The 457,423-nt window shown below is 72.8% G+C and carries 391 protein-coding genes, 8 tRNA genes, 3 rRNA genes, 1 other RNA gene, 6 pseudogenes and 1 riboswitch (2 of these 410 only partly in view); of the genes and pseudogenes, 286 read left to right on the forward strand and 123 right to left on the reverse strand.

Annotation, left to right across the window (positions count from 1 at the left end; genetic code table 11):
• From mug to OG823_RS20160, 6 genes are all read right to left on the reverse strand, one after another.
• Positions 1-440 carry the 5' portion of a G/U mismatch-specific DNA glycosylase gene (gene mug, locus OG823_RS20135; protein ID WP_371480987.1) on the reverse strand. 121 nt of this gene lie to the left of the window's left edge, so the window shows 440 of its 561 coding nt (coding positions 1-440); it begins with the start codon at positions 438-440; its stop codon lies beyond the left edge, outside the window.
• 63 nt (positions 441-503) lie between these two features.
• A complete protein-coding gene (locus tag OG823_RS20140) occupies positions 504-1,505 on the reverse strand; it encodes a phosphatase PAP2 family protein (RefSeq protein WP_371480988.1) in 1,002 nt (333 codons plus the stop codon).
• Positions 1,506-1,574: 69 nt separating this feature from the next.
• A complete protein-coding gene (locus OG823_RS20145; protein ID WP_371480989.1) occupies positions 1,575-2,693 on the reverse strand; it encodes a M24 family metallopeptidase in 1,119 nt (372 codons plus the stop codon).
• 65 nt (positions 2,694-2,758) lie between these two features.
• Positions 2,759-4,111 carry a dipeptidase gene (locus OG823_RS20150; RefSeq protein WP_371480990.1) on the reverse strand — a complete coding sequence of 451 codons (1,353 nt, stop codon included), beginning with the start codon at positions 4,109-4,111 and terminating at the stop codon, positions 2,759-2,761.
• A gap of 88 nt (positions 4,112-4,199) precedes the next feature.
• Positions 4,200-4,742, reverse strand: a complete 543-nt coding sequence (locus tag OG823_RS20155) for a hypothetical protein (protein WP_371480991.1) — start codon at positions 4,740-4,742, stop codon at positions 4,200-4,202.
• Positions 4,743-5,197: 455 nt separating this feature from the next.
• Positions 5,198-6,469 carry an MFS transporter gene (locus OG823_RS20160; RefSeq protein ID WP_371480992.1) on the reverse strand — a complete coding sequence of 424 codons (1,272 nt, stop codon included), beginning with the start codon at positions 6,467-6,469 and terminating at the stop codon, positions 5,198-5,200.
• Positions 6,470-6,586: 117 nt separating this feature from the next.
• Between OG823_RS20160 and OG823_RS20165 the strand changes: the two genes are divergently transcribed.
• Entirely contained in the window at positions 6,587-7,228 is a 642-nt protein-coding gene (locus OG823_RS20165; RefSeq protein WP_371480993.1) for an ArsR/SmtB family transcription factor, read from the forward strand.
• Positions 7,229-7,631: 403 nt separating this feature from the next.
• Here OG823_RS20165 and OG823_RS20170 read toward each other — a convergent pair whose 3' ends face one another.
• Positions 7,632-8,120 (reverse strand): YajQ family cyclic di-GMP-binding protein, encoded by a 489-nt coding sequence (locus OG823_RS20170; protein WP_371480994.1) that lies wholly within the window; start codon positions 8,118-8,120, stop codon positions 7,632-7,634.
• 216 nt (positions 8,121-8,336) lie between these two features.
• Between OG823_RS20170 and OG823_RS20175 the strand changes: the two genes are divergently transcribed.
• Positions 8,337-8,418 (forward strand) — tRNA-Tyr (locus tag OG823_RS20175).
• Between the two features lie 192 nt (positions 8,419-8,610).
• On the opposite strand, the gene OG823_RS20180 is transcribed toward OG823_RS20175, so the two are convergent.
• On the reverse strand, positions 8,611-9,213 hold the full coding sequence (locus OG823_RS20180) for a superoxide dismutase (RefSeq protein ID WP_371480995.1): 603 nt from the start codon (positions 9,211-9,213) through the stop codon (positions 8,611-8,613).
• A 649-nt stretch (positions 9,214-9,862) separates the two neighbouring features.
• On the opposite strand from OG823_RS20180, the gene OG823_RS20185 reads away from it, so the two are divergent.
• Positions 9,863-11,866 carry an APC family permease gene (locus OG823_RS20185; RefSeq protein ID WP_371484561.1) on the forward strand — a complete coding sequence of 668 codons (2,004 nt, stop codon included), beginning with the start codon at positions 9,863-9,865 and terminating at the stop codon, positions 11,864-11,866.
• Positions 11,867-11,973: 107 nt separating this feature from the next.
• Here the strand turns inward: OG823_RS20185 and OG823_RS20190 are convergent, their stop codons facing one another.
• Positions 11,974-13,272, reverse strand: a complete 1,299-nt coding sequence (locus OG823_RS20190; RefSeq protein WP_371480996.1) for a hydrolase — start codon at positions 13,270-13,272, stop codon at positions 11,974-11,976.
• Between the two features lie 272 nt (positions 13,273-13,544).
• Between OG823_RS20190 and OG823_RS20195 the strand changes: the two genes are divergently transcribed.
• The 6 genes from OG823_RS20195 (at position 13,545) to OG823_RS20220 (ending at position 16,267) form a co-directional block, all read left to right on the forward strand.
• Positions 13,545-13,617: transfer RNA gene (locus OG823_RS20195), tRNA-Thr, on the forward strand.
• Positions 13,618-13,660: 43 nt separating this feature from the next.
• Positions 13,661-13,733, forward strand: a tRNA-Met gene (locus OG823_RS20200).
• Positions 13,734-13,816: 83 nt separating this feature from the next.
• On the forward strand, positions 13,817-13,981 hold the full coding sequence (gene rpmG / locus OG823_RS20205; protein WP_006604855.1) for a 50S ribosomal protein L33: 165 nt from the start codon (positions 13,817-13,819) through the stop codon (positions 13,979-13,981).
• 137 nt (positions 13,982-14,118) lie between these two features.
• Positions 14,119-14,577: a MaoC family dehydratase N-terminal domain-containing protein gene (locus tag OG823_RS20210; protein ID WP_371480997.1), complete on the forward strand. Its 459-nt coding sequence runs from the start codon at positions 14,119-14,121 to the stop codon at positions 14,575-14,577.
• A gap of 4 nt (positions 14,578-14,581) precedes the next feature.
• Positions 14,582-15,004, forward strand: a complete 423-nt coding sequence (locus OG823_RS20215; protein WP_371480998.1) for a MaoC family dehydratase — start codon at positions 14,582-14,584, stop codon at positions 15,002-15,004.
• A gap of 222 nt (positions 15,005-15,226) precedes the next feature.
• Positions 15,227-16,267, forward strand: a complete 1,041-nt coding sequence (locus OG823_RS20220; RefSeq protein WP_371480999.1) for a UDP-N-acetylmuramate dehydrogenase — start codon at positions 15,227-15,229, stop codon at positions 16,265-16,267.
• A gap of 6 nt (positions 16,268-16,273) precedes the next feature.
• Here OG823_RS20220 and OG823_RS20225 read toward each other — a convergent pair whose 3' ends face one another.
• Positions 16,274-17,302: an adenosine deaminase gene (locus tag OG823_RS20225; protein ID WP_371481000.1), complete on the reverse strand. Its 1,029-nt coding sequence runs from the start codon at positions 17,300-17,302 to the stop codon at positions 16,274-16,276.
• A 112-nt stretch (positions 17,303-17,414) separates the two neighbouring features.
• Positions 17,415-18,662, reverse strand: coding sequence for a pyridoxal phosphate-dependent aminotransferase (locus tag OG823_RS20230; RefSeq protein WP_371481001.1), 1,248 nt, complete (start codon positions 18,660-18,662; stop codon positions 17,415-17,417).
• 258 nt (positions 18,663-18,920) lie between these two features.
• On the opposite strand from OG823_RS20230, the gene OG823_RS20235 reads away from it, so the two are divergent.
• From OG823_RS20235 to OG823_RS20310, 16 genes are all read left to right on the forward strand, one after another.
• Positions 18,921-18,993 (forward strand) — tRNA-Trp (locus OG823_RS20235).
• A gap of 146 nt (positions 18,994-19,139) precedes the next feature.
• On the forward strand, positions 19,140-19,508 hold the full coding sequence (secE, locus tag OG823_RS20240) for a preprotein translocase subunit SecE (RefSeq protein ID WP_371481002.1): 369 nt from the start codon (positions 19,140-19,142) through the stop codon (positions 19,506-19,508).
• Between the two features lie 252 nt (positions 19,509-19,760).
• Positions 19,761-20,729 (forward strand): transcription termination/antitermination protein NusG, encoded by a 969-nt coding sequence (nusG, locus tag OG823_RS20245; protein WP_371481003.1) that lies wholly within the window; start codon positions 19,761-19,763, stop codon positions 20,727-20,729.
• A gap of 166 nt (positions 20,730-20,895) precedes the next feature.
• Positions 20,896-21,330, forward strand: a complete 435-nt coding sequence (gene rplK, locus OG823_RS20250; RefSeq protein WP_371481004.1) for a 50S ribosomal protein L11 — start codon at positions 20,896-20,898, stop codon at positions 21,328-21,330.
• Positions 21,331-21,428: 98 nt separating this feature from the next.
• Positions 21,429-22,151, forward strand: a complete 723-nt coding sequence (gene rplA / locus OG823_RS20255) for a 50S ribosomal protein L1 (RefSeq protein WP_371481005.1) — start codon at positions 21,429-21,431, stop codon at positions 22,149-22,151.
• Positions 22,152-22,377: 226 nt separating this feature from the next.
• Positions 22,378-23,235, forward strand: coding sequence for a hypothetical protein (locus tag OG823_RS20260; RefSeq protein WP_371481006.1), 858 nt, complete (start codon positions 22,378-22,380; stop codon positions 23,233-23,235).
• A gap of 157 nt (positions 23,236-23,392) precedes the next feature.
• Entirely contained in the window at positions 23,393-24,253 is an 861-nt protein-coding gene (locus OG823_RS20265; protein WP_371481007.1) for a hypothetical protein, read from the forward strand.
• 339 nt (positions 24,254-24,592) lie between these two features.
• The gene (gene rplJ, locus OG823_RS20270; protein ID WP_371481008.1) at positions 24,593-25,165 is read left to right on the forward strand and encodes a 50S ribosomal protein L10; all 573 of its coding nucleotides are present in this window, start codon (positions 24,593-24,595) and stop codon (positions 25,163-25,165) included.
• Between the two features lie 108 nt (positions 25,166-25,273).
• The gene (rplL, locus tag OG823_RS20275; RefSeq protein WP_371484562.1) at positions 25,274-25,657 is read left to right on the forward strand and encodes a 50S ribosomal protein L7/L12; all 384 of its coding nucleotides are present in this window, start codon (positions 25,274-25,276) and stop codon (positions 25,655-25,657) included.
• A 756-nt stretch (positions 25,658-26,413) separates the two neighbouring features.
• Complete coding sequence (gene rpoB / locus OG823_RS20280; RefSeq protein WP_371481009.1) at positions 26,414-29,887, forward strand: DNA-directed RNA polymerase subunit beta; 3,474 nt, start codon at positions 26,414-26,416, stop codon at positions 29,885-29,887.
• 101 nt (positions 29,888-29,988) lie between these two features.
• Positions 29,989-33,882: a DNA-directed RNA polymerase subunit beta' gene (locus tag OG823_RS20285; protein ID WP_371481010.1), complete on the forward strand. Its 3,894-nt coding sequence runs from the start codon at positions 29,989-29,991 to the stop codon at positions 33,880-33,882.
• Positions 33,883-34,211: 329 nt separating this feature from the next.
• Positions 34,212-34,285, forward strand: a tRNA-Met gene (locus tag OG823_RS20290).
• A 192-nt stretch (positions 34,286-34,477) separates the two neighbouring features.
• Positions 34,478-34,551: transfer RNA gene (locus OG823_RS20295), tRNA-Met, on the forward strand.
• 289 nt (positions 34,552-34,840) lie between these two features.
• On the forward strand, positions 34,841-36,049 hold the full coding sequence (locus OG823_RS20300; protein ID WP_371481011.1) for a sensor histidine kinase: 1,209 nt from the start codon (positions 34,841-34,843) through the stop codon (positions 36,047-36,049).
• Positions 36,050-36,062: 13 nt separating this feature from the next.
• Complete coding sequence (locus tag OG823_RS20305; protein WP_371481012.1) at positions 36,063-36,758, forward strand: response regulator; 696 nt, start codon at positions 36,063-36,065, stop codon at positions 36,756-36,758.
• 179 nt (positions 36,759-36,937) lie between these two features.
• A complete protein-coding gene (locus tag OG823_RS20310) occupies positions 36,938-37,693 on the forward strand; it encodes a hypothetical protein (RefSeq protein WP_371481013.1) in 756 nt (251 codons plus the stop codon).
• Here OG823_RS20310 and OG823_RS20315 read toward each other — a convergent pair whose 3' ends face one another.
• Together OG823_RS20315 and OG823_RS20320 are read right to left on the reverse strand one after the other, a co-directional pair.
• The gene (locus OG823_RS20315) at positions 37,694-40,123 is read right to left on the reverse strand and encodes a helicase-associated domain-containing protein (protein ID WP_371481014.1); all 2,430 of its coding nucleotides are present in this window, start codon (positions 40,121-40,123) and stop codon (positions 37,694-37,696) included.
• Positions 40,124-40,155: 32 nt separating this feature from the next.
• A pseudogene (locus OG823_RS20320) lies at positions 40,156-40,997 on the reverse strand (hypothetical protein); the annotation flags it as partial.
• 156 nt (positions 40,998-41,153) lie between these two features.
• On the opposite strand from OG823_RS20320, the gene OG823_RS20325 reads away from it, so the two are divergent.
• From OG823_RS20325 to OG823_RS20355, 7 genes are all read left to right on the forward strand, one after another.
• Positions 41,154-41,891 carry an NAD-dependent deacetylase gene (locus OG823_RS20325; protein ID WP_371481015.1) on the forward strand — a complete coding sequence of 246 codons (738 nt, stop codon included), beginning with the start codon at positions 41,154-41,156 and terminating at the stop codon, positions 41,889-41,891.
• Positions 41,892-42,070: 179 nt separating this feature from the next.
• Positions 42,071-42,343, forward strand: coding sequence for a hypothetical protein (locus tag OG823_RS20330; RefSeq protein WP_371481016.1), 273 nt, complete (start codon positions 42,071-42,073; stop codon positions 42,341-42,343).
• A 786-nt stretch (positions 42,344-43,129) separates the two neighbouring features.
• Entirely contained in the window at positions 43,130-43,354 is a 225-nt protein-coding gene (locus OG823_RS20335; protein WP_371481017.1) for a hypothetical protein, read from the forward strand.
• Between the two features lie 63 nt (positions 43,355-43,417).
• Positions 43,418-44,626 carry a cytochrome P450 gene (locus OG823_RS20340; protein WP_371481018.1) on the forward strand — a complete coding sequence of 403 codons (1,209 nt, stop codon included), beginning with the start codon at positions 43,418-43,420 and terminating at the stop codon, positions 44,624-44,626.
• A gap of 41 nt (positions 44,627-44,667) precedes the next feature.
• Complete coding sequence (locus OG823_RS20345) at positions 44,668-44,898, forward strand: ADP-ribosylglycohydrolase family protein (RefSeq protein WP_371481019.1); 231 nt, start codon at positions 44,668-44,670, stop codon at positions 44,896-44,898.
• 235 nt (positions 44,899-45,133) lie between these two features.
• Entirely contained in the window at positions 45,134-45,301 is a 168-nt protein-coding gene (locus OG823_RS20350; RefSeq protein ID WP_371481020.1) for a hypothetical protein, read from the forward strand.
• Positions 45,298-45,873 (forward strand): tetratricopeptide repeat protein, encoded by a 576-nt coding sequence (locus OG823_RS20355; RefSeq protein ID WP_371481021.1) that lies wholly within the window; start codon positions 45,298-45,300, stop codon positions 45,871-45,873. The genes OG823_RS20350 and OG823_RS20355 overlap by 4 nt, the downstream gene beginning before the upstream one ends.
• A gap of 29 nt (positions 45,874-45,902) precedes the next feature.
• Here the strand turns inward: OG823_RS20355 and OG823_RS20360 are convergent, their stop codons facing one another.
• Both OG823_RS20360 and OG823_RS20365 read right to left on the reverse strand, forming a co-directional pair.
• Positions 45,903-46,997 carry an ADP-ribosylglycohydrolase family protein gene (locus OG823_RS20360; protein ID WP_371481022.1) on the reverse strand — a complete coding sequence of 365 codons (1,095 nt, stop codon included), beginning with the start codon at positions 46,995-46,997 and terminating at the stop codon, positions 45,903-45,905.
• Between the two features lie 48 nt (positions 46,998-47,045).
• The gene (locus tag OG823_RS20365; RefSeq protein ID WP_371481023.1) at positions 47,046-48,365 is read right to left on the reverse strand and encodes a DUF2786 domain-containing protein; all 1,320 of its coding nucleotides are present in this window, start codon (positions 48,363-48,365) and stop codon (positions 47,046-47,048) included.
• A gap of 366 nt (positions 48,366-48,731) precedes the next feature.
• Here OG823_RS20365 and OG823_RS20370 point away from each other — a divergent pair, with 366 nt between their 5' ends.
• From OG823_RS20370 to OG823_RS20415, 10 genes are all read left to right on the forward strand, one after another.
• Positions 48,732-49,382, forward strand: a complete 651-nt coding sequence (locus OG823_RS20370; protein WP_371481024.1) for a DUF1707 and DUF4190 domain-containing protein — start codon at positions 48,732-48,734, stop codon at positions 49,380-49,382.
• A 300-nt stretch (positions 49,383-49,682) separates the two neighbouring features.
• Positions 49,683-51,350, forward strand: coding sequence for a hypothetical protein (locus OG823_RS20375; RefSeq protein ID WP_371481025.1), 1,668 nt, complete (start codon positions 49,683-49,685; stop codon positions 51,348-51,350).
• Between the two features lie 82 nt (positions 51,351-51,432).
• Entirely contained in the window at positions 51,433-53,040 is a 1,608-nt protein-coding gene (locus OG823_RS20380) for a DUF2142 domain-containing protein (RefSeq protein WP_371481026.1), read from the forward strand.
• A gap of 451 nt (positions 53,041-53,491) precedes the next feature.
• A complete protein-coding gene (gene rpsL, locus OG823_RS20385; RefSeq protein ID WP_014144289.1) occupies positions 53,492-53,863 on the forward strand; it encodes a 30S ribosomal protein S12 in 372 nt (123 codons plus the stop codon).
• 2 nt (positions 53,864-53,865) lie between these two features.
• Positions 53,866-54,336 (forward strand): 30S ribosomal protein S7, encoded by a 471-nt coding sequence (rpsG, locus tag OG823_RS20390; RefSeq protein ID WP_073924319.1) that lies wholly within the window; start codon positions 53,866-53,868, stop codon positions 54,334-54,336.
• Between the two features lie 39 nt (positions 54,337-54,375).
• Positions 54,376-56,481 carry an elongation factor G gene (fusA, locus tag OG823_RS20395; RefSeq protein WP_371481027.1) on the forward strand — a complete coding sequence of 702 codons (2,106 nt, stop codon included), beginning with the start codon at positions 54,376-54,378 and terminating at the stop codon, positions 56,479-56,481.
• Positions 56,482-56,681: 200 nt separating this feature from the next.
• Positions 56,682-57,875, forward strand: a complete 1,194-nt coding sequence (gene tuf / locus OG823_RS20400) for an elongation factor Tu (RefSeq protein ID WP_371481028.1) — start codon at positions 56,682-56,684, stop codon at positions 57,873-57,875.
• A 291-nt stretch (positions 57,876-58,166) separates the two neighbouring features.
• Positions 58,167-59,183, forward strand: a complete 1,017-nt coding sequence (locus OG823_RS20405; RefSeq protein ID WP_371481029.1) for a glycosyltransferase family 2 protein — start codon at positions 58,167-58,169, stop codon at positions 59,181-59,183.
• 182 nt (positions 59,184-59,365) lie between these two features.
• On the forward strand, positions 59,366-60,583 hold the full coding sequence (locus OG823_RS20410; RefSeq protein WP_371481030.1) for an acyltransferase family protein: 1,218 nt from the start codon (positions 59,366-59,368) through the stop codon (positions 60,581-60,583).
• A gap of 391 nt (positions 60,584-60,974) precedes the next feature.
• Positions 60,975-62,906 (forward strand): hypothetical protein, encoded by a 1,932-nt coding sequence (locus OG823_RS20415; RefSeq protein ID WP_371481031.1) that lies wholly within the window; start codon positions 60,975-60,977, stop codon positions 62,904-62,906.
• 66 nt (positions 62,907-62,972) lie between these two features.
• Here the strand turns inward: OG823_RS20415 and rfbC are convergent, their stop codons facing one another.
• Positions 62,973-63,578, reverse strand: coding sequence for a dTDP-4-dehydrorhamnose 3,5-epimerase (gene rfbC / locus OG823_RS20420; RefSeq protein WP_371481032.1), 606 nt, complete (start codon positions 63,576-63,578; stop codon positions 62,973-62,975).
• Positions 63,575-64,450, reverse strand: a complete 876-nt coding sequence (rfbA, locus tag OG823_RS20425; protein ID WP_371481033.1) for a glucose-1-phosphate thymidylyltransferase RfbA — start codon at positions 64,448-64,450, stop codon at positions 63,575-63,577. The genes rfbC and rfbA overlap by 4 nt, the downstream gene beginning before the upstream one ends.
• Before the next feature lie 82 nt (positions 64,451-64,532).
• On the opposite strand from rfbA, the gene rfbB reads away from it, so the two are divergent.
• The 43 genes from rfbB (at position 64,533) to glmM (ending at position 95,062) form a co-directional block, all read left to right on the forward strand.
• The gene (gene rfbB, locus OG823_RS20430; RefSeq protein ID WP_371481034.1) at positions 64,533-65,510 is read left to right on the forward strand and encodes a dTDP-glucose 4,6-dehydratase; all 978 of its coding nucleotides are present in this window, start codon (positions 64,533-64,535) and stop codon (positions 65,508-65,510) included.
• Positions 65,507-66,442 (forward strand): dTDP-4-dehydrorhamnose reductase, encoded by a 936-nt coding sequence (rfbD, locus tag OG823_RS20435; protein ID WP_371481035.1) that lies wholly within the window; start codon positions 65,507-65,509, stop codon positions 66,440-66,442. The genes rfbB and rfbD overlap by 4 nt, the downstream gene beginning before the upstream one ends.
• Positions 66,439-67,770: a lipopolysaccharide biosynthesis protein gene (locus tag OG823_RS20440; RefSeq protein WP_371481036.1), complete on the forward strand. Its 1,332-nt coding sequence runs from the start codon at positions 66,439-66,441 to the stop codon at positions 67,768-67,770. The genes rfbD and OG823_RS20440 overlap by 4 nt, the downstream gene beginning before the upstream one ends.
• A gap of 68 nt (positions 67,771-67,838) precedes the next feature.
• Entirely contained in the window at positions 67,839-68,528 is a 690-nt protein-coding gene (locus OG823_RS20445; RefSeq protein WP_371481037.1) for a glycosyltransferase family 2 protein, read from the forward strand.
• On the forward strand, positions 68,525-68,920 hold the full coding sequence (locus OG823_RS20450) for a DUF2304 domain-containing protein (RefSeq protein ID WP_371481038.1): 396 nt from the start codon (positions 68,525-68,527) through the stop codon (positions 68,918-68,920). Before OG823_RS20445 ends, OG823_RS20450 begins: the two co-directional genes overlap by 4 nt.
• Before the next feature lie 4 nt (positions 68,921-68,924).
• The gene (locus OG823_RS20455; RefSeq protein ID WP_371481039.1) at positions 68,925-69,833 is read left to right on the forward strand and encodes a glycosyltransferase family 2 protein; all 909 of its coding nucleotides are present in this window, start codon (positions 68,925-68,927) and stop codon (positions 69,831-69,833) included.
• A gap of 354 nt (positions 69,834-70,187) precedes the next feature.
• On the forward strand, positions 70,188-71,981 hold the full coding sequence (locus OG823_RS20460) for a hypothetical protein (protein WP_371481040.1): 1,794 nt from the start codon (positions 70,188-70,190) through the stop codon (positions 71,979-71,981).
• A gap of 495 nt (positions 71,982-72,476) precedes the next feature.
• The gene (gene rpsJ, locus OG823_RS20465) at positions 72,477-72,785 is read left to right on the forward strand and encodes a 30S ribosomal protein S10 (RefSeq protein WP_012785157.1); all 309 of its coding nucleotides are present in this window, start codon (positions 72,477-72,479) and stop codon (positions 72,783-72,785) included.
• 14 nt (positions 72,786-72,799) lie between these two features.
• Complete coding sequence (rplC, locus tag OG823_RS20470; protein WP_266323027.1) at positions 72,800-73,444, forward strand: 50S ribosomal protein L3; 645 nt, start codon at positions 72,800-72,802, stop codon at positions 73,442-73,444.
• Between the two features lie 4 nt (positions 73,445-73,448).
• Positions 73,449-74,126: a 50S ribosomal protein L4 gene (gene rplD, locus OG823_RS20475; protein ID WP_371481041.1), complete on the forward strand. Its 678-nt coding sequence runs from the start codon at positions 73,449-73,451 to the stop codon at positions 74,124-74,126.
• Positions 74,126-74,446: a 50S ribosomal protein L23 gene (gene rplW / locus OG823_RS20480; RefSeq protein WP_073924305.1), complete on the forward strand. Its 321-nt coding sequence runs from the start codon at positions 74,126-74,128 to the stop codon at positions 74,444-74,446. Before rplD ends, rplW begins: the two co-directional genes overlap by 1 nt.
• 43 nt (positions 74,447-74,489) lie before the next feature.
• The gene (gene rplB, locus OG823_RS20485; protein ID WP_073924304.1) at positions 74,490-75,326 is read left to right on the forward strand and encodes a 50S ribosomal protein L2; all 837 of its coding nucleotides are present in this window, start codon (positions 74,490-74,492) and stop codon (positions 75,324-75,326) included.
• An 11-nt stretch (positions 75,327-75,337) separates the two neighbouring features.
• The gene (rpsS, locus tag OG823_RS20490; RefSeq protein ID WP_030055821.1) at positions 75,338-75,619 is read left to right on the forward strand and encodes a 30S ribosomal protein S19; all 282 of its coding nucleotides are present in this window, start codon (positions 75,338-75,340) and stop codon (positions 75,617-75,619) included.
• Between the two features lie 50 nt (positions 75,620-75,669).
• Entirely contained in the window at positions 75,670-76,017 is a 348-nt protein-coding gene (rplV, locus tag OG823_RS20495) for a 50S ribosomal protein L22 (RefSeq protein WP_033824229.1), read from the forward strand.
• The gene (rpsC, locus tag OG823_RS20500; protein ID WP_371481042.1) at positions 76,017-76,853 is read left to right on the forward strand and encodes a 30S ribosomal protein S3; all 837 of its coding nucleotides are present in this window, start codon (positions 76,017-76,019) and stop codon (positions 76,851-76,853) included. Before rplV ends, rpsC begins: the two co-directional genes overlap by 1 nt.
• A 5-nt stretch (positions 76,854-76,858) precedes the next feature.
• Positions 76,859-77,278, forward strand: coding sequence for a 50S ribosomal protein L16 (rplP, locus tag OG823_RS20505; RefSeq protein WP_030055824.1), 420 nt, complete (start codon positions 76,859-76,861; stop codon positions 77,276-77,278).
• Positions 77,278-77,502, forward strand: coding sequence for a 50S ribosomal protein L29 (rpmC, locus tag OG823_RS20510; protein WP_063348970.1), 225 nt, complete (start codon positions 77,278-77,280; stop codon positions 77,500-77,502). The genes rplP and rpmC overlap by 1 nt, the downstream gene beginning before the upstream one ends.
• Positions 77,502-77,780 carry a 30S ribosomal protein S17 gene (gene rpsQ / locus OG823_RS20515; protein WP_073924302.1) on the forward strand — a complete coding sequence of 93 codons (279 nt, stop codon included), beginning with the start codon at positions 77,502-77,504 and terminating at the stop codon, positions 77,778-77,780. The genes rpmC and rpsQ overlap by 1 nt, the downstream gene beginning before the upstream one ends.
• A gap of 102 nt (positions 77,781-77,882) precedes the next feature.
• Entirely contained in the window at positions 77,883-78,254 is a 372-nt protein-coding gene (gene rplN, locus OG823_RS20520; protein ID WP_035800854.1) for a 50S ribosomal protein L14, read from the forward strand.
• A 15-nt stretch (positions 78,255-78,269) separates the two neighbouring features.
• Positions 78,270-78,581: a 50S ribosomal protein L24 gene (gene rplX, locus OG823_RS20525; protein ID WP_266323029.1), complete on the forward strand. Its 312-nt coding sequence runs from the start codon at positions 78,270-78,272 to the stop codon at positions 78,579-78,581.
• A complete protein-coding gene (gene rplE / locus OG823_RS20530) occupies positions 78,581-79,159 on the forward strand; it encodes a 50S ribosomal protein L5 (protein WP_073924301.1) in 579 nt (192 codons plus the stop codon). The genes rplX and rplE overlap by 1 nt, the downstream gene beginning before the upstream one ends.
• A gap of 7 nt (positions 79,160-79,166) precedes the next feature.
• A complete protein-coding gene (locus OG823_RS20535; protein WP_030393303.1) occupies positions 79,167-79,352 on the forward strand; it encodes a type Z 30S ribosomal protein S14 in 186 nt (61 codons plus the stop codon).
• A gap of 276 nt (positions 79,353-79,628) precedes the next feature.
• On the forward strand, positions 79,629-80,036 hold the full coding sequence (rpsH, locus tag OG823_RS20540) for a 30S ribosomal protein S8 (protein WP_073924300.1): 408 nt from the start codon (positions 79,629-79,631) through the stop codon (positions 80,034-80,036).
• 22 nt (positions 80,037-80,058) lie between these two features.
• Positions 80,059-80,598 carry a 50S ribosomal protein L6 gene (gene rplF, locus OG823_RS20545; RefSeq protein WP_266323031.1) on the forward strand — a complete coding sequence of 180 codons (540 nt, stop codon included), beginning with the start codon at positions 80,059-80,061 and terminating at the stop codon, positions 80,596-80,598.
• 3 nt (positions 80,599-80,601) lie between these two features.
• Positions 80,602-80,985, forward strand: coding sequence for a 50S ribosomal protein L18 (rplR, locus tag OG823_RS20550; RefSeq protein ID WP_371481043.1), 384 nt, complete (start codon positions 80,602-80,604; stop codon positions 80,983-80,985).
• A gap of 48 nt (positions 80,986-81,033) precedes the next feature.
• A complete protein-coding gene (gene rpsE / locus OG823_RS20555; RefSeq protein WP_266323033.1) occupies positions 81,034-81,651 on the forward strand; it encodes a 30S ribosomal protein S5 in 618 nt (205 codons plus the stop codon).
• Entirely contained in the window at positions 81,651-81,833 is a 183-nt protein-coding gene (gene rpmD, locus OG823_RS20560) for a 50S ribosomal protein L30 (protein WP_073924296.1), read from the forward strand. Before rpsE ends, rpmD begins: the two co-directional genes overlap by 1 nt.
• Position 81,834: 1 nt before the next feature.
• Positions 81,835-82,287: a 50S ribosomal protein L15 gene (gene rplO / locus OG823_RS20565; protein ID WP_371481044.1), complete on the forward strand. Its 453-nt coding sequence runs from the start codon at positions 81,835-81,837 to the stop codon at positions 82,285-82,287.
• A gap of 330 nt (positions 82,288-82,617) precedes the next feature.
• Positions 82,618-83,931 carry a preprotein translocase subunit SecY gene (secY, locus tag OG823_RS20570; RefSeq protein WP_371481045.1) on the forward strand — a complete coding sequence of 438 codons (1,314 nt, stop codon included), beginning with the start codon at positions 82,618-82,620 and terminating at the stop codon, positions 83,929-83,931.
• Entirely contained in the window at positions 83,931-84,584 is a 654-nt protein-coding gene (locus tag OG823_RS20575; protein WP_371481046.1) for an adenylate kinase, read from the forward strand. Before secY ends, OG823_RS20575 begins: the two co-directional genes overlap by 1 nt.
• Positions 84,585-84,726: 142 nt before the next feature.
• A complete protein-coding gene (map, locus tag OG823_RS20580) occupies positions 84,727-85,566 on the forward strand; it encodes a type I methionyl aminopeptidase (protein ID WP_371481047.1) in 840 nt (279 codons plus the stop codon).
• A 135-nt stretch (positions 85,567-85,701) separates the two neighbouring features.
• The gene (gene mscL / locus OG823_RS20585) at positions 85,702-86,127 is read left to right on the forward strand and encodes a large conductance mechanosensitive channel protein MscL (RefSeq protein ID WP_371481048.1); all 426 of its coding nucleotides are present in this window, start codon (positions 85,702-85,704) and stop codon (positions 86,125-86,127) included.
• A 162-nt stretch (positions 86,128-86,289) separates the two neighbouring features.
• Complete coding sequence (infA, locus tag OG823_RS20590; protein WP_003956442.1) at positions 86,290-86,511, forward strand: translation initiation factor IF-1; 222 nt, start codon at positions 86,290-86,292, stop codon at positions 86,509-86,511.
• A 55-nt stretch (positions 86,512-86,566) separates the two neighbouring features.
• The gene (gene rpmJ / locus OG823_RS20595; RefSeq protein ID WP_003956441.1) at positions 86,567-86,680 is read left to right on the forward strand and encodes a 50S ribosomal protein L36; all 114 of its coding nucleotides are present in this window, start codon (positions 86,567-86,569) and stop codon (positions 86,678-86,680) included.
• A 177-nt stretch (positions 86,681-86,857) separates the two neighbouring features.
• A complete protein-coding gene (rpsM, locus tag OG823_RS20600; RefSeq protein WP_073924290.1) occupies positions 86,858-87,238 on the forward strand; it encodes a 30S ribosomal protein S13 in 381 nt (126 codons plus the stop codon).
• Positions 87,239-87,311: 73 nt separating this feature from the next.
• Entirely contained in the window at positions 87,312-87,719 is a 408-nt protein-coding gene (rpsK, locus tag OG823_RS20605; RefSeq protein WP_030232513.1) for a 30S ribosomal protein S11, read from the forward strand.
• 164 nt (positions 87,720-87,883) lie between these two features.
• Positions 87,884-88,906 carry a DNA-directed RNA polymerase subunit alpha gene (locus OG823_RS20610; RefSeq protein WP_030232516.1) on the forward strand — a complete coding sequence of 341 codons (1,023 nt, stop codon included), beginning with the start codon at positions 87,884-87,886 and terminating at the stop codon, positions 88,904-88,906.
• A gap of 122 nt (positions 88,907-89,028) precedes the next feature.
• Complete coding sequence (gene rplQ, locus OG823_RS20615; protein WP_371481049.1) at positions 89,029-89,502, forward strand: 50S ribosomal protein L17; 474 nt, start codon at positions 89,029-89,031, stop codon at positions 89,500-89,502.
• Positions 89,503-89,608: 106 nt separating this feature from the next.
• Complete coding sequence (gene truA, locus OG823_RS20620) at positions 89,609-90,538, forward strand: tRNA pseudouridine(38-40) synthase TruA (RefSeq protein WP_371481050.1); 930 nt, start codon at positions 89,609-89,611, stop codon at positions 90,536-90,538.
• A 74-nt stretch (positions 90,539-90,612) separates the two neighbouring features.
• Positions 90,613-92,271, forward strand: a complete 1,659-nt coding sequence (locus OG823_RS20625; RefSeq protein ID WP_371481051.1) for an ABC-F family ATP-binding cassette domain-containing protein — start codon at positions 90,613-90,615, stop codon at positions 92,269-92,271.
• Positions 92,272-92,531: 260 nt separating this feature from the next.
• Positions 92,532-92,978: a 50S ribosomal protein L13 gene (rplM, locus tag OG823_RS20630; protein WP_073924285.1), complete on the forward strand. Its 447-nt coding sequence runs from the start codon at positions 92,532-92,534 to the stop codon at positions 92,976-92,978.
• A gap of 45 nt (positions 92,979-93,023) precedes the next feature.
• Complete coding sequence (gene rpsI, locus OG823_RS20635) at positions 93,024-93,530, forward strand: 30S ribosomal protein S9 (protein ID WP_371481052.1); 507 nt, start codon at positions 93,024-93,026, stop codon at positions 93,528-93,530.
• Between the two features lie 164 nt (positions 93,531-93,694).
• Entirely contained in the window at positions 93,695-95,062 is a 1,368-nt protein-coding gene (gene glmM / locus OG823_RS20640) for a phosphoglucosamine mutase (protein WP_371481053.1), read from the forward strand.
• A 69-nt stretch (positions 95,063-95,131) separates the two neighbouring features.
• On the opposite strand, the gene coaA is transcribed toward glmM, so the two are convergent.
• A complete protein-coding gene (gene coaA / locus OG823_RS20645) occupies positions 95,132-96,130 on the reverse strand; it encodes a type I pantothenate kinase (protein WP_371481054.1) in 999 nt (332 codons plus the stop codon).
• A 115-nt stretch (positions 96,131-96,245) separates the two neighbouring features.
• Here coaA and glmS point away from each other — a divergent pair, with 115 nt between their 5' ends.
• The 7 genes from glmS (at position 96,246) to OG823_RS20680 (ending at position 103,930) form a co-directional block, all read left to right on the forward strand.
• Complete coding sequence (gene glmS / locus OG823_RS20650; RefSeq protein ID WP_371481055.1) at positions 96,246-98,102, forward strand: glutamine--fructose-6-phosphate transaminase (isomerizing); 1,857 nt, start codon at positions 96,246-96,248, stop codon at positions 98,100-98,102.
• A 211-nt stretch (positions 98,103-98,313) separates the two neighbouring features.
• Positions 98,314-98,682 carry a holo-ACP synthase gene (locus OG823_RS20655; RefSeq protein WP_371481056.1) on the forward strand — a complete coding sequence of 123 codons (369 nt, stop codon included), beginning with the start codon at positions 98,314-98,316 and terminating at the stop codon, positions 98,680-98,682.
• An 18-nt stretch (positions 98,683-98,700) separates the two neighbouring features.
• On the forward strand, positions 98,701-100,221 hold the full coding sequence (locus OG823_RS20660) for an NAD(P)H-hydrate dehydratase (protein ID WP_371481057.1): 1,521 nt from the start codon (positions 98,701-98,703) through the stop codon (positions 100,219-100,221).
• A 74-nt stretch (positions 100,222-100,295) separates the two neighbouring features.
• Entirely contained in the window at positions 100,296-101,519 is a 1,224-nt protein-coding gene (alr, locus tag OG823_RS20665) for an alanine racemase (RefSeq protein WP_371481058.1), read from the forward strand.
• Positions 101,516-102,907, forward strand: a complete 1,392-nt coding sequence (locus OG823_RS20670) for an alpha/beta fold hydrolase (RefSeq protein ID WP_371481059.1) — start codon at positions 101,516-101,518, stop codon at positions 102,905-102,907. The genes alr and OG823_RS20670 overlap by 4 nt, the downstream gene beginning before the upstream one ends.
• A gap of 116 nt (positions 102,908-103,023) precedes the next feature.
• The gene (tsaE, locus tag OG823_RS20675; protein WP_371481060.1) at positions 103,024-103,581 is read left to right on the forward strand and encodes a tRNA (adenosine(37)-N6)-threonylcarbamoyltransferase complex ATPase subunit type 1 TsaE; all 558 of its coding nucleotides are present in this window, start codon (positions 103,024-103,026) and stop codon (positions 103,579-103,581) included.
• A gap of 115 nt (positions 103,582-103,696) precedes the next feature.
• Positions 103,697-103,930, forward strand: a complete 234-nt coding sequence (locus OG823_RS20680) for a hypothetical protein (protein WP_371481061.1) — start codon at positions 103,697-103,699, stop codon at positions 103,928-103,930.
• Positions 103,931-103,959: 29 nt separating this feature from the next.
• Here OG823_RS20680 and OG823_RS20685 read toward each other — a convergent pair whose 3' ends face one another.
• Positions 103,960-104,535: a hypothetical protein gene (locus tag OG823_RS20685; RefSeq protein WP_371484564.1), complete on the reverse strand. Its 576-nt coding sequence runs from the start codon at positions 104,533-104,535 to the stop codon at positions 103,960-103,962.
• 140 nt (positions 104,536-104,675) lie between these two features.
• Here OG823_RS20685 and tsaB point away from each other — a divergent pair, with 140 nt between their 5' ends.
• The 5 genes from tsaB to OG823_RS20710 all read left to right on the forward strand — a co-directional run bounded on the left by tsaB (position 104,676) and on the right by OG823_RS20710 (position 108,380).
• Positions 104,676-105,329: a tRNA (adenosine(37)-N6)-threonylcarbamoyltransferase complex dimerization subunit type 1 TsaB gene (gene tsaB / locus OG823_RS20690; protein ID WP_371481062.1), complete on the forward strand. Its 654-nt coding sequence runs from the start codon at positions 104,676-104,678 to the stop codon at positions 105,327-105,329.
• 32 nt (positions 105,330-105,361) lie between these two features.
• Positions 105,362-105,910, forward strand: coding sequence for a ribosomal protein S18-alanine N-acetyltransferase (gene rimI, locus OG823_RS20695; protein WP_371484565.1), 549 nt, complete (start codon positions 105,362-105,364; stop codon positions 105,908-105,910).
• The gene (tsaD, locus tag OG823_RS20700) at positions 105,903-107,009 is read left to right on the forward strand and encodes a tRNA (adenosine(37)-N6)-threonylcarbamoyltransferase complex transferase subunit TsaD (protein ID WP_371481063.1); all 1,107 of its coding nucleotides are present in this window, start codon (positions 105,903-105,905) and stop codon (positions 107,007-107,009) included. The genes rimI and tsaD overlap by 8 nt, the downstream gene beginning before the upstream one ends.
• Positions 107,006-107,311 carry a hypothetical protein gene (locus OG823_RS20705; protein ID WP_371481064.1) on the forward strand — a complete coding sequence of 102 codons (306 nt, stop codon included), beginning with the start codon at positions 107,006-107,008 and terminating at the stop codon, positions 107,309-107,311. Before tsaD ends, OG823_RS20705 begins: the two co-directional genes overlap by 4 nt.
• 172 nt (positions 107,312-107,483) lie before the next feature.
• Positions 107,484-108,380, forward strand: a complete 897-nt coding sequence (locus OG823_RS20710) for a polysaccharide deacetylase family protein (protein ID WP_371481065.1) — start codon at positions 107,484-107,486, stop codon at positions 108,378-108,380.
• A gap of 71 nt (positions 108,381-108,451) precedes the next feature.
• Here OG823_RS20710 and OG823_RS20715 read toward each other — a convergent pair whose 3' ends face one another.
• Positions 108,452-109,624 (reverse strand): methyltransferase domain-containing protein, encoded by a 1,173-nt coding sequence (locus tag OG823_RS20715; RefSeq protein WP_371481066.1) that lies wholly within the window; start codon positions 109,622-109,624, stop codon positions 108,452-108,454.
• Positions 109,625-109,909: 285 nt separating this feature from the next.
• Between OG823_RS20715 and groES the strand changes: the two genes are divergently transcribed.
• From groES to OG823_RS20730, 3 genes are all read left to right on the forward strand, one after another.
• A complete protein-coding gene (groES, locus tag OG823_RS20720; protein WP_049654366.1) occupies positions 109,910-110,215 on the forward strand; it encodes a co-chaperone GroES in 306 nt (101 codons plus the stop codon).
• A 116-nt stretch (positions 110,216-110,331) separates the two neighbouring features.
• Positions 110,332-111,963: a chaperonin GroEL gene (groL, locus tag OG823_RS20725; protein WP_371481067.1), complete on the forward strand. Its 1,632-nt coding sequence runs from the start codon at positions 110,332-110,334 to the stop codon at positions 111,961-111,963.
• A gap of 176 nt (positions 111,964-112,139) precedes the next feature.
• Positions 112,140-113,141, forward strand: a complete 1,002-nt coding sequence (locus OG823_RS20730) for a LysR substrate-binding domain-containing protein (RefSeq protein WP_371481068.1) — start codon at positions 112,140-112,142, stop codon at positions 113,139-113,141.
• A 204-nt stretch (positions 113,142-113,345) separates the two neighbouring features.
• On the opposite strand, the gene OG823_RS20735 is transcribed toward OG823_RS20730, so the two are convergent.
• Entirely contained in the window at positions 113,346-113,672 is a 327-nt protein-coding gene (locus OG823_RS20735) for a WhiB family transcriptional regulator (protein WP_371481069.1), read from the reverse strand.
• 543 nt (positions 113,673-114,215) lie between these two features.
• On the opposite strand from OG823_RS20735, the gene OG823_RS20740 reads away from it, so the two are divergent.
• From OG823_RS20740 to OG823_RS20755, 4 genes are all read left to right on the forward strand, one after another.
• Positions 114,216-114,827, forward strand: a complete 612-nt coding sequence (locus OG823_RS20740; protein WP_014136228.1) for a response regulator transcription factor — start codon at positions 114,216-114,218, stop codon at positions 114,825-114,827.
• Positions 114,828-115,564: 737 nt separating this feature from the next.
• Complete coding sequence (gene shbA, locus OG823_RS20745; RefSeq protein ID WP_371484567.1) at positions 115,565-116,122, forward strand: RNA polymerase sigma factor ShbA; 558 nt, start codon at positions 115,565-115,567, stop codon at positions 116,120-116,122.
• Between the two features lie 332 nt (positions 116,123-116,454).
• A complete protein-coding gene (guaB, locus tag OG823_RS20750; RefSeq protein ID WP_371481070.1) occupies positions 116,455-117,969 on the forward strand; it encodes an IMP dehydrogenase in 1,515 nt (504 codons plus the stop codon).
• A 162-nt stretch (positions 117,970-118,131) separates the two neighbouring features.
• The gene (locus OG823_RS20755) at positions 118,132-119,259 is read left to right on the forward strand and encodes a GuaB3 family IMP dehydrogenase-related protein (RefSeq protein WP_371481071.1); all 1,128 of its coding nucleotides are present in this window, start codon (positions 118,132-118,134) and stop codon (positions 119,257-119,259) included.
• A gap of 66 nt (positions 119,260-119,325) precedes the next feature.
• On the opposite strand, the gene OG823_RS20760 is transcribed toward OG823_RS20755, so the two are convergent.
• Entirely contained in the window at positions 119,326-119,898 is a 573-nt protein-coding gene (locus OG823_RS20760) for a hypothetical protein (protein ID WP_371481072.1), read from the reverse strand.
• 276 nt (positions 119,899-120,174) lie between these two features.
• Here OG823_RS20760 and OG823_RS20765 point away from each other — a divergent pair, with 276 nt between their 5' ends.
• From OG823_RS20765 to OG823_RS20805, 9 genes and pseudogenes are all read left to right on the forward strand, one after another.
• Positions 120,175-122,079 (forward strand): serine/threonine-protein kinase, encoded by a 1,905-nt coding sequence (locus OG823_RS20765; RefSeq protein ID WP_371481073.1) that lies wholly within the window; start codon positions 120,175-120,177, stop codon positions 122,077-122,079.
• A gap of 423 nt (positions 122,080-122,502) precedes the next feature.
• Positions 122,503-123,549: a hypothetical protein gene (locus OG823_RS20770; RefSeq protein ID WP_371481074.1), complete on the forward strand. Its 1,047-nt coding sequence runs from the start codon at positions 122,503-122,505 to the stop codon at positions 123,547-123,549.
• A 167-nt stretch (positions 123,550-123,716) separates the two neighbouring features.
• Entirely contained in the window at positions 123,717-125,399 is a 1,683-nt protein-coding gene (locus OG823_RS20775; RefSeq protein WP_371481075.1) for a protein kinase, read from the forward strand.
• Positions 125,400-125,528: 129 nt separating this feature from the next.
• Positions 125,529-127,157 (forward strand): succinic semialdehyde dehydrogenase, encoded by a 1,629-nt coding sequence (locus OG823_RS20780; protein ID WP_371481076.1) that lies wholly within the window; start codon positions 125,529-125,531, stop codon positions 127,155-127,157.
• Between the two features lie 87 nt (positions 127,158-127,244).
• Positions 127,245-129,074, forward strand: a complete 1,830-nt coding sequence (locus tag OG823_RS20785; protein ID WP_371481077.1) for a GMC oxidoreductase — start codon at positions 127,245-127,247, stop codon at positions 129,072-129,074.
• 276 nt (positions 129,075-129,350) lie between these two features.
• Positions 129,351-130,919, forward strand: a complete 1,569-nt coding sequence (locus OG823_RS20790) for a hypothetical protein (protein WP_371481078.1) — start codon at positions 129,351-129,353, stop codon at positions 130,917-130,919.
• A gap of 1,136 nt (positions 130,920-132,055) precedes the next feature.
• Entirely contained in the window at positions 132,056-133,651 is a 1,596-nt protein-coding gene (gene guaA, locus OG823_RS20795; protein ID WP_371481079.1) for a glutamine-hydrolyzing GMP synthase, read from the forward strand.
• 192 nt (positions 133,652-133,843) lie between these two features.
• A pseudogene (locus OG823_RS20800) lies at positions 133,844-134,365 on the forward strand (DoxX family protein); the annotation flags it as partial.
• Between the two features lie 225 nt (positions 134,366-134,590).
• Entirely contained in the window at positions 134,591-134,869 is a 279-nt protein-coding gene (locus OG823_RS20805; protein WP_371484568.1) for a Rieske (2Fe-2S) protein, read from the forward strand.
• A 21-nt stretch (positions 134,870-134,890) separates the two neighbouring features.
• Here the strand turns inward: OG823_RS20805 and OG823_RS20810 are convergent, their stop codons facing one another.
• Positions 134,891-135,211 (reverse strand): hypothetical protein, encoded by a 321-nt coding sequence (locus OG823_RS20810; protein ID WP_371481080.1) that lies wholly within the window; start codon positions 135,209-135,211, stop codon positions 134,891-134,893.
• Entirely contained in the window at positions 135,208-136,662 is a 1,455-nt protein-coding gene (locus OG823_RS20815) for a PspC domain-containing protein (RefSeq protein ID WP_371481081.1), read from the reverse strand. Before OG823_RS20815 ends, OG823_RS20810 begins: the two co-directional genes overlap by 4 nt.
• A 262-nt stretch (positions 136,663-136,924) precedes the next feature.
• Here OG823_RS20815 and OG823_RS20820 point away from each other — a divergent pair, with 262 nt between their 5' ends.
• From OG823_RS20820 to pcrA, 3 genes are all read left to right on the forward strand, one after another.
• Positions 136,925-138,265, forward strand: a complete 1,341-nt coding sequence (locus OG823_RS20820) for a PspC domain-containing protein (protein WP_371484570.1) — start codon at positions 136,925-136,927, stop codon at positions 138,263-138,265.
• Positions 138,258-138,974, forward strand: coding sequence for a LuxR C-terminal-related transcriptional regulator (locus OG823_RS20825; RefSeq protein ID WP_371481082.1), 717 nt, complete (start codon positions 138,258-138,260; stop codon positions 138,972-138,974). Before OG823_RS20820 ends, OG823_RS20825 begins: the two co-directional genes overlap by 8 nt.
• 171 nt (positions 138,975-139,145) lie before the next feature.
• Positions 139,146-141,827: a DNA helicase PcrA gene (pcrA, locus tag OG823_RS20830; RefSeq protein ID WP_371481083.1), complete on the forward strand. Its 2,682-nt coding sequence runs from the start codon at positions 139,146-139,148 to the stop codon at positions 141,825-141,827.
• 125 nt (positions 141,828-141,952) lie between these two features.
• On the opposite strand, the gene OG823_RS20835 is transcribed toward pcrA, so the two are convergent.
• A complete protein-coding gene (locus OG823_RS20835; protein ID WP_371481084.1) occupies positions 141,953-142,720 on the reverse strand; it encodes a M23 family metallopeptidase in 768 nt (255 codons plus the stop codon).
• 231 nt (positions 142,721-142,951) lie between these two features.
• Positions 142,952-143,767 carry an esterase/lipase family protein gene (locus OG823_RS20840; RefSeq protein WP_371481085.1) on the reverse strand — a complete coding sequence of 272 codons (816 nt, stop codon included), beginning with the start codon at positions 143,765-143,767 and terminating at the stop codon, positions 142,952-142,954.
• Positions 143,768-144,056: 289 nt separating this feature from the next.
• Here OG823_RS20840 and OG823_RS20845 point away from each other — a divergent pair, with 289 nt between their 5' ends.
• Positions 144,057-144,464, forward strand: a complete 408-nt coding sequence (locus OG823_RS20845) for a cobalamin B12-binding domain-containing protein (protein ID WP_371484572.1) — start codon at positions 144,057-144,059, stop codon at positions 144,462-144,464.
• Between the two features lie 110 nt (positions 144,465-144,574).
• Here OG823_RS20845 and OG823_RS20850 read toward each other — a convergent pair whose 3' ends face one another.
• Together OG823_RS20850 and OG823_RS20855 are read right to left on the reverse strand one after the other, a co-directional pair.
• On the reverse strand, positions 144,575-146,452 hold the full coding sequence (locus OG823_RS20850) for a DUF5691 domain-containing protein (RefSeq protein WP_371481086.1): 1,878 nt from the start codon (positions 146,450-146,452) through the stop codon (positions 144,575-144,577).
• 134 nt (positions 146,453-146,586) lie between these two features.
• A complete protein-coding gene (locus OG823_RS20855) occupies positions 146,587-147,930 on the reverse strand; it encodes an SWIM zinc finger family protein (RefSeq protein ID WP_371481087.1) in 1,344 nt (447 codons plus the stop codon).
• Positions 147,931-148,152: 222 nt separating this feature from the next.
• Here OG823_RS20855 and OG823_RS20860 point away from each other — a divergent pair, with 222 nt between their 5' ends.
• The 5 genes from OG823_RS20860 (at position 148,153) to sucD (ending at position 155,491) form a co-directional block, all read left to right on the forward strand.
• A complete protein-coding gene (locus OG823_RS20860; RefSeq protein WP_371481088.1) occupies positions 148,153-149,289 on the forward strand; it encodes an AAA family ATPase in 1,137 nt (378 codons plus the stop codon).
• A gap of 40 nt (positions 149,290-149,329) precedes the next feature.
• Positions 149,330-151,717, forward strand: coding sequence for a DUF5682 family protein (locus OG823_RS20865; RefSeq protein ID WP_371481089.1), 2,388 nt, complete (start codon positions 149,330-149,332; stop codon positions 151,715-151,717).
• 149 nt (positions 151,718-151,866) lie between these two features.
• A complete protein-coding gene (locus OG823_RS20870; protein ID WP_371481090.1) occupies positions 151,867-153,081 on the forward strand; it encodes a VWA domain-containing protein in 1,215 nt (404 codons plus the stop codon).
• Between the two features lie 339 nt (positions 153,082-153,420).
• Positions 153,421-154,593 carry an ADP-forming succinate--CoA ligase subunit beta gene (gene sucC / locus OG823_RS20875; protein WP_371481091.1) on the forward strand — a complete coding sequence of 391 codons (1,173 nt, stop codon included), beginning with the start codon at positions 153,421-153,423 and terminating at the stop codon, positions 154,591-154,593.
• A 16-nt stretch (positions 154,594-154,609) separates the two neighbouring features.
• Entirely contained in the window at positions 154,610-155,491 is an 882-nt protein-coding gene (sucD, locus tag OG823_RS20880) for a succinate--CoA ligase subunit alpha (protein ID WP_371481092.1), read from the forward strand.
• Positions 155,492-155,578: 87 nt separating this feature from the next.
• Here sucD and OG823_RS20885 read toward each other — a convergent pair whose 3' ends face one another.
• The gene (locus tag OG823_RS20885) at positions 155,579-157,435 is read right to left on the reverse strand and encodes a LuxR C-terminal-related transcriptional regulator (protein WP_371481093.1); all 1,857 of its coding nucleotides are present in this window, start codon (positions 157,433-157,435) and stop codon (positions 155,579-155,581) included.
• Between the two features lie 135 nt (positions 157,436-157,570).
• On the opposite strand from OG823_RS20885, the gene OG823_RS20890 reads away from it, so the two are divergent.
• Positions 157,571-159,346: a DUF6350 family protein gene (locus OG823_RS20890; protein ID WP_371481094.1), complete on the forward strand. Its 1,776-nt coding sequence runs from the start codon at positions 157,571-157,573 to the stop codon at positions 159,344-159,346.
• A 168-nt stretch (positions 159,347-159,514) separates the two neighbouring features.
• Here the strand turns inward: OG823_RS20890 and OG823_RS20895 are convergent, their stop codons facing one another.
• A complete protein-coding gene (locus OG823_RS20895; RefSeq protein ID WP_371481095.1) occupies positions 159,515-160,180 on the reverse strand; it encodes a hypothetical protein in 666 nt (221 codons plus the stop codon).
• A gap of 327 nt (positions 160,181-160,507) precedes the next feature.
• Here OG823_RS20895 and purN point away from each other — a divergent pair, with 327 nt between their 5' ends.
• Positions 160,508-161,161: a phosphoribosylglycinamide formyltransferase gene (gene purN / locus OG823_RS20900; protein WP_371481096.1), complete on the forward strand. Its 654-nt coding sequence runs from the start codon at positions 160,508-160,510 to the stop codon at positions 161,159-161,161.
• Entirely contained in the window at positions 161,158-162,741 is a 1,584-nt protein-coding gene (gene purH, locus OG823_RS20905) for a bifunctional phosphoribosylaminoimidazolecarboxamide formyltransferase/IMP cyclohydrolase (protein WP_371481097.1), read from the forward strand. The genes purN and purH overlap by 4 nt, the downstream gene beginning before the upstream one ends.
• A gap of 85 nt (positions 162,742-162,826) precedes the next feature.
• On the opposite strand, the gene OG823_RS20910 is transcribed toward purH, so the two are convergent.
• The 3 genes from OG823_RS20910 to OG823_RS20920 all read right to left on the reverse strand — a co-directional run bounded on the left by OG823_RS20910 (position 162,827) and on the right by OG823_RS20920 (position 164,476).
• Positions 162,827-163,483: an RDD family protein gene (locus OG823_RS20910; RefSeq protein ID WP_371481098.1), complete on the reverse strand. Its 657-nt coding sequence runs from the start codon at positions 163,481-163,483 to the stop codon at positions 162,827-162,829.
• 142 nt (positions 163,484-163,625) lie between these two features.
• Positions 163,626-164,051: a DUF2752 domain-containing protein gene (locus OG823_RS20915; RefSeq protein ID WP_371481099.1), complete on the reverse strand. Its 426-nt coding sequence runs from the start codon at positions 164,049-164,051 to the stop codon at positions 163,626-163,628.
• Positions 164,048-164,476: a hypothetical protein gene (locus tag OG823_RS20920; RefSeq protein ID WP_371481100.1), complete on the reverse strand. Its 429-nt coding sequence runs from the start codon at positions 164,474-164,476 to the stop codon at positions 164,048-164,050. Before OG823_RS20920 ends, OG823_RS20915 begins: the two co-directional genes overlap by 4 nt.
• A gap of 236 nt (positions 164,477-164,712) precedes the next feature.
• Between OG823_RS20920 and OG823_RS20925 the strand changes: the two genes are divergently transcribed.
• The 7 genes from OG823_RS20925 to OG823_RS20955 all read left to right on the forward strand — a co-directional run bounded on the left by OG823_RS20925 (position 164,713) and on the right by OG823_RS20955 (position 172,382).
• Complete coding sequence (locus tag OG823_RS20925) at positions 164,713-165,567, forward strand: bifunctional methylenetetrahydrofolate dehydrogenase/methenyltetrahydrofolate cyclohydrolase (RefSeq protein ID WP_371481101.1); 855 nt, start codon at positions 164,713-164,715, stop codon at positions 165,565-165,567.
• Between the two features lie 19 nt (positions 165,568-165,586).
• Positions 165,587-166,012 (forward strand): DUF3017 domain-containing protein, encoded by a 426-nt coding sequence (locus OG823_RS20930; RefSeq protein WP_371481102.1) that lies wholly within the window; start codon positions 165,587-165,589, stop codon positions 166,010-166,012.
• 231 nt (positions 166,013-166,243) lie between these two features.
• Positions 166,244-167,233 carry a malate dehydrogenase gene (locus OG823_RS20935; protein ID WP_371481103.1) on the forward strand — a complete coding sequence of 330 codons (990 nt, stop codon included), beginning with the start codon at positions 166,244-166,246 and terminating at the stop codon, positions 167,231-167,233.
• 134 nt (positions 167,234-167,367) lie between these two features.
• Entirely contained in the window at positions 167,368-168,681 is a 1,314-nt protein-coding gene (locus OG823_RS20940) for a hemolysin family protein (RefSeq protein ID WP_371481104.1), read from the forward strand.
• 30 nt (positions 168,682-168,711) lie between these two features.
• The gene (gene trpS / locus OG823_RS20945; RefSeq protein WP_371481105.1) at positions 168,712-169,767 is read left to right on the forward strand and encodes a tryptophan--tRNA ligase; all 1,056 of its coding nucleotides are present in this window, start codon (positions 168,712-168,714) and stop codon (positions 169,765-169,767) included.
• Between the two features lie 80 nt (positions 169,768-169,847).
• Complete coding sequence (locus OG823_RS20950) at positions 169,848-170,342, forward strand: 2'-5' RNA ligase family protein (protein WP_371481106.1); 495 nt, start codon at positions 169,848-169,850, stop codon at positions 170,340-170,342.
• A 120-nt stretch (positions 170,343-170,462) separates the two neighbouring features.
• On the forward strand, positions 170,463-172,382 hold the full coding sequence (locus OG823_RS20955; protein ID WP_371481107.1) for a stealth conserved region 3 domain-containing protein: 1,920 nt from the start codon (positions 170,463-170,465) through the stop codon (positions 172,380-172,382).
• A gap of 257 nt (positions 172,383-172,639) precedes the next feature.
• Here OG823_RS20955 and OG823_RS20960 read toward each other — a convergent pair whose 3' ends face one another.
• A complete protein-coding gene (locus OG823_RS20960) occupies positions 172,640-176,203 on the reverse strand; it encodes a CDP-glycerol glycerophosphotransferase family protein (RefSeq protein WP_371481108.1) in 3,564 nt (1,187 codons plus the stop codon).
• A gap of 222 nt (positions 176,204-176,425) precedes the next feature.
• Between OG823_RS20960 and OG823_RS20965 the strand changes: the two genes are divergently transcribed.
• From OG823_RS20965 to OG823_RS20975, 3 genes are all read left to right on the forward strand, one after another.
• Entirely contained in the window at positions 176,426-177,427 is a 1,002-nt protein-coding gene (locus OG823_RS20965) for a glycosyltransferase family 2 protein (protein WP_371481109.1), read from the forward strand.
• 128 nt (positions 177,428-177,555) lie between these two features.
• Positions 177,556-178,470: a YihY/virulence factor BrkB family protein gene (locus tag OG823_RS20970; protein ID WP_371481110.1), complete on the forward strand. Its 915-nt coding sequence runs from the start codon at positions 177,556-177,558 to the stop codon at positions 178,468-178,470.
• A gap of 138 nt (positions 178,471-178,608) precedes the next feature.
• Positions 178,609-179,544 (forward strand): class I SAM-dependent methyltransferase, encoded by a 936-nt coding sequence (locus OG823_RS20975; RefSeq protein ID WP_371481111.1) that lies wholly within the window; start codon positions 178,609-178,611, stop codon positions 179,542-179,544.
• A 36-nt stretch (positions 179,545-179,580) separates the two neighbouring features.
• On the opposite strand, the gene OG823_RS20980 is transcribed toward OG823_RS20975, so the two are convergent.
• Positions 179,581-180,807, reverse strand: coding sequence for a D-alanyl-D-alanine carboxypeptidase family protein (locus tag OG823_RS20980; protein WP_371481112.1), 1,227 nt, complete (start codon positions 180,805-180,807; stop codon positions 179,581-179,583).
• Positions 180,808-180,958: 151 nt separating this feature from the next.
• Between OG823_RS20980 and OG823_RS20985 the strand changes: the two genes are divergently transcribed.
• The gene (locus tag OG823_RS20985) at positions 180,959-181,225 is read left to right on the forward strand and encodes an SCO4848 family membrane protein (RefSeq protein WP_371481113.1); all 267 of its coding nucleotides are present in this window, start codon (positions 180,959-180,961) and stop codon (positions 181,223-181,225) included.
• Positions 181,226-181,303: 78 nt separating this feature from the next.
• On the opposite strand, the gene OG823_RS20990 is transcribed toward OG823_RS20985, so the two are convergent.
• The 5 genes from OG823_RS20990 to sdhC form a co-directional block, all read right to left on the reverse strand.
• On the reverse strand, positions 181,304-182,344 hold the full coding sequence (locus tag OG823_RS20990; RefSeq protein WP_371484309.1) for an IS30 family transposase: 1,041 nt from the start codon (positions 182,342-182,344) through the stop codon (positions 181,304-181,306).
• A 450-nt stretch (positions 182,345-182,794) separates the two neighbouring features.
• A complete protein-coding gene (locus OG823_RS20995) occupies positions 182,795-183,568 on the reverse strand; it encodes a succinate dehydrogenase iron-sulfur subunit (RefSeq protein ID WP_371481114.1) in 774 nt (257 codons plus the stop codon).
• Positions 183,568-185,310 carry a succinate dehydrogenase flavoprotein subunit gene (gene sdhA, locus OG823_RS21000; RefSeq protein WP_371481115.1) on the reverse strand — a complete coding sequence of 581 codons (1,743 nt, stop codon included), beginning with the start codon at positions 185,308-185,310 and terminating at the stop codon, positions 183,568-183,570. Before sdhA ends, OG823_RS20995 begins: the two co-directional genes overlap by 1 nt.
• Before the next feature lie 44 nt (positions 185,311-185,354).
• On the reverse strand, positions 185,355-185,852 hold the full coding sequence (gene sdhD / locus OG823_RS21005; RefSeq protein WP_371481116.1) for a succinate dehydrogenase, hydrophobic membrane anchor protein: 498 nt from the start codon (positions 185,850-185,852) through the stop codon (positions 185,355-185,357).
• Between the two features lie 5 nt (positions 185,853-185,857).
• Complete coding sequence (sdhC, locus tag OG823_RS21010) at positions 185,858-186,238, reverse strand: succinate dehydrogenase, cytochrome b556 subunit (protein ID WP_371481117.1); 381 nt, start codon at positions 186,236-186,238, stop codon at positions 185,858-185,860.
• 262 nt (positions 186,239-186,500) lie between these two features.
• On the opposite strand from sdhC, the gene OG823_RS21015 reads away from it, so the two are divergent.
• A complete protein-coding gene (locus OG823_RS21015; RefSeq protein WP_371481118.1) occupies positions 186,501-187,328 on the forward strand; it encodes a hypothetical protein in 828 nt (275 codons plus the stop codon).
• A 19-nt stretch (positions 187,329-187,347) separates the two neighbouring features.
• Here the strand turns inward: OG823_RS21015 and OG823_RS21020 are convergent, their stop codons facing one another.
• Both OG823_RS21020 and OG823_RS21025 read right to left on the reverse strand, forming a co-directional pair.
• Positions 187,348-188,106 (reverse strand): 2-oxo-4-hydroxy-4-carboxy-5-ureidoimidazoline decarboxylase, encoded by a 759-nt coding sequence (locus OG823_RS21020; protein ID WP_371481119.1) that lies wholly within the window; start codon positions 188,104-188,106, stop codon positions 187,348-187,350.
• Between the two features lie 146 nt (positions 188,107-188,252).
• On the reverse strand, positions 188,253-189,026 hold the full coding sequence (locus OG823_RS21025; RefSeq protein WP_371481120.1) for an SDR family NAD(P)-dependent oxidoreductase: 774 nt from the start codon (positions 189,024-189,026) through the stop codon (positions 188,253-188,255).
• Between the two features lie 191 nt (positions 189,027-189,217).
• On the opposite strand from OG823_RS21025, the gene OG823_RS21030 reads away from it, so the two are divergent.
• Positions 189,218-190,807: a methylmalonyl-CoA mutase gene (locus OG823_RS21030; RefSeq protein WP_371481121.1), complete on the forward strand. Its 1,590-nt coding sequence runs from the start codon at positions 189,218-189,220 to the stop codon at positions 190,805-190,807.
• Positions 190,808-190,873: 66 nt separating this feature from the next.
• Here OG823_RS21030 and OG823_RS21035 read toward each other — a convergent pair whose 3' ends face one another.
• Positions 190,874-192,934: a protease pro-enzyme activation domain-containing protein gene (locus OG823_RS21035; protein ID WP_371481122.1), complete on the reverse strand. Its 2,061-nt coding sequence runs from the start codon at positions 192,932-192,934 to the stop codon at positions 190,874-190,876.
• A gap of 533 nt (positions 192,935-193,467) precedes the next feature.
• On the opposite strand from OG823_RS21035, the gene OG823_RS21040 reads away from it, so the two are divergent.
• The 7 genes from OG823_RS21040 (at position 193,468) to OG823_RS21070 (ending at position 202,394) form a co-directional block, all read left to right on the forward strand.
• Complete coding sequence (locus tag OG823_RS21040; RefSeq protein WP_371484574.1) at positions 193,468-194,682, forward strand: amidohydrolase; 1,215 nt, start codon at positions 193,468-193,470, stop codon at positions 194,680-194,682.
• A 449-nt stretch (positions 194,683-195,131) separates the two neighbouring features.
• The gene (locus OG823_RS21045; protein ID WP_371481123.1) at positions 195,132-196,190 is read left to right on the forward strand and encodes a BMP family protein; all 1,059 of its coding nucleotides are present in this window, start codon (positions 195,132-195,134) and stop codon (positions 196,188-196,190) included.
• A 339-nt stretch (positions 196,191-196,529) separates the two neighbouring features.
• A complete protein-coding gene (locus OG823_RS21050; RefSeq protein WP_371484576.1) occupies positions 196,530-198,149 on the forward strand; it encodes an ABC transporter ATP-binding protein in 1,620 nt (539 codons plus the stop codon).
• Between the two features lie 5 nt (positions 198,150-198,154).
• The gene (locus tag OG823_RS21055; protein ID WP_371481124.1) at positions 198,155-199,342 is read left to right on the forward strand and encodes an ABC transporter permease; all 1,188 of its coding nucleotides are present in this window, start codon (positions 198,155-198,157) and stop codon (positions 199,340-199,342) included.
• Positions 199,339-200,607 carry an ABC transporter permease gene (locus tag OG823_RS21060; protein WP_371481125.1) on the forward strand — a complete coding sequence of 423 codons (1,269 nt, stop codon included), beginning with the start codon at positions 199,339-199,341 and terminating at the stop codon, positions 200,605-200,607. Before OG823_RS21055 ends, OG823_RS21060 begins: the two co-directional genes overlap by 4 nt.
• Positions 200,604-200,999 carry a cytidine deaminase gene (locus OG823_RS21065; protein WP_371481126.1) on the forward strand — a complete coding sequence of 132 codons (396 nt, stop codon included), beginning with the start codon at positions 200,604-200,606 and terminating at the stop codon, positions 200,997-200,999. The genes OG823_RS21060 and OG823_RS21065 overlap by 4 nt, the downstream gene beginning before the upstream one ends.
• 117 nt (positions 201,000-201,116) lie before the next feature.
• Positions 201,117-202,394 carry a thymidine phosphorylase gene (locus OG823_RS21070; RefSeq protein WP_371481127.1) on the forward strand — a complete coding sequence of 426 codons (1,278 nt, stop codon included), beginning with the start codon at positions 201,117-201,119 and terminating at the stop codon, positions 202,392-202,394.
• Between the two features lie 139 nt (positions 202,395-202,533).
• On the opposite strand, the gene OG823_RS21075 is transcribed toward OG823_RS21070, so the two are convergent.
• Positions 202,534-203,865 (reverse strand): MFS transporter, encoded by a 1,332-nt coding sequence (locus tag OG823_RS21075; RefSeq protein ID WP_371481128.1) that lies wholly within the window; start codon positions 203,863-203,865, stop codon positions 202,534-202,536.
• A 119-nt stretch (positions 203,866-203,984) separates the two neighbouring features.
• Between OG823_RS21075 and OG823_RS21080 the strand changes: the two genes are divergently transcribed.
• The 3 genes from OG823_RS21080 to OG823_RS21090 all read left to right on the forward strand — a co-directional run bounded on the left by OG823_RS21080 (position 203,985) and on the right by OG823_RS21090 (position 206,860).
• The gene (locus tag OG823_RS21080) at positions 203,985-204,950 is read left to right on the forward strand and encodes a LysR family transcriptional regulator (protein WP_371484578.1); all 966 of its coding nucleotides are present in this window, start codon (positions 203,985-203,987) and stop codon (positions 204,948-204,950) included.
• Positions 204,951-205,103: 153 nt separating this feature from the next.
• Positions 205,104-206,252 carry an adenosine deaminase gene (locus OG823_RS21085; protein ID WP_371481129.1) on the forward strand — a complete coding sequence of 383 codons (1,149 nt, stop codon included), beginning with the start codon at positions 205,104-205,106 and terminating at the stop codon, positions 206,250-206,252.
• A gap of 233 nt (positions 206,253-206,485) precedes the next feature.
• Entirely contained in the window at positions 206,486-206,860 is a 375-nt protein-coding gene (locus OG823_RS21090) for a hypothetical protein (RefSeq protein ID WP_371481130.1), read from the forward strand.
• Between the two features lie 95 nt (positions 206,861-206,955).
• On the opposite strand, the gene OG823_RS21095 is transcribed toward OG823_RS21090, so the two are convergent.
• The 5 genes from OG823_RS21095 to OG823_RS21115 form a co-directional block, all read right to left on the reverse strand.
• Positions 206,956-207,138 carry a PspC domain-containing protein gene (locus OG823_RS21095; protein ID WP_371481131.1) on the reverse strand — a complete coding sequence of 61 codons (183 nt, stop codon included), beginning with the start codon at positions 207,136-207,138 and terminating at the stop codon, positions 206,956-206,958.
• A gap of 187 nt (positions 207,139-207,325) precedes the next feature.
• Positions 207,326-207,946 (reverse strand): VanZ family protein, encoded by a 621-nt coding sequence (locus tag OG823_RS21100; RefSeq protein ID WP_371481132.1) that lies wholly within the window; start codon positions 207,944-207,946, stop codon positions 207,326-207,328.
• A 115-nt stretch (positions 207,947-208,061) separates the two neighbouring features.
• Positions 208,062-208,493, reverse strand: coding sequence for a hypothetical protein (locus OG823_RS21105; RefSeq protein ID WP_371481133.1), 432 nt, complete (start codon positions 208,491-208,493; stop codon positions 208,062-208,064).
• On the reverse strand, positions 208,490-209,992 hold the full coding sequence (locus OG823_RS21110) for an ATP-binding protein (protein ID WP_371481134.1): 1,503 nt from the start codon (positions 209,990-209,992) through the stop codon (positions 208,490-208,492). Before OG823_RS21110 ends, OG823_RS21105 begins: the two co-directional genes overlap by 4 nt.
• Before the next feature lie 77 nt (positions 209,993-210,069).
• Positions 210,070-210,747 carry a response regulator gene (locus OG823_RS21115; protein WP_371481135.1) on the reverse strand — a complete coding sequence of 226 codons (678 nt, stop codon included), beginning with the start codon at positions 210,745-210,747 and terminating at the stop codon, positions 210,070-210,072.
• A gap of 449 nt (positions 210,748-211,196) precedes the next feature.
• Between OG823_RS21115 and OG823_RS21120 the strand changes: the two genes are divergently transcribed.
• Positions 211,197-212,051: a SigE family RNA polymerase sigma factor gene (locus OG823_RS21120; RefSeq protein WP_371484581.1), complete on the forward strand. Its 855-nt coding sequence runs from the start codon at positions 211,197-211,199 to the stop codon at positions 212,049-212,051.
• Positions 212,052-212,296: 245 nt separating this feature from the next.
• Here OG823_RS21120 and OG823_RS21125 read toward each other — a convergent pair whose 3' ends face one another.
• The gene (locus OG823_RS21125; RefSeq protein WP_371481136.1) at positions 212,297-212,944 is read right to left on the reverse strand and encodes an ATP-binding protein; all 648 of its coding nucleotides are present in this window, start codon (positions 212,942-212,944) and stop codon (positions 212,297-212,299) included.
• Between the two features lie 150 nt (positions 212,945-213,094).
• On the opposite strand from OG823_RS21125, the pseudogene OG823_RS21130 reads away from it, so the two are divergent.
• Positions 213,095-213,226: pseudogene (locus OG823_RS21130) on the forward strand (hypothetical protein); the annotation flags it as partial.
• 205 nt (positions 213,227-213,431) lie between these two features.
• Here the strand turns inward: OG823_RS21130 and OG823_RS21135 are convergent.
• The 3 genes from OG823_RS21135 to deoC are packed head-to-tail and all read right to left on the reverse strand — an operon-like array spanning position 213,432 to position 216,797.
• Positions 213,432-214,334 carry an aldehyde dehydrogenase family protein gene (locus OG823_RS21135; RefSeq protein ID WP_371481137.1) on the reverse strand — a complete coding sequence of 301 codons (903 nt, stop codon included), beginning with the start codon at positions 214,332-214,334 and terminating at the stop codon, positions 213,432-213,434.
• Positions 214,327-215,805 carry an aldehyde dehydrogenase family protein gene (locus tag OG823_RS21140; protein ID WP_371481138.1) on the reverse strand — a complete coding sequence of 493 codons (1,479 nt, stop codon included), beginning with the start codon at positions 215,803-215,805 and terminating at the stop codon, positions 214,327-214,329. The genes OG823_RS21135 and OG823_RS21140 overlap by 8 nt, the downstream gene beginning before the upstream one ends.
• A 5-nt stretch (positions 215,806-215,810) precedes the next feature.
• Complete coding sequence (gene deoC / locus OG823_RS21145) at positions 215,811-216,797, reverse strand: deoxyribose-phosphate aldolase (protein WP_371481139.1); 987 nt, start codon at positions 216,795-216,797, stop codon at positions 215,811-215,813.
• Between the two features lie 307 nt (positions 216,798-217,104).
• On the opposite strand from deoC, the gene OG823_RS21150 reads away from it, so the two are divergent.
• From OG823_RS21150 to OG823_RS21165, 4 genes are all read left to right on the forward strand, one after another.
• Positions 217,105-217,752: a TetR/AcrR family transcriptional regulator gene (locus OG823_RS21150; protein WP_371481140.1), complete on the forward strand. Its 648-nt coding sequence runs from the start codon at positions 217,105-217,107 to the stop codon at positions 217,750-217,752.
• Between the two features lie 105 nt (positions 217,753-217,857).
• Positions 217,858-218,601 carry an ABC transporter ATP-binding protein gene (locus OG823_RS21155; protein ID WP_371481141.1) on the forward strand — a complete coding sequence of 248 codons (744 nt, stop codon included), beginning with the start codon at positions 217,858-217,860 and terminating at the stop codon, positions 218,599-218,601.
• Positions 218,598-219,335 carry an ABC transporter permease gene (locus OG823_RS21160; protein ID WP_371481142.1) on the forward strand — a complete coding sequence of 246 codons (738 nt, stop codon included), beginning with the start codon at positions 218,598-218,600 and terminating at the stop codon, positions 219,333-219,335. The genes OG823_RS21155 and OG823_RS21160 overlap by 4 nt, the downstream gene beginning before the upstream one ends.
• A 212-nt stretch (positions 219,336-219,547) precedes the next feature.
• Positions 219,548-220,228, forward strand: a complete 681-nt coding sequence (locus OG823_RS21165) for a PH domain-containing protein (protein ID WP_371481143.1) — start codon at positions 219,548-219,550, stop codon at positions 220,226-220,228.
• 182 nt (positions 220,229-220,410) lie between these two features.
• Here OG823_RS21165 and OG823_RS21170 read toward each other — a convergent pair whose 3' ends face one another.
• The 6 genes from OG823_RS21170 to OG823_RS21195 all read right to left on the reverse strand — a co-directional run bounded on the left by OG823_RS21170 (position 220,411) and on the right by OG823_RS21195 (position 228,649).
• Positions 220,411-222,111 (reverse strand): phospho-sugar mutase, encoded by a 1,701-nt coding sequence (locus tag OG823_RS21170; protein WP_371481144.1) that lies wholly within the window; start codon positions 222,109-222,111, stop codon positions 220,411-220,413.
• Positions 222,112-222,230: 119 nt separating this feature from the next.
• Positions 222,231-223,067: a purine-nucleoside phosphorylase gene (locus tag OG823_RS21175; protein ID WP_371481145.1), complete on the reverse strand. Its 837-nt coding sequence runs from the start codon at positions 223,065-223,067 to the stop codon at positions 222,231-222,233.
• Between the two features lie 139 nt (positions 223,068-223,206).
• On the reverse strand, positions 223,207-224,283 hold the full coding sequence (locus OG823_RS21180; RefSeq protein WP_371481146.1) for a C40 family peptidase: 1,077 nt from the start codon (positions 224,281-224,283) through the stop codon (positions 223,207-223,209).
• A 46-nt stretch (positions 224,284-224,329) separates the two neighbouring features.
• A complete protein-coding gene (locus OG823_RS21185) occupies positions 224,330-224,812 on the reverse strand; it encodes a poly-gamma-glutamate biosynthesis protein PgsC/CapC (RefSeq protein WP_371481147.1) in 483 nt (160 codons plus the stop codon).
• The gene (gene pgsB, locus OG823_RS21190) at positions 224,809-226,296 is read right to left on the reverse strand and encodes a poly-gamma-glutamate synthase PgsB (protein WP_371481148.1); all 1,488 of its coding nucleotides are present in this window, start codon (positions 226,294-226,296) and stop codon (positions 224,809-224,811) included. Before pgsB ends, OG823_RS21185 begins: the two co-directional genes overlap by 4 nt.
• A 64-nt stretch (positions 226,297-226,360) precedes the next feature.
• Complete coding sequence (locus OG823_RS21195; protein WP_371481149.1) at positions 226,361-228,649, reverse strand: HAMP domain-containing protein; 2,289 nt, start codon at positions 228,647-228,649, stop codon at positions 226,361-226,363.
• 236 nt (positions 228,650-228,885) lie between these two features.
• On the opposite strand from OG823_RS21195, the gene OG823_RS21200 reads away from it, so the two are divergent.
• A complete protein-coding gene (locus tag OG823_RS21200; protein WP_371481150.1) occupies positions 228,886-229,893 on the forward strand; it encodes a hypothetical protein in 1,008 nt (335 codons plus the stop codon).
• A gap of 22 nt (positions 229,894-229,915) precedes the next feature.
• On the opposite strand, the gene OG823_RS21205 is transcribed toward OG823_RS21200, so the two are convergent.
• Complete coding sequence (locus tag OG823_RS21205; RefSeq protein WP_371481151.1) at positions 229,916-230,353, reverse strand: gamma-glutamylcyclotransferase; 438 nt, start codon at positions 230,351-230,353, stop codon at positions 229,916-229,918.
• A gap of 145 nt (positions 230,354-230,498) precedes the next feature.
• Here OG823_RS21205 and OG823_RS21210 point away from each other — a divergent pair, with 145 nt between their 5' ends.
• Together OG823_RS21210 and OG823_RS21215 are read left to right on the forward strand one after the other, a co-directional pair.
• Positions 230,499-231,953 (forward strand): NAD(P)H-quinone dehydrogenase, encoded by a 1,455-nt coding sequence (locus OG823_RS21210; RefSeq protein WP_371481152.1) that lies wholly within the window; start codon positions 230,499-230,501, stop codon positions 231,951-231,953.
• A gap of 235 nt (positions 231,954-232,188) precedes the next feature.
• A complete protein-coding gene (locus OG823_RS21215) occupies positions 232,189-233,112 on the forward strand; it encodes a DeoR/GlpR family DNA-binding transcription regulator (protein WP_371484583.1) in 924 nt (307 codons plus the stop codon).
• A gap of 218 nt (positions 233,113-233,330) precedes the next feature.
• Here the strand turns inward: OG823_RS21215 and OG823_RS21220 are convergent, their stop codons facing one another.
• The 6 genes from OG823_RS21220 to OG823_RS21245 form a co-directional block, all read right to left on the reverse strand.
• Complete coding sequence (locus OG823_RS21220) at positions 233,331-235,103, reverse strand: biotin carboxylase N-terminal domain-containing protein (protein WP_371481153.1); 1,773 nt, start codon at positions 235,101-235,103, stop codon at positions 233,331-233,333.
• Between the two features lie 219 nt (positions 235,104-235,322).
• Positions 235,323-236,108, reverse strand: a complete 786-nt coding sequence (locus OG823_RS21225; RefSeq protein ID WP_371481154.1) for a hypothetical protein — start codon at positions 236,106-236,108, stop codon at positions 235,323-235,325.
• Between the two features lie 149 nt (positions 236,109-236,257).
• Complete coding sequence (locus OG823_RS21230) at positions 236,258-236,857, reverse strand: nucleoside triphosphate pyrophosphatase (protein ID WP_371481155.1); 600 nt, start codon at positions 236,855-236,857, stop codon at positions 236,258-236,260.
• Positions 236,858-236,930: 73 nt separating this feature from the next.
• On the reverse strand, positions 236,931-237,056 hold the full coding sequence (gene mmpB, locus OG823_RS21235) for a morphogenic membrane protein MmpB (protein WP_371481156.1): 126 nt from the start codon (positions 237,054-237,056) through the stop codon (positions 236,931-236,933).
• 115 nt (positions 237,057-237,171) lie between these two features.
• Entirely contained in the window at positions 237,172-237,390 is a 219-nt protein-coding gene (locus tag OG823_RS21240; RefSeq protein WP_371481157.1) for an acyl-CoA carboxylase epsilon subunit, read from the reverse strand.
• 24 nt (positions 237,391-237,414) lie between these two features.
• The gene (locus OG823_RS21245) at positions 237,415-238,995 is read right to left on the reverse strand and encodes an acyl-CoA carboxylase subunit beta (RefSeq protein WP_371481158.1); all 1,581 of its coding nucleotides are present in this window, start codon (positions 238,993-238,995) and stop codon (positions 237,415-237,417) included.
• A gap of 214 nt (positions 238,996-239,209) precedes the next feature.
• Between OG823_RS21245 and OG823_RS21250 the strand changes: the two genes are divergently transcribed.
• The 4 genes and pseudogenes from OG823_RS21250 (at position 239,210) to OG823_RS21265 (ending at position 244,153) form a co-directional block, all read left to right on the forward strand.
• Positions 239,210-240,151, forward strand: coding sequence for a biotin--[acetyl-CoA-carboxylase] ligase (locus OG823_RS21250; RefSeq protein ID WP_371481159.1), 942 nt, complete (start codon positions 239,210-239,212; stop codon positions 240,149-240,151).
• A 198-nt stretch (positions 240,152-240,349) separates the two neighbouring features.
• On the forward strand, positions 240,350-241,456 hold the full coding sequence (locus tag OG823_RS21255) for an adenylate/guanylate cyclase domain-containing protein (RefSeq protein ID WP_371481160.1): 1,107 nt from the start codon (positions 240,350-240,352) through the stop codon (positions 241,454-241,456).
• Positions 241,457-241,789: 333 nt separating this feature from the next.
• Positions 241,790-242,926, forward strand: a pseudogene (locus OG823_RS21260) (diguanylate cyclase domain-containing protein); the annotation flags it as partial.
• 879 nt (positions 242,927-243,805) lie between these two features.
• Positions 243,806-244,153, forward strand: a complete 348-nt coding sequence (locus OG823_RS21265; RefSeq protein WP_371481161.1) for a hypothetical protein — start codon at positions 243,806-243,808, stop codon at positions 244,151-244,153.
• 36 nt (positions 244,154-244,189) lie between these two features.
• Here the strand turns inward: OG823_RS21265 and fdhD are convergent, their stop codons facing one another.
• A complete protein-coding gene (gene fdhD / locus OG823_RS21270) occupies positions 244,190-245,050 on the reverse strand; it encodes a formate dehydrogenase accessory sulfurtransferase FdhD (RefSeq protein WP_371481162.1) in 861 nt (286 codons plus the stop codon).
• 151 nt (positions 245,051-245,201) lie between these two features.
• On the opposite strand from fdhD, the gene hutH reads away from it, so the two are divergent.
• Positions 245,202-246,779, forward strand: coding sequence for a histidine ammonia-lyase (gene hutH, locus OG823_RS21275; protein WP_371484585.1), 1,578 nt, complete (start codon positions 245,202-245,204; stop codon positions 246,777-246,779).
• 30 nt (positions 246,780-246,809) lie between these two features.
• On the opposite strand, the gene OG823_RS21280 is transcribed toward hutH, so the two are convergent.
• On the reverse strand, positions 246,810-247,205 hold the full coding sequence (locus OG823_RS21280; RefSeq protein ID WP_371481163.1) for a hypothetical protein: 396 nt from the start codon (positions 247,203-247,205) through the stop codon (positions 246,810-246,812).
• A gap of 183 nt (positions 247,206-247,388) precedes the next feature.
• Between OG823_RS21280 and OG823_RS21285 the strand changes: the two genes are divergently transcribed.
• The 7 genes from OG823_RS21285 to hutI all read left to right on the forward strand — a co-directional run bounded on the left by OG823_RS21285 (position 247,389) and on the right by hutI (position 254,845).
• A complete protein-coding gene (locus OG823_RS21285; RefSeq protein WP_371481164.1) occupies positions 247,389-248,258 on the forward strand; it encodes a MurR/RpiR family transcriptional regulator in 870 nt (289 codons plus the stop codon).
• Positions 248,259-248,425: 167 nt separating this feature from the next.
• A complete protein-coding gene (locus tag OG823_RS21290; RefSeq protein ID WP_371481165.1) occupies positions 248,426-248,770 on the forward strand; it encodes a hypothetical protein in 345 nt (114 codons plus the stop codon).
• Between the two features lie 145 nt (positions 248,771-248,915).
• Positions 248,916-249,257 carry a hypothetical protein gene (locus tag OG823_RS21295; RefSeq protein WP_371481166.1) on the forward strand — a complete coding sequence of 114 codons (342 nt, stop codon included), beginning with the start codon at positions 248,916-248,918 and terminating at the stop codon, positions 249,255-249,257.
• Between the two features lie 117 nt (positions 249,258-249,374).
• Complete coding sequence (gene hutU, locus OG823_RS21300) at positions 249,375-251,063, forward strand: urocanate hydratase (RefSeq protein ID WP_371481167.1); 1,689 nt, start codon at positions 249,375-249,377, stop codon at positions 251,061-251,063.
• Between the two features lie 26 nt (positions 251,064-251,089).
• Complete coding sequence (locus OG823_RS21305) at positions 251,090-252,271, forward strand: allantoate amidohydrolase (protein WP_371484587.1); 1,182 nt, start codon at positions 251,090-251,092, stop codon at positions 252,269-252,271.
• Positions 252,262-253,611 (forward strand): formimidoylglutamate deiminase, encoded by a 1,350-nt coding sequence (locus OG823_RS21310; protein WP_371481168.1) that lies wholly within the window; start codon positions 252,262-252,264, stop codon positions 253,609-253,611. The genes OG823_RS21305 and OG823_RS21310 overlap by 10 nt, the downstream gene beginning before the upstream one ends.
• A gap of 67 nt (positions 253,612-253,678) precedes the next feature.
• Positions 253,679-254,845: an imidazolonepropionase gene (hutI, locus tag OG823_RS21315; protein ID WP_371481169.1), complete on the forward strand. Its 1,167-nt coding sequence runs from the start codon at positions 253,679-253,681 to the stop codon at positions 254,843-254,845.
• Positions 254,846-254,913: 68 nt separating this feature from the next.
• On the opposite strand, the gene OG823_RS21320 is transcribed toward hutI, so the two are convergent.
• A complete protein-coding gene (locus OG823_RS21320) occupies positions 254,914-256,422 on the reverse strand; it encodes a peptide MFS transporter (RefSeq protein ID WP_371481170.1) in 1,509 nt (502 codons plus the stop codon).
• Positions 256,423-256,754: 332 nt separating this feature from the next.
• Between OG823_RS21320 and OG823_RS21325 the strand changes: the two genes are divergently transcribed.
• Together OG823_RS21325 and OG823_RS21330 are read left to right on the forward strand one after the other, a co-directional pair.
• Positions 256,755-257,429, forward strand: a complete 675-nt coding sequence (locus OG823_RS21325) for a response regulator transcription factor (RefSeq protein WP_030290974.1) — start codon at positions 256,755-256,757, stop codon at positions 257,427-257,429.
• 183 nt (positions 257,430-257,612) lie between these two features.
• Positions 257,613-258,860 carry an ATP-binding protein gene (locus OG823_RS21330; protein WP_371481171.1) on the forward strand — a complete coding sequence of 416 codons (1,248 nt, stop codon included), beginning with the start codon at positions 257,613-257,615 and terminating at the stop codon, positions 258,858-258,860.
• Here OG823_RS21330 and OG823_RS21335 read toward each other — a convergent pair.
• On the reverse strand, positions 258,857-259,459 hold the full coding sequence (locus OG823_RS21335; RefSeq protein WP_371481172.1) for a S1 RNA-binding domain-containing protein: 603 nt from the start codon (positions 259,457-259,459) through the stop codon (positions 258,857-258,859). The genes OG823_RS21330 and OG823_RS21335 overlap by 4 nt on opposite strands.
• 137 nt (positions 259,460-259,596) lie before the next feature.
• Positions 259,597-260,178 (reverse strand): GtrA family protein, encoded by a 582-nt coding sequence (locus OG823_RS21340; protein WP_371481173.1) that lies wholly within the window; start codon positions 260,176-260,178, stop codon positions 259,597-259,599.
• Positions 260,179-260,490: 312 nt separating this feature from the next.
• Here OG823_RS21340 and OG823_RS21345 point away from each other — a divergent pair, with 312 nt between their 5' ends.
• The 3 genes from OG823_RS21345 (at position 260,491) to OG823_RS21355 (ending at position 263,421) form a co-directional block, all read left to right on the forward strand.
• Complete coding sequence (locus OG823_RS21345; protein ID WP_371481174.1) at positions 260,491-261,582, forward strand: 5-(carboxyamino)imidazole ribonucleotide synthase; 1,092 nt, start codon at positions 260,491-260,493, stop codon at positions 261,580-261,582.
• Complete coding sequence (purE, locus tag OG823_RS21350; RefSeq protein ID WP_371481175.1) at positions 261,579-262,106, forward strand: 5-(carboxyamino)imidazole ribonucleotide mutase; 528 nt, start codon at positions 261,579-261,581, stop codon at positions 262,104-262,106. The genes OG823_RS21345 and purE overlap by 4 nt, the downstream gene beginning before the upstream one ends.
• Before the next feature lie 103 nt (positions 262,107-262,209).
• Positions 262,210-263,421, forward strand: coding sequence for a dipeptidase (locus OG823_RS21355; protein ID WP_371481176.1), 1,212 nt, complete (start codon positions 262,210-262,212; stop codon positions 263,419-263,421).
• Positions 263,422-263,486: 65 nt separating this feature from the next.
• Here the strand turns inward: OG823_RS21355 and OG823_RS21360 are convergent.
• The 3 genes and pseudogenes from OG823_RS21360 to OG823_RS21370 form a co-directional block, all read right to left on the reverse strand.
• Positions 263,487-263,918: pseudogene (locus OG823_RS21360) on the reverse strand (Uma2 family endonuclease); the annotation flags it as partial.
• A gap of 83 nt (positions 263,919-264,001) precedes the next feature.
• Positions 264,002-264,316, reverse strand: a complete 315-nt coding sequence (locus tag OG823_RS21365; protein ID WP_371484758.1) for a hypothetical protein — start codon at positions 264,314-264,316, stop codon at positions 264,002-264,004.
• A gap of 220 nt (positions 264,317-264,536) precedes the next feature.
• Positions 264,537-265,118, reverse strand: a pseudogene (locus OG823_RS21370) (ATP-binding protein); the annotation flags it as partial.
• 123 nt (positions 265,119-265,241) lie between these two features.
• On the opposite strand from OG823_RS21370, the gene OG823_RS21375 reads away from it, so the two are divergent.
• From OG823_RS21375 to OG823_RS21385, 3 genes are all read left to right on the forward strand, one after another.
• On the forward strand, positions 265,242-266,084 hold the full coding sequence (locus tag OG823_RS21375; RefSeq protein ID WP_371481177.1) for a helix-turn-helix domain-containing protein: 843 nt from the start codon (positions 265,242-265,244) through the stop codon (positions 266,082-266,084).
• A 32-nt stretch (positions 266,085-266,116) separates the two neighbouring features.
• On the forward strand, positions 266,117-266,305 hold the full coding sequence (locus OG823_RS21380) for a DUF397 domain-containing protein (protein ID WP_371481178.1): 189 nt from the start codon (positions 266,117-266,119) through the stop codon (positions 266,303-266,305).
• A gap of 227 nt (positions 266,306-266,532) precedes the next feature.
• Positions 266,533-266,760: a DUF397 domain-containing protein gene (locus tag OG823_RS21385; protein WP_371481179.1), complete on the forward strand. Its 228-nt coding sequence runs from the start codon at positions 266,533-266,535 to the stop codon at positions 266,758-266,760.
• Positions 266,761-266,880: 120 nt separating this feature from the next.
• Here OG823_RS21385 and OG823_RS21390 read toward each other — a convergent pair whose 3' ends face one another.
• From OG823_RS21390 to OG823_RS21400, 3 genes are all read right to left on the reverse strand, one after another.
• The gene (locus OG823_RS21390) at positions 266,881-267,114 is read right to left on the reverse strand and encodes a DUF397 domain-containing protein (RefSeq protein ID WP_371481180.1); all 234 of its coding nucleotides are present in this window, start codon (positions 267,112-267,114) and stop codon (positions 266,881-266,883) included.
• A complete protein-coding gene (locus OG823_RS21395) occupies positions 267,111-267,548 on the reverse strand; it encodes a CoA-binding protein (protein ID WP_371481181.1) in 438 nt (145 codons plus the stop codon). Before OG823_RS21395 ends, OG823_RS21390 begins: the two co-directional genes overlap by 4 nt.
• A 161-nt stretch (positions 267,549-267,709) precedes the next feature.
• Positions 267,710-269,047, reverse strand: a complete 1,338-nt coding sequence (locus tag OG823_RS21400) for a UDP-glucose/GDP-mannose dehydrogenase family protein (protein WP_371481182.1) — start codon at positions 269,045-269,047, stop codon at positions 267,710-267,712.
• Between the two features lie 407 nt (positions 269,048-269,454).
• Between OG823_RS21400 and OG823_RS21405 the strand changes: the two genes are divergently transcribed.
• Positions 269,455-270,633 (forward strand): acyl-CoA dehydrogenase family protein, encoded by a 1,179-nt coding sequence (locus OG823_RS21405; protein ID WP_371481183.1) that lies wholly within the window; start codon positions 269,455-269,457, stop codon positions 270,631-270,633.
• Between the two features lie 85 nt (positions 270,634-270,718).
• Here the strand turns inward: OG823_RS21405 and OG823_RS21410 are convergent, their stop codons facing one another.
• Both OG823_RS21410 and OG823_RS21415 read right to left on the reverse strand, forming a co-directional pair.
• On the reverse strand, positions 270,719-271,867 hold the full coding sequence (locus OG823_RS21410) for an IS30 family transposase (RefSeq protein WP_371484589.1): 1,149 nt from the start codon (positions 271,865-271,867) through the stop codon (positions 270,719-270,721).
• Between the two features lie 170 nt (positions 271,868-272,037).
• Positions 272,038-273,402, reverse strand: a complete 1,365-nt coding sequence (locus tag OG823_RS21415) for an LCP family protein (protein ID WP_371481184.1) — start codon at positions 273,400-273,402, stop codon at positions 272,038-272,040.
• A 159-nt stretch (positions 273,403-273,561) separates the two neighbouring features.
• On the opposite strand from OG823_RS21415, the gene OG823_RS21420 reads away from it, so the two are divergent.
• From OG823_RS21420 to OG823_RS21435, 4 genes are all read left to right on the forward strand, one after another.
• Positions 273,562-273,639: a putative leader peptide gene (locus OG823_RS21420; protein ID WP_354536922.1), complete on the forward strand. Its 78-nt coding sequence runs from the start codon at positions 273,562-273,564 to the stop codon at positions 273,637-273,639.
• 144 nt (positions 273,640-273,783) lie between these two features.
• Entirely contained in the window at positions 273,784-274,338 is a 555-nt protein-coding gene (ssuE, locus tag OG823_RS21425; protein ID WP_371481185.1) for an NADPH-dependent FMN reductase, read from the forward strand.
• Between the two features lie 344 nt (positions 274,339-274,682).
• Complete coding sequence (locus tag OG823_RS21430; RefSeq protein WP_371484591.1) at positions 274,683-275,414, forward strand: ABC transporter ATP-binding protein; 732 nt, start codon at positions 274,683-274,685, stop codon at positions 275,412-275,414.
• Positions 275,415-275,432: 18 nt separating this feature from the next.
• Positions 275,433-278,003, forward strand: a complete 2,571-nt coding sequence (locus OG823_RS21435) for an ABC transporter permease (RefSeq protein ID WP_371481186.1) — start codon at positions 275,433-275,435, stop codon at positions 278,001-278,003.
• A 210-nt stretch (positions 278,004-278,213) separates the two neighbouring features.
• On the opposite strand, the gene OG823_RS21440 is transcribed toward OG823_RS21435, so the two are convergent.
• Complete coding sequence (locus OG823_RS21440) at positions 278,214-279,401, reverse strand: LCP family protein (RefSeq protein ID WP_371481187.1); 1,188 nt, start codon at positions 279,399-279,401, stop codon at positions 278,214-278,216.
• A 163-nt stretch (positions 279,402-279,564) separates the two neighbouring features.
• Here OG823_RS21440 and OG823_RS21445 point away from each other — a divergent pair, with 163 nt between their 5' ends.
• Positions 279,565-280,626: a glycosyltransferase family 2 protein gene (locus OG823_RS21445; protein WP_371481188.1), complete on the forward strand. Its 1,062-nt coding sequence runs from the start codon at positions 279,565-279,567 to the stop codon at positions 280,624-280,626.
• 62 nt (positions 280,627-280,688) lie between these two features.
• Here OG823_RS21445 and OG823_RS21450 read toward each other — a convergent pair whose 3' ends face one another.
• The 3 genes from OG823_RS21450 to OG823_RS21460 form a co-directional block, all read right to left on the reverse strand.
• Entirely contained in the window at positions 280,689-282,245 is a 1,557-nt protein-coding gene (locus tag OG823_RS21450) for an LCP family protein (protein WP_371481189.1), read from the reverse strand.
• Between the two features lie 160 nt (positions 282,246-282,405).
• On the reverse strand, positions 282,406-283,197 hold the full coding sequence (locus tag OG823_RS21455) for a TIGR03089 family protein (RefSeq protein WP_371481190.1): 792 nt from the start codon (positions 283,195-283,197) through the stop codon (positions 282,406-282,408).
• Between the two features lie 163 nt (positions 283,198-283,360).
• The gene (locus OG823_RS21460) at positions 283,361-283,855 is read right to left on the reverse strand and encodes an SgcJ/EcaC family oxidoreductase (RefSeq protein ID WP_371481191.1); all 495 of its coding nucleotides are present in this window, start codon (positions 283,853-283,855) and stop codon (positions 283,361-283,363) included.
• A 7-nt stretch (positions 283,856-283,862) separates the two neighbouring features.
• Here OG823_RS21460 and OG823_RS21465 point away from each other — a divergent pair, with 7 nt between their 5' ends.
• On the forward strand, positions 283,863-284,852 hold the full coding sequence (locus tag OG823_RS21465; RefSeq protein WP_371481192.1) for a DNA-3-methyladenine glycosylase: 990 nt from the start codon (positions 283,863-283,865) through the stop codon (positions 284,850-284,852).
• A 51-nt stretch (positions 284,853-284,903) separates the two neighbouring features.
• On the opposite strand, the gene OG823_RS21470 is transcribed toward OG823_RS21465, so the two are convergent.
• The 3 genes from OG823_RS21470 to OG823_RS21480 are packed head-to-tail and all read right to left on the reverse strand — an operon-like array spanning position 284,904 to position 287,828.
• Positions 284,904-286,196 (reverse strand): coenzyme F420-0:L-glutamate ligase, encoded by a 1,293-nt coding sequence (locus OG823_RS21470; protein ID WP_371481193.1) that lies wholly within the window; start codon positions 286,194-286,196, stop codon positions 284,904-284,906.
• Positions 286,193-287,152 carry a 2-phospho-L-lactate transferase gene (gene cofD, locus OG823_RS21475; protein WP_371481194.1) on the reverse strand — a complete coding sequence of 320 codons (960 nt, stop codon included), beginning with the start codon at positions 287,150-287,152 and terminating at the stop codon, positions 286,193-286,195. Before cofD ends, OG823_RS21470 begins: the two co-directional genes overlap by 4 nt.
• 28 nt (positions 287,153-287,180) lie before the next feature.
• On the reverse strand, positions 287,181-287,828 hold the full coding sequence (locus OG823_RS21480) for a cysteine dioxygenase family protein (protein ID WP_371481195.1): 648 nt from the start codon (positions 287,826-287,828) through the stop codon (positions 287,181-287,183).
• 751 nt (positions 287,829-288,579) lie between these two features.
• Between OG823_RS21480 and OG823_RS21485 the strand changes: the two genes are divergently transcribed.
• The 3 genes from OG823_RS21485 (at position 288,580) to OG823_RS21495 (ending at position 295,076) form a co-directional block, all read left to right on the forward strand.
• The gene (locus OG823_RS21485) at positions 288,580-288,852 is read left to right on the forward strand and encodes a WhiB family transcriptional regulator (RefSeq protein ID WP_073926812.1); all 273 of its coding nucleotides are present in this window, start codon (positions 288,580-288,582) and stop codon (positions 288,850-288,852) included.
• Positions 288,853-289,403: 551 nt separating this feature from the next.
• Positions 289,404-293,384 carry a glycosyltransferase gene (locus OG823_RS21490; RefSeq protein WP_371481196.1) on the forward strand — a complete coding sequence of 1,327 codons (3,981 nt, stop codon included), beginning with the start codon at positions 289,404-289,406 and terminating at the stop codon, positions 293,382-293,384.
• A 6-nt stretch (positions 293,385-293,390) separates the two neighbouring features.
• Complete coding sequence (locus OG823_RS21495; RefSeq protein WP_371481197.1) at positions 293,391-295,076, forward strand: DUF5719 family protein; 1,686 nt, start codon at positions 293,391-293,393, stop codon at positions 295,074-295,076.
• A 65-nt stretch (positions 295,077-295,141) separates the two neighbouring features.
• Here the strand turns inward: OG823_RS21495 and OG823_RS21500 are convergent, their stop codons facing one another.
• Positions 295,142-295,594: a metallopeptidase family protein gene (locus OG823_RS21500; RefSeq protein ID WP_371481198.1), complete on the reverse strand. Its 453-nt coding sequence runs from the start codon at positions 295,592-295,594 to the stop codon at positions 295,142-295,144.
• A 111-nt stretch (positions 295,595-295,705) separates the two neighbouring features.
• On the opposite strand from OG823_RS21500, the gene OG823_RS21505 reads away from it, so the two are divergent.
• From OG823_RS21505 to OG823_RS21535, 7 genes are all read left to right on the forward strand, one after another.
• Positions 295,706-296,152, forward strand: a complete 447-nt coding sequence (locus OG823_RS21505; protein WP_371481199.1) for a DUF3499 domain-containing protein — start codon at positions 295,706-295,708, stop codon at positions 296,150-296,152.
• Positions 296,153-296,309: 157 nt separating this feature from the next.
• The gene (locus OG823_RS21510) at positions 296,310-297,695 is read left to right on the forward strand and encodes a phosphomannomutase/phosphoglucomutase (protein ID WP_371481200.1); all 1,386 of its coding nucleotides are present in this window, start codon (positions 296,310-296,312) and stop codon (positions 297,693-297,695) included.
• Between the two features lie 162 nt (positions 297,696-297,857).
• A complete protein-coding gene (locus tag OG823_RS21515; protein ID WP_371481201.1) occupies positions 297,858-298,040 on the forward strand; it encodes a Trm112 family protein in 183 nt (60 codons plus the stop codon).
• Positions 298,041-298,121: 81 nt separating this feature from the next.
• Positions 298,122-299,423, forward strand: coding sequence for an SIS domain-containing protein (locus OG823_RS21520; protein WP_371481202.1), 1,302 nt, complete (start codon positions 298,122-298,124; stop codon positions 299,421-299,423).
• 313 nt (positions 299,424-299,736) lie between these two features.
• On the forward strand, positions 299,737-300,714 hold the full coding sequence (locus OG823_RS21525; protein WP_371481203.1) for a cation diffusion facilitator family transporter: 978 nt from the start codon (positions 299,737-299,739) through the stop codon (positions 300,712-300,714).
• A 300-nt stretch (positions 300,715-301,014) separates the two neighbouring features.
• Positions 301,015-302,463, forward strand: coding sequence for an adenosylhomocysteinase (gene ahcY / locus OG823_RS21530; RefSeq protein WP_371481204.1), 1,449 nt, complete (start codon positions 301,015-301,017; stop codon positions 302,461-302,463).
• A 190-nt stretch (positions 302,464-302,653) separates the two neighbouring features.
• A complete protein-coding gene (locus tag OG823_RS21535) occupies positions 302,654-303,286 on the forward strand; it encodes a hypothetical protein (protein WP_371481205.1) in 633 nt (210 codons plus the stop codon).
• 66 nt (positions 303,287-303,352) lie between these two features.
• Here OG823_RS21535 and OG823_RS21540 read toward each other — a convergent pair whose 3' ends face one another.
• Positions 303,353-304,459, reverse strand: coding sequence for an RDD family protein (locus OG823_RS21540; protein WP_371481206.1), 1,107 nt, complete (start codon positions 304,457-304,459; stop codon positions 303,353-303,355).
• Positions 304,460-304,718: 259 nt separating this feature from the next.
• Here OG823_RS21540 and OG823_RS21545 point away from each other — a divergent pair, with 259 nt between their 5' ends.
• From OG823_RS21545 to OG823_RS21565, 5 genes are all read left to right on the forward strand, one after another.
• Complete coding sequence (locus OG823_RS21545; RefSeq protein ID WP_371481207.1) at positions 304,719-305,723, forward strand: stage II sporulation protein M; 1,005 nt, start codon at positions 304,719-304,721, stop codon at positions 305,721-305,723.
• Between the two features lie 571 nt (positions 305,724-306,294).
• Positions 306,295-307,818, forward strand: a 16S ribosomal RNA gene (locus OG823_RS21550).
• A 285-nt stretch (positions 307,819-308,103) separates the two neighbouring features.
• Positions 308,104-311,224, forward strand: a 23S ribosomal RNA gene (locus OG823_RS21555).
• A 90-nt stretch (positions 311,225-311,314) separates the two neighbouring features.
• A 5S ribosomal RNA gene (gene rrf / locus OG823_RS21560) occupies positions 311,315-311,431 on the forward strand.
• The 16S, 23S and 5S rRNA genes sit together here, the layout of an rRNA operon.
• Positions 311,432-311,503: 72 nt before the next feature.
• Positions 311,504-312,169 carry a transposase gene (locus tag OG823_RS21565; protein ID WP_371481208.1) on the forward strand — a complete coding sequence of 222 codons (666 nt, stop codon included), beginning with the start codon at positions 311,504-311,506 and terminating at the stop codon, positions 312,167-312,169.
• A gap of 133 nt (positions 312,170-312,302) precedes the next feature.
• On the opposite strand, the gene OG823_RS21570 is transcribed toward OG823_RS21565, so the two are convergent.
• The 5 genes from OG823_RS21570 to OG823_RS21590 all read right to left on the reverse strand — a co-directional run bounded on the left by OG823_RS21570 (position 312,303) and on the right by OG823_RS21590 (position 317,987).
• Entirely contained in the window at positions 312,303-313,613 is a 1,311-nt protein-coding gene (locus OG823_RS21570; protein ID WP_371481209.1) for a DUF58 domain-containing protein, read from the reverse strand.
• Positions 313,614-313,757: 144 nt separating this feature from the next.
• Positions 313,758-314,726, reverse strand: coding sequence for an AAA family ATPase (locus tag OG823_RS21575; protein ID WP_371484593.1), 969 nt, complete (start codon positions 314,724-314,726; stop codon positions 313,758-313,760).
• Between the two features lie 26 nt (positions 314,727-314,752).
• Entirely contained in the window at positions 314,753-316,054 is a 1,302-nt protein-coding gene (locus OG823_RS21580; RefSeq protein ID WP_371481210.1) for a DUF4350 domain-containing protein, read from the reverse strand.
• Positions 316,051-316,719 (reverse strand): DUF4129 domain-containing protein, encoded by a 669-nt coding sequence (locus OG823_RS21585; protein WP_371481211.1) that lies wholly within the window; start codon positions 316,717-316,719, stop codon positions 316,051-316,053. Before OG823_RS21585 ends, OG823_RS21580 begins: the two co-directional genes overlap by 4 nt.
• 5 nt (positions 316,720-316,724) lie before the next feature.
• Positions 316,725-317,987: a hypothetical protein gene (locus tag OG823_RS21590; protein WP_371481212.1), complete on the reverse strand. Its 1,263-nt coding sequence runs from the start codon at positions 317,985-317,987 to the stop codon at positions 316,725-316,727.
• A 236-nt stretch (positions 317,988-318,223) separates the two neighbouring features.
• Here OG823_RS21590 and mtrA point away from each other — a divergent pair, with 236 nt between their 5' ends.
• The 3 genes from mtrA to OG823_RS21605 are packed head-to-tail and all read left to right on the forward strand — an operon-like array spanning position 318,224 to position 322,893.
• Positions 318,224-318,901 (forward strand): MtrAB system response regulator MtrA, encoded by a 678-nt coding sequence (gene mtrA / locus OG823_RS21595; protein ID WP_073922994.1) that lies wholly within the window; start codon positions 318,224-318,226, stop codon positions 318,899-318,901.
• A 1-nt stretch (position 318,902) separates the two neighbouring features.
• Positions 318,903-321,071, forward strand: a complete 2,169-nt coding sequence (gene mtrB / locus OG823_RS21600; RefSeq protein ID WP_371481213.1) for an MtrAB system histidine kinase MtrB — start codon at positions 318,903-318,905, stop codon at positions 321,069-321,071.
• Positions 321,043-322,893, forward strand: coding sequence for an LpqB family beta-propeller domain-containing protein (locus OG823_RS21605; protein ID WP_371481214.1), 1,851 nt, complete (start codon positions 321,043-321,045; stop codon positions 322,891-322,893). Before mtrB ends, OG823_RS21605 begins: the two co-directional genes overlap by 29 nt.
• Here OG823_RS21605 and OG823_RS21610 read toward each other — a convergent pair.
• Positions 322,881-323,906, reverse strand: a complete 1,026-nt coding sequence (locus OG823_RS21610) for a ComF family protein (RefSeq protein ID WP_371481215.1) — start codon at positions 323,904-323,906, stop codon at positions 322,881-322,883. The two genes, OG823_RS21605 and OG823_RS21610, sit on opposite strands and share 13 nt — an antisense overlap.
• 372 nt (positions 323,907-324,278) lie before the next feature.
• Here OG823_RS21610 and hpf point away from each other — a divergent pair, with 372 nt between their 5' ends.
• Positions 324,279-324,977, forward strand: a complete 699-nt coding sequence (hpf, locus tag OG823_RS21615) for a ribosome hibernation-promoting factor, HPF/YfiA family (RefSeq protein WP_371481216.1) — start codon at positions 324,279-324,281, stop codon at positions 324,975-324,977.
• A 194-nt stretch (positions 324,978-325,171) separates the two neighbouring features.
• Positions 325,172-325,936, forward strand: a complete 765-nt coding sequence (locus OG823_RS21620) for a response regulator (RefSeq protein WP_371481217.1) — start codon at positions 325,172-325,174, stop codon at positions 325,934-325,936.
• A gap of 4 nt (positions 325,937-325,940) precedes the next feature.
• Here the strand turns inward: OG823_RS21620 and OG823_RS21625 are convergent, their stop codons facing one another.
• The gene (locus OG823_RS21625; RefSeq protein ID WP_371481219.1) at positions 325,941-327,107 is read right to left on the reverse strand and encodes a winged helix-turn-helix domain-containing protein; all 1,167 of its coding nucleotides are present in this window, start codon (positions 327,105-327,107) and stop codon (positions 325,941-325,943) included.
• 217 nt (positions 327,108-327,324) lie between these two features.
• On the opposite strand from OG823_RS21625, the gene secA reads away from it, so the two are divergent.
• Positions 327,325-330,081: a preprotein translocase subunit SecA gene (secA, locus tag OG823_RS21630; protein WP_371481221.1), complete on the forward strand. Its 2,757-nt coding sequence runs from the start codon at positions 327,325-327,327 to the stop codon at positions 330,079-330,081.
• 114 nt (positions 330,082-330,195) lie between these two features.
• Here secA and OG823_RS21635 read toward each other — a convergent pair whose 3' ends face one another.
• Positions 330,196-330,945, reverse strand: coding sequence for an Rv3235 family protein (locus OG823_RS21635; protein WP_371481223.1), 750 nt, complete (start codon positions 330,943-330,945; stop codon positions 330,196-330,198).
• Between the two features lie 418 nt (positions 330,946-331,363).
• Between OG823_RS21635 and OG823_RS21640 the strand changes: the two genes are divergently transcribed.
• The 4 genes from OG823_RS21640 (at position 331,364) to pruA (ending at position 335,642) form a co-directional block, all read left to right on the forward strand.
• Positions 331,364-332,425 carry a patatin-like phospholipase family protein gene (locus OG823_RS21640; protein WP_371481224.1) on the forward strand — a complete coding sequence of 354 codons (1,062 nt, stop codon included), beginning with the start codon at positions 331,364-331,366 and terminating at the stop codon, positions 332,423-332,425.
• Positions 332,426-332,567: 142 nt separating this feature from the next.
• Positions 332,568-333,077: a hypothetical protein gene (locus OG823_RS21645; RefSeq protein WP_371481226.1), complete on the forward strand. Its 510-nt coding sequence runs from the start codon at positions 332,568-332,570 to the stop codon at positions 333,075-333,077.
• A 142-nt stretch (positions 333,078-333,219) separates the two neighbouring features.
• On the forward strand, positions 333,220-333,876 hold the full coding sequence (locus OG823_RS21650) for an HAD family hydrolase (protein ID WP_371481228.1): 657 nt from the start codon (positions 333,220-333,222) through the stop codon (positions 333,874-333,876).
• A gap of 140 nt (positions 333,877-334,016) precedes the next feature.
• The gene (pruA, locus tag OG823_RS21655) at positions 334,017-335,642 is read left to right on the forward strand and encodes an L-glutamate gamma-semialdehyde dehydrogenase (RefSeq protein ID WP_371484594.1); all 1,626 of its coding nucleotides are present in this window, start codon (positions 334,017-334,019) and stop codon (positions 335,640-335,642) included.
• A 140-nt stretch (positions 335,643-335,782) separates the two neighbouring features.
• On the opposite strand, the gene OG823_RS21660 is transcribed toward pruA, so the two are convergent.
• Positions 335,783-336,688: a LysR substrate-binding domain-containing protein gene (locus OG823_RS21660; RefSeq protein ID WP_371481230.1), complete on the reverse strand. Its 906-nt coding sequence runs from the start codon at positions 336,686-336,688 to the stop codon at positions 335,783-335,785.
• A gap of 128 nt (positions 336,689-336,816) precedes the next feature.
• On the opposite strand from OG823_RS21660, the gene OG823_RS21665 reads away from it, so the two are divergent.
• The 6 genes from OG823_RS21665 to OG823_RS21690 all read left to right on the forward strand — a co-directional run bounded on the left by OG823_RS21665 (position 336,817) and on the right by OG823_RS21690 (position 347,996).
• Positions 336,817-336,972: a hypothetical protein gene (locus OG823_RS21665; protein ID WP_371481232.1), complete on the forward strand. Its 156-nt coding sequence runs from the start codon at positions 336,817-336,819 to the stop codon at positions 336,970-336,972.
• A 282-nt stretch (positions 336,973-337,254) separates the two neighbouring features.
• Entirely contained in the window at positions 337,255-338,226 is a 972-nt protein-coding gene (locus OG823_RS21670) for an ABC transporter permease (RefSeq protein ID WP_371481234.1), read from the forward strand.
• Positions 338,223-339,062 (forward strand): ABC transporter permease, encoded by an 840-nt coding sequence (locus OG823_RS21675; RefSeq protein ID WP_371481235.1) that lies wholly within the window; start codon positions 338,223-338,225, stop codon positions 339,060-339,062. Before OG823_RS21670 ends, OG823_RS21675 begins: the two co-directional genes overlap by 4 nt.
• 3 nt (positions 339,063-339,065) lie before the next feature.
• The gene (locus tag OG823_RS21680; RefSeq protein ID WP_371481237.1) at positions 339,066-340,817 is read left to right on the forward strand and encodes a dipeptide ABC transporter ATP-binding protein; all 1,752 of its coding nucleotides are present in this window, start codon (positions 339,066-339,068) and stop codon (positions 340,815-340,817) included.
• A 144-nt stretch (positions 340,818-340,961) separates the two neighbouring features.
• A complete protein-coding gene (locus tag OG823_RS21685) occupies positions 340,962-342,605 on the forward strand; it encodes an ABC transporter substrate-binding protein (RefSeq protein WP_371481239.1) in 1,644 nt (547 codons plus the stop codon).
• 441 nt (positions 342,606-343,046) lie between these two features.
• The gene (locus tag OG823_RS21690) at positions 343,047-347,996 is read left to right on the forward strand and encodes an NAD-glutamate dehydrogenase (RefSeq protein WP_371481240.1); all 4,950 of its coding nucleotides are present in this window, start codon (positions 343,047-343,049) and stop codon (positions 347,994-347,996) included.
• A 390-nt stretch (positions 347,997-348,386) separates the two neighbouring features.
• Here OG823_RS21690 and OG823_RS21695 read toward each other — a convergent pair whose 3' ends face one another.
• A complete protein-coding gene (locus OG823_RS21695; RefSeq protein WP_371481241.1) occupies positions 348,387-351,248 on the reverse strand; it encodes an FtsK/SpoIIIE domain-containing protein in 2,862 nt (953 codons plus the stop codon).
• A 449-nt stretch (positions 351,249-351,697) separates the two neighbouring features.
• Between OG823_RS21695 and OG823_RS21700 the strand changes: the two genes are divergently transcribed.
• From OG823_RS21700 to prfB, 3 genes are all read left to right on the forward strand, one after another.
• The gene (locus OG823_RS21700) at positions 351,698-353,719 is read left to right on the forward strand and encodes a protein kinase (protein ID WP_371481242.1); all 2,022 of its coding nucleotides are present in this window, start codon (positions 351,698-351,700) and stop codon (positions 353,717-353,719) included.
• 211 nt (positions 353,720-353,930) lie between these two features.
• Positions 353,931-355,241, forward strand: coding sequence for a serine/threonine-protein kinase (locus OG823_RS21705; RefSeq protein WP_371481243.1), 1,311 nt, complete (start codon positions 353,931-353,933; stop codon positions 355,239-355,241).
• 16 nt (positions 355,242-355,257) lie between these two features.
• On the forward strand, positions 355,258-356,370 hold the full coding sequence (prfB, locus tag OG823_RS21710; protein WP_371481245.1) for a peptide chain release factor 2: 1,113 nt from the start codon (positions 355,258-355,260) through the stop codon (positions 356,368-356,370).
• A 114-nt stretch (positions 356,371-356,484) separates the two neighbouring features.
• On the opposite strand, the gene OG823_RS21715 is transcribed toward prfB, so the two are convergent.
• Positions 356,485-356,679, reverse strand: a complete 195-nt coding sequence (locus tag OG823_RS21715; RefSeq protein WP_371481246.1) for a hypothetical protein — start codon at positions 356,677-356,679, stop codon at positions 356,485-356,487.
• Between the two features lie 420 nt (positions 356,680-357,099).
• Here OG823_RS21715 and ftsE point away from each other — a divergent pair, with 420 nt between their 5' ends.
• The 10 genes from ftsE (at position 357,100) to OG823_RS21765 (ending at position 369,272) form a co-directional block, all read left to right on the forward strand.
• Positions 357,100-357,789: a cell division ATP-binding protein FtsE gene (gene ftsE / locus OG823_RS21720; RefSeq protein WP_371481248.1), complete on the forward strand. Its 690-nt coding sequence runs from the start codon at positions 357,100-357,102 to the stop codon at positions 357,787-357,789.
• 58 nt (positions 357,790-357,847) lie between these two features.
• A complete protein-coding gene (gene ftsX / locus OG823_RS21725; RefSeq protein ID WP_371481249.1) occupies positions 357,848-358,756 on the forward strand; it encodes a permease-like cell division protein FtsX in 909 nt (302 codons plus the stop codon).
• A gap of 121 nt (positions 358,757-358,877) precedes the next feature.
• Positions 358,878-360,035, forward strand: coding sequence for a S41 family peptidase (locus OG823_RS21730; protein WP_371481251.1), 1,158 nt, complete (start codon positions 358,878-358,880; stop codon positions 360,033-360,035).
• 138 nt (positions 360,036-360,173) lie between these two features.
• Positions 360,174-360,650 carry an SsrA-binding protein SmpB gene (gene smpB / locus OG823_RS21735; RefSeq protein WP_371481253.1) on the forward strand — a complete coding sequence of 159 codons (477 nt, stop codon included), beginning with the start codon at positions 360,174-360,176 and terminating at the stop codon, positions 360,648-360,650.
• 161 nt (positions 360,651-360,811) lie between these two features.
• Positions 360,812-361,190, forward strand: a transfer-messenger RNA (tmRNA) gene (gene ssrA, locus OG823_RS21740).
• Positions 361,191-361,386: 196 nt separating this feature from the next.
• A complete protein-coding gene (locus OG823_RS21745) occupies positions 361,387-362,766 on the forward strand; it encodes a nitrate/nitrite transporter (protein ID WP_371481255.1) in 1,380 nt (459 codons plus the stop codon).
• A 113-nt stretch (positions 362,767-362,879) separates the two neighbouring features.
• On the forward strand, positions 362,880-364,094 hold the full coding sequence (locus OG823_RS21750) for a uroporphyrinogen-III synthase (RefSeq protein WP_371481257.1): 1,215 nt from the start codon (positions 362,880-362,882) through the stop codon (positions 364,092-364,094).
• A 151-nt stretch (positions 364,095-364,245) separates the two neighbouring features.
• Positions 364,246-366,531, forward strand: coding sequence for a UvrD-helicase domain-containing protein (locus tag OG823_RS21755; RefSeq protein ID WP_371481258.1), 2,286 nt, complete (start codon positions 364,246-364,248; stop codon positions 366,529-366,531).
• A gap of 463 nt (positions 366,532-366,994) precedes the next feature.
• Complete coding sequence (locus OG823_RS21760) at positions 366,995-368,470, forward strand: NAD-dependent malic enzyme (protein WP_371481260.1); 1,476 nt, start codon at positions 366,995-366,997, stop codon at positions 368,468-368,470.
• Between the two features lie 520 nt (positions 368,471-368,990).
• On the forward strand, positions 368,991-369,272 hold the full coding sequence (locus tag OG823_RS21765) for an HU family DNA-binding protein (protein WP_188304146.1): 282 nt from the start codon (positions 368,991-368,993) through the stop codon (positions 369,270-369,272).
• Positions 369,273-369,505: 233 nt separating this feature from the next.
• Here OG823_RS21765 and murA read toward each other — a convergent pair whose 3' ends face one another.
• Positions 369,506-370,846: a UDP-N-acetylglucosamine 1-carboxyvinyltransferase gene (gene murA / locus OG823_RS21770; protein ID WP_371481262.1), complete on the reverse strand. Its 1,341-nt coding sequence runs from the start codon at positions 370,844-370,846 to the stop codon at positions 369,506-369,508.
• Positions 370,847-371,139: 293 nt separating this feature from the next.
• Here murA and OG823_RS21775 point away from each other — a divergent pair, with 293 nt between their 5' ends.
• The 6 genes from OG823_RS21775 to OG823_RS21800 all read left to right on the forward strand — a co-directional run bounded on the left by OG823_RS21775 (position 371,140) and on the right by OG823_RS21800 (position 378,806).
• Positions 371,140-371,724, forward strand: coding sequence for a YqgE/AlgH family protein (locus OG823_RS21775; RefSeq protein WP_371481263.1), 585 nt, complete (start codon positions 371,140-371,142; stop codon positions 371,722-371,724).
• Between the two features lie 155 nt (positions 371,725-371,879).
• Positions 371,880-372,167 carry a DUF3039 domain-containing protein gene (locus OG823_RS21780; protein ID WP_371481264.1) on the forward strand — a complete coding sequence of 96 codons (288 nt, stop codon included), beginning with the start codon at positions 371,880-371,882 and terminating at the stop codon, positions 372,165-372,167.
• A 74-nt stretch (positions 372,168-372,241) separates the two neighbouring features.
• A complete protein-coding gene (locus OG823_RS21785; protein WP_371481266.1) occupies positions 372,242-373,891 on the forward strand; it encodes a beta-N-acetylhexosaminidase in 1,650 nt (549 codons plus the stop codon).
• A 288-nt stretch (positions 373,892-374,179) separates the two neighbouring features.
• Positions 374,180-375,046 (forward strand): xanthine dehydrogenase family protein subunit M, encoded by an 867-nt coding sequence (locus OG823_RS21790; protein ID WP_371484595.1) that lies wholly within the window; start codon positions 374,180-374,182, stop codon positions 375,044-375,046.
• Positions 375,043-376,467 (forward strand): 2Fe-2S iron-sulfur cluster-binding protein, encoded by a 1,425-nt coding sequence (locus OG823_RS21795; RefSeq protein ID WP_371481267.1) that lies wholly within the window; start codon positions 375,043-375,045, stop codon positions 376,465-376,467. Before OG823_RS21790 ends, OG823_RS21795 begins: the two co-directional genes overlap by 4 nt.
• Positions 376,464-378,806 carry a xanthine dehydrogenase family protein molybdopterin-binding subunit gene (locus tag OG823_RS21800; protein ID WP_371481269.1) on the forward strand — a complete coding sequence of 781 codons (2,343 nt, stop codon included), beginning with the start codon at positions 376,464-376,466 and terminating at the stop codon, positions 378,804-378,806. Before OG823_RS21795 ends, OG823_RS21800 begins: the two co-directional genes overlap by 4 nt.
• A gap of 188 nt (positions 378,807-378,994) precedes the next feature.
• Here OG823_RS21800 and OG823_RS21805 read toward each other — a convergent pair.
• Positions 378,995-379,066, reverse strand: a tRNA-Cys gene (locus tag OG823_RS21805).
• Positions 379,067-379,304: 238 nt separating this feature from the next.
• Positions 379,305-379,365, forward strand: a riboswitch (guanidine-III (ykkC-III) riboswitch).
• A 46-nt stretch (positions 379,366-379,411) separates the two neighbouring features.
• Between OG823_RS21805 and OG823_RS21810 the strand changes: the two genes are divergently transcribed.
• Together OG823_RS21810 and OG823_RS21815 are read left to right on the forward strand one after the other, a co-directional pair.
• Positions 379,412-379,726: a multidrug efflux SMR transporter gene (locus OG823_RS21810; protein WP_371481270.1), complete on the forward strand. Its 315-nt coding sequence runs from the start codon at positions 379,412-379,414 to the stop codon at positions 379,724-379,726.
• A gap of 109 nt (positions 379,727-379,835) precedes the next feature.
• Positions 379,836-381,326 (forward strand): MFS transporter, encoded by a 1,491-nt coding sequence (locus OG823_RS21815; protein WP_371481271.1) that lies wholly within the window; start codon positions 379,836-379,838, stop codon positions 381,324-381,326.
• A gap of 3 nt (positions 381,327-381,329) precedes the next feature.
• Here OG823_RS21815 and OG823_RS21820 read toward each other — a convergent pair whose 3' ends face one another.
• A complete protein-coding gene (locus OG823_RS21820; protein ID WP_371481272.1) occupies positions 381,330-382,634 on the reverse strand; it encodes a hypothetical protein in 1,305 nt (434 codons plus the stop codon).
• Positions 382,635-382,991: 357 nt separating this feature from the next.
• Here OG823_RS21820 and OG823_RS21825 point away from each other — a divergent pair, with 357 nt between their 5' ends.
• Positions 382,992-385,589: a phosphatidylglycerol lysyltransferase domain-containing protein gene (locus tag OG823_RS21825; RefSeq protein ID WP_371481274.1), complete on the forward strand. Its 2,598-nt coding sequence runs from the start codon at positions 382,992-382,994 to the stop codon at positions 385,587-385,589.
• A 162-nt stretch (positions 385,590-385,751) separates the two neighbouring features.
• Positions 385,752-386,384 (forward strand): class F sortase, encoded by a 633-nt coding sequence (locus tag OG823_RS21830; protein WP_371481275.1) that lies wholly within the window; start codon positions 385,752-385,754, stop codon positions 386,382-386,384.
• 131 nt (positions 386,385-386,515) lie between these two features.
• Here OG823_RS21830 and OG823_RS21835 read toward each other — a convergent pair whose 3' ends face one another.
• Positions 386,516-386,989 carry an SsgA family sporulation/cell division regulator gene (locus OG823_RS21835; RefSeq protein ID WP_371481277.1) on the reverse strand — a complete coding sequence of 158 codons (474 nt, stop codon included), beginning with the start codon at positions 386,987-386,989 and terminating at the stop codon, positions 386,516-386,518.
• A 191-nt stretch (positions 386,990-387,180) separates the two neighbouring features.
• Here OG823_RS21835 and OG823_RS21840 point away from each other — a divergent pair, with 191 nt between their 5' ends.
• The 3 genes from OG823_RS21840 to OG823_RS21850 all read left to right on the forward strand — a co-directional run bounded on the left by OG823_RS21840 (position 387,181) and on the right by OG823_RS21850 (position 389,822).
• Positions 387,181-387,378: an Arc family DNA-binding protein gene (locus OG823_RS21840; RefSeq protein WP_371484596.1), complete on the forward strand. Its 198-nt coding sequence runs from the start codon at positions 387,181-387,183 to the stop codon at positions 387,376-387,378.
• Complete coding sequence (locus OG823_RS21845) at positions 387,375-387,806, forward strand: type II toxin-antitoxin system death-on-curing family toxin (RefSeq protein WP_371481279.1); 432 nt, start codon at positions 387,375-387,377, stop codon at positions 387,804-387,806. Before OG823_RS21840 ends, OG823_RS21845 begins: the two co-directional genes overlap by 4 nt.
• Positions 387,807-387,986: 180 nt before the next feature.
• On the forward strand, positions 387,987-389,822 hold the full coding sequence (locus tag OG823_RS21850; protein WP_371484597.1) for a DEAD/DEAH box helicase: 1,836 nt from the start codon (positions 387,987-387,989) through the stop codon (positions 389,820-389,822).
• 57 nt (positions 389,823-389,879) lie between these two features.
• On the opposite strand, the gene OG823_RS21855 is transcribed toward OG823_RS21850, so the two are convergent.
• Positions 389,880-390,329: an SsgA family sporulation/cell division regulator gene (locus tag OG823_RS21855; RefSeq protein ID WP_371481280.1), complete on the reverse strand. Its 450-nt coding sequence runs from the start codon at positions 390,327-390,329 to the stop codon at positions 389,880-389,882.
• A gap of 183 nt (positions 390,330-390,512) precedes the next feature.
• On the opposite strand from OG823_RS21855, the gene OG823_RS21860 reads away from it, so the two are divergent.
• From OG823_RS21860 to OG823_RS21875, 4 genes are all read left to right on the forward strand, one after another.
• Positions 390,513-391,514 (forward strand): sensor histidine kinase, encoded by a 1,002-nt coding sequence (locus OG823_RS21860; RefSeq protein ID WP_371481281.1) that lies wholly within the window; start codon positions 390,513-390,515, stop codon positions 391,512-391,514.
• A gap of 333 nt (positions 391,515-391,847) precedes the next feature.
• On the forward strand, positions 391,848-392,477 hold the full coding sequence (locus OG823_RS21865) for a LuxR C-terminal-related transcriptional regulator (RefSeq protein WP_371484599.1): 630 nt from the start codon (positions 391,848-391,850) through the stop codon (positions 392,475-392,477).
• Between the two features lie 1,127 nt (positions 392,478-393,604).
• The gene (locus OG823_RS21870) at positions 393,605-394,255 is read left to right on the forward strand and encodes an IclR family transcriptional regulator (RefSeq protein ID WP_073923031.1); all 651 of its coding nucleotides are present in this window, start codon (positions 393,605-393,607) and stop codon (positions 394,253-394,255) included.
• 102 nt (positions 394,256-394,357) lie between these two features.
• Positions 394,358-395,110, forward strand: coding sequence for a S16 family serine protease (locus OG823_RS21875; protein WP_371484600.1), 753 nt, complete (start codon positions 394,358-394,360; stop codon positions 395,108-395,110).
• A gap of 234 nt (positions 395,111-395,344) precedes the next feature.
• Here OG823_RS21875 and OG823_RS21880 read toward each other — a convergent pair whose 3' ends face one another.
• Together OG823_RS21880 and OG823_RS21885 are read right to left on the reverse strand one after the other, a co-directional pair.
• Complete coding sequence (locus OG823_RS21880) at positions 395,345-396,196, reverse strand: helix-turn-helix domain-containing protein (protein WP_371481284.1); 852 nt, start codon at positions 396,194-396,196, stop codon at positions 395,345-395,347.
• 245 nt (positions 396,197-396,441) lie between these two features.
• Complete coding sequence (locus tag OG823_RS21885; protein ID WP_371481285.1) at positions 396,442-397,011, reverse strand: Lrp/AsnC family transcriptional regulator; 570 nt, start codon at positions 397,009-397,011, stop codon at positions 396,442-396,444.
• 195 nt (positions 397,012-397,206) lie between these two features.
• Between OG823_RS21885 and OG823_RS21890 the strand changes: the two genes are divergently transcribed.
• Positions 397,207-397,800 (forward strand): VOC family protein, encoded by a 594-nt coding sequence (locus OG823_RS21890; RefSeq protein ID WP_371481286.1) that lies wholly within the window; start codon positions 397,207-397,209, stop codon positions 397,798-397,800.
• Positions 397,801-397,900: 100 nt separating this feature from the next.
• On the opposite strand, the gene OG823_RS21895 is transcribed toward OG823_RS21890, so the two are convergent.
• Positions 397,901-398,440 (reverse strand): hypothetical protein, encoded by a 540-nt coding sequence (locus OG823_RS21895; protein ID WP_371481287.1) that lies wholly within the window; start codon positions 398,438-398,440, stop codon positions 397,901-397,903.
• Positions 398,441-398,607: 167 nt separating this feature from the next.
• On the opposite strand from OG823_RS21895, the gene OG823_RS21900 reads away from it, so the two are divergent.
• From OG823_RS21900 to OG823_RS21915, 4 genes are all read left to right on the forward strand, one after another.
• A complete protein-coding gene (locus OG823_RS21900; RefSeq protein ID WP_371481289.1) occupies positions 398,608-399,327 on the forward strand; it encodes a response regulator transcription factor in 720 nt (239 codons plus the stop codon).
• Positions 399,328-399,440: 113 nt separating this feature from the next.
• Complete coding sequence (locus OG823_RS21905) at positions 399,441-400,979, forward strand: sensor histidine kinase (protein WP_371484601.1); 1,539 nt, start codon at positions 399,441-399,443, stop codon at positions 400,977-400,979.
• 288 nt (positions 400,980-401,267) lie between these two features.
• Positions 401,268-402,824: a cellulose binding domain-containing protein gene (locus tag OG823_RS21910; protein ID WP_371481290.1), complete on the forward strand. Its 1,557-nt coding sequence runs from the start codon at positions 401,268-401,270 to the stop codon at positions 402,822-402,824.
• A gap of 232 nt (positions 402,825-403,056) precedes the next feature.
• Positions 403,057-404,460 (forward strand): glycosyltransferase 87 family protein, encoded by a 1,404-nt coding sequence (locus tag OG823_RS21915; protein ID WP_371481292.1) that lies wholly within the window; start codon positions 403,057-403,059, stop codon positions 404,458-404,460.
• Between the two features lie 224 nt (positions 404,461-404,684).
• Here the strand turns inward: OG823_RS21915 and OG823_RS21920 are convergent, their stop codons facing one another.
• On the reverse strand, positions 404,685-405,125 hold the full coding sequence (locus tag OG823_RS21920) for an SsgA family sporulation/cell division regulator (RefSeq protein WP_371481293.1): 441 nt from the start codon (positions 405,123-405,125) through the stop codon (positions 404,685-404,687).
• A 370-nt stretch (positions 405,126-405,495) separates the two neighbouring features.
• Here OG823_RS21920 and OG823_RS21925 point away from each other — a divergent pair, with 370 nt between their 5' ends.
• Together OG823_RS21925 and OG823_RS21930 are read left to right on the forward strand one after the other, a co-directional pair.
• Positions 405,496-407,421, forward strand: coding sequence for an RDD family protein (locus tag OG823_RS21925; protein WP_371481294.1), 1,926 nt, complete (start codon positions 405,496-405,498; stop codon positions 407,419-407,421).
• A 71-nt stretch (positions 407,422-407,492) separates the two neighbouring features.
• Positions 407,493-408,224, forward strand: a complete 732-nt coding sequence (locus OG823_RS21930) for an RDD family protein (RefSeq protein WP_371481296.1) — start codon at positions 407,493-407,495, stop codon at positions 408,222-408,224.
• 59 nt (positions 408,225-408,283) lie between these two features.
• On the opposite strand, the gene OG823_RS21935 is transcribed toward OG823_RS21930, so the two are convergent.
• Complete coding sequence (locus OG823_RS21935) at positions 408,284-408,550, reverse strand: hypothetical protein (RefSeq protein ID WP_371481297.1); 267 nt, start codon at positions 408,548-408,550, stop codon at positions 408,284-408,286.
• A gap of 340 nt (positions 408,551-408,890) precedes the next feature.
• Here OG823_RS21935 and OG823_RS21940 point away from each other — a divergent pair, with 340 nt between their 5' ends.
• The 6 genes from OG823_RS21940 to OG823_RS21965 all read left to right on the forward strand — a co-directional run bounded on the left by OG823_RS21940 (position 408,891) and on the right by OG823_RS21965 (position 414,108).
• Positions 408,891-409,592, forward strand: a complete 702-nt coding sequence (locus OG823_RS21940) for an endonuclease V (RefSeq protein ID WP_371481299.1) — start codon at positions 408,891-408,893, stop codon at positions 409,590-409,592.
• Between the two features lie 204 nt (positions 409,593-409,796).
• Positions 409,797-410,294 carry a hypothetical protein gene (locus OG823_RS21945; RefSeq protein WP_371481301.1) on the forward strand — a complete coding sequence of 166 codons (498 nt, stop codon included), beginning with the start codon at positions 409,797-409,799 and terminating at the stop codon, positions 410,292-410,294.
• 70 nt (positions 410,295-410,364) lie between these two features.
• On the forward strand, positions 410,365-411,726 hold the full coding sequence (locus OG823_RS21950; RefSeq protein WP_371481303.1) for a WXG100 family type VII secretion target: 1,362 nt from the start codon (positions 410,365-410,367) through the stop codon (positions 411,724-411,726).
• 98 nt (positions 411,727-411,824) lie between these two features.
• Positions 411,825-413,267 (forward strand): type VII secretion-associated serine protease mycosin, encoded by a 1,443-nt coding sequence (gene mycP, locus OG823_RS21955; RefSeq protein WP_371481304.1) that lies wholly within the window; start codon positions 411,825-411,827, stop codon positions 413,265-413,267.
• 88 nt (positions 413,268-413,355) lie between these two features.
• Positions 413,356-413,574 carry a hypothetical protein gene (locus OG823_RS21960; RefSeq protein WP_371481305.1) on the forward strand — a complete coding sequence of 73 codons (219 nt, stop codon included), beginning with the start codon at positions 413,356-413,358 and terminating at the stop codon, positions 413,572-413,574.
• A 102-nt stretch (positions 413,575-413,676) separates the two neighbouring features.
• Positions 413,677-414,108, forward strand: coding sequence for an HIT family protein (locus tag OG823_RS21965; protein ID WP_371481307.1), 432 nt, complete (start codon positions 413,677-413,679; stop codon positions 414,106-414,108).
• A 54-nt stretch (positions 414,109-414,162) separates the two neighbouring features.
• On the opposite strand, the gene OG823_RS21970 is transcribed toward OG823_RS21965, so the two are convergent.
• Positions 414,163-415,665 carry a glycoside hydrolase family 6 protein gene (locus tag OG823_RS21970; protein WP_371481308.1) on the reverse strand — a complete coding sequence of 501 codons (1,503 nt, stop codon included), beginning with the start codon at positions 415,663-415,665 and terminating at the stop codon, positions 414,163-414,165.
• A 441-nt stretch (positions 415,666-416,106) separates the two neighbouring features.
• Between OG823_RS21970 and OG823_RS21975 the strand changes: the two genes are divergently transcribed.
• On the forward strand, positions 416,107-416,688 hold the full coding sequence (locus OG823_RS21975) for a DinB family protein (RefSeq protein WP_371481309.1): 582 nt from the start codon (positions 416,107-416,109) through the stop codon (positions 416,686-416,688).
• Positions 416,689-416,737: 49 nt separating this feature from the next.
• Here OG823_RS21975 and OG823_RS21980 read toward each other — a convergent pair whose 3' ends face one another.
• Positions 416,738-417,187: an RNA polymerase sigma factor gene (locus OG823_RS21980; protein WP_371481310.1), complete on the reverse strand. Its 450-nt coding sequence runs from the start codon at positions 417,185-417,187 to the stop codon at positions 416,738-416,740.
• A 277-nt stretch (positions 417,188-417,464) separates the two neighbouring features.
• On the opposite strand from OG823_RS21980, the gene OG823_RS21985 reads away from it, so the two are divergent.
• Positions 417,465-418,580: a cation diffusion facilitator family transporter gene (locus OG823_RS21985; RefSeq protein ID WP_371481311.1), complete on the forward strand. Its 1,116-nt coding sequence runs from the start codon at positions 417,465-417,467 to the stop codon at positions 418,578-418,580.
• A gap of 216 nt (positions 418,581-418,796) precedes the next feature.
• Here OG823_RS21985 and OG823_RS21990 read toward each other — a convergent pair whose 3' ends face one another.
• Entirely contained in the window at positions 418,797-419,519 is a 723-nt protein-coding gene (locus OG823_RS21990; RefSeq protein ID WP_371481312.1) for a hypothetical protein, read from the reverse strand.
• A 323-nt stretch (positions 419,520-419,842) separates the two neighbouring features.
• Here OG823_RS21990 and OG823_RS21995 point away from each other — a divergent pair, with 323 nt between their 5' ends.
• Positions 419,843-420,871 (forward strand): hypothetical protein, encoded by a 1,029-nt coding sequence (locus OG823_RS21995; protein ID WP_371481314.1) that lies wholly within the window; start codon positions 419,843-419,845, stop codon positions 420,869-420,871.
• Between the two features lie 200 nt (positions 420,872-421,071).
• On the opposite strand, the gene OG823_RS22000 is transcribed toward OG823_RS21995, so the two are convergent.
• Both OG823_RS22000 and OG823_RS22005 read right to left on the reverse strand, forming a co-directional pair.
• Complete coding sequence (locus tag OG823_RS22000) at positions 421,072-421,659, reverse strand: isochorismatase family protein (RefSeq protein ID WP_371481315.1); 588 nt, start codon at positions 421,657-421,659, stop codon at positions 421,072-421,074.
• Positions 421,660-421,984: 325 nt separating this feature from the next.
• Positions 421,985-423,298 (reverse strand): nicotinate phosphoribosyltransferase, encoded by a 1,314-nt coding sequence (locus tag OG823_RS22005; protein WP_371481317.1) that lies wholly within the window; start codon positions 423,296-423,298, stop codon positions 421,985-421,987.
• A gap of 244 nt (positions 423,299-423,542) precedes the next feature.
• Here OG823_RS22005 and clpS point away from each other — a divergent pair, with 244 nt between their 5' ends.
• From clpS to OG823_RS22040, 7 genes are all read left to right on the forward strand, one after another.
• The gene (gene clpS / locus OG823_RS22010) at positions 423,543-423,836 is read left to right on the forward strand and encodes an ATP-dependent Clp protease adapter ClpS (protein WP_371481319.1); all 294 of its coding nucleotides are present in this window, start codon (positions 423,543-423,545) and stop codon (positions 423,834-423,836) included.
• A 91-nt stretch (positions 423,837-423,927) separates the two neighbouring features.
• A complete protein-coding gene (locus tag OG823_RS22015; RefSeq protein ID WP_371481321.1) occupies positions 423,928-424,503 on the forward strand; it encodes a DUF2017 domain-containing protein in 576 nt (191 codons plus the stop codon).
• Positions 424,504-424,688: 185 nt separating this feature from the next.
• The gene (locus tag OG823_RS22020; protein WP_371481322.1) at positions 424,689-426,131 is read left to right on the forward strand and encodes an amino acid permease; all 1,443 of its coding nucleotides are present in this window, start codon (positions 424,689-424,691) and stop codon (positions 426,129-426,131) included.
• Positions 426,132-426,187: 56 nt separating this feature from the next.
• A complete protein-coding gene (locus OG823_RS22025) occupies positions 426,188-426,619 on the forward strand; it encodes a Mov34/MPN/PAD-1 family protein (protein WP_371481324.1) in 432 nt (143 codons plus the stop codon).
• A gap of 150 nt (positions 426,620-426,769) precedes the next feature.
• A complete protein-coding gene (locus OG823_RS22030; RefSeq protein ID WP_329495163.1) occupies positions 426,770-426,889 on the forward strand; it encodes a putative leader peptide in 120 nt (39 codons plus the stop codon).
• Positions 426,890-426,986: 97 nt separating this feature from the next.
• Positions 426,987-427,265, forward strand: a complete 279-nt coding sequence (locus OG823_RS22035) for a MoaD/ThiS family protein (protein WP_371481326.1) — start codon at positions 426,987-426,989, stop codon at positions 427,263-427,265.
• 100 nt (positions 427,266-427,365) lie between these two features.
• The gene (locus OG823_RS22040) at positions 427,366-428,334 is read left to right on the forward strand and encodes a PLP-dependent cysteine synthase family protein (RefSeq protein WP_371481328.1); all 969 of its coding nucleotides are present in this window, start codon (positions 427,366-427,368) and stop codon (positions 428,332-428,334) included.
• Between the two features lie 52 nt (positions 428,335-428,386).
• Here OG823_RS22040 and OG823_RS22045 read toward each other — a convergent pair whose 3' ends face one another.
• Positions 428,387-428,839: a type II toxin-antitoxin system PemK/MazF family toxin gene (locus tag OG823_RS22045; protein ID WP_371481329.1), complete on the reverse strand. Its 453-nt coding sequence runs from the start codon at positions 428,837-428,839 to the stop codon at positions 428,387-428,389.
• A gap of 195 nt (positions 428,840-429,034) precedes the next feature.
• Between OG823_RS22045 and OG823_RS22050 the strand changes: the two genes are divergently transcribed.
• On the forward strand, positions 429,035-429,229 hold the full coding sequence (locus OG823_RS22050) for a MarR family transcriptional regulator (protein WP_371481330.1): 195 nt from the start codon (positions 429,035-429,037) through the stop codon (positions 429,227-429,229).
• A gap of 260 nt (positions 429,230-429,489) precedes the next feature.
• Positions 429,490-430,236, forward strand: a complete 747-nt coding sequence (locus OG823_RS22055; RefSeq protein WP_371481332.1) for an MBL fold metallo-hydrolase — start codon at positions 429,490-429,492, stop codon at positions 430,234-430,236.
• On the opposite strand, the gene OG823_RS22060 is transcribed toward OG823_RS22055, so the two are convergent.
• Positions 430,224-431,168 (reverse strand): branched-chain amino acid transaminase, encoded by a 945-nt coding sequence (locus OG823_RS22060; RefSeq protein WP_371481334.1) that lies wholly within the window; start codon positions 431,166-431,168, stop codon positions 430,224-430,226. The genes OG823_RS22055 and OG823_RS22060 overlap by 13 nt on opposite strands.
• Before the next feature lie 150 nt (positions 431,169-431,318).
• On the opposite strand from OG823_RS22060, the gene OG823_RS22065 reads away from it, so the two are divergent.
• On the forward strand, positions 431,319-432,329 hold the full coding sequence (locus tag OG823_RS22065) for a LuxR C-terminal-related transcriptional regulator (RefSeq protein ID WP_371481335.1): 1,011 nt from the start codon (positions 431,319-431,321) through the stop codon (positions 432,327-432,329).
• A gap of 76 nt (positions 432,330-432,405) precedes the next feature.
• On the opposite strand, the gene OG823_RS22070 is transcribed toward OG823_RS22065, so the two are convergent.
• The 4 genes from OG823_RS22070 to OG823_RS22085 all read right to left on the reverse strand — a co-directional run bounded on the left by OG823_RS22070 (position 432,406) and on the right by OG823_RS22085 (position 438,542).
• Positions 432,406-433,692: an LLM class flavin-dependent oxidoreductase gene (locus OG823_RS22070; RefSeq protein WP_371481337.1), complete on the reverse strand. Its 1,287-nt coding sequence runs from the start codon at positions 433,690-433,692 to the stop codon at positions 432,406-432,408.
• Complete coding sequence (locus OG823_RS22075) at positions 433,689-434,693, reverse strand: LLM class flavin-dependent oxidoreductase (protein ID WP_371481339.1); 1,005 nt, start codon at positions 434,691-434,693, stop codon at positions 433,689-433,691. The genes OG823_RS22070 and OG823_RS22075 overlap by 4 nt, the downstream gene beginning before the upstream one ends.
• Positions 434,694-435,102: 409 nt before the next feature.
• On the reverse strand, positions 435,103-436,368 hold the full coding sequence (locus OG823_RS22080) for a PTS transporter subunit EIIC (protein WP_371481340.1): 1,266 nt from the start codon (positions 436,366-436,368) through the stop codon (positions 435,103-435,105).
• An 881-nt stretch (positions 436,369-437,249) separates the two neighbouring features.
• Positions 437,250-438,542, reverse strand: coding sequence for a PTS transporter subunit EIIC (locus OG823_RS22085; protein ID WP_371481342.1), 1,293 nt, complete (start codon positions 438,540-438,542; stop codon positions 437,250-437,252).
• Positions 438,543-438,904: 362 nt separating this feature from the next.
• Between OG823_RS22085 and OG823_RS22090 the strand changes: the two genes are divergently transcribed.
• The 4 genes from OG823_RS22090 (at position 438,905) to rdgB (ending at position 441,269) form a co-directional block, all read left to right on the forward strand.
• Positions 438,905-439,138 (forward strand): glucose PTS transporter subunit EIIB, encoded by a 234-nt coding sequence (locus tag OG823_RS22090; protein WP_057237617.1) that lies wholly within the window; start codon positions 438,905-438,907, stop codon positions 439,136-439,138.
• 137 nt (positions 439,139-439,275) lie between these two features.
• Positions 439,276-440,001 carry a ribonuclease PH gene (rph, locus tag OG823_RS22095; protein ID WP_371481343.1) on the forward strand — a complete coding sequence of 242 codons (726 nt, stop codon included), beginning with the start codon at positions 439,276-439,278 and terminating at the stop codon, positions 439,999-440,001.
• A 241-nt stretch (positions 440,002-440,242) separates the two neighbouring features.
• On the forward strand, positions 440,243-440,632 hold the full coding sequence (locus OG823_RS22100) for a hypothetical protein (protein WP_371481344.1): 390 nt from the start codon (positions 440,243-440,245) through the stop codon (positions 440,630-440,632).
• Positions 440,633-440,660: 28 nt separating this feature from the next.
• Positions 440,661-441,269, forward strand: coding sequence for an RdgB/HAM1 family non-canonical purine NTP pyrophosphatase (gene rdgB, locus OG823_RS22105; protein ID WP_371481346.1), 609 nt, complete (start codon positions 440,661-440,663; stop codon positions 441,267-441,269).
• 69 nt (positions 441,270-441,338) lie between these two features.
• Here the strand turns inward: rdgB and OG823_RS22110 are convergent.
• Positions 441,339-441,413 (reverse strand) — tRNA-Leu (locus tag OG823_RS22110).
• A 487-nt stretch (positions 441,414-441,900) separates the two neighbouring features.
• Here OG823_RS22110 and OG823_RS22115 point away from each other — a divergent pair.
• Positions 441,901-444,384: a chitinase C-terminal domain-containing protein gene (locus OG823_RS22115; protein WP_371484603.1), complete on the forward strand. Its 2,484-nt coding sequence runs from the start codon at positions 441,901-441,903 to the stop codon at positions 444,382-444,384.
• A gap of 197 nt (positions 444,385-444,581) precedes the next feature.
• Here the strand turns inward: OG823_RS22115 and bcp are convergent, their stop codons facing one another.
• Complete coding sequence (gene bcp / locus OG823_RS22120; RefSeq protein ID WP_371481347.1) at positions 444,582-445,058, reverse strand: thioredoxin-dependent thiol peroxidase; 477 nt, start codon at positions 445,056-445,058, stop codon at positions 444,582-444,584.
• Between the two features lie 139 nt (positions 445,059-445,197).
• Between bcp and OG823_RS22125 the strand changes: the two genes are divergently transcribed.
• From OG823_RS22125 to OG823_RS22135, 3 genes are all read left to right on the forward strand, one after another.
• Positions 445,198-445,542 carry a DUF3618 domain-containing protein gene (locus tag OG823_RS22125; protein ID WP_371481349.1) on the forward strand — a complete coding sequence of 115 codons (345 nt, stop codon included), beginning with the start codon at positions 445,198-445,200 and terminating at the stop codon, positions 445,540-445,542.
• A gap of 177 nt (positions 445,543-445,719) precedes the next feature.
• Positions 445,720-446,022, forward strand: coding sequence for a co-chaperone GroES (locus tag OG823_RS22130; RefSeq protein ID WP_371484604.1), 303 nt, complete (start codon positions 445,720-445,722; stop codon positions 446,020-446,022).
• A gap of 286 nt (positions 446,023-446,308) precedes the next feature.
• Positions 446,309-447,493 carry a winged helix DNA-binding domain-containing protein gene (locus tag OG823_RS22135; protein ID WP_371481351.1) on the forward strand — a complete coding sequence of 395 codons (1,185 nt, stop codon included), beginning with the start codon at positions 446,309-446,311 and terminating at the stop codon, positions 447,491-447,493.
• Between the two features lie 118 nt (positions 447,494-447,611).
• Here OG823_RS22135 and OG823_RS22140 read toward each other — a convergent pair whose 3' ends face one another.
• Positions 447,612-449,930, reverse strand: a complete 2,319-nt coding sequence (locus tag OG823_RS22140) for a transglycosylase domain-containing protein (protein WP_371481352.1) — start codon at positions 449,928-449,930, stop codon at positions 447,612-447,614.
• Between the two features lie 353 nt (positions 449,931-450,283).
• Here OG823_RS22140 and OG823_RS22145 point away from each other — a divergent pair, with 353 nt between their 5' ends.
• The 7 genes from OG823_RS22145 to OG823_RS22175 form a co-directional block, all read left to right on the forward strand.
• Entirely contained in the window at positions 450,284-451,084 is an 801-nt protein-coding gene (locus tag OG823_RS22145; RefSeq protein ID WP_371484605.1) for an ABC transporter permease, read from the forward strand.
• Positions 451,077-451,904 carry an ABC transporter permease gene (locus OG823_RS22150; RefSeq protein ID WP_371481353.1) on the forward strand — a complete coding sequence of 276 codons (828 nt, stop codon included), beginning with the start codon at positions 451,077-451,079 and terminating at the stop codon, positions 451,902-451,904. The genes OG823_RS22145 and OG823_RS22150 overlap by 8 nt, the downstream gene beginning before the upstream one ends.
• Before the next feature lie 28 nt (positions 451,905-451,932).
• Positions 451,933-452,892 carry an ATP-binding cassette domain-containing protein gene (locus OG823_RS22155; RefSeq protein WP_371481354.1) on the forward strand — a complete coding sequence of 320 codons (960 nt, stop codon included), beginning with the start codon at positions 451,933-451,935 and terminating at the stop codon, positions 452,890-452,892.
• 91 nt (positions 452,893-452,983) lie between these two features.
• Positions 452,984-454,279 (forward strand): DUF445 domain-containing protein, encoded by a 1,296-nt coding sequence (locus OG823_RS22160; RefSeq protein WP_371481355.1) that lies wholly within the window; start codon positions 452,984-452,986, stop codon positions 454,277-454,279.
• A 59-nt stretch (positions 454,280-454,338) separates the two neighbouring features.
• Complete coding sequence (locus OG823_RS22165; protein ID WP_371481356.1) at positions 454,339-455,382, forward strand: adenosine deaminase; 1,044 nt, start codon at positions 454,339-454,341, stop codon at positions 455,380-455,382.
• A gap of 213 nt (positions 455,383-455,595) precedes the next feature.
• A complete protein-coding gene (locus tag OG823_RS22170) occupies positions 455,596-456,723 on the forward strand; it encodes an RNA ligase (protein ID WP_371481357.1) in 1,128 nt (375 codons plus the stop codon).
• Between the two features lie 3 nt (positions 456,724-456,726).
• Positions 456,727-457,423: the 5' portion of an AAA family ATPase gene (locus OG823_RS22175; RefSeq protein ID WP_371481358.1), read on the forward strand. It continues 224 nt past the right edge of the window; only the first 697 of its 921 coding nucleotides appear in the window; it begins with the start codon at positions 456,727-456,729; the stop codon falls past the right edge of the window.

Here is a 457,423-nt window from a genome sequence, read left to right on the forward strand (position 1 = left end):
TGGCGGCCCACGGTCGCGCGCGCGTCGCCGAAACCCGTCCGGTACGCGCCGATGCCCAGCACGGCCAGCGCCCCGGGCCGCAGCAGGGCGACCCGCTCACGCAGGGCGGCCCCGCCCTCGTGCAGCTCGTCGCGCGTGAGTTCGTCGGCCCTGGCGGTGGTCCGGGCGACGACGTTGGTGATCCCCAGGCCGAGGTCGAGCAGCTGCTCCTGCTCCTCGGGGCGCAGTTGGCGCGGGGTGAAGCCGGAGCGGTGCAGGGCGGGCCAGAAGCGGTTGCCGGGACGCGCGAAGTGGTGGCCGGTGGCGCCCGACCAGAGCCCGGGGTTGATACCGCAGAACAGCACCCTCAGCCCGGGGGCGGCGAGATCCGGGATGGTCGCGTCCTGGGCGGCGGCGAGCTGGTCGGGGGTCGGCCGCGAGGCCTTGGCGGGAGTCTGCACGGCTCCAGTCTGCCCGGCCGGGGCCCGGCGCCGGGGGTGGGCGGCCCTCGCCCCGGCGCCGGGTCAGGCCGGCGGCGTCATCGCGGCCGCCCGCACGGTCGCCCGTGCGGTCCGCCTGGCCCGCCGGACCCGCAGGAAGCGGTTGAGCGCGTACCAGACCCCGATCGCGAAGGCCCAGCCGACCAGGATGTCGATGATGAAGTGCTCGGCGCCGTAGACCAGGATGAAGGCCATGGCGAGCGGGTAGGCCGCGAGCAGCACCCGCACCGGCTGGCTCGCGCCGCGCCAGAAGAACACCGCGAGCAGCATCGGGTAGGCGGCGTGCAGCGAGGGCATCGCCGCGACGTCGTTGGCGAACTGGCTGCCGTTCTCGAAGATCGATCCGGCCCGGGGCATCCCGCTGGAGCTCAGCAGGTCCTGCACCACCCGGGTGACGGCCGGCATGTGGCCCTCCTGGGAGGTCAGCCACGGCGGGTCGGCGGGATAGAGCACGTAGGTGAGGAAGCCGACGTAGGTCAGCACCACGTACGCCGCCAGCAGCCGGCGGAACCGTGAGTAGTTCCGCCGCCAGAGCACGGCGAGCGTCACGAAGATCACGAAGAAGTGCGACATGTAGACCGCGACGCCGGCGTAGTCGTACCAGTGCGGATCGCCCGGATGGGAGAGCCAGCGTTGCAGCCGGACCGTCCAGGTCTCACCGCCGCCGAGGAAGGTGTCTATGGTCAGCTGCGGTTCGAACCGCACCGGCCACGGAGTGTGTGCGCCGTAGCCCCGCAGCAGCGAGTAGGCCCACACCACGGCCATCACCGGCACCCAGTCGCGCAGCACCAGCAGCGAGCCGCGCACACCTCGGCCGCTGTGCACGGCGGCCGTGACCAGCGCGCCGATCAGGCAGCAGAACACCACGTCGTTGGAGTACGGAAGGCCGTTCTCGTTCACGTACCAGGCCAGGACGCCGAAGTAGACCGGCCAGGCCAGCAGGCGCAGCCGAGCGGCTCCGCGCCGGACGCGGAGCGTCCTGTCGGTGCGGTCGTCAGGCGGAGCGGGGCGGAGCAAGTCGGTCATACGGGGGGAACCTATCAACGGTTTCTTGGAGATTTCTTGGCGTTCCTGACGTGCTCACCCAGGAATCGATCAGCTGACGCACTGCAGTTCGTGCGGCGTGTTGTTGAACCGCCGGCCGCCGCGTTCGGTCACGGTCACGATGTCCTCGATCCGGACGCCGAAGCGGCCGGGCAGGTAGACGCCGGGTTCGATCGAGAAGCACATCCCGGGGACCAGCCGCTGCCGTTCGCCCTCGACCATGTAGGGCGGCTCGTGGGTGGTGATGCCGATGCCGTGGCCGGTGCGGTGGATGAAGTACTCGCCGTAGCCGGCCTCGACGATCACCCGCCGGGCGACCCGGTCGATCTCCTGGCACTCCACACCCGGCCGGACGGCTTCGAAGGCCAGCTGCTGCGCCCGGCGGACCACGTCGTGCACGCGCTGCACCTCGTCCGGCACGTCCGTGCCGACGTGCACCGTCCGGGTGGTGTCGGAGCCGTAGCCGTCCTTGAGTCCGCCGAAGTCGAGGACCACGGTGTCACCCGGAAGGATGACCCGGTCGCCGGCCTCGTGGTGCGGGTTCGCACCGTTCGGCCCTGAGCCGACGACGGTGAAGTCGACCTGGCTGTGGCCGTACTGGATCAGCAGCGCGCTGAGGTCCGCGGCGACGTCGCTCTCCCGGCGGCCGGCGAACTCGACCTCCAGGATCCGCCGGTACGCGGAGTCCGCGGCGCCGCCGGCGGCGGCCAGGCGCTCCAGTTCGTCGGTGTCCTTGACCGCGCGCAGCATCGGCAGCGCCGAGGTGAGCGCGGTCCAGCCGGCGCGCGGCAGGGCGGTCTGCAGGCCGAGCAGGTGCATGGCCCAGGTCGAGTCGGAGACCCCGTACCGGCCGCCCGCGTCCAGCAGGGGTATCGCGGTCACGTACGGGTCCTCGCCGTCGGCCCAGTCGAGCAGGCGCAGCCCGGCCGCGCCGGGCGCCTTCTCGGCGTCGGGGCGCTCCAGCCGGGGCACCACCAGGGCGGGCTCCCGGCCGGAGGTGAGGACGAGCGCGGTCAGCCGCTCGGTGATCGCCGTGGGCCGGTAACCGGTGAGGTACTCCAGGTCGGGGCCGGGGGCGATGACCAGCCCGGCCAGGCCGGCGGCGGCCGCGTCGGCGGTGGCGCGGGTCATCCGGGCTCGGTGGTCCTCGGCGGTGAACGGTCGGGGCATCGGTGGTCCGCCTTCCTCGGGGCCGCCCGTCACGAGCGGCCGGCCTTCCTCCGCCGGGCCGCCCGTCACGAGCGCCCGGCCTTGGCGTAGTTCTGCAGGAACAGGGCCTCCACCCGGGCCATGTGCTCGATCTCGCCCGGGTCGACACTCTCGTTCGGGGCGTGGATCAGGCAGCGGGGCTCCTCGACGCCCATCAGGATGATCTCGGCGCTCGGGAAGGTCTGCGCGAGGACGTTGCACAGCGGGATGGAGCCGCCCTGGCCGAGGAAGGACATCGGCTTTCCGTAGACCTCCCGCATCGCCCGGTCGAGCGCGCCGTACGCGGGCCCGCCGGTGGCGGCCCGGAACGGCGAGCCGGTGCCCTCCGGGGTGATCTCCACCCGCACGCCCCACGGCGCGGAGGCGGTCAGGTGGGCGGTCAGGGCGTCCAACGCGGCGTGCGCGTCGGTGCCGGGCGGCACCCGCAGGCTGACCCGGGCGCGGGCGGTGCCCGGGACGGCGGCGGCCGAGCCGACCACCGGCGGGCAGTCGATGCCGAGCACCGTGACGGCGGGTCGCGCCCAGAGCCGGTCGGCGACGGTGCCGGTGCCGGTCAGGTCGACCCCGTCCAGCACCCCGGCGTCGGTGCGGAACTGCTGCTCGTCGTAGCCGACCCCGCTCCAGACCCCGTGACAGTCCAGGCCGTTGATCCTGGTGCCGCCGTGCTCGTCGCGCAGTGAGTCGAGGATCCGGATCAGTGCCGCCAGCGCGTCGGGGGCGGGCCCGCCGAACATCCCGGAGTGCACGTCGCCCTCCAGCGCCCGGACGGTGACCACGACGTTGGCCAGGCCCCGCAGGGTGACGGTGGCGGTCGGGACTCCGACGGCGGCGTTGCCGGTGTCGCAGACCAGCAGCGCGTCCGCGTGCAGCTCCCCGGCGTGCGGGGGGACGTACGCCTCCAGTCCGCCGGTGCCCTGCTCCTCCGAGCCCTCGGCGACGAACTTCAGCCCGACCGGGATGTCCTCGCCGAGCGCCCGCAGCGCCGTGAGGTGCATGACGATGTTGCCCTTGCAGTCGGCGGTGCCGCGCCCGTACCAGCGCCCGTCGCGCTCGGTCAGCTCGAACGGCGGGGACGTCCAGGCCGCGTCGTCCAACGGCGGCTGCACGTCGTAGTGGCAGTAGAGCAGCACGGTCGGTGCGCCGGGCGGCGGGGGGCGGTGTCCGATCACGGCGTGACTGCCGTCCGGGGTCTCCTCCAGGTGGACGTCGTGCAGCCCGACCGCGGTGAACTCCCGGGCGACCCACTCGGCGGCCTCGCGGCAGTGCTCCGGCGGGTACTGCCGGGGATCGGCGACGGAGGGGATGGCGACCAGCTCGGCCAGGTCGCTCTTCGCCTTGGGCATCAACTCGGCTATGCGCCTAGCCAGTTCGTCGGTCATGCGGACTCCTCTTGGTCGGTTCCTGGCGTCGGGTTCCGGTCGCCTGATGCCGGGTACCGGGCGGTCGTCTGCCCGCGGCGGACGACGGTCAGTCCCGAACGGTGTCGCGGAGATCGAGATCGGCGATCTTGTCCTTGATGGAGGCGGGCTTGTCCGGGCAGTACGCGGAGAGCACGACGGCCTCGCCGAGCACCACCTGGCGGTCCGAGAGCACCGGCCGCTGGCCCGGGCCGGCCGCGCCGTGGCCGTTCGGTGGGTCCGGCGCGGTCCCGTCGCCGTCGCCGTGGTCGGGCTCGGGGCCCGTCGGCTCCGGGGCGAAGTTCGTCCCGGTGCTCACGCGGCGACCCCTCTCGTCGGCGGTCCCCTCGGGCAGGCGCCGGCCGGGCTTGCGCAGCCGCAGGAAGAGGTACGGGATGATCACGCCGAGCAGCAGCAGCAGGCCGCCGCCGACGATGGCGATGCAGACCCGGACGCTCCCGTTGCCGAACTGCGAGGACGGCACGAAGCCGATCACCATGGCGGCGGCGGACGAGAGCAGACCGGTGGCGCAGAGCACCACCAGCGCCGGGGCCCGGTAGCCGCGCGGGTGGTACGGCCGGGTGCGGAGAAGATCGTCATCGCGAACCGGCACCAGACGGCGAGGAAGCCCAAGGGCTTGGACAGTCCCTCGGACACCCACCGGTAGACCCCGCCCTCCCAGCCGGAGGCCGGTTCCGCCGAGACCAGCGCCGTCGGCACCAGGAACCCGATCGCCGGGACGACGTGGAGGAAGACGCAGGCCAGTCCGTAGACCGCCATCGTCGGGGCCGACCGGAGGCCGGCCACCGAGCTGGTCGTCATCAGGGCCGGCGTCAGCGAGGACATCCTCGGCGCGCGCGCGACCTTCGCGGCCACCGTACCGGTGCGTCTCGCCGTGGCCTGGCCGCCGGCGTCCGACGGCACGTCTGTCGAACTCATCGGGCCTCCTCGGTGACGGCCCGCGCGGACCGCACCGGCCCAGTTCATCCGTTGGGCGGGTGCGCCGCATGCGGCGTACGCCCGCACGGGTGATCGGCTGTCAGGCCCGGCGCGAGCGGCCGTCCGGGGTCAGGAGGGCCAGCGGGCGCCGCGCAGCCGCCGGTCGAGGGTGGCGGGGAGCAGCCAGAGGGCGAGCAGGGCGGCGAGCACCGTCAGCGCGGTGCCCGGTGCGACGTGGTCGAGCAGGATGCCGCTGCCGAGCAGGCCGGCCGGGACGCCCGCGGTGAACAGGGTCATCGTCGCGGCGATGACCCGCCCGCGCAGCTCCTCGGCGACCTGCTGGAAGATCAGGATGTCGATCATCACCCGCAGGGCCGGCACCCCCAGACCCATCATCAGCAGGGAGGCGAAGACGGTCACCGCTCCGCCCGGCAGCAGCGGGGCGACGAAGAGCGGTACGGCGGACCAGGCCACGGCGAGCAGCAGCCGGCCCGGGCCGGTCAGCCGGTGCAGGCGGGAGACCAGCAGCGCGCCGGCCATCGCACCGACGGCCTCGCCGGCCAGCGCCAGGCCGATGCCGCCGCTGGAGGTCCCCTCTCCGCGCAGCAACACCATCACCGGGAGCACCGAGGCGGAGCCGGCCAGGTTGACACCGAGGACGACCAGCAGCGTGGCACGCAGCGTCCGGTCGCCGAGCAGGTGGCGGAAGCCGGCCAGGGCCCCGCCGCCCCGGCGCGGGTCGGACGGCGCCGCGGCCGCCCCCGCCCCGGTCTCGGCGTGGCGTGGGAAGCGCACCAGGCAGGCGGCGGTCAGGGACAGCAACGAGGTCAGCGCGGCGCCGAGGAACGGCACGCAGCGGCCGGCCCCCAGCAGCAGACCGGCGAGCGGGGGCCCGGCCAGCGCCGCACCGCTCATCCGCGCCTCGTCCTGCGCGAGGGCCTGCCGCAGCTGGGCGGGTGCCACCACCGACCGCACGGCGAGCAGCCGCACCGGCCCGGCGTACGCGACGCTCGCGCCGATCACCACGGCGACCAGCAGGGTGTGCGCGACGGTGAGCCGGCCGAGCGCCATCGCGAGCGGGACGCTCAGCGCGGCCAGCAGCCGGACGGTGTCCGCGGCGATCAGGATCCGCCGCCGGTCGTGGCGGTCCGCGACGACGCCCGCGTGCAGCCCGAACAGGACGGACGCGCCCAACTGCGCTGCGCCGAACGCGCCCGCGAGGGTGGAGGAGCCGGTCATCGCGAGCAGCAGCAAGGGGAAGGCCGTGTCCGAGACCTGCATCCCGAGCGTCGAGGCGGCCGCCCCGCCCCAGAGCAGCTGGAACCGGAGGTTGCGGCGCAGCGGCACCGCCAGCTCGTCCGCCGTCGGCAGTGATCCCGTCGTCGACGAGCTTCTGGTCATGGCCATCCCCAACCCCCGGTGTTCGCGTTTGCATGCGCAAAACCATTCACGATTGAGTGAATGATGACTGGAAGGTGATTGGTTGCGCAAGGGTGGACGGGCTGCGAGAGTTGGCCCGTGGTCGAGAAAACCGGAGAACGCCAGGTGGACGACGTCGCGACGCTGAAAGCGCTCGCGGATCCGATCCGGCTGGCCGTCATGGGCGTGTTGATGGGGCGCACGGGTGAGCCGCAGACGGTGAAGGAGCTCGCCGCCGCCCTGGACGAGCCGCAGACCAAGCTCTACCGGCACATCAAGCAGCTGGAGCAGGCCGGTCTGATCACCGTTGCCGGCACCCGCCTGGTGTCCGGCATCGTGGAGAGCCGCTACACGGCGGCCCAGGACTCCCTGCGGTTGTCGCGCGAGCTCTTCGCCGTCGACTCCGGCGCGCGAGCCGACGCACTCGACACCGTCCTGGCGGCGGTCGACCTGGTGCGCGGTGAGTTCCGGGCCGGATTCCTCGACGGCCGGATCGACTTCGGCGCGTCCGGCGACGGCTCGGACGCGCTGCCCTCGCTGTTCTCGCACTTCGCCTTGCGGCTGGAACCGGAGCGACTCGCCCGCCTGAAGAAGGACGTGGGCGCGCTGATCGACGAACTGGCGGCCGAGGGCAACAGCCTCTCGCCCGACGCGGTCGAGGTCACGATGCTCAACCTGCTGTACGGCCGGCAGCCCCTCGGCCGGGCGGACGCGGAGCCGGCGGCGGGCGCGGGCGTCTGAGCGCACGGGCCGCCCGGGTGCGCCGGGGCGGCTCGTGTCGGCGTCCGACGGAGCGTCAACGCCACCGAGCCCGTGCCGCTTCGACGGTGCCAGGTCGAGGAACCCGAGCGGTGAGCCGGCTCAGGCGCGGGTCGCCGTCCGCCGACCCGGCCGTGCCCTCCCGATCGGCCGGCCCCGCGGCACGGCGAGGTGGGGCCCCCGGGGTGACGAGCCCCCGTGACGACGGCGCGGTCCCGGCTCCGAGACGCCTCGGAGCCGGGACCGCGCCGTGCTGCCCGCCGGTGCCGCGGCGCCGGATCGTGCCGCGTCGTGCCGCGGCGCCGGATCGTGCCGCGTCGTGCCGCGGCGCCGGATCGTGCCGCGTCGTGCCGCGTCGTGCCGCTCGGGGAAATGCGTCGATGCGTCAGCGGTAGTTCACGAACTGGATCGCGAATTCCAGGTCCTTGCCCTTGAGCAGGGCCTGGATGGTCTGCAGGTCGTCACGGCTCTTGGAGCTGACCCGCAGCTCGTCGCCCTGGACCTGGGCCTTGACGCCCTTGGGGCCCTCGTCCCGGATGATCTTCGCGACCTTCTTGGCATCGTCCTGGGAGATGCCCTCCTTCACGTCCGCGAAGATCTTGTACTCCTTGCCGGACAGCTGCGGGTCGGCGGCGTCCAGGGCCTTCAGCGACAGGCCGCGCTTGATGAACTTGTCCTTCAGCAGGTCCAGGATCGCCTTGACGCGCTCCTCGCCGTTGGCCTTCATCTCGATCTTCTCGCCCGACCGCTTGACCTCGCCGCCGACGTTCTTGAAGTCGAAGCGGGTGGCGATCTCACGGGAGGTCTGGTTGATCGCGTTGTCGACCTCCTGCCACTCGACCTTCGAGACGATGTCGAAACTGGAGTCGGCCATGGTGTCTTGGTCTCCTTGATGCTCTGGCTTCACTGGCAGCGGTCCGCCCAGGGGCAGGCCGCGCCCAAGCCTATCCAGCGCGGCCGCGTCGCCGCCCCCGACAGCCGGGCGGACGCCTTGATCATCACGTGACCAATGGAGTGGCGGAGCACCCCCGGGTATCGGGTATCGTTTACGGAGTCGAACGAGGCAAACACCTCTGAAGACACCATCCCTGGCTGGTTGCCCGAGCGGCCAAAGGGAGCAGACTGTAAATCTGCCGGCATAGCCTACGTAGGTTCGAACCCTACACCAGCCACCGGATAACGAACGGCCCCTGACCTGCGGAAACGCTGGGTCGGGGGCCGCTTTCGTGTGCCCGGGCGCAGCTCTGTCGGCGGGCCGCTCGCGGCTGGTTCTCCCGCCCGTTCGCCGGGCTTCGCTCCGGCCCCGCCCCGGGTGGGCGGCGGGGCCGGGCGGTACGGGGCGGAGCCGGGCGCCCCGGCGGCGGTCAGGCGGTGCGGGCGGCGGCCAGGCGGGCCGCCACGTCGTTCCAGTTGACGACGTCCCAGAGCTTGGTGACGTAGTCGGGGCGGACGTTCCTGTACTGCAGGTAGTACGCGTGCTCCCAGGCGTCGAAGGCGAGCAGCGGGGTGGTGCCCTGGCCCACGTTGCCGTGGTGGTCGTAGACCTGCTCGACGATCAGGCGCCTGCCGAGCGGCTCCCAGGAGAGGATGCCCCAGCCGGAGCCCTGGACGCCGACGGTGGCGGTGGTGAGCTGCTTCCTGAAGGACTCGAAGCCGCCGAGGTGCTCGTCGATGGCGTCGGCGAGGGCGCCGTCGGGGCGGTCGCCGCCGTCGGGGGAGAGGTTCTCCCAGAAGAGCGAGTGCAGTACGTGGCCGGAGAGGTGGAAGGCCAGCGTCTTCTGAAGGCCGACCAGGCCGCCGAACTGCTCCTTCTCGCGGGCCTCGGCAAGCTGCTCAAGGGTGTCGTTCGCGCCCTTGACGTACGCGGCGTGGTGCTTGGAGTGGTGCAGTTCGAGGATCTCGCCGGTCATCGCCCGCTCAAGGGCGGAGTAGTCGTAGGCGAGGTCGGGGAGGGTGTACTGACCCATGGATCGGGGCTCCTGGTCCGTGCGGTGATGGACTGTCCGGCGTGTTCGGACCACACTATTGCGTACAAGTTGCAATTGCATCGCTATGGCAGCAGAGTGTTCCGCGGGGTGGGTCGGGCCTGTCAGCCTCCCCGCCGAGATCGTCCCGGATGCGCCCTGGCGTGGATCGGGTCCCTCCGTACGAGCTGATCGTCTTCCCAACCGGCGCCCGCCGGGACGTCCGGCCCGCCCACCCCCTACCCGCCCACGCCGTGCTCGCCCACGCCGTTGCCCGCCCACGCCGTGCTCGCCCGCGCCGTGCCCTCCGGGGCCGGGGCCGGGGCCGGTGCCGCGTCCCCGTCCCGCCCGGCGCCGCCGCCCCGCCCCCGCCGCCCCGGCCCCGGCGCTGCTCCGATGGACGCGGATTAGCCCGGCCGACTGATTGGCGGCGTCCCTCCGGACGTGGCGTGAGCGGGCTCGCCGAGCCTGTCGGAGGGTCGGCGCCGGATCTCCATCACGGCGATGAGCTGCGGAAACATTGACCGGCCGAGAGCCGGGAGCGGCCGGTGGAGCGCCGCGCCGGCAGGTTCGTCCAGGGCGTGGCCCGCATACGCTCGCGAGTGTGTTCAACGTGCCCCAGGCCCTGAAGCGTCTCGTGATCGGCAGGGCCATGCGCAGCGAGGAGTTGGGGGAGACCCTGCTTCCGAAGCGGCTGGCTTTGCCGATCTTCGCGTCCGATCCGCTGTCCTCGGTGGCGTATGCCACTCAGGAGATCCTGTTGGTGCTCACCGTCGGTGGTACGGCGTTCCTGTACCTGACGCCGTGGGTGGCGGCGGGTGTGGTCGCGTTGATGGCGGTGGTGGTGATGTCGTACCGCCAGGTGGTGCACGCCTACCCGAGCGGCGGCGGTTCGTACGAGGTGGTGTCGACGAACCTCGGTGCGCGGTCGGGTCTGGTGGTGGCCGCGTCGCTGCTGGTCGACTACGTCATGACGGTCGCGGTGTCGGTGGCCTCCGGCGTCGACAACATCATCTCGGCGCTGCCCGGCCTCGCCGACCACCGGGTGCTCATGGCGGTCGGCTTCGTCGCCCTGCTCGCCGCCGTCAACCTGCGCGGCGTACGGGAGTCCGGCAACGCCTTCGCCGCGCCCACCTACCTGTTCATCGCGGGCATCGTGCTGATGGTGGCCACCGGGCTGGTGCGGACCGCCTTCGGCCACACCCCGGTCGCCTCCAGCGCGGCGTACGGCATCGTCCCGGTGGACGGCAAGGACACGCTGGCGGGCCTGGGGCTGCTGCTGCTCGGCCTGCGGGCCTTCGCCTCCGGCTGCACGGCGCTGACGGGTGTCGAGGCGATCTCCAACGGCGTGCCGGCCTTCCGCCGGCCCAAGTCGAGGAACGCCGCCACCACGATGGCCGTGATGGGCCTGACCGCCGTGGTGATGTTCGTCGGCATCACCGCACTGGCGCTGATCACGAAGATCCACATCACCGACGACGCCTGCCGGCTGACCGGCTTCCCCGGGGACTGCCACACCGCGCCGCAGCAGACCGTGATCGCCCAACTGGCCGCCGCCATCTTCGGCGGGGACCACAGCGTCCTCTTCTACTACATCCAGACGGTCACCGCGCTGGTGCTGATCCTGGCGGCGAACACCGCGTTCAACGGGTTCCCGCTGCTCGCCTCGATCCTGGCCGAGCACCGCTACCTGCCCCGGCAGCTGCACACCCGCGGCGACCGGCTCGCGTACTCCAACGGCATCATCGCGCTGGCCGTGGTCGCGGGCGGCCTGCTCTGGCTCTACGGCGCGAACGTCACCAGCCTGATCCACCTCTACATCCTGGGCGTCTTCACCTCCTTCACGCTCTCCCAGATCGGCATGGTCAAGCACTGGAACGGCCTGCTGGCGAACGAGACCGACGCCTCGGTACGGCACGCGGCCCACCGCTCCCGCGTGATCAACGGCTTCGGCGCGGTGACCACCGCCCTGGTACTGGTGATCGTGCTGCTCACCAAGTTCACCCAGGGCGCCTGGCTGGCGGTGCTGGCGGCGATCGTGCTGTTCGCGATGATGCGCGGCATCCGGCGGCACTACGACGGGGTGGCCGAGGAGTTGGCGGTGGACGACCCGCACGCCGAGTCGGTACGGCCCTCCAGGGTGCACGGCGTCGTGCTGGTCTCCAAGGTCCACAAACCGACGCTGCGGGCCCTGGGCTACGCCCAGGCGTTCCGGCCGGACTCACTGGAGGCGCTGACCGTCGAGGTCGAGAAGGAGGCCACCGAGGAGCTGGAGCGGCAGTGGGAGTCGCTCGGCGTCCAGGTGCCGCTCAAGGTGCTGGACTCGCCCTACCGGGAGATCGCCAAGCCCGTGGTGGGGTACGTGCGCGAGTACCGCCGGACGAATCCGCGCGACGCGGTGGCGGTGTTCATCCCCGAGTACGTGGTCGGGCACTGGTGGGAGCACGTGCTGCACAACCAGTCCGCGCTGTGGCTGAAGAGCCGGTTGCTGTTCACCCCGGGCGTCATGGTGATCAGCGTGCCCTGGCAGCTGTCCTCCTCCAGCCGCGCGGACCACCCGGCCCGACGCGCCCCGGGCGCCGTGCGACGCGGCGAGCCGACGGCCCGGTCCGAGCACGAGAAGCTGCCGGCGCCGGAGAACGTCCGACGTTCGTGAGGCCGCTCGCTCCGTTCGGAGGTCGTGCCGTGGGGCGCTGATGACACGTGCCCGGATTCACCACGGCCCGCTCGCCGCCTCGGCGGGTCGGCCGCCGGGGCGCCGGCTCAGCCGGAGGCGCCCTGGCGGGGCAGGGCGAGGGCGACGGTGTCGGCGAACTCCCGCACCGCACTGGTGCGGCTGACGACCCGTCCGCTGTGGACGACCAGACGGCTGTGGCCGCCCGCCAGCGCGCCGGCCAGGCTGTCACCGCGGACGGCGAGCAGCTCGGCGGGGAACCCGGCGTCGATCCGTACGGGCGGCAGGCCGAGCACGGCTCGGGCCTGGTTGGCGACGGCGTCGTACGCCGCTTCGAGGTCCAGCGCGCCCCCGGCGGCCAGCAGGTAGGCGGCCTCCAGGGGATCGGCCCGCCCGGCGGGGTTGGCGGCGTCGCGCAGCGAGCCGCTGCCGGCCGCCGGCGCGATCCCGGCCTTCGCCAACTCCGCCACCAGCGAAGGCCGCAGTCCGGTGGGGCGGCCTTCGATCCCGGTGCAGCAGCCGTTCTGCGGCAGGCAGACCACCCGGATCCCGGCATCCGCCAGCAGCGCCGGGCCGGGCGCCCCGAGCGCACTGCACGGGCCGAGGGTGACGCGCGGGCGCAGGGGGGCGAGGGCGGCCGCCAGCCGGCCCAGGGCGACCGGGTCGCCGCCCTGGGTGTGCAGGTCGACGGGGCAGTCCGCCTCGCCGGCGGCCTCCACCAGCACCTGGACGTAGCCGGCCGGGTCCGGGTCGAGCTCCGGGCAGCCGCCCGCGGCGGTGGCGCCGAGCTTGAGCGCCTCGCGCAGCCGGGCCCGCCCGTCCGCGCCGGCGAGTCCGGTGAGCAGCCGCGGCACGGCCACGGTCTGGAGTTCGGCGAGTCCGCGCAGGGCCTGCCGGGCGGTGAGGACGGCCTCCAGCCGGCCCAGCCCGCCCGCTCCGCCGATCCGGACGTGGGTGCGCTGAGCGGTGGCGCCGTAGCCGAGTGAGGTGAGAGCGGCCTCGGTGACCCGTCTGGTCAGCTCGGCGGCGCTCTGCGGCGTCGTGGCGGGCAGCGCGGGGGCACCCGGCGGCGGGGGCGCCGGCGCGGCGGAGAAGGCGAGGTCGTAGTGGGCGTGTGCCTCGGCGGGGGCGGGCAGGAGCAGGTAGCCGGTCAGATCGATCCGGGCGCCGGTGGTGGCGGTGGGGCCGCCGGGAAGGGCGGGCAGGGGGCCGAGGCCGCCCGCCGCCGCGACGGCCTGGATCCGGTCGCCGCTGATCCGGACGTCGACGATCCGTCCGTCGGCGAGCCGGGCGCCGGCGAGCAGCAGGACGGGACCGTGCCCGAGTGGGTTGGCGGCCGGGCCGGGGCCCTGGTGCGGCCCGTCGGCGGGTGCGCCGTCCGTGGTCATCGGCAGACTCCTTCCCGCGTCCACCCGCCGCCCGCCGACGGGTGGGGAGAGCTCGGTGACAGGCAGGATCGCTCGGAGGTCGAGCCTAGGACGCCGTGGTGCGGGGCGCAGGGAGGCGGGCGCGGTCCGTTTCGGGTCGGGCCGGACGCATCGCAGGCGACTCGAATGCCAGGGCGTCGATCGAGCCCGCGTGCGAGCCGCCGACCTGCGATCTTCCGGGCCGGATACGGATTTCACCTCTGGCCGCGAAACGTGTAATCTCTTCCTCGTTCGCCCCTATAGCTCAGTCGGTAGAGCGTCTCCATGGTAAGGAGAAGGTCTGCGGTTCGATTCCGCATGGGGGCTCTGGTGAACGATTGTCAGCTCCGGCTGTCATGAAGGTCACTGTGGCGGTGTAGCTCAGTTGGTAGAGCAAGCGGCTCATAATCGCTGTGTCACCGGTTCAAGTCCGGTCACCGCTACCCCGCGTAGTCGGTCGGGAGATCGAACTCCCGGTCGGCTACTCTTGTTGTGTTCTCACCCATTGTTCAAGGAAGGCACTCCCGTGGCTGCCACCGATGTCCGCCCGAAGATCACGCTGGCCTGCGTGGAGTGCAAGGAGCGGAACTACATCACCAAGAAGAACCGGCGTAACGACCCGGACCGTCTTGAGATGAAGAAGCACTGCCCCCGCTGCAACTCGCACACCGCGCACCGCGAGACCCGCTGACCCCGTAAAGGTGTCGCCGGGCCTGCGTGACACAGGTCTCCGACTCCGGGCCGTACCCCTCACGGGGGGTGCGGCCCGGAGTCTTTTCCGTTCCAGACGCATCAATCCGTACCACCGGACACCGGAGGAGTTGGCCCATGCCGCTCGACCCCGCCTTCATCGGGCGGACGTACCCGCCCACCGAGCCGTACGAGGTCGGCCGCGAGAAGATCCGTGAGTTCGCCGCAGCCGTCGGCGACGACAACCCGGCCTACCGCGACCCGGAGGCCGCCAAGGCGTTCGGTCACCCGGACGTGATCGCCCCGCCGACCTTCCCGTTCCTGATCACCTACCGGGCGGCCGCCCAGGTGGTCGAGGACCCGGAGCTCGGGCTGGACTTCACCCGGGTGGTCCACGGCGACCAGAAGTTCGTCTACACCCGCCCGGTGCGGGCCGGGGACACGCTCTCGGTCGTGATCAGCATCGACGCCATCAAGTCGCTGGCCGGAAACGACGTGCTGACGGTCCGGGGCGAGGTGTCCGACGGCACTGGTGAGCACGTGGTCACCTCACTGATGACCCTGGTGGCCCGGGCCGCCGACGAGGCAGGGGAGTAGCACGATGGCGATCAGTTTTGACGAGGTGGAGGTCGGCACCGAGCTGCCGAGCCGCTCCTTCCCGGTGACCCGCGCCACGCTGGTGCAGTACGCGGGCGCCTCCGGTGACTTCAACCCGATCCACTGGAACGAGAGGTTCGCCGTCGGCGTCGGTCTGCCGGACGTGATCGCGCACGGCATGTTCACCATGGCCGAGGCGATCCGGGTGGTCACCGACTGGATCGGCGACCCGGGCGCGGTGGTCGAGTACGGCGTGCGCTTCACCCGGCCCGTGCCGGTCCCCGACGACGGCGCGGGCGCTGTGATCGACGTCACCGGCAAGGTCGCGGCCCTGCTGGAGGACCGCAGGGTCCGGGTCGACCTGGTGGCGACCTGCGGCGGCCAGAAGGTGCTGGGCATGTCCCGCGCGGTCGTCCGGCTGGCCTGACGGCGTACCGGAGCGCGTCGTGGTGGGGCCCGGGGCGAGAGCGCCCCGGGCCCCACGGCGTCGCGGGCGCGGGCCGGATGTCGGACGGGCCCCCGGCCGGCCTGCCCGTGGGCCACCTCCGGGTCCGGCCGGGCCGTGATCCGCGGCACAGTCCCCGGGTGGGTCGCCCGGCCGCGCACGCCGCCGGGGCCGCAGGCCGCCCCGCCCCCGTACGCTGGGGGCGTGCTGGTACAACACGACGCCCCCCTCGCCCCGCTGACCACTCTCCGGCTCGGCGGCCCCGCCCGCCGACTGGTCACCGCGACCACCGACGCCGAGGTCGTCGCCGCCGTGCGGGAGGCCGACGCGGCGGGCGAACCGCTGCTGGTGATCGGCGGCGGCAGCAACCTGGTGATCGGGGACGCCGGCTTCGACGGCACCGTGCTGCGGATCGCCACCAGTGGTTTCGCGCTGGACGCCGGCGTGCTGGAGCTGGCCGCCGGCGAGGTGTGGGCCGAGGCGGTGGCGCGGACGGTGGACAAGGGCCTGGCCGGGATCGAGTTCCTGGCCGGCATTCCCGGGTCGGCCGGCGCCACGCCGGTGCAGAACGTCGGCGCGTACGGCCAGGAGGTCGCGAGCAGCATCACCGAGGTGGTCGCCTACGACCGCCGGGCCGGCGAGACGATCACCCTCTCCACCGCGGCCTGCGAGTTCTCCTACCGCCACAGTCGCTTCAAGGCCGACCCGGAGCGCTACGTCGTGCTGCGGGTGCGCTTCGCGCTGGAGGACGGCGGCGGGCTCTCCACCCCGGTCAGGTACGCGGAGGTGGCCCGGGCGCTGGGTGTCGAGGCGGGCGGGCGGGTGGACCTGCGCACCGCGTACGAGACCGTGCTGGCGCTGCGCGCGGGCAAGGGCATGGTGCTGGACGCGGCCGACCACGACACCTGGTCGGCGGGCTCGTTCTTCACCAACCCGGTGCTGACAGCCGCTCAGTACGCGGACTTCCGGCTCGGGCCGGCCGCCCAGGACGCCCCCGCGTACCCCGCGCCGGACGGCTGCACCAAGACCTCCGCCGCCTGGCTGATCGACCGTGCCGGCTTCGGCAAGGGCTACGGCAGCGGCCCGGCCACCCTGTCCGGCAAGCACACGCTGGCCCTCACCAACCGCGGCGGCGCCAGCACCGAGGACCTGCTGGCGCTGGCCCGCGAGATCCGGGACGGCGTGCGGGCGGCCTTCGGGGTCGAGCTGGTCAACGAGCCGGTGATGGTGGGCGTCCGGCTGTAGAGCCGGTCAGCCCGTCAGCCAGAGGTCGATGTCGGCGAGCAGCTCCTTGCGGACGCTCTCCGGAGCGCGCGACCCTCGCACCGACTGCCTTGCCAGCTCGGCGAGTTCGGCATCGTTGAAGCCGATCACGTCCCGGGCCAGGTCGTACTGGTCGGCCAGCCGCGAGCCGAAGAGCAACGGGTCGTCGGCGCCCAGCGCCAGGGGCACCCCGGCGTCGAAGAGCCGCCGCAGGGGGACGTCCTCGGCCCGTTCGTAGACGCCGAGCGAGACGTTGGAGGACGGGCAGACCTCGCAGGTGACCTCGCGGTCCGCGAGGCGCTGCATCAGCCGGGGGTCCTCCGCCGCCCGGACGCCGTGGCCGATCCGGCCCGCGCCGAGGTCGTCCAGGCAGTCCCGGACGGATCCCGGCCCGGCCAGCTCGCCGCCGTGCGGGGCGGCCAGCAGCCCGCCGGCACGGGCGATCGCGAAGGCCCGGTCGAAATCCCTCGCGAGACCGCGCCGCTCGTCGTTGGAGAGGCCGAACCCGACCACCCCCTGGTCCGCGTAGCGGACGGCGAGCCGGGCCAGCGTGCGGGCGTCCATCGGGGACTTCATCCGGTTGGCCGCGACCAGGACCCGGATCCCGACCCCGGTGGCCTCCGAGGCCTGCCGGACGGCGTCCAGGATCAGTTCCAGGGCGGGGATCAGGCCGCCGAGCAGGGGGGCGTAGGAGGTCGGGTCGACCTGGATCTCCAGCCAGCGGGAGCCGTCCCGCCGCTCGTCCTCGGCGGTCTCCAGCACCAGCCGCCGGATGTCCTGTTCGTCCCGCAGCACCGAGCGGGCGGTGTCGTACAGCCGCTGGAAGCGGAACCAGCCGCGCTCGTCGGTCGCTCTCAGCCGGGGCGGTTCGCCGGAGCTGAGCGCTTCGGGCAGCCGCATCCGGTGCTTCTCGGCCAGCTCCAGCAGGGTGGCCGGGCGCATCGATCCGGTGAAGTGCAGGTGGAGATGGGCCTTGGGCAGGTCCCTCACGTCGCGGGGTACAGGCAGGCGTTCCATCTGCCGATACTGCCGTATTCGCGGCCCGGACGGGAGACGCCCCCTTTACATCCTTCCAACGAGTGAGTTTCGGAAGGTGCGAGGGGGCGCCCCGAACGGTGGTGCGATGGGGTCAGTCGCGGGCCTCGGCGAGCAGCTTCTGGATGCGGCCGACGCCCTCGGCGAGGTCGGCGTCGCCCAGGGCGTAGGACAGGCGCAGGTAGCCGGGGGTGCCGAAGGCCTCGCCGGGGACGACCGCGACCTCGGCCTCGTCCAGGATCAGGCCCGCCAGCTCGGCGGAGGTGGCCGGCCGGCGCCCGCGGATCTCCTTGCCGAGCAGGCCCTTCACCGACGGGTAGACGTAGAACGCGCCCTCGGGCTCGGGGCAGAGCACGCCGTCGATCTCGTTGAGCATCCGGACGACGGCCTGCCGGCGGCGGTCGAAGGCGGTACGCATCTCGTGCACCGCCGAGAGGTCGCCGGAGACGGCCGCGAGGGCGGCGCGCTGGGCCACGTTGGAGACGTTCGAGGTGGCGTGCGACTGGAGGTTGGTCGCGGCCTTGACGACGTCCTCGGGGCCGATCACCCAGCCCACCCGCCAGCCGGTCATGGCGTAGGTCTTGGCGACGCCGTTGACCACGATGGTCCTGTCGGCGAGCTCGGGCAGCAGGGCCGGCAGCGAGACGAACTCGGCGTCGCCGTAGACCAGGTGCTCGTAGATCTCGTCGGTGAGCACCCAGAGGCCGTGCTCCAGGGCCCAGCGGCCGACCGCCTCGACCTCGTCACGGGTGTACACCGCGCCGGTCGGGTTGGAGGGCGAGACGAACAGCAGCACCTTGGTGTTCTCGGTGCGCGCGGCCTCCAGCTGCTCGACCGAGACCTTGTAGCCGGTGGTCTCGTCGGCCACCACCTCGACCGGGACGCCGCCGGCCAGCCGGATCGACTCCGGGTAGGTGGTCCAGTACGGGGCCGGGACGACGACCTCGTCCCCCGGGTCGAGGATCGCGGCGAAGGCCTCGTAGATCGCCTGCTTGCCGCCGTTGGTCACCAGCACCTGCGAGGCGTCCACCCGGTAGCCGGAGTCGCGCAGCGTCTTCGCGGCGATGGCGCCCCTGAGCTCGGGCAGGCCGCCGGCCGGGGTGTACCGGTGGTTGCGGGGGTCGCGGCAGGCCTCGACGGCCGCCTCGACGATGTAGTCCGGGGTGGGGAAGTCCGGTTCGCCCGCGCCGAAGCCGATCACCGGCCGGCCGGCCGACTTGAGGGCCTTGGCCCTGGCGTCGACCGCGAGGGTGGCGGACTCGGCTATCGCGCCGATCCGGGCGGACACCCGGCGGTCTGCGGGACGGGCGGGACGGTCGCTCTGCGGGGTGGAAGCGCTCATGCCCGCATGGTCGCAGAACCGGCTCGAACCGGCATCGGACTTCGATGATCCGTACCCGCGCGGTCCGGCACGGGCGGGCCCCGCCGGGGCCGGTCCGGTGACGGCGCGGCCCCGCCGGGGTGAGAGGTTCGACCAATCGCCCCGGAACACGTACACTCACTGCTCGATGGCCCCCGAAATGCGGCTTCCACCGCCTGTGCCTACAGCGGCCCGGGATGCGGTAGGTTGGGGGACACTGCAGGCGCCGCGAGGTGCCGTAGGGCAATAGCTCAATTGGTAGAGCACCGGTCTCCAAAACCGGCGGTTGGGGGTTCAAGTCCCTCTTGCCCTGCTGCTTGATCCGTACCGAGCCCGTTCGCTCTTGCCGAGCGAGCGGGCTTGATGCGGAGAGGGCCTCAATCAGCACTGCTTTCGCCGGATCGCTCGTGCTCAAGGCGCGCGCGACGCTCGGCTGGACCCGGATTCAGGTGAGGACGAGTGACGGAGACCACGGGCTCCACCGCAACGCCTGAGAGCGGCAACCCCGAGGGTGCCGAAGGCGCTGACGGGGCCACGCATGTCGAGGGCGAGGAGAAGGAACTCTCGCGCCGCGACCGCAAGCGTGCCAACCGCTCCGGCGGTGACGGTGACAAGAAGTCCGGCAAGCGTGCCAAGAAGGGCCCCTTCGCCCGGCTCGCGCTGTTCTACCGCCAGATCATCGCGGAACTGCGCAAGGTCGTCTGGCCGAGCCGCAACGAACTGGTCAACTACACCACGGTCGTCGTGGTCTTCGTCGTCGTGATCATGGCCCTGGTGTCCGCTCTCGACTTCGGCTTCGCCAAGCTCAGCCTGTGGATCTTCGGCTGACCGACGACTGACCCGACAGCGCTGAAACCGGCCGGTGGACCCGGCTGCGGCAGCTTGAACGAACACCTCGACCCGGGCCGATTCATTGGTCCGGGTCGAGCTGTCGGCGGCGGACGTACGAGCCCGCTACCGTTGACTCGGTACTGTTGAAGTCTCTGAGTCGTTTTTCCTGGCGCGCCCGCGTGAGCAGCGCGGCGCCGGAGCGGCCCGGAGCGCGCCACCTTCACCATCTCCAGGAAAGAAGCAGCCACCGTGTCTGAGTCCCCCCTGTACGACGCCGACGAGACCGTCCGCGAGGCGGATGTCGCCGCCGAGCTGGACGAGGCCGCGCTGGCTGACAGTGCCGCCGACTCCGAGTCCGCCGAGCAGATCGTGGACGCCGTGGACAGCGACGAGGACGAGGTCGAGGCGCAGGACGAGGCCGCCGCCGACGTGCCGGCCGAGACCGCCGCGGTGCACGTGGAGGCCGACGAGGCCGACGCCGAGGAGATCGAGGCCGAGGCCGCCGCCTCCGACGAGGACCTGGACGAGACCGAGGCCGAGCTCGCCGACGACGAGGCCGAGCCCGTCGACGACGAGACCGAGCTCGCCGACGAGGCCGAGCCGGAGGTCGAGGTCGACCCGGTCGCCGAGTTCCGCGAGAAGCTGCGCACCGCTCCGGGCGAGTGGTACGTCATCCACACCTACGCGGGTTACGAGAACCGCGTGAAGCAGAACCTGGAGCAGCGCTCCGTCTCCCTGAACGTCGAGGACTACATCTTCCAGTCCGAGGTGCCGCAGGAGGAGGTCGTCCAGATCAAGAACGGCGACCGCAAGACCATCCGCCAGAACAAGCTCCCCGGCTACGTCCTGGTCCGGATGGACCTCACGCCCGAGTCCTGGGGCGTCGTGCGCAACACCCCGGGTGTCACCGGCTTCGTGGGCAACGCCTACGACCCGTACCCGCTGACCCTGGACGAGGTCGTCAAGATGCTCGCCCCCGACGTGGAGCGCCAGGCGGCCAAGGAGGCCGGCCGGCCGGTTCCCGGCAGGCCGATCGAGGTCCAGGTGCTCGACTTCGAGGTCGGCGACTCGGTCACCGTCACCGACGGCCCGTTCGCGACCCTGCAGGCGACCATCAACGAGATCAACCCTGACTCCAAGAAGGTCAAGGGCCTGGTCGAGATCTTCGGTCGTGAGACCCCGGTCGAGCTGTCGTTCGACCAGATCCAGAAGAACTGACACCGATCACCGGTTCGGGGGCGGGGCCACGGGCCTCGCCCCCGAACCCGTTTTGGTCCAGCGGCGCATCCGCGTTAGCCTGGTTCGATGTGTGCGCTGCCGTCCGGGTGTCGCCCCGCCTGGCCGCACACTTCGACAATCCCCTCTCAGAAGGACCCGGAGAGACATGCCTCCCAAGAAGAAGAAGATCACGGGGCTCATCAAGCTCCAGATCAAGGCCGGTGCGGCCAACCCGGCTCCGCCGGTCGGCCCCGCGCTGGGCCAGCACGGCGTGAACATCATGGAGTTCTGCAAGGCCTACAACGCCGCGACCGAGTCGCAGCGCGGCATGATCGTGCCGGTGGAGATCACGGTCTACGACGACCGCTCCTTCACCTTCATCACGAAGACGCCGCCGGCCGCGCGCCTCATCCTGAAGGCCGCGGGCGTGGAGAAGGGCTCGGCCGAGCCGCACAAGACCAAGGTCGCCAAGCTCACCGGCGCCCAGGTCCGCGAGATCGCCACCGTGAAGCTCCCCGACCTGAACGCCAACGACCTGGACGCGGCGGCGAAGATCATCGCCGGCACCGCCCGGTCGATGGGCATCACGGTCGAGGGCTGACCCAGCCCGTCCCGGTCGGGACCGACGTCCCGGCCATTCCTGTGGCAGGGCCGGCGCGGCCCGTACACCACGACTCCGCTATCTATTCAGGAGCAGCAGTGAAGCGCAGCAAGGCTCTGGTGGCCGCGGCCGCCAAGGTTGACCGCGACCGTCTCTACGCCCCCCTTGAGGCCATCCGCCTCGCCAAGGAGACGTCGAGCACCAAGTTCGACAGCACCGTCGAGGTGGCCATGCGTCTGGGCGTCGACCCGCGCAAGGCCGACCAGATGGTCCGCAGCACCGTGATCCTCCCGCACGGCACCGGTAAGACCGCTCGGGTCCTGGTCTTCGCGACCGGCGAGCGTGCCGAGGCCGCGCGTGCTGCGGGTGCCGACATCGTCGGTTCGGACGAGCTCATCGACGAGGTCGCCAAGGGCCGCCTCGACTTCGACGCCGTCGTCGCCACCCCGGACCTCATGGGCAAGGTCGGCCGCCTCGGCCGCGTGCTCGGCCCGCGTGGTCTGATGCCGAACCCGAAGACCGGCACCGTGACCCCGGACGTGGCCAAGGCCGTGAACGAGATCAAGGGCGGCAAGATCGAGTTCCGCGTCGACAAGCACTCGAACCTGCACTTCATCATCGGTAAGGCCTCCTTCACCGACGAGCAGCTGGTCGAGAACTACGCCGCCGCCCTCGACGAGGTGCTCCGCGCCAAGCCGTCCGCGGCCAAGGGCCGGTACATCAAGAAGACCGCGGTCGCCACCACCATGGGCCCCGGCATCCAGGTGGACCCGAACCGCACCCGTAACCTCCTGGTCGAGGAGGACCCGGCCTCCGTCTGAGCCCCCGTGCTCCGACCGGCGGTCGCGTCCTGGGTGTAGTCCAGTTCGTACGGCGGGCCCGCATCCCCTTTCCGGGGGTGCGGGCCCGCCGGCGTTCTCGGGCGCGGCGGGCGGTCGCCGCGCCCGGGAGCGGTCGTGTCCGGATCGAGACCTGGCGGGCGGCCGGGCACGCCGGGGCCCGGTCTACGCTCGGCTGACCCCGCTTCGTACCCCTCCGGAGAGTGCCGTGCCGTCCGACCGCGCAGTCGCCCTGGGGGTGGTGGCGACCCTGGTGGTCTTCGGCGCCGCCATCGCCACACTGGACGTCCGGGCGGATCCCGCTCCCGGGACGCGACCCGGTGCCACGGCGCCGGCGGGCGTCGCCACGAGATCGCCCCGCCAGGTACTGCTGACGGCGGCGCAGTCCCTGGACGACGCGGGCAGCGCCCGGGTGCGGATCGAGCGGCAGGGGCCGGCCGGCCCGGCCGACGCGGTAGGCACCCTCTCCTGGGGTGCCCGGGTGGCGGCGGACCTGGAGACGGACGACGCACTGGGGCACGGCCGGGTGCTGATGGACGACAGCGCCTGCTACGCGGCCCACGATGCGCCGGCCGCCGGTCTGGCGGCCGGGCGCTGGGCGCGGGCCGACCGCTCCCGGGTGGAGGCCCTGGACCCGGACGCGGTGGCCGGCGGCTACGCGGGCGGCTGGATGACCACCCTGGTCTCGAACCCGGCCGGCCGGCTGCACGACGTCGCGCTGACCGGCCGGCTCGACACGGTCGGCGCGGAGCAGGTGGACGGAGTGGCCACGACGCACTACCGGGCCACCGTCAAGGCCGCCGAACTCTTCGGGGCCGACCAGAACCTGACGCAGGCGGACCTCGCCGCCGTCCTCGGCTACTACCGGGAGCGCGGGGTGGAGTCCTTGGGCTACGACATCTGGACCGGCGCCGACGGCGGGCTGCTGCGGATGCGCCAGAGCGCCGAGGGCCGAGCCGGAACCGATCTGACCACCACGGTGGTCTCCGACCCCGGGGTGGCGTTCGACGTCCGGGTGCCCGCGCCGGACGAGGTCACGGTGGTGGCCGCCGCCTCCGCCGGGTAGGGGCGCAGTCCGGCCGCTCCCCCCGGCCGCTCACCCGGCGGCCCGCCCGCCCCGGCAGCAGGGCGCCGAGGGCCGGCGGGCCGGCGCGTGGCATGGTGGAAGCCGACCGGCCCGGGCGGCGGAAGCCGGCGACGGGTACAGGACAGCGGGAGGCGGCGTGGCGGCACGACGGCGGATCACGGCCGCGACGGCCCTCGTGCTGCTGGCCGGCACCCTGGCCGCCTGCGGCGGGCCGGCGAAGCCGGCCGCCGGGGCCGCCACCGCGCAGGCCACCCGGACCGCCAGCAGCTCGCCCAGCGAGGTCAGGCCCACCGACCGCTCGCCGCACGGGGTGCTGCTCTCGGCCCAGATCGCCATGCAGGCCGCCCACCGGGCCAAGGTCGCCTACCGGCTCGGCACGGACAGCGCCGCCGGCCTGGTCTTCTGGTCGCCGAAGACCGCGTTGCAGATCAAGCGGGCCACTCCGGGGGCCGCCGAACAGCTGATCGTCATGGACACCACGGCCTACCAGGGCGGCGACGACGCCACCGCGGCCCGGCTGGCCGGCCGGCACTGGGAGAAGTTCACCGGACCCGCCGGCGCGGACGGCCACCGGGAGGTCCCGTACGCGGGCCTGGTCGACCAGCTCAACCCGATGGTGGCGCTGGCGGCCGCGACCGCGGTGAGCGACCCGCAGCTGGTCGGCGAGGAGAAGCTCGGCGACGCGACCGTCCAGCACTACCAGGTGACCACCACGGCGGAGCGGTACGCGGCGGCGCAGACCCAGCTCACCGCGAGCCGCCGGGAGGGGCTGCGGACGGCGCTCGCGCCCGGCGGCGCCACCACGCTCACCCTGGACCTGTGGCTGAACGACAAGGACCAGCTCGTCCAGCTGCGCCGGACCGGCAACGGGACGGAGGGCACCGCGGACGACACCGTGGCGTACTCCGACCTCGGCGGCGCCCTGTCGGTCCAGGCCCCCGCCGAGGCGGACACCTCGGACACCGGGAGCAGGACGGTGTCTCCGCTGGCCCGGTAGGCCGGGCCGGGCGATTTGCATGTCCCAGGCGGCTCCGGTTACCTTGGTGCAAGCCAAAGACCGCTGGTTGTCGTCGTGCGCTCGTGAGAGTGCGGGGCGACCGAAGGATCTGCGAATTTCCGCAGACAGCCCGCGCAGGAGTGTTTGGAGCTTTGACTTCCGGCCGCACGGTTCGCCGTTCGACTGTCGAGGTCTTGTTGAGCCCCGTGCGCCTGCGCACCGGGGCTCTCACTGTTTTGCAGGGTGTCTCCTTCCGACCAGACCGGCGTGTCCGAGGCGCAGATGGTCGACTTTCGCAGGTCGGCCCGACTTCGACATCACGGAAGGAGGCGTAAGCCTATGGCAAGGCCCGACAAGGCTGCTGCCGTCGCCGAGATCACGGACAAGTTTCGTGCCTCGAACGCGGCTGTGCTGACCGAGTACCGCGGTCTGACGGTGAAGCAGGTGAAGAACCTGCGTCGCTCGCTGGGTGACAACGCCCAGTACGCCGTGGTGAAGAACACGCTGACCAAGATCGCTGCCAATGAGGCCGGGATCACGGAGCTCGACGACCTGTTCGCGGGTCCGACGGCTGTTGCCTTCGTCACCGGTGACCCGGTGGAGTCGGCGAAGGCTCTGCGTGACTTCGCCAAGGACAACCCCGCTCTCATCATCAAGGGCGGTGTCCTTGACGGTAAGGCGCTGTCCGCCGATGAGATCAAGAAGCTCGCGGACCTCGAGTCCCGCGAGGTGCTGCTCGCCAAGCTGGCCGGCGGTCTGAAGGCATCCATGGCGAAGGCCGCGGCTACCTTCCAGGCTCCGCTGGTGGAGTTCGCCCGCACTGCCGAGGCGCTCCGGGCGAAGGTCGAGCAGGGCGGTGCCGGTACGCCGGCTCCCGCCGAGGCCGAGGACACCACCGAGGCTGCCGAGTAACTCACGCTCGCGCGTGACGCACTCAGCGTCCGGTACCTCCGGTCGCAGCGGGCCCGTACGCCCGCCATCCCGTACATCCGGCACCTGCCGAACAAGTGGAAGGACGCCATCATGGCGAAGCTGTCCCAGGACGAGCTGCTCGAGCAGTTCGAGACCCTGACCCTCATCGAGCTCTCCGAGTTCGTCAAGGCGTTCGAGGAGAAGTTCGACGTCAAGGCTGCCGCCCCGGTCGCCATTGCCGCCGCCGGTGGCCCCGCCGCCGTCGAGGCCGTCGAGGAGCAGGACGAGTTCGACGTCATCCTCGAGAGCGCCGGCGACAAGAAGATCCAGGTCATCAAGGAGGTGCGCGCCCTGACCTCCCTCGGCCTGAAGGAGGCCAAGGACCTCGTTGACGGCACCCCGAAGCCGGTCCTGGAGAAGGTCGCCAAGGACGCCGCCGAGAAGGCCAAGGCCCAGCTCGAGGCCGCCGGCGCCAAGGTCACCGTCAAGTGACTCGCTGCCCCCTCTGAGGGGGCGCTGGACCGGGCCGATCACCCTTGTGGGTGGTCGGCCCGGTCTTTTTCGTAGGTCCGTTCGTGTCCCGGCCCGGTGAGCGGGGCGGTCGGGGGCCACCGTGGCCGGTTGTGCACTCGGCACTGTCCGCCCCGGCGGGTAGGGTGATCGCTGTCGTCGGGAGAGGCTCCCACCACGGGTTCTGTAACGCCGGAGGGGCCTCGGTCGATAGACATGTCGAGGCCCGCACTCCCGTGGGGGCCTTGACGAACGGAACCTGGCGCGCGATTCTCGGAGCGCGTCGTGGTGCGTGGAGCACGCGGACGGTTGGCGAGGCTTTGGATGCATATTCAACGGCCCCAGCGGGAAGTGACTCCATGTGAGACGCGGTGGCCCGGAGTGCGCGGGCCGGCGCAGTCCGAGGGCAGGGACCACCCTGCGGTTCGGGCCCCCGGAGGGGGCCAGGAGCCGTGCGGGTGGCGACCGGGAGGAGTCTCAGATTCGGTCTCCGAATCAGGGCTGGACAGCAGTGTGCCTATTGGCTACACTGTCCCTTTGCGCTGCCTGTTAGCTGCTCCGTGACTCGTCGCCCGGAGTGTGCGCTGCCCTGAAGGGGCCTGGCACCGCCTCCGCGAAGCGGCTCTGACCTGGGGTTTCCACCCCGGCTGAGACCCACGGCGCCGGGGGTGGGACCAGCCCGTCGAGGCCGGCCGGTACGCGCGCAGTGAGCTCCGAGCCCTCGGAAGGACCCCCCTCTTGGCCGCGCCGCGCAACGCCTCGAACAACGCTAATTCCACCGCCCCGCTCCGCGTTTCCTTCGCGAAGATCAAGGAGCCCCTCGAGGTCCCGAACCTCCTGGCCCTGCAGACCGAGAGCTTTGACTGGCTCCTCGGCAATGCGGCCTGGAAGTCTCGCGTCGAGGCGGCCCTTGAGAGTGGTCAGGACGTCCCCACGAAGTCCGGTCTGGAGGAGATCTTCGAAGAGATCTCCCCGATCGAGGACTTCAGCGGGTCGATGTCACTGACCTTCCGCGACCACCGTTTCGAGCCTCCGAAGAACTCCATTGACGAGTGCAAGGACCGCGACTTCACGTTCGCCGCCCCGCTCTTCGTCACCGCCGAGTTCACCAACAACGAGACCGGTGAGATCAAGTCTCAGACGGTCTTCATGGGCGACTTCCCGCTCATGACCCACAAGGGCACGTTCGTGATCAACGGCACCGAGCGTGTCGTGGTCTCGCAGCTGGTCCGCTCCCCGGGCGTGTACTTCGACTCCACCCTGGACAAGGTGTCCGACAAGGACATCTACTCCTGCAAGGTCATCCCCTCGCGTGGTGCCTGGCTGGAGATGGAGATCGACAAGCGCGACATGGTCGGTGTCCGCATCGACCGCAAGCGCAAGCAGTCGGTCACCGTGCTGCTCAAGGCCCTCGGCTGGACCAACGAGATGATTCTCGAGGAGTTCGGCGAGTACGAGTCGATGCGCGCCACCCTGGAGAAGGACCACACCCAGGGCCAGGACGACGCGCTGCTGGACATCTACCGCAAGCTGCGTCCCGGCGAGCCGCCGACGCGCGAGGCCGCGCAGACGCTTCTGGAGAACCTCTACTTCAACCCGAAGCGCTACGACCTCGCCAAGGTCGGCCGTTACAAGGTCAACCGCAAGCTGGGCAACGCCGAGTCGCTGGACTCCGGCGTGCTCACCGAGCCCGACATCATCGGTGCGATCAAGTACCTGGTGAAGCTGCACGCGGGCGAGACCGAGTGGCGTGACACCGAGGGTCGCGACATCGTCGTCGAGGTCGACGACATCGACCACTTCGGCAACCGCCGCCTGCGCAACGTCGGCGAGCTGATCCAGAACCAGGTCCGTACGGGTCTCGCCCGTATGGAGCGCGTCGTGCGCGAGCGCATGACCACCCAGGACGTCGAGGCGATCACGCCGCAGACCCTGATCAACATCCGGCCGGTCGTCGCCTCCATCAAGGAGTTCTTCGGCACCAGCCAGCTGTCCCAGTTCATGGACCAGACGAACCCGCTGTCGGGCCTGACCCACAAGCGCCGTCTGTCCGCGCTGGGCCCCGGTGGTCTCTCCCGTGAGCGCGCCGGCTTCGAGGTCCGTGACGTTCACCCGTCGCACTACGGCCGCATGTGTCCGATCGAGACCCCCGAAGGCCCGAACATCGGTCTGATCGGCTCGCTCGCCTCCTACGGCCGGGTCAACGCGTTCGGTTTCATCGAGACCCCGTACCGCAAGGTCGTCGAGGGCATCGTCACCGAGCAGGTCGACTACCTGACCGCCGACGAGGAGGACCGCTTCGTCATCGCGCAGGCCAACGCCCCGCTGACGGCGGACCTGCACTTCGCCGAGCCGCGTGTCCTGGTCCGCCGCCGCGGCGGCGAGATCGACTACATCCCGGGCACCGAGATCGACTACATGGACGTCTCGCCGCGCCAGATGGTGTCGGTCGCGACCGCCATGATCCCGTTCCTGGAGCACGACGACGCCAACCGCGCGCTCATGGGCTCCAACATGATGCGCCAGGCGGTGCCGCTGCTGAAGAGCGAGGCACCCGTGGTCGGCACCGGCATGGAGTACCGCTGCGCGGTCGACGCCGCCGACGTCATCACGGCCGAGAAGGCGGGTGTCGTCCAGGAGGTCTCGGCCGACTACGTCACCGTGGCCAACGACGACGGCACGTACACCACGTACCGCGCCGCCAAGTTCACCCGCTCCAACCAGGGCACCTCCTTCAACCAGAAGGTGCTCGTGGACGAGGGCGCCCGGGTCGAGGTCAACCAGGTGCTGGCCGACGGCCCCTGCACCGACCAGGGCGAGATGGCGCTGGGCAAGAACCTGCTCGTGGCGTTCATGTCCTGGGAGGGTCACAACTACGAGGACGCGATCATCCTGTCGCAGCGCCTCGTGCAGGACGACGTCCTCTCCTCGATCCACATCGAGGAGCACGAGGTCGACGCCCGTGACACCAAGCTGGGCCCGGAGGAGATCACCCGGGACATCCCGAACGTCTCCGAGGAGGTCCTCGCCGACCTCGACGAGCGCGGCATCATCCGCATCGGCGCCGATGTCGTCACCGGCGACATCCTGGTCGGCAAGGTCACGCCCAAGGGCGAGACCGAGCTGACCCCGGAGGAGCGCCTGCTGCGCGCGATCTTCGGCGAGAAGGCCCGTGAGGTCCGCGACACCTCGCTCAAGGTGCCGCACGGTGAGTCCGGCAAGGTCATCGGCGTCCGCGTCTTCGACCGCGAGGAGGGCGACGAGCTTCCGCCCGGCGTCAACCAGCTGGTCCGGGTCTACGTGGCCCAGAAGCGCAAGATCACCAACGGTGACAAGCTGGCCGGCCGTCACGGCAACAAGGGTGTCATCTCCAAGATCCTGCCGGTCGAGGACATGCCGTTCCTCGCCGACGGCACCCCGGTCGACATCATCCTCAACCCGCTGGGTGTCCCGTCCCGAATGAACCCGGGACAGGTCCTGGAGATCCACCTCGGGTGGCTCGCCAAGCAGGGCTGGGACGTCTCCGGTCTCGCCGAGGAGTGGGCCCAGCGCCTGCAGGCGATCGGCGCCGACAGCGTCGAGGGTGGCACCAACCTCGCCACCCCCGTCTTCGACGGCGCCCGCGAGGACGAGATCACCGGCCTGCTGGACCACACCACCCTCACCCGTGACGGTGAGCGCCTGGTGAACTCCACCGGCAAGGCCCGGCTCTTCGACGGCCGCTCCGGCGAGCCGTTCCCGATGCCGGTCTCGGTCGGTTACATGTACATCCTCAAGCTGCACCACCTGGTCGACGACAAGCTCCACGCCCGTTCGACCGGTCCGTACTCGATGATCACCCAGCAGCCGCTCGGTGGTAAGGCGCAGTTCGGTGGTCAGCGATTCGGTGAGATGGAGGTGTGGGCCCTTGAGGCGTACGGCGCGGCCTACGCGCTGCAGGAGCTCCTCACCATCAAGTCCGACGACGTTCTCGGCCGCGTGAAGGTCTACGAGGCCATCGTCAAGGGCGAGAACATCCCCGAGCCCGGCATTCCCGAGTCCTTCAAGGTCCTCATCAAGGAAATGCAGTCGCTCTGCCTCAACGTGGAGGTGCTGTCCTCGGACGGCTCGTCCATCGAGATGCGGGACTCCGACGAGGACGTCTTCCGCGCCGCCGAGGAGCTCGGCATTGACCTGTCCCGGCGCGAGCCGAGCAGCGTCGAAGAGGTCTGACGGAGGTTGGGCCGGCTGCCCGCACGGACAGCCGGCCCGCCCCCAGGCCCCCTCAGACCAGATGAACGACTTTCGACTTACGAAAGAGGGCTTGACGACCAGTGCTTGACGTCAACTTCTTCGACGAGCTCCGCATCGGCCTCGCGACCGCCGACGACATTCGCCAGTGGTCGCACGGCGAGGTCAAGAAGCCGGAGACCATCAACTACCGCACCCTGAAGCCGGAAAAGGACGGGCTCTTCTGCGAGAAGATCTTCGGCCCCACCCGGGACTGGGAGTGCTACTGCGGCAAGTACAAGCGCGTCCGCTTCAAGGGCATCATCTGTGAGCGCTGCGGCGTCGAGGTCACTCGCGCCAAGGTGCGTCGTGAGCGGATGGGCCACATCGAGCTGGCCGCGCCGGTCACCCACATCTGGTACTTCAAGGGTGTCCCCAGCCGCCTCGGCTACCTGCTCGACCTGGCGCCGAAGGACCTCGAGAAGGTCATCTACTTCGCCGCCTACATGATCACCTGGGTGGACGACGAGCGTCGCCAGCGCGACCTCCCGTCCCTGGAGGCGCACGTCTCGGTCGAGCGCCAGCAGATCGAGAACCGTCGCGACTCCGACCTGGAGAACCGCGCCAAGAAGGCCGAGACCGACCTCGCCGAGCTCGAGGCCGAGGGCGCCAAGGCCGACGTGCGCCGCAAGGTGCGCGAGGGTGCCGAGCGCGAGATGAAGCAGCTGCGCGACCGTGCGCAGCGCGAGCTGGACCGTCTGGACGAGGTCTGGGCCCGCTTCAAGAACCTCAAGGTCCAGGACCTCGAGGGCGACGAGCTGCTCTACCGCGAGCTGCGCGACCGCTTCGGCACGTACTTCTCCGGCTCGATGGGCGCCGCGGCGCTCAAGGACCGCCTGGAGACGTTCGACCTCGCCGAGGAGTCCGAGCGCCTGCGCGAGATCATCCGCACCGGCAAGGGCCAGAAGAAGACCCGTGCGCTCAAGCGCCTCAAGGTCGTCTCCGCGTTCCTGCAGACCACCAACAAGCCCAACGGCATGGTGCTGGACTGCGTCCCGGTCATCCCGCCGGACCTCCGCCCGATGGTGCAGCTGGACGGTGGCCGCTTCGCGACCTCCGACCTGAACGACCTGTACCGCCGCGTGATCAACCGCAACAACCGCCTCAAGCGTCTCCTTGACCTCGGCGCCCCCGAGATCATCGTGAACAACGAGAAGCGGATGCTGCAGGAGGCCGTCGACGCGCTGTTCGACAACGGCCGTCGTGGCCGTCCGGTCACCGGCCCGGGCAACCGCCCGCTGAAGTCCCTGAGCGACATGCTCAAGGGCAAGCAGGGTCGTTTCCGTCAGAACCTGCTCGGCAAGCGCGTCGACTACTCGGCCCGCTCCGTCATCGTCGTCGGCCCGCAGCTCAAGCTGCACCAGTGCGGTCTGCCGAAGGCCATGGCGCTGGAGCTCTTCAAGCCGTTCGTGATGAAGCGCCTGGTGGACCTCAACCACGCGCAGAACATCAAGTCGGCCAAGCGCATGGTCGAGCGCGCCCGCCCGGTCGTGTGGGACGTCCTCGAAGAGGTCATCGCCGAGCACCCGGTTCTGCTGAACCGTGCGCCCACCCTGCACCGCCTCGGCATCCAGGCCTTCGAGCCCCAGCTGGTCGAGGGCAAGGCCATCCAGATCCACCCGCTCGTCTGCACCGCGTTCAACGCGGACTTCGACGGTGACCAGATGGCCGTCCACCTGCCGCTCTCCGCGGAGGCGCAGGCCGAGGCCCGCATCCTGATGCTGTCCTCGAACAACATCCTGAAGCCGGCCGACGGTCGCCCCGTCACCATGCCGACCCAGGACATGGTGCTCGGCCTGTTCTTCCTGACCTCGGACCGCGAGGTCGTCAAGGGCGGCGGCCGTGCCTTCTCCTCCACCGCCGAGGCCGTCATGGCCTTCGACGCCAAGGAGCTGGACGTCCAGGCCGTCATCGACGTCCGCCTGCCGATCGGCACCGTCCCGCCCCGCGGCTGGGTCGCTCCGGTCGACGAGGACGGCACGCCGACCTGGTTCGAGGGCGAGTCCTTCCGTCTGAAGACCACCCTGGGCCGCGCGCTCTTCAACGAGCTGCTGCCCGAGGACTACCCGTTCGTCGACTACGAGGTGGGTAAGAAGCAGCTCTCCGCGATCGTCAACGACCTGGCGGAGCGCTACCCCAAGGTCGTCGTCGCGGCGACCCTGGACAACCTGAAGGCGTCCGGCTTCCACTGGGCGACCCGCTCGGGTGTCACCGTCTCGATCTCGGACGTCGTCGTCCCGCCGCAGAAGGCCCAGATCCTCGAGGGCTACGAAGCGCAGGCCGAGAAGATCCAGAAGCAGTACGAGCGCGGTCTGATCACCAACGACGAGCGCAAGCAGGAGCTCATCGGCATCTGGACCCGGGCGACCAACGAGGTCGCCGAGGCGATGAACGCCAACTTCGAGAAGACGAACCCCATCTTCATGATGGTGGACTCCGGCGCTCGAGGAAACATGATGCAGATGCGTCAGATCGCCGGTATGCGTGGTCTGGTGTCGAACGCGAAGAACGAGACGATCGCCCGTCCCATCAAGGCGTCGTTCCGTGAGGGCCTCACCGTTCTCGAGTACTTCATCTCGACCCACGGTGCCCGTAAGGGTCTGGCCGACACCGCTCTGCGTACCGCCGACTCCGGCTACCTCACCCGTCGTCTGGTCGACGTCTCCCAGGACGTCATCATTCGCGAGGAGGACTGCGGCACCGAGCGCGGCCTCAAGCTGGCGATCGGCACCGTCGGCGAGGACGGCGTCCTGCGCAAGACGGACGACGTCGAGACCAGCGTCTACGCCCGCATGCTCGCCGAGGACATCACGGTGGACGGCAAGCTCCTTGCCACCGCCAACACCGACCTCGGTGACGTGCTGATCGACGAGCTGATCCGGGTCGGCATCAGCGAGGTCAAGACCCGCTCCATCCTGACCTGTGAGTCTGCGGTCGGCACCTGTGCCTTCTGCTACGGCCGCTCGCTGGCCACCGGCAAGCTGGTCGACATCGGTGAGGCGGTCGGCATCATCGCCGCCCAGTCCATCGGTGAGCCCGGCACCCAGCTGACCATGCGTACCTTCCACACCGGTGGTGTGGCCGGTGACGACATCACGCAGGGTCTGCCCCGTGTCGTCGAGCTCTTCGAGGCCCGTACCCCCAAGGGTGTGGCCCCGATCTCGGAGGCGCAGGGCCGGGTCCGCATCGAGGACACCGAGAAGACCCGCAAGCTGGTCGTCACGCCGGACGACGGCACCGACGAGATCGCCTACCCGGTCTCCAAGCGTGTCAAGCTGCTCGTCAGCGAGGGCCAGGCGGTCGAGGTCGGCCAGAAGCTGACCATGGGTGCCACCAACCCGCACGACGTGCTGCGGATCATGGGCCAGCGTGCGGTCCAGATCCACCTGGTCGCCGAGGTCCAGAAGGTCTACAACTCGCAGGGCGTGTCGATCCACGACAAGCACATCGAGATCATCATCCGGCAGATGCTCCGCCGCGTGACGATCATCGAGTCGGGCGACGCCGAGCTGCTCCCGGGCGAGCTCGTCGAGCGCGGCCGCTTCGAGCAGGAGAACCGTCGCGTGGTGTCGGAAGGCGGCCACCCGGCCTCCGGCCGCCCGCAGCTGATGGGTATCACCAAGGCCTCGCTGGCCACCGAGTCCTGGCTGTCGGCCGCCTCCTTCCAGGAGACGACCCGGGTCCTGACCGACGCGGCGATCCACGCCAAGTCGGACCCGCTGCTGGGCCTCAAGGAGAACGTCATCCTCGGTAAGCTCATCCCGGCCGGTACGGGTCTGCCCCGTTACCGCAACATCCGGGTCGAGCCCACCGAAGAGGCCAAGGCCGCGATGTACTCGGCCGTCGGCTACGACGACTACGACCTGTCGCCCTTCGGCGCCGGCTCCGGCCAGGCGGTCCCGCTGGACGACTACGACTACGGCCCGTACACCGGCTGAGTCCCTGGTTGTTGACACCGCAGGGCGGTCACCCCACTCGGGGTGGCCGCCCTGCGGCGTTGCGCGGGGGTGTCCACAGCCCAGGAGCCCAGGAGCGGTCCTGGCCCTCGCGGTCTGCTGGTGCGGCTCCTGAAGGCGGTGTCGGGCTCTCGGCCCGCGGTCACGGCGGGGGTTCGCCGTCGAAGCCGGTGCCCCCCGGCGCGTTGCTGCCGGGTTCCGGGTGCCCGCCCGCCCCGCCCCGCCCGGCCGCTCCCTGGGCGGTGGCGACTCGTCCGCGTGGAAACCGATTAGGCCCTGCGGGGGATGTCCCGTAGAGTCGTGTTCACCGACGCGGGGTGGAGCAGCTCGGTAGCTCGCTGGGCTCATAACCCAGAGGTCGCAGGTTCAAATCCTGTCCCCGCTACTGAAGAAGTAGCCGAAGGGCCCGGAGGCCGAATAGCCTCCGGGCCCTTTCGCGTGCAGCCGCACCGGTGGGGTGTGGGCGGGTCCGCGTGGCAGCGGCGCCGGCGTGATCGTGCGGAGGCCCGGGTGGCTGCCGGGCCCGGAGAAACGATTAGGTTCTGGGTCCGCTCTCCCGTAGTGTGGTGTTCACCGACGCGGGGTGGAGCAGCTCGGTAGCTCGCTGGGCTCATAACCCAGAGGTCGCAGGTTCAAATCCTGTCCCCGCTACTGAAGAAGTAGCCGAAGGGCCCGGAGGCCGAAAAGCCTCCGGGCCCTTCGCCGTTCCCGGGCATCCCTCCTGCGGGGGAGGCGGGTGGACCGCCCGGGCGGGGGATGTGGCCGCGGGCGCGGGCGGGGGAGGCTCGGTGCTGCCGGCCCGGGAGTTCCGGGGGCTCCGGCGGGTCGAGGGACTCGGGTCATGCAGCGGGTACCGGTGTCCGAACGGGACACGCACCGGGCACGGGTACGGCATGATCGTCCGCACGGGGGAGAGCCGCCCCGGTACGGGGGAGGCGCGTTGGCAACGGCATGGAGTTCGGACGCGCGGGCCCGGGCGTCCGGCCTCGGCGTGGAGCTGCGCCGACGCTTCGCGGGAGTGGACCCGTACGTCCTGGACACGCTGCTGGCGGCCTTCTCGGCGGCGGTCTCGCTCTGGTCGGTGTGGAACGACGAGGTGGCGCGGCCGTGGTGGGTGTACGCCTTGGCGTTCGGAACGGCCCTGCCGCTGCCCTGGCGCCGCCGGGCGCCGATGCTGGTGGCCGCAGTGGCCGGGACGGTTTCGGTGGGCGTGTCGGTGGCCGCGCACTCCTCGATGCCGCAGATCCCGGTGTACGCCGTCCTCACCGTCTACACGGTCGCCGATCGCGGCCGGGACTGGCAGCGGGCCCTGCTGTTGGTGATCCTGGTGCTCTCCAACGTCGTCGGCACGCACTCGGTCAACGGGCTGCTGTTCAGCCTGCTGCTCACCGTCGGCACCTTCGTCTTCGGCACGCTGGTGCGCGAACTGCGGCGGCTGGCACGGGTGGAGGCGGACCGGGCGCGCGAGGTCGGACTGCGGGCGGCCAGCGAGGCGGCGCGGGCGGTGGCGGAGGAGCGCGGCCGGATCGCCCGGGAGATGCACGACATCCTGGCGCACGCCGTCTCCCTGATGGTGATCCAGGCGGAGGCCGGCCCGGTGGTGGTGCACTCCGATCCCGACCGGGCGATCAGGGCGTTCGACACCATCGCCGACTCCGGGCGCGATGCCATGGTGCAACTGCGGCGCGTCCTGGGTGTCCTGAAGGAGGACGGGGCGGGCCCGCAGTTGGCGCCACAGCCCCGGCTGGCCGAGCTGGCGGCGGTGGCCGAGCGGGTCCGGCAGGCGGGTGTACGGGTCGAGCTGGAGCTGTCCGGGCTGGAGCGGGCGATGCCGACGGATGTCGAGGCCGCGGCCTTCCGGATCGTGCAGGAGGCGCTGACCAACATCGTCAAGCACTCCGGGGCCGACTCCTCCGTCGTCCGGGTCGCCCGTACGGGGGAGCTGCTGGAGGTGGAGGTGTCCGACAACGGACGTGGGGTGCGGCCCGAGGCCGGCCGCGCGGTGGGCGAGTGGTCCGGCGGGCGGGGGCTGATCGGCATCCGCGAGCGGGCCGCGGCCTGCGGCGGGCGGGCCGAGGCGGGGCCCCGGCCGGACGGCCCGGGCTTCCTGGTGAGCGCGCGGCTGCCGCTGGGCGCCGCCGTACGGTGAGGGGACGGAACTGATGGACCCGATACGGGTGGTGGTCGCCGACGACCAGGAGCTGGTGCGGGCCGGCTTCGGCATGATCCTGGACGCCCAGCCGGACATCGAGGTGGTGGCCGAGGCCGCTGACGGCGCCGAGGCGGTGGAGGCCGTCCGGGTGCACCGGCCGGACGTTCTGCTGCTGGATGTCCGGATGCCCGTGATGGACGGCCTGGAGGCGGCCCGGCGGGTCTGCGCCGACCACCCGGGCACCAAGGTGATCATGCTGACCACCTTCGACATCGACGACTACGTCTTCGACGCGCTCTACGCCGGTGCCAGCGGCTTCCTGCTGAAAGACGTCCGCCGGGACGATCTCGTCCACGGCGTACGGATGGTGGCCTCCGGCGAGGCGTTGCTCGCGCCGTCGGTGACCCGACGGCTGATCGCCGAGTTCGCGGCGCGCCGGCCGGCTGGTGGAGCCCTGCCGGGGCCCGGGCAGGCCGTCCGGGCGCCCTCCCGACTCCTGGAGCAACTGACCGCCCGTGAGCAGGAGACTCTGCGGCTGCTCGCCCGGGGCCTGTCCAACGCGGAGATCGCGGCCGAACTCGTGGTCAGCGAACACACCGTGAAGACGCACGTCAGCAATGTGCTCGCCAAGCTGCACCTGCGCGACCGGGTGCACGCGGTGGTGTTCGCGTACGAGGCGGGCGCGGTGGTGGCGGGCGAGGGCTGAGCCCGCTCCGGGAGACGGGGGAGATCCGGGGGCTCCGGGCTCGCGGTGCTCCCCCCCGGGGGGCGAACCCTCCCCCGCGCGGGGGAGGCCGCCGGCTCGCCGGTACGGGCGATCCGTGGCGGGCCGCCGAACGGCAGGCTCTGTGGTGTCGAACCGACTGACGCCGAGAGGGACTTGCCATGAGCAGCGGAACCACGACCAGCGGAACCACGACCAGCGGAACCATGAGCACCGGAACCATGACCAGCGGAACCATGAGCACCGGGCACAGCAGCAGTAGCAACGACAGCGGCAGCGACAACACCACCATCACCACCACCCGTACCGACCTCCGCCGTACCACCGCTGCGGTCGCCGCCGCCCCCGTCCTGCTGGGCCTGTACGGCGGGATCCGGCTACTCGACGGCTCCCGGGCTCCCGGGGCCGGCTGGCTGGTCGGCCACACCCTCCTGCTGGCCGGACTGCTGCTGTTCGCCCCGGTGTTCGCCGGGCTGCGCCGGATGATCGCGCCGCGCCGCCCGGTGGGCCGGGTCGCCGCGAACCTGACGGCGGGGGTGGCCTTCGCCGGGTTGCTGGCGGCGGTCGGCCAGACCGGGATCGACCTCTACGTCGGGGCGCGGGCCGCCGACAAGGCGGAGCAGATCCGGCTGTTCGATCAGATCCAGAACCACCCCGGTGTGGTGCCCGCGTTCTACGCGGTGGGGCCGCTGCTGTTCTACGTCGGCCTGCTGGCCCTGCTGGTGACCCTCGCGGCCGGCCGGGCCCGGCGGATCAGCGTCTGGAGCCCGGTCCTGGTCCTGGTGGGGACGGTCGTCATGGGCGCCGACCTCGACCTGATGTCGGTCGGCGCGGCGCTCTACCTGGCCGCCCTGCTGCCGCTGGCCGGCCGCCTCGCCTCCGCCGCCGCGGCGACCGCCCGACGCCCTCGGGGGTGATCAGCCGGTCCGGCCAATCGTCCCCGTCGCCCCCGCCGCGAGCACCGCCGCGGCCAGCGCGGCCGGGGTGGCCGGGCCGCGGCCGTAGAAGGGGCGTGCCTCCGCGAGCGAGGGCATCGGATTCTCGGCCCGCTCCTCCGGGGCACGTTCCAGCACCGTGGTGCCGGTCTCGGCCTCCAGGACGGGTGCGTAGCCGGCCGCTCGCAGCGCCGCCAGCGTCTCCTCCGGCGGGGCGGTGCTGATCAGTACGGTGGGGGCGATCCGGCGCAGGCCCAGCCGGCCGAGCGCGCGGGCCCTCGACAGCTCCGTCACCAGCGCCTCGTCGTCCGAGCGGATGCAGCACGCCGAGCGGACCACCCGCATCCGGCCGTGCGTGCGGGCGGTGTCCTTGAGCAGGTACTCCAGCGCCTGCGGAAGGGGAAGCCCGCCCTCGGACACCTCGGTCAGCAGGGTGGCCAGCTCCGCCGCGTCGGAGCCGGCGTCCAGCGCCCGGCGCACGGAGGCCGGCCCGATCCGCCAGACCACCGCATGGCCCTCGGACTCGCGGTCGGCCACCGAGGAGAGCAGGTCCGTCAGCTCGGGCGCGGCGGCGCCGGAGACCACGGCGGTGAGATCGGCCTGGAAGCGCGCGGTGGTTCGCGGCGGCGGCACCAGTTCGGCGAGGGCTGTGCGCAGTCCGCCGACGGCGGTGGCGAGCGCCGGGTACCGGGTCAGCCGTACGCCGGTGCCCGGGACGGCCGGGAAGTAGCGGGCGGCGCCCGCCCGCAGCAACGCGAGCGCCGCCCGGCCGACCGGCGTCAGCGCGCCGTGCGCGACCACGCCCAGCAGTTCGGCCTCCCGCAGCGTCGCGGCGACCCGGGCCGGCTCGGCGTTCCCGGGATCGGCCGCGCCGCCCCCGAACCAGCGGACGGCCTCGGTGAACCCGGCCTGCACCGGGCCGGACAGGGCGTCGACCGGGCCCAGCCCGTACCCCTCGGGCAACCGGGCCAGTGCCTCCAGCACCGAGCGCCGCAGCGGTACGGCGCCCCGGTCCTGCGGGGCGATCAGGGCGACGGGGGTGTCGTCCGAGTCGGGCCGGTGGCTGAACACCTCGGGAGTGACGGCCCAGGTGGCGATCAGCGGGGCCAGCCGGTCGGCGGGTGAGGCGGTCAGCCAGCCGTCGTACCGGGCGGTGGGCAGCATCCGGGCGGGCTGCGGCGGGGCGGGCCTTCGGCCGCGGGTGGGTGGCGGGGCGTCCCGGTGCGGGGCGATCAGGCCCGCGTTGGCGGCCAGGTCCAGCCAGAGCCGGGTCTGCGATTCGGGAGCGCCGACGGCCTTGGCGAGCCGACGGGTGTCCCGGACGGCGATCCCGCCGGCCTTGCGGACCGCCAGGGGCTGTGCGGCCGTCGAGCGGAGCAGCAGTTCCACCCGTGAGGCGGCCGCGGTGGCGGCGGCCTGCGCCTCGCCGCCCCAGCCGGCCGGCAGTTCGCTCAGCCCCTCGACGGCCGGCGGTTCGGGATCGTAGGCGAGCGGCTCCCGCGGGTCGCGCAGCGCGGTGGCCACCTCGCCCGGCAACTCCGCCAGTTCGGGGCCGACCGGGACGAGGAGGGCGCGCTCGGCCAGCCAGTCGGCCCCGGTGTCGCCCGAGCCACCGGGGCGGAACAGGAACCTGCCGCCCGATCCGTAGTAGCCGGCGGTGTCGCCGACGAAGCAGCGGGTGCGCAGCCGCGGCGGGCCGGCCACGAGTGCGCCCAGCAGTTCGACGGCCTCCCGCGGTGCGTCGGCGAGGGTGCGGTGCAGCCTCGCCGGGTCCTGGAGGTGCTCCTCGACCAGCTGCTGCGCGTCGTCGCGGGTGCGGCACGGGGGCAGTTCGAGGCCGGCCGCCACCCGGTGGATCTCGGCTGCCCGGTACGCCTCCGTCAACAGGTCACGGGCGGGTCGGCCGAGGCCGCGCAGCTCCGGCACCTGCTGGTGCAGCAGAGCGGGCACCACCAGTCGGTCGCCGTGCGGCGGCAGGAGAAGGGCCAGCTCGGCGAGACGGTCGAGCTCCTGGGCGGCCCGCTCGCCGAGGGAGTCGAGCAGCAGAGTGCGCGGGACGGCCCGCTCGGCGGGGTCGGGAGTGCGGCCGAGCGGCCCGGCCGGTCCGGTCCGGTACGCGGCCCGGGCGCCGGTGAAGCCCGCCAGGCCGGGCACGGCGGACGGCGCGGGGGCGGGGCCGTGCAGGCGTTCGGCGAGGATCGCGATCGCGGCGAGCACCTGGATCCCGGCCGTGTCCAGCTCGTTGAGGGCGAGGGCCACCGAGCCGTTGCCCAGCAGTTGCTCGGCCAGCCGGGCCGGGTCGTCCAGGCCGGGGGCGCCCTGGTAGGGCAGCAGCCGCTGTTCGAGCAGCTCGGTCAACTGCTCGGGCGTCCGGGAGGTCAGCCAGGTCATCAGGGCGTCGGCGCTGGTCACGGCCCCACGGTAGCCGACCGGACCGGGGCGGCTCAGCGCATCCGGAAGACCGGACCCCTGGGGGTGAAGGGCAGTCCGGCACCGGGCGGGAGAAGGTAGGCGTGCTCGCGGCGCACCCGCAGGACGTCGCACTCGCCGTCGGTGATCAGCAGGACGGGAGCCCCCGGCGGGAAGTCCTCGGCGCGCTCCAGCAGGTCGATGCCGGGCTGCAGGACGGTGCCGCCGCGCCCGCGGACCCGGACCCGGCAGGCGATCTCGGCGACCGGGAGGTACCCGGCATCGTGCGGGGCGGCGTCGCAGAACACCACCCGGGCCGCCGTGACGTCGCGGGCGGCGGCGTACGAGGCGATGGCGCCGAGGGCCTTGCCGAGCACGGGCCGGCTCATCGAGCCGGAGGTGTCCAGCAGCACGCCGAAGGTGCAGCGGGCCAGCTCCTGCGGCGGGTGGTAGCGGCCGGCGCGCGCGGGATCTCCGGAGCGGAGGCCTGCCGCCGGGACGGCCGGGCGTGGCTCCGGACGGCCTGCGGGGAGGGGACGAACTCGTCGAACCAGCGGGCCGGTTGCGCGTCCCAGGGCAGTGGCGGGTGGGCCAGTGCGCGGATCTCCTCGACCAGCCCGGCCGGCAGCGGCCCGCGCTCGCGCTGGTGCAGGTCGAAGCCCTGCCGGAGGCCGCGCCGGTAGGAGTCGTCCAGGTCGGCGTAGTCGCGTCGGCCGTGGTCGAGCGGCTCACCGAGGATGTCGGGCAGGCCCTTGCCGGCCAGGGCGGCGAGCCGGCGGACGCGGCGCTGGTCGCGGGCGATCCGGTCGTACACCTCCTCGGCCGACAGGCCCCTCAGCTGCGGGTCGTGCAGCAGGCCGTCGGGCATGTCGCCGACAGCAGCTCGGGGACCTGGGACGGCGAGACGGTGACTGCACCCTGCACGGGGCTCCTTCGAGGGGGGTGACGACCCGCCAAGTCTGCGGCGGGGCGTCCGGCGCCGCACCCGGTTTTACGGTGGCGGGCTGCGGGAGCGGCCGCGTACGGTCCGGGCATGAACGCGAAGCGCCCCCTGACCGCCGTCCTGACCGGGGCCGGCATCTCCACCGACTCCGGCATCCCCGACTACCGGGGCCCGAACGGCGTCTGGCGGCGCGACCCCGACGCCCAGCAGCTGGTCACCATCGGCCCCTACCGCGCCGACCCGGACGTCCGCCGCCGGGCCTGGCTGCTGCGCCGCGACGTCGGCGCGCTGACGGCCGAGCCCAACGCCGGACACCTCGCCCTCGTCGAGCTGGAGCGGGCCGGCCTGCCGGTGCGGGTCCTCACCCAGAACGTCGACGGCCTGCACCAGCGGGCCGGCTTCCCGGCCCGCAAGGTGCTCGAACTGCACGGCACCGCCCGGGAGGTGCAGTGCCTGGGCTGTCGCGTGCGCGGCCCGATGGCCGAAGCCCTCGCCCGGGTCGAGGCGGGGGAGCCCGATCCGCCGTGCCGGGCCTGCGGCGGCATCCTCAAGCCCGCGACGGTGATGTTCGGCGAGGCGCTCGACCCGGTGGTGCTGGAGCAGGCCGGGGCCATCGCCAAGGCCTGCGACCTGTTCGTCGCGATCGGCACCACCCTCCAGGTGTACCCGGCGGCCGGGCTGGCGCAGCTGGCGCTGGACGGCGGCGCCCGGTTGATCGTGATGAACGCCGAATCGACGCCGTACGACCCGGTGGCGGACGAGGTGATCCGGGAGCCGATCGGCACGGCGCTACCGGCGCTGGTGGAGCGGCTGCTGGGACGGGGGTGAGCCGCCGGGGTCTCGCCGGCCGTCGCACTCAAGGAGTTCGCGACCACGATGCGGGCGCTGCTCGTCCCCGTCGATCCCGGCGTCTGCGTGCGCGGCTTCGTCTCCGTCGGCGACGGCGGGCTTTCGCGGCTGCGTGACGGCGGGTGGACCTCGCTCGACGGGTGTCCGAGGACGGCGGGATGCTGGACAGCGCGACGGACTGCCTGCCCGGGCCCTACCAGCACGCCCACGCGCGCCTGATCACCGACGGGCTGCCCGGCGACGTCCTGGTGCTCTCCACCGACGGCTTCTCGCTGCCGCTCGCGGGTGAGCCCGAGATGAGGTCCCGCCTCGCCGGACAGTGGGGCGAGACGACCGTCCCCGGTCTCGCCGAGTTCCTCTGGCAGACCCAGGTCAGGGCGCGCAGTTACGACGACGACCGCACGGTCGTCTGCCTGTGGGAGGGACCCTGATGACGGCGGGCGCGTCCGGGATCGACCTGGCCGTGGCGGACGGCCGTGACGTCGACGAGGCCCACCTGCTCCAGGCGGGGGAGGCGGGCCGGGGCGGCCAGGGGATGATCCACCGGATCGCCGGGTACCCGGGGCTGCTGTTCAAGCGCTATCTGCAGCCGGACAAGGTGAACGGCGCCGCCCTCACCGAACTCGTCCGGCTGCGCCACGACCTGCCGTCGGCGGAGCGCGAGCGCCTGGACGCCCAGGCGGCCTGGCCGCTCTGCAGGGTGGTCGACGCCGGCCGGTGCAAGGGCTTCCTGATGCAGGAGGCACCCGAGGCGATGCGCTGGCAGCCGGCCTCCGGCAGCCGGAAGCTCACCGAACTCCAGCACCTGTTCTACGCGGAGAGGCCGGCGACCCGAGGGGTGGTCCGCCCCTCGCCGGCCCAGCGGCTGGAACTCCTCCTGGAGCTGGCCGCGGTGGTGGATCGGCTGCACCGTTGGGGGCTGGTGTTCGGGGACCTCTCGCATGCCAACATCCTCTGGTCGGTCGTGCCGGAGCCCGCCGTCTACCTCATCGACTGCGACGGCGCCCGGCGCTCCGGGGCGCTGCCCGTCCTGGACCAGACCGACACGCCCTACTGGGCGGACCCGCACGCCCTGCCGGGCCAGCCGGCCGGTACGGACAGCGACCGCTACAAGTCGGCCCTGATCATCGGCAGGGCACTGGCCCAGGATCCGTACCTCACCCCGGACCGGTCCCTCGATCCGCTCCCCGGACCGGTCCCTCGATCCGCTCCCCGGGGTGCTGACCGAGCGCCGCCTCGCCGCGGTACGCCGTACCTGGGCCCAGGCCGACGGACCGTACGGCACCAGGCCGGACCTGACCGCCTGGTTGCTGGCCCTCGGCGGACGCGACACCATCGCGCTGGGCTCCGCCGTCACGCCTCCCGTCCGCCCGGTGGACGAGCGCATGTTCGACGGCCGTGCTCCCCGGGGGCGCATCCGGCTCAGCCGGCCCAAGCTCTGACCTCCCGGCGGGACCTGCCTACCATTGACCACCCACCAGCCCGTCGAACGTGGAGAGTGACCGATGGCGGCGAAGTTCGACCCCTGGTCGGCGGAGTTCGTGGCGCACCCGTACGACGCGTACGCCGAACTGCGCGAGCACGCGCCGGTGAGTTTCCACGAGCCCACCGGGCAGTGGCTGGTCGCCCGGCACCAGGACGTCGCCGCCCTGCTGCGGGATCGCCGCCTCGGTCGTACCTACACCCACCGCTACTCCCACGAGGAGTTCGGGCGGCCCGCGCCCGATCCGGCGCACGAGCCGTTCCACACCCTCAACGACCACGGGCTGCTCGATCTTGAGGCGCCCGACCACACCCGGATCCGGCGGCTGGTCTCCAAGGCCTTCACCCCGCGCCGGGTGGAGGAGCTGCGCCCGGCGGTCGCCCGGCTCGCCGGTGACCTGGTCGGCGCGCTGCTCGCGGACGGCGGCGGCGATCTGATCGCCGCCGTCGCCGAGCCGCTGCCGGTCGCGGTGATCGCCGAGATGCTCGGCGTTCCGGAGTCCGATCGCGGGCTGCTGCGGCCCTGGTCCGCCGCCATCACCGGCATGTTCGAGCTCAGTCCGAGCGAGGAGACCGCCCGCCGGGCGGTCACCGCCAGCACCGAGTTCTCGGACTACCTGCGCGAGCTGATCCGCGAGCGCCGCACCCGGCCCGGCGCCGACCTGATCAGCGCGCTGATCCGGGCCCAGGAGGGCGACGACGCGCTCAGCGAGCAGGAGATGGTCTCCACCTGCGTGCTGCTGCTCAACGCCGGCCACGAGGCGACCGTCAACACGACCGGCAACGGCTGGTGGGCACTGTTCCGCAACCCGGACCAGCTCGCCCTGCTGCGCGCCTTGGTGGACGAACTGCTGCCGACCGCCGTCGAGGAGCTGATGCGCTACGACACCCCGCTGCAGATGTTCGAGCGCTGGGTACTGGAGGACGTCGAGGTGGCGGGCGTGCGGATCCCGCGCGGCTCGGAGGTGGCCCTGCTCTTCGGCTCCGCCAACCGCGACCCGGCCCGCTTCGCCGACCCCGCCCGCCTCGACCTGGCGCGCGCCGACAACCCGCACCTCACCTTCGGCGCCGGAATCCATTTCTGTCTGGGCGCTCCGCTCGCCAGACTGGAGCTCGGCGAGTCGTACGGCGCGCTGCTGCGCCGGGCGCCCGGGCTGCGCCTGGTGCGCGAACCGGTGTGGCAGCCGGGCTATGTCATCCGGGGGCTCAAGGAGCTGCTGGTCGAGGTGTAGTGCGGGGCGGTCCCGGACGGTGGGCAGAGGGAGGCAGCGCGTTGAGGAAGACCGCGACGGGGGCGCTGCTCGGCCTGGCCATCGGTGACGCGATCGGCAGGCCGACCGAGTTCCAGCCGGTCGAGCGGATCGCGGCCGACTGGCCCGACTGGCGTGGACTCCCGCTGCCGCAGAGGGCGCTGGTCACCGACGACACCCAGATGCGACCTGGGCTCCGCCGGGCGGCCGTGCCGGTCGCACACTCCCCGGGCCGGACTCGATCGGAGTGCTGACCAGTGAGAATATGACTGATCGACAAAGCTGTTCGATATCAAGGAACTTGGAGTGATCCCCCGAAGGGATCTCCACTCTGGACGATTGCCCGACAAGATGCTTCCCTGGTGTCCCGACTTCCGCGAAAGGTGAACGATCCGGGCGGCCGGACCGGGCCGCGGAGGCTGAAGCGGCACCTTTTGAGGGGGGTCCGTTGAGTGCGACGGAGGGGCGTCCGTACGCCCGGACGCGGTGATGGCGGTACTTCTCGTCCTCCTGCTGGTGCTCCGCGCGGCCGCGCTGGTGAACGCGGGGATGGCCGGCCTGGTGGAGTGCTACGCGCTCGCCGGGCATGACATCGACGACCACCACGACTCGGTGCCGAGCGGCCCGGTGCGGCCCGAGAAGGCGGGCCCGCGATGACCCTGCCTGCCCTGCCCGCCCAGCCCGCCCAGCCCGCCCCCACCGCGACCACGGCCCCCGAACCGGCGCGCCCCGGACCGGCGAGCCCCGGCGCACTGCCCTCCGCCTCCGGATCGGCGAGCCCCGAATCGGCGACCTCCGGCGCACTGCCCTCCGGATCGGCGAGCCCCGGCGCTCTGCCCTCGCGCTCCGGCCCCCCGTCCCGGCCGCAGGAGGGTGCGCAGTGCCCGCTCTGCCGGCTCGTCCCCGCGCAGGACACGCTGCGCTGTCCCGGCTGTCAGGAGGACCTCGCCCCGCCGGTGCACCTGCGGCTGCGCGGGCGGCTCTGCTACAACGAGGGTCTGCGGCTGGCCCGCGCCGGGGCCTACCGGGACGCCGTCGTCGAACTGGAACAGGCGGTCCGGCTGGAGCCGGGACTGGTGGTGGCCTGGGTGGTGCTGGGCAAGGCCGAGGCCGCGCTCGGCGACCCGGCCCGCGCCGCCGCCGCGTTCGGCCGCGCCCTGCGCCTGGACCCGGACCACGCCGGCGCGGGAGCCGCCCTGGCGGCGCTCCCCGGCGCCCCCGCGCACTGAGCCCCGCCCGTGCCGGGCCTCGGTACCCGCTACCCCGCCACGGGGTAGCGGTCGCCGAGCACCGGGTGGGCGGGCTCCCGGCTGCCGAACAGCACCACCAGGTCGTCCGCCGTCCGGATCAGGACCTCGCGGCCCTCGACCTCGTTCGTCCAGGCGGCCGGCAGCGCACCCGCCCCGTGCAGCGCGCCGACCAGGTTGCCGCACACCGCGCCGGTGGAGTCGCTGTCGCCGGAGTGGTTCACCGCGAGCAGCAGCGCCCGCCGGGCCCCGTCCGGCCCGGTGCCACCCGCGAGTGCGCAGTACACCGCGATGGCCAGGCACTCCTCGGCGATCCAGCCGAGGCCGACCCGCTCCACCCATTCGGCGCAGGGCTCACCCTGGTCGGCGATCAGCACGGCCCGCCGGAGCGCCTTGACCGTCTCCTCGCTCCGGGGCCAGGCGGCGGTCTGTTCGATGGTCTCCTCGACGGCGCTCCGCAGCTGCTCCCCGGCCGTCACCCGTTCGACCAGCGCGGCGAAGGCGCCCGCCGCCAGGTAGCCGGTCGGGTGCCCGTGGGTGAGCTGCGCGCACTGCGCGGCCAGCCCGAAGGCCTGCTCCACCCCGAGCCGGGCCAGCCCGAACGGCGCCGAGCGCATCACCGTCCCGCAGCCCTTGGAGTGCGCGTTGATGGGCCCGGGCCGCCCGAACGCCGAGGGCGCCTCGAACGCCCGGTGCTGCGCGACCCCGGTCATGCAGGCGTTGCCGGGCGCCCGCCGCGCGTACAGGAACTCCTGCCGCAGCAGCCATCCGTCGTAGGGGTCCTGTCCGGGCAGCAGGTCGGGTGCGTCCTGTTCCTGGGTCAGCATCCAGCGCTGATAGGCCGCGTGGACGGCCTCCGGCACCGAGCCGCCGTTGCCGGACCAGCCCCGGACGAACCCCCGGATCAGTCCCTCCGCGGTGAACAGCGTCATCTGGGTGTCGTCGGTGACCTCCCAGTGCCGTCGGTTCACCCGGCCGGTCACACCCTCCGCGCCGTACTGCTGCCGGATGTCGTCCAGGTGCAGGAACTCCACCGGCCAGCCGAGGGCGTCGCCCACCGCACCGCCCAGCAGGGCGCCCCGCACCCGGTCCGCGTACTGGATCACTGCCGCCGTCCCCCTCTGTCCCGGCCCCGGTCCGGGGCCGCCCGTCTCTCAGCGCCGGATCTCGCCGGTCCGCCCGTGCAGTGCGGCCCGGTCGGCGGCGGCCCGGCCGGCCGCCCAGCCCTCGCCGTCGCTCACCCGGACCCGTTGCGACGTCAGCTTCGGGAACATCCGTCCGATGGTGGCGTCGACCGCCGCCTCGCGGGCGGCCAGGGCGGGCAGCAGCCGCTCGTCGGGGACGAGTTGCTCCGCCGTGCCGTCCTCGCGCAGGTGCCGCCCGGCGGCGGCGTCCTCGGTGGCCTGCTCGGTGGCGGCGGTCAGCCGCTCCCTGATCCGGGCAGCGTACGCGACCAGGAACGACTGCCGGAACGCCTTGGTGCGCGAGGCGCCGTCCAGGTGCTGGCGGCTGCCGGCCCGGTGCATCGCGGCGGTGGCCTGCACCAGCAGCGAGGTGTAGAGCAGCTCCACGCCGTCGAGGTCGGCGTCGAAGCCGACGATCGTGCAGAAACCGAACTCCTTCGCCCACACCACCCGGCAGCGGTTGGCGGCGGCCACGGCGTCCAGCAGCATCGTCTTCGGCACCTCGTACGGGCTGTCCACGCCGATCCGCAGCGCCGCCGGGGTGTTCGCGCCGGTGGCGGTGACGGCGAGCAGGGCCTCGTCGATGCTGTGCTGGGCCATCAGCTGCTGGGCCTTGGCGGTCAGCGCCTCGGCCTCCTCGGGGTACTCGGTCGACTCGGCCTTGGCCAGCAGCGCCCGGATCCGCGACAGCATCCGGGGCTCGCCGGTGACCGGCCCGCTCGGCCGCTCGAACCGGGGCGCCTGCCCCGGGACGGGCCCGACCGGCTGGACCGGCGGCAGGTGCCCCCAGGTCCGCAGCAGCTCCAGGACGGCGGTGGCCAGCGCGAAGCGGTCCAGCCGGTGCCGCTCGGCGAAGCCGGTGAGGTACGTCTCGTCCCCCGCCCACCACGTCTCGACGGCCAGCTCACGCAACTGCTCGTGCCAGCGCCGGTCGAGGGCCGCCGCCGGGTGCCGGCGCCCCTCGGCGGCGATCAGGTCCACCGCGAGGGCCAGATGGACGGGCTTGAGCTCCCGGCGCACCACCCGGACCAGGTCGGCCGGCCGCCACCCGGTGCTCCAGCACCGGCCCACGGCGGTGTCGGCGTACGCCAGCAGGGCCCGGCTGACGGCCGGCCACTGCGCGGGGGCGGCGGCCAGCAGCGAGGCCCCGGTGTCCAGCGCGAGGTCCAGTCCCTCGGCGGGGGCCGCCACCACCCGGTGCACCGCCTGCTCCAGCAGCCCGCCGACGGCCTGGTCGGGCCCGGAGTCCTGGTGCTGCCTGCGCTTGCCCACGGTGGTGTCTGCCTTCATCGCGTTCGGTGTCCGGGGCGGTCCGCCCTCCTGCCATGATGCCGGAGCGCGCGCCCCGGCCCGGCCGCGCGGACGGGGATCACAGGCCGGAGCCGGACGCCCCGGGGCCGAACACGCGTCCCCGCCGGGCCCGGCTGCCGGTCCGCGCGGAGTGTCCACAGGCTGTGGACGACGCCGGAGGCCGGGCGGGCACCCCGGGCGGCCGGACCGCCGGCGGTGCGCGGCCGGCGCCGCTGGGCCGAACGGGCGAGTGCCGCGTGCCGTACACCGGTCGGTGAAACCCGCAACTACTCGGAGCCGTCCTTCGTCCTGCACTATGAGAACAGCGAGCGCGCGCTGCGTGCCGGGGTGTCGGGAGGTGGCCGGATGGCCGTACAGCCGTGGGGTCAGCAGGGCTCCGGGTACGGGAAAACCCCGTCGCAGATGCCACCCCAGCCCTACGCACCACCCCAGCCGTACGCCCAGCCGCAGCCCTACGCGCAGCCGCAGTCGTACGCCCAGCCCTGGCAGCCCGCCCCGATCCCGCAGGCGGCGATGCGCGCGGCGCACACCGACCGCGACCGGACTGTGGACGTCCTGAAGGCGGCGTACGCCGAGGGGCGGCTCTCCGCGGAGGAGTACTCGCAGCGCTTCGACGCCGCAAACCGGGCGCAGACGTACGGCGAGCTCTCGCGGATCGTCGCCGACCTGCCCTCCGGGCCGATGGTGCTGCCGATGGGCGGCGCCGTCCCGGTGGTGCCGCCGACGTTCCTGCCGCCGCCGCCGGTGCCGGCGGCGCGGCCGACCAACGGGCTGGCGATGGCCTCGCTGGTGCTCGGCCTGCTCTGCATCCCGACCGTCGGCACGCTGGCGGTGCCCGCGGTGGTCTGCGGTCATCTGGCGAAGTCGCAGCTGCGGCAGAGTCAGGAGGAGGGCGACGGCATGGCCACGGCCGGCCTGGTGATCGGCTGGCTGTCGATCGCCGGCTGGGCGGCGTCCCTGCTCCTGCTGCTGGCGGCGCTGACCAGGTCCGCCTGAGCCGCGGGCCTTCCGGAACCGGTCCGCCTGAGCCGTGGGCGTTCCGGAGCCGGTCCGCCTGAGCCGCGGGCCTTCCGGAACCGGTCCGCCTGAGCCGCGGGCCTTCCGGAACCGGTCCGCCGAAGATCGAAACCGATCGGACGGCACCCGCTTCTCCGTGCGAATACCGTACGAGCAGGCCGTAGGATTCCGGAAGCAGCTGCCCCGGCCTTCACACCTCGCGCACACCGTGTGCTGCCGTCGGCCGGAGCCACCGTGCCCTGGCAGCGCCGGACATCCACCAGCCGAGGGATCACTCCAGTGACAGTCAGCATCGAGGACACGAGCACGCCCGGCTCGTACGTCCGGACGGGTTCGGCCCGGATCCGCCACGGGCGGCACCGGGTTCTTCGTTCCTCGCCGCTGCTCCTGCTGGCCGAGGCCGGCGTGGCCTTCGCGGCCGCGCTGGTGCTGCCGGCCCTGGCCCGGCGCTTCAAGCTCAACCCGCTCGACCGGATAGCCCAGGTCAGCGGGCTGGCCGCGATCCAGTTCAGATTCGCCCTGATCGGGTTGGTCCTGATCGGTCTGGTCGTGGTGTCGATGCGGCTGCGCGGCGGCCGGTTCTTCGGGCTGACGGCGCGTTTCGCCAGCGCCGGCCTGGCGGGCCTGGCCAGCGGCTTCGTGGCCGCCGGAGCGGTGGTCGCCCTGCTCGGCACGCCGTGGCCGATGTTCGGACTGAACGGAGACAGCGGCCGGATCGTCGAGTGGGCCCAGGCCGTGGCGCACGGGCTGCCCTCGCCCTCCCCGGTCTACCCGCCGCTGCCGCTGTACACCCTCGGCTACTACGCGCAGTGGTTCCACGACGGCAACACCGCCTATGCCTTCAAGGACCTGCAGATCCTGGGCGCCGCCGCGTTCGGCCCGCTGGTCTACCTGGCCTGGCGGATGCTGCTCAGCCCGGTGCGCGCGCTCGCCTTCGGGGTCCTGCCCGCCTTCGCGCTGATCGACGCCTACAAGCCCTACAGCCAGACCGTCCTGGTCCTGCTGGTGCCGGTGCTGGTCGCGATGGTGGTCCAGCTGAAGCGGAGCGGGACGTCGTCCTGGCCCTCACTGCTGCTCAAGGCCGCCGGGTTCGGCGTCCTGCTCGGCGCGTTGTTCCTCACCTACTCCGGCTGGTTCCTGTGGAGCGCGGCGGGGGTGGTGGTCGCGGCCCTGGTGTACTTCCCCTGGCGCACCGGCCGGCTCCGCGGCCTGGCCTTCGTCGGCGTCACGGCCGCGGCCTTCGCCGCCGTGGCGGGCTCCTACCTCCACACCATGCTGACGGTCGGCCAGGACACCAAGGACTACAACTTCCGCTTCGACAACTTCACCGATCCGGCCTACTTCCTGATGTGGCGCACCGACATGCCGGGCAAGGTCACGGAGTGGCCGCTGCCGGGCGAGTTCGGCGGGATGGACCTGTTCGCGGTCGTGATGTTCGTCTGCGTGGGCGTGGCCCTGTGGCTCGGCATACGCAAGCCGCTGGTGGTGACCATCTGCTGCATGTTCGCCAGCGCCTGGGTGATGCGGATGTACATCGCCTCGCACATGTACGAGACCCAGACCGTTCAGCTCTACACCCGCACCAACAACCAGCTGCTCTACTGCGGACTGATCCTCGGCGCCCTGGTGGCCCACCTGGTCTCGCTGCGGCTGGCGGAGCGCCGCACGGCCGGCGGCGGGCCGGCGGCGGGGGAGGCGTCCACCGGCGGCGGTTTCCCGAATCCGAGGGCGGCCGTGATCGGCGCGTTGTTCGCTCTGCTCTTCCTCTTCGGTACGGTCTCCTCCTCGATGGCCGACCGTTACATGCCGGCCAAGGAGAACTCCTACCGGATCCTCCCCTGGGTGTCGCACACGGTGCAGAAGCTGGACGGCTCCTGCCCGAAGTTCGCCCCCGGCGGTACGTGCTCCAAGGACGGCGACCAGTCCTGGCTCCACATGATCCAGTAGGGCCCGGGCCGGACCACCGTCCGCCCGCACCCGTCGTGACCACCCGACTCCCGCAGAGGGCCAGCGCCAGATGACGAACAGCATGAAGCGACTCGCCGACCGGCTCGTCAGGACGCCGAGACGGCTGTGGGCGGTGTCCTTCGTGATCTTCTTCGCGCTGGGGGCGGCCTGGTCCGTCTCCACGCCGATCGGTGCCTCGCCCGACGAGCACGCGCACTTCATCCGGGCCGCCGCGGTGGCCCGCGGCCAGATCGACGGCCGCGAGGTGATGGTCCCGCACGTGGTCGGCGGCATCGAGGGCGACTTCGCCGAGACGGGCGTTCAGCTGCCCCGGTGGTACCAGGACCTGAAGGACGTCAACGCCTGCTACGTCTTCAACCCGGAGAAGCCGGCCTCCTGCGCGCCCGCGCTGGGGCACTCGCAGGAGACCACCCAGGTGACCACCGCGGCGGGCCGCTACAACCCGGCGTACTACCTCGCGGTCGGCTGGCCGAGCCTGGTGGTCCCCGGCGTGCCGGGCCTGTACCTGATGCGCCTGATGTCGGCGCTGATCTGCGCCGCCCTGGTGGCCAGCGCGGTGCTGTCGGCCGCGGAGTGGCGCCGCCGTTCCGTCCCGCTGCTCGCGGTGGTGGTCTCGGCCACCCCGATGGCCCTGTTCATGTTCGGGGTGGTCAACCCGAGCGGCCCCGAGATCGCCGCCGGGATCCTGGTGTGGAGCACCGTGCTGCCGGTGCTGATGGCGCCGGATCCCCGCCTGCTGACCCGCAGGCTGGCCCGGCTGGGCATCGGCGCGGTGGTCCTGATCAACATCCGCCCGCTGGGCGTCATCTGGTTCGCCGCGGCGCTGGCGGCCGGTCTGCTGCTGCAGGAGCGCTCGGCCCTGCGCGCGGTGCTGCGGCGCAGGTCGGCCTGGCTCTGGGGGCTGTGCACGGTGGCCGCGGTGGCCGGCGCGCTGCTCTGGCAGCGGGCCCACCCGGACAACTCCGTCATCAAGGTGCAGGGCACGCTGACCCCGCTGCTGGCGGCTCGGCGAACCTTCGACAACTCACTGGTGTACTTCAAGCAGATGGTCGGCTTCTTCGGCTGGCTCGACGCCGCGCCGCCGGCCGCGACCGTGCTGGTCTGGTGCGCCGTCGTGGTGATGCTGGTCCTGCTGGCGCTCTGCTTCGCCCGGGTGCGCGACGCGGTGGCGCTGCTGGGGGCGACCGCGGGCCTCGTGGTCATCCCGGTGGCGGCCCAGGCCGCGCAGTCCGACCTCGGGATGGTCTGGCAGGGGCGCTACCTGCTCCCGTTCGGGGTCGGCCTGCCGCTGATGGCGGCCGCGGTCTGCGCGAAGCGCTCCCCCCGGGTGGGGGTGCCGTGGCGCCGGCTGGTGACGCTGTCGGCCTTCTCGCTCGCGGTGGTGAACGCGGCGGCGTTCGTCTGGGCCCTGCGCCGCAACGCCGTCGGCGAGCGCGGTCCGCTGCTGCTCAGCCCGGCGAAGTGGGCCCCGCCCGGCGGCTGGCCGGCGTGGGTGGGGCTCTACACCCTGGCCGCGCTGCTGCTGGCCGCTCTGGTGGTGGCGCTGTCGAAGGACCGCGAGACGCTCCCCGGCGCAGTGCCGGCGGAGGAGGGGGACGCACCCGACGGGAGCGGGCGGGGAACCGGAACGCACCGGCGCGGCCCGCAGGCGATCCCGGCCGACGCCTGAGACCCTGGTCACCCGGGGCCGTCCGGGTGCCGGCGGCATGCGTGCCGCGGCGATCTGTGATAGGGCGGATGTGTGGCTCCCCGCCGCGGACGGGGACCACACGGACGGCCACGACCTGCGGCGTTGCATTTGTTTTGACCGAGCCCGATGCGCTAGGTACGCTCTGACCTTGTGCCTGGGGTGTCCCCGGGTCCTTGTGCGTGCAAGCACACCGGCCGCCGCGCCACAACGAAGCGCTCTCCAGCGCCTCGCGCGCGCGAGCGCCGTCGCTGCACATCAGCTCATGGGATTCCGCGATTCCTCCACTGTCCGCGTCGGCTGCGAAGCCGGGGCGGGTGGGCCGGAAGAAGCCCAACACACCCGACCGCGTGGGTCGACCACGGGGCCGTGTGGGTTGGGAACACCGCAGGTTAGATCTACCAAGCGATGGCACACAGAAAACGGAGAAACGGTGCCTACGATCCAGCAGCTGGTCCGAAAGGGCCGGCAGGACAAGGTCGAGAAGAACAAGACTCCCGCGCTCAAGGGCTCGCCCCAGCGTCGTGGTGTTTGCACGCGTGTGTACACGACCACCCCGAAGAAGCCGAACTCGGCTCTCCGTAAGGTCGCCCGTGTGCGCCTCACCAGCGGGATCGAGGTCACCGCTTACATTCCGGGCGAGGGCCACAACCTGCAGGAGCACTCCATCGTGCTCGTGCGTGGCGGTCGTGTGAAGGACCTGCCGGGTGTGCGTTACAAGATCATCCGCGGCTCGCTCGACACCCAGGGTGTCAAGAACCGCAAGCAGGCCCGCAGCCGCTACGGCGCCAAGAAGGAGAAGTAAGAATGCCTCGTAAGGGCCCCGCCCCGAAGCGCCCGGTCATCATTGACCCGGTTTACGGCTCCCCTGTCGTGACGTCGCTGGTCAACAAGATCCTGCTGCACGGCAAGCGCTCCACCGCCGAGCGGATCGTCTACGGCGCCCTTGAGGGCGTTCGTGAGAAGACCGGCGCCGACCCCGTCGTCACCCTGAAGCGCGCGCTTGAGAACGTCAAGCCGGCGCTTGAGGTCAAGTCCCGCCGTGTCGGTGGCGCGACGTACCAGGTTCCGGTCGAGGTCCGTCCGGGCCGCGCCGCCACCCTGGCGCTGCGCTGGATGGTCGGTTACTCCCGCGCCCGTCGCGAGAAGACCATGACCGAGCGCCTCATGAACGAGATCCTCGACGCCAGCAACGGCCTGGGCGCTTCCGTGAAGCGTCGCGAGGACACCCACAAGATGGCCGAGTCCAACAAGGCCTTCGCGCACTACCGCTGGTAGTCCTAACCCCGTCACTAGACAGAGAGAGAACGAGCCACCATGGCTGCAACCTCCCTTGACCTTGCCAGGGTCCGCAACATCGGGATCATGGCGCACATCGACGCGGGCAAGACCACCACCACCGAGCGGATCCTGTTCTACACCGGTGTGTCGTACAAGATCGGTGAGGTCCACGATGGCGCTGCCACCATGGACTGGATGGAGCAGGAGCAGGAGCGCGGCATCACGATCACGTCGGCCGCGACGACCTGTCACTGGACCGTCGACGATGTCGCCAACACGATCAACATCATCGACACCCCGGGCCACGTCGACTTCACCGTCGAGGTGGAGCGTTCGCTCCGCGTCCTCGACGGCGCCGTCACGGTGTTCGACGGTGTCGCCGGTGTCGAGCCCCAGTCCGAGACCGTGTGGCGGCAGGCCGACCGCTACGGCGTCCCGCGCATCTGCTTCATCAACAAGCTGGACCGCACGGGCGCGAACTTCTTCTTCTGCGTCGACACCATCGTGGACCGCCTCGGCGCCACCCCGCTGGTGATGCAGCTCCCGATCGGTGCCGAGGGCGACTTCGCCGGCGTTGTGGACCTGGTCCGCATGAAGGCGCTGGTCTGGTCGGCCGAGGCCGCCAAGGGCGAGATGTACGACATCGTCGACATCCCGGCCGACCTGCAGGAGCAGGCGGACGAGTACCGCGAGGCGCTGCTGGACACCGTGTCGAACGTCAGTGACGAGGTGATGGAACTCGCCATGGAGGGCGAGGACGTCCCCGAGGAGCTGCTGGTCGCCGCGATCCGCAAGGGCACGCTGAACTCGGACTTCACGCCGATCTTCTGTGGCACCGCGTTCAAGAACAAGGGCGTTCAGCCCCTGCTCGACGCGGTCGTCAAGTACCTGCCGTCGCCGCTGGACATCGAGTCCATCGAGGGCACCAAGCCCGGCGACGACACGGTCAAGATCTCCCGCAAGGCCTCGGACGACGAGCCGCTCGCCGCGCTCGCGTTCAAGATCATGTCCGACCCGCACCTCGGCAAGCTCACCTTCGTCCGGATCTACTCCGGGCGCCTTGAGGCCGGCACCGCCGTCCTCAACGCGGTGAAGGGCCGCAAGGAGCGCATCGGCAAGATCTACCGCATGCACGCGAACAAGCGTGAGGAGATCGACTCGGTGGGCGCCGGCGACATCGTCGCCGTCATGGGTCTCAAGCAGACCACCACCGGCGAGACCCTGTCCGACGAGAAGCACCCGGTCATCCTGGAGTCCATGGACTTCCCGGCCCCGGTCATTCGCGTCGCGATCGAGCCGAAGTCGAAGGGCGACCAGGAGCGTCTGGGCACCGCGATCCAGCGGCTGGCCGAGGAGGACCCGTCCTTCCAGGTCAACACCGACGAGGAGACCGGCCAGACCATCATCGCGGGTATGGGCGAGCTGCACCTCGAGGTGCTGGTCGACCGTATGAAGCGTGAGTTCAAGGTCGAGGCCAACGTCGGCAAGCCGCAGGTCGCGTACCGTGAGACGATCCGCAAGGCCGTCGAGCGTATCGACTACACGCACAAGAAGCAGACCGGTGGCTCCGGCCAGTTCGCGAAGATCCAGATCGCGATCGAGCCGATCGAGTCCGGCGAGGGCTACGAGTTCGTGAACAAGGTCACCGGTGGCCGCGTTCCGAAGGAGTACATCCCCTCGGTCGACGCCGGTTGCCAGGAGGCCATGGAGTTCGGTGTCCTCGCCGGCTACCCGCTCCAGGGTGTCCGCGTGACGCTGCTCGACGGTGCCTCGCACGACGTCGACTCCTCCGAGCTGGCGTTCAAGATCGCCGGTTCGATGGCCTTCAAGGAAGGCGCCCGCAAGGCCGGTCCGGCCCTGCTGGAGCCCATGATGGCCGTCGAGGTCACCACGCCCGAGGACTACCTGGGCGACGTGATCGGCGACATCAACTCTCGCCGTGGCCAGATGAAGTCCATGGAAGAGCGTCACGGTGCCCGCGTCGTTGCGGCGCTGGTGCCTCTCTCCGAGATGTTCGGCTACGTCGGTGACCTGCGCAGCAAGACCTCTGGTCGCGCAAGCTACTCGATGCAGTTCGACTCGTACGCCGAGGTTCCGCGGAACGTGGCGGACGACATCATCGCCAAGGCCAAGGGCGAGTAACGTCCCGAATATCGGGATGTTCGCGACCCCTTAGGCTATTAGGAGGCATTCCCGGCGGGATCGGACAGATCCGATCCCGCCGTGCCTCCGGCCCCACATCCGCGGGACGGCATGGAGCGCAACCCAGCGCCCCGTACCAAACCCGATCAAAGACCAACTGACGTCGTACGGCGTACAGAACTGTCCTCAGGAGGACTGCAGTGGCGAAGGCGAAGTTCGAGCGGACGAAGCCCCACGTCAACATCGGCACCATCGGTCACATTGACCACGGTAAGACGACCCTTACCGCGGCCATCACCAAGGTGCTGCACGACGCGTACCCCGACATCAACCCCTTCACGCCGTTCGACCAGATCGACAAGGCGCCGGAGGAGCGGCAGCGCGGTATCACCATCTCGATCGCGCACGTCGAGTACCAGACCGAGGCGCGTCACTACGCCCACGTTGACTGCCCCGGTCACGCGGACTACATCAAGAACATGATCACCGGTGCGGCCCAGATGGACGGTGCGATTCTCGTCGTCGCCGCCACCGACGGCCCGATGCCGCAGACCAAGGAGCACGTGCTCCTGGCCCGCCAGGTCGGCGTCCCCTCCATCGTCGTCGCCCTGAACAAGGCCGACATGGTGGACGACGAGGAGATCCTGGAGCTCGTCGAGCTCGAGGTCCGCGAGCTGCTCTCCGAGTACGACTTCCCGGGCGACGACCTGCCGGTCGTGCGCGTCTCGGCGCTCAAGGCGCTCGAGGGCGACAAGGAGTGGGGCGAGAAGCTCCTCGGCCTCATGGCCGCGGTCGACGACTTCATCCCGACCCCGGCGCGCGCCACCGAGCTGCCGTTCCTGATGCCGATCGAGGACGTCTTCACGATCACCGGTCGTGGCACCGTCGTCACCGGTCGTATCGAGCGTGGCATCCTCAAGGTCAACGAGACTGTCGACATCATCGGCATCAAGGAGACCAAGACCACCACCACGGTCACCGGCATCGAGATGTTCCGCAAGCTGCTCGACGAGGGCCAGGCCGGTGAGAACGTCGGTCTGCTCCTCCGTGGCATCAAGCGCGAGGACGTCGAGCGCGGCCAGGTCATCATCAAGCCGGGTTCGGTCACGCCGCACACCGACTTCGAGGCCCAGTCCTACATCCTGTCGAAGGACGAGGGTGGCCGTCACACCCCCTTCTTCAACAACTACCGCCCGCAGTTCTACTTCCGTACCACGGACGTGACCGGCGTCGTGACCCTCCCCGAGGGCACCGAGATGGTCATGCCGGGCGACAACACCGCCATGACGGTCGTGCTGATCCAGCCGATCGCCATGGAGGAGGGCCTGAAGTTCGCCATCCGTGAGGGTGGCCGCACCGTCGGCGCCGGCCAGGTCACCAAGATCCTCAAGTAATTGACGGTCTAGACCTGCCTGCACCACAGGCGACCGAAGGGCCCCGCGCACCCCAGGGTGTGCGGGGCCCTTCGGCATGTCCGTGCGCGAAGGGCCCCGGTGCCGCGTGTCTTGGGTGGAGGGCGGCCGGTGGCGCCCTGTTAGGATGACGGCCAATTCCGGCCTGTCCGGAGTGCTCCCCGCGACCGTGCGGATCCGGGGGGAACGGGGCCGGAGTCGTGGGCGGTCTCCCGGCGCCCGACGTGCATCTTCCACGTACGCGCAAGCAATCTCGGGACAGGGAGATCAGTGATGTCCACCCCCGCACTTCGGACGGGCGAGGCGGCCGCCCGGCCGGTGCCCCTGCTGTCGGTCGTCATACCGATCTACAACGAGCAGGAGGCGCTGCCGCTCACCGTCGCGCGCCTGCGGCCCGTCCTCGACGCGCTCGGCGTCACGTACGAGGTCGTGGGCGTCGACGACGGCAGCACCGATGCCACCGCCGTGATCATGGCCAAGCTCCAGCAGGACTGGCCGGAGTTCCGCAGCGTCCGCTTCGCCCGCAACTCCGGGCACCAGGCGGCGCTCACCGCGGGCATCCACCGGGCCTTCGGGGCATACGTGGTCAGCATCGACGCGGACCTCCAGGACCCTCCGGAGAAGATCACCGAGATGCTCGCGCTCGCCCGCGAACAGAGCCTGGACATCGTCTACGGCGTGCGCGGGGACCGCGGCAGCGACACCTTCTTCAAGCGGGGGACGGCCGGCGCCTACTACTGGCTGATGCGCAGGCTCGTCGGCAAGAACATGCCCAACCAGGCCGGTGACTTCCGGCTGCTCAGCCGGGCCGCCGTCGATGCCCTCAAGGCGCTGCCGGAGCACCAGCCGGTCTACCGCCTGCTGGTCCCGTGGCTCGGCTTCGCCAGCGGCGAGATCGTCTACGTGCGCGAGGAGCGGGTCGCCGGCAGCACCCACTACCCGCTGTCCAAGATGCTGCGGCTGGCCATCGACAGCATCACCAACTTCTCCGCCACCCCGCTGCGGCTGGCCACCTGGCTCGGCCTGCTGAGCTTCGTGGTCTGCGTCGTCCTGGCGGTCTACACGACCGTGGAGTTCGTCGTCGGCTCCACCGTGCCGGGCTGGTCCTCGTTGTTCATCGGCATGCTGTTCATCGGCAGCGTCCAGCTGATCTGCGTCGGGCTGCTCGGCGAGTACGTCGGCCGGATCTACTCCGCCGTCCAGGCCCGCCCCTCCTACTTCGTCGGCTACGACTCCGCGGACGAATGGGCGCCGGCCCGGGCCGGCGCGCCCTCGGAGTACGTCCGCTAACGCCGTTCCGGGCACGGACCGGCGGCCGGTCCGAGCGCCGGCCGGTCGCGCCCCGTCCGTCATCGGCGGAGGACCGGGCGGATCGGACCGGCCGGGCGCGCCGCGCGGACCGCGCCGCCCGGGAGCGCCTGCGGCGGACCCCGGCGGCCGTTTCCGGCCTGCCGGCACGCTATTGTCCCGGAGTGAGCAGAACTACCCTTCGTGGTGAGAACAGTACGGCTGCCCCGGCCCGGCGCGGGCGACTGGTGGCGCTGGACGGCCTTCGCCTGATCGCCGCGCTGATGGTGGTCTTCCACCACTACGTGGGCTTCGGCGGCGGTCCGACCGCCTCGGAGAACGCCTGGGGACGGCCGGTGTCGCAGGTCTTCCACCACGCGTCGGCCTTCGGCGGCTACCTCTGGACGGGGTTCTGCCTCTTCTTCATCATCAGCGGCTTCGTCATCTGCATGAGCAGCTGGGGGCGGGGACTGGGTGACTTCTTCACCTCCCGGGTGATGCGGCTCTACCCTGCCTTCTGGGTCTCGGTGCTCGCCACCACCGCCGTGCTCACACTCTGGCCCGTGGTCCGCAAGCCGCTCGACGCCTACTCGGTGCTCGCCAACATGACCATGCTGGCGGAGCCGCTCGGCTACAAGGTCGTGGATTCGGTCTACTGGACGCTCTGGATCGAGCTGCGCTTCTACCTGCTGTTCGCGCTGGTCGTCTGGAGGGGTGTCACCTACCGGCGGGTGGTGGCCTTCTGCGTGCTGTGGACGGTCGGCGGCCTGGTGTCGGGCAGCGTCAAGATCCCCGGCCTGGAGCTGTTCGCGATGTCCGAGGTCTCCTCGTTCTTCGTGGCCGGGCTGGCGTTCTACCTGATGCACCGGTTCGGGCCGAACCTGCTGCTGTGGGGGATCGTGGTGCTCAGCTGGATCCTCTCGCTGCGCTACGCGGGCGACCACCAGGGGGACCTGACGGGCTATCTCGGCCGGGCACTGCCCAGCTGGCCGGCCCTGTTGCTGGTGACCCTGTCCTACCTGGTGGTGGCGGCGGTGGCGCTCGGCTTCACCGCCCGGATCCAGTGGCGCTGGCTGACCGTCGCAGGCGCGCTCACCTACCCGCTCTACCTGCTGCACGAGTACATCGGCTGGACGGCGATCCGGCTGTTGCGCAACCACGCCCAGCCGTGGGTGGTCGTCGGGGTGGTGACCCTGGGCATGCTCCTGGCGGCGTGGCTGGTGCACCGGCTGATCGAGCGGCCGCTGGCACCGCTGCTCAAGCGCGGCCTGCGGGGGGCCTTCGAGCAGCTCCGGGCGGCCGAGCCGGCCACCGGGGCCCCCCGGGTCGGGGTGCAGGCGCCGGCGGCGGTGACGTCTCAGCAGGACGGTGATCTGGTCGGCGCGGCCCGGCCCGCGCCGTAGGGCCGGAACAGGTCTTCCACGCACGGCCCGGGCGGCCGCAGGACATCCTGCGGCCGCCCGGTCTTTGCGCCCGATCCGTGGTCCGTACCCGACTCGTTCCACGGATCTGGTTATGATCCGTCGGAGGATGGCCCGGCCGATCGTCCCAGCGGGGCCGTGGGGGGTGTCGCACGACCGGTCCGCGCATACTCGGCTGACGGTCGGCGCCCGGGTCCGGACTGTCCGTCGGAAGGAAAGGGGCGTCGTCCAGGTGACGACCGGCTCTGCGGTTTTGAGCAAGGACACGGGGGCGGGGCCGGGTGGGCTCCCGGCCCGTGGCGGGGAATCCGGTGCGGGCCGCGAGCCCGTCCGGGGTGACGACGCGGGGCCCCGGCGGCTGCCGGTGCTCGCCATGGCGCTGGCGTTCTCCTGGCTGGTGCCGCTCGGGCTCGACCTGGTGCACCTGGACGTGGTGCTGCTCCCGGTCCTGGTCCTGGGCGTCGGCAGCCTGCTCCGGGTGGGCGGCGGCCTGCTGGACCGCGTGGTGGTGGCGGCGTTCGTCGTCTGCGGCGCGGTGATGGGCCTCGGCCTGCTGTTCTCCGTGTGGCCGTGGGGCCTCGCCCCGGTGCCCGGGGTCGGCCTGATGCTGACGATCCTCTCGTTCACCGGCTGGCTGGCCCGCCGACGGCCGAGCCTGCCCCGGCGCTTTCGCGGGTCCGATCTGCTGGTGGTGGGCACCGGCGCGGTGATGTGGCACTACCTGCACCATCCGCTGATCGGGAAGTCCGCGGCCGAGCGGCTGGGGTACTTCCTGTCCTCCGAGGACCGGATGGGGCACTTCTCCTACTTCGACGGCATCCACCAGGTCGGCGGCTACGCGTTCCTGCACCAGGAGGCCGCGCGGAGCTTCATGATGACCCCGGCCGAGGCGGTCTACCCGCAGGGTTCGCACTTCCTGCTGGCCTGGATCGACGTACTTGTCCGCTCCTCGACCGACGCCGGGCCCGGGCTCGGTGCGGTGAACCGGTACTTCCTGTACGTCCTGGCCGCCAACGCCCTGCTCTGCGCGGCCATGGTCTGGGCGGCCCGCTGGATCGGCGGGCCCCGTCTACGGGGCTGGCGCTCGGCCGCCGTCTGCGCCACCGTCGCGGGCCTGTTGCTTCCGGGCCTGATGCTGCAGCTGGTCCAGCGCGGCTTCGACTCCGAGATCGTCGGGCTGCTCTTCCTCGCCGTCGCCGTCGCCCTGCTGGTGCGGCCGGCGATGCGGACGGCCGAGTTCGCCCTGGTGTCGGCGGCCGCCCTGATCACGGTCAGCTACGTCTACAACCTCTACGGCGTCCTGGTCGGGGTCGCCCTGCTCGCCACCAGCGTGGTGCACCGTCGGCGGTTCGCCCGGTGGCGGTGGCGGCTGTACGCCGGGCAGGTCGCGGCGCTGGCGGTCGCGGCGCTGCCGAGCGTGCTGTCGGTGCTGTCCAAGTTGGACGTCGCCAAGACCTCCAACCTGGCGGGCCCGATGGCCGCCGCCGACCGGGTGGTGCTGATCGGCTGTGCGCTGGCCGCGCTACTGGCCGCCGCGCTGCCGAAGAACCGCAGGACCGGCAGCGGGCAGGCCGTTCTGCTCACCCTGCTCGGCGTGGCCGCGACGCTCGCGGTCTTCGGCTGGTGGCAGATGCGCACCATCGGCTACTACTCGTACTACTTCGAGAAGCTCGCGATGGCCGGGATGGTGATCGCCATGATCGGTCTCGGTACGGTCGGGCTGCTGCTCGACCCGGCCGAGCGGACACGTGGCCCACGCATCCGCCGGCGACTCGACCGGGCTCTCCTCTCCGGTCTGGCGACCGCCGCCGCACTGAGCCTGTTCGGCTACGTCCAGTGGGGCGTCCCCTCGCCGCAGGGTCCCCTGTCGAAGGCGGAGCCCTCCGCGTACTTCAACAGCGCCACGGTCAAGTGGGGCAAGGGCGGGACCGTCAGCAACACGGCCGCCGCGACCAGGACGTTCGCCACCAGGGACCTCGCGCGGGTGCCGAGCGGCCACCCGGTCATCACGCTCTACGGCAACGACGGGTACCAGAACCTGAACAGCACCTTCATGGCCCAACTGCTGACCCGTCAGGCCGGTGCCATGGTGGGGCTCTACGAGACCTACTACGTCAAGATCGGCGGCCCCGCGCAGGCGGAGACCGACTACCAGGAGGCGCTGGCGCACCTGCGCAGCGCCGTCGCGAGCTGCTCGACCGCGCCCACCGTCCTGGTCGGCGACCCGGCGGTGGCGGCGAGGCTGAGGCACGACCTCGCGGACGGGGGCAGCGTCGCCACGGTCCTCGACGCCCCGCTCGGCTGACCCGCCCACGCGCAGGAGGACGGCGCCCCGGCGGGGCGCCGTCCTCCTGGAAGCCTGCGGTGCGGGTCAGCCCTGCTCGGTGTTCAGCGAGCGGGTGAACTCCCGGCACGCGTCGTACTCCGGCAGCAGGCCGGTGGCGATCGCGTCGGCGAGCGAGGGCGCGGCCTCGTCGCGGGCCGAGAGCAGGGGCGTGTCGGCCGGCCACTCGATGCCGAGGTCCGGGTCGAGCGGGTGGACGGAGTGCTCTCCGGTCGGGTTGTACGTCTCCGAGCAGAGGTAGGAGAGCGTCGCGTCGTCGGAGAGCGCGCAGAAGCCGTGACCGAGGCCCTCGGGGATGTAGACGGCGCGGCGGTCGGTGTCGTCCAGCCGGACGCCCTCCCAGCGGCCGAAGGTGGGGGAGCCCACCCGCAGGTCCACGATGACGTCGAGCACGGCGCCGCGCACGCAGGTCACGTACTTGGCCTGGCCGCGCGGCACGTCGGCGAAGTGGATGCCTCGCACCACACCGCGCGAGGAGACCGAGAGGTTCGCCTGCGCGAGGCGCAGCGGGTGGCCGACGACCTCGGCCAGCCGGTCGAAGCGGTACCACTCGGTGAACATGCCGCGCGGGTCGCCGTGCAGCTGCGGGGTGACCTCGATGAGGCCCTCGATGCCCAGTTCGCGGAACTTCACAGCGCGTTCTCCTCGTCCAGCAGTGCCACCAGGTACTGGCCGTAGCCGCTCTTCAGCAGCGGCTCGGCGAGCTCGCGCAGCTGCGCGGCGTCGATCAGGCCGGCCCGCCAGGCGGCCTCCTCGATGCATCCGATCTTGAAGCCCTGACGCTCCTCGATGACCCGGACGAACTCCGAGGCCTGCACCATCGAGACGAAGGTGCCGGTGTCCAGCCAGGCGGTGCCGCGGTCCAGGATGGTGACGTTCAGCTCACCCTTCTGGAGGTAGGCGTCGTTCACCGCCGTGATCTCCAGCTCGCCGCGCGCGCTCGGTTCGAGGCCGCGGGCGATCTCGACCACCTGGTTGTCGTAGAAGTACAGCCCGGGAACGGCGTAGCGCGACTTGGGCCGCTCGGGCTTCTCCTCGATGGAGATCGCCTGGCCGTTCTCGTCGAACTCCACCACGCCGTAGGCGGTCGGGTCGGCCACCGGGTAGGCGAAGACCCGGCCGCCGGTGGAGTCGGTGTGCTCGGCCAGGCGGGTGCCGAGGCCGCTGCCGTGGAAGATGTTGTCGCCCAGGATCAGGGCCACGGACTCGTCGCCGATGAAGTCGGCGCCGAGCACGAAGGCCTGGGCGATGCCCTCCGGCCGCTCCTGGACGGCGTACTCCAGGCGCAGGCCGAGCTGCGAGCCGTCACCGAGCAGACGCTCGAACTGCTCCCGGTCGGCGGGGGTCGTGATGATGAGGATCTCGCTGATCCCCGCCATCACGAGCGTCGAGAGGGGGTAGTAGATCATCGGCTTGTCGAAGACGGGGAGCAGCTGCTTCGAGACTGCTCGGGTCAGTGGCCACAGACGCGATCCGGTGCCGCCCGCCAAGAGAATTCCACGCATGCGAGCACCCTATGTGAGAGCGGGGGTGCCCCGAGGCCCGGGTCGGTGGCCCCGGACGGCCGAAGGTAGACTGCGCACCACTATGCGCATCCTCGTGACCGGCGGTGCCGGCTTCATCGGTTCAGAATTCGTCCGTCAGCTGCTGGGAGCGGACGCCGCGGCCCAGATCACGGTCTTCGACAAGCTCACCTACTCGGGTGTCGAGGCAAACCTGGAGTCCGTCGCCGGCCACAGCGGCTACTCCTTCGTCAAGGGCGACATCTGCGACGCCGAGGCCGTCGACCAGGTCATGCCCGGCCACGACGTGGTCGTCCACTTCGCCGCCGAGTCGCACGTCGACCGGTCGATCGCGGGCGCGGGCCCGTTCGTGCTGACCAACGTGGTCGGCACCCAGGTCCTGCTGGACGCGGCGCGCAAGCACGCCGTCGGCCGTTTCGTGCACGTCTCCACCGACGAGGTGTACGGCTCGATCAGCGAGGGCTCCTGGACGGAGGAGTGGCCGCTGGTGCCGAACTCCCCGTACTCGGCCTCCAAGGCCGCCTCCGACCTGCTGGCGCTGGCCTACCACCGCACCCACGGCATGGACGTGGTGGTCACCCGCTGCTCCAACAACTACGGGCACTACCAGTTCCCGGAGAAGGTCATCCCGCTCTTCACCACCAACCTGATCGACGGCAAGAAGGTGCCGCTGTACGGGGACGGCGGCAACGTCCGGGACTGGCTGCACGTCTCGGACCACTGCCGGGCCATCGAGCTGGTGATGCGCGGCGGCCGCGCCGGGCACGTCTACAACATCGGCGGCGGCACCGAGGCGACCAACAAGGAGCTCACCGGCCTGCTGCTGGAGGCCGCCGGGGCCGGCTGGGACATGGTCGAGCACGTCGAGGACCGCAAGGGCCACGACCTGCGCTACTCGATCGACATCAGCAAGATCCGCGAGGAGCTCGGCTACGAGCCGCAGGTCCGCTTCGAGGACGGCCTCGCCGCGACCATCGCCTGGTACCGCGAGAACCGCGCCTGGTGGGAGCCGCTGAAGACGAAGGCGGCCCTGGCCAAGTGACCGCGAACCCGTCCGGCACGGTCCGCTGGCTCGTCACCGGCGCGGCCGGCATGCTCGGCCAGGACCTGCTGTCGCTGCTCGGCGCAGACGACTCGGCCGAGGTGACCGCCCTGCGGCGGGCCGACCTCGACATCACCGACGCAGCGGCCGTACTGGCCGCCGTCGAGGGCCACGACGTGGTCGTGAACTGCGCCGCCTGGACGGACGTCGACGGTGCGGAGAGCGCCGAGGAGGCCGCCACCGCCGTCAACGGCACCGGCGTGCGCCACCTCGCGGCGGCCTGCGCGAAGACCGGCGCCCGTCTGCTGCACGTCTCCACCGACTACGTGCTGGCCGGCGACGCCGCCGTGCCGTACTCGGAGGACACCCCGACCGCGCCGGTCAACGCCTACGGCCGCAGCAAGCTGGCCGGCGAGCAGGCCGTCGCGGAGCTGCTGCCGCAGAGCGGCTTCACCGTCCGGACGGCCTGGCTGTACGGCCAGCACGGGCCGAACTTCGTCGCCACCATGCTCCGGCTCGCCGCCCAGCGGCCGAGCCTGGACGTGGTCGACGACCAGCACGGACAGCCGACCTGGTCGTACGCGCTGGCCCGGCAGCTGGCCGCGCTCGGCCGCGCCGCCCTGGCCGGGCAGGCTCCCGCCGGGGTCTACCACGGCACCGCGAGCGGCCGGACCACCTGGCTCGGGCTGGCCCGCGAGACCTACCGGCTGAGCGGCCTCGACCCGGAGCGGATCCGTCCGACCACCTCCGAGGCGTTCGTGCGGCCCGCCGTGCGCCCGTCCTTCAGCGTGCTCGCGCACGACCGCTGGGCGCAGGCCGGTCTGGAGCCCCTGGCCGACTGGCACGAGCAGCTCGCCGAGGCGCTGGCCACCCCCGTGTTCACCGAACTGGCCGAAGCGGCCCGGACCACCGAGAGCGGCAGACCTCAGTGAAGAATCCGCTGACCAAGGTGGCCGCCGCGCTACCGCCGGGAACCCTGGCGGTGGCCGGCGGCACCGTGGTGCTCGGCGCCGCGTCGTACATCCACCTCGGCGTCGCCGGCCACAGCCTGTCGGTCGACGACATGGCCAACGTCTCACTGCTGTGGACGATCGTGATGTCCATCGGCATCGGCGTCTTCTTCCCCATCGAGCAGGAGCTCACCCGGATCGTCGCGGCCCGCGCGGCGCTCGGTCACGGCGCCGGCCCCGTGCTGCGCCGTGCCGCCCTGCTCACCGGGGCGATCCTCGGCGTGACCCTGCTGGCGCTGTTCGCCGCGGCCGGCCCGATCGCCGACGGGCTCTTCCACGGCGACCGCTCCCTGGTCGCCGCCCTCGGCGGCGCCTTCGCGGGCATGGCCGCCTGCTACCTCACCCGGGGCGTGCTGGCCGGCCTCGGCCGGTTCGTCGCCTACGGCACCCAGCTCGGGATCGACGGCGGCCTGCGGATCGCGCTGGCCGCGGCCTGCGCGCTCCTGGGCGTGCACTCGGCGCTGGCCTTCAGCCTGATCCTCTCCGTCGCGCCGCTGGTCGCCGTCCTGGCCACCCTGCCCACCCTGCTGCGGGCGGTGAAGCCGGGACCGGTCATCCCCTGGCGGGAGCTCTGCGGCGGCCTCGGCCTGCTGATCTGCTCCACTCTGCTGTCCCAGGTGGTGGTCAACGCCGCGGTGCTCAGCACCAAGCTGCTCGCGCCGTCCGACTCGGCGCTGATCGCCGCACTGCTCAACGCCCTGGTGCTGGCGAGGGTCCCGCTGTTCGTCTTCGGGTCGCTGCAGGCCTCACTGCTGAACGGCCTCTCGGCGGCCGTCGCGGTCGGCGACAAGGCGGCCTTCTCGGGCATGCTGCGCCGGATCGCCGCCGTCGTGGGCCTGCTCGGCGTGCTCGGCGGCGTCCCCGCGGTGGTGCTGGGCCCGTGGCTGATCCAGGTGCTCTTCGGCGCCCAGCCGGTGCTCGGCTGCCTCGACTTCTTCTGGATGTCGGCCGGCACCGTGGCGTACATGTTCGCGATGGTCCTCGGCCAGGCGCTGATGGTACTGAAGCGACACAACCTCCAGCTGCTCTGCTGGGCGGTCGGCACGCTGGTCCTGATCGGCGTCACCTTCGCCCCCGGCGAGGTTGCCACCCGTGTGACTCTCGCTTACGCGCTCGGGTCGGTCGCCACCGTGGTCGGTATGCTGGCAGCCCTCAAGCGCAGCTTTCCCGGTGCGACCGCCGGTTCCTCCGCGCAGAGCGCGCAGGCGCCCGCCCCGAGCCCGCTGGGTGTCGGCGGGGCCGGCACGTGAGCGCCCCCGCCCCTGACATAGAGCCTGCCGCACCTGCGCGCGGGCCGTACCCCGATCATGGAGTCCCCGTGTCCCAGTACGACGATGTCTGGCTGGTGATCCCGGCCTACAACGAAGGCCAGGTGATCGCCGACGTTGTTGAGGGAGCCCGCAAGACGTTCCCGAACATCGTCGTGGTCGACGACGGCAGCGCGGACGACTCCGCGAAGCACATCATGACCACCGGTGCCCACCTGGTGCGGCATCCGGTCAACCTGGGCCAGGGCGCGGCGCTGCAGACCGGTCTGGCGTACGCGCTGGCCCAGCCGGGCGCCCAGTACTTCGCCACCTTCGACGCGGACGGGCAGCACCAGACCGTCGACGTCGAGAAGATGGTCGCCCTGCTCCGGGCGGACGAGGCCGACGTGGTCCTCGGCTCCCGCTTCATCGAGCAGAACGGCCAGGTGCCGTGGATCAAGCGGGTCGTGCTGCGCACCGCCGCGGCCGTCAGCCCCACCGCGCGCAAGCTCAAGCTCACCGACTCGCACAACGGTCTGCGGGTGCTCAACCGCGAGGCCGCGTCCCGGCTGCGGATCACCATGAACGGTATGGCGCACGCCTCGGAGATCGTCGGCTTCCTGGCCGGCGCCGACCTCCGGGTCGCCGAGATCCCGGTCGACATCCTGTACACCGACTACTCGCGCGCCAAGGGTCAGTCCCTGATCAACGGCGTCAACATCATCTTCGACATCTCGTTGCGGGAGCGTGGCCGCCGATGAACTACCTCTGGATCCAGCTGCTCCTCATCGCGGGTGCGGTGACCCTGGCCTTCATCTTCATCCGCCGCTGGGACGCCGCCAACACCCGTGCCTGGAAGCGCATCGCCTTCTCGGTGTTCGTGGTCGTGAACATCTACGCGGTGCTGCGCCCGACCGACGTGACGTGGGTCGCCCACAAGCTCGGCGTCGGCCGCGGCACCGACCTGGTGCTGTACGTGATGGTCCTGGCGATGGGCTTCCTGACGCTCAACACCTTCCTGCGCTTCCGCTCGCTGGAGAAGAAGCTCACCGACCTGGCCCGGACCGTCGCGATCAACGAGGGCGCCCGGCTGAACGACGAGCGCTTCGACGTGGACGCCACCGCTCCCGCGCCGGCCGACGCGAAGGTGTGACCCGGTGACCACGTTCGAGTTCATGCTGCCGTACTACGGCGACGTGGGGCTCATGCAGGACGCGGTCCGCAGCGTCCTGGCGCAGACCGACCCCGACTTGCGCCTCGTGGTGGTGGACGACGGCAAGGAGCCCGAGGTCCCCGGCTGGTTCGAGAGCCTGGGTGACCACCGGGTCCGCTACCTGCGCAACGAGCGGAACCTCGGCATCACCAAGAACTTCCAGAAGTGCGTCGAGCTGTCCGAGGCCGACCAGGTGGTCATCATGGGCTGCGACGACCTGTTGCACCCGCACTACCTGGAGACCGTCCGGGCGCTGGTCGAGGCCCACCCCGGCGTCGGCATGGTCCAGCCCGGCGTCGAGGTGATCGACGGCGCGGGCGTGGTCACCGCGGGGCTCGCGGACAACACCAAGCGGCGGATCTACGCGCCGAACGTCCCCGGCCGCCGGCTGATGGGCGGGGAGGAGCTGGCCGCCAGCGTGCTGCGCGGGAACTGGCTGTACTTCCCGTCGATCTGCTGGCGCGGGGAGGCCCTGCGCGCGGTCAACTTCCGCGACGACTACTCGGTGATCCAGGACCTCGCCCTGGTGGTGGACCTGCTGGAGCTCGGCGAGCAGATGGTGGTGGACAACACCACCACCGTCTTCCAGTACCGCCGCCACGCGGTCAGCGAGTCCTCCGTCCAGGCGTTCTCGGGGACCCGCTTCGCCGAGGCCGAGCGCTACTTCGCCGCGGTGGCCGAGCGGATGGACGCGCGCGGCTGGCCGAAGGCCGCCCGGGCGGCGCGTTTCCACAGCGCCTCCCGCCTGCACGCCCTCACCATGCTCCCGGGCGCCCTTCGCCGCGGGCACCGCGAGGGCGTACGGACGCTGGCCCGGCACGCCCTCACCCCGGGGCAGCGCAGCACGGTCTGAGCGCACGCCGGGCCGCCCGGCCCGATCCGGCGCGCCGGTCCGCCCCTGCCGGGCGGGCCGGCGCCCGGGCGCCCGGCGGGGCGGACGGCCGGGATCGAACGCCCGCCCGATACCATCGCCTGACCGGGAGCCGTACCCGATCGGCGCGGCGGCCCGGCGGGTTCCTCGGGGGAGACCGGCCCGGCACCCCGCTTGCTACCGTGGCGACCGGACCATGGTGACGACCGTACGGCCCACGACGGCGGGTCCGCGCTCCCCGCGCCCGGATGGCCCCTGCTCCTCGCGTGACACGGGCCGACGCGGAGCGCCCGGCTCACAAATCGCGGTGACGCCGCGCGACAGAAGTGGACTGACATGACGGATCTGGCCTCTGACGTGGTCGGTGACGCCGGCGCCGTGGCGGCTGCCGGCCCGACTGCCGCCACCGGCCCGCGGAGCCGGCCGTGGTACTCCCGACGGTGGGTGCTCGCCGGCGCCGAGGCCGTCGTCAGCGTGGCGGCGGCACTCGGCTTCGCCTACCTGTGCCGGCACATCAGCGTCAACCCGCTGAACCGGATCGGCCAGGTGAGCGGGCTCGCCAAGATCCAGCAGTACGCGGCGATCCTCGGCCTGCCGGTGCTCGCGGTGCTGGTGTACACCGCCTACCGCGGTCGGCTCGCCCGCCACCAGGTGGTCCAGCGGCTGGCCTGCGCGGCCGTCGCCGGCCTGTCGACCGGCGTGGTGGCCGGCGGTGTGGTCGTCGCGCTGCGCGGGACGCCCTGGCCGCTCGGCGGCCAGGAGGGCGACCCCAGCGTGCTGGTCGACATGGCGACGTACATGATGCACGGCAAGGGCCTGCCCGGCGTCTACCCGCCCGGGTTCCCGGCCGTGATGGCCGCCTGGTCGGAGATCCGCTACGGCGGGGTCGGCGGGGCGGGCTACGCCCTGCACGACCTGCAGATCGTGTTCAGCGCGCTGGTCGGCCCGATGAGCTACCTCGCCTGGCGCCTGGTGCTGCGGCCGTTCTGGGCGGCGCTGATCGCGGTGCCGGCGGCCGTCGTGTTCCTCGACCCGATCCGGCCGTACAGCCACGTCGTGATGATCATGCTGGTCCCGCTGCTGGCGGCCTGCCTGCGGGAGCTCCGCCGGGCCGGTGACCTTCCGCTGCGGTCCGCCGCGCTGCGCGGCCTGGCCTTCGGCGTCACCTTCGGCCTGCTCTTCCTCTGGTACTCCGGCTGGTACCTCTGGTCGGCCCCGGGGATCGGTGTGCTGGCCCTGTTCGTGTTCCCGTGGCGGCGCGGGCGCCGCGCGGTCCGGCAGGCGGCCGTCTTCGTCGGGGTGACGCTGCTGAGCGCCGGCCTGGTGGGGGCTCCGCTGCTGTACCAGCTGGTCGAGCTGGGCGCGGACAGCCCCGACCGGTACGCCTACATCACCACCTACGTCGATCCGACCTACGTGCTCGGCTGGATGTCCGACCGTGACGGCAGCCTCACCTTCCAGACCTGGCCGGTCTCCGGCGAGCTGGCCGGCCAGACCGGGTTCGCGCTGCTGCTGCTGGCCGGTGTCGGCCTCGGCATCGGTCTGGGTCTGAAGCACATCGCGGTCCGCACGGCGGCGGCGGCCCTGGTCAGCGCGTGGCTGCTGCGGTTCTGGTTCGCCTCGCACATGGCGCACGACCAGGCCATCCAGCTCTACCCGCGGACGACCTGGATCATCATGTACTCACTGATGATCCTCGCGGTCCTCGGGCTGATGTCGCTCGTCCACCGCACCACCCGCTTCGGTGACCGCACCCTGGCCTCGCTCCCGGCGACGGGCGGCGCGACCCGGCTGGTGCCGAGGCGCGCGATGCGCCAGCTGGCGGCGGGCATGGTCTGCGCGCTCGCGCTCTTCGCCACCATGGGCGCCTCCTGGTCGGTCAACCGCTACATGCCCGCGGACCAGTCGACGGACACGATGGGTCTGGACGCCTGGCGGGCGCACACCATCAAGAAGCCGGACGGCAGTTGCCCGAAGTTCTCGCCGGTCGCCAAGTGCGCCGACATCATCACCAAGGACTGGGCGCCCAAGCCGGACACCGGGCAGCTCTGGTGCGCGGGCATCCAGCCGGAGGAGTGGAAGGCGGTCTGCGGCCGCACGGCGCCCTGGCTGGACGACGCCAAGAAGTAGCGCCGCCCGCGGGGCGGAGGTTTGAATCGGGGCCGACGGGGGAGATCCCGTCGGCCCCGATTGGCGTATCGACCGCGAGCTGTGGCAGTATGTCCAAGTTGCTCGGTTGAGTGCCGATGCTGCGCGCCTCCCGCCGGGAGGACCGGAAGCGAGTCCCATGTACTCGTCGTTCCCGTGATGGCCGTTCATGTGTTCACGTGCTTTTTGTGAATGCAGTGGTGTGTAAGCGACACCGCGGCAGCTGCGGGGCGGACGTACGGGAATCTTCCGGGAAGCGTGAGCAGGGTCTCGACCCGGCGCCTGGTGGGTGCAAGACCTACCGACCGTGGAGAAGTCCGCAGGAAGTGATTCCTGTTGGATTTTTTGCAAGCGCGAGGGCGACACGCCCGACCGCGTGGGTCGGAAGGCAACCACCCAGGGGCGCCACCGGACCAATCCACCCGGATGAATCCGGCCGTAGAAGCATCAGTCGACACAAAGGACTACTGAGTAGCCATGGCGGGACAGAAGATCCGCATCCGGCTCAAGGCCTACGACCACGAGGTGATTGACTCCTCGGCGAAGAAGATCGTCGAGACCGTCATTCGCACTGGTGCGCAGGTCGCGGGCCCGGTGCCGCTGCCCACTGAGAAGAACGTCTACTGCGTCATCCGCTCGCCGCACAAGTACAAGGACTCGCGCGAGCACTTCGAGATGCGCACCCACAAGCGTCTGATCGACATCCTCGACCCGACCCCGAAGACCGTTGACTCGCTGATGCGCCTCGACCTTCCGGCCGGCGTCGACATCGAGATCAAGCTCTGAGAGGCGCGACGAAGATGGCAAAGCAGATTAAGGGCATCCTGGGCGAGAAGCTCGGCATGACCCAGGTCTGGGACGAGAACAACCGGATCGTTCCGGTGACCGTCGTCAAGGCCGGGCCCAATGTCGTGACCCAGGTCCACACCGCTGATGGCACCGGCTACGACGCCGTGCAGATCGGTTTCGGCGAGATCGACCCCCGCAAGGTGAACAAGCCCCTCGCGGGTCACTTCGCCAAGGCCGGTGTCACCCCGCGCCGCCACCTGGTCGAGCTCCGTACCTCGGATGCGTCCGAGTACACCCTCGGCCAGGAGATCACCGCTGAGCTGTTCGAGGCGGGTGTCAAGGTCGACGTGACCGGCACCTCCAAGGGCAAGGGCTTCGCCGGTGTCATGAAGCGTCACAACTTCAAGGGCCTCGGCGCCGGTCACGGCGTGCAGCGCAAGCACCGTTCGCCCGGCTCGATCGGTGGCTGCGCCACCCCGGGTCGCGTGTTCAAGGGCATGAAGATGGCCGGCCGGATGGGCCACGAGCGCGTGACCACCCAGAACCTGACCGTCCACGCCGTTGACGCGGAGAAGGGGCTGCTCCTGATCAAGGGCGCAATCCCGGGTCCGAACGGCGGCCTCGTCCTCGTCCGCACCGCGGCGAAGGGGCTGTGAGGATATGAGCACCATTGACATCCTGTCGCCCTCGGGTGACAAGGCCGGCAGCCTGGAGCTGCCCGCTGAGATCTTCGACGCCAAGGTCAGCATCCCGCTGATGCACCAGGTCGTCGTCGCTCAGCTCGCCGGCGCCCGCCAGGGCACCCACTCGACCAAGCGTCGTGGCGAGGTCCGAGGCGGCGGCCGCAAGCCGTACCGCCAGAAGGGCACCGGCCGCGCCCGCCAGGGCTCGACCCGCGCGCCGCAGTTCGTCGGCGGTGGTGTCGTCCACGGCCCGAAGCCGCGTGACTACTCGCAGCGGACCCCGAAGAAGATGATCGCCGCCGCTCTGCGTGGCGCGCTCACCGACCGGGCCCGTCACAGCCGCATCCACGTCATCACCGACGTGGTCGCTGTTGAGGCGCCGTCGACCAAGGCCGCCAAGGGTCTGTTCGGCAAGATCACCGAGCGCAAGAACATCCTCCTCGTCGTCGAGCGTGCCGACGAGCTGGGTCTCAAGAGCGCCCGCAACCTGCCGAACGTCCACATCCTGGACGCCGGTCAGCTGAACACCTACGACGTGCTCGTCTCCGACGACGTGGTCTTCACCCAGGCCGCCTTCGAGCGTTTCGTGGCGGGTCCCGCCGCGTCCGCCAAGGCTGTGGCTGCTGAGGGCGAGCTCGAAGGGAGCGCCGCCTGATGGCTGCAGAGATCACGAGCAAGACGTTCACGGACCCCCGTGACGTTCTGGTGAAGCCGGTCATCTCCGAGAAGAGCTACGCGCTCCTCGACGAGAACAAGTACACGTTCGTCGTGTCGCCGGGCGCCAACAAGACCCAGATCAAGCAGGCCGTCGAGGCGGTCTTCTCGGTCAAGGTCGAGTCGGTCAACACGCTCAACCGTCAGGGCAAGCGCAAGCGCTCCAAGACGGGCTTTGGCAAGCGCAAGGACACCAAGCGCGCCATCGTGACGCTGGCCGAGGGCAACCGCATCGACATCTTCGGGGGTCCGGTCTCCTAACGGAGACTCGGAATCTCGATAAGGACGAGGACGAGAGAGCCAAATGGGCATCCGCAAGTACAAGCCGACTACGCCGGGCCGTCGTGGCTCCAGCGTGGCCGACTTCGTAGAGATCACGCGGTCCACGCCGGAGAAGTCGCTGGTTCGCCCCCTGCACAGCAAGGGCGGCCGTAACAACGCCGGTCGTATCACCGCTCGCCACCAGGGTGGCGGACACAAGCGCGCCTACCGCGTGATCGACTTCCGTCGTCACGACAAGGACGGCGTGCCGGCCAAGGTCGCTCACATCGAGTACGACCCCAACCGCACTGCGCGCATCGCGCTCCTGCACTACGCGGACGGCGAGAAGCGCTACATCATCGCCCCGCGCGGTGTCGGCCAGGGCGACCGGATTGAGAACGGCCCCGCGGCCGACATCAAGCCCGGCAACAACCTGCCGCTGCGCAACATCCCGGTCGGTACCACCATCCACGCGGTGGAGCTGCGTCCCGGCGGCGGTGCCAAGATGGCCCGCTCCGCCGGTGCCGGCATCCAGCTGCTGGCGCGTGAGGGCAAGATGGCGCACCTGCGCATGCCCTCCGGTGAGATCCGCCTGGTGGACGCGCGCTGCCGCGCGACCGTCGGCGAGGTCGGCAACGCCGAGCAGTCGAACATCAACTGGGGCAAGGCCGGCCGTATGCGCTGGAAGGGCGTTCGCCCGACCGTGCGTGGTGTGGCCATGAACCCGATCGACCACCCGCACGGTGGTGGTGAGGGTAAGACCTCCGGTGGTCGCCACCCGGTCTCGCCGTGGGGCCAGAAGGAGGGTCGCACTCGTAGCCCGAAGAAGGCTTCGAACGCTCTCATCGTGCGCCGCCGCAAGACCAACAAGAAGCGCTAGGAGCAGGTCAGATGCCGCGCAGTCTCAAGAAGGGCCCCTTCATCGACGGCCACCTTCTCAAGAAGGTGGACGCGCAGAACGAGGCGGGTACCCAGAACGTCATCAAGACCTGGTCCCGTCGCTCCGTGATCTTCCCGGCCATGCTCGGCCACACGATCGCGGTTCACGATGGCCGTAAGCACGTCCCGGTGTTCGTCACCGAGTCGATGGTCGGCCACAAGCTCGGCGAGTTCGCGCCGACGCGTACCTTCCGCGGTCACGTCAAGGACGACCGCAAGTCGAAGCGTCGCTAGTCGCCAGCGAGATTACCGACTCAATGACTTACACCAGCAAGGGGACAACCATGGAAGCCAGGGCCCAGGCGCGGTACATCCGCGTCACGCCCATGAAGGCCCGCCGCGTGGTGGACCTCATCCGTGGCCTGAACGCCACGGAGGCCCAGGCGGTCCTGCGTTTCGCTCCGCAGGCCGCTACCGTGCCGGTCGGCAAGGTGCTCGACAGCGCCATTGCCAACGCCGTGCACAACTACAACCACAACAACGTGGACGACCTCGTCATCAGCGAGGCGTACGTTGACGAGGGCCCGACCCTGAAGCGGTTCCGGCCGCGCGCCCAGGGCCGTGCCTACCGGATCCGCAAGCGGACCAGCCACATCACCGTGGTCGTCAGCAGCAAGGAAGGGACCCGGTAATGGGCCAGAAGGTTAACCCGCACGGGTTCCGCCTCGGCATCAGCACGGACTTCAAGTCCCGCTGGTACGCCGACAAGCTGTACTCGGACTACGTCAAGGAAGACGTTGCCATTCGTCGCATGATGACGAAGGGCATGGAGCGCGCCGGCATCTCGAAGGTTGAGATCGAGCGCACCCGCGACCGCGTCCGGGTCGACATCCACACCGCTCGCCCCGGCATCGTCATCGGTCGCCGTGGCACCGAGGCCGACCGCATCCGCGGCGACCTCGAGAAGCTGACCGGCAAGCAGGTCCAGCTGAACATCCTCGAGGTCAAGAACCCCGAGCTGGACGCCCAGCTCGTGGCTCAGGGCGTCGCGGAGCAGCTGTCCTCGCGCGTCTCCTTCCGTCGTGCCATGCGCAAGAGCATGCAGGGCACCATGAAGTCGGGCGCCAAGGGCATCAAGGTCCAGTGCTCCGGTCGTCTCGGCGGCGCCGAGATGAGCCGTTCGGAGTTCTACCGCGAGGGTCGTGTGCCGCTGCACACCCTTCGTGCGAACGTCGACTACGGCTTCTTCGAGGCCAAGACGACCTTCGGCCGTATCGGCGTGAAGGTCTGGATCTACAAGGGCGACGTCAAGAACATCGCCGAGGTCCGCGCTGAGAACGCTGCTGCCCGCTCGGGCAACCGTCCGGCCCGCAACGACGCCCGCCCCGCGCGTGGCGGCGAGCGCGGTGGCCGTGGCGGCGAGCGCGGTGGCGCACGTGGTGGCGCCCGTCGTCCCCAGAACACCGAGGCTTCGGCCGCGGCTGTGACGGAGACGCCGGCTGCCGAGAGCACCGGAACGGAGGCCTGACCGACATGCTGATCCCCCGTCGGGTCAAGCACCGCAAGCAGCACCACCCCAAGCGCCGTGGCGCTGCCAAGGGTGGCACCGAGCTCGCCTTCGGCGAGTACGGCATCCAGGCCGTCACCCCGGCCTACGTGACGAACCGGCAGATCGAGTCCGCTCGTATCGCCGTCACCCGTCACATCAAGCGTGGCGGCAAGGTCTGGATCAACATCTACCCGGACCGCCCGCTCACCAAGAAGCCGGCCGAGACCCGCATGGGTTCCGGTAAGGGTTCGCCCGAGTGGTGGATCGCGAACGTGCACCCGGGTCGGGTCATGTTCGAGCTGTCGTACCCCAACGAGAAGGTGGCTCGTGAGGCGCTGACCCGCGCAGCTCACAAGCTCCCGATGAAGTGCCGGATCATCCGGCGCGAGGCAGGTGAGAGCTGATGTCGGCCGGCACCAAGGCTGCTGACCTCCGCGAGCTGGACAACGAGGGTCTCGTTGCCAAGCTCCGTGAGGCCAAGGAGGAGCTGTTCAACCTCCGCTTCCAGGCGGCGACCGGGCAGCTCGACAACCACGGACGGCTCAAGCTCGTCCGTAAGGACATCGCGCGGATCTACACCCTGATGCGCGAGCGCGAGCTGGGCATCGAGACGGTGGAGAACGCCTGATGACTGAGAACACCACCAACGAAGAGACGCGCGGTTTCCGCAAGACCCGTGAGGGTCTCGTCGTCAGCGACAAGATGGACAAGACCGTCGTCGTCGCCGTCGAGGACCGCGTCAAGCACGCTCTGTACGGCAAGGTCATCCGCCGTACGAACAAGCTGAAGGCGCACGACGAGGCAAACGCCTGCGGCATCGGCGACCGGGTCCTCCTCGCGGAGACCCGCCCGCTGTCCGCGACGAAGCGCTGGCGCGTCGTCGAGATCCTCGAGAAGGCCAAGTAACGAAGTTGATGCGGTACGGCCGTATGTGCACCGGGCCCCTCGCGGGCGCCGGTGTGAGCAGCGGCCGGCCCGTCAGCTCTCGTTGACGATCAGGAGAAAGCTGTGATCCAGCAGGAGTCGCGACTGCGTGTCGCCGACAACACGGGCGCGAAGGAAATCCTTTGCATCCGCGTTCTCGGTGGCTCCGGTCGTCGCTACGCCGGTATCGGGGACGTCATTGTCGCGACCGTCAAGGACGCGATCCCCGGTGGCTCGGTGAAGAAGGGTGATGTCGTCAAGTGCGTCATCGTCCGCACCGTGAAGTCGCGCCGTCGCCCCGACGGTTCGTACATCCGGTTCGACGAGAACGCCGCGGTTGTTCTGAAGAACACCGATGGTGACCCCCGTGGAACCCGCATCTTCGGCCCGGTGGGCCGCGAGCTGCGTGACAAGAAGTTCATGAAGATCATCTCGCTTGCGCCGGAGGTGCTCTAACCCATGGCGAACAGCATGAAGATCAAGAAGGGTGACCTGGTTCAGGTCATCACCGGCAAGGACCGCGGGAAGCAGGGCAAGGTCATTCAGGCCATGCCCGCGACCAACAAGGTTCTCGTCGAGGGTGTGAACCGGGTCAAGAAGCACACCAAGCCCGGCCAGGGCACTCAGGGTGGCATTGTCACCGTCGAGGCCCCGGTGCACGTCTCCAACGTGCAGCTGGTCGTCGAGAAGGACGGCAAGAAGGTCGTCACTCGCGTTGGTTACCGCTTCGATGACGAGGGCAACAAGATCCGCGTTGCCAAGCGAACCGGTGAGGACATCTGATGTCTGAGACGACCATCGAGAACGTTGAGAAGGTGGCCCCCCGCCTCAAGGAGCGTTACAACTCCGAGATCAAGGGCCAGCTCAAGGAGGAGTTCTCCTACGAGAACGTCATGCTGATCCCCGGCCTGGTCAAGGTCGTGGTCAACATGGGTGTGGGCGAGGCCGCCCGCGACTCCAAGCTGATCGAGGGCGCGATCCGCGACCTCACCGCCATCACCGGTCAGAAGCCGGCGGTGACGAAGGCTCGCAAGTCCATCGCGCAGTTCAAGCTGCGTGAGGGCCAGCCGATCGGCACCCACGTCACCCTCCGTGGTGACCGCATGTGGGAGTTCCTGGACCGTCTGGTGTCGCTGGCTCTGCCGCGTATCCGTGACTTCCGCGGTCTCTCCCCCAAGCAGTTCGACGGCCGTGGCAACTACACCTTCGGTCTGACCGAGCAGGTTATGTTCCACGAGATCGACCAGGACAAGGTCGACCGTCAGCGCGGTATGGACATCACCGTCGTGACCACCGCTCAGACCGACGACGAGGGCCGGGCGCTCCTGCGCGCTCTGGGCTTCCCGTTCAAGGAGGCGTGAGCCGCACATGGCGAAGAAGTCCCTCATCGCGAAGGCCGAGCGCAAGCCGAAGTTCGGCGTGCGGGCCTACACCCGGTGCCAGCGCTGCGGTCGTCCGCACTCTGTGTACCGCAAGTTCGGTCTCTGCCGTGTGTGCCTCCGTGAGATGGCGCACCGCGGCGAGCTCCCGGGCGTGACCAAGAGCTCCTGGTAGTCCAGGACCCGCTGGTAACGCCATAAGCGAAGCAGTGGTGCCCGATCCCACACGGCCTCTTTTTGGGGCTTCGTACGGAATCCCGTAAGGTAGTGGGGTCGGGCCCCCTGTCGCGGCAGCTCCATAGCTGCTGTCGACCCTCTTCGGAGGGCTCGCACTTAGTCTTACGACGCCGCAGGTCCCCTGCGTCTGTGCCCCTGTCCGCACTCCTTCACCGGAGTGCGGCGGGGGGACCTGGCGCGGAGAAACCACGGCGAGAGAGGCCTGAGGCCCATCATGACCATGACCGACCCCATCGCAGACATGCTCACGCGTCTGCGTAACGCGAACTCGGCGTACCACGACACCGTGGCGATGCCGGCCAGCAAGATCAAGGCGCACGTCGCCGAGATCCTGCAGCAGGAGGGCTACATCTCCTCCTGGAAGGTTGAGGAGCCGCAGGAGAACGAGGTCGGCAAGAAGCTGACCATCGAGCTCAAGTTCGGCCCCAACCGTGAGCGCTCGATCGCTGGCATCAAGCGGATCAGCAAGCCGGGCCTGCGGGTCTACGCAAAGTCCACCAATCTGCCGAAGGTGCTCGGCGGCCTGGGCGTGGCGATCATCTCCACGTCCTCGGGTCTCCTCACCGACAAGCAGGCCGCCAAGAAGGGCGTAGGCGGAGAAGTTCTCGCCTACGTCTGGTAATTCGGGAAACGGAGGTACAGCAATGTCGCGCATTGGACGGCTGCCCATCCCGGTTCCCGCCGGCGTGGACGTCACCATCGATGGCCAGGCGGTCTCGGTGAAGGGTCCCAAGGGATCCCTCACCCACGTTGTCGCCGCGCCGATCGAGATCGGCAAGGGCGAGGACGGCAACCTGCTCGTCACCCGCCCGAACGACGAGCGTCAGTCGAAGGCCCTTCACGGCCTTTCCCGCACGCTGGTGGCGAACATGATCACCGGCGTGACCGCGGGCTACCGCAAGTCGCTGGAGATCAGCGGTGTTGGTTACCGAGTCGCAGCGAAGGGCTCCAACATGGAGTTCCAGCTCGGCTACAGCCACCCGATTCTGATCGAGGCCCCGGAGGGCATCTCCTTCGTGGTCGAGTCGCCCACCAAGTTCCACGTGGACGGGATTGACAAGCAGCTGGTCGGCGAGGTTTCGGCCAAGATCCGCAAGCTGCGCAAGCCCGACCCGTACAAGGCCAAGGGCGTCAAGTACGCGGGCGAGGTCATCCGCCGCAAGGTCGGAAAGAGCGGTAAGTAAGCCATGAGTCTTTCTGTCAAGATCGGCAAGGGCAACGCCTACAAGCCCTCCGCCCGTAAGCGCCGCGCGATCCGCGTTCGCAAGCGTGTCACCGGTACCGAGCTGCGTCCGCGCCTCGTGGTGACGCGTTCGAACCGCCACATGGTCGCCCAGGTCATCGACGACGCCAAGGGTTTCACCCTGGTGTCGGCGTCCACTCTCGACGTTTCCATCAAGGGCGTCGAGGGCGACAAGACCGAGCTGGCCAAGAAGGTCGGGAGCCTGGTCGCCGAGCGCGCCAAGGCCGCCGGCATCGAGTCGGTCGTCTTCGACCGCGCGGGCAACCGGTACGCCGGCCGCATCGCCGCTCTGGCCGATGCTGCTCGCGAGGCCGGGCTCGACTTCTAAGCCGCTCGTCGGCTCAGTCGACGGACGTAATCGAGAGAGGTAATTCCAATGGCTGGACCCCAGCGCCGCGGTAGCGGCGCCGGCGGCGGCACCGGCGGTGGCGAGCGGCGTGACCGTAAGCGTGACGGCGGCGCCCCCGTCGTCGAGAAGAGCGCATACGTCGAGCGTGTCGTCGCGATCAACCGTGTCGCCAAGGTTGTCAAGGGTGGTCGTCGTTTCAGCTTCACCGCGCTGGTCGTGGTGGGCGACGGTGACGGCACCGTAGGTGTCGGATACGGCAAGGCGAAGGAGGTTCCGGCCGCCATCGCCAAGGGTGTTGAAGAGGCCAAGAAGAACTTCTTCAAGGTCCCCCGTATCCAGGGCACCATCCCTCACCCGATCCAGGGCGAGAAGGCTGCCGGCGTCGTGCTCCTGAAGCCGGCTGCCCCCGGTACCGGCGTTATCGCCGGTGGCCCGGTGCGTGCCGTTCTGGAGTGCGCCGGCATCCACGACATCCTGTCGAAGTCGCTCGGCTCTTCCAACGCGATCAACATCGTGCACGCCACGGTCACCGCTCTGAAGGGCCTCGTGCGCCCCGAAGAGGTCGCGGCCCGTCGTGGCCTGCCGCTGGAGGACGTGGCTCCCGCTGCCCTGCTGCGGGCGCGTGCTGCTGGGGTGAGCGCCTGATGGCTCGCCTCAAGATCACGCAGACCAAGTCCTACATCGGTAGCAAGCAGAACCACCGTGACACCCTTCGTTCGCTTGGTCTCAAGCGGATGAACGACGTGGTCGTGAAGGAGGACCGTCCCGAGATTCGCGGGATGGCCCAGACTGTCCGCCACCTCGTCACGGTCGAGGAGGTTGACTGACATGGCGGACTCTCCGCTGAAGGTCCACAACCTGCGTCCCGCCCCGGGTGCCAAGACCGCCAAGACCCGCGTGGGTCGTGGCGAGGCGTCCAAGGGTAAGACCGCTGGTCGTGGTACCAAGGGCACCAAGGCTCGCTACCAGGTTCCGACGCGCTTCGAGGGTGGGCAGATGCCCCTCCACATGCGTCTGCCGAAGCTCAAGGGCTTCAAGAACCCGTTCAAGATCACCTTCCAGGTGGTCAACCTCGACAAGCTGGCCGAGCTCTACCCGCAGGGTGGAGAGGTCACGGTCGAGGACCTGGTCGCCAAGGGCGCCGTTCGCAAGAACTCGCTCGTCAAGGTGCTCGGCACCGGCGACATCTCGGTCGCGCTGCAGGTTTCGGTTGACGCCGTCTCCGGCTCCGCCGCCGAGAAGATCACCGCCGCCGGCGGCACCGTCACCGAGCTCATCTGAGCTCGCTGACTCCCGGGCCCCGTACTTCCCGCAAGGGAGGTACGGGGCCCGCTGCATTTCCCGGCCGCCCCGTCCGGCTGTCCGCGGAACGGATTCCCGCCCGGAAACGCCAAGTCTTTTGTATGGCAAAACCGGGCATCCCGTACCCCATGCGTGGGGGAGGGGCGGCACGCGCTTCTGTCGGGTGGCCGTGCACTGTTAGAGTCCGTGGAGTTCCCTTGTAGGCTCGCGCAGCTCTGTCTGCGCCCGTCCGTCGGGAGCGGAACCGCAAACTCCCCCCATCAGGACCGACCCTCCCGCCGACGACGTGCGGGAGGCGCAGGAGGCACCGTGCTCAGTGCGTTCGCGCGGGCGTTCAAGACGCCCGACCTGCGCAAGAAGCTGCTGTTCACGCTGGGCATCATGGTGCTGTTCCGGCTGGGTGCGCACATCCCCATCCCAGGGGTCAGTTTCACGGCAGTGAACCAGTGTTTGTCCGGACCGGCGAAGACGAGCGGCCTGTTCGGCCTCGTCAACCTGTTCAGCGGTAACGCTCTGCTCCAGCTGACGATCTTCGCCCTCGGCATCATGCCGTACATCACGGCCAGCATCATCCTCCAGCTCCTCACCGTCGTGATCCCGCGACTCGAGGCGTTGAAGAAGGAGGGGCAGGCCGGCACCGCGAGGATCACCCAGTACACCCGCTACCTGACCATCGCGCTGGCCGTGCTCCAGGGCACCGGCATCGTGGCGACGGCCTCCAGCGGCGCGCTGTTCTCCGGTTGCGCCCAGGCCAACCAGATCGTGCCGGACACCTCGGTGTTCCGGATCGCGGTGATGGTCATCACGATGACCGCCGGCACCTCGGTGATCATGTGGCTGGGTGAGCTGATCACCGACCGCGGTATCGGCAACGGCATGTCCATCCTGATCTTCACCTCCATCGCGGCCGGCTTCCCGGGCTCGATGTGGGCGATCAAGAAGTCGGGCACCATCGGCGGCGGCTGGGTGGAGTTCCTCTCCGTCATCGCGGTCGGCGTGATCGTTGTGATGCTGGTCATCTTCGTGGAGCAGGCACAGCGCCGGATTCCGGTTCAGTACGCCAAGCGGATGATCGGGCGCCGCGCCTTCGGCGGCACCTCGACCTACATCCCGCTCAAGGTCAACCAGGCCGGTGTCATCCCGGTCATCTTCGCCTCGTCGCTGCTGTACATCCCGGCTCTGCTGGTCCAGCTGACCAACAGCCAGGCCGGCTGGGCGACGTGGATCAGGACGAACTTCGTCAAGGGTGACCACCCGATCTACATGGCCACCTACTTCCTCCTGATCGTGTTCTTCGCCTTCTTCTATGTGGCTATCTCCTTCAACCCCGAAGAAGTTGCCGACAATATGAAGAAGTATGGTGGGTTCATCCCGGGGATCCGGGCCGGCCGACCGACGGCCGAGTACCTGAACTACGTGCTCACCCGCATCACGTGGCCGGGTTCGCTCTACCTGGGCCTGATCGCGTTGATCCCGATGATCGCCCTGGTCGCCTTCGGACAGCAGACCAACTTCCCGTTCGGCGGCACCAGCGTGCTCATCGTCGTCGGTGTCGGACTCGAAACTGTTAAGCAGATCGAGAGCCAGCTCCAGCAGCGCAATTACGAAGGGTTCCTCCGCTGATGCGAATCGTCCTCGTCGGACCTCCAGGGGCCGGGAAGGGTACTCAGGCGCACCTGCTCGCCAAGACCCTCTCCATTCCCCACATCTCCACCGGCGACCTGTTCCGTGCCAACATCGGCCAGCGCACCCAGTTGGGGCTCGAGGCCAAGGGCTACATGGACGCGGGTCACCTGGTACCGGATGAGGTCACCATCGGTATGGCCAAGGACCGCATGGCCCAGTCGGACGCCGCAGGCGGCTTCCTGCTCGACGGCTTCCCGCGGAACCTTGTCCAGGCCAAGGCACTCGACGAGATCCTCGCCGAGTGGGGCATCGCCCTCGACGGCGTGCTCGACCTGGAGGTCCCCGAGGACGAGGTCGTCAAGCGCATCGCCGGTCGCCGGCTGTGCCGCAACGACGGCGGCCACGTGTTCCACGTGGACTACAACCCGCCCGCGGTGGCGGATGTCTGTGACGAGTGCGGCGGGGAGCTGTACCAGCGCTCCGACGACACCGAGGACAAGGTGCGGACCCGCCTGGAGGTCTACCACACCGAGACCGAGCCGATCATCGACTACTACGCCCAGCAGGGCCTGGTCGCGACGATCCCGGCGCTCGGCAAGGTGGACGAGGTCACCCAGCGCGCGATCGAGGCGCTGAAGAAGAACGGCTGAGCCCCCGAGGCCCGGCTTCATCACGTGCATACGGCCGCGGCGCCCCGAGTGGGGCGTCGCGGCCGTACGGCGTCGTACGGTGGTATGCGTGCAGGGCCGCCCGGCAAGGACCGGGCGGCGACCAATGGGAAGGCGTGGCCAGATGGTGGAGATCAAGACCCCCGAGCAGATCGCGAAGATGCGGGTGGCCGGGCTGGTCGTGGCCGAGGCGCTCAAGGCGGCCCGTGCGGCGGTCGCCCCGGGTGTGAGTACCCAGGACCTGAACGACATCGCGGCCAAGGTGATCGCCGACCACGGTGCCACCTCCAACTTCCGCGCCGACCACGGCGGCCTGTGGTTCCCGGGCGTGATCTGCGCCTCGGTGAACAACGAGGTCGTGCACGGCATCCCGGGCGAGCGGGTGCTGGTCGAGGGTGACGTGATCTCCATCGACTGCGGCGCGATCGTGGACGGCTGGCACGGCGACGCGGCGATCACCGTCGCGGTGGGTGAGGTCCGGCCCGAGGTGGAGATGCTCAGCCGGGTCACCGAGGGCTCGATGTGGGCGGGGATCGCCCAGATGAAGAAGAGCAACCGGCTGGCCGACGTCTCGAAGGCGATCGAGGGCTACATCCGTCGTCAGCCGCTGCCCCCCAAGGGCAAGTGGGGCATCACCGAGGGCTACGGCGGCCACGGCATCGGCACCGCGATGCACATGGAGCCGCACGTGCTGAACTACGTCGAGCGCGGCCGGGGCAAGGGCCCCAAGCTCGTCCCCGGCACCGTGCTGGCGATCGAGCCGATGGTCTCGCTGGGCACCCCGCACACCACCGTGCTGGAGGACGACTGGACGGTCGTCACCACCGACGGCACCTGGGCCTCGCACTGGGAGCACTCGGTGGCCGTCACCGAGCAGGGCCCGCTGGTGCTGACCGCCTTCGACGGCGGCAAGGCCGAACTGGCCAAGCTGGGGATCACCGCCGCGCCGGATCCGCTGGGCTGACCTGCACCGTTGCGCACCTGGCGCCGACGAAGAGCCCGCAGGCCCCGCCTCCGGGCTCTTCGTCCTTTTCGCCACGCGTCGAACGTTCGCTATGCTGCCTCGCTGACCAGCACAAAACCACATAAGGGGACTGCGGTGCTCAAGGGCTTCCGGGATTTCATGATGCGCGGCAACGTCATCGACATGGCGGTCGGTGTCGTCATCGGTGCGGCCTTCACCGGGGTGGTGACCGGCTTCGTGTCGGCCTTCCTCACGCCGCTGGTCGGTGTGGTGGTCGGCGCGGCCGGCGACTTCAGCACCTACAAGTTCGGTGTGGCCGGGGTGACCTTCCCCTACGGGCAGTTCCTCAACGTGCTGATCGCCTTCGTGATGACCGCCGCGGTGCTGTACTTCTGCGTCGTGCTGCCCGTGACCAAGGCCACCGCCCGGTACATGCCGAAGCAGCCGAAGGCCCCCAAGCGCCCCTGCCCCGAGTGCCTGACCGAGATCCCCCAGGCCGCCCGGCGGTGCGCTGCCTGCACCGCGCACGTCGAGCCGGTCGTCATCGGCGCGCAGCGCTGACCCCGGTTTTGGCCGTACCCCCGCCACTGGCGTACGATGGACCGTCGGCTCACTCGTAGCGTGCTTTAGCACGCCCTCTTCCCCCAGGGGTCGGGGTGAACCCAGGTTCGCACGAGCGTGCCGCATACGGTAGCCGGTCCCGGAAGGTGGATCTCGCAGTTCATGGCAAAGAAGCAAGGCGCCATTGAGATCGAGGGCACCGTGATCGAGTCTCTCCCGAACGCCATGTTCAAGGTTGAGCTGCAGAACGGTCACAAGGTCCTCGCGCACATCAGCGGAAAGATGCGGATGCACTACATCCGCATTCTCCCGGACGACCGGGTCGTGGTGGAGCTCAGCCCCTACGACCTGACGCGCGGCCGGATCGTCTACCGCTACAAGTAGCAACCTCGCGCCAGCGAGGGACAAACGTCAGATCTAGACCCGGAGAACCTGAACCATGAAGGTCAAGCCGAGCGTCAAGAAGATCTGCGACAAGTGCAAGGTGATCCGCCGTCACGGCCGGGTCATGGTGATCTGCGACAACCTGCGCCACAAGCAGCGCCAGGGCTGATCCACCCGCATTTCTCGTAGTACTTCGCGCGACGCGAAAAAACGTCATAGCGCGGGCTGCCCGATCCGTCCCCCCGCGGGACGGACTGCCACCCCCGGTCAGAGGCCGGGGCTCCCGAACCGAGAGGTTGCGGAGTAGGCAGCCCGTCAGACCTCTGAAGAACCACAGGAGCCATGAATGGCACGCCTTGCCGGCGTTGATCTCCCCCGCGAGAAGCGGATCGAGATCGCCCTCACGTACGTCTACGGCATCGGCCGTACCCGCGCCCAGCAGTCGCTGGCCGAGACGGGCGTGAACCCCGACATCCGGGTCCGCGACATTTCCGAGGAAGACCTCGTCAAGCTCGCGCAGTGGATCGACGCCAACTACACGGTCGAGGGTGACCTCCGCCGCTCGGTGGCCGCCGACATCCGCCGCAAGGTCGAGATCGGCTGCTACGAGGGTCTGCGTCACCGCCGTGGCCTTCCGGTCCGCGGTCAGCGCACCCACACCAACGCGCGTACCCGCAAGGGCCCGCGTCGCGCGATTGCCGGCAAGAAGAAGCCGGGCAAGAAGTAGTCCGCCCGTCAACCGGACATCCCTCCGGCCCGCGGGTTAGCGGACCGACCACCTCAGTAGGAGAAACAGACTTATGCCCCCCAAGGGTCGTCAGGCTGCCGGCGCGAAGAAGATCCGCCGCAAGGAGAAGAAGAACGTCGCCCACGGGCACGCTCACATCAAGAGCACGTTCAACAACACCATCGTTTCGATCACGGACCCCGCGGGCAACGTGATCTCCTGGGCCTCTGCCGGCCACGTCGGCTTCAAGGGCTCGCGCAAGTCCACCCCGTTCGCCGCGCAGATGGCCGCCGAGGCCGCTGCCCGTCGCGCGCAGGAGCACGGCATGCGCAAGGTCGACGTCTTCGTGAAGGGTCCGGGCTCCGGCCGCGAGACCGCGATCCGCTCGCTCCAGGCCACCGGCCTGGAGGTGGGTTCGATCCAGGACGTCACCCCCACCCCGCACAACGGCTGCCGCCCGCCGAAGCGCCGCCGCGTCTGACGCGCGCTTCCCTCCCCCTCGCCTCCGGGCACCGGGGGAGACGCCCACGGGCACGCAGGCTGCTTCACACCGCGTACGGGGTCCCGTTCTCCACGGGACCCCGTACGCTGGTTCTGTTCGGCATCAAATAGTGGGTGCCGAAGACAACTGGAGGATCTGAACACATGCTGATCGCTCAGCGCCCCTCGCTGACCGAAGAGGTCGTCGACGAGTTCCGCTCGCGGTTCGTTATCGAGCCGCTCGAGCCGGGCTTCGGCTACACCCTCGGCAACTCGCTCCGCCGCACGCTCCTCTCCTCGATCCCCGGTGCCGCTGTCACCAGCATCCGGGTCGACGGTGTCCTGCACGAGTTCACCACCGTGCCGGGCGTCAAGGAGGACGTGACCGACCTCATCCTCAACATCAAGCAGCTGGTCGTCTCCTCGGAGCACGACGAGCCGGTCGTGATGTACCTGCGCAAGCAGGGTCCGGGTGTGGTCACCGCCGCCGACATCGCGCCCCCGGCCGGTGTCGAGGTGCACAACCCCGAGCTGGTCCTCGCCACGCTCAACGGCAAGGGCAAGCTGGAGATGGAGCTGACCGTCGAGCGCGGTCGCGGCTACGTCTCCGCCGTCCAGAACAAGGCTTCCGGCCAGGAGATCGGCCGGATCCCGGTCGACTCGATCTACAGCCCCGTGCTGAAGGTCACCTACAAGGTCGAGGCCACCCGTGTCGAGCAGCGGACCGACTTCGACAAGCTCATCGTCGACGTCGAGACCAAGCCCGCCATGCGCCCCCGTGACGCCATGGCCTCGGCCGGCAAGACCCTGGTGGAGCTGTTCGGTCTCGCCCGCGAGCTGAACATCGACGCCGAGGGCATCGACATGGGCCCGTCCCCGACGGACGCCGCCCTGGCCGCCGACCTGGCGCTGCCGATCGAGGAGCTCGAGCTCACCGTTCGGTCGTACAACTGCCTCAAGCGCGAGGGCATCCACACCGTGGGTGAGCTCGTCGCCCGCTCCGAGGCCGACCTGCTCGACATCCGCAACTTCGGTGCGAAGTCGATCGACGAGGTCAAGGCGAAGCTGGCCGGCATGGGCCTGGCCCTCAAGGACAGCCCGCCCGGATTCGACCCGACCGCCGCCGCCGACGCCTTCGGCGCCGACGACCTGGACGACGCGGGTTACGCGGAGACCGAGCAGTACTGATTTTGGCCGGGGGCGGCCTCCGGGCCGCCCCTGTTCGATGCAAGAAAGCCGTCCGGGCAACAGTGCCCGGACGCCCGTTCCGGTACCTGACACGGCCGGATTCGGAGATTTGAGGAGCTACCATGCCCCGTCCCACGAAGGGCGCCCGCCTCGGCGGCGGCCCGCACCACGAGCCGCTGCTGCTCGCCGGCCTGTGCCGTGAGCTGTTCCAGTACGGCCGCATCACCACGACCGAGGCCAAGGCCCGTCGGATGCGCCCGCTGGCCGAGCGTCTGATCACCAAGGCGAAGGTCGGCGACATCCACAACCGCCGCATCGTCCGCAAGACCATCACCGACGTCTCGGTGCTGCACACTCTCTTCACCGAGATCGCGCCGCGCTACGAGAACCGCCCCGGTGGCTACACCCGCATCACCAAGATCGGTCCCCGTCGTGGCGACAACGCCCCGATGGCCGTGATCGAGCTGGTCGAGGCCCTGACCGTCGCGCAGACCGCCGTCGGCGAGGCCGAGGGTGCCACCAAGCGCGCCGTCAAGGAGGCCGACCAGGCCGCCGAGACCAAGGCCGACGAGACCCCCGAGGTCGAGACCGCCTGAACACCCTGATGAGGTGTTGGACGGGCCCGTTCTCCCAGTTCTGCTGGGGGAGCGGGCCCGTTTCCTCTGTCCCGACCTGAGCAGCAGCCCGACTGGAGTAGCAGCAGTGCTCAAGGAATGTGCCGAGACCGCGGGCCCCCGGCCGGACGGCCCCGCCGAGGGGTCGGTCCGGATCCGGCTCGACCTCGCGTACCACGGCGCCGAGTTCTCCGGCTGGGCCCGCCAGCCGGGCCGTCGCACCGTCCAGGAGGAGATCGAGAACGCCCTGAAGGTCGTCACCCGCAGCGAGGAGACGTACGCCCTCACGGTGGCCGGGCGCACCGACGCCGGGGTGCACGCTCGCGGCCAGGTCGCGCACGTCGACCTGCCGGTGGAGCTGTGGGCCGCGCACCGCGGGAAACTGCTGCGCCGGCTGGCCGGCCGGCTGGCCGGCGACATCCGGATCTACGGCCTGAGCGAGGCGCCGAGCGGGTTCGACGCCCGGTTCGCGGCGATCTGGCGCCGGTACGCCTACCGGGTCGCGGACCACCCGGGCGGGGTCGACCCGCTGCTGCGCGGGCACGTGCTCTGGCACGACCGGCCGCTGGACGTCGAGAAGATGAACGAGGCCGCCGAGCTGCTGCTCGGCGAGCACGACTTCGCGGCGTACTGCAAGAAGCGCGAGGGCGCGACCACCATCCGCACCCTGCTCGACCTGTACTGGGAGCGGGTGCCGGCCGACAGCCACACCGCCGGCGTGGCGGGCTCGCTCGCGGTCGCCACCGTGCGTGCCGACGCCTTCTGCCACAACATGGTGCGCGCCCTGGTCGGCGCCATGCTGCTGGTCGGCGACGGGCGCAAGCCGGTGGGGTTCCCCGGCCAGGTGCTGGCGGGCGGGGTGCGCCACTCCGCCGTCAACGTCATCCGGCCGTACGGGCTGACGCTGGAGGAGGTCGGCTACCCGGCCGACGACCGGCTGGCCGAGCGGGGCCGGGCCGCCCGCCGGATGCGGACCCTGCCGGGGCAGCCGGTGCCCGCCGGGCAGGCCGAGGAGTAGCCCCGGGGGCCGTCCGCGGAGAGTCCGGCTAATCCGTTTGGGCCTGGGGCCGTTCTCTTGGCAAAATCCGCCATATGGGACACGTCGAGATTTCGCACCTGGAGTACTACCTGCCGGACGGGCGGGTGCTGTTCGACGACGCGTCGTTCCGGGTGGGGGAGGGCTCCGCGGTCGCCCTGGTGGGCGCCAACGGGGCCGGCAAGACCACACTGCTGCGCATGATCGCGGGCGACATCCAGCCGCACGGCGGCAGCGTGACGATCAGCGGCGGGCTCGGCGTGATGCGCCAGTTCGTCGGCACCACCGGCCGGGAGGACCAGCGCGACACGCCCGGCGCGCTGCCCGCCGACGCCTCCGTACGGGACCTCCTGGTCTCGGTGGCGCCGCCCCGGATCGCCAAGGCGGCCAAGGCGGTGGACGCCGCCGAGCTGGCGATGATGGCGCAGGACGACGAGAAGACCCAGATGGCGTACGCGCAGGCGCTCTCCGACTGGGCGGACGTCGAGGGCTACGACTACGAGACCGACTGGGACGTCTGCACCATGGCGGCCCTCGGGATGCCCTTCGACCGCGCCCAGTTCCGTGGCCTGAACACGCTCTCCGGCGGTGAGCAGAAGCGGCTCGTCCTGGAGGCCCTGCTGCGCGGCCCGGAGGAGGTGCTGCTGCTGGACGAGCCGGACAACTACCTGGACGTCCCCGGCAAGCGCTGGCTGGAGGAGGCGATCAGGTCGACCTCCAAGACGGTGCTGTACATCTCGCACGACCGCGAACTGCTCTCCCGGACCGCCGAGAAGATCATCTCGGTCGAGTCCGGAGCCGGTGGCAGCAGCGTCTGGGTGCACGGCGGCGGCTTCGACTCCTTCCACGAGGCCCGCAAGGCCCGCTTCGCGCGTTTCGAGGAGCTCGGCCGGCGCTGGGACGAGGAGCACGCCAAGCTCAAGAAGCTCGTCGTGACGCTGCGCCAGGCGGCCTCGGTCAGCCACGCGCTCGCCACCCGCTACGCCGCCGCGCAGACCCGGCTGAAGAAGTTCGAGGACGCGGGCCGGCCGGAGGAGCCCCCGCGCGAGCAGTCCATCAGCATGCGGCTCAAGGGCGGCCGCACCGGCGTGCGGGCGTTCACGCTGGAGCAGCTGGAGCTCACCGGTCTGATGAAGCCCTTCGACCTGGAGGTCTACTACGGCGAGCGGGTCGCCGTGCTGGGCTCCAACGGCTCGGGCAAGTCGCACTTCCTGCGGATGCTCGCGGGCGACGACAGCGTCGCGCACACCGGCAGCTGGAAGCTCGGCGCGCGGGTCGTCCCCGGGCACTTCCGGCAGACCCACGCGCATCCCGAGCTGTTCGGGCGCACCGTGCGCTCGATCATCGAGGAGGAGCACGCGCTCAGCCGCAGCGCCGCGATGGGCGCGCTGCGCCGCTACGAGCTGGACCGCCAGGAGGAGCAGCGCTTCGAGTCGCTCTCCGGCGGCCAGCAGGCCCGTCTGATGATCCTCAAGCTCGAACTCGACGGCGTCACCGCGCTGCTCCTGGACGAGCCGACCGACAACCTGGACCTGGAGAGCGCCGAGGCGCTCCAAGAGGGCCTGGAGGCCTTCGACGGGACGGTTCTCTGCGTCACGCACGACCGCTGGTTCGCCCGGACCTTCGACCGTTTCGTGGTCTTCGGCTCCGACGGGCGGGTCTACGAGGCACCCGAGCCGGTCTGGGACGAGACCCGCGTGGTCCGCGACCGCTGAAAGCGCTGATGGGAGGGCCCGCCCGCCGCCGGAGCACCCGGTGGCGGGCGGGCGTTTTTGACCCTCGCGGATGTGGCCGGTAGGCTGGTCGCTTGTTGTGCGTATTGGCTCGCTCCATCTCACGTGAGAGGTCGGTACGCCGGAGATACCCGGCCGATGATCAGCGGCTCCCCTTGAATTGCGTCCAAGGCGAGCCAGGCTGTCTTTTCGTCCAGGTGCTCCTGTCAGGACTCACTCACTGAAAAGCGAAGGCTACGACCGTGCGTACGTACAGCCCCAAGCCCGGCGACGTCCAGCGTCAGTGGCACGTCATCGACGCGACCGACGTCGTGCTCGGCCGCCTGGCCTCCCAGGCCGCGAACCTCCTCCGGGGCAAGCACAAGGCGATCTACGCGCCGCACGTTGACACTGGTGACTTCGTCATCATCATCAACGCGGACAAGGTGCACCTCTCGGGTAACAAGAAGACCCAGAAGCTGGCCTACCGCCACAGCGGGTTCCCGGGCGGTCTCCGCTCGGTCCGCTACGACGACCTCCTGGACAAGAACCCGGAGAAGGCCGTCGAGAAGGCCATCAAGGGCATGATCCCGAAGAACACCCTGGGCCGCCAGATGCTCTCCAAGCTGAAGGTCTACTCGGGCGACCAGCACCCGCACGCTGCGCAGCAGCCGGTGCCGTTCGAGATCACCCAGGTCGCACAGCAGTAAGTCCGGCCACCAAAACCCCATCACTAGCAGGAGCTGAGGAACACCGTGGCCGAGACCACTGAAACCCTTGAGGTCGACTTCAACGACGAGACCGTCGTCGAGGGCGAGTACACCTCCGAGGAGAGCTACACCTCCGAGTCGCTGGCCGGCCGCTTCGGCGAGGCCACCCCGGGCGCCGGCCTCGGCCGTCGCAAGGAGGCGATCGCCCGCGTGCGCATCGTTCCCGGCACCGGCGTCTGGAAGATCAACGGTCGCACCCTGGAGAACTACTTCCCCAACAAGGTGCACCAGCAGACCGTCAACGAGCCCTTCAAGCTGCTCGAGCTCGACGGCCGCTACGACGTCGTCGCCCGCATCTCGGGTGGCGGCACCTCCGGTCAGGCCTACGCGCTGCGCCTCGGTGTGGCCCGCGCCCTGAACGAGGCCGACGTGGACAACAACCGCGCCGCCCTGAAGAAGGCCGGCTTCCTGATGCGTGACGCGCGTGCCGTCGAGCGCAAGAAGGCCGGTCTCAAGAAGGCCCGCAAGGCGCCGCAGTACAGCAAGCGCTAGTCGCGCCCCGGGGGAGCGCAGCGCCTTGGTGGTGCGCGCCCCCGGAAGCGCTCATACGCCCCGGAGTACCTCGTGTACTCCGGGGCGTCGTGCTCCCCGGCCGCTGTGCGGCGGCCGGGGAATCGACCGGATTACTGCCAGCAGCGGCGATGGAGGACAGGACAGTGGGACGACTCTTCGGTACGGACGGCGTACGCGGTGTGGCCAACGAGGGCCTCACCGCGGAACTGGCGCTCGGCCTCTCCGTGGCCGCCGCGCACGTGCTCGGTGACGCGGGCGCCTTCGACGGCCACCGTCCGGTCGCCGTGGTCGGCCGTGACCCCCGGGCGTCCGGCGAGTTCCTGGAGGCCGCGGTGATCGCGGGCCTGGCCGGCGCGGGCGTGGACGTCCTGCGGGTCGGGGTGCTCCCCACCCCCGCCGTGGCCTACCTGACCGGCGCGCTCGGCGCCGACCTCGGCGTGATGCTGTCCGCCAGCCACAACGCGATGCCCGACAACGGCATCAAGTTCCTCGCCCGCGGCGGCCACAAGCTGGACGACCGCATCGAGGACGCCATCGAGGCGCACTACCAGCGCTACCGGGAGGGCGCGGGGGAGAGCTGGAAGCGGCCCACCGGCGCCGCCGTCGGCCGGGTCCGCGAGTACACCGAGGGCTTCGACAAGTACGTCGCGCACCTGATCGGCGTCCTGCCCAACCGCCTGGACGGTGTGAAGGTCGTCATCGACGGCGCGCACGGCGCGGCCGCCCGGGTCGCCCCGGAGGCGTTCGCGCGGGCCGGCGCCGAGGTCGTGCACACCCTGGGGGCGGAGCCCACCGGCCTCAACATCAACGACGGCGTGGGCTCCACCCACCTCGACAAGCTCCGGGCCGCGATGACCGAGCACCGCGCCGACCTCGGCATCGCGCTCGACGGCGACGCAGACCGCTGCCTGGCCGCCGACGCCGACGGCAACGAGGTGGACGGCGACCAGATCATCGCCGTCCTCGCTGTCGCGATGCGCGAGGCCGGCACGCTGCGCGGCAACACCGCGGTCGCCACCGTGATGTCCAACCTGGGCTTCAAGCTGGCGATGGAGCGCGAGGGCATCAACCTCGTCCAGACCGCGGTCGGCGACCGCTACGTCCTGGAGGAGATGAAGCAGCACGGTTTCGCGCTCGGCGGCGAGCAGTCCGGCCACGTCATCCTGCTGGACCACGCGACCACCGGCGACGGCACGCTGACCGGCCTGATGCTCGGCGCCCGGCTGGCCGCCAGCAAGAAGTCGCTGGCCGAGCTCGCGAGCGTGATGACCCGGCTGCCGCAGCTGCTGATCAACGTCAAGGACGTCGACCGGACCAGGGTGGGCACCTGCCCGGAGCTGACCGAGGCGGTCGCCGAGGCGGAGGCCGAACTCGGCGCGACCGGCCGGGTGCTGCTGCGTCCCTCCGGTACGGAGCCGCTGGTCCGGGTGATGGTGGAGGCCGCCGACCAGGTGCAGGCGAAGGCCGTCGCCGAGCGGCTGGCCGAGGTCGTGCGCAAGTACCTGGGCTGAGGCGCCGTCAGCGCGTACGCCGTCGGCGGCCCGTGACCCCCTTCGGGGTCGCGGGCCGCCGACATGTGGTCAGAGCTTGCGCAGCAGGGCGCGGCGGACCTTGTGGTCGGCTCCCTTCTGGAGGATCAGGGTGGCCCGCCCCCGGGTGGGGAGGACGTTCTCCAGCAGGTTGGGCTTGTTGATGGTGCGCCAGACCTGGCGGCCGTAGTCCAGCGCCTCGTCCTCCGGCACCTCGGTGAAGCGGCGGAAGTAGGAGCTCGGGTCCTGGAAGGCGGTGTCCCGCAGCTTCTTGAAGCGGGAGAGGTACCAGTTCTCGATGTCGTCGGTGCGGGCGTCGACGTAGATCGAGAAGTCGAAGTAGTCGGCCACGGCCAGCCGGGTGCGGCCGTCGGTGCCCGGCAGGGCCGGCTGGAGGACGTTCAGGCCCTCCACGATCAGGATGTCCGGCCGTTCCACGGTGAGCCGGCGGTCCGGCACGATGTCGTAGAACAGGTGCGAGTAGACCGGGGCGGAGACCTGGTCCTTGCCGGCCTTCACGTCCGCGACGAAACGCATCAGCGCCCGGCGGTCGTACGACTCGGGGAAGCCCTTGCGGGCCATCAGGCCGCGTCGGCGCAGCTCGGCGTTGGGCAGCAGGAAGCCGTCGGTGGTGACCAGTTCGACCCGGGGGTGCTCGGGCCAGCGGGCCAGCAGCGCCTGGAGCAGTCGCGCGGTGGTCGACTTGCCGACCGCGACCGAACCGGCGACCCCGATGACGAAGGGCGTGCGGGTGCGTTCGGTGTCGCCGGTGTCCAGGAAGCTGCCCACCGCCCCGCGCAGTTCGTGGGTGGCGTGGATGTAGAGGTTCAGCAGCCGGGACAGCGGCAGGTAGACGTCCCGGACCTCGTCCAGGTCGAGGGCGGTACCGAGCCCGCGGAGCCGTTCCACCTCTTCGGCGGTCAGTGGGAGCGGAGTGCGCTCGCGCAGGGCGCTCCACTCGGCCCGGCTCAGGTCCACGTACGGCGAGGGTGAGGGTCCGCCGGAGGCGGCGGCGCCCGGCGTACAGAGTTCGGTCAGCACATGCTCCATTGTGGGCCGTGCGGGCCGTCGGGGCTGCTGTGGTGTCGGTCACGCGACGTGTGTCCCGGAGTGACCGGCTCTGAGCCGCCGAGCGGTGGACCGACGGGCCCTTATGCTGGCACGCATGTGCGGAATTGTTGGATATGTGGGCGCTCAGCCCGCTCTTGACGTAGTAATCGCAGGCCTGCAACGGCTGGAGTACCGGGGGTACGACTCCGCCGGTGTGGCCGTGCAGACCCTGGGCTCCGACGGGCAGTGGAGCCTCGCCACCGACAAGCGGGCCGGCAAGCTCGCCAACCTTGAGAAGTCGCTCGCCGAGGCCCCTCTCCCCGGCGGCACCACCGGAATCGGGCACACCCGCTGGGCCACCCACGGCGGCCCGACGGACGCCAACGCCCACCCCCATCTGGACGACACCGCGAAGGTCGCGGTCGTCCACAACGGCATCATCGAGAACTTCGCCCAGCTGCGGGCGGAGCTCGCCGAGCGCGGCCACACGCTGCGCTCGGAGACCGACACCGAGGTCGTCGCCCACCTGCTGGGCGAGGCGTTCGACGGCGACCTGGCCGAGGCCATGCGGGCGGTCTGCGGCCGTCTGGACGGCGCGTTCACCCTGGTCGCGGTGCACGCGGACGCGCCGGACGTGGTGGTCGGCGCCCGCCGCAACTCGCCGCTGGTGGTCGGGCGCGGCGAGGGCGAGAACTTCCTCGCCTCCGACGTCGCCGCGTTCATCGCGCACACCCGCGAGGCGGTCGAGCTGGGTCAGGACCAGGTCGTCGAGCTGCGCCGGGACGGCGTGACCATCACCAACTTCGACGGCACCCCGGCCGAGGTGCGCGAGTACCACGTGGACTGGGACGCCTCGGCCGCCGAGAAGGGGGGTTACGACTACTTCATGCTCAAGGAGATCGCCGAGCAGCCGAAGGCCGTCGCCGACACCCTGCTCGGCCGGATCGGCACCGACGGCCGGCTCACCCTCGACGAGCTGCGGATCGCCGACGCGGACCTGCGCGCCGTCGACAAGGTCGTCATCGTCGCCTGCGGGACCGCCTTCCACGCCGGCATGATCGCGAAGTACGCGATCGAGCACTGGACCCGGATCGCCTGCGAGGTCGAGGTCGCCTCCGAGTTCCGCTACCGGGACCCGATCCTGGACGAGCGGACGCTGGTCATCGCCATCTCGCAGTCCGGCGAGACCATGGACACCCTGATGGCCCTGCGGCACGCCCGGGAGCAGGGCGCCAAGGTGCTGGCGATCTGCAACACCAACGGCTCGACCATCCCGCGCGAGTCGGACGCGGTGCTCTACACGCACGCCGGCCCCGAGGTCGCGGTCGCCTCGACCAAGGCGTTCCTGACCCAGCTGGTCGCCTGCTACCTGGTCGCGCTCTACCTCGGCCAGGTGCGCGGCACCAAGTGGGGCGACGAGATCTTCGCCGTGATCAAGGAGCTCGGCCAGGCGCCGAAGGCCATCGAGCAGGTCCTGGAGACGATGGAGCCGGTCCGTGAGCTGGCCCGCTCGCTCGCGGACGCCAAGTCGGTGCTCTTCCTCGGCCGGCACGTGGGCTTCCCGGTCGCACTGGAGGGCGCGCTCAAGCTCAAGGAGCTGGCGTACATGCACGCCGAGGGCTTCGCGGCGGGCGAGCTCAAGCACGGCCCGATCGCGCTGATCGAGGAGGGGCTGCCGGTCGTGGTGGTCGTTCCCTCGCCGCGCGGGCGGTCGATCCTGCACGACAAGATCGTCTCCAACATCCAGGAGATCCGGGCCCGCGGCGCGCGGACCATCGTGATCGCCGAGGAGGGCGACGAGGCGGTCGTGCCGTACGCCGACCACCTGATCCGCATCCCGGTCACGCCGGTGCTGCTCCAGCCGCTGGTGTCGACGGTGCCGCTGCAGGTCTTCGCCTGCGAGCTGGCCACCGCCAAGGGCCACGAGGTGGACCAGCCGCGCAACCTGGCGAAGTCCGTCACGGTCGAATAGGCCGGGCGGGCGCCCCTGCGGTGGCCGCGTTCCACCGCAGGGGCGCCGCGGCCGGCGCGCGGGAGACCGGCGCGGGCAGGCCGAGCGGCTCGCCGAACAGCACCCGGCGGGCGTACCGGCCGGTGGCGAAGGGGGTTCGCAGCGGCTCTCACCCCGAAGGCGTGCCGTAAGGTCCCCGGCAGCGAGGGACTGCGGCGGAGGAGTGTGGGGCGTGATCATCGGGGTCGGGATCGACGTGGCCGGGATCGACCGGTTCGGGGAGGCCCTGCAGCGCACGCCGGGGATGGCCGAGCGCCTGTTCACCGAGGCCGAGCTGGTGCTGCCGTCCGGATCGCGGCGGGGGACGGCCTCCTTGGCGGCGCGGTTCGCCGCCAAGGAGGCGCTGGCCAAGGCGCTCGGCGCGCCCGGCGGGCTGAACTGGCACGACGCCGAGGTGCACACCGAGGCGTCCGGCCGGCCGGTGCTGCGGGTCACCGGGACGATCGCGGCGCGCGCCGCCGAACTGGGCGTAGCCTCGTGGCACGTGTCGCTCAGCCACGACGCGGGCGTAGCGTCGGCGGTAGTCATCGCCGAGGGCTGAGCCACTGGAGGCCGGGGAATGCGTCACGCACACACCGTCGAGCGGATCCGGGCGGCCGAGGCCGAGCTGATGGCCCGGCTGCCGGAGGGCACGTTGATGGGGCGGGCGGCCGCCGGTCTCGCCGCGACCTGCGCCAGGCTGCTGGCGGACCACCGGGGGAGGGTCTACGGCAGCCGGGTGACGGTGCTCGCCGGCAGCGGGGACAACGGCGGTGACGCCCTGCACGCGGGCGCGCTGCTGGCCCGGCGCGGCGCCGCCGTCACCGCCGTCCTGCTGGCGCCCGACCGGGCGCACGCCGACGGCCTGGCCGCCCTGCGGTCGGCCGGCGGTCGGGTGCTGACGGAGCCGGCGGCCGGCCTGGCCGCCTTCACGGCCGCGGACCTCGCGCTGGACGGGATCGTCGGTATCGGCGGCCGGGGCGGCCTGCGGGCCGGGGCGCAGCCGTACGCCACCGCCCCGCGCCCCGCCCTGGTGGTCGCGGTCGACGTGCCGAGCGGCGTCGACGCCGACACCGGCGAGGTGCCGGGGGCGGCGCTGCGGGCCGACGTGACGGTGGTGTTCGGCAGCCACAAGCCCGGTCTGCTGGTCGATCCCGGCGCCTCCCACGCCGGTGCGGTTCAGCTCGTGCCGATCGGCCTCGACCTGCCGCCGGCGGCTCTGACGGCGCTGCAGCACACGGACGTGGCCGCGCTGCTGCCCCGACCCGGCACGGAGAGCGACAAGTACCGGCGCGGTGTGGTCGGGGTGGCGGCGGGCTCCGCGAAGTACCCGGGGGCGGCGGTTCTGGCGGTCTCCGGCGCGCTGCGCGGCGGTGCGGGCGCGGTGCGGTACGTGGGCACGGCGGCGGAGGAGGTGGTCCGGCGCTTCCCCGAGGTGCTGGTCACCGAGGGCGGGCCGGCCGGCGCCGGCCGGGTCCAGGCCTGGGTGGTCGGACCGGGCGGCGGTGACGGCGCCGAGCAGGCGCTGCGGGAGGCGCTGGCGGCCGACGTGCCCGTCCTGGTCGACGCGGACGGCCTGACCGAGCTGGCCCGGCTCGGCCCCGCCGTGCTCGCCGCGCGCACCGCACCGACCCTGCTGACCCCGCACACCGGCGAGGCGGCCCGGCTGCTCGCGGGCGTGGACGGCGGCCCGCCCCCGGACGCCGGGCAGCTCGCGGCGGCCCGGCTGCGCACCGCCCGCCGGCTCGCGGCCGGCTACCGGGCGACCGTCCTGCTCAAGGGCTCCAGCACGGTCGTCGCCGAGCCCACCGGCCAGGCCCGGGTCAACCCGACCGGCACCTCCTGGCTGGCCACGGCCGGCAGCGGGGACGTCCTGGCCGGCCTGGCGGGCTCGCTGCTGGCAGCCGGCCTCACCCCGCTGGACGCCGCCTCGGCCGCCGCCTACCTGCACGGTCTGGCCGGACGCCGGGCGGCCGGTACCGGCGCGGACGGTGGGGGCGCGCCGGTGGCGGCGAGCGATCTGGCCCGGGAGCTGCCGGCGGTCTGGCGCGACGTCCGCGCGGCCGCGCCCGCCGGCCGGGCGGGCCGCCGGGACGGGTGAGCGCGCCGCGCCCGGGACACGGCCTGACCGGGCCGTCCGGCGGGCACCCGGACCGGTCTGGGAGACTGACCCCGATGACAACTGCGAACACGACCGGGGCGGCCACCACCGCCGATGCCCCCGGCCGACACCACCGGGCCGAGGCGACCATCGATCTGGCCGCCCTGCGCGCGAACGTGGCCGCCCTGCGCGAGCGCACCGGCGGTCCCGCCGTGATGGCCGTGGTCAAGGCGGACGCCTACGGCCACGGCGCGCTGCCGTGCGCCCTGGCGGCCCTGGAGGCCGGGGCCACCTGGCTGGGCACCGCCACCCCGGAGGAGGCGCTGGCCCTGCGCGCGGCCGGCATCGGGCCGGACCGGGCCCGCATCCTGTGCTGGCTCTGGACCCCGGGCGCTCCCTGGGAGCAGGCGCTGCGCGCCGGCGTCGACATCTCGGTCAGCGGCCGATGGGCGCTCGACGAGCTGCTGGCGGCCGTCCGGGCCTGCGGCGTGCCGGCCCGGGTGCACCTGAAGGCCGACACCGGCCTCGGCCGCAACGGCTGCCAGCCGCACGACTGGCCCGACCTGGTCGCCGCCGTCCTGCGGGCCGAGGCCGAGGGCCTGCTGACGGCCGCGGGCGTCTGGTCGCACTTCGCCGCCGCCGACGAGCCGGGCCACCCGTCCATCCAGGCCCAGCTGGACGGCTTCGCGGCCGCGCTCGCGTACGCGGAGGGCGCCGGGCTGCGCCCCGAGGTCCGGCACCTGGCCAACTCGCCGGCCACCCTGCTGCTCCCGCAGGCGCACTACGACCTGGTCCGCCCGGGCCTGGCGACCTACGGGCTCTCGCCCGTCCCGGAGGTCGGCGGACCGGCCGACTTCGGGCTGCGCCCGGTGATGTCGCTGACCGCCCGGCTGGCCCTGGTCAAGGAGGTGCCCGGCGGTCACGGCGTCAGTTACGGCCACCACTACACGACGCCGGGTGCCACCACGCTGGGCCTGGTCCCGCTGGGCTACGCGGACGGCATCCCCCGGCACGCCAGCAACACCGGGCCGGTGCAGATCGCCGGCAAGTGGCGCACGGTCGCCGGCCGGGTCGCGATGGACCAGTTCGTGGTGGACCTCGGCGGTGACACCCCCCGGGTCGGCGAGGACGTGCTGCTCTTCGGCACCGGCGAGCAGGGTGAGCCCACGGCCGAGGACTGGGCCCGGGCCTGCGGCACGGTGTCGTACGAGATCGTCACCCGGATCGGCGGCCGGGTGCCGCGCCGGTACGTCGGCGCCGTCCCCGGCGCGCCGTCCGCCGGTGGTGCCACGGCATGAGCGAGCAGGACGGCGGCAACCCGATCGCGGCGGTGGCCCGCGCCGCCGGCAGCGCCTCGGCCGGGGTGAGCCGGGCCGGGCTGATCGGCATCTCGGTCGGTGTGGTCGCGGCGGGCGCCGCCGCCGGTGTGGCGGTCGAGCGCCTCACCGTCGGGCGGGCGATGCGCCGCCGGGCCCGGGAGGCGCTGGACGCCACCGCCCCGTACGGGTCGCTGCGCGGGCGTCCGCGGACCGTCGGCGCGCCGGACGGCACCGAGCTGTACGTCGAGCTGGACGGCACCGGCTGGCCGGGCCCCGTCCAGCCGCAACCCGAGGAGCCGGGCCGGGGCGCCAGGCGCGCCTGGTTCGCCCGGCGGCGCACCGACGGGGGTGCGGTCGACCGCACCGGACTGCCCGGGGTGCTGGCCGGCTCCGGCGCACTGCTCCGGGCGGGCGGCCGCAGGAGCCCGGGCGGGCCGCCGCCCGCCGTGGCCGCGCCGCTCACCGTGGTGTTCTGCCACGGCTACTGCCTCAACCAGGACAGCTGGCACTTCCAGCGCGCCGCGCTGCGCGAGGGCATGCGGCTGGTCTTCTGGGACCAGCGCAGCCACGGGCGCTCCGAACGCTCCCGCACCTTCCTGGCGGGCGAGGCCGCGAGCATCGACCAGCTGGGTGGGGATCTCATGGCGGTCCTGGACGCCGTGGCGCCCGAGGGCCCGATCGTACTGGTCGGTCACTCGATGGGCGGCATGACGGTGATGGCGCTCGCCGCCCAGTACCCCGAGCTGTTCGGCGCGGGGGCGTCCCCCACCGGGGGCGGCGGGAGGGTCGCCGGGGTCGCGCTGATCGGCACGCTGGCCAGCGACTGGGACAGCGTCACACTCGGCCTGCCGGCCGTCGGGGCCAAGCTGTTCCGCCGGGTCGCCCCGGGGATGATGAAACTGCTCGGCCGCCAGGTCGAGCTGGTCGAGGCCACCCGGCGGTTCGGCGCGGACTTCGCGGCCGTCTTCTACCGGAGGTTCTCCTTCGGCGGCAAGGACGTCGACCCCGGTGTGGTGCGCTTCGCCGAACAGCTGCTGGACGCCACCCCGATCGACGTGGTCGCCGAGTTCTACCCGGCCTTCGGGACGCACGACAAGCTCGACGCGCTCGCCGCCCTCCACGGCATCCCGGCCCTGGTCCTGGCCGGTACCAGGGATCTGCTCACCCCGCCCGGGCACAGCGAGGCGATCGCCCGCGCGCTGCCCGGCGCCGAACTCGTCCTGGTGGAGAACGCCGGCCACCTGGTGATGCTGGAGCGCCCGGAGCTGGTCGACCGGCACCTGGCCGGGCTGCTCCGGCGGGCCGTCGAGTACGCCGGCGCGCAGCCGCTGCCGCAGGCCGTCCAGGAGCTCGCCGAACCGCAGTGACCGCTCCGCGGCCGGGCGCGGGCGGCCCCGGCACGCCGCCGCCCGCCGGTGTGGCACCGTAGCGGTGGCGGCGGCCGGACGGCGGCTCCGCACGGATCGAAGGGCACGACACAGGCATGGGCGCGCAAGCCACACTCACCGTCGCCACTCCCGAGCGGATGGGCCGGCTCGGCCGGGACCTGGCCGCGCTGCTGCGCCCGGGTGACCTGGTGCTGCTCTCCGGCGAACTGGGCGCGGGCAAGACCACGCTGACCCGGGGCCTGGGCGCGGGGCTCGGGGTACGCGGCGCGGTCACCTCGCCGACCTTCGTGATCGCCCGGGTGCACCCCTCCCTGGTGGGCGGACCGGCACTGGTGCACGTCGACGCCTACCGGCTGGGCGGCGGCCTCGACGAGATGGAGGATCTCGACCTGGACGTCTCGCTGCCGGAGTCGGTGGTGGTGGTCGAGTGGGGTGAGGGCAAGGTCGAGCAGCTCTCCGAGAACCGGCTCGAAGTACGGATCGAGCGCGCGCTCGGCGGCGCCCCGCAGGACGGGGTGGCGGACGGCCGGGCGGCGGACGGTACCGCCTCGCCGGACCGGGCGGACGACGACGAGGACCCGCGCCTGGTCCGGCTCACGGGGCTCGGGGCGCGCTGGGCCGGGGTGGAGCTGGCAGCGCTGGCCGGGGGCTGAGGCTCCGGACCGCCGGGGCGGTTTTCCGACAGGCTGTCGGCAAGGTGTTGCGGGCAGGGCGCCGGGCATGGTGGGATGGGCGTTGCGGTTAGGTATGCCTAACTAGGGAGGCGCCATGTCGAGCACCACCCCCGCCCCGGAGCGCGCGCCGCGCGACCGGGCCGGCGAAGTCGCCCGGTCCGCTCCCGGAGCCGTACCGCCGGCCGATCCCGCCGACGCGCCGGGGCCCGGCGCCGGGGTCGCGATGCGTACGCTGCTGGCGGCCTGCGCCGCCGCGGAGGCCGTGTCCACCCCGCCCGCGTACCGGCGCCAGGGCGCCAGGCCGCCCGTGCACCGGACGGCCGCCTGAGCCGGGACGCCCGGCGGACGGGCCGCGGGTCAGGCGACGACCACGACCTTCGTCCCGGTGGGTGCGAAGTCCCAGAGCAGCTGGCCGTTCTGCCGGCTCTGCCGGATGCCGCCGGTCTTGGCGGCCGGATCGGCCGTCGGGGTGGCGCCGTCCACGGCCGCGCTGAAGCCGAACACGATGCCGTTCTGCTGGGTGAACAGCACCACGTGCTCGATCTGCTTGCCGTCGCTGCCCGTGGTGGCGGCCTTGCGGCTGTAGACCGAGTACACGCCCACCGGCGGCTCCACCGCGCCCGGCGTGACCGTGAACGCCCCCTGCACCTGCGGGGTCTTCTTCGGGTCGACCAGCCACACGTGGTGGGAGCCCAGCGAGTACACCACCCGCAGGCCGGCTCCCGAGGCGGCCGGCACCGGGGGCACGGTCGGGGTGGCCGAGGCGCTGGGCGCGGCGGCCGGGGCCGAGGAGGACGGCCCGGCGGAGGTGGCGCTCGCGGCGGGCTTCGGGCCGCCCGCGCGGTCCTGCGCACCGCTGGCCTGGAACGCCAGCAGGCCCACCACCGCCAGGGCCCCCAGGGTCAGCCCGGTGACCACCACTCCAGGACCCATCTTCGCCACGTGTGCTCCCGCTGCCGTCAGAACCGTCGGCCCCAATCGTGCCAGGTCCGCCGGGCGGGGCCGCACCGATCCGGACGTGTGTTCCGAACCGGAACGGAAATACGGTCCCGGCGACCAACTAACCTTGACCCGTGCTGCTGCTCGCGTTCGACACCGCCACCCCCGCCGTCACCGCCGCCGTCCACGACGGCCGGGCCGTCCTGGCCGAGGCCTTCCAGGTCGATGCCAGACGCCACGGCGAACTGCTGCTCCCCGCCGTCGACCGGGTGCTGCGGGAGGCCGGCGTCGACAAGCACCGGCTGACCGGCATCGCGGTCGGCGTCGGCCCCGGTCCCTACACCGGCCTGCGGGTCGGGCTGGTGACCGCCGCCGCCCTCGGCGACGCCCTCGGCATCCCGGTGCACGGCGTCTGCACCCTGGACGCGATCGCCCACCAGGCCCGCGCCGAGGGCCTCACCGGTCCGTTCACGGTGGCCACCGACGCGCGCCGCAAGGAGGTCTACTGGGCCTCCTACGACGAGGCCGGCGCCCGGACCGAGGGCCCCGCGGTCGACCGCCCCGCCGAACTCGACGGGGCCGCGCGATCGGTCGGCGCCGGCGCGCTGCTCCACCCCGACGCCTTCCCCGGGGCCGGCGGGCCCGAGCACGTCTCGGCCGGCGCGCTGGCCGCCTTCGCCGCCGCCGAACTGGCCGCCGGGCGCGAGCTGCTGCCCTGCGTCCCGCTGTACCTGCGCCGCCCGGACGCCCAGGTCCCGGCCGGGTACAAGGCGGTGCTCCCGGCGTGACTCCCGGCCCGAACGCCACCACGCTGCGTCCGATGCGCTGGTGGGACATCGCCCCGGTGATGGAGCTGGAGCTGCGGCTGTTCCCCGAGGACGCCTGGTCCAGTGCCATGTACTGGTCCGAGCTGGCCGAGGCCCGTCCCGGCGGCACCCGGCACTACACCGTCGCCACCACCCCCGACGGAGCCCTCGCCGGCTACGCGGGCCTGATGGTGGTGGCCGGCGAGGGCGACGTCCAGACCATCGCCGTCGACCAGCGGCGACAGGGCGGCGGCCTGGGCGCGGCGCTGCTCGACGACCTGGTCCGGGAGGCCGGCCGGCGCGGCTGCGCCGAACTCCTGCTGGAGGTCCGGGTCGACAACCCGCGCGCCCAGCGCCTCTACGAGCGGTTCGGCTTCGAGCCGGTCGGCATCAGGCGCGGTTACTACCAGCCCGCCGACGTGGACGCGCTGGTGATGCGCCTCGACCGCCCGGGGGCCGCGGCCCCGGCGGCCCACGCCCCGACGAACGACGCCCCGGCGGCCCACGCCCCGATGAACGACGCCCCGACGAACGACGTGCATAAGGACCCCCGCCATGGCTGACGAACCGCTCGTCCTCGGTATCGAGACCTCCTGCGACGAGACCGGCGTCGGCATCGTGCGCGGTACCACGCTGCTCGCCGACGCGGTCGCCTCCAGCGTCAACGACCACGCCCGCTTCGGCGGCGTCGTCCCCGAGATCGCCAGCCGCGCGCACCTGGAGGCGATGATCCCGACCATCCGCCGGGCGCTGGACACCGCCGGGGTCAAGCCCTCCGACCTGGACGGCATCGCCGTCACCGCCGGCCCCGGTCTGGCCGGCGCGCTGCTGGTCGGCGTCTCCGCGGCGAAGGCCTACGCCTGGGCGCTCGACAAGCCGCTGTACGGGGTCAACCACCTCGCCTCGCACATCTGCGTGGACCAGCTGGAGCACGGCCCGCTGCCGTCGCCCACGATGGCCCTGCTGGTCTCCGGCGGGCACTCCTCGCTGCTCCTCAGCGAGGACATCACCAGCGACGTCCGCCCGCTCGGCGCGACCATCGACGACGCGGCCGGCGAGGCCTTCGACAAGGTCGCCCGGGTGCTCGGCCTGGGCTTCCCCGGCGGCCCGGCGATCGACCGCCGCGCCCGCGAGGGGGATCCGCGGGCCATCGCCTTCCCGCGCGGCCTGACCGGCCCCAGGGACCCGGAGTACGACTTCTCGTTCTCCGGTCTGAAGACGGCCGTCGCCCGCTGGGTCGAGGCGAAGCGCCGGGCCGGGGAGGACGTCCCGGTCGCCGACGTCGCGGCCTCCTTCCAGGAGGCGGTCACCGACGTGCTCACCCGCAAGGCCGTCAAGGCCTGCAAGGACAGCGGCGTCGACCACCTGATGATCGGCGGCGGCGTGGCCGCCAACTCGCGGCTGCGCGAGATGGCCCAGCAGCGCTGCGACAAGGCGGGGATCCGGCTGCGCGTACCGCGACCGGGGCTGTGCACCGACAACGGGGCGATGGTCGCGGCGCTGGGCGCCGAGATGGTTCGCCGCGGCCGCCCGGCCTCCGCCACCGACCTGTCCGCGGATTCCTCGCTGCCCGTCACCGAGGTGCACGTCCCGGCCGCGGACGGCGCCGGCCACGGTGACGTGCACGGCCACGCCTACCGGGCGCTGGGCGGGGGGCGGTGACCACCACCGCCGCCATGTGGGAGGCCCGGGCGGCCGACGGACGGGGCGCGGAGCTGTCCGCCTGGGTGCGCGCCGAAGCGCTGCCCGCGCTGCGTGGCGCTGCGGGCCCGATCCGGGCCGAGGTGTTCGCGGCGCCGGGCGACCGGGTCCTGTTGATCACCTGGTGGACGGGCGAGCCGCGGCCGGTGGCCGACCCGCCCGCCGGGCTGCTCGCCCGGCCCGTCCACCGCTGGGCCTTCACCAGCGAGCACGTCGAGGCCCCGGGGACGTCGAGGTCTCAGACCCCTCCTGAGCCCTTCTGAGCCCTCCTGAGCCCTCCTGAGCCCTCCGCTCCGCCAAGCCCTCCGAACCGCGGCGGCCGGCGACCCCTGGGGACACGTCGGGCGCGCCGAGTGGACCGGTGCGGGAGCCCACCGTCCGGGCCGATAGCGTGCTTCCTGGGAGTCGGCTGGACGAATTCGGGGAGCGGGCGCGGTGGAGCGGTACGGCTGGAGCAGGACGAGGACGTACACGGTGGGGGCGCTGGCGCTCGGCGCGCTGGTGAGCGGCTGCGGGGGCGGCGTGCCGGCGGCGAGGAAGAACCCGCCGGTGCCGACGGCCCCGCCGAGTTCGTCCTCCTCGCCGAGCACGTCCCGCTCGCCGCAGGGCGGCGGCCCGGCCGCCGACGCGGCCGCTCCGGCCTGGGCGAAGTGGAAGCTCACGCCGCTGCCGGCCGCCCCGCCGCCGCCCGCCGACAAGCCGGTCAAGCTCACCGCCACCGGCACCGTTCCGGTGTTCAGCGAGGTGCGGACCACCGACAGGGTCGTCTTCGTCACCCTCGACGACGGCGCCGAGAAGGACCCCCGGTTCGTCGAGATGCTGACCGACCTCAAGGTGCCGGTCTCGATGTTCCTGACCCGCGACATCGTCAAGAACGACTACGGCTATTTCAAGCCGTTGCAGGCCCTCGGCAACCACATCCAGAACCACACCGTCGACCACCCGGTGATGAGCAAAATCACGGCGGACAAGCAGAAGAGCGAGGTCTGCGACGACCAGGCCGCGCTCACCCAGCAGTACGGCAGGGCGCCGCTGCTCTTCCGCCCGCCCTACGGGGACGGCGCCGACACCGCCGCGCTCAACATGGCGGTCCAGCAGTGCGGGCCCCGGGCGATCGTGCTCTGGCGCGAGTCCATGCAGATCCACGACATGCAGTACCAGGCGGCGGACAAGAAGCTGAAGCCCGGTGACATCATCCTGGCGCACTTCCGCGGGCCCAAGGACCTCAAGGGCGAGACCATGACCCAGATGTTCGGCGAGCTGCTCGGCCGCATCCAGGAACAGGGCTTCGCGGTGGCGCGGCTGGAGGACTACATCCAGCCACCCGCCTAGGTCCCGTCCGGTCGTCGCCGCCGTTGCTGCCGTTCCGACCGGGTGCGCGGGTGCGCGGGTGGTCGGGACGGCTAGGGCAGCACCGGGTTGCCGAGCATCATCAGGTGGCCGTCGCCGACCCGCGAGAGGATCACCGTCACGCTGTTCGGCCCCTCCGGCTTCAGTTTCCTGCGCAGCTCCTCGGGGGTGGTCGCGAGCCCACGCTTCTTGATCACCACGGTGCCGGCGCCGCGCTCGCGCAGCAGGGCCCTCAGCCGCTTGACGTTGTACGGCAGGACGTCGGTGAGCTCGTAGGCGTGCGCGTGCGGGGTGGACACCAGGCGGTCCGAGGTCAGGTACGCGATCATCGGGTCGATCAGCCGGCCGTCCACCTCGCCGGCCACCTCGGCCACCAGGTGGGCGCGGATCACCGCGCCGTCGGGCTCGTAGAGGTAGCGCCCGACCGGCCCGGGGGCCGGGTCCGGCAGGTCGCCGCCGGTGAGGCTGGCGCCGTGCGGGAGCAGGGTCGCCCGGTGCCGGTGCGCGGCCCCGGTGCCGAACCAGAGCACCGCCTCCTTCACGTCGCCGTGGTCCGAGACCCACTCCGCCTCGGCGTCCTCGGGCACCAGCTCGTGCGGGACGCCCGGCGCGATCTTCAGGGCGCCGACCGGTGTGCGGCGGGCCGCCGTGATCGCCCAGGACAGCGGCGGGGAGTACGCCTCGGGGTCGAACACCCTGCCCTTGGAGGTCCGGCGGGCGGGGTCGGTGAACACCGCGTCGTAGCCCGCCACGTCGATCTCCCCGACGTCCGAGCAGCGCACCTCGATCAGTTCGGCCAGGCCCAGCGCCGCCGCGTTGGCCACGGCGGCCGCGCAGGCCGCCGGGTCGCGGTCGACGGCGAGCACGGCGATCCCCTGCCGGGCCAGCGCGATCGCGTCCCCGCCGATCCCGCAGCACAGGTCGGCCAGCCGGCGGACACCGAGCGCGGCGAAGCGCCGGGCCCGCCACTCGGCGACGCTGCGCCGGGTGGACTGCTCGACCCCGTTCGGCGTGAAGTACATCCGCGCGGCGTCGTCCCCGAACTTGGCCTGCGCCCGCTGCCGCAGCCTGGCCTGCGCCAGGGCGGCCGACACCAGCTCCGCCGGGTGGTCCCGGCGCAGCCGGGTGGCCAGCGCCAGCTCGTCGCCGGGGGCGTACGCCCGCAACTCGGCGAGCAGCGACTGCCCCTCGGGGGTCAGCAGGGCCTGAAAGCTCTCGGTCTCCACCCGGCCATTCTCCCCGGCCGGCCGGGTCGCTCCCGCTGACCGGCCCGGCCGCTCGGGCGGTCCGTGCACCCGTGCGGCCCGTACGCGCTTGCGGTTTCGGTAATCGCCCCGCGCGCCGTTGGCACTCTGGTTGACTGAGTGCTAACCGCCGCCTATGGTCATCGTTAGCACTCCCCACCGGGTGAGTGCTAACGGTGAAGCGTGTCTGACCCCCGCGACGGCAGGCACGCAGTCACCACAAAGACCTGTAGGACAACCCCGTAATCTCCGAAGGGGAGCTCGGACGTGACCACCAGCAGCAAGGTTGCCATCAAGCCGCTCGAGGACCGCATTGTGGTCCAGCCGCTCGACGCCGAGACCACCACGGCCTCCGGCCTGGTTATCCCGGACACCGCCAAGGAGAAGCCCCAGGAGGGCGTCGTCCTGGCCGTCGGTCCGGGTCGCTTCGAGGACGGTCAGCGTCTTCCGCTCGACCTCGCCGTGGGCGACATCGTCCTGTACTCGAAGTACGGCGGCACCGAGGTGAAGTACAAGGGCGAGGAGTACCTCGTCCTCTCGGCCCGCGACGTTCTCGCGGTCATCGAGAAGTAAGACCTCACGGGCCCACGGGTCCGTATCCGCCCGCCCCGGATCCGTGTCTTCAACGACAGGGGCCCGGGGCGCGGCTGTTGGCTCACGTATTCAGTAACCCTGAGGGAAACGGGAACATGCCGAAGATTCTGCAGTTCGACGAGGACGCCCGCCGCTCGCTGGAGCGCGGTGTCAACAAGCTGGCCGACACCGTCAAGGTGACCATCGGCCCCAAGGGCCGCAACGTCGTCATCGACAAGAAGTTCGGCGCCCCGACCATCACCAACGACGGTGTCACCATCGCCCGTGAGGTCGAGCTCGACGACCCGTACGAGAACCTTGGCGCGCAGCTCGTCAAGGAGGTCGCCACCAAGACCAACGACGTCGCGGGTGACGGCACCACCACCGCCACCGTGCTGGCCCAGGCCCTGGTCAACGAGGGTCTGCGCAACGTCGCCGCGGGCGCCGGCCCGGCCGCCCTGAAGAAGGGCATCGACAAGGCCGTCGCCGCGGTCTCCGAGCACCTGCTCTCGATCGCCCGTGAGGTCGACGGCAAGGACGACATCGCCGCCGTCGCCGGTCTGTCGGCGCAGGACTCCCAGGTCGGCGAGCTCATCGCCGAGGCGATCGACAAGGTCGGCAAGGACGGTGTCATCACCGTCGAGGAGTCGAACACCTTCGGCGTGGAGCTGGACTTCACCGAGGGCATGCAGTTCGACAAGGGCTACCTCTCGCCGTACTTCGTCACCGACGCGGAGCGTCAGGAAGCGGTCCTCGAGGACCCGTACATCCTGATCAACCAGGGCAAGATCTCCTCCATCCAGGAGCTGCTCCCGCTGCTGGAGAAGATCCTGCAGGGTGGCGCCACCAAGCCGCTGCTGATCATCGCCGAGGACGTCGACGGCGAGGCGCTGTCCACCCTCGTGGTGAACAAGATCCGCGGCACCTTCAACGCGGTGGCCGTCAAGGCCCCCGGCTTCGGCGACCGCCGCAAGGCCATCCTCGGCGACCTGGCCACCCTCACCGGTGCCACCGTCATCTCCGAGGAGGTCGGCCTCAAGCTCGACCAGGCCGGCCTGGAGGTGCTGGGCACCGCCCGTCGCGTCACCATCACCAAGGACGACACCACGGTCGTCGACGGTGCCGGCGACAGCGAGGCCGTCGCGGGCCGCGTCGGCCAGATCAAGGCCGAGATCGCCAACACCGACTCGGACTGGGACCGCGAGAAGCTGCAGGAGCGTCTGGCCAAGCTGGCCGGCGGCGTCTGCGTCATCAAGGTCGGCGCCGCCACCGAGGTGGAGCTCAAGGAGCGCAAGCACCGCCTGGAGGACGCCATCTCGGCGACCCGTGCCGCGGTCGAGGAGGGCATCGTCGCCGGTGGTGGCGCCTCCCTCGTGCACGCGCAGAAGGTGCTCGACGGCGGCCTGGGCCTGACCGGCGACGAGGCGACCGGTGTCGCCGTCGTCCGCAAGGCGCTCGCCGAGCCGCTGCGCTGGATCGCCCAGAACGCCGGTCTCGAGGGCTACGTCATCACCCACAAGGTCGCCGAGCTGGAGGCGGGCTTCGGCTACAACGCCGCCACCGGCGAGTACGGCGACCTGCTGAAGGCCGGCGTCATCGACCCGGTCAAGGTCACCCGCTCCGCGCTGGAGAACGCCGCCTCGATCGCCTCGCTGCTGCTCACCACCGAGACCCTCGTGGTGGAGAAGCCGGCCGACGAGGAGGCCGGCGCCGGTCACTCGCACGGCGGCCACGGTCACTCGCACTGATCCACCGACGCCCTGCCGGCGAGCGAGCCGGTGAGTCGGTGACCGCGGGCCCGGTACGCACCCTGGTGGTGCGTACCGGGCCCGCGGCGTTGCGGGCCCGGGCGTCCGCTGTTCCAACGTTCAACCACATATCAGAGGAATTTTGCGCTCCGCAAAGAATGCCTTATAACTGAGCCATGATCGAGGCCCGCCATCTCCGCGTCCTGCGAGCCGTCGCGCGGACCGGCTCCTTCTCCGCCGCCGCCCGCGAGCTCGGCTGCACCCAGCCGGCCGTCAGCCAGCAGATGAAGGCCCTGGAGAAGTCCGTCGACACGCCGCTGGTGGTGCGGGCCGGGCGCGGCATGCAGCTCAGCGAGGCGGGCCTGGTGCTGCTCAAGCACGCCAACGGCATCCTGGCCGGGCTGTCCGCCGCGGAGGAGGAGGTGGCCGCGATCGCCGGCCTGCGGGCCGGGCGGGTACGGCTGGTCTCGTTCCCGACCGCGAGTTCCACCCTGGTGCCGCCCGCCGTCGCCCGCCTGCGGGCGAGCCATCCGGGCGTGCGGGTCTCGCTGGTCGAGGCGGAGCCGACGGAGTCGCTGTCGATGCTGCGCGCCGGCGAGTGCGAGGTCGCGCTGGCCTTCCGGTACCCGGACTCCCGGGGCGGCGCCGTCCTGCCCTCCCCGCACAACACCCCGCGCGAGGCCCGCGCCGAGGCCACCCTGGAGGCCGCCGCCGCGGCGGCCGCCGGCGACTGGTCGGACCTGGTCGTCCGGCCGCTGCTGGACGACCCGCTGGTCGGCCTGCTGCCCGCCGCGCACCCGCTGGCGGGCCGTGACGGGCAGCGGACGGTGGACCTGGCCGAGCTGGCGCGGGAGCAGTGGATCGCCGGCTGCCCGCAGTGCCGGGGTCATCTGGTGGAACTCTGCGAGGCAGCGGGTTTCGAGCCCCGGATCGACTTCGCCACGGACGACTACCCGGCCGTGGTCGGCCTGGTCGCGGCCGGGCTCGGGGTGGCGGTGCTGCCGGGGCTGGCGCTGGACTCGGTGCGCCACGAGGGTGTGTCGGCGGTGCCGCTGCGGGCCGCCTCCGGCGCGCCGGCGATCCGGCAGGTGGTCGCCCTGACGCTCGCGGACCTCGCCGACGTCCCGGCCGTCTCGCTGATGCTCGACCGGCTGACGGAGTCCGCGGCCGGGCGGTGACCGTCCGTCACGGGACCGGCGTGTCGGGAGGCTCCGGCGTGCCGCGGTGCCCTGGGCGTGTCGCGGCGTCGCGGGGTTCCGGGCGTGCCGCGGTGTACCCGGGCGGGCAGCCGGGCCGGGGCGCCCCCTGGCCTCCCGACATGGCCCGCGGGCACCGGGGAGACCGTGAAGAAACGTTTCTTCACGGCGGGGGAGACGATGGCTCTAGCGTCGGACGCCCGTCGGCATGGTCAGGGGAACCTCGGCCAGCCGGTTGCGCGAGCGGCCCATCAGCTCCTCGCGCTCGTCCTCGGTGAGGCCGCCCCAGACGCCGTACGGCTCGCGTACCGCCAGGGCGTGGGCGGCGCACTCGGTGCGCACCGGGCACCGCATGCAGACCTCCTTGGCGCTGGCCTCGCGCGAGCTGCGCGCGGCCCCGCGCTCGCCCTCCGGGTGGAAGAAGAGCGAGCTGTCCACGCCCCGGCAGGCTGCGGAGAGCTGCCAGTCCCAGAGATCCGCGTTGGGGCCGGGAAGGCGGGAGAAATCTGCCATGGCTCATTCCCTTCAAGGGCTCGTCGGCGACTCGCCGGCCCGGTCTCTGCTCGGCGAGGCTTCAGTGCGCTGGTGTGGACACCTGGAAATATGACTTAAGGCAACCTCATGGACAAGTCACCCACAGAGTGGCACAACAGTCAATGACCGTACAAAAGCTATAAAAACGGGCAAAGTGGGCATGTAGTTCGGCGGGCGGGACTGCGTCAATCGAGTGGCCGGTGCGGGCGTGCGGTCCCGCACCGGCGTGCGCGTCGCGCGCCGACCGCGCACGAGCTGCGGAAAAGTGCGGCACGCGCCCCGCGATGCGGCTGATCCGTAATGGGTTGGCCACGTACAGTGGTGGAGATGGCCCGGAAGGCCGTAACTCATTCGGGTGACGGTCGTTGGATGTGCGGAGGCGGTTGGCGGGCGTCGGACGTCGGGAAGGATCGCGGGGAGAACCGGCGGTCAGCACGGGGTCTGTCGCCGAACGGCCGTGTCGGAGAGATTCGTACCAGCCAGGAGGCTCAACGTGACGCGGATCAGCAGCGGAGGACGGTCATGACTTCCGTTCTCGTTTGCGACGATTCCCCGCTTGCCCGCGAGGCGCTTCGCCGCGCGGTCGCGACCGTACCCGGCGTCGACCGGGTCACCACCGCGACGAACGGTGAGGAGGTCCTCCGCCGCTGGGTGGCCGACCGTTCCGACCTCGTCCTGATGGACGTCCGGATGCCCGGACTCGGCGGCGTCGAGACGGTCAGGCGGCTGCTGTCCGCCGACCCGGGCGCACGCATCATCATGCTCACCGTCGCCGAGGACCTCGACGGCGTCGCGCTCGCGGTGGCCGCGGGGGCACGGGGGTACCTGCACAAGGACGCCTCGCGCGCCGAACTGCGGGCCACCGTCACCCAGGCGCTCGCCGACCCGACCTGGCGGCTCGCGCCGCGCCGGCTGCGCAGCCCCGACATGGGTGCGGCGCCGACGCTGACGGCGCGTGAGATCCAGGTGCTGGAGGGCATGAGCCACGGCCGCAGCAACGCGGAGATCGGCCGGGAGCTCTTCCTGTCCGAGGACACCGTGAAGACGCACGCCCGGCGCCTGTTCAAGAAGCTCGGCGCCTCGGACCGCGCGCACGCGGTGGCCCTGGGATTCCGGTGGGGCCTGGTCCGCTGACCGACCGCGGACCTGTCGGCCGGGGCACCCTCCTCGCGATTCCCCTCGCGCAGACGTGTGACGTTACGGTCCCGAGGTTGCACCATGGAGGAGTGGAGCACCTCGGGGACCAGCGGACAGGCACTGCGGCGCACGACGCAGCCGCAGGACACTCGGCGTACGGCGCGGCAGGCGGGTCGACCGCCGGCGGCGGGGCGGGAGGCGGCACGGTGCAGAACGGTCCGGGGCTGGACCCACCGGTGCACGCCGTGCCCGCGCACGGCCCGCCGGCGAACGGTACGGCGGCACATGACGCGGTGGCAGCACATAACGTTCCGGTGCACAACTCCGGACGCGGTGCGATGTTTTCCGGCCCGACCAGGCACCATGGACCGATGCGCGACGACGTTGCCTCCGCCATGGGCGAGGCGGACCAGCAGGCGGCCGGCCTCTCCGGCCCCGGCCGGGCCTCGTCGTACGCGGACGGAACGGCGGACGGATCCCCCGGCGAGGCACCGGACGAGGCGTCCGGCGGGCGGCCGTCCGAACTCCCGGACGACTCCTCGGACCACTCCTCGGACGATTCCTCGGACGACTCCTCGGACGATTCCTCGGACCACGGGCCGGACGCCGCGGACAGCTCCCCCCCGGGGCCCGACCCCGCGGACGACGGCCCGACGGCGGGCGGCTCGGCCCTCGACGACCCGGTCGGCCACGACGCCGCACTCCCGTCGTCGCCCGAAGCCGGCTCCGCGCCGATGGCCGAGCTGGTGGCCGCCGCCGTCCGCGGCGAGGGCCCGGCCATCGACACGCTGCTCGCCTACGTCCACCCGCTGGCCCTGCGCTACTGCCGCGGCCGGCTGGTCCGGCTGCCCGGCGGCGCGCGCCACCACGTGGACGACGTCGCCCAGGAGGTCTGCGTGGCCGTGCTCTGCGCGCTGCCGCGCTACCGCGACCAGGGCCGGCCGTTCGAGGCCTTCGTGTACGGCATCGCCGCGCACAAGATCGCCGACCTTCAGCGGGCCGCGATGCGCGGGCCCGGCTCCACGGTGATCCCGCCGGACGACCTGCCCGAGCTGCCGGACGACGCGCTCGGGCCGGAGGAGCGCGCGCTGCTCAGCAGCGACGCGGCCTGGGCCAAGGAACTGCTGTCCAATCTGCCGGCCCGTCAGCGCGAGCTGGTGCTGCTGCGGGTGGCGGCCGGACTCTCCGCGGAGGAGACCGGGGAGGTGCTCGGGATGTCGCCCGGCGCCGTCCGGGTCGCCCAGCACCGCGCGCTGAGCCGGCTGCGGGCGCTCGCCGAGGGCACCGCCTGATCGTCGGCCGCACGGTCGTACCGGCACGTACGGGTGCCGGAATCACCCATGGGTGCCCGGTGTTGTCAAGGGGGCGCGAGCTGACATTCCCGGTGCCAGTACGATGGGGTATCGGCGCCTGGACCGATCGCCAGAGTTTCGCGGGTGCGAGCGGGGATCCCTTGGAGGTTCCTCCCAAACACCGAGCGTCTCGGTGGTCCGGGCCCGCCGGTGAGCGCGCGGGTGGGCGCGGCCGTTGCACGGCCTCCGCCCGAGCGAAGATCAGTGCGCCCCCGTCCTCAGCCGGGCGCATTGCAGATGGATTCGGCCGGCCACGGAAGGTAACTCCCAAGATGCCCATCAACGACGGCGTCAACGCCGCAGGCGTACCCGAGAAGTTCGCGATGCTCGGACTCACGTACGACGACGTCCTGCTGCTGCCCGGGGCCTCCGACGTGCTGCCGAACCAGGTCGACACGTCCTCCCGGGTCTCCCGGAACGTCCGGGTCAACATCCCGCTGGTGTCGGCCGCGATGGACAAGGTCACCGAGGCGCGGATGGCGATCGCGATGGCCCGCCAGGGCGGCGTCGGCGTGCTGCACCGCAACCTGTCGATCGAGGACCAGGTCAACCAGGTCGACCTGGTCAAGCGTTCCGAGTCCGGCATGGTCACCGACCCGATCACGGTCGGCCCGGAGACCACGCTCGGCGAGGCGGACGCGCTCTGCGCCAAGTTCCGGATCAGCGGTGTGCCGATCGCCGACGAGAGCGGCCGGCTGCTCGGCATCGTCACCAACCGCGACATGGCCTTCGAGTCGGACCGCAGCCGCAGGGTCCGCGAGATCATGACGCCGATGCCGCTGATCACCGGCAAGGTCGGGATCTCCGGCGAGGACGCGATCGGGCTGCTCCGCCGTCACAAGATCGAGAAGCTGCCGCTGGTGGACGACGAGGGCCGGATCAAGGGCCTCATCACCGTCAAGGACTTCGTCAAGGCCGAGAAGTACCCGACCGCCGCCAAGGACGCCGAGGGCCGCCTGCTGGTCGGCGCGGCGGTCGGCGCCAGCGCCGAGGCCTTCGACCGGGCCCAGGCGCTGGTCGGCGCCGGGGTGGACTTCCTGGTCGTGGACACCTCGCACGGCCACAGCGGCAACGCGCTGGCCTGGATCTCCAAGATCAAGGCGGCCGTCGGCATCGACGTCGTCGGCGGCAACGTCGCCACCCGGGACGGCGCCCAGGCGCTGATCGACGCCGGGGTGGACGGCGTCAAGGTCGGCGTCGGCCCCGGCTCGATCTGCACCACCCGGGTGGTCGCCGGCATCGGCGTCCCCCAGGTCACGGCGATCTACGAGGCCGCGGTGGCCTGTCAGGCGGCCGGCGTGCCGGTCATCGGCGACGGCGGCCTGCAGTACTCCGGCGACATCGGCAAGGCGCTGGCGGCCGGCGCCGACACCGTCATGCTCGGCAGCCTGCTGGCCGGCTGCGAGGAGTCGCCCGGCGAGTTGCTCTTCATCAACGGCAAGCAGTTCAAGTCCTATCGCGGCATGGGCTCGCTGGGCGCCATGCAGTCGCGCGGCCAGGGCCGCTCGTACTCCAAGGACCGCTACTTCCAGGCCGAGGTCTCCTCGGACGACAAGCTGGTCCCGGAGGGCATCGAGGGCCAGGTCCCGTACCGCGGCCCGCTGGCGGCCGTGCTGCACCAGCTGGTCGGCGGCCTGCGCCAGACCATGGGCTACGTGGGCGCCGCCACCGTGGCCGAGATGGAGAGCAAGGGCCGGTTCGTCCGGATCACCTCGGCGGGCCTCAAGGAGAGCCACCCGCACGACATCCAGATGACCGTCGAGGCACCGAACTACACCAGCCGCTGAGCACACCCGCCCAGGCGCTCGCGAGGCCCGTCACCACCGGTGGCGGGCCTCGCCGCACGTCCGCCCGTCGGCCGCTGCGCCGCGCCGGCCCGCGGGTGCGGGATACTGGGGGCGGCCGGGGTGACCCGGCAGGTATGAGCGAGAAAACCGGAAGGGCTCGAAGTGACTGAGATCGAGATCGGGCGAGGCAAGCGCGGACGCCGGGCGTACTCCTTCGACGACATCGCCGTCGTCCCCAGCCGCCGTACGCGGGACCCGAAGGAGGTCTCGATCGCCTGGCAGATCGACGCCTACCGCTTCGAGCTGCCGTTCCTGGCGGCTCCGATGGACAGCGTGGTCTCGCCGCAGCAGGCCATCGCCATCGGGCGGCTCGGCGGGCTCGGCGTGCTGAACCTCGAAGGTCTCTGGACCCGCTACGAGGACCCGCAGCCGCTGCTCGACGAGATCGCCGCGATCACCGACCAGGCCGCCGCCACCCGCCGCCTGCAGGAGATCTACGCGGCCCCGATCCAGGCCGACCTGATCGGCCGGCGGATCAAGGAGGTCCGCGAGTCGGGCGTCGTGACGGCCGCCGCGCTCTCCCCGCAGCGGACCGCCGAGTTCTCCAAGGCCGTGGTGGACGCCGGCGTCGACGTCTTCGTCATCCGGGGCACGACGGTCTCCGCCGAGCACGTCTCCGGCGCGGCCGAGCCGCTCAACCTCAAGCAGTTCATCTACGAGCTGGACGTCCCGGTGATCGTCGGCGGCTGCGCCACGTACACCGCCGCCCTGCACCTGATGCGCACCGGCGCGGCCGGCGTGCTCGTCGGTTTCGGCGGCGGCGCCGCGCACACCACCCGCAACGTGCTCGGCATCCAGGTGCCGATGGCGACCGCGGTGGCCGACGTCGCCGCCGCGCGCCGCGACTACATGGACGAGTCCGGCGGCCGCTACGTGCACGTCATCGCCGACGGCGGCGTGGGCTACAGCGGCGACCTCGCCAAGGCGGTCGCCTGCGGCGCGGACGCGGTGATGATCGGTGCCGCGCTGGCGCGGGCCACCGACGCCCCCGGCCGCGGCTTCCACTGGGGCATGGAGGCCGTCCACGACGAGCTGCCGCGCGGCAAGCGGGTGGACCTCGGTACGGTCGGCACCACGGAGGAGATCCTCAGCGGCCCGTCGCACACCCCCGACGGCACGATGAACCTCTTCGGCGCCCTGCGCCGCGCGATGGCCACCACCGGCTACTCGGAGCTCAAGGAGTTCCAGCGGGTCGAGGTCACCGTCAACCCGGCGCTGCACCACGGCTGACGACGCTCCACGTCGAGGAGGCCCCCGCCGGTCGGCGGGGGCCTCCTCGACGTCCGGGGGGCGGACTCAGCGCTCGTAGCCGAAGCGCCGGGTGGTGAGCCCGCCCGCCATGAGGGCGATGCCGTAGAAGAGCACGTCGTAGACGCCGCGATTGGCCTGCCAGAGCTGGAAGGTGACGTCGCGGTCGGTGCCGAGCAGATCACCGACGGACGCGCCGGAGACCTCGTGCAGCACGAGCGTCGCGTAGAAGAACTGGCCGAGGAAGAGCGCGGCCACCGCCAGCACCGCGCCGATCACCGGGAGCGCGGCGCCGCGGCCACCGAGCCTGCCCAGCGGCCAGCCGATCGCCGCGCCCAGCCCGATCACCAGCCAGCTGAACTCGTGTTCGAGGGCCTTCATCACGAAGCCGTAGGCGAGTGCGCCGACCACGACCGCGGCCAGCGCCGCCGCGATCGCGCCGCCGAGGTTCGGCTCCCGCTTGGCGGTGGCGATCAGCGGGGCGTAGGCGTACGGCGTGGGGGCACCGGGCATGCCGGGAGCCACGTAGCCGGCCGGGGCCTCGTCGTGCCAGGCGGGCACGGAGTAGTGCGGAGCGGCCGGGCCCGCCGGGCCGTCGTGGCCGGGCTCGGATGCGGTCATGGTGGTTCCCCCCGGGGAAGCGTCGACACTCGGCGTCGAACGCTAGCAGCGCCGACGGCCGTGCGGACACAGCGTTTTGATCACGGCTCGGGCACGAAGCGCCGGTTGTGCGCCGGTTCTCCACGGGCCGCCCCGGGGCGCCGCCCGGCGCAACGGACGGGCCGGGTGGTCGAGGACGTCCCCGACAGGGGATGATGGAGGCTTCGCGTCCGGGCCCGACCAGGGGTCGACGCGCCGTCACTTCGACCGCCGGCACCACATGGGGGAACACGCCAGATGACCGAGGCGCAGGGTTCCACCGGCCGTCTCCTGGCCGGACGTTACCGGCTGGACGCGGTGCTGGGTCGCGGCGGTATGGGTACCGTCTGGCGGGCCGAGGACGAGATGCTCGGCCGGATCGTCGCCGTCAAGGAACTGCGCATGCACGGCGGCGTCGACGAGGAGGAGAAGCACCGGCTGATCGTCCGGACGCTGCGCGAGGCCAAGGCGACCGCGCGGATCAGGCACACGGCCGCGGTCACCGTCTTCGACGTGGTCGAGGAGGACGACCGGCCCTGGATCGTCATGGAGCTGGTGGAGTCCCGTTCGCTGGCCGAGGTGATCAAGGAGGACGGTCCGCTGACCCCCGTCCGGGCCGCCGAGATCGCGCTGGACCTGCTCGGCGTGCTCGGCGCCGCGCACAGCCACGGCATCCTGCACCGGGACGTGAAGCCGTCCAACGTCCTGATCGGCGAGGACGGCAGGGTCGTGCTGACCGACTTCGGCATCGCGAGCGTCGAGGGCGATCCCTCGGTGACCTCCACCGGGATGCTGGTCGGCGCCCCGTCCTACATATCCCCCGAGCGGGCCCGCGGGCAGAAGCCCGGTCCGCCGGCCGACCTGTGGTCCCTGGGCGGGACGCTCTACGCGATGGTCGAGGGCCGGCCGCCCTACGACCGGGGTTCGGCGCTGGCCACGCTCACCGCGGTGATGACGGAGGACCTGGGCACCCCGCACAACGCCGGGCCGCTGCGCCCGGTCATCGAAGGACTGCTGGAGAAGGACCCGGCCCGCCGCCTGGACGCCTCCGCGACCCGGGCGATGCTCAGGCGGGTCGTCGCCGAGCACACCGTGAAGGCCGAGTCCACCACCCAGCAGGCCGTCCCGATCGAACCCGCCGACGCGCCGCCGGAGCCCGCTCCGAAGCGCGCGGTGAGCGGTCTGCTCGGGACGGTACGGGTGGGCAGCCGCTCGAAGGGCGACAAGTCCGCCGCCGCGCCCGTTCCCGCCCCCGGACCCGCCGCGCCCGCGACCCCGTCGCCCGTCGAGCCCGCCGCGCAGAGCGCCCGGCCGGCCGCTCCCGTCGCCGGGACGTGGTCCCGGGGCGAGACGCTGAGCGCCCGTGGCGCCGCCGGCGCGTCCTGGTGGGCCGCGAGCGCCCGCCGGCGCGCCGTGGTGGTGGCGGTGGTCCTGCTGCTGCTGATCGCCGGGGTGGTCGTGGCCACCCGGGCCCTGGGCGGATCGGACCGGACCGGGACCGGCGCCGCTCCCGCGGTGGGCGCCTCGACCACCGGCACGGGCCCGGCACCGGCCCAGGACGCCCAGAGCCCGGCCCCGGCGCAGAGCCCGGTCCAGAGCGCGGCCGTGAGCGGCCCCCCGGCTCCGGCCTCCCCGGCGGACCCGCAGCCCACCTCCACGGCGAGCACCACGGTGACCTCCGGGCCGGCTCCGGCGACCAACCCCGGTACGGCGGCGGTGCCGGCCGGCTACCGGCTGTTCGCCGACGCCTCCGGGTTCTCGATCGTGCTGCCCGAATGGCTGGCCGACGGCGGCGCGGGCTACCACGCCACCAGCCGGAAGTTCGAGGGCCGCGGCGTGCGGCTGCTCGTCGACTGGACGCAGCCGGGCGGCGCGAGCGCGCTCGCCGACTGGCAGAACAGCGAGTCGAGCCAGAAGGGCCACAACTACCAGCGGGTCGCCCTGCAGGCCGTCACCTACCGGCAGTGGACCAACGCCGCCGACTGGGAGTGGACCTTCGACGGCAGCTCCCAGCGGATGCACTCGCTCAACCGGGGCTTCGTCACCGGGGGCGGCAAGTACGGCTACGCCCTCTACTGGACGATGCCCGACGCGGACTGGGCCTCGCCCGACTTCGCGCAGGCGCGGCAGACCGGGTTCGACACCTTCCAGCCGGCCCCGTAGGCCGCGCCCGCCGGACGCGGCGGCGCCGCCACGCCCCGGCCACGCGCCCGCCACGCCCCGCTCCGGGGCGGCTTCGGGACGGATCCGGGCTCCGACGCAACCGGCGGTGGCCCTGCGTCGTCCTCGGGGAGAGCGGCCCGGGCCGGATGCGCCGTCCACGCACGGACGCGCCCGGGGTGTCGGGCGGCCGTTGCCGCCACCGGCCGCCCGCCGGTGCGATGGTGGCCTCTGGTCGTGTCCGACCGTTCGCGTCGGACCAGCGCGCGGCCACGCCGTCCGGTGCCGAGCGGGTCGAAGGCGGCGAGGAGCGGGATCGGTCCGGTCCGTGGGATCGAGCGCGGCCGGGCGGCCACGTACGCTGGCGGTGACGAGAGGACAGGCATGCTGGCGGGCCCGGGGCAGGTGTTGGCAGGGCGGTACCGCGTGACGGACCGTCCGGAGTACCTGCGGGTGCTCGCGAGGGACGAACAGAACGGCACCGCGGTCCGGTTGCGGGGCCTTGAGCTGCCCGGCCTGCTGTCGGCCGGTCCGACGGCGGAGGATCCGGTGCCGGCGCAGGGCGCGCGGCTCGCGCGGCGGGCGGCGCAGGCCGCGGCGGCGGCGCCCTCGCACCACCGGCTGCTGCGGGGCGGCGAGGCTTTCGTGGACGGCGAGTTGCTCTGGCTGGTGGAGGAGTACCCGGCCGGGGCCCCGCTGGACGTGCTCGCGCTCGACGGGCCGGTGCCGGTCCACCGGGTCGCCGAGCTGGCGGCGGATCTCGCGGGCGCGCTACGGGCCCTGCACGAGGCCGGTCTGACACACGGAAACGTTTCGGCCGCGTCGGTGCTGGTCTGCGAGGACGGCGCCGCCCTGCTCGGCGGCCTGACCTCGGGCGTGGCGGAGGAGGCGCTCTGCGAGGAGCTCGGCGGCCCGGCCGGGCGCCGCCGGTACGAGGTGCGGGCCGGGCTGCTCGGGCCCCGGGCGGAGCGCTGGCCGATGGACGGCGGCCCGGCCGGGGACTGCTGGGCCCTGGGCGTGCTGCTGTACCGCCTGCTGACCGGCGTCGCGCCGTACCCCGAGGACGACCTGCCCACCCTGCTCGGCGCCGTCCGGGACGGCCGGCGTGCCCCCGCGTACGACTGCGGCGCGCTGGGGCCGCTGGTCGAGCGGCTGCTCCAGCCGGACCACGCGCTGCGCCCGACGGCGGTGCAGGTGTGGCGGGAGGCGACCGAGGTACTGGCTGGCGCCCCGGAGCCGTACGGTACGGCGCCGCCCGTCCTGCTGCCGGTGCCGCGGCCCGAGGCGGGGCCGTTGGTGCCCCGTCAGCGCCCGGGCCGGCGAGGGGCCGGCCCGGTGGAGGGCGAGGCGCGGGGCGGTCCGCCGCGCCGGGCGCCGCGGCTGCCGCCGGCGCTGCTGGGCCCTCTGGTGGTGGCCGGTGTGCTGGTGGCGCTGGTGCTGGGACTGGCCGGTGTGGTGTTGTTCGCAGGCTGACGGGCCGTGCCGCAGATCACGGGGCGGTCACGTGGCCGGGGCGGGAGCCCGGGTGCCCGCCGGGCGGCCTAATCTGTGCGTGAGAGAGATGTTCGAACGGTGGTCAGTGCGGTGCACCGGGCCCTCCGTCACGGTGACGGCAGGTGGATGAGGGGGAGCGGTCGCCAATGGGCGTTCAGGATCGGCCGGGGGCGGCCGCGGCGGAGCGGCTGCTGGCCGGCCGGTACGAGCTGGGGGAGCGGCTGGGCCGGGGCGGCATGGGCACGGTCTGGCGTGCCCGGGACCGGATGCTGGACCGCGAGGTCGCGGTCAAGGAGTTGACGGTCAGCCACCTCCCCGAGGAGGAGCTGGAGATCCTCAACGCCCGGATGAAGCGGGAGGCGAGCGCCGCCGCCCGGATCAAGCACCCCGGCGTGATCACCGTCCACGACGTGCTGGAGCAGGACGGCCGGCCCTGGATCGTGATGGAGCTGGTCGACGGCCGCTCGCTGGCCGACGTGATCAGCCAGGACGGCACGCTGATGCCCAGGGAGGCCGCCGAGGTCGGCGCCCAGGTGCTGGCCGCGCTGCACCGGGGGCACCAGCTCGGCGTGCTGCACCGGGACGTCAAGCCCGGGAACGTGCTGCTGGAGCGGGGTACCGGCCGGGTCGTCCTGCTGGACTTCGGCATCGCCACGTACGAGGGCTCGGCCGAGCTGACCCGCCCGGGTGATCTGGTCGGGTCGCCCGACTACCTCGCCCCCGAGCGGGCCCAGGGCGAGCGGCCGGGCCCGGCCTCCGACCTGTGGGGCCTGGGCGCGACGCTGTACGCGGCGGTGGAGGGGGAGTCCCCCTTCCGCCGCACCTCGCCGCTGACCACGCTGGCCGCGGTGGTCGGCGACCCGCTGCCGGAGCCGCGCCGGGCGGGCGCGCTGGGGCCGGTGCTGGCCGCGCTGATGGCCAAGGACCCGGCCGAGCGGCCCACCGCCGACGAGGCGCTGCGGATGCTCGCCGAGGTGACGGCCGGGCACACGATGGGCTTCAAGGCGGTGCCCGGGAGCGTGCCGAAGGTGCCGACCCAGGCGGTGCCGGTGGTGGACCGGACCGGTACGGCCGGCGGCGCGCCCGAGACCGGGGAGGCGGTCACCGTGCCCCGCCCGGACGCGGCCGTGGCTCCGGCCACGGTGCCGGACGCCCCGGCCGCGCCGGTGGCGCCCGACGCGGCCGCCGCCCCGGCCGCCGCCGGGAAGGCCGGGCGCCGCCGCGGCCGGCTGGTGCTGAAGGTGGCGGTGCTGGGGCTGGTCACCGCGCTGCTGGCCGGTACGGGGGCGTACCTGGCGGCCAGCCGGCGGCACGGGGACGGCGGCGTGGCCGCCCCGACCCCGACGGTGGGCCAGCAGTCCGTCAGTCCGGGGGCGGCCGCACCGGCCGGCTACCGCTGGACGGACGACCCGGGCGGCTTCCGCTTCCTCCTCCCGCTCACCGGCGGGGTCTGGCAGCGCAGCATGGACAGCAACCAGATCTACTACAGCCCCGACGCCAAGTCGCACTACCTGCAGTTCGCGGTGACCGTCGGCCAGTCGACCCGTCCGCGCGACCACCTGGCCGAGCTGGAGGCCACGGTCAGCAAGAACCTGACCGGGTACGCCCAGCTCAGGCTGGCGGACGCCAAGGTCAAGGGCCACGACGCGGCGGTCTGGGAGTTCTCGTACGCGGCGAAGGAGGGCGGGCGCCGGCACGCGATCGAGGCCGAGTTCATCGACGGCCAGGGCACCGCGTACGCCGTCTACCTGTCCTGCCCGGACAAGGACTGGACCGAGGGCCAGCAGCGCTTCACCACGGTGCTGAACAGCTTCGAGCCCACGGGCTGACACCCGCCGGTGCCGGGCGCGGCCCCGCCCGGCACCGGCGGGCCGGGCCGGTGACACCGCGCGGGCCACGGACAATTTCTGGTTACTGGCGGGTACCGGACCGGCCGCCGAGCGCCTAGGCTTCGCCGCATGACGGACCTCACGGCAGACGCACCGGCCCCCGCCCAGCCCGGCCGCAACCCCGCCGCCCCGGGCGCCGCCCGCACGGTGGCCTCCGTGGTGACCCCGGCGCTCGTCGCCCGGCTGGCCGCGGGTGTCACCGCGACCGGCGAGCCCGAGTGCGCGCAGACCGTCGCCCCGCTGACCGGCGAGCACCTCGCCACCCTGCCGCGGTCCACACCGGCCGACGTCGAGGTGGCGTACGAGGTGGCCCGCCGCGCCCAGCGCAGCTGGGCCGCGCTGCCCGTGCGCCGTCGCGCCGCCGTCCTGCTGCGCTTCCACGACCTGCTGCTGCGCCGCCAGGACGAGGTGCTCGACCTGATCCAGGCCGAGACCGGCAAGGCCAGGCTGCACGCCTTCGAGGAGGTGATGGGCGCCGCGCTCGCCGCCCGGCACTACGGCCGGACCGCGCACCGCTACCTGCGCGACCGCCGCCGCGGCGGCGCCGTGCCCGGGCTCACGCACACCGTCGAGGCGCGCCGTCCGAAGGGCGTGATCGGGCAGATCTCGCCGTGGAACTACCCCCTGGAGCTGTCGGTCGGCGACGCGCTGCCCGCCTTCGTGGCCGGGAACGCGGTGGTCAACAAGCCGGACACGCAGACCGCGCTGACCGCCCTGTGGGCCCGCGAGCTGCTGGTCGAGGCCGGCCTGCCCGCCGACCTGTGGCAGATCGTGATCGGCGACGGCCCGGTGATCGGCCCGGCCGTCGTGGAGCACGCCGACTACGTCTCGTTCACCGGCTCGACCCGCACCGGCCGCGAGGTCGCCCAGCGGGCCGCCGCCCGGCTGGTCGGCGCCTCGCTGGAGCTCGGCGGCAAGAACGCCCTGCTGGTGCTCGCCGACGCCGACCTGGACAAGGCCGCCGAGGGCGCCGTCCGGGCCTGCTTCTCCTCGGCGGGCCAGCTCTGCATCTCGGTCGAGCGGCTCTTCGTGCACCGCTCGGTCGCCGACGACTTCCTGGCCCGTTTCGCGGCCCGCACCGGCGCGCTGCGGCTCGGCGGCGGGCTCGCCTACGGCGCCGAGATGGGCTCGCTGGTCTCCGACCGGCAGCTGGAGGTCGTCACCCGGCACGTCGAGGAGGCGGTCAAGGGCGGCGCCACGGTGCTGGCCGGCGGTCGGCCCCGCCCGGACCTCGGCCCGCTGTTCTTCGAGCCGACCATCCTGGACGGCGTCACCGAGGGCATGACGGTCTGCGCCGAGGAGACCTTCGGCCCGGTCGTCTCGGTCTACCGCTTCGACACCGAGGACGAGGCCGTCGCCGCCGCCAACTCCACGCCGTACGGACTGAACTCCAGCGTCTGGACGAAGGACGCCCGGCGCGGCCGGGCGGTCGCGGCCCGGCTGCGCACCGGCACCGTCAACGTCAACGAGGCGTACGCGGCGGCGTACGGCTCGGTCGCCTCGCCGATGGGCGGGATGGGCGACTCCGGGCTCGGTCGCCGGCACGGCTCCGAGGGCATCCTGCGCTTCACCGAGGGGCAGACCATCGCCACCCAGCGGCTGCTGCCGATCGGCCCCTCCCTGGGGCTGGACGACGAGCGGTTCGCCGCCCTGTTCACCACCGGCCTGAAGGCGATGAAGACCTTCCGGTTCAAGTAGGCCCCCCGCCGGGCGGGTTCGCCGCCCGGCCCGGCCGGGCACGTCGGGTTCGGCACGTCGATCGGATGGGCGAGGGAGCAGCGGGCGATGGCAGCGACACCTGCGGGTACGGAAGGCACCGGCGGCGAGGAGTACGACTACGACGTGGTCGTCGTCGGCTCCGGCTTCGGCGGTTCGGTCACGGCCCTGCGGCTGACCGAGAAGGGCTACCGGGTCGCCGTGCTGGAGGCCGGCCGCCGGTTCCGGGCCGACGAGCTCCCGAAGACCTCCTGGGACACCAGGAACTACCTCTGGGCACCGGCGCTCGGCCTGTACGGCATCCAGCGGATCCACCTGCTGGCCAACGTGCTGATCCTGGCCGGCGCGGGCGTCGGCGGCGGCTCGCTCAACTACGCCAACACCCTGTACGTCCCGCCGAAGGCGTTCTTCGAGGACCGGCAGTGGCGGCACATCACCGACTGGCAGGAGGAGTTGGCACCCTTCTACGACCAGGCCCAGCGGATGCTCGGGGTCCGCCTCAACCCGACCGTCACCCCCGCCGACGTCCATCTGCGGGCGGCCGCCGAGAAGATGGGGGTCGGGGACACCTTCCACCTCGCCCCGGTCGGGGTGTTCTTCGGCGACGGCGAGGACGCGGACGGCGCCACCCGGGCCGCGCCCGGCGAGGCCACCGGGGATCCGTACTTCGGCGGGGCCGGCCCCGCCCGGCGGGCCTGCACCGAGTGCGGGGAGTGCATGACGGGCTGCCGGCACGGCGCGAAGAACATGCTGACCGAGAACTACCTCCACCTCGCCGAGCGCAACGGCGCCGAGATCCACCCGCTCACCACCGTCGCGCGGATCCGCGAGCTCGGCGGGGGCTTCGCCGTCGACGTGCGGCGCACCGACGCGCGCTCCAGGGACCGGGTGAAGGCCGGTGCCCGGACGATCACGGCGGCCCGGGTGGTGGTCGCGGCCGGCACCTACGGCACCCAGAGCCTGCTGCACCGGATGCGCGACGGCGGCCACCTGCCCGGCCTCTCGGCCCGGCTCGGCGAGCTGACCCGCACCAACTCCGAGGCCCTGGTCGGCGCGCAGACCAGCGACCGGCGGTACGGCTCGAAGGCGGACTTCACCAAGGGCGTCGCCATCACCTCCTCGATCCACCCCAACGAGAACACCCACATCGAGCCGGTCCGCTACGGCAAGGGATCCAACGCGATGGGCGCGCTCTCGGTGCAGCAGATCGCGGGCGGCGGCCGGGCGCCGCGCTGGCTGACCTACGCGGTGACGGCGGTCACCCACCCGCTCAACTTCGCCCGCTCGATGAGCCTGCGCCGGTGGTCGGAGAAGACCATCATCGGCCTGGTGATGCAGTCGCTGGACAACTCCATCACCGTCTCGATCAAGCAGAAGGGCCTCGGCAAGGGGAAGCTGACCTCCACCCAAGGCCACGGCGAGCCGAACCCGACCTGGATCCCGGCGGCCGAGGAGGGCGCCAGGGCGCTCGCCGCGGAGATCAACGGCTTCCCCGGCGGCACCGTGGGCGAGATCTTCGACATCCCGATGACCGCGCACTTCCTCGGCGGCTGCCCGATCGGGGACTCCCCGCTGACCGGCGTGGTCGACCCCTACCACCGGCTCTACGGGCACCCGGGGATCAGCGTGGTGGACGGCTCCGCCGTCTCCGCCAACCTCGGCGTCAACCCCTCGCTCACCATCACCGCCCAGGCCGAGCGGGCGATGTCGATGTGGCCCAACAAGGGGGAGGCCGACCCGCGCCCGGCGCCGGGCGAGGAGTACCGGCGCGTCGCCGCGGTGGCCCCCGTCCGGCCCGCGGTGCCGAAGGGTGCCTTCGGCGAGCTGCGGCTTCCGCTGCTCGCGGTGCCGGCGGTGCCGCGCCGGAAGGCCCCGAAGGCCGCGAAGGAGCGGGACTGACGGGCCGCCGGCTCGCGTCGAAGCCGGTTGACAGTCTCCGAGGGCCGGTGGGATAACGGGGCCTCATCGGGGGATCGGCGACGGGGGAGTACCGGTATGGCGGTCTGTGCATCATGTGGGGCGGCGTCGGCGGCGGGGGCGCAGCGCTGCGCCTCCTGCGGACGGCCGCTGGCGCCCCCGCCGCCGCCCGGGCCGCCGCCCACCGGGCGGCCCGGCCCGGCCCGCTCCGCCGTCGGCCCACCGACGCTCGGCCCGCCGCCGCCGCTCGCGCCACCCGTGGCGGGCCGCTGGGGCGCCGGTACGGCGTACGACCCGGCTGCCGCGCAGGCGCCCGTGCTGCGCTGGCTGACCGGCTCCGACTGGCGGCCGGCGCTGCGGGCGGTGATCGCGCCGACCGCTGTACTGCTGCTCGCCGCGTTGCTGACGGCCCTGCCCAGCAGCTACGGCGATCTGTACGCCGCGCCGTTCGGCACGCGGTTCGGCGCCGCGCTGGCCGCCGCGCTGGCGGCGCTCGGCGCGCCCTTCGAGGTGCACATGTCGATGCCGATCGGCTCGGGCGGAACCGGGCTGTCCTACGAGTACCTGCTGCGCGCGCTGCCGATGACCGTCGCGGCCCTGTGGCTGCTGGCGCTATGGCTCGGCCTGCGCGCCGGGCTGACCCGGTGGCAGGCCCGGACCGGGGAGCAGGTGACCCGGCCGCGGGCCTTCGGCGAGGCGGCCCGTACCGGTCTGGTCGCGGCGGCCGTCACGCTGCTCCTCGGCCTGCTCTGCGGCAGTGACTGGCAGCCGCCGCGCGGCGCCGACGACGTGCCGGACCTCTCCGGCGGGTTCCTCGCCGGCTTCGGCTTCACCGTGGACGCCGGCTGGTGGGAGGCGCTCGGGTGGAGCTTCCTGCTCGCCGCGCTGACGGCCCTGGTCGTGTACGGGACGGACGCGATGCGCTGGGCGGCCTGGCGAAACGCCGGGGTGCGCGGCTGGGCGGTGGCCGCACTGGCGGCGGGCCGCGTGCTGCTCGTGGTGGTGGGGGTGGCCTCGGCCGCAGCGTTCGTGGTCGTGGCCGCCCAGGGCGAGGACGCCCCGACGCTGGCCGCCCTGGCCTTCCTGCCGAACCTGGGGCTGCTGCTGCTCGGGTACGGCTCCGGCGCGACCTTCGAGCTGGGCCGCGACCACGGCACGGCCTCGTACCTGAGCGCGGCGGAGGCCGGGCAGCGCGCCCAGTACTCCTTCTTCGAGATGAGGGACCTCACCGGTGACTGGCGCTGGGCCGGGCTGCTGGCGCTGGCGGCGGCGCTGCTGCTCGGCTGGACGGCCCTGCGGCGCGGGCTGGACACGGCCGACCGGCTCAGGCTGGCGGTCGTCCACGGGGCGGGGCTGAGCCTGCTGATGCTGCTCGCCGGCGCCGGGTTGACCGTCACCGTGCCGGGGCTGGAGCGGTTCACGGCCTCCGCGACGGGCGGCGCCCCGGTCGAGCACGGTTCGGGCGGGCTCACCTTCGCCACCCTGCTGGCGGCCAACCTGATCTGGGCGGCGGCCGGCGCGCTCGGCGTGCCGCCGCTGCTGACGGCCCTCGGGGTGCGCGCGCCCCTCCGGGGCGCGGTGGCCGGGGAGGGGAGCGGTGCGCCCGGGCAGGACGGGTACGCCGCGGACCTCTCGGCGTCGCCCACGGAGGCGTCGCCCTCGGCCGCGCCGCCGTCGCCCGGGCCGGCCGCGGTGGTGCCGGCCACGACCGACCTGCTGGACTCGCACGACCGTTCCGCCCCGGCCGTGCCCCCGCAGGGGCCGGCCCGGAGCGCCGGGGGCGACGACGCCTCGGTGTGGCGCAAGCAGGAGCCGGCGGACGGCTGACCGGCGGACGGCGGGCCGGACGGTGGCCGGGACCGGCGGCGCACCGGGAAAGGGCAAAGGGCCCCGCGGGGGAACGGGGCCCTTTGTCGATCAGCACGCGGCGTCAGGGCTGCGCCGGTGCTGGAGGTGACGACGCCGGGGGAAGAGCGCCGTCGGGTCGGATGGTTCGTGGGGCGCTGCCGCCGCCGACCCGGGTGCGCCGGGGTGTCGCGGGCGTCGCGCGGGTGCGCGGTCGTACGCGGACGGTCGGGCGCAGGTCTGCGCGAGCGCTCCGTTCACTCAGCGTGAGGTGATAACCGTTGTCGCCGTCGGGTCGCGGCGGCACCGGAACGGACCCGCCGCCGACCTGACCGCAGTCGCCGGGCGAACCCCTCAATCAGCATCGTGGTGGACAGAGCCCGTGCTCTGCAACCGATTCGACATACTTCGGCACAGTCCATTTGGCGCTGTTCCGCCGCGACCCCGCCGTGGCCCCCTGCGGGCGCGGTCGGAGGCGGCGCCGCCGGGACCGGCGGGGAATGATCACGTTGCGTAGTGACGGTGGGCCGGAGCGCATGGGGACGCGCGTAGCGGCGCGCCGCAGTGCCGCCCGCGCGCCGGTGGCAGAGCCGGTGGGACGCACGGAGCGCGGCGCTCCGGTGGGACGGTGGCCGGGACAGCCGGGACAGCCGGGGTGGAGGTGCGGCGGTCGGCTCCCGGGCGTCCCCGGGCGCCGGCCGCCGCACCTCCTGCGGTCCAGTCGGGGCCGGGGTCGCTGTCCCCTGCTCGCCGGCCTGGCACCCGCGCACGGTCCCACGGCGGGCCGCCCCCGGCACAGACCGGGAGGGCGGCGGCGCCACGTGCGCCGGTGGACTGGAATGAGAGCTCCACGCGTGGTCCTGCAACCCGCACGGCACCACCCCGGAACGGGGCCGCGGCGCCGCACCTGGCGGGTGCGACGCGGTCGTACGGTTGTCAGGAGCAACGATTCGGCGGCCCGGGCGGTCACGGGCCCATCAGGGTGACGTACCGGGGAGCCGGGAGGCCCCGGGCGGGCCGGTAGACTGGGGAAAGACACCCCCACAAGCCACCTGCCGCAGCCCTGCCGGGCGCCCGCTGCCGGTGGCACCTCCCGTTCCGCTGCCGGAAGGCCGTTCGTGTCCTCTGCTACCCCCGACCACTCCGTACAGCCGGCCGACACCGTTCTGGTCGTCGACTTCGGCGCCCAGTACGCCCAGCTCATCGCCCGTCGCGTCCGTGAGGCGCGGGTCTACAGCGAGATCGTGCCGAGCACGATGCCCGTGGAGGAGATGCTGGCCAAGAACCCCCGGGCGATCATCCTCTCCGGCGGTCCGTCGTCGGTGTACGCCGAGGGCGCGCCGACCGTCGACCGCGCCCTGTTCGAAGCCGGCGTCCCGGTCTTCGGCATGTGCTACGGCTTCCAGCTGATGGCGGCGACGCTCGGCGGCACGGTCGACGACAACGGTGCCCGCGAGTACGGCCGCACCCCGCTGTTCGTCTCCCAGAGCGGCTCGACCCTCTTCGAGGGCACCCCGGACGAGCAGTCGGTGTGGATGTCGCACGGCGACGCCTGCTCCGCCGCGCCGGAGGGCTTCACCGTCACCGCGTCCACCGACGTGGTCCCGGTCGCCGCCTTCGAGAACGACGCCAAGAAGCTGTACGGGGTCCAGTACCACCCCGAGGTGATGCACTCCACGCACGGCCAGCAGGTGCTGGAGCACTTCCTGTACCGGGGCGCCGGCATCGAGCCGAACTGGACCACCACCAACGTGGTCGAGGAGCAGGTCGCGCTCATCCGCGAGAAGGTCGGCGCCAAGCGCGCGATCTGCGGGCTCTCCGGCGGCGTCGACTCCGCGGTCGCCGCGGCGCTCGTGCAGCGGGCCATCGGCTCCCAGCTGACCTGTGTGTACGTCGACCACGGTCTGATGCGCAAGGGCGAGACCGAGCAGGTCGAGAAGGACTTCGTCGCGGCCACCGGCATCCGGCTCAAGGTCGTCGACGCCGAGGAGCGCTTCCTGAACGCCCTCGCCGGGGTCACCGACCCCGAGGAGAAGCGCAAGATCATCGGCCGCGAGTTCATCCGGGTCTTCGAGCAGGCCCAGGCCGAGATCGTGGCCGAGGCGGGCGCGTCCGGTGAGGACGTCGCCTTCCTCGTCCAGGGCACGCTGTACCCGGACGTGGTCGAGTCCGGCGGCGGCACCGGCACCGCCAACATCAAGTCGCACCACAACGTCGGCGGCCTGCCCGACGACATCGAGTTCGAGCTGATCGAGCCGCTGCGCCAGTTGTTCAAGGACGAGGTCCGGATGGTCGGCCAGGAGCTCGGCCTGCCGGAGGAGATCGTCCAGCGCCAGCCGTTCCCCGGCCCGGGCCTGGGCATCCGGATCGTCGGCGAGGTCACCAAGGCGCGCCTGGACCTGCTCCGCGAGGCCGACGCGATCGCCCGCGAGGAGCTCACCGCGGCCGGTCTGGACCGCTCGATCTGGCAGTGCCCGGTGGTGCTGCTGGCCGACGTCCGCAGCGTCGGCGTGCAGGGCGACGGCCGGACCTACGGCCACCCGATCGTGCTGCGCCCGGTCTCCTCCGAGGACGCCATGACGGCCGACTGGTCGCGGGTGCCCTACGAGGTGCTCGCGAAGATCTCGACCCGGATCACCAACGAGGTCGACGAGGTGAACCGCGTCGTGCTGGACGTCACCAGCAAGCCGCCGGGCACCATCGAGTGGGAGTAGGGCCCGCGCAGAACCGGGCCGCCCGGAATTGAACGGCCGCGCCGTCGCACCCGTACCCGTGGGAGCGACGGCGCGGCCGTTCGTGGTGCGGGGCGCCCACGGGGTGGGCCCCTCCCACCGAAACGGCCCGGCAGCGGGCAGAATCGGACCGGACCTGTCAGTGGCTGACAGGCCGTGAGGGAAGGTGGAGGGATGTCGGAGGCCAGCAACGACGGGGCCGGCAGGGAGCCCGGCGGCCCAGCCGCGCGGGCGGATCGGCTCAGGGGGATCGCTTCGCGGTACGCGACTCTGCCGCTGCGGCTCTTCCTCGGAGTGACCTTCGTCTACGCGGCGCTGGACAAGCTCTCCGACGCGCACTACCTGGCGGGCGCCGGCGACCCGGCCTCGTTCGTCTCGCAGACCCAGGCGGCCCGGGCCGGCAGCCCGATCTCCTTCCTGCTCGGCCCGGCCCTGGACGCGCCGACCTTCTTCGCGCTCCTCATCGCCTTCGGCGAGCTGGCGGTCGGCCTCGGCACGCTGTTCGGCCTCTGGGGGCGGATCGCGGCCACCGGCGGCGCGCTGATCAGCGCCAGCCTCTGGTTCACGGTGAGCTGGAACGTCTCGCCGTACTTCCTCGGCAACGACCTCGTCTACCTGATGGCCTGGACCGTCCTGGTGCTGGCGGGCACCCCGTACCTGTCGGTGGACGGCTACCTCGCCGCGCGGGCCGGGCGGGACCGCGCACGCGGCCTGGACGACGCGAGGATCCGGCGCCGGGCCCTGGTGGACGGCTCCATCGCGGCCGTCGCGATCGGCGGCGCGGGGCTGCTCACCGGCTCCCTGACCGCCACCTTCGGCCGGGACCGCACCGTCACCCCCCGGCCCTCGGCCGCGCCGTCCCCCGGGGCCACCGCGAGCGCCGGGGCGCCGCCGGTCGCGGTGGCCGCCTCCGCCGTGCCGGTGGGGGGATCGGCCCAGGTCAAGGACCCGGTCAGCGGCGACGCCGTCTACATCGTGCAGCCGAAGGCCGGGCAGTACTGCGGCTTCTCCTCGATCTGCACCCACGCGGGCTGCGCGGTCGCCGCGCCCAAGGACGGCCAGATGTACTGCCCCTGCCACGGTTCCAAGTTCGACGCGGCCACCGGCGCCGTGATCACCGGCCCGGCGACCAAGCCGCTGCCGAAGTACACCGTCACCAAGGACGGCGACCAGCTGCACCTCGGCGCCGTCCAGAGCTGACCGGGGCGCCCGGGGGCGGCCTCAGCGCCCGCCCTCGGGGCCCTCGCCGCCGCGCTCCCGCCGGCCGAGCAGGCCGAGGTCGCGCAGCTGCGAGTCCAGGTCGCCCTCCGGGGTGCCGGGGGCGAGCGGGGGCGCGGCCGGCGGCTGCGCCCGGCCGCGCCGGGCCATCGCCAGCACCGCCGAGGCCAGGCCGCCGACGCCGAGCACGATGAACGTCACCGGGATGACGACCCGGCCGTTCACCGAGAAGTCGTTCAGCGAGGCCACCAGGTAGAGCGTGGCGATCACGGTGAAAAGGCCGCCCGCGATCAGCGAGAACAGGTCGAGCCGGTGCTTCCTCATCGCTGGACCACCTTGATGTCGCCGAACCCGACCGCCAGTGAGAGGTCGAGCGTTCCCTTCGGAGCCGTGCCGTCCGGCGGGTGCAGTTCGAACGTGCGGTCGTTGCTGCCGCCGGTGTCCTCGACACCGGTGATCTGTACGTTGCCGACGATGTGCCGGGCCCGCACGTGGACGACGACATCCGGGGGTACGGCCACCGTCAGGTCGCCGGCGCCCAGGCGGGCCCGGGTGGCCAGGGTGGCGCCGGCCGGGTCGAGCCCCTGCAGGTCGAGCGTCAGGTTGCCGGCCGCCAGGCGGTACTCGTGGTGCAGGTCGGCCGCGGAGACCGGCGTCCAGACCCGGTCGCCGAAGGACTCCCGGACCAGGGTCCGCGAGTTGCCGGCGGTGGCCAGCAGCAGGGTCAGCACCAGCCCGGGCACCACCAGCCCGCGGGCCCGGCCGAACTTCGCGCCGATCAGCAGCGTCACGCCGATCCCGAGCAGCAGGGCCGCCGCCACGGTGGACAGCAGCAGGTCCTCGCCGGGGCGTCCGCCCGGCAGCAGGACGGCGAGGGCCACCGCGGACAGCGTGACCAGCAGTCCGAGGGAGCCGAGGAACGAGCGCCCCCGGTGGTGCGCCACGGCGGACGGCGCGGGGCACGAGGGGGGCACCGGGGCGCTCTTGCGCAGCGGATCGCCCTGCGGCAGGTCGGTCCGCTGCCACCACGGCCGGGTCGGGGCGCCGGGGGGCGGGGTCCGGCCGCCGTACGGATCGCGTTCCGGGTGGCGCGGGTCCCAGAGGTAGCCGGTCGGCCCGGCGTGCGGAACGTCCGGCGGCACGGTGCCGGCCGCGCGTTCGTGGGCGTGCAGTTCACGGGCCAGCCGCTCGCGCAGGCCGTCGGCGTGGGCCTGGGCGGCCGCCGCCCAGGCGTCCTGCGCGGCGCCGTACGGCGACTCCGGGGAGAGCCGGTCGTACGGGCCGCCCGCCGGTGTGCGGCGGCGCGTACGGCGCCCGCGCCACCCGCCGCGACGGGCCCGCCGCTGCTCGGGGTCGTGGCGCACCGCCAGGAAGACCAGGCCGCCGAGCAGCAGCAGCGGGAACAGCTGGTCGCCGTCGCCCATCGAGGAGAAGAACACCCCGGTGCCGATCACGGTCAGCAGCACGGCGCCGATCGACTGGCCGTCCACCCGCCCGGTCAGCACCCGCTGCAGCTCGGTGCGCCCGTGCCGGCCGTCCGCCGCCTCGGCCGGGACGACCAGCCACGCCAGCCCGTACAGGAACAGTCCGAGGCCGCCGGAGAGGCAGAGCACCGCGATCACCACCCGGAAGACCACCGGGTCGATGTCCAGGTGCCGGCCCAGCCCGCCGCAGACACCCGCCACCACGCGATGGTGTTCGCTGCGGGTCAGCGGCGGCCGTTCGGTCTCGGGTGGGCCGGGCGTGCCCGCGGCCGGCGTGTGGTCGTCCGTCATGGTTCCATCCTCCCGGCCCGCGCGGCGCCGTGGAGCCCCCCGCGGCCCTGTCCGGACCCTGACTTGTCCCTGAGAGATCCTCGGGGCCGGACCCTGATGCGCCGGGGGTGGCGCGCGTGGAACCATCGGTGGCGTGGCAGCACCCGGTACCGAACCGAACCCCCTCGTCCCTGACGCGCCGTCGGCCGCGGGCGCCGACCAGGCGTCCCCCGCCGAGGGGCGGCCGCCGTACCGCCGGCTCTACCGCAGCCCGCACGGACGGATGCTCGGCGGCGTCGCGCACGGCCTCGCCGTCCACCTCGGGCTGCCGGTCACCTGGGTCCGGGCCGCCTTCGTCCTGCTCTTCTTCGCCCAGGGGATAGGGGCGCTGCTGTACGCGGCGTTCTGGTTCGTGGTGCCGATCGGGATCGGCGAGCCGCTGCCCGGCAGTGCGGCGCACTGGGCGTACGTCGACGGCGCGTTCGTGCCGGCGTCCCCCGGCCAGGGCGCCGCCGCGCTGCGCAAGGGCGGGCACGGGCGGCTGGCCAGGCTCCGGGAGCTGCTGCAGCGCACCTTCCAGGGCGAACCGGCGGTGGCGGGCGGCGTCGACCCGCAGAACGGCCCGGCGGGCCAGGGCGCGGCCGGCGGCGGCCGGCAGGGGTTCGGCCAGCTCGCCGCACTGGTGATGCTGGTGATCGGCGTCATGGCGCTGCTCAACGCCCTGAACATCCAGACCGCCAAGCCGTACACCTGGCCGCTGCTGGCGATCGGTGTCGGTGTCGCGCTGGTCTGGCGCCAGGCCGACGACTCGCGCTGGCAGCGCTGGTTCGGCCTGGAGGAGGGCGAGCGGCGGCGCGGCGCCTACACCAGGGTCGGCGCGGGCGTGCTGTTGGTGGTGGCGGGCATCATCGGCTTCCTGATCCTGCAGGGCACCGGATCCACGATCGGCTCGGTCGTCGAGGCCTCGATCGCGGTGCTGGCCGGGGTCCTGGTGCTGGTCGGCCCGTACGCGCTGCGCATGTGGCAGGACCTCGGCGCCGAGCGCACCGCCCGGATCCGGGCCCAGGAGCGGGCCGAGATCGCCGCCCACGTCCACGACTCGGTGCTGCACACGCTCACCCTGATCCAGCGCCGCGCCGAGGACCCGAAGGAGGTCCTGCGCCTGGCCCGCGCGCAGGAGCGCGAGCTGCGCCTGTGGCTGTACCGCCCGGAGGCCGCCGCCGAGGCCGCGCCCGACACCCTGGCCGAGCGGCTGCGCGCCGTCGTCGCCGAGGTCGAGGACCGGCACGGCGTACCGGTCGAGCTGGTCTGCGTCGGGGACTGCCCGATGGACGAGCGGGTGGCCGCGCAGATCCAGGCCGCGAGGGAGGCGACGGTCAACGCGGCCAAGTACGGTGGCGGTGGGCCGGTCCAGGTCTACGCCGAGGTGGAGGGGCGGACGGTGTCCGTGTTCGTACGCGACCACGGCCCCGGCTTCGACCCGGACGAGGTGCCCGAGGACCGGATGGGCGTACGCGAGTCGATCATCGGCCGGATGAAGCGCAACGGCGGCACCGCCAGGGTGCGGCCCGCGCCGGACGGCGGGACCGAGGTCGAACTGGAGATGGAGCGAACTGATGACTGAGCCTGCAGGCGGGCCCGTGGGGGGATCTTCGGTCGGGGGGACACCCCCGGGGAGGGTGGCTCGGGTGGTGCTGGTCGACGACCACCGGATGTTCCGCACGGGGGTCCGGGCCGAGATCGGCCGGACCGAGGCCACCGGGATCGACGTGGTCGGTGAGGCCGACGACGTCGAGTCGGCGGTCCGGGTGGTCGCCGGGACCAGGCCGGACGTCGTCCTGCTCGACGTCCACCTGCCCGGTGGCGGCGGGGTCGAGGTGCTGCGCCGCTCCGCCGCGCTGATGGCGGATCCGCACGGGGTCCGCTTCCTGGCGCTGTCGGTGTCGGACGCCGCGGAGGACGTGATCGGGGTGATCCGGGGCGGCGCCCGCGGCTACGTCACCAAGACCATCACCGGGACCGACCTGGTGGACGCGATCTTCCGGATCTCCGACGGCGACGCCGTCTTCTCGCCCCGGCTGGCGGGCTTCGTCCTGGACGCGTTCGCGGCCACCGACACCCCGCCGGTGGACGAGGACCTCGACCGGCTCACCCAGCGCGAGCGCGAGGTGCTGCGGCTGATCGCACGCGGCTACGCGTACAAGGAGATCGCCAAGCAGCTCTTCATCTCGGTGAAGACGGTGGAGAGCCACGTCTCGGCGGTGCTGCGCAAGCTCCAGCTGAGCAACCGTCACGAACTGACCCGCTGGGCGACGGCCCGCCGGCTGGTCTGACGCCGCCGGGGGCGCCGGCGTACCGGGGCGGTGGTGCACCGGTGCTCCCCGGGCGGGGTGCGCGGAGCGGCCGGCCGCCGCCGTCCTCGGGCCGGCCCGAGGACGGCCGCAACGGCGGCGGCGGCCGGTCCGGCGGGTGGTGTCGGTGCCGGGTCATAGACTCGGAGTGCCATGAGTAGCCTCTTTGACGACCTCCCGCTCCCCGGCTTCGAACTGCCCGCCGCCCGCAAGCCCGCCGCCGGCCCGAAGCGCCCCGCCGCCGCCACCGCGCCCGTCGACGGGCCCCACGACGTGCCGTACGACGTGCCGTACGACCGGGCACCCCACGACGAGGAGCCCCCGCCCCACGAGGAGGACGCCTCGTACGCCGCCTACGAGGAGGACATCCCGGCGGACCTCTTCCGGACCGACCACGCGGCGCAGGCCGAGCGGGACGCCTGGCACCGCAACGGCGCCGCCCGGACGGTGGTCGACCCGGTGCAGCTGCTGGAGGGCATGAACGACCCGCAGCGCGAGGCCGTCCTGCACGCCGGTTCACCGCTGCTGATCGTGGCCGGCGCCGGATCCGGCAAGACCCGGGTACTGACCCACCGGATCGCGTACCTGCTCGGCGCGCGGCACGTGCAGCCCGGCGAGATCCTGGCGATCACCTTCACCAACAAGGCCGCCGGCGAGATGCGCGAGCGCGTCGAGCAGCTGGTCGGCCCGCGGGCCCGGGCGATGTGGGTCTCCACCTTCCACAGCGCGTGCGTGCGGATCCTGCGCCGGGAGAGCAAGCTGCTCGGCTTCACGTCCAGCTTCTCGATCTACGACTCGGCGGACTCCCAGCGGCTGATGGCCCTGGTCTGCCGGGATCTGGACCTCGACCCGAAGCAGTACCCGCCGAAGTCCTTCACCTCGAAGATCAGCAACCTCAAGAACGAGCTGATCGACGAGGAGACGTACGCCGACCAGGCGGCCAACCCGATGGAGAAGAAGCTGGCCGAGGCGTACGCGCTCTACCAGCGGCGCCTGCGCGAGGCCAACGCGCTGGACTTCGACGACATCATCATGACGACGGTCAACCTGCTGCAGGCCTTCCCGGCCGTCGCCGAGCACTACCGCCGCCGGTTCCGGCACATCCTGGTGGACGAGTACCAGGACACCAACCACGCCCAGTACATGCTGGTCCGCGAGCTGAGCGGCGGCACCGCGACGGCCGCGCCCCGGCGCACCGTGGACGGGGACCTGGTGAACCCGGCCGCGGCCGGGCTCGCCGAGGTGCCGCCCGCCGAGCTGTGCGTGGTCGGTGACGCGGACCAGTCGATCTACGCCTTCCGCGGCGCCACGATCCGCAACATCCTCCAGTTCGAGGAGGACTACCCGAACGCCACCACCATCCTGCTGGAGCAGAACTACCGCTCCACCCAGACCATCCTGAGCGCCGCCAACGCGGTCATCGAGCGGAACACCAGCCGCCGCGAGAAGAAGCTCTGGACGGCCGGCGAGGACGGCGAGAAGGTCGTCGGCTACGTCGCGGACGACGAGCACGGCGAGGCCCAGTTCATCGCCGACGAGATCGACCGGCTCACCGACGCGGGCGACGCCCGCCCCGGGGACGTGGCGATCTTCTACCGGACGAACGCCCAGTCCCGCGTGTTCGAGGAGGTGTTCATCCGGGTCGGCCTGCCCTACAAGGTCGTCGGCGGTGTGCGCTTCTACGAGCGCAAGGAGGTCCGGGACGTCCTCGCCTACCTGCGGGTGCTCTCCAACCCCGAGGACACCGTGCCGCTGCGCCGGATCCTCAACGTCCCCAAGCGGGGCATCGGCGACCGTGCCGAGGCGATGATCGACGCGCTCGCCTCCCGCGAGCGGATCAGCTTCGCGCAGGCGCTGGTCCGGGTCGACGAGGCGTACGGGCTGGCCGCGCGCTCCGCCAACGCGGTGAAGAAGTTCAACACCCTGTTGGCCGGGCTGCGCCAGGTGGTCGAGTCGGGCGCCGGCCCGGCCGCCGTGCTGGAGGCGGTGCTGGAGGAGACCGGCTACCTCGCCGAGCTGCAGTCCTCCACGGATCCGCAGGACGAGACCCGGGTGGAGAACCTCCAGGAGCTCGCCTCGGTGGCCCTGGAGTACGAGCAGGACCCGGGCGAGCGGCCGGAGGCGGAGGAGGGGGACGCCACCCCGCCGCTCGGCTCGCTGGCCGACTTCCTGGAGCGGGTCGCGCTGGTCGCCGACTCCGACCAGATCCCGGAGGACGACGACGGCGCGGGCGTCATCACGATGATGACCCTGCACACCGCCAAGGGCCTGGAGTTCCCGGTGGTCTTCCTGACCGGCATGGAGGACGGGATCTTCCCGCACATGCGGGCGCTCAACCAGGTCAAGGAGCTGGAGGAGGAGCGCCGGCTCGCCTACGTCGGCCTCACCCGGGCCCGGCAGCGGCTCTACCTGACCAGGTCGGTGCTGCGCAGCGCCTGGGGCCAGCCCTCGTACAACCCGGCCTCGCGGTTCCTGGAGGAGATCCCGGAGCCGCTGGTGGACTGGAAGCGCAAGGGCGCGGCCTCCGCGCCGCCCCCGCGCAGCTCGTACAGCGGCTCGGGCTTCAGCCCGAGCAGCGGCGGCTCGCGCGGCTCCTCGCGCGGCGGCGCCACGGCCGCCCCGCCCAAGGCGGGCTGGGGCCAGTCGGCGCGCCGGGTGGTCGAGCGCGAGGTGGTGGGGCTGGCGGTCGGCGACCGGGTGACCCACGACTCCTTCGGGCTCGGCACGGTGGTGGCGACCAGCGGCGTCGGCGACAAGGCGCAGGCCACGGTGGACTTCGGCGCGGCCGGGCGCAAGCAGCTGCTGCTGCGCTACGCGCCGGTGGAGAAGCTCTGACCCTCGGGGCGGGCGGCCCGCGTCGGCGTCGGCCGGGGCCTCGGCCGACGCCTCGGTAGGGGCCTCGGCCGGGGGTTCGGCGGGGCTCCGAGCGGTGGGGCCGGTTCGGGGGTTCGGCGGGGGTCTCAGCGCGGGTCGAGGCCCTGGCCGAGCAGCCAGGGCAGCGGGTCGACCGGGGCGCCGCCGCCCGGGCGGACCTCGAAGTGCAGGTGCGGGCCGGTGCTGTTGCCGCTGCTGCCGGAGTAGGCGATCACGTCCCCCGCCTTCACCTGGCCCTTGCGGACCCGGTAGGTGCGCAGATGGCAGTACCAGGTCTCGATGCCGTCCGGCGAGGTCACGATCGCCATGTAGCCGTACGCCGAGTTCCACTGCGTGCGGACGGTGCCGTCGGTGGCGGCCATCACGGGGGTGCCGCCCTGGACGGGGAAGTCGATCCCGGTGTGCCGGGCCGTCCAGTGGGTGCCGGCCTCGCCGAAGGTGGCGCTCAGGCCGTGCTCGGCGACCGGCAGCACCACCGCCGGGCGGGCGGGGGTGGGCGCCGGCGCCGGTGCGGCGGCGGGTCCGGGAGAGGACTGCTGGGTCGGGAGCGCGGTCCGGGCGTCACCGCGGGAGGCGTGGGCGGCGTCGCTCGCGCCGTCCGGGCCGGGCGACCTGCCGTCGGTGGGCAGGAGCGCCTCGGGGGCCGGCGCTGCGGACACCCGGCGGGCGGCGTCGCCGTGCACCGTCACGGCGGCCGCGCCGACCACTCCCAGCGCGGCCAGGGAGGGCAGCGCGACGCCCAGCAGCGCCGAGCGGGTGGCCGCCCCGGCGGCGCCGCGGCGCTCGGCACGCGACTGTGCGCGGGCGGCCAGCCGTAGCTCCGCACGGGTGGGGCGGGCTGCTGCGTCGGCCATCCGGGCGCCGCCTCCTCGGGGTTCTCGGGGGAGGGAGAAATCAGCCGAGACTGTAGCCGTTCGGTCGGAGAGCGGACAAAAGGGCGGGCTGTCAAGAGGCCGGACGGTCGTTCGGTGGCCGCGGGGCCGATGGCCCGGGCAACCCGGGTGCGCGCTCGTCCGGACGGCCGAGAACGGCTCGGGGCGGTGGCCGCGGAGCGCCGATGGCCCACCGCAGGCCCCGGCGGTGCTTCAGGCGGCCCGGTCCCCCGGCGGGGCGGCGTCCCGGCCGGTCGCCAGGATCCGGCGTACCGCCTCCACCACCCGCCGGTCCACCGGCAGGCCCGCGTGGCCGACGCCCGGTACCCGGATGTTCTCGGCGCGGAGGTCCGGGTGGCGCAGCCGGGCGTTGCGGGCGGGCAGCACCACCTCGTCCAGCTCGCCCCAGAAGGCGGTGAACCGGGCCCGGCAGTGCGGGGCGGGCCGGTCCAGCTCGGTGAGCAGGTCGCTACCGGGGCGCAGCTGCCGGGTGACCGGGAAGGGACTCGGGAGGTGGGCGGCGAGCGTGCCCTCGTGCGGTGCGGCCAGCGTGATCACCAGCGGCACGTGGGCGTCCCCGCCGAGCCGCTGCACGTAGTACCGGGCGATCAGACCGCCCAGGCTGTGCCCGACCAGGGTGACCGGCGCGCCCGAGTGGGCCCGCCCGGCCCACTCGACGTGCCGGCCGAGCAGCACGGCGGCGGTCCGGACGTCGCTGGTCAGCGGAGAGTGGTTGAGGGCGTGCAGATGGGTGCGGCCGTCCCGGTGCAGGGCGCGGAGCATGGGGTGGAAGACGGCGCGGTTGTCGGCGAAGCCGTGCAGGAACAGCACCGGGCCCGCGGTCGGCCCGTCGGGCCCGGGCGGACAGGACCGGCCGGTGGCCGGACGTGGCTCGTCGGTCAGGCCGCTGGGGTATCTGGCCAGGTGGCCGGCGAGCGCGGCGGCCTCGGCGCCGGCGCCGCGGGCGACGGCCGCGGCGCGCCGGAAGGGTTCGGATCGGAAGGGCACGGACCGGATGGGCAGAGACATGCGGCGGCTCCCCGGGGTGGTGGCGGGGGCTGGGCGGTGACGCCCGGTCGGGCGGCACGGATCGGCCCGTCGGTCCGGAGCGCGGTCCGGTGCGCCGACCGGTGGCCCGGTGGCGGCGGGACCGCGAAGGACGACGGGGTCCTGTGATTTTCCCCTCGTGGGGAAGGGCGAAACGACCAACCGACCCCGGTGGCGCTACCCTCCCCTCAGACTAGTTATCGATGGTTAACATCGCCCGGACCGGACACAATCCGGTGGGGTGGCGTCCGACCTCGTCCAGGAGGCAGTGATGGGTGTGTCAGGGCCGATCCGCGTGGTGGTCGCCAAGCCGGGGCTGGATGGTCACGACCGTGGCGCCAAGGTGATCGCGCGCGCGCTGCGCGACGCCGGCATGGAGGTCATCTACACGGGACTGCACCAGACGCCCGAGCAGGTGGTGGACACCGCGATCCAGGAGGACGCGGACGGCATCGGCCTGTCGATCCTCTCCGGGGCGCACATGACGCTCTGCGCCCGGGTGCTGGAGCTGCTCAGGGAGCGGGACGCCGCGGACATCAAGGTCTTCTGCGGCGGGATCATCCCGGAGGCGGACATCATCGAACTCAAGGCACTTGGTGTCGCGGACATCTTCACGCCGGGCACGCCCACCCGGGACGTGGTGGCCTGGGTGGAGGCGAATCTGCGCGCCGCGGTCTGACGGCCGCCGCCGGGGCGGCCGGACAGGTCGGGCGACCGGCCGGGTGACCGGGCGACCGGCCCGTCGGCCGGCCGCCGCCGGGTTCACCCCGGCCCGGGCGGCCCGCACCGTCAGGCGTCCGGCGTGGCCGCTCCCTCGGGTGAGCGCCCCTCCGGTGCCTCGTCCCGCGGTGTCCGCACCGCCGGTGCCTCCTGCGCCGGTGCCTCCTGCCGCGCCGGTGCTTCCGGGCCCGGTCCGGCGCCGTCCGGGCCGGCCTGTGTCAGTTCGGCCAGCATCGCGGCGCGGAAGCGAAGCGTCCCGGCGAGCCGGGCGAAGGTCTCCGCCCAGGCCGAGTCGGGCGCGGCGTCCGCCGCCAGCGCCTCGACGGCCGGCGCGGTCTCCGGGGCGAGGGCCCGTTCGGTCATACCGAGTACTCCACTGTGGCTCCACGGGTACGCCCCGGAGCCGGCCGCCCGCTCCAGCGCCGCCACCACGGCGGTGGACAGCGGGGGCGTCCAGGGTGTGGCGCAGGCCCCCAGGAGCTGGAACGCCTCGCCCAGTCCGTACGCCCGGATGAACGCCGCCGTCCAGGCCGCCCGCTCCGGTGCGGGCAGCACGGACAGCAGCTTGGCGGGCGCGCCCGCCGTCGGGACGGCCCGGGCGCCCGGGCCCGGCCGGGGCGCGGGCCCCAGCAGCGCCCGGGCCCAGTCGGCGTCGTGCTGCCGCACGGCGGCCCGGGCCCAGGCCTCGCGCAGGTCGTCGGCCCAACTGCTGTCACCGGCTCCGCCGTCGCCGGCGGCGTTCGCGGCGTCGCCGACCGGGAGGGCGAGCAGCCCGCCCGGCGTGAGCCCCGTGGCATCCGTCCAGGTGCGCAGCGGGGTGGCCGCGACGAGTTCGCCGAACCACCAGGCCCGCTGACCGCGACCGGTCGGCGAGGCGAGCGGTATGCCGTCCCGTTGCATCGCGGCGTCGCACTCGGTCGGCGGGGAGACCGACAGTCGCCCGCCGCTGCCGCAGAGGCGCACGGCGGCCCGGGCGCGCTCGGCCATCCGGGCGGCCAGGGCGGAGCCGGGGAGGCTGGAGAGCAGTTCGGCGGCCGTCGCCCGGACGTTCCGGCTGCGGTCCCCGAGAGCGGCCTCCAGGAACGGTTCGTCCGCCGGGGAGAGGCCGTCCTGGAGGGCGTCCAGAAAGAGCAGGCGGTCCTCCGCGCGCTCGGTCGGCCACGTGCCGCGGAGCAGGGCGAGGCCCGAGGCCGGGGCGCTGCGGCGCAGCATGGTCAGGTACGTGACGCGCTCGGCGAACAGCCCCTCGTGCCAGATCCGGTCGGCGGGGGAGCCGGCGGCGTTCGCGGCTTCGGCTTCGGCTTCGGCAGAGCCTGCCCCGGCGGGGAGCGCTGCGCCGCCGGGCGGTGTGTCGGTGAGCGGTGAGCCGCCCGTGCGGGGCGACAGGGGGGTGCCGGTCGTGGTGCGCAGCACGAAGCGCCAGTCGGGGTTCTGCTCGGCCAGCCAGCGCCCGAGCGGGCCGGTCAGGGCCACCACGTCGCCGCGCAGCTCGCTGCGGGCCCGGGCACCGTCCAGCAGCGCCGGGACCAGCTCGGCGGGCGGGCGGTAGCCGCGGGCCCGGGCCGTGGCGAGCCACTGCGGGAGCAGCTCGGTGAGGTTGGCGAGGGTGCCGCCGGCGCCGCCCGAACGGCTGCTCAGCAGGATCGCGAGCCGGCGCCCGGCGGCGGCGGGCAGCTCGGGGCGCGGATCGGCTCCGGCGGCGGGGCGCGGCGGGGCGGGCTCCGGGAGGGCCACGGCACCGGCCCTGCGGCGGACGGCTGCGAGCGCGGCCAGTTCGAGCAGCGCGGTGGCCGGGTCGGCGCGGTCGACCGTCGCGGCGGCGGCCAGCAGCGCGGGCGGGCCGGCCGGTGCCGGGAGCGGGCGGCGGTCGGTGCCCAGCAGGGCGGCGGTCTGGAGATCCTCCCAGGGGTCGGCCGGGGGAGTGGGCGTGCTACGGGTGGCCGTCACGTGCGGGCTCCTGCGGGTGTGGTCGGTCGCGGTGTCCGAAGCTCTTCTCGGGTGCGGGTGCGGGTGCGGGTGCGGGTGCGGGTGCGGGTGCGAGTCGGGCTGCGGGCTGCGGGCTGCGGGCCCGGGCGGCCCGGCTAGCCGGTGAGGCCGGTCGGGCGGCCCTGCTCGTCCCAGACGGTGACCGGCGTGAAGCCGCGATGGCCGCACTCGCCGAAGAGCGTGACCGGACGGCCGCCCGAGACGGCGGCCAGCCGCCAGAGCGCCGTCTCGGGGGTGGTGGCACGGCGGGCCGGCAGGGCGTGCCGTCCGTCCGTCAGGTGCCAGCCGTCGACGTCGTGGACGGGGACGACGCCGCTCAGCACGGTGGGCCAGGATTCGAGCCAGGGGTCGTCCGCGACCGCCGAGCCGTACTCGGCCATCGCCTCGCCCGGGGTGAGTCCGGCCGGCGCCCCGGGGACGCCGGCCGGCTCCGGGGCGCCGTAGCGGGCGCCGAGGGCGGCGCGCAGCGGGCGGGCGCCCGGGTGGAAGGCGAGTTCGGCCTCCAGCAGGTGGCCGGTGGGCAGCGCGAGCTCCGGGGCCCGCCCCGGGCGGCCGAAGGCGAGCAGCAGGGCCGCGCGGCCGGTCTTGGCGCCGCGCAGCCAGATCCGGCGGGTGGTCAGCCGCTCGTCCCCGCCGCCCTCCGGCGCGGCCGTGCGTGTGCCGAGCACCTGCCAGCGGTCGCGTACGGTCGGACCGCTCAGCAGGTCGGCGGTGTCGGTGGTGAAGCCGACCCGGGCCCGGACGGTGGCGCCGAGCGGCGCGGGGAGGTCGTCGACCCGGCCGTAGGCGGTGGCGAGCAGGTTCAACAGGGCGTACTCCTCCAGTAGGTCCGACTGCGGGGCCCGGCTCAGTTCGCGGACCCCGGTGGCGAGGCCCGGCGCCTGGGCGTCGACCATCCGGGCGGCGACCTCCTCCCAGGGATCGGGCGTGCTGCTCGCGTCCGCCAGGCCGTGCCTGATCCGGTCGGTGAGGCGCAGCCGAAGCTCCTGCGCGCCGGCCGCGACCCGGGCGGCCCGCTTCTCGGCCCGGCGGCGCGCCGCGGCCGGATCGGCGGCCGCCGACTGCGCCTTGGCGGCCCGTTGCCCGGCGGCCTGCTCCGCGCGCTCCTGCCGCTCCGTCAGCCAGGCGGCCGCCCACTCGGCGGGCTCGGTGGCGGCCGGCACCGCCTCCGGGCTGCCGCTCCAGAGCAGCAGCAGGCCGAGGGCGTGCTTGCAGGGGAACTTGCGGCTCGGGCAGCTGCACCTGTAGGCGGGCGTCGCCAGCTCGACGACCGTCCGGTACGGCGTGCTCCCGCTGCCCCGGCACTCCCCCCAGAGCGCGCCGCCGCCCGTGCCCGTCCCCGACCAGGGCGCGGGTGCGGACAGCTTTCCGGCGGCCTTGCGCGAGGGGGCGTCAGGCGCCAGGGACAGGACGTGTTCGGTGCTCCAGCGTTCCTCCATGCCCACGACGCTAGGGGGAGGGACTGACAACCCGCGCCGTCGAACTGATCGCGGGTCAGGGGCCGGGTCCGGTTGTCAGTGCCGGGGTGCATGGTTGTTCGAGCAGGCCGGACGGGGCCCTCCCGCCGGTCGGACGACATCTGCGCCGATGCTCCCATCGATCACCCCACGCCCAGGACCCCTGCCACAGGTGTGTCCGGCGGCCGACCAGAAGGAGCCCTCATGACGACAGCGACGACCGCGGCGACGGCGGCGACCACGGCCACCGCCGAGGTGCTGCGGGAGCACGCGGAGGACGCGTTCGCCGCCGAGCTGGCCGCGCTCGCCGCGCAGGACGACCGCCCGCGCCCGGAGCGCTGGCGGCTCTCGCCCTGGGCCGTGGCCACCTACCTGCTGGGCGGCGAGCTGCCCGACGGCACCGTGATCACGCCCAAGTACGTCGGCCCGCGCCGGATCGTCGAGGTCGCCGTCACCACGCTCGCCACCGACCGCGCGCTGCTGCTGCTCGGTGTGCCGGGGACGGCCAAGACCTGGGTCTCCGAGCACCTGGCCGCCGCCGTCAGCGGCGATTCCACCCTGCTCGTCCAGGGCACCGCCGGTACGCCCGAGGAGGCCGTCCGGTACGGCTGGAACTACGCCCAGCTGCTCGCCCACGGCCCCAGCCGGGACGCCCTGGTGCCCTCGCCGGTGATGCGGGCGATGGCGGACGGCAAGATCGCCCGGGTCGAGGAGCTGACCCGGATCCCGGCGGACGTCCAGGACGGCCTGATCACCATCCTCTCGGAGAAGACCCTGCCGGTGCCGGAGCTCGGCGGCGAGACGCAGGCCGTTCGGGGCTTCAACCTGATCGCCACCGCCAACGACCGCGACCGGGGGGTGAACGAGCTCTCCAGCGCGCTGCGCAGGCGGTTCAACACCGTCGTCCTGCCGCTGCCCGCGTCGCTGGAGGAGGAGGTCGACATCGTCACCCGCCGGGTCGGCCAGCTCGGCCGCTCGCTGGATCTGCCCGAGCTGCCGGGCGGCGCCGAGGAGATCCGCCGGGTCGTCACCGTCTTCCGCGAGCTGCGGGACGGGATCACCACCGACGGCCGGACGAAGGTCAAGACGCCGAGCAGCACCCTCTCCACCGCCGAGGCGATCTCGGTGGTGACCAACGGCCTGGCGCTGGCCGCGCACTTCGGGGACGGCGTGCTCCGGGCCGGCGACGTCACCACCGGCGTCCTCGGCGCGGTGCTGCGGGATCCGGTCGCCGACCGGGTGGTCTGGCGCGAGTACCTGGAGAGCGTGGTCCGCGAGCGCGACGGCTGGAAGGACTTCTACCGCGCCGCCCGGGAGAGCGCCGGCGAACCCGGCCGCTGAGACCGACCGGACCGACCGATTTCGAGGAGCGGAGGGCGCGATGAGCGCAGAGGTGACACTGCTCGGCGTACGCCACCACGGCCCGGGCTCGGCCCGGGCGGTGGGCGCCGCGCTGGAGCGACTGCGGCCGGACGTGGTGCTGATCGAGGGGCCGCCGGAGGCCGATCCGATCGTCGGGCTGGCCGGTGACAAGGAGATGGTGCCGCCGGTCGCCCTGCTCGCACACGCCGTCGACGACCCCGCCAGGGCCGCGTTCTGGCCCTTCGCGGCCTTCTCCCCGGAGTGGGTCGCGATCCGGTACGGGCTCGACGCCGAGGTGCCCGTCCGGTTCATCGACCTGCCGGCCGCGTACACCCTGGCGGCCGACCGGCCCGACCCGGACGGGGGAGTGCCGGGGGGCACTTCTCCGTCCGACGGGGCCGAGGCGCAGGGGGCGGCCGCCGCGGTGGCGCTGGACCCGATCGGCGCGCTCGCCGAGGCCGCCGGCCACGACGACGCCGAACGCTGGTGGGAGGACGTCGTCGAGCACCGGGCCCCCGGCGCGGACGCGCCGGCGCCGTTCGAGGCGCTGGCCGAGGCGATGGGGGCACTGCGCGAGGGCGGCGCGGGCGCCGGCCGGCGGGACGACCTGCGCGAGGCGTACATGCGCGGGCAGATCCGCGCCGCCCGCCGGGCCGGACACCGGCGGATCGCGGTGGTCTGCGGCGCCTGGCACGTCCCGGCGCTGGCGCAGATGCCGACCGTCGCCCACGACCGGGCGCTGCTCGCCACCCTGCCGAAGAAGGTCCGCACCGAGATCACCTGGGTGCCCTGGACGCATCGCAGGCTCTCCCAGCACACCGGCTACGGCGCCGGCATCGCCTCGCCCGGCTGGTACCACCACCTGTTCGCCGCCGAGGGCGATCCGCTGGCCCGGTGGATGACGAGGGCCGCCGGGCTGCTCCGCGAGGAGGACCACCCGGTCTCGTCCGCGCACGTCATCGAGGCCGTCCGGCTGGCGCGCACGCTGGCCGTGATGCGCGGCCGGCCGCTGGCCGGGCTGACCGAGACGCTCGACGCCGTCCGGTCGGTGATGTGCGACGGCTCGGACGTCCCGTTGGCCCTGGTGCACGACCGGCTGGTGATCGGCGACGCGCTCGGCGAGGTGCCCGAGGCGGCGCCGGCCGTTCCGCTCCAGCGCGATCTGGCCCGCCTCCAGCGCTCGTTGCGGCTCACACCCGATCCGCAGGACCGCGAGAGGGACCTCGACCTGCGCAAGGAGAACGACGTCGCCCGCTCCCGGCTGCTGCACCGGCTGCGGCTGCTGGGTATCGACTGGGGCACCCCGAGCCGGTCCGCCGTCAACTCCACCGGCACCTTCCGGGAGAGCTGGCGGCTGCGGTGGGAGCCGGAGTTCGCCGTCCGGGTGGTCGAGGCGGCCCAGTGGGGCACCACGGTCGAGGCCGCGGCGACCGGCCGGGCCGTCGAGCGTGCGGCCCGGGCCGTCGAGCTGGGCGAGCTGACCGCGCTGGTCGAGCAGTGCCTGCTCGCGGGCCTGCGGGACGCGCTGCCCGCCGTGATGCGGGTGCTCGCCGACCGGGCCGCCCTGGACACCGACGTCGCCCAACTGGCCGGGTCGCTGCCCGCGTTGGTGCGAGCCCTGCGGTACGGGGACGTGCGCGGCACCGACAGCGCCGCACTGGAGGGGGTGGCGCGAGGCCTCGCCGAGCGGATCTGCGTCGGCCTGCCACCCGCCTGCACCGGGCTGGACACCGAGGGCGCGGCCGCGATGCGCCGGAGCGTCGACGAGGTGCACGCCGTGATCGGCCTGCTGGAGGACGCGCCCGGCGAGGACGGCTCCGACGCCCTCGCCGACCGCTGGGCCGCCACCCTGCGGTCGCTCGCCCTCCGCGAGCCGTCCGGCGGGCCGGCCACCGGTGTGCCGGGCCTGCTGCGCGGCCGGGCCGTCCGACTGCTGCTGGACGACGGCCGGATGGACGCGGCCGAGACCGCCCGCAGGATGGGACTCGTCCTGTCGACGGCCAACGCCCCGGCGGACGCGGCGGGTTGGGTCGAGGGCCTGCTGTCCGGCGGCGGCGCGCTGCTGCTGCACGACCCGCTACTGCTCGGCCTGCTCGACGGATGGCTGGCGGGGGTGTCCGACGAGGCCTTCACCGACGTGCTGCCGCTGCTGCGGCGCACGTTCTCGGGCCTGGAGGCGGGGGTGCGCCGGACGGTCGGCGAACGCGTCGCGGCCGGTCCGCTCGGCGCTCCGGCGCCGGCGCCGACCGGTCCGGCCACCGCCCTGGACCAGGACCGGGCGGACGCCGCGCTGCCGGCCGTGGCGCTGCTGCTGGGGCTGCCGGGGACGGCGCCGGCGCACCGCCCCTACCGCGTCGTCGGCCCGCTCCGCCACATCCCCCGCCAGGCCGACCGCCGCGGCGCCTGACGCCCCGGCCGTCTCCGTCCCGACCCCGCCACGTCCGGCCGCAGGTCCCCGCCGGCCGTCACCCGATCCGCGTCACCCGCCGCCCGATCCGCGTCACCGGCCACCCGATCCGCGTCACCGGCCACCCGACAGCACCGAAGGAGCGCCCGATGTCCGTCGCACCGCAGGCCGACACCACCAGCAGCACCGGCGGCGATCCCGGGTCCGACCCCGAGCGGCTGCGCCGCTGGCGCCTGGCGCTCGGCGGCGAGGCCGACGGGACGGGCTGCCGGCTCTCCGGCCGCGACGCCGCGATGGACGGCGCCCTCGCCGCCCTCTACCGGGGCGAGGCGGCCGGGGGCGGCAGGCCCGCCGGCCGCAGCGCCGGACTCGGCGGCTCGGCGCCGCAGGTGTCCAGGTGGCTGGGGGACATCCGCGAGTACTTCCCGACCTCCGTGGTCCAGTTGATGCAGCAGGACGCGATCTCCCGGCTGGGGCTGCAGCGCCTGCTGCTGGAGCCCGAGATGCTGGCGGCCGTCGAGCCCGACGTCCACCTGGTCGGCACGCTGCTCTCGCTGAAGCACGCGCTGCCGGAGACCACCAGGGAGAGCGCCCGGGCGGTGGTCGGCAAGGTCGTCGCGGCCCTGGAGCGCCGGCTCGCCGACCGCACCCGGGCCACTCTCGGCGGTGCGCTGGACCGCAGCGCCAAGGTCAACCGTCCGCGCCACCACGACATCGACTGGGACCGCACCATCCGGGCCAACCTCAAGAACCACCTGCCGGAGGGCGGGCCCGGCGGGCGGGGCACGATCGTGCCCGAGCGTCTGATCGGCTACGCCCGGGCCCAGCGGGCGGTGAAGAAGGACGTCATCCTCTGCATCGACCAGTCGGGTTCGATGGCCGCCTCGGTCGTCCACTCGGCGGTCTTCGGCGCCGTACTCGCCTCGATGAGGAGTCTCGACACCCGCCTGGTGGTGTTCGACACCTCGGTGGTGGACCTCACCGAGCAGCTGAGCGATCCGGTGGACGTCCTGTTCGCGACCCGGCTCGGCGGCGGGACGGACATCAACCGGGCCCTGGCGTACTGCCAGTCGAGGATCACCCGGCCGTCGGAGACGATCGTCGTGCTGATCAGCGACCTCTACGAGGGCGGCATCCGCAACGAGATGCTCAAGCGGGTGGCGGCGATGAAGGCGGCCGGCGTCCAGTTCATCGCGCTGCTCGCGCTCTCGGACGAGGGCGCCCCGGCCTACGACCACGCGCACGCCGCCGCGCTGGCGGCGCTCGGCGCCCCGGCCTTCGCCTGCACCCCGGACGCCTTCCCGGAGATCATGGCGGCCGCGATCGAGAAGCGCCCGCTGCCCGTCCCCGACCGGAACTCCTGACGCCCCGAGCCGAAAATTCACCCGTACGGGTGAACGCGGACTCGGCTCACCGTCGCTGCTCCGGGCCGGTGAGCAGGCGGCCCGCCACACCGACGCAAGGCCGTTGTGACGGTTCTCACCAAAGCCGGGACGGTCCGCGGCGAAACACGCCCGTCGTACGGGGATAACCTGCCAGACGGACGTGACGCGCGTGATTGGTTGACGTGTGCGCCCGTGGCTGTGTGGGCCGCAAGGCCGTATCCCTGCGTACCTGCACCGCCTCGACGACCCGCAGCGAAGATCCTGCCGTGGCACGCTCGTAGAGACACAATCCGCGACCACGAACAAGGACGAACACACGTGGACCTGTTCGAGTACCAGGCGAGGGACCTCTTCGCCAAGCACGGTGTACCCGTGCTTGACGGGGATGTCATCGAGACCCCCGAAGCAGCTCGCGCCATCGCCGAGCGCTTCGGCGGACGCGCAGTCGTCAAGGCTCAGGTGAAGGTCGGTGGCCGTGGCAAGGCCGGCGGCGTCAAGCTCGCCGCCGACCCGGCCGACGCGGTCGCCAAGGCCGAGGCGATCCTCGGTATGGACATCAAGGGCCACACCGTTCACAAGGTGATGCTGGCCCAGACCGCGGACATCAAGGACGAGTACTACGTCTCGTTCCTGCTGGACCGCACCAACCGCACCTTCCTGGCGATGGCCAGCGTCGAGGGCGGCGTGGAGATCGAGGTCGTCGCCGAGGAGAACCCGGACGCACTGGCCAAGATCCCGGTCGACGCCAACGAGGGCTGCACCCCGGAGAAGGCCGCCGAGATCGTCGCGGCCGCGAAGTTCCCGGCCGAGATCGCCGACCAGGTGGCCGACGTCCTGCAGAAGCTGTGGAAGGTGTTCATCGCCGAGGACGCGCTCCTCGTCGAGGTGAACCCGCTGATCAAGTCCGGCGAGGGCAAGATCATCGCGCTCGACGGCAAGGTCTCTCTGGACGAGAACGCGGAGTTCCGCCAGCCCGACCACGCGGCCCTCGAGGACAAGGCCGCCGCGAACCCGCTCGAGGCGGCGGCGAAGGCCAAGGGCCTGAACTACGTCAAGCTCGAGGGCGAGGTCGGCATCATCGGCAACGGCGCGGGTCTCGTCATGAGCACCCTGGACGTCGTCGCCTACGCCGGTGAGAACCACGGCGGCGTCAAGCCGGCCAACTTCCTCGACATCGGCGGCGGCGCGTCCGCCGAGGTGATGGCGAACGGCCTGGAGATCATCCTGGGCGACCCCGACGTCAAGTCGGTCTTCGTCAACGTCTTCGGTGGCATCACGGCCTGTGACGCCGTCGCCAACGGCATCGTGCAGGCGCTCGCCCTGCTGGAGAGCAAGGGCGAGGCCGTCACCAAGCCGCTCGTCGTCCGCCTCGACGGCAACAACGCCGAGCTGGGTCGCAAGATCCTGGACGACGCCAACCACCCGCTGGTGCAGCGCGTGGACACCATGGACGGTGCGGCCGACCGCGCCGCCGAGCTGGCCAACAAGTAAGGGAGAGGACTGAATCATGGCTATCTTCCTTACCAAGGACAGCAAGGTCATCGTCCAGGGCATGACCGGCTCCGAGGGTATGAAGCACACCCGCCGGATGCTCGCCTCGGGCACCCAGATCGTCGGCGGCGTGAACCCGCGCAAGGCCGGCACCACCGTTGACGTCGACGGCACCGACGTGGCCGTCTTCGGCTCCGTCGCCGAGGCCATCGAGAAGACCGGCGCCGACGTCACGGTCATCTTCGTGCCGCCGAAGTTCACCAAGGACGCCGTCGTCGAGGCGATCGACGCCGAGATCGGCCTCGCGGTCGTCATCACCGAGGGTGTCCCGGTCCACGACTCGGCCGCCTTCTGGGCGTACGCCGGTTCGAAGGGCAACAAGACCCGGATCATCGGCCCGAACTGCCCGGGCCTGATCAGCCCCGGACAGTCCAACGCCGGCATCATCCCCGCGGACATCACCACCACGGGCCCGATCGGCCTGGTGTCGAAGTCCGGCACGCTGACCTACCAGCTCATGTACGAGCTGCGTGACCTCGGCTTCTCGTCGGCCGTGGGCATCGGCGGCGACCCGGTCATCGGCACCACCCACATCGACGCCCTCGCGGCGTTCGAGGCGGACCCCGAGACCAAGATCATCGTGATGATCGGCGAGATCGGCGGCGACGCCGAGGAGCGTGCCGCGGCCTACATCGCCGAGCACGTCACCAAGCCGGTCGTCGGCTACGTCGCGGGCTTCACCGCCCCCGAGGGCAAGACCATGGGCCACGCCGGCGCCATCGTCTCCGGCTCCTCGGGCACCGCGGCCGCCAAGAAGGAGGCCCTTGAGGCCGCCGGCGTCAAGGTCGGCAAGACGCCGTCCGAGACCGCCCGTCTGGCGCGCGAGCTCATCGGCTGACGCCGTTCGCTCATCGGGCGCCCCGTACCGGACCTCGTGTCCGGTGCGGGGCGCTCTCGCGTCGGCGCTGCGGTGACCGGTGCCCGGTCACCGCACCCACAACGGGGGTACCGGTGGCGGCGGGGCCTGCGCCCGGCTGCCGCACGGACGCGGGGCCCAGACCGTGCACGGGACGGCGGCGGGCGTGGGCAGCGGCGGCCCCAGCGCGTCCGCCGACGTCCACGGGTCGTGGCGGGCGGGCCCCCAGAGCGCCGTCACCACCGGCGGCGGCCCCAGGACGGCGGCGCGGCCGGGGACGGCGCTGCACCAGATCGTCCGCAGGCCCGGCGGGATCCCACCGGGTGCGGCCGGTCCGGCGCTCCCGGTCGCCGCGTTGGTGCAGACGGGGTGCGGCACGGGCGCGGGAGGGCGGAACAGCGCCGCCGGGCCGGTGCCGACCAGCGTGGTGGCGATCGCGGTGCCCATCGCCACGGTGACCAGCGCGGCGCCGCCGGTCAGGGTGGCCGTCCGCACCCGGTAGCGGGTGCTCAGCACCGGTACGGGCGGCCGCTCCGGCTCCGGGTAGCCGCGCACCCCGGCCCGGTACAGCACGGCGCTCAGCCGGTCGGGGAAGCCCGGCTCGGTCGGATCCGCCCCCAGCAGCTCCGGCAGCGCGTCCGCCAGCGCGGCCCGGGCGGCCCAGACCCGCTCCTCGGTGGCGCCGGTGGTCGACTCGGTCTCCACCGCGACCACCGCGGCCGGCAGCCCGATCCCGTCGTGCAGCACCAGCGCGCGCCGCTGTGGACGGGAGAGCCGGCGCAGGGCCTTGAGCAGGGCCTTGTCCTGGTCGGACAGCCGGTCGTGGCCGGGCAGGACGGCCTGTCCCTCGTCGGCGGGCCGCACCGGCGTGCGGCGCAGCGGGAACCGCCAGGCCTCCGCGCGGCGCCGGCCCGCGTGGTGCCAGGGGGAGAGCGCCCCCTCGCAGGCGCGGATCCGGACCCAGGACTCGGGATCCGGCAGCGCGGACACCTCCGGCCACGCGCGCAGCGCGGCGCCGAACGCCCGGTTCACGCAGTGCAGCGTGCGGTGGCGGTAGGCGGTCAGCAGGAACACCTGCTGGACGAGGCGGGCGTACGCGCCCTCGTACAGCTGCTCGAAGCCCGGAGGGGTGTCGGCCGGGGCGGCCGGGGTCCGGCGGCCCGCCGGTGCCGGCGCCGTGGGTGGGTCCGTCCTCGGCGGGTCCGTCGGACCGGCGGCCGTCGGCGGGTCCGTCCTCGCTCGGTCCGTCCGGGGGGCCGCGGTCGTCGATGGCTTCGTCCCGGGTGGTTCGACCCCCCGTGCTGTCGTCCCCGCCGGGGCGGCCCCGGGTGCCAGGGTGCCCGGGGCGGGCGCCGCCGCCGGGCCCGATTCCGCGGTCGGGGCGGCGGTGGGCCGCCGGACGGGTCGATGCCGGTCGGGGGCCGGGGCCCCGGTGTCGAGCAGGGTGAGCGCGAGGCCGGCGGCCTCCTCCCGGGTCCGGACGCCGAGCTTGCGCATCGTCCGGTGCAGGTGGGTGCGGGCGGTCGCGGGGGCGATGCCCAGGGCGGCGGCCAGCTGCGCCATGTCGTCGCCCGCGGCGAGCCGGGTCAGCACCTGCACCTCACGGGGTGTCAGCCGCGCGAGCAGGCGCGCGGCGTCTGCCCGGAGGTCCTTCGGCGCCGGCGGCCGCTCCGGGGCCCGCGTCCGGCCGTCGGCCTCCTGGGCGGACACCGCGGTCCGAGCCCCGGTCCCGTCCTGGGGCTGCTCCCGCGAGCGGCCCCGGGTCCGACCCCGGGCCTTCTTCTTCGTCGGGGCCCCGGTCGGCGCCCCGGTCGGCGTCCCTGCCTCGTTCGGGGCCTGGCCCGGTGCCTGAGCCTGGGCCCGACGGCGGGCGGCATCGTCGGCCGGGTGCTCGGCCGGGCGTTCGGCCGTGGGCGGTGTGGCCATCAGACCCTCCGGGCCGGGGCGGCGACGACGGCTTGGCGACGAGGTCTGAAAATGCGCATAAGCCAATAATCTGGGACACGGCGACGGTTTGCCTCTTCACGGAGCATGGCGAGTCGCCTTGGCACCATGAGGCCCATGACGCAGCTGATGGGCCGTCCGATCCTGGATCTGCCAAGCGAGCTGACCCCCCGGTCGATGCCGGCCGACCTGCTCGTCGGGGTACGGACGGCACTGCTGGGGCTCGCCGCGGTGGCCGTGCCGATTCTCGGGCTCTGGGTGGTCACCCCGTACGCGGACGACAGTGCGACCGGTGCCGTGCGGCTGGCCGGCACCGTCTGGTTGCTGGGCCACGGCGGCCCGCTGACCAGGGGCGGGGCTGCTCTGCCCGTGACGCTCACCCCCCTGCTGCTCACGGTTCTGACCGCGGCGCAGCTCTACCGGGCGGGCCGGCGGACCGCCGGTGTCCGGCCGGGCGGGCGCCGGGTGCTCGCGGTGGACGGCGGGAGGGCGCCGCGAGGCGCCCGTCCGGGTGCGTCCGTCGCGCTGGGCGCCGGCTACCTCGTGGTGGCGGCCGTGGTGGCGGTGCTGTGCGCCGCCGGGGTGCCGCGGGGGCCGGGCGGGGCGGGTGCGGCGTTCGCGGCCCGGGTGGTGCCGGACATCCTGGCGGTGGCCGTGCTGGTGGCCACCGCGCTGGGCGCCGGGGTGTGGTCGGCGCGGCCGGCCAGGGGGCGGCCGCCCGGATCCGGCCGCGCTCCGGCGGCGGTCCGGCTGCCGTCCTGGGCCTGGCCCCCGGCGGCCGGAGCCGCCGCGCGGGAGGCGGTGCGGCGGGCGGCCCTCGTGGCCGCGCTCGGTCTGGTAGCGGTCGGGGCGCTGCTGGTCGCCACGGCGGCCGCGCTGGACGTGCTCTCCGGCGGCCGGCCGCTGCCGGCGGTGGGCGGTGGCGTGGCAGGTGTGCTCGGACTGCTGCTGCTGAGCGTGGTGCTGCTGCCGAACGCGGTGGTCTGGGGGGCGGCCTACGCGCTGGGCCCGGGCTTCCTGATGGGAGCGGGAGCGGTGGTGGCGCCGTCCGGCGCGGAGCTCGGGCCGCTGCCGGCCGTCGTCCCGCTGTCCTCGCTGCTGCCGGCCCCGGGGGCGGGCGGCTGGCACCTGCTGGCGTGCGTCCTGCCGTCGGTGGCCCTGGTGGCGCCGGCGATCCTGCTCGGGCGGGCGGCGGTGGCGGACGCGGGGCGGTCGGCCCCGCCCGATGAGGTGGACGAGGTGGAGAAGGCGGAGGAAGCGGGGGAGAGCAGCGCGGACGAGGAGATGGACGGGGCCGAGGACGGGGCCGAGGACGGGGCCGAGGACGGGGCCGAGGGTGCGGCGGTGTCGGGGCCCTGGCGTCCGGCGGCGACGGCGGCGGTGGCACTGGCGGCCGCGGCGCTGTTCGGAGTGCTGTCCGCCGGGTGCGGCTGGCTCGCCGGCGGTGCGCTGGGACGGGGCCGGATGGCGCAGCTGGGGCCCGTCCCCTGGCAGGTCGGACTCGCGGCGGCGGGCTGGTTCACGGCGCTCGCGCTGCCCGGAGCGCTGGCCGTACGGGCATGGCTGCTGCGGCGCGAGACGTACGGGCGGGCGGCGGGCGAGGGTGAGGAGTCCGATGGCGGGGCGTTCACGGGCGGGGCGTTCAGGGCCGGAGCGTTCAGGGCCGGGGCGTTCAGGTCCGGAGCGTTCAGGGCCGGGACGGGCCACGGTGGGTGGTTCGGTGCGGCTGTGCCGGAGGCGGTGCGGGCCGTCGCGGCGTACGGATGGCGGGCCGGCCTCACCGGCGGCGCCCTGTGTGCGCGGGGCGCGGGTGTGCGCGGCCGCGCGCGGGGGCGGGTGGCGGCGTACGGGCTGGTGCGGTGGCTGGGCCGTCCGTGGCGGCGGCAGCCGTGAGAAGGAGCCGGCGGCGGGCGTGGCGGCGGGCGTGCCGGCGGCCGCCGCGCAGGCGGATCGTGCCGCGGGGACACCACCGTGTCGAGGGCGACGGCGAGGGCGAGGGCGACGGGCGGGGCCGGGGCGCGGGCCGCCGGGCCGCGGTGGGCCGCGTGCCGCCCCGCCGGATCACTGGCTCGGGTTGACCAGGTTGACGTACCACGCGGGTGCGAGCTTGTCGCAGTTCTGGCCGGCGGTGGTGGTGAGCGCGTCCCGCACGCAGACGTTGTAGTCCTGGTAGTAGAGGCTGAGGGCGATGGAGCAGGCCACCACGACGACGGCGACGCCGCCGGTGAACAGGCCGCCCAGGGCGGCCGGGCTCTGCGGGTTGTCGGTCCGGCCCCCGGGGGCGGCGGGTGCCCGGGTGGCACCGGGTGTGGCGGGGGTGTCGGCGGTGGCGGGGCGGGGAGTGCTCCGCAGGGCGGAGACGGCCCAGTAGACGGCCAGCCCGCCGACGAACAGGGCGACGTACATGCTGATGCCGAGGGCGCAGACCAGGGCGGCCATTCCGGCCACGAGCGAGTTGCGGGCGCGGCGCTGAGCCGGGTCGCCGGGGTCGAACCGCGGCTGCTGGGGAGCGGGCTGCGGGTGCCAGGGCCCCTGGTAGCCGGGGCTCCAGGGGTGAGCGGGCGGGCCCGTGCGGGGCTCCTCGCCGTCGGAGTCCTCGGGCTGCCCTGCGGCGGGGTCCTCGCCGGCCGGGGGCTGGGGGGTGCGCGGCTGCCACGGCTGATCCGGGGCATCCGCCGGCGGCGGCGCGAAGGGGTTGCGCTCGCCGGTGTTGTCGCCGCTGCTCATGGTGTCAGCCAATCCTTCTCGGTCGGTCGGGCCTACCTGCCCGAGTCCAATGATCCCGCAGCCCTTCGCAGGGCCTGCGGCGGCCTGCCGTCTCGGGCACGGCGAGATCCGTGTCTCAACTACGCGCGTAGCGCCGTCCGGACGGTTCGGGGCCCGCCTGGCCAGCCGTTATCGTGGTGACGGTCAGCAACCCCCATCGGTTCCCGGGGCCCGCAGCGCAGCGGGTTTCCCGAGTGTTCAGACCCGCTCGACCTGCCGTTCGTAGTGGCCCCACCACCGGTGGACGTACCAGCGGGCGGCGCACCGACACCTACGGAGAATCGCGCAGTGGCCTCCGCCGAAGTGTTTTCGCCCCGCACGCCCGGCCCCGCCCGCGTGGTGGTCCTGGTCTCCGGTTCCGGCACCAATCTGCAGGCGCTGATCGACGCCGCCGCCGACCCCGGGTACGGCGCCGAGATCCTCGCCGTCGGCGCGGACCGCGACGGCATCACGGGCCTGGAGCGCGCCGAGCGCGCCGGGCTGCCGGTCTTCGTCCACCGGGTCAAGGACTTCCCCGCCCGCGACGCCTGGGACCGCGAGCTCACCGACGCGGTCGCCGGGTACCGGCCGGACCTGGTGGTCACCGCCGGTTTCATGAAGATCCTCGGCCCGGAGTTCATCGCCGCCTTCGCCGGCCGGATCGTCAACACCCACCCCGCCCTGCTGCCCGCCTTCCCCGGCGCCCACGGGGTCACCGACGCCCTCGCGTACGGCGTGAAGGTCACCGGCTGCACCGTCCACCTGGTCGACGCCGGCGTGGACACCGGGCCGATCATCGCGCAGGGCGTCGTGGAGATCACCGACGCCGACCACGCCGATGGCGGCGACGCGCTGCACGAGCGCATCAAGACTGTCGAGCGCGAGTTGCTCGTCGAGGTCGTGGGCCGGCTGGCCCGCGAAGGCCACCGCATTGAAGACCGAAAGGTACGGATCCCGGCATGAGCGCCGCCGCCAGCACCACGCCCCTCGTCTCCGAGGACGTACGCCCCATTCGCCGCGCCCTGGTCAGCGTCTACGACAAGACCGGCCTGGAGGAGCTGGCCCAGGGCCTGCACGCCGCCGGGGTCGAGCTGGTCTCCACCGGTTCGACGGCCGGCCGGATCGCCGCCGCCGGAGTCCCGGTGACCGAGGTCTCCGAGCTCACCGGATTCCCCGAGTGCCTCGACGGCCGGGTGAAGACGCTGCACCCCCGGGTGCACGCCGGCGTGCTCGCCGACCTTCGCCTCGCGTCGCACCGCGAGCAGCTGACCGAGCTGGGCATCGAGCCGTTCGACCTGGTCGTGGTGAACCTCTACCCGTTCAAGGCCACCGTCGCCTCGGGCGCCACCCCGGACGAGTGCGTCGAGCAGATCGACATCGGCGGCCCGAGCATGGTCCGCGCCGCCGCCAAGAACCACCCGTCGGTGGCCGTCGTGGTCGACCCGGCCCGCTACGCCGACGTCCTGGCGGCCGTGCGCACCGGCGGCTTCGACCTGCTGACCCGCAAGCGCCTGGCCGGCGCCGCCTTCGCGCACACCGCCGCGTACGACGTGGCCGTGGCCTCCTGGTTCGGCGAGTCGGGCTACACCGGCTCGGAGGAGGCCTTCCCGGCCTTCCTCGGCGCCACCTGGGAGCGCCAGAACGTGCTCCGCTACGGCGAGAACCCGCACCAGCAGGCCGCCCTGTACGCGGACGGCACCGGCGGCCTCGCCGGAGCCGAGCAGCTGCACGGCAAGGAGATGTCCTACAACAACTACATGGACACCGACGCCGCCCGCCGCGCCGCCTACGACCACGACGGGCCCGCCGTCGCGATCATCAAGCACGCCAACCCGTGCGGCATCGCCACCGGCGCCGATGTGGCCGAGGCCCACCGCAAGGCGCACGAGTGCGACCCGGTCTCCGCGTACGGCGGCGTGATCGCGGTCAACCGCCCGGTCACCGTCGAGCTGGCCGAGCAGATCGCCCCGATCTTCACCGAGGTCGTCGTCGCCCCGGCGTACGAGGACGGCGCGCTGGAGGTCCTGACCAAGAAGAAGAACCTCCGTGTGCTGCGCGCCCCCGAGGCGCCCGCCGAGCGCACCGAGGTCCGCCGGATCAGCGGCGGCGCGCTGCTCCAGCAGGTCGACAAGGTGGACGCCGCCGGCGACGACCCCTCGACCTGGACGCTGGCCACCGGCGAGGCGCTGTCGGCCGAGGAGCTGGCCGAGCTCGTCTTCGCCTGGCGGGCCTGCCGGGCCGTCAAGTCCAACGCGATCCTGCTGGCCAGGGACGGCGCCTCGGTCGGCGTCGGTATGGGCCAGGTCAACCGGGTCGACTCGGCGAAGCTCGCGGTCGAGCGGGCCGGTGAGCGCGCCAAGGGCTCCTACGCCGCCTCGGACGCGTTCTTCCCGTTCGCGGACGGCCTGCAGATCCTGCTGGCCGGTGGCGTCAAGGCCGTGGTCCAGCCCGGTGGTTCGATCCGCGACGAGGAGGTCGTGGCCGCCGCCGCCGAGGCCGGCGTGACCATGTACCTCACCGGGACCCGCCACTTCTTCCACTGAGCACCGGCGCCCCGAACGCCTGACGGCCCGCACCCCGAGGGGTGCGGGCCGTCAGGCGTTCAGCAGGTCACCGGAGTGCGGCGACTCACTGGGACTTGACCACCACGGTGCTCATGATCTTGTCGGCGAAGGTCTGCTTCTTGGCGTCCCAGAGCGGCCACAGGAAGCCGATGCAGCAGAAGTAGTCGAGGATGTGCAGCGCCTCACGGCCGAAGGCTGCGCCGAAGCTGAGCCGCTGCCCGTCCGACTCGCGCACCATCCGGATGTTGACGGCCTTCTGGCCCAGCGACTGGCCCATCGAGCTCTTCATCGCGGCCAGCACGGCCCAGATCGCGAGGGTGAACAGGAGCTGGACGCCGTAGTACGCGCCGGTGCCGATCCCGCCGCTGCTCTCGGTCTGGAACGTGCCGCCCGAGTAGGTGGTGGTGGTCGTCGGCTTCAGCGCGAACAGGATGATGCCCGGGATGATCCCGATCACGATGCTGTCGATGATCCGGGCGACCACACGGGCGCCCCAGCCGGCGTAGAAGTTCTGCACCAGCCCGGGGTTGGGGTAGCCACCCTGCTGCGGGTAGCCGTAGCCCGGCTGCTGCGGGATGCCGTAGCCCTGGGGCTGGGGCGGCTGCTGCGGGTAGCCGTAGCCGGGAGCCGGCTGCGGGGGCTGCTGCGGGTAGCCGTAGCCGGGAGCCGGCTGCGGGGGCTGCTGGCCGTAGGGGTTGTTCGGGTCGGGCGGGTAGCTCATTGCTGCCTCCGGGCAGGAAGGGACTGTTGGGACGGGACAGGGAATCCTGGTGACGGACAGGCAGATGACATGCCGACCGGGTGGGACATTAACGGAAGATACTGACAGCGCGCAGGGCGATTTCCGCCAGGGCATGATCCGTTCAGAGATGGACGAAGCCGAACCGGTGCAACTGCCAGACCCAGGAAAGCGCTAAGGCGGAGCCGATCAACGTGCTGCGCCTGTTGTCGGACAACCGCCACCACCAGCGGCCGGGGCCGAGCGGGGCGAACAGCAGGCCCAGGCCCGCCAGCACCGTCACCGGGTTGGCCGCGAGCGCGGCGAGCAGGTGACCGTGACCGGCCTCGATGAAGACCGTGGTACTGCCGCATCCCGGGCACGGGACACCGGTGAACAGGCGCAACGGGCAGAGCACACCGGGGTCGTGGGCGTCGTGCAGCTGGCCCACCGCCAGAGCGGCGGCGGCCGCGCCGGCTCCGCGGCCCGCCACTCGCAGCCAGCCGCCCCGGGGACTCCCCGCGGTGGCCGTCCAGCGGGCCGCCAGCTGCGCCACAGGCGCGGGCGTCACGACTGGTTCTCCGGGATGACGGTGTAGAACACCAGGCCGGCGATGCCGATCAGAATGCCCAGAGTGCTGAGGGCGATCCCGCCGATGGCCTGGTTGCGGCCGACTCCGGTGCTCTGCGACCGGTTCAGCCCGGCGATCCCGAGGCCCAGTCCGATCGGGCCGAGCACGGCGCCGTAGAAGCAGACCACGATGCCGATGAAGCCGAGCGCCAGCGAGGCCCTGGCCATGGTGTTCGGCTCGACCGCCGGCTGCGGGGCGTACGCCTGCGGGTACGGCGGATACGGCTGCTGCGGGTAGCCGTACGGGGGCTGCTGGGAGGGCTGCTGGTACGGCGAGGGGGGCGGCGTGCCGTACGGCTGCTGCTGCGGTTGCTGCGGCGGGCCGTAGCCGCCGTACGGATCCGGCACCTGGTACGGATTGCTCACTGTCGTCTTCCCCCGAGATCTTCCCCCGCGCCGACCCGGACGGACTGTCACCGGACCGGGGCGGCAGAGATGGTCCGGCCATATCGTCTTGTGACGGGCCCCGTGCTGTCCAGCGGTGTCCGGCGCGCGGCCACAACTGTGGCGCAACCGCAACTCGAAGCACACGTTCCGTATCGGTCGTGCGCTCGCACCGGGCCGTGCGCGGGCATGTTTCGCGATCCGGGAGAATGGGGGGCATGACTGCCCAGATTCTCGACGGCAAGGCCACGGCTGCCGCGATCAAGTCCGAACTCGCCGTCCGTGTGGCGGCTCTCAGGGAGCGGGGCGTCGTCCCCGGTCTCGGCACCGTCCTGGTCGGCGACGACCCGGGCAGCCGCTGGTACGTGAACGGCAAGCACAAGGACTGCGCCGAGGTCGGCATCGCGTCGATCCAGCGGGAGCTGCCCGCGACCGCCACCCAGCAGGAGGTGGAGGACGTCGTCCGCGAGCTCAACGCCGACCCGTCCTGCACCGGCTACATCGTGCAGCTGCCGCTGCCCAAGGGCCTGGACCAGAACCCCGTCCTGGAGCTGATGGACCCGGACAAGGACGCCGACGGCCTGCACCCCACCTCGCTCGGCCGGCTCGCGCTCGGCATCGAGGGCCCGCTGCCCTGCACCCCCTACGGCATCGTCGAGCTGCTCCGCCGGCACGGCGTCGAGCTGAACGGCGCGAACGTGGCCGTGGTCGGCCGGGGGGTCACCGTCGGCCGCTCGATCGGGCTGCTGCTGACCCGCAAGAGCGAGAACGCCACCGTGACGCTCTGCCACACCGGCACCCGTGACCTCTCCGCCCACCTGCGCCAGGCCGACGTCATCGTCGCCGCCGCCGGTGTGCCGCACCTGGTCAAGCCGGAGGACGTCAGGCCCGGCGCGGCCGTGCTGGACGTCGGCGTGAGCCGCTCCGAGGGCAAGATCGTCGGCGACGTGCACCCGGGCGTCCTCGAGGTCGCCGGGTGGATCTCGCCCAACCCCGGCGGCGTCGGCCCGATGACCCGCGCCATGCTGCTCAACAACATCGTCGAGGCGGCCGAGCGCCGCGCCGGCATCTGAGCCCGAGGGGCGGCAGGCCATGAGTGAACGACGACCGGCCAGGACGCGGCGCCGGCCGGTGCGGACGACCGGGACGCTGCCGCCGGAGGGCTCGGCGGCGGCCCTGGGCCACCCGCACGCCCTGCCGGTCCGGCAGTGGCCGATAACGCTGGTGCTGACCGTGGTCCTCACCGGGCTCGCGGTCACCGTCTTCGCCAACTTCCAGGACGGCTTCAAGTACGGGCTGATGGTGGTCGGCGGCGGGATCCTGCTCGGCGCGCTGCTGCGGCTGCTGCTGCCGGAGGTGGGCATGCTGGCCGTCCGCAGCCGGTTCACCGACGTGATCGTGCTGCTGGTGCTCGGCAGCGGGATCATCCTGCTCACTCTGGTGGCCCAGCCGAATCCCTGGCTGGAAGTGCCGCTGCTGGACAACATCGGGCAGTTGATCGGCCGCCCCCGGCACTGACCCGTGGGCTCCGTCCGGCCCGCCGGACGGAGCCCGCGCGCGTCGCCCGCACGCTCCGCGGTGACCTTGTGACGCACCAGTCACGGCCCGTGCGTGTCCGACGGCGTCGCCTTGCGATAGCCTGATTCGGGTCTCTCGATATCGAGAGACCGTCCTCGGCTCCTGTGCGTCGGCCAGCCTTGTGTCGTTGCCGTGGAGCGCGGTACTGGCGATCGCTGGAGTAGGTAGAAAATGACTCGCACCCCCGTCAACGTCACCATCACCGGAGCGGCCGGCCAGATCGGCTACGCGCTGCTCTTCCGCATCGCCTCGGGCCACCTGCTCGGCGCCGATGTCCCGGTGAACCTCCGCCTGCTGGAGATCCCGCAGGGCCTCAAGGCCGCGGAGGGCGTGGCCATGGAGCTCGACGACTGCGCGTTCCCGCTGCTGCGTGACATCACCATCACCGACAGCGCGGCCACCGCCTTCGACGGCGCCAACGTCGCCCTGCTGGTGGGCGCCCGCCCGCGGACCGCCGGCATGGAGCGCGGCGACCTGCTGCAGGCCAACGGCGGTATCTTCGGCCCGCAGGGCAAGGCCATCAACGACAACGCGGCCGACGACATCAAGGTCCTGGTGGTCGGCAACCCGGCGAACACCAACGCCCTGATCGCCCAGCGCAACGCCCCCGACGTCCCGGCCGAGCGGTTCACCGCGATGACCCGCCTGGACCACAACCGCGCGGTCGCCCAGCTCGCCAAGAAGACCGGCCTGACCGTCGACGACGTCAAGAAGGTCACCATCTGGGGCAACCACTCGGCCACCCAGTACCCGGACATCTTCCACGCCGAGATCGCCGGCAAGAACGCCGCCGAGCTGATCGCCGACCAGGCGTGGCTGGAGAACGACTTCATCCCGACCGTCGCCAAGCGCGGCGCCGCGGTCATCGCGGTCCGTGGCGCCTCCTCGGCCGCCTCGGCCGCCAACGCCGCCATCGACCACGTGCACACCTGGGTCAACGGCACCGCGGCCGGCGACTGGACCTCCATGGGCATCGTCTCCGACGGCTCCTACGGCGTGCCGGCCGGCCTGATCTCCTCCTTCCCGGTCACCACCGCGAACGGCACCTACGAGATCGTCCAGGGCCTGGAGATCTCCGACTTCTCCCGCGGCCGGATCGACGCCTCGGTCGGCGAGCTGGTGGAGGAGCGCGACGCGGTCGCCGAGCTCGGCCTCATCTGAGCCCCGCGCCTCGCGGCAGCTCCACCCGGCACCACCACGGCCGGCCGTCCCCGTCAGGGGGCGGCCGGCCGTCGCCGTCGCGCCTGCTCGCGCCCGCCCCCCGGGCGGCCCGGGCCGACGTACACTGACCCGCTGTGAACGAAACCCTCGGGGACGCCGCGCTCGTCCTCGTCTTCATCATGCTGGGCGGGTTGTTCAACGTCGCGGAGATCTCGCTGATCTCGCTGCGGGAGGGCCAGATCCGGGCCCTGGAGGCCAAGGGCACCCGCAGCGCGGCCCGGGCCGCCCACCTGGCCGCCGACCCCAACCGCTTCCTCGCCGCCGTCCAGGTCGGGGTGACCTGCATGGGCTTCCTCTCCGCCGCCTTCGGTGCGGACACCCTCGCCGGCAAGCTCGCCCCGGTCTTCGTCGGTTTCGGGCTCTCGCCCGCCCTCTCGGACGCCACCGCACTGGTCGGCCTGACCCTGGTGATCAGCTACGTCTCGCTGGTGCTCGGCGAGCTGACCCCCAAGCGGATCGGGCTCCAGCGGGCCGACTCGATCGCGGTGCTGGCCGCGCCGGTGGTCGACGTGATGTCCGTGGTGCTGCGGCCGGCGATCTGGCTGCTCGGCCACTCCACCAACCTGATGGTGCGGCTGTTCGGCGGTGATCCGAAGGCCGGCCGGGGCAGCATGAGCTCGGAGGAGCTGCGCGGCCTGGTCGCCGCCAACACGGAGCTGGGCAGCGACGAGCGCGCGCTGATCGCGGACGTCTTCGCGGCCGGCGAGCGCCAGCTGCGGGAGGTGATGGTGCCGCGCACCGAGGTGACCTTCCTGGACGCGGAGCGGATGCTCGCCGAGGTCCGCGAGGAGACCAGCTCCTCGCCGCACTCCCGCTACCCCGTGGTGGAGGGCAGCTACGACGCGGTGGTCGGCTTCGTGCACGTCCGCGACCTGTACGGCGCGCGCGGCGAGCAGGCGGTGCGGGTCCGGGACCTGGCCCGCCCGGTCAAGCTGCTGCCGGCCACCAAACGGGTGCTGGAGGCGATGGGGGAGATGCGCCGTGAGGGGCACCACCTGGCGATCGTGGTCGACGAGTACGGCGGCACCGCCGGCATCGTCAGCCTGGAGGACCTGGTCGAGGAGGTGATCGGCGAGATCCGCGACGAGTACGACTCGCAGGAGCCGACCACCACCCGCCGGCTGGCCGGCGGCGGTATGGAGCTGGACGGCCTGCTCAACCTGGGCGACTTCACCGAGGAGACCGGCGTCACGGTGCCGGAGGGCCCCTACGAGACGGTGGCCGGCTACGTGGTCGCCGAACTCGGGCGGCTGCCGCTGGACGGCGACCAGGTCACCATGGCGGACGGGGTCCTGCTGACGGTGGCGAAACTGGAGGGCCGCCGGATCGCCCGGCTCAGGGTGAGTGCGGTCACACTGCCGCAGGGCTCCGTCCAGGACGTTTCCTGAGCGGTAGGTGAAGCTGGAACAATGGCCCGCATGGTCAACGCAGCGGTCAGTGGTCCGGTTCAGGGCCTCCCCCGGGTTCTCTCCGGCATCCAGCCCACGTCGGGCTCGTTCCACCTCGGCAACTACCTCGGCGCGGTGCGCCAGTGGGTCGAGCTGCAGGAGGCCAACGACGCCTTCTACATGGTGGTCGACCTGCACGCGATCACCGTCGAGCAGGATCCCGCGACCCTGCGCGCGAACACCCGGATCTCCACCGCCCAGCTGCTCGGGGCGGGCCTGGACCCGGAGCGGTGCACGCTGTTCGTCCAGTCCCACGTGCCCGAGCACGCCCAGCTCGGCTGGGTGATGAACTGCCTCACCGGCTTCGGCGAGGCCGCCCGGATGACCCAGTTCAAGGACAAGTCCGCCAAGCAGGGCAGCGACCGCACCTCGGTCGGCCTGTTCACCTACCCGGTGCTCCAGGTCGCCGACATCCTGCTCTACCAGGCCGACGCCGTCCCGGTCGGGGAGGACCAGCGCCAGCACCTGGAGCTCACCCGCGACCTCGCCGAGCGCTTCAACACCCGCTTCGCGCCGACCTTCACCATCCCCAAGCCCTACATCCTCAAGGAGACGGCCAAGATCCTCGACCTGCAGGACCCGGCCGCCAAGATGAGCAAGTCGGCCTCCTCCGCCAAGGGCCTGGTCAACCTGCTGGACGACCCGAAGGTCAGCGCCAAGAAGTTCAAGAGCGCCGTCACCGACACCGGCACCGTCGTCGGCTACGACGAGGAGGAGAAGGCCGGCGTCTCCAACCTGCTGCGGATCCACTCCGCGCTCAGCGGGCAGAGCATCGACCAGCTGGTCGCGCACTTCGAGGGCAAGATGTACGGCGCCCTGAAGACCGAACTGGCCGAGCTGTTCACCGAGTGGGTCACGCCCTTCCAGAAGCGCACCCAGGGCTTCCTGGACGATCCGGCCGAGCTCGACCGGGTGCTGGCGGTCGGCGCCGAGAAGGCCCGCGCGGTGGCCTCCGAGACGCTCGCCTCGGTGTACGACCGGATGGGCTTCCTGAAGCCGGCGGCGCGGCCCGCCGTCGAGCGCTGATGCCGCTGACGACCCCTCCCGACGGCGGCTCCCCCCAGGGGGCCGCCGCCGTCGGGCCGTCCTTGACCATCGGGGTCGCGGTGAGCGTTCCGGAGCCGTTCGGCTCCGAGATCCAGGACGCGCGTGCCGGGCACGGTGACCCGCAGGCCCGGTCCATACCGACGCACGTGACGCTGCTGCCGCCCACCGAGGTGCCGGCCGGCCGGCTGGCGGCGGTGGAGGAGCACCTGGCCGCGGTGGCCCGCTCGCACGAGCCGTTCCCCATGCTGTTGCAGGGCAGCGGCACCTTCCGTCCGCTCTCCCCGGTGGTCTACGTCCGGGTCGATGAGGGCGCGCACGAGTGCCGGCTGCTGGAGGCCGCCGTCCGCTCGGGACCGCTGGCCCGGGAGCTGGCCTTTCCGTACCACCCGCACGTCACGGTGGCCCACGGTCTGGCCGAGGACGTCCTCGACGAGGCGTACGAGAAAGCCAGGGCCTATCGTGCGGCCTTTACCGTCACCGGGTTCACGCTTTCCCGTTTCGATGCCGACGAGGTCTGGCGGCCCTGCCGCTCCTACGCATTCGGAGCCGGCTGACGGTTCGGGCACTTCTCATGCACTCTCTATTCATTCGGACATCATGTGTCGGCTACTGTGGGGCCGTCCTGATCGTGGGGGGTTCGCGTGGTCAAGGCCTGAAACGTCCTGGAGAGCCGAATGAGCCGTTGGGCCCGCCGCGCCCTGAGAGCCCCCGCGCGGATATCGCGCACCCTGCGGAGCGGTGTGCGCGCCGGTACCGGCCGTACGGCGCCCGTGGCGCCGCCCCCGGCGCCCGCGGCCCCTGCGGCCCCGCCGACCCCCGAGGAGCTCCGGTACGGCCGCGAGGAGGAGCTGCTGGCGCGGTTCCCCGGTTTCGTCCGTCACCAGGGGCTGCTGGCACAGGTCCGCGACGACCTCCTCTCGGGTGACGCCTTCCTGCTCAACTTCACCCGTGCGGCCGAAGCCCTCACCGCGGCCGACGTGCCCTTCGCCCCGTTGCCGGACGGCCGCCCGCGGCTGCGGCTGGCGATCACGCCCGGTGACCGTCCGGCCGTGCTGGCCGCGCTGGCCGAGGCCTTCGCCGGGCAGCCGGTCTACGCCGACCTGCTCGGCCACGACGTGACCCTGGGGACCGCCCTGGCGGAGGAGCTGCCCGCCGCGGTGGCCGCCCTGGAGTACCGGCCGGAGCCGGAACCCGTCCCCGGCGCCGAGGTGCGGGGCGAGTCCGTCCCCGAACTCGACGAGGCGGACCGGGAACCGCGGCTCAAGGTGAAGGGTGTGCGGATCTACCTGCCGGTCGTGACCGTCGGCGGCACGCTCGGGTACGCGGCGGAGCACGGGTGCGACCTGGAGTTCTGGGACTCCGCGGAGCCGTCCAGGGGAGCGATCGCGTCGATCGCGGAGACCCCGTACGGCTGGTGGGTGCCGTCCCTGGAGCCGGTCGGTACGATCCGGATCGCCGGCCGGGAGTACCCGACCGCCGAGGCCTTCACCCGGGCCCGGCCGGAGGACGTCACCTTCCCGGTCGACGCGGTGGTCACCTGGGTGGACGACAGCGACGCCGACTGGCGCGGCCGCCGTGACCGGGCCCGCGCCGCGCGCTGCGGACGGCCCTCGACCGGCGAGGGCGACGGCGACGTCCGCTTCCGCAACCGGGACGAGCTGCGCTACTGCCTGCGGTCGATCGCGATGTACGCACCCTGGATCCGGCACGTCTTCCTGGTGACCGACGACCAGACGCCGAGCTGGCTGGAGAGCGGGCATCCCGGTGTCACCGTCGTGCCGCACCGCGAGCTGTTCGCGGACCGGGCGGCCCTGCCGGTGTTCAACTCGCACGCGATCGAGACCCAGCTGCACCGGATCCCCGGGCTCGCCGAGCACTTCCTCTACTTCAACGACGACGTCTTCCTGGCCCGGCCGGTCGGCCCGGAGCTGTTCTTCCTCGGCAGCGGCGTCTCCCGGTTCGTGATGGACGAACGGATCATCCCGCCCGGCGGCGCCGAGGAGGGCGAGAGCGAGTACGTCGCCTCGCAGAAGACCACCCGGGACCTGCTGGAGCGCGAGTACGGCCGGACCACCACCCAGGTGCTCAGCCACGTGCCGCACGCCCTGCGGCGCAGCCTGCTGGCCTCGCTCGACGAGAGCTTCGGCGAGGCACTGGCCCGCACCGCGCGCTCGGTCTTCCGTTCGGGGGAGGACGTCGCACCGATCACACTGGCGGCGCACGCGGGCTACATGTCCGGTCGCTCCGTCCGGGGCCGGATCGACCACCGGCACATCGACGTCGACAGCCGGGACTCGCTGGCCGAGCTGCCCGAGTTGCTGGCGACCCGGTCGACCGACGTCTTCTGCCTGAACGACGGCGTCATCGACGGGGTGCCCGGACCGGAGCAGGACGCCCTGGTCCGGGGCTTCCTCCAGGGCTACTTCCCGGTGCCCGGTCCTTTCGAGCGGGCGGACGCACCGCCCGAGCCGGTCCGTGCGCCGGGTTCGGCCGACGCGGGCGTGGAAGCGCCGGATTCGGCCGACGTGGGCCTCGCGGGGCCGGGCTCGGACGACGACCGGCCGGGTGGGCCGGCAAACGACGATCGGGCCTGACCGGGTCGCCGCCGGTTTCCGTCGAAAAGGTGCGGGGCCGGGCTTTACGCGCCTTTGTTCGGCGTGCCCGGCCGTAATCCGCTCCGCGCCGGTCCGGTCCGGAATGCACCGGGGTAATTCGTGGCCGATCCGACGACTTCGCCCGAAAACGGCCGGGCCGTCATGCGGAGCGTGGAGCACCGGCGCCCGGCACGTACCACGTGCCGGGCGCCGGTGCTCCACGCTCCGCTGCTCCGTCGGCCCGGGGCCGACGTCCGTCAGTGACCCAGCAGCCCGTCCACCACGCGCGCGGTGGCCCCGCCGTCGTCCAGGTCGCAGTACGCCTCCCGGAAGGCCGCGTACTGCTGCTCGTGCTCGGCCGCGATCTCGTCGACCCGGCCCAGGGCGGCGACCAGCTCCTCGGAGCTGCCGAGCAGCGGGCCGGGCGCCTCCGCCTCCAGGTCGAGGCTGAAGCCGCGCAGGTTGTCGCGGTAGTGCGCCAGGTCGTGGGTGAAGAAGAGGATCGGCTTGCCGGTGCCGGCGAAGTCGAACACCGAGGACGAGTAGTCGGCGACCAGGACGTCCGCGACGAGCAGCAGCTCGGCCATGTCGGGGTAGCTGCCGACGTCCCAGACGTAGCCGTCGCCGGCCCCGGGGATCTGGCCGCACATCAGGTGGTGGCCGCGGACCAGCAGCACCTGGTCCTCGCCCAGCGCCGCGCGGGCGGCGTCGAGGTCGATCCGCAGGTCGAGCTGGTAGCCGCCGTTGGGCCGGCGGCGGTCCTCGCGGAAGGTCGGCGCGTAGAGCACCACCTTCTTGCCCTGCGGCAGGCCCAGCCGCTCCCTGACCTGGTCCGCGGTCTTGTCCCGGTCGGCCGCGTACAGCAGGTCGTTGCGCGGGGAGCCGGTCTCCAGGATCTCGCCCTCGTAGGCGAACGCCCGGCGCAGCACCGGCGTCGAGAAGCGGTTGCCCGAGACCAGCTGGGTCCACTGCGCGACCTCGCGGTCGAGCTCCTTGAGGTAGTTGGCGTCGGTGAACCAGATCTTCTCGAAGTCGTGGCCGATCTGCTTCAGCGGGGTGCCCGTCCAGGTCTGCAGTATCACCTGGCCGGGCCGCCGGGTGAAGAAGTCCGGCAGGTGCCCGCTGGTCACGATGTACTTGGCGGTGGCCAGCGCCTCGAACCACTCGGGGCTCCACTGGCGCAGCGCGTGGGCCGTCTGCGGCAGCTCGGCCTGAAGGTCGTCGACGCCCCACAGGTGCTCCAGCGGCAGGCCGCGGCGCACCAGCTCGGCGTGGATCGCCCGGGGCGAGTCCGCGTACTGCCCGCCCGCGGCGACGTGGTAGAACACGGCGTCCCGGACGGCGCGCTGCTGGGCGGCCGGGTAGTCGACCGAGCGCATCTGGCGCTGGCGGTAGCCACTGCGCTCCTCGGGCAGCAGCACCGAGTGCGACTCCAGCGACAGTCCGTCGAAGTCGCGCCGCTCCAGCGTGATGCGCTTGCCGCGGGACTCCACCTCGACCGGGAGGGCGCCCCAGCAGTCCGGCGCGACCAGGGCCCGCGGCCATTCGGCCGACAGGTCGCCGGCCGGGCGGAAGAAGACCTCCCAGGTGCCCTGGGCGAGCGGCACCCGCCCGGCGAACGAGGCGGTCGGGACGGTCGGGAGGGCGGTCCGGAAGCCGCCGTCGGCGATCTCGACCGGGTAGCTGTGCTCCTCCTCGCGCCACAGGTGGCGCACCACCAGCTCGTAGCGGTGGTTGCCGGGCAGCGGGAAGCTGCCGCTGAGCAGGAAGCCGTCCTCGCCCCGGGCGGTGACGCTCTTCACCACGGGCTGCAGCACCTGGTCGCAGAACTGCAGGAACCCTATCGGCGAGGGCTTGGAGTACAGCGCGCGGCGCTGCTCGGGGGCGGCCGCCGGGTTCAGCGCGAGGTCGAGCTGCTCGGGCGCTGTGCGGTCGTCCAGCGCCACCGGCACGGTGCTGCCGTCGGTGAGCAGCAGCGCGGTGTCCCAGCGGTCCCTGGTGCGCTCCTCGGCGAGCGGGTCCAGCGCGGCCCAGGCCTCGCGGACCTCGGTCAGCTCGGCCACCGGGAAGGACGTGGTGAACGGCTGGGCCAGACCGGCCGGTACGCCGAGCTCCAGCGGGTAGGTCAGGGTCCGGTCCGACTCGACGTGGGTGAGCCGCAGCTGGGCGCCGGCCAGGTCGGGCCCGGAGCGGGCGCTGCCGACGACCTCGACCTGTCCGCCGGCCGCGGCCAGCCCGGTCACCCGGGCCCGGACGTGCTCGACCCGCAGGTAGACGAAGTTGTCCTTGACCCACGGCACCACCCGGACGTCGTCCTCCACCCAGTGCGCGGGCAGGTACGCGGCGGTGTCGCTCCAGCCGGCCGAGATCCGGCCCTTGTAGACGCCGCCCTTGCCGGCCCCGGCGATGAGCACCCGCCAGTTGCCGTCCTTCCACTTGCCCCGGTGCTTGAGCCGCTTGGGGTCGATGGAGGCGGCGAAGCCCGCCCAGTCGCAGCTGTAGAGGTCGTGCGGGGAGCTGGCGGTGGCCTCCGGGCTGTACTGCGCCCTGGTCGGTACGGCGAGCACCCGGCGGCCCTTGGCCTCGCGCAGGATGATCACCTTGACCATGTCGTGCCGGTTCTCGGCGCCCAGGTGCTCGGGGAAGGCGTGCCCGTTCAGCTCCAGCCGGCCGTCCACCCAGGCGGTGTCGTACAGCCGGCTGCGCATGACCAGCGAGTTCTCCAGGCGCAGCACCTCGGCGGGCACGCTCTTGCGACCGCCGCGCAGGAACGGGTAGTCCGCGTAGGGGCGCAGCAGCCCGCGGGCGGGCGCCGCGCCGTTGCTCTTGCCCTCGAACTTCATCTGCTCGACGAACTCGTCCATCCGGCCCTGCAGGGTCAGGTGGTACTTGAGCCGGAGCGGGGCGCGGAGCTTGCGGACCTTCTCCGGGCCGATCGCGCGCAGCAGCCGGCTGACGCTGTCGCGGTAGGCGTCGCGGTAGTCCTGGTCGGCCTCGACCACGGACCAGAAGAACATCGGGATCTCCTCGACGAGGGTGTTCTCGTCGTAGGAGTCGAGGTACGCGGCGAAGCGCGGCTCGGTCTGCCGCTGGAGCCACGCGCGGACCAGCTCGACCGACTTGACGCGGTCGATCAGGCCCTTGGGGTTGGTGCGCATCTGGGTGATCGACATCTCGCCGACCTCCCGCTCGCGCCAGTGGTAGATCGGCTCGGCGAGCACGTCCACGCTGCGGGCGAGGTAGTGGTGGGGCACGCTGACCGGGGCGTCCTCGTACAGGATGCCCTCGGGGTAGAGCAGGTCCGCCGCGTCGAAGAACGACCGGCGGTACACCTTGTTCCACGCGGTGCGGTCGGTGACCAGCGCCGGGATCTCGGTGATGTGGGTCTTGAGGCGGGTCTCCTTGAACGGCTTCAGGTGCCCGGTCGACGCGTAGTAGCCGACCGCGCGGAAGCGCAGCACGTTGCCGGTGACGAAGTCGGAGCCGGTCTCCTCGAGCGTGTTGATCATCAGCTCGTAGGCGCTCGGCGGCATCGAGTCGTCACTGTCGACGAAGCAGAGGAACTCGGTGCCCTCGGTGAGGTTCCGGATACCGGTGTTGCGGGCCGCGCCGAGGCCCTTGTTCACCTGCTGGACGAGCCGGAAACGGGAGTCCGTGGCCGCGTAGGCCTTGGCAAGGGCCGCGCTGCCGTCCTTGGAGCCGTCGTCGACCATGACGACCTCGAAGTCCTCGAAGGTCTGGGCGGCGATCGAGTCGAGGCATTCCACGAGGTAACGCTCGACGTTGTAGATCGGGACGACGATGGAGAGGCGGGGAGCCATCTGCTGCGCGGGCCTTTCGGTGGGGGAGGAAACGCGACCGGCCCAGCGGGCACTGGTCACGGCTTAGTCCGGCTGCACACGTGCCCCGATCCTACCGTCCGCCCCCCGCGACCCCGGTGGCCCGACGCTCCGCCACCCGCTCCGGGCTGCGGCGGGCGGCTTCGCGCACCCGTGGCACTGCCCTCGTTCCCGCTCGGCCGCCACTGCTGGGATGATGGTCCGATGCCCCGTTTCAGTGTCATCGTGCCCGTGTACAAGGTGCAGGACTACCTCGCCGAGTGCCTCGACTCGGTGCTGGGCCAGTCCTGCGCGGACTTCGAACTGATCGCGGTGGACGACCGCTCCCCGGACGGCTGCGGCGCGATCCTCGACCGGGCCGCCCTGGGCGACGAGCGGGTGCGGGTCGTCCACCTGCCGCAGAACGTGGGCCTGGGCCGCGCCCGCAACGCGGGGCTGGAGCGCGCCACCGGCGAGTACGTGCTCTTCCTGGACAGCGACGACACCCTGACCCCGGGACTGCTGCAGGCCGTCCACGACCGCCTGCGCGAGGGGGGTGATCCGGACGTCCTCGTCCACGACTACGCCCGGACGTACCCCGACGGCCGGGAGGTGCGGGCGGACTCGGCCGCCGTGTTCGGCCGCTCCGGCCCCGCGGTCTTCGACCTCGACCAGCGTCCCGACCTGCTCGAACTGCTCCAGGTGGTGTGGAACAAGGCCTACCGCCGCGACTTCGTCACCGAGCAGGGCCTGACCTTCCCGGCCGGGTACTACGAGGACACCCCCTGGACCTACCCGGCGCTGCTCTCGGCGGCCCGGATCACCCTGCTCGACCGGGTCGGCGTGCACTACCGCCAGCGCGAGGAGGGCGGCAACATCCTCGCCACCCCGAGCCGCAAGCACTTCGACGTCTTCGGCCAGTACGACCTCGTGTTCGCCTTCCTGGACCGCCGCCCCGACCTGGAGCGCTGGCGGCCGGTGGTCTACGGCCGGATGCTGCACCACCTCAACACCGTGGTCACCCGGCCCGGCCGGATCCCGCCGGGCGATCGCCGGGAGTACTTCCGGCGGGCCGCCGAGCACTGTGCGCGGCTGCGCCCGGCCGGCTACCGGCCGCCGGCCGGTGCGGCCGGGGTGCGGACCGAACTGCTCAGCCAGGGGCGCTACACCTCGTACCAGGCCGTCCGGGCGCTCGCCCGTACCCGCAGGCTGGTGGTCCGGGGCTGACCGGGCCACCGGCCGGGGCGCCTGAGCCGATCGGATCGGCAGGGCCGGTATAACGGGACGAATCGCCGGTTCCCGGCCCGCCCCGGCCCTGCGGGCGGCCCGGCCCGACCCGAGGGCAGGGGCCCGTCGTGGACTTCCTCACCCGCCTGCCGGTGGTCGGCCCGCTCGTCGCCCGGGTGCTTCGCAGCAGGCCCTACCGGGTCTACGAGCACTTCACCGCGGTACGCGCCAACCGGCTGGCCGGCGCGGTCACCTTCTTCGGGTTCCTGGCGTTGTTCCCGCTGCTCACGGTGGCCCTGGCGATCGCCGTCAGGACCCTCTCGGACAGCCGGGTGGCCGAACTCCAGAAGCGCATCGCCGACCAGCTGCCCGGCCTCTCCGACTCCCTGGACCTCAACTCGCTGATCGCCAACGCCGGGACGCTCGGCCTGGTCAGCGGCGTCCTGCTGCTGCTCTCGGGTCTCGGCTGGGTCGACACCATGCGCAGCTCGATCCGGGACATCTGGATGCTGCCGCAGGAGCCCGGGAACCCGGTGCTGCACAAGGCGTGGGACTGCCTGGTGCTGTTCGGGCTCGGCCTGGTCAGCCTGGTCTCGCTGGGCGCCTCGGCGGCCGGCACCACGCTCGCCGGGCGGCTGGCCGACGCGGTCGGACTGGACCGCAACGGCCCGGGCGGCTATCTGTTCAGCGCCGTCGGCCTGCTGATCGCCGTCGTCTCCGACATGGTGCTGTTCGCCTACCTGCTGGCGCCGTTCCCGAGGATCACCGGCCAGAGCCGGCGCAGCCTGGTCCAGGGCGCGCTGATGGGCGCGGTGGGCTTCGAGCTGCTCAAGCTGCTGCTCGCCTCCTATCTCGGCTCGGTGGCCGGCCGCAGCCTGTACGGCGCCTTCGGCGTCCCGGTGGCCCTGCTGCTCTGGATCAACTTCGTCTCCCGGCTGCTGATGTACTGCGTCTCCTGGACGGCGCTGGCGGACCCGGAGGCGGCCCGCGAGCGGGCCCGGGACCAGGCACGACGCGTCCTGAATGCGCCGGAGGGCGAATAGCCGCAGAATTGCCGGAGGGTTTGACCGAACCCTCCCCGCCTTCGAACAAAGTGACTAAGCTCACAGCTCTCTATCAGCCTCAGCGTCAGCCGGAAGCAGCGGCCACCGCCGCTCGCCCGCAGACACCTGGAGATGCCCGTGACGAGCGTCGAATTCCGTGCCACGACATCCGCCCGCCCCACCCCCCGGCGACTGGATGACGTCCCAGGCTGGTTCTGGCCCCTCGACCAGCTGCTCTTCACCCGGGTCCTGGAGGGACAGACGGCCGCCGGCAGCAAGGGTGACCTGCTCGAACTCGGCACCTATCTGGGCCGCAGCGCGATCCTGATGGGCCGGCACCGGCAGAGTGGCGAACTGTTCACCATCTGTGACCTGTTCGACTCGGACGCGCCCGACGAGGCCAATGCCGAGGAGATGGCCGACTCGTACCGCAAGACCCTCACCCGGCGGGCCTTCGAGGCGAACTACCTGGCGTTCCACAGCGAACTCCCGGAGATCGTCCAGGCTCCCACGGCGGTGCTCCAGGACGGCCGGGTGGCGGCCGGCAGCTGCCGCTTCGCCCACATCGACGCCTCGCACCTGTACGAGCACGTCGCCGGCGACGTCCAGGTCGCGCGCGCCGCCCTGGGCAAGGACGGGGTCGTGTCCTTCGACGACTACCGCTCCGTGCACACCCCCGGCACCGCCGCGGCGATATGGGAGGCGGTGTTCGCGCACGGGCTGCGGCCGGTCTGCCTGAGCCCCGAGAAGTTCTACGGCACGTGGGGCGACCCGCTCGCGGTCCAGCAGATGCTGCTGCGCCACGACTGGGAGGGCGAGGGCTGGCAGCTGAGCCGTGAGACGGTCGCCGGCCAGGAGGTGCTGCGCTTCCACGGTGAGGGCTTCAACATGTCCGATCCGGAGGTCAGGGCGGCCCTGGAGCGCCCGGCGGCCCGTTCGGCGGCCACGACCCCGGTCAGGCCCGGCCCGCGGCCGCGCTCGGCGAGCCGCCGGCTGGCCCTGGACCTGCTGCCGCCGATGGCCACCCGGGCGGTGCGCCGCCGCCTGCAGGCCGCGCGCAGCCGCAGGATCTGATCCGACCGCCCCTGAGCGCCGCCCGCCGGGCCGCGTTCAGGGGCGGTCCGCGCCCGCCCGCCGGGCCGTGCGGCGCCGGCGGAGCAGTGCCAGCAGCGCCAGCGCGGCGGCCGCCGCTCCGCAGCCCAGCACCACCGGCCGGCCGAACGCGGCCGTCGAGGCCGAGCCCCCGGCGGCGGCCGGCGCGTGGTCCCCGCTGGTGCCGCCGGCCTGGCCGGTCCCGCCGGCGGTGCCCGTCGCGGCGGGCGGCACCGGCGCGGGCGAGGGAACCGCGCCGGCGGGCTTCTCGTCCACCAGCCGGCCGACCGGCGTCACCTTGTCGGCGGCGGCGAACCCCCAGTCCAGCAGTTCGGCCGTCTCGTCGTAGACCTTCTGGTAGGTGCTCGGGTGCATCACCGTCACCAGCAGCGTGCGGCCGTCGCGCTCGGCGGCGCCGACGAAGGTGGAGCCGGCGTTGGTGGTGAAACCGTTCTTCACGCCGATCAGGCCCGGGTACTTGCCCAGCAGCCGGTCGGTGTTGGCGATGCCGAAGCTCCCGCGCTGACCGGTGTTCTTGTCGACCAGCCCGGGGAACTGGGCGTCGCGGGTCGCGCAGTACGACCGGAAGTCGGCGTTGCGCAGCCCGGCCCTCGCGAACAGCGTGAGGTCGTACGCCGAGGAGAGCTGCCCGTCCTGGTCGTAGCCGTCCGGGGTGATCACGTGGGTGTCGCGGGCCTGCAGGGCGTCGGCGCGGGCCTGCATCTCGGCGACGGTCTCCTCGACCCCGCCGTTCATGTGCGCGAGGACGTGCACGGCGTCGTTGCCGGAGCTGAGGAAGACGCCGCGCCAGAGGTCCTCGACCCGGTAGTCCATGTCCTCCTTGATGCCCACCAGGCTGCTGCCCTGGCCGAGGCCGGTCAGCTCCTCGGTCGTCACGTGGTGCACCTGGGCCCGGTCGAACTTGGGCAGCACGGTGTCCGCGAACAGCATCTTCAGGGTGCTCGCGGGAGGCAGTCGCAGGTGCGGGTTGCTCGCGGCCAGCACCTCGCCCGACGCGGCGTCGGAGACCATCCACGACTTCCCGGTCAGTCCCGGGGGGAGCGCGGGCGCCCCCGCCAGCGGCGTGACCTGAACGCCCGTCAGGCCGAGCCGATCGCCGCCGATCGCCGGTGGCGGCGGTGGCGGATCCTCGGCCGGAGCGGCCACGGCGGCCGGAGCCGCGCAGAGCGAGGCGGCCGCGGCGAGGGCGGCCAGCCGGTGCGCGAGGTGACGGCGTGTTTGCACCCGCAGACCGTACCCGTCGTCGTGCGCACTCCCGCGCCCCGGGGTCGAAGTCGCCCGCAGGAGGGCCTCCCACTGGGCCGTCCGGCCCCCCGCGCATACTGGAGAGGGCCCCCGGAGGGGCCCCCGGCCACCAGCCCCAGAGGACCGCACCATGAAGCTCAGCCGCCGTACGTCCTGGTTCCTGACCGCCTTCGGCGTCTGGTCGATGATCATCTGGGTGACGTTCGTGAAGAACCTCTGGAAGGACTCCGGCGGCCAGGCCTTCACCGGCGGCGACCACTCGCAGCCGACCGCCTTCTTCTGGATCCACCTCACCCTCGCGGTGACCTCCTTCGTCCTCGGCGTCCTGGTCGGCCTGGTCGGCGTCCGCGGCCTGCGCGCGGAGCGCGGCGTCCGCGAGCAGGAGCTGCCGGGCTGAGCCGGGTGCGGCACGACCGAGGGCCCGTCCGGATCCTTGGATCTTGGGTTCAAGGGGTCGTTGCAACACCACTTGGTTTCAGGTGGTGAGTAGATCACGTAGGCGCTCGGCTGGGGTATCCCAGCCGAGCGTCTTGCGTGGGCGGCCGTTGAGCTCCTGGGCGACGTGTTCGAGGTCTTCGGGACCGTGCAGGCTCAGGTCGGTGCCTTTCGGGAAGTACTGCCGCAGCAGCCCGTTGGTGTTCTCGTTCGAGCCGCGTTGCCAGGGCGAGGCCGGGTCGCAGAAGTAGACGGGCATGTCGGTGGCCATGCTGAACTGCTTGTGGCGTGCCATCTCGCTGCCCTGGTCCCAGGTGAGAGAACCGCGCAGGTGGGCGGGCAGGGTCTGGACGGTGCGGACGAGCCCGTCGCGGACGGTCTCGGCGTCATGGGCTCCGCCCGGCAGGTGAACCAGCATGGTGTAACGCGTGCTTCGCTCGACCAGGGTGGCGATCGCGGAGCGCCCGCCCGCACCGATGATCAGGTCGCCTTCCCAGTGACCGGGCACGGCCCGGTCCTCGACGTCGGCGGGGCGGTCGCTGATCATCACCATCGGGTCGATGAACCGGGAAGTGCGCCGCTCAGGGTCCCGGCGTGGCTTGCGGCGGGTCCGCCCGGAGCGGACGGCCGCCTGCACTTCCCGCTTCAGAGCGCCGCGGGCCTGGAAATACAGCGCCTGGTAGATCGTCTCCACGCTCACCCGCATGCTCTCGTCGTCGGGATGCTCCCTCAGCAGAGCGTGGCAGATCTGCTCGGGCGACCACCGTCTGCGCAGTCCGTCCCGGACGAAGCGGCGCAGTCGTCCCTCGCGCAGCAGTTTGCGGTCCTTGGGCCGGGGCCGGCGCGCGGCGGCCGCCCGGTGGGCCGCGTAGGGGTGGTAGTCCTCGCTGCCGGAGTTCGCGTCGAGCTCCCGCTTGATCGTGCTCGCCGGCCGGTCCAGGGTGCGTCCGATCGCCCGCAACGAGTGGCCTGACGCGCGCAGATCGCGGATCTGTTCGCGCTCGGCCAGCGTCAGGAACCTCGGGTGGAGTTGCTTGTCCAGGGCGGCCAGGCCCACGGGTGCTGTGGTCACACGGCCCATCGTGACGGTTCCTGCCGCGTAGTCGACATGGCGGCCGTCGGGATAGGTCCGCGTCGTGGCGCTCTTCTTGACGCCCTGGTCCCAGTCCCTGGCCGTGCGCTCGTTCACCCCGACTTGCCGGACCGCCTCCCGACGCGCGACACCCCCGGCCCGGAGCCGCTCGTACTCGTCCCGCCGCGGATGCCGGCGCGGCGGGCCCACCGACCTCCGTCCGGCCTTCCGGGCCCAGGCGAAGGCAGTGTTCCGGTTCATCCCCAGCTCACGCGCCGCCACGGTCACGCTGCCTACGACATCCAGCCGCTCCAGGAAACGCTCCCGCAACCCAGCAAGATCATCACGCCCAACGCCCACGGTCCTCGCAACTCCCACAGATCGCGGGTGTTGCGAGGACCGTTAGAACCCAAGGATCGGACGGGCCCTCGGTGCGTGCTGCGGGGTACTGCCGTCCCGCTAGAAGCGGCGGGTCACCAGCGCCCGCTTCACTTCCTGGATCGCCTTGGTGACCTCGATGCCGCGCGGGCAGGCCTCCGAGCAGTTGAAGGTGGTGCGGCAGCGCCACACGCCCTCACGGTCGTTCAGGATCTCCAGCCGCTGCTCCGCACCCTCGTCGCGCGAGTCGAAGATGAAGCGGTGCGCGTTGACGATCGCGGCCGGGCCGAAGTACTGGCCGTCGTTCCAGAACACCGGGCAGGACGACGTGCACGCGGCGCACAGGATGCACTTGGTGGTGTCGTCGAAACGCTCGCGGTCCTCGGCGGACTGCAGGCGCTCGCGGGTCGGCTCGTTCCCGTTGGTGACCAGGAACGGCATGACGTCCTTGTACGCCTGGAAGAACGGGTCCATGTCGACGATCAGGTCCTTGAGGACCGTGAGGCCCTTGATGGCCTCGATGGTGATCGGCTTCTCGGGGTTGACGTCCTTGATCAGGGTCTTGCAGGCCAGACGGTTGCGGCCGTTGATCCGCATCGCGTCCGAGCCGCAGATCCCGTGCGCGCAGGAACGGCGGTAGGTCAGGGTGCCGTCCTGCTCCCACTTGACCCGGTTGAGCGCGTCCAGGACGCGCTCCTTCGGGTCCAGGGTGAGCTGGTAGTCGACCCACACCGGCTCCGGGTGCTCCTCCGGGTTGAACCGGCGGATGCGCATGGTCACGGTGATCAGCTGGACGCCGCCCGACTCGGCCGCGTCCAGGGCGGCCGAGTGCTGCTCCACAGTCGGAGTGCTCATCAGTACTTACGCTCCATCGGCTGGTAGCGGGTGGTGACGACCGGCTTGTAGTCGAGGCGGATGGAGGTGGTGCCGTCCTCGGCGACCTCCTGGTACGCCATGGTGTGCTGCATGAACTTCACGTCGTCACGGGTCGGGAAGTCCTCACGGTAGTGGCCGCCGCGCGACTCCTCGCGAGCCAGCGCGGAGACCGCCAGCACCTCGGCCAGGTCGAGCAGGTTGCCCAGCTCGACGGCCTCCAGGAGGTCCGTGTTGTACCGGAAGCCCTTGTCCTGGATCGCGACGTGCTTGTACCGCTCACGCAGCGCGGCGATGTCCTCGACGGCCTGCTTCAGGGTCGCCCCGGTGCGGTAGACCATCGCGTTGGTGTCCATGGACTCCTGCAGCTCCTTGCGGATCTGCGCGACGGACTCGGTGCCGGTGGACTCCCGCAGGCCGTCGACCAGCGCCTGGACCTTCTCGGCCGGGTTCTCGGGCAGCTCGGTGAAGCCGACCGTGGACGAGTAGTCGGCGGCGGCGATGCCGGCCCGCTTGCCGAAGACGTTGATGTCCAGCAGCGAGTTGGTGCCCAGGCGGTTGGCGCCGTGCACCGAGACGCAGGCGACCTCGCCGGCCGCGTACAGGCCGGGGACCACGTCGGTGTTGTTGCGCAGCACCTCGCCCTGGACGTTGGTCGGGATGCCGCCCATCGCGTAGTGCGCGGTGGGCTGGATCGGGATCGGGTCCGTGTAGGGCTCGATGCCGAGGTAGGTGCGCGCGAACTCCGTGATGTCCGGGAGCTTGGCGTCCAGCTGCTCCGGCGGGAGGTGGGTGAGGTCCAGGTAGACGTGGTCGCCGTCCGGACCGCAGCCGCGCCCCTCCCGGAGCTCGGTGTAGATGGCGCGCGAACAGACGTCACGGGACGCGAGGTCCTTCATGACCGGGGCGTAGCGCTCCATGAAGCGCTCGCCGTCCTTGTTGCGCAGGATGCCGCCCTCGCCGCGGGCGCCCTCGGTGAGCAGGATGCCCATCCGCCAGATGCCCGTCGGGTGGAACTGGAAGAACTCCATGTCCTCCAGCGGCAGGCCGCGGCGGTACACCAGGGCCTGGCCGTCACCGGTGAGGGTGTGGGCGTTGGAGGTGACCTTGAAGAACTTGCCGGTGCCGCCGGAGGCGAAGACCACGGACTTGGCCTGGAAGACGTGGATCTCACCGGTGGCCAGCTCGTAGGCGACGACGCCCGCGGTCTTGCCGTCGTTGATCAGCAGGTCCAGGACGTAGAACTCGTTGAAGAACTCGACGCCGTGCTTGACGCAGTTCTGGAACAGCGTCTGGAGGATCATGTGACCGGTGCGGTCCGCCGCGTAACACGAGCGGCGGACGGCCGCCTCGCCGTGGTTGCGGGTGTGGCCGCCGAAGCGGCGCTGGTCGATCCGGCCGGCCTCGGTGCGGGAGAAGGGCAGACCCATCTTCTCCAGGTCGAGGACCGCGTCGATGGCCTCCTTGCACATGATCTCGGCGGCGTCCTGGTCGACCAGGTAGTCACCACCCTTGACCGTGTCGAAGGTGTGCCACTCCCAGTTGTCCTCCTCGACGTTGGCGAGGGCGGCGCACATGCCGCCCTGGGCCGCGCCGGTGTGGGAACGCGTGGGGTAGAGCTTGGTCAGCACGGCGGTACGGCTGCGCTGGGTCGACTCGATGGCCGCGCGCATGCCGGCGCCGCCCGCGCCGACGATGACTGTGTCGTACTGGTGAATCTGCATGGGGGTGTTAGCTCGCCTCTGGCCTCTGCCGATTAGATGCTGAGTTAGATGTTGGGATCGAAGGTGAAGATCACCAGCGTCCCGAGCAGCACGGTGAAGACCGTGGCAACACCCATCAGCGTCTTCAGCCAGAGCCGGGTGGAGTCCTTCTCGGCGTAGTCGTTGATGACCGTGCGCATGCCGTTGGCGCCGTGCAGCATGGCCAGCCACAGCATCAACAGGTCCCAGCCCTGCCAGAACGGCGAGGCCCAGCGGCCGGCCACGAAGGCGAAGCCGATCTTGGACACGCCGCCGTCGAGCACCAGCATGATCAGCAGGTGGCCGAGGATCAGCACCACCAGCACGACACCCGACAGGCGCATGAACAGCCAGGCGAGCATCTCGAAGTTGGTACGGGTGCGGCGCGGGGTCTTCTTGGTCCGGGTGCGCGGCGGCTCGACCACGAAGGCGTCCGCCGGGTTCCCGGTGCCGAGACCCTTACCGGTGTGCGCCTGGGTGGAGGGGACCACCACGGCGTCGGTGTAGGTGTAGTCCGTAGGCATGCCGGTCACTTCCCGAACCAGTTGGTCAGCGTGTGCTGAAGGATCGGGTAGAAGGCGCCGGCCATCAGGACGACCCAGACGCCCACGACGGACCAGAGCATCTGCTTCTGGTACTTCGGGCCCTTGGACCAGAAGTCCACGGCGACGAGCCGCAGGCCGTTGAGCGCGTGGAACAGGATGGCGGCCACCAGGCCGTACTCCATCAGGTTCACCAGCGGCGTCTTGTACGTCTGAATGACGGAGTCGTAGGCCTCGGGTGACACACGCACGAGGGCGGTGTCGAGGACGTGGGCGAACAGGAAGAAGAAGATGAGGACGCCGGTGACTCGATGAGCCACCCAGCTCCACATGCCTTCCCGGCCGCGGTACAGCGTTCCAGCCGGCACGGAAAAACCCTCCGGAAGCGATTGGGGGCTCGGCCGGCTTCGGTGTCGGTCAGCCCGGCCGGTACGGTCCTCCGGCCGCCAGCATCCTATCGACGCGCTGTCGGTAACCGCCTCCGGGGGCCCGAGGTGTGATCAAACAGGCACGGGCGGGCTAATCCGACCGGGAATCGTCACCATCCGTCACCGCTCGACTGCGCTACGGTGCGATCCTCCCGGATCCCGTCCGGGCCCCCGCCCGCCTCCGACGACTGCCGAGGCTCCCGTGCCGCTCCGCCCTGCCCGCCGCGCCGACGAGGACCGTGCCGGGGACGACCGCGCCGCCCGTCGCGCCGCCCGCCGTCCGGCCCCCGGCCACCGGGTCGCCGCCGCCCTCGGGCTCCTGGTCCTCACCACCGGCTGCGCCGTCGTCGGCGTCGACGCCGACCGGGCCGGGCGGGTCGGCCCCGAGCGGGGGCTGAGCGCGGCCGAGCTGCGGGCGGCGGCGCTGGGCGACGCCGATCTCGGGCCCGGCTACGTCGTGACGGTGATGACACCCGGTCACGGCGAGAGGGGCCCGGCGGACGGCCGGGAGGTCACCGACCTACCGGCCTGCCAACCAGTGCTGGACGCCGTCACCGCGGCGGGCCCGCCGGGCCGGAGCACCGGGCCGGCCGCCGAGACGGATCTGAGCGTGGCCAGGCCGGCGGATCCGACCGGCAGTGTCTACGTCGGGCTGCTGGGCCACCGGCCGGGCCTGGCGGCGCAGTTGCAGACGCGGGTGGAGCAGGTGCTCGACCGGTGCGGGAGTTTCACCTCGACCACCGCCGCCGGCGGGGGAGCGGCGTCCGGCCGCAGGCCGGTGTCCGCCCGGCACCGGCTCGGGCGGGCCGACACGCCCACGACCGAGGGAGCGGACGCGGTGACGGGATTCACCCTGACGAATGAATCCGGGGGCGTCACGCTCACCCAGCGGGCGGTACTCGCCCGGGTCGGGTCGGTGCTCGCGGTGTTCAGCACGGTGGGCGTCGGCGCGGAGCCGGCCGCCGTGCCGGACGAACGGATCGTCCGGCAGCAGCTGGCCCGGCTCCGCGCCGCCCAGAGGGGTCGTTGAAGCCCGGTGGCGGCCGGGCTCAGACCGCCCCGGCCTGGGTGTGGGTGGCGACGAGGTGCTCCAGCCGGGTCAGCGCGATCCGGCGCAGTTCGTCGGCCGCGATCAGCCGCTCCTCGTCCGGGTCGTTGGCCAGCCTGGTGCGGATCGAGGTGAGCACGGTGTCCAGCATCTCCTCGGGGGCGATGCCCTCCAGGCAGACCACGAACACGTGCCCGAAGCGGGCCTCGTAGGCCGCGTGCGCGGCGCGCAGCGCGGTGTGTGCGGCCTGGCTGCCGGGAGCCCGCATGCCGAGCAGCGGCTGCGGCATCCAGCTCTCGTCCGCCAGCGCCTCGGCCAGATCGGCCGGCCGCAGGTCGTACGAGGCCTCGCTCGCGGCGGCGAGCAGGGAGTCTATGTCGGGGTAGGGCCGGTGGGCGGTGAGCCGCAGGGCCCAGCGGTGGCTGCCGCAGCACGCGAGGAGAGCCTCCTCGGCCGCGCCGGCGTCGGCCTCGTTGAAGCGGTGCAGCCCGATGAGCGTCGGTTCGGACCTGGGGTCGAGCCGCTGTGACGGGACGTCGCTGGCCAGCGGGTCCTCCTCGTGAGGGCGGGAAGGGGCGGCGCGAGGTGCGAGGTGTCGGAAGCCGCGCCGTTGCGGGGGATGCGGGCAAGCCTGCCAAGGATCGGATGCTCTGTGGTCGCGTGAGGCTGTGCCGTCCGCGAGGGACGGGTGGAACGACGGCCGACCCGGGCTGCTACGAGGGTCGGTCGGCCAGCGGCACCACGGTAGTTGAGCGGTCATCAGTTGGGGAGGGCGTGCGCAGAATTCACCTGATCGAGCTATCAAGTTGTGACGTTGACGGCTTCCTGTCAGTACGGGACGCCCGCTGACGTGCTATTCCGGCGCGCTCCCGCACCCCGGGAGGCGGGAGCGCGCCGGTCCGTCCGTCAGACCCGGTGCACCTTGTGGTTGGCGGCCTGGGCCCGCGGGCGGACCACCAGCAGGTCGATGTTGACGTGCGCGGGCCTGGTGACCGCCCAGGCGATGGTGTCCGCGACGTCGTCCGAGGTCAGCGGCTCCTCGACGCCCGCGTAGACGGCCGCGGCCTTCTGCTCGTCCCCGCGGAACCTGGTCACCGCGAAGCCCTCGGACCGCACCATGCCCGGCGCGATCTCGATCACCCGGATCGGCTCGCCGCACAGTTCCAGGCGCAGCGTCGCCGCGATGGTGTGCGCGGCGTGCTTGGCGGCCACGTAGCCGCCGCCGCCCTCGTACGCCGTGATGGCGGCCGTGGAGGAGAGGATCAGCACGGTGGCGTCCCCGCCGGCGCGCAGGGCGGGCAGCAGGGCCTGCGTGACGTGCAGTACGCCGAGCACGTTGACCTGGTACATCGCCAGCCAGTCGGCCGGGTCGCCGGCCTCCACCGACTCCGCGCCGACGGCGCCGCCGGCGTTGTTGACCAGGACGTCCACCCGGCCGAGCGCGGCCGCGAAGGCGTCCACGGCGGGCCGGTCCGTCACGTCCAGGGTGAACGCGCGGGCGCTGCCGCCCGCCTCGGCGATCTCCTTCGCCAGTGCCTCGATCCGCTCGGTGCGTCGCGCGGTCAGCACCACGTCGAAGCCCTCGGCGGCCAGCCGGCGGGCCGTCGCCGCGCCGATCCCGCTGCTGGCACCGGTGACCACGGCCACCTTCTGCTCGGACAATGCCGCCTGCTCGGACACGACCACTCCTCGGACGAGACTTCTCGGATGTTCGTACCAGTGTCTCAAGCCGTTGTTGCCGGGGTGTTGTGCGTCCGCCCCGCTCGTGGCGGCCGGGCGGGCGGCCGCCCGCGCACTAGATTGCGAAGTGTCGGCCGAGCGTGACCCACGGTGACGCAGGCACCTGCGCCCCCGTGACCTGTGGAGACCTCATGGCAGCCGAGCCCCGCCGCACCGAGTCGGGCCTGCCCGTCGAGCCCGTGTACGGCCCGCAGGCGCAGGCCGGCTGGGATCCCGCGCGGGCGCTCGGAGCGCCGGGCGAGTACCCGTACACCCGGGGCGTGTACCCGTCGATGTACACCGGCCGGCCCTGGACGATGCGCCAGTACGCCGGGTTCGGCACGGCCGCGGAGTCCAACGACCGCTACCGGCGGCTGATCGCGGGCGGCGGGACCGGGCTGTCGGTCGCCTTCGACCTGCCGACCCAGATGGGCCACGACTCCGACGCGCCGCTCGCCGCCGGTGAGGTCGGCCGGGTCGGGGTGGCCGTGGACAGCGTCGAGGACATGCAGGTGCTGTTCGACGGCATCCCGCTGGGCGAGGTCTCCACCTCGATGACCATCAACGCGCCCGCCGCCCTGCTCCTGCTGCTCTACCGGCTGGTCGGCGAGGCGCAGGGGGTGGCGCCCGGCCGGCTCACCGGCACGGTCCAGAACGACGTGTTGAAGGAGTACATCTCGCGGGGCACGTACATCTTCCCGCCCAGGGCCTCGCTGCGGCTGGTCGCGGACGTCTTCCGGTACTGCCGGGCCGAGATCCCGAAGTGGAACACCATCTCCATCTCCGGCTACCACATGGCCGAGGCCGGCGCCGATCCGGCGCAGGAGATCGCCTTCACCCTCGCCAACGGCATCGAGTACGTCCGGACCGCCCTCGCGGCCGGCATGGCCGTGGACGACTTCGCGCCCCGGCTGTCCTTCTTCTTCGTCGCCCGCACCACGCTGCTGGAGGAGGTCGCCAAGTTCCGGGCCGCCCGCCGGATCTGGGCCCGGGTGATGCGTGAGGACTTCGGCGCCCGCGACCCGAGGTCGATGATGCTGCGCTTCCACACCCAGACGGCCGGTGTGCAGCTCACCGCGCAGCAGCCCGAGGTCAACCTGGTGCGGGTGTCGGTGCAGGCGCTGGCGGCGGTGCTGGGCGGCACGCAGTCGCTGCACACCAACAGCTTCGACGAGGCCATCGCGCTGCCCACCGAGAAGGCCGCCCGGCTGGCGCTGCGCACCCAGCAGGTGCTGGCGTACGAGACGGACGTCACCGCCACGGTGGACCCGTTCGCCGGCTCCTACGCCGTCGAGGCGCTGACCGACGAGGTCGAGGCCCTCGCCCTCGCCCTGATGGCCCGGATCGAGGAGATGGGCGGGGCGGTCGCGGCGATCGAGCGGGGCCACCAGAAGTCCGAGATCGAACGGACGGCCTACCGGATCCAGCAGGACACGGACTCCGGGCGGCGCACCGTGGTCGGCGTCAACCGTTTCGCCCTGGACGTGGAGGAGCCCTACCGGCCGCTGCGGATCGACCCGGGGGTCGAGGCCCGCCAGGCGGCGCGGCTGGCCGCGCTCCGGGCCGGCCGGGACGGCTCGGCCGTCCGCCGGACGCTGGACGCGCTGCGCCGGGCGGCCGAGGGGACGGAGAACGTGCTGTACCCCATGAAGGACGCGCTCGCCGCCCGCGCGACCGTCGGAGAGGTCTGCGACGCGCTGCGCGGCGTCTGGGGCACGTACGCCCCGGTCGAGCGGTTCTGAGCGGACGGCGGGGAGCCGGTGGGGGCCCTCGACCGGCCCCCACCGGCTCCCCGGTGGATCGGTGGATCAGTGGCGGCGAAGCCGGAAGGACGCGAAGAAGTCCCGGCCCGGGGTGCCCACTCCGGTCGCGGTGTCGTAGCCCGCGGTGGCCTTCAGGCCGTAGTCGGCGGCCACCTTGTAGAGGCGGACCTTCAGCACACCGCCGACCGTGCCGAGGTCGACGACGTTGCCGAACTTGTTGTGCACGGCCGCGTCGTCCACGTCGTGGAAGGCGCCGGTGCCGGCCCGGTCGTAGATCGCCGGGTTGGCGAAGCCGAGGGCCCGGCCGCCGCGCTCCTCGATGGCGCCGGCCTGCATCGCGGCGTACTCGGGCGCGGAGACCGAGGTGCCGCCGTAGCCGCCCTCGCTGTACGCGCCGTCGGCGGTGTAGCCGACCAGGGTGGAGGCCACCAGGTCACCGCTCATCGCGACGTCGGGGGTGGCCCGCAGCGGGGTCGCGGACTTCGTGCCGTCGGCCGCCACGGTCGCGATCGCGTCGGGCACCACGCCCTGCTGGTACCAGGGCTGCGGGAAGTCCTTGGAGACGCCGCCGCCACCGCCGAAGTAGAAGAAGCCGGGGAACGGCGTCCAGGACTTCTGGTCGGCCGAGAGCACCGAGCGCTGGTCGCCCATCGAGACCTCGTGGCCGTAGTGGCCGGCCTTGTCGGCGAGTTCGAGGGTCGAGCCGCCGACCGAGGTCACCCACGGCGAGGCGGACGGCCAGTCGGCCTGCGCCTGGTCGGTGTCCGTCTGGCAGTTGGCGCCGGTCGCCGCCGCGCCGGGGGAGCTGTCGCCGCAGTCGCCGCTGGAGAAGGTGAAGCCGATCCCCTGCACCGCGCCGAGCTGGAAGATCTGGTTGTCGGCGGCGACCACCGCGGGGTCGATGTCCCCGCTGGTGCCGTGCATGATCTCGCCCCAGGAGTTGGAGACCACGTCGGCCAGGTGCTCGTCGACGACCTTCGCCATCGCGGAGTTGAGGTCCTCGTCGTAGCAGGAGTTCGCGCCGACGTAGACCACGTTCGCGTCCGGTGCCAGGCCGTGCACCATCTCCACGTCGAGCGCCTGCTCGCCGGACCAGTCGCCGCACTCGGCGGTGTGCGCCCACTTGTCGGGGGTGACCGACTCGCTGTACTGGCCGGCGGCGAACGGCTGGTCACCGTGCAGGGTGGAGAAGTGGTTCGCGTCCGCCTCCATGGTGCTCAGGCCGTACGCGTCGATGATGGCGACCCGGGCGCCCTTGCCACCGACCTTCGCCTCGCTCACGCCGTAGGCCTTGCGCAGCTGGGAGGGCACGTACGAGCAGGGCGCGAACGGGTCGTTCTTCTCGTACCCGGCCGGGGCGCCCTTGGCGGTCTTCGAGCCGTAGCCGTCCTCGGAGCAGGTCGGGTCGGCGGGAAGGCTCGCGGCCGGCTTCTTGGCGGCCGCGACGTCGGGCGCGGCGGTCCTGGCGGCGGCGGCCTCGGCCTCCTTCACCGGGACGGCGGTCGAGGAGGCCTTGCGCACGGTGTCGCTGAGCCCGCCGACCGCGAGCACCGAGCGGGCGACCGACGCCGGGACGACCGCGTCGGCGGCCGGGGCCCGGTGGGTGCCGTCCGGCGTCCGGTAGTTGTGGAACGGGGCGCCGAACGCCCTGCTCAGCGCGGCGGTCGGGCCGGAGACCTGCACGTAGTGCGCGGTGGTCGCGGTGACGGTGAGGCCCGCGCCGGTCAGCCAGTCGGTGACGGCCTTGACCTGGGCGGGCGTCGCGCCGAACCGGGCCTGCACGTCGGAGGTGGACAGGAACCGTCCGTACGAGGGCGAGTCGACGTCCGACACGGCGCGGGCCAGGGCGGCGAGGCCGGCCTGGTCCTGCCCGGCCAGGTAGACCCGCGCGGTGGCCGGGGTGGCGTCGGCGACCGCGCCGGCGTCGGCCGCCGGGGTGGCCCAGGCGGGGTGGGAGCCGGTGAGCTCCTTCGCGGTGTCCGGTCCGGCGACCGGGGACGCGGCGCTCGCGGGGCCGGCGACCGACAGGGCGCCCAGGGCGAGCGCGGCGGCGGCGGGCACCGCCACGGCTATCCGGGACAGCCGGGTGCGTACGGCTCGTGGCACGTGGGTTCTCCACTCTCGAAGCAGCAGGACCGCCGGGGTGCCTTCGTGAGGTCCCGGTGGTACAGGTGTGTATGCGAACCGCGGCGGTGCGCGGTACGAGGACATGGGTCATCGCACCGGGGCGGCGGAGCCGTCCGGATACGGAAGTTGACTGGGCAGCAGATGACTGTGCGGTAGCTGTCTATTCGCCCTGGTGTGCGCACCTCAAGAGCGCGGCCGAAAGCTTTGCCGACGCATGACCGACCCGAGAGATGATCGTGAAACACGCGCTGCACCGCGCCGTCATGTGCGCGCGGGAGGCTGGGGGCGGGCCGTGTCCGTCCGGGCGGGCGTTCGTTGCACAGGGCAGGATCACCGGGAAGGCGAACCTGAACGAGATGTCATACCCAACTGCCGGGCCGGTATGCGCCCATCCGGGGACTTCTTCCCGGGAAGAGGGGCCAAATCCCCCACACGGGCCTACCCTTGTAGGGGTGAACGATCCTCAAGCCCCCGAACAGGCCACACCCGTCGCCCCGCGTCCCGCTGCCGATCTGCGCACCCGGGTACGGGCCTTCGAGGCTGAACTGATCGCCTTCCGCCGCGACCTCCACCGGCACCCGGAGCTCGGCCGCCAGGAGGTCCGCACCACCGCGCTGCTGCGCGACCGGATGGTCGCCGCGGGCCTCGCGCCCCGGGTACTGCCCGGCGGCACCGGGATGACGGTCGACATCGTGCCGCCCGGCACCCCGGCCGGTACGCCGCTGCTGGCCTTCCGGGCCGACATCGACGCGCTGCCGATCGACGACGCGAAGACGGACGCGCCCTACCGCTCCACCGTGCCCGGCCGCGCCCACGCCTGCGGTCACGACGTGCACACCTCCGTCCTGCTGGGCACCGCGCTGGTGCTGGCGGGCGCCGCCCGTTCGGGTGAGCTGCGCCGTCCCGTCCGGCTCATCTTCCAGCCCGCCGAGGAGGTGATGCCCGGCGGTGCGCTGGACGTCATCAAGGCCGGCGGGATGGACGGCGTCGGCCGGATCTTCGCGGTGCACTGCGACCCCAGGGTGGCCGTCGGGCGGATCGGCCTCAAGGTCGGCGCCATCACCTCGGCCTGCGACCGTCTGGTGCTCCACCTGGACGGCCCCGGGGGCCACACCGCCCGGCCGCACCTGACCACCGACCTGGTCACCGCCGTCGCCCGGATGGCGACCGACCTGCCGGCCGTGCTCGCCCGCCGGATGGATCCGCGCTGGGGCGTCAGCCTGGTCTGGGGCCGGATCGCCTCCGGTTCGGCGGCGAACGTCATCCCCCAGCACGCCGAGCTGGAGGGCACCGTCCGCTGCCTGGAGCTGCCGGGCTGGCGCGAGGCGCCGGACCACCTGCACGAGCTGATCGCCAAGATGGCCGAGACCAGCCGGGCCAAGTGGACGCTCGACTACCACCGGGGGGTGCCGCCGGTGGTCAACGAGGCGGTCTCGATCGCCCAGCTGGACGCGGCGATGACCGCCCGCTTCGGCGGGCCGGACTCCCGGGACGCGGACGGCCGGGCCGTGCAGGTGGTCGAGGAGACCGAGCAGAGCCTCGGCGGCGAGGACTTCTCCTGGTACCTGGAGCACGCCCCCGGCGCGCTGGCCAGGCTCGGGGTCCGGGCCCCGGAGGACGGCACGGTGCGGGATCTGCACCAGGGCCGCTTCGACGTCGACGAGCGGGCGATCGGGATCGGCGTCGAACTCTTCGCCGCCCTCGCGCTGGAGCACGCCACGGCCTGAGTCCCGACCCGGCCGGGCTCCGGCCGGGCCGGCCGCAGTCGTCGCCGTGGCCGGCCCGGCCGGCGGGCGCGCCGTGATCCCCGCCGGTGCGCCCCCGGGCCCGCGCCGCCCGCTCTGTCCGCTCTGTCCGCTCTGTCCGGTCCGGCTCCGGTCCGGCTCCGGTCCGGCTTCGGTCCGGCTCCGGTCCGGCTCCGGTCCGCGCGACTGCGGCCCGGAGTCCGGCTTCTTCTGACCGGGTTCGAACAGATCTGTCAGGTTCCCGACCGCTTTCGCTTGGATGTCCGGCTCCCGCCGGTAACACTGGGAGTCGAAATTGGTCCCGCACCCCTGGTGGCACGGTTTGATAACAACCCGGATGCCCGAACGAGCCGTAACACAACCGTGTTCTACGCGCGTTACGGTGGCGTCCGACCACGCTAAACGGGTGCGTGTGAGAAGGAGATACTCCCTTGCGCCGTTCTACTAAGCTCGCCGCGGTTGTGCTCTCGGGTTCCCTGGGCATTGCCTCGCTCGCCGCTTGCGGCGCAAAGAGCACCGACGACACTTCCGCTTCCGCCGGTGCCTCCGGCTCCGGCCTCAAGGTCGGCATGGCCTACGACATCGGTGGCCGCGGCGACCAGTCGTTCAACGACTCCGCCGCGCGCGGCCTCGACAAGGCCAAGGCCGACCTCGGGGTGCAGATCACCGAGGCCGACGCCAAGACCGGTGAGGCCGAGGCCGACAAGGAGACCCGGCTCGCCAGCCTGGTCACCGGTGGCTACAACCCGGTCATCGCGGTCGGCTTCGTCTACCAGGCCGCGGTCGAGAAGGTTGCCAAGGAGCACCCGGACGTCAAGTTCGCGATCATCGACTCGTCCTCCACCACGCAGCCGTCGAACGTCACCTCGCTGACGTTCTCGGAGCAGGAGGGCTCGTACCTGGCCGGCGTCGCCGCCGCCAGCAAGACGAAGACCAAGCACGTCGGCTTCATCGGCGGCGTGCAGTCCGAGCTGATCAAGAAGTTCGAGGCCGGTTACAAGGCGGGTGTGAAGTCGGTCGACCCGAGCATCGCGGTCGAGACCACCTACCTCACCACTCCGCCGGACTTCACCGGCTTCTCCTCGCCCGACAAGGGCAAGGAGGCCGCGCAGGGCCAGCTCGACAAGGGCGCCGACGTGATCTACGCCGCCGCCGGCTCCTCCGGCAGCGGCTCCATCGAGGCCGTCTCCCAGAAGCCGAACACCTGGGCCATCGGCGTCGACTCCGACCAGGCGGCCCAGCCGGCCCTGGCGAAGTACAAGAACAGCATCCTCACCTCCATGGTGAAGAACGTCGACACCTCGGTGTTCACGTACATCAAGTCGGTCAAGGACGGCTCGCCGTTCACCGGGGTCAAGAACTTCGACCTCAAGGCCGACGGTGTCTCGCTCGCCACCACCGGTGGTCACATCGACGACATCAAGTCCCAGCTGGACGCCGCCGCCACCGCGATCAAGAGCGGCGCGACCACCGTCCCGACCGCCCCGTAAGGCTCGCGGAACCGGACGTCGTTACCGCTGCCACCTGCTCGGCAGCGGGATGATTGACGCAGCATCAGGGAGGGGCCCGGCCGGGTGCGCTCAGCGCGTACCCCCGGGCCCCGTCCCGTACCCCCACCGTTTTTGGCCCTCCAGCGCAACGACGCGCCTCCAGACCACCAGGAGATCGCCATCACCGCTTCCGACGCCGCCCCCAGTACGGGCGGTACCCCCAGCGCGGGGACGGCGACACCGGCCGTCGAACTGCGCGGCATCACCAAGCGCTTCCCCGGCGTCGTGGCCAACCACGACATCGACATCACCGTGCGGCGTGGCACCGTGCACGCGCTGATGGGCGAGAACGGGGCGGGCAAGTCCACCCTGATGAAGATCCTCTACGGGATGCAGCGTCCCGACGAGGGCACCATCGCGGTCGACGGTGAACTCGTCGAGTTCCACACCCCCGCCGACGCCATCGCGCGCGGCATCGGCATGGTGCACCAGCACTTCATGCTCGCCGACAACCTCACCGTCTGGGAGAACGTCGTCCTGGGCGGCGAGAAGCTGTACGGCATAGGAGCGAAGGCGCGGGCGAAGATCCGCGAGATCTCCGACCAGTACGGTCTGGGCGTGCGCCCCGACGTGCTGGTCGAGGACCTCGGCGTCGCCGACCGCCAGCGGGTCGAGATCCTCAAGGTGCTCTACCGGGGTGCCCGGATCCTGATCCTGGACGAGCCCACCGCCGTCCTGGTGCCGCAGGAGGTCGACGCGCTCTTCGCCAACCTGCGGGAGCTCAAGGCCGAGGGCGTCACCGTCATCTTCATCTCGCACAAGCTGCACGAGGTGCTCTCGGTGGCCGACGCGATCAGCGTCATCCGCCGCGGCACCACCGTGGGCGACGCCGACCCGAAGGACGTCACCGCCCGCCGGCTCGCCGAGATGATGGTCGGCGCGGAGCTGCCCTCCCCGGAGAGCCGCGAGAGCACCGTCACCGACGTGGAGATGCTCCGGGTCGAGGGCCTGCGGATCGCCAAGGCCGACGCCGAGGGCATCGAGCGGGTCGTCCTGGACGACATCACGCTGCGCATCCGCAAGGGCGAGATCCTCGGCATCGCCGGGGTCGAGGGCAACGGCCAGGCCGAGCTGGTCGAGGCCGTGATGGGCATGCTGGCGCTGGACGCCGGCTCCGTCACCCTCGACGGCAAGGACCTCTCCGGTGCGCAGACCCGGGCCCGCCGCGAGGCCGGCATCGGCTACATCCCCGAGGACCGCCACCGCCACGGCCTGCTGCTGGAGGCCCCGCTCTGGGAGAACCGGATCCTCGGGCACGTCACCGAGGCGCCGAACTCCAGGGGCCCGCTGCTCGACGCGGCCGGCGCCCGCAGGGACACCCTGCGGATCGTCGAGGAGTACGACGTCCGCACCCCGGGCATCGAGGTCACCGCGGCGTCGCTCTCCGGCGGCAACCAGCAGAAGCTGATCATCGGCCGCGAGATGAGCCACCACCCCAAGCTGCTGATCGCCTCCCACCCCACCCGGGGTGTGGACGTCGGCGCGCAGGCGCAGATCTGGGAGCAGATCCGCTCCGCCCAGCGCGAGGGCCTGGCCGTCCTGCTGATCTCCGCCGACCTGGACGAGCTGATCGGCCTCTCCGACACAATCCGGGTGATCTACCGCGGCCGCCTGGTCGCGGACGCCGACCCGGCCACCGTCACCGCCGAGGACCTCGGCACCGCGATGACCGGTGCCGCGGCGGGCCACATCGAGTCGGCGCCGGAGGCGGTGGCCGAGGACCGTGCCCTCGCTCTCGACGGCACCGATGCCGCGCCGTCCGATGCCGTGTCGTCCGAGACCGCCGCGCCGTCCGAGACCGTGCCGTCCGAGACCGCCGCGCCGTCCGAGAGCGCGTCGTCCGGCGCCGCCGCGGACGAGACCACCGAGACCGCCGACGACCCGCAGGCGGGGGAGTAACCCACATGACCAGTCCCAACCCCGCCCAGGGCGCCCCGGCCGGGTCCGCCCCGGCCGGCCCGGCGAAGGCCAAGCGGTTCGACGTCGAGCGCATCGTGCTCGGCCTCGCCGCGCCGGTGCTCGCCGTGCTGCTGTCGCTGGTGATCTGCTCGATCCTGCTGCTGATCTCCGGCAAGAACCCGTTCGACGCCTTCAACGTCATGCTGACGTACGGCACCAAGTCGGACGCCCAGGTGCTGACCCTCAACCGGGCCACCGTGTACTACCTGGCGGCCGCCGCCGCGGCCTTCGGCTTCCGGATGAACCTGTTCAACATCGGTGTCGAGGGCCAGTACCGGATCGCGGCCCTGTTCGCCGCGTTCGTCGGCAGCCAGGTCGACCTGCCCTCGTTCATCCAGATCCCGCTGCTGCTGGTGACCGCCATGCTGGTCGGCGGTCTCTGGGCGAGCATCGCGGGCCTGCTCAAGGTCTACCGCGGTGTCAGCGAGGTCATCTCGACCATCATGCTGAACGCCATCGCCAGCGCGGTGGTCGGTCTGCTGCTGGTGCCGGGCATCTTCGCACCGCAGAAGGGCACCACCACCAACAGCATCCAGACCGACCCGATCTCGGCCTCCAGCCACTTCTTCTCGATCGAGACGGCCGGCGGCACGCTCTGGGGCTTCATCGTGATCGCCGTGATCGTCGGGGTGCTGTTCCAGTTCACCCTCAACCGGACGCGCTTCGGCTTCGACCTGCGGGCCACCGGCCGCTCGGAGAGCGCCGCCACCGCGTCGGGTGTCAACGTCAAGCGCATGGTGCTCACCAGCATGTGCGTCTCCGGTGCGCTGGCCGGTCTGATCGGTCTGCCGGACCTGCTGCAGAACTCGTACTCGTACGGCCAGAGCTTCCAGGCGGGCCTCGGCTTCACCGGCATCGCGGTGGCCCTGCTCGGACGCAACAGCCCGATCGGGATGGTCTTCTCGGCGCTCCTGTTCGCCTTCCTGGACGTCAGCGGCACCCAGCTGCCGCTGCCCAAGAACGGTGACTTCCCGTTCGAGATCGTCGCCGTCATGCAGGGCGCCATCGTCATCTGTGTCGTCGTCGCCTACGAGCTGGTGCGCCGTTACGGCCTCAAGCGCCAGCAGCAGAGGGTCGGCGCCGAACTCGCCGCGCTGGCCGCGTCGGCCGCCAAGAAGGAGGTGTCCGCATGAGCACCGCAACCGTCGCTCGCCCCAAGACGCCGGGCAGTGCGCCCGCCAAGAAGCGGAAGCTCTCGCTGCCGGTGGTGCTGCTGCTGATCGCGGGCACCCTGGTGCTGTTCTCCGCGGTCGGGATGGCCACCGGGAACCACAGCCTGACGTCCTCCGGTCAGATCACCGCCGCGCTCGGCGCCGCCGTGCCGATCGGCATGGCCGGTCTCGGCGGTCTCTGGTCCGAGCGGGCCGGCGTGGTCAACATCGGCCTCGAAGGCATGATGATCGCCGGCACCTTCTGCGGTGCCTGGGCGGGCTACCTGGTCAACCCCTGGTTCGGCCTGCTGGCCGGCATGCTCGGCGGTGCGCTCGGCGGCCTGCTGCACGCGCTCGTCACCGTGACCTTCGGGGTGGACCACATCGTCTCCGGTGTCGGTATCAACCTGTTGATCCCCGGCATCTGCGCGTACGTCAACAAGATCTACTACAAGGACTACATCCCGTTCGGCGCCGGCGCCAACCAGTCGCCGCCCGCCGATCCGCTGCCGTACATCACCGTCCCGGGGCTCTCGCCCTGGCTGAAGACGGTGGAGAGCCACCACTGGTTCCTGGTCTCGGACGTGGCCGGTGTGGTCGGCGGCCTGGTCACCAACCTGTCGGTGGTCATCCTGCTGGCGGCGGCCCTGATCGTGGTCAGCTACTTCGCGCTCTGGCGCACGGTCTTCGGCCTGCGGCTGCGCTCCTGCGGCGAGAACCCGACGGCGGCCGAGTCGCTGGGTGTCAACGTCTACAAGTACAAGTACCTCGCGGTGATCGCCTCGGGTGCCTTCGCGGGCCTCGGCGGGGCGTACCTCTCACTGGTCGCGGCGCACTTCTACAAGGACGGCCAGACGCTCGGCCGCGGTTACATCGGTCTCGCCGCGATGATCTTCGGCAACTGGATGCCGGGCGGTCTCGCCGTCGGCGCCGGCCTGTTCGGCTTCACCGACAGCCTCCAGCTGCGCGACCCGGAGTCGGTGCACGTGCTGATCCTGGTGGTCTCGCTGGCGATGGCGCTGTTCGCGCTCTGGCAGGTGTACCGGCGCAAGTTCGTCGCCGCCGCGATCAGCATCGTGGTGGCCGGCGGCCTCGGCGCCTGGTACGCGCTGACCGACGAGGTGCAGCGGCCGCTGATCGTGGCGACGCCGTACGTGATCACCCTCGTGGTGCTCGCGCTGGCCTCGCAGCGGCTCCGGCCGCCGAAGGCGGACGGCCAGATCTACCGCAAGGGGCAGGGCAAGTGACGGCCGCCGCGGAGATCGACTGGGAGAAGCTGCGCGACGTCGCGCGCGACGCCATGGCGCACGCGTACGCCCCGTACAGCAAGTTCCCGGTCGGCGCGGCCGCGCTGGTCGACGACGGACGGACCGTCAGCGGCTGCAACGTGGAGAACGCCTCGTACGGACTCGGCCTCTGCGCCGAGTGCGGCCTGGTCTCCGCGCTGCACGCCTCCGGCGGTGGCCGGCTGGTGGCGTTCACCTGCGTCGACGGCGCCGGTGACCTGCTGGTGCCCTGCGGGCGCTGCCGCCAGCTGCTGTACGAGCACGGCGGCCCCGAGCTGCTGGTGGACCTGCCGTCCGGCCTGCGGCCGATGAGCGAGGTGCTCCCCGAGGCGTTCGGGCCCGAGCACCTGTAGCTCCCCGGAGCGGCTCTGGCCGATCCGTTTGTTACGCGCGTAGAGTGTCGCGGGACGACTGTGCCGACCCAGTCGTCCCGCGACACTCTTCGCTTTTCGACCCTCTTGGAGAACCCTATGGACGCCCCCTCCGTCATCAGGACCAAGCGCGACCGCGGAGAGTTGACCGACCCGCAGATCGACTGGGTGATCGACGCCTACACCCGCGGCGAGGTCGCCGACGAGCAGATGTCCGCGCTGGCCATGGCGATCCTGCTGAACGGCATGAACCTGCGCGAGATCAGCCGCTGGACGGACGCGATGATCCGCTCCGGCGTCCGGATGGACTTCTCCGCCCTCCCACTGCCGACCTCCGACAAGCACTCCACCGGCGGCGTCGGCGACAAGATCACCCTGCCGCTCGCCCCGCTGGTCGCCGCCTGCGGCGCCGCCGTCCCGCAGCTCTCCGGCCGGGGCCTGGGCCACACCGGCGGCACCCTCGACAAGCTGGAGTCGATCCCCGGCTGGCGGGCACTGCTCTCCAACGACGAGATGATGCACGTGCTGCGCGAGGCCGGCGCGGTCATCTGCGCGGCGGGCGACGGTCTGGCCCCCGCCGACAAGAAGCTGTACGCGCTGCGCGACGTCACCGGCACGGTCGAGGCGATCCCGCTGATCGCCAGCTCGATCATGTCCAAGAAGATCGCCGAGGGCACCGGGGCGCTGGTGCTCGACGTCAAGGTCGGCTCCGGCGCCTTCATGAAGAACCTCGCCGACGCCCAGGAGCTGGCCCGCACCATGGTCGGCCTCGGCACGGCCGCCGGCGTCAACACCGTCGCCCTGCTCACCGACATGTCCACCCCGCTCGGTCTGACCGCCGGCAACGCGCTGGAGGTCCGCGAGTCCGTCGAGGTGCTGGCCGGTGGCGGCCCCGCCGACGTCGTCGAGCTGACCCTCGCGCTCGCCCGCGAGATGCTCGCCGCCGCGGGCGTCCACGGCAAGGACCCGGCCGACGCCCTGCGCGACGGCTCCGCCATGGACCACTGGCGCCGCATGATCGGCGCCCAGGGCGGCGACGTCGACGCCCCGCTGCCCGTCGCGCGTGAGCAGCACGTGATCACCGCCCCCGCCTCCGGTGTCCTCACCACCCTGGACGCGTACGCGGTGGGTGTCTGCGCCTGGCGCCTGGGCGCCGGCCGCGCCCGCAAGGAGGACCCGGTGCAGGCCGGAGCCGGTGTGGAGATGCACGCCAAGCCCGGCGACACGGTGGTGGCCGGCGCGCCGCTGCTCACCCTGCACACCGACACCCCGGAGCGCTACGACTACGCGATCCAGGCGCTGGCCGGCGCCGTCGTGGTCGCTCCGGCGGGCACGGCGTACACGCCGAAGCCGATCGTGCTGGACCGGATCGCCTGATCCGTCGTCCTGCGCCCGTGCGGGCTCCTCACGCGTACGGGCGCAGGACACCGGTGTCGGGGGGCCACGGGCCGACGCCGACCGTGCCGCCGAGGGCGAGCGGGTTGCGCGGACCGGGCGAACACGGCGGGCTCGGTGCTCATGCCCCGAGCGTGTCGACGGTCATGCCGCGCCGGGCCCGGACCGCCTGCCGGGTGGCGTACAGCGTCACGCCCGCCGCCAGCGTCATCGCGGTGAGACCGACGACGGCCGCGCCGTCCCAGCCGACCGCGTGGTAGGCGTCGGCGCCGACGGTTCCGCCGAGGCTGTTCCCGAGGTAGTAGGCGATCAGGTAGAGCGCGGAGGCCTGGGCCCGGCCGTGGGTGGCGGTCCGGCCCACCGAGCCGGAGGCGGTGGCGTGGCCGGCGAAGAAGCCGCCGGTGATCAGGACGAGGCCGAGCAGGGTGGCGAGCAGCGAGTCGCCGAGCGAGAGCAGCAGGCCCGCCGCGGTGACACCGATCGCGACGTACAGGGCCCCGCGCCGGCCGAGCCGGCCGGACAGCCGCCCGGCGGCGGCCGAGGTGGCGGTGCCGACCAGGTAGACCACGAAGATCGAGGCGGCGACCGACTCCGGCAGGTCGAACGGTTCGGCGATCAGCCGGTAGCCGACGGTGTTGTAGACGGCGCCGAAGACCGCCATGAAGAGCATCCCCAGCAGGTAGAGCCGCACCAGCAGCGGATTGCGCAGGTGTCCGGTGACGGTCCGGGCGAGGGCGCGGGCGTCCACCGGCGCGGGGCGGAAGTTGCGGGCGGCGGGGATCAGCAGGCGGAAGGCCAGTGCGGCGAGCAGGGCGAAGGCGGCGGAGGCCGCCAGACCCCAGCGCCAGCCCCAGGCGGCGGCGGTCCAGCCGGAGAGCAGTCGCCCGCCCATCCCGCCGATGCTGTTGCCGGCGACGTACAGGCCCATCGCGGAGGCCAGCGCGTTGGGGTGGATCTCCTCGGCGAGGTAGGCCATCGCGGTGGCGGGCAGGCCGGCGAGCGCGGCGCCCTGCACGATCCGCAGCACGACCAGGGTGCCCAGGTCGGGAGCGAAGGGCAGCGCGAGGGCGAGCACGGAGGCGGCGAGCACCGAGGCGGTCATCACCGCGGTGCGCCCGTACCGGTCGGACAGCGCGCTGGCGGGCAGCAGGCCCAGCGCCAGGCCGAGGGTCGCGGCCGAGGCGGTCCAGCTGGCCTGGCCGGGCGTCAGGGCGAGGTCGGCCGAGAGGACCGGCAGCAGGCCCTGGGTGGAGTACAGCAGGACGAAGGTCGCGACGCCGGCGGCGAACAGGGCGAGGTTGGCGCGTCGGAACGCGCGGTCGCCGGGCCGGTGGCGCCGGTCCGCGCCGCCCGGGGCATCGGGGGCGCCGTCGGCGGCGGTGGCAGGGAGCGGCTGGATGAGGGCACCCGTCGGCACGGTGGTCGCGGCTGCCCCGGTACTGGCGGCTGGCATGCCATGAAATTACGACCGGCCCCGCTGATGCGTCCAATACATGGTTGACTCGCTGTCGATACGAGAGCGTATGAGTGGAGGTGGCGGCCCCGGCCGCCGCCGGAGCGGACGGGGCGCACGTGACGTACGGCACCGAAGGCGGCGCGCAGGCGCCGGGGGCGCCCGCCGATCCGGCGCCCGGCGCGGCGGCGGCGCTGCTGGCGCCCAGGCTGGCGCAGTTCGCGGCGGTGGCCCGGCTGGAGCACGTGACGCAGGCGGCGCGGCTGCTGGGCATGCCGCAGCCGACGCTGTCCAGGGCGGTGGCCGCGATGGAGCGGGATCTCGGGGTCGACCTGCTGGTCCGTCAGGGCCGCACGGTCCGCCTGACCAGGGCGGGCGCTCTGCTGCTGGCCTCGGTCGAACGGGCCCTGGCGGAGCTCGAACGGGGCGCGGAGGCAGCGCGGGCGGAGGCCGATCCGGCGAGCGGCCGGGTGGCGTTCGGCTTCCTGCACACGATGGGGACGGACGCGGTGCCGGCCCTGCTGCGCGGATTCCGGGCGGTGCAGCCGCAGATCCGCTTCCAGCTGGTGCAGGACTACACGGCGGCGATGCTGGAGCGGCTGCGCGCCGGGGAGCTGGATCTCTGTCTGGTCTCCCCGCTGCCGGAGGCACCGGACCTGACGGCCCGCCCGCTGGACGAGCAGCGGCTGACGCTGGTGGTCCCGGCGGACCACCGGCTGGCGGCCCGGCGGCGGATCCGGCTGGCCGAGGTGGCGCGGGAGCCGTTCGTGGCGGTGGAACAGGGCTACGGGCTGCGGGCGATCACGGACGGGTTCTGCGCGGAGGCCGGCTTCGTTCCGCGGATCGCCTTCGAGGGCGAGGAGGCCGAGACGCTGCGCGGGCTGGTCGCGGCCGGGTTGGGGGTGGCACTGCTGCCGCCCGCGCTGGTGGCCAGGCCCGGTGTGGTGGAGTTGGAGGTGACCGCGCCGCGCACCCGGCGGGCGATCGGGCTGGCCTGGGCGACGGGCCGGCCGCTGACGCCCCCGGTGGAGGTGTTCCGCGACTTCGTGCTGTCCCGGCGGGGGCGGCTGCTGGACCACGGTTGAGCGCTCGCGGCGGCGCCCGCCCGGGCACGGGCGGGTGCTCCGGTGCCTCTCCTCGCGCGGACCGGGGCTCTTCGGTGGAACCCGGGGGCCGGATTCGACGCCGGGCCGCGATGATGCTAGGAAATCTACGCGCGTAGGAGCTACACTCCCGCAATGGAGAAGCAGATCCCCGCCGCCGCGGGCACCACCGGCCCCCGCATCCCCACCCCCGACCAGATCGCCCGTGCTCCGAAGGTGCTGCTGCACGACCACCTCGACGGTGGACTGCGGCCCGAGACCGTCGTCGAGCTGGCCGCCGCGTGCGGGTACGAGGGGCTTCCCACCACCGACCCCGCCAAGCTCGGGCTCTGGTTCCGCGAGGCCGCCGACTCCGGCTCCCTGGTCCGCTACCTGGAGACCTTCGCGCACACCTGCGCCGTGATGCAGACCCGCGAGGCGCTGGTCAAGGTCGCCGCCGACTGCGCCGAGGATCTCGCCGCGGACGGTGTGGTCTACGCCGAGGTCCGCTACGCCCCCGAACAGCACCTGGAGGGCGGCCTCACCCTGGACGAGGTCGTCGAGGCGGTCAACGAGGGCTTCCGGCTCGGCGAGGCCGACGCCCGCGCGGCCGGCCACCGGATCCGGGTCGCCGCCCTGCTCACCGCGATGCGGCACGCCGCCCGCTCGCAGGAGATCGCCGAGCTGGCGAACCGCTACCGGGACCACGGCGTGGTCGGTTTCGACATCGCCGGCGCCGAGGCGGGCCACCCGCCGACCCGCCACCAGGGCGCGTTCGACTACCTCAAGGGTGAGAACAACCACTTCACCATCCACGCCGGCGAGGCCTTCGGGCTGCCGTCCATCTGGGAGGCCCTGCAGTGCTGCGGCGCCGACCGACTCGGCCACGGCGTGCGGATCATCGACGACATCACGGTGGCCGAGGACGGCGGCGTCGAGCTCGGCCGGCTCGCCGCGTACGTGCGCGACAAGCGCATCCCGCTGGAGATGTGTCCGACCTCCAACCTCCAGACGGCGGCGGCGTCCTCCTACGCCGAGCACCCGATTGGCCTGCTCAGCCGCCTGAAGTTCCGGGTCACCGTCAACACCGACAACCGGCTGATGAGCGGTACCAGCATGAGCAGGGAGTTCGGCCACCTGGTGGAGGCGTTCGGCTACCGGCTGGGCGACATGGAGTGGTTCACCGTCAACGCGATGAAGTCGGCGTTCCTGCCCTTCGACGAGCGGCTCGCGATGATCAACGACGTGATCAAGCCGGGTTACGCCGAGCTCAAGGCGGAGTGGCTGTTCAGCGTCGGCGACTGAGCCCGGCGGGACGGCCCGCACCCCTCGTCGGCCGGTCGGGCGGGCGCCGTCGGCGCGCCCTCGCCCGGCTGGTGGCGCTCATCCGACAAGTAAGCCGTGTGAGTGAACGGGCTTTGATGCGCACGCGACGCAGTCACTACGGTGTGCCAGTCATTGCTGACACGGTGTGGCGGCGGGCCTCCTTCGGTGCGCCCGCACGCCGCCCACCGACGAGGACTCAAGGGGACCAACTCATGAAGCAGGCCACTCTCAAGGTTGCCGGCGTCGCCGCTCTCGGCGTCGCGATGGCTGCGGCCGCCGCCGGCACCGCATCCGCCGCCCCGGCCGCCGCAGGCGGACTCGGCCTCCCCACCAGCACGCTGACCAACCCGGCCCTGACCGGCGCCGCGACCAACGCGGTGAGCACGCTGCCCGGCGGCGACAAGCTCGCCAGCACGGTCGGCACGCTCAGCCCGAGCTCCGGCCAGGCGGTGCCCCCGGAGCTGGCCTCCGTCACCTCCGCCCCGGCCGACCGCGCGGGCGTGCCGTCCGTCCCGGGCCTGAGCAGCACCCCGGTCGGCGGCCTCACCGGAGTGCTCGGCGGCGCCGGTCTGCCGCTGGGCGGCTGACGCACGGCGAACGGTACGCGTACGGCGCCGGGCCGCCCGCCCCCGGGGTTCGGGGGCGGGCGGCCCGGCGCCGTACACCGCTGGGGTGCGGTGGCTCACGGCTCCTGCGGCAGCACCAGCCACAGCGCCAGGTACACCAGGAACTGCGGGCCGGGCAGCAGGCAGGAGACCAGGAAGAGCACCCGGACGGTCCACGGGGTGAGGCCGAAGCGCTCGGCGATCCCGGCGCAGACGCCGGCGATGACACGGTGGTGGCGGGGGCGGGCGAGGCTGCTCATGGCGGTCTCCGACGAGGTTGCGGCCCGGTTCCGGTCCCTCCGGCGGGCATGTCCCCATCCTGCGGCCGGGCGGTGGCCCCGGGCGTCGGCCGCGAAGCGGATCCCGCCCCCGGCATCTCACCGGGGTGGCGCGGGCGTTCCTCGGGGTGGTTCTCGGGGTTCGTCCCCGAGAAGGCCGGCCCGGTGCTCAGCGGGCCCGGGGAGCCGGACGGCCGTAGACCGGCAGCGGCGCCGGGCGGGCGCCGGGCACCGGCGGCGGAGCCGGCGCCTGCACGGGCGGGCGGGGCCGCGCGGGTGCGGGGACGCGAACGCGTACCGCGTGGCGGCGCAGCAGCGCCCGCCCGGCCGGCACGACGGCGAGATGGACGGAGCAGGCGCCGAGCACGCCCAGCAGGATGTGGTCGACGTCCAGCACGTGACCGGGCACCGAGGAGGCGAGGAACTCCAATGCGGTGGCCAGGACCGCGGACAGGCCCGCGACCCGCAGGAACGAGGGCAGCCAGGGCGCCCGCGCCCGCCCGCCCGCCAGCGGGAGCAGCACCCCGAGCGGGGCCAGCAGCAGCAGCTCGCAGGCCACCCGCCACAGCGCGGCGCCGCCGCCCTCGGCCAGCGCCCGGCGGACCGACCCGAACGGGCTCAGATTGGTGTCGTACACCCAGGTCACCGGCAGTGGCCGCAGGACGAACCAGAGGACCGTCGCCAGGTGGAGCGAGAGGCCGACCAGACCCGCCGTCCGCAGCGGCCGGGACACCACGGGGGCGGACGACGGAACCGCCGCCCGTCCGGCCGGCTCGTTCTCGGTCCGCACTCCGACACGCTCACCGCGTGTGCTGGTGCCATCTCGCTGCACAGCGGGGAGGACGCGACCGGGGGCCGCTGCGGTTCCCGCCGCCCGGGCGCCGGTGTCCGGGCCGGGCGGCCGGTCAGGGGCAGCCGGGCCGGCCGCTGCCGGAGGCGGAGGGCGAGGGCAGGGCGCTGAACAGGCCGTCCGCGGGCGCGGTCGGCGGCGCCTGCGGCGCCGTGTCGGCCCGGGTCTGCGTCCTGGCCGCCGAGGCCTTGGCACCCGGCGCGCCGTTGCCGCGCGCCGTCGACGCGGCGGGTGCGGCCGAGGGGGTGATCACGGCGCCGGGCACCTGCACCGGGCTCGGGCAGGCCGTCCGGCTGGCGGGCCCGCCGGCGTCCACCGGAACGGCGGTGGGCCGGATGCCGCAGCCCGTCGCCGCGGCCGTGACCAGGGCGGCCAGCACCACCGCGCCGACCAGGCCCCGCCGGGCGCGCCGGTGGCCGCCGGGCGCGGGGCGCCGCCGGGGGAGCTGCCGCGGCGGGAGGTGGCGCCGGGTGTGGTGCGCGTTCAACGGGAGTCCTCGTCCTGATCGGCGGGGGGCGGCTGGGTGAGCGGCAGGGTCAGGGTGAAGAGCGCGCCCCGCTCGCCGTTCGCGGCCTCGATGGTGCCGCCGTGTATCCGGGCGTTGGCCATCGCGATCGACAGGCCGAGGCCGCTGCCCTCGGAGCGGGCCCGGCCCTTGTCCGCCTTGTAGAACCGGTCGAACACGTGCGGCAGCACGTCCTCGGGGATGCCGGGCCCGCTGTCGGACACCTCGACGACCACGTTCTCGCCGCGCTCGCGGACCTTGACCCGCACCGGCGAGCCGCCGTGCTTGAGCGCGTTGCCGATCAGGTTGGCGAAGACCACGTCGAGCCGGCGGGGGTCCACCACGGCCCGCACCCCGCGCGGGGCGTCCAGCTCGACCGCGTCGTACCAGGCCCGGCCGTCGATGCAGGACATGATCAGGTCGGCGATGTCCACCTCGTCGGCGACCAGTCTGGCGGTGCCGGCGTCGAAGCGGGTCACCTCCATCAGGTTCTCGACCAGGTCGGAGAGCCGCCGGGTCTCGCTCACGACCAGCCGGACGGCCGGCTCGATCATCGGGTCCAGCGACTCGGCCTCGTCCTCCAGGATGTCCGTCACCGCCGTCATGGCGGTCAGCGGGGTGCGCAGCTCGTGCGACATGTCGGCGACAAAGCGCCGGCTCTGCGCCTCGCGCGCGCTCAACTCCTCGACCTGCTCGTGCAGTGACTGCGCCGTCCGGTTGAACGTCCTGGCCAGATCGGCGAGTTCGTCGGCCCCCTCGACTTCGAGCCGGGTGTCGAGCCGGCCTTCGCCGAGTTGCCGGGCGGCCTCGCCGAGCCGCTTGACCGGCCGCAGCACCGTCGCCGAGGCGGCCTGCGCGAGCAGCGCGGAGCCGATCAGCGCCAGCAGCGTCGCGATGGCCAGCGACCAGCCGAGGGTGTTGAGGTCGGCCCGCTCGTTCTCCAACGACTTGAACATGTACGCGGTCGGGCCGGTCGGTACGACCTTGGTGCCGCCGATCACGAAGGGCCGGCCCGAGAGGTTCTGCCGCTGCCAGTACAGGTGGTACGCGTCGGGGTTGCTCGCCGTCAGTTCGCGCTGCTTGTTCACCGCGGTGCGCAGGGCCGGGGGCACCTGGGCGAGGGTGTAGAGCGAGGGCTCGGAGGAGGCGACGCAGTCCGGCCGGGCGTCGTCGACGACCAGCACGTCGTAGCTGAGTCCGGAGGAGGCCACCTGGTCGGCGAGCCGGGTCAGTTCCTCGCAGGTCGCGCCGAGCGGCAGCTCGGAGACGTTGCGGGTGAGCGAGACCCGGAAGTCGTTGAGGGCGGTGTCCTGGGCGCGTTTGAGCACGGCGTCCCGGTTCAGCCAGTACGCGATCCCGGAGGCCGAGACGGCGGTGGTCAGCGCGACCACGGCGAACACCGCGATCAGCCGTACCCGCAGCGAGCGCAGCCTGCGCCACGGCCCGGTGGCGAACCGCCGGGTCCTCTGATGGTCAGTCACTTCTGCCTGTCGCGTCTCGTCGGGTCGAAGGCACGCCGGGTCACCCGGGGGCCGTGGATCGGTCGGGGCGACCGCGCTCACGCGGGCGGGTCGAGCCGGTAGCCCACCCCGCGCACCGTACGGATCAGGGTCGGCGCCGACGGCACATCCTCCACCTTCGCCCGCAGCCGCTGGACGCAGGCGTCCACCAGCCGCGAATCGCCCAGGTAGTCGTGCTCCCAGACGAGGCGCAGCAGTTGCTGGCGCGACAGTGCCTGGCCCGGCCGGCGGCTCAGCTCCAGCAGCAGCCGCAGTTCGGTCGGCGTCAGCTGGAGGTCCTCGCCGTCCTTGGTGACGGTCATCGCCGAACGGTCGATCACCACCGATCCGTAGATCGACGAGTCGGAGCTCTCCCGCTCGCCGCGGCGCAGCACGGCCCGGATCCGGGCGTCCAGCACCCGCGGCTGCACCGGCTTGACGACGTAGTCGTCGGCGCCCGACTCCAGGCCGACCACCACGTCGATGTCGTCCGAGCGCGCGGTCAGCAGGATGATCGGCAACTGGTCGGTGCGCCGGATCCGGCGGCACACCTCGAATCCGTCGATGCCGGGCAGCATCACATCCAGCACGATCAGGTCCGGACGCTGCTCCTTGAAGAGCTTCAGTCCGTCCTCGCCCGAGGCGGCGGCGGCCACACGGTGGCCCTGGCGGGTGAGAGCGAGTTCGAGGCCGGTCCGGATGGCGTCGTCGTCCTCGATCAGAAGGAGGAAAGGCACGGCCTCATTCTGGCTCACCCGGGCCGCCGAATCACCCCCGTGGGTGCCATGGTGAGCGCCCGCACAGCGGCCGGCGGGACGCGGATCCGCGGGCGGCGCAACCGGAGGGAGCGGTTCGGGCGTCATCGCGAGCGGAGCGGAGGGGGACGGAGCAGGGGTACGGGCCTCGCCTCCCGGCCGCTGTGACAGCCCTGTGACAGTCGGCGGACAGCGCCATCACAACCGGCGGGCAGGATTTTCCATGTCGCCGCAGTACGCAGGGCCCACCGGCCCGGCGGGGCGGCACCAGGAACCGCTCGTACCGATCAAGGGGGCGCACGATGAACGCACCGCTTCAGACCCGGAGCAACCCGGCCGTCCGGAAGCCGCGTTCGTCAGCCGGCACCCAGCCGGTCGGCCACCGCACCCGGTACGAGGTCAGGACCGACGAGACGTCCGGTGCCGTGGTCGTGCGGGGGTGCGCACACAGCACCGGTGGGAACACTGTCGGGCGCCGCGTGGGGGGCGTCGGCAGGACGGGGGAGCTGTACGGGATCGGCCGGCGGGGGAACGCGGCCGACTCCGCCAACACCCTCACGCTGCGGGGAGTCCTCCCCGTACGCGTCGAGGGCAAGGACGCCCCGGGGGGTACGGGGAGCGGCCTGCGGACGTTCGGTTCGGGGGAGCCGGACGGCCGCGCGGCCGCAGGTGCGACGCTGCTGCGGTTGTCTCCCGCGGTGGAGCGCACCGGCGAAGGCGTGCAGGGAGACGCGCAGGGGGAGCACCCGGCCGTCGCGGAGGACCACATCACGGAGTTCACCGCGTACGTGCGCGAGCGCCGCGCCTCCCTGTACGCCACCGCCTACCACCTGACCGGTGACCGCTACGAGGCCGAGGACCTGCTGCAGAGCGCGCTCTTCAGCACCTACCGGGCCTGGGGCCGGATCACCGACAAGGCCGCGGTCGGGGGCTACCTCCGCCGCACCATGACCAACCTGCACATCTCCGCGTGGCGGCGGCGCAAGCTGAACGAGTACCCGACCGAGGAGCTGCCGGAGGCGGTCGGCGACACGGACGCGATGGGCGGCACCGAGCTGCGCGCCGTGCTCTGGCAGGCGCTGGCCAAGCTGCCGGAGAACCAGCGCACGATGCTGGTGCTGCGCTACTACGAGGGCAAGACCGACCCGGAGATCGCCGACGTGCTCGGCATCAGCGTCGGCACCGTCAAGAGCAGCATCTGGCGCGCCCTGCGCCGGCTGCGCGACGACGAGCACCTGAACCGCACCGGTGACACCGCGCACGCCTTCGGCGAGCTGGTGGCGTAACCGGGGACGGGACGGGCGGGGAACACACAGGACTCCCGTCGGGGGACGGGACACCAGGTCGCGGGGATCGCGGCGCCCGCTCGGGGGAGCGGGACGCCGCGGGGGAGCCCGCGCCCGGAGACGGCGGTCGGCCCGGTGCGGGGGAGATGCACCGGGCCGACCGCCGTTTCGTCGGTCCGGGCCCGACGGGCCGGCCCGCGTCCCCCGGGGGCACGACGGGCCGGATGCCCCGGCGCGAAGCCTTCTCAGGCGCTGACGGGCAGGTTCTGCGGGCGGGCGGCGGCCACCGCGCCGACGCGGCGCCCCGCCTCCGGCCCGGGGCAGGCGTACGCGCCCAGACCCACCTGTCGGGCCACGATGTCCTGCTCGGCGCGCATCAGACGCCAGCCACGGCGTACCAGGACGGGCAGCGACTTGCGTCCCTCGCGGACGTCCCGGCGCAGCCGTCGCCAGGCGGTGGTCAGCGGGCGGTTGCGCAGGCAGATCGCGTCACCGAGCAGGCCGTCGGCCGCGCAGCGCCCGACCAGTTCGGCCGCGAAGATGCCCTCGGCGATGAACGCGGGCGCCCCGGCCAGATCGAGGGTGTGCGTGCCCGCCCGGCCGTTGTCGGGGATCGAGTAGACCGGGACGTCCGCGCGGCCGGACTCGGCGAGCTGTCGGATGGCCGCCACGGCCTGCTCGCGGTGCCAGGAGAGCGGGGAGTCCCAGTCGACGGCGCCGTCGGTGAGCAGCGGCAGCGTGGGGTCGTCGCCGTCCTTGTAGAAGTCGTCGAGCTGGAGCACGGGAAGCCCGCTCCGCTCGGCCAGTGAGGACTTCCCCGACCCGGACGGCCCGGAGAGCAGGATCACCAGGGCACGGGCCGGCGGCACGGGGTTCAGCGGGGAGTCACTCACGAGAAACCAGTCTGACGCATCGGGGTGCGATGCCGAAACCGGTCGGATGTGACTCTTCGCGGCGGATGGCCGCGTCCGCGGTGGAGCCCGGCCGCGAGAGGCCGGAAACCAGGTCAGGGGATGGCAGAAGAAGATCTACCCTGACCGCTGTTGTCGATCTTCCTGGGTGGAGCAGGCGCCGCCGTCCTGGCCGACCCGGGCATCGTCCGTGGCCTGCGGGAGGCGGCCCGGGAGGCGCCGGCCGGGACGGCGGAGGACGTCCGGCGGTTCCTGGAGGTCGGCCGGTACGAGGCCCGTCCGTCGGACGACCGGGTGCGGAAAGGCGACGGACCCGCGCCAGGGGGGGAGAGGCGCGGGTCCGTCATGGCACGTCCGGACCCTGGGGGGGTAGGGCACTGGGGACGGCCAGTCTGTGGAGTTGTACCGGTCGCGGTCGCAGCGCTCGGCGTACTGCCGGTCGGCGCCGTACGGCTCCGGCCGTGGAGGGTCAGATCCCGATCGGGTGCCAGACCGTTTTGGTCTCCAGGAACGAGAGTAGCCGGTCGGTTCCGGGCGCATCGGTCCAGTCCTGGGCGAACGGGTCCAGCTCCGGGCGAATCACCCGCTTCAGCGTATCCGCGGCGGAGGCCTCCAGCCCGGCCGCCGCGCCGGAGCCGTCGGAGGCGATGGCACCGGTGAGGTCGAGCCCGTTGACGTCCTGGTGGGACGCCAGGGTCGGCGCGATGTCCTCGGTACGGCCCGAGATGATGTTGACGACACCGCCGGGCAGGTCGGAGGTGGCCAGCACCTCGCCCAGCGAGAGGGCGGGCAGCGGCGCGTCGGCGGCGGCCGCCACCACGACGGTGTTGCCGGTGGCGATGGCGGGCGCGATCACCGATACCAGGCCGAGGAACGAGTGCCCGTACCCGGCCTGCGGCGCGACCACGCCGACCACGCCGCTCGGCTCGGGCACCGACAGGTTGAAGAACGGTCCGGCGACAGGGTTGCCGTTGCCGGCGATCTGGGCGACCTTGTCCGTCCAGCCCGCGTACCAGACCCAGCGGTCGATCGCGGCGTCCACCAGCGCGGTGGCCTTCTTGGCGCCGATGTTCTCCGCGGCGGCGACCTCGGCGGAGAACTGCTCACGCCGGCCCTGGAGCATCTCGGCGACCCGGTAGAGCACCTGGCCGCGGTTGTACGCGGTGGTGCCCGACCAGCCCTTGACGGCCGCGCGGGCGGCGAGCACGGCGTCGCGGGTGTCCTTGCGGGTGCCGAGCGGGGCGTTGGCCAGCCACTGGCCGTTGCTGTCGGTCACCTCGTACACCCGCCCGCTCTCGGAGCGCGGGAACTTCCCGCCGACGTACAGCTTGTAGGTCTTGAGGACGTCAAGTCGCGTGCTGGTCTCAGACATCGAGGTACGCCTCCAGGCCGTGGCGACCGCCCTCGCGGCCGTAGCCCGACTCCTTGTAACCGCCGAACGGCGAGGTCGGGTCGAACTTGTTGAAGGTGTTGGCCCACACCACGCCGGCCTTGAGCTGGTTCGCCATCCACAGGATGCGCGAGCCCTTCTCGGTCCAGACGCCGGCCGACAGCCCGTAGGGGGTGTTGTTGGCCTTCTCGACCGCCTCGGCGGGGGTGCGGAAGGTCAGCACGGACAGCACCGGGCCGAAGATCTCCTCGCGGGCGATCCGGTGGGCCTGGCTGACGCCGGTGAACAGCGTCGGCTTGAACCAGAAACCGGTGCCCGGCAGGTCGCAGGAGGGCGACCAGCGCTCGGCGCCCTCGGCCTCGCCGGCCGCGGTCAGCTCGGTGATCCGGGCCAGCTGGGCGGCGGAGTTGATGGCGCCGATGTCGGTGTTCTTGTCCAGCGGGTCGCCGACCCGCAGGGTGTCCATCCGGCGCTTGAGCGCGTCCAGCACCTCGTCCTGGACGGACTCCTGGACCAGCAGGCGCGAGCCGGCGCAGCAGACGTGGCCCTGGTTGAAGAAGATGCCGTTGACGATGCCCTCGACGGCCTGGTCGATCGGCGCGTCGTCGAAGACGATGTTCGCGGCCTTGCCGCCCAGCTCCAGCGACAGCTTCTTGCGGGTGCCGGCCAGCTGCTTGGCGATCGCCCGGCCCACCGGGGTGGAGCCGGTGAAGGCGACCTTGTTGACGTCCGGGTGGGAGGTCAGCGCGGCGCCGGTGCGGCCGTCACCGGTGACGATGTTGACGACGCCCTTCGGCAGACCGGCCTGGCGGCAGATCTCGGCGAAGCGCAGCGCGGTCAGCGGGGTGGTCTCGGCGGGCTTGAGGACGACCGTGTTGCCGGTGGCGAGCGCCGGGGCGATCTTCCAGGCCAGCATCAGCAGCGGGAAGTTCCACGGGATGACCTGGCCGGCCACGCCGAGCGGGCGCGGGTTGGAGCCGTACCCCGCGAAGTCGAGCTTGTCGGCCCAGCCCGCGTAGTAGAAGAAGTGCGCGGCGACCAGCGGCAGGTCCACGTCGCGGGTCTCGCGGATCGGCTTGCCGTTGTCGATCGACTCCAGCACCGCCAGCTCGCGCGAGCGCTCCTGGATGATGCGGGCGATCCGGAACAGGTACTTGGCGCGCTCGCTGCCGGGTAGGGCCGACCAGTCGGTGAACGCCCTGCGGGCGGCGGCGACCGCGCGGTCGACGTCCTCCTCGGTGCCCTGCGCGAACTCGGCGAGCACCTGCTCGGTGGCCGGGTTGACGGTCTTCAGCGCCTCACTGCCGCTGGAGTCGACGAACTCGCCGCCGATGAAGTGCCCGTAGGAGGTCGCGATGTCACCCGCGGCGGCGGGGGACTCGGGAGCGGGCGCGTACTCGAAGAGTCCGCTCTTGCGCACGGGCTCTTCCGCCTTCTTGGTGTTCTTGGCCATCGTTCTCAGTCCACCGTCACGTAGTCGGGACCGGAGTACCGGCCGGTGGTCAGCTTCTGACGCTGCATCAGCAGGTCGTTGAGCAGGCTGGAGGCGCCGAAGCGGAACCAGTGGGGGGACAGCCAGTCGTCGCCGAGGGTCTCGTTGACCATGACGAGGTACTTCATGGCGTCCTTGGTGGTCTTGATGCCACCGGCGGGCTTCACGCCGATCTGGACGCCCGTCTGCTGCCGGAAGTCGCGGACGGCTTCGAGCATCAGCAGGGTGACCGGGGGCGTCGCGTTGACGGCGACCTTGCCGGTGGAGGTCTTGATGAAGTCGGCGCCGGCCAGCATCGCCAGCCAGGAGGCGCGTCGCACGTTGTCGTACGTCTGCAGCTCGCCGGTCTCGAAGATCACCTTGAGGTGGGCCGCAGTCCCGTCGGGGCGCCTGCAGGCCGCCTTCACGGCGGTGATCTCGTGGAAGACCGACAGGTAGCGGCCGGAGAGGAAGGCGCCCCGGTCGATCACCATGTCGATCTCGTCGGCGCCGGCCGCGACCGCGTCGGCGACGTCGGCGAGCTTGACCGGGAGCGAGGCTCGCCCGGCGGGGAACGCGGTGGCCACCGAGGCGACCTGGATGTCGGTGCCGTTCAGAGCCGCCTTCGCGGTGGCGACCATGTCCGGGTAGACGCAGATCGCGGCGACGCGGGGAGCGCTCTGGTCGGTCGGGTCGGGGTTCCTGCCCTTGGTGCACAGGGCGCGCACCTTGCCGACCGTGTCCGCGCCTTCCAGCGTGGTCAGGTCGATCATCGAGATCGCCAGGTCGATGGCGTACGCCTTCGCCGAGGTCTTGATCGAGCGGGTGCCGAGGGTGGCGGCGCGGGCCTCCAGGCCGACCTGGTCGACGCCGGGCAGGCCGTGCAGGAAGCGGCGGAGCGAGGCCTCGGACGCCGCGACGTCCGCGAGACCGCTGCCCGCAGCGCTGGTGGCATTGGCTGCAAGAGTGGACATAGTCACCAGACCAGCATATCTACGCGCGTAGCCGGACGCTAGGGAGACCTCCTTTCCCGGAGTATTCGATGCGGGACCGAGACCTGGGCGGGCCGGGCGGCCCGACCGGCCCCCGGGCCCGTGCCGCCACCGGCCCCCGGGCCCGTGCCGCCACCGCCCCCTCGACGCCGGTGGCGCCGTGCTTCCACCGCTCCCGTCGTCCCGGGGCGAGCCCGCCGTCCGGCCCGGGGATCGCTCTGCCCGTGGTGGGCGGTCGCGTCGGTCGCTCGAACGAGTGGTGCGGGCGTCCGGTGCGGACAATGGTCCGGTGACGACCGCAGAGCAGCCCCCAGCCGCAGAGCAGCCCCCGGCCGCAGAGCAGCCCCCGGCTCCCCGCAAGAAGACCGGCCGCCGGCCCGGCGCCGCCGACACCCGCCGCACCGTGCTGGAGGCGGCGCGGGCGGAGTTCGCGGCGCGCGGGTACGAGAAGGCGAGCATGCGGGCGATCGGGCGGGCGGCCGGGGTGGACGCCGCGCTGCTGCACCACTACTTCGGGACCAAGGACCGCCTCTTCATGGCGGCGATGGAGTTCCCGGTGGAGCCGAAGGCCGTCGTCGAACTGGTGCTGGCCGGTGACCGGGCGACCGTCGGCGAGCGGGTGGCCGAGTTCCTGCTGAACGTCTGGGAGCAGCCCGCGGCGCTAGAGCGGCTGCTGGCGCTGTTGCGGGCGGCGGCCACGACGGAGCAGGTGGCGCACCTGATGCGCGGCTTCGTGCAGGAGGAGCTGGTGCAGCGGGTGGCGCAGGAGCTGGACGTCGAGCAGGGCGAGTTGCGAACGGAGCTGATGCTCTCGCAGGTGATCGGGCTGGCGATGGCCCGGTACGTCCTCAAGGTGGAGCCGCTGGCCTCGGCGACCCGGGCGGAGCTGGTGCCGTTCATCGCCCCGACCTTCCAGAGGTACCTGGGCGGCAGCTGACCCCGACGGCTTGACCGCCCGACGGCTTGACCGCCCGCCCGCCCGACCGCCCGGCCGCCCGGCCGACCGCTTGACGGCATCGGCCTTCGGGTAGAAACTCATCGCATGATGAATTCTTCGGCGGCCCCGCCGCCCGCGATCCGGGTCACCGCGCTGACCGTGCGGCGCGGAGGCCGGGTCGTCCTGCACGAGCTCGGTCTCGACGTACCCCAGGGCTCCATCACCGGGCTGCTCGGCCCCAGCGGATGCGGCAAGTCGACCCTGCTGCGCGCCGTCGTCGGCGTCCAGCAGATCGCCTCCGGGCAGGTCGAGGTGCTCGGCGAACCGGCCGGCAGCGCGGCCCTGCGCCACCGGGTCGGCTACGTCACCCAGGCGCCTTCCGTCTACGGCGACCTCAGCGTCGGCGAGAACCTCCGCTACTTCGCCGCCGTCCTCGGCGCGCCGAAGGGCGACGCCGAGCGGGTCGTCGCCGAGGTCGGCCTGGCCGGCCACGAGCACGACCTCACCTCCCGGCTCTCCGGCGGCCAGCGCGCCCGGGTCTCGCTCGCGGCGGCCCTGCTGGGGCGCCCGGAGCTGCTGATCCTGGACGAACCCACCGTCGGCCTCGACCCGGTGCTCCGCCAGGATCTCTGGCACCTCTTCCGCGGCCTCGCGGACGCGGGCCGGACCCTGCTCGTCTCCAGCCACGTCATGGACGAGGCCTCGCGCTGCGACCGGCTGCTGCTGATGCGCGAGGGCCGCCTGCTCGCCGACGACACCCCCGCCGAACTGCTGCGCCGCACCGGCGCGGCCGACGTCGACAGCGCCTTCCTCACCCTGGTGGCGGGCAGAACGGAAGCCGTGGCATGAACGTCACCCGTACCCTCGCCACGACCCGCCGGGTCCTCGCCCAACTGCGCCACGACCCGCGCACCATCGCGCTGCTGCTGGTCGTGCCCTGTCTGCTGCTCACCCTGCTGCGGTTCATGTTCGACGCGCAGCCGCAGGCCTTCGACCGGGTCGGCGCCGCCCTGCTCGGCATCTTCCCGCTGCTGGTGATGTTCCTGGTCACCTCGGTGGCGATGCTGCGCGAGCGCACCAGCGGCACCCTGGAGCGGCTGCTCACCATGCCGCTCGGCAAGCTCGACCTGCTGCTCGGCTACGCCCTGGCGTTCGGCGTGGTCGCCCTCGTCCAGGCCGCCCTGGCCTCCGCGCTCACCCTCGGTCTGCTCGGCCTGGACGTCGCCGGTCCGACCTGGCTGCTGTTCGCCGTGGCCCTCGGGGACGGTCTGCTCGGCATGGCGCTCGGCCTGCTGGTCTCCGCCTTCGCGGCCACCGAGTTCCAGGCCGTGCAGTTCCTGCCGGCCGTGATCCTGCCGCAACTGTTGCTGTGCGGCCTGTTCGCGCCCCGCGAGAGCATGGCGGCCGGTCTGCACGCGGTCTCCGACGTCCTGCCGCTCTCCTACGCGGTGGACGCGATGAACCGCCTCACCAGCACCGCCGGTGTCAGCGGCTCCCTGGTCCGGGACCTCGCGGTGATCGCCGGCGCCGGCCTGCTCGCCCTCGCCCTCGGCGCGGCCACACTGCGGCGGCGTTCGGCCTGAGCGACCGGCCGGTCCGAGCGCCCGACCCGATCGGTCCGGCCGGAGCGACCCGACCGGTCCCAGCGACCGGCCCGACCGGCCCGACCCGGCGGGGCGGCGTTCGCGTCCGTGCCGTGCGCAACGGCGGGTTGCGCCGCGGCGCGGGCCGGGCTCCGGCAACCGGTCGGTCACATCACGGTGACGGCAGCGTCCCGTACGGCAGAATCGTCCCCATGACCGATTCCGACGGCACGCCCCACCAGGGCTCCGCCGCACCCGATGGTGAGCCCGTGTACGCCGACCGCGTGTACCGCTCCGTTCCCGGCGTCATCTCCGGGGTCCTGCTGCTCGCGGTGGCCGGCTGGCTGACCGTCGACGCCGTGCTGAGCGGCAGCGGCCGGACGCCCTGGGTCGCGCTCGCCACCATCGTGGTGTTCGCCTTTCCCGTCATCGCCTACACCCTGCGGCCGGTCGTCCGGGCGGACGACCGGCGGCTGCTGGTCCGCAACCCCTTGCGGACCGTCAGCGCGCCCTGGGCCGCCGTCGAGGGGATGCGGGCCGGCTACTCGGTCGAGCTGTTCGCCGGCGGGAAGAAGTACCAGGTCTGGGCGGTCCCGGTGTCGCTGCGGCAGCGCAAGCGGGCGAACCGGCAGGCCTCGCGGAGCGCGGCGGCGGGGGATCCGCACGCCTCGCGGCTGGGGTCGCTGGTGCGGCCGAACGTGCCGGTGCTGCCGGGTGCGCCCGATCCGACCCGGGCCTGGTCCGACCAGGTGGTCGCGGTGCTGCTGGGCATGGCCGAACGCAACGCCGCCCGCCCGGACGCGACCGGCGAGGTCACGGTCCGCTGGTGCTGGTGGATCATCGCGCCGACGCTCGTCGGGCTCGTGGCGCTGGTCGCGGTCATCGCGGCCTGACCGTCATCGCGGCCCAACCGCAGGGCCTTCCGGGCCTTCCCCGAGGAAGGCCCGCCCGCGGCGCCGGGTGCGCGTACCCGGCGGCGAGCCCCGTGCGGGGCCGACCGCGGAACTCCCCGTCCATGTGCGTGGGCCCGGTCGACGAGGACTTCCGTCGACCGGGCCCACGCGCGTGCGGCGGATCAGGCGTCGATGCCCGCGGCCGCGGCGAGATCCCGCTTGATGTCGGCCAGGACGGCGGCGGCCCGCGCGCGGGTGCCGGCCAGCTCGGCGGCGGAGCCGGCCGGGAGGACGACCTCCAGGTAGCACTTGAGCTTGGGCTCGGTGCCGGAGGGACGGACCACGATCCGCGCGGAGCGCACGCCCTCGCCGGCCAGGTGGTACCGCAGGCCGTCGGTGGGCGGCAGGTCGGCGGAGCCCAGCGTCAGGTCCTCGGCCTGGGTGACGGTGAGTCCGGCCAGCACGGTCGGGGGCCGCTCGCGCAGGCGCCGCATCGCGTCCGCGATCACCGCGAGGTCCGCCACCCGGACGGACAGCTGGTCGGTGGCGTGCAGGCCGTGCTCCAGCGCCAGTTCGTCCAGCAGGTCGGTGAGGCCGCGCCCAGCGGTTTTGAGGCCGGCGGCGAGTTCGGCGACCAGCAGGGCGGCGCTGATGCCGTCCTTGTCGCGGACGCCCTCGGGATCGACGCAGTAGCCGAGCGCCTCCTCGTAGCCGTAGCGCAGGCCGTCGGCGCGGGAGATCCACTTGAAGCCGGTGAGCGTCTCGGCGTAGCCGAGCCCCGCGGCGGCCGCGATCCGGCCCAGCAGGGTGGACGAGACGATGGTGGTGGCGAAGGTGCCCGCGGCCTTCTTGCCGACCAGGGCCGCGCCGAGCAGGACACCGACCTCGTCGCCGCGCAGCATCCGCCAGCCGTTCTCGGCGCTCCGGTCGGGGACGGCCACGGCGCAGCGGTCGGCGTCCGGGTCGTTGGCGATCACCAGGTCGGGGTGCGCGGTCGCGGCCGTGGCGAAGGCGAGGTCCATCGCCCCCGGCTCCTCCGGGTTGGGGAAGGCCACGGTCGGGAAGTCCGGGTCGGGTTCGGCCTGCGCGGGGACCACGGTCGGGGCCGGGAAGCCGGCCCGGGCGAACGCGGCGAGCAGCACGTCCCGGCCGACGCCGTGCAGCGGGGTGTAGACGACCGAGAGATCCCGGGGGCCGCCCGGGTCGAGCACGGTGGTGGCCCGGGCGAGATACGCCTCGACGACCTCCTCGCCGAGCACCTCCCAGCCGCTCCCGGTGCGCGGCACGTCCGCGAGAGCGGCGATGGCGTCGATCTCGGCGGCGATGCCGGCGTCGGCGGGCGGGACGATCTGCGCGCCGTCGCCCAGGTAGACCTTGTAACCGTTGTCCTGGGGCGGGTTGTGGCTGGCGGTGACGGTGACGCCGGCGGCCGCGCCGAGGTGGCGGACGGCGAAGGCGAGCACCGGCGTCGGCAGGGCGCGCGGCAGCAGCGCGGCGCGCAGGCCGGCGCCGACCATCACCGCGGCGGTGTCGAGGGCGAAGTCGTACGACCTGTGGCGGGCGTCGTAGCCGATCACGACCAGGTCGCCGAGGGCCTGCTTCCTCACGTAGGCGGCCAGGCCGGCGGCGGCGCGGATGACCACGGCGCGGTTCATCCGCATCGGGCCGGCGCCGAGCTCGCCGCGCAGGCCGGCGGTGCCGAACTGGAGGCGGTCGGCGAACCGCTCGCTCAGCCGGGACCAGGCGATCCGGTTGCCGGACTCGGTCTCGCCCTCGGCCTCGGCCAGCAGGGCGGACAACTCCTCGCGGGTCTGCGGGTCGGGGTCCTCGGCCAGCCAGGCACGCGCCCGGGTGAGGAGGTCGGTGGTGGGTGCCTCGGTCATCGGCTCCAGCTCCATCGGGGAAGTCGTCGGGTGTCGGCCGGGGAGGTTCCGGATACGGGCGGGGCCCGCGGGACGCGTCCCGCGGGCCCCGTCAGCCACGATTCTCTGCGGTGCCCGGCTCAGATCCGTTCAAGGACCTTCGCCAGCAGGGCGCCCATGCGCTCGGCGGACGCCTTGCCGGCCTCCAGCACCTCGGCGTGGTTGAGCGGCTCGCCGGTGATCCCGGCCGCCAGGTTGGTGACCAGCGAGATGCCCAGCACCTCGGCGCCGGCCTCGCGGGCGGCGATCGCCTCCAGCGTGGTGGACATGCCGACCAGCTCGCCGCCGATCACCCGGGCCATGTGCACCTCGGCCGGGGTCTCGTAGTGCGGGCCGCGGAACTGCACGTACACGGCCTCGTCGAGCGAGGGGTCGACCTCGCGGCAGAGCTCGCGCAGCCGCCTGGAGTAGAGGTCCGTCAGGTCGACGAAGTTGGCGCCGACGATCGGGGAGTCCGCGGTCAGGTTGATGTGGTCGCTGATCAGCACCGGCTGGCCGGGGACCCAGCCCTCGCGCAGGCCGCCGCAGCCGTTGGTCAGCACGATCGTCGCGCAGCCGGCCGCGGCCGCCATCCGTACGCCGTGCACGACGGTGGCCACGCCGTGGCCCTCGTAGTAGTGGTTGCGGCCGAGGAAGACCAGGGCGCGGCGGTCCTCGGAGCCGGCACCGGTGATCCGTACGGACCGGATCTTGCCGGAGTGGCCGGCGACGGCGGGGGCGGGGAAACCGGGGAGCTCGGTGACCGGGAACTCGGCCATGATCTCGCCCAGGGCATCGGCGGCGGGAACCCAGCCGGAGCCCATCACCAGGGCGACGTCGTGGCGCTCGGCACCGGTCAGCTCGCGCAGGCGCTCGGCGGCGGCCCGGGCGGCGGCGTAGGGGTCGGCGGAGACGACCGTCTGAGGAGATTCGTTCACGCCTCCGAGGATAGACGGGAATTCACTACGCGCGTAGAAAATGGGCCCGGGCATGTTGGATTGTTACCCCGTGCGGTCGATCGGCGCAGATCGCCACGCTGCGCAATCGGAGGATCCGACGAACCGTCGGGCGTGTCGCTCAGAGCCGCTTGGCACTGCGCAGACCCTTGGCGTACATGCCGTTGTCGTCCAGCCGCGCCGTGCCGCCCTTGTCGCCGAAGGTCGGGCCGTCCGCCTCCTCCCGGCTGGAGATGTAGCGCGGGTGGCCGTCGGTGTCCAGGCCCAGGTAGATGCCGGTGTGGTCCAGCCGGGCGCCGGTGCGGGTGTCGATCTCGAAGAAGACCAGGTCGCCGGGTTGCAGCGCGTCGATCGAGGTGGGCCGCACGGTCACGTCCGAGCCGGGCAGGGTGGTCAGCGGGAGCACCGCGACGCCGGGGGCGAGGCGGGCCAGGCCGTTGGCCGTGCGGGGCAGGCCGGGACCGGCCACGTCCTTGCTCAGCAGCGGGTACCCGCCCCGGTATCCGTAGACCATCCGCACGAAGCCGGAGCAGTCGAAGGCTCCGTACCGGATCCTGTCCGGCTGCTTGGTCACCTTGTCGGCGAAGGTGTACGGCTTCCCGAGGTAGTCGACGAAGTCGGTCTGTTCGAGGCGGTAGTCCTGGCCGAGCAGGCCGTCCGGGTTGATCGGTCCGAAGGACGCGTCGCCGCGGAAGCGCACGCCCTTGGCGTCCTTCTGCTCCGGGGCGCCGTTCATGTACTGGGTGGCGATCGCGAGGATGTCGTCGGCCTGGCTGCCGAGCGACTGCTGGAGCCAGGTCCTGAACCACCCCTCGCCCTCGGCCCCCGCCTTCCAGTTCTGCGGGAGCAGCCGCACCCAGGCGTCGCTGACCAGGACGGCCGAGGTGGTGGCCGGCTCGGCGAAGGTCCGGCTCGGACCGGTCAGCAGCGCGGTCCTGGCGCCGTCGGTCAGCGTCGCCACCACCCCTCCGGCGCCGTCCCGGACGACGGTGCGGTCGGGCCCGGCCAGGCGCTCGTAGCGGTACGCGGTGGTCGACGGGGTGCTCGGGGCGCCCGTCGTGCGCGCGATCGGCGGGGCCGCGCCGGGCCTCGCGGGCGCCGCGTCGCGCCGTTGGAGCTCGACGGTCAGGTAACCGCTGGTGGCGAGCAGGGCCAGGGCGAACGCGCCACTGAGCACGGACTTGCGGGAGATGCTCATCGTCGGGTCCTCGCAGGAGACGTGGGTACGGGTGGCCGGAGCGGGCTCAGGTGCCCGGCAGGGCGCCGAGCAGGACACCGGCGGTCAGGACCACGTAGTTGGCGAGGGTCACCGTGCCGGTCGCCATCAGCGTCGCGGCCTTCGGCTGGCGGACCAGCTGGTAGGCGATCAGGCCCGGCACGATGAAACCGAGGGTCTGGTTGGCGTACAGGGTCGGCAGCTCGTGCTGGAGCACCAGCATCACCGTCGCCTGGAGCATCACGCCGGTGAGCACGACGGCGGCGAACAGCCTTTTGCCGTACAGGATGACCAGCTTCTGGACCAGCCGGGTCGCGAGGTACGTCAGCAGGGTCACGCCGATCACGATCGCCACCCGCTGGAGGTCCTCGACCAGGGTCAGCGCCAGCCACCCGGGGGTGATCATGCCGCCCGGGGAGAGGTTGGTGGTCAGGTAGCAGACGAGTGAGAAGACCAGGCCGAGGGCGATGCCGATGGCGGCGATCTCGGGGGTCAGCTCGGTGGGGATCACTGCGGGTCTCCGTACGGGTGCTGGGCGGGCTGCTGGTGGCCGGGAGGTGCGGGGATGCGGAGCGGCACGGTCTCCTCGAACCTGGGTCCGCCGGGGCGGCGGGCCGCGCCGCCGTGGCCGGCCGGGGCGGCGAACCAGCCGCCGGGCGCCGGCCCGCCGCCCGGCGTCTCGCGCGGAGGCGATCCGGGTGCCGGGTGCTCGTACCGGGACGATCCGTCCGCCCGCGCCCCCGGCCGCCCGTCGGTTGAGCGTCCGTCGTGCACCGGTTCGCCGTCCTGCACCGGCTCTCCGTCCTGCGGTTCGTCGAACCGGTCGAGCAGGTCCAGCTCCGCCAGGAACAGTTCACCCTGGCCGTGGATGTTGCCGATGGCGATCAGTGAGCAGTCGTCGCCCACCTGCGCCACCAGCTCGGCGGTCAGTTCGGCCGGGTCGCGCCGGTCTCCGCCGAGATCCACCACCCGTCCCTGCCAGTCGGCCGGGATGCCGTCCCGGGCGCTCCTGGTGGGGTGGCCGATCAGGAACACCGTGTCGGGGTCGAGATCCGGCACGATGGAGCCCATCTGGCCGTTGCGCTCGACCCGGTCGGGGCGGCAGTTGATCACCACGTTGAGCGGCCGCCGGATCGCGCCGAGATCCAGCAGCTGCCGGACGTTCATCAGCGTCGACTCCGGGTCGTTCGCGGCGAAGACGTTGGCGAAGCGCAGCCGCCTGCCGTCCTCGGTGCGGTAGCGCTCGACGGAGAGCACACCCGGATCCGGCGGGGCCTCCCACATGCCGCGCAGCGCCGTCTGCCGCTCCACGCCGAGCAGTTCGGCGACGGCGAGGGCGATCGCCACGTTCTCCTTGAAGGTGAACCAGCTGAAGCCGCGCAGCTCCTCGTCGGTGACCGTCTCCGGATCCACCGGGATCAGCCGGCAGTTCCGCCTGGCCGCCTCCTCGCGCAGGATGTGCAGCCGGTCCCGTTCGGCGGTGACGCAGACGCCGTCGACCGGCATCGAGCGGCACAGCGAGCGGGCGACGTCGTCCAGGGTCGGGCCCATCTCGGCGAGGTGGTCCTCCCGGACGTTGCAGAGCACGCCGATCGTGGAGCGGATCAGCTTGGTCTGGTTGACCTCCTGGAGGGCCGGCATGACCGCCATGCACTCGATCACCAGCGCGTCCGGGCGGTAGGTCGCGGCCCGCCGGACGATGCCGATCTGTTCGACCACGTTGGCGATGCCGAACTTGCGGTAGACCGGCTCCTCGGTGGCGTCCGGGTGGATGAACCGCGCCGCCGTGCCGGTGGTCTTGGCGACCGTCACGAGCTCCCCGCCGCGCAGGGCGCCCGCGCAGAGCCGGGTGATCGAGCTCTTTCCCCGGATACCGTTGACCAGGACGCGTACCGGGATCTGGTCGAGCGCGGCGAAGTGGCGGCGCTGCTCGACGATGCCCGCGGCCAGCAGCACGGCGCAGCACGCCACCAGGACGATGTAGAGGAAGAGCACGGGCGGGGTTTCCTTATGGCCGGGACGGGGGTGGCTGGCGGGGGGACGGCTGCGTCCGCCGGGGCTAGTGCGGGGTCTTCCGTCCGGCCGTCCGGACGGCCCGCGCGGGGGCGTCCGCGGCCCGTCGGCTCTGCCGGTCGAGCTGCTGGCGCAGCAGTTCGAGACTGCGGGCGACCGCGCCGACCTCGTCGTGGTGCACGGGGTACAGGACGGTTCTGCGGTCGCCGGCGGCCAGCGCCTCGGCGCTCGCGGCGAGCCGGCGCAGCGGCAGGCCGACCGCGATGAAGAGCCAGCCCAGGCAGAGTGCGGCGGCGGCCAGGCCCAGCATCCCGACCAGCACGGCCCGGCGGTCGGCCCGGTTCTGGTCCAGGTGCAGCCAGCCGACCGGCTGGGCGGTGACCACCGACCAGCCGAGGCTGCCGACCGAGCCGCTGCCGCCGAGCCGGGCGGCCGCCAGTACGGCGGGCTCCCCTCCGGTCCGCACGACGGCGGCGGCGGCGCCCTTCGCGGCCTCGCCCAGTACCGCTCCGGCGCGCTGTTCGGGCAGTTCGCCGAAGGAGCTGAAGGCCTCGTTGGCGGCCAGCACACGCTGTCGGTCGTCGAGCAGCCAGATGTGCCCGAGGCCGGCGCGGTCCAGCAGGGCGGCGAGGAAGTCGGGCTTGAACTCGCCGACGACCACGGGGGTCGTCACCGCGGCGGACGGCGCCGTGCTCGCGACGGCGCCCATGTCGGGGGCGTTCGCCTCGGCGTCGTACGCTCCGCCGAGGACGGCCCGGGCGGCGATCTGCGGTTCCCTGCCGGACTTGTTGAGCAGCAGCACGCCGTCCGGGCCCACCGCCGACGCGCCGGTGTGGCGCGGCGTCTCGCCCGCCCGGGCCAGGACGTCGCCGCTCGGGCCGAGGACGTAGAGCGAGCGGTAGCGGGTGTGCTCGGCCAGGGCGCTCTTCAGCACCGCCTCGACGTTGGCGGCCCGGCTGCCGTCGCCGAGCGCGGGCCGGATGGCCCGCAGATCGGCGTAGCCCTCGTTCAGCGCCTGGCGGACCCGGTCGGCGGTGGTGTCGGTGCGGTCCCGCTGGGCCGCCACCACCTGGCCGGGCACGCGGAGCGAGCCCTTGCTGCCGCCGAGCATCAGCAGCGGTACCGACCAACTGAGCACGACGAGGGCGCACAGGGCCAGCGGCAGCGCGATGCCGGGGCGGCGCCGCCGGGAGGCCGGCCGCGGCGCGGAGTCCTCCGGCCGGCGGGCCGGGTCGAGCAGTTGCAGACGCAGTTCCTCCAGGGCGCGGGCGATCCTGCCCGCCTCGCCTCGGGCGGGCCCCTCGACCGGCTGTGCCGGCCGCTCGCCCCTGGTCAGCCGGCGGGATTCCAGGAAGAGGCGCAGCAACGGGCGCTGCAGGGTGCGGACCAGGAGTCCGGCGAGCAGCACGGCGACCACCAGCAGGGCGCCGGCGGCGGCCAGGCCGAGCAGCGGGTGCCGCAGGCTGCCGGCCTGCCGGTCGACCGTGGTGCTGGAGATGACGGTCAGGCCGAGCGGCCCGGCGATGTCCTGGGCGGTGCCGTCGCCGACCGAGGCGTAACCGACGACGCGGCGCGCGCCGTGCGCGTCGGCGGCGCCGGCGAGGCTTCCCGAGAGGGTCTCGGCCACGCCCGGACGGTGTCTGCCGGCCCTGTCGCGGGCCGTGGCGACGACCCGCTTGTCGCTCTCGCCGGTGAGTTTCGGGCCGGTGCCGTCGATGACGACGCCCGTCCGGTCGAGGACCTGGACGCTCTGGGCCCTGCCGGTGGCGGCGGTGGGCAGTCTCAGGCTGTCGGAGGCGACCAGCAGGGCCCGGCCGTCGGCCTTGGTGGCGACCACGGCGAAGCTCAGCAGCCGCGGGCCGGTCGCGGTGGCGATCAGCACGGGGGCCGGTGCGACGTCGGTGACCCGGCCGAGGTCGAGACCGGCCAGCGGGACGGTCTCGCCGCGGGCCGCGAGCAGTCGCCCGGTGTCGAGCCGGACGATCGCCGTGCCCCGCCACTTCTGGTAGGCCTCGCCCAGGGCGCCGAGCACGGCGGACGGCGCGGCGGGCGCGTCGTCGAAGCGGGCGGCGGCCCGGCGCAGGTCGCCGGCGCTCTCGTTGACGGCGGCGCGCATGGCGCCGGCGCTGTCGACGGCCGCGTACTGCTGCGCCTCGCGGACGGCCTGCGGGGTGTCGTCGGTGCGCAGGCCGCCGACTCCGACGGCGGTGAGGCCGACCACGGCCAGCAGGAGGAGCAGCAGCAGCGCGATCGGCGGGCGGATGCCGCCGAGCAGCGGCATGTCCGCCCGGCGTCGGTAGCGATGCTGGCGAGGGGGATTCGCTGCCGTGCTCACGTGGGCCTCGTCGCTGGAACGGGGGCGATGCTGGCCCGCTCCGGTCCGGCGTACGGCGTGCTGTGCCCTTGGTCGAAAGTTTTACTCAGCTTATGAAGCTATTTACCGATTCAGATAACGGCATGGCATCATTCGCGGAAAGATTCGGGCGCTCTCGCGGATGAAGGCGTATGCGACGCACCGTCCGGCCGGACGGGCCGCGATCACCGGACGGTCGGACAGGTAGGTTCTGAGCCGTGGAGATACGGGGATCACGGCGCGTACTGCTGCCGGCGCTGCTGTTGGCGCTGGCGGCCCTGGCCGGGGTGCTGACCTACCTGGCGCGCTCCGACGGCGCGGAGGACCGGTCCCGCACCGCCGGGCCCGGCCGGCCGGCCGCCGCGCCGCAGGCCGTCGACCTCGCGGCCCGGGTGGCCGGCTACACCGCCGGATTCAGCGCGAGCGGCCCCTACACCGTCCCGGACGCGGCGCAGCGCCGAGCCGTCGCGGACGGCGTCGGCCGGCTGCTCGACGGCCGGAGGGAAGAGGCCGGGCAGACCCTCGCCCGGGTCGGCTACCGGCTGACGGAGTTCACCGAGCAGGAGTCCGGCCGCCTGGTCGGCGAGATCGCCGAGGCGCCTGGCCCCGGCGAGGCGGTGCACGGCTGGGGCCGGGTCTATCTCGACCTGTCCGAGCAGGCGTCCTGGTCGGTACAGGTGCCGCACCCGGTCTTCGACACCGATACCGAGCTGCTGGGCGTCGAGGTGTTCCGGGCGACCCCGGGCGGGGTGATGGTGCTGGCGGGCGCCCACCGCAAGGCCGGCGCCGACGGCTCGTCCGACCCGGCGCACCGGACGGACACGGTGTTCGCCGCCGTTGCCGACGCGCTGGCCGGCCGGGGGCTGCCGGGTGTCCAGCTGCACGGTTTCGACGAGGGCAGCCTCCCGGGGCAGGACACCGTGGTCTCCAGCGGCACCGCCGCCGCGGGTCCGGCCGCCCGGCTCACCGCCGACGGCCTGGAACAGGCCGGTTTCGCGGTCTGCCGGGCCTGGCGGGACAAGTGCGGCCACCTGGAGGGGACCACCAACGTGGAGGGACGCTCCGCCGCGGCCCTCGGCGTGCCCTGGTTGCACGTCGAACTCGGCAACGGGCTGCGGACCGAGCCGGCGCAGCGGGCCGAGGTGGTCACGGCGCTGTCCGCCACCGTGCGCTCCTGGGCCGCGGCGGGCACGCCGTCCGCCTCCGCCCTCCGGCCGGGCCGGTAGGCAGCGCCCGGCCGGGCGTCGCTCAGCAGGGGCGGCGGCGCAGGTCCAGGACGTAGTCGTGCGGTGCGCCGGCGCTCTCGGCGGCGTCCGCGACCAGGCCCAGGTAGCGGGCCGCGGGCAGGCCGCCCTCGTAGTCGTTCAGCACGTACGTCCACACCTGGATGTCGCCGTCCAGGGTGTGCGCCCGCAGTTTGATCTTGCGGTAGATGCCGAGCTGCACGCCCTCCCAGCGGTCCAGCCCGTCCTCGTCCATCGGCGCGACGTCGTAGAGCGAGACGAAGACCTGCTCCTTCTCGTCCTCGACCACGGTGGCCAGGGAGCCCTCCCAGCCCAGCTGCTCGCCGCCGAAGGTCAGCCGCCAGCCGTCCAGCCAGCCGGTGCCGCGCAGCGGTGAGTGCGGTGCGCGGCGGGTCATCTGCCGGGCATCGAGGTTGGTGGCATACGCGGCGTAGAGGGGCATGGCGTCAGCCTACGGGAGTTGAAGGCGGCGACCCGGCCGGGGGGAGCGCCCGCCACCTCCACGGGGCGGCGCCGGGCGGACGGACGCGCTGGGTCCGTGCGCCAGAACGAACCCCGGCGTGGCGCCGCCCCCGGCGTGCGGGACAATGGTGCACGTGACTCGGATCGTGATCATCGGTGGCGGACCTGGCGGATACGAGGCAGCCCTGGTGGCGGCCCAGCTCGGCGCGGAGGTGACCGTCGTCGACCGCGACGGCCTCGGCGGATCGGCGGTGCTCACCGACTGCGTGCCGTCGAAGACGCTGATCGCGACCGCGGAGGTGATGACCACCTTCGACAGCTCGTACGAGGAGCTGGGCATCATCGTCGCCGACGACACCCCCCCGGTCGAGGGCTCGGCCCGGGTGGTCGGCGTGGACCTCGGCAAGGTCAACCGACGGGTGAAGCGCCTCGCGATCGCCCAGTCGCACGACATCACCCAGTCCGTGACCCGCGCCGGTGTGACGGTGCTGCGCGGCAGGGGCCGGCTCGGCGGCGGAGGTCAGGCCGCGGACGGCTCCCGCGAGGTGCTGGTGGACGGCCCGGACGGCAGCGTCCAGTCGCTGCGCGCCGACGCGGTGCTGATCGCCACCGGCGCCCACCCCCGGGAGCTGCCCGACGCGCAGCCGGACGGCGAGCGCATCCTCACCTGGACCCAGGTCTACGACCTGGAGGAGCTGCCGCGCGAGCTGATCGTGGTCGGCTCCGGTGTCACCGGTGCCGAGTTCGCCGGCGCGTACCAGGCGCTCGGCTCCAGGGTCACGCTGGTCTCCAGCCGTGACCGGGTGCTGCCGGGCGAGGACCCGGACGCGGCCGAGGTGCTGGAGGAGGTCTTCCGGCGGCGCGGCATGAACGTGATGGGCCGCTCGCGGGCGGAGGGCGCCAAGCGGGTGGGCGACCACGTGGAGGTGACCCTCGCCGACGGCCAGGTGATCCGCGGTACGCACTGTCTGATGGCGGTCGGCTCGATCCCCAACACCGCGGAGATGGGCCTGGAGGAGGCCGGGGTCGAGCTCAACGACTGGGGCCAGATCCGGGTCGACCGGGTGTCCCGCACCAGCGCTCCGGGCGTCTACGCGGCCGGTGACTGCACCGGCGTGTTCATGCTGGCCTCGGTCGCCGCGATGCAGGGCCGGATCGCGATGTACCACGCGCTGGGCGACGCCGTTCAGCCGCTGAACCTCAAGACGGTCGCCTCCAACGTCTTCACCGACCCGGAGATCGCGACCGTCGGCTACACCGCCGCCGACGTGTCCTGCGGGAAGATGGACGCGGTCGAGGTGAAACTGCCGCTGCGCGGCAACCCGCGCGCCAAGATGCAGGGCATCAGGGACGGCTTCGTGAAGCTGTTCTGCCGGCCCGGCACCGGCATCGTGGTCGGCGGTGTGGTGGTGGCGCCGCGCGCGAGCGAACTCATTCACTCGATCTCGCTCGCCGTGGACGCCAATTTGACGGTCGAACAGGTGGCCAGTGCGTTCACCGTCTATCCGTCGGTGTCCGGTTCCACCGCCGAAGCCGCGCGCCAGTTGCACATCCGCAAGCGGGCCGAGGGCGAATCCTGAGCCGAGAACGTGCAGTTGGGGCGGCCGCCGTCGGGTGGCCGCCCTTCGCGCGTCCGTCTCCTTCACCCGTACGGAGGGCGTGCTCACCGTCCGTTGGCGGCGCGTAGTCTACGGTCACGCGCCGCCCTCGCGTGAGCAATTCCCGTTACCAGGTGCAAACGCCTGAAAGCAGACGGTCATTCAGGTTACCGTCGGTTCTGTGTTTGCAGCAGAACGTCGCCAGTTGATCCTCGAAATGGTGCGCGCCAACGGAGCTGTGTCGCTCCGTGAACTGGCTCGCGTCGTCCAGACCTCCGAAGTGACCGTACGTCGTGACGTACGGGCCCTGGAGGCAGAAGGGCTCCTCGACCGCCGGCACGGCGGCGCGGTGCTCCCCGGCGGCTTCAGCCGCGAACCCGGATACCCGCAGAAGACCCACCTCGCCGCCGCCGAGAAGAGCGCCATCGCCGATCTCGCGGCCGGCCTGGTGGAGGAGGGCGACGCCATCGTGGTGGGCGCCGGTACCACCACCCAGGAGCTGGCCCGCCGGCTCGCCCGGGTGCCGGGGCTGACGGTGGTGACCAACTCGCTGCTGGTCGCCCAGGCCCTGGCACACGCCAACCGGGTGGAGGTGGTGATGACCGGCGGCACCCTCCGGGGCTCCAACTACGCCCTGGTCGGCAGCGGCGCCGAGCAGTCGCTGCACGGGTTGCGGGTCTCCAAGGCCTTCATCTCGGGCAGCGGGCTGACGGCCGAGCGCGGGCTGTCGACCACGAACATGCTCTCCGCGAGCGTGGACCGGGCTCTGGTGCAGTCGGCCGCCGAGGTCATCGTCCTCGCCGACCACACCAAGCTCGGCGCGGACACCATGTTCCAGACCGTCCCGACCGACGCCATCACCCGGCTGGTGACGGACGAACACGCCACGGCGGACGACCGCACCGCCCGGGAGCTCGACGCGCTGGCCGACTGCGGGGTCCAGATCGACGTCGCCCCGCTCGGCCTGGCAGCCGATCCCGTGCCGCACGGCGGCGGGGGCGGGCCCACGCACCAGGCGCCGGTCGGCGCCGTCCCGCGCCGGGCCGTCCCGCCGCCGGGTGCCGCCCCGCTGCCCGGTCAGCGGCGCCCCGGCGCCCACGGGGGCATGGTCGCCCGGCCGCTGGCCTCCGGCCGCTCCTGACCGTCGGCCGCTCCCGACCACGGGTCGGCGGCGGCACGGGTCGGCGGCGGCACCGGGTCGGCAGCGTCGAGAGCCGCCGCACGGCGAACCGCCGCGCGGAGAGTCACCGCGCCCCGGCCCGCCGGCCACGGGTCATCCGCCGCCGTCCGGAACGCGAACCGCGGCCGGTCCCGCACCCTCGGGTGCGGGACCGGCCGCGGTGACCGTACGGGCTGCCGTCAGTCCTTGATCTCGCAGAGCGCGGCGCCGCTGCTGACGCTGGCGCCGACCTCGGCCTTGAGGCCGACGACGGTGCCGGCCTTGTGCGCGTTGAGCGGCTGCTCCATCTTCATCGCCTCCAGGACGACGATCAGCTCGCCCTCCTCGACGACCTGGCCCTCCTCGACGGCGACCTTGACGATGGTGCCCTGCATCGGCGAGGCCAGCGAGTCACCGCTGACGGCCGAGCCGGCCTTCTTCACGCCGACCCGGCGCTTGGCCTTGGCACCCGCGCCGCCCCCGGTGGGGGCGGAGGCGACACCGAGGGACGAGGGCAGCGAGACCTCGATCCGCTTGCCGCCCACCTCGACCACCACGGTCTCGCGGACGTCGGCCTCCTCGGCCTCGCCGCCCGCGCCGGTGAACGCCGGGATGGTGTTGTCGAACCCGGTCTCGATCCAGCGGGTGAAGACCGTGAACGGTCCCTCGCCGCCGTGCACCTCCGGCGCGAACGCCGGGTCGGTGACGACCGCCCGGTGGAACGGGATGGCGGTGGCCATGCCCTCCACCTTGAACTCCGCCAGCGCCCGGGCGGCGCGCTGCAGCGCCTGCTTGCGGGTGGCGCCGGTGACGATCAGCTTCGCGAGCAGCGAATCCCAGGCCGGGCCGATGACCGAGCCGCTCTCGACACCCGCGTCCAGGCGCACGCCCGGACCGGACGGCGGCGCGAACAGCGTGACGGTGCCGGGGGCGGGCAGGAAGCCGCGCCCCGGGTCCTCGCCGTTGATCCGGAACTCGATCGAGTGACCGCGCACGGCCGGGTCGTCGTACCCGAGCGCCTCGCCGTCGGCGATCCGGAACATCTCGCGGACCAGGTCGAGCCCGGTGACCTCCTCGGAGACCGGGTGCTCCACCTGCAGGCGGGTGTTGACCTCCAGGAAGGAGATCAGGCCGTCCTGGGAGACCAGGAACTCGCAGGTGCCCGCGCCGACGTAGCCCGCCTCGCGCAGGATCGCCTTGGACGCCCGGTACAGCTCGGCGTTCTGCTCGGCGGTCAGGAACGGCGCGGGCGCCTCCTCGACCAGCTTCTGGTGCCGGCGCTGGAGCGAGCAGTCACGGGTGGAGACCACCACCACGTTGCCGTGCTGGTCGGCCAGGCACTGGGTCTCCACGTGCCGGGGGTTGTCGAGGTACTGCTCGACGAAGCACTCGCCGCGCCCGAAGGCGGCGACGGCCTCGCGGACGGCCGACTCGAACAGCTCCGGGATCTCCTCCAGCGTGCGGGCGACCTTCAGGCCGCGGCCGCCACCGCCGAAGGCCGCCTTGATGGCGACCGGCAGGCCGTGCTCGCGGGCGAAGGCCACGACCTCCTCCGCGCCTGCGACCGGCTCCGGCGTGCCGGCCACCAGCGGGGCACCGGCGCGCTGCGCCACGTGCCTGGCGGTGACCTTGTCGCCGAGATCGCGGATGGCCTGCGGCGGCGGGCCGATCCAGGTCAGGCCCGCGTCGAGGACGGCCTGGGCGAATTCGGCGTTCTCGGAGAGGAAGCCGTAGCCCGGGTGGACGGCGTCCGCACCGGAGTCGGCGGCCGCCTTGAGCACCTTGGCGATGTCCAGGTAGCTGGTGCCGGGGGTGTCGCCGCCGAGCGCGTACGCCTCGTCGGCCGCGCGGACGTGAAGCGCATCCCGGTCCGGCTCGGCGTATACGGCGACGCTGGCGATACCGGCATCCGAGCAGGCCCGGGCGACGCGGACGGCGATTTCTCCGCGGTTGGCGATGAGCACCTTGCGCACAATGGCTCCCTTCTTGAACCTCGTCGAGTCTATGGATTACAGGGTGGTACCGGCGAGTAGCCCAGGGTGGTGAGCTAGCCCACACGGAGGGTCGGACGGCTGTGTGACCGGTCGGGCACGGAACGGGACGCTCCGCAGGTCGTGGACGGTGCCGCTGTCAGGCCCGTGCTCCGGGCCGTGACCGCGCCGTCGCGCCGCCGTGCCGTGGCCTTCGCCACATCATGGCGAGGGCGCCGGGGCCTGGGCCGGAACGGCGGTCGGCGTGGCGGGTGCCACCGGCGTGGCGAGGGCCTCGTGGGTGACGTCCGCGACCAGCTCGACCAGATCCGGTCCGTAGGCGGTGGAGTTGACCAGCCGTAGCACCAGCGCGAAGGTCCCGTCCGTGCCGTGGGTGCGGGCCAGCTTCCGGTGGTTGGCCACCAGGTAGCGGACGGCGGCGTGGTTGGACGTCGCCGTCTGGCCGGCGATCAGGAAGGCGGGCCGGCCGCCGTGTCCGGTCTGGATCCGGGCCAGCAGCGCGTACACCCGGCCGCCGGTCGTCCGCGAGGGGCTCTGGTAGCCGTAGGACTCGGAGCCGACCGCGAGGCTCATCTCGTGGTGGCGGACCGGGTCCTCGGCGAAGGTGACGCCCGGCAGCCAGGAGGTGAGGTGGGCGGCCGTCCGGTCGTTGCTGGCGGGGCCGCCGAGGCAGAACTCGGCCTTGTGGCCCAGTCCTTGGCGTACCTCGTCGTGGGTCACCAGTTCGGCCTGCGCGCCGCACTCCTTCACCAGCGCGGACAGCTCCATCAGGGCGAACACGTCGTTGCGCGAGACGCTCTTCGAACTGTTCGACGCGGTGTGCCGGTTGACCACCAGCAGGCACTCCGAACCGCCCGGCATGCCGAAGAACTCACGGACCCGGCCGAGCCGGCGCCGCCGGCGCACGTTCTGGGCGAGCCAGCCGAGCGAGGCGCTGATCGCGGTGGCGACCAGGCCGAGCACCACGTTGAGCACGCTGTCGGTCATCCCTGCTGTCCTCTCCGGGTCGGTGGCCCGGCCAGCCTATCGGCGCGCCCCGCCCGCACGGTCTGGGTCGGCGGGACAGATGTCCGGCCGGGGATCTGTCGGAACCGGTAGGGTCCGGCCCCACCGGATGTGGTGGGCCGGGCCCGGGATCAGACCCAGAGGTCGGTCAGCCGCACGCCGAGGTCGGCCAGCAGACGGCGCAGCAGCGGCAGTGACAGGCCGATGACGTTGCCGGGGTCGCCGTCGATGCCCTCCACGAACGGGGCCGAGCGGCCGTCCAGGGTGAAGGCGCCCGCCACGTGCAGCGGTTCGCCGGAGGCGACGTAGGCGGCGATCTCGGCGTCGTCCGGGGTGCCGAAGCGGACGGTGGTGGACGCGGTCGCCGAGGACTGCCGGCCGGTGGCGGTGTCGATCACGCAGTGCCCGGTCCGCAGGACGCCGGAGCGCCCGCGCATGGACCGCCAGCGGGCGAGCGCGTCGGCGGCGTCGGCGGGCTTGCCGAGCGCCTCGCCGTCCAGTTCCAGGACGGAGTCGCAGCCGATCACCAGTTCGCCGTCGGTGAGGCCGCCGGCGACGGCCTTGGCCTTGGCCTCGGCGAGCACCAGCGCCAGCTCGGCGGGGGTGGCGGCGGTGATCGCGTCCTCGTCCACGCCGCTGACGACGACCCGCGGATCCAGGCCCGCCTGGCGCAGCAGCCCGAGGCGGGCGGGGGAGGCGGAGGCGAGCACGAGCGTGCGGCGGTCGGTCATGGCCACCAGCGTAGGGGGTGCGGTGGCCGGCCGGTGGCGCTCCCGCCCCGGGGGTCGTCGGAGCGCCAGGTCGTCAGAGCATCAGCAGGACGGCCATCAGGAGTGTGAGGGCGGCGAGCAGCGGCCCGGCGCGGCGCAGCCGCTCCTGGAGGTCCCGGGCCTCGGGGGAGGGCTCGTCGCGGGGGTCTGACCAGAGCACTCCTCCAGGGTGCGCCGCCGCGCGCGGCGGGCGCCTGAGTATCCGTACTCAGGTTTCGGGGCCGTCCGGGCCGGGGTGCGCCCGGCCCGGACGGCCCCGCCGCGGCGGGGACCGGTCAGCCGGCCCAGCCCGAGGTGCGCCAGGCGTTGACGCCGGGCCTCGGCGCGACGCGCAGGCGCCGGGCGTGGTCGTTCCAGGGGGAGGCCGGGCCGGCGCCGGTGCGGGCCGCCTCGGCGGCGGCCTGCGCGGCGGCGGCCCGGGCTGAGACCACCGCCAGGACGGTGGCCAGCTCCTCGGGGGTCGGCTGCCCGTGCAGCACGTGGATCGGGGCCATGTCTCAATCCTCTCGCGGCCGGGTCTACAGGGGAATGTTGCCGTGCTTCTTCGGCGGCAGGCTCTCCCGCTTGCCGCGCAGTGCCCGCAGCCCCCGCACGATGTGCCGGCGGGTCTCGGAGGGCGCGATGACCGCGTCCACGTAGCCGCGTTCGGCCGCCAGGTAGGGGTTGAGCAGGGTGTCCTCGTAGGAGGCGAGCAGTTCGGCCCGCCTGGCCTCCACGTCCTGCGCCTCGGCCAGTTCGCGGCGGTGCAGGATGTTGACGGCGCCCTGGGCGCCCATCACCGCGATCTGCGCGGTCGGCCAGGCCAGGTTGAGGTCGGCGCCCAGGTGCTTGGAGCCCATCACGTCGTACGCCCCGCCGAACGCCTTGCGGGTGATCACGGTGATCAGCGGGACGGTCGCCTCGGCGTACGCGTAGATCAGCTTGGCGCCGCGCCGGATGATGCCGTCCCACTCCTGGCCGGTGCCGGGCAGGAAGCCGGGCACGTCGACGAAGGTCAGCACCGGGATGTTGAAGCTGTCGCAGGTGCGCACGAAGCGCGCGGCCTTCTCGCTGGCGGCGATGTCCAGGCAGCCGGCCAGGTTCATCGGCTGGTTGCCGACGATGCCGACCGGGTGGCCCTCGACCCGGCCGAAGCCGGTGAGGATGTTGCCGGCGTACAGCGCCTGGGTCTCCAGGAACTCGCCGTCGTCGAGGATGTGCTCGATCACCTTGTGCATGTCGTACGGCTGGTTCGCCGAGTCCGGCACCAGGGTGTCGAGTTCGAGGTCCTCCTCGGTGACGGTGAGGTCCGCCTCCTCGGGGTGGGCCGGCGGGTCGCTCAGGTTGTTGGAGGGCAGGTACGAGAGCAGGTTCTTGACGTACTCGACCGCCTCCTTCTCGTCGGCGGCCAGGTGGTGCGCGACGCCGGACCTGGCGTTGTGGGTGCGGGCGCCGCCCAGCTCCTCCATGCCGACGTCCTCGCCGGTGACGGTCTTGATCACGTCGGGGCCGGTGATGAACATGTGCGAGGTCCCCTCCGCCATCACCACGAAGTCGGTGATCGCGGGGGAGTACACCGCGCCGCCCGCGCAGGGGCCCATGATCAGCGAGATCTGCGGGATCACGCCGGAGGCGTGCACGTTGCGGCGGAAGATCTCGCCGTACAGGCCGAGCGAGACCACGCCCTCCTGGATCCGCGCGCCGCCGGAGTCGTTGATACCGACGACCGGGCAGCCGGTCTTCAGCGCGAAGTCCATCACCTTGACGATCTTCTCGCCGAACACCTCGCCCAGCGAGCCGCCGAAGACGGTGAAGTCCTGCGCGAAGACCGCGATCTGACGGCCGTCCACGGTGCCGTAGCCGGTCACCACGCCGTCGCCGTACGGCCGGTTCCCGGCCTGGCCGAAGTTGGTCGAGCGGTGCCGGGCGAACTCGTCGAACTCGACGAAGGAGCCCTCGTCGAGCAGTTCGAGGACCCGCTCGCGGGCGGTCTGCTTGCCCTTGGCGTGCTGCTTCTCGACGGCCGCGGCGGAGCCGGAGTGCACCGCCTCGTCGAGCCTGCGCCGCAGGTCGGCGAGCTTGCCGGCGGTGGTGTGCGGGTCGTACGGGGCGTCGGTCATCCGGTCGCTCTCCCTGATCCTGGGCCGCGTCCTGTCGGTACTGGGTGAGGGCAGGGCGGCGCAACGAACTACCGCTCGGTAGCGTAGCCAGCGCGGAGCGTTTTCCGTTATGGCCAGCGACACAGTGTGTTAACGAGCGTTCTGCGGGACGATGGGGCGGCCTGCGCGCTCGCCCTGCGGGCCCTTGGGCGGTGGTGGCCCTAGGCTCGGTCCCATGACTGAGTCAGCGAGCGAGCCGGTCCGTCCCTCGTCCGGCGTGTCGTCCGACGGGACCGCCTCCTCCCGTCGCAGCGGGCTGCGCGGCTTCGGCCACGCGGGCCCCTCCCCCTGGACCGATCTGGACCGGCCGCCGCTGGACGCCGCCGCCCTGCGCAGCGACCTGCTGCTCCCCGGTGCCCTGTGGACGTCCCTCGACGTGGTGACCGAGACCGGCTCCACCAACACCGACCTGGCCGCGCGCGCCAAGGAGGGCGCCGGCGAGGGCGCGGTGCTGGTCGCGGAGGCGCAGAGCGCGGGGCGCGGGCGGCTGGAGCGCCGGTGGACGGCGCCGCCCCGCTCCGGGATCTTCCTCTCCGTGCTGCTGAGGCCCGCCGCCGTCCCGGTGGAGCGCTTCGGCTGGCTGCCGATCCTGGTCGGCGTGGCGGCGGCGAGCACGCTCGGGCGGGTCGCCGGGGTGGACGTCACCCTGAAGTGGCCCAACGACCTCCAGGTCTCCGTCGACGGTGCGGAGCGCAAGGTCGGCGGCATCCTCACCGAGCTCGCCGACGGCGCGGTGATCGCGGGCCTGGGCCTCAACGTCTCGTTGCGCGAGGACGAGCTGCCGGTGCCCGCCGCCGCCTCGCTCGCCCTGGCCGGTGCCGCCGTCACCGACCGCGGCACCCTGCTGCGGGCCCTGCTGCGCGAGTTCGCCGACCTGTACCGCGAGTGGACGGCGGCTGCGGGCGACCCGCACGCGAGCGGTCTGCTGCCCGCCTACACCGACCGCTGCGGCACGCTCGGGCGGGCCGTGAAGGTCCAGCTGCCCGGTGGCAGGGAGCTGGCGGGCGAGGCGGTGGCGATCGACGGCGACGGGCGGCTGGTGGTCCGCACGGCCGACGGTGCCAGGCAGCCGGTGGGCGCGGGCGACGTCGTGCACGTCCGGCCGGAGAGTGGCTGAGAGCCTGCGGCAACCAGGCCCTTTGCCGCTGCTTGCCCCGGGCGGATGCCTCGGATGACGCGATTTCGTGCGAACATTCCACCTGGCAGCGGTGTGAGGCGCGCCACTACCCCCTCCGGGGCGGGCGGTGCGCGCCACCGCCGGGGTGTCGAGTAGGCGGGACGAGAGCAAGTGCGGCAACCGCACGGGGACGGACCGGTGGCAGAAGGCGGCGGAACGGCGGAGAGTCCGGACGACCAGACGGTCGCGCTGGACCTGGAGCGGCTGATCCTGGACGCTCCGCGCCAGTACACCCCCTACCAGGCCGCCCGGGCCGCCGGTGTGCCGATGGAGCTGGCCAGCCGGTTCTGGCGGGCGATGGGCTTCCCGGACATCGGGCAGTCCCGGGCACTCACCGAGAGCGACGTGATCGCGCTGCGCCGCCTCGCCGGCCTGGTGGAGTCCGGGCTGCTCAGCGAGTCGATGGCGATCCAGGTGGCCCGATCCACCGGCCAGACCACCGCGCGGCTGGCCGGCTGGCAGATGGACACCTTCCTGGACAACCTCACGCAGTCCGTCGAGCCCGGCCTGACCCGCGCCGACGTCGCGTACCCGCTCGTGGAGCTGCTGCTGCCGGAGCTGGAACAGTTCCTGGTGTACGTCTGGCGCCGCCAGCTGGCCGCCGTCACCGGCCGGGTGGTGCAGGCCGCCGAGGACAACGAGATCACCAGCGGCCGGCTCGCCGTGGGCTTCGCGGACCTGGTGGGCTTCACCCGGCTCTCCCGCCGGCTGGAGGAGGAGGAGCTCGGCGAACTCGTCGAGACCTTCGAGAACACCTGCTCCGACCTGATCGCCGGCCTCGGCGGCCGGGTGATCAAGACCCTCGGTGACGAGATCCTGTACGTCTCGGAGGATCCGGTCACCGCCGCCGAGATCGCACTCGGCCTGGTCGAGACGCTCGCCAACGAGGACACCATGCCCGAACTGCGGGTCGGCCTCGCCTTCGGCACCGTCACCTCGCGGATGGGCGACGTGTTCGGCACCACCGTGAACCTGGCCAGCCGGCTCACCTCGATCGCGCCCAAGGACGCGGTGCTGATCGACGGTGAGTTCGCGGCGGCGCTGGAGCAGAACGGGAGCGTCGCCCCGGCCGAGCCGGACGGCCCGGAACTGGCCGAGGCGCTGGCCGCCGCGGCCGGGATGACCCTCGGCGGCGACGTCAACGCCGGGCACCGCTTCCGGCTGCAGCCGATGTGGCGCCGGCCGGTCCGCGGTCTCGGCCTGGTCGAGCCCTGGCTGCTCTCCCGGCGTGTCCGGGGAGAGTGAGCCCGGCGCCCGGCGCCGGGCGCCGGGCGGCGTCCCGGCGGCCGCCGGCGCGGACACGGCGCGACCGGCCGCGTCCGGCCCGACAAATAGGGCGTAGCCAGCGGAAACCGCCCTAGTCTTGGTGCAGAGCCAGTCGTACTCGGGAGCGGCCCGCGGGCCCTGTCGTGGTGCGGCCACCAGGACCGAGCCCAGGGACGAGGCGAGCCGGTGAGCAGTGAGGCGACCGCGACGGACCGCGGCTCGACCGCGGACGGCGGCCCGGCGGCCGACTGCGAGCCGTCCGCGCTGACCCCCGACCTGCGCCTGCAGTCGGTGGTCGAACTGGCCCAGGACATGGCCGGCGCCCTCACCCCGCTCGAAGCCGTCCAGGCCGCGGCCGGCCGCGCCACCACCGCGCTGGCCGCCACCATGTCCGCCGTCTCGGTCTGGGACCGCGAGTCGGGACGGCTGCGGGTGCTGGTCAACCACGGTGACCTCGCGCCCGGCGAGGAGGAACTGCCCGAGGACGAGTCGTACCCGGTGGCGGACTTCCCCGAGATCGTCACCTACCTGGAGGAGCGCTGGACCACCGGGCGGCTCCCGCGGGCCTGGCTGCAGACCGCCGAGCCGGCCGACCCGCCCGCCGGCGCGTCCTCGGTGGGCCCCGCGGACCCGGGTGGCGGCGCGTTCCGCCAGCACCGCGCGGCCGGACTGCGCCGGCGCGGCCGGGAGTGCTGCCTGGTCGCCCCGATCGTGCTGCACGGGCAGGCCTGGGGCGAGCTATACCTCGCCCGGACGGCCGGTCTGCCGCTGTTCACCGACGCCGACGCCGACTACGCCACCCTGCTCGCCGCCCAGATCTCGGCCGGTCTGGCCCAGACCGAGCGCCTCGCCGACCTGCGCCGGCTGGCCTTCACCGACCCGCTCACCGGGCTGGCCAACCGGCGCGCCGTGGACGCCCGGCTGGAGGGCGCGCTGGAGTCCCACAACCGGGACAACACCGTGGTCACCCTGGTGGTCTGCGACGTCAACGGCCTGAAGCGGGTGAACGACCAGCTCGGCCACGAGGTCGGCGACCGGCTGCTGGAACGGTTCGCCCACCAGCTCTCGCTGGCCGCGGCCAAGCTTCCGGGCAGCCTCGCCGCCCGGCTCGGCGGGGACGAGTTCTGCCTGCTGGCCGAGGGGCAGAAGGCGGACGAGGTGGTGGCCGTCGCCGAGGAGCTCTGTGCCCGGGCGCTGGCGCTCGCCGAGGGCGAGGGAGTGGCCTGCGGCGTCGCCTCCACCGGCGACTCGATCGGTCCGGTGACCACCGCGGACCGGCTCTTCCGGCTCGCCGACGCCGCCCAGTACCGCGCCAAGGCGGCCCGCGCCGCCCACCCCGTGGTGGCCGGCCGCAGCCACGGCCCCGGCTTCGCGCCGGATCCGACCGTGCTGCTCGCCGACGCCGCCGACCCGCACCACCGCGCCGACGGGCGGCGCTCCTCCACCCGCGCCGGCGGGGACCGCCGCCGGATCCGCGGCGCCGCCCACAGCGCCGATCCCGGCCAGCTGCTCACCGCCGTGCTGGGCGCCCTCGACCAGCCGGGCGCCGTCCGGGCCCATCACCCCGCCGACACGCTGGGCCGGCTCGTCGCCGTCGCCGAGACCGCGGCGCGGCTGCTGGACGCGGTCGGCTGGTGGGTCTCCTACGTCCCTCCCGGCTCGCACCTGATGCGTACCGTGCGGCACGCCGTGTACCGGATGACCAGTGGCCCGAGCAGCTCGCGCGCCGAGACCCAGCGGGCCCAGATCGAGGCTCCCGACGCCATCTTCGACCTGCGCCACTACCCGCTGACCCGGCGGACGGTCCGCGGCGGCTCCTTCGCGCTGCGCGCGGGGTCGGCGGGCAACGATCCGGCCGAGGAGGCCGTGCTGGTGGTCAGCGGCTACCGGGGGATGGTCGCGGCCGGCGGGCAGAACGTGGCGGGCGGCTGGTTGGTCGAGCTGTTCGCCGACGACGCGACGCTGCCGCTCGGTCAGATCGCCTCGGCGATGCGGACCCTGGTGGCGGTCGCCCTCTCCGGGCCGGCTTCGCCGCCGCCGTCCTGAACGGGTGACGGGCGCCGCCCGGCGGGCGTCCAGGCGGAGCGTCCGGGCGGGCGGCCCGGCAGATGGGCCGGCGGGCAGTTTCCGGCGGGCCGGATCCGGGCCGGGTTCCGGGCATGCCCGAGGTGACGGTGGGGCAGGCGGTGGGTCGCGGTGACCGCCCTGTCCCGGGGTGGTTGCGGTCGTGGCACAGCCCGGCCCCAGGCCTGTCGGCCGTCGTCGGGGCATGGCACAGTAAGCGCGATCGGCAGCCAAGGGGGCCCCGCCGGAATCGGGAGTGAGTCGATGAGAGCACGTCTGGCGAGTCTGGTCCTGTCCGTTTCACTGGCCTTCGGCGGCGCGGCGGTCGCCGCCGCTCCGGCCCAGGCCGCCGCGCCGCGCGCCGCGGTCGCCGCCCAGGCCGCTCCGGCCCAGGCACCCGCCGCGGCGAACGCCGCCGGCGCCACCGCCGGGCACCAGGTGCAGGCGGCCAAGGCCGGTCAGCTGGCCAAGTCCAAGTCCAAGGCCAAGTCGAAGACCAAGAAGAAGTCGGGCTTCTTCGGCAAGCTGATCGGCGCGATCGTGGTGATCGGCCTGCTCGTCGTCCTGCTCGTGGTCGTCGTCGTGCTGCTCCGCCGGCGCAGCCGGGACTGACGCACCGCCGGGTGTCCGCGGCCCCCGTACCGCCCGTCAGATGCGGGCGGTACGGGGGCCGCCGCCCGGTCCGGGCTCCCCGGCCACCCGGTCGGCGCGGGTGTAGACGTTGGCGCTCTCCCCGCGCAGGAAGCCGACCAGGGTCAGGCCCAGTTCCTCGGCCAGGTCCGCGGCCAGTGAGGACGGCGCCGAGACGGCGGCCAGCAGCGGCAGGCCCGCCAGCGCCGCCTTCTGGGTGAGCTCGAACGACGCCCGGCCGCTGACCACCAGCAGGTGCCCGGTCAGCGGCAGCCGGCCCTCCCGCAGGGCCCAGCCGATCACCTTGTCGACCGCGTTGTGCCGGCCCACGTCCTCACGGGCGCAGAGCAGCCGGCCGGTGGCGTCGAACAGTCCGGCCGCGTGCAGGCCACCGGTCGCCTCGAAGGTCCGCTGGGCGGCGCGCAGCCGGTCCGGCAGGCCGTACAGCAGCTCCGGGGAGACCCGCAGCGGGTCCCGCGCGACCGGCCAGCGGACGTGTGTGCGGACGGCCTCCACGGTGTCCCTGCCGCACAGCCCGCAGGCACTGGTGGTGAGCAGGTTGCGGTGGGCGGAGAGCGGGAGGACGCCGCCGCCGCGCAGGGTCGCGTCCACCACGTTGTAGGTGTTGGCGCCGTCCCCGTCCGTGCCGGCGCAGTACCGCAGGGCGGCGAGCGCGTCGGTCGAGTGCACCAGTCCCTCGCCGACCAGGAACCCGGCCACCAGGTCGAAGTCGTCCCCGGGGGTGCGCATCGTCACGGTCAGCGCTTCGCCCCCGACCCTGATCTCCAGCGGCTCCTCCGCCGCCAGCGAGTCCGGCCGGGCCGACGACCGCGCTCCCCGCAGCCGTGTCACCCGTCGTCGTGCCGTCGCTCGCCCCATCGGTCCTCCGCCTTCCGTTCGCCGTGCCCCACCAGCCTGCGCCACCCGGTGGCCGGGCGGGTAGGCCGGGGTCCGCGAGCGGTTCACCCGAAGGGGTTCCGGCCACCGGTTGTCATATCTTCATTCACCTGATGTGATGGTGTATATGGATATGCACAGTGCTGTGGCCCACGACGCGCCGCTCGTCCAGGTCGGCAAGGCCGATGTCAGCGCCGAGGACGTACTCGCCGTCGCGCGCGGCAACGCCCGGGTCGAGATCGGCCCCGACGCGCTCGCCGAGATGGCGCAGGCCCGCGCCACCATCGAGGCCCTCGCGGCCGAACCGCGTCCCGTCTACGGCGTCTCCACGGGTTTCGGCGCCCTCGCCGTCCGCCACATCAGCCCGGAGCTGCGCGCCCAGCTGCAGTGCTCGCTCGTCCGCTCGCACGCAGCCGGCATGGGCCCGGCGGTGGAGCGCGAAGTGGTCCGCGCGCTGATGTTCCTGCGGATGAAGACCCTCGCCTCCGGCCGCACCGGGGTGCGCCCGCTGGTCGCGCAGACCATCGCCGCCCTGCTCAACGCCGGCATCACGCCGGTCGTGCGCGAGTTCGGCTCGCTCGGCTGCTCCGGTGACCTGGCGCCGCTCTCGCACTGCGCGCTGGCCCTGATGGGCGAAGGCGTCGCGTACGGCCCGGACGGCGCCGAGCGCCCGGCCGGCGAGCTGCTCGCCGAGGCCGGCATCACCCCCGTCGAGCTGCTGGAGAAGGAGGGCCTGGCCCTCATCAACGGCACCGACGGCATGCTCGGCATGCTGGTGATGGCGATCGCCGACCTCTCCCGGCTCTTCACCACCGCCGACGTCACCGCCGCCATGTCGCTGGAGGCCCTGCTCGGCACGGACCGGGTGCTCGCCCCCGAGTTGCACGGTCCCATCCGCCCGCACCCGGGCCAGGCGGCCAGCGCCGCCAACATGCTCGCCGTGCTCAAGGGCTCCGGGCTCACCGGCCACCACCAGGACGACGCCCCCCGCGTCCAGGACGCCTACTCCGTCCGCTGCGCCCCGCAGGTGGCCGGCGCCGGGCGCGACACCCTCGCGCACGCCCAGCTGGTCGCCTCCCGCGAGCTCGCGGCCTCGGTCGACAACCCCGTGGTGCTGGCCGACGGGCGGGTCGAGTCCAACGGCAACTTCCACGGCGCACCGGTCGCGTACGTGCTGGACTTCCTCGCCATCGCCGCGGCCGACCTCGGCTCGATCTCCGAGCGGCGCACCGACCGGCTGCTCGACAAGTCCCGTTCGCACGGACTGCCGGCGTTCCTGGCCGACGACCCGGGCGTCGACTCCGGTCTGATGATCGCCCAGTACACCCAGGCCGCGCTGGTCAGCGAGAACAAGCGGCTCGCGGTACCGGCCTCGGTCGACTCGATCCCCTCCTCCGCGATGCAGGAGGACCACGTCTCGATGGGCTGGTCCGCGGCCCGCAAGCTGCGCCAGGCCGTCGAGAACCTCGGCCGGATCCTCGCCGTCGAGCTGACGGCCGCCGCCCGCGCGCTGGAGATCCGTCAGCAGGCGGACGGCAGCGGCCCGCTGGCCCCGGCCACCGCCGCCGCGCTGGCCGCCGCCCGCGCGGCCGGCGTCGAGGGCGCCGGACGGGACCGCGTCCTCTCGCCCGACCTGGAGGCCGCCGCCGAACTGGTCGCCTCCGGCGAGCTGCTGCGCGCCGTCGAGCGCGTCACCGGCCCGCTGGCCTGACCCGCGCCGGAAGCCCGGGGTGAGCGGTGGTCAGAACCACTCGCTCCGGGCGGCGCGGGCGGCCTGCCGCTCACGGCGCAGACCGCCGAGCGCTGCCGAGGCGTTCACCCCGACGATCCCGGCCCAGCACACGATGAGGCCGGTGACCCCGGCACTCTCGGAGGCGATGGCGGTGAGCGGGATGCCCATCACCAGCGAGACGATGCTCAGGGTGAGCCGACTGCCCCGGCCGCGGGACTGCTCCCGGTCCGCGGCGGGGCCGGCCGGCCGGTCGGCGAGCCGGTGTCCGGCCCGCGCGTCCAGCCGGGCGTCGATCCGGGCGAGGAACGAGTCGATGATCTCGTTCTCGTACTCCGCGCCCAGTTCCTTGCGGGTCTGTACGGCGGCGTCGAGGTCGCGGCGCAGTTCGTCCTGGCGAGATTCCATGAGGCCCATGGTGGTCGGCGGGCGGGGTCGCGGTCCATGGCCACGGGCCGCTCTCGGGGGCGGATCAGGGAGAAATCAGGGTCACCCCGACGGTTCAGGCGTCCCGGCCGTCGAGACGTCTTTGCCCACGGGGCGAGACTGCTGCACAGTCGTCCGAACAGCCCGCATCCGGAGGAAGAGCCGATGACCGACACCGACGAGACCGGCACCGTCGGCCCCTCCGCCCGGCTGCTCCGGCTCTTCGAGGGCCACCGGCTCACCCCGACTCAGCGCCGGATCGCCCACTCGCTGGTCCGGCACGCCACCGAGGCCCCCTTCCTCTCCAGTGTCGAGGTCGCCGAACTGGCCGGTGTCAGCCAGCCCTCGGTCACCCGCTTCGCGGTCGCGCTCGGCTACGACGGCTACCCCGCCCTGCGCAAGCAGCTGCGCGAGCTGGGCGCCGGTGAGCCCACCGCGCCCGAGTCACCGGACGACGCCGTCCGCAACGAGCACCAGCAGGCCGTCCTGGCCGAGATCGCGCACCTGCGCCACCTCGCCGAGCTGCTCGCCGACCCCGCGCCGGTCCTGCGCGCGGCCCGGGTCCTGGCCGCCTCCCGGCCGCTGCCGGTCCTCGGGCTGCGCGCCGCCTCCGCCCAGGCGCACGGCTTCGCGTACTTCGCGGCCAAGGTGCATCCGGACGTCCGGCTGATCGACGAGGGCGGGTCGATGCTCGCCGACCGCCTCGAACAGGCCGCCACCGCCGGTGCCACCGCCGTGCTCTGCTTCGCGCTTCCCCGCTACCCCCGTGAACTGATGGACGCTCTGACCGCGGCCAGGGACTGCGGGCTGACCGTCATCACCGTCGCCGACAGCGCCTTCGCCCCGGTGGCCAAGCTCTCCGACCTGCTGCTCCCGGCGGCCGTCGGCACCGGGCTGGTCTTCGACACCGCGTGCGCCCCGATGATGCTGGGCCGGGTGCTGCTGCAGGCGATGTGCGACGAACTGCCGGGCGCGGAGGCCCGGTTGGAGGGGATCGAGCAGTCGGCGGCGGCCCGCGGACTCTTCCTGGAGTGAGCCTCGGGCCGCGGGGTCGTCACCGGGCCCGCTCGGGGCCGGCCGGGCCGTGATGGGCACAGTTCGGTGTAGACCCGCCCCGGAGAGCCCCCGCCGGGAGTGATTCCGCCCGAATTCGGGCATCCCCTCCCCAGGCCCCCTTGACGGGCCGGACGGGGGTGCACGACATGCGTGTGATCCACGAGATGAAACTGGTCGGCCGGCTCGCCACGGGCACCGACGAGTGGACCTGCCCCACCTGCGGCCGCCGGGTCACCCTGCGCCGGCTGCCCGAACCCGAACTCGTCGTCCTCGATCCGGGCGACGAGAGCGCCGTCCACGTCGGGGTGATCGAACCCGACGCCGCCTCGACCGCGGCCGCCGAGCGCTACGGCCTCGGCCCGGTCCAGGAGATCCCCCGCGCTGCCCGGCCGGCTGCCGCCGCCCCGGTCGCGCCGGGCGGTCCGCACGCGGACGACCGCCGCTGGCTGGCCGAGATCGGCATCGACTGGGACGGCGACGCGGCGGCCTGACGGCCGTTCTCCCTCGGCCCGGGCCCGGGGCTGCGCTGGGCCAAAGCCCGAGCCCGGGGTTCCCCGGTGCGAAACAGCGGGCCCCGGGGGCACACTGGAGCGTGCGGATATCCACCTGACCCACGGTCTGTGACAGGTGAGCTAGATGAGGCACTACTGGCATGACGGGCACCACACGGCGTGGACGTGGATCGTGCCCGGGATCATCACGCTGCTGGTCGGCCTGGTGCTGGTCGGCGTCCTGGTACTGCTGTGGCGGGCGCTCGCCGGCCGCGGCACCCCTGCGGCCGGCGCCCCGCCCCACTGGCAGGGCGACGGCGCCGGCCCGCCCGCCGCCGTCCCGCCCGCCGCCGCGCCTCCCACCCCCGAACAGGTGCTCGCCCACCGGCTGGCCTCCGGCGAGATCGACGTCGACGAGTACCGGCACAGGCTGGCGGCCCTGCACGGCGGGGCCCCGCCCCCGATGCCGCCGCGGCCCCCGGAGTGACCCGCGTGACGGGCCCGGCCGGAAGCGGCGGGCGGCAGACCTGGCCGGAGACCGACTGATTGGATATATTCAGACCACAGAAGTCTGAATGAATACATCCGCAGAGAGGTCGCCAGCATGGTGCAGCAGCAGACGAGTGGTCCGCGCGAGGTGCGTGCCGCACGCGGGACGGGCCTGACCACCCAGGGCTGGCAGCAGGAGGCCGCGCTGCGGATGCTCATGAACAACCTCGACCCCGAGGTGGCCGAGCACCCGTCCAAGCTGGTCGTCTACGGCGGCACCGGCAAGGCGGCCCGTGACTGGCGCTCGTTCGACGCCATGGTCCGCACCCTGCGGACGCTCAAGCAGGACGAGACCATGCTGGTCCAGTCCGGCCGCCCGGTCGGCGTGATGCAGACCCACGAGTGGGCGCCGCGCGTGCTGATCGCCAACTCCAACCTGGTCGGCGACTGGGCCAACTGGGAGGAGTTCCGCCGACTGGAGAGCCTCGGGCTCACCATGTACGGGCAGATGACCGCCGGGTCCTGGATCTACATCGGCACCCAGGGCATCCTGCAGGGCACCTACGAGACCTTCGCCGCCGTCGCCGACAAGAAGTTCGACGGGACGCTGGCGGGCACCGTCACCCTCACCGCCGGTCTCGGCGGCATGGGCGGCGCCCAGCCGCTGGCCGTCACGATGAACGGCGGCGTGGCGATCTGCGTGGACTGCGACCCGTCCCGCATCGCGCGCCGGATCGAGCACCGCTACCTGGACGTCGAGGCGACCGGCCTCGCCCACGCGCTGGAGCTCGCCACCGAGGCCCGCGACCGGAAGCAGCCGCTCTCCATCGGCCTGCTCGGCAACGCCGCGGACGTCTTCCCGCAGCTGCTCGCGATGGACGCGCCGATCGACATCGTCACCGACCAGACCAGTGCCCACGACCCGCTGAGCTACCTCCCGACCGGCGTGGCCTTCGAGGACATGGCCGACTACGCGGCCGCCGAGCCGGCCGAGTTCACCCGGCGCTCGCGCGAGTCGATGGCCCGGCACGTCGAGGCAATGGTCGGCTTCATGGACGCCGGCGCCGAGGTCTTCGACTACGGCAACTCGATCCGCGGCGAGGCCCGGCTGGCGGGCTACGACCGGGCCTTCGCCTTCCCCGGGTTCGTCCCCGCGTACATCCGGCCGCTGTTCTGCGAGGGCAAGGGCCCATTCCGCTGGGCGGCGCTCTCCGGCGACCCGCAGGACATCGCCAAGACCGACAAGGCCGTCCTCGACCTCTTCCCCGAGAACGAGTCGCTGCACCGCTGGATCAAGCTGGCGCAGGAGAAGGTGCACTTCCAGGGCCTGCCGGCGCGGATCTGCTGGCTCGGCCAGGGCGAGCGCGACAAGGCCGGCGAGCGCTTCAACGACATGGTGGCGGCCGGCGAACTCGCCGCGCCGATCGTGATCGGCCGCGACCACCTGGACTGCGGCTCGGTCGCCTCCCCCTACCGCGAGACCGAGGCCATGCTCGACGGCTCGGACGCGATCGCGGACTGGCCGCTGCTCAACGCCATGGTCAACGTCGCCTCCGGCGCCTCCTGGGTCTCCATCCACCACGGCGGCGGCGTCGGCATCGGCCGCTCCATCCACGCGGGCCAGGTCACGGTGGCCGACGGCACGGAACTGGCCGGCGAGAAGATCCGCCGGGTGCTCACCAACGACCCCGGCATGGGCGTCATCCGGCACGTCGACGCCGGGTACGACCGCGCGGAGGAGATCGCCGCCGAGCGCGGCGTCCGCATCCCCATGCACGAGCACGGCCCGACGGACGAGCTGTGATCGAGGCCGCCGACTCCTACCGCCGGATGTGGGCGGAGCTGCTCCCGGTGGGCCGCTCCGCCGCCTCCGGCGGGTACCGCAGGCACGCCTGGAACTCCGCCGACGCCGAGTGCCGGGCCTGGTTCCGCGAGCAGGCCGAGAGCCGGGGCCTGGCGTACGAGGCGGACCGCAACGGCAACCAGTGGGCCTGGCTCGGGGATCCTCGCGCCGGCGGCGCGATCGTCACCGGCTCCCACCTGGACTCCGTCCCGGACGGCGGCGCCTTCGACGGCCCGCTCGGGGTGGTGTCCTCCTTCGCCGCGCTCGACGAACTGCGCGCCCGCGGAGCCGAGTTCGACAGGCCGCTGGCCATCGTCAACTTCGGCGACGAGGAGGGCGCCCGCTTCGGCGTCGCCTGTGTGGGCTCCCGGCTCACCGCGGGCGTGCTCTCCCGGGAGCAGGCGTACGAGCTGCGCGACGCCGACGGCGTCCGGCTGCCCGACGCGATGGAGCGGGCCGGCCACGACCCGGCCGCCATCGGCGGGGACGACGAGCGGCTCGGCCGGATCGCCGCCTTCGTCGAGCTGCACGTCGAGCAGGGCCGGTACCTGACCGAGGAGCAGCCGGTCGGCGTGGCCGGCGCGATCTGGCCGCACGGCCGCTGGCGCTTCGACTTCCACGGCGAGGCCAACCACGCCGGCACCACCCGGATCGAGGACCGCCGCGATCCGATGCTGACCTTCGCGAGCACCGTGCTGGCCGCCCGCGGCCGGGCCGGCGCGGACGCGCTGGCGACCTTCGGCAAGGTGGCGGTCGAGCCGAACGGCACCAACGCCATCGCCTCGCTCGTCCGGGGCTGGCTGGACTCCCGGGCGGCCGACGAGGCCACCCTGGAGCGGGTGGTGGCGCAGATCGGGGCGGCGGCCGCCGAGTACGGCGGGCGCGACGGCGTCCGGGTCGAGCTGACCCGGGAGTCGTTCACCCCGGTCGTCGACTTCGACGTCCCCCTGCGCGACCGTCTCGCCACGACGCTCGGCGGGGTGCCGGTGCTGCCGACCGGTGCGGGACACGACGCCGGAATCCTCGCTTCGGCCGTCCCGACCGCCATGCTGTTCGTACGCAACCCCAGCGGCGTCTCGCACTCCCCGGCCGAGTACGCGCAGGAGGCCGACTGCCTCACCGGGGTCGCCGCGCTCGCAGACGTACTGGAGGACCTGGCGTGTCGGTAACCTACTGGGCGCGGTACGCCTGGCTCCCGCACGTCAACGGCCCGGTGGTCGAGAGCGACGTGCTGATCAGCACCGTCGACGACGGCCGGATCGCGAAGGTCACCCCGGACAGCGGCCCCTGCCCGGCGGGTGCCGTCCGGCTGGAGGGGCTGCTGCTCCCCGGCCAGGCGAACGCGCACTCGCACGCCTTCCACCGCGCGCTGCGCGGCACCGTCCAGGTCGGCTCCGGCACCTTCTGGACCTGGCGCGACACCATGTACCGGGTCGCCGGGGCACTCGACCCGGACAGCTACCTGGCGCTGGCCACCGCCGTCTACGCCGAGATGGCGCTCGCCGGGATCACCGCGGTCGGGGAGTTCCACTACCTCCACCACGCACCCGGCGGCGCCCGCTACACCGATCCCAACGCGATGGGCGAGGCGCTCATCGAGGCCGCCGCCCTGGCGGGCATCCGGATCACCCTGCTCGACACCTGCTACCTCTCGGCGGGCTTCGGCACCGAGCCGACCAGGCCCCAGCTGCGCTTCAGCGACGGCGACGCGGACGCCTGGGCGGCCCGTGCGGCGGAGCTCAAGCCGCGCCCGCACGCCCGGACGGGCGCCGCCGTCCACTCGGTGCGCGCCGTCCCGGCCGACCAGCTCGGCACGGTCGCGCAGTGGTCGGCGGCGCACGGCGCCCCGCTGCACGTCCACCTCTCCGAGCAGACCGCCGAGAACGAGGCCTGCCTCGCCGCCCACGGCGTCACCCCCACCCGGCTGCTCGCCGACCACGGTGTGCTCGGCCCGCGCACCTCCGCCGTGCACGCCACCCACCTCACCGAGGAGGACGTCGAGCTCCTGGCCGGCTCCTCCACCACCATCTGCATGTGCCCGACCACCGAACGGGATCTCGCCGACGGCATCGGGCCCGCCCGCCGACTGGCGTCGGCCGGCTGCCCGGTCTCGCTCGGCAGCGACAGCCACGCGGTGATCGACCCGTTCGAGGAGGCCCGGGCGCTCGAACTGAACGAGCGGCTGCGCACCCGGACGCGGGGCCACTGGACGGCCGCCGCGCTGCTCCGGGCGGGTTCCGAGGACGGCCACGCCTCGCTGGGGTGGCCGGAGGCGGGGCGGATCGAGGCCGGCGCGCTCGCCGACTTCACCGTCGTCGCCCTCGACTCGGTGCGCACGGCCGGCCCGCCGGCCCGCCTCGGCGCCGAGACGGCCGTCTTCGCCGCCTCCGCGGCCGACGTGCGCCACGTGGTGGTCGGCGGCCGGCAGATCGTCCGCGACGGCGTGCACCTGCTGGTGCCCGACGTCCCGGCGGCGCTGCGCGACTCGATCGCGGCGCTCAGCTCCTGAGACCGACCGGTCCGCGCGCCCGGGCGCACCCACGCGCGCCCGGGCCACCACCTCGAAAGGGCTCCCGTTGAGCACCCTGATCACCGACATCGGCAGCCTGGTCACCAACGACACGGCCCACGGCCTGGGCCCGCTCGGCCTGCTCACCGACGCGGCGGTGGTCATCGACGCCGGCGTCGTCGCCTGGGTCGGCCGGGCCGCCGACGCCCCGGCGGCCGACGAGCGGTTCGGGGCGGGGGGCCGGGCCCTGCTGCCCGGCTTCGTCGACTCGCACGCCCACCTGGTCTTCGCGGGCGACCGCACCGCCGAGTTCGACGCCCGGATGTCCGGGCAGGCGTACTCGGCCGGCGGCATCCGCACCACCGTCGCCGCGACCCGCGCCGCCACCGACGCCGAACTGGACGCCAACCTGGCCCGCTTCGTCCGCGAGGCGCTGCTCCAGGGCACCACCACCGTCGAGTGCAAGTCCGGCTACGGCCTCACCGTCGAGGACGAGGCCCGCGCCCTGCGGATCGCCGCCGCCCACACCGCCGAGACCACCTATCTGGGCGCCCATGTGGTCGCCCCCGAGTACGCCGACGACCCGGCGGGCTACGTGGACCTGGTGACCGGCGAGATGCTGGACGCCTGCGCCCCGTACGCCCGCTGGGTGGACGTCTTCTGCGAGCGGGGCGCCTTCGACGGCGACCAGGCCAGGGCCGTCCTGACGGCGGGTATCGAGCGCGGCCTCACCCCCCGGGTGCACGCCAACCAGCTCTCCTACGGCCCCGGGGTGCAGCTCGCCGTCGAGCTGGGCGCCGCCTCGGCCGACCACTGCACCCACCTCACCGACGCGGACGTCGCGGCGCTGGCGGGTTCGGCCACGGTGGCCACGCTGCTGCCCGGCGCGGAGTTCTCCACCCGCGCCCCCTACCCGGACGCGCGCCGTCTGATCGACGCGGGCGCCACCGTCGCGCTGTCCACCGACTGCAACCCCGGCTCCAGCTTCACCAGCTCGATGGCCTTCTGCATCGCGGTCGCCGTCCGCGAGATGGGCATGACCCCCGACGAGGCCGTGCACGCCGCCACCACGGGCGGCGCCCACGCGCTGCGCCGCTCCGACGTCGGCCTGGTCGCCCCCGGCGCCCGGGCCGACCTGCTGCTGCTGGACGCGCCGTCGCACGTCCACCTGGCCTACCGGCCGGGAGTGCCGCTCACCGCCGCGGTCTGGCGGGCCGGGGTGCGGGAGCTCTGAGGCACGCGCGGGGGGCCGGTACGGAGTGATCCGTACCGGCCCCCCGGGGTTTCAGCGCGCGGGCGGCGTCAGTGCACGTCGCCCATCAGCCGTACGACGTTCCTGCGGTACATCGTCAGCGCGACACCCGCGACGATCGCGAGCACACCCTGCACGGCGAAGTACCAGGTGGAGCCGGTCGCGTCGCCGACCAGCAACTGCATGACGGCGGCCACGCAGTCGCCCGCGGTGACCGCGAGGAACCACAGGCCCATCATCTGGCTGCCGTACTTGGCCGGGGCCAGCTTGGTGGTCACCGAGAGCCCGACCGGGGAGAGCGTCAGCTCGCCGACGGTCTGCACCAGGTAGACCAGCGCCAGCCAGAGCGGGGAGACCTTGACGCCGCCGGTCGCCGCGGCCATCGCCAGCATCATGACCAGGAACGACGCGCCGATCATCAGCAGGCCGATCGCGAACTTCATCGTGGTGCTGGGGTTCTTCCCGCGGCGTGCGAGCCAGACCCAGAGCCAGGCGAAGACCGGGGCCAGCGCCATGATGTAGAGCGGGTTCAGCGACTGGAACCAGCTGGACGGGAAGTCGAAGCCGAACAGCGTGGAGGCGGTCGAGTCGGTGGCGAAGATGTTGAGCGTGGAGCCGGACTGGTCGTAGATCATCCAGAACACGGCGGCGGCCACGAAGAACCAGACGTAGCCGCGCATCTTGGCCCGGTCGGTCTCGTCGAGGTCCTTGTCCCGCCTGATCCGGGCGAAGTAGATCACCGGGACGGCGATGCCCGCGATCGACAGCGGCCAGATCACCCAGTTCACCGTCATGTGGCCGGTCAGTGCGACGACGCCGAAGAAGACCACGGCCAGGCCCGACCAGAGCGCGGCCTTGCGGAGCACGGCGGACTTCTCGGCGGGGGTGATCGGCGAGGCCACCACGTCGCTGCGGGCGCTCAGGTGGCGGGTGCCCATCAGGTACTGCACCAGGCCGAGCGCCATGCCGACCCCGGCCAGGGCGAAGCCCAGGTGCCAGCTGACGTTCTGGCCGACCGTGCCGATGACCAGCGGGGCGACGAAGGCACCGAGGTTGATGCCCATGTAGAAGATGGTGAAGCCGCCGTCCCGGCGCGGGTCGTTCGGCCCGTCGTACAGGTGGCCGACCATCGTCGAGATGTTGGCCTTCAGCAGACCGGAGCCGACCGCGATGAAGGCCAGGCCGGCGAAGAACGCCGCCGAGGACGGGACGGCCAGCAGGAAGTGGCCGACCATGATCACGGACCCGCCGACGGCGACCGTCCTGCGGGCACCCCAGAAGCGGTCGGCGAGCCAGCCGCCCGGCAGGGCGAGCAGGTACAGCATCGCGTTGTAGACGCTGTAGATCGCGGCGCCGACGGCGGCGGTGTACCCGAGCCCGCCCTCGGAGGTGCCGGCGACCAGGTAGAGCACCAGCAGGGCACGCATCCCGTAGAAGCTGAAGCGTTCCCACATCTCGGTCATGAAGAGCGTGGCAAGACCGCGGGGGTGCCCGAGGAAGGTCTTGCCGCCGGGGGAGGTCGGCTGCTGTACGCCGGCTTCCAGAGTCGATGACGCCATGAGTAAGGGTTCCTTGCTGCGTGGGGCCCGTCCGGCGAGGGTGGGTGGCCGAGCGGGGACCAAACCACAGTACGTGGCCGGTTTTAGCCACATCAGCTGACAAAAGACGTCAAAATGGTATGGGTCAGGTAAAGTCGCCGAAGCGCGCGCCTAGCCTATCCATGGTAAGGCCGGATGAAATCCTTTGAAGTAAAGATCAAAGTGCAAAATCTTCGATGAAGCGATGGATCGGTTAGGGCCGCTCGAATCGCCCGCCACCCCGGGAAGTGATCACTCTCTGTGAACTACCTCACAGGGTCAACGGCGGCATCCCGGCGGACTACGATCGCCCCATGACCTGTGTGCTTCTCGCCGAGGACGATCCGGCGATCTCCGAACCGCTCGCCCGGGCCCTGCGCCGCGAGGGCTACGAGGTGCTCGTCCGCGAGGACGGCCCGACCGCGCTCGCCGCCGGGCTCACCGAGGAGGTCGACCTCGTCGTCCTCGACCTCGGACTGCCGGAGATGGACGGCCTGGAGGTCTGCCGCCGGCTGCGCGCCGACGGCAAGAGCTGCCCCGTCCTGGTGCTCACCGCGCGCGCCGACGAGGTGGACACCGTGGTCGGCCTGGACGCCGGCGCCGACGACTACGTCACCAAGCCCTTCCGGCTGGCCGAGCTGCTCGCCCGGGTCCGGGCCCTGCTGCGACGTGGCAACGTCGACCAGCTGACCACCGGGGCGCACGGCGTGAAGATCGACATCGAGTCGCACCGCGCGTGGCTCGGCGAGGAGGAGCTCACCCTCTCCGCCAAGGAGTTCGAGCTCCTGCGGGTCCTGGTCCGGGACGCCGGCCGGGTGGTCACCCGCGAGGAGATCATGCGCCAGGTCTGGGACACCACCTGGTGGACCTCGACCAAGACCCTCGACATGCACATCTCCTGGCTCCGCAAGAAGCTGGGCGACGACGCGGCCAACCCCCGCTACATCGCCACCGTGCGCGGCGTCGGCTTCCGCTTCGAGAAGAACTAGCGGTACCGCTTCGGGAAGAACTGGCGGTACCGGTTCGGGAGGGGCCGGCGACACCGGCCCTGCTCCGGGCGGCGTGTACAAGAGGAACCAGCAGGCCCCGAGCCGCCGCGGCCCGGCCCGGACGGCGACCGCACCGCCGCCGGACACCCGTCGGCGGGCCAGGACCATCCCAGGAGCAACAGCGTGAAACGCCGCATGATCAACTCGCTGCTGGGCGTGGTCCTGGTCGTCGTGGTGGTGTTCTGCGTACCGCTCGCGCTGGTCGAGAAGCGCACCATCGTCAACTCCGCCCAGGACCGGGTGGAGGCCACGGCGGTACGGGTGCTGGCCCTGGTCGAGGACCGGCTCGCGGCCGGGGAGCCGGTCACCGGCGACAAGTTCGCCAACCAGGTCACCGACAGCAGCTACGTCGAGGTCGACATCCCCGGCCAGGCGGTCGTCTCCACCGGCAGCCGGCCGGCCGGCGACCACATCCTCAAGGCCGTCGAGAAGGGCGCCAGCGGGGAGACGGTGATCGTCGAGCAGTCGCGCACGGACGTCGACCACGAGATCGCCAACATGCTGCTGCTGCTCGGCGTCGTGGCCCTGCTCGCCGTCCAGGCGGCGGTCGCCCTCGCCGTCTGGCAGGCCAGGCGCCTGGCCCGTCCCCTCACCGACCTCGCCGAGACCGCCGAGCGGCTCGGCTCCGGAGACCCCCGCCCCCGCGACCGCCGCTACGGCGTCCCGGAACTGGACCGGGTCGCCGAGGTCCTCGACCTCAGCGCCGAACGGATCGCGCGGATGCTCACCGCCGAGCGCAGGCTCGCCGCCGACGCCTCCCACCAGCTGCGCACCCCGCTCACCGCGCTCTCCATGCGACTGGAGGAGATCACCGCCGTCGCCGAGGACCCGGAGACCGTCAAGGAGGAGGCGGCCATCGCCCTCCAGCAGGTCGAGCGGCTCACCGACGTCGTGCAGCGGCTGCTGACCAACCAGCGCGACCCTCGCAGCCCCACCGCCGTCGCCTTCGACCTGGACGATGTGATCAAGCAGCAGGTCGAGGAGTGGGGACCTTCGCTGCGCGGCACCCGCCGGGTGCTCCAGGTCGAGGGCCTGCGCGAGGTGGCGGCGGTCGGCACCCCCGGCACCGTCGCCCAGGTGCTCGCCACGCTGATCGAGAACTCGCTGATGCACGGCGCCGGCCTGATCACCCTGCGGGTCCGGCCCTCCGGCACCTCGATCGTGGTCGAGGTGCAGGACGAGGGCGCGGGCGTCCCGTTGGAGCTCGGCAACCGGGTCTTCGAACGCGCGGTCAGCGGCCGCAACTCGACCGGCATCGGGCTCGCCGTCGCCCGCGACCTCGCGGAGGCCGACGGGGGCCGGCTCGAACTGCTCTCACTGCGGCCGCCGGTGTTCGCGCTCTTCCTGGGGCGCAGCCACCGGGAGGACTAGGGGGCCGTCCGACTCCTCCCGCCGGGCGCCGGGGACCATCCCTGGGCGGGTGTCCCGGTCGACGAGGAGGCCGACCGGGGGACGCGTGCGGCCGACAGGAGGACGCGGCGCCGTACGAGGTCGACGGCAAGCACGCGTACGGCGATGTCGCCGCCCTCGCGGAGGGTCCTTGCCGCGGCCGGTCCGGGAAGCTCGGAGAGCGGGACGAGCCCCGCGACGCAGTCGGCGAGGCCGACGAGGAGGCCGACCGGCACGATCTTCGTGATCCGTCCGGTGACCACCCGGCCGACGCGCTCGGCGAACGACGGCAGCAGGTCCTCGTGCGAGGCCCAGGCACTGAGAACGACCTCCACCTGGCGGTTGTGCTCGGAGTGCCCGAAGACCTCGCCGGTGACGCGCCGACCGAGCGGCGGCAGTTCCAGGCAGCGGGGCTTCAGGTTGACCCCGGCCAGGCCGAGGGCCTCGGGACGGCCGTCGACGGCGAGGAAGGCCCCGAAGGGCTGCCGGCCGATGACCTCGCCGGTGACGGCGGCGCCGACGGGGAGGGCGCGGACCGTGTCGGCCCAGGCCGTCGCGGTGTCGGCCGCCCGGTACGCCACGTTCTCCGGAGGCCAGGAGTACTCGCCCGTCCGCCGGTGCCGGCGCCCGGTGCCGGCACCCGGTACGGCGTCGGCACCGGGCGCCGCGATGGCGGCCGGGCCGACCGGGCCCGTGGCGTGTGCCGGGTCGACCGGGCCTACTTGGCGAACTGGACGCCTTCGGTGGTCAGCAGCCGCTCGGCCTGGGCGATCACGGCCGGGCCGTCCTCGGCCGCCGGGGCCTCGGCCGCCGGGGCCTCGGCGGCAGCGGTCTCGGCGGCAGGCTCGGCGAGTTCGGGGATCGCCTTGAACACCCAGGTCCGGTACGAGAAGAAGCGGAACAGGGTGCCGAGACCGGTGCCGAACGCCTTGGACACGTTGTAGGCCAGCGAGCCGGTGAGCCCGAGGGTGTAGGTCGAGAACCAGACCGTGCCGTTCTCGATCAGCATGCCGACGCCGCTGAAGATCAGGAACAGCGTGATCTCGCGCCGTCGCGAGGCCGCGTCGCTGTCGCGGTAGACCCAGTAGCGGTACCCGAGGTAGTTGGCGGCGATGGCCACCGCGGTCCCTATCACCGAGCACCGGACGGGAGCCCAGCCGGTCAGGTGCAGAACGGCGTTGGAGACGCCGAAGTTGACGAAGATGCCGACGAGGCCGACGACGCCGAACTTGACCACCTCGCCGGAGACTCCGCGAAGCCGCTGGGTGAGGGAGGGACGGGATGGGGCGGTCGTCGTCATACCCGGCTGTCTCCTGTGCCTGCGGACGAGAGGTGCCTGCGCGGGCGCGCAGCTCCCCGTGAGCCCGCCACACGCACATGATCCGATCAGCGCGCTCCGGGACCCGGCCATCCAGGCTACTCGCTCCCGGTTAAAGGCTCGGCAACGAGGTGCCCGCCGACCGCCCCGGGGCCGCCGTGAGGGCCGCCGCCGAGCCCCGGGGCCGGGCCGTCCGTCGCCCCCCACCGGCCCGGATATCCTGGCAGGGTGACTTTTCCGGGCAAGGCGAATTTTCCAGTGGTGGGCGTGGTCGGCGGCGGTCAGCTGGCTCGCATGATGCACCAGGCGGGGATCCCGCTCGGCGTCAGGTTCAAGCTCCTCGCCGACACTCCGCAGGACTCCGCCGCGCAGGTGGTCTCCGACGTCGTCCTCGGCGACTACCGCGACCTCGACACCCTGCGCCGTTTCGCGGCCGACTGCGACGTGATCACCTTCGATCACGAGCACGTCCCGACCGAGCACCTCCGGGCGCTGCAGGCCGACGGCATCGCGGTGCGGCCCGGACCGGACGCCCTGGTCAACGCCCAGGACAAGGGCGTCATGCGGGCGAAGCTGGACTCGATCGGCGTCCCCTGCCCGCGCCACCGGCTGGTCGCCGACCCGGCCGACGTCACCGCGTTCGCCCGGGAGGGCGACGGCTACCCGGTCGTCCTGAAGACGGTGCGCGGCGGCTACGACGGCAAGGGCGTCTGGGTGGTCGACGACGAGGAGCAGGCGCACGCGCCGTTCCTGGCCGGGGTGCCCGTACTGGCCGAGGAGAAGGTCGACTTCCTGCGCGAGCTCGCCGCCGCCGTGGTGCGCTCGCCCAGCGGCCAGGCCGTGGCGTACCCGGTGGTCGAGAGCGTCCAGGAGAACGGCGTCTGCGCCGAGGTCACCGCGCCCGCGCCCGGCCTCGCCCCGGAGCTGGCCGCCGAGGCCCAGGCGCTCGCCCTGCGGATCGCCGGCGACCTCGACATCACCGGCCACCTCGCGGTCGAGCTGTTCCAGACCCGCGACGGCCGGATCCTGGTCAACGAGCTGGCCATGCGCCCGCACAACTCCGGCCACTGGACCCAGGACGGCTCCGTCACCTCGCAGTTCGAGAACCACCTGCGGGCGGTGCTGGACCTCCCGCTCGGGGACCCGCGGCCGCGCGCCCGGTGGACCGTGATGGTCAACGTCCTCGGCGGCGACTACCCGGACATGTACCACGCCTTCCTGCACTGCATGGCCCGCGATCCCGGCCTGCGGATCCACATGTACGGCAAGGACGTGAAGCCCGGCCGCAAGGTCGGCCACGTCAACGTCTTCGGGGACGACCTCGACGACGTCCGCGAGCGCGCCCGCCACGCGGCCGCCTACCTGCGAGGGACCATCACCGAATGAGCACTTCCCCCATCGTCGGCATCGTCATGGGCTCGGACTCCGACTGGCCCGTGATGGAGGCCGCCGCGCAGGCGCTCGACGAGTTCGAGATCCCGTACGAGGTCGACGTCGTCTCCGCGCACCGGATGCCGCGCGAGATGGTCGCGTACGGCGAGAACGCCCATACCCGGGGCCTCAAGGCGATCATCGCGGGCGCCGGCGGCGCCGCCCACCTGCCGGGCATGCTCGCCTCCGTCACCCCCCTGCCGGTGATCGGCGTCCCGGTGCCGCTGCGCTACCTGGACGGCATGGACAGCCTGATGTCCATCGTGCAGATGCCGGCGGGCGTTCCGGTCGCCACCGTCTCGATCGCCGGCGCCCGCAACGCCGGGCTGCTCGCGGTCCGGATGCTCGCCGCGTTCGACCCCGAGCTGACCGAGCGGATGACCGACTTCCAGGCCGAGCTGAACGGCCAGGCCACCGAGAAGGGCAAGAAGCTGCGCGCCAAGGTCGCCGGCTCCGGCTCCTTCGGGTTCGGCAAGTAGGCACCCGGGGGCGCGCCGCGCGCCGGAGGCCGTACGTTTCGGCGCGTAACACGTTCGGCAAGTGCCGCTCCGCGGGACGGGTCGCCGGGATACAAGTGGTCGTATGACCTCCGAGTTGACCAGCGACCTGATCGATCGTGCGAAAGCCCTGCTGCGCGAGGCCCCGGTGGTGGACGGCCACAACGACCTCCCCTGGGCGATGCGACACCACGTCGGTTACGACCTCGACGCCATCGACCTGACGGCCGACCAGAGCGGCCGGCTGCACACCGACCTCGCCCGCCTGGCAGCGGGCGGGGTCGGCGCGCAGTTCTGGTCGGTCTTCGTCCGCTCCGACTGGGCCGGGGACCACGCGGTCAGCGCCACCCTGGAGCAGATGGACTTCGTCCGGGCCCTGATCGACCGTCACCCCGACCGGCTGCGGCTCGCCCTCACCGCGGACGACATGGAGACGGCCCGCGCCGAGGGCCGGATCGCCTCCCTGATGGGCGCCGAGGGCGGGCACAGCATCGACTGCTCGCTCGCCACCCTGCGGGCCCTGCACCGGCTCGGCGTGCGGTACATGACGCTCACCCACAATGACAGCCTGCCCTGGGCCGACGCCGCGACGGACGCGCCGAAGGCAGGCGGCCTCACCCGCTTCGGCGAGGAGGTCGTCCACGAGATGAACCGCCTCGGCATGCTGGTCGACCTCTCGCACGTCTCCGCCGACACCATGCGCGACGCCCTGCGGGTGACCGAGGCGCCGGTGCTCTTCTCGCACTCCTCCGCCCGCGCCGTCTGCGACCACCCCCGCAACATCCCGGACGACGTCCTGGCCCTGCTCCCCGGCAACGGCGGCGTCGCGATGGCCACCTTCGTCCCGCAGTTCGTGCTGCCCGCCGCCGCCGAGTGGAGCGCCGCCGCCGACGAGAACATGCGGGCGCACGGCTTCCACCCGTTCGAGAGCACCCCCGCCGCGACGGAGTGCCAGCACGCCTTCGCGGCCCTTCACCCGCGCCCGATCGCCACCACCGCGACCGTCGCCGACCACCTCGACCACATGCGGGAGGTCGCGGGCATCGACCACCTCGGCATCGGCGGCGACTTCGACGGGGTCGCCTTCCTCCCGGAGGGCCTGGACGACGTCTCCGGCTACCCCAACCTGATCGCCGAACTCCTGCGCCGGAACTGGTCGCAGGCCGACCTCGCCAAGCTCACCTGGCACAACGCCGTCCGTGTGCTGCGCGCCGCCGAGGACGTCGCCCGCGAACTCCAGCGGACCAGGGAGCCGTCCATCGCCACCATCGAGCAGCTGGACGGCGCCAAGGGCTGACACGGGTCCCGTACGCCTGCCCGAGGCGGCCCTCCCGCCGGCGGGAGGGCCGCCGGGCTCCGGCGTCAGAACCCGCCGGTGTCGAGGACCAGGCCGAAGGGCTCGGGCAGGCGTACGGGAGCGCCGAAGGGGTGCGGCCCCTCCACCCGGGTGTACCCGAGCTCTCCCGGCCGGGAGAACAGCGTGCAGGTGCGCTCCTGCCGGTCCACGAGCAGGTGGAGCTGGGCGCCGTACTGGGAGTACCTGCGGCGCTTCGCCGTACGGTCGGTGTCGCTGTTCGAGGGAGAGGTCACCTCGACCACCAGGACGGTCCGGTCCGGCAGCAGGGCGCCCTCGGTCTTCGCCAGCGCGGCCGGCACCACCGCGAGATCCGGGACGTGGAAGTTCTGTGTCCCGGGCAGGTCGAGATTGCCGGAGCCCGCCCGCAGGCCCAGTTCGCGCATCCGGGGGCCGATCTGTTCGCGGATCAGATCGGCGGCGTTCTCGTGTGCCCATGAGGTGGTGCGTGCGACATGGGGCCGGATGTGGAAATCATGCCCCGTGTCGCACCCGCCGCGAGGCCACCGGCGCGAGGGTCCCGCTACCCGGTGGGGGCCCGCGCCTCCGGCGGTGGCCCGACCGGGCGGACCCACACCGCGTGCACGCGATCCTCCATCCGGAACGAGAGGGCGAGTTCGCCGTCCTGCTCGATGTACCCGGCGACGTGCTCCGCCGCGTTGGGCCGGGTGAGGAAGTACTGGTACGCGTCGTACTGCTGCGCGCCCAGCGGCAGGGCGCGCAGCGAACTCCACAGCGCGGCCAGGGCGTCCGGGAGGCGGGTGAACGTCGCGGGGAGGGTGACGTCCTCGATCTCCACCGTGAACGCGCTCGGGTTGCCGATCGTCCGCCTGGTCACGCGGCGCCCCCGACGGCCCGGCGGCCACGACGCACCGGGTGCGCGCCGAGGTCGCCGACGCCCGGCCGGGGCCGCATGGCGCGGATCCGCCGGTCGAGTACGTGCGGGCGCCGTCGCCGAGCCCGCCGGTGACCGGCTCGGCGACGGGACGCGGGGCGCAGAGGGCACGCAGGCGGGCGGCGGCGCACTCCGACATCCGCACCGCGACCCAGGTCTTCTTGCCGCAGTTCAGCCGGATGCTGCCCCGCCGCAGGGCGAGCGCGTCGACCAGGAGCAGCCCCCGCCCGCCCTCGTCGTCCGCCCCGGGTTCCTGCGGCTGCGGCTCGGCCGGGTTGGCGTCCTCGACGGTGATGACCAGGGTGCCGTCCTCGGTCGCGATCAGCTCGACCGTGGTCGTGGCCGTCTTGCCGTAGCGGACCGCATTGGTCACCAGTTCGGAGACCAGCAGTTCGATGACCGAGCGGTCATCCGGATCCAAGGCGCCGATCCATGAGCCGAGTTGGGCCACCGTCAGTCTTCGGGCGACGGCGACGGACGACTCGGCGGCGGTGAGACGGAAGCGGTTCTGAGGCATGGCGGGATCCCTTCGGGCCAGTACTGCGGATGTGGTCGGCCCTTCGCGGAGCAGTCGAGGCTGCGGGCGGCTCGACGGGTGCTCGACTCCAGTCGGACGATCGCTCAAGTGCGCGGATCGCATGGCTGATGAGGCTAGGCATGTCGCGCTGGACGACATGAGCGTCACGCTGAGCGCCCGTCTCGTCGCTCTCAGGATGGAGCCTGATGCGATGTCAGTGCAACTCATGTCGAGGAAATATGAAAACTTTCATTCTGAATCTGAAGGTGCCTCGCCAGGGCTCACCATGCTGGTGGCGGAGCATCCGACGAGACGTGCACACTGGTCCGAACAGGCAGGAGGGGCGAGCGGATGGCAGCAGTACCGGCCGTGCGGTATCGACGCATCGCGGGTGAGCTCAGGAAGTTGCGAGAGCTCAAGGGCTTGTCGGCCGAGGAGGTCGTGGCCGGCGTCGGCGGCATCAACCTGGTGAAGCTGAGCAGATACGAGAACGCCCGGGTCCAGCTCAAGCCCGAGGTGGTACGCGCGCTTCTGGACTTCTACGGCTGCGACGAGGAGCTCAAGGAAGTCCTGGTCGAGATCCTCAAGGAGAAGCGGCGGCCCGGCTGGGTCGCGGGCTACGACCAGCTGAACCCGCTCTACACCGATCTGATCCGGCTCGAAGAGACGGCGATCAGCAACAAGTCGTACGAGGTGTCCTTCATCCCTGGGCTATTCCAGACCCGGGGCTACGCTCACGCCATCATCTCGATGGGCGTGATCAAGACGTCCAGCGTGGAGGAACGGGTTGAGGTCCGGCTCGCCCGTCAGTCGGTTCTGACCCGCGCGGAGAACCCGCTGAAGGTCTGGGCGGTCATCCACGAATCAGCGTTGAGCATGGGTGCGGGCGAGGGCGTGATGGCCGACCAACTCGACAAGTTGATTCACCTGAGCCGCTATCCGAACGTCAAGATTCAGATCATGCCGATGGTGGCACCACCGAACCCCGGGATGAGCGGGCCGTTTGCCCTGCTGGAGTTCCGGCAGCGGGATCTGGACCTGGTCCTGCTGAGCGGAATGCTCGGCGGCAACTGGGTCGAGGATCCGGACCATGTGGACGTCTACCGAGCAGCCTTCGACGAGATCATTGCAACCGCGCTGGATCTCGACCAGTCGCTCGGCCTCATCAAAGAGAAGAGAGAACAGCTCAAGTGAATCCGTCCTTCCCCGCCGCTTCCGCCCTCCCTGTGCAGTGGCGGAAGGCGAGCGCCAGTGACCCCAACGACAACTGTGTCGAGTGCGGCGCCCTGGGCGCCGGCACTGTCGTCCGCGACAGCAAGCACCCCGATGGCCCCGCGCACCGATATCCGGCCGCCGTCTTCGCGGACTTCGCGAGTGCTGTCGGCGCCGGTGCGTTGGTGCCCGTCGGCACCTGATCGGTCGAGGTCGGGATTCGCCCGGGCTCGCACGTGCGGGCTCCGGCGGCCCCTGCTGCTGTCCGCGGCTACTGCCGGTCAGGCCGATGGGCCTCGGGCCGATTTCGGTGGGGCGGCCGGGCACTGCTGTGCATCTGAGCCCCCAGTCCCTCGCCCCGGGAGTTCCGGCAGCGCTGTCCAGGTAAGTCGCTGCCCAGCCTTCAGTAACGAGAAGAGAGGCAAGATCAATGACCTACTACCGCAACGCTGACGCCACCGGGTTCGACTTCCGCGCCTCCACCTACAGCGGCGGCAACAGTGAGAATTGTGTGCAGTGTGCAGCGGGCGCCCCCGGTGAGACCGCAGTCCGCGACAGCAAGGACCCCGGCGGTCCTGCGCACCGCTACCCCGCCGCCCTCTTCGCGGACTTCGCGCGCGCGGTCGGCGCCGGTTCGCTCTCGGCTGTGGGCGGCTGACTCTGCAGGACGCGGCGGTGGTCCGGCACCCGTCCGGGTGCCGGACCACCGGCTGTGGGCTGCGCGCCGTCGGCGAACCGGCGCGGGAGGACCGCTCTGCGCGGGAAGGAGCCGACCGGCCTACGGCTGGTAGTCGAGGTCGAACTCGCCGTCCTGGGCGCCGAGTCGGAAGGCCTCCCACTCGCCCTCGGTGAAGACCAGCACCGGGCCGTCCGGGTCGGCGCCGTTGCGCATCGCGATGTACTCGCCGACGAAGGCGACCTGGGGGCCGTCCGTCTGGCCGGGTGCGCCCAGCCAGACGGCGTCGGTGACGTCGAGGACGGGCTTCGCCGAGGGCTTCGGGGTGTCGGTCACGAGCTTGCACTCCAGGGTCGTCGGTCGAGCAGCGGGATCTCGATCGCGGGGCAGCGGTTCATGACCATCGCCAACCCGGCGTCCGTGGTGCGACGGTAGGCGGCTTCGTCGACGACGTCCAGCTGGAACCAGACCGCCTTGGCGCCGACGGCCACCGCTTCGTCGGCCACCGCTCCGGCAAGCGAGGAGTTCACGAAGACGTCCACCACGTCGACCGGGAACGGGACGTCCGCGAGGGAGGCGTACCCCTGCTCGCCGAGCACGGTCTCCGCCTTGGGGTGCACGGGGACGATCCGCTTGCCGTACCGCTGGAGCACCCGGGCCACCCCGTACGCGGCCCGGGCGGTGTTGCTGGACAGGCCCACCACCGCCCACACGTCACCGGTGCCGGTCAGGATCTCGCGGACGTCCGCGTCGCTTCCGTACGTCGTCATGACTGCTGCAACCGGCGGGCGGCGGCCGCCATTCCGGCGCTCCGCCGTTCGGGTGCAGCCGCCCGACCGGCAGCGCGTCCGGCCCGGCCGCGGAGCGCCGGGTCGACTCCGCGCTTCCTCCCGTCGCCGGTCATCGCCGGCTGTGGCGGGGAGGACACTGCCTAGCTGGGCCGCCCCATCGCGCGGTACGTCCAGCCGGCCGCGCGCCAGGCCGCGCCGTCGAGCACGTTGCGGCCGTCCAGCAGGCGGCGCTCGGCGACGACGGTACCGAGCTCCGCCGGATCCAGCTCGCGGAACTCCTGCCACTCGGTGAGGTGCAGGACGACGTGGGCGCCCTGGGCGGCCTCCAACGGGCTGTCGGCGTACGCCAGGCTGGGGAACATCTTCCGGGCGTTGTCCATCGCCTTGGGGTCGTAGACGGTGACCTGGGCGCCCTGGAGCTGGATCTGCGCGGCGACGTTGAGCGCGGGGGAGTCGCGGATGTCGTCCGAGTTGGGCTTGAAGGCGGCGCCGAGGACGGCCACCTGGCGGCCGAGGAAGCCGCCGCCGCACTGCTCACGGGTCAGCTCGACCATCCGGGAGCGGCGCCGCATGTTGATCGAGTCGACCTCGCGCAGGAAGGTCAGCGCCTGGTCGGCGCCGAGCTCGCCGGCCCTGGCCATGAAGGCGCGGATGTCCTTGGGCAGGCAGCCGCCGCCGAAGCCGAGGCCGGCGTTGAGGAACTTGCCGCCGATCCGCTCGTCGTAGGAGAGGGCCTTGCTGAGCTGGGTGACGTCGGCGCCGGCGCTCTCGCAGACCTCGGCCATCGCGTTGATGAACGAGATCTTGGTGGCGAGGAAGGAGTTGGCGGCCGCCTTGACCAGTTCGGCGGTGGCGAAGTCGGTGACCACGAACGGCACGCCCTGGCCGATCGGCGTCGCGTACACCTCGCGCAGCAGCTGCTCGGCCCGCTCGGTGCGGGTGCCGACCACGATCCGGTCCGGGTGCAGGGTGTCGCCGACGGCGAAGCCCTCGCGCAGGAACTCCGGGTTCCAGGCCAGCTCGGCGCCCTCACCGGCGGGCGCCAGCGCGGCCAGCCGCTCGGCGAGGCGGCTCGCGCTGCCGACCGGGACGGTGGACTTGCCGACCACCAGGGTGGGCCGGGTCAGGTACGGCGCGATCGAGTCGAGGGCGGCGTCGACGTAGCTCATGTCCGCCGCGAACTCGCCCTTGCGCTGCGGGGTGTTGACGCAGATGAAGTGGACGTCGCCGAACTCGGCGGCCTCCTGCGGCGAGGTGGTGAAGCGCAGCCGCCCGCTGGAACCCTCGTGCCCGGCCACGTGCTTGAGCAGCAACTCGGAGAGTCCCGGCTCGTACATCGGGATCCGCCCCGCGGTCAGCGTGGCGATCTTCTCCGGGTCGATGTCCAGGCCGAGCACCTCGAAGCCGAACTCCGCCATGCAGGCGGCGTGCGTGGCGCCGAGGTAGCCGGTGCCGATCACTGAGATTCGGAGGGCCACGGGTTCCCCTTTGCGGAATGTCGGACGTGCCGGACCGGTCGGGCGCTGCCGGCTGCGGCGGGGCGCAAGCACCGATGCTATCCGGCCGTGGAAGCGCCCTGTCCCCTCGCGTCCGGACCGGCCGTTCCCACCTGTTCGGCGCCCTGTTCGGCGCCCTGCTCGGTGCCCTGTCCGGCGCCTTCCCCCGGGCGCGGGCGGGTGCTCGGGGCCCGGGTGCCCGCACAGGGGGTGCGGGCCCGTCCTGGCCGGTACCCCGCGGACGGCGCGCGGGCACCGGGGCGCGCCGGGGGCGTTCCGGGCCCGCTCCCGGCACTCTCCGTGTCGCGCATGTCACGTCGGGGCTGGGCAGGGCGCAACCCTAGACTTAGGATCTACTTAACGGTCATTAACCAGACGAGCGAGGCATCATGGCGAGCGGCGCAGGAGCGGACTTCGACCTCTTCCGGACCACCGAGGAGCACGAGATGCTCCGGGAGGCGGTGCGCTCGCTGGCCGAGGCGAAGATCGCGCCGTTCGCGGCGGACGTGGACGAGCAGGGCCGGTTCCCGGACGAGGCGTTGGAGGCGTTGCGGGGGAGTGACCTGCACGCGGTGCATGTGCCGGAGGAGTACGGCGGTGCGGGTGCGGACGCGCTGGCGACGGTCATCGTGATCGAGGAGGTCGCGCGGGTGTGCGCGTCGTCCTCGTTGATCCCGGCGGTCAACAAGCTCGGCTCGCTGCCGGTGCAGTTGTCCGGTTCGGAGGAGCTCAAGCGCAGGTACCTGGGTGCGCTGGCCCGTGGGGAGGGGATGTTCTCCTACTGCCTGTCCGAGCCGGACGCGGGTTCGGACGCCGCCGGGATGAAGACCCGTGCGGTGCGCGACGGTGACTTCTGGGTCCTCAACGGCGTCAAGCGGTGGATCACCAACGCCGGCGTCTCCGAGTTCTACACGGTGATGGCCGTCACCGATCCGCAGAAGCGCTCGCGCGGCATCTCGGCGTTCGTGGTGGAGAAGGGCGACGAGGGCGTGTCCTTCGGCGCGCCGGAGAAGAAGCTCGGCATCAAGGGCTCCCCGACCCGCGAGGTCTACTTCGACAACGTCCGCATTCCCGCCGACCGGATGATCGGCGAGGAGGGCACCGGCTTCGCCACCGCGATGAAGACCCTCGACCACACCCGGGTGACCATCGCCGCGCAGGCCCTGGGCATCGCCCAGGGCGCGCTGGACTACGCCGCCGGCTACGTCAAGGAGCGCAAGCAGTTCGGCAAGCCGATCGGCGAGTTCCAGGGCGTGCAGTTCATGCTCGCCGACATGGCGATGAAGCTGGAGGCGGCACGCCAGCTGACCTACGCCGCCGCCGCCCGCTCCCAGCGCAGCTCCGGCGGAGGCGGCGAGGAGTCCCTCACCTTCTTCGGCGCCGCCGCCAAGTGCTTCGCCTCCGACGCCGCGATGGAGATCACCACCGACGCCGTCCAGCTCCTCGGCGGCTACGGCTACACCCGCGACTACCCCCTGGAGCGGATGATGCGCGACGCCAAGATCACCCAGATCTACGAGGGCACCAACCAGATCCAGCGCATCGTCATGGCCCGCAACCTCCCCTAGACCCACCCGGCACCGGCACCGACACACCACGAAGCCCCCGACGCCCGAGCGGCGGATTCTTGGGGTCCTCGCAACACCTGATGACCTATGCGGTCGTCAGTAGATCACGCAGGCGCTCGGCTGGAGTTTTCCAGCCGAGCGTTTTGCGTGGCCGGCCGTTGAGTTGCTGGGCGACGTGTTCGAGGTCTTCGGGGCTGTGCACGGACAGGTCGGTGCTCTTGGGGAAGTACTGCCGTAGCAGGCCGTTGGTGTTCTCGTTCGATCCGCGCTGCCAGGGGGAGTGCGGATCGCAGAAGTAGACCGGTACTCCCGTGGCGACGGTGAACTGCTTGTGCGCTGCCATCTCGCAGCCCTGGTCCCAGGTCAGTGAGCCGCGTAGGTGCTCGGGCAGTGTCTGGATCAAGGGCACCAGCACGTCGCGGACCTCCGCGGCGGTGTGCCCGCCGGGCAGGTGCCCGAGCATGACGTAGCGGGTGGAGCGCTCGACCAGGGTCACGATCGCGCTCTCGCTGCGGGGGCCGACGATCAGATCGCCCTCCCAGTGGCCGGGCACCGCCCGGTCCTCGACCTCGGCAGGCCGCTCGGAGATCATCACCATCTCGTCGACGAACCGGCGGGTGCGCTGCTCGGGGCTGCGGTGCGGCTTGCGGCGGGTTCGGCCGGTGCGCAGTGCGAGTGCGACCTCGCGTCGCAGCCCGCCACGTGCCTGGACGTAGATCGCCTGGTAGATCGTCTCCGGACTCACCCGCATGCTCTCGTCGTCGGGGAACTCGATGACCAGAGCGTGACAGATCTGCTCGGGCGACCACCGCTCCCGCAGCTTGCCCGCGACGAACTCGCGCAGCGAACCCGCCCGGGCGAGCTTGGACTCCTTGGGGCGCGACCGGCTTCCCGCCCATGCCCGCTGGGCCCGGTGCGGCCGGTAGACGCCGTCGACCGCACGGGTGTCGATCTCGCGCTTGACGGTGGAGGCCGGCCGGCCCAGGGCCCGCCCGATCGCCCGCAGCGACCGGCCCTCCCGACGCATGTCGGCGATCAGCTCCCGCTCGCCCACCGTCAGGAACCGTGGGTGCAGTCCGGCCTCGACGACCTGCACGGCGGCGTCCTGCCGTCGCACCCCGGCCGCGCGAAGCCGGTCGTACTCCGCCCGCCCCGGGTGCCCGTCCCTTCCCGGCTTCCCACGGCCACGGACACCGGCCTTCCGCGCCCACCCGGCCGCCGTGTGACGGCTCACCCCGACTGCCCGGGCCGCACCCGTGACACTGCCGTTCTCCCGGTCCAGCGCCTCGAAGAACCTCGCCTTCAAGCCCTCAAAATCCACGATCCCCGCAACTCCCTGAATCCAGGGTGTTGCGGGGATCGCTAGAACCCGCCAGCAGGGCGGCGGGGGCTTCGTGGTGGGCGCTACTTCGTCTCGGGCACCGCGGTGTCGTTGCGGAAGGCGTCGAAGACCTGCTTGGCCTTGGCGGCGTCCCACTTCACGGCGGACTCGCCGGTCGAGGTGCGGAAGTCGGGGTTGCTGATCGGGACGGTGATGCTCCGGCCGCCGCCGCCGTTGACGTCCTTCATGGCGAGGAAGAGCGATCCGAGGTCGGTGAGACCCGCGTCGCTGTCCACGATCAGGGTGCCGAGGCCCGAGCTCACCAGCGGGTAGAAGGTGAACGGGTTGAGCACGGTGGCCGGCGAGGCGGCCTGCTTGGCGAGAGCGCCGAGGAACTTCTGCTGGTTGCGCATCCGGCCGAGGTCCTGGTCGGCCATCTGGTGGCGCTGGCGGACGAAGGCGAGCGCCTGGGTGCCGGTGAGGGTCTGGCAGCCGGCCTTCAGGTCGAGGCCGGAGTCCTTGTCCTGGACGGCCTGGTCGATGCACATGTCGACGCCGCCGACAGAGTCCACGATGCCCACGAAGCCGGCGAAGCCGATCTCCGCGTAGTGGTCGATGCGGATGCCGGTGTTGGTCTCCACGGTCTGCGCGAGCAGCTTGCCGCCGCCGTTGGCGAAGGCCGAGTTGATCTTCGAGGTGGTGGCCTTGACCTGCTTGCCGCCGTCGGTGGCGTGCGCCGGGATCGGCACCCAGGAGTCACGCGGGATGCTCATCAGCGTGTTCCCGTGGTCCCCGATGTGCAGCACCATCATCGAGTCGCTGCGCTTGCCGCCGGCGTGCCCGGTGTGGAGGTCCTCCTCCTGCGAGTCGCTGAGACCGTCGCGGCTGTCCGAGCCGACGATCAGCCAGTTGGTGCCCTTGCCGGCGGCCGGGCGCCCCGGGTAGTCGGCCAGCACGTTCTCGTGGTTGAGCTTGGAGTCGGCCCAGAACCAGGTGCCGACCGAGGTCAGCATCATGGCGATCAGCAGGGCGAAGACCGTCACCTTGATCTTGCGGCGGCGCGGCCAGCGGGACCGGGCGGCGGACGGCTGCGCGCCGCCCGGGCCTATCGGTCCGCCGGGCGTACCGGGGCGCTGCGGCGGCACCGACGCGGGCCGCGGCGGCTCGACGCCGCCGCTCTGCGCGGGCGACCGCCCCGCCCCGGCGGCCGGACCGTACGACGGCGGCGGTCCGTACCCGCCCGGTGCCTGCTCCCCCTGGGCCCCGGCCGGTCCGTACCCGCCGGACTGTCCCTGCCCGGCGGGCCTCGCGGCCCCCGGACCGCGCGGGTTCAGCGCGGCCGGCAGCGGCGGCTCGGCTCCCGCGCCGCCGCCCTGCCCGTACGCGCCCCCGCGCTCGCCGTACGCGCCACCGCCGCCGCCCGGGCGGCCCTCCTGCCACGTGTTCATGTGGGAGAGGATGCCCGATCCGGTGGCCGCAGACTCCCCCCGGGGCCCCGACCAGGGCCCTTGTAGCCGTTTTGATGCAGAGCCCGGATCGCCCCGCCGCATGTTCACCAGCTGGAACGAACCTTGACCGGCACAACGCTGCGTGTTTGCATGAGTCCCATGGAGCAGCGATGGACCCTCACGCGTCGGCGGCACGTCGACCTTCAGCGTGTGTCCTGTTCGCTGTGTCGTGGCTGACCGCTCGCCACCGTTCAACCCTCTAGCACCCCCCTCCTCCCCGCTGTCCGGGCGCCGTCGGCCATGAGCCGCCGACGGGCCGAGGCGCGGTTCCGCTCTCCGTTCGGCGCCCCCACGGCGCCGCCCTGCCCCGAGGTGAACTCCATGGCCGTCGTCCTGTCCGTCTCCGGTTCCCCGTCCCGTACCTCCCGCACCACCAAGCTGCTGCGGCACGTCGACGCGAGGCTGACCGCCCGCGGCCACGAGGTGATCCCCTTCGAGGTGCGCAGCCTGCCCGCCGAGGCGCTGCTCTCCGGGGACACCTCGCACCCCGCGATAGCCGCCGCGCTGGAGCTGTTCGCCCAGGCGGACGGCGTGGTGATCGGCACCCCCGTGTACAAGGCCGCCTACTCGGGGCTGCTGAAGACGCTGCTGGACGTGCTGCCGCAGTACGCGCTCACCGGCAAGGCCGTCCTGCCGCTGGCCACCGGCGGCTCCGCCGCGCACGTGCTCGCGGTGGACTACGCGCTGCGTCCGGTGCTCAGCTCGATGGGTGCGGGACACGTCACCCAGGGCTGGTTCGTGCTGGACCGCCACATCACCGTCGGGGACGACGGCGTCACCGTGATCGAGCGGGAGACCGACGTGCTGCTCACGCCGGTGGTGGACGGCTTCGCCACGGCGCTGGAGCGACGGGTGGAGCCGGCCCTGGCGCGCTGACGGGCGGTCACCGGTCGTTCGCCGACGCCGGCGGACCCTGATCCGGGCGGCGGGGTCCCCTAGGGGGAGGGGCCCCGCTCCCCGTACATCCACGGTTGGGCGGCTTCCTCCCGGCGGATGACGATCCGGTCTTCCGGCGCTCCTAACGTGGTCCTTATCCCCGCTCGTACAGCACGAGGGTGGGGCTACCCCCCGGTCCGATACACCCCCTGTCTCCATGTCGGAGACCTGGTGGTGACGGACAGACTCGGGGGCGACGGGCGGGCCCACATCTTGAGGAGAATCCAGTGACGACGGCAGCAGCGGCCGTGTACGACCCCCAGATCCCCGGCGGTGCCTCCGCCGTGGCGGCCAGCGCGCGGCAGGTGACCAAGGCCTACGGCGCCGGGGAGACCCGGGTCACCGCGCTGGACGCGGTCGACGTGGACATCCAGAGCGGCAGGTTCACCGCGATCATGGGCCCCTCGGGCTCCGGCAAGTCGACCCTGATGCACTGCCTGGCAGGGCTGGACACCGTCTCCGAGGGCCGGATCTGGATCGGTGACACCGAGATCACCGGTCTCAAGGACAAGCAGCTGACCAAGCTGCGCCGCGACAAGATCGGCTTCATCTTCCAGGCGTTCAACCTGCTCCCCACGCTCAACGCGCTGGAGAACATCACCCTGCCGATGGACATCGCCGGCCGCCGGCCCGACACCGCCTGGCTCGACCAGGTGGTGCAGACCGTCGGCCTGGCCGACCGGCTCAAGCACCGCCCGACCCAGCTCTCCGGCGGCCAGCAGCAGCGCGTGGCCGTGGCCCGTGCGCTGGCCGCCCGCCCCGAGATCATCTTCGGGGACGAGCCGACCGGGAACCTCGACTCCCGCTCCGGCTCCGAGGTGCTGACCTTCCTGCGCCGCTCGGTGGACGAGCTGGGCCAGACCATCGTGATGGTCACCCACGACCCGGTCGCCGCGAGCTACGCCGACCGCGTGCTGTTCCTCGCCGACGGCGTGATCGTCGACGAGATGCACGCCCCGACCGCCGACTCCGTCCTCGAACGCATGCGCCGTTTCGACGGCAAGCGCACCAGCTGAGCCGGGGGAAACGGACCGATGCTTCTCAAGACCTCACTACGGACCTTCTTCGCCCACAAGGGGCGCATGGTCCTCTCGCTGATCGCCGTCGTCCTGTCGGTTGCCTTCGTCTCCGGCACCCTGGTCTTCTCCAACACCGCCACCGGCACCTTCGACCGGCTGTTCGCCTCGACCGCCTCCGACATCTCCGTCCAGCAGGCGCCCGTCATGCTCAACGGCAAGGAACTGCGCGACCCCGGCAAGGTGCTGACCGTCCCGGTCGACACCGCCGCCAAGGTCGCCGCCCTGCCGGGCGTCAAGAGCGCGGTCGGCCAGGTGTTCACCAACGACGCCACCCTGGTGAACCCGGCCACCAACAAGGCCGTCGGCCCGACCAGCGGCGCTCCGACCATCACCGGCAACTGGGCCGAGACACCGCGCAACTCGGTGGAGATCACCTCGGGCCAGGCGCCCAGGGGCGACCGCGCGATCATGCTGGACGCCGACACCGCGAAGAAGGCCGGCCTCGGCCTCGGCAGCCCGCTGCGGGTCATCACCGCCGGCGGGAACCACGACTTCACCATCTCCGGGATCGTCACCTTCAAGACCACCAACCCCGGTGCGGCGCTGGCCTTCATGGACACCGAGACCGCCCAGAAGGACCTGATCGGCGCCACCGCCTACACCTCGGTCGAGGCGTACGGCGACGGCAGCCGCACCGACGAGCAGCTCAAGGCCGACGCCCTGGGCGCCTTCGGCTCCGGCTACCAGGTCAAGACCGCCCAGGAGCAGAAGGACGAGAACAACAAGGACGTCGGCTCCTTCCTGGACTTCATGAAGTACGCGATGCTCGGCTTCGCGCTGGTCTCGCTGCTGGTCGGCGGGTTCCTGATCATCAACACCTTCTCGATGCTGGTCGCCCAGCGCACCCGCGAGATCGGCCTGCTGCGCGCCATCGGCGGCAGCCGCCGGCAGGTGAACCAGTCGGTGCTGATCGAGGCGCTCTTCCTCGGCGTGCTCGGCTCGACGCTCGGCCTCGCCGCCGGGCTCGGCCTGGCCGAGGGCCTGATCCAGCTGATGAAGGCCGTCGGGATGAACCTCTCCGGCGCCGACCTGCGGATCGGTGCGAGCGTGCCGCTCGCCGCGTACGGCGTCGGCATCGTGATCACCGTGCTCGCCGCCTGGATCCCGGCCCGCCGGGCCGGCAGCATCGCGCCGATGGCCGCCCTGCGCGACCACGGCACCCCGAGCGAGGCCCGGGCCAACCGGATCCGCACCGCGCTGGGACTGCTGCTCTCCGGTGGCGGCGCGGCCCTGCTGGTGCTCGCCTCCGGCACGACGACCACCGGCACCGCGATGGAGCTGCTCGGCCTGGGCGTGCTGCTCACCCTGGTCGGCTTCGTCGTCCTCGGCCCGCTGCTGGCGACCACGGTGGTCCGGGTGCTCGGCGCGCTGCTGCCGGCCCTGTTCGGGCCCTCCGGGCGCCTTGCCCAGCGCAACGCGATGCGCAACCCGCGCCGCACCGGCGCCACCGCGGCCGCGCTGATGATCGGGCTGGCGCTGGTGATCGGGGCCTCGGTCTTCACCTCGTCCGCGGTGGCCTCCACCAACGCCCAGGTCGACAAGTCGGTCGGCGCCGACTACGTCGTCAACGGCGGCCGCGCCGGTCTCACCCCGGCCATGCTGGACGCGATCAAGGGCACCCCCGGACTGGCGCACGTCAGCGAGCAGAAGTCCCTGGCCGCCGTCTTCACCACCCCGGACGGGAAGATCACCGAGGCCGGGGTGCTCGCCGTCTCGCCGACCTTCGTGCAGGACTTCACGATCGAGGCGAAGGCCGGCCGGGCCGAGGCGATCAACCAGGGCACGCTCTCGGTCGGCGAGGACTTCGCCAAGGAGCACGGCCTCAAGCTCGGCGACCGGATCACGGTCGACTACGGGCAGGGCCGCACCCAGTCCCTGCCGGTCGGCCTGGTCACCGCCAAGGGCAACTCGCTCTTCGACGGCGCCTACTTCACCGGCCTCGACACCGTCGCCCAGGTCGTGCCCGCCGCCGACCTGCCCCGGGACGAGCAGGCGTACGGCAAGGCCGCGCCGGGGGCCGACGTCGCGAAGACGCTCGCCGCCCTGCAGGACTCCCTCAAGGAGTACCCGCAGCTGATCGTCCAGGACCGGGCCGGCTACAAGGAGATCGTCCAGGGGCAGATCAACCAGCTGCTCTACATGATCTACGGCCTGCTCGGGCTGGCGATCGTGGTCGCGGTGCTCGGTGTGGTCAACACCCTGGCGCTGTCGGTGGTCGAGCGCACCCGCGAGATCGGCCTGCTGCGGGCGATCGGCCTCTCCCGCCGCCAGCTGCGCCGGATGATCCGCCTGGAGTCGGTGGTGATCGCGGTCTTCGGAGCCGTGCTCGGCACCGTGCTCGGCCTGGCCTGGGGCGTCACCATGCAGAAGGTGCTGGCGGGCCACGGCCTGGCCACCCTCTCCGTGCCGACCGGCACCATCGTGGGCACGCTGCTCGCCTCGGCGCTGATCGGCCTGCTCGCCGCCCTCGTCCCGGCCTTCCGGGCGGGCCGGATGAACGTCCTGGCGGCCATCGCCACGGACTGACGGACCCGGAGCGGCAGGAACCGGGGGACGGGGGGAACCGGGGAACCGGGGGACGGCAGGAACCGGGGGAACGGGGGAACGGGGGAACGGAGGGGCCGGGTGCGCGCACCCGGCCCCTCCGGCGTTGCGCCAGCCGCCAGCCGCCAGCCGCCACCCGCCAGCCGTGCTCCCGCGGTGGCCGTCCGGTCCGAGGCCCGTTCCCGGGCCCGGTCAGGGGCAGCCGATCTCGTCGCCGTTGGCGGCGCTGACCGTGGCCGCGGCGGCCGGGACGGGGGCGGCCGCGGGGCTCCCTCCGGCGGTCGCCTGGTCGCCGTCCGGTGCGGGCGCGGTCGCCGCGCTGCGGGGAGCGGCGGCGGGAGTACCGGGCGGCCGCGCGGTGAGCGGGCGGCCGGCCCGGACGGCGTCGAACAGGGCCTTGGCTCCGGCCTGGTCCCACAGCACGGTCGAACCCCAGCCGTTCACCGGGTGGTCCAGCACCGCCAGCGGCACCGTCGCGAAGTCGGCGCTCGCGGCGGACAGCGCCTTCAGTCGGGTCGCCAGGGTCAGCATGTCGTCGGTGCCGAGGCCCTTGTCGGCCTTCACCGAGCCCAGCACGCTGTCGGTCAGCCGCGCCAGCTTGGCGGGGTTCAGCAGGGTGCCCGTACTGGTGGCCCGGTGCAGCAGCTCGGCGACGAACTTCTGCTGCCGGTGCATCCGCCCGAGGTCCGAACTGCCGTCCACGTGCCGGGCCCGGACGTACTTCAGCGCACCGGCGCCGTCCAGGGTGCTGGTGCCGGCCGGCAGGTCCAGGCCGGAGTAGTCGTCCTTGAGCGGCTTGGCCGTGCAGACCTGGACACCGCCCAGCGCGTCCACCGCGCTGACGAATCCGGTGAAGTCGAGCTGGAGGTAGTGGTCGATCCGCACCCCGGTGTTCTGTTCGACGGTCTGCACGGTCAGCGGGGCCCCGCCCATGCCGTAGGCGGCGTTGATCTTCCCCTTGCCGGCCGGCACCTGCCTGCGGGTCGCCGGGTCCTGGTGCGCCGGGATGTCGACGTAGGAGTCGCGCGGAATGCTGACCACGCTGGCCCGGCCGCCGTCCCCGGCCAGCTGGACGATCATCATCGTGTCCGTGCAGTGGCAGGGTTCGCCGCCCGCGTGCAGGACGTTCTTCAGGGTGTTCTCGGGAATGCCCTCCCGGTCGTCGGTGCCGACCACCAGGAAGGTGGTCGCCCCGTCGTCGGCCGGGCGGGCCCGGTCGCCGCTGAAGACGTCCACCCGGTCTATCGAGGAGCCGACGCGGTTCAGCGCCACCCAGCCGCCGCCCGAGGTGGCCAGGACGGCGAACGCGGCCCCGCCGGCCAGCCGGCGGGCCCAGCGCCGGCGGGGCCGGGCAGCAGGGGAGAAGGAGGACGGGGGCATCTCTCGGATGGTAGGGGTGCGTCCGGTCGGGTGGGGCGGGGCACGCCGGGCCGCAGCGGACCGGGCACCGTGAGTGGCGGAACGTTCATCCGGTGGAGGGTTGGGGTAGGTGCCGGGACCGGGACGAGACGCCGGGCCACCTGCACCGGTACGGTTGGCCTCGATGAACACCAAGGCTGCTGAGGAGCTGCCGGCGGTCTCCGTGATCATGCCGGTGCTCAACGAGGAACGACACCTGCGCACCGCGGTCCGGCACATCCTGGAGCAGGAGTACGCCGGGCCGATCGAGGTCGTGATCGCCCTCGGTCCGTCCAACGACCGGACCGACCAGATCGCCGCCGAGATCGTCGCGGAGGACCCGAGGGTCCGTACGGTGCGCAACCCCACCGGGCGCACCCCCGCGGGGCTGAACGCGGCCATCCAGGGCTCGAATCACCCGATAGTGGTACGGGTGGACGGCCACGGCCTGCTCACCCCCGGGTACATCGGCACCGCGGTCAGACTGCTCGGCGAGATGGAGGCGGCCAACGTCGGCGGCATCATGCACGCCGAGGGCGAGACCGAGTGGGAGAAGGCGGTCGCCGCCGCCATGACGTCCAAGCTCGGTGTGGGCAACGCGGCGTTCCACACCGGCGGCCTGGCGGGCCCGGCGGACACCGTGTACCTCGGCGTCTTCCGCCGTGAGGTGCTGGAGCGGCTCGGCGGCTACAACGAGGAGTTCGTCCGCGCCCAGGACTGGGAGCTGAACTACCGGATCCGTCAGGACGGCGGCCTGATCTGGTTCACCCCCCAGCTGCGGGTCACCTACCGTCCGCGCCCGAGCGTGCGCGCGCTGGCGAAGCAGTACAAGGACTACGGCCGCTGGCGCCGGGTCGTCACCCGCTACCACCGCGGCTCGGTCAACCTGCGCTACCTGGCCCCGCCCGCCGCCTTCCTCGCGGTCGTCGGCGGCCTGCTGCTCAGTGCGCTGCACCCGGCCTTCCTGCTGCTGCCCGCCGGCTACCTGCTCGGTATCGTCGGCGGCGCGGTGACGGAGGGCCGCGGGCTCTCCCTGCGGGCGCGGCTGCAGCTCCCGGTGGCCTTCGCCGCCATGCACCTCAGCTGGGGGTTCGGCTTCCTGACCTCCCCGCGCTCGCTGGCCCGCAAGGTCATCGAGAGCCGGGCGCCGAAGCCGGTCGACGGCTCGGCGCACAACCCGGTGAACGTGACGGCCGAGACCGGCTGAGACCGGCGCCCTCGCGCGGCCGGCACCGCAGGGCCGGACCCCGCGGTGCCCGCCTGCGGTGACTACTTGACGAAGGCGCCGAACTTGGCGCCGCCCGAGCAGGTGGACTCGTCACCGGTGTGGATCGAGGTGTCGGTGGGGACGGCCGTCGGCAGCGGGGCCGGCGCGGACGATCCCGCGGCCCGGTAGTCCGCCCCGAGGGTGACCAGCACCCCCCGGCCGCCGCCGCCCGCCGTGACGGCGGAGTCCGGCAGGCCCAGCGCCCTGGCGACGGCCTGGGCGGCGCCCTTGCGGTCCGCCTGGCCGTACTGCACGGTGCTGACGGCGACCGGCTTGGCGGTGTCGTGCCCGACGGTGGCCTGGTAGGTGAGGGCGGTGAGGGTCTGCTGGGCCGCGGTGGCGAGCCCGGGGGTGCTGACGCCCTTGACCACGCTGACGCTCACCGTGGCGGGATCGACCGGCGGGGCGGCGGAGGCGGTGGCCGGGTCGGCTGCCGGGCTCCCGGACGCCTCGGTGCCGGCGGCCGGGGCCGGCGTCTGGTCCGGACCGCCGGTGAGCGACTTGTCGGCGAGGATCAGCGCGAACAGCTGGTCGGCGGCGGGCTGGACGAAGGCGTCCTTGGCCCTCAGATCGGGGTTCGGGTCGGTCGTGGTGTACGTGACGGCGGGCTGGGTGAAAGCCACGTCCGCGGGCTTGATGTTCTTCAGCTCGTTGGCCAGTCCGACCAGCTTGATCGGCCCGGCTATCGCGTCGTCCACGGTGATCGACCGGGTGGCCGCCTCGACCACCGGGAACGCCTTGGTGGGGTCGATCAGGGTGCCCTTGTCGGTCAGTTTGCGCAGCAGCGCGCTGAGGAAGTCGCGCTGCATCGAGAACCGGCCGACGGCCGTGCCGTCCTGGACGGCGTGGCGGGTGCGGACGAACTCCAGGCCCTGTTCGCCGGTCAGGTGGTTCGGTCCGGCCGGCAGGTCGAGGTGGGAGTCCGAGTCCTTGATGGCGCGGCAGAGGTTGACGTCCACTCCGCCGACCGCGTCGGTGAGGTCCTTGACGCCCTGGAAGTTGACCACCGCGAAGTGGTCGATCTTCAGTTTGGTGACGGACTGCACGGTGTCCTGCACGCAGCCGGGGCCGCCGCGTCCCAGGGCCTCGTTCAGCGGCCGGTGCCGGGCGGCCTTGGCGATCTTCCCGGTGACCGGGTCCTTGCACTCGGGCAGGTCGATCAGGGTGTCCCGGGGCAGGTCGAGGGCGACGGCCGAGTGCCGGTCGGGGTAGACGTGCAGCACGATGTTGACGTCGTTGTTGCCCTCCCCGAGGTTGTCCCGGTCGCCGTAGCCGCCGCCCAGGCCCTTCCGGCTGTCGGTGCCGATGATCAGGATGTTCATCGCGGTCCGGCCGTGCTCGTCGGCCGCGCCGGCCGGCGGGGGCGCGTTGCCGGCGCCGAGCGGGGCGTGCTGGATGTTGGCGTCCAGGTGCCTGATGTACAGGTACGCGCCGGTGCACCCGGCGACCAGGGTCAGCCCGGCGGTCAGGGCCACCGGCCGGACCCAGCGGCGGCGCCCGGTCCTGGCCCTGGTGGGTTTGCGGCGGTGGCCGGTCCGGGCCTCCGAGGTCACTGCCATGGCCGATCCGCCGCCTCTCGTGTCAGCGACCCCTGACGGGCCGTCCGGCAGGGAAACCTACCGGACATCACGAGAAACCTTCATATGTGTTACATAATCAGAACAATGCGGGGCCGCTGTGGTTCGGTCGCTCCCGCGCCCGGCCGGGGCCGGGCGCGGATCACCCCAGCCGCAGAGTCACCCGCTCGGAGTCGATCCGCTTCTCCCACTGATCGGCCGTCAGCGAGCCGGAGTTGCGGCAGAGTACGATCGAGGCGCCGGCCGCCAGCGGAGCCAGCAGTCCGGCCTCCAGACCGGACCAGTCCTCGTATCCGAGGGTGGAGAGCACCCGGTCGCCGGGGCCGATGCCGAGCCGGGCCGCGCCCTCGCGGGCCAGCTGGACGGTCTGCTCGCCGGTGAGCTTCAGCGGCAGGCCGTCGATGGTGGTCTCCAGCGCGGGCGCGTCCGGCGGGACGGGGGAGTACGGCGCGAACCGGTCGCCCTGGCCGGGCACCTCGGCGGCGTAGTCCAGGAAGCCGTCCGGGCGCTGCGGGAAGCGGCCGCCGAGCGGACGCAGCGCGAGCGCGACCCGCTCGCCGGTGCAGGCCTGCGCGGCCTCCAGCCCGTCCGGGCCGCTGACCACCAGGTCGGCGTCGGCCGGATCCCCGGCGGGGGCGGCCGCCACGCCGACCGACCAGCAGGCCAGCAGCCAGACGGCGCTCTGCCAGTGGGCGGGCAACAGGAGGGCGGCGCGGTCGTCCGGGCCGGCGTTCAGCTCGTCCTGGAGCAGGTTGGCGGTCTTGGCGACCCAGTTGTCGAAGGTCCGGGCGGAGAGTTCGACTCTCTCGCCGGTCGCGTCGTCGTAGAAGGTGACCAGCGGGAGTGAGGGATCCGCAGCGGGAGTGCCACCTCGCAGATATGCGTGCAGCAGCTCGACAGGGGTGCGGGCATCGGCAGCGAAAGGCGCATTCATGGTGCGCCCCAGCCTACGGCCTCTGGGGTCGCCACCGGGAGGGGTGACGCCCCCTCGGCGGCCGGGCCCGGCGTCAGGAACGGGCGGGCACCGGGGCCCGGGCGATGTGATCTTCGGCACCCCGGCGGCGCGGGGCCCCGAACGGCGCCACTCGGGCCGGCGGTCAGGCCGGCGGCCCCGGCGTGCGGCGGACCAGCGCGCGCAACTCCGCGGTCAGCGCGGCGGCGCGGTCGGGGCGGCCGTGGTACTGCGCCGGGGTGTTCTGCATCAGGGCGATCCGCCAGCCGGCGCCGCGGTTGACGGCGATCACGGTGTGCAGGGCGTTGAGCGCCGGATCGAGGTCGTCCGCCTCCGGCGGCACCAGCCCGGCGACCGCGTCCAGCAGTGCGGCGCCGGTCGCCAGCGGTCGGACCCGGCGGACCCGCGCCACGTACTCGGGGGTGTCGTGCTCGGTGACGATCCGGCCGACCTCGGCGGCGATCACGGAGCGGCCGGCGTACCGGCTCCCGTCGAATCCGATCACCTCCCCGTCCTGGGCGAACGGTCCGGCGAAGGCCGCGCCGTCGCGCATGTTCCAGCCCTCCAGGGCCCGGTGGTAGAGGGCGCGGACGGCGCCCTCGTCGGCCGAGGAGAGGCCCGGCAGCCGCGTATCGTTCATATGTCCCATGGTCCGCTCCCGCGGCGCCGGCGGCACCACGACAGCGGCACCACGACAGCGGCGGAGGAGGCGGACGGCGGTGACGGGCGAAGCGGTACGGCGCTGGCGGCCGGGCTATCCGCTCGACCTCGGCCGCACCCTGCTGCCACTGCGCCGGGGCCCGGGCGACCCGGCCCACCGGAGCACCGGCGACGGCGCCGTCTGGCGGGCCTCGCGCACCCCGGCGGGCATCGGCACACTGCGGATGCTGAGCCGCCCGGCCGAGGGCGCGGTCGAGGCGCGGGCCTGGGGGCCGGGCGCCGACTGGCTGCTGGAGCGCCTGCCCGCCCTGCTCGGGGCCGAGGACGACCCGGCCGCGCTGGTCCTGGCGCCCGGGCCGCTGCGGGAGGCGCAGCGCCGGCTCGCGGGCGCCCGGCTGGGCCGCACCGGACTGGTGCTGGAGTCGCTCGTCCCCGCGATCCTGGAGCAGAAGGTCACCACCGACGAGGCCTACCGCGCCTGGCGGACCCTGCTGCGCGACTTCGGCACCCCCGCCCCCGGCCCCGCCGAGGGCATGCGGGTGGCGCTCTCGGCCCGGGAGTGGGCGATGCTTCCCAGCTGGGAGTGGCATCGCGCGGGCGTCGACCCCAAGCGCTCCGCCACCGTCGTGCGGGCGGCCAGGCTGGCACCCCGCCTGGAGGAGGTCTCGGGGCTCGCCCACGCGCAGGCCTTCGCCCGGCTCACCTCGGTGCCCGGCATCGGCCACTGGACGGCCGCCGAGACGCTGCAGCGCAGCAACGGCGACCCGGACGCGGTCTCGGTCGGCGACTACCACCTGCCGAATCTCGTCGGCTGGGCGCTGGCCGGTCGGCCGCGCAGCGACGACGCCCAGATGCTCGCCCTGCTGGAGCCCTACCGCCCCCAGCGCCACCGGGTCTGCCGCCTGCTGCTCGCCTCGGCCGGCCACGCCCCGCGCTACGGCCCCAGGCTGGCCCCGAACGACCACCGGGGGCGGTGAACGGCGGCCGGTGCGCTCCGGCCCGCCCGACCGCACCGGCGGCGCCGGCGCCTAGCGCACCGCGATGAAGGCGTCCGCCGACCGCTCCGGCCGCTCACGCGGGGGCTCCGCGGGGCGTCCGACGGCCACCGCGCCCATCGGGTCCCAGCCCGCCGGCAGCTCCAGGACCTCCCGGACGGTGTCGCGGCAGAACATGGTGGACGAGACCCAGGCCGAGCCGTAGCCCTCGCCGGTCAGCGTGACCAGCAGGTTCTCCACGGCGGCGCCGATCGCCACGGTGAACATCTCCCGCTCGGCGCCGGCCCGGCGCCCGTCGGGGTAGGCGTGCGAGCCGTCCATCACCAGGCAGGGGACGACCAGGTACGGGGCGTCCCGCAGCACGTTGCCCCGGGCGGTGCGGCGGGCGATCTTCGCCGGGTCCCACCCGTCGAGCTCGGCGAGATCGCGCTGCCAGGCGGCGAGCATCGCGTCCAGCAGCCGGGTGCGGACCTCCGGGGTCTCCAGCAGGACGAAGCGCCAGGGGGTGGTGTGGTGCGGGGCGGGCGCGGTCACGGCGGCGGCCACCGCCCGGCGGACGGCGGCCGGGTCCACGGGTTCGGCGGTGAAGGCGCGGATCGTCCGGCGCAGGGTGACGGCCCGGCGCAGCGCCTCGGAGGTGCCGAGGCGGAACATGTCGTCGGCGGCGGCCCGGATCAGCGGCCGGCTGCCGTCGCCGTCCTCGGCGGTGACCAGGTGGGGCAGGCCCCGGACGACCGCGACCGGGATGCCGCTCGCCTTGCCCTTGACCAGGTCGCCGGCGGCGGCGAGTTCGTCGGCGGTGGCGGTGACGGTCAGGGCCAGTTCGTTGCCGTGGGTGTCGGTACGCCCTCGGTGGTCCTCCAGGACGGGCAGGCCGGCGGCGCCGATCGCGACGTCGGTCAGGCCGTTGCGCCAGGGCCGGCCGAAGGTGTCGGTGACCACGACGGCGAGCCGGCGGCCGGTCAGTTGCTGGAGCCGGGCGCGCAGGGCGCGGGCGGAGGCGTCCGGGTCCTCGGGCAGCAGCAGGACGGTGCCGGGCGCGGTGTTGGAGGCGTCCACCCCCGCGGCCGCCATCACCAGACCGTTGCGGTTCTCGACGATTCGGGCGGGTCCCCGCCGGGCGACCACCCGGACGGTCTCGGCGTCGATGGCGGCGGCGCGGTCGGCGGCCCGCAGCAGCCGGCCCTCGGCCTTGCTGACGATCTTGGAGGTGACGAGCAGGATGTCGCCGTCCTCGAAGGAGCCGGCCTTCGCGATCAGCTCGCCCAGATCCGCCCCCGCCTCGATCTCGGGCAGGCCGTGGACGGGCAGGACGTGCAGGCTCACCGGCGTACCAGCTCGGCCAGCGCCAGTGCCTCACGGGCCATCGCCGCGGTCGCCGCGGTGTCCGTCATCAGCAGCGGGATCGCCCGGCAGGCGATGCCGGCCGCCTCGACCGCTCCGACCAGGGCCTCGTCCGCGGTGTCCACCAGCCAGCCGTCCAGCAGGTCGGCGCCGTAGTGCAGCGCCACCGCGTCGGCGGCGGCCTCGACGCCGACCGCCGCGAGCACCTTGTCCGCCATCCCCCGGACCGGAGCGCCGCCGATGATCGGCGAGAGGCCGACCACCGGGGCGGGCGACGCGGCGACGGCCCCGCGGATGCCGGGCACGGCCAGGATGGTGCCGATGCTGACGACCGGGTTGGAGGGCGGGAGGAGGATCACGTCGGCGGTCGCGATCGCCTCCAGCACGCCGGGCGCCGGCTTCGCGGTGTCGGCGCCCACCGGGATGATCGCCTCGGCGTCGACGGCGGCGTGCAGCCGGACCCAGTACTCCTGGAAGTGCACCACGCGGGGGCCCTGCTCGTCGGTGATCCGGACGTGCGTCTCCACCCGGTCGTCACTCATCGGCAGCAGCCGCACACCCGGCTGCCAGCGATCGCAGAGCGCCTCGGTGACGGCGCTGAGCGGGTAGCCGGCGGCGAGCATCTGGGTGCGGACGATGTGGGTGGCGAAGTCCCGGTCGCCGAGCCCGAACCACTCGGGCCCGACGCCGTACGCCTTCATCTCGTCCTTGACCGACCAGGTCTCGTCGGCCCGGCCCCAGCCCTGTTCCTCGTGGATGCCACCGCCGAGGGTGTACATCACGGTGTCGAGGTCCGGACAGACCTTCAGCCCGAAGAGGTGGATGTCGTCGCCGGTGTTGCCGACCACGGTGATCTCGTCCCCCGGGGCGAGGACGTCCTTGAGGCCGCGCAGGAACCGCGCTCCGCCGATTCCGCCTGCCAGTGCCACGATGCGCATGCGCCCATCCTGCCAGGCGGACGGAGCGTCAGTGCGCCTGCGCCTGGTCGGCGCCCTGCCGCCGCGCCTGCATCTCGGGGATGACGGGCTGGCCGTACTGGTTCATCTCGGTCAGGCCCGGCGAGTACAGGTGGATGCTGACGGCGGGTTCGAGCGTGGCGTTGACGACCTCGTGCAGGTAGCCGGAGGAGAACACCCGCTGGCCGCCGGGGCGCAGTGCGCGGGCGCCCTCGCCGGCGTGGGTGAGGGAGCGCTCGACCAGCTCGCCCTGGACGACGCTCATCACGCCGGAGGAGTCGCCGTGGTCGTGGAAGCCGCTGCTCTGGCCGGGCAGCCAGCTGAGCAGCCAGACCTCGTAGCCGGGGCCGGTCTCCAGCCGGGCGTACCAGCGGGTCAGCGCGTCGTAGCGGACCAGCGGCTCCCAGCGGGCGCGGTCGGCGGCGATCTCGCGGACGAGCTGCGCGTACCCGGCGACGGTGGTCGGGTGGGCCGGCAGGTCGGTCCGGGCGAGGTGCGGGAAGGCCAGCGGGTCGCCGGCGATGGAGACGTCGCTCAGGCCGTCGGCCCACGGTCGGGTGGGGGCGGGCAGGACGGGCTGCCGGGTGGCGGCGCGGGCGGCGGATTCGGCGATCTTGTTGCGGTCGCGGTTCCGGCGGCGGATGCGGGTCATACGCATGGGGATCGTCCTCGGAAGACGGCTGGTTCGACAGGGGATCAGCCGGATCCGCGGGTGTCCTGGCAGGGAGTGCGGGCGGCCTCTGAGCTTCCTGGGCGGCGCGCGGTGGGACGTCGGGCGCCTAGATACAGCAGGAACAGGAACAGAGGCGACAACAACGGGCGGAGTTCGCGGCAGGGCGGAGCGCGGACTGGCGGCTCCGGGCGGCGGCGAACTCTGACATGCGAGCAAGGAGACCGCAGGAGGGGGGCGGGTGTCAACCCGATCGGCCGGACAATCAGGGTTCAGAGCCCATGAACCACCGGATGGAGTGATAAATCACCCTCTATGTTTCGATGTGAAGATCGCCGGGAAAGCAGCCCGATGACCGGCTCCTACGGGTTGTCGCAGCCGGGTCGCCGTCGGCGGCCCGGCATCGCGGGCCCGGCGGGCCGGTCTCCCGGAACCCTTGCCGGCCCCCTGGACGTCCCTTCTCACGAGGGGTGGTCAGGACCGGCGTGTCCCGTGTTGACTGCACGTCAACGGGTGGGTGGTTGCGGATGGTTCGGTGTCATACGGGCGGCAGATCACCTATGTCCGGATATGTACACTATTCGTAACGCCTTGGTGCCGGGGAGTGAATCCTCGACCCAATACCAGAGCTCGGCTTGACTGGGCCAGAGTGACGCAACTGTAATTTCACTCGTGTCGTTCAGCCGCACTCAGCAGCGGCAACACGGGGACGCCAAGAGGGGCAGAGGAGGCGCGCCACATGAGCGAGCTCTTTGAGCTGTTGATCGGTGAGGGCATCGAGGAGGAAGAGGAGGAGTTCGGTTGGCAGGAGCGCGCACTGTGCGCCCAGACCGACCCCGAGTCCTTCTTCCCGGAGAAGGGCGGCTCCACCCGCGAGGCCAAGAAGGTGTGTCTGGCCTGTGAGGTCCGTTCCGAGTGCCTGGAGTACGCCCTCGCCAACGACGAGCGGTTCGGCATCTGGGGAGGTCTCTCCGAGCGCGAGCGCCGTCGGCTCAAGAAGAGCGCGGTCTGAGGCCGGGCCCGCAGGACGGGCACCGACGACCCGACCGAGCAGGACGCGGCCGAGCGGCAGCCGGCCGAGTTGGACCCGGACGAGCTGGACCCGGACGAGCGGCTGACGCCCCGGCGGCGCAGGCCCCGGCGGCGGGCGGCCCGGTGGTGTGCGGGCCGCGCGGCAGCCGGGCGCGCCGCCGCCGCGGGACGCCCCGCAGACCCCCGTCGCGTCCCGCGGGCGTGCCGTCGGCCCCGGCCGGTCCGGGCTTCCCCGAACCCCGCACGATGTGCCGGCGCCCCACCGAACGGTGGGGCGCTTTCGCATGTCCGGACGGTGGCCGGCGGGCCGCGGCGGCCCCCCTGCGCGGGCACCGCTGACACCGATACCGGAAAGAGCCGTTAGTGTGGTGCGCCATCCGGGTGCTGAAGCATCCGGCCGGCGCACCGCCGCCCCCGTACCGACGAACCGTCGTACCGACGATGCGTCCGGACGGCAGCGCGCACCACCTGCCGTACACCGGCTGCATCCACCGGCTGCATCCACTGAAAAAACAGGGGCCAGCGCACTCGATGACTGTCTACAGCCACCAGAGCGGCTTCTCCGCTGCCAGGCCGCCCGCCTATCCGCGCCATCTGGTCACCGCCGTGATCGTCTCCCACGACGGCGCCCGCTGGCTGCCGCAGGCCCTCGCCGGGCTCCTCGGCCAGGACCGGCAGGTGCAGCGCATCCTCGCGGTCGACACCGGATCCACCGACGCCTCCCCGCAGCTGCTCGCCGACACCCTCGGCGACTGGCTCCCCGAGAGCGGCCCGCTGATCCTCGCGCGCCGGGCCGGCTTCGGCACCGCCGTCGCCGACGCCGTATTCAACAGCCCTCCGCTGCGCCCCGAGGATCTCCCCTACAGCCTCGACCCCTCCGGCTACGACCCCGTCACCGGCGGCTGGGACGACTTCGGTGACCCGCTCGGCGCCGAGGACGACCTCGGCCGCGGCGGCCCCCGGGAGACCCAGCCCGTCGAGTGGCTCTGGCTGCTGCACGACGACTGCGAGCCGCAGACCGACGCGCTGCGCCGACTGCTCCAGGTCGCCGACTCCACGCCCTCCGCCGCCGTCGTCGGCCCCAAGCTGCGCAGCTGGTACGACCGCCGCCAGCTGCTGGAGGTCGGCGTCAGCATCGCCCGCTCCGGCCGGCGCTGGACCGGCCTGGACCGCCGCGAGCAGGACCAGGGCCAGCACGACCAGGTCCGTCCGGTGCTCGCCGTCTCCACCGCCGGCATGCTCGTCCGCCGCGACGTCTTCGAGCAGCTCGGCGGCTTCGACCGCGCGCTGCCGCTGATGCGCGACGACACCGACTTCTGCTGGCGCGTCAACGCCGCCGGCCACCGCGTCGTGGTCGCCCCGGACGCGGTGCTGCGGCACGCCGAGGCCGCCAGCCGCGAACGCCGCGCCATCGACTGCGCCGCCGCCCACCCGCACCGGGTCGACAAGGCCGGCGCCGTCTACACCCTGCTCGCCAACTCCAAGGGCCTGCTGCTCCCGTACGTCCTGCTGCGGCTCATCCTGGGCACCCTGTTGCGGGTCGCCACCAACCTGGTCGGCAAGGACGCCCGGCAGGCCTTCGACGAGCTGGCCGGTCTCGGCCACGAACTGATCCGGCTGCCCCGGGTGCTGCTCGCCCGCAAGCGCCGGGCCAGGACCCGGGCCGCGGACGCCCTGGACGACCGCACGCTGTTCCCCGCCCCCGGGGCCACCGCCCGGCTCGCCGTCGAAGGCGTGATCGGCTCGCTCGGCATCGGCGGCGGCGACGACTCCGGCGCCGGGCGCCACGGATCGGTCGAGGCCGGCCCCGGTGACGAGGACTCCGAGGACCTGGTCGTCGAGCAGTTCGCCCTGATCAAGAAGCTCGCACGGCGGCCCGCCCCGGTGCTGTTCGCCGCGCTGCTGGTGTTCGCGCTGGCGGCCTGCCGCGGCCTGTTCGGCAGCGGTTACCTGCTCGGCGGCGCGCTGCTGCCCGCCGCCGACGGCGCGTCGGGGCTCTGGGGCATGTACGCCGGCTCCTGGCACCCCGTCGGCACCGGCTCCACCGCCGCCGCCCCGCCGTACCTCGGCGTCCTGTCGGTGCTGTCCTGGCTGCTGTTCGACCACGCGGACCTCGCGGTCACCCTGCTCGTCGTGCTGGCCGTCCCGCTCGCCGCCGTCAGCGCCTACCTGGTCTCCCGGCCGCTGCTGGACTCCAAGATCGTCCGAGCGTGGGCCGGCGCCACCTACGCCCTGCTGCCCGCCGCCACCGGCGCGCTCGCCCAGGGCAGGATCGGCACCGCCGTCCTCGCCGTCCTGCTCCCGCCGCTGGCCCGCGCCGCCGCCATCACCGTCGGTCTCGGCATCCGCGCCGAGACGGCCGCCAAGGGCGCCCGGCCCGGCTGGCGCAGCACCTGGATGACCGTCCTGCTGCTCACCCTCGCCACCGCCTTCGTGCCGCTGGCCTGGGCCCTGGCCGTGCCGCTGGGCCTGGCCGCGCTCGCCGCCGCGGTGGCCCGGGGCGGCGCCTTCGGCTCCGGCCTGGAGGCGCTGCGCCTGCTCGGCCTGCGGATGGCGGTCATCCTCGGGATGCCCGTGCTGGTGCTCGCGCCGTGGTCGCTGCACCTGCTGGCGCACCCGTCGCGGCTGCTGCTGGAGGCCGGTCTGCCCGGCCCGAACGGCCACTCGGCGACCGGCCTCGGCCTCGTCCTGGTCAACCCGGGCGGCTCCGGCGTCCCGCCGGTGTGGCTCTCGGCCGGTGTGGTGCTGGCCGCGCTCGCCGCGCTGCTGCGGGCCGACCGCCGCCGCGCGGTGCTGGTGGCCTGGGGCGCGGCCGGCGCCGGCCTGGTGTTCTCGGTCGTGGTCGCCGGCAGCAGCGTCACCCCCGCCTCCGGCGGCAGCGCCGTGCCCGCCTGGGCCGGTCCCGCGACCCTGCTCAGCGGCATCGCGCTGCTGTCCGCCGCCGCGATCGGCGCGGACGGCGCCAACGCCCGCGTCGCCGGCATCGCCTTCGGCTGGCGTCAGCCGGTCGCCGCGCTGGTGGTCGCCGCCGCCGTCCTCGCCCCCCTCGGTACCGCCGTCTGGTGGGCCCTCACCGGCGCGGACGGGCCGATGCGGCGGACCGCCTCGGCCGCCCAGGTGCCCGCCTTCATCGCGGAGGAGGCCGGTACCACCGACCGCTCCCGCACCCTCGTCCTGACCGGGGACGCGAACGTCGCCTCGGTGCGCTTCGCCCTGGTGCGCGGCGCCGGCCTGACCCTGGGCCAGGCCGAGGGCACGGTCGCCACCGCCGGCACCGCCAACGGCCTGAGCACGGTGGTCGGCGATCTGCTCGCCGGCTCCGGCGCGGACCAGGCGAGCGCGCTGGGCGGCTACGGCATCGCGTACGTCCTGGTGCGGGACCCGATGATCGCCAGGGCCGCCGCCGTGCTGGACGCCACTCCCGGTCTGACCAAGGTCAACCAGGAGGCCGGCGCCGCGCTCTGGCAGGTCAGCGGCGCCGCCGCGACCCGCGCCGTGATCACCGCCCCCGGTGGCGTCCCGGTCGCCGTACCGTCGGGCGAGCAGGATCTGAACACCACCGTGGCCGCCGGGCCCGAGGGCCGGGTGCTGCGGCTCGCGGAGCAGGCCGACCCCGGCTGGACGGCCACCGTGGACGGCACCGCCCTGGAGCGGGTCACCGTCGACGGGTGGGCGCAGGGCTTCAAACTGCCGGCTGCCGGCGGCCGGCTGGCCGTCACCCGTGAGGGCAGCGCGGCGCACACCGGCTGGGTCTGGGCCCAGCTGCTGATCGGCCTGACCCTCCTGGTGCTCGCCCTGCCGGGGCGGCGCAACCACAACGACGACGACCTGCCCGAGGAGGTGGTGGCCGCCGCCGCGCTGGCCGCCGCCGCCCAGGCGCAGGCCCCCGCCCCCGGCAGCCGCCGGGCCCGGCGGATGGCCGAACGCGGCGAGGGCCCGGAGGGCACGGCGGAGGACACCGGCGTGTACGAGGGCCTGGCCGGCGCCGTCCCGGCGCAGCCCCGCGGCGAGTCCGAGCCGTCGCGGAGCACACCGGCCGCGCCGAACACGGCCCCGGCCTACGGGGACGGGTACGCCGACCAGTACGCCGATCCCTACCAGGAGCAGGCGTTCCAGCAGGCCGACCCGTACGGCGCCGATCCCTACAGCGCCGACCCGTACAGCTGGGACCCGTCCCAGTCCAACGGCCGCGGCTACCCGCTCGCGGAGCAGCAGCAGCAGCCCGCCGCGGCGCCGTACGGCGGCCAGGACGGCTACCAGCAGCAGCCGTACCAGCAGCAGCAGCCCGGCTACGACCCGTACCAGCAGGCGGAGCAGGGGTACGGCTACGACCCGTACCAGCAGCCCGGCCGGCAGGTCTGGGTGCCGGGCCAGTCGCAGGGGGAGCCGTACTACGACCCCAACGACCTCAACGACCCCAACCACCCGGCGAACCGGGGCAACCAGGGCAACCAGGGCAACCAGGGCAACCAGGGCAACCCCTACCCGCACCACAACGGATCGGGGAGCTGACCCGCGATGAAGAAGCCCACGTTCAAGATCCCCTCGCAGGTCTCCCGGACGGACGCCCCGGACGACCTCGCGGCTCCGGAGGGCGCGGCCGCCCCCGGGCCCCGGGCGGCCGGTGGTCTGACCAGGACCACCCAGTCGCTGCTGGCCGCCGCCGTGGTGCTCGCCGTGGTGTTCGGCGTCGCCGAGCTGCGGCCGCCGGCCGCCGCCTCCGACGCGGCCGGCACGGCGACCAGCGCCCAGGTCCAGCGCACCGCCGTGGTCTGCCCGCAGCCGCTGCAGGGCCTGACCGGTACCACCGGGCTCACCGCCTACAGCCCGGCGGGCGCGCCGGCCACCGGCGGCTTCGGCTACGTCACCGACCTGGTGCCGCCGCCCGCCGCGCCCTCCGCCGCGCCGTCCGGTTCGCCCGCCGCCGCTGCGGCCTCGCCCGGCCCGTCGACCGCGGCCACCCCGGCCGCGGCCCCGTCGACCGCCGCCGCGCCCGCCGACGCCCGGCTGGTGCTGGCCAAGCCCGGCGTGCCCGCGACCGCCCCGGCGGCGAACGGCGACACCGCCCCGGGCACCACGGCCACCGCCACCGACGGCTACGCCCCGGGCTTCACCGTCAGCCAGACCACCACCGTCACCGAGCAGCGCGGTCTCGGCCTGTCCGGCACCACCTGCGGCACGGCCGGGACGGACTTCTGGTTCGCCGGCGCGAGCACCGTCACCGACCGCACCGACTACGTCAGCCTGACCAACCCGGGCACCGTCCCCGCCGTCGTCGACCTCAAGCTCTACGGGGACAAGGGGGCGATCGACAACGACGCCGCCAACGGCATCACGCTCGCCCCCGGCACCTCGCAGGCCGTCCTGCTCTCCACCCTCACCAAGGGAGCCGTCGCCGACCTCGCCGTGCGGGTGTTCGCCCGCAGCGGCCGGGTCGGCGCCGCCCTGCACGCCGCCGACGGCAACAAGGGCGCGGACTGGGTGCCGGCCTCGGCCGCCCCCGCGCCCGTCCAGGTGCTGCCCGGTCTGCCCGCCGACACCGCCGCGGCCCACCTGGTGGTGGCCGCCCCGGGCGACGACGACGCCGATCTGAAGATCGAACTCTCCGGCAAGAACGGCTGGTTCACCCCGGCCGGTCACGAGTCCGTCCACGTCAAGGCGGGCATGGTGGCCTCCGTCGACCTCGGGAAGGTCACCCGCGACGAGGTCGCCTCGCTGCGGGTGTCGCCGACCGACGACAAGCACCCGACCCCCGTGGTGGCGGCCCTGCGGGTCGACCGCACGGCCGCGAACGGCAAGTCGGACGCCGCCTGGCTCTCCGGCGCCGTACCGGTCGGCGCGCGGGCGAGCATCGCCGACAACCGTGGCGGCGGGGCCACGACGCTCTACCTCACCTCGACGGGTGACGCCGCGACCGTGAAGGTGACGTCCTCGGCGGGCTCCGCCGGCGGCACCCCGGTCACCAAGGAGGTGCAGATCCCGGCGGGCGGCACGGTCGGGCTGCCCGCCCCCGAGCCGGAGGGGCTGAGCGGCCCCTTCGCGATCACCATGGAGACGGTCTCCGGCGGTCCGGTGGTGGCGGCCCGGATGCTCGCGATCACCACCAAGGACGTGCCGATGTTCACCATCCAGTCGCTGGCCGACGACCGCAGCACCGTGCGGGTCCCGCGCGCCGACCAGGATCCGGGCCTGCTGGTGCGCTGAGCCTGGTGCGCTGAGCCGCTCGCCGACGAGGAGGAGGGGGTGTCCCGGCCGGGGCACCCCCTCTCTCACTCCTCGTCGTAGCGGGGATCGATCGCGTCCGGGGACAGCCCGAGCAGCTCCGCCACCTGCTCGATCAGGATCTCGTGCACCAGGGCGGCCCGGTCCTCGCGGGACTTGGCCCTGATCTCCACCGGCCGCCGGTACACCACGATCCGGCTCTTGCGGCCCTGCTTCGCCTGCACCACGCGACCCAGCGGCACGCCGCCGTCCGGATCGGTCTCGCCCGGCCCCGGCTCCGGCACCTCCTGGACGGCGAACTCCACGTCGATGAGCTGCGGCCAGCGCCGCTCCAGCCGCTCCACCGACTCGCGCACGTAGTCGTCGAACAGTTCGGAGCGGGTGAGCGAGATCGGCACCTGGGGCGGCGCCAGCGGGCCGCGCAGGCCACGGCCGTGCCGGTCGCGGTGCCTGGGGCGGCGCGAGGGCCCTGTCGATGACTGCGGTCCGGAGCTGTTCATATCACTGTCGAGCGTAGTCCTTGCACGCTCCGAAGTGGACCACCCCGGCAGCAACTCACCGGCCGGCCGGACCACCGGCCCACCGGCCCCGCCACCGGCGCGGCGGGGCCGGTGGACGGCGACACGACGCACTCACCGGGGGCAGGTCTTCGCTCCCCGGGGAGGAGTGCGGTACCGTCCACCCTCGTGAGCTCTGTACGTCGTTGTTCGCGGACCGCGTGCGGCCGTCCGGCCGTCGCGACGCTGACGTACGTCTACGCGGACTCCACGGCCGTCCTCGGCCCGCTCGCCACCTACGCCGAGCCGCACTGCTACGACCTGTGCGCCGAACACGCCGAGCGCCTCACCGCCCCCCGGGGCTGGGACGTCGTGCGGCTGGCCGCCGAGGCCGGTCCGCTGCGCCGCAGCAGTGACGACCTGGAGGCCCTCGCCAACGCCGTCCGCGAGGCCGCCCGCCCGCAGGAGCGCACAGCCCGTCAGGGGCGCTTCCCCGGCAGCGATCCCTCCGAGGCCGGCCGCCGAGGGCACCTGCGCGTGCTGCGCTCCCCGGAGAACTGACCGCGTTCCGCCCCCTTCCGGCTGGTCCGGGGACCGGAGCCGTCATCCGGCCCCGGTACGCTGCCCCTCTGACCGAGTGACCGGCCGCTGCCGGACCCGGCCGATCGTGACCAGGGGCGACCAGCCCGCAGACCGGAAACATCAGGGTGGAGCCGTAGTGCGCGACCTCAAGCAGCTCGTGAAGGCGTACGACGTCCGAGGCGTCGTGCCGGACCAGTGGGACGAGAGCCTGGCCCGCGCCTTCGGCGCCGCGTTCGTCAAGGTCACCGGGGCGGCCGCGATCGTCGTCGGCCACGACATGCGCCCCTCCTCGCCGTCGCTGAGCCGCGCCTTCGCCGAGGGCGCCGCCGGGTACGGGGCCGACGTCGTCGAGATCGGACTCTGCTCGACCGACCAGCTGTACTACGCCAGCGGAAAGCTCGACCTGCCCGGCGCGATGTTCACCGCCAGCCACAACCCGGCCGAGTACAACGGCATCAAGCTCTGCCGGGCCGGCGCGGCCCCGGTGGGCCAGGACACCGGCCTGACCGAGATCCGCGAGCTGGTCGAGTCCTGGACGGCCGAGGACGACACCGTCACCGTCCCGGTTGTCGACGTCAAGCCCGGCGCGCTCTCCACCCAGGACAGCCTGCGCGGCTACGCCGACCACCTGCTCGGCCTGGTCGACCTCACCGCGATCCGTCCGCTCAAGGTCGTGGTGGACGCCGGCAACGGCATGGGCGGCCACACCGTCCCCACCGTCTTCGACGGCCTGCCGCTCGACCTCGTCCCGATGTACTTCGAGCTGGACGGCACCTTCCCCAACCACGAGGCCAACCCGCTCGACCCGAAGAACCTGGTCGACCTGCAGGCCGAGGTGCGCCGGGTCGGCGCCGACATCGGCCTCGCCTTCGACGGCGACGCCGACCGGTGCTTCGTCATCGACGAGCGCGGCGAGCCCGTCTCGCCCTCCGCGATCACCGCCCTGGTCGCGGCGCGCGAGATCGCCCGCGCCCGGGCGGCCGGGGAGGCCGAGCCGGTGATCATCCACAACCTGATCACCTCCTGGACCGTCCCCGAGGTCGTCCGCGAACTCGGCGCCAAGCCCGTCCGGACCAGGGTCGGCCACTCGTTCATCAAGCAGGAGATGGCCGTCACGGACGCCGTCTTCGGCGGCGAGCACTCGGCGCACTACTACTTCCGCGACTTCTGGCGGGCCGACACCGGCATGCTGGCCGCCCTGCACGTGCTCGCCGCCCTCGGCGGGCAGGCCGGCACGCTGTCCGAGCTGACCGCCGAGTACGACCGCTACGCGGCCTCCGGCGAGATCAACAGCACCGTCGCCGACCAGGCCGACCGGGTCGCCGCCGTCCGCGCCGTGTACGGCGAGCTGCCGGGCACCAGCCTCGACGAGCTGGACGGCCTCACCGTGGCCGGCGACGACTGGTGGTTCAACCTGCGCGCCTCCAACACCGAGCCGCTGCTGCGCCTGAACGCCGAAGCCAGGGACGAGGTGAAGATGGCCGAGGTCCGCGACGCGGTCCTGGCCATCGTCCGGGCCTGAGCCCGTCGTCCGGTCCGAGCGACCCGGACGAGCCGCTCGTGGGCCCGCGCGGTGACGTGCGGGCCCGGCTCTGACCTCCGGGGTGCCCCGGCCGGTAGGGTGACTACCGGCCGGGGCACCGCCGTGCCGCCCCTCCCCGTGAGATCTGGAGCCTGACGCCCGATGAAGCTGGAACCCTTCCTGCTGGAGATCCTGGTCTGCCCCCAGTGCCGGGCCGCGCTCACCGAGGGCGGCTCCGAGGAGCAGCCCGAGCTGGTCTGCACCGGCGAGAGCTGCGCACTGGCCTACCCGATCCGCGACGGCATCCCCGTCCTGCTGGTCGACGAGGCCCGCCGCCCCTCCTGACCCGGGCCCCGCACCGGGCCCAGGCCGGTCCCCGCCGGATCGGCCCCGTCGGTAGCACCTCTCAGAGCCGGAGGCCAGCGCATGCTCGACGACACCCTGCTCGACGATCCGGCAGCCCTCCAACGGGCCGACCACGACCACGCGCTGCTCGCCCTCGCCGGGGTCGGCGCCCGGGTGCGCACCGCCCTGCGCCTCGCGGACGCGGCCGGGCTCGCCGCGCTGCGCCCGGAGGGCCGCCCGCGCGGTGTGCTGGTCGCCGGCCACGGCAGCGCCCTGACGGCCGGCGAGATGCTCGCCGCGGTGGCCGGCACCGCCTGTCTGGTCACCGTCCTGCCCCCGTCCGACGCGGGCCCGGTCGCCCGGGAGGACCGGCGGCTGCGAGCCCCCGCCTTCACGGCCGGACTGAGCTGGCAGCTCCCCGGCTGGGCCGGTCCGCTCGACCTGCTGGTGATCGCCACCGCCGACGGCGACGAGCGCGGCCTGATCGGCCTCGCCGAACAGGGCTACGCGCGCGGCTGCGCCATCGCCGTGATCGCCCCGGCCGGCAGCGGCCTGGCCGAGGCGGCCCTGCAGGTCCGCGCACTGCCGCTGCCCTTCGTCCCGCCCGCCCTGCCCGACCAGGAGGACCCGGACGGCCGTGCCGGCGCCACCGGCCGCGGGGTGGCCGAGCCCGACCTGCCCGCCGAGGACCCGGGTGCGCTGTGGGCCTTCCTCGCACCGCTGCTCGCGCTCGCCGAGAAGACCGGCGTCACCCAGCTCCCGTCCGGCTCCCTGCCGGCCACCGCGGACCGGCTGGACGAGAGCGCGGTGCGCTGCCGCCCGGACGCCGCCGCGTACATCAATCCGGCCAAGGGCCTGGCCGCCCGGCTCGCCGGTACCGTCCCGCTGCTCTGGGCCGAGGGCCCGCTGGCCGCGGCCGCCGCGAACCGGTTCGCCGCGCTGCTCGCCGACCGGGCCGGGCGCCCGGCGCTGGCCGGGTCGCTGCCGCAGGTGCTGCTCGCCCACCGGGGCATGTTCGTCGGGCAGTTCGGGGCCGGTGCGGATCCTGACGACTTCTTCCGCGACCGTATCGACGAGCCGGACCCGCTGCTGCTCCAGGTGCTGCTGCTGCGTCACACCCCGGGCCGCAGCGGCCCGGACGGCTCCGACGGCGGCGCCGAGGGTCGGGGCGAGGACTCGGGCGGGCCGTACGAGCAGCCGGCCGACGACGACGCGCCGCGCGGGCTCGCGGTGTCGCGGGCCCACCGGCTGGCGGCCGCCCACGAGGTCCGGCTGACCGAGTTCGCCAGCGGCCGCCAGGACCGGCTGCACGCGCTGGCCGATCTGGTGGCGCTGACCGACTTCGCCGCCGTCTACCTCGGTCTGGCGGCCGAGGCGGGCTGACCGGCCGACCGACGGCCGACCGACGAGCGACGACCGACGAGCGACGGCCGACGATCTGCCGAGGCTGACCGAGACCGGCCGACCGAGGCCGACCGACGGCCGACCGGCGTGACGCGGCCGTTGACGCGGCGTGCCCCGACGGTCCGACGGGTGGCGCTCCGACAGCTGCCGGTCCGACGGGCGGCCGGAGCCCGGCCGCCGACCCCGGCCGGGATACCGTATGCGCTCGACAGCACAGCACAGCACAGCAGGAGCGCGGCACAGTGCGGCGCAGGCCGGAGCACCGGCCCAGTCGGAGGGAACGAACCCGAGCATGAGTACCGAAGGCGGGACCAAGGCACTGGTGGCGGCACTGTCCGCGAACCTGGCGATCGCGGCGGCCAAGTTCACGGCCTTCGGCTTCACCGGCTCCTCCTCGATGCTCGCCGAGGGCGTCCACTCCGTCGCGGACTCCGGCAACCAGGTGCTGCTGCTGGTGGGCGGCAAGCGCGCCCGCCGGGAGGCCGACGAGGAGCACCCGTTCGGATACGGGCGCGAGCGCTACATCTACGCCTTCCTGGTCGCCATCGTGCTGTTCAGCGTCGGCGGCCTGTTCGCGGTGTACGAGGGCTACGAGAAGATCCACGACCCGCACGAGCTCCGCGGCTGGGGCTGGGCGGTCGGGGTCCTGGTCTTCGCGATCCTGATGGAGGGCTGGTCCTTCCGCACCGCCATCAAGGAGTCCACCAAGGCCAAGGGCACGCTCGGCTGGGTGCAGTTCGTCCGCCGGGCGAAGGCACCGGAGCTGCCGGTCGTCCTGCTGGAGGACACCGGCGCGCTGATCGGCCTCGTCCTGGCCCTGCTCGGCGTCTCGCTCACGGTGATCACCGGCAACGGCGTCTGGGACGGCGTCGGCACGCTCTGCATCGGCATCCTGCTGGTGGTCATCGCGGTGGTGCTGGCGGCCGAGACCAAGTCGCTGCTGCTCGGCGAGTCGGCCGACAGGGACACCGTGCAGCGGATCCGGGAGGCGCTGATCGACCACGACGCCGTCACCCGGGTGATCCACATGCGCACCCTGCACCTCGGGCCGGAGGAGCTGCTGGTGGCGGCCAAGATCGGGGTCAACGCCGAGGACAGCGCCGCCCAGGTGGCGGAGGCGATCGACGCGGCCGAGGTCAGGGTCCGCCGGGCGGTCCCGATCGCCCGGGCGATCTACCTGGAGCCGGACGTCTACAGCGAGGAGAAGGCCGCCGCCGGGGACGACCCGCAGGCCACGCCGGGCGGGCCGGGCCCCTCGGCCGCCCACTGAGCGTCCTCGTCCGCCGGCCGGTACGGCCGGATCCAGCCGTACCGGACCCGGCTTCCCGGGTCCTCGGTGTAGATTCGTCAGCAGAGCCAAACGTCGCTGCTGATGGCGGTCGATCGGTCACGGGCGGTCAGCCGCCCCCACCTGGTCGAGGGAGAGAGGTCCTCCGACGGATTGTGCCGTGCAGCAGGGAGCCGGTTCGCCGGCGGCCCTGGCGTTGCCGCGCATCCGCGGCCGCGCCGTGCTGCGACGCACACCGGACCTTGGCCCACGCCCCATCCCCATGCAGCGAGGAGCAGACGCATGTCGTCGAACACCACCGGTGACTTCAAGGTCGCCGACCTCTCCCTGGCGCCGTTCGGCCGCAAGGAGATCCAGCTGGCCGAGCACGAGATGCCCGGCCTGATGTCGATCCGCGAGGAGTACGCGGCCGCCCAGCCGCTGGCCGGCGCCCGGATCACCGGCTCGCTGCACATGACCGTGCAGACCGCCGTCCTGATCGAGACCCTCACCGCGCTCGGCGCCGAGGTCCGCTGGTGCTCCTGCAACATCTTCTCGACCCAGGACCACGCGGCCGCCGCCATCGCGGTCGGCCCCGAGGGCACCGTCGACAACCCCGCCGGTGTGCCGGTGTTCGCCTGGAAGGGCGAGACGCTGGAGGAGTACTGGTGGTGCACCGAGCAGGCGCTGACCTGGCCGAACGGCCAGACGCCCAACATGATCCTGGACGACGGCGGTGACGCCACGCTGCTGATCCACAAGGGCGTCGAGTTCGAGAAGGCCGGCGCCGCGCCGGACCCGTCGACCGCCGACAACGACGAGTTCCGGATCATCCTGGAGCTGCTCAACCGCACCCTCACCGAGACGCCGCGCAAGTGGACCGAGGTCGCCGCCACCATCAAGGGCGTCACCGAGGAGACCACCACCGGTGTCCACCGCCTGTACGAGATGCACCGTGACGGCAAGCTGCTGTTCCCGGCCATCAACGTCAACGACGCCGTCACCAAGTCGAAGTTCGACAACAAGTACGGCTGCCGCCACTCGCTGATCGACGGCATCAACCGTGCCACCGACGTCCTGATCGGCGGCAAGGTCGCGGTCGTCGCCGGCTACGGCGACGTCGGCAAGGGCTGCGCCGAGTCGCTCCGCGGCCAGGGCGCCCGGGTCATCATCACCGAGATCGACCCGATCTGCGCCCTCCAGGCCGCCATGGACGGCTACCAGGTCACCACCCTGGAGGAGGTCGTCTCGATCGCCGACATCTTCATCACCACCACGGGCAACAAGGACATCATCCTTGCCTCGCACATGGAGCAGATGAAGCACCAGGCGATCGTCGGCAACATCGGCCACTTCGACAACGAGCTCGACATGGCCGGCCTGGCCAAGCTCCCCGGTGTGGTGAAGACCGAGGTCAAGCCGCAGGTCCACGAGTGGCGCAAGGCGGACGGCCGCACCATCATCGTGCTCTCCGAGGGCCGCCTGCTGAACCTGGGCAACGCGACCGGGCACCCGTCCTTCGTGATGTCCAACTCCTTCGCGAACCAGACCATCGCGCAGATCGAGCTCTTCACCAAGACCGAGGAGTACCCGGTCGGCGTCTACGTGCTCCCCAAGCACCTGGACGAGAAGGTCGCCCGCCTGCACCTGGACGCGCTGGGCGTGAAGCTCACCGTCCTCTCGCAGGACCAGGCCGACTACATCGGCGTCCCGGTCGAGGGCCCGTACAAGGCGGACCAGTACCGCTACTGAGCCCCGCAGCGAACGCACGGACGGCCGGTGCCCTCGGGCACCGGCCGTCCGTGCGTCCGGGCCGTCCGTGCGTCCGGGCCGTCCGTGCGTCCGGGCCGTCCGTGCGTCCGGGCCGTCCGTGCGTTCGGGCGGAATGCCGGCGACGCCCGCCGAGCGGGGCGGACCGGGGCGGCGGCATAGGCTTCGGTCCATGCCCAACGGCCGCTATGCGCTCTTCGACACCCACGATCACGCCCTGCTCGGCGAGGAGCGCTTCAGCTGCGCCCCCGGCCCGGCCGGCTGGCGATACGTCTCCAAGACGTACGGCCCGGACGGCGGCACGCTCGGCACCGTCGACCTCACCCTCGACTCGCGCGCCCGCCCGCTGCGGATGGAACTGCGGGCCGGCGGCTGGCAGGTGCGAGGCGGCGCGGTCGACGGAGTGGCCTGGGTGCGGACCGGCGCGGCCGACCCGGCGGGCGGGAGCGCCGCCGAGGGCCACGACCGGGCGCACGGTTTCGCCGGACGCTCGCCCGGCTTTCTGGTCGCCACCGCGCGGATGCTCCGGCTGGAGCCGGGGGCCGGCACGCGGGTGCGGCTGGTCGCGTTCACGGAGCCGGTGCTGGCGCCCCGCACCTTCGACCAGGGCTGGCTGCTGGAGGGCACCGACACGCACGAGACCGACACCGGCCCGCTGCTGGTGGAGCGTTACCAGGTGGCGGACCTGGAGACCGGGGATCAACAGGTGATCCACCTGGCGGGGGACGTGGTGCTGGCCGCGCCCGGTGTCGAGCTGGAGGAGCTGGCGTCGCCCCCCAACGTGTGGCCGGACTTCACCGTCTGATGCCCGGCGCCGGGTGCCGTGACGCCTGATGCCGTGACGCCTGGACGACGCTGTCGTCGGCCGCCGTCAGGCGGGCGGGGCGAAACCGGCGTCGGGGGCGGCCGCGGGCTTCGCGAGGGAAGCCGGCGCGACCGCGGGCGCCTGTGCGGGGGCGGGCACCGGCGCGCCGGGACCCCAGGCGGGCGGCGCGGCCGTGGACGCGCCTTCGGAGGCACCCTGCGGGCCGCTCTCCGCCGCCCGGACCGCGTCGACCCGTACCGGGGCGGGCACCGCCGGCCGGGGCGGGTACGGGTACGCGGGCTGCTGGGGCAGGTACGGGTACGGCTGCTGGGGCGGCGCGGCCACCGGCTGCGGGCCGGCCGGCCAGGGCGCGGCCCCCGCTGCCCAGGCCGCGGGCTGCCGGGCCGCGAAGGCATTCGCCCGGGCCCACTCGCGGCGCTGCCGCTCGGCCAGTACGGCACCGAGGTAGGCGGCCGGGTGCACCCCGGGCGGTGCCGGGTGGCCGGTGCGCGCGGCCAGATCCCCGGCCAGGCTCACGGCCATGGTCTGCGCCACCTGCGGGTCCAGCTGCCCGAGCCGCCCGAGCAGCTGCCGGATCGCCAGCCAGAGCCCCTCCGGGACGGCCGAGAGGTCCAGCGCCACCAACTCGCCGCCGAGCGCGTGCATCAGCTGCGGCGGCAGCGGCGGCAGGGAGACCCCGCCGCGTCCCGAACCGGGGACCCGCTCGCGCACCACCAGGGTGCCCGCGAAGATGTCGCCCAGCCGGCGCCCCTCGGGGGAGATCAGGGAGCAGATCAGTGCGGGGATCCCGCTGAACGAGATGATCTCGAAGAAGCCCACCAGGCCGCGGACCAGCGAGTGCCGGAACCGCACCGGGCCGCCGTCCCTGCGCACGACCCGCAGGCCGAGCGCGAGTTTGCCGAGTGACCGGCCACCGGACAGCGTCTCCACCATCACCGGCACCGCCACCAGGAAGAACACCATCATCGCGAGCACGGTGGCGGCCACGGCGGCGTCGTCGATCTCGGAGGCGGTCAGCGCCAGGACGAAGATCGCCACCAGGAAGGCCGCGGACTCGACCAGCAGGTCGAGCAGGACCGCCAGCGCTCGACTGGGGACCTTCGCCGCCCGTAGGCCGAGGACGACCGCCTCACCCGTCACCAGGTCGCTCACAACACCCGTCCGTTCCACTGCGTCGCCGACCGGGGAGAGGTGGCCGTCGGCCGGCACCGCGCAGACCGCCCCCGCGTCCCGTGGTCTGCAGCCGCCAACATACGGGCAGCCGCACCCGCCCGGGAAGGGCGGTCCGGCGCCGCCTGCGGCGGCCCGTCCGGGCTCTGGCAAGCTAGCCCCGCCCGTCTCTCTCCACAGCCCCACCTCCCGGCCTTCCGCATCCCGACCTTCCGCTTCTCCCGATCATGGAGCGTGCCGCATGGACCTGGACGTCTTCGTCACCACTCACCAGGGGGAGTGGGCCCGACTGGACGCCCTGATCAGGACGCGGCGGCTCACCGGCGAGCAGGCCGACGAGCTGGTGACCCTCTACCAACGGGTCACCGGACACCTGGCCAAGGTGCAGGCCGCCGCCCCCGATCCCACCCTCGAAGGGCGGCTGACCACCCTGGTCGCCCGCGGCCGTGACGCGGTGACCGGCAGTCGCAGTACCGGCTGGCACGACGTCGGCCGCTACTTCGCGGTCAGCTTCCCCGCCACGCTGTACCGCTCGCGCCGCTGGTGGATCCCGGTCGCCGTGGTCTCGCTCCTCGGCGCGGCCCTGGTCGCCTGGTGGGTGGCGAACCACCCGGAGATCCGTGACAGCCTCGCCGCGCCCGCCGAACTCCATGAGATGACCAGGCCGGGCGGTGCCTACGAGGCGTACTACTCCGACCGCCCCGCGAGTTCCTTCGCGGCCCAGGTGTGGACCAACAACGCCTGGATCGCCGCGCAGTGCCTGCTGTTCGGCATCGCCTTCGGCATCCCGGTCCTCTACGTGCTGGTCGGCAACGTCCTCAATCTCGGCATCGGGATCGGTCTGATGGCCTCGGCCGGGCGGCTGGGCCTCTTTCTCGGCCTGCTCGCCCCGCACGGCCTGCTGGAACTGACGGCGGTGTTCGTCGCCGGAGGTCTCGGGCTGCGTCTGGGCTGGACGATCGTCGATCCCGGCGCGCGCGACCGGCAGACCGCTCTGGCGGAGGAGGGCCGCGCCATGATCGGGGCGGTCATCGGGCTGGCCGTGGTGCTGTTCGTCAGCGGCATCCTCGAAGCCTTCGTGACTCCCTCCGGCCTGCCCACCTGGGCGCGAATCTCCATAGGCGCGCTCGCCGAGGTGCTATTCCTGCTCTACGCCCTGGTGCTGGGCCGCAGGGCGGCCGCCGGCGGCGAGTTCGGCGACGTGGACGCGGCGGACCGAGCGGACCTCCAGCCCGTCGCGGGCTGACGGTGATGTGCTGACCATGCCTCTGACCTGCTAGTCTTCTGACATCCCGCACGGACCATTGACGTGGTCCAAGAGGGCTAGTAGACTCAAACGGTTGCGTCGGACTGGACAACGGTCGGGCGCGGGCGCTAGTGTCTCCGACACCGCCGAATTCGAGGCAGAAAGCATTTACGGATGCCTGCTCGATGAGGTTGAAACCCTGGAACTGAGCACATCGAAACCTTTGATAGGCTTCGGAGCGAAGTCGCAGGAAATCCCCTCAGCGGGAATTCAGAGAATCAAACGGCCGGTAAAACGGACCGCGCGGATCTGATAAGCTGAGAACACGAAAGAACGAAGCGCCCGGAGAGACCGTGAGAGCGGCTCGAAGGAAGTGTCCGTTCCTTGAGAACTCAACAGCGTGCCAAAAGTCAACGCCAGATATGTTGACATCCCCGGCCCGGGTCGTTCGATCCGGGTTGGAGATTCCTTTGGTAACAAAACACTAGCGAGGACGCAGTGCGCGGGGCTTCCCTATTCCGGGGGTCGCCGCGCCGCTCAACGCGGGTGGCCGCTCGATTACGGGCAGACATTCACGGAGAGTTTGATCCTGGCTCAGGACGAACGCTGGCGGCGTGCTTAACACATGCAAGTCGAACGGTGAAGCCCTTCGGGGTGGATCAGTGGCGAACGGGTGAGTAACACGTGGGCAATCTGCCCTGCACTCTGGGACAAGCCCTGGAAACGGGGTCTAATACCGGATATGACCTTCCTCCGCATGGGGGTGGGTGTAAAGCTCCGGCGGTGCAGGATGAGCCCGCGGCCTATCAGCTTGTTGGTGGGGTAATGGCCTACCAAGGCGACGACGGGTAGCCGGCCTGAGAGGGCGACCGGCCACACTGGGACTGAGACACGGCCCAGACTCCTACGGGAGGCAGCAGTGGGGAATATTGCACAATGGGCGAAAGCCTGATGCAGCGACGCCGCGTGAGGGATGACGGCCTTCGGGTTGTAAACCTCTTTCAGCAGGGAAGAAGCGCAAGTGACGGTACCTGCAGAAGAAGCACCGGCTAACTACGTGCCAGCAGCCGCGGTAATACGTAGGGTGCGAGCGTTGTCCGGAATTATTGGGCGTAAAGAGCTCGTAGGCGGCCTGTCGCGTCGGATGTGAAAGCCCGGGGCTTAACCCCGGGTCTGCATTCGATACGGGCAGGCTAGAGTGTGGTAGGGGAGATCGGAATTCCTGGTGTAGCGGTGAAATGCGCAGATATCAGGAGGAACACCGGTGGCGAAGGCGGATCTCTGGGCCATTACTGACGCTGAGGAGCGAAAGCGTGGGGAGCGAACAGGATTAGATACCCTGGTAGTCCACGCCGTAAACGTTGGGAACTAGGTGTTGGCGACATTCCACGTCGTCGGTGCCGCAGCTAACGCATTAAGTTCCCCGCCTGGGGAGTACGGCCGCAAGGCTAAAACTCAAAGGAATTGACGGGGGCCCGCACAAGCAGCGGAGCATGTGGCTTAATTCGACGCAACGCGAAGAACCTTACCAAGGCTTGACATATACCGGAAACGGCCAGAGATGGTCGCCCCCTTGTGGTCGGTATACAGGTGGTGCATGGTTGTCGTCAGCTCGTGTCGTGAGATGTTGGGTTAAGTCCCGCAACGAGCGCAACCCTTGTTCTGTGTTGCCAGCATGCCTTTCGGGGTGATGGGGACTCACAGGAGACTGCCGGGGTCAACTCGGAGGAAGGTGGGGACGACGTCAAATCATCATGCCCCTTATGTCTTGGGCTGCACACGTGCTACAATGGTCGGTACAAAGGGCTGCGATGCCGCGAGGCGGAGCGAATCCCAAAAAGCCGGCCTCAGTTCGGATTGGGGTCTGCAACTCGACCCCATGAAGTTGGAGTTGCTAGTAATCGCAGATCAGCATGCTGCGGTGAATACGTTCCCGGGCCTTGTACACACCGCCCGTCACGTCACGAAAGTCGGTAACACCCGAAGCCGGTGGCCTAACCCGTAAGGGGAGGAGCCGTCGAAGGTGGGACCAGCGATTGGGACGAAGTCGTAACAAGGTAGCCGTACCGGAAGGTGCGGCTGGATCACCTCCTTTCTAAGGAGCACATAGCCGGATGTGAGCGAATGTCTCACACGGTTGCTCATGGGTGGAACGTTGACTATTCGGCACGGTTCGGTCTCATCGACCGCGAGTACTGCGCTTCGGCGCGTGGAAAGCATCCGGTGGGGTTGGGTCGTGGCGGGCACGTTGTTGGGTCCTGAAGGAACGGCCGTGATGGTCGTTGCTTCAGTGCCGGTCCTACTTGAGATGCGTCGTGACGCGTTGATGGTGGGTGACTGGTCGTTGTTTGAGAACTGCACAGTGGACGCGAGCATCTGTGGCCAAGTTTTTAAGGGCGCACGGTGGATGCCTTGGCACCAGGAACCGATGAAGGACGTGGGAGGCCACGATAGTCCCCGGGGAGCCGTCAACCAGGCTTTGATCCGGGGGTTTCCGAATGGGGAAACCCGGCAGTCGTCATGGGCTGTCACCCATACCTGAACACATAGGGTATGTGGAGGGAACGCGGGGAAGTGAAACATCTCAGTACCCGCAGGAAGAGAAAACAACCGTGATTCCGGGAGTAGTGGCGAGCGAAACCGGATGAGGCTAAACCTGTTACGTGTGATACCCGGCAGGGGTTGCGTAGTAGGGGTCGTGGGAAAGTTCTTCAGTCGTCTGCCGGCGGCTGGGTGAGTCAGAAACCGTTGGTGTAGTCGAAGGACATGCGAAAGGTCCGGCGTAGAGGGTAAGACCCCCGTAGACGAAACATCAGCGGCTCACTTGAGCTTCTCCCAAGTAGCACGGAGCCCGAGAAATTCCGTGTGAATCTGGCGGGACCACCCGCTAAGCCTAAATATTCCCTGGTGACCGATAGCGGATAGTACCGTGAGGGAATGGTGAAAAGTACCGCGGGAGCGGAGTGAAATAGTACCTGAAACCGTGTGCCTACAAGCCGTGGGAGCGTCGGACGTGCAGCTTGCTGTGTGTCTCGTGACTGCGTGCCTTTTGAAGAATGAGCCTGCGAGTTTGCGGTGTGTAGCGAGGTTAACCCGTGTGGGGTAGCCGTAGCGAAAGCGAGTCCGAATAGGGCGTTTGAGTTGCATGCCCAAGACCCGAAGCGGAGTGATCTAGCCATGGGCAGGTTGAAGCGGAGGTAAGACTTCGTGGAGGACCGAACCCACCAGGGTTGAAAACCTGGGGGATGACCTGTGGTTAGGGGTGAAAGGCCAATCAAACTCCGTGATAGCTGGTTCTCCCCGAAATGCATTTAGGTGCAGCGTCACGTGTTTCTTGCCGGAGGTAGAGCACTGGATAGGCGATGGGCCTCAACGGGTTACTGACCTTAGCCAAACTCCGAATGCCGGTAAGTGAGAGCGTGGCAGTGAGACTGTGGGGGATAAGCTCCATGGTCGAGAGGGAAACAGCCCAGAACACCGACTAAGGTCCCTAAGCGTGTGCTAAGTGGGAAAGGATGTGGAGTCGCAGAGACAACCAGGAGGTTGGCTTAGAAGCAGCCACCCTTGAAAGAGTGCGTAATAGCTCACTGGTCAAGTGATTCCGCGCCGACAATGTAGCGGGGCTCAAGCACACCACCGAAGTCGTGTCATTGCAGCAATACCCCCAACGGGGGCTGTGATGGGTAGGGGAGCGTCGTGTTCCGGGTGAAGCAGCGGAGGAATCCAGTTGTGGACGGGACACGAGTGAGAATGCAGGCATGAGTAGCGATACAAGAGTGAGAAACTCTTGCGCCGATTGACCAAGGGTTCCTGGGTCAAGCTGATCTGCCCAGGGTAAGTCGGGACCTAAGGCGAGGCCGACAGGCGTAGTCGATGGACAACGGGTTGATATTCCCGTACCCGCTTTGAAGCGCCAACGTCGAACCTCTGAATGCTAAAGCCGTGAAGCCGGCCCGGAGTCTTCGGACAAAGGGACGTGGTGGAGCCGCTGACCCAACAGGGTAGTAGGTGAGCGATGGGGTGACGCAGGAAGGTAGTCCAGCCCGGGCGGTGGTTGTCCCGGGGTAAGGGTGTAGGCCGAGTGATAGGCAAATCCGTCACTCATTGAGGCTGAGACCTGATGCCGAGCCGATTGTGGTGAAGTGGATGATCCTATGCTGTCGAGAAAAGCCTCTAGCGAGTTTCATGGCGGCCCGTACCCCAAACCGACTCAGGTGGTCAGGTAGAGAATACCGAGGCGTTCGGGTGAACTATGGTTAAGGAACTCGGCAAAATGCCCCCGTAACTTCGGGAGAAGGGGGCCGGAACTGGTGATGAGTCTTGCACTCTGAGCTGGGGCCGGCCGCAGAGACCAGCGAGAAGCGACTGTTTACTAAAAACACAGGTCCGTGCGAAGCCGTAAGGCGATGTATACGGACTGACGCCTGCCCGGTGCTGGAACGTTAAGGGGACCGGTTAGTCGAGATTCGTCTCGGCGAAGCTGAGAACTTAAGCGCCAGTAAACGGCGGTGGTAACTATAACCATCCTAAGGTAGCGAAATTCCTTGTCGGGTAAGTTCCGACCTGCACGAATGGCGTAACGACTTCTCGACTGTCTCAACCATAGGCCCGGTGAAATTGCATTACGAGTAAAGATGCTCGTTTCGCGCAGCAGGACGGAAAGACCCCGGGACCTTTACTATAGCTTGATATTGGTGTTCGGTTCGGCTTGTGTAGGATAGGTGGGAGACTTTGAAGCGGCCACGCCAGTGGTTGTGGAGTCGACGTTGAAATACCACTCTGGTCGTGCTGGATGTCTAACCTGGGTCCGTGATCCGGATCAGGGACAGTGTCTGGTGGGTAGTTTAACTGGGGCGGTTGCCTCCTAAAGAGTAACGGAGGCGCCCAAAGGTTCCCTCAGCCTGGTTGGCAATCAGGTGTTGAGTGTAAGTGCACAAGGGAGCTTGACTGTGAGACCGACGGGTCGAGCAGGTGCGAAAGCAGGGACTAGTGATCCGGCGGTGGCTTGTGGAAGCGCCGTCGCTCAACGGATAAAAGGTACCCCGGGGATAACAGGCTGATCTTCCCCAAGAGTCCATATCGACGGGATGGTTTGGCACCTCGATGTCGGCTCGTCGCATCCTGGGGCTGGAGTAGGTCCCAAGGGTTGGGCTGTTCGCCCATTAAAGCGGTACGCGAGCTGGGTTTAGAACGTCGTGAGACAGTTCGGTCCCTATCCGCTGTGCGCGTAGGAATATTGAGAAGGGCTGTCCCTAGTACGAGAGGACCGGGACGGACGAACCTCTGGTGTGCCAGTTGTCCTGCCAAGGGCATGGCTGGTTGGCTACGTTCGGGAGGGATAACCGCTGAAAGCATCTAAGCGGGAAGCCTGCTTCGAGATGAGTATTCCCACCTCCTTGAGAGGGTAAGGCTCCCAGTAGACGACTGGGTTGATAGGCCGGATGTGGAAGCCCTGTAAGGGGTGGAGCTGACCGGTACTAATAGGCCGAGGGCTTGTCCTCAGTTGCTCGCGTCCACTGTGTTGTTCTGAAACAACGACCCCGTTTTTCCCGGGCCACGGGGAGAGCGGTGCGGTGACAGTTTCATAGTGTTTCGGTGGTCATAGCGTGAGGGAAACGCCCGGTTACATTCCGAACCCGGAAGCTAAGCCTCACAGCGCCGATGGTACTGCAGGGGGGACCCTGTGGGAGAGTAGGACGCCGCCGAACAATCATTCACAGAGAACCCCCACCCGATTTCGGGTGGGGGTTCTCTGCGTTTGTGCGGGATACGATCGCGGTATGGCACGACCTGGCCCCAAGGCCCACCCCGAACCCCAGCCGCGTACCGAGCCCTTCAGCTTGTCGACCGACCCCTTCGCGATGGAGACCTCGCACGAGGTCGCCGGCCTCTACCTCGCTCCGCCGGAGCGCGTGCTCGCGCTGCACGTGGACGCGGAGACCCTGCTGCGGCCCAAGCTCCGGACCGCGTTGGAGACGTTGAAGGACGAGCCGCTGCCGGCCGCCGTCTCCACCCTGCTCAACGGCCTGGACAGCACCTCCGACACGGTGTCCGGGACGCTGCACCGCCGTCGGCGCGGTGTGGCCTTCCGCCAGTACCTGACCCGGCTGGACAACGAGCTGCCCGAGGGCGGCGAGGTCCATCTGATCTGCGACAACTACTTCACGCACAAGTCGCCGACGGTGATCAACTGGCTGCGGGTCCACCCGCGGTTCACCATGCACTTCGCGCCGGACGAGTCGGCCTGGCTCGCCCATGTCGAGCGCTGGTTCGCCTACCAGGCGGCGCGCGAGGGCTTCCACGGGGACAGGTCCTCGGCGGTGGCGCTGGCGGGCGGGGTGACCGAGTGGCTGGCCCAGGACGGGAAGGCCGTCGGTGACGACCAGAAGGAGGCCGGCGAGGAGGCCGGAGCCGCCCCGTACGTCTGGGTGAAGCCGCGCTACTGAGCGGGGACGGCCGAGCCCGCCGTGGTCGGATCGCCGTGGCCCGACCGCCGCGGTCCGACACCGTGGACCGACACCGTGGCCCGGCCCCCGCGCCGACGGACCACCGCGGTGCCGGGTGGTCCGGGTGTGTCGCCTAAAGGCGGCCGGCCGCCTTCAGTGCCAGGTAGGCGTCGGCCAGGGCCGGGGCCAGGGCGGCCGGCGGGGCGTCCAGGACGGTGACTCCGTGGCGGGTCAGGTGCTCGGCGGTGTGGCGGCGCTCGGCGCGGGTCTGCTCCGCCGAAGCCGCGCCGTAGACGGCGTCCAGGGTGCCCCGGGCGGCGGCCAGCTCGTCCAGATGGGGATCGGAGACCGAGGCGAGCACCACCTCGTGCCGCTTGGTGAGCTGCGGCACGAGGGGCAGCAGACCGTCCTCCACGGGGCCGGCGTCCAGACCGGTCAGGATGACGACGAGAGACCGGTGCGGGGCCATCCGCAGGGCGGTGGAGACCAGTGAGCGCATGTCGGTCTCGAAGAGCGCGGGTTCCAGTACGGCCATCGCGTTGGTGAAGGCGGGCAGGATCTCGGACGGCGAACGGCCCGCCACCGAGGCCCGCTTGCGGACGTCGTGGGCGAGCAGATCGACCCGGTCACCGGCCCTGGTCGCCAGGGCGGTCAGAAGGAGAGCCGCGTCCAGCGCCGCGTCCAGCCGAGGGGCGTCGCCGACCCGGCCGGCCGAGGTGCGTCCGGTGTCGAGGACGACCAGGATGTGCCGGTCGCGCTCGGGACGCCAGGTACGGACGGCGACGGTCTGCCGGCGCGCACTGGCCCGCCAGTCGATCGAGCGGACGTCGTCACCCGGCAGGTACTCGCGCAGTGAGTCGAACTCGGTGCCCTGGCCACGGGTCAGGACCGAGGTGCGGCCGTCCAGTTCGCGCAGCCGGGCGAGCCTGGACGGCAGGTGCTTGCGGCTGGTGAACGGCGGCAGCGCGCGTACCGTCCACGGCACCAGATGGGAGCCCTGCCGGGCGGCCAGACCGAGCGGGCCGAGCGAGCGGACCGTCACCTTGTGCGCGTGGTGGTCGCCGCGCCGGGTGGGAGTGAGCACGGTGCTGAGCCGGCGGCGCTCGCCGGCCGGGACGAGGACGCTGTGCCGGGAGGCGCTGACGGCGAGTCCGGGGCGCCAGGCGGACGGTGGCCAGGCGTCCCGGATCCGGGCCCGCAGCGGGCGCCCGGCCGCGTTGGTGACGGCCAGTTCGACCGTCGCGGGTTCACCGAGGCGTACCGTCGTGTCGCCACTGCGGACGATCCGCAGCGAGCGTACGGGCGCGGCCAGCACGAGGTCGGCCAGCACGGCGAGGAACAGCACGCCGGTGACCGCGGCGACGCCGCCGAAGGACGGCGCGAGGAGGCCCACGACGAGCGCGCCGAGTGCGGCGAGCAGGGCGGTTCGCCCGGTGAGGGCCATGCGGATGCTCCTAGCGACTGTCGTCTGAGGCCTGCGGATGGTGCGATGGCGTCGACGCGGGACCCTGGCCGACCCGACGGCGGCGGCCGGTCGGCACCGTCGGGTCGGCACCGCGGTCAGTGCCGAGTGGTCGGTGCCGAGCGGTCAGCGCGGCGCCGGTGTCTGGGCGAGCACGGCCTGGATCACCGAGTCGGCGGTGACACCCTCCATCTCCGCCTCGGCCCGCAGCTGGACGCGGTGCCGCAGCGTCGGCAGGGCGAGCGCCTTGACGTCGTCCGGGGTGACGAAGTCGCGGCCGGCCAGCCAGGCCCAGGCGCGGGAGGCGCCCAGCAGGGCGGTGGCACCGCGCGGGGAGACCCCGATCGACAGCGAGGGGGACTGCCGGGTGGCCCGGCAGAGGTCGACGATGTACGCGAGCACCTCGGGCGAGACGGTGAGTTCGGCGATCTGGGCCCGGGCGGCCAGCAGGTCGGCGGGGCCGGCCACCGGGCGCACGCCGGCGGCGGCGAGATCACGCGGGTCGAAACCGGCCGCGTGCCTGGCCAGCACCTGGAACTCCTGGTCCCGGGAGGGCAGCGGGAGGACCAGCTTCAGCAGGAAGCGGTCGAGCTGGGCCTCGGGGAGCGGGTAGGTCCCCTCGTACTCGACCGGGTTCTGGGTCGCGGCGACCATGAACGGCGCCGGCAGCCGGCGGGGCTCGCCGTCGACGGTGACCTGGTGCTCCTCCATCGCCTCCAGCAGCGCGGCCTGGGTCTTGGGCGGCGTCCGGTTGATCTCGTCGGCGAGCAGCAGGTTGGTGAAGACCGGGCCGGGCTGGAAGGAGAACTCCGAGCTGCGGGCGTCGTAGACGAGGGAGCCGGTGACGTCGCCGGGCATCAGGTCCGGGGTGAACTGGATGCGCTTGGTCTCCAGGCTGAGCGCCGTCGAGAGGGCCCTGACCAGGAGGGTCTTGGCGACGCCGGGGACACCCTCCAGCAGGACGTGCCCGCCGCAGAGCAGCGCGACGACGAGACCGGTGACGGCGGCGTCGTTGCCGACCACGGCCTTGGCTATCTCGGCGCGCAGCGCGGTGAGTGCCTGGCGGGGGTCGTCGCCGGCCGTGCCGGCGGCGATGGTGGGCGTGGCGGTGGCCTGCTCGGTCACGGCTGTCGTACCTGCCTTTCGAGGGCGTCGAGGTCGTCGGCGAGCCGCAGCAGCGCGGCGTCGTCGGTGGGGGGCGGTCCGTACAGCAGGACCTGGACGGCGCCGGGCGCGCGCCCGCCCGCCAGACGGTCCGTGACGGCCGCGCACAGCGCGGTGGGATCGGGGACGCCCTGGACGAGCGGGACCCCGAGCACGGGGGCCAGGCGGTGCAGGGTGGCGCGGCGCAGGGCGTCGGCGGCCCGCCCGCGGGCCTTCGCCCGCCGGTAGAGCCTGGCCCGGCCCTCGGTGGTCTCGGCGGCCCGGACCACCACGGGGAGGTCCTCGCTGACGACCGGGCCCAGCCGGCGCCCGCGCCAGGCGGCGGCGAGCAGTGCCGCGACGGCCAGCTGCAGGCCGGCCCAGTACCAGCCGTCCGGGATGAAGTCGGTGAGCTCCTTCTGCCGGTTCACCGGGGCGTCGACCGAGAGGTCGGGCAGGAACCAGGTGAGGTGCGGCCGGGAGCCGAGCAGGCCGAGGGCGAGGGAGGCGTTGCCGTCCTCGTCGATCTTGTCGTTGGTCAGGAATCCGCCGCTGCCGAGCACGATGACGTCCCCGCCGTCGGCGGCGGGCTCCCGGACCAACGCGTAGCCGCTGTGCCGGGGGTAGCAGCCCTGGCCGTCCCGGCCGGGCTGGTAGAGCAGCTCGCCGAGGTAGGCGGTGCCGGCCCGGACGGCGTCCGGGAGGGAGCAGAGGGCGGGCGTGCCGGTCGGTGCCGCGTAGTCCGGCATGTCGCCGCGGACGGACTGGCGGACGGCCGGTGCCAGGACGGCGAGCGTGTCGTCGCCGGGGGAGATCAGCACCAGGCGGGCGTGGTGTGCGTCGGCGAGGTCGCGCAGCTGCTGCGGGGAGAGGCGGTCGGGGTCGGGCACCACGAGGGTGTCGGGGCCGGCCGGGTGCTGCGCCGCGTCCGTCGTGGTGTCGACGGTGAGGCCCTGCCGCTCCAGCAGGCGGGCGACGGCGCGGGTGCCGCTCGGGTCGCCGGAGCGCGGGTCCAGCGCCGGGTAGCTGCTGTCGCCGCGCAGGCCCGCCAGCAGCAGTCCGGCCACCAGCAGGACGCCCACCCCGAGCAGGTACCAGCGGGAGCGCAGCCAGAGCCCGCGTCCGGTCGGCGCCAGGCTGGTGCGGGTGGCCTCCTCCGGGGCCCCGGGCCCGTCGGGCGCGGGGCCGGTGGCCCGGGCCGGTACGGGTCCGGTGGCCTGGGCCGGTACGGGGCCTGGGCCGGTGGCCTGGGCCGGTACCGGGATGCCGGTGCTGGTCATACCGCGCCCTCCGGGGCCGGGGCGAGGGTCGGGCGGGTGCGCTCCAGCGCCTGGTCCAGGGTGCTGAGCAGCTGGTACGCGGCCCGGTCGGCGGGGGCGTCGCCGTAGGCGATGGCGTCGAAGGCGCGGGCGGCCCCGGCGAGCGCGGCGGCGTGCTCCGGCAGGCTCCGGCCGGCTTCGGCGGCGGCCTCGTCGGCGGTGCGCCCGGGGCGTGGGTCGAGCAGGGTGCGCTCCTCCAGGGCGCGCACGACGGCCCGCATCTGCTCGCGCACCGCCTCCGTCCACTGCCCGGCGTCCGCGTACCGGCGGGCCTCGGCGCGGTGCTGGTCGGCGGTGCGCGGACCGCCGTCGTCGAAGAGCGTGCCGGTGCTGCGGGCGGTGCGCCGGGGGGCGCCCAGACGCCACCAGACGGCGGCGGCGACCACCAGGGCGACGATCACGAAGAGCACCAGCGCGGTGGTGCCGCCGGTGGCGGAGCCGACGCCGGCGAGCGCCTTGTCCAGCTGCTCCCAGAACCAGCCGGTGACCCGCTGGATCAGGCTCGGGTCGTGCCGGTGATAGACGGGGTCGAGCAGCTCGCGCCGGGCTGCGTCGCGGGCCGGGTCGCGCGGAACGGTGACGGGGGCGCCGCCGGCCAGCAGCGCCCCTTCCCCCCAGGTCGGCATCCCGGTCAGAGCCTCGGTGCGGTCGGATCCGCGGGGTCGGCGCCGGCCCAGCCGCCGCCGTACTCGGGCAGTCCGGCCGCGCGGGCCAGTTCGATGTCCAGTGCCTCGCGCCGGATCCGCTGGTCGACGTAGAGCAGCACGTTGACGGCGGCGGTTACCGGGATGGTGATGGTGCCGGCGATCAGGCCGCCGAGGGCCATCACCAGCAGCGCCGCCGGCGGGAACACGGCGCCGAACCCGGGGATGCCGGTGCTCTGGCCCGATTGGTCGATGCTGTCACCGGCCACCGCCACGGCGGCGATGGAGAACGGCATGGCGATGATCCCGGAGAAGAAGCCGACCATGACGGTGCTGAGCAGGGTGATGCCGAAGATCCGCCACCAGGAGCCGCGGACCAGCCGGCGGGAGCGGGAGAGCGAGGTGCGGATGCCCTGCTTCTCCAGCATCAGCGCGGGGGCCGACAGGCTCAGCTGGATCCAGACCCAGCCGGCCACCACGAATCCGAGGAAGGCGACCACGCCGAGCAGCAGGGCGATTCCGGGGTCGGGATCGGCGGCGAGCAGGTAGCCGATCACCGGCGCGGCCCCGAGCAGGATGATGCCCAGCACGATCAGTGCGTTCAGCAGCGTCAGGCCGAGCAGCTGCAACAGCCGGGGGCGCGCGTCCTTCCACACCTCGCCGAGGGTGACGGACCGGCCCAGGATCGCCCGGCTGACCAGCATGGTGAGCAGGGCGGTGGCGAGGACGCCCACCAGGACGCCGACCGGCAGCTCGGCGACGGCGGCCACCGCCGTCACCACGTCGCTGGGGTGGTCGTAGGACCACCACTGGACGGCCGTGCTGACCACCTGCTGCACCACGGCCAGGCCGAGCGAGATGCCGAGAGCGGTACGCCAGTGCCGGCGGACCGTGGAGACCGCGCCGTCGAGGATCTCGCCGACGCCGAGCGGGCGCAGCGGGATGATCCCGGGCTTGGGGCTCAGCGGGGCGGCGCCCCAGGGCTGGGGGCCCCACGGCTGGGGGCCGCCGTACGGGGCGCCGGGCCCCGCGCCCCACTGCTGCTGGCCGCCGTGGTGCGGTCCGCCGTACTGTGGGCCGCCCGGCTGCGGTCCGCCGTAGCCGCCGCCCCAGGCGGGTGGTGCGGACGGTGTGGTGTCATGCGGTGACGACTGCCCGGGCACGGTGGCGGGTGCGTCGGCCGGCGGCCGGGCGTCCTCGCGGGGTGGCTCGGACGAGCTGGGCGGGGCCCAGCCCGGGGTGTCGGTCATCACTGCTCCTGGGAGGGGGCGTCATGGTCACAGGCCGGATCGGCGACCTGTGCCGCCCATCGTGCCATGGTGGGTGCGGACGCCCCAGGGGTATCCGGTTGCTGATCGACAACGGCCTTTCCGGGACGGACGGGCCGGCGCCATTCGCCCGTTTTGGGCTGATTTTGCTGAAGGGTTGCGCGAGGAATGACACGGCTGTGCGGCAGGTCACAAACGGGTAATGAGAAGATGGAAGCATGAAGGGACGCGTCCTCGTCGTTGATGACGACTCCGCACTGGCCGAGATGCTCGGCATTGTGTTGCGTGGTGAGGGTTTTGAGCCGTTTTTCGTCGCAGATGGGGACAAGGCGCTAGCCGCGTTCCGGGAGACCAAGCCTGATCTCGTGCTGTTGGACCTGATGCTGCCCGGCCGCGACGGCATCGACGTCGCCCGGCAGATCAGGGCCGAGTCCGGGGTCCCGATCGTGATGCTCACCGCGAAGACCGACACGGTCGACATCGTGGTGGGCCTGGAGTCCGGTGCCGACGACTACGTCGTCAAGCCGTTCAAGCCCAAGGAGCTGGTGGCGCGGGTGCGCGCCCGCCTGCGCCGGGCCGAGGAGCCCACGCCCGAGCAGCTCACCATCGGCGATCTGGTGATCGACGTGGCGGGTCACTCGGTCAAGCGGGACGGCCGGGGCATCCCGCTGACCCCGCTGGAGTTCGACCTGCTGGTCGCGCTGGCCCGCAAGCCCTGGCAGGTGTTCACCCGCGAGGTGCTGCTGGAGCAGGTCTGGGGCTACCGGCACGCGGCCGACACCCGGCTGGTGAACGTCCATGTCCAGCGGCTCCGCTCGAAGATCGAGAAGGACCCGGAGCGCCCCGAGATCGTGGTGACCGTCCGGGGTGTCGGCTACAAGGCGGGACCCAGCTGACGTGACGTACCAGGCTGACAACTCCCCGTCGGGCGAGAGCCCCGACGGGGAGGCCGCCGTGCAGGGGGACGTACTGAGCTCGACGACCCGGGGCGGTCCGCCCAGGCGTGGTCCGGCGGCGCTCCTCGCTCCGGTGACGCGTCAGCTGCGCCGGCCGTGGCTGCGGGTGTCCGCGCTCTACCGGCGTTCGATCCAGTTGCGGGTGGTCGCGGCGACGCTGCTGCTCTCCGTGACCGTGGTCCTGGTGCTGGGCGTGGTGGTGGTGGCGCAGGTCAGGGCCGGGCTGCTGGACACCAAGAAGCTGTCGGCCCGCAGTCAGGCCGGCGGCGGTTTCCAGAGCGAGCAGAAGAAGATCTACGACGCGGCCGACCTGAAGTTCAAGGCCGGCAACATCGGGGATCCCACCACCGACGAGATCGGCACCTGGCTGCTCAAGCAGGTCTCCGACCTGGCCAGCAGTGGCCAGGGCCTGTACTCGGTGATCGCGATGGTGCCCTCGACCGGTCAGGAGGAGTCCGCCAAGAGCTCCGACCTGCTCGGGCCGCGCTACTCGGGCGACATCCTGCCGAGCAGCATCCCGCAGTCGCTGCGCGACGAGGTCTCCTCCGACCCCGGGGTCTCCTTCGAGCAGCCGACCGTGATCAACCGCTCGACGGACGGCAACGCCAAGTCCAGCCACGAACCGGGCCTGGCGATCGGCAAGCAGTTCACCGGCCCCGGTGGCACCGAGTACCAGCTGTACTACGTCTTCTCCTTCGAGCAGGAGAGCAACACCCTCGACCTGGTCACCGGCACCCTGGCCACCGCCGGACTGTTCGTGGTGGTCCTGCTGGTCGGCATCGCCTGGCTGGTGGTGCGCCAGGTGGTGACCCCGGTCCGGATGGCGGCCGGCATCTCCGAGCGGCTCGCCGCCGGGCACCTGGAAGAACGGATGAAGGTCACCGGCACCGACGACATCGCCCGGCTCGGCGACTCCTTCAACCGGATGGCGAACGGTCTGCAGGCGCAGATCCGCCAGCTGGAGGAGCTCTCCCGGGTGCAGCGGCGCTTCGTCTCGGACGTGTCGCACGAGCTGCGCACCCCGCTGACCACCGTCCGGATGGCGGCCGACCTGATCTACGACAGCCGCGAGGACCTGGACCCGATGGCGGCCCGCTCGGCCGAGCTGCTCCAGGGGCAGCTGGACCGCTTCGAGTCGCTGCTCGCCGATCTGCTGGAGATCAGCCGCTTCGACGCGGGCGCCGCGATCCTCGACGCCGAGCCCGTCGACCTGCGGGACATCGTGACCCGGGTGGTCGAGGCCGCCGACCCGCTGGCGCAGGCCAAGGGCAGTGCCGTGATCCTGCGCGGCGACGGTGAGCCGGTGGTCGCCGAGGTCGACTCCCGGCGGATCGAGCGCATCCTGCGCAACCTGGTCGTCAACGCGCTGGAGCACGGTGAGGGCCGGGACGTGGTGATCCGGCTGGGCTCCGCCGAGGGCGCGGTCGCGATCGGCGTCCGCGACTACGGCATCGGGCTCAAGCCCGGCGAGGCCTCCCGGGTCTTCCACCGGTTCTGGCGGGCCGACCCCTCGCGGGTCCGGACCACCGGCGGCACCGGGCTGGGCCTGTCCATCGCGGTCGAGGACGCCCATCTGCACGGCGGCTGGCTGCAGGCCTGGGGCGAGCCCGGCGGCGGTTCGCACTTCCGCCTCACCATGCCGCGGACCCGGGGCGGCGAGATCCACCGGGCGCCGTTCCGGCTGGAGCCGGAGGACTCCCGCAACAACCGGGGCCTCGGCTCCTCCATCACGCCCTACCGGCGGGGCCGGCCGGCGGGAGCCACCGCGCTGACCGCCGCCGACGAGTCGACGATCGTCCCCGAGACGCCGGAGAGCGGCCAGAACGGCTTCGGGAGCGGTCTCGGCGGCGTGCTGAGCATCGGCCCCGGGCTGGGCAGCCGGCGGCCCGTCGCACCGCGCTCGGACCCCTCGGACGTCCGTACGACGGGCGCGGGGTACGGTGCCACCGGGGCCCAGATCGTCGTCGACCGGACGGCCCTGCTGCCGTCGGTGACGCAGCGGAGCGCCGAGAGCGAGGACGCCGCCCGGGCCGGGGTCGACGGACACGGCACCGGCGGGACGGACACGGAGGGGACGCAGCGTGCGAAGGACCACCAGCGGGGCCGCTGAGCCGCGTCGGAGCGCAGCGGCCGGGGCCGTCCTGGCCTCACTGCTGCTCGGCGGCTGCGCGGCCATGCCCGACTCCGGGCCGGTCAGCAAGGTGGAGTTCTCGCAGGGCGCGGCGGACAAGAACCTGCAGGTCCGGGTCTTCCCGGTGGCCCCCAACAAGGGCGAGGACCCGCGGGGTCTGCTGGCCGGCTTCCTGGACGCCTCGATCGCGGACGAGGACGGTTACGACACCGCGAAGAAGTACCTGACCGAGGGCGCGCACGCCCGCTGGAACCCGGAGGCGGGCATCACCGTGCTGGCCGGCGACCCGGCCGTCGGCGGCGGCCAGCTGGCCGACGACGGCGGGACCACGGCGGACCTCACCGCATCGGGTACCCAGGTCGCCCGGATCGACGCCAACCACTCGTACCGCTTCGCCGACGGTGAGACGAAACTCGACTTCACCTTCGTCAAGGAGAAGGGCGAGTGGCGGATCGATCAGCTGCCGGACGGGCTGGTCGTCAACCAGACGAACTTCCGCAACAGCTACCGGCAGGTCTCCCGGTTCTTCTACACCGGCGGCGACACCTCGGCCCCCAGCGCGCACGAGGTCCTGGTGGCCGACCCGATCTTCCTGCGGCGCCGAATAGACCCGCTGACCGCGGCGGCGAAGGCCCTGGTCAACGGTCCCTCGGACTGGCTGTCCCCGGTGGTCAGCACCGCGCTCGGCGGGGTCACCGTGCAGAAGGTGACGGTCGACGACAGCAGGGCGGCGCACGTGGAGATCGGCGGGCCGGGCTACGCCGGTGGCCCGCAGTTCTGCCAGCGGATGGCCGCGCAGTTCTTCTACACCCTCTCCGACCAGGGGAAGGGCCAGATCGACCGGCTGGAGCTGAAGGGTCCGCAGGGCACCTGCTGGACCAACAAGACGCTCTCCGACCAGGTCGCGCCCGGCAGTCTGGCCGGCGGCTCCGCCGCCACCCGCCAGTACTACCAGGTGGCCGCGACCGGGCAGCTGATGGCCGCCGCCGACCAGGGCGAGGGCACCCCGGTGGCGGGGGAGCTCGGGCGGGCCCCGGCCGGCGGGCGTACCGAGCTCGGCACCGTCGCGGTACGCCGGGACGGCCAGCGGGCCGCCGCCGTCAGCGCGGACGGCCGCTTGCTCTACCTGGCCGGCACCACCGACGGTGACACCCTGGGCCAGCCCGTGCTCTCCACCACCGGCCACCCCGCCAAACCGGAGGACGGCCTCGCCTCGCCCAGCTGGGACGGCCGGGGCGACCTCTGGGTGGTCGACCACGACGCGCAGGCACCCGCGGTCCGGCTGGTCCGGGACCGGACGGTGGTCACCGTGCCGGTCGACGGCCTGGCCGGGACGACCGTGCAGAGCCTGAAGGTCTCCTCGGACGGCGTCCGGGTGGCCCTGGTGCTCAAGGACGCGACGGGGGCCCGCTCGCTGGTGCTGGCCGTGGTCGTGCACGGCGGCACGCCGCAGGCGCCGCAGACGCGGATCTCGGGGCTGCGCACGATCGCACCACTGCTGACCGACGTCGCCTCCGTCTCCTGGGCCGACACCGACCAGCTGCTCGTGCTCGGCAAGGAGAAGGACCGCCTCCAGCAGCTGTACTACATCAGCACGGACGGTTCGCAGAGCACGGACGCCCCTCTGCAGGGCGGTGAGGGCATGGCCTCGGTGGCCGCCTCGGAGGGCCGCGACGGCGGCACCGTACCGGCGGTGCTGGCGGTGCAGACCAAGGAGAACAAGATCTACCGCCTGACGGGCAACCAGTGGCGTGAGCTCGTCCTGCCGTACGAGGTGAACTCCTTCAGCTACCCGGGCTGACGGCGCAGCGCGGTGGCGGCCACGGTGGCGGCCGCGCTCGCCGGTGCACCCGCGCGGGCCAGGGCGCGGGCGGCCTCGGCCAGGCTGGCGCCGGTGGTGACCAGATCGTCCACCAGTACCACCCGGCACGGCGCCGGTTGACGGCCCGCCCGGCGGCCCCCGCTCCGGTGGTCCCCTCGGTGACCCGGCGTCCGCCGACCTTCCGTGCGCTGACCTCCTGTGTCCTGACCTCGGGTGCCCTGATCCCCCGTGCGCTGACCTCGTGTGCCCTGATCCCCCGTGCGTTGGCCCTCCCTGCCGTCCGGGGCCGGTCTGCGCCGACGTGCCCTGTTCCGGTCCGGCGCGGGCCCGGGTGGGTGGGCGGCCGCCAGCCGGTGGGTCAGGCCGGGTGGGACAACCAGTGCGCCCTGCAGGTTCCGGCGGCGCCCGGCCGCCGAGAGGCCGGACTGGTCGGCGACCCACCGGGTGTGCCGCAGCACGGCGGCGACGCGGGCGGGCCGCCCGTCGCGGCGCAGCGCCCGCGCGGCGGCCCGGGCCAGGCGCAGGGTCGGGTCGTGGCCGCGGGCCCGGACCGACTCCCGGGTGGAGGGCACCGGCACCAGCAGCACCGGCGTACCGGGCGGCAGCGGACCTAGCGCGGAGCGGACCGCTCCGGCCAGTGCCTCGCCCAGCGGGGCCGCCAGCCGCAGCGCCCCGCGCTCCTTGTGCGCGAGCAGCAGCCGGCGGACGGGGTCGGCGTAGGGCGCGGCGGCGTGCACGCCCCTGAAGGCGGTGGGGCCGGGCCGTGCGCCCGCCAGGGCCGCCCGGCAGGACCGGCAGAGCTGGACGCGGCCGGCCCGGCAGCCGGCGCAGGGGGTGGGCAGCAGCAGGCCGAGCAGTTCCCCGAACAGGGCGCCGGGTGCGCCGCCGGGCGGTTCCCCGTCGGGGGCCGGTGGCGGGAGGGCGCGCGCGCCGGTGGGTCGCGCCCGGTCGGACGGCGGGGTGGGGTGGGGCTCGGAGGGGAGGTCGGGCACGACTCCTCCAGGTGGCTCGCAGGCACGGAGAGTGAGATCACCCTGGGCCGTACGGGCGGAGTTGTCCAGGTATTTACCTGGCTTTCACTCCGGAGAGGGTAGACACTCTGCAACGGCACCATGGCCGGCCCGGCCGCACCAGGACCGCACCGCTCCGTCCCGCTGAGAGGCGAAATCCCCCCACGGGGTGTTCCATGAGGCTCCAGGGGGTTTCAAGTTGCCCTGGTGGGGAGGAAGTGAGGTGAGGGCCAGTCGCGCCCGCCGCCCGCGGCGACGCGGAGGGCCGGCAGTGGATTGGCTGGTCCGGCTGGGTCTCAGCCCGATTCGGTGGTCACTCCGGATCGGCATCAGCACGAGGGATCGGAGTTCTGCGTGGACATCGTCGTCAAGGGCCGCAAGACCGAGGTGCCCAAGAGGTTCCGCGAGCACGTGGCCGAGAAGCTGGAGAAGGTCCAGAAGTTCGACGGCAAGGTGATCAGCCTCGACGTCGAGGTGTCCAAGGAACACAACCCGCGCCAGGCCGACCGGTCCGAGCGGGTGGAGATCACTGTCCGTACCCGCGGCCCGGTGATCCGGGCCGAGGCCAACGCCGCGGATCCCTACGCGGCGCTCGACCTGGCCTCGGCGAAGCTCGACGCGCAGTTGCGCAAGTCCGCCGACCGGCGGCGCGTGGTCAAGGGCGGCAACGGCCGCACCCCGCTGAGCGTCGCCGAGGCGACCGCCTCGCTCGCGGCCCTGCCCGACACCGTGGCGGACGACGGCGGCAGCAACGGAGCGGTCCGCAAGACCAAGATGGGATCTCTGGAGGTGGAGGGCGACGGACCGCTCGTCGTCCGCGAGAAGACGCACCCCGCCGTACCCATGGCACTGGACCAGGCCCTCTACGAGATGGAGCTGGTCGGCCACGACTTCTACCTCTTCGTGGAGAAGGACAGCGGTCTGCCGAGCGTGGTCTACCGCCGGCACGGCTACCACTACGGTGTGATCCACCTGAAGGCCGACGGCAGTGCCGTCGAGGGAGCGGTCGGTGGCGCCGGTGGCGTGCTCGGCGGCCCGGACGACGAGGACTGACCTCCGGAGGGGCCTCCGTCCGAAGCGGTGAGCAGGGGTGACCCCGGTGGCGGACGCCGCCGGGGTCACCCGTTCGAGCGGAGCCGGCCGGGTCGGTGACCCATGCATGATCGTCCCGCGCCGGAGGGTGATCGTGGAGTGCTCCGGTCGTGGAATGATTGGCGCGACGACGACCGGCTACGGGGGAGGAGCGGATGGGGGATCGATTCGGGCTGGGGCCCGCCGGCGGGCCGGTTCAGGGGGTGCCCGCGGGGGTGGGAGAGGCTCCTGAGTCCGAGTACGCCCCACGCAGGGGGGAGCCGATCAGGGTGCTGGTGGTGGACGACCACGCGTTGTTCCGCCGGGGCCTGGAGATCGTGCTGGCCGAGGAGGAGGACATCAAGGTCATCGGCGAGGCGGGGGACGGCGCCGAGGCGGTCCTCAAGGCGGCCGACCTGCTGCCCGACATCATCCTGATGGACGTCCGGATGCCGCGGCGCAGCGGGATCGAGGCCTGCACCGCGATCAAGGACGTGGTGCCGAGCGCCAAGATCATCATGCTGACGATAAGCGACGAGGAAGCCGACCTCTACGAGGCGATCAAGGCCGGTGCGACGGGCTACCTGCTCAAGGAGATCTCCACCGACGAGGTCGCCACCGCGATCCGCGCCGTCGCCGACGGCCAGTCGCAGATCAGCCCCTCGATGGCGTCCAAACTGCTCACCGAGTTCAAGTCGATGATCCAGCGGCGGTCCGACGACCGTGATCTGGTGCCCGCCCCCCGGCTCACCGACCGGGAGCTGGAGGTGCTCAAACTGGTGGCCACCGGTATGAACAACCGGGAGATCGCCAAGGAGCTGTTCATCAGCGAGAACACCGTGAAGAACCACGTCCGCAACATCCTGGAGAAGCTGCAGCTGCACTCCCGGATGGAGGCCGTGGTCTACGCGATGCGGGAGAAGATCCTCGAAATAGGCTGACGCGTCAGCCCAGCAGCCGCTCCAGGGGCTCCCGGAGCGATTCGTCGGTCAGCGCCTCCACCCGGACGCTCTCGCAGCCGACCCACTCGGCCGCCTCGCGCAGCGCCGTGGCCAGCGCCCCGAGGTGCTTCGGCGCCGCCAGCGAGATCTGACGGGCCACCAGGGTTCGGCCCTCGCGGGCCGGATCCACCCGGCCGACCAGCCGGCCGCCGGTCAGCAGCGGCATCGCGAAGTACCCGTGCACCCGCTTGTGCTTGGGGGTGTACGCCTCCAGCCGGTGCGTCATGCCGAAGATCCGCGCCGTGCGGGCGCGGTCCCAGACCAGCGAGTCGAACGGCGAGAGCAGGGTGGTCCGGTGCCGGCCGCGGGGTGCGTCGGCCAGTGCGGCCGGGTCGGCCCAGGCGGCGGCGGGGGCGCCCGACGGGCCCCAGCCCGCCACCTCGACCGGGACGAGCGCGCAGTCGCCGAGCACCGAATCCACCTGCTCGGCCCGGAGTCGGTGGTAGTCCATCAGGTCGGCCCTGGTGGCCACCCCGAGTGCGGCGCCGGACTGCTCGACCAGTGTCCGCAGGCACTGCGGGTCGGCCGGGTCGCGCCCGAACAGCTCGGCGGGAACGGCGCGTTCGGCCAGCTCGTAGACCCGTTTCCAGCTGCGCCGCTCGGTGCAGACCACGTCGCCGAAGGCGAGCGCCCGCTCCACCGCGATCTTGGTGTCGGACCAGTCCCACCACTCGGCCGTCCGCTTGGCGCCGCCGAGCTCGGTGGAGGTGAGCGGCCCCTCGGCGCGGAGCTTGTCCAGCACCTGCCGGTACGTCCGCGGTGTCACCCGGTGGCCCCAGAGGTTGCCCCGGTCGCGGTAGTGGCGGCGGCGGAAGGCGAACAGCGGCCACTCCTCCACCGGCAGCACGCAGGCGGCGTGCGACCAGTACTCGAAGCTCGTCCCGCCACCCCAGTACGCCGCCTCGACGGCCGGGCGGCCGACCGCGCCGAGCCGGGCGTACGGAATCAGTTCGTGGGAGCGGGCCAGCACCGAGATGGTGTCCAGCTGGACGGCGCCGAGGTGCCTCAGCACCCCGCGGACCCCGCTCCGGCGGTCCGGCGCCCCGAGCAGGCCCTGTGCGCGCAGCGCGATCCGGCGGGCCTCGTCGGCGCTGAGAGTCGTGACGGTCATGCCTGCGAGGGTAGGGGGCGGCGCCGACAGCGGTCCTCGGGGTGACCGGTTTGACCCGGTAGGACGGCCTATCGGGCGAAGTGCTCTCACGGGTGACACGGGAATAGCGTGCTGACGCACCTCCCGGGGCATTGGACTCCTCGCATACGATGGCCCGTGCGGTGGGGTGGCCCCCGTGCAGTCGTCCAGTGCCAATACAGGCAAGGAGCCCGCTCAAGTGTCCGTCTTCGACAAGATCCTGCGCGCCGGCGAAGGCAAGATCCTTCGCAAGCTGCAGCGGATTGCTGCCCAGGTCAACTCCATCGAAGAGGACTTCGTCAACCTCACGGACGCCGAGCTGCGCGCGTTGACCGATGAGTACAAGCAGCGGCATGCCGACGGCGAGAGCCTGGACGACCTCCTGCCCGAGGCGTTCGCGACCGTCCGCGAGGCGGCGAAGCGTGTGCTCGGTCAGCGGCACTACGACGTCCAGATCATGGGTGGCGCGGCCCTGCACCTCGGCTACGTCGCCGAGATGCGCACCGGTGAGGGCAAGACCCTGGTCGGCACGCTCCCGACGTACCTGAACGCCCTGACGGGCAAGGGCGTCCACCTGATCACCACCAACGACTACCTCGCCGAGCGCGACTCGGAGTGGATGGGCCGGGTGCACCGCTTCCTCGGCCTCGAGGTCGGCGTGGTGCTGGGCAACATGACGCCTCCCGAGCGCAAGCGCCAGTACGGGATGGACATCACGTACGGCACCAACAACGAGTTCGGCTTCGACTACCTGCGCGACAACATGGCCTGGTCGAAGGACGAACTGGTCCAGCGCGGCCACAACTTCGCGGTCGTCGACGAGGTCGACTCGATCCTGATCGACGAGGCCCGTACGCCGCTGATCATCTCCGGCCCGGCCGACCAGGCGACCAAGTGGTACGCCGACTTCGCCAAGCTGGTGCAGCGCCTCAAGATCGACCGGGACTACGAGGTCGACGAGAAGAAGCGCACCGTGGGTGTCCTGGAGGACGGCGTCTCGCGGGTCGAGGACTACCTCGGCATCGACAACCTCTACGAGTCGGTGAACACCCCGCTGGTCGGGTTCCTGAACAACGCCATCAAGGCCAAGGAGCTCTACAAGGCGGACAAGGACTACGTCGTCATGAACGGCGAGGTCATGATCGTCGACGAGCACACCGGCCGCATCCTGGCCGGCCGCCGCTACAACGAGGGCATGCACCAGGCGATCGAGGCCAAGGAGGGGGTGGAGGTCCAGAACGAGAACCAGACCCTGGCCACCATCACCCTGCAGAACTTCTTCCGGCTGTACGAGAAGCTCTCCGGCATGACCGGTACCGGTACCACCGAGGCCGCCGAGTTCCACCAGATCTACAAGCTCGGCGTGGTGCCGATCCCGACCAACAAGGATCCCCGCCGGATCGACCAGCCCGATCTGATCTACAAGTCGGAGCCGGCCAAGTTCGCCGCCGTGGTCGAGGACATCGCCGAGAAGCACGAGAAGGGCCAGCCCGTCCTGGTCGGCACCGTCTCGGTCGAGAAGTCCGAGTACCTGTCCCAGGAGCTGCGCAAGCGCGGCATCCCGCACGAGGTGCTGAACGCCAAGCACCACGAGCGCGAGGCGCAGATCGTCGCGCAGGCCGGCCGCAAGGGCGCCGTCACCGTCGCCACCAACATGGCCGGCCGTGGCACCGACATCATGCTCGGCGGCAACCCCGACCACCTCGCGGCGGCCGAGCTGGCCCAGCGCGGGCTCGCCCCGACCGACACCCCGGACGAGTACGAGGCGGCCTTCCCGGAGGCGCTGGAGAAGGCCAAGGCCTCGGTCAAGGCCGAGCAGGAGGAGGTCCGCGAGGCCGGCGGCCTGTACGTGCTGGGCACCGAGCGGCACGAGTCGCGCCGTATCGACAACCAGCTGCGCGGCCGCTCCGGCCGTCAGGGCGACCCGGGCGAGTCCCGCTTCTACCTCTCGCTGGGCGACGACCTGATGCGCCTGTTCAAGGCCGGCATGGTCGAGCGCGTGCTCTCGATGGCGAACGTCCCGGAGGACGTGCCGATCGAGTCGAAGATGGTGACCCGGGCGATCGCCTCGGCCCAGACCCAGGTCGAGCAGCAGAACTTCGAGATCCGCAAGAACGTCCTGAAGTACGACGAGGTGCTGAACCGCCAGCGCGAGGTCATCTACGGCGAGCGCCGCCGTGTCCTGGAGGGCGAGGACCTCCAGGAGCAGATCGGCCACTTCATGGACGACACCGTCGAGGCGTACGTCAAGGCCGCGACGGGCGAGGGCTTCGAGGACGACTGGGACCTCGACAAGCTGTGGAACGCGCTCAAGCAGCTCTACCCGCTCACCCTGGAGCTGGAGGAGCTGGAGGAGGAGGCGGGCGGTTCGGCCGGCCTCACGTCCGAGTTCCTGCTGAAGGCCGTCCAGGAGGACATCCAGGCCCAGTACGGCGCCCGTGAGGACCAGCTCGGCGAGGAGATCATGCGCGAGCTGGAGCGCCGCGTGGTCCTCTCGGTGCTGGACCGCCGCTGGCGCGAGCACCTCTACGAGATGGACTACCTCCAGGAGGGCATCGGCCTGCGGGCGATGGCCCAGCGCGACCCGCTGGTCGAGTACCAGCGCGAGGGCTTCGACATGTTCACCGCCATGATGGAGGGCATCAAGGAGGAGTCCGTCGGCTACCTGTTCAACCTGGAGGTCCAGGTCGAGCAGCAGGTCGAGGAGGTCCCGATCACGGACGGCGACGGCGAGATCTCGCTGGAGAAGGAGAGCCGGCCGGAGATCAAGGCCAAGGGCCTGGAGGCGCCGAAGCCGCAGCGCCTGCACTACACCGCGCCGACGGTCGACGGCGACGACACCGTGATCGAGGGCGACTTCGAGGACACCGTGGCGGACGACGAGGGCGACGGCCTCACCAGGGCCGAGCGCCGCAAGGCCGCCAAGTCGGCCAAGGGCCGCCGCCGCAAGGCCTGACCCACCGGCGCGGACGTACCGCGCACGGGCCCGAAGGGCGCCGCTCCCCGGCTCGGGGGTGGCGCCCTTTCGCCGTGTCCGGGGGGCGTCGCGGCGCCCCCCCCGGAGGCCCGCTCAGCGGCTCTCGACCGTGGCGCACTGCCACTGGCCGGTCCGCCGGTGCTGCTCCAGGCGGAACGCCACCACGTGGTGGCGCCGGCCGAACTCGACCCGTACGCAGGCCTCCACGACGTCCGCCGACGGCGCGCTGTCGTGCACCCGCCCCAGCCGGGGGCGGGCGTCCGCGCCGCGCGGGCGCAGCGGGCCGGAGCGGACCAGCGCGGTGAGCCGTCCGTAGCCGTCCAGGGTGGTGTGCCGCTGGAGCTGCCCGGCCGGGCGGACGCCGGTGAGCACCTCGACCAGGCGCAGGGCGAAACGCCCGGCCAGCTCGGCGCGGGCGGCCCGCCGGGACCGCGCCTCCTGCTCCCGCGGGTGCGGGCCCGGCGGCCCGGCGCAGGCCGCGCGCGGATGCCGGACGGGGCGGGCGGCGGCCGACCGGTCCGAGGCGGGCCGATCGGCCGCGCGGCGGGGGTGCGGCCTGCCGTCGGTGTGGTCGGGGTGGTCGGGGCGGGCGGCGTGGGCGGCGTGGCCGGTGTGGGCGGGGCGGTCGAGGCGGCCGGCGTCGGCGAGGCGGTCGGCGGGCCCGGTGTGGTCGGGGGTTCGGTCGGCTCCGGCGCCATCGGTGCTGCCGGCCGAGGTCCGGGCCGCGGTGGTGGCCGAGGCCGGGGTGGCGGCGAGCGGGCGGATGCGGGGCGTGCGGACGGGCGGTGGCAGCGGGCGGGCGTGCCGGGCGGTACTGCGTGGGGTGGTCGAGGACTCTGTCATGCGCGGTTACCCCCGGGTCGGTCGGGCTGGTCGGGCTGGCGGGCCGGTCGGCCGGTCCCGTGCGGTCGGGACGCTGCCTCGGTATCGGCACCCCGGGCGCGGGCAGGAGCGCCCCGCCGCGCACCTCCCGGACCGGCCCCGGTGTCACCTATCCGGGTGAGTACGCCATGGCGCCCCAGGGGCATCACAGGGCCGTCCGGACGCCCGGTTGACGCGGAGGGCACGGCGGAAGTGCCCGAAGGGGGACGCGCGCGGCCGGTGAATTCTGGGTCGCGGGCCGCGTGTGGCGGGAAGGCTACCGACGGGTAATGCCGAGGATCGGGACAAGGCCCCCCATCGGGTGGCCGGCGGCGAGGCCCGTGACGGGGCTCCACGGCGGGACCGCGGCGCGGTCCGGCAGAGACGACGGGTGGCTGGCATGGTGACGCAGGCGTCGACGAGCGATGGCACGCAGGCTCCGCCGGCCGCGGACGGGGTACGGCGCGGCCTGGTCCTGGGCGGCGGCGGGATGCTCGGCGCGGCCTGGACGATCGGCGCGCTGTGCGCGGTCGAGGAGGTGACCGGCCGGCAGCCCGGCCACGCCGAAGTGCTGCTCGGGACGTCCGCCGGATCCATCCTCGGCGCGATGCTGGCGAGCGGCGTCCGCCCGCAGGAGCTGCGGGACCACCAGCGCGGCCTGCCGATCACCACCGGTCCGCTGGCCGGGGTGGACTTCGACTACGACACCGCGGTCGGCGGCGCGCTGCCGCCGCGCCCACGGCCCGGCATCGGCTCGCCGGGCCTGCTGCGCACCACCGTGCGGCACCCGCGCGAGTACCCGTGGCTGACCATGGTCTCCGCCGTGGTGCCGACCGGCCGGGGCTCGGTGGCACCGGTCGGAGAGCTGGTCCGCGGCCTGGCCGGCCCGGACCACCGGCTCGGCGGCTCGGTGCTGCGGGTGGTGGCGGTGGACTACCGCACCGGTCACCGGGTCGCCTTCGGGGATCCGGGCGCGCCGCCCGCCGAGGTCGGCGAGGCGGTGATGGCCTCCTGCGCCATCCCGGGCTGGTTCGCCCCGGTGGAGGTGGCGGGCGGCCCCTACGTGGACGGTGGCTGCTGGTCGGCGACCAACGCCGACCTGATGCTGGGCCGGGGCCTGGACGAGGTGTACGTGCTCGCCCCGATGGCGCTGCGGCTGCATCCGCGCGGGCGCGCCGAGCCCGGCCGGGGCACGGTGGCCGCCCTGCGCGAGTGGCGCGAGCGGGACCGCCCCCGGGGCGTGCTGGCGCAGCTGGTCAGCCGCTACCGCCGCTCGGTGACCCGCCAGCTGCTGCGCGAGGCCCGGCTGCTGCGGGCGGCCGGCACCCGGGTGCAGCTGCTCGCGCCGACGCTGGAGGACCTCGCCGTGATGGGGCCGAACATGATGGATCCGGCCCGCCGGGGCGAGGTGCTGGAGTGCGCGCTGCGCACCAGCCGGGCCGCACTGGCCGGAGTGCGCTGAGCGCCCCGCCCCGCCGTCGGCGCCGGGTACGCCGCGAAGGGGCGGACCGCTGATCACCCGCGCCGTATTCTGGTCCCGCCCGGGCCGTGCCCCGTCGCGGTCACGCCCCGGGCCCCGTCGCCGAAGATCTGGAGAGTGCCCGATGCGCGTCTACGTGCCCACCACCCTGAACGGCCTGGCGGCGGCGCACCCGGGCGGCGCGCTGGAGCAGTCGACGGCGTACGCCGTCACGCCCGCGCTGCGCGAGTGGTACGTCAGCGACGACCTGGAGGAGCTGGAGTACGCGGCGCTCAACCGGGCCGCGCAGTGCTCCCTGCGGCTGCTCGCCGCCGACGCCGGCGCCCCGCGCCGGCGCGTGGTGCTGGCGCTGGACGTCCCGGACGGGAGCGTCCGGCCGTTCGCCGGTGACGAGTACCAGGACCAGGCCTCGCTCGGCCAGGTGGTGCTCTCCGGTCCCGTTCCGCTGGCCAAGGCGGCCGCCGTGCACGCCGACCCGGCCGACGAGGACGTGGTGGAGGACGTCGCGGCGGCGGTGGCGGCGATCGGCGCCGCCGACGCGGGCGACCAGGACGCCCAGTTCACCGTGGACGGCGCGGAGGACCACGACCTGCTCTGGTTCGCCACCCAGGAGATCACCGCCCTGCTGGCCTGAGCCTGAGCCTGAGCCTGAGCCTGAGCCCGGGCCCGGGCCCGGGCCGGCCCCGAGCCGATCCGATCCGGTCGGGACAGGTCAGGCCCGGCCCGGTGCACCCCGGGCTTCCGGTCGCCCGGTGCCGCCGGTTACCGTTCCGGACGTGCGTACTCACATCATCTGGGACTGGAACGGCACCCTCTTCCACGACATGGAGGCGGTGCTCGGGGCGAGCAACGCCGCCTTCGCGACGCTCGGCATCGCGCCGCTCAGCCTCCAGGAGTACCGGGAGCAGTACGAGATACCGATCCCGCGCTTCTACGAGCGGCTGCTCGGCCGGCAGCCGAGCGGCGCCGAGTGGCTGCTGCTGGACGACGCGTTCCACGTCCGGTACCACGAGCTCAGCCCGGCGTGCGGGCTCACCGAGGGCGCGCAGGACCTGCTGAGCGCCTGGGCCGGAGCCGGGCACAGCCAGTCACTGCTGTCGATGTACGAGCACGAGCGGCTGCTGCCGGTGGTCGAGCGGTTCGGGCTGACCGGCCACTTCGTCCGGGTGGACGGCCGCAGCGGCCCCTCCGGCGGGCAGAAGGCCGCGCACCTGATCCGGCACCTGGCCGCCCTCGGGGAGCACGTGGACCCGGCCCGCACGGTGCTGATCGGCGACGCCGCCGACGACGCGCTGGCCGCGCTGGGCGCCGGCGCCCACGCGGTGCTCTACACCGGTGGCTCGCACACCCGGGAGAAGCTGGAGCCGGTCGGTGTGCCGGTGGTGGACACCCTCGCGGAGGCCGTGGAGCTGGCCGGCCGGCTGGCGGGCTGAGCGGGCCACCGCGTGGCGTGGCGCGGGCCACGCGCCCGAGGGCGTGTCAGACCGGTGTAAACGCAGCGGAACTGGTCAGGCTGGATCGACGCGCCATCCCCGGCGCGGTCCGTGCCAGCACGAGCGGAGCCGCCATGCCGATCGACGCAGTGACCCAGGTCCCGACCCCCGCGAACGAGCCGGTGCACGAGTACGCCCCGGGCAGCCCGGAGCGGGCCCGGCTGGCCCGTCGGCTGGACGAGCTCGCGGCCGAGGACGTGCCGCTGCCGATGACCATCGCGGGCGAGCAGCGGTTCGGCGCCGGCGAGCGGATCGACGTCGTCCAGCCGCACCACCACGCCGCCAGGCTGGGCGTGCTCGGCAACGCGACCCGGGAGGACGCGCAGCTCGCGGTGGAGGCCGCGCTGGCCGCCGGTCCCGCCTGGCGCTCGCTCTCCTTCGACGACCGGGCGGCGGTCTTCCTGCGGGCGGCCGACCTGCTCGCCGGGCCCTGGCGGGAGACGATCGCGGCGGCCACCATGCTCGGCCAGTCCAAGACCGTCCAGCAGGCGGAGATCGACGCGCCCTGCGAGCTGGTCGACTTCCTGCGCTTCAACGTGCACTTCGCCCGGCAGATCCTCGCCGAGCAGCCGCTCTCCTCGCCCGGCGTGTGGAACCGCACCGACCACCGGCCGCTGGAGGGCTTCGTCTGCGCCATCACCCCGTTCAACTTCACCGCCATCGCCGGCAACCTGCCCACCGCGCCGGCCCTGATGGGCAACACCGTGGTCTGGAAGCCCGCGCCCACCCAGACGCTCTCGGCCTTCTACCTGATGCGGGTGCTGGAGGAGGCCGGTCTGCCGCCCGGGGTGATCAACATGGTGACCGGGGACGGCCGGATGCTCTCCCGGGTCGCGCTCGCCGATCCCGCGCTGGCCGGCCTGCACTTCACCGGATCCAGCGCGACGTTCCAGTCGCTCTGGACGACCATCGCCGCCGGCATCGGCTCCTACCGGTCCTATCCCCGGATCGTCGGGGAGACCGGCGGCAAGGACTTCCTGCTCGCCCACCGGTCGGCCGACCCGCAGAGCCTGCGGACGGCGCTGATCCGGGGCGCCTTCGAGTACCAGGGCCAGAAGTGCTCGGCGCTCTCCCGCGCCTACCTGCCGCGCAGCCTCTGGCAGAAGATCAAGGACGACCTCCTGGCCGAGGTGGACGCGCTGACGGTCGGGGACGTCGGCGACTTCTCCAACTTCATGGGCGCGCTGATCGACCGGCGGGCCTTCGACAAGAACCGGGACGCCATCGAGCGGGCCAAGCTGGACCCGACGGTGGAGCTGGTGGCCGGCGGCCAGTACGACGACGCCATCGGGTACTTCGTGCGGCCGACCGTGCTGGTCTCCGCCGACCACCGCAACGAGATGTTCCACACCGAGTACTTCGGGCCGATCCTCGCCGTCCACGTCTACGAGGACGCCCGCTGGGACGACGTGCTGCGCCGGGTCGACGCGGGGGCGCCGTACGGACTGACCGGCGCGGTGATGGCCAGGGACCGCTATGCCATCGCCCAGGCCCTGGAGGAACTCCGCTTCGCGGCAGGCAACTTCTACATCAACGACAAGCCGACCGGCGCGGTGGTCGGCCAGCAGCCGTTCGGCGGCGGCCGGGCCTCGGGGACCAACGACAAGGCGGGCGCTGCGCAGAACCTGCTGCGCTGGACGTCGGCGCGGTCGATCAAGGAGACCTTCGTCCCGGCGACCGACCACCGCTACCCGTACATGAGCTGACACCCCGCCCGGCCCCGGCTCCCCGCCCGGCCCCGGCTCCCGGCCCGGCCCGGGCCTCGTCGGCGGGACCGCCGGGCTCCGGCCCCGGGCGGCTCAGCTCCGACGGCTCGGCTCCCGGACCGGCTCGACTCCGGACCGGCTCAGCTCCCGGACCGGCTCGGTTCCCTCGCCGGCGCGAGGCCCGCACGGACCGGGCCCGGCCCGGCGAGCAGCTGCCGGACGGCCCGGACGGCGGCCGCCGCCAGCCGGGGGTCGCTGCCCCGCCCGGCGAGGGCGGCCAGCGGGGCGGCCGGTACCGGCGGCAGGCCGGGGACCTCGACCAGCCCGTCCGGGCAGGCGCCCGCGGTCGCCAGCAGGGCGAGGCCCAGCCCCGCGCGGGCGGCGTCCAGCACACCGGCGAGGTAGGCCGCGTCGCAGACCACCCCGGCCGCGATGCCGTGCTCGGCGAGCACCCGCAGTGCCCGGTGCCGGATCGTGCACGGCTCCTCCACCGCGACCAGCGGCAGCGGGCCGCCACCCACCGGCCGTTGCCACCCGGGCGCCGCGTACCAGCGCAGGGGCAGTGAGCCGCTCGCCCGGCCGTCGCCCCGGCCCGGCCCCGCCAGCAGGACGGCGAGGTCCACGGCGCCCCGCTCGACGGCCTCGCGCAGCCGCGCCGAGCGGTCCACCCGGAACCTGACCTGGCAGCCCGGGTGCACCTCGCGCGCGGCCGCGGCCAGCACGGGAAGGATCCGGTCCGCCGCGTGCTCGGTCGAGCCCACCACCAGCACGCGTTCGGCCTCGGCGGCCAGCCGGCCCAGGGCCGAGTCGTGGACGCCGACGATCCGCCGCGCCTCGTCCAGCAGCAGCAGGCCGTCCGGGGTGAACCTGCTGCGCCGCCCGTCCGGTTCGACCGCCGGGCGGCCGATCACCTTCTCCAGCCGGCGGACGTGCAGGCTGACCGTCGACTGGCTCACCAGCAGCGCCCGCGCGGCGCGGTGGAACCCGCCGTGGTCGGCCACCGCGATCAGGCTGCGCAACGCCACGATGTCGAGTACCTGTGCCATGTCCGAACGCTAGCACCGGCGTTCGGGCCCGCCGACGAGTACGGCGGACCGACCGATCGGCGCAGCGCATCGATGCCGATGCCGAATCCTCGTTGGACGCCGGGGCGTGGCCGGACCATCCTGGGGCCATGGTGCGAACAGCCGCTCGGACGGCCGGAGAGCCGACCGCCGCGCGCTTCGCGCGGAGCGGGTCGGGCGGGCCGACGCGGGCCGCCCGCGGAGCCCTCGCCACCACCAAGCGACGCCACGTCGACTACCGCAGGGCCACCTCCACCGCCTGTTGACCCGGCGGGGGCCCGTCGCCCCGGGGCACCGAAGCCCCCCACCCGGCACTCGTCCGGGACCATCACCCGCTCGGTGCCCGCCGGCACGCGTCCGGAGCCCCAGTCGTAGGCGTTCCGCCGGATCCGGCTCCGTCCGCTCGGCCCCCCGCCGGCTGCCGCCCCGGGCCCGCCGAGAGCGGAACAGATCACTGATGAGACGTCAGTCGGGCGTGTCCGAAAGAGAGTTGTCATGTCGATGGACGGATCAACCGTGCCGTCAGATCCGTCGGAGGGGAGCACGTGGTGAGCGAGCCCGCCCGTACCCGGCCGGCCGGCGGGCTCGCCGCCCGCACCGCCCGGGTCGTGGTCCGCCGACTGCTGCTCGGCGTGCTGGTGGTCTGGGGCGCCGCCACCGCCGGCTTCGCCGCGCTGCAGCTGCTCCCCGGCGACCCGGTACGGATCATCCTCGGCCCCAACACCGAGGTCGCCCCCGAGGTGATCGCCCAACTGCGGCACTCCTACGGGCTCGACCGCTCGCTGCCCGAGCAGTACCTCTCCTTCGTCGGCGGGCTGCTGCGCGGCGATCTCGGCACCTCGTACCAGCTGCGTCAGCCGGTCGCCGACGTGCTCAGCGCCGAACTCGGCCAGACCCTGCTGCTGGCGGGGACCGCGCTGGCGGGCGCCTTCCTGCTCGCCGTCCTGGTGGCCACCCTCACCGCGGGGCGCCGCGGGCCGGGCCGGGCGCTCGCCTCGGCGGTCGAACTGGTGCTGATCTCCACCCCCGTGTTCTGGCTCGGGGTGCTGCTGCTGACCGCGTTCTCCTTCACCTGGCAGCTCTTCCCGGTGGCCGGGAACGGCGGCGCCGACGCGCTGGTCCTGCCCGCGCTGACGCTCGCGCTGCCGCTCGGCGCCCTGCTCACCCAGGTGCTGCGGGGCGGCCTGGAGGAGGCGCTGGAGCAGCCGTTCACCGTGACCGCCCGCACCCGGGGGCTCGGCGAGAGCCGGGTGCGGTGGTCGCACGCGCTGCGGCACGGCCTGCTGCCCACCGTCACGATGGCCGGCTGGCTGCTGGGCGGCCTGCTCGGCGGCGCGGTGGTCACCGAGTCGGTGTACTCCCGCCAGGGCCTGGGCCGGATCACCCTGCAGGCGGTGAACAGCAAGGACATGCCGGTCGTGGTGGGCGTCCTCGTGCTCTCCGCCGTGGTCTTCGTCCTGGTCAACCTGGCCGTCGACCTGCTCTGCACCGTCATCGACCCGAGGCTGAGGAGCCGATGAGCACTGTCCTGACCACGTCCCTGCGGGATCTCCCCCGCCCGCGTCCGGCGGTACTGCTCGGCTGGGCCGGGGTCGCCCTGCTGCTGACCGCGGCCCTGTGGCCGGATCTGCTGGCCTCCGCCGACCCCACCGCCGGGCAGCAGCTCGACGCCTACCGGGCCCCGGACGCCGCGCACTGGTTCGGCACCGACCAGCTCGGCCGGGACGTGTACGCGCGGATCGTGCACGGCACCGCGCAGTCACTGTTCATCGGTGCAGGCGCGACCGCGATCGGTGCGAGCGGCGGCCTGCTGCTCGGCCTGCTGGCCGCCGTCGGCGGCCGGTTCGCCGACGAGGCGCTGATGCGGCTGCTGGACGTCCTGCTGGCGCTGCCCGGTCTGCTGCTGGCACTGGTGGTGATCACCGTGGTCGGCCCCGGCAACCTCAACACCGCTCTCGCCATCGGGATCGCCGAGGTCGCCGTCTACACCCGGCTGGTCCGCAGCAAGGCGCTGACCGTGCGGGCGGCGGGCTACGTGGAGGCGGCCCAGGTGGTCGGCCACCGGCGCAGCCGGGTGGTGCTGCGGCACGTCCTGCCCAACTCGGTGGGCCCCCTGCTGGCGCTCGCGGTGGTCGGAGTGGGCCGGGCGATGATCGAGGGCTCCGCGCTGAGCTTCCTCGGCCTGGGGGCGCGGCCGCCGGCCCCCGAGTGGGGCTCGATGCTCGCCGACGGACGGAACGCGCTCGGCATCGCCTGGTGGACGGCGGCCGCCCCGGGCGTCGCGGTGACGCTGGCGGTGGTCGCGATCACGGTGGTCGGGCGCCGGCTCCAGGCCCGTTTCGAAGGAAGGGGCTGACCGGTGGCACTGACCGAGGATCTCGCCGGCGAGGACACCGCCCGGGGCGAGGACGCCCTGCTCACCGTCGAGGGGCTGACCGTCGCGTTCGGCGCCGGCCGGGCCCGCCGGGAGGTGGTGCGCGGCGTCTCGTTCACCCTGCGGGCCGGTGAGTCCCTGGCGCTGGTCGGGGAGTCCGGCTCGGGCAAGAGCGTGATCGCCCGCAGTCTGGTCGGACTGGCCGGGCCCGGGGCGAGTGTGCGGGCCGAGCGGCTCGACCACGGCGGCCGCCCGCTGACGGCGCTCACCGAGCGGGAGTGGCGCAGGCTGCGCGGTCGGGCGGTCGGCTTCGTCCTGCAGGACGCGCTGGTCTCGCTCGACCCGTTGCGCCGGATCGCCCGGGAGATCGCCGAACCACTGCTGCTGCACCGCACGGTGGAGCGGTCCGGGGCCGGCGCCCGGGTACTGGAACTGCTCCGCGAGGTCGGTGTGCCGGAGCCCGGGATCCGGGCCGCGCAGTACCCGCACCAGCTCTCCGGCGGGCTGCGCCAGCGGGCCCTGATCGCCTCCGCGATCGCCTGCGCGCCGCCGCTGCTGATCGCCGACGAGCCGACCACCGCGCTGGACGCGATCGTCCAGCGGCAGATCCTGGATCTGCTGGCCGAGCGCCGGGCCCGAGGCACCGGGCTGCTGCTGATCTCGCACGACCTGTCGGTGGTGGCCCGGCTGGCGGACCGTACGGCGGTCGTCCACGGCGGCCGGATCGTCGAGTACGGACCGACGGCCGCCGTGCTGTCCGATCCACGCCACCCGTACACCCGGGCGCTGCTGGCCGCCGTGCCGGGCAGCCGCCCGCGCGGCGAGCGTCTGTTCGACGGGGGCTTCACGGCCGTCGAGGGCGAGTCGCCCGCCCCGATCCTCCACCCGGAGACACCCGGCGGCGCCCCGGCCGTGCCCCGGCCCGCCCCGGCCCGGGCCCGGCCGGTGACCGTGCGCAGGGAGCCCCCGGCGGGTCGGCCGGTGCTCGAAGCGGTGGGCCTGGCCAAGCGGTTCGCCGGCCCCGGCGGCACCCACCGGCAGGCCGTGGACGGCGTCGGCTTCACCCTGCACCCCGGCCGCACCGTCGGCCTGGTCGGCGAGTCGGGCTCCGGGAAGAGCACCGTCGCCCGGCTGGTCCTCGGCCTGGAGCGCCCCGACGCCGGGCGGGTGCTGCTGGACGGGGAGCCGTGGAGCGAGCGTCCCGAGCGGGAGCGCCGCCCGCACCGGGCCCGGATCCAGGCGGTGTTCCAGGACCCGCTCAGCTCCTTCGACCCCCGGCACACGGTGCGCCGCGTCCTCGCCGACTCGCTGCGCCTGCGCGGCCTGCGCGGCGCCGCGGCGGACGGTGAGGCGGCCGCGCTGCTCGGCCGGGTCGGGCTGGACGCGGAGTTGCTCGGCCGCCGTCCGCTGCGGCTCTCCGGCGGTCAGCGCCAGCGGGTCGCGATCGCCCGGGCGCTGGCCACCCGCCCCGAGGTGATCGTCTGCGACGAGCCGGTCTCCGCGCTGGACGTCTCGGTCCAGGCGCAGGTGCTCGACCTGCTGGTCGACCTGCAGCGGGAGCTCGGCGTCGCCTACCTGTTCATCTCCCACGACCTCGGCGTCATCCGGCACCTCAGCGACGACGTGCTGGTGATGAAGGACGGCCGGGTCGTCGAGGCCGGCGAGGCCGGCCAGGTGCTGGACCACCCGGCCCACCCGTACACCCGAGAACTGCTCGACGCCGTCACCACCCTCTGAAGCCGGCCCGCCGGGCCCAGGTCCTCGTACCACCGCCCCGCCGACAACGTCCGGACCCAGCTCCTCGTACCACCGCCCCGCCGACAACGTCCGGACCCAGGTCCTCGTACCACCGCCCCGCCGACAACGTAAGGAACACCTCCTGTGGGACCCACCAGCAGACGCCGTACCCTCGCCGTCGCCGCCCTGCTCGCCGCCGCCACCACGGCCTGCTCGTCCACCGCCGGCCCCGCCGCCGGGGCGGGCGACGCGGCCGCCGGCAAGCCCGTCACGGGCGGCACCCTGACCTTCGCCCTGCACGGCGACACCGACTGCCTCGACCCGCACCTGACCGGCAGCAGCGTCTCGTCCTGGATCGGGCGCAACAACCTGGACTCGCTGGTCGGCCAGTCGCTGGACAACAGGACCACCCCGTGGCTGGCGTCGTCCTGGGACGTCTCCGCCGACGGGCTGAGTTACACCTTCCACCTCCGCGGCGGTGTCACCTTCACCGACGGCACCCCGCTGGACGCCGCTGCGGTGAAGGCCAACCTGGACCTGATCGCGGACCCCGCCACCAAGTCCTCCTACGCCCGTTCCCTGCTCGGCCCGTACGCCGGCAGCGAGGTCGCCGACCCGGCCACCCTGACGGTGCGGCTCAGCGCGCCGTTCACGTCCTTCCTGCAGGGGCTGAGCACGCCCTTCCTCGGCATCGCCTCGCCGACCTTCCTCAAGGCCCACGCCGCCGACAGCTGCACCACCGGCCTGGTCGGCAGCGGCCCGTTCAAGCTGGACTCCTACACCCGGGGCCAGGGCGCGAGCTTCTCCCGAAACGCGGCGTACGCCTGGGGGCCGGGCTACGCCGCGCACACCGGCGCCGCCTACCTGGACAAGCTGGAGCTCAAGATCGTCACCGAGAGCTCGGTGCGGGACGGCGGCCTGTTCTCCGGCCAGTTCGACGGCGTCGCCAACGTCGCCCCCAGCGACCTCACCCGGGTCTCCAAGGACCCGAAGCTCCAGCTGCTCAAGCACGAGAACCCGGGCGTCAACCACGTTCTGCTGCTGAACACCGCCCGGGCGCCGTTCGACAGCCTTCAGGTCCGGCAGGCCTTCCAGTCCTCGATCGACGTCAAGTCCACCGTCCAGTCGGTGTTCTTCGGTCAGACCTCGGCCGCCGACGGCCTGTTCGGCAAGGCCACCGAGTACTACGACTCCTCGGTGCAGGGCCTCTGGGGCTTCGACCGGGCGAAGGCCGGCGCCCTGCTGGACCAGGCGGGCTGGACGGCCCGCGACGGCGAGGGCTACCGCACCAAGGACGGCAGGCGGCTCAGCGTCTCGCTGGTGTACAGCGACATCTCCGCCACGGCCGAGGAGCAGACCATCTTCCAGGCCGCCGCCCAGCAGGCCAAGGAGAGCGGCTTCGAGGTGAAGCTCGACAAGGTCGCCGCGGCGGCGGAGAGCGACCGCCAGGGCAAGGGCGACTACGACATCGGCGCGCTGTACTTCGTCCGCGCCGAGCCGGACATCGCCCGGACCGTCTTCGCCGCCAGGTTCACGCCCCCGGCCGGGGCCAACCTCGCCCGGGTGAACGACCCGGTGCTGGAGGACCTGCTCGCCAAGGGCCTGACCCTGCCGGAGGGTGCCGAGCGCGCCAAGGTGTACGCGGACGTGCAGCAACGCATCATCGGCCAGGCCTACGCCGTGCCGACCTATGTGCCGTTCGGCCGGCTCGGGGCGGTCAAGGCTGTCCACGGGCTCGGTTTCGCCACCAACTCGGCGCCGCTCTTCTACGACGTTTGGAAGAGCTGAGCGGGCGCGCCCCGGGGCCGGGGCCCGGCCCCGGGACGCCCGCCCGCCCGTGCCGGGCGGCCGCCGGGACCGTGCCGAGGAGGCGCCTGCACAGCCCCCCGGCATTTGGGTAACGGCCCGGTTGCCGCTCGGAGACGGGCCGGCGGCCGGGCCCGTCCGCAGCCGACGCCCGTTTGGACAAGGTGTCCAGGACGGACGGATCTTCCTGCGGGATTGTGCCTCCCTGTCCCCTGACACCTTCGTTTCGTCCCGTTAGGCTGGCTGACGTCGTCGGGTTGGCTCCGCAGGCCGAAATCTCGTCTCTTACCCGGCCGAGGGGTGTTTCATGCGTGCCATGAACGCCTTTCAGCCGGTCGGTGCGGGAGGATTGCGGGAGACCCGGCGGTGGACACCCACACACCACCGAGTCACGCAACGGCGCGCGACAGGAGCCAAACAGCCATGCAGACCAAGCTGGACGCAGCCAAGGCCGAACTGCTCACCAAGGCAGCAGCAGCCGCTGAGAACAGCCAGGTGGGGGGAGCGGCGCCAGGGGAGGGTCTGAGCAACGGGGCTCTGACCGCATACCTGCACCACTACTACCTCCACACCGCCGCCGAGGATCTGGTCGGCCACGACCCGGTCGACGTGTACGGCGCGGCCGCCTCCCACTACCGCCTCGGGCTCAAGCGGCCCCAGGGCACCGCCGAGGTCCGGGTGTACACCCCGAGCGTCGAGGAGAACGGCTGGTCGTGCGGCCATACGGTGGTCGAGGTGGTCACCGACGACATGCCGTTCCTGGTCGACTCGGTCACCAACGAGCTGTCCCGCCAGGACCGCGCGATCCACATCGTGATCCACCCCCAGCTGCTGGTCCGCCGTGACATCACCGGCAAGCTGCTGGAGATCCTCGACGTCGACGCCTGCTCGCGCGGCCAGGCGGCCGGCGCCGAGTGGCCGGCCGACGCCGCCGTCGAGTCCTGGATGCACATCGAGATCGACCGTGAGACCGACCGCGAGGACCTGCGCGAGATCGAGTCCGGTCTGCGCCGTGTCCTGGGCGACGTGCGCGAGGTCGTCGAGGACTGGACGAAGATGCGCGAGTCCGCGCTGCGCCTGGCCGACGAGCTCGCCGAGCAGCCCCCGGCGCACCTGCCCGAGCAGGAGGTCGGCGAGGCCTGGGAGCTGATGCGCTGGCTGGCCGACGACCACTTCACCTTCCTCGGCTACCGCGAGTACGACCTGGTCGAGCATGAGGGCGAGGAGGTGCTGCGCGCCGTGGCCGGCACCGGCCTCGGCATCCTGCGCTCCGACCCGCTCAGCCACGACAGCGACCACCACCCGGTCAGCGAGGCCTTCGGCCGGCTCTCCGCGCCGGTCCGGGCCAAGGCGCACGAGAAGAAGCTGCTCGTCCTCACCAAGGCGAACAGCCGCTCCACCGTGCACCGGCCGTCCTACCTCGACTACGTCGGCGTGAAGCGGTTCGACGCCAACGGCGAGGTGATCGGCGAGCGCCGCTTCCTCGGCCTGTTCTCCGCCGCCGCGTACACCGAGTCGGTCTCCCGCATCCCGGTGGTCCGCCGCAAGGTCCAGGACGTGGTGGTCGCCTCCGGCTTCTCCAGCGAGAGCCACGACGGCCGCGACCTGCTCCAGATCCTGGAGACCTTCCCGCGGGACGAGATCTTCCAGACCCCCGCCGAGGAACTGCTCCAGATCGCCACCAGCGTGCTCTACCTCCAGGAGCGCCGCCGGCTGCGGCTGTTCCTGCGCCAGGACGAGTACGGGCGCTACTTCTCCGCGCTGGTCTACCTGCCGCGCGACCGCTACACCACCCGGATCAGGCTGCGCCTGATGGACATCCTGATGCAGGAGCTGAACGGCGCCGCCATCGACTACACGGTGTACGCCACCGAGTCGGTGCTGACCCGCCTGCACTTCGTCGTCCGGGTCACCCCCGGCAGTGAGCTGCCGCTCCTGACCGACGCCGAGGTCGAGCGGATCGAGGGAAAACTCGCCGAGGCCGCCCGGTTCTGGATGGACGGCTTCAACGACCAGCTGCACGTCGAGCTGGGCGAGGAGCGGGCCGCCGATCTGTCCCGCCGGTACGCCAACGCCTTCCCCGACGGCTACCGCGCCGACTTCACCGCGCGTACCGCCGTCGCCGACCTCAAGCAGATCGAGTCGCTGGCCGGCGAGGGCGACTTCCGCCTGAACCTGTACCAGCCGGTCGGCGCGGGCGACGACGAGCGCCGCTTCAAGATCTACCGGGTGGGCGGCCCGATCTCGCTCACCGAGGTCCTGCCGGTCCTCCAGCGGCTGGGCGTCGAGGTGCTCGACGAGCACCCCTACGCGCTGACCCGCTCGGACCACAGCACCGCCTGGGTGTACGACTTCGGCCTGCGGCTGCGCGAGGGCACCGAGCTGACCGACGAGGCCCGCGAGCGCGTTCAGGAGGCCTTCGCGGCGACCTGGACCGGGCAGGCCGAGAACGACGGCTTCAACGGCCTGGTCCTCACCGCCGGGCTGACCTGGCGCCAGGCGATGATGCTGCGCGCCTACGCCAAGTACCTGCGCCAGGCGGGCAGCACGTTCTCCCAGGACTACATGGAGGACGCGCTCCGCAACAACGCCCACACCACCCGGCTGCTGGTCAACCTCTTCGAGGCCCGCCTGAGCCCCAGTCACCAGCTGGGCGCGCTGGAACTGACCGAGGGCATCGTCGAGGAGCTCTCCGGCGCCCTCGACGAGGTCGTCTCGTTGGACGAGGACCGCATCCTGCGCTCCTTCCTGCACCTGATCCAGGCGACCCTGCGCACCAACTTCTTCCAGCACGCCACCGAGACCGGTGAGTGGCACCGCTACGTCTCGATGAAGTTCGACCCCAAGGCCATCCCGGATCTCCCCGCCCCGCGCCCCGCCTTCGAGATCTGGGTGTACTCGCCGCAGGTCGAGGGCGTGCACCTGCGCTTCGGCAAGGTCGCCCGCGGCGGCCTGCGCTGGTCCGACCGGCGCGAGGACTTCCGGACCGAGATCCTCGGCCTGGTCAAGGCCCAGATGGTGAAGAACACCGTCATCGTCCCGGTCGGCGCCAAGGGCGGCTTCGTCGCCAAGCAGCTGCCCGACCCGTCGGTGGACCGCGACGCCTGGCTGGCCGAGGGCATCGCGTCCTACCGGACCTTCATCTCGGCGCTGCTCGACATCACCGACAACCTCAAGGCCGGCGACGTCGTCCACCCGCGGGACGTGGTCCGCCACGACGAGGACGACACCTACCTGGTGGTCGCCGCGGACAAGGGCACCGCGACCTTCTCCGACATCGCCAACGGGGTCGCCGAGTCGTACGGCTTCTGGCTGGGCGACGCGTTCGCCTCCGGCGGCTCGGCCGGGTACGACCACAAGGGCATGGGCATCACCGCCCGCGGCGCCTGGGAGTCGGTCAAGCGCAACTTCCGCGAGCTGGGCCACGACACCCAGACCGAGGACTTCACCGTCGTCGGCATCGGCGACATGTCCGGCGACGTCTTCGGCAACGGGATGCTGCTCAGCGAGCACATCCGGCTGGTCGCCGCCTTCGACCACCGGCACATCTTCCTCGACCCGAACCCGGACGCGGCGCTCTCGTACGCCGAGCGCCGCCGGCTCTTCGACGTGCCGCGCAGCTCCTGGGACGACTACGACAAGTCGCTGATCTCGGCGGGCGGCGGGGTCTTCCCCCGTTCGGCGAAGGCGATCCAGCTCAGTGCGCAGGTCCGGGCGGCGCTCGGCGTCGAGCAGTCCAAGCTCACCCCGGCCGAGCTGATGAAGGCCATCCTCCAGGCGCCCGTCGACCTGTTCTGGAACGGCGGCATCGGCACCTACGTCAAGGCCTCCACCGAGACCAACGCCGAGGTCGGCGACAAGGCCAACGACGCTATCCGGGTCAACGGCGGCCAGATGCGCGCCCGGGTGGTCGGCGAGGGCGGCAACCTCGGCTGCACCCAGCTCGGCCGGATCGAGTACGCCGCGAGCGGCGGCCCCGAGGGCGCCGGCGGCTGGATCAACACCGACGCCATCGACAACTCGGCCGGTGTCGACACCTCGGACCACGAGGTCAACATCAAGATCCTGCTCAACCAGGTGGTCGCCGACGGCGACATGACGGTCAAGCAGCGCAACAAGCTGCTCGCCCAGATGACCGACGAGGTCGGCCACCTGGTGCTGCGCAACAACTACGCGCAGAACGTGGTGCTGGCCAACGCCGTCGCGCAGGCCGTCAGCATGGTCAACGTGCACTCCCGGATGATCAACCGCCTGGAGCGCGACGGACAGCTCGACCGGGCCCTGGAGTTCCTGCCCACCGAGCGCCAGATCCGGGAGCGCCAGCAGAACGGCCGCGGGCTCTCCCAGCCCGAACTGTCCGTGCTGCTCGCCTACACCAAGATCACCCTGGCCGACGAGCTGCTCGCCACCGACCTCCCGGACGACCCGTACTTCCGCAGCGCGCTGCACGAGTACTTCCCGTCCGCCCTGCGGGCCCGCTTCGCCGACGCGATCGACGCCCACGCCCTGCGCCGGGAGATCGTCACCACCCTGATCGTCAACGAGACGATCAACCGCGGCGGCTGCACCTTCGCGTTCCGCCTCCGCGAGGAGACCGGCGCGACGTACGAGGAGATCGCCCGCACCCACACCGCGGCCCGCGCCGTCTTCGGCCTGACGGACATCTGGGCCGAGATCGAGGGCCTGGACAACAAGGTGGCGGCCCGCACCCAGATCAGGATGCGCCTGCACTCGCGTCGACTGGTCGAGCGCGCCACCCGGTGGATGCTCAACAACCGCCGCCAGCCGCTGGACATCGCCGGCACCATCGAGTTCTTCCACGACCGCGTCGCCGAGGTCTGGGGCTCGCTGCCCAAGCCGCTGCGCGGTGAGGACCTCGCCTGGTACGAGCGCGTCTACAACGAACTGGCCGAGGCGGGCGTCCCCGAGCACCTGGCCACCCGGATCGCCGGTCTGTCCTCGACCTTCCCGACGCTGGACATCACCGAGGTGGCGGACCGCTCCGGCAAGGAGGTCGCCGAGGTCGCCGACCTCTACTACGACCTCGCCGACCGCCTCCAGATCACCCACCTGCTCGACCGCATCATCGAACTCCCGCGCGTCGACCGCTGGTCCTCGATGGCCCGCGCCGCGATCCGCGAGGACCTCTTCGCGGCCCACGCCGCCCTCACCGCCGACATCCTCGCCTGCGGCCCCGAGGGCGCCACCCCCGAGGAGCGCTACACCGCCTGGGCCGAGCTCAACGCCACCCTGCTCAACCGGGCCAAGAGCACCCTCGACGACATAAGGGGTTCGGACAACTACGAGCTGTCCAGCCTCTCCGTCGCGATGCGGGTGATCCGTACGCTGCTGCGCACGGGCTCGATGCGCTGAGACCGAAGCCGGCACGCGCGGGGCGGGACCGTCCAGGACGGTCCCGCCCCGCCCGGCGTTCCGCTCAGGCGGGCTCGGCGTCCACCGACTGGGCCGTCGGCGTGCGGTGGTGCGAGAACCGGACCGCCGTACCGAGCACGGCCAGGAGCGCCAGATGCCTTTCCTCGTCCAGCCAAGCGGGACGACACCCACGAGCGCACGGAGCTCGTCGGGGCAAGCCGGGCACGGTGACCGGTCAGAGCACCGTCCTCACCCGCGCCGTGGTCGACGCGGCCGGTGACCGTCCGAAGCAGTAGGCGGCGGCAGGCGGCAGGCGGCGGTAGGCGGCAGCGGGCCGTGGCGTGAGTGCGGGGCCGCTGCGGGAGACCGGCCCCGCACTCACGTCTGCGGCTACTGGCCGGCCGCGCGCTGGAGGGCGCTCGCGAGCAGGGCGAGGTCGGTCGGGCCGTTGCCGAGTTCGCGGACGGGGCGGCGGGGTGGCGGGGCGCCGAGCTGGGCCGGGTCTATCGCGACGACGGTCGGCCGGAGGGTGGCGGTGCGGGGGATACGGCCGCTGATCCTGGCGGTCTGGAAGGCGGTCACTCCGCCGTCGGGCAGGCGCAGGTAGCCCCGGCCGGGGGTGGTCTCGTCGAGGGCGGCGGCGTCGCCGAGGTGGATCAGCAGGTCGGAGTCGGACGGGTACTCGGTCCGCAGGGCGATCCGCAGCAGCGCCGCCTCGTCCACCTCGGTGCCGGCCGTCTCCTCGGGCTGTCCGGTGGTGACGGCGAGGTGGATGCCGAGCGGCCCGCCGCGCTGCGCGACGGCGGCCAGCGCACGGGCCAGCGGGCGGCCGGCGGCGGAGGTGGGGGCGAGCAGCGCCTCGTAGTCGTCGACGACGACGACCAGCCGGGGCGGCGGGGCGGACGGCCCGGCGGCGGCCGGCGGGCGGGAGCCGCCGGTGCGCGGCTGGACGAGCTTGATGCCGCTTTCGGTCCGCAGGCTTCCGGAGGCGCCGCTGAGCACGGGCTCGGCCGCCCTGACCGGTACGTCGGCGGGGAGCGGCACGGCCTCGTCCAGCAGCCGGGTGGCGTGCCAGGACGCGAAGTCGAGGCCGTCGAAGAGCTTCTCCCGCAGGGTCAGTTCGTCGAGCAGGGCGTCGGCGGTGAGCAGGGCCTGCCGGGGGTCGGCCGCGGTGTCCACATGGGCGGTGACGTGCGGCAGTTCGGTACAGCCGCGCAACCCGGCCTGCTCCTCGCCCTCACCGGCGCCCCTGCCCTCGATCACCGTCACGGTGAGCCGGTCGGGGCGCTCCGAGACCGCGAGCGAGGCGATCAGGGTCCGCAGCAGTTCGCTCTTCCCCGAGCCCTTGGCGCCGCCGATCAGCAGGTGGGGGCCGCCCGGGTCAGGGGAGGGCAGGGTGAGCTCGGGGTCGGCGAGGTCGATGCCGCAGAGTTCGTCGCGGGTGGTGCCCACCAGGGCCGTCGCGGTGGCGACGGCGGTGGGCCCGGCCTGCCAGCGGGCGGACAGCTTGGCGGGGGTGACGCTGTCGAGCTGGAGCAGGTCGAGCAGTCGCAGTGAGTCCGGCAGCGGCCCGCGGGTGGCGGGCGTGGCCTCCCGGAGCGGTGCGAGGACGCGGGCCAGGCGCTCCGCCCAGGCGTCCGAGACGGCGTCCAGCGCGACGTCCTGGACGCTCTCGCGGCCGCCGGCGACCGGGCGGTCCACGGTGAGGTGGGTGCCGACCTCGCCGGTGATCACGGCGGTGGCGCCGAGCCCGGCGGGCAGCCGGTCGGCCTCCTCCGCGAGGCAGACGGGGAAGACCCCGACGGCCGGGCCCTGGCGCAGCAGCAGGTCGAGGGCCTTGCGGGCGGGCCCGGTGGCGGGGGCGCCGTCGATCAGGACGACCGTGGCGGGGAGTCCGGCGGCGCCGTCGGCGGCGGTGAGCCGGGCGGTGAGCTCGGTGAGCCGGGCGGTGGCCTGCTCCTCGTCGAGGCCGAGCAGCAGGCGGCAGTCCTGGCCGTGCTGGGGCCGCAGGTGCGGCAGCCACAGGGCCCAGGCCCAGGTGTCGGCGCGCTCCTGCGGCGGGCGGGTGGCGTCGGCGTCGACCACGACCAGGCTCAGGCCGGTCGGCGGGTGCAGGGCGGCGAGCTGGGCGACCACGGCGCGGGTGAGCGCGTCGAGGCGGGCGCGCGGCCCGGCCAGTCCGAGGCTGCCGGCGGTCTGCAGGTCGAGCGTGACGGGGACGGCCGGCAGCATGGTGCCGGGCGAGGTGCCGGGGCCGCCGGGCCGCTCGGCGGTGCCCAGCCGCAGGGTCAGCGCGTCGGGATGGGCCGGGCCGCGCTCCCAGAGCCGGGGGCCGGAGCCCAGCGCGTTGAGCAGCAGGGCGGCCGGGTCGGGCCAGCGTTCGCGCTGGTTGGCGGCCTGCCGGAGCCGGGCGGCGGCGTGCTGCCGGCCGGCGTCGTCACCGCTGCCGTCGGCGGGGGCGGTGCTCCGGCCGAGGCGGCGGGCGAGCAGGGCGCGGGCCCGGCCGGCGGCGGGCGGCTCGGGAGCGGTGGCCGGCTCCGGGACGGACGGTGCGGGCTTGGGCGCGGCGGGGGCGGAGAGCTGCAGATAGCCCAGGCCGTCGGGCAGGGCGGAGCGCGCGGGCGCCCCTGAGATCTCCCCGAGGCCGTCGGCGGCCCGGGTCACCTGCAGGGTGGACTCGCCGATCCGCAGCAGGCCGGGCTCGCCGAGCGGGACGTCCTCCTCGGGGGTGACGAAGCGTCCGTCGAGCGTGGTGCCGTTGGTCGAGCCGAGGTCGCGGACCGTCACCAGGCCGTCGGCGGCCAGGTGCAGGGCCAGGTGCAGGCGGGAGACGTCCGGGTCGTCCAGCGGGACGTCGGCCTCGCTGGAGCGCCCGATCCGGATCTCCCGGCCGTGCAGCCGGTGGACGCCGCCGGCGTCCGGGCCGCCGATCACCCGCAGCTCGGCGGTCGCCGGGTCGGGCGTGTCGTCGTCGGCGGTCGGATCGGGTTCGCCGAGGCTGAGCACGGCGCCGTCGAGCAGCGGCGGGTGGCCGAGCAGGGAGTGCTCGTCGACCCGGCGCGCACCGGCGTACAGGTGCACATGGGTGGCGGCCCGCGGGCCGCGTACGCCCACGGCGCCCGCGAGTGCGCCGGCCACGGCGCCCAGCGCCGTGCCGACGGGGGCGGTGACCAGCACGTCCACATAGGGGATGGCGGATCCGGCGACTGCCGGGCCGCTGCGCGGTCGGAGGACGGTCAGCCGGATCTGCATCTCGCCCGCGGTCCCTTCTGCTGGTACTGACGCGTGAAGCCGTACAGGTGTTGCCGCGTGTGTGCCGCTGCCACCGGGGGTCACGGGCGGTCGCGACGACGTTGGGCCACAAGAGTGGTGACTCTCATCCTGCCACCCATCGCCGACAGTCCGCGCACGGTACCGGATTTGACGATCTTGCGATGATCGCCATGGTGGGCGCGACGGGCAGTCAGGTCAACCGCCACCGGACGCGCTGCTCGCGGGGCGGGCGCCCGGGCCTCGGGCCGGCCCCGGCTCCCGGTGGGCGAGACCCGTGGGGGATGTCCCCGAGACCCGCGCCACGGGCCCCCGCGCGCGCCTCGGAAACACGATCGGACACCGTTAGAGTGGCCGGAACACGGGCCCGGCAGGCTCACCGCACCGGCGGGGAGCGATCCGCGGCAGCGGCACGGCGAGGAGTGCGACAGGTGCGGCCAGTCGGCAGCAAGTATCTGCTTGAGGAGACCCTCGGACGGGGGGCCACCGGCACCGTGTGGCGTGCCCGGGTGCGCGAGGACGCCGTCGTGCCGGGCAGCGAGCCGGGGCAGCTGGTCGCGATCAAGGTGCTGCGCGAGGAGCTGGCGGCCGACCCGGACGTGGTGATGCGCTTCCTGCGGGAGCGCTCCGTCCTGGTCCGGCTCAGCCACCCCAACATCGTCCGGGTCCGCGACCTGGTGGTGGAGGGCGAGCTGCTGGCCCTGGTGATGGACCTGGTCGACGGTCCCGACCTCTACCACTACCTGCGCGGCAACGGCCCCTTCAGCCCGATCGCCGGCGCGCTGCTGATGGCCCAGGTCGCCGACGCGCTGGCGGCCAGCCACGCGGACGGTGTCGTGCACCGCGACCTCAAGCCCGCGAACGTCCTGCTCGCCACCGTCCGGGTGGACGGCACCGAGCAGATGCACCCCATGCTCACCGACTTCGGCATCGCCCGGCTCGCGGACTCCCCGGGGATCACCCGCACCCACGAGTTCGTCGGCACCCCCGCGTACGTGGCGCCGGAGTCGGCCGGCGGCCGGCCGCAGACCTCGGCGGTGGACGTCTACGGCGCCGGGATCATGCTCTTCGAGCTGGTCACCGGCCGTGCGCCGTTCCAGGGCGACGGTCCGCTGGCGATCCTGCAGGCGCACCTCGCGGAGGAGCCCCGGCGGCCCTCGACCATGCCCGAGCCGCTCTGGACGGTCATCGAGCGCTGCCTGCGCAAGGACCCGGCGCAGCGGCCGAGCGCCACCTCGCTGGCCCGCGCGCTGCGGGTGGTCGCGGCGGGCGTGGGTGTGCACGCCTCGCCGGCGGCGGTGGACGAGGCCCTCGCGGTCGGCGCGCTGCTGCTGCCGGATCCGCAGCCGGCTCCGGTGACCGGCGGCGATCCGACCGTGCCGGCCATGCCGGCGGGCGTCCCGCCGCTGCCGCCCACGGCGCCGTACGGCTCGGCGGACGCCACCCAGGTGCTGCCGGCCGGCGGCCGCCACGACGCGGCGGCCACCACCCGGCTGCTGCCCGGCGGCGTGCCCACCGGGTCGGGCGGCGACGAGGACCGCACCCGGATGATGCCGCCGCTGGAGCCACCGGAGCGGCCGGGCGCGGGGCCCGGCCGGCAGGAGCCGCCGGACCGGCCGGAGGCGCCCCACCCCTGGCAGACCCAACTGCGCGCCGCCCGTGACCGCAACCAGCAGACCGAGATCGGCTACCTCGACCCGGAGGAGCTGCGCGCCCCCCAGGTCGCGCCGCAGCCCTACCAGGCCGGCGGGCAGCCGCCGCGCGGCCCGTACGGCGCCACGCCGCCCGGTGCGGGCCAGGCCCAGCCGCAGGGTTACGCGCAGGATCCGCGCCGCCAGGGCGGTCCGCAGGGCGGCTACGCGCCGCGCCCACCGGTGGCCCCGGCGCCGTACCAGCCCTACCAGCCGGGCCGGCCCTACCAGGGACAGCCCGGGCAGTCGGGGCAGTCGGGGCAGCCCGGGCAGGGCGGGCAGGGCGGTCGCCCGCCGGGCGGGCAGCAGGGGCAGTACGGGCAGCAGGGTCAGCACGGGCAGCAGGGACAGCACGGGCAGTACCCCCAGCCGCCGCAGGGCTACGGGCGCTCGCCCGAGCCCTCTCCCCGGCAGCAGCAGCAGCCGCCGCAGGGGGCCCGGCAGGCCCCGCCGCCCGTGCCCCAGCGCCGGGACACGCCCCCGGCCCCGCAGCGCCGGGAGCCGCCGCAGCCCGCCCACCGGGAGCCGCCCGCCCGTGAGCCGGCGCCGGCCCGCGAGCCGCGCCGGCGCAGCCGCAACCGGATGTACATTCCGGGCCTCGGCTGCCTCAAGGGCTGCCTGATGGTGCTGCTGGTGCTGGCGGTCGCCGCGGTGGCGCTGTGGAACTTCACGCCGCTCCCGCACTACTGGGACAACGTGCAGACCTGGATCAGCGACGCGAACGACTGGATCAGCAGCACCTCGAAGTCGGTCGGCGGCTGATCCCGGCTCCGGTGGGCCCCGCCCGGGGCCGCACCGGAGCCGGGATAGCCGACTTGTCGACTCTTCACGATATTTCCTGTCAAGTGCCGCCCGCCGGAACGCCCTCGGCGTCCCCCGGCGGGCGTCCGGACGCGTAGGTTGGTCGCTGACGCACCGACCTACCCGAGCGCACAACCCCCCTCCGTGCGCTCCCGCCGCCCCCGGAGCAGCATTGGCACGCAAGATCGGCAGCCGCTACACCGTCCACCAGGTGCTCGGCCGGGGTTCGGCCGGGACCGTGTGGCTCGGCGAGGGCCCGGACGGCCCGGTTGCGGTCAAGCTGCTGCGCGAGGACCTGGCCTCCGACCAGGTGCTCGTCGGCCGCTTCGTCCAGGAGCGGGCCGCCCTGACCGGCCTCGACCACCCCCGGGTCGTCGGCGTGCGCGACATGGTGGTGGACGGCGACGACCTGGCCCTCGTGATGGAGCTGGTCCAGGGCACCGACCTGCGCTCGCGCCTGGAGCGCGACGGTGTGCTCCCCCCGCAGGCCGCCGTCTCGGTGATCGCGGACGTCGCGGACGGCCTCGCCGCGGCGCACGCGGCCGGGATCGTGCACCGCGACGTCAAGCCGGAGAACGTCCTGCTCGACCTCGCCGCCCCGCCCGGCCCCGGCGGCGCCCCGCGCGCGAAGCTCACCGACTTCGGCATCGCCCGCCTGGTCGACGCCCCCCGCCGCACCCGGGCCACCCGGATCATCGGCACCCCGGACTACCTCGCCCCGGAGATCATCGAGGGCCTGGAGCCCCGGGCCGCGGTCGACATCTACGCACTGGCCACCGTGCTGTACGAGCTGCTGGTCGGCTCCACGCCGTTCGGCGGCGGCCACACCGGCGCGGTGCTGCGCCGGCACGTCACCGAGAGCGTGCCGCCGGTACCGGGCCTGCCGGACGGCCTGTGGCGGATCATCGCCGAGTGCCTGGCCAAGGCGCCGGCCTCCCGGCTGCGCGCCGCCGAGCTGGCCGAGCGGCTGCGCGAGCAGCTGCCCGCGCTGGCCGGCCTGCCCGGCATCGTCGTCCCCGCCCAGGGCCGGGCACCGGTGGAGGAGGCGCTGACGCCCGCGGAGGCGGTGTACGCGGAGGTGGACGCCGGCCCGGGCACCCACAAGCGCCGCCGCGGCCCGGCCGTCCCCCTGGTGCCCGTGCCGTCCCCCGACTCCACCCGGGACACCCACACCAGCCTGCGCCGCCCGTCCGCGCAGGAGCTCGCCTCGTACGCCGCCGAGTCCCGCGCCCAGCGCACCGCGGCGAACCCCACCGGCCACCGCAAGGGCCGCCGGGCCCTGGTCAGGCGGCGCCGGCTGCTGGCCGTGGTGATCGCGGTGGTCCTGTTGCTGGCGGGTGCCGCGGCCGCCTGGACGGCCTTCGCGGCCGACGCCGACGCCGGCACCGGAGCCGGGAGCGGTGCGGGCACGGGCCGCGCGGCGCACGCCGCGGGCCCGCCGGGCGGCGGCGCGGGGCCGGTGTCGTCGACCGACCCCCGCTAAGCATTAGGCTGGGGGCGTGGCAGCCGTCGATCCTTCTGAAGCGCTCAAGTCCCTCGAAACGACCATGGGGTCGATCGAGGCCGTCCTCGACCTGGACAGAATCCGGGCCGACATCGCACGCCTTGAGGAGGAGGCAGCCGCCCCCAACCTCTGGGACGACCTCACGAACGCGCAGAAGGTCACCAGCCGGCTCTCCTTCCTCCAGGGTGAACTGCGCCGCGTCGAGACCCTGCACGGGCGGGTCGACGATCTCGGGGTGCTCTTCGAGCTGGCCGAGGCCGAGGCCGACGCGGACACCCGCGCCGAGGCCGAGGTCGAACTCGCCTCGGTCAAGAAGGCCGTCGCGGAGCTCGAGGTCCGTACTCTGCTCTCCGGCGAGTACGACGCCCGCGAGGCGCTGATCAACATCCGCGCCGAGGCGGGCGGCGTCGACGCCGCCGACTTCGCCGAGCAGCTGATGCGCATGTACCTGCGCTGGGCCGAGCGGCACAACTACCCGACCGAGGTCTACGACACCTCGTACGCGGAGGAGGCCGGCATCAAGTCCGCGACCTTCACCGTGAAGGTGCCGTACGCCTACGGCACGCTCTCGGTCGAGCAGGGCACGCACCGGCTGGTGCGCATCTCGCCGTTCGACAACCAGGGCCGCCGCCAGACCTCCTTCGCGGGGGTCGAGGTGCTGCCGGTCGTCGAGTCGAGCGACCACGTCGAGATCGACGAGACCGAGCTGCGGATCGACGTGTACCGCGCGTCGGGCCCCGGTGGCCAGGGCGTCAACACCACCGACTCGGCGGTGCGCATCACGCACCTCCCGACCGGCACGGTGGTCTCCTGCCAGAACGAGCGCTCGCAGATCCAGAACAAGGCCTCGGCGATGAACGTCCTGCAGGCCAAGCTGCTGGAGCTGCGCCGCAAGGAGGAGCGGGCCGCGATGGACGCCCTCAAGGACAGCGGCAGCTCCTGGGGCAACCAGATGCGCTCCTACGTCCTGCACCCGTACCAGATGGTCAAGGACGTCCGCACCGAGTACGAGGTCGGCAACCCGCAGGCCGTGCTGGACGGCGACATCGACGGCTTCATCGAGGCGGGCATCCGCTGGCGCAAGCAGCGGGAGACCGCCGCGGAGTGATCCCGGGAGTGATCCCGGCAGGTCGGCAGGTGAAGGTGGGGCCCCGCAGCACGCTGCGGGGCCCCACCTTCACCTGCGGTCACGTACCGCTACGTCCGAGGATGTCGTGCGCGGTCAGGCCAGGGCCTGCCGGGCGATCAGCGCCACCGCGAACAGGCCCACGATCAGCGCGATCAGTACGGCGGGGGAGAGCGCGGCGAACGGGCCCTGCTGCTCCTGCAGTCGGGCGCGGTTGGCGCGGCAGACCACGCAGCGGCCGTCGCTCACGCGGCCGTTGCAGTTGGCGCACACCAGATGGTCGCAGGTCATGCGATCTCCTCCTCGCTGCTACAGCCAACGCGCCGGACGGGGCTTTGGTTCCTTATCGTGCCCTGCACGGGTGAGCGGCCAACCGTGGCCACTGCCTCCACTCTGCCAGGTTCCGGCCGGGAAGGCCCCCGGGCTGTGAGATGCCTCGCAATTTTCGGGGCAAACCAGGGCGTTGTCCTCCAATTCCCTGATCGTGTCCTGGGCTGCGCTGCGGGCCCGCAGCCGCTTCGCGTATGGTCCCAACCCGGGGGAGCGGCCTGTTCCGCTCCCGCCGCCCGCCCCGGGCCGGATTCCGGCGGTGGGACCGACCGAGGAACGGCGCCGTGGGGCCGCGTCTTCCGGCCCGAAGTAACGATCGGGTCACGGAAGTTCGGCCGAGCAGGTCGCCATTCCACCTAGGATGGCCTCCGTGATGCAGCCGTGATCAGATTCGACAACGTCTCCAAGACCTATCCCAAGCAGAACCGTCCCGCCCTGTCGGACGTCTCGCTAGAGATCGAGAAGGGTGAGTTCGTCTTCCTGGTCGGCTCCTCCGGCTCGGGGAAGTCGACCTTCCTCCGCCTGTGCCTGCGCGAGGAGCGGCCGAGCACCGGTGAGGTGCACGTACTGGGCAAGGACCTCGGCAAGCTGTCCAACTGGAAGGTCCCGCACATGCGGCGCCAGCTGGGCACGGTCTTCCAGGACTTCCGCCTGCTCCCGAACAAGACGGTCGCGCAGAACGTGGCCTTCGCCCTCGAGGTGATCGGCAAGCCCAAGGGCGCCATCAACAAGGTGGTGCCCGAGGTGCTCGACCTGGTCGGCCTCGGCGGCAAGGAGGACCGGATGCCCGGTGAGCTCTCCGGCGGTGAGCAGCAGCGCGTGGCGATCGCCCGGGCCTTCGTCAACCGCCCGATGCTGCTGATCGCGGACGAGCCGACCGGAAACCTCGACCCGCAGAACTCGGTCGGCATCATGAAGCTGCTGGACCGCATCAACCGCACCGGGACGACGGTGCTGATGGCCACGCACGACCAGGCCATCGTCGACCAGATGCGCAAGCGCGTCATCGAGCTCGACAAGGGGCTGCTGGTCCGTGACCAGGCCCGCGGCGTCTACGGGTACCAGCACTGATCCCGTAGGCCGCCGGCCCGAGTTGCCCGACCAGCCTTGACCCTGGAGTTGGAAACGCATGCGCGCCCAGTTCGTCCTGTCGGAGATCGGTGTCGGTCTTCGCCGCAACCTGACGATGACCATCGCGGTCGTCGTCAGCGTCGCGCTCTCGCTCGCCCTCGCCGGTGCCTCCCTTCTGGTTCGTGACCAGGTCAACTCCATGAAGGGGTACTGGTACGACAAGGTCGAGGTGAGCATCTACTTCTGTACGAAGTCCGATGCCGCGCACTCCCCGCAGTGTGTCGCCGGGGCGGCCACCGACCCGCAGATCGCCGACGTGAAGACGGCGCTCGACAAGATGCAGGTGGTGCAGGGCTCGACCTTCGAGAACTCCGCCGACGCGTACAAGCACTGGAAGGAGATGAACCCGGACAACCCGCTCATCTCCGTGCTCGGCCCGGAGGCGATCCCGCAGTCCTGGCGGGTGAAGCTGGTCGACCCCACCAAGTACGACGTCATCCAGAGCGCCTTCGCGGGCAAACCGGGGGTGAAGTCGGTCGAGGACCAGCGAAAGATCCTGGAGAACCTCTTCGGCCTGCTCAACGGCCTGCAGACGGCGGCCTTCGTGATCATGGTGCTGATGCTCTTCGTGGCCCTGCTGCTGATCGTCAACACCGTCCGGGTGTCGGCGTTCAGCAGGCGGCGCGAGACCGGCATCATGCGCCTGGTCGGCGCCTCCAACTTCTACGTCCAGATGCCGTTCATCGCCGAGGCCGCGTTCGCCGCGCTGCTCGGCGCGGTGCTGGCCTCCGGGCTCCTGCTCGGCGGGCACTTCTTCGTGCACAGCTGGCTGGCCGACCGGGTGCAGTTCATCCACTTCATCGGGCTCTCCTCGGTGCTGACGGTGATCCCGCTACTGGTCGTGGTCGGTATGGGCATGGCCGGCATCGCGGCCTTCTTCACCCTGCGCAAGTACCTGAAGGTCTGACCGGGACCACTCCGGGCCAGGCCCGGACGACCCCGGACGGCAACGCGCCGTCCGGGGTCGTCGCGTTCCCGGCGGCCCGTTTCGCGTCGGTACGGCGATGCTGCGCCTAGACTCGGTTGCCATGTCGGAAACCCCGCACCGCCGCCGCGGCCCCGTGCTGCGTCACGGAACCACGCTCAGCCTGGTGTTCGGCGCCGTGCTGCTGGCCGGCGCCGCCACCGGCGGGTGGGGTGACGTGCCACCGCCGGCCGGTCCGCCCGCCTCGGACGCACTGCCGGTCCTGACGGCCGGCCAGGATCCCGCCGGCGCCGCGCTCTCCCCCCAGCAGGCCGAGGGCCTGATCGGGGCGAGCGGCGACCGCTGGGGGGCCTACTACAGCGCGCAGGAGTACGCCGAGTTCGCCCAGGGGCTGGACGGCCGCTATCTGGGGGTGGGCCTGTCGGTGGGCCGGGGGCAGGACGGCGTGACCGCGGTCTCGCAGGTCCAGCCGCTGGGGCCGGCCGCGGAGGCGGGCATCGCGCCGGGCGACCGGCTGCTGAGGGTCGGCCAGGACCAGGCCGACCACCTGCCCGTCACCGACGTGGTCGCCCGGCTGCGCGGCCTGGAGGGGGACCGGCAGGTCGGCTCCACCGTCACGCTGGCCGTCCAGCGCGGTGACGGCCAGGTGCGGGAGGTGGCCCTGCACCGGGAACTGCTGGCCAGCCAGCAGGTATCGGTGGAGCACACCGACACCGGCGTGGTCCGGATCACCGTCCGGGCCTTCACCAACGGCGTGGCCGACCAGGTCCGCGCCGCCGTGCGCGGCGCACGCGCCGGGGTGGTGCTCGACCTGCGCGGCAACTCGGGCGGGCTGGTGGAGGAGGCCGTCGGCACCGCCTCGGTCTTCCTGGACGGCGGCGCCGTCGCGTCCTACCAGGAGCGCGGCGCGCGGCGCGAACTGACCGCGGCCCGCGGCGGTGATACCCGCACGCCCCTGGTGGTGCTGGTGGACGGCGGCACGATGAGCGCCGCCGAACTGCTCACCGGAGCCCTGCAGGACCGCTGCCGCGCCGTCGTGGTGGGCAGCCGCACCTTCGGCAAGGGCACCGTGCAGCAGTCGAGCCGGCTCGCCGACGGCTCCGTCCTGGAGCTGACCGTCGGCCACTACTACACGCCCTCGGGCCGCTCCCCGGACGGCACCGGTCTGACCCCGGACGTCCCGGCGCCGGATGGCGACGGCGCCTCGGCGCTCGCACTGCGGGTCCTGGCGGGCCTGGGCACCCAGGGCCGCCCCGGCTGAGCCACGCCCTGCCCCGCGCCTGTCCCGGGCCCGTGCCGGCCCTGTCCCGAGCCCCGTCGGGTGCCCGGTCGCCGCGCCGGCCGGCCGGACAAAAGGAGCTGCCGGGCGCCGCCGTGAAGTGCGAGAATGATCGGCGCTATGGCAAAGGAAACCGGAAACAAGCTGATCGCGCAGAACAAGAAGGCGCGGCACGAGTACACGCTTCTCGACACCTACGAGTGCGGCATGGTGCTCACCGGCACCGAGGTGAAGTCGCTGCGCGAGGGCCGGGCCAACCTGGTCGACGGCTACGCGTACGTGCAGAACCACGAGGTGTGGGTCGACAACGTCTTCATCCCCGAGTACACCCAGGGGACCTGGACCAACCACTCGGCGCGGCGCAAGCGCAAGCTGCTGCTGCACCGGATGGAGATCCGCAAGATCGAGTCGAAGCTCAGCGACGCGGGCCACACGCTCGTCCCGTTGTCGCTCTACTTCAAGGACGGGCGGGTGAAGATCGAGATCGCCCTCGCCATCGGCAAGAAGCTGTACGACAAGCGGCAGACGCTGCGGGAGAAGCAGGACACCCGCGAGACGGCCCGCGCGGTGGCCTCCGCCCGGCGGCGCCAGCGCTGACCCCGGGCCGCCGCGCTCCGGCGGGCCGGACCCGATTCAATGAGCTGGACCACCGACAGACCGACCGCGTACCATGGCTCATGCATCACCGGAAGGGCGACCGACCGGAGCTGCTGAGCAGGAAGCTGCTCGTCGCAGAACGATGCTTGTCAACAAAACATGGGGATGATCGGTTTCGACAGGGGACGTCGAAACAGGAGAAGCGAGCCGAGGAACGCGGCAATGATCTCGTTAACCATCTGTCGCAAAAAAATAATCGCCAACACTAAGCGCGATTCCCAGTTCGCTCTCGCTGCCTAATAAGCAGCGATAGCGCAAGGGTGTCAGCCCGGGGAGTTCCCGACCCGGACCCTGGCATAATCTAGGGAACTCAACCGTCCGCTCGGGCTACGAGGGTGGACGGGAAACCAAACAGTAGCTGGGCCTGTTGGCGGCTTGTCCGCGTGACCGCCAGGGCCGAGAAAAGCACAGCGGACTGCGCTCGGAGAAGTCCTGAATCCACTCCACTGGACCCGGGTTCGATTCCCGGCATCTCCACCACCCCATGTTGCAGCTGCAGTCCGAAAGCCGCCCTCCGCCCAGCGGAGGGCGGCTTTCGTGCGTCCGGCGGCCCTCACAGGCGCCCGCTCAGGCGGGTGAGAGGACGGTTCCGCAGCCGTCACAGGACACAACGAGGCGGAAACTCCCGCCTCCTAGCGTCAGTTGGGACAAGGGCCGGCGGGCAAAGGGGAGCGCGATGAGCACGAGCACGGCAGCTGTACGGGCGAGAGCGGGCGGTCGTTGGATCCAGCAGTGGGATCCCGAGGACGAGGCCTTCTGGGACGGCGGCGGAAAGCGGACCGCCAACCGCAATCTGGCGTTCTCGGTCCTCTCGGAGCACATCGGCTTCTCCATCTGGAGCCTCTGGTCGGTGATGGTCCTCTTCATGGGCCCCAAGTACCACGTCGACCCCGCCGGAAAGTTCTTCCTGGTGGCCATGCCCACCCTGGTCGGCGCTTTCGTCCGGGTCCCCTACACCTTCGCGGTGGCGAAGTTCGGCGGCCGGAACTGGACGGTGATCGCCGCCCTCCTGCTGCTGCTGCCGACCTTCGCGGCCGCGTACGTGATGCACCCGGGCACCTCCTACACCACCTTCATGGTGGTCGCCGCGCTCACCGGGGTCGGAGGCGGGAACTTCGCCTCCTCGATGACCAACATCAACGCCTTCTTCCCGATGCGCCGCAAGGGCTGGGCGCTGGGCCTGAACGCGGGCGGCGGCAACCTGGGCGTCCCGGTGATCCAGCTGATCGCGCTGTCCGTGATCACCTGGGCCGGCGCCGGGCACCCCCGGCTGGTGCTCGGCATCTACCTGCCGCTGATCATCGTCTCGGCGACCTGCGCGGCGCTGTTCATGGACAACCTGGCGCCGATGAGGAACGACGGCGGGGCGCTGCGCGAGGTGCTCAGGGAGAAGCACACCTGGCTGATGTCGGTCCTCTACATCGGCACCTTCGGGTCGTTCATCGGCTTCAGCTTCGCCTTCGGCCTGGTCCTGCAGAACCAGTTCGGCCGCACCCCGCTGCAGGCCGCCCAGCTGACCTTCATCGGCCCGCTGCTCGGCTCGGTCATCCGCCCGGTCGGCGGGAAGCTGGCGGACCGCTGGGGCGGCTCCAGGATCACCTTCTGGAACTTCGTCGCGATGGCGGCGGCGACCGGCCTGGTGACCTACGCGTCCTCGGTGAAGTCGCTGCCGGTCTTCCTGACCGGCTTCATCGCCCTGTTCGTCTTCGCCGGGCTCGGCAACGGCTCCACCTACAAGATGATCCCCGGTATCTTCGACGCGAAGGCCCAGGACCGCATCGTCGCCCTCGGCGACACCCCCGAGGAGGCCGCGGCGTGGTCGCGCCGGATGTCCGGTGCGGCGATCGGCATCATCGGCGCCGTCGGCGCCGTCGGCGGACTCCTGATCAACCTGGCCTTCCGTCAGTCCTTCCTGGTGGCCAAGAGCGGCACCCCCGCCTTCGTCTCCTTCCTGGCGGCGTACGCGATCTGCTTCCTCCTCACCTGGGCGGTCTACCTGCGGCGCCCCTCGGCCGCCCGCACCTCGGCCCCGGCCCCGGCACTGGCGCAGGTCTGAGCACTCGGTAACACAACCGCCGCGGCCCTGGAAACGCCGCGGAAATCATTCGGACCCCGGGGCGACACCGCCCCGGGGGACGATTTTGGTCCACCCGACGAAGGACCTGCACCATGGACGACCAGACGACCGGCCCCCAGCCGGATGCCGAGCCGGCACCGCCCGCCGCCGCCGTACCTCCCCTGGCGGGCTTCACCATCGGCATCACCGCCGCCCGTCGCGCCGAGGAACTCGCCGCCCTGCTCCAGCGCAGGGGGGCCGCCGTCGTGCGGGCCCCCGCCCTGCGGATCGTGCCGCTGCCCGACGACGCCGAGCTGCTGTCGGCGACCCACGCCCTGCTCACCGACCCGCCGGACATCGCGGTCGCCACCACCGGGATCGGCTTCCGCGGCTGGATCGAGGCGGCCGAGGGCTGGGGCCTCTTCGACGAGCTGACCGCCTGCCTCGGCAAGGCCTCGGTGCTGGCCCGCGGCCCCAAGGCCAAGGGCGCGATCCGGGCCGCCGGGCTGCGCGAGGAGTGGTCGGCCCGCTCCGAGTCCTCGGTGGAGGTGCTGGAGCGGCTGCTGGAGCAGGGGGTGGAGGGCCGCCGGATCGCCGTCCAGCTGCACGGCGCCCCGCTGCGCGACTTCGTGGACTCGCTGCGCGCGGCCGGCGCCGACGTGGTCGAGGTGCCGGTCTACCGCTGGCTGCCGCCCGTCGATCTCGCCCCGCTCGACCGGCTGCTGGACGCCTGCTGCGGCGGCGCGCTGGACGCCGTCACCTTCACCAGCGCGCCGGCCGTTCTCGGCCTGCTCGACCGGGCGGCGCAGCGCGGTCTGACCGCCGAGCTGCTGCACGCGCTGCGCCGGGACGTGCTGCCGGTGTGCGTCGGCCCGATCACGGCCGTGCCGCTGGAGGAGCTGGACGTCCCCACCGTGTGGCCCGAGCGGATGCGCCTCGGTGCCATGGTGCAGACGCTCACCGCGGAGCTGCCCGAGCGCTCGCGCCAGCTCTCGGTGGCGGGGCACCGGCTGGAGCTGCGCGGCCAGGCCGCCCTGGTGGACGGCGGACTGCGCCCGGTGTCACCGGCCGGCATGGCCCTGCTGCGGACGCTCGCCCGCCGGCCCGGCTGGGTCGTCCCGCGCGCCGAACTGCTCCGCGCGCTGCCGGGCAGTGGTGACGACGAACACGCCGTGGAGACCGCCATGGCCCGGCTGCGCGCCGCCCTGGGCGCTCCCCGGCTGATCGCCACCGTGGTCAAGCGCGGTTACCGGCTGGCGGTCGACGCCGCGCCGGGGCCGCTCCCCGAGGAGGACGGCAAGTACGGGGCGACCGCTTTCGTGAGGTGATCGGCAGGTGGTGCGGCGGCGGTGGCGGCCTGCGGCGTAGGATCTTCTGTCCGCTCAATTCCCGAGGCGGACGACCACCGCAGGATGTACGTCAGGGGGCTCCTTGGGCGCGCACGGCTCAACCCAGTACACCGCCGCAACCACCGAGGCCATGCAGAGCAACACTGAGATCGACACCGTCCGCGACCGCGAGATCGCCGGGGAACAGCGCCACCTGGACAACGTGTACCACCGGCTGGAGGAGAAACTCGCCGAGGCCGAGTACATCCTGGAGGACGCCGCCAAGCGCGTGCAGGTCGGTACACCCGGCGCGCTCGCCGAGCGCGACGCCCAGGTGTACCGGGCCGGGGCGCACCTCCAGCGGCTCAACAACGAGTTCGAGGACTTCCTCTTCGGGCGTATCGACCTCCAGCGGCCGGACGCGCCGGAGGAGCACGGCATCCCCTCCGCCACCCCGCTCGACCCGGCCGACCCGGCCGTCGCCGAGACCCTGCACATCGGCCGGCTCGGGGTGCTCGACGCCGAGTTCGGACCGCTGGTGATCGACTGGCGGGCGCCGGCCGCGGCCCCGTTCTACCGCTCCACCCCGCTGGAGCCGGGCCGGGTGATCCGCCGGCGGGTGATCCGCTCCAAGGGCCGCAAGGTGATCGGCGTCGAGGACGACCTGCTGCGTCCCGACCTCACCCCGACCCTGGACGGCGAGGAACTCGCGGTGGTCGGCGACGGCGCGCTGATGGCCTCGCTGGGCCGGGCCCGCAGCCACTCCATGCGCGACATCGTCTCCTCCATCCAGAAGGAGCAGGACGAGGTCATCCGGGCGCCCGCGGCCGGCGCCACGCTGGTCACCGGCGGCCCCGGCACCGGCAAGACCGCCGTCGCCCTGCACCGGGCCGCCTTCCTGCTCTACCAGGACCGCCGGCGCTACGCCGGCGGCATCCTGGTGGTCAGCCCGACCGCGCTGCTGGTCTCGTACACCGAGGGCGTGCTGCCCTCGCTGGGCGAGGAGGGCCAGGTCGCGATCCGCGCCGTCGGCTCGCTGGTCGACGGCATCGAGGCGGGCACCTACGACACCCCGGAGGCGGCCAGGATCAAGGGCTCCGGCCGGATGGTCCAGCTGCTGCGCAGGGCCGCCCGGGCGGCCCTGGAGCTGGGCGCGCCCGGCGAGCTCAAGGTGGTCGCGCGCGGTGAGGTGCTGCGCCTGGATCCCGGCCGGCTGAAGACCGTCCGGGCCAACGTCGTCGGCGCCGGCGGCACCCCGCTCAACCTGCTGCGCCCGCGGGCCCGCCGGCTGCTGCTGGACGCGCTCTGGTCCGAGCTGACCCGTCACCTGCCCCGGCCCGCCGACCACTACGCGCGCGAGCAGCGCCAGGAGGAGAAGGAGTCCTTCGACGAGTACGTCTCGGACGAGGCGTCCTTCCTGGACTTCCTGGACGCCTGGTGGCCGCCGCTCACCCCGCGCCGGGTGCTGGGCACGCTCAAGCAGACCCGGCACACCAACCGGATCGCCCGCCGGGCGGTCACCCCGGAGGAGGCCAGGGTGCTGGCCGGCTCCTGGCGGGGCCTGAACGACCGGGGCGAGGGTGCGCTCTCGCCGCACGACGTGGCGCTGGTCGACGAGCTGCAGCTGCTGCTGGGCGAGGCGGCCCGCCCGAAGGTGCGCGAGGTGGACGCGGTGGACCTGCTGTCCGGTCTGGACGAGGTGACCACGTTCGCGGACCGCAACACCCGCCAGCGCGATCGCCTCCCGGTGGAGCGCACCGAGTACGCGCACATCATCGTGGACGAGGCGCAGGACCTCACCCCGATGCAGTGGCGCATGATCGGCCGCCGGGCCCGGATGGCGACCTGGACGATCGTCGGCGACCCCGCGCAGAGCTCCTGGCCGCATCCGCAGGAGGCCCAGGCGGCGATGGACGAGGTACTGTCCGGCAAGCCCCGCCGCAGGCACACGCTGACGGTGAACTACCGCAACCCGGCGGAGATCGCCGAGGTGGCGGCCAAGGTGCTGGCGCTGGCGGCGCCGGGTACGCCCTCACCGAGCGCGGTGCGCTCCACCGGGGTCGAGCCGCGGTTCGCCGCGGCCACCGATCCGTCGGCGGGGGCCTTCGCCGACGCGGCGCGGGCCGAGCTGGTCCGGCTGCTGGCGGAGGTGGACGGCACGGTCGCCGTGGTGGTGCCGATGGAGCGCCGGGCGGAGGCCGCCGGCTGGATCGCGGGGCTGGGGGAGCGCGCGGTGGCGCTCGGCAGCCTGGAGGCGAAGGGCCTGGAGTACGACGCGACCGTGGTCGCCGACCCGACCGGCATCGCGGGCGAGTCGGAGGCGGGCCTGCGGGTGCTGTACGTGGCGCTGACCCGGGCCACCCAGCGGCTCACCGTGCTCTCCGGCCCGGACGACCTGCCCGACGCCGAGGGTGTGCCGGCCCTGCTGCGCGGCTGATCCGCCCGGCCGGGCGGGGCCGGCGCTGACCCGTGGTCAGCGCCGGCCCCGTCAGCGGGCGCGACGTCAAAGGCGAAGGCCCCCACCGGTGGTGGGGGCCTTCGGCCTACGTTGGCGACACCGACCCGCCATGCTCGCCTCGCGGCAAGTGGTCGCTCGAAGCGACTAAGGTTGGGCCCGGGGGCTTGGATCGAGCCGGTGTCCCGTCCAATGTAACGCATCCACTCCGTACGCCAAGGGCCTCGCGGCAGTTTTTCGGGATGCGGCCGGGACGGCCGGAGACTCTTTTGTCGAGTCCGGACACTCTATGAACATTATTTCTGGGAAGCCCCTGGCAGGTGCGACCATCGAGGTCTAACATGCGCTGGGCGGTGCACTTCAACACTTTGTTGAAAGCAATGGTTCGACAGGTGGCGACGGCGCCCGGCCGCAGAGACCCTCAGTGGACGGAAGAAGGACGTCGATGGCGACGGTGCCCAGTGTCTCCAACTCGATCACGGTGCGGATGGAGGTCCCGGCCAGGGGGAACGCCGTCAGTTCGATCACCACGGCCGTGGAGTCCTCCGGCGGCTCGGTGACCGGGCTCGACGTCACCGCCTCCGGCCTGGAGGCGCTGCGGATCGACGTGACCGTCGCCGCGTCCTCGGTCGCGCACGGCGAGGAGATCGTCGAGAAGCTCCGCGCCATCGACGGGGTGACGATCGGGAAGGTCTCCGACCGCACCTTCCTGATGCACCTCGGTGGCAAGATCGAGATGTCCTCCAAGCTGCCGATCCGCAACCGTGACGACCTCTCGATGATCTACACCCCCGGTGTCGCCCGGGTCTGCATGGCGATCGCCGAGAACCCCGAGGACGCCCGCCGCCTCACCATCAAGCGCAACAGCGTCGCCGTGGTCACCGACGGCTCCGCGGTGCTGGGCCTGGGCAACATCGGCCCGGCGGCCGCGCTGCCTGTGATGGAGGGCAAGGCGGCCCTGTTCAAGCGCTTCGCCGGCATCGACGCCTGGCCGCTCTGCCTGGACACCCAGGACACCGACGAGATCGTCGCGATCGTCAAGGCCATCGCCCCGGGCTTCGCCGGCATCAACCTGGAGGACATCTCCGCGCCGCGCTGCTTCGAGATCGAGGCCCGGCTGCGCGAGGCCCTGGACATCCCGGTCTTCCACGACGACCAGCACGGCACCGCGATCGTGGTGCTCGCCGCGCTCACCAACGCGCTGAAGGTGGTCGGCAAGGACATCGCCGACATCCGGCTGGTGATGTCGGGCGCCGGAGCCGCCGGTACCGCGATCCTCAAGCTGCTGATGGCGGCCGGCGTCGAGCACGCCACCGTCGCGGACGTCCGCGGCGTGGTGCACCTGGGCCGCGACGACCTCAACGACAGCCTGCGCTGGATCGCCGAGCACACCAACCGCTCCGGCCGCACCGGCAGCCTCAAGGAGGCCGTGGCGGGTGCGGACGTCTTCATCGGCGTCTCGGCCCCGAACCTGCTGGACGGCGACGACCTGGCCACCATGGCGAAGGACGGGATCGTCTTCGCGCTGGCCAACCCGGACCCGGAGGTCGACCCGGCGGTCGCCCGCCAGACCGCCGCCGTGGTCGCCACCGGGCGCAGCGACTTCCCGAACCAGATCAACAACGTGCTGGTCTTCCCGGGTGTCTTCCGCGGCCTGCTGGACGCCCAGAGCCGCAACGTCACCACCGAGATGATGATCGCCGCCGCCCGCGCGCTGGCCACCACCGTCGCGGACGGCGAGCTGAACGCCAACTACATCATCCCCAGCGTCTTCCACCCGGACGTGGCCAAGACCGTCGCGGCGGCCGTCCGGGAGGCCGCACTGGCCGACGCCGGGCCCCAGGAGCCCGCCCGGGACCGGCCCACCCCGGGCTTCGTCGGGACGCTCGACACCTCCTCGTTCCCCGCCGTCGAGCTCTGACCGGCCGGGCTCCGCGGGCCGCCCTCGGGGGCGCCGCGGAGCCCGGCCGGGCGGCCGACTGCCGACCCTACCCACCCCGGTCGGCTCCGAACCCTTGCGACACAAGGGCGAGGGCGTGTTTGGGCTTGTCCCCGCCAGGGCGTACGGTAGCCCTGAACGGGGCAGGCGTGTCCGACAAGTACGGAACGTCCCCCCGGCCTTTCGGCGTGTTCTCCCGGCCGCCGCCCCTCCGGTCCACCGGAGCCGACGGAGCGTCACCGCTCCGGCGTGCGGGCGTTGTTCGGGTCAACACCGCCGGGGCCCGATTGGCTTTCTCGGGTCCGGTCGGGGCAGGATTCGTACCCAGGCAGGCACGCGGGGCAGAAATTGCACGGCGCGCGGCTCGGGGTACGAGCCGACCCTGATCAGCCCATGCCTGAATGAGCACAGTGTGCGGACCAGCGGCCCATCCGGGAGCCCCCGGAGGGACGACCGATGGGGCCCCCGCACACCGCAACGCGAACAGACCACAGGAGTACACATGAACCGCAGTGAGCTGGTGGCCGCGCTGTCCGAGCGCGCCGAGGTGACCCGCAAGGACGCCGACGCCGTTCTGGCCGCTTTCGCCGAGATCGTCGGCGAGGTCGTCGCCAAGGGCGACGAGAAGGTCACCATCCCCGGTTTCCTGACCTTCGAGCGCACCCACCGCGCTGCCCGCACCGCCCGTAACCCGCAGACCGGCGAGCCGATCCAGATCGCGGCCGGCTACAGCGCCAAGGTGAGCGCCGGTTCCAAGCTGAAGGAAGCCGCCAAGGGCGTCTGACACCCGGCTCCCCGGAGCCAGGCAGCACCACGTTGAAAACCGCCAGGGGCGGGCCGACCATCGGGTCGGCCCGCCCCTGGCGGCGTTCCGGGGCCCTGCCGGGCCCGGGCGGCGGCCATCGACCGGCCACCGCGTGGCCCCCGCCCGGCGACCCAACGGCGCCCGAGCGGCCCGTGAACGCCCGGTGGCCGGGCTCCCCGAGGGGAGCCCGGCCACCGGCCCGTACGGGGTGGTCAGGCCTTCACCAGCTCCTCGCTGGGCAGCTCGACGTGGGCGCCGAGGTCACGGAGCTTCTCCATGAAGTTCTCGTAGCCGCGGTTGATCAGGTCGATGCCGTGCACGGTCGAGGTGCCCTCGGCCGCCAGCGCCGCGATCAGGTACGAGAAGCCGCCGCGCAGGTCGGGGATGACCAGCTCGCCGCCGATCAGCTTGGACGGGCCGGAGACGACCGCCGAGTGCTGGAAGTTGCGCGCACCGAAGCGGCACGGGGTGGAGCCCAGGCACTCGCGGTAGAGCTGGATGTGCGCGCCCATCTGGTTCAGCGCGCTGGTGAAGCCGAGCCGGGACTCGTACACCGTCTCGTGGACGATGGACAGGCCGCTGGCCTGGGTCAGCGCGACGACCAGCGGCTGCTGCCAGTCGGTCTGGAAGCCGGGGTGCACGTCCGTCTCCAGGGCGATCGCCTTGAGCTCGCCGCCCGGGTGCCAGAAGCGGATGCCCTCGTCGTCGACCTCGAACGCGCCGCCGACCTTCCGGAAGGTGTTGAGGAAGGTCATCATCGGGATCTGGTCGGCGCCGCGGACGTAGATGTCGCCCTTGGTGGCCAGCGCCGCGCAGGCCCAGGAGGCGGCCTCCAGGCGGTCCGGCAGCGCGCGGTGGTTGTAGCCGCCGAGCTCGTCCACGCCGGTGATCAGGATGGTGCGGTCGGTGCCGAGCGAGATGATCGCGCCCATCTTCTGCAGCACGCAGATCAGGTCGACGATCTCCGGCTCGATGGCCGCGTTGCGCAGCTCGGTGACGCCCTCGGCGAGGACGGCGGTGAGCAGCACCTGCTCGGTGGCGCCGACCGACGGGTAGGGCAGTTCGATCTTGGTGCCGCGCAGCCGCTGCGTGGCCACCAGGTAGGTGCCCTGCGGGTGCTTCTCGATGGAGGCGCCGAACTGGCGCAGCACCTCGAAGTGGAAGTCGACCGGCCGGCCGCCGATGTCGCAGCCGCCCAGGCCCGGGATGAAGGCGTGGCCGATCCGGTGCAGCAGCGGGCCGCAGAACAGGATCGGGATCCGCGAGGAGCCGGCGTGCGCGTCGATGTCGGCGACGTTGGCGCTCTCCACGTGCGAGGGGTCGAGGATCAGCTCGCCCTCCTCGTCGCCGGTGCGCACCGTCACGCCGTGCAGCTGGAGCAGACCGCGCACGACCTTGACGTCACGGATGTCCGGGACGTTGCGCAGTCGGCTGGGGCCCTGCCCGAGCAGGGCGGCGACCATGGCCTTGGGGACCAGGTTCTTCGCACCGCGGACCCGGATCTCGCCTTCGAGCGGGTTTCCGCCGTGAACCAGCAGGACGTCGTCGGTCATCGTTCTCGCAATCCGGGGTGCCAGAGGTCGGTTGCCGGCTCCCGGGAGAGCGCGGCATGGTGGGTCGTACGGGCGGCTGTGGGGCCCGGGCGAGGGGTCTGCGCCACGAAAAGGGCGTCCACCATCAGTAGATGGTAATAGGCGTCCGGTTGGTTCCCGTCTGCTCCTGTCGCGATGGTGCTCCCGCGGGGCGGTGTCGCGCTCTCCGGCTGGGCCGTACGGGTGTCGTTCGGGCCGGATCCGGTTTCGTGTTGAGGTGCCGGGGGCGGGGGTCCTGCGAGACGATGTGAGGCATGACCGCGGCCCCCTCGCCCCCCGACCGGTCGCACGGCGGCCGGCTGCTCGTCGCGACTCCGGTGCTCACCGACCCGAACTTCGCCCGGGCGGTGGTCCTCCTCCTCGACCACGACGCCGAGGGGGCGCTCGGCGTGGTCCTCAACCACCCCACGCCGATCGAGGTGGGCGCGGTGCTGGACGGCTGGGGTGCGATGGTGGGCCGCCCCGCCGTGGTCTTCCAGGGCGGTCCGGTCGCCCTGGACGCGGCGATGGGCCTGGCGGTGGCGCCGGGCGAGCCGGGCCAGGCCGAGCCGCTGGGCTGGCGGCGGGTGCACGGCGCGATCGGGCTGGTCGACCTGGAGGCGCCCCCGGAGGTGCTGGCGGGGGAGCTGGGGGGTCTGAGGATCTTCGCCGGGTACGCGGGGTGGTCGCCCGGCCAGCTGGAGAAGGAGATCGCGGAGGGCGCCTGGTACCTGGCGGACTGTGAGCCGGGCGACATCTCCAGCCCCGAGCCGGAGCGGCTCTGGCGGTCGGTGCTGCGCCGCCAGCGCGGGCCGCTGGCGCTGCTGGCGACGTATCCGGACGATCCCACCCTGAACTGAACTGAACCGAACCGAACGGAACTGAACTGAACTGAGCAGGGCGCCGGGCGCGGCCCGCCGCGAGACGCCGGAGCACCGCCCGGACCGGCCCCGGCCGGCGGCGCCCTCGCCGCGTACTGGCCCGCCCTCGCGGCGCCCCCATAGACTTGGCACCCATGAGCACTCTTGAGCCCGAGCGCGGCCTCGGCACCGGCACCCTGGTCGAGCCCGTCCCGCAGGTGTCCCACGGGGACGGCGACCACGAGCGCTTCGCGCACTACGTCCAGAAGGACAAGATCATGGAGAGCGCGCTCTCCGGATCCCCCGTGGTGGCGCTGTGCGGCAAGGTATGGGTCCCGGGCCGCGACCCGAAGAAGTACCCCGTCTGTCCGATGTGCAAGGAGATCTACGACGGCATCGGCCAGCCCAAGGACGGCAAGGGCGACGGCAAGGACAACGGCTGACCTGCACGGATCAAGCCGAACCGATCCTGCAATTGGTCTATGCCATTTGCGGTTCGGCGGGGCAGGATGAGGTCATGGACCTCACTCCCGCCCCGCTGGACCTCGTCCCCGCGCCCCTGGGCGCCGTCCGCCTCGCGGACCAGGACTTCACCCTGGACCAGGACACCACGCTCGTCGCCGCCCCCGGTCTGGAGCCGGTGGAGCAGTGGCTGCGCGGCACGCTGACCGCCGCGACCGGGCTGGCGCTGCGCCCGGGCCGCCCGGGCGAGCCCGGGATCGAGCTGGCCCTGGACGACCGGCTGGCCGCCGAGGAGTACCGGCTGTCGGTGCGTCCCGGGCGCGCCGTGATCACCGCCGGCGGCCCCGCCGGAGCGCTCTGGGGCGCGCAGACCCTGCGCCAGCTGCTCGGCCCCGACGCCTACCGCCGGGCCCCGCTGCGCCGCGACGGCTGGGTGCTGCCGGGCGGTGACATCGAGGACGCGCCGCGGTTCGGCTGGCGCGGCGTGCTGCTGGACGTCTGCCGGCACTTCCTGCCGAAGGCGGACGTGCTGCGCTTCCTGGACCTGATGGCCGCCCACAAGCTCAACGTGCTGCACCTGCACCTGACCGACGACCAGGGCTGGCGGATCGAGATCAAGCGCCACCCCCGGCTCACCGAGGCCGGCTCCTGGCGCGAGCGGTCGATGGTCGGCTACCGCGCGGGGCAGCGCCGCGACGACCGCCCGCACGGCGGTTTCTACACCCAGGACGACCTGCGCGAGATCGTCGCCTACGCGGCGCAGCGGCAGATCACCGTCGTGCCCGAGATCGAGCTGCCCGGTCACGCCCAGGCCGCCGTCGCCGCCTACCCCGAGCTCGGCAACACCGACGTGCTGGACACCGCCGCCCTCGGCGTCTGGACGGACTGGGGCGTCAGCCCCAACGTGTTCAACGTGTCGGACGCCACTCTGCGCTTCCTGGAGGAGGTGCTGGAGGAGGTGCTGGAGATCTTCCCCTCCGAGTTCGTCCACCTCGGCGGCGACGAGTGCCCCAAGGAGCAGTGGAAGGCCAGCGTGGCCGCCCAGGCCCGGATCGAGCAGCTCGGCCTGGCCAACGAGGACGAGCTGCAGAGTTGGTTCATCCGGCACTTCGACACCTGGCTGGCGGCGCGCGGGCGCCGGCTGATCGGCTGGGACGAGATCCTGGAGGGCGGCCTCGCCCCCGGCGCCGCCGTCTCCTCCTGGCGCGGCTACGGCGGCGGGGTCGCGGCCGCGCAGGCCGGCCACGACGTGGTGATGTGCCCCGAGCAGCACGTGTACCTGGACCACCGACAGGCGCCCGGCGAGGACGAGCCGATCCCGGTCGGCTGGGTCCGCTCGCTGGAGGACGTGTACCGCTTCGAGCCCGTCCCGCCGCAGCTCGCCGCGATGGACGACGGCGGCGCCGCCGCCCGGCGCGTGATCGGCACCCAGGCGAACCTCTGGACCGAGTTCATGGACAGTGCCCGCGACATCGACTACCGGGCGTTCCCGCGGCTGGCGGCGTTCGCCGAGGTCGCCTGGTCGGCCCTGCCGACCGACCCGGCGGCCCGCGACTACCGGGGCTTCGAGCGGCGGATGGAGCAGCATCTGGCCAGGCTGGACGCCCTCGGCGTCGAGTACCGCCCGACCGGCGGCCCGCACCCCTGGCAGCGCAGGCCCGGCGTGGTCGGGCGTCCGATCGAGGGCGCGCCGCCGCAGGTGTGACGGGGGTCGCTCCACGGCGGCCGGGAACTCCGACCCGGTCGTCGAGCGTCAAGAACAGGTGAACAATCGGCTCCGGTTCGTACCGAGCCGGAGCCGATACCGACCGGTTTCGTCCTCAATCGGGCAGGACCGCCCACCGCACCAGAAATGATCATCGAGCATTGTGTGCCAGAGTTGCCCAACCCTGCCCGATCGCCCGTACCCTACGGGCCAGGCCGTGCTGTCAGACGGGGGCAGGTCGTCGATGAGCAAGTGGAGCACGGTGGGACCCAGGTGAACCGGACGATCATGCTGCCGGCCTCCCTCGACGAGGCCGTCGAGGCGCTTGCCGCCACCCCCGCCGCGGTACCGGTGGCCGGCGCCACCGACCTGATGGAGGCCGTCAACGCCGGCCGACTGCGCCCCGCCGCCCTGATCGGCCTGGGCCGGATCACCGAACTGCGCGGCTGGCGCTACGAGGACGGCGGCACCGCCGTCCTCGGCGCCGGCCTCACCCACGCCCGGATGGACCGCCCCGACTTCGCCGCGCTCATCCCGGCCCTCGCCGACGCCGCCCGCACCGCCGGCCCCCCGCAGGTGCGCAACGTCGGCACCCTCGGCGGCAACATCGCCACCGCCGCCCCGGCCGGCGACACCCTGCCGGTGCTCGCCGCGCTCGAAGCCACCGCCACCCTCGCCCGGCCCGGCGCCACCCGGGAAGTCCCGGTCAGTCACCTGCTGACCGGACTCGACCCGCTGCGCCCCGGCGAGCTGCTGACCTGGGTGCGGGTCCCGCTGCTGCACGCCCCCCAGGTGTTCCTGAAGGCCACCGGCCGCAGCGGCCCGGCCCGTGCCACCGCCTCGGTCGCCGTGGTGCTCGACCCCGCCCGGCGCGCGGTGCGCTGCGCCGTGGGCGCCGTCGCGCCGGTGCCGCTGCGCCCGCTGGAGGCCGAGGCCTGGGTCGCGACCTGCATCGACTGGGAGGGCTCCCGCGAGATCGACCCGGCCGCCACCGCCGCCTTCGGCGAGTACGTGGCCGCCGCCTGCGTCCCGGACAGCTACTCCGCGGAGGGCCCCTGGGAGGCGGTCACCGAGGGGCCGACCGCCGCCGCCGTCCGGTTGCGGCGTACCGTATCGGTGCTGGCCCGCCGGGCACTGGGAAGGGCGCTGAAGTGACGACTGAATCGATCGACACCGGCCCGTTCGACGGCGGCGGACCCGGCTCCCCGTTCGACCAGGCCCCGCCGGTGAGCGCCGAGATGCGCCCCTGCGCCTCCTACACGCTGCGGGTCAACGGCTTCGAGCGCCCGGTCACCGACGCCTGGATCGGCGAGAGCCTGCTGTACGTGCTGCGCGAGCGGCTCGGCCTGGCCGGCGCCAAGGACGGCTGCGAGCAGGGCGAGTGCGGAGCGTGCTCCGTGCAGGTGGACGGCCAGCTGGTGGCCGGCTGCCTGGTGCCCGCCGCGCTGGCCGCCGACAGTGAGATCAACACCGTCGAGGGCCTCTCGGCCGGCGGCGCGGCCAGCGACGTCCAGCAGGCGCTGGCCGAGTCCGGCGCGGTGCAGTGCGGCTACTGCACGCCGGGCATGGCGATGGCCGTGCACGATCTCCTCCAGCGCAACCACAGGCCGAGCGAGGTCGAGGCCCGCCAGGCGCTCTGCGGCAACCTCTGCCGCTGCACCGGCTACCGGGGCGTGCTGGCAGCCGTCCAGAACGTCGCCGAGGCGCGCGCCGCCGAGTCCGAACAGGACGACGAACCCGCCCCGCCGGCCGCGGATCCCGGCGGTGCGCCGGCCGAGGCCGAACAGCCCCCGGCCCGCCCGGTCGCCACCGAACAGTCCGCCGCAGACCTCCCGCTGGCCGGCGAGCTGCCGCTCTACGCGGACTCCGAGGCCTGGGTCGAGTACGAGCCGCAGCCCCCCGGCCCGCAGCAGTCGGCCCCCGACGGCTACGGCGGACGGCCGACCGCCGCCGGCACCGGCCTCGGCACCGGGCTCGGGCACGGCGCCGGCCACCCGCAGGCGGGCCCGTCCGGCACGGGGTACGACAGCAGCGTCTACGACACGGCGGTCCTGCCGCCGGTCCAGTCGATCCCCGCCCAGCAGAACACCGAACAGGTCCCGTACCAGCAGTCCGGCCAGCAGCAGCCCGGTCACCAGCAGCCCGGTCACCAGCACCCCGGCCAGCAGCAGTCCGGCTACCCCGGCGCGCCCTACCCCGGTACCCAGGAGCACGGGGGGTACCGGCCCGGCCAGTTCGAGAGCGGGCCGTACGGAGCCGCCCAGGGCCAGTACCAGCTGCCCCAGCAGCAGCCCGGACCGCAGCACGGCGCCCCCTACCCCGGCCCGGCCTACCGCAGCGGCGAGTACGACGCCGCCGAGTTCGGGCACGCGCCGTACGACGGCCCGGTCTACGAGAGCACCCCCGCCCACGGCACCGCCTTCGACGGCCCCGGCCCCGAGGGCACGCCCGCCCAGGGCACGCCGTACGTTCCCACACCCCCGCACGGCGTCCCGACCGGCGGGGCCCCCGCGGACGTGCCGTACGGCGCCACCCCCGCCCACGGCATTCGGCTCCCCGAGGACGACCACGCATGACCTCGCCCAGCGACATCGCGGCAGTGCCCCCGGCCGACACCGCCCGGCCCGACGCCGGTGACGGCGAGCCCGCCGAGCCGTTCGGCCTCGGCAGCTCCCCGCTGCGCACCGACGCGCTCCCCAAGGCGCTCGGCATCTACCCGTACGCCGCCGACCTCTGGGCCGAGGGCCTGCTCTGGGGCGCCGTGCTGCGCTCGCCCCACCCGCACGCCCGGATCGTCTCGGTCGACACCTCCGCCGCCCTGGCCCTGCCGGGCGTGCGCGCCGTGGTCACCGCGGACGACCTGCCGGCCGGCCCGGACGGCCGCCAGGACGGCGCCCCGCACGGACCGATCGTCGCCGACCGCCCGATCCTGGCCGCCGGCGTGGTGCGCCACCACGGCGAGCCGGTCGCCGCCGTCGCCGCCGAGCACCCCGACACCGCCCGGCTGGCCGCCGCGGCGATCGTCGTCGAGTACGAGCTGCTGGAGCCCGTCACCGACCCCGAGCAGGCGTTCACCGCCGCCCCGCTGCACCCGGACGGCAACCTCTTCCGGCACCTGCCGCTGCGCACCGGCGACGCGGAGGCGGTCGGCGAGGTGATCATCGAGGGCCTCTACCAGGTCGGCCGCCAGGATCCGGCCCCGCTCGGCGCGGAGGCCGGCCTCGCGGTGCCCCGCCCGGACGGCGGCGTGGAGCTGCACCTCTCCTCCACCGACCCGCACGGCGACCGCGACCGCACCGCGGCCTGCCTGGGCCTGGAGCCCGACCGGGTGCGCCTGGTGGTCACCGGCGTGCCAGGCGCCACCGCCGACCGCGAGGACCTCTCCTTCCAGGTCACCCTCGCCCTGCTCGCACTGCGCACCGGCCGCCCGGTGAAGATGACCCTCACCCGCGAGGAGTCCTTCCACACCCACACCACCCGCCACCCGGCGCTGCTGCGCTACCGCCACCACGCCGACGCGGACGGCCGCCTGGTCAAGGTCGAGGCGCAGATCCTCCTGGACGGCGGTGCCTACGCCGACGTCTCCGCCGAGGCACTGGCCGCCGCCACCGCCTTCTCGGTCGGCCCCTACGTGTGCCCGAACGTCTTCGTCGACGCCTGGGCGGTGCGGACCAACAACCCGCCCGCCGGACGGATGCGCGGCGAGGGCGCCCTGCAGACCTGCTTCGCGTACGAGTCCCAGCTCGACCAGCTGGCGGTGCGCCTGGGCCTGGACCCGGTCGAGATCCGCCGCCGCAACGCGCTCGCCACCGGCGACCCGCTGCCCACCGGACAGGCCGTCACCTGCCCCGCGCCGGTCGCCGCCCTGCTGGACGCCGTCACCGCCGAACCGCTGCCCGTCCTGCCGGTCGACGACCCGGACGCCGACTGGCTGCTCCCCGGCGGGCCCGGCGGCGCCGGCGACCCGGCGTCGGTGCGGCGCGGCATCGGCTACGCGGTGGGCATGGTGCACATGCTCGGCGCCGAGGGCGAGGACGAGGTCTCCACCGCGACCGTCCGGGTCAGCGGCGACCACGCCACCGTCATCTGCGCGGCCGTCGACTCCGGCCAGGGGTTCGCCACCCTCGCGCGGCAGATCGTGCAGAGCGTGCTCGGTGTCAGCGAGGTCTACATCGCGCCGGTCGACAGCGACCAGTCGATCGCCGGTCCCTCGGCCCGGGGCCGGCACACCTGGGTCTCCGGCGGCGCCGTCGAGCGCGCCGCGCTGATGGTCCGCCACCAGCTGCTGCAGCCGATCGCCGCCAACTTCGGCATGTCGGTGGAGCTGCTCTCGATCGCGGACGGCAAGATCACCTCCTACGACGGCGTGCTCGGCATGCCCGTCGGCGAGGCCCTGGAGGGCAAGGAGCTCTGGGCCACCGCGCAGTGCCGCCCGCACCCCACCGAGCCGCTCGACGAGGCCGGCCAGGGCGACGCGTTCGTCTCCATCGCGTTCTGCGCGATGCGGGCCGTGGTGGACGTGGACATCGAACTGGGCGCCGTCCGGGTGGTCGACGTCACCGTCGCGCAGGACGTCGGCCGGGCGCTCAACCCCCGCCAGATCGAGGACCGGATCGAGGCCGGTGTCGCCCAGGGCGTCGGTCTGGCCCTGCTGGAGGACCTGCGCACCGAGGGCGGCGTGCTCGTCAACCCCTCGCTGACCGGCTACCGGCTGCCGACCGCCCTGGACACCCCCGACGTCCGGATCGCGGCCCTGCTGGAGGAACGCGACGTGGTCGCCACGTTCGGCGCCAAGGCGGTCAGCGCCGCCCCGGCGGTGGTCGCGCCCGCCGCCGTCGCCGCCGCCGTCCGCGCCGCCACCGGCCTCCCGGTGGGCCGCCTGCCGATCCGGCCCGAGGACGCCGTCAGCGCCTGAACACCCGACGCCTCCCGCTCCGTCCACCGCTCCGGCGGGGCGGGCGGGAGGCGTCGGCGTTCCGGGGCGGCGTCCGGGGCGACCGGCGGCCGGGGCGGTGCGGGGAATCACCGAGAACGGGTGACGGAAGGGAAAACGGAATGCAGAATTGCCGGGCAGCGGGAATTCGCTGACCGGCAATTCAGGGGAGGCCATGACGGGAATCGAACCCGTGTAAACCGCTTTGCAGGCGGTTCCCTAAGCCACTCGGGCACACGGCCGTGGGGGTGACGAGGCATCACGCCATCGTCGGGCGGGGAGAGCTGCGCTCAGGCGCAGAGACAGCCGCGACAACACCGGGGAGCGGCACAGGTGCGGGGCACTGCGAGGGCCACCGTCCTCCTGCTCATTTCCAACTCCCGTCGTCGCGCTGTTCGATGAATTCATCATATGCGGGACCGGGTGGGGCGCGTCAATATCCTTGTGTAAATTCCGTGTGGCGGCTCGTGCTACCGTCGAAGACAGGTGAGAGATCGCCCCGGACGAGCGCGTCGTACCCGGAACGACAAGACGGCGCAGCGCAGCGGCAACCCGGCCGCTGACGACTGCGAAGGATCGGTTCCGTCATGGCCTGGCTCGTACTCCTCCTCTCCGGCGTCCTGGAGACCGTGTGGGCGGTCGCCCTGCAGTCCTCCAAGGGCTTCTCCCGACTCGTGCCCGGCCTCGTCTTCGCCGTCGCCCTGCTGTTCAGCATGGGCGGCCTGGCGTACGCGATGCGCTCCATCCCGATCGGCACCGGCTACGCGGTCTGGGTCGGCATCGGCGCGGTGGGCACCGCGCTCTACGGCATGGCGGCGCTCGGCGACGCCGCCACGGTGGCCCGGATCGGCTGTCTGCTACTGATCGTCTCCGGCGTGGTGGGCCTCAAGGTGCTGCACTGACCGATCCGGCGCCCACCGGCCCGGCCGCCCGGTCCTAGGACCGACGACGGATCCGATCACCGGCGTAGGTCAGGGGTCACGGCGGCTATGGGGCCTTACGATGACGCGTATGAGCAGCGCCTCCCCCACCACCGACCAGGGCCCCGACCAGGGCGCCGACCAGGCCCCCGACCAGGGCGCCGCCGCCCTCGACGGCCCCGGCGGCGTCCTCTCCGGCCGGTACCGGGCGCTGACCCTCGGGATCGTCTCGGTGGTTCTGCTGCTGGCCTTCGAGGCGACCGCGGTGAACACCGCGATGCCGGTGGCGGCCCGGCAGCTGGACGGCCTCGGGCTGTACGCCTTCGCCTTCTCCGGGTACTTCACCACCACGCTCTTCGCGCTGGTGGTCTCCGGCCAGTGGTGCGACCGGCGGGGCCCGATGCAGCCGCTGTTCACCGGGATAGCCGTGTTCGGTGCCGGACTGGTCGTGGCCGGCACCGCGCCCGGGATGTGGATGTTCGTCGCCGGCCGGGCGATCCAGGGGCTGGGCGGCGGGCTGGTGATCGTCGCGCTCTACGTGGTCGTCGGCCGGGCCTACCCCGAACGACTGCGGCCCGCCGTCTTCGCGGCGTTCTCCTCCGCCTGGGTGCTGCCCTCGATCGTCGGCCCGGTGGTCTCCGGAGCCGTCACCCAGCATCTCGGCTGGCGCTGGGTGTTCCTGGCCGTCCCGGTGCTGGTCCTGCTGCCGCTGGCGGTGATGGGGCCGGCCCTGCGCCGGGCCGAGAAGGAGCAGCCCGCCACCACCGCGGAGCCGTTCGACCGCCGTCGCAGCGCCCTGGCGGCGATGGCCGCGCTCGGCGCCGGACTGCTCCAGTACGCGGGCCGGCGGCTTGATCTGCCGGGGCTGATCCCGGGAGCGGCGGGCGTCGCGCTGCTGGTGCCCGCGGTGCTGGGGCTGCTGCCGGCCGGGACGCTGCGGGCCGCGCGCGGCCTGCCGACGGTGATCCTGCTGCGGGGTGTCGCGGCGGGGGCGTTCTTCGCGGCGGAGGCGTTCATCCCGCTGATGATGGTGACCCAGCGGGGCCTGTCGCCGACGCTGGCCGGTCTGACCCTGGCCAGTGGCGGCCTGTCCTGGGCCCTCGGCTCCTGGCTGCAGGGGCGCCCGGGGGCGGAGCGGCACCGCGAGGCGATGATCCGGCTGGGCTTCGTGCTCACGGCGGTGGCCATCGGCGGGGCGGCGCTGGTGCTGCTCCCGGCGGTACCGGCCTGGGTGGCCGCGGTGGCCTGGGCGGTCGGCGGGATCGGGATGGGGCTGGCGGTGACCAGCGTCAGCGTGCTGATGATGAGGCTCTCCACCCCCGAGGACGCCGGGGCGAACTCCGCCTCCCTCCAGGTCAGCGACGCGCTCGGCAACGTGCTGCTGGTCGGCCTGTCGGGGGTGCTGTTCTCGGCCCTGGGCGGTGGCGGTCCGGCGGCCGGCGAGAGCGCCGAGGGAGCCGGCGGTTCGGCCGGCGCGTTCGCGGCGATCTTCCTGACGATGACCGGGGTGGCACTGCTGGGCGCCCTGCTCTCGGGCCGGTCCCGCCCCCGCGGCCGCAGCGGCACGGGGGACGGGGCCTGAGCCTCAGCCGACGGCGGCGCCTGCCGGGGCCGTGGCGCCACCGGCGGCGGGCGGGGCCGCCGGGGTGCCGAGGAAGGTCGCCCAGTCGCCGGCCGGCGCCTGGCCCGGGTTCAGCCCCTGGAGCTTGCGCAGCACCGCCGGGTCCTGCGCCTCCAGCCAGTTGACCAGCTGGCGGAACGACACCAGGCGGACGTCGGGGTGGTCCGCGATGGTGGCCAGCACCTCCTCGACGGCGTTCATGTAGATGCCGCCGTTCCACTGCTCGAAGTGGTTGCCGATGTACATCGGTGCCCGGTTGGTGGTGTACGCCCGCTCGAAGCCGGCGAGGTAGGCGTCCCGCGCCTGGGTCTGCCAGGCGCCGTAGCGGCCCGAGTCGCCCTTGGTGTTGTCGCCGGACTGGTTGTACATGATGTTGTAGTCCATCGACAGCACCTGGAAGCTGTGGCCGGGGAACGGGATGGACTGCAGCGGGAAGTCCCACAGCGCGCCGCCCTGGAACTTCTGCGGCCAGACCTGGAGTCCGCCGGGGCCGCTGCTGTCGTACTTCCAGCCGCGCTTGGCGGCCGTCGGCAGCAGTCCGCGCTGGCCCTCCAGGCAGGGGGTGCGCCCGCCGATCAGCTCCTTGCGGTAGTCGAAGGGCAGGGCGGGCAGGTCGCTGAAGCCGGTGTTGGTCTTCCAGTTCATGACGAAGTCCATCGCCTGCTCGATCTCGCTGTCCCACTCGTCGGGGGACCACCTGCCGCCGCCGTTGGTGCCGCAGAAGTGCCCGTTGAAGTGGGTGCCGATCTCGTGGCCCTCCAGCCAGGCCGCCCCGATCTGCTCCAGCGTGTCGTGGATGTGCTGGTCGCTCAGGTAGCCGATGTCCGAGGCGCCGATGCTGTGCTGCGGCGGGTGGTAGAGCGTCTTCTTGTTCTCCGGCAGCAGGTAGATGCCGGAGAGGAAGAAGGTCATCGAGGCGTTGTGCTGCTGGGCGAGCTTGCGGAAGCGGCTGAACAGCCGGTTGTCGAGCTCCCCGGCGCCGTCCCAGGAGAACACCACGAACTGCGGGGGGCGCTCGCCCGGCTTCAGCTGCTCGGCCTTCGGCTGGCCCGGCTGGGGGCCGGTGTCCGAGGTGGAGCCGTCGCCGATCGTGGTGGCGGGCGGCTTGGGGACGGCCGTCGCGCTCTCACTGCGGGCCGCGGCCGGCGTCCCCGGGACCGGTACGGGCGACGCCTTCCCTGCGTCGCCGCCCGTGCCGCAGCCCGCCGCGAGGGTGGCGGCGGTGGCGGCTCCGGCGGCCAGCAGCGTCCGACGGGAGAGAGCGTCCATGGTCACTCCGTTCGTGGAGAGGTCTCGGGGAGGGTGGGGGAGAGGGGCTGGGACGGGCGCGCGGCAGCGCGCGGCGGGGCAGGGGTGGTGCGGGACGGTACGGGCACCCGGTCCGACAAGTGGGGTGATACAACTTCGCGGGCGCCGGGGTGGCCACAGCATGGCATGCCGCCAGGCCGGCCCCGAGCAGGCGGGGCGCAGGTACGGGCTGATCCCCGGGGTTGGGGGCACTCGATAGCCCGATCGGACCAGCGGCCGGGCGGCCGGCTCGCGACGACGGCTGATCCATCGTCACATGAGAGGACTCGCCGTGCCGGTACCGGGCCGGCCCGACGCAGGGGAAGGTCCGCGGACGCCATGTGGCAGTCGGTGCTCGACGCGTACCGGGAGAGGATCGTGGACAGCGGCCGGCAGCCGCTGTTCCTCCTGCTGGTGGGCCTGATCGGCGCCTTCCTGTTCATCCGGTTCAGCGTCCGGATGATCCGCCGAGGCACCAGCTGGTGGCCCGGCAACGTCTCGCCCGGCGGGTTGCACATCCACCACGTGGTCTTCGGTCAGACGCTGATGGTCATCGCGGGCGTCGGCTCGTTCGCCTTCAGGGGAAACAGCGAGATCCCGTGGGACGTCCTCGGGCTGGCGTTCGGCATCGGCTGCGGCCTCGTCCTGGACGAGTTCGCCCTGGTGCTGCACCTGGAGGACGTGTACTGGAAGGAGCAGGGCCGCACCTCGGTGGACGCGGTGATCATGGCGGCGGCGCTGATCGGCCTGCTGCTGGTCGGCGAGGTGCCGTTCGGCGGCTTCAACCGCCAGCTGACGGCCGGACAGCTCGTCGGGGCCGGCGTCCTGGTGCTCCTGATCGTCGTCAGTCTGCTCAAGGGCAAGATCTGGACCGGCCTGATCGGGGTGATGGTCCCGCTGCTCCCGGTGATCGGGGCGATCCGGCTGGCCCGGCCGAACAGCCCCTGGGCGCGCTGGCGCTACCGCAGCCGGCCCAAGCGGCTCGCCCGCGCGGAACGCCGTGAGGCCCGGATCCACCAGCGCGTCGTCACGTTCAAGACCTCCGCGTACAACGTCGTGGCGGGCGCCCCGGACCGCCCGCCCGTCAGCCCCGCTCCGGCGCCGCGGACGGTGCCCCCGCCAACGCCAACGCCCACGCCCCTGCCCGAGCCCGCACCCGAGCCGCCGCAGCCGCCGGCGCGATGGCGGCTGCGCTGCGCGTCGGCCGCCGAGTGGTACATGCGGGCCGCGGCGGTGCTCAACCTGCTCGCCGCCCCGATCGCACCGTTTCGCCAGCGCGTCCAGCGGGTCGACTCCGGCGACTACTTCACCCCGGTGCTGCTGAGCGCCGGATTCACCGCCGCGCTCTTCGCCGGCCTGCTCGCCGTGATGCTCCGCCGTCGTAAACGGGCCGCCTGGATCACCGCCACGGTCGTGGCCGGCGCGTTCGCGGCGCTCTACGTCCTCGCGCTGGCCGCCGACCCGCAGGATCGCTCGCACCCGTTCAACTGGGTCTCCGCCGTGATCACCTTGGCGCTCCTGGCCGTCCTGCTGGCCGCCCGGCCGGTCTACCGGGTACGCGGCGGTCGCGGAAACGTCCTGTTCGGCCTCGGCGTGCTGATCTGCGGCGCCGCGGTGCTCACCGCCCTCGGCGCCCTTCTGGTCCGGCTCACCGCCCCGGCGCCGGAGCCCGGCTGGGGAGCGGGCTTCGGCTACGCGCTGCTGCGCCTGTTCACCGTCTCCGGGGTCGCCGCCGACACCGACATCGACGCGGCCGGGTGGGTGGACCTCACCCTCAACATCCTCGGCGCCGCACTGTTCCTCCTGGTGGTGCGGGTCCTCTTCCGCTCCCCGCGGGGCGAGCTCCGGCTCGGCACGCAGGACGAGCAGCGGCTGCGGGCCCTGCTGGAGCGGCACGGCGGACGCGACTCGCTCGGCTACTTCGCGCTGCGCCGCGACAAGGCCGTCTGCTGGTCGCCCTCCGGCAAGGCCGCCGTGCTCCACCGGGTGGTCTTCGGGGTGGCCCTCGCCTCCGGCGACCCGATCGGCGACCCGGAGGCCTGGCCGCAGGCCATCGAGGTGTGGCGGGCGAGGGCCCGCGCCAACGCCTGGGTGCCCGCGGTCACCGGCGCGAGCGAACTGGGCGGCACCGCCTACGCCCGGGCCGGTCTGAAGGCGCTGGAGTACGGCGACGAGGCCGTGGTCGAGACGGCCGGCTTCAAACTGGAGGGGCGCGCCATGCGCTCGCTGCGCCAGACCTACGACCGGGTCGGCGAGGCCGGCTACCGCGCGGTGCTGCGCCGGCACCGCGACATCCCCCGGGCGGAGCTGGACGAGCTGGTGCACCTCGCCGACGCCTGGCGGCACGGCCGCACCGAGCGGGGCTTCTCGATGGCCCTCGGGCGGCTCGGCGACCCGGCGGACGGCGACTGCCTGATGCTGGAGTGCCGGGACGAGAACGACCGCACCTGCGCCCTGCTGAGCTTCGTCCCCTGGGGCCCGGACGGGCTCTCGCTCGACCTGATGCGCCGCGACCGGGACTCCGACAACGGCCTGGTGGAGTACCTGGTCACCGAACTGCTGCTGCGGGCCGCGAGCGGCGCGCTGCCGGTCGCCCAGGTCTCGCTGAACTTCGCGATGTTCCGCTCGGTCTTCGAGCGGGGCTCCAGGATCGGCGCGGGCCCGGTGCTCCGGATCTGGCGTGCCGTCCTGCTGTTCCTCTCCCACTGGTGGCAGCTGGAGTCGCTCTACCGGGCCAACGCCAGGTATCAGCCGCAGTGGCGGCCGCGCTTCCTGCTGTACGAGAAGTCCACCGAGCTGTTCGCGATCGCCGCCGCCAACGCGGCCGCCGAGGGGTTCGTCACCCGCCCCCGGCTGCGCAGGTCGCAAGGCCCCGGCGGCGGAAGCGACCCGCGCGACGCACGCGGCCAGGGCGACCGAGGTGACCGAGGTGACTGAGATGGGCGAGATGGGCGAGGTGGCGGGCACGGAGCGGCGCGCTTCAGCACGCCGCGACTCCCGGCCGCGGCGCCGGGCGGAGCGGGGACGGACACAGCGGCGCCGGACGGGCGCCGTACCGGGCCGGGCAGCGCGGACAGGACGCCGCGGAGGGGAGCGGTGATGGCCGGACAGCACGGCAGGGGCGGCTGGCCCGGGGCGCTCGCCGTCGGCGGGGCCCTGGTCCTCGGCGCGTGGATGCTGCACGACGGCGGCCGTGTCCTGCCGCCCGCGCCCGGGTCGGCCCAGGCCGGCTTCGGCGCGGTCTCCGTCGTGCCCCCGCTCGGCCCCTCCGTCCCCACGCGCATCCGGATCCCCGCGGTTCGGCTGGACGCGCCCGTCACCGGCCTCGGGCTGGACGGCGCCGGCCACCTGCAGCCGCCCCCGGACGACGACCGCAACCTGGCCGGCTGGTACCGCGGCGCCGTCACCCCCGGCCAGCGCGGCACCGCGATCCTGGCCGGCCACGTCGACACCCGCAGCGGACCCGCCGTGTTCTACAGCCTCGGCGCGCTGCACCGGGGCGACCGGATCGAGATCACCCGTGCGGACGGCAGCATCGCGGGCTTCCAGATCTACGCGATCGAGGTCTACGACAAGCAGCACTTCCCGGACGACCGGGTGTACGGCCAGGCGGGTGACGCCCAGCTCCGGGTGATCACCTGCGGTGGCGGGTTCAGCCGCGCGGACGGCTACGAGGGCAACGTGGTGGCGTACGCGTTCCTGGCGGACACCACCAAGCCGAAGAAGGCGTGACGGACGGGGCGTGAGCGCCCGCGGAACGGGGCGCCGGGGCCGGCGCGGGGTAGGGCGAGGGCCCCGGCGGCCTCGGCCGTGCGGGGGCGTGCGGGGGCGTGCGGGGCCCGGTGACCGGCCGGGGGCCGGGCTCAGCCGAGCAGCTCGGCCAGCGCCCGGTCGGGGTCGAGGTGGCGGTGCTCCTGGCCCTCCGGGACGACCAGGAGGCTGCGCCGCAGGAAGCGGCGCAGCTCGGCGCTCCGGAACCGGAGCAGCGCGACGCCCTCGGTGGCGCGCAGCTCCACCATGGTGTGCGCGCCGAGCGCGGGGCGGACGTGGACGTCGCCGATCCCGGACGGCAGGTCGAGCCCGGCCGAGAGCAGCTTGCGGGCGAAGACCCACTCCACCGCCGCGGAGGCCGGGACGGCGGCGGTGTCGGCGGCGTCCGAGGCGTCGGCCGAGTCCGCGAGGGGCGGCGGGTCGTCCAGCGAGTACTCGGCGGGGAACAGCATCCGGACGGCCAGCGGGTCGTCCGAGCGGTAGCGGAGGGTGACCCTCAGCAGGACGGAGCGGTGCGTGGAGAGGATGAGGCCGGCCTGGACGGCCTGCTCGACGGCGCTGGACACGAGGGTTTTCCTCCCGAGGTGCGGCTGAGGCCCCAGTGGGTGGTGTGACGCGTGGGCCTCACCGGGAGAGACTCCGGCGGTGGCCGGTGCTTACCCGGTTCGGTGAAAGGATCGGCGTGACCCGCGTCACAGCATGACCCGGAAATCCGGTACCACGATGACCCCACCCTCGGTACCGTTTCGGTATGGCGATGAACCTGAGACTGACCGAGGAGCAGCAGGAGGCCCTGCGCGAGCGGGCCGAGGAGGAGGGGCGCAGCATGCACGCCGTCGTCGTGCGTGCGATCGAGCGCTACCTGGACGAGGGAACCGACCGCGAGGCGGTCGGCCGGCTCGGCGCCAAGTACGCGAGCCGGCACTCCGAGCTGCTGCGCAGGCTGGGGGAGTGACCCGCGCCACGCCGGGGGGTGGTCCGCCGGGCCCGGGGCCGCTCAAGTACCTCACCGTCCTGGAGATCCTCGACCTGGCCGAGTACGCCTGCCAGGAGCAGGAGGTCGGGGTCCGTGACCTCGGCCTGCTCTCCTCGGCGGCGCACCGCCCGCAGTCGCAGATGTTCGGGGTCGAGGCGTACACCGGCCTGTTCGAGAAGGCCGCCTCGCTGCTGCACTCGCTGGCGGTCAACCACCCGTTCGTCGACGGCAACAAGCGGACGGCCTGGATGAGCACCGTGGTCTTCCTGGACCTGAACGGGGCCGAGATGGCGGGCATCGACCAGGACGAGGCATACCTGCTGGTGGTGGGCATCGCCGCCGGGGAGGTCAGCGAGTTGGGGGAGATCGCCAGGCGCCTGCGGGCCCTGTACGACGGGCGGAGCTGAGCCCGGGGCGGGCACCGCGCGCGCCCGGGGGCCGACCGTGTCGGGCGCCGTCGCGGCGCCCGGCCCGGTAGGCTAGGCGGGTTGTCCGACCGCCGCCCGACTGCGGGACGGGGCTGTTTCACCGCCTCTGACCTGCGACGATCCCCCTCGGAGACCGTGAGTACTGCCGCCGCCTCCTCGATGCCCCTCTTCTCCGACTCCGTGCAGCCGGACACGTCCGCGCGCGCCGCCGGGCATGCGGCGCCGCCCGCCTCGCACCACCTGTCGCCCGCCTTCCCGGGGCGGGCCCCCTGGGGTACCGCCGGCCGGCTGCGGGCCTGGCAGCAGGGCGCACTGGACCACTACATCGAGAAGCAGCCCCGGGACTTCCTCGCGGTCGCCACCCCGGGCGCAGGCAAGACCACCTTCGCGCTCACCCTCGCCTCGTACCTGCTGCACAACCACCTGGTGCAGCAGATCACCGTCGTCGCGCCGACCGAGCACCTGAAGAAGCAGTGGGCCGAGGCCGCCGCCCGGATAGGGATCCGGCTGGACCCGGCGTACTCCTCGGGTCCGCTGTCGAAGGACTACCACGGCATCGTGATCACCTATGCGGGCGTGGGCGTCAACCCGATGCTGCACCGCAACCGCACCGAGGCCCGCAAGACGCTGGTCATCCTGGACGAGATCCACCACGCCGGTGACTCGAAGTCCTGGGGCGAGGGCTGCTTCGAGGCCTTCGAGCCGGCCGCGCGCCGCCTCGCGCTGACCGGGACGCCGTTCCGCTCGGACACCAACCCGATCCCCTTCGTCCAGTACGAGGCGGGCGGCGACGGCATCCGCAAGTCCGTCGCCGACTACACGTACGGGTACGGGCACGCGCTCGCCGACCACGTCGTGCGTCCGGTGATCTTCCTCTCCTACAGCGGCAACATGCGCTGGCGCACCAAGAGCGGCGACGAGCTGGAGGCCCGGCTCGGCGAGCCGATGACCAAGGACCTCATCGCGCAGGCCTGGCGCACCGCGCTGGCCCCCCAGGGCGAGTGGATCCAGAACGTGCTGCGGGCCGCCGACAAGCGGCTCACCGAGGTCCGCAAGGCCATTCCGGACGCCGGCGGCCTGGTGATCGCCACCGATCAGAACGCCGCTCGGGCCTACGCCAAGATGATCCGCGAGATCACCGGCCAGGGCGCCACTGTGGTCCTGTCCGACGAGGCCGAGGCCTCCCAGCGGATCTCCGACTTCTCGGCGGGCACCTCCCGCTGGATGGTCGCGGTCCGGATGGTCTCCGAAGGCGTCGACGTGCCCCGGCTGGCCGTCGGCGTGTACGCCACCTCGATCTCCACCCCGCTCTTCTTCGCCCAGGCCGTCGGCCGCTTCGTGCGCGCCCGCAAGCGCGGCGAGACCGCCTCCGTCTTCCTGCCCTCCGTCCCCACGCTGCTCGGCTTCGCCAACGAGATGGAGCTCCAGCGCGACCACGTGCTGGACCGGCCGAAGAAGGAGGGGGAGGGCCTCTTCGACGAGGAGGACCGCCTGCTCGCCGAGGCCGAGCGGGCCAACGACGGACCGGACGGCGCCGGAGGCGACGAGTTCTCCTACGAGGCGATCGGCTCGGACGCGGTCTTCGACCGGGTGCTCTACAACGCCATGGAATTCGGCATGCAGGCCCACCCGGGCAGCGAGGAGGAGGACGACTACCTCGGCATCCCCGGCCTGCTGGAGCCGGACCAGGTGCAGATGCTGCTCCAGAAGCGCCAGCACCGGCAGATCCAGCGCAGCAGGGCCAAGCCGGCCGAGGAGGCCGACCTGCTGGAACTCCCCGCCGACCAGCGGCCGGTGGTGACCCATCAGGAGCTGCGCGACCTGCGCAAGGAGCTCAACTCGCTGGTGGCGGCCTGGCGGCACCGGGTCGACCAGCCGCACGGCGCGATCCACAACGAGCTGCGGCGCCAGTGCGGCGGCCCGCTGACCGCCCAGGCGACGGCCAATCAGCTGAAGGCCCGGATCGCCAAGATCAAGGAATGGGCGTCCAAGTAGTCGGCCGCGCCGGCGCCGCCCGAGCGGCCGGCCCCGGCGCGGCCGGCGTCCGCGCCGTCAGCCCTCGGTGGACTGCAGGAGCAGGGCGAGCTCCCGCTCCAGCGACTCGGCGCTGAACTCCTCGCCGAACGGCACCAGGCGGTCGCTGCGCAGCAGGACGGCGTGCACGGCCGGCGCCGGGGCGCGCAGCTCGGCGGTGCCGGTGGGCGCGCGCAGGATGATGCGCAGGACGTCCGGGTCGGTACCGTCCGGGCGGACGTGCACGTCGCCCTCGCCGGTGGGCGCGTCGAGGCCGTCGAGGAGCAGCTCCCGGGAGATCACCCAGGTCACCGGCGCCTCGTCGGCCGGGCCGGCCATGTCGAAGGTCAGCCGCAGGACCATCGGGTCATCCGCGCGGTAGGCGAGACCGACCTGGAGCCGGACCTCCAGGCCGAGGCCGCAGGCGAGGTCCATCGGAACGCGGGCGTCGATTCGCACGCCCTCGTCAGGCAGGTCAAGAAAACGCATACTGTCCCCTGTCGATCCCGGTTTCCGTGATTACGCGAATCAGACTCCATTGTTGGCCGAATGCATACATCCGCCGGACGTGGAGGAGCGGTTTCCGCCCTTGTGGTAGGAATGAAATCAGCGTTTCGGAGGGTGGACCCGAGGCTTGATCAATGCTATGAGCGACCGGCAAATGGTGGGCGGATGAAGGATCGGCGTTCGAGCCGGGGCCGGCAGGGCGAGGGCCGGGGCGGCGGCGGGCCGCTGGCGACCGGGGCCGCCGCCGGCGCGTCGCGCCGTCGTCCGTCGTCCGCCGCCCGCCCGTCGCGGCCGTGGGCGCGCGGATCGGGTCCGTCGGCGGGGGCGTTGCTGCCGCTGCTGGTGGCGGGCGCGGCCGTGGCCTGGGCCTGGCGGCAGGTCAGGGACACCCGGACGGCTGCGGAGGCCTACCGCGAGCAGGGCCGGCTGGAGGAGCGCGGGCAGCTCGGCCGGGACGTGCACGACACCGTCGCGCAGGGGCTGGCGGCGATCGCCATGCTGGTCCGCGCGGCCGAGCTGGCGCTGGGCCGTGACCAGGACGCCGACACCGTCCGGGAACGGCTGGCGGCGATCCGCGACGTCGCGGCGCTGAGCCTGGGACAGGCGAACGACCTGACGCACGGAGCGGCCTACTCCGAACTCGACACCGGCGGCCTGGCGCCGGCCGTGCGGAACCTGGTCGCGCTGACCCGTCGCACGCTCGCGGCCGGGGCGGAGCTGCTGGTCGAGCACCCGCACGAGGGGGACGGCGGGGCGCACCGGCTGCCGGAGCTGGTACTGGAGACGACCGGTGGGCCCCGACGACTGGCCCTGCCGGTCGAGAGCGCGGTGCTCCGGATGATCCAGGAGGCCACCTCCAACGCGATCCGGCACAGCGGGGCGTCCACCGTGCGGATCCGGCTGGAGTTCGGGCCGGACCGGATGCGCGCCCGGGTGGAGGACGACGGCCGGGGCCTGGAGCCGGGCGCCGGCACGGGCGTCGGGCTCGGCCTGGCGGGCCTGGAACGGCGGATCGGCGCGCTGGGCGGCCGGCTGCTGATGGACTCCACCGCGACCGGCACGGTGATCGCGGTGGAGTTCCCGTACCAGGTGGCGCCGTCTGCCCGGCGGGACCGGCCGCCGCACATCCGCAGGCCGGCGAAGGGGCCGGGCCCGGGGGGCGCCTGACGCACCGCCGGACCGCCGGGGCACGGCGGCCCGGGGTGCCCGCGGGACCCCGAGGTCCGGCCGCCCGGCCCCCCGATAGCATGGGCATCCACCTTTCAGCCGGGCCGGGCCGCGGACGACTCCGCCGCCCGCGTCTTCTGATCGGCCGTCGGGGAAGCCCGGGGCGGCTCGCCCCGCCCAGGTGGGACACGACTTCTCGGTTTCTGGGTGGGAGCGGCATGACCAGCTGGGTGCGCGGGGTGTCCGCGGTGGGCGGCGCGCGGGCGCGGCGGCTGCGCCGTGCGTGAGGCCGCTCCGCCGCACGGTGCGGCGCCCGGACGGTCCGTGACGGTCATGGTGGTCGACGACCACCCGGCCATCCGGCTCGGCGTCCGCGCCATGATGGCCTCGGCGCCGGACCTGCGCCTGGTCGCGGAGGCGGACGGGCAGGAGTCGGCGATGCGGCTGATCGCCGAACTGCCGCCCGGCGAGCGCCCCGACGTCGTCCTGCTCGACCTGCACCTCGGCGCCGGCCTCTTCCAGGGCATCGACCTGATCCGCGCTCTGGTCGCGCTGGAGCCGGCGCCCGCCGTCCTGGTGCTCAGCGCCTACGGCGGCGACCAGGACGTGTTCGCCGCGATCGACGCCGGCGCCACCGGCTTCCTGGGCAAGGAGACGGCCGCCGACGCTCTGTTGCCCGGCCTCCGGGCGGCGGCCCGGGGGGAGTCGGTGCTCGGCCCCTCGGCGGTCAACGGCCTGCTGCGCAGGATGCGCGGCGGCGGTCCCGCGTTGTCGCGTCGCGAGGTGGAGGTGCTGCACCTGCTCTCGGACGGCCTCTCCAACCGGCAGATCTCGACGCGACTGTTCATCAGCGAGGCGACTGCCAAGAGCCATCTGACCAGCATCTACGCCAAGCTCGGCGTGGAGAGCCGGGGGGCGGCGGTGGCGGCGGCCCGGCGGGAGGGGCTCCTGCGGGCCCGGTGAGACCCCCACCGGGGCGGGCGGCGCGCCGGCGCGCACCGAGGGGCGCGGAGCGGTGCGCTCGGAGCGGTGAGCCCAACTCCGTTTCTGTGTCCAAGTAGTGGCGAAGTGGTGTCGATTGTGGAGTTGACCGCGATGAGGTCCGGTGCGGGAGCGCCATCGATCCGGTCGCCGGAGCGCAATGTGTCGGCAATGCACGGTTAATGGAACGGCCAAGGTTTCGCGGTGACAATGCGTGTGGTCAACCGCCGGTGCTCCGCGTGCTACGCCGCCGCGAGGGGACATCACGGCATCGGGGCCGTCCTGGGCGGCCCGCCGCTGCTCCGTCGGGGAACGGAACGGGCGTCGCATTCCCCTTTTCTTCCCGGGGTGCTCAGGTCGAACGTCCCACCGGTCGGCGGGCCGGTCCGCCCCGGCTGCGGCGACAGGAAAAGCAGCCCCCGGCTGCGGCGGCACCCGGACGGCGTACGACCCGCTGCACGGCGCTCTCGTGGCCGCCCGGCACGACGATGCCGCGCTGCTGCCCGCGCCGGCCGGGCTGTGCGGCACCCGGCTGCGGCCCGGCGGCCGGATGCCGGCGGCAGCCCGAGCTCGGCCCCCGGGGTATCGCGGGGCGGCGCTGGGGGCGGCCGCGCTCCGGACGATCGGCCGCGATCCGCTCTGACCGGCGCCGATCCGCACCGGTAGGTGCAGGTGCACGCCGATCCGATCCGGTATGCGCCGATCCGCGCCGATCCGCCGCGATCCGTGTGATCCGCGCCGATGCGCACCGATCCGGGCCGATCCGGACAAGCCGTCCTGGGTGAAGTGTCCGAAGTCCGGACCGTGATCGAACTGATGCCCGCAAATGCCCTGTCGTATTGGGTGGTTATGTCCGAATAAGTCCGAGTCGATTGAGTTGATCATGACCGAATTTTGGACAAGCACTTCCCCCGCGAGCACCTGGTTCACTACCTTTCCTCCACGCTCCCTCGTCAGGTAATCCCCCGCGAGAAGGGCGCCCGCAGGGCCACTCATCCGTCAAGGACGACGAACGGAGAGCCCTGGCGCGGCCCACCCAACCTGCGCGCGACACCCCCACCCGGTCGGCCCTGCCGCGCCGGTGACCGCCGCGGAAAGGAATGCGCGTCGTGACTGCCGAAACCTCCCAAACCCTGGACCGAGGGGTACGGGTCCTCAAACTGCTCGCCGACTCCGAGCGGGGGCTCACCGTCACCGAGCTGGCGGCCCGCCTCGCGGTCAACCGCACCGTGGTCTACCGCCTGCTGGCCACCCTGGAGCAGCACGGACTGGTCCGCCGGGACATCGGCGGCCGGGCCCGCGTCGGCCTCGGTGTGCTGCGCCTGGCCCACCGGGTGCACCCGCTGCTGCGCGAGGCCGCCCTCCCCGCGCTGCGCAGCCTCGCCGAGGACCTCGGCGCCACCGCCCACCTGACCCTGGTGGACGGCAACGAGGCGCTCGCGGTGGCCGTCGTCGAGCCCAGCTGGACCGACTTCCACGTCGCCTACCGCACCGGTCTGCGCCACCCGCTGAGCGAGAGCGCGGCCGGCCGGGCGATCCTGGAGGCCCGCGGCTTCCCCGGTCAGCGGCGCCCCGAGGACGGCTTCGTCATCACCCGCGCGGAGGAGCAGTCCGGCGCGAGCGGTGCGGCGGCCGCGCTGGTCGGCCTGAGCGGGATCGAGGGCAGTGTCGGCGTGGTGATGCTGAACGGACTGGTCCCCGAGCGCGTCGGTCCCCGGGTGGTCGAGGCGGCCACCGAGGTCGCCGACGCCCTGCGCTAGGCCCGCGGCGGGCGCCGGGTGTGTTTGGATGCCTCTGTGCCCGACCAGAAGCAGTCCTCCACCCTGCCCGCCGCGCTGACCGCCCCGCGGACCCGGGCGCTGATGCTGTGCGGCGTGCTCGTCACCGCACTGTTCGGCGTCGCGGCGTTCGTGCCGCTGCCCTACACGCTCACCATGCCCGGCGTCACGGCGGACACCCTGGGTGACTATCAGGGCCGGCCGGTGCTCACCATCACGGGCGCGCCGCTGCGCCCGGTGGACGGGCAGCTGCGGATGGTCACCATCTCGGCGACCAACCAGGACGAGCGGGTGGGTCTGTGGCGGGCCCTGCAGGCCTGGGCGGATCCGAAGGAGGCCGTCCGGCCGACCGACACCGTGTACCCGAAGAGCGACCCGGTGAAGTCCGAGCAGGTCAACGCCCAGCAGATGACCGAGTCGCAGGACAGCGCGACCGTCGCGGCGCTCTCCTACCTGCACCTCTCGCCGGACCAGGTGAAGGTCACGGTGGACCTCGGGGACATCGGCGGCCCCAGCGCCGGGCAGATGCTGGCCCTCGGGATCGTCGACAAGCTGGGCGGGAACGGCAAGGGCGGCGGCCTCACCGGCGGCCGGACGATCGCGGGGACGGGGACCATCGACGACCAGGGCAACGTGGGCGAGGTCGGCGGCGTGCCGCTGAAGACGCAGGCGGCGGCGCGGGACGGCGCCGGCGTCTTCCTGCTGCCGCGCGCGGAGTGCGCGGACGCCAAGGTGAACACCCCCAAGGGCCTGCGGCTCGTCCCGGTGGACACGCTCGCCGAGTCGGTCGCGGCGCTGGAGGCGCTGGAGAGCGGCGGGGACGTACCGGCCTGCTGACCTCGGCCGGCGTACGGTCCCGGCCGGGTGCGGGTGCGGGTGCGGGTGCGGGTGCGCGTCGGGCGGGTCGGGCGCGGTGGGCTCGGGAGCGCCGGGCCGGTGGTCCGGGTCGGTGTTCCGGGCCGGTCCGCTCGATCGAGTGCCGGGTAGGGCCGGGCGGGTTCCCGTTCGCCCGGCCTGCCGGGGCGCCCTCGGTCCTCCGGCCGTTCGCCGGGGAGGGATGGCCGCCGGCGCTCAGAGCCCGAAGGCCGCCGAGACGAAGTCGTCGCTCAGCCGGGTGCGCAACTGAGCCGCGATGCCCGCTAAGCGGTGGGCCTGCGTCATCGGGAGGGTGACCGACACGGCCGCTATCCCGTTGCCCGCGACCAGCGGGACGGCGGCGCCCGCCGTCCCCAGGGCGTACTCCTGGTACTGGGTGATGGGGGCCGCCCGCTGCGGGCCCTGGCGGGGCAGCAGCGGGAGGTGCTCCGGCTCGCGCAGGGTGTACGGCGTGAGCGGGACCATCGGATAGCGGGCCAGGTGGGAGCGGCGTTCCTCGGCGGACATCAGCGCGAGCAGGGTCTTGCCGGCGGAGTGGGCATGGGCACCCACCCGGAAGTTGCCGCGGTCGATCATCGGGGCGCCGGGCGCGGCGGCCGCCGCCACGAGTTCCACCTCGCCCTGTCGGTACAGGCAGAAGTAGACGGCGGCGGACAGCTCGTCCGACAGCTTGGTGAGCAGCCGGTCCAGCCGCTGTCGGCCCGCCGCCGGGCTTTCCTCCCGGGTGAGCCCGGCGACCGCGGGCCCGGTCAGGTAGTAGCCGTCGGCACGTTCCAGGTAGCGGTCGTGGACCAGGGTCCGCAGCAGGTGGTAGGTGGTGCCGAGGGCGAGCCCGGTGTCCCTGGCCAGCTGCTTGGCGGTGGCGCCCTTGGGGTAGCGGGCGGCGGCCCTCAACAGCCGCAGCGCGCGTTGGGCGGAGGCGATCAGCGTCGGCGTGCCGTCGCCCTCGGCCTCGGGGACCGGGCCGTGGGGTGCGTCGGCGAGGTCCCGGCCGGCGGAGATCCCGAGGCCGGGAGTCGGGTGGGCGGAGGTCCCGGCGGCGCTCATCGGGTGGCCTCCGGGGCGGGCACGGCGGAGTTCACGGGGGTCATGGATCGGTTCATGCAGGGGATCTTTCCTGCACGAGCCTCTGGCATATGCCTTACCTGACGGCGGGTCGCTCGCCGAACCGGCCTCTCCCGGCGCGGGACGCCGCGCCGGACGCTGCGTCGGAGGCTGCGCCGGACGCGACGTCGGATCCGGTGCGGGCGAGGCGCCCTGACGTGTGCTCGACCTGTCGGAGCGTCAGTCGCTCACTCCGCGGCGGCCTGGTCCACCAGGGGAAGGATGCGGTAGGGCACCGGGTTCTCCAGCGCGATGGCCGTGGACGACCGGACGATCCCGTCGAACCCGACCACCCGGTCGATCACCCGCTGGAGGTCGGCGTTCGAGCGGGCCACGATCCGGACCATCATGTCGCCGTGCCCGGTGATGGTGTGCAGCTCCAGCACCTCGGGGACGGCCGCCAGGTGCGCCCGCACGTCGGCGCCCTGGCCCTGCGAGATCTCCAGGGTGGCGAACGCCGTCACCGGGTAGCCGAGCGCGGCCGGGTCGACCTCGGGGCCGAAGCCGCCGATCACCCCCCGGGTCTGCAGGCGGTCGAGCCGGGCCTGCACCGTGCCGCGGGCCACCTGGAGCCGGCGCGAGCACTCCAGCACACCGATCCGGGGCTCCTCGGCCAGCAGCCGGATCAGCTTCCCGTCCAGCGGGTCGATCGCGTCGTTGGCAGCGCCGGCCGGGCGCGTGGCCCCCGGGCCGGGATCGGGCAGCGGGCCGGGGGCCCCGGAGGGACCGAGCGGGCTGGGGGAGTGGGCGGGGGACATCGCGGCTCCGTCCGATGGGCATTCTGTACAGCGGTGCCGCCAATTGTCCGGCCGGGCAGCGCACCTTGAACAGGAGGAAACGGAACAGTTGCGCATCGGCGGGCGGGGCGCCACCCTCCAGCCACACCCCGTGGGGCCGGCCCCGACCGCCCGGCGGGGCGCGTACTGGCCGCACGCCTACCGGGAGGGCCCGTCATGACCGACACCGCCGCCGAACGCGCCATCGTCCACGCGTACTTCGACGACGGCCCGGACCACGAGGCCCGGCCCCCGGCCCCGGGCGCCCGGGAGAGCGGCGAGGTCGTGCCCGAGGACGAGGCCGGGCCGCTGCCGGGCGGCCGCAGCGACGCCGTGGTGTTCGTGGTCCGCGACGCCGAGCGGGCCGCCCGCCGGTACGCGGTCGCCCTCGGCCTGCGCTGCACGGCCTACGCGGGCCCGGACACCGGGGAGGCGGAGATCGTCTCGTACGTGCTGCAGGGGCCCGGCGGCAGATTCGTCCTCACCTCCGTCGTGGAGGTGATCGGGGAGCGCGGCCGGGTGCTCGCCGCACACCTCGCCGAGCACGGCGAGGGCGTGGTCGACCTCGCCGTCGCGGTCTCCGACGTCCACTACGCCTACGACTTCGCGGTCGACCGCGGCGCGCTCTCGCACACCGAGCCGTACGCCGTGCACGACCGCCACGGCACCGTCCTGCTCGCCGTCATCGGTGCGCCCGGCGGCACCCGGCACACCCTGGTCGACCGCTCCGGCTACACCGGTCCCTACCTGCCCGGGTACGTCGCGCTCTGAGCCGCGGGTACGTCCGGGGCGGCCCCGGGTACGCCGTCCCGTCCGGCTCCCCGGCCCGTCCGGCTCCCCCGTTGCCGGTGCGGGCGGAGGCCGCGGAGTGTCAGCGCACGACGGTCTGCACGTCCGGCTCGTGCCCGTTCCAGGTGACGAACACCGAGTTGGCCTCGCCGTCCTTGGAGAAGTCGATCCGCATCCACTGGTCGCCGTGCCAGACCTGCATCTGCCAGCCGGGATCGGGCGTCGCGGACACCAGCTCGGCGCTGGTCGGCCGGATGTCCAGGGCGACCCGGCCGCCCGGCACGAGATAGCTGTGCACCGTGGTGGCGGCCGGGGGCGAGCGCCGGGCCTGGGGGGAGGTGGGGGCGCTGCCGGGGGCGGACGCCCGCTGGGTGGCCGACCCGACCGTGGCCGAGGCCGAGGGAGTGGGGACGGCGGAGGTCTCCGCGCTGTCGGTGGCCGGCGCGGAGGACTCGGCCGGGCCGGTGGAGGAGGCGGCTGCGGCGGGGGAGGGCAGCGGCAGTGCCTTCGGCTGCTCGAAGGCCGCGCCGGTCAGCACCGCGTGCACGCCGAACCAGGACAGCGCCACCGCCGCGCCGGTGGCCGCCGCCCAGGCGCCGAGTTGAACCAGTCCGTTCCGCATCGCCCGCTCATCCTGCCGTATCCGGAGGAGCACCAGCTCAGCACCCCTCGCTATCGGAAGGGAAGTTGCACAAACCGTCCGGAGTCGATCGGGATGCACCTGGTATCCGTCCGAGATCCACCCCGAGGTACAGACCACCTGGCGTCCATGGCGTACCGTGCTGGCCCATGGCAACAGTGCTCGTGGTCGAGGACGACCCCTTTGTACGCTCCGCCCTCATCCGGCACCTGTCCGACTCGGGGCACGCGGTCCGCAGCGTCGGCACCGCGCTGGAGGCACTTCGCGAGGTCGCGCAGGTGGGCTGTGACCTGGTCATCCTCGACCTCGGACTGCCCGATCTGGACGGCAGCGAGGCGCTCAAGATGATCCGCGGGCTGACCGACGTCCCGGTGATCATCTCGACCGCCCGGGACGACGAGGCGGAGATCGTCCGGCTGCTCAACGACGGCGCCGACGACTACCTGGTGAAACCCTTCTCCGGGGAGCACCTCTCCGCCCGGATGGCCGCCGTCCTGCGCCGCCTCGGCAGCGGCACCGCCCCGGCGGCCCAGATCCTGCGCGTCGGCGGCCTCGCCATCGACATCCAGCGCCGCGAGGCCGTGCTGGACGGCCGCGCGCTCGACCTCACCCGGCGCGAGTTCGACCTGCTCGCCTTCCTTGCCGCCCGGCCCGGCGTGGTCGTCCCGCGCAAGGAGATCCTCGCCGAGGTCTGGCGGCAGACCTACGGCGGCGACCAGACCATCGACGTCCACCTCTCCTGGCTGCGCCGCAAACTCGGCGAGACCGCCTCCAACCCGCGCTACCTGCACACGGTGCGCGGCGTCGGGGTCCGGCTGGAGGCGACCGGACCGGCCCCCGCGTCGATACCCGCGGAGCACCGGAGGTGAGGCGCGCAGCGAAGCCGAACCGGGGCGCGGCCGCGAACTCCTCCCGCGCCCCGGGCACCGAGCGGACGCCGGGCGCGGACCGGGCGCCGCACTCGGGCCCGCCCGGACACTCGCTGCGCCGCGCGCTGATCAAGGCGGCGGTCGCGGGCACCACCATGGTCGCGCTGGCCTTCCTGATCCCGCTCGGCCTGATGGTCCAGCAGACCGCGCGCGACCGCGCCTTCACCGCCGCCGAGCGACAGGCCGCCGCCCTCGGCCCCGCACTGGCCATCACCACCGACCAGGACGCCATCGCCCGCGCCGTGGCCAGTACCGACGCGGGCGCGCAGGGCCGGATGGCCGTCCACCTGCCCGTGAGCGGCGCGGCCCAGGCCGCCTCCGCCGACCCGGCCGGCCCGGGCAGTGCGTCCGGCAGTGTGTCGGACAGTGCGTCGGGCAGTGCGTCGGGCAGTGCGTCGGGCAGTGCGTCGGGCACCGGCAAGGCCGTCCAATGGGGCGCCGCGACCGGCTCCGCCGCCGTCGGTCCGAGCATCGGAGCGGTCCGAGCCCTCGCCGCCGACGTCGCCACCGCCGCCGGCCAGGGCCGCTCGTACACCGTCCACGTCCCCGGCGGCTTCGCCCTGCTCCAGCCGGTCGCGATCGACACCTCCCGGGTGGCCGTGGTCGAGGTCTACGTCGACAACGGCGACCTGACCCGGGGCGTCTCCACCGCGTGGCTGGTGCTCTCCGCGGTGGCCCTGGCGCTGGTCACCATCTCCGTCCTGGTGGCCGACCGGATGGGCTCGCGGATCGTCGCCTCGGCCCGCTCCCTCGCCGCCGCCGCCCGTTCGCTGGGCGCCGGGAACCTCGCCGTCCGGGTACCGCTGGCGGGCAAACAGGCGGACGGCAGCCCCAAGGAGCTGCGCGAGGCCGCCCACGCCTTCAACGCCATGGCCGACCGGGTGGTCCACCTGCTCGCCGCGGAACGGGAGCTGGCCGCCGACCTCTCGCACCGGCTGCGCACCCCGCTGACCGTGCTCCGGCTCAACGCGGCCTCGCTCGGTGAGGGCGACGCCGCCGACGCGACCCGGCACGCCGTCTCCCAACTGGAGCGCGAGGTCGACCAGATCATCCGCTCCGCGCGCCGCGCGCCCGAGGACGCCCCGGCCGTCGCGGTCGGCTGCGACGCCGCCGACGTGATCCGCGAGCGGGTCGGTTTCTGGTCCGCGCTGGCCGAGGACGAGGGACGACGCTGGCAGCTGGCCGGGGCCGAGCAGTCCGTCCCGGTTCCCGTCCAGCGCGGCGACCTCGCGGCCTCCGTGGACGCGCTGCTCGGCAACGTCTTCCGGCACACCACCATCGGCACCGCCTTCTCGGTCGACGTGCTGGCCACCGACAGCGCCGTGATCGTCCTGGTCGGCGACGCCGGGCCGGGCTTCACCGACCCGGCCGCCGCCCTCGAACGGGGCCAGGGCCACGGCGGTGACGGCTCCACCGGCCTGGGACTGGACATCGTCCGCAAGCTCGCCGAGGCCACCGGCGGGGATCTCGCGCTCGGCCGCTCCGCCGTGCTCGGCGGCGCCGAGATCCGGGTGCGCCTGCAACTGCACCCGGACGGCACGCCGGTCCGTGCCAGCCGGCGCCGGGCCCGCAGCGCGCTGTTCCAGAAGTGACGCCCGGCCCGGAGCAGGGTCGTCAGGCGGGCGGGCAGGCGCGCGGACCGGGCCGTGTGGACGTGAGGCGTGGCACGGGAACGCCCCGGACCGACGTGTGACCGGCCCCTGCGGACTCCCGCCCGCAGAGATTCCTTAAGTGCGCCGTAAGAGAGCTGTACCCCTCCCTGAGCAGCCCGTTTCGGGCCCTTCCGCGCCGATAGCGTCGTGCTCACCCAGGCACCGAAACCTCTCCGAGGACGGCCCGGGCCCCCTGTCCCACGGTCACCGCGCGGAGGTACGCCCACCATGACGACCCAGCCCACCAGCCGTACAGGCCACCGTCGGCGCAGCCGCAAGGGCACCGTCGTCGCCGCCTCGGCGGTCGCCGCCGCGATCGTCGCGGGAGGGGTCGTCGCGTTCGCGTCCTCCGCGAGCGCCGCCTCACTCGGCGCCGCCTACAGTCGCACCAGCGTCTGGGACGGCGGCTACACCGGCCAGTACCTGGTCACCAACCCCGACAGCAGCGGGATCGACGACTGGACCCTCTCCTTCGACCTCCCGGCCGGCGCCACGATCGGTTCGCTCTGGAACGCCTCCTACACGGCGGCCGGCCAGCACATCACCGTCAAGCCGGAGTCCTGGGACAAGCACCTCGACCCGGGCCGGAGCGCCTCGGTCGGCTTCGTCGTCCAGGGCAGCGGCGCGGCCCAGGCCGAGCCCGGCAACTGCCTGATCAACAACGTCTCGTGCAAGGCCGGCGACGGCACGACGCCCACCCCCTCCGGCCGCCCGACCGGCACGCCCACGGCGTCCCCCTCCGCCACGGCCGCGCCCAGCACCACCGCGCCGAGCCCGACCGCCAGTCCCACCAAAACCCCGACCGCCACCCCGACGGCAACCCCCACCGCCACGCCCACCGCCACCCCCACGGTCACCCCGGTCGGCGGCGCGGGCTTCGCCCCGTACGTCGACACCTCGCTCTGGCCGGCCTACGACCTGGTCGCCAACGCGAAGGCGAGCGGCGTCAAGAACTTCAACCTCGCCTTCGTCGTCTCCGGCGGCGGCTGCACCCCGAAGTGGGGCGGCGTCAGCGACCTGGCCAACGACGCGGTCGCCGCGCAGATCGGCGCGCTGCGCGCGATCGGCGGTGACGTCCGGGTGTCGTTCGGCGGCGCCAACGGCACCGAACTCGCCCAGGCCTGCACCTCGGTCGCCGACCTGACCGCCGCCTACCAGAAGACCGTCGACGCCTACGGTCTGAAGAAGGTCGACTTCGACGTCGAGGGCGGTGCCACCGCCGACGCGGCCGGCAACACCCGCCGGGCCCAGGCGATCGCCCAGCTGCAGAAGAACGCCGCCGCCAAGGGATCCACCCTGGACGTCTCCTACACCCTGCCCGCGCTGCCGACCGGTCTGACCCAGGAGGGCATCAACCTGGTCGCCGACGCCAAGAAGAACGGCGTGGCCGTGGGCGCCGTCAACATCATGGCGATGGACTTCGGCGACGGCGTCGCCCCCAACCCGCAGGGCCAGATGGGCAAGTACGCCATCGCGGCGGCCACCGCCACCCAGGCGCAGGTCAAGAGCGTGCTCGGGGTGGACGACAGCACCGCCTGGGCCAAGGTCGCCGTCACCCCGATGATCGGCGTCAACGACGTCGCCACCGAGATCTTCACGGTGGCCGACGCCAAGCAGCTCGCGGCCTTCGCCGTCACCAAGCACCTGGCCTGGCTCGCCATGTGGTCCGGTACCCGGGACAAGGCCTGCGACGGCGGCGCCAAGGCGTACGCCGACGCGAGCTGCAGCAGCATCGTCCAGCAGCCGCTGGACTTCACCCGCGCGCTTGGCGCCTACACCGGCTGACGGCCGCCGACCGGCCGGGCCGGCCGCGACTCCCACGGGGGGAGCCGCGGCCGGCTCCTTCTCCCCTGTCCCTTGTTCCCGTGCGCGTGCGCGGCCCTGCTCGGCGCTGCTCCACTCTGCTCGGCGCGGCTCCGCGCGGCCCTCCCCGGTCCTGCCGGCACCGGACGGCCGGGCCCGGAACACCGTCATCGGGTAGGGTCGCCAGTCGGTCGAACGGTGGACGGAGCAGACTGTGACAGCGGTGCAGGACGAGCGCAGGGCGGCGCTGACCGCGCAGGACCCGGAACCCGCGCCCCCCACGGGCCGCCCGTCCGCCCGGCTCGCCGCCGCCCTGTCCGCACCGGTCCGCGCGCTGCGAGAGACGCCGCGCCGGCCGCTGATGACCGCCTCGGCGGTGGCGTTCGTCTCACTGCTCGCGTACGCGATCGTCCGGCACTTCGTCGGAACCTCGATGGTCGACATGATCGTCTACCGGGCCGAGGGCCATGCCGTGGTGAACGGCGGCGACCTCTACGGGTTCCGGGTGACGGAGTGGGCGCTGCCCGCCACCTACCCGCCGTTCGCCGCGATGCTCTTCGTCCCGACCACCTGGTTCGGCGTCGGCTTCCTGCGGATCGCGATCACCGTCGGCAACATCGGCCTGCTCGGCCTGCTCGCCCACCTGTCGTTCCGGCTGACCGGCTGGCCGCGCCGCGAGCTGCGCCCGATCGGCGTGATCCTGGTCATGGGCCTGGGGGTCTGGCTGGAGCCGGTCTTCACCACCCTGCGGTACGGGCAGGTGAACCTGGCCCTGGCCTGCCTGATCCTCTGGGACCTCACCCGCTCGGACACCCGCCTCAGCAAGGGGATCGCCGTCGGCATCGCGGCGGGCGTGAAGCTCACCCCGGGCCTGTTCGCCGTCTACCTGCTGATCACCGGACGGGTGCGCGCGGCCTTCGTGGCCGGCTTCGCCTTCCTCGGGACCTTCCTGCTGGGCGCGGCGTTCCTGCCGGACGCCACCTGGGGCTACTGGACGAAGTACATGTTCGACTCCACCCGGGTCGGCAAGACCGAGATCGTCGACAACCAGTCGGTCCGCGGGGCCGTCGCCCGCATGCTGCACACCGCCGATCCCGGCACCCTCGCCACACTGGCGGGCGGGCTGGCCGCCGTCGGCGGGCTCGCCGTCGCCGCCCGGGCATCCCGTAGCGCCCACCTGATGCCCCGGGCCGAGGCGTGGGGCATCTGCTGCGCCGCCGTCACGGCCGTCCTGGTGTCGCCGATCAGCTGGACCCACCACTGGGTGTGGTGCGTGCCCGTGCTGGTCCTGCTCGCCGCCGAGGCGGCGCACGAGGCATCCCGGCCGCAGGCCGTCCGCCGGCTGCGCTGGCGGCCGGTGTTCGCGGCGACGCTGCTGGCGTTCTTCTCCTTCGCGATGTGGGTCGTCCCGCACAAGGGCGACCTGGACCAGCACCTCACTCCGCTGAGCCAGATCCCGGCCGCCGTCTACCCGCTGGTCGGGATCTGCTTCCTGGTGCTGGCCGCCCTGCGGATCCGGGCCCGGCGCCGGGCCGCAGGGGTGCCGTCGCCCGGGGCCTCGGGCGAGCCGCCGGCCGCCGCCGTCGAGGAGGGCCGACCGGCCCCCTCGGCCGGCTGACGCTCCGGCCCTGCCACCGCCACCCGCCCTGCCCCGCCACCCGTGCCGCACAGCCCCGCCGCCGGCCGGCCGGGCCGCCGCACAGCCCCGCCGCCGGCCGGGCGGGCCGCCGGCCCTACCGCGAGCCGTGCCGTCGGCCGGGCCGACCGTCCGGCCCGTGGCCCGGAAGGCGGCCCGTAGAGCGCCGGCAGGACCGCCGCCCGGACCGCCGCCCGTACCGCCACTCACGCCAGCAGGTCGGCGAGTGAGCCGTCCATGTCCAGCGCCGCGAGTTCGCTGCCCGGCGGCACCAGCCGGTGCGCCCGCTCCAACCAGGCCGCCACGGCCGGCAGCGGTGCCTCCAGCAGGGCGTCCCCGGCGGGCGAACTCAGGGCCATGCACAGCACGCTGCGCCGTCCGCCCCCGCTGCGGGCGGAGACCTGGGAGACGGTCGGCCAGATCCGCACGTCTCCCTGCCCGCACGGCCGGAAGGTGCCCTCGACCAGCAGCTCCCGGGCGAACACCCAGGTCACCGGCGTGCCGGTGTCCAGGTGGAAGGTGATGTGCACGGCGAACGGGTCGTGGCTGCCGTACGACAGCCGGGCCGGGACGGGGACGCTGTGCTCGGGGGAGAGCACCAGGTTCAGTTCGAGCTCGTGCTCGACCACGCTCGTCGGGTGTTCCATGATCGCGATTCCTCTCTGCCTGCGGTTCGCGGGGCCGCCGGTCGGGCCCTTCCACCTGTGAGAGCACGGCCCGCCCCGGGTCTTACACACGTTTCGGCGGAATCCCGAGCGGATGTGTGGTGCCTGTCCGACCGAAGGGCGTGCACGTCGTCGGGCGCGCCGGGGGTGGGCCGGGTCGAGCGAACCCGTAGAGACGCCGGGCCGTCCTGGTATTGCCCAACTTCCCTCCTGAGCGACGCCGAGGCACTACCCTTTGTGACTGCCCGGCGACTGTCCGCCCACCCGCGCGTGGAACGCGGCGTGCAGCCGCCGTCCGGCGTGCCCACTCGACGACGCGGCGCACCGGCCCTGCCAGGAAAGAAGACCCTTCATGACGGACCTGCCCTTCGCCGGCGGCGCGGACACGACCGTCGGCCCCGTGCCGGGCTACTACGCCGACCCGTCCATCCCCGGCTTCGTGCGCTACTGGGGCGGATCGGCCTGGGTGCCAGGCACCACCAGGCCCACCCCGGCGGAGGGCGAGGTGCTGGAGCCCCCGCGCTTCCTGAACCGCCCCGCCCGCGCGCCGGGCGCCCGGTACGTGCCCCCGCCGGTGGTGACGGGGGCCGGTGCCGACGCGGCGGCGGAGCCGGGCCGGGCTGCGGGGCCGTGGAGCGGTGCGGGCAGTGCTGCGGGCCGCGACGGTGCCGGGGTGTTCGGCGGGGCGCCGGAGGGGGCGTTCGGTGGGACGGCCGGGGTCGCGGTCGGGCCGGGGGAGACCGGCCCGGTGTATCTGGACCAGACCATGGCCGGGACGTCGTTCACCATGGCCCCGCAGGCGGAGCTCGAACTCCGGCGCCGGGCCGAGGTCGAAGCACGGGCCCAGGCGCAGCTGCCGGTGCAGCAGCAGTCGCCGCCCGAGCGAATCGGGTGGCACGGTCCCCGGGGCGGCGACCTCCGCTCCCCTGACGGCCCTGACGGCCCGGACGGCCCGGAGGCGGGCGATGCGGGCGTCGTAGCAGAGGCGACCGCAGCGGCCGAGTCCGCCGGTCCGGAGGCCCCGTCATTCGCCGTCCCGTCCGGTTCTGTCCCGTCCGGCGCTGTCCCGTCCGGCCTTGTCCCGTCCATCCCCGCACCCGCGCTCCGCGCGGCACCGGCCGGCACCGTTGCGACGCCCGGGCCGGGGATCGGCGGCGAGGAGGCGCCGGTGGAGAGCGAGCGACGCCCGCTCGCCTCCGGCTGGCAGGTCGATCCGCGTGCTCAGCGCGGGCTGCTGGAGACGGGCGGCTCCCCCCGGTGGGTCTCCTGGGGAGTGCTTCCCGGCTCGTCGGAGGCACAGCCGGCCCCCGCCGCGTCGACTGCCGCGGAGCAGGCGGGTGCCGCTGCGCCCGAGCCCGCCCGGTCGGCCGCCGAGGGCCCCGGGGCTCGGGCCGTCGCGACGTCATCGGTGAGCGTGGCCGCTTCTGCCGGGACCTCCTCGCCGAAGGCCCGGCCCGCCGGCGCCTCGGCAGCCACTTCCTCGGCAGCCACTTCCTCGGCCGCCCCGTCCGAGGCCCTCGCCGGCCGAGCCACTGGTCGCGGGACCACTGATCGCGGGACCGCCGAGAGCGGGACCGCCGACCGGGGCGCGGGGGAGCGTACGCCCGGGGGCGGCAGGGCCGCCGTCCGCGCGGTCGGCGGACAGCGGACCCCCGAACGCGCGCCCGGCGGTCGGCGGACCACCGATCGCAGGTCCGCCGCCGCTCCTGCCCCCGCTCCGGCTGCCGGGCTGGGCCGCCGACTGCTCGCCCGCGTCCTGGACACGGCCGTGATGGCGGTCGTCGCGGCCGCCGCCGGTGTGCCACTCGCGTCGTCGGCGATGGCGCACATCGACGACAAGCTCGATCGGGCCGCCGAGACGAGCAGCCTGGCCGGTCAGCAGGTCCAGGTCTGGCTGGTGGACGGCGTGGTGGTCGGCAAGGCCGCCGCCCTGCTGGCGGTGCTGGTGCTGGCCGGATTCCTGTTCGAAGTGCTCCCGACCGCCCGCACCGGCCAGACCTTCGGCAAGCGGGTCCTGGGCATCAGGGTGGTCGACGCGGGCGCGAAGTCCTCGGTGTCCGCCCGGTCCACGGCCCGTTCGGGCGCGGGGGGTCGCGGATCCCGGCCCCGCCAGGCCGTGCGGACCGGGCCGCCGACGGTGGGCCGCTCGCTCCTGCGATGGGTCGTCAGGCAGCTGTCGACGGTGGCGGTGATCGGCCTTCTCGGACCGCTCCTGGACCGCGAGGCCCGGCGCGGCTGGCAGGACCGGGCCGCCCGGACCAGGGTGGTCAAGGCCTGACGTTCCGGCAGGGCGGGGAAAACAGGTCAAATGTCCAAGATTTGTAGTATTGGCGATGTTCTACTCGGGGCATGAGCACCCACGACCCCTCATCAGGGACCGAGCCCGAGGAGGGCGGCAAGCCCTCGTTCGACAAGCAGCCCCCGCCGACGGGCGGCACGCCGGCAGGTGCGCCGTCCGACCCGTACGGCACGCCGGCCCGGCCCCCGTCCGGCGACCCGTACGGCACCGAGCCGCCCCCGCCGCCGGCCGGCAGTCCGTACGACCGGCCCGGATCCTACGGCGGGACGTACGCGGGCGCCCCGAACGATCAGCCGCCGCCCGGTCAGGGGGCGGGCCAGGGGTACACCCCCGGTCACGCGGACGGGCCGGTGCCCGGGATGCCGCCGCTCGGCAGCTGGCCGAACCGCATCCTCGCGCAGGTGATCGACTATCTGCTCGCGCAGATCGTGGCCGTCCTGCTGGTGCTGCCCTTCGCCGGCCTCGGTGGCCGTTCGGGTGAGACCGGCGCGTTCTGGCTGGCCTGCCTGCTGCTCTTCGTCTACCAGGGGATCATGCTGAGCCGGGACGGCCGGACCCTCGGCAAGCGGGCGATGAAGGTACGCGTGGCGATGCTGGTGGACGGCAACTCGCCCACCGGGGCCGCCGCCTGGACCAGGGCCGCCGTCTTCGTCGTCCCCGCGGTGGTGTGCTGCGCGATGCTCTGGTGGGTGATCGACGGCCTCTTCGGCGTCTTCGACAAGCCGTACCGCCAGTGCCTGCACGACAAGGCGGCGAAGACCGTGGTGGTCTCCACCGTCTGAGCCGGGCGGGTGGCCGTCGGGCCGGGCGGGAGGGCGTCCGCGCCCTCCCCGCAGCCGCGCTACGACCGCTGCTGCGCGTACTCCCGGGAGGTGCGGGTGCTCGGCGGGGCGGCCTGCGCCCGGGCCGCTCGGTCCTCGCGGGGCGCCGGCCCGCGGCGTGCCGTCATGGACAGCGCGGTGGCGAGGACGCCGAGGGCGAGGGCGAAGGTCACCAGCACCGCGATCTCCAGGGCGCCGGTGGCTCCCGAAACGCCGAGCAGGGCCACGGTGGCGGCGACGACGATGAGGGTGCCGGTGCAGATCTGAGCGACTGTGGGGCGCGTCATGGCGTCGGTCCTTCGCGCGTCGGGGGATTGCGAGGGGGTGGCGGTGCCTGCTGCTGATGGCGCTGGATGATGCCTACCCCACTGGGGAGTTCGATAAGTTCACCCTAACCCGGCATATGCGGGGCACGGGGGGCGCACAGGCTCATCACCGGGGCGGCGGCCTGCCCGCTCCGGCGCGGCGGGACCGGCGGCGCGGGTCGGTAGGCTTCCAGCTGCCGCCGAGCACCTTCGAGTGCCGCCGACTCCGGCGAGGCCGTCGGGTCCGTCGGGTCCGTCGGGTCCGGCGAGGCCGTCGGGTCCGTCGGGGCCGGGGAGAACTTCGAACACCGCTGGGGGAGCCGTGCCCATTCCCGCCGACTGGCCGACCACCGAGGCCGAGGCGCTCGCCGAACAGCAGCGCCTGCGCGCCCTGGTGGAGCCCCGTGGTCCCGGGCCGGGCGACGGCGCACTGGTCGCGGGCGTCGACGTCGCCTACGACGACGAAGGGGATCTCGTGGTGGCGGCGGCCGTCCTGCTCGACCACGGGACCCTGGAGGTCGTGGAGGAGGCCACGGCCACCGGCCGGATCGCCTTCCCCTATGTCCCCGGTCTGCTCGCCTTCCGCGAACTCCCGGCCGTCCTGGACGCTTTGGCCGCTCTCACCCGCACTCCCGACCTCGTGGTCTGCGACGGCTACGGCCTCGCCCACCCCCGGCGGCTCGGCCTCGCCAGCCACCTCGGCGTCCTCACCGGGCTGCGCACGTACGGCGTGGCCAAGACCCCGTTCACCTTCACCCACGACGCCCCCGGCCCCGAACGAGGCGCCCGGACACCACTGGTGGACACGGAGACCGCCGAGGAGGTGGGACTCGCCGTCCGGACCAGGAGGGGCGTCAAGCCGGTCTTCGTCTCGGTCGGCCACCGCATCGGCCTGGACGAGGCCGTCGACAGCACGCTCGCCCTCGCCCGCACCTACCGCCAGCCGGAGACCACCCGTCGCGCGGACTCGCTCTGCCGGCGCGCCCTCGCCGAGCTCCAGCGCTCGCGCGGTTCCGGCGGGTGACGCGGGGAATGACAGAAGGGGGCCGGACGCGCAGGTCAGCGGGTCAACCGGCGAGGTAGGACCGAGGGGCCGTTCTGCCTGTCGTGGCCATGTGTTAGACATAAGGGTTAGGGCTTGAACGTCACCCTGGACGGGACCGTCCAACGGGCGGGATTCTGCCGGGACATACGGGATGTACGGGATGTACGGGGGAGGTACGAGGGCGTGAGCACGGGGACAGGTTCGAGCGGAGGCTCCGGGAGCGGGTACCGCGTAGAGGTCGACAACCTGCGGGCCTTCGCCGGTCAGGTACGCAGGCTGCTCCAGGAGTTCCAGGAGTACGCCGACGGTACGCGGACGCACGGGCAGAGCGGCATCGGGGCGACCGCCTTCGGGACCTTTCCCGAGGCGACGGCACTGCACAAGCAGTACGAGGTCATGCGGGACGGTCTGCGCACCGTCATGAACCAGCTGCAGGACGCGGTCGACGACGCCCACCGCAAGGCCGAACTGACGGCGGCCAACTACGAGGAGCGCGAGCACAGCACCTCGCAGAAGCTGAAGCTCGACTCCGACGGCTGGTCCGTCGCCAACCCGTCGGCCGCGAGCACGGCGGCGGTCAGCCAGGCCAACACCCGAGCGGCCGCCATCCCGGTGCGCGACGCCCGGCCCGGACCACCGGCCGCCGGACACTCCAACCCGCCCACGCAACCGGGGTGGTGAGCATGGACGTCCTGATGACTGAGTCACACCTTCGGGTTGATCGTGCGAGCGGGACGGGAGGCGCCCGGTCATGAGCTACACCAACTTCAACACCTACAGCCACGGGACGCTCCGGGACATGGCCCAGGCCATGAACTCGGGCGAGGTGATGGCCGCCAGCGACCCCTGGCGCCGGGCCGCCGACACGTTGAAGGCGATCCACGCATCGCTCGCCTCGGCCTCCGGCGAGGCCGCCGCCGACTGGGAGGGCTCGACGAGCGACGCCTTCTACTCGAAGATGACGTCCCTCGCCAACAACATCAACAACACCGCCTCCTACGCGCAGGACGCCGCCGAGACGCTGAAGCACATGGCCACGGCGATCGACGAGGCGAAGCGGTCCATGCCGGAGGAGCCCGGCCTCTGGGACCAGGTCACCGACGCGGTCGGCGACACCGCCTCGGCGGCCGTCGGCGGCAACGACGAGGACACCAGGACGGCGGTCAAGGACGAGAAGAAGGCCCAGGCCGTCGCGGTCATGCAGACACTGGCGATGAAGTACCGGGTCGCCACCCCGGTGCTGAAGCCGCCGGTGGGGGGCAGGGACTCCGGCCACGACATCGACCCGCCGGCCGACCCGACGGGTGTGGCCGCGATCGGTGCTCTGATCACCGGAGCGGGTCTCGGCGGAGTCGGCTCCGCCGGCAGCTCGACCGGTGGCGGTTCCAGCCGGGCGACGTCGACGTCCCCCCGAACCAGCGGCAGCGTCTCGTCGTCCACCGCGACGCCTCGTCACTCGTCCGGTTCGCCGGCACCCACGGATTCCGCGATCAAGGGTGGCACGGCGCAGCAGGTGCCCAAGGCGACCGGCCCGATCAACTACGGTCCGGGGACAGGTCTGGACGGTGGGGTACGGGCGCCGTCCTCCACGGGGCCGGCCGGCCACGCCGTTGTCGGCACAAGCGGTGTCAGCGGTTCCGGTAACGGCACGCAGGGCACGGTCGGCTTCGGCGGCGGGGTCGGCCCCGGTGGCGTCGGAGTCAGGACCGGCCTGGGGCCGGGGACCGGTCAGGGCGGCTTCGGCGGGGGTTCCGCCCGGGGCGGCAGCGTCTTCGGCGCCGGCGGTACCGGTGAGGGCGGGGTGGGCGGCGCAGGGCGCGGAGGCACCGCCGGTCGAAGCGGCGCCGGTTCGGCCCGGCAGGCCGGCGGTGTCGTCGGCGAGAGCACGGGCCGTGGCGGCGGCAAGGCCTTCACCGAAGGCGGATCCGGTCTGGGGGCTCGAGGCCGTGCCCAGGCCGACCAGGGCAAGGCCGCGCAGGGCCACGGCATGCCGCACGGTGAGGGAAAGCGCAAGAAGGACAAGGAGAAGGCCGGCAGGCGTCCGGACTACCTCGTCGAGGACGAGGAGACCTGGGTGTCGGGCGGGCCGAGTAATCCGAACGTGGTGGAATGATTTCTCGTCCATCCATCGGGTGGACGATCCGACCTGATCGGTCGTCCCGCAGAACTCGTTCTGCGGGACGACCGCTTCGCTGAGTGGGGTGACCAGGCTTGACGACCAGCCGACCGGTACGCGGCGTGGCCGCGCTCGCCGTGGGGACCCTGCTGTGGGGTGTGAGCGCGGGACCCGCGACGGCCGACAGCGTTCGCGACGGTCAGTGGGCGCTGACCAAATATGACGCGGAGAACAAGGTCTGGCCGGTCAGCCAGGGCGAAGGTGTCGTCGTGGCCGTCATCGACTCCGGCGTCCTGGCCGGTCACCAGGACCTCACCGGTCAGGTCCTCGCCGGTGTCGATCTGACGGGGGAGCAGAGCGACGGCCGCCTCGACAAGGTCGGTCACGGCACCGGCATGGCCAGCCTGATCGCCGGCCACGGTCACGGGGACAAGGCCGGCGTGATGGGACTGGCGCCGAAGGCGAAGATCCTCCCGGTGCGCATCACCCTGGGTGAGGACGGCGAGTACGTCACCGGTGCCGACGACGAACTGACGAAGGCCGTCCGCTTCGCCGTTGATCACGGCGCCAAGGTGATCAACATGTCGATCGGCGTCGGCCTGAACGCGGACGCCCGCGCGGCATTGGACTACGCGATCAGCAAGGACGTCGTGCTGGTCGCCAGCACGGGCAACCTCGGCAACCACGGGACTCCAGTCGAGTATCCCGCGGCACTTCCCGGCGTGATCGCGGTGGGTGCGGTGGACCAGGACGGCAAGGTCTGGGAGAAGTCGAACTACGGCCCCGAGACGACCGTCGTGGCCCCCGGCGTCGGGGTCTACTCGGCGAGCGCCACATCCGTGACGACGTACCGCACGGCGGACGGCACCTCCGACGCCACCGCCTACGTCTCCGCCATCGCCGCCCTCGTCCGGGCGAAGTACCCGGCGCTCTCCGCCGGGCAGGTCATCAACCGGATCATCAAGAGCGCCGTCGCTCCGCCGGACGGAAGCGCGGTGCCGAACGACCACTACGGCTACGGGATCGCGTCGCCGTCCAAGGCACTGGCGGCCAATCCCGAGGTGGACAACGGGCCGAAGGACAACCCGCTGCTGAAGCGGGTCGAGTCGCAGGGGGCTCCCGAGTCGCCCGCGCCCGCTCCCTCCGGTGACGGGAAGCAGCCGGGCACCAACGTGGCGGGGGACGGGGCCGGCACCACGGACAAGGGCGGCGTGCCCCTCTACGCCTACCTCCTCGGCGGCGCGCTGCTGGTGCTGGTCGTCGTCGGCGCGCTGCTGCTGATCGTCCGCCGCCGGCGCAACGGCGGCGACGGGCCGCCACCGCCGCCCGGTGGCGGCCCGGGCGGCGGCTACGTGCCACCGCCGGCGTCGCCGCAGTTCGGCGGGCAACCGCCGTACGGACAGGCGTCGCAACCGCCGTACGGACAAGCTCCGCAGTCGTCGTACGGGCCGCCCCAGCAGCAGTACGGTCACCCGCAGTCCCAGCCGGGGCAGCCGTCCGGGCCACCGGCGCCGCCGGCGGGCAATCCGTATCGCTGACGCGCCCACGGACAGGTGTATTGCCGCGCGCTTCGCGGGCCCTTCCGGTAGTCCTGGTCATCTGATCGGCTACCGGAAGGGCTTCGTCATGTTCAGGCGGTACAGCTTTCGTCTCTCCGTCCTCGTCCCACTGGCGGCGGTGGGGGCGGTGATGCTCGGCGCCCCGGCGTACGCATCGGAGGGGACCGGGCCGAAGACGCCGCAGGAGGCGGCGATCTGCGCGAGCGTGCTCGCCTGGGCGATCCCCACCAGCCCGGCGCCGACCTCGGTGGACGCGGTCTGCACGGTTCACGGGAACGGCGGCTGACAGCACGTCCGCCCCACCGTGTCCGTGCCGGCCGCCGCCCACTCCGAGGCGGCCCGGACGCCGGGGGCGGGCTCCGGCCGGGCGTCTCACTATCCTTCCCGCATGGACTGTTACAGCTGCGGCCGGGAGGCCGATCCGGCCGGCCTCCCGCCGCGCGAGCGGATCGCCATGGACGAGCACTGGCGGGTGGCGCACGCCGTGCGGACTGCCCTTCCCGGGTGGCTGGTGCTGATGCCCCGGCGCCATGTCCTGAGTGTCGCGGCCCTGACGGACGCCGAGGCCGCCTCGCTCGGATCCTGGCAGGTGCGGTTGTCGAGGGCGCTCCGGGCGGTGACCGGGTGCGAGAAGACCTACGTCGCGCAGTTCGCCGAGCAGGCCGGCTTCGAGCACGTCCACTTCCACGTCGTGCCTCGCGCGGTCGGCCATCCGGAGGAGCTGCGCGGGCCGCGCGTCTTCGGACTGCTCAACGCGGCGGATCCGGTCGGCGACCGGCGGATGGACGAACTGGCCCTGGAGATCGGCGCCTTGCTCTGAACGGCGATCGGCCGCCGACCGGACCTCCGGTCGGCGGCCGATACGTTCGCCGGGTCAGGCGGTCGTGCAGGTGGCGCCGTTCAGCGTGAAGGCGGTGGGCAGCGGGTTGGCGGAGGCGAAGGTGCCCTGGAAGCCGAAGGCGGTGGAGGAGCCGGCGGCCAGGCCGCCGTTGTAGCCGAGGTCGGAGGCGGTGACGGTCGCCCCGGACTGGGTGACCTTGGCGTTCCAGGCGCTGGTGACCTTCTGGTCGCCGCCGTACGTCCAGCTCAGCGTCCAGCTGCTGATCGGGGCGGAGCCGGTGTTCTTGACCGTGACGTCGGCGGTGAAGCCGTTGCTCCAGGAGTTGGCGCGGTAGGCGATCGAGCAGGCCGCGGTGCCGGTGGGGGGCTGCGTGGTGGGCGGCTGCGTGGTCGGGCTCGGGCTCGGGGAGCCGGGCGCCGGGCTGGTGGCCGGCGGGGTGCTCGGGGTGCTGCTGGGCGTGGCGGTCGGCGGCGCGGTCGGGTCCTGGGCGTTCGCCGCGAGCTGGTAGGCGACGTCGGCGGAGAAGGTGCCGGCGGCGGCCGCGCAGCCGTCGGCCTCGCCCGGCGGCTTCACCCAGAGGAAGGCGTCGATCGCGGCGTCGCCGGTGGCGGCGGTCGGGTAGGTGCCGATCGCGCGGCCGGACGGGTCGCACCAGGCGCCGCCACCCGCCGGGCCGTTGCCGTTGCGGCTGGTGTCGATGACGGCGTGCAGGTTACCGGGGTTGCCCAGGGCGGACAGCACCGACTTGCTGTAGCCGACCTCGCCTCCCGTGGTGTTGAAGTTGGAGACGTTGGTGAAGAAGCCGCTCGCGTTGTTCAGGATCCCTGCGTTGCGCAGGCGGTTGGCCTGCTCCGAGGCGGTGTTCCAGGTGGAGTGGCCGCCGTCGAGGTAGACCTTGGCGTTCGGCGCCGCACTGCGGATGGTGGCGCCGGCCCGCGAGAGCGAGGCGAAGCGGTCGCTCTGCTGCTGGGCGGTGAGGCAGGTGGTGAGCGAGATCGAGTCGGGTTCGAGGATGACGACCGACTGCCCGGCGCCGAGACCGGCGGCGAACCTGGCCACCCAGGCGTCGTACGAGGCCAGGTCGGGGGCGCCGCCCGCCGAGGCGCCGCCGCAGTCGCGGTTGGGGATCTCGTACACCACCAGGACCGGTACCTGGCCGACACCCGCGGCCGCCGAGGTGATCGTCCGGACGTCAGAAGTAATCGTGTCGGGGCGGTAGTTGGCGAACCAGATGCCCTGCGGCTGGCTGGCGATCCGCTTGGAGATCACCGAGGCGCGCGAGTCGCCCGGGTTCGCGGCCACCCACTTGGCGACCTGGGAGGCCGGGTCCTTGTAGAACTGCGTGCCGGCGGCCAGGCTGCCCTGGACGGCGGCGTCGGCTCCGGTCTGTGTGGCCAGCAGCAGTGCGCCGGTCGCCGCCGCGGCGGCCAGGGTCAGCACGGCGTTGCGGCCGCGCCGGGAGGGGGCCGTCGGGGCCTGGCGGACAGGGGCGCCGGCTGACGGAACGGCGCGGCGCAGGGGCTCGGGGGTGCTCACAGGTGTTCTCCGGGTGCTCTCGGGTGGGAGAGAGGAACAGGACGGCCCCGGAAGCTGATGTGGGAGCGCTCCCGCGACCGGCCTGAGCGTAACGAAGTGGGCGCTCGTGCGTAATCCCCTGTGCGGGAAGAAGTTTCGAAGATGTTCGACGCTTGCTCGCCCTCCGCGTGGGAGCGCTCCCGCGAGTACTCTCCCGGCTGCTCCCGCAGTCGCCCCCGGGGCCGCCGCGACCGCGCGCCGTGACGGAGGGGGCTGCCGCTCTCGCGGACCGGGGAGGGACGCCGCCGCCCCGGGGCACGGGCAGGGCGGGCGACGGACGGGCGACGTACGGGAGACGTACGGGAGAGGTTGTGCGCGGGGGCGCCGGGCTGGCAGCATCTCGGCGTTCGGTGGCGGGATGGCCGCTGGTGAGGGCCCGCTGGAGCCCGTCATCCTGGACGCATGATCACACCCGAGAACGCCGACACCGCCCCCGACGACGCCATCACCCCGGACGGCAAGGACTGGACCTGGGTCCTGGAGCGTGCCTGCCCCGACTGCGGGCTCGACACCCCCTCGGTGGCCCGTGAGGACGTGGCCGGCCTGGTGCGCGCCAACGCGGCGTCCTGGTCGGCCCTCCTCGCCGACGAGGACGCCGTGCTGCGCCGCCGCCCGCGCCCCGACGTGTGGTCGGCCCTGGAGTACGCCTGCCACGTGCGCGACGTCTACCGGCTCTTCGACGTCCGGCTGAACCTGATGCTCGATCAGGACGCCCCGCTCTTCCCGAACTGGGATCAGGACGAGACCGCCGTCGCCGAGCGCTACGGCGAGCAGGACCCGAAGATCGTGGCCGCCGATCTGGCCGAGGCGGCCGGGATCCTCGCGGCCGGTTTCGACGGGGTCGCCGGGGAGCAGTGGCAGCGCACCGGCACCCGCGGTGACGGCGCCCGGTTCACGGTCGAGTCCTTCGCCCGCTACCTGATCCACGACCCGCTGCACCACCTCTACGACGTGACGGGCGAGCCCGCCGGACCGCTCGCCTGACGCGACCGCGCGGCGCCGTCGGCCGGCCGGAAGGCCGGGCCGCGCCCGCTCACCAGTCGGCGGGCTCCTGGAGCATCGCGCGCCGAAGCCGGCCGGCCACGTTCGCGGTGTCCGAGCCCATCACGTCGGCGATCTCCGGGGCGGCCAGCCCGACCACGTAGTGCAGGATCGCCAGATCCTCGTCCGCCGGGCCGGACTCCCGGGGCCGGGGTGCGCCCGGGTCGTCCCGCAGCCGCTCCGCGACCGTGCTGCGCAGGATCAGCCACGCCTCCGCCGCCGGGTTGGGGCTGATCAGCAGTTCCCGCCACTGCACGGCGACCTCGCAGAACGCCTCCTGGACGCTGGCCGCGGCCTCGTCGGCGTCCGGCAGCCAGACCCGGGCGTAGCTGAGGTAGCGCGGCCGGTGCAGCTCGCAGAACGCCGCGTACTCCACGGGCACGGCGGGAGGGCTTCCGGGCTCGGGGGAGGGCCCGGAGAAGCGAGTGTGACGAGTGGTCATCTCTGCCTTTCGGCAAGGGAGATGTGCGGCCAGGGGGATCTTCCGCGCTCACTCTACGGGAATCGGCCGGTGCTCAGGGTGACCAATCGGATTGGATAACCGGAATGTGACCGAGAAGCGTCCGGTCCGGCCGCCGGGCTCGCCCCGGCGCCTGGTGGGGCGCCTGCCGGGCATCTCGACGATGGCGTGAACGGCGCAGTTGCGAAGCCGCCGCAGCTGGTCAGCGGGTGTAGAACGGCAGTGGCTGCAGGGGAGTTGATGTGCCACCGTGACCGGCATGGAGGTCCATCCGCACCCGCATCCCCACTCGCACGACGAGGCCCGCGGCGACGGCCACGGTGACGCCCACGGCCACGGTGACAGCCACAGCCACAGCCACGGTGACAGCCACAGCCACAGCCACGGCCACGGCCACGGTGAAGCGCCCGCCGGGGGCGACTCCCAGCGCCGGCGCCATCACCGGCGCCACCGGCTGCGCCATCTGCTGCGGCCGCACTCCCACCAGGCGGCCGACCGGACGGGCGCCGCCCTGGAGGCCTCCGCCGACGGCCTGCGCACCCTCTGGGTGTCCCTGCTGGTCCTCGTCCTCACGGCGGCCGTCCAGGGCTCGATCGTGCTGCTCTCCGGTTCGGTGGCGCTGCTCGGGGACGCGGTGCACAACCTCGCCGACGCGCTGACCGCCGTACCGCTGGGGATCGCGTTCCTGCTGGGCCGACGCGCCGCCGACCGGCGCTACACCTACGGCTACGGGCGGGCCGAGGACCTCGCGGGCGTGGCGATCGTCCTGACCGTCGCGGCCTCGGCGGTGTTCGCCGCCGTCACCGCCGTGGACCGGCTGCTCCATCCGCAGCCGGTGGGCCACCTCTGGGCGGTGGCGGGGGCCGCCCTGGCCGGTTGCCTGGGCAACGAGTGGGTGGCCCGCTACCGGATCCGGACCGGCCGCCGGATCGGCTCGGCGGCGCTCGTCGCGGACGGCGCGCACGCCCGTTCGGACGGGTTGGCCTCGCTCGCGGTGCTGCTGGGCGCGGGCGGTGGGGCGCTCGGCCTGGGGTGGGCGGATCCGCTGGTCGGGCTGCTCATCACGGTCGCGATCCTGGCCGTCCTGCGCGGATCCGTGCGGGAGATCGGGCGTCGGCTGATGGACGCCGTGGATCCGGGGCTGGTCGACGCGGCCGAGCGCGAGCTGCGGGCGGTGGACGGCGTGCGCGGTGTCGGCGCGCTGCGGTTGCGCTGGATCGGGCACGCCCTGCGGGCGGAGGCGGACGTGGTGGTGGACGGGACACTGTCGGTGGTGGCCGGCCATCAGGTGGCGGAGGCGGCGGAGCAGGCGCTGATCAGGGCGCTCCCGCGCCTGCTGGGTGCCACCGTGCACATCGACTGCGCGCCACGCTGACCGCGCGCCTTCGCGGCACGCCCCGTCCACCGGGTGCCGCTCGTGCGGCCGGCGTCCGCGCGCGGAGTTCCGTTCCCGCCCGCCGAGAGGCAGCGCCGAGGGTGCTCGGCGGCCGCTCGGCGGACGGGCTCGCGGGTGCGGCGGGAACGGGCGGCCTGCGGCGGGCCCGGGCGGCCTACGTCGGGCCCGGCGCAGGTGCGCCCCGCGGGCGGGCGGTCAGGAGGGGCGGCGAAGCTCCGTCGCGCTGACCCGATCGGTCGCTCCGCCCGCCATGGCCCGGCCGAGCCGGTCGGGGGCGGTGGTGCGTTCGACCTGGGTGGGGAAGGACTCGACCGCGCGCCGCCTGGCCTGTTCGGCCAACGCCGCGGCGGCCGCGGAGCCCGCCGCCGCGGCTGCCGCCGAGGCCGCGGCGACGGCGGCGGCCGCGGTCCGCCGGTCCCGCCCGGGGGCTCCGTCGCGCGGCGTGCCGTCCCGGGTCACGACGTCTCGGGTCACGACGTCTCGGGTCACGACGTCGGTGGAGTGGATCTCGCGGCGGGCGGGCCCGTCGCACGGCCCGGCGGTCCGGACGGCGCTCGTGGCGAAGGCACCCGCCGGGGCGCCGGCGCCCCGGCGGCCCCGGGTGGCCCGGGCGCTCTCCTCCACGCTCTGCCGGGCGGCGAGGTAGGCCTGGACGACCGCCATGCCGTAGACCGGCTGGATCAGCTGGTGGCCCTTGAAGAACGGGCGGGCGGGGGCGAAACCGGCCGCGGTCACGAGGTCGCGGATCTCGGTTATCTCCTCCTCGGTACGGGCGGTGAACCGGACTTCCCAGCCCTTTTTGTACGTATGACCCTGTTCACCGGTGCGGCGGGCAAGATCGGGCTGGCGGACGTATCCGGGCAGACGGCCGAGGCGCAGCAGGGCCGCGCGAAGGCCGGAGGTCTCGTCACGTGACATGGGGTAAGGGTAGGCAATCGTGCGGACGGGAGTGACTCCCGTGAGGGGCTTCGGCGTATGGTCCTGGTCACCCACGGTCAGACGCCCTGGTCGTCGGTCCGGACCTCGACGCCCGACGGGCCGGGGCGCCCGTCGGCGTCGGCGCCCGGGTGTCCGGGCGGGGGTGCAGGGTCCGGCCGCCGGGACAACCTTAAGGCCGCCGATTACTCCGAATGAGTGAGGGTATGGGGACTTTAGTGCAGACCGGTCCCGGTTTCACGACGTTTGGGTAACAGTGCGTCAGGCGACCACTGCCCGGCCGGGGGGTTGGGGATGGTGTCGGCATGACCTACCAGATTCCATCGCCGCCGCCCTCCCTGGAGGAGCTGGCGAAGCGTCAGCTGAACGTCGTCACGGCCGGACAGCTGCGGGCGCGCGGCGTGCCGGCCCGGGTGATCACCGAGCACTGCCGCCAGGGCGGTACCTGGCAGCGGCTGCTCCCCAGGGTCTACCTGCTGCAGTCGGGCGAGCCGACGCCCGAGCAGCGGATGTGGGCCGCCCTGCTGTACGCCGCGCAGAACGGCCGCGAGGAGGGCGGCCGGGACGGCGCGGTGATCACCGGTGCGGCCGCGCTGGCGCTCTACGGCTTCTCGGCCGTGCCCCGGCTCCCGGCGCTCACCGGGGTGGAGGTGCTGGTGCCCCGCCAGCGTCGCCTGAAGGACGCGGGTGAGGTCAGGATCCGCCGTACCGCGCGGGAGTTGGAGGCACGGTCGGTGCACGGGCTGGCCTGTGCCCCGGTGGCGCGAGCGGTCGCGGACGCGCTGCGGGAGTGGACGGACGCGGGCGCCGTGGCAGTGCCGGGGGAGGGTCCGGGGCTCGTCCGCGCGCTGCTGCGTGAGGCCGTGGCCGCCCCCGGGAACCGCTGCACGGTCGCGGAGCTGGTCGCCGAGCTGACCGAGGCGGAGCTGATGGGCGAGGTCCGGGTCCGGGCCGCGTTGGACGAGCTGTTCGCCGCCGAGAGGGCGTCGGCCCTGACGCGGATCGACGGGCTGCTCGACGAGTGGCTGCTGCCCGCCCCGCTGGTCGCCCCGGAGCTGCGGATGCGCGGCGGTACGTACATCGCCGTCCCGGATCTGTACTGGCCCGCCGCCGGGGTCGCGGTGGAGATCGACCCGGAGCCGCGCTGCGTGTCCGAGGGGGAGTCTGCCTGGGTGCGCGGCGGCCGGCACCGGATGGAGTACGTGGGGGTGCGGGTGGTGACGCTGTCGGTCCGGCGACTGGCCGAGGAGCCCGACGCGGTCGGCGCCGAGCTGCGGCAGGCCCTGACCCTGGGCGGGACGGACCTGGTGGAGCTGGTGGCCGCCGAGCTGTGAGCGGCCCTGGCCCGTTCGCGGTGCGGGGCCGGGGAGCCGGAACGGCGGCGGGCGAGCGGCCGGGTGCGGGGCGAGCGGACGGCCGGGAGAGCGGGTCGTCGGACGGGGAAGGCGAGGCCGGCCGGGGGAGCGGGCGGAGCGACGGCCGGCCGCGGTGCGGGGGAGTGTACGGAGCGGGTCCGGGAACCGCCCCGGGGCGGTCAGCCCACCACGGGGGTGCCGACCAGGGTGACCCCGGCCGCGCGGAGCTCCTCCAGTGCGGCGGCCGTGGTCTGCGGGGCGACGCCGGCCGTGAGGTCCAGCAGGACCCGGGTGACGAAGCCCGCGCGCGCCGCGTCCAGCGCGGTCGCCCGGACGCAGTGGTCGGTGGCGATGCCGACCACGTCCACCTCGGTGACCTGGCGCGCGCGCAGCCACTCGGTCGCCCCGCGGTTGTTCTCGTCGAAGCCCTCGAAGCCGCTGTACGCGGCCGAGTAGGCGCCCTTGTCGAACACCGCCTCGATCGCGCCGGAGGTGACGGAGGGGGCGAAGTTGGGGTGGAAGCCGACGCCCTCGGTGCCCGCCACGCAGTGCACGGGCCAGCTGGTGACGTAGTCGGGGTCGTCCGAGAAGTGCGCGCCCGGATCGATGTGGTGATCCCGGGTGGCCACGATGTGGCGGTAACCGGCCGAGGACTCGGCGATCAGGTCGGTGATCGCGGCAGCCACCTCGGCGCCTCCGGCGACGGCCAGGCTGCCGCCCTCGCAGAAGTCGTTCTGCACGTCGACGACGATCAGTGCCCGGTGCATGGCTTGCATCCTCGGTGGTGAAAGGGGCTGAAGGGAGGGGTGGGGCGGGCGGTGCTGCGGCCGGGTCGGCGCCGGGCCGGGCACCGGGGTTCGGTCGGTGGCAACTCTAGGCAGTGGCGTGCGCGGGCGGAAGTGCAGCGGGGCGCGCGCCGCCCGGCGAGGGCTCCCCGCCCCGCCCGGCCGGCCCCTTCCGGGGCCCGGCGGCGGGTGCGGGCGGCGCCGGGCGGTCGGCGGCGGGTGCGGGCGGCGCCGGGCGGTCGGCGGCGGGTGCGCCCACCCACGGCCGGGCCGTCGGCGGGCGCACCCGGTCAGCGGGCGCGCCGGGTCAGGCGGTGCGCTCGGTGGGCAGCACCGGCTCCCCCTTGGAGAGCTGCGTGGCGGACAGCGGGAGCGCCGCCCGCGACCGGACGTGGCGCTCGCGCGCGGCGGCCAGCGGCTCGCGCCCGACCGTCTCGCCGGCCAGGACCAGCGGTACCTGCAGCAGGTGCCCGGCGAGTTCGCCGGGGAGCTCTCCGGTGCCGACCACCTCGGCCTCCGCCACGCCGTCGGCGTCGGGCCGCCGGGCGGCCCACTTGCGCCCGCCGATGCTGCTCTTGGCCCCCGCAGAGCGCTTGGCCACCGGTACCAGCGGACCGCCGGGGACGCTCTCGCGGGCGACCAGCTTGTAGACCATCGCGCAGGTAGGGTGGCCGCTCCCGGTGACCAGGCTGGTGCCGACGCCGTAGCCGTCGACGGGGGCGGCGGCCAGCGCGGCGATGGCGTACTCGTCCAGGTCCGAGGTGACGATGATCTTCGTCTTGTCGGCGCCCAGCTCGTCCAGCTGGCGGCGTACCCGGTGGGCGAGCAGGGTGAGGTCGCCCGAGTCGATCCGGACGGCGCCGAGCTCCGGACCGGCCACCTCCACGGCGGTGCGCACGGCCTCCTTGAGGTCGTAGGTGTCGACCAGCAGGGTGGTACCGCGCCCCATCGAGGCGATCTGCGCCGTGAAGGCGTCCCGTTCGGTGTCGTGAAGCAGGGTGAAGGCGTGCGCGGCCGTGCCGGTGGTCGGGATGCCGTGCGTGAACCCGGCCTCCAGGTCGGAGGTGGCGGAGAAGCCGGCCACGTAGGCGGCCCGCGCGGCCGCCACCGCGGCGCCCTCGTGGGCCCGGCGGGCGCCCATCTCGATGCACGGCCGCCCGCCCGCCGCGGCGGTCATCCGGGAGGCGGCGGCCGCGATGGCCGAGTCGTGGTTGAGGATCGACAGGATGACGGTCTCCAGGATCACCGCCTCGGCGAAGCTTCCCTCGACGGTCATCAGCGGCGAGCCCGGGAAGTAGACCTCGCCCTCCGGGTAGCCGTGGATGTCGCCGGTGAAGCGGTAGTCCGCCAGGTACTCCAGGGTCCGCGCGTCGACGACGTCCTGGGCGGCCAGCCAGTCCAGCTGCGGCGCGGTGAAGCGGAAGTTCTCCACGGCGTCCAGCACCCGGCCGGTGCCGGCCGTCACGCCGTAGCGCCGGCCGTTGGGCAGGCGGCGGGTGAACACCTCGAACACGGAGCGGCGGTGCGCTGCTCCGCTGCGCAGGGCGGCCTGCAGCATGGTGAGCTCGTAGCGGTCGGTGAGCAGCGCGGTCGAGCCGGCCGCGCGGTGAGTGGCGTCCATGGCGATGATGCTACTACCACTTAGCGTCAGAGTGACGATTTCTCTCCCGGTGTTCCTCCGGAGTTCGCGGGCAGAGGCCCTCCGGTTCGCGCGGAGCCTGCCCGCGGGACCCCGGGGCGCCGTCCGCCGTCCGCTCTGTCCGGATCTGCGCGTCGTCGCCGGGGCGGAATCGCCCGTGGGTCCCCCGGATGGCAGCATGGGACCGAAAGAGCATGTGGGAAGCGTGCGAGAAGGAGAACCAGCGGTGAGTGTCGCGCCCGTGGAGATCGAGCGCCCGGAGGTCGAAGGCCTGCCGGTGGCGGAGCCGGACACCCCGTGGGTGACCATCGTCCACAACGACCCGGTCAACCTGATGAGCTACGTCCAGTACGTCTTCCAGGCCTACTTCGGCTACCCGAAGGAGAAGGCCAGGAAGCTCATGATGGAGGTGCACAGCAAGGGCCGGTCGGTGGTCTCCAGTGGTTCGCGCGAGGAGATGGAGCGCGATGTCCAGGCGATGCACGGCTACGGTCTCTGGGCCACCCTCCAGCACGACTAGCGCCGGCCAGGGCCGCCGCTCCAGCGCCCCGCCCGCCACCGGGCCGGCCGGGCGTCCCCGAGAAGACGACAAGACGGGCTGACCGATACAGATGGCTGGGTTGTTCGAGAGTGCCGGCAGCGGTGGCGCGGCGATCGCGCTGGACGAGCTGGAGGCCTCCATCCTGCGCTCGCTGGAAGTGCAGATGCTGGAGCTGATCGGGCCCGGCCCGGGGAAGAGCAGCGACGACCCGCTCGCCGCCCTGTTCGCCGAGGGGCCCAGCGAGGCCCCCCGGGATCCCGCGCTGGCCCGGCTCTTCCCCGACGCGTACGGCGAGCCGGGGCAGCCCGCCGACGCCGACACCCGGGAGGCGGCCGCCGAGTTCCGCCGCTACACCGAGATCGACCTGCGCACCCGCAAGCGCGACGACGCCCTGCACGTGGTGCACGGCGTGGATGGACTGGGCGGCGAGGGCGGGGTGCTGAAGCTGGCCGCCGGGGACTGCCTGCACTGGCTGGGCGCGCTCAACGACCTGCGGCTGACCCTGGCGGCCCGCCTGGAGATCACCGAGGAGGACGAGCGGGGCCTCTACGCGCTGCCCGAGGGTGACGAGCGCAAGCCGCTGGTGATGGCCTACCTCTGGCTCGGCGGCATGCAGGAGTCGCTGCTGGAGGCGATGGCCGGCTGACGGCCGGCGCGCCCGCGTCGGGTGCTCCGGCCCCCCGTCCGCAGGTCGGACGGGGGGCCGGCCCGTTCCTGGGCGAACCGGACGAAATCCCCTCGTGTCATGCTCAAATATCGCTCAGATGCCCACCGATATCCGGTCACTCCGTGGTACGACTTCTCCACCCCACGAGACCAGGACGGTGCACCATGGCCGAACAGATCTACGACGAACGGTCGGACGTCAGGCCGGACGAGGATGGCTACACCCGCGGCCTGGGCAGTCGTCAGATCCAGATGATCGCGATCGGCGGAGCGATCGGCACCGGCCTGTTCCTCGGCGCCGGGACGGCGATCTCCAAGGCCGGCCCCAGCCTGATCCTCTCGTACGCGGTGGCCGGCGTGGTGATCTTCGTGATCATGCGGGCCCTGGGCGAACTCCTCACCTACCGCCCGGTCTCCGGCAGTTTCGCCGAGTACGCCCGGGAGTTCCTCGGTCCGTTCGCCGGCTACGTCACGGGCTGGACGTACTGGCTGTTCTGGGTCGTCACCGGCATGGCCGAGACCACCGCCGCCGCCGTCTACGTGCGGTTCTGGGCACCGGGCGTACCGCAGTGGCTCAGCGCGCTGATCTTCCTGCTGATCCTCTACGCGGCCAACCTGATCTCGGTGAGGCTGTTCGGCGAGATCGAGTTCTGGTTCTCGATGGTCAAGGTCACCGCGATCGTCGGCATGATCCTGATCGGCGTCGGCGTGCTCACCCTGGGCTTCGGCCCCGCCGGTGACACCGCGTCGGTCACCCACCTCTGGCAGGACGGCGGCTTCTTCCCCAAGGGCCTCGGCGCCACCGTGATGACCCTTCAGATCGTGATGTTCGCCTACCTCGGCGTCGAGCTGGTCGGCGTCACGGCGGGCGAGAGCGAGGACCCGCAGCGCACCCTGCCGCGCGCCATCAACACCCTGCCCTGGCGGATCGGGCTCTTCTACATCGGCGCGCTGGTGATCATCCTCTCGCTGGTGCCGTGGACCGAGTTCGAACCCGGCGTCAGCCCGTTCGTCGCCGCGTTCGGCAGGGTCGGCATCCCGGCGGCGGCCGGCATCATCAACTTCGTGGTGCTCACCGCGGCCCTGTCCTCGTGCAACTCCGGGATGTACTCCACCGGCCGGATGCTGCGCGACCTCGCCCTGCGGGGCCAGGCCCCCGGCCTGCTGACCAGGCTCAACGGCAGCCGCAGCCCCGCCTTCGCGATCACCGCCTCCACCCTGCTGATGGGTCTGGGGGTGCTGCTCAACTACCTGGCGCCCGGCCGGGCCTTCCAGTACATCACCTCGGTGGCCACCGTCTGCGGTCTGTGGACCTGGGCGGTCATCCTGGTCAGCCAGATCCGCTACCGCCGCGCCTGGCAGGCGGGTCGGCTGCCGCCGCCCACCTTCCGCGCGCCCGGCGGCCTGTGGAGCAGCCGGGCGGCGCTCGCCTTCCTGGGCCTGGTCGTCGTCCTGATCGCCATCGACGAGGACAGCAGGATCTCGCTGTACGTCTTCCCCGGCTGGGCCGTCCTGCTGGTGATCGGTTACCAGGTGCTCCGGCGCACCCGGCCGGAGAGCGTCGAGGTGGCGCGAGACAACGGCCCGCACGCCGGGAGCGAGCGCTGAGCGCCGAGGCGCGGACACGCGGCGGTCGTGCGCCGGTGCCTGGCTATCCTGACCGCATGCTGACCATCACCCGAGAACTGCACGACGCGATCGTGGCCCACGCCCGGGCCGACCACCCGGACGAGGCCTGCGGCGTGATCGCCGGACCGGACGGCAGCGGACGCCCGGAGCGGTTCATCCCGATGCTCAACGCGGCCCGCTCGCCCACGTTCTACGAGTTCGACTCCGGAGACCTCCTCAAGCTCTACCGCGAGATGGACGACCGGGACGAGGAGCCGGTGGTCGTGTACCACTCGCACACCGCCACGGAGGCCCACCCGTCGCGCACCGACGTGTCGCTCGCCTCCGAGCCGAACGCCCACTACGTCCTCGTCTCGACCGCCGAGGGCAACGGGCCCGGTGACCCCTTCCAGTTCCGCTCGTTCCGCATCGTGGACGGCGAGATCACCGAGGAAGACGTCCAGGTCGTCGAGGCCTACCAGCCCTGACCAGCACCCACCTGGATCGGGCCCGCCGCCACTGCCGCAGTGGCCGGCGGGCCCTGCTGTTTTCCGTCCGGTCTCAGCAGGAGATACGGAAACATCCGGATCGCGAGACGGGAATGTCGGAGCGGGGGAGGGAATCTATACGATGAGCCCATGCGTTCCGTCGATGTGAGCACTCAGGCACCGGGCACCCGCCTCGTGGCGCGCCTGCACGTCGACCTGTGCCGGCTCGCCAGCGCGATCTGTCCCGGTACGTCCGCCGGCTCCCGCTGAGCCGCCAGCCCCGGCCCGCCGCCCGGCACCGACCCCCGGGGCCCCACCCTGCCGCGCCCCTGCGGCCCACCCACCTCACCTGCACAGGAGCGCACTCATGGCCATCGAGGTCCGCATTCCGACCATCCTCCGCACCTACACCGACGGCGCCAAGTCCGTCGAGGGCAGCGGCGCCAACCTCGGCGAGCTCATCGCCGACCTCGACGCCCGCCACCCCGGCATCGCCACCCGGCTGCTGGAGGGCGGCGACCTGCGCCGCTTCGTGAACGTGTACCTGAACGACGAGGACGTGCGCTTCCTGGAGGGCATCTCCACCGCCGTGGCCGACGGCGACAGCATCACCATCCTGCCCGCCGTGGCCGGCGGCGCCCGCTAGCAGCGACCGGCTCCCCCACCCCCCCCGGGGGGCGGGGGAGCCGTCGTCCGTCCCACCACCCTCTCCCCGCGTCACACATGCCCGTTGCCGGAGGCACCCCTTGCGTTACGACAGCCCGCTCGAAGCCGTCGGCAACACCCCGCTGGTCCGCCTGCCGCGCCTGTCCGCGGCGCTGCCGGGCAACGAGGACGGGCGGGTCGGCCTCTGGGCCAAGCTGGAGGACCGCAACCCCACGGGCTCCATCAAGGACCGCCCGGCCCTGCACATGATCGAGCGCGCGGAGGCGGCCGGCCTGCTCACCCCCGGCTGCACCATCCTGGAGCCCACCAGCGGCAACACTGGCATCTCGCTCGCCATGGCCGCCAAGCTCAAGGGCTACCGGATGGTCTGCGTGATGCCCGAGAACACCAGCGAGGAGCGCCGCGAGCTGTTGCGCATGTGGGGCGCCGAGATCATCGCCTCGCCCGCCGCCGGCGGCTCCAACACCGCGGTGCGGATCGCCAAGGAGATCGCCGCCGAGCACCCCGAGTGGGTGATGCTCTACCAGTACGGCAACCCCGACAACGCGGGCGCGCACTACGCCACCACCGGCCCCGAGATCCTCGCCGACCTGCCGACCGTCACCCACTTCGTGGCGGGCCTGGGCACCACCGGCACCCTGATGGGCGTCGGCCGCTTCCTGCGCGAGAAGGTCCCCGGCGTCCAGATCGTCGCCGCCGAGCCGCGCTACGACGACCTGGTCTACGGCCTGCGCAACCTCGACGAGGGCTTCGTGCCCGAGCTGTACGACGCCGAGGTGCTCACCACCCGCTTCAGCGTGGGCTCCGCCGACGCCGTGCGCCGTACCCGCGAGCTGCTCCAGCAGGAGGGCATCTTCGCGGGCGTCTCCACCGGCGCGATCCTGCACGCGGCCGTGGGCGTGGGCCGCAAGGCCGCCGCCGCGGGGGAGCGCGCCGACGTGGTCTTCGTGGTCGCCGACGGCGGCTGGAAGTACCTCTCCACCGGCATCTACACCGCCGAGACCACCGAAGCGGCCGTCGAGGCGCTGCAGGGCCAGCTCTGGGCCTGACCGACCCGGGCCGGCTCCGGGCCCGGCCGACCCGACCGGCCACCCGGGCGGCTCAGCTCCCGATCAGGGCGGCCGCGCGGGCCCAGGTCCGCTCGTCGACCGGACCGACCCGACGGCGGAAGTCCCGCAGCGGTACGTCCCGCAGCTCGTCCGTCTCCAGCCAGCTGGTACGCCCCCGGGTGTCGCCGACCGTGCCGGGCGGCAGGGCCAGGACGCCGGGGCGCTCGGTGTGGTGCTTGCTGGTGATCTTCGCGACGGTCGCCGTCCGGCCGCTCACCCGCAGCACCAGGCACGGCCGGTCCTTGGCACCGGGGCCGTCCTCGAACGGCACCTCGGCCCACCAGATCTCCCGGGCCGCCGGCCGCCGGCCGCCCTTCGCCGCCGGGCGGCGCGGCCCCGGACCGGACGGCACCGGGCGCCGACGGCCCCTGCGGGCCGCCGCCCACGCCAACGCGGCGAGCACCGCGACCACCGCCACCACCGCGAGCACCCCGGACACGTTCATGCGCCCGACCGTACCGGGCCGCAGAGCCTCCCACCACGGTGACCGCCCCCGCGGCCGGTGATGTGTCCGTTCTCTGCTGCCGATTCGTCACAGAACGGTCACCGCGTCGGTCGTGGGACGGGGCCGCCCGGGCCGCCCGGAAGGCTGGGCGCGCAGCCGAGGGCCGGCCTCGGAGCTCCCGCCCGGAGGTGCCCCATGAGCCCACGCAGCACCGACCTGTGGTCGTACGCCGAAATCGCCCGCCACATCGACGTCCAGCCCGAGGCCGTACGCAACTACCGCCGGCACGGCCTGCTGCCGGAGCCCGACGCGCACGACGCGGCCGGGCATCCGCGCTGGTACGCCGACACGATCCGATCCTGGGCCCGGGGCCGGCCCGGCCGCCGCTGACCCCGGCGCCGGCCCCGGCCCCGCGCGCCCCCGGCGGGGCCGATCGGTGCCGCGCCACCGGAGCGTTCTGGTGATTCCAGCCACAGCGCGGCACGGAGACGGGGGCAAAGTGCCGTCCCGCCCTTACTCTCGACACGCGAACGCAGTCCTACCCATCGGTGTACCGGCCGGTAGTACCGCGGGCCCGGACCGGACGACCGCCCGGGCCGGACAGCCATGACCAACAGCAGCCAGGACGTGTCGGGGCGGAGGGGCTCGGTATGAAACTGACCGTGGTGGGGTGCTCGGGAAGCTTCCCGAGCACCGAGTCGCCGTGCTCCAGCTATCTCGTGGAGGCGGACGGCTACCGCGTCGTGCTCGACCTCGGCAACGGCGCCCTCGGCGCGCTGCAGAACTACTGCGGCCTGTACGACGTCGACGCCATCCTGCTCAGCCACCTGCACGCCGACCACTGCATCGACCTCTGCGCCTACTGGGTCGCCCGCAACTACCGCGCCGAGGGCTGCCCCGACCTCCTCCCCGTGTACGGCCCGCAGGGCACCCCCGAGCGCCTGGCCCGGGCGTACGACATGCCGGAGGAACCCGGCATGCGCGAGGTGTTCGACTTCCACGCGCTGCGCCCCGGCGGCTTCGACCTCGGCCCGCTGCGGATCACCGTCGCCGCGGTCAACCACCCGGTCGACGCCTTCGCCTTCCGGGTGGAGCACCGGGGACGCTCCCTGGTCTACTCCGGTGACACCGGCGAGTGCGCCGAGCTCGTCGAACTCGCCCGGGACGCCGACCTCTTCCTCTGCGAGGCCGCCTACGTGGACGGTCGCGACACCTACCAGGCCGTCCACCTCAACGGCCGCGAGGCCGGCGAGCACGCCGCCGCCGCCGGGGCCCGCCGACTCGTCCTCACCCACATCCCGCCGTGGACCGACGCCGAGCGCAACCGCAAGGACGCGGCGGCCGCGTACGCCGGCCCGGTCGACCTCGCCAGGCCCGGCGCCGTCTACGAGCTCTGAACCCGGGCGCGGGCCACCCGGTCGACCGGCGTCAGCCACTCCCGGTAGCGCGGCTCGGCGCCCGCCACCACCGCCTCGTACAGCTCCCGCAGGCGGACCGTCAGCGACCCCGGCGCGGAGCGGAGTTCCCGGTCGTCCAGGGACGCCACCGGCACCACCCCGGCCGCCGTACCGCTGATGAACACCTCGTCCGCCGCGTACAGGTCCGAGCGCAGCAGGTTCTCCACCCGCACCTCGACACCGAGATCGCGCGCCAGCGTCAGCAACGTGTCCTGGGTGATCCCCTCCAGCGCGCCCGCCCCCGCCGGCGGCGTCCGCAGCACGCCGCCGCGCACCGCGAACACGTTCTCCGCGCTGCACTCGCTCACGAAACCCTCCGCGTTCAGCAGCAGCGCCTCGTCGTACCCGGCGTCGGTCGCCTCGCGGCGCGCCAGCACCGAGTTCAGGTACGGCCCGGTGGCCTTCGCCGCGTTCGGCACGGCGTTCGGCGCCGTCCGCTGCCAGCTGCTGGTCTTCACCCGGATCGGCCCACCCGCGCCCTCGACGGCGGTCAGCGCGTCCCAGCTCGCGATCACCGTCGAGGTCGGGGAGGACCGCATGTCCAACCCCATCGAGCCGTACCCGAGAAAGGCGAAGTGCCGCAGGTAGCAGGACCGGTGGCCGTTCGCCCGGACCAGCTCCAGCGTCGCCCTCGCCAACTCCTCCTCACCGTAAGGAAGATCGATACGCACCATGCGTGCACTGCGCTCCAGCCGGCGCAGGTGGTCCGCCAGCCGGAACACCGCCGGGCCGTCGGCGGTATCGAACACCCGGGTGCCCTCCAGCACCCCCGTGCCGTAGTGCAGGCCGTGGGTCAGGACGTGCACCTGCGCCTGTCGCCAGGGCACCAGGGCGCCGTCCATCCAGATCGTGGGAGCTTCGGTGAGAGCCATGCGCCCATCCTCACCTGCGGCCGCCGCCCAGGTCAGAGCCCCGGCACTGCCGGATGCGGCCATGGCCGGGAGCGGCCGCCGCCCCGCCCGGACGTCTCACCGATCGAAATACCGGTGCCATATGCCGGACGGATCAGTACCGTTGCGCCGATGGAACGGCCCGACGGCAGCGCACCCGGCACCCCGGTGACCGGCGCCGCCCCACCGCACGGCGACGCGGCACGCCTCTACGGCCGACTGCTCGCCGAGCCCGGCCTGCCGCCCGAAACCCCCGGTTGGGACCTCGACCGGCTCACCGCCGCCCAGCGGGAACTGCGCACCCTCGGACTGCTGCGCGACGCCGCCGCCGGCGGTACGGCGGTCTCCGTCGACACCGCCGTACGTCAGCTCCTGCTCGACGCGGACGAACAGATCGGCGCCCTCTTCGACGCCGTACGCCGCACCCGTGAGGGCGTCGAACAACTCCACACCCGCTACCTGCCGGTGCAGCAGACCCACCGCGCCGGCACCGCGCCGGAGCTCGTCCGGGGCACGGAGCCGATCGCCGCCCTGCTGGAGGACGCCGCCCGGGGCGCCCGGACCGAGGCCCTCTCCCTCCGGCCCGGCCAGGACCTCTCCGAAGCCGCCCTGGCCGGCAAGCTCGCCCGCGAACGCATCGCGCTCGCCCGCGGGGTGGCCATGCGCAGCGTCTACCCGGCCGCCGCCCTGCGCCGACCGGCCGTGCTCACCCACGTCCGCGACCTCACCGCCGCCGGCGCCCAGATCCGGGTGGCGCACACCCTCCCGCTCTGGCTGATCACGATCGACGCCCGGCTGGCGATCCTCCCCGCCCCGGCCGCCGAGGGCGGGGCGGGCGCGGCCGTCGTGGTCCGCGAACCGGCCCTGGTCGCGCTGATCCGCGAACTCTTCGAGTACTTCTGGGCCGGCGCCTGGAGCCCGCCCGAGCTCCTGGTCCGCGAGCAGCCCGCCGGCGAGCCCGGCGACCGCCACCACGAGGTGCTCCGGCTGCTCGCCGCCGGGCTCACGGACAGCGCGATCAGCCGCAAGCTGGAGGTCTCCGAGCGCACCGTACGACGCCTGGTCGCGGAGCTGATCGCCGACCTGGGCGCCGACAGCCGCTTCCAGGCCGGAGTGCACGCGGCCCGCCTGGGCCGCCTCTGAAAACAGCAGGCGGGCAGGCGGGCAGGGCGCGCAGGCGCGTGGACAGGCCGGGCCGGAGGGCCCGGAGGCGGCCCGGTCAGCGCTCCCCGGGGGTCGGCAGTCCCAGGTGCGAGCGCAGCGTCGTCCCCGTGTAGTCCTGGCGGAACACCCCGCGCTCCTGCAACAGCGGCACCACGCCGTCCACGAAGCCGTCCAGCCCGCCCGGTGTCAGGTGCGGCACCAGGATGAAGCCGTCCGCCGCGTCGTTCTGGACGAACTCGTCGATCTGCCCGGCCACCGTCGCCGCCGACCCGATGAACGACTGGCGGCCGGTCAGCTCGATCACCAGCTCCCGGGACGTCAGCTTCTTCGCGGCCGCGATCGCCCGCCACTCGGCAGCCAGCGCCACCGGGTCGCCGAGCCTGGTCCGGCCCTGCACCAGCGAGCTGTCCACGACCGGATCGGCCGCCGGCAGCGGACCGTCCGGATCGTGGTCGGAGAGGTCGAAGCCCCAGACCTGCTCCAGGTAGTTGATCGTGGTGCCGGGGCCGACCTGGGCCCGGCGGATCTCGGCGGCCAGCTCCTGCGCGTCCGCGTCGGTGTCCGCCAGCACGTACGTCACCCCCGGCATGATCTTCAGCTCGTCCGGCTTGCGCCCGTACGCAGCCAACCGTCGCTTCACATCGGCGTGGAACGCCTTGCCGGCCTCCAGGGTGCTGTGCCGGCTGAAGATGATGTCGGCCGCCGAGGCGGCGAACTCCCGCCCCCCGTCGGAGTCCCCGGCCTGGATCACCACCGGGTGGCCCTGCGGCGAACGCGGCAGCGACAGCCTTCCCTCGACGTCGAAGTGCGGGCCGCGGTGCCGGGCCGGCGCGTCGACGGCGTCCCAGAACTCCCGCGCGGTCTGCACGAACTCGGCCGCCCGGGTGTACCGGTCGGCCCGGTCCAGATACCCGCCGCGGCGGAAGTTCTCGCCGGTGAACGCGTCCGAGGAGGTCACCACGTTCCAGGCCGCCCGGCCGCCCGACAGGTGGTCGAGCGAGGAGAAGCGCCGCGCCAGTTCGTACGGCTCGTTGAAGGTCGCGTTCACCGTCGCCGCCAGGCCGAGCCGGTCGGTGACGGCGGCCAGCGCGTTCAGCAGGGTGATCGACTCCGGCCGCCCCACCACGTCCAGGTCGTGGATGCGCCCGTTCACCTCCCGCAGTCGCAGGCCCTCGGCCAGGAAGAAGAAGTCGAACTTCCCGCGCTCCGCTGTCTCGGCGAGATGCCGGAACGACGAGAAGTCGATCTGGCTCCCCGAGCGCGGATCGGTCCACACCGTGGTGTTGTTGACCCCGGGGAAGTGCGCGGCCAGGTGGATCTGCTTGAGCGGACGACCGGTCATCGGGACACCTCGGCAGCGATCGCGGTACGGGCGGCGGTGGAGTAGCGGCTGAGCGGGCGGGCCAGCCCGAGGTGGTCGCGCAGGGTCCGGCCGGGGTACCCGGCCCGCAGGATCCCGCGCTCACGCAGCGCGGGCGCGACGTCCCGGACGAACGCGGCCAGGTCGCGCACCGGGTCCGCGGGCACCAGGTGGAAACCGTCCACCCCGGCGGCCCCGGCGATCCGCTCGGTCAGCGCGGCCGCGGCCACCCCGTCGGGGAGCGCCACCTCGACGCGCACCAGCACCCGCAGCTGCTCACCGGCCTCCAGGCGCAGCCGGCCGACCGCCGACCGGGCGGCCGCGGGATCGGGCTCGTCCAGCAGGACGACGTCGGCGTGCCGGACGGCGAGGCCGGTCCTCTCGGGCAGGTCGGCGGCGGTCAGCGCGACCACCACGACCGGGCGGCCCTGCGGCGGACGGGGGGTGATGGACGGGCCGCGCACCGAGAAGTGGGTGCCCTCGAAGTCGACGTAGTGCAGCTTGTCGCGGTCGACGAAGCGGCCGGTGGCGACGTCGCGGATCTCGGCGTCGTCCTCCCAGCTGTCCCAGAGCCGGGCCGCGACCTCGACGGCGTCCGAGGCCTCCGACCACAGGTCGCTCTCGGGCGCCGCGTCGCGCCGCCCGAAGGCCCGGGCCTCGGCCTCGGTGCCGGACACCCCGACGAGCCAGCCGGCCCGGCCCTCGCTCACCCAGTCCAGCGTGTTGACCGAGATCGAGGTGTGGAAGGGCTCCGTGTGGGTGGTCGTGACGGTCGGTACCAGGCCGATCCTGGTGGTCTCCGGGGCGATCCGGGCGAAGGTCGCGAGGGCGTCCGGCCGGTGCGGCCCGGCGGCGAAGGAGTCGTCGAGGGTGACGAAGTCCAGGCCGCCCTGCTCGGCGGTGCGGGCGAGCGCGGCGTAGTGGGGGGCGGACACGTGTCCGGGGCTGTCGAGGGCAGCGGAGAAGTGCAGCTGGCGGGGCATGGGCGGCCTTGGTTTCCTCGTGCGGGAATGCGAGAGAGGGGCCCTGGCGGGCGACACGAGTTGCTGGGGCGGGCAGGCCGGGCGGGGCGTCAGCCGGGCAGCCGCGAAGGGGAAGGCGTCAGGCGCGACACGCCGCGGACCACACGCGACCGAAGTCGATGTGGCTGCGGGTGACCAGAATGCGCGGAGCGTTCACCACCTCAGTTGACCAGCGCTCTCGGCGATCCGTCAACCACCTTCCGGGAAACGGACGCCGGGCCCGCCTCCCGGCCGCGCCCGCGGTCGCCCCGGACGCCCGGCCCGGGCGCCGCCGGGCACGGGAACGCCCCGCCCCGCCGGGCACGGGAACGCCCCGCCCCGCCGCTCGGGCAGCGGGTGGCGGGGCGGGGCGCGAACGGGGGAGCGGCGGTCAGGCCTTGGTCACGTCCTCGATCTCGTCGTCGTCCTCGCGACCGGGCGTCTTGAGGTCGAAGCGGGCGATCGCGAACCGGAAGATGAAGTAGTACAGCGCCGCGAAGACCAGGCCGATCGGGATGATCAGCAGTGGTTTGGTGGCCAGGTGCCAGTTGATGACGTAGTCGATCAGGCCGGCCGAGAAGCTGAAGCCGTCGTGCACCCCGAGACCCCAGGTCACCACCATGGACAGCGCCGTCAGGACGGCGTGGATCACGTACAGCACCGGCGCGATGAACAGGAAGCTGAACTCGATCGGCTCGGTGACCCCGGTGACGATGCTGGTCAGCGCGAGCGAGGTCATCATGCCGAGGACGGCCTTGCGGCGCTCCGGACGGGCCGCGTGGGCGATCGCGAGGGCGGCGGCGGGCAGCGCGAACATCATGATCGGGAAGAACCCCGACTGGAACTGCCCGGCGGTCGGGTCACCGGCGAGGAAGCGGTTGACGTCACCGGTGGCCACCTTGCCGGCGGCGTCGGTGTAGGTGCCGGTCTGGAACCAGGTGTAGGTGTTGACGAACTGGTGCATGCCCACCGGGATCAGCGCACGGTTGACCAGACCGAAGATGCCCGCCCCGATCGCGCCCGCCCCGACCAGCTTGTCGTTGCCGCTGGAGATGACCTCGCCGATCGGGCCCCAGCAGAGACCGAACAGGATGCCGAGCGCCGTTCCGACGAAGGCCATGATGATCGGTACGAGCCGGCGGCCGTTGAAGAAGCCGAGCCAGTCCACGAGCTTGGTGCGGTGGTAGCGCTGCCACAGCACGGCCGCGAGCAGGCCGACCACCACACCGCCGAGCACACCCGGATCCTGCGGCTTGCCCGCCGGGAGCGCGGCGGTGACCGTGCCGTGCGCCGGGAAGGCGGTCAGTACCTGGTGGAACACCAGGTACCCGACGAGCGCGGCCAGCGCGGTCGAGCCGTCCGACTTCTTGGCGAAGCCGATGGCGATGCCGACGCAGAACAGCAGCGGCAGGTTGTCCAGGATCGCCCCGCCCGCCGTGCCGAAGACCTGGACGAGCTTCGCGGGGAAGTGCCAGCTGTCCTGGATGTCCGGCTGGCCGAGCCGCTTCAGGATGCCGGCCGCCGGGAGCACGGCGATCGGCAACTGGAGACTGCGCCCGACCTTCTGCAGCCCGGGAAGGACACCGGAGCCGAACTTCTTGCCCGGAGTAGGGGCCGGAGCCGCTCCGGGCACCGGTGCCTGCACAGACGTGGTCATGGGGGAGGTTCCTAACGGCAGGGGCGGTCGGGGTCGTGCAGGGGCGGGACCGCCGCGAACTGGTCTACACCACACGTGGTGTAGACCAGTTTTCTAGCACGCGCCGAGAAGGCGCGGAAGCCCTGAAAGCCGCGCAGGTGGGAAGTGCTATGAAATCGAAACCTTCTTGAGGATTGCGGATCATGATTACCCGCCGTGATTGCGCGTTCGGCGATTTGCGCAACAAACTGCCGGCCGCCCTGCCCGGCCCCGTGGGGCGGGGCGACGGTGGACGAACGGTCCGTCCTTGCCGACACCCCCGATCGCCGCCCTGGCCCGCACCCGGCGGCCGTCCCCGAACCGGTCCCCGGACCGGCCGCTCGCGGACCGGACGGGCGCCTTCGGCCGCCCGTAGGGGTACGGCCGGATCGGTACGGCCGATCATGATCGTACGCCTCCCGCCGCGACGGGCGGACGCTGGCCCCGGCCGCGGTCGGCCCGGCCGCCGGGGCGCGCTGGGCGACCGGCCGGAAGGAGTCCGGGCCGGCCGGCCCCCGGCCGGGACATTCCGGGCGGCTCGCGGGGTTCGGCCGGGCGGATCGTGTCCGAACGGGAGTCCCGCGGGAAATGGCCGGGCGGATCGCCGGGAGATCCGTCCGGGATATCCGTCCGGGAAATTCGTCCGAGAGATCCTCCGGGAAATTCTCGGGGAAAATCTCACGGCCGGTCGTTCGGGAAGTCGTCCGGAAACCGGTTCGCGGGGGCCCGGGCCATCGCTCCGCGAAATTCGGTGGGCGGTGGGCGGTGGGCGGTGGGCGTCCGTCCCTCCGATCCGTCCCGGATGCGCGGAGGTCCCCCCGGACCGGCTCGTCCGGGGGGACCTCCGAGTGGCGCCGGCCGCGCTACGCCTTGGTCACGTCCTCGACCTCGTCGTCGTCCTCGCGACCGGGGGTCTTGAGGTTGAACTTGATGATGATGAACCGGAACAGCGTGTAGTAGACGACCGCGAAACAGAGCCCGATCGGGATGATCAGCCAGGGTTTCGTGGCCAGCGACCAGTTGATGGCGTAGTCGATCAGGCCGGCCGAGAAGCTGAAGCCGTCGTGCACCCCGAGACCCCAGGTGATCGCCATCGACGCGCCGGTCAGCAGGGCGTGCACCGCGAACAGGGCGGGGGCGATGTAGGCGAAGGAGTACTCGAGCGGCTCGGTGACGCCGGTGACGAAGGAGGTCAGGCCGACCGAGAGCATCAGGCCGTAGATCTCCTTGCGGCGGTGCGGCTTGGCGCAGTGCGCGATGGCGAGACCGGCGGCGGGCAAGGCGAACATCATGATCGGGAAGAACCCCGAGGTGAACTGCCCGGCCGTCGGGTCGCCCGCGAGGAAACGGGGGATGTCGCCGTGCACCACGTCGCCGTTCGCCTTGGTGAAGTCACCGAACTGGAACCAGACGAAGGTGTTCAGCAACTGGTGCATGCCGATCAGCAGCAGGGCGCGGTTGGCGACGCCGAAGATCCCGGAGCCGCCGGAGCCGAGGTCGACCAGCCACTGGCTGAAGTCGGTCATGGCGCGCCCGATCGGCGGCCAGATCCAGACGGCGAGGCAGGCCAGAGCCATGCCCATCAGTGCGGTGATCATCGGCACCAGGCGGCGGCCGTTGAAGAAGCCCAGCCAGGCGTACTTGAACTTGGTGCGGTGGAAGCGGACCCAGAGCCAGGCGGACAGCAGGCCGATCAGGATGCCGCCGAGCACGCCGGGGTTCTGGTAGACGGCCGCCTGGGCCACGAGGGACTGCGGGGCCACGCAGCGGTTGCCGATCAGCTTGGTCGGCGCCGGACAGCCCTCCGGAAAGGCCTGGAGGATCTTGTAGTAGACCAGGAAGCCGACCACCGCGGCGAGCGCGGTGGAGCCGTCGGCCTTCTTGGCCATGCCGATCGCGACGCCGATGCAGAACAGCAGCGGCAGGCCGAGCCCGGAGTCGAGCAGGGCGCCGCCGGCCGCGTCGAAGACCTTGGCGACGTTGTCCCACCCCAGGCCGTCGGCCCCGAAGACGTCGGGCTGGCCGAGCCGGTTCAGGATGCCCGCGGCGGGCAGGACCGCCACCGGCAGCTGAAGACTTCGGCCCATCTTCTGGAGACCGCCGTAGAAGCCGTGCCACCATTTCGTCTGTGACGCAGCAGCGCCTGCTGAACTCATCATCGCCCTCCGAGAGCAGTCCCCGATGTCGCTGGTCGCGGCAGGTCCTCGGAACACCTGGGGCGTTACCCGCGTTGACCGGAGTACACATATATTGGTGTAGACCACTTGGGGGCAGGGGCGGGCGCGCACAGGAGGGACCGAAGGTCCTGCTGATCGACATCCTCGGACGAAGATCCAGAATGTGCGCGGGGAAATGCGCCAAACGTGGACTAACCTGGCAAACCGGTCGAACTCGGGTGATGCTGGTCGCGCAGCAGGCGCACCACAGCACATGAGCCCGCGTCAGTACCGACCACCACGCTCAGGGCAGCACGGCACCCGGCAAAGCAGCCGACACGCCGAGACAGAGGGAGAAAGACATGGCCAGCAAGGCTGAGAAGATCGTCGCCGGTCTCGGCGGCATCGAGAACATCGAAGAGGTCGAGGGCTGCATCACCCGCCTGCGCACCGAGGTCAAGGACGCCTCCCTCGTCAACGAAGCCGCCCTCAAGGCCGCCGGCGCCCACGGCGTCGTCAAGATGGGCACCGCCATCCAGGTCGTCATCGGCACCGACGCCGACCCCATCGCGGCCGACATCGAAGACATGATGTGACCTGACCCACCCGGTCGGCACACGGCCCGCCCAGCAGCCCCCGCTGCCGCGCGGGCCGTCCGCACACCGGCGCCACCCGCCGCGCCCCACCCGGCCCCGACCGACGCCACCGGCACGACCGACTACGCTCGGACGCTATGTCACGCATCGACGGCCGCACCCCCGACCAGCTCCGCCCCATCACCATCGAACGAGGCTGGAGCAAGCACGCCGAAGGCTCCGTCCTCGTCTCCTACGGCGACACCAAGGTGCTGTGCACCGCCAGCGTCACCGAAGGAGTCCCCCGCTGGCGCAAGGGCAGCGGCGAAGGCTGGGTCACCGCCGAGTACTCCATGCTCCCCCGCGCCACCAACACCCGCGGCGACCGCGAATCCGTCCGCGGCAAGATCGGCGGCCGCACCCACGAGATCAGCCGACTGATCGGCCGCTCCCTGCGTGCCGTCATCGACCACCGCGCCCTCGCCGAGAACACCATCGTCCTCGACTGCGACGTCCTCCAGGCCGACGGCGGCACCCGCACCGCCGCCATCACCGGCGCCTACGTCGCCCTCGTCGACGCCGTCTCCTGGGCCCGCGACAAGAAGATCCTCCGCGCCAAGGGCCAGCCCATCACCAGCGGCGTCAGCGCCGTCAGCGTCGGCATCATCGACGGCGTCCCGATGCTCGACCTCAAGTACGAGGAGGACGTCCGCGCCGAGACCGACATGAACATCGTCTGCACCTCCGACGGCCGCTTCGTCGAGGTCCAGGGCACCGCCGAGGCCGCCCCCTTCGACCGCTCCCTCCTCGACCAGCTCCTCGACCTCGGAACCCTCGGCTGCGCCGAACTCGACGAGATCCAGCGCAAGGTCCTGGAGGGCTGACCCTCCGCGCCCCACGCACTCCACCGCGCTCCACCCGCCACACTGCGCCCCGGACGCCCCACTGCGCCCCGCGCGCAACACCACGCCCCACCGCCGCTTCACACAACACGGACTCCGGGCCCCCGACTTCTGTACACGCCGGGCCCGGAGCCCGTACGGTTCCCCGCAACACCCGTACGGGAACCGCCGGCCCGACCCCGAGCGTCCTGCCCTGCGGAACCCGCGCACCCAGGAGGATCGGATGCCCCAGAGCATCGCCCGTCCCGCCACCCTCGCCGTGGCAGCGCTCATCTGCATCCTCCCGCTCAGCGCAGTCAGCTGCTCCGCCGCCCAGAAGGCGCTCGACTGCGGCAACACAGCCGTCAAGATCACCGGTGACATCTCCGCCGTCACCAGCGCCTACAACAACGCGAGCAACGACTCGGCCGCCGCCGGCCAGGCCCTCCAGAAGCTGAAGAACGACCTCGACGACCTCGGCAAGAACTCCAAGAACACCGACGTCGTCAAGGCCATCAACGACCTCAACACCCAGGTCGGCGCCGTCCAGCAGGCCGTCGACGCCCAGCGCATTCCGGACCTCGGGCCGCTCAGCGACGCCGCCGGAAACCTCACCCAGGTCTGCACCGGCTGACCCCGGCCGGTTGGCTAGGGTGGAGGCCATGAGCACCCGCCGACTCGTCCTCGCCACCCGCAACCAGCACAAGGTCACCGAGCTGCGCGCCATCCTCGGAGCCGCCGGTCTGGAGGTGGAGCTCGTCGGAGCCGACGCCTATCCCGAGATCCCCGACGTCGCCGAGACCGGCGTCACCTTCGCCGAGAACGCACTGCTGAAGGCCCACGCCCTCGCGAAGGCCACCGGGCTGCCCGCCGTCGCCGACGACTCCGGCCTCTGCGTGGACGTCCTGAACGGCGCCCCCGGCATCTTCTCGGCCCGCTGGGCAGGCAAGCACGGCGACGACCGCGCCAACCTCGACCTGCTGCTCGCCCAGCTCTCCGACATCGCCCCCGAGCACCGCGCCGCCCACTTCGCCTGCGCCGCCGCCCTGGCACTGCCCGACGGCACCGAGCGCGTGGTCGAGGGCCGCCTCCTCGGGACCCTGCGGACCGCCCCGGCCGGCGACGGCGGCTTCGGCTACGACCCGCTGCTCCAGCCGCTGGGCGAGACCCGCACCTGCGCCGAGCTGACGGCGGACGAGAAGAACGCCGTCAGCCACCGCGGCCAGGCCTTCCGGGCGCTCGCGCCGGTCGTTCGGGAGCTGCTGGGCTGACGCACGACCAGCGAAAATGAGAACAGCCCCGGAGCCTTGGAATGAAAGGCTCCGGGGCTGCTACACCAGTACGCCCGGTGGGACTCGAACCCACGACCCTGCGGACCTAAACCGCAGCTCTCTAGCCAGCTGGAGTACAGGCGCACGACGGTCCCAGCTTACCGGCTGCCGCGCGCCGGTGGGCCGTATTTCCGGAATGCGGTCGAAGAGCTCCGGGGTCGTCCGGGGAGCGGTTCCCCGGGCCGGGGCGCTCTCCGTTGCGGCCGCAGTAGGTCACTCCGAGGTGGCGCATCACCTCGGCGAGGCTGCCGGAGCGCGCCGCCGGCTCGGTGGGCGACTCGCGCGTGTGTCTGACGGTCGTGTACATCCCTCCGGGCTCGTGCCGAGTGCCCGTCCCCCTCTGTACGAACGACTGATGGGGCGTCCGGGTCGCGGCCGGGCGGGGGAATCGGTGGCGGGTGGGCCCGGGCGGCGCCGGGGTTGGTGACTTCTTTGCCAATTGGTACGGACCTATTGACCTGAGTGGTCCAGACCACATAGCTTCAGCGCCAATCTTGTATCCCCCACGTGCGTGCTCCCCACAAGCGCGCGCCGACACTCTCTCCTGGAGGACCGAGTGTTGAACCGAATCATGGCCGAGGAGCGTCCCACCGCTGCTCGCCGACGCAGGAGCCCCGGAGCGAGGGCCGGCCTCGCCACCCTCGCCGCCACCGGGCTGGCCGGTCTGCTGGTCGCCACGCTGGGGGCCGCGCCCTCGGCGTCGGCCGCCGTCGACAACCAGTCGTGTCGTCCCGACGGCATGTACACCACGCCGGGTGTGGACGACCCGTACTGCAACGTCTACGACCAGGCCGGCCGCGAGAAGATGGGCGCGGACCACCAGCGCCGCATCATCGGCTACTTCACCGGCTGGCGCACCGGCAAGGACGGCACGCCCGCCTACCTGGTGAACAACATCCCCTGGGACAAGGTCACCCACCTCAACTACGCGTTCGCGCACGTCGACGGCAGCAACAAGCTGTCGGTCGGCACGGACGGTCCGAACAACGAGGCCACCGGGATGACCTTCCCGGGTGTGGCCGGCGCCGAGATGGACCCCTCGCTGCCGTACAAGGGCCACTTCAACCTGCTGACGAAGTACAAGAAGCAGTACCCGAACGTCAAGACCCTCATCTCGGTGGGTGGTTGGGCGGAGACGGGCGGCTACTTCGGTGACGACGGCAACCGCGTGGACTCGGGTGGCTTCTACTCGATGACCACCAACGCGGACGGCAGCGTCAACCAGGCGGGCATCAACACCTTCGCCGCCTCCGCCGTCGACTTCATCAAGAAGTACGGCTTCAACGGCGTCGACGTCGACTACGAGTACCCGACGTCGATGAAGGACGCGGGCAACCCGCTGGACACCACCATCTCGAACGCCAAGCGCGGGTCGCTGGTCAAGGGCTACGCGGCGCTGATGAAGACGCTGCGCGAGAACCTGGACCGCGCGGGCGCGGCGGACGGCAAGCACTACCTGCTGTCGGTGGCGGCGCCGTCCTCCGGCTACCTGCTGCGCGGCATGGAGACGTTCCCGGTCACCCAGTACCTGGACTACGTCAACATCATGTCGTACGACCTGCACGGTGCCTGGAACAAGTACGTCGGTCCCAACGCCTCGCTGTTCGACGACGGCAAGGACGCCGAACTGGCGGCCGCCAACGTGTACGGCACGGACCAGTACGGCGGCCTCGGCTACCTGAACGCGGACTGGGCCTACCACTACTTCCGCGGCGCGATGCCGGCCGGCCGGATCAACGTCGGCCTGCCGTACTACACCCGCGGCTTCAAGAACGTCACCGGTGGCACCAACGGCCTCTGGGGCACCTCGTCGACCAACACCTGCCCGGCGGGCGCGGGTCTGACCACCTGCGGCGACGGCGCGGTGGGCATCGACAACCTGTGGCACGACCTGGACACGGCGGGCAAGGAATCCCCGGCGGGCTCCAACCCGATGTGGCACGCGATGAACCTGGAGAAGGGCGTCGTCCCGGACTACCTCTCCAAGTACGGCCTCACCGACACCTCGCTGCAGGGCACCTACACCCGCAACTACAGCTCCACCCTGGTGGCGCCGTGGCTGTGGAACGACAGCAAGAAGGTCTTCCTCTCCACCGAGGACGAGCAGTCGGTCGGTGCCAAGGCGGACTACATCGTCAACCAGGGTGCCGGCGGCACGATGATCTGGGAGCTGGCGGGCGACTACAAGTGGGACGCGACGGCCAACGGCGGCAAGGGCGAGTACGTCCAGGGCTCGACGCTGACCTCGCTGATGTACGACAAGTTCAAGGCGGCCTCGCCGTACGGCGCGGTGCGCTCCACCGTCGCGCTGCCGCAGCAGACCCTGCCCATCGACGTGTCGTTCACCAACTTCGCGCTGGGTGACTCGAACTACCCGATCAACCCGAAGATCCACATCGTCAACAACTCGACGGTGACCCTGCCGGGCGGCACCGAGTTCCAGTTCGACTACAGCAACTCGGCCCCGGGCAACGCGAAGGACCAGTCGGGCTTCGGTCTGACGGTGATCAAGCAGGACAACCCGGGCAAGGGCAACGTGGGCGGCCTCAAGGGCACCTACAACCGCGTCTCGGTCAAGCTGCCGGGCTGGCAGTCGCTGGCCCCGGGCGCCTCGGTCGACCTCGACTTCGTCTACTACCTGCCGGTCTCGACCCCGGCGAACTGGACGGTCAACGTCGGCGGCACCCTGTACGGCCTCACCGGCGACCTGACCCGCGGCGCGCTCGGCGGCGCCGCCTCGCCGAGCCCGTCGTCCTCCGCCTCGGCGACCGCGACGGCCTCGCCCACCGCGACGGCCTCGCCGACCGCCACGGCGACCGCCACCGCGACCGCGACGGCCTCGCCCACGGCGACCGCCACCGCGACCGCCTCGCCGACGGCGACGGCCACCGCCGGCAGCTGCACGGCGCCGAGCTGGGACGCCGCGGCCACCTACGCCGCCACGACCAAGGTGTCGTGGAAGGGCCACTACTACAGCAACAAGTGGTGGACCAAGGGCGAGGACCCCGCGACCACCGGTGCGTGGGGTGTCTGGAGCGACCTCGGGGCCTGCTGATCCGTTGACGGATGACAGCGGCTCTCCGAGGTGAGAGACGGCGGTGGCGGTGCACCCGGTCGGGGGGTGTGCCGCCACCGCTGCGTCGTGCCGGGCCCGCGTCGTGCCGGGCCCGCGTGGTGCCGGGCCGGCGTGGTGTCCGCGCGGTGCCTGGGCCCGTGCCCGGCGCGCGTCGCGCGGCGCGCCGGGCGGAGGGCTCAGGCCGAGGCGATCTTCAGGTCGCGCAGCAGCTTGGCGACGTGCCCGGTGGCCTTGACGTTGTACAGGGCGTGCTCGACCTTGCCCTGCTCGTCGACGATCACGGTGGAGCGGATCACGCCGACGACCGTCTTGCCGTAGAGCTTCTTCTCGCCGAAGGCGCCGTAGGCCTCCAGGACGGTCTTCTCCGGGTCGGCGAGCAGGGTGACCTTGAGATCCTCGGTCTCGCGGAACTTGCCGAGCTTCTCCGGCTTGTCCGGGGAGATGCCGACGACGTCGTAGCCGGCGCCGCGGAAGACCTCCAGGTTGTCGGTGAAGTCGCAGGCCTGGGTGGTGCAGCCGGGCGTCAGCGCCGCGGGGTAGAAGTACACGATCACCTTGCGGCCGAGGTGCTCGGCGAGGGACACCTGCTTGCCGTCGGCGTCGGGCAGGGTGAAGGCTGGCGCGGTGTCTCCGGCCTGGAGGCGCTCGCTCACGGTGGATCTCTCCTCGTGCTGGACGGGTGGTCGTACCACGGCAAACCTACCTCTGTTGGTGGGTGGGGCCGCGCGTGGCGGCGGGTCAGCTGACAGACTGGGGAGGTAGCGGCGGACGACAGCGATTGGGGTGGCCCTGGTGGGCGAGGCGAGCACGAAGGACAACGCGGCGGTGCGGTCGACCGCCCAGATCGAGGCGGACATCGCGCGTACCCGTACGCAGTTGGCCTCGACCCTGGACGAGCTGGCGATGCGCGTGCACCCGACGACGGTGGTGGCGCAGGCCAAGGCCAAGGCGCTGGCCTCGGTGGAGCAGAAGGCCGGCCGGGCGTACGTGGCGGCCAGTGGCGCGGTCGAGCAGGTCAAGGCGCAGTTCGTGGACGAGAAGGGCTCGCCGCGCAAGGAGCGGATCGTACCGGCCGCGCTGGTGGGCGTCGGTGTGGTGCTGCTGCTGGCGTCGGTGCGCAAGCGTCGCCGGGGCTGATCCCGGCGGGGGCGGCCGGGTGCGCCGGATGTGCGGACCCGGCCTCCCGCATGCCGGGCCACCGTCACGCGGGCGGCCGGGGACGGGTACGGTCGGGGCGTGAGTACCAACGACGCGCGGACCCCGCAGGACGACGCACCTCGCCACGACCGGCTGGGCGAGAAGCTGCCGATCAAGATGCTGCACGACCGGGTGCTGGTGAAGACCGAGGGCAGTGAGGGCGAGCGGCGTTCGACCGGCGGCATCCTGATCCCGGCGACCGCCGAGCTGAGCAAGCGCTGCACCTGGGCGGAGGCGGTGGCGGTCGGGCAGAGCGTCCGCTCCGTGGAGCCGGGGGACCGGGTGCTGTACGACCCGGAGGACAAGCTGGAGGTCGAGGTGCGCGGCGCGACGTACGTCCTGCTGCGCGAGCGGGATCTGCACGCGGTGGCGGCGACGCGTTTCGAGAACGCCGAGGGCTCGACCGGTCTCTATCTCTGACCGGTACCGCCTTGGCCCGGTACCGCCCCCGGCGCCCCGGCCCGCCACCCTCTCCGATCCCCGCCGATCCCCGCCGATCCCCGCCCTTCCGGGACCGGAGGGGCCGTCCCTGTTCCGGCCGTTCCGTAGGTCGAGTTCGCGGTCCGCCACCGGAGTTGCCCGTCGATCCGTCGGCGAGCCCCGCTCGGGGCGCGTGCCGGGGGACGAGGGCGTCGCCCCGCCGCGCGCCGCCGCCCGGGGTCCGCGCCGCCGCCGTCCGGCCGGGCGGCTGGGTTAGTGTCCCGGGATGACCGGTACGAGCGGCACCCTTCCCAGGATCAGTGACGAGCAGCGGCGGGCCCGGCTGGCACGGCGGCATCTGCTGCTGCCGGCGCGGCGCGCGGAGGCGGTCGAGGAGGTCGCGGACGCCCTGGTCGGGCTGCACGCCACGGACGCGGCGACGGTGTACCTCTCGGCGTGCGCCCGGCTCGCGGAGCCCTCGGCGGCCGAGGTGGAGCGGGCGCTGTACGAGGACGTGACACTGGTGAAGCTGCTGTCGATGCGCCGGACGATCTTCGCCGTGACGGACGGGTTCGCGCCGTACGTGAGCTCCTCCACCGCGCGGGCGATCGCCGTCAAGGAGCGGGCGACGCTGCTGAAGCACCTGCGGGAGTTCGCGCAGGGCTGGGACGAGGAGCGGCTCGCGCGGACCGAGCGGGCGGTGCTGGAGGCGCTGGAGGCCCGTGGGGAGGCCACGACGGCCGAGTTGTCGGCCGATGTGCCGGCTCTGCGCGAGACGATGCTGATGGCGGCGGGCAAGCCGTACGAGGCCCGGCAGAGCGTCGGCAGCCGCCTGCTGCGGCTGCTGGCCTCGGACGGGCACGTGCGGCGCTGCCGGCCGCGGGGTTCCTGGCTGAGCAGCAGCTATCCCTGGGCGCCGGTGCCGCAGTGGCCGGAGCTGCCGGTGCGAGAGGCGAAGGCCGAGGTGGCGCGGCGCTGGTTGGGCTCGTACGGCCCGGCGCCGGTGGAGGACCTGAAGTGGTGGACGGGCTGGACGCTCGGGGACACCCGGGTGGCGCTGGCCGACGTGGGCGCGCGGGAGGTGGCGCTGGAGGGCGGTGTCACCGGGGTGGTGCTGCCGGGTGACGTGGGCGTGGTGCGGGGCGGCGGTCCGTGGGCGGCGCTGCTTCCGGCCCTCGATCCGACGGTGATGGGCTGGCGGGGGCGCGACTGGTACCTCCGGCCGCAGGACGTGCCGGCGCTGTTCGACCGCGCGGGCAACGCCGGGCCGACGCTCTGGTGGGACGGCCGGGTGGTGGGTGGCTGGGCGCAGCGTGCGGACGGCGAGGTGGTGTGGCGGTTGCTGTCGGACGTGGGTTCGGAGGCGGTGGCGGCGGTGCGGGCGGAGGCCGCGCGGCTGTCGGGGTGGCTGGGGGAGGTGCGGGTGACGCCGCGCTTTCGGACGCCGTTGGAGCGGGAGCTGGTGGCGTAGCGCGGCGGCGTCCGAGCGCGGGCCGGGCCCCGCACGAGCGGGCCGGGGGTGTCGGGACGCGGGGCAGACCGTCGGGGAGCGGGCCGGACCGTCGGGCGCGCCGGCCGGGCGGGGGTCGTCAGGGCTTGGGGCGGGGTGAGGGCGGGGCGGCGGCCGGGGCGGGGCTGGTGGCGGGCGCCGGGGCGCTGGGAGTGGGTGCGGGGGTGGCGGTGCGGGTGGGCTGCGTCGTGGGGGTGGGGCTGGGGGCCGGCGGCGGGGTCGGGGTGGGGGTCGGGGTTCCGCTGCGGGCGGGCTGCGTCGTCGGGGTGGCGGCGGGCGCGGTGCCGGGGGAGTGGGCCTGGGTGGGCTGGGTGTTGCCGCGGGTGGGCTGGAGGTCGAAGCGCTGGGTTCTGGTGCCGTCGAGGGCGTCGGTCATGTAGGCGGTCCAGATCTCGGTGGGGAAGGCGCCGCCGTTGATCCGGCTGAGGCCGGCGGTGCCGGCCAGGGACTCCTTGGCGTGGGTCTTCGGGTTCTCCCGGAAGAGGCTGACGGTGGTGGCGAGTTCGGGGGTGAAGCCGGCGAACCAGGCGGAGAGGTTGGCGTCGGTGGTGCCGGTCTTCCCGGCGGCCGGGCGGCCGAGGTCGAGGGCGGCGGCGCCGGTGCCGCGGGCGCTGACGACGTCGCGCAGGACGCCGGTGACGGCGTCGGCGGTGCCCCGGTCGAGGGCGGCGGAGGCTTCGTGGTCGGGCAGTCGGGGCACGTCGAAGTGGCCGGTGTGCTCCAGCTTCAGGACGGACCAGGGGGTCTGGACCTGTCCGTGGTTGGCGAGGGCGGCGTAGACGCCGGCCAGGTCGATGGCGCTGGGTGTGACGGTGCCGAGTGTCATGGAGGTGTTCTCGGGGTCCATGCCGGGGACGTCGGCGGGGATGCCGAGGCGTACGGCGGTGTCCCTGACCTCTTGCAGGTCGGCGTCCACGCCCTCCTGCGCGTACACGGAGTTGACGGATTTCACCATGGCGGTGCGCAGGGTGGTCGGGCCGTAGTCGATGTCGTCCTCGTTGGGCGGTGCGTAGGGGGTGGGGCCGCCGACGACGTCGCGGCCGCTGGTGCCGTCGTAGACGGTCTCGGTGGTGAGGGGGCGGCCGTCCTGGGTGGTGGCGCTGTTCTGGAGGCCGGCGGCGAGTTCGAGGGGTTTGAAGGTGGAGCCGATCTGGTTGTCCTGGCGCAGGGCGTCGTTGTAGGGCTGCTTCGCGTAGTCGGGGCCGCCGTAGACGGCGACGATGCGGCCGGTGGCGGGTTCGACGGAGGCGCCGGCCACCCGGACGTCGCTGTCGGTGCCGGGGCGGGCCCGGGGGTCGAGCGCGTCGGTGAGCTCCTGCTGGACGGCGGCGGCGAAGGCGTCCTGTTTGGCCTTCTCGAAGGTGGTGGTGATGCGCCAGCCGCCGGCCTTGAGGGTGGCGGCGTCGATGGTGGCGGTGTCGGCGAGGTAGGTGTCGGCGATGTCGACGAGGTAGCCGCTCTGGCCTTTGAGGCCGGTGGCGGGCTTGGGGTCGACGGGTTCGGGGAAGACGGTGGCGGCGCGGGTGGCGGGGTCGAGGAAGCCGAGGGCGACCATGCCGTCGAGGACGTAGTTCCAGCGGGCGACGGCCTTGGCGCGGTTGGCGGGGGTGGCGTTCTTGACGTCGTAGGCGCTGGGGGCCTGGAGCAGGGCGGCGAGGTAGGCGCTCTGGGCGGTGGTGAGTTCGGAGACGTCGGTGCCGAAGTAGGCGTCGGCGGCGCTCTGGATGCCGTAGGCGTTGCGGCCGAAGTAGCTGGTGTTCAGGTAGCCGGTGAGGATCTGGTCCTTGCTCTGCTGCTGGTCGACCTTGAGCGAGATGAAGAGTTCCTTGACCTTGCGGGAGACGGTCTGGTCCTGCGTCAGGTAGTAGTTCTTGACGTACTGCTGGGTGATGGTGGATCCGCCCTGGGTGCCCTTGCCGGTGAGGGTGTTCCAGCCGGCGCGGGCCATGCCCTTGAGGTCGACGCCCTTGTTGCGGTAGAAGGTGCGGTCCTCGGCGGAGACGACGGCGTGCTGGGTCTCGGGCGGGATCTGGTCGAGGGTGACGTCGGAGCGGTTGACGGCTCCGGTGCGGGCGAGTTCGGTGCCGTCGGCGTAGTAGTAGATGTTGGTCTGGGCGACGGCGTGCGCGTTGGCGTCGGGCACGGGCACGGTCAGGTAGAGCGTGACGAAGGCGGCGATGCCGAGCAGCAGCAGGGCGGTGACGGCGCCGGCGAGCATCCGCCAGGTGGGGATGGCGCGTCGTCGGCGGGGGAGGGCCAGGCGGGCGCGGCGGCGGCCGGCGCGGGCGGCGCGGCGCCGGTCGCGCCGATTGCCGTGGGCGCGGTCCTCGGCCTCCGGCGCGCCCTGCGGGCGGTGCGGTACGGCGTCGGGCTGGGGGTCCGCGGGGTCCTGGCTCATGGGGTGATTATGTGCGCTTTGATCCTTGATCAGGTGGTTCTGCGGCTTGTCGCGGCGGGGCGGGTCGGGTGCTTCACGCGATCGGGTCGGGGCCGGTAATTCGGCTGCGCCCGATGATCGGTGGCGCTACGGTGAAAGGTGACAACCGCATAGAGCAGTCAGTGGACGCGAGCTTCGCCCGCCGCCCGGTACCCCCGGGGTCAGGCCGGTCGGAGCCGGTCCGGCGTGCCCGGGTCCGTCGCCGGATGCGCCGGGCGGGCCGTCGTCCGAGGGCCGCCGACTGCCCCCAGTCATGTCGACAAGGAGACAATATGCCGGTATCACCGCAGCTCGGGCCTCCCTCGGGCGGCGCCGTGGGCCTCCATCTCGCGATCGCCCGGGGCGCGTTCCGCCGCTTCTCCACCTACCGCGCCGCCACCTTCGCCGGCGCGTTCACCAACACCGTCTTCGGCTTCATCCTGGCGTACACCTTCCTGGCGCTCTGGCGGGCCAGGCCGGGCCTCGGCGGCTACGACGCCGCCGCGGCGGTCACCTACATCTGGGTCAGCCAGGCGCTGCTGGTCACCGTGGCGGTCTGGGGCGGCGGCTTCCAGGACGACGTCCAGGAGCGGTTCCGCACCGGCGACATCGCCGTCGACCTCTACCGTCCGGTGGACTTCCAGACCTGGTGGCTGGCCACCGACCTGGGCCGGGCCGCCTTCCACCTGCTCGCCCGGGGCGCCGTGCCGATGATCGCCGGCGCGCTCGTCTTCGACCTGCGGCTGCCGCACGACCCGCTCGTCTGGGCCGAGTTCCTGTTCTCGGTGCTGCTCGCGCTGCTGGTGAGCTTCGGTCTGCGCTACCTGGTCTCGCTGACCGGGTTCTGGCTGCACGACTCCGAGGGGGTGCGCTCGGTGATGCTGGTGGTGTCGATGTTCTTCTCCGGGATGCTGCTGCCGATCGCGCTGTTCCCCGGCCGGCTCGGCGGGATCGCCCAGGTGCTGCCCTGGGCCTCGCTGATCCAGGTGCCCACCGACGTGTTCCTCCAGCGGCGCACCGGCACCGCCCTGCTGTCCGCTTTCGGCTTCCAGGCCGCCTGGGCCGTGGTGCTGCTCCTGGCCGGCCGGTTCGTCCAGCTGCTGGCCACCCGCCGGGTGGTGGTCCAGGGTGGCTGACTCCGTACTCGGACGGGCCCGTTGGTCGGTCCGCTCCTGGTGGCTGATCGCCGGGATGTGGACCAGGGCCGTGATGTCCTACCGGGCGTCGTTCGCGCTGATGCTCGGCGCGAGCATCCTGGTCACCTCGCTCGACTTCGTGGTGGTGCTGCTGATGTTCCGGCACACCGACCGCCTCGGCGGCTGGACGCTGCCCGAGATCGGCTTCCTGTACGGCACGTCGGGCTTCGCCCTGGGGGTGGCCAACCTGCTGGTCGGCAGCAGCGACTCGCTCGGCGACCGGATCCGCACCGGCACCCTGGACACCATGCTGATCCGGCCCGCCCCGGCGCTCGCCCAGCTCTGCGCCGAGCGGTTCTCCCTGCGCCGCGTCGGCCGCCCGCTGCAGGCCGGCGCGATCCTGGTCTGGTCGCTCACCGCGCTGGACGTGCGGTGGAGTTGGGACCGTCTGCTGCTCGTCCCCGTCCTGCTGGTGTGCGGGTCGGTGATCTTCTCGGCGATCTACGTCGGCGGCGCCACCCTGCAGTTCTGGTGGGGCGAGGCGAAGGAACTGCAGAACTCGTTCACCTACGGCGGCGCGACCCTGCTGCACTACCCGCCGACGATCTTCGCCAAGGAGCTGGTGGCCGGCGCCGTCTTCGGCGTGCCGCTGGCGTTCGTCAACTGGCTGCCGGCCCTGCACATCCTCGGCCGCCCCGACCCGCTCGGGCTGCCCGTCGCGTTCCGGTTCGCCTCGCCGCTGGTCGCCGTGATCTGCGTCGGCGTGGCCGGCCTCGCCTGGCGGGCCGGCCTGCGGGCCTACCGCAGCACCGGCAGCTGACCGGACCACCCATCGAAAGGGCAGAGACATGGCACTGATCGAACTCGACGACGTCCACCGCAGCTTCACCGTCCGGGCCAGGATCGGCCGCTTCCGGCGCGAGAAGCGCGAGGTCCGCGCGGTGGACGGGCTCAGTTTCACCATCGGGGCCGGCGAGTGCGTCGGCTACATCGGCCCCAACGGCGCCGGCAAGTCCACCACCATCAAGATGCTCACCGGCATCCTGGTGCCCACCTCCGGCCGGCTGCGGGTGGCCGGCGTCGACCCGGCCCGCGAGCGCACCGCGCTGGCCCGGCGGATCGGCGTCGTCTTCGGCCAGCGCACCACCCTCTGGTGGGACCTGCCGCTGCGCGACTCCTACGAGCTGGCCCGCCGGATCTACCGCGTCCCCGAGGCCCGCTACCGCGCCAACCTCGCCCGCTGCGTCGAACTGCTCGATCTGGGAGCCCTGCTGGACACACCCGTGCGCCAGCTCTCGCTCGGCCAGCGGATGCGCGGGGATCTCGCCGCCGCGCTGCTGCACGACCCCCAGGTGCTCTACCTGGACGAGCCGACCATCGGCCTGGACGTGGTGAGCAAGGGCCGGGTCCGGGAGTTCCTGCGCCTGGTCAACCGGGAGAACGGCACCACCGTGCTGCTCACCACCCACGACCTGGTCGACATCGAGCAGCTCTGCGACCGGGTGATGGTGATCGACCACGGGCGGGTGGTGCACGACGGCGGCCTGGACGGGCTGCACGCGGTCGGCCGCAGCGAACGCACCCTGGTGGTGGACCTCGCGGTGGCCCACCCGCCGATCGAGGTCCCCGGCGCGCGGGTGGTGAAGGTGGACGGCCCCCGGCAGTGGCTGGCCTTCCCCGCCCAGCAGAGCGCCGCGCCGATCGTTGCCGCGGTGGCCGGACGCTACCCGCTGGTCGACCTCTCGGTGCGCGAACCCGCCATCGAGGACGTGATCGCCCGGATGTACGCGAAGGTGGCGATCGGCTGAGCGGCCCGGCCCGGCCGGTCCGGCGGGGCGCGCGGCGCGCGGGGTGGGGGTGTGGAGCATCCCGCGCGCCGGGCACGGGCAGACTGGCGGGGTGAGCGACGAAGCCTTCAGTACGACGGGCCGCGGAGTGAGCTTCACCGCGGCCGACGAGGAGAAGAGACGCGGCGTCCGGCGGATGAAGACCATCGCGACCGGGCTGCTGGCCCTGGCCAGCGTGGTCTTCGCCCTGGCGACCTGGGCGAAAGCCTCGGGCGCGGGTGCCTGGGCGGCCTACCTGGCGGCGGCGGCCGAGGCGGGGATGGTCGGCGCGCTGGCCGACTGGTTCGCCGTCACCGCGCTGTTCCGCCGCCCGTTCGGCCTGCCGATCCCGCACACGGCGATCATCCCGACCAAGAAGGACGCCTTCGGCAAGTCGCTCGGCGACTTCGTCGGGGAGAACTTCCTCTCCGGCCGGGTGGTGCGCGACCGGCTGGCCTCGCTGGGCATCGCCCGGCGGGTCGGCGAGTGGCTGGCCGCGCCCGGCAGCGCCGAGCGGGTCACCCGGGAGGCCTCGGCCGCGCTGCGCGGGGTGCTCGCGGTGCTCCGGGACGAGGACGTCCAGGCGGTGGTCGCCGAGGCCGTCACCCGGCGGGCCTCGGCGACCTCGGTGGCCGAGCCGATGGGCCGGATGCTGGGCACGGTGGTCGCCGACGGCGGCCACCACGGCGTGGTGGACCTGGTCACCGTCCGGGCGCACGACTGGCTCGCCGAGAACCACGAGGACGTCGTCCACCGGGTCACCGAGAAGACCCCCGGCTGGACGCCCAGGTTCATCGACCACCAGGTCGGCGAGCGGGTCTACAAGGAGCTGATGCGCTTCGTCACCGACATCCGGGACGACCGTCGCCACCCGGCGCGCGGCGCGGTGGACAAGTTCCTCGCCGACTTCGCGGCCGAACTCCAGCACGACCCGGAGACGATCGCCCGGGTCGAGCGGGCCAAGGCCGAGCTGCTCGCCCGCGACGAGGTGCGGGATCTGATCGCCTCCACCTGGGCCGCCGTGCGCTCCCTGGTGATGACCGCGGCCGAGGAGGAGGACAGCGAGCTGCGCCTGCGCATCACCCGGGGCGTGCGCGACTTCGGCACCCGGATGGCGAGTGACGCCAAGCTCCGGGCCAAGGTGGACACCTGGCTGCAGGACGCCGCCCAGTACCTCGTCGACACCTACCGGGACGAGATCACCTCGCTGATCTCCGAGACGGTGGCGGGCTGGGACGCCGACGACGCCTCGCGCAAGATCGAGGCGAACGTGGGGCGGGATCTCCAGTTCATCCGGATCAACGGCACCGTGGTCGGTGCCCTCGCCGGGCTGCTCATCCACACCGTGGCGGTGGCGCTCGGCGGCTGAGCCCGTCCGGCGTAGCCTTGCAGCAACTCATGAGACGCGCGTAGAAAGAGAGCCCCACCGTGGTCCAGCCGGACGGGAAGAGCGGCATCGAGGCGTTCATCGCGGGCATGCCCAAGGCGGAACTGCACGTCCACCACGTGGGGTCGGCCTCGCCCCGGGTGGTCGCCGAACTGGCCGCCCGCCACACCGGGTCGAAGGTGCCCACCGACCCGGCCGCCCTCGCCGAGTACTTCACCTTCACCGACTTCGGGCACTTCATCGAGGTGTACCTCAGCGTGGTGGACCTGATCCGCGACGCCGAGGACGTCCGTGCGCTGACCTACGGCGTCGCCGAGGACATGGCCCGCCAGCGGATCCGCTACGCCGAGCTGACCGTCACGCCGTACTCCTCGGTCTCCCGGGGGATCCCCGACGTGGCCTTCATGGAGGCCATCGAGGACGCCCGGAAGTCCGCCGAGAAGGATCTCGGCGTGGTGCTCCGCTGGTGCTTCGACATCCCCGGTGAGGCGGGTCTGGCCGCGGCCGAGGAGACCGCGCGGCTCGCGGTCGACCTCGCCCCCGAGGGCCTGGTCAGCTTCGGCCTCGGCGGCCCCGAGATCGGCGTCCCGCGCCCGCAGTTCAAGCCGTACTTCGACCGCGCGAGGGCGGTCGGCCTGCACAGCGTCCCGCACGCCGGTGAGACCACCGGACCGGAGACGGTCTGGGACGCCCTGCGGGTGCTCGGCGCCGAGCGGATCGGCCACGGCACCCAGGCCGTCAAGGACGCGGCGCTGGTGGACTGGCTCGGCGAGCACCGCATCCCGCTGGAGGTCTGCCCGACCTCCAACATCGCCACCCGCGCGGTGGAGCGGATGGAGGAGCACCCGATCCGGCAGATGGTCGACGCCGGACTGCTGGTCACGGTCAACAGCGACGACCCGCCGATGTTCGGCACCGACCTGAACACCGAGTACGGCGTCGCCGCCCGGCTGCTCGGGCTCGACGAGGCGGGTGTCGCCGCGCTGGCGAAGAACTCCGTCGAGGCGTCCTTCCTCGACCAGGCCGGCAAGAAGCGGCTGACCGGCGAGATCGACACCTACCTGGCCGCCTGGGACCGCGGCTGACCCGTGGGCCGACCCGGCGGGGGCGGACCGGGTCCGGTCCGCCCCGCATCGGTCCGCCCCCACGCCGCCCCCCGCCGGTCCGCCCCCGCCCGGCCCCCCGCCGCGGGGCCGGGCGGTCCGGCGGCCACCCCGAGCGCCGAGCCGACCATATTGACGAACGGTCGTACCGCTGTTCAGGGCACAATCACGGGCAGACCACGAAAGCAGGCCCCCGTGACACTCACGCCGACCCGTCTGACCCTTGACGACCTGTTCGCCGCCGCCGACCTGACCGCAGCCATCGAGGCCGGGCACGTCACACGCAAGGCGCACCCGTCGCTGCCGATCTCGATCTACACCTACACACCGGTCTGTCAGTACGGGCACATCTGGACGCCCGTCACGATGCGGTGCCGCGGACTGATCGCCGACGACGCGAGTGGCGAGATCGTCGCCCTGCCCTTCCCGAAGATCTTCGTCACGGCCATGCACGGCCGGCACGACTTCGCGCCGACACTGCCCGGCGAGCCGTTCGAGGTCTTCGAGAAGGCGGACGGATCGCTGGCGATCGTGTTCCACCACGCCGGCCGGTGGCACGCCGCGTCGAAGGGGTCCTTCATCTCCGAGCAGGCCCGGTGGGCGCAGCGGGTGCTCGACCGCGCCGACACCGGCGGGCTCGACGAGGGCGTGACCTACCTGGCCGAGGCGATCTATCCGGGCAACCGGATCGTCGTCGACTACGGGGCCCGCCAGGACCTGGTGCTGCTCGGCGCGTACCGCCCGGCCGACGGCACCGAGGTGGAGCTGTCGCAGGCCGCCGCGCACTGGGCGCCGATCGGTTCGGTGGTGCGTTCCTGGGGCTTCGGCTCGGACGTCCCGGAGCTGGAGGAGCGTGCCGCGGCGGACACCTCGATGGACGGCGCACCGGTCGGCGGGACGCAGGAGGAGGGCTACGTCATCCGCTTCGCCTCCGGCGTCCGCGCGAAGCTGAAGCTGAGCGCGTACCTCGGGCTGCACCGCCTGTACACCGGCACCAACGAGCGGACGGTGTGGGAGGCGCTGGCGGCCGGCCGCGAGCCGGGCACGCTGTTCGACCGGGTGCCGGACGAGTTCCGGGACTGGGTCGAGCAGATCGCAACCAGGCAGCGCGAGCAGGTCGCCGGGTTCGTCGCCGGGGTCGAGGCGGAGTTCGCCCGGATCCCGGCCGGCCTGGACCGCAAGGCGTTCGCGGCCGAGGCCGGGAGGGCCTCGCGCCCGGGGGCGATGTTCCGCCTGTACGACGGGCGGGACGTCCTCGACATGGCCTGGAGGTCCGTCAGGCCCCGTGGCGACGCGCCGTTCAAGACCGACGAGGAAGGCTGACCCGTGCCCACCGTGCACCTCACCACCGGCCTGCCCGCGTCCGGGAAGACCACCCGGGCCCTGCAGCTGCTGGCCGACTCCGGCGGCACCGTGCGCCGGGTCAACATGGACGACATCCGCGCGATGCTCGACGGCCACGGCGGCGGCCGGGGCACCTGGACCCACCGCCACGAGAAGACCGCGATGGCCGTTCAGGAGGCCGCGATCCTGGCCGCCGTCGGGGACGGCTTCGACGTGGTCGTCGACAACACCCACCTGACCGCGAGCATGGCCGGGCGGCTGAGGTCCGTCCTCGCCCAGGCCGAGGACATCACCTTCGTGGTCCACGACTTCACCGACGTCACCGTGGAGGAGTGCCTGGCCCGCGACGCGGCCCGGGCGAACCCGGTCGGCGAGGAGGTGATCCGCCGTCTGGACATGAAGCACCGCTCGGCCCGCAGGAGCGGCTGGCGGCTCACCGCCGAGTGGATGTCGCAGACGCTCGCGGTCGAGCCCTACCGGCCCGTCGAGGGGCTGCCGTCCGCCGTGATGGTGGACATCGACGGGACCCTCGCGCTGAACGTCTCCCGGGGCCCGTACGACTTCACCCGCTGCGGCGAGGACGCCCTCAACGTCGCGGTGGCCGACGCGGTGCGGATGTACGGCGAGGCCGGCCACCGGGTCGTGGTGCTCTCCGGGCGCAGCGAGGAGTTCCGGCCGC

Origin of the sequence: Kitasatospora sp. NBC_00315 (genome assembly GCF_041435095.1) — a bacterium.
In the GTDB taxonomy this organism is placed as follows: domain Bacteria; phylum Actinomycetota; class Actinomycetes; order Streptomycetales; family Streptomycetaceae; genus Kitasatospora.

Excerpts from the sequence above, each read along its gene's own strand:
- OG823_RS20855 (WP_371481087.1), bottom strand. The coding sequence starts at position 147,930 with ATGGAGGAACGCTGGAGCACCGAACACGTCCTGTCCCTGGCGCCTGAC.
- OG823_RS21285 (WP_371481164.1), top strand. The coding sequence starts at position 247,389 with ATGACCGACACCGACGAGACCGGCACCGTCGGCCCCTCCGCCCGGCTG.
- OG823_RS21745 (WP_371481255.1), top strand. The coding sequence starts at position 361,387 with ATGAGCACGAGCACGGCAGCTGTACGGGCGAGAGCGGGCGGTCGTTGG.
- OG823_RS21090 (WP_371481130.1), top strand. The coding sequence starts at position 206,486 with ATGAAGCAGGCCACTCTCAAGGTTGCCGGCGTCGCCGCTCTCGGCGTC.
- infA (WP_003956442.1), top strand. The coding sequence starts at position 86,290 with ATGGCAAAGAAGCAAGGCGCCATTGAGATCGAGGGCACCGTGATCGAG.
- OG823_RS20190 (WP_371480996.1), bottom strand. The coding sequence starts at position 13,272 with ATGACCACGGACGGCGCACCCGCCGACGGGCCGCACCAGGGCCCCGGC.
- OG823_RS21635 (WP_371481223.1), bottom strand. The coding sequence starts at position 330,945 with ATGACAGAGTCCTCGACCACCCCACGCAGTACCGCCCGGCACGCCCGC.
- OG823_RS21205 (WP_371481151.1), bottom strand. The coding sequence starts at position 230,353 with ATGCCCCTCTACGCCGCGTATGCCACCAACCTCGATGCCCGGCAGATG.
- OG823_RS22135 (WP_371481351.1), top strand. The coding sequence starts at position 446,309 with ATGACCGGTACGAGCGGCACCCTTCCCAGGATCAGTGACGAGCAGCGG.
- OG823_RS21060 (WP_371481125.1), top strand. The coding sequence starts at position 199,339 with ATGAGCACCGCAACCGTCGCTCGCCCCAAGACGCCGGGCAGTGCGCCC.
- OG823_RS21495 (WP_371481197.1), top strand. The coding sequence starts at position 293,391 with ATGAAGAAGCCCACGTTCAAGATCCCCTCGCAGGTCTCCCGGACGGAC.
- OG823_RS21815 (WP_371481271.1), top strand. The coding sequence starts at position 379,836 with ATGAGCAGCGCCTCCCCCACCACCGACCAGGGCCCCGACCAGGGCGCC.
- OG823_RS21960 (WP_371481305.1), top strand. The coding sequence starts at position 413,356 with ATGTTCAGGCGGTACAGCTTTCGTCTCTCCGTCCTCGTCCCACTGGCG.
- fusA (WP_371481027.1), top strand. The coding sequence starts at position 54,376 with ATGGCTGCAACCTCCCTTGACCTTGCCAGGGTCCGCAACATCGGGATC.
- OG823_RS20835 (WP_371481084.1), bottom strand. The coding sequence starts at position 142,720 with ATGGCCGACGCAGCAGCCCGCCCCACCCGTGCGGAGCTACGGCTGGCC.
- OG823_RS21775 (WP_371481263.1), top strand. The coding sequence starts at position 371,140 with ATGACCGCGGCCCCCTCGCCCCCCGACCGGTCGCACGGCGGCCGGCTG.
- OG823_RS20995 (WP_371481114.1), bottom strand. The coding sequence starts at position 183,568 with ATGAGCACTCCGACTGTGGAGCAGCACTCGGCCGCCCTGGACGCGGCC.
- OG823_RS20680 (WP_371481061.1), top strand. The coding sequence starts at position 103,697 with ATGTCGAGCACCACCCCCGCCCCGGAGCGCGCGCCGCGCGACCGGGCC.
- OG823_RS21095 (WP_371481131.1), bottom strand. The coding sequence starts at position 207,138 with ATGAGCAGCCTCGCCCGCCCCCGCCACCACCGTGTCATCGCCGGCGTC.
- rplB (WP_073924304.1), top strand. The coding sequence starts at position 74,490 with ATGGGCATCCGCAAGTACAAGCCGACTACGCCGGGCCGTCGTGGCTCC.
- OG823_RS20575 (WP_371481046.1), top strand. The coding sequence starts at position 83,931 with ATGCGAATCGTCCTCGTCGGACCTCCAGGGGCCGGGAAGGGTACTCAG.
- OG823_RS21405 (WP_371481183.1), top strand. The coding sequence starts at position 269,455 with ATGGCGAGCGGCGCAGGAGCGGACTTCGACCTCTTCCGGACCACCGAG.
- OG823_RS20780 (WP_371481076.1), top strand. The coding sequence starts at position 125,529 with ATGACGGACCTCACGGCAGACGCACCGGCCCCCGCCCAGCCCGGCCGC.
- OG823_RS21290 (WP_371481165.1), top strand. The coding sequence starts at position 248,426 with ATGCGTGTGATCCACGAGATGAAACTGGTCGGCCGGCTCGCCACGGGC.
- OG823_RS21545 (WP_371481207.1), top strand. The coding sequence starts at position 304,719 with ATGGACCTGGACGTCTTCGTCACCACTCACCAGGGGGAGTGGGCCCGA.
- OG823_RS21140 (WP_371481138.1), bottom strand. The coding sequence starts at position 215,805 with ATGGCCAAGAACACCAAGAAGGCGGAAGAGCCCGTGCGCAAGAGCGGA.
- OG823_RS21925 (WP_371481294.1), top strand. The coding sequence starts at position 405,496 with ATGACGGACCTGCCCTTCGCCGGCGGCGCGGACACGACCGTCGGCCCC.
- OG823_RS20730 (WP_371481068.1), top strand. The coding sequence starts at position 112,140 with ATGATCGAGGCCCGCCATCTCCGCGTCCTGCGAGCCGTCGCGCGGACC.
- OG823_RS20180 (WP_371480995.1), bottom strand. The coding sequence starts at position 9,213 with ATGGGTCAGTACACCCTCCCCGACCTCGCCTACGACTACTCCGCCCTT.
- OG823_RS22090 (WP_057237617.1), top strand. The coding sequence starts at position 438,905 with ATGGCCAGCAAGGCTGAGAAGATCGTCGCCGGTCTCGGCGGCATCGAG.
- mtrA (WP_073922994.1), top strand. The coding sequence starts at position 318,224 with ATGAAGGGACGCGTCCTCGTCGTTGATGACGACTCCGCACTGGCCGAG.
- OG823_RS20370 (WP_371481024.1), top strand. The coding sequence starts at position 48,732 with ATGGCCGTACAGCCGTGGGGTCAGCAGGGCTCCGGGTACGGGAAAACC.
- murA (WP_371481262.1), bottom strand. The coding sequence starts at position 370,846 with ATGACCGACGACGTCCTGCTGGTTCACGGCGGAAACCCGCTCGAAGGC.
- OG823_RS21020 (WP_371481119.1), bottom strand. The coding sequence starts at position 188,106 with ATGACCGCTCAACTACCGTGGTGCCGCTGGCCGACCGACCCTCGTAGC.
- OG823_RS21850 (WP_371484597.1), top strand. The coding sequence starts at position 387,987 with ATGCCCCTCTTCTCCGACTCCGTGCAGCCGGACACGTCCGCGCGCGCC.
- OG823_RS22115 (WP_371484603.1), top strand. The coding sequence starts at position 441,901 with ATGGCCGAGGAGCGTCCCACCGCTGCTCGCCGACGCAGGAGCCCCGGA.
- OG823_RS21640 (WP_371481224.1), top strand. The coding sequence starts at position 331,364 with ATGGTGACGCAGGCGTCGACGAGCGATGGCACGCAGGCTCCGCCGGCC.
- OG823_RS20930 (WP_371481102.1), top strand. The coding sequence starts at position 165,587 with ATGAGTGAACGACGACCGGCCAGGACGCGGCGCCGGCCGGTGCGGACG.
- OG823_RS20310 (WP_371481013.1), top strand. The coding sequence starts at position 36,938 with ATGAGCAGCGGAACCACGACCAGCGGAACCACGACCAGCGGAACCATG.
- groL (WP_371481067.1), top strand. The coding sequence starts at position 110,332 with ATGCCGAAGATTCTGCAGTTCGACGAGGACGCCCGCCGCTCGCTGGAG.
- OG823_RS20820 (WP_371484570.1), top strand. The coding sequence starts at position 136,925 with ATGCTCGGCGGCGTCGCGCACGGCCTCGCCGTCCACCTCGGGCTGCCG.
- OG823_RS20935 (WP_371481103.1), top strand. The coding sequence starts at position 166,244 with ATGACTCGCACCCCCGTCAACGTCACCATCACCGGAGCGGCCGGCCAG.
- OG823_RS20960 (WP_371481108.1), bottom strand. The coding sequence starts at position 176,203 with ATGGCTCCCCGCCTCTCCATCGTCGTCCCGATCTACAACGTCGAGCGT.
- OG823_RS21800 (WP_371481269.1), top strand. The coding sequence starts at position 376,464 with ATGACCTCGCCCAGCGACATCGCGGCAGTGCCCCCGGCCGACACCGCC.
- OG823_RS20885 (WP_371481093.1), bottom strand. The coding sequence starts at position 157,435 with ATGGCCACACCGCCCACGGCCGAACGCCCGGCCGAGCACCCGGCCGAC.
- OG823_RS20185 (WP_371484561.1), top strand. The coding sequence starts at position 9,863 with ATGCGCAGCGAGGAGTTGGGGGAGACCCTGCTTCCGAAGCGGCTGGCT.
- OG823_RS21885 (WP_371481285.1), bottom strand. The coding sequence starts at position 397,011 with ATGTCCCCCGCCCACTCCCCCAGCCCGCTCGGTCCCTCCGGGGCCCCC.
- rpsQ (WP_073924302.1), top strand. The coding sequence starts at position 77,502 with ATGACTGAGAACACCACCAACGAAGAGACGCGCGGTTTCCGCAAGACC.
- OG823_RS21890 (WP_371481286.1), top strand. The coding sequence starts at position 397,207 with ATGACCGACACCGCCGCCGAACGCGCCATCGTCCACGCGTACTTCGAC.
- OG823_RS21920 (WP_371481293.1), bottom strand. The coding sequence starts at position 405,125 with ATGGAACACCCGACGAGCGTGGTCGAGCACGAGCTCGAACTGAACCTG.
- rplD (WP_371481041.1), top strand. The coding sequence starts at position 73,449 with ATGAGCACCATTGACATCCTGTCGCCCTCGGGTGACAAGGCCGGCAGC.
- OG823_RS22070 (WP_371481337.1), bottom strand. The coding sequence starts at position 433,692 with ATGACCGGTCGTCCGCTCAAGCAGATCCACCTGGCCGCGCACTTCCCC.
- OG823_RS21320 (WP_371481170.1), bottom strand. The coding sequence starts at position 256,422 with ATGGCGTCATCGACTCTGGAAGCCGGCGTACAGCAGCCGACCTCCCCC.
- OG823_RS21930 (WP_371481296.1), top strand. The coding sequence starts at position 407,493 with ATGAGCACCCACGACCCCTCATCAGGGACCGAGCCCGAGGAGGGCGGC.
- rplO (WP_371481044.1), top strand. The coding sequence starts at position 81,835 with ATGGCGGACTCTCCGCTGAAGGTCCACAACCTGCGTCCCGCCCCGGGT.
- OG823_RS22080 (WP_371481340.1), bottom strand. The coding sequence starts at position 436,368 with ATGACCACGTCTGTGCAGGCACCGGTGCCCGGAGCGGCTCCGGCCCCT.
- rplE (WP_073924301.1), top strand. The coding sequence starts at position 78,581 with ATGTCTGAGACGACCATCGAGAACGTTGAGAAGGTGGCCCCCCGCCTC.
- rpsC (WP_371481042.1), top strand. The coding sequence starts at position 76,017 with ATGGGCCAGAAGGTTAACCCGCACGGGTTCCGCCTCGGCATCAGCACG.
- OG823_RS21440 (WP_371481187.1), bottom strand. The coding sequence starts at position 279,401 with ATGCCCCCGTCCTCCTTCTCCCCTGCTGCCCGGCCCCGCCGGCGCTGG.
- rpmD (WP_073924296.1), top strand. The coding sequence starts at position 81,651 with ATGGCTCGCCTCAAGATCACGCAGACCAAGTCCTACATCGGTAGCAAG.
- OG823_RS21265 (WP_371481161.1), top strand. The coding sequence starts at position 243,806 with ATGAGAGCACGTCTGGCGAGTCTGGTCCTGTCCGTTTCACTGGCCTTC.
- OG823_RS21230 (WP_371481155.1), bottom strand. The coding sequence starts at position 236,857 with ATGACCGACCGCCGCACGCTCGTGCTCGCCTCCGCCTCCCCCGCCCGC.
- rplJ (WP_371481008.1), top strand. The coding sequence starts at position 24,593 with ATGGCAAGGCCCGACAAGGCTGCTGCCGTCGCCGAGATCACGGACAAG.
- OG823_RS21580 (WP_371481210.1), bottom strand. The coding sequence starts at position 316,054 with ATGACCAGCACCGGCATCCCGGTACCGGCCCAGGCCACCGGCCCAGGC.
- OG823_RS21340 (WP_371481173.1), bottom strand. The coding sequence starts at position 260,178 with ATGACGACGACCGCCCCATCCCGTCCCTCCCTCACCCAGCGGCTTCGC.
- OG823_RS22030 (WP_329495163.1), top strand. The coding sequence starts at position 426,770 with ATGCGTTCCGTCGATGTGAGCACTCAGGCACCGGGCACCCGCCTCGTG.
- OG823_RS20870 (WP_371481090.1), top strand. The coding sequence starts at position 151,867 with ATGTCCGTCGCACCGCAGGCCGACACCACCAGCAGCACCGGCGGCGAT.
- OG823_RS20140 (WP_371480988.1), bottom strand. The coding sequence starts at position 1,505 with ATGACCGACTTGCTCCGCCCCGCTCCGCCTGACGACCGCACCGACAGG.
- OG823_RS21160 (WP_371481142.1), top strand. The coding sequence starts at position 218,598 with ATGAACGTCACCCGTACCCTCGCCACGACCCGCCGGGTCCTCGCCCAA.
- trpS (WP_371481105.1), top strand. The coding sequence starts at position 168,712 with ATGGTCAACGCAGCGGTCAGTGGTCCGGTTCAGGGCCTCCCCCGGGTT.
- OG823_RS20865 (WP_371481089.1), top strand. The coding sequence starts at position 149,330 with ATGAGCGCAGAGGTGACACTGCTCGGCGTACGCCACCACGGCCCGGGC.
- OG823_RS21590 (WP_371481212.1), bottom strand. The coding sequence starts at position 317,987 with ATGACCGACACCCCGGGCTGGGCCCCGCCCAGCTCGTCCGAGCCACCC.
- OG823_RS20150 (WP_371480990.1), bottom strand. The coding sequence starts at position 4,111 with ATGACCGACGAACTGGCTAGGCGCATAGCCGAGTTGATGCCCAAGGCG.
- OG823_RS20860 (WP_371481088.1), top strand. The coding sequence starts at position 148,153 with ATGACGACAGCGACGACCGCGGCGACGGCGGCGACCACGGCCACCGCC.
- OG823_RS21535 (WP_371481205.1), top strand. The coding sequence starts at position 302,654 with ATGCCCAACGGCCGCTATGCGCTCTTCGACACCCACGATCACGCCCTG.
- rdgB (WP_371481346.1), top strand. The coding sequence starts at position 440,661 with ATGAGCACCCGCCGACTCGTCCTCGCCACCCGCAACCAGCACAAGGTC.
- OG823_RS20910 (WP_371481098.1), bottom strand. The coding sequence starts at position 163,483 with ATGAGCTACCCGCCCGACCCGAACAACCCCTACGGCCAGCAGCCCCCG.
- rpsS (WP_030055821.1), top strand. The coding sequence starts at position 75,338 with ATGCCGCGCAGTCTCAAGAAGGGCCCCTTCATCGACGGCCACCTTCTC.
- OG823_RS21055 (WP_371481124.1), top strand. The coding sequence starts at position 198,155 with ATGACCAGTCCCAACCCCGCCCAGGGCGCCCCGGCCGGGTCCGCCCCG.
- OG823_RS21135 (WP_371481137.1), bottom strand. The coding sequence starts at position 214,334 with ATGTCTGAGACCAGCACGCGACTTGACGTCCTCAAGACCTACAAGCTG.
- OG823_RS22155 (WP_371481354.1), top strand. The coding sequence starts at position 451,933 with ATGGCACTGATCGAACTCGACGACGTCCACCGCAGCTTCACCGTCCGG.
- OG823_RS21170 (WP_371481144.1), bottom strand. The coding sequence starts at position 222,111 with ATGACCGAGGCACCCACCACCGACCTCCTCACCCGGGCGCGTGCCTGG.
- tsaD (WP_371481063.1), top strand. The coding sequence starts at position 105,903 with ATGGCTGACGAACCGCTCGTCCTCGGTATCGAGACCTCCTGCGACGAG.
- OG823_RS21280 (WP_371481163.1), bottom strand. The coding sequence starts at position 247,205 with ATGGAATCTCGCCAGGACGAACTGCGCCGCGACCTCGACGCCGCCGTA.
- OG823_RS20765 (WP_371481073.1), top strand. The coding sequence starts at position 120,175 with ATGACCGAGGCGCAGGGTTCCACCGGCCGTCTCCTGGCCGGACGTTAC.
- sdhD (WP_371481116.1), bottom strand. The coding sequence starts at position 185,852 with ATGCCTACGGACTACACCTACACCGACGCCGTGGTGGTCCCCTCCACC.
- OG823_RS20355 (WP_371481021.1), top strand. The coding sequence starts at position 45,298 with ATGACCCTGCCTGCCCTGCCCGCCCAGCCCGCCCAGCCCGCCCCCACC.
- OG823_RS21345 (WP_371481174.1), top strand. The coding sequence starts at position 260,491 with ATGATGCACCAGGCGGGGATCCCGCTCGGCGTCAGGTTCAAGCTCCTC.
- OG823_RS21880 (WP_371481284.1), bottom strand. The coding sequence starts at position 396,196 with ATGAGCGCCGCCGGGACCTCCGCCCACCCGACTCCCGGCCTCGGGATC.
- ahcY (WP_371481204.1), top strand. The coding sequence starts at position 301,015 with ATGTCGTCGAACACCACCGGTGACTTCAAGGTCGCCGACCTCTCCCTG.
- OG823_RS21325 (WP_030290974.1), top strand. The coding sequence starts at position 256,755 with ATGACCTGTGTGCTTCTCGCCGAGGACGATCCGGCGATCTCCGAACCG.
- OG823_RS21755 (WP_371481258.1), top strand. The coding sequence starts at position 364,246 with ATGCAGAGCAACACTGAGATCGACACCGTCCGCGACCGCGAGATCGCC.
- OG823_RS20460 (WP_371481040.1), top strand. The coding sequence starts at position 70,188 with ATGACGGATCTGGCCTCTGACGTGGTCGGTGACGCCGGCGCCGTGGCG.
- OG823_RS21730 (WP_371481251.1), top strand. The coding sequence starts at position 358,878 with ATGTCGGAAACCCCGCACCGCCGCCGCGGCCCCGTGCTGCGTCACGGA.
- OG823_RS21305 (WP_371484587.1), top strand. The coding sequence starts at position 251,090 with ATGTGGGCGGAGCTGCTCCCGGTGGGCCGCTCCGCCGCCTCCGGCGGG.
- purH (WP_371481097.1), top strand. The coding sequence starts at position 161,158 with ATGAGCGCCGCCGCCAGCACCACGCCCCTCGTCTCCGAGGACGTACGC.
- OG823_RS21385 (WP_371481179.1), top strand. The coding sequence starts at position 266,533 with ATGACCTACTACCGCAACGCTGACGCCACCGGGTTCGACTTCCGCGCC.
- OG823_RS20760 (WP_371481072.1), bottom strand. The coding sequence starts at position 119,898 with ATGACCGCATCCGAGCCCGGCCACGACGGCCCGGCGGGCCCGGCCGCT.
- OG823_RS21830 (WP_371481275.1), top strand. The coding sequence starts at position 385,752 with ATGGCCGGACAGCACGGCAGGGGCGGCTGGCCCGGGGCGCTCGCCGTC.
- OG823_RS22000 (WP_371481315.1), bottom strand. The coding sequence starts at position 421,659 with ATGCACCGGGCACTGATCGTCGTCGACGTGCAGAACGACTTCTGCGAG.
- OG823_RS20740 (WP_014136228.1), top strand. The coding sequence starts at position 114,216 with ATGACTTCCGTTCTCGTTTGCGACGATTCCCCGCTTGCCCGCGAGGCG.
- OG823_RS21950 (WP_371481303.1), top strand. The coding sequence starts at position 410,365 with ATGAGCTACACCAACTTCAACACCTACAGCCACGGGACGCTCCGGGAC.
- OG823_RS20840 (WP_371481085.1), bottom strand. The coding sequence starts at position 143,767 with ATGTCTCTGCCCATCCGGTCCGTGCCCTTCCGATCCGAACCCTTCCGG.
- cofD (WP_371481194.1), bottom strand. The coding sequence starts at position 287,152 with ATGCGCATCGTGGCACTGGCAGGCGGAATCGGCGGAGCGCGGTTCCTG.
- OG823_RS21570 (WP_371481209.1), bottom strand. The coding sequence starts at position 313,613 with ATGGCCCTCACCGGGCGAACCGCCCTGCTCGCCGCACTCGGCGCGCTC.
- OG823_RS20895 (WP_371481095.1), bottom strand. The coding sequence starts at position 160,180 with ATGAGCAGCGGCGACAACACCGGCGAGCGCAACCCCTTCGCGCCGCCG.
- OG823_RS20170 (WP_371480994.1), bottom strand. The coding sequence starts at position 8,120 with ATGGCCGACTCCAGTTTCGACATCGTCTCGAAGGTCGAGTGGCAGGAG.
- OG823_RS21465 (WP_371481192.1), top strand. The coding sequence starts at position 283,863 with ATGGTCCGCTCCCGCGGCGCCGGCGGCACCACGACAGCGGCACCACGA.
- OG823_RS21180 (WP_371481146.1), bottom strand. The coding sequence starts at position 224,283 with ATGAGCATCTCCCGCAAGTCCGTGCTCAGTGGCGCGTTCGCCCTGGCC.
- OG823_RS21225 (WP_371481154.1), bottom strand. The coding sequence starts at position 236,108 with ATGACCGACAGCGTGCTCAACGTGGTGCTCGGCCTGGTCGCCACCGCG.
- purE (WP_371481175.1), top strand. The coding sequence starts at position 261,579 with ATGAGCACTTCCCCCATCGTCGGCATCGTCATGGGCTCGGACTCCGAC.
- OG823_RS21375 (WP_371481177.1), top strand. The coding sequence starts at position 265,242 with ATGGCAGCAGTACCGGCCGTGCGGTATCGACGCATCGCGGGTGAGCTC.
- OG823_RS21825 (WP_371481274.1), top strand. The coding sequence starts at position 382,992 with ATGTGGCAGTCGGTGCTCGACGCGTACCGGGAGAGGATCGTGGACAGC.
- OG823_RS21165 (WP_371481143.1), top strand. The coding sequence starts at position 219,548 with ATGACCGATTCCGACGGCACGCCCCACCAGGGCTCCGCCGCACCCGAT.
- map (WP_371481047.1), top strand. The coding sequence starts at position 84,727 with ATGGTGGAGATCAAGACCCCCGAGCAGATCGCGAAGATGCGGGTGGCC.
- OG823_RS20985 (WP_371481113.1), top strand. The coding sequence starts at position 180,959 with ATGAAGCTCAGCCGCCGTACGTCCTGGTTCCTGACCGCCTTCGGCGTC.
- OG823_RS21520 (WP_371481202.1), top strand. The coding sequence starts at position 298,122 with ATGCTCGACGACACCCTGCTCGACGATCCGGCAGCCCTCCAACGGGCC.
- rplX (WP_266323029.1), top strand. The coding sequence starts at position 78,270 with ATGAAGATCAAGAAGGGTGACCTGGTTCAGGTCATCACCGGCAAGGAC.
- OG823_RS20365 (WP_371481023.1), bottom strand. The coding sequence starts at position 48,365 with ATGAAGGCAGACACCACCGTGGGCAAGCGCAGGCAGCACCAGGACTCC.
- OG823_RS20340 (WP_371481018.1), top strand. The coding sequence starts at position 43,418 with ATGGCGGCGAAGTTCGACCCCTGGTCGGCGGAGTTCGTGGCGCACCCG.
- OG823_RS21980 (WP_371481310.1), bottom strand. The coding sequence starts at position 417,187 with ATGACCACTCGTCACACTCGCTTCTCCGGGCCCTCCCCCGAGCCCGGA.
- OG823_RS21695 (WP_371481241.1), bottom strand. The coding sequence starts at position 351,248 with ATGCAGATCCGGCTGACCGTCCTCCGACCGCGCAGCGGCCCGGCAGTC.
- OG823_RS21215 (WP_371484583.1), top strand. The coding sequence starts at position 232,189 with ATGGTGCGCGCCAACGGAGCTGTGTCGCTCCGTGAACTGGCTCGCGTC.
- rplP (WP_030055824.1), top strand. The coding sequence starts at position 76,859 with ATGCTGATCCCCCGTCGGGTCAAGCACCGCAAGCAGCACCACCCCAAG.
- rpsH (WP_073924300.1), top strand. The coding sequence starts at position 79,629 with ATGACCATGACCGACCCCATCGCAGACATGCTCACGCGTCTGCGTAAC.
- OG823_RS20305 (WP_371481012.1), top strand. The coding sequence starts at position 36,063 with ATGGACCCGATACGGGTGGTGGTCGCCGACGACCAGGAGCTGGTGCGG.
- pcrA (WP_371481083.1), top strand. The coding sequence starts at position 139,146 with ATGAGTAGCCTCTTTGACGACCTCCCGCTCCCCGGCTTCGAACTGCCC.
- OG823_RS21420 (WP_354536922.1), top strand. The coding sequence starts at position 273,562 with ATGGAGCAGCGATGGACCCTCACGCGTCGGCGGCACGTCGACCTTCAG.
- OG823_RS20670 (WP_371481059.1), top strand. The coding sequence starts at position 101,516 with ATGAGCGAGCAGGACGGCGGCAACCCGATCGCGGCGGTGGCCCGCGCC.
- OG823_RS20810 (WP_371481080.1), bottom strand. The coding sequence starts at position 135,211 with ATGAGGAAGCACCGGCTCGACCTGTTCTCGCTGATCGCGGGCGGCCTT.
- OG823_RS20330 (WP_371481016.1), top strand. The coding sequence starts at position 42,071 with ATGCTGGACAGCGCGACGGACTGCCTGCCCGGGCCCTACCAGCACGCC.
- OG823_RS21210 (WP_371481152.1), top strand. The coding sequence starts at position 230,499 with ATGGTGCACGTGACTCGGATCGTGATCATCGGTGGCGGACCTGGCGGA.
- OG823_RS22005 (WP_371481317.1), bottom strand. The coding sequence starts at position 423,298 with ATGGACGCCACTCACCGCGCGGCCGGCTCGACCGCGCTGCTCACCGAC.
- OG823_RS22065 (WP_371481335.1), top strand. The coding sequence starts at position 431,319 with ATGGAACGGCCCGACGGCAGCGCACCCGGCACCCCGGTGACCGGCGCC.
- OG823_RS20625 (WP_371481051.1), top strand. The coding sequence starts at position 90,613 with ATGGGACACGTCGAGATTTCGCACCTGGAGTACTACCTGCCGGACGGG.
- OG823_RS21965 (WP_371481307.1), top strand. The coding sequence starts at position 413,677 with ATGGACTGTTACAGCTGCGGCCGGGAGGCCGATCCGGCCGGCCTCCCG.
- OG823_RS22015 (WP_371481321.1), top strand. The coding sequence starts at position 423,928 with ATGGCTGGGTTGTTCGAGAGTGCCGGCAGCGGTGGCGCGGCGATCGCG.
- OG823_RS21250 (WP_371481159.1), top strand. The coding sequence starts at position 239,210 with ATGACTGAGTCAGCGAGCGAGCCGGTCCGTCCCTCGTCCGGCGTGTCG.
- OG823_RS20785 (WP_371481077.1), top strand. The coding sequence starts at position 127,245 with ATGGCAGCGACACCTGCGGGTACGGAAGGCACCGGCGGCGAGGAGTAC.
- OG823_RS21585 (WP_371481211.1), bottom strand. The coding sequence starts at position 316,719 with ATGCCGACCTGGGGGGAAGGGGCGCTGCTGGCCGGCGGCGCCCCCGTC.
- OG823_RS20380 (WP_371481026.1), top strand. The coding sequence starts at position 51,433 with ATGAAGCGACTCGCCGACCGGCTCGTCAGGACGCCGAGACGGCTGTGG.
- hutH (WP_371484585.1), top strand. The coding sequence starts at position 245,202 with ATGCACAGTGCTGTGGCCCACGACGCGCCGCTCGTCCAGGTCGGCAAG.
- OG823_RS21245 (WP_371481158.1), bottom strand. The coding sequence starts at position 238,995 with ATGACCGACGCCCCGTACGACCCGCACACCACCGCCGGCAAGCTCGCC.
- OG823_RS21985 (WP_371481311.1), top strand. The coding sequence starts at position 417,465 with ATGGAGGTCCATCCGCACCCGCATCCCCACTCGCACGACGAGGCCCGC.
- OG823_RS22020 (WP_371481322.1), top strand. The coding sequence starts at position 424,689 with ATGGCCGAACAGATCTACGACGAACGGTCGGACGTCAGGCCGGACGAG.
- OG823_RS20845 (WP_371484572.1), top strand. The coding sequence starts at position 144,057 with ATGGGTGTGTCAGGGCCGATCCGCGTGGTGGTCGCCAAGCCGGGGCTG.
- OG823_RS21995 (WP_371481314.1), top strand. The coding sequence starts at position 419,843 with ATGACCTACCAGATTCCATCGCCGCCGCCCTCCCTGGAGGAGCTGGCG.
- OG823_RS22100 (WP_371481344.1), top strand. The coding sequence starts at position 440,243 with ATGCCCCAGAGCATCGCCCGTCCCGCCACCCTCGCCGTGGCAGCGCTC.
- OG823_RS22025 (WP_371481324.1), top strand. The coding sequence starts at position 426,188 with ATGCTGACCATCACCCGAGAACTGCACGACGCGATCGTGGCCCACGCC.
- OG823_RS21030 (WP_371481121.1), top strand. The coding sequence starts at position 189,218 with ATGGCAGCCGAGCCCCGCCGCACCGAGTCGGGCCTGCCCGTCGAGCCC.
- OG823_RS21975 (WP_371481309.1), top strand. The coding sequence starts at position 416,107 with ATGATCACACCCGAGAACGCCGACACCGCCCCCGACGACGCCATCACC.
- OG823_RS21515 (WP_371481201.1), top strand. The coding sequence starts at position 297,858 with ATGAAGCTGGAACCCTTCCTGCTGGAGATCCTGGTCTGCCCCCAGTGC.
- OG823_RS21765 (WP_188304146.1), top strand. The coding sequence starts at position 368,991 with ATGAACCGCAGTGAGCTGGTGGCCGCGCTGTCCGAGCGCGCCGAGGTG.
- alr (WP_371481058.1), top strand. The coding sequence starts at position 100,296 with ATGACAACTGCGAACACGACCGGGGCGGCCACCACCGCCGATGCCCCC.
- OG823_RS20350 (WP_371481020.1), top strand. The coding sequence starts at position 45,134 with ATGGCGGTACTTCTCGTCCTCCTGCTGGTGCTCCGCGCGGCCGCGCTG.
- OG823_RS21820 (WP_371481272.1), bottom strand. The coding sequence starts at position 382,634 with ATGGACGCTCTCTCCCGTCGGACGCTGCTGGCCGCCGGAGCCGCCACC.
- rimI (WP_371484565.1), top strand. The coding sequence starts at position 105,362 with ATGCGCTGGTGGGACATCGCCCCGGTGATGGAGCTGGAGCTGCGGCTG.
- OG823_RS21785 (WP_371481266.1), top strand. The coding sequence starts at position 372,242 with ATGGACCTCACTCCCGCCCCGCTGGACCTCGTCCCCGCGCCCCTGGGC.
- rplR (WP_371481043.1), top strand. The coding sequence starts at position 80,602 with ATGAGTCTTTCTGTCAAGATCGGCAAGGGCAACGCCTACAAGCCCTCC.
- OG823_RS20735 (WP_371481069.1), bottom strand. The coding sequence starts at position 113,672 with ATGGCAGATTTCTCCCGCCTTCCCGGCCCCAACGCGGATCTCTGGGAC.
- OG823_RS22035 (WP_371481326.1), top strand. The coding sequence starts at position 426,987 with ATGGCCATCGAGGTCCGCATTCCGACCATCCTCCGCACCTACACCGAC.
- OG823_RS21935 (WP_371481297.1), bottom strand. The coding sequence starts at position 408,550 with ATGACGCGCCCCACAGTCGCTCAGATCTGCACCGGCACCCTCATCGTC.
- OG823_RS20825 (WP_371481082.1), top strand. The coding sequence starts at position 138,258 with ATGACTGAGCCTGCAGGCGGGCCCGTGGGGGGATCTTCGGTCGGGGGG.
- OG823_RS21155 (WP_371481141.1), top strand. The coding sequence starts at position 217,858 with ATGATGAATTCTTCGGCGGCCCCGCCGCCCGCGATCCGGGTCACCGCG.
- hutU (WP_371481167.1), top strand. The coding sequence starts at position 249,375 with ATGGTGCAGCAGCAGACGAGTGGTCCGCGCGAGGTGCGTGCCGCACGC.
- rpmC (WP_063348970.1), top strand. The coding sequence starts at position 77,278 with ATGTCGGCCGGCACCAAGGCTGCTGACCTCCGCGAGCTGGACAACGAG.
- rpsK (WP_030232513.1), top strand. The coding sequence starts at position 87,312 with ATGCCCCCCAAGGGTCGTCAGGCTGCCGGCGCGAAGAAGATCCGCCGC.
- OG823_RS20160 (WP_371480992.1), bottom strand. The coding sequence starts at position 6,469 with ATGACCAGAAGCTCGTCGACGACGGGATCACTGCCGACGGCGGACGAG.
- rplV (WP_033824229.1), top strand. The coding sequence starts at position 75,670 with ATGGAAGCCAGGGCCCAGGCGCGGTACATCCGCGTCACGCCCATGAAG.
- rph (WP_371481343.1), top strand. The coding sequence starts at position 439,276 with ATGTCACGCATCGACGGCCGCACCCCCGACCAGCTCCGCCCCATCACC.
- OG823_RS21565 (WP_371481208.1), top strand. The coding sequence starts at position 311,504 with ATGGCACGACCTGGCCCCAAGGCCCACCCCGAACCCCAGCCGCGTACC.
- OG823_RS20990 (WP_371484309.1), bottom strand. The coding sequence starts at position 182,344 with ATGGGCCGTGTGACCACAGCACCCGTGGGCCTGGCCGCCCTGGACAAG.
- OG823_RS20965 (WP_371481109.1), top strand. The coding sequence starts at position 176,426 with ATGCCCCGTTTCAGTGTCATCGTGCCCGTGTACAAGGTGCAGGACTAC.
- rpmJ (WP_003956441.1), top strand. The coding sequence starts at position 86,567 with ATGAAGGTCAAGCCGAGCGTCAAGAAGATCTGCGACAAGTGCAAGGTG.
- OG823_RS22130 (WP_371484604.1), top strand. The coding sequence starts at position 445,720 with ATGCTGCACGACCGGGTGCTGGTGAAGACCGAGGGCAGTGAGGGCGAG.
- OG823_RS21860 (WP_371481281.1), top strand. The coding sequence starts at position 390,513 with ATGAAGGATCGGCGTTCGAGCCGGGGCCGGCAGGGCGAGGGCCGGGGC.
- OG823_RS22060 (WP_371481334.1), bottom strand. The coding sequence starts at position 431,168 with ATGGCTCTCACCGAAGCTCCCACGATCTGGATGGACGGCGCCCTGGTG.
- OG823_RS21460 (WP_371481191.1), bottom strand. The coding sequence starts at position 283,855 with ATGAACGATACGCGGCTGCCGGGCCTCTCCTCGGCCGACGAGGGCGCC.
- OG823_RS21675 (WP_371481235.1), top strand. The coding sequence starts at position 338,223 with ATGAGCACTGTCCTGACCACGTCCCTGCGGGATCTCCCCCGCCCGCGT.
- OG823_RS20660 (WP_371481057.1), top strand. The coding sequence starts at position 98,701 with ATGCGTCACGCACACACCGTCGAGCGGATCCGGGCGGCCGAGGCCGAG.
- ssuE (WP_371481185.1), top strand. The coding sequence starts at position 273,784 with ATGGCCGTCGTCCTGTCCGTCTCCGGTTCCCCGTCCCGTACCTCCCGC.
- OG823_RS22055 (WP_371481332.1), top strand. The coding sequence starts at position 429,490 with ATGAAACTGACCGTGGTGGGGTGCTCGGGAAGCTTCCCGAGCACCGAG.
- OG823_RS21295 (WP_371481166.1), top strand. The coding sequence starts at position 248,916 with ATGAGGCACTACTGGCATGACGGGCACCACACGGCGTGGACGTGGATC.
- rfbB (WP_371481034.1), top strand. The coding sequence starts at position 64,533 with ATGCGCATCCTCGTGACCGGCGGTGCCGGCTTCATCGGTTCAGAATTC.
- OG823_RS21780 (WP_371481264.1), top strand. The coding sequence starts at position 371,880 with ATGAGCACTCTTGAGCCCGAGCGCGGCCTCGGCACCGGCACCCTGGTC.
- OG823_RS21690 (WP_371481240.1), top strand. The coding sequence starts at position 343,047 with ATGCAGACCAAGCTGGACGCAGCCAAGGCCGAACTGCTCACCAAGGCA.
- OG823_RS20210 (WP_371480997.1), top strand. The coding sequence starts at position 14,119 with ATGCCGCTCGACCCCGCCTTCATCGGGCGGACGTACCCGCCCACCGAG.
- OG823_RS20415 (WP_371481031.1), top strand. The coding sequence starts at position 60,975 with ATGGCGCTGGCGTTCTCCTGGCTGGTGCCGCTCGGGCTCGACCTGGTG.
- OG823_RS21485 (WP_073926812.1), top strand. The coding sequence starts at position 288,580 with ATGAGCGAGCTCTTTGAGCTGTTGATCGGTGAGGGCATCGAGGAGGAA.
- OG823_RS20815 (WP_371481081.1), bottom strand. The coding sequence starts at position 136,662 with ATGACGGACGACCACACGCCGGCCGCGGGCACGCCCGGCCCACCCGAG.
- OG823_RS20925 (WP_371481101.1), top strand. The coding sequence starts at position 164,713 with ATGACTGCCCAGATTCTCGACGGCAAGGCCACGGCTGCCGCGATCAAG.
- rpsG (WP_073924319.1), top strand. The coding sequence starts at position 53,866 with ATGCCTCGTAAGGGCCCCGCCCCGAAGCGCCCGGTCATCATTGACCCG.
- OG823_RS21070 (WP_371481127.1), top strand. The coding sequence starts at position 201,117 with ATGGACGCCCCCTCCGTCATCAGGACCAAGCGCGACCGCGGAGAGTTG.
- OG823_RS21790 (WP_371484595.1), top strand. The coding sequence starts at position 374,180 with ATGCTGCCGGCCTCCCTCGACGAGGCCGTCGAGGCGCTTGCCGCCACC.
- fdhD (WP_371481162.1), bottom strand. The coding sequence starts at position 245,050 with ATGGGGCGAGCGACGGCACGACGACGGGTGACACGGCTGCGGGGAGCG.
- OG823_RS21750 (WP_371481257.1), top strand. The coding sequence starts at position 362,880 with ATGGACGACCAGACGACCGGCCCCCAGCCGGATGCCGAGCCGGCACCG.
- OG823_RS20325 (WP_371481015.1), top strand. The coding sequence starts at position 41,154 with ATGAACGCGAAGCGCCCCCTGACCGCCGTCCTGACCGGGGCCGGCATC.
- OG823_RS22045 (WP_371481329.1), bottom strand. The coding sequence starts at position 428,839 with ATGAACGTGTCCGGGGTGCTCGCGGTGGTGGCGGTGGTCGCGGTGCTC.
- OG823_RS20405 (WP_371481029.1), top strand. The coding sequence starts at position 58,167 with ATGTCCACCCCCGCACTTCGGACGGGCGAGGCGGCCGCCCGGCCGGTG.
- OG823_RS20215 (WP_371480998.1), top strand. The coding sequence starts at position 14,582 with ATGGCGATCAGTTTTGACGAGGTGGAGGTCGGCACCGAGCTGCCGAGC.
- OG823_RS21895 (WP_371481287.1), bottom strand. The coding sequence starts at position 398,440 with ATGCGGAACGGACTGGTTCAACTCGGCGCCTGGGCGGCGGCCACCGGC.
- OG823_RS21435 (WP_371481186.1), top strand. The coding sequence starts at position 275,433 with ATGCTTCTCAAGACCTCACTACGGACCTTCTTCGCCCACAAGGGGCGC.
- OG823_RS21525 (WP_371481203.1), top strand. The coding sequence starts at position 299,737 with ATGAGTACCGAAGGCGGGACCAAGGCACTGGTGGCGGCACTGTCCGCG.
- OG823_RS22050 (WP_371481330.1), top strand. The coding sequence starts at position 429,035 with ATGAGCCCACGCAGCACCGACCTGTGGTCGTACGCCGAAATCGCCCGC.
- sdhA (WP_371481115.1), bottom strand. The coding sequence starts at position 185,310 with ATGCAGATTCACCAGTACGACACAGTCATCGTCGGCGCGGGCGGCGCC.
- glmS (WP_371481055.1), top strand. The coding sequence starts at position 96,246 with ATGTGCGGAATTGTTGGATATGTGGGCGCTCAGCCCGCTCTTGACGTA.
- ftsX (WP_371481249.1), top strand. The coding sequence starts at position 357,848 with ATGCGCGCCCAGTTCGTCCTGTCGGAGATCGGTGTCGGTCTTCGCCGC.
- rplF (WP_266323031.1), top strand. The coding sequence starts at position 80,059 with ATGTCGCGCATTGGACGGCTGCCCATCCCGGTTCCCGCCGGCGTGGAC.
- shbA (WP_371484567.1), top strand. The coding sequence starts at position 115,565 with ATGGCCGAGCTGGTGGCCGCCGCCGTCCGCGGCGAGGGCCCGGCCATC.
- OG823_RS22140 (WP_371481352.1), bottom strand. The coding sequence starts at position 449,930 with ATGAGCCAGGACCCCGCGGACCCCCAGCCCGACGCCGTACCGCACCGC.
- OG823_RS22075 (WP_371481339.1), bottom strand. The coding sequence starts at position 434,693 with ATGCCCCGCCAGCTGCACTTCTCCGCTGCCCTCGACAGCCCCGGACAC.
- OG823_RS20450 (WP_371481038.1), top strand. The coding sequence starts at position 68,525 with ATGAACTACCTCTGGATCCAGCTGCTCCTCATCGCGGGTGCGGTGACC.
- OG823_RS21855 (WP_371481280.1), bottom strand. The coding sequence starts at position 390,329 with ATGCGTTTTCTTGACCTGCCTGACGAGGGCGTGCGAATCGACGCCCGC.
- OG823_RS21625 (WP_371481219.1), bottom strand. The coding sequence starts at position 327,107 with ATGACCGTCACGACTCTCAGCGCCGACGAGGCCCGCCGGATCGCGCTG.
- rfbA (WP_371481033.1), bottom strand. The coding sequence starts at position 64,450 with ATGCGTGGAATTCTCTTGGCGGGCGGCACCGGATCGCGTCTGTGGCCA.
- OG823_RS20955 (WP_371481107.1), top strand. The coding sequence starts at position 170,463 with ATGAGCCGTTGGGCCCGCCGCGCCCTGAGAGCCCCCGCGCGGATATCG.
- OG823_RS21760 (WP_371481260.1), top strand. The coding sequence starts at position 366,995 with ATGGCGACGGTGCCCAGTGTCTCCAACTCGATCACGGTGCGGATGGAG.
- OG823_RS21050 (WP_371484576.1), top strand. The coding sequence starts at position 196,530 with ATGGGCGAGAACGGGGCGGGCAAGTCCACCCTGATGAAGATCCTCTAC.
- OG823_RS21900 (WP_371481289.1), top strand. The coding sequence starts at position 398,608 with ATGGCAACAGTGCTCGTGGTCGAGGACGACCCCTTTGTACGCTCCGCC.
- OG823_RS21395 (WP_371481181.1), bottom strand. The coding sequence starts at position 267,548 with ATGACGACGTACGGAAGCGACGCGGACGTCCGCGAGATCCTGACCGGC.
- OG823_RS21085 (WP_371481129.1), top strand. The coding sequence starts at position 205,104 with ATGGAGAAGCAGATCCCCGCCGCCGCGGGCACCACCGGCCCCCGCATC.
- OG823_RS21715 (WP_371481246.1), bottom strand. The coding sequence starts at position 356,679 with ATGACCTGCGACCATCTGGTGTGCGCCAACTGCAACGGCCGCGTGAGC.
- rpsM (WP_073924290.1), top strand. The coding sequence starts at position 86,858 with ATGGCACGCCTTGCCGGCGTTGATCTCCCCCGCGAGAAGCGGATCGAG.
- rpsJ (WP_012785157.1), top strand. The coding sequence starts at position 72,477 with ATGGCGGGACAGAAGATCCGCATCCGGCTCAAGGCCTACGACCACGAG.
- OG823_RS21455 (WP_371481190.1), bottom strand. The coding sequence starts at position 283,197 with ATGAATGCGCCTTTCGCTGCCGATGCCCGCACCCCTGTCGAGCTGCTG.
- OG823_RS21660 (WP_371481230.1), bottom strand. The coding sequence starts at position 336,688 with ATGGCACAGGTACTCGACATCGTGGCGTTGCGCAGCCTGATCGCGGTG.
- OG823_RS21355 (WP_371481176.1), top strand. The coding sequence starts at position 262,210 with ATGACCTCCGAGTTGACCAGCGACCTGATCGATCGTGCGAAAGCCCTG.
- deoC (WP_371481139.1), bottom strand. The coding sequence starts at position 216,797 with ATGTCCACTCTTGCAGCCAATGCCACCAGCGCTGCGGGCAGCGGTCTC.
- rplC (WP_266323027.1), top strand. The coding sequence starts at position 72,800 with ATGGCAAAGCAGATTAAGGGCATCCTGGGCGAGAAGCTCGGCATGACC.
- rplK (WP_371481004.1), top strand. The coding sequence starts at position 20,896 with ATGCCTCCCAAGAAGAAGAAGATCACGGGGCTCATCAAGCTCCAGATC.
- OG823_RS21490 (WP_371481196.1), top strand. The coding sequence starts at position 289,404 with ATGACTGTCTACAGCCACCAGAGCGGCTTCTCCGCTGCCAGGCCGCCC.
- OG823_RS21240 (WP_371481157.1), bottom strand. The coding sequence starts at position 237,390 with ATGGCCCCGATCCACGTGCTGCACGGGCAGCCGACCCCCGAGGAGCTG.
- OG823_RS21500 (WP_371481198.1), bottom strand. The coding sequence starts at position 295,594 with ATGAACAGCTCCGGACCGCAGTCATCGACAGGGCCCTCGCGCCGCCCC.
- OG823_RS22085 (WP_371481342.1), bottom strand. The coding sequence starts at position 438,542 with ATGAGTTCAGCAGGCGCTGCTGCGTCACAGACGAAATGGTGGCACGGC.
- OG823_RS21865 (WP_371484599.1), top strand. The coding sequence starts at position 391,848 with ATGGTGGTCGACGACCACCCGGCCATCCGGCTCGGCGTCCGCGCCATG.
- OG823_RS20230 (WP_371481001.1), bottom strand. The coding sequence starts at position 18,662 with ATGAGCGCTTCCACCCCGCAGAGCGACCGTCCCGCCCGTCCCGCAGAC.
- coaA (WP_371481054.1), bottom strand. The coding sequence starts at position 96,130 with ATGGAGCATGTGCTGACCGAACTCTGTACGCCGGGCGCCGCCGCCTCC.
- OG823_RS20535 (WP_030393303.1), top strand. The coding sequence starts at position 79,167 with ATGGCGAAGAAGTCCCTCATCGCGAAGGCCGAGCGCAAGCCGAAGTTC.
- OG823_RS20145 (WP_371480989.1), bottom strand. The coding sequence starts at position 2,693 with ATGCCCCGACCGTTCACCGCCGAGGACCACCGAGCCCGGATGACCCGC.
- OG823_RS21840 (WP_371484596.1), top strand. The coding sequence starts at position 387,181 with ATGAACCTGAGACTGACCGAGGAGCAGCAGGAGGCCCTGCGCGAGCGG.
- OG823_RS20775 (WP_371481075.1), top strand. The coding sequence starts at position 123,717 with ATGGGCGTTCAGGATCGGCCGGGGGCGGCCGCGGCGGAGCGGCTGCTG.
- rplW (WP_073924305.1), top strand. The coding sequence starts at position 74,126 with ATGGCTGCAGAGATCACGAGCAAGACGTTCACGGACCCCCGTGACGTT.
- tsaE (WP_371481060.1), top strand. The coding sequence starts at position 103,024 with ATGGGCGCGCAAGCCACACTCACCGTCGCCACTCCCGAGCGGATGGGC.
- OG823_RS21445 (WP_371481188.1), top strand. The coding sequence starts at position 279,565 with ATGAACACCAAGGCTGCTGAGGAGCTGCCGGCGGTCTCCGTGATCATG.
- OG823_RS21645 (WP_371481226.1), top strand. The coding sequence starts at position 332,568 with ATGCGCGTCTACGTGCCCACCACCCTGAACGGCCTGGCGGCGGCGCAC.
- rpsE (WP_266323033.1), top strand. The coding sequence starts at position 81,034 with ATGGCTGGACCCCAGCGCCGCGGTAGCGGCGCCGGCGGCGGCACCGGC.
- OG823_RS21810 (WP_371481270.1), top strand. The coding sequence starts at position 379,412 with ATGGCCTGGCTCGTACTCCTCCTCTCCGGCGTCCTGGAGACCGTGTGG.
- OG823_RS21075 (WP_371481128.1), bottom strand. The coding sequence starts at position 203,865 with ATGCCAGCCGCCAGTACCGGGGCAGCCGCGACCACCGTGCCGACGGGT.
- OG823_RS20685 (WP_371484564.1), bottom strand. The coding sequence starts at position 104,535 with ATGGGTCCTGGAGTGGTGGTCACCGGGCTGACCCTGGGGGCCCTGGCG.
- OG823_RS21990 (WP_371481312.1), bottom strand. The coding sequence starts at position 419,519 with ATGTCACGTGACGAGACCTCCGGCCTTCGCGCGGCCCTGCTGCGCCTC.
- smpB (WP_371481253.1), top strand. The coding sequence starts at position 360,174 with ATGGCAAAGGAAACCGGAAACAAGCTGATCGCGCAGAACAAGAAGGCG.
- OG823_RS21480 (WP_371481195.1), bottom strand. The coding sequence starts at position 287,828 with ATGCGTATGACCCGCATCCGCCGCCGGAACCGCGACCGCAACAAGATC.
- OG823_RS21910 (WP_371481290.1), top strand. The coding sequence starts at position 401,268 with ATGACGACCCAGCCCACCAGCCGTACAGGCCACCGTCGGCGCAGCCGC.
- OG823_RS20890 (WP_371481094.1), top strand. The coding sequence starts at position 157,571 with ATGACGCAGCTGATGGGCCGTCCGATCCTGGATCTGCCAAGCGAGCTG.
- rplQ (WP_371481049.1), top strand. The coding sequence starts at position 89,029 with ATGCCCCGTCCCACGAAGGGCGCCCGCCTCGGCGGCGGCCCGCACCAC.
- OG823_RS21665 (WP_371481232.1), top strand. The coding sequence starts at position 336,817 with ATGGTGCGAACAGCCGCTCGGACGGCCGGAGAGCCGACCGCCGCGCGC.
- OG823_RS21875 (WP_371484600.1), top strand. The coding sequence starts at position 394,358 with ATGCTGTGCGGCGTGCTCGTCACCGCACTGTTCGGCGTCGCGGCGTTC.
- sucD (WP_371481092.1), top strand. The coding sequence starts at position 154,610 with ATGGCTATCTTCCTTACCAAGGACAGCAAGGTCATCGTCCAGGGCATG.
- guaB (WP_371481070.1), top strand. The coding sequence starts at position 116,455 with ATGCCCATCAACGACGGCGTCAACGCCGCAGGCGTACCCGAGAAGTTC.
- OG823_RS20610 (WP_030232516.1), top strand. The coding sequence starts at position 87,884 with ATGCTGATCGCTCAGCGCCCCTCGCTGACCGAAGAGGTCGTCGACGAG.
- OG823_RS21415 (WP_371481184.1), bottom strand. The coding sequence starts at position 273,402 with ATGAACACGTGGCAGGAGGGCCGCCCGGGCGGCGGCGGTGGCGCGTAC.
- OG823_RS21450 (WP_371481189.1), bottom strand. The coding sequence starts at position 282,245 with ATGGCAGTGACCTCGGAGGCCCGGACCGGCCACCGCCGCAAACCCACC.
- OG823_RS21620 (WP_371481217.1), top strand. The coding sequence starts at position 325,172 with ATGGGGGATCGATTCGGGCTGGGGCCCGCCGGCGGGCCGGTTCAGGGG.
- OG823_RS20225 (WP_371481000.1), bottom strand. The coding sequence starts at position 17,302 with ATGGAACGCCTGCCTGTACCCCGCGACGTGAGGGACCTGCCCAAGGCC.